The sequence below is a fragment of the Flavobacterium sp. CAU 1735 genome, assembly GCF_039888695.1.
In the GTDB taxonomy this organism is placed as follows: domain Bacteria; phylum Bacteroidota; class Bacteroidia; order Flavobacteriales; family Flavobacteriaceae; genus Flavobacterium.
In genome coordinates, this window is record NZ_JBDQQQ010000002.1 from 1 (window position 1) to 395,390 (window position 395,390).

Consider the following 395,390-nt stretch of genomic DNA (forward strand, 5'->3'; position numbering starts at 1 on the left):
CCGAACAGAGAAGTTAAGCCCGCCTGCGCAGATGGTACTGCAATCCTGTGGGAGAGTATGTCGCCGCCTTTCTTTTGAAAACCCTATCCAAACGGATAGGGTTTTTTGTTTTATATAACTTTATAGATCTCTTCTACACCTGACAGGTTTACAAAACCTGTCAGGTGTTCCTGTTCCAAACAAAACATAAAAAAACCGGAGCTTGTCCGGTTTTTATTTTATTGAAAATCAATTAATTATTGTAATATAAGCAATGTTGGTGAATCGGACAAATAGTACATTTTGGATTGGTTGGGCGGCAGATTTCCCGTCCTAAAAACGAAATACACATTCCAATATCTTCCCAAATGTCACGTGGTAAAAGCTGCATTAATAATTTTTCAGCCTTATTACCATCCTGAGTAGCAGTAATTAAACCAATACGTGGCGCAACCCGTAAAACATGAAGGTCAACTACAATACCAACAGCTGGTCGAACCTGTAACTCCTTCATTATCACATTGGCCGATTTACGACCGATGCCTTTTAACTGGGTTAAAGCTTCCATTGTAAGCGGAATATTGGCATCCGATTTAAGCATTTGTGCGGTTTCCAGTATCCATCCGGCTTTCATCTGAAAATGACGAACACCGCTAATATATGGAAATAAATCCTCAAAAGTGGCCGAAACAAGGCTTTCAAAATTTGGAAAACGATTAAAAAGTGCCGGAGCAATTTTATTGATATTGGCATCGGAATCCTGAGCGGATAAGATCACCATGATCACTAATTGATACGGATTCTGATAGGCCAAAGGGTGTTTGCGATCCCGATATTGAACGACAATAGGATTTAATTTTTCCGACCAACTCACCGGATCACTAAACAAATCCATAATTAGTCTTCTTTAAAATCGATAGAAAGCGAATTAACACAATAACGAATACCGGTTGCAGTCGGACCATCGTTAAAAACATGACCCAAATGTCCGCCACAATTGGCACAAAGAATCTCGGTCCGGATCATACCGTGTGATAAATCCTGAATATATTCGACTTTTCCGGGAATGGACTCGTCAAAAGAAGGCCATCCGCAATGGGAATCAAACTTGGAATTGCTTTCAAAAAGCGGTTCGCCACAGGCACCACAACAATAGGTACCGTCTTGAAAATGAAGATTGTATTTGCCGGAATTAGGGAATTCAGTTCCTTTTTGACGTAGAATGCGATAACGCTCCAGGCCAAGTTCGGCTTTCCATTCTTCTTCGGTTTTGTTTATGGGATATTTCATTTTTTAGCAGGAATAAATTTGATAGATACAGAATTGGTACAAAAACGTTTGCCAGTAGTATTAGCCGGGCCATCATCAAAAACATGTCCCAAATGGCTACCACAGTTGGCGCACATAACCTCAGTACGTACCATTCCAAGGCTGGTATCCGTTTTATAAATCACCGATCCTTTTATGGCTTTGTCAAAAGATGGCCATCCGCAATCGGATTTAAACTTCGAATCGGAATTGAAAATTGTCGCACCACAAGCGGCACAAACATATTTTCCTTTATCATACGTATTCCAATATTTCCCGGTAAAGGCACGTTCGGTTCCTTTATTTCGCAATACTTCATATTCTTCTTTTGAAAGTTGCGCTTTCCACTCTTTGTCCGTTTTCTGAACTTTAAACTTCTGATTTTGACCAAAAGAGGCAAAACAACTGCACAAAACGATTAACAATACTAACTTTTTCATGTTGAATTAGGATATAAATTGAACAATCCGTCGGATTACTTTACTATCACCCAATATTTTGCGATGACCTAAACCGTTAGTAATCATAAGATCACCATTTTTTAAATGTTCGCGGATATGAAAAGCCGCTTTAACGGGAACGTCATCATCTATTTCGTCGTGGATCACCAATACTGGGATAGTAACAGTCTTTGCTGCTATATACGAAGAATAACTGTCCATGGTTTCTCCGAATTTCTTTTCGAATTTGGTTTTCATCCGTACACCGATTTCCGGTTTTAATCCCAGTTTTAAAATAAAATCCGAGATAATATCCGTCACGATATCACCGCTACCGATAATAATCGCTTTTTGTACGTTTAATTTTTGTTTAATCGCATTCATAACCGACATACCACCCAATGAATGACCTACAGCATATTCGAATGGGCCGTATTTCTTTTCAATTTCCAGTATAGCGGCTATAAATTCGGTCATATTACTGGTTTTTCCGGGGGCTTTTCCATGAGCCGGCGCATCAAAACTAAAGACTTGGTAGCCCATTTTCAGGAACTCGTCGGCAATTTTAACCAATTGTGTCCCGCGTCCGCTCCATCCGTGAACCAATAAGACTTTTTTGTCGCCGGTTCCATACTGATATAGCATCACTTTTTTCTGAATAGCGGGTATTTCCAACAATTCCTGTTGGCTGTTCCGATCCATTTCAAACTCTCTTTTCGGTATCTTATAACGAATAGGAGTGGTAAATAATTTCATCGCAAACTGCGTTGCCAATTCTGGAGAAATTTTTTCAAAAAGTCTCGCAGTAAATAGAATTACTTTGGGTATTTCCAGAGATTGCTGGTGTTTTGGTTTGTTTTCTTTCATTTCAGTATACTAAAACAGTTGCAAGTTAAGTTATAACTGTCGTTTTATTGATAAATTAATCTTAAAAAATCAGTCCGAAAAAAGGAAGTGATAAGACTATTTTGTTAGGATATTCATTACTAATTTATCAGGAATTACTAATTTTGTTACAATAAAATCACATCGTATGAAAAGGAATTATCGTTTGTTAGTAGCCGGTTTGTTGGTATTGGGAATTTCCTGTGCTAAAAACCCATTTACAGGAAAAAGTACATTGGCATTAGTGCCGGACAGTGAAATTTTCCCGTCGTCGTTTCAGCAATACAATCAGTTTCTAACTGAAAATAAAGTGATCAAAGGAACCAAGGATGCACAACGTGTTACGGATGTAGGGATGAAAATCAAAGCCGCTGCCGAAAAATGGTTAAATGCCAATGGCTATCAGGGCTATCTGAAAGATTACAAATGGGAATACAATCTGGTCGACAGTAAAGATGTGAACGCCTGGTGTATGCCCGGTGGGAAAATTGTTTTTTATACCGGTATCCTGCCGATTTGTAAAGACGATGCCGGAATGGCAACGGTAATGGGGCACGAAGTAGCGCACGCGTTGTTAAACCACGGACAACAACGAATGAGTGCCGGATTATTACAGCAATTGGGAGCTGCAGGAGTGAGTGCCGCGGTAGGCAATAAAAGTACACAAACCCAACAAATTGCGATGACGGCCTATGGAGCGACTACACAATATGGCGGAATGTTACCGTTTAGCCGTAGTCATGAAAGTGAAGCCGATAAAATTGGTCTGACATTAATGGCGATTGCCGGATATAATCCCGACACGGCTGTAGCGTTTTGGCAACGGATGGCGGCCAATTCCGGAGGACAGTCGCAACCGGAGTTTTTGAGTACGCACCCGAGTAATGAAACCCGTATTGCAGAGATCCGAAATCTGATTCCTCAGGCAAAAGCCGAAGCAAAAAAATTTGGTGTTGCTTTTAAATAAAAAAATATATTATCTTCGAAGCTGTTCAATTAGAACAGCTTTTTTTATACCTATTTATGAAACAACTTGAAAAAGGAAGTAAAAAATTATTAAATGCCTGGGCATTTTATGATTGGGCGAATTCCGTTTATGCGCTCGTAATTTCATCATCTATTTTTCCGCTGTATTACGGAGCTTTATTCCGTATAAAAGGCATCGAAGAAATCCCGCTTTTCGGACTATCGATTCGGAGTGAATCATTGATCAGCTATATAACGGCACTGGGCTTTTTATGTGTAGCGATATTGTCGCCGCTACTTTCCGGTATCGCGGATTATATGGGGAATAAAAAAACATTTTTAAAATTCTTCTGTTATATGGGAGGTTTGTCCTGTATGGGGCTATATTTCTTCTCCCTGGATAATATTATTTTCGGCTTGCTAACCTATATGCTGGCACTGATTGGTTTTTGGGGAAGTCTGGTATTTTACAATTCCTATCTCCCGGATATTGCTTTTCCGGAACAACAGGATAGTATTAGTGCCAAAGGTTACGGATTGGGTTATATCGGTAGTGTAATATTATTGATCATCAACCTTGTTATGGTGATGAAATACGAGATTTTCGGGTTTGAAAACCAACTTAAAGCCATGCAGTTTTCGTTTGTGATGGTCGGTTTATGGTGGATCGGATTCAGTCAGTATACCTATCGTTACCTTCCGGATTATAAAAATGGAAAAAAGATCAAAGGCCAGATTATTTTCAATGGTTTTAAAGAACTGCAAAAAGTTTGGAGTCAGTTAAAGGAAATCAAACCGTTACGCCGCTATTTGGGAGCCTTTTTCGTGTATAGTATGGCGGTACAAACAGTGATGATCATCGCAGCTTATTTCGGCGAACAGGAAGTGGAGTGGGGAAGTGATGAAAAACGAACCATGGGATTGATCGTGAGCATCTTATTGATTCAGTTAATCGCAGTATTTGGTGCGGTTATGACTTCAAAAGCCTCGGCTAAATTTGGAAATATTAAAGTTTTGATGGTGATCAACTTCCTATGGATTTTGATCTGTATCTATGCCTATTTTGTCGTAACGCCAAATGAATTTTATATCGCTGCCGGTTGTGTTGGTTTGGTAATGGGTGGAATACAGGCGTTATCGCGATCGACCTATTCCAAGTTTATTCCGAAAACACAGGATACGACGTCCTTTTTTAGTTTTTATGATGTTGCCGAAAAAATCGGTATTGTGATTGGAATGTTTTTATATGGCTATATCGCCGATATCACCGGAAAGATGCAAAATGCCATTTTGTTTTTGATAATTTTCTTTGTGGCAGGATTATTGTTATTAACCCGGGTACCAAGAGAATAAAAATCAAATTATTACGTTACATTATTAACCCAACAAGATTAACCCCACATGAAACAAATCAAAACTATTGGTCTTATGCTCCTGTTCACGGGAGGACTATTATTAACAAGCTGTGAAACGGAACCCGTTGATGCGAGTTTACTAACAAATACCGGAAATACCGGTGGAAATAATGGCGGTAACAACGGAGGTAATAACGGCGGTGGTACAGCTACCAATGTTATAGGAACCTATAAAATGACCGCTTTTAATACTTCGGTTCCAACTGACCTTAACGGTGATGGAACGCCTTCGACCAACCAGATGAACGAAACAAGTTGTTTTAACAACACTTTGTTAGTATTAAGTGCTAATCATACGTTTACCGCTACGGGAAGCTCACTCGAAATTACGACAGACGGAACCAATACGGTACTGGATTGTACCGAAGATCCAAGTTATGGCGGAACATGGACGTTGTCCGGGAATACGTTAACCTTGACGTATACCGATGAAGGAGAAACGTATTCAGACCAATATACCGTTATCGGAAATACGTTGAAAATTTCCATAGAGGAAGGATCGATAGTAGGGGCAGGTTCTGGAGGTGAACCCGCTTACCTAACGGCTAACATTGATATTATTTTTACCAAACAATAATTGACATCAAGAGATTTGAAAAAGCTGCCTTCGGGCGGCTTTTTTTATAACAAATCATTTGTTTTTTCTAAATATATTCACTCGGATACTATGTTAAAATGTTAAAAATAAAATTATATTTGGGACGTTTTTTAACTAACTCATCCACTATGAAGAAAATTACTTTTTTAACCACAATTTTGTTGGTATTTACGGCTTTTACTTTTGTATCCTGTGAAGTAGAATCGATCGATCCGGCTTTGGGTACTAACGGAACCAATAATAATGGCGGAAACACGGGAGGCGGAAATACAGGTGGTGGTAATACCGGCGGTAACGGCGGAACATCTTCCGGTGATTATTGGCCAACAGCCATTAATAATATCTGGAATTATGATCAGAACGGAACTGCGGTTAACATGAAAATCATCGGAACCGATAATATAAACGGAGCGACCTACTATAAGTTTTCACCACAATCCGGATTTTTCGAAGGGAATGGTGCTACTGATGTGACGACCTGGATTCGTAAAAATGGAGGGAACTATATCATGAAAATGGGGGATCTGAATATTAATGCCGGAGGATTAACAGGGACACAAACCGGATATGAAATGATTCTGTTTAAAGATAATATTGCTGTAAACGCAACATGGACGGGGTCTTATACGCAAACAACAACCTATAGCGTATTACCAACCAGCATTGTGATGACAACAAATTATACCGGAAAAATTCTGGAAAAAGACGCTGCTGTAACGGTTAATGGAGTAGCGTATACCAACGTAATTAAAATGAATTTACGTCAGGTCGTATCTGTAATGGGAGCGAATACCATTAGCGATACTGAATATTGGTTTGCAAAAGACATCGGACCGATTCGCGTTGTAACGAACACTGAAGGAAATACTTTTGAGACGGCTATAACCAGTTATACCTTAAATTAAAACAAAATACAACAATACTAAGCCCGGTTGTTACCGGGTTTTTTTATGGCATAAAGATTGATTTATTAGAGTAGCGGTATAGGCGATATGCCAAAGAACCGTTAATTATCAAGGTAATAGCAATAAAGACTTTTATCTTGCAGTACTATTTAATGACAAAATGACTTAAAAAAAACTATGTCAAATCAAAAGATACTCACATTAGACAATTTGTCACTTCATGAAATCGATACCGATGCGGAATTAATCCCTTTAATGACGCCGGAAGACGAGGAAGAAATGAATAACGAAGTGCTTCCGGACGATCTGGCCATTTTGCCTTTGCGCAATACGGTGTTGTTTCCGGGTGTTGTAATCCCAATTACAGCCGGAAGAGATAAATCGATTAAACTGATCAACGATGCGAATGCCGCCGGTAAAATTATCGGGGTAGTGGCACAAAAAGATGAAAACGTTGAAGAGCCAACTGCGGCCGATATTAATACAATTGGTACCGTAGCCCGTATTTTACGGGTGTTGAAAATGCCGGATGGAAATACTACGGTAATCCTTCAGGGGAAAAAGCGCTTTGAGATCGATCAGATCACAACCGAAGAGCCGTATTTAAAGGCTACGGTTAAAGAAGTGCCGGAAAAAAGACCATCGGATAATGACGAAGAATTCAACGCTATTATCGATTCCATAAAGGAACTGGCAATCCAGATCATTAAAGAAAGTCCAAATATTCCTACGGAAGCAACTTTCGCGATTAAAAATATCGAAAGCAAATCCTTTCTGGTTAATTTCGTTTCCTCGAATATGAACCTGATGGTTCCTGAAAAACAGGGACTTCTGGCGATTAATGACCTGACAGATCGAGCGCTGGAAACCTTGCGTTATATGAACCTGGAATTGCAGAAGTTGGAGCTGAAAAACGATATTCAGTCCAAAGTGCGTTTTGATCTTGATCAGCAACAACGGGAATACTTCCTGCAACAGCAGATGAAAACCATTCAGGAAGAATTGGGGGGTGTTTCCTATGAAGAGGAAATCGAAGAAATGCGTCAGAAGGCCAAATCTAAAAAATGGGACGATAAAATAAAAGCCCATTTTGAAAAGGAACTGGCGAAAATGCAACGGATGAATCCGCAAGTGGCCGAATTTTCAATTCAACGGAACTACCTGGAATTGTTTTTAGAATTGCCTTGGAATAATTTTTCCAAAGATAAATTCGATTTAAAACAAGCACAGAAAATATTGGATCGCGACCATTTCGGACTGGATGATGTTAAAAAACGAATCATCGAACATTTGGCCGTATTAAAACTGCGTAACGATATGAAATCGCCGATTTTGTGTTTGTACGGACCTCCGGGTGTCGGAAAAACATCGATCGGAAAATCGGTAGCCGAAGCATTGGGAAGAGAATACGTTCGTATTTCCCTGGGTGGATTACGCGATGAAGCCGAAATCCGCGGACACCGTAAAACCTATATCGGAGCGATGCCGGGACGTATCATTCAGAGTCTTAAAAAAGCGGGAACATCCAATCCGGTATTTGTACTGGATGAAATCGATAAATTGTCAAGCAGTCATAACGGCGATCCGTCATCGGCCCTATTGGAAGTATTGGATCCGGAACAAAATTCCGATTTCTACGATAATTTCCTTGAAATGGGATATGACTTATCAAAAGTGATGTTTATTGCAACATCCAATAATATGTCGTCGATACAACCGGCTTTACGCGATCGTATGGAAGTGATCAATATGACAGGCTATACGATTGAAGAAAAAATAGAGATTGCCAAACAACATTTGGTTCCAAAACAATTAAAAGAACACGGACTAACGACTAAAGATCTTTCGATTGGAAAAAAACAAATCGAAAAGATTGTGGTGGGGTATACCCGTGAATCCGGAGTGCGAGGATTGGAAAAACAGATTGCAGCGATGGTGCGAAATGCAGCCAAATCGATTGCAATGGAAGAAGAGTACAATGTTAAGGTAACCGATGAAGATGTTATTAAAGTATTGGGTGCTCCGAAAATGGAACGCGACAAATACGAAAATAACGAAACGGCTGGCGTGGTAACCGGATTGGCGTGGACTAGTGTTGGTGGTGATATCCTGTTTATCGAATCGATTATTTCCAAAGGAAAAGGAAATATGACGATGACCGGTAATCTGGGAACGGTTATGAAAGAATCGGCAACCATTGCGCTGGAATATATCAAATCGAATGCCGAACAATTGGGTATTAATCCGGAAGTGATTGCGAATTATAACGTACATATTCACGTACCGGAAGGCGCAACGCCAAAAGACGGACCAAGTGCCGGTGTAGCGATGTTAACCTCACTGGTGTCCAGTTTTACCCAAAGAAGGGTCAAAAAGAGTCTGGCGATGACTGGTGAAATTACCTTACGCGGAAAAGTATTACCGGTTGGCGGTATCAAAGAAAAAATTCTGGCGGCTAAAAGAGCCAATATCAAAGAGATCATCCTGTGTCATGAAAATAAAAGGGATGTCGATGAAATCAAACCGGAATATCTGGAAGGATTAACCTTCCATTATGTAAAAGAAATGAGTGAAGTGTTGGAAATCGCGATAACAGATCAAAAGGCAAAACATGCCAAAAAGCTGATCGCCGAATAAAAACCGCAAACGAATTATAAAAAAGGCATAAGTCGCGCGAATCGGCTTATGCCTTTTGTCTTTTATTTTTTACTGTAAATAAAAAAATAATATCTTCGCATTTGCGTTATATAATTTCAGAAACGACCACCATAAACAATGGCAAAAAAAATACTGACTTCATTTTTTCTAATCCTGACAGCTCTATCCTATGGGCAGATTGGTGGAAAATATACCTATCAGTTTCTGAATTTAGTGACATCACCCCGTCAGGCAGCGCTGGGAGGGAAAACCGTTACGATTTATGACAACGATGTAAACCAGGCTATTTATAATCCCGCTACGATTAATGTGGAAATGGATAACCATCTTTCGGTTAACTATGGTAGTTACTACGGAGAAGTGACCTATGGTACGGCGGCCTATGCCTATACCTGGGATCGTCACGTGCAAACCTTTCATGCCGGCGTTAACTATGTAAATTATGGTACTTTTGAAGGATATGATGAAACCGGAAACCGGACTTCCGATTTTACCGGTAGCGAAATCGCTCTGTCCTTCGGGTATGCGTATAATATTCCGTGGACCGATATTCATATCGGAGCCAATGCCAAACTGATCTCATCCACTCTGGAAAGTTATAACTCTTTTGGAGCCGCGGTCGATCTGGGTGCTATTTATGTAGACGAAGATAATGATATTAACATCGGTCTGGCGGTGCGAAATGTAGGAACGCAGATTACCACCTATGCCGGTTTACAAGAAAAACTACCGTTGGAAATCATCGCCGGAATTTCGCAGCAAATGGAAAATGTGCCCATCCGTTGGCACCTGACACTTGAAAACCTGCAACAATGGAATATCGCTTTTTCCAATCCGAACCGGGCTGAAAGTAGCATCGACGGAGAAGTACAGGAAGAAAAAGTGTCCTTTATAAATAATGCCATGCGCCACGTAATCTTGGGCGCGGAATTATTTCCGGGGAAAAGCCTTAATTTCCGCCTGGGCTATAACTTCAGGAGAGGAGAAGAACTTTCGATAACCGATCAACGTACCTTTGCCGGAATTTCTGCCGGTTTCGGATTGCGTTTCAATACCGTAAAATTTGACTATTCCTATTCACGCTATACTTCGGCGGGGAATACCAGTCTTTTTGGACTTACAATTAACTTACAATAAAATACAAACGTTTTGAAAAAAATTACCATAGCAATAGATGGGTTCTCATCCACGGGGAAAAGCACGCTGGCCAAACAACTGGCGAAAGAACTGGGATATGTTTATGTGGATACGGGAGCAATGTACCGCGCGGTAACCTTATTTGCCATGCAACAGGGATTAATTTCCGATAGCCATTTCGATAAAGAACAACTCATTGCCGCTTTACCGCAAATTAGTCTGCAGTTTCAGTTTAATCCGCAATTGGGGTTTGCCGAAATGTACCTAAACGGTCAGAATGTGGAAACCGAAATCCGTACACTGGAAGTTTCACAACAGGTAAGCCGGATTGCCGAGGTATCGGAAGTACGTGCAAAACTGGTCGAGCAACAACAGAAAATGGGTGCCGATAAAGGTATTGTAATGGATGGGCGCGATATCGGAACGGTTGTATTTCCGGAAGCCGAATTAAAAATCTTTATGACCGCCAGTCCGGAAACCCGCGCACAACGTCGTTTTGATGAATTAACGGGTAAAGGGCAACAGGTTACGTATGAGGATGTATTGCAAAATGTAGTGGGACGTGACAAAATCGATACGAGTAGAGACGATTCCCCGTTGGTAAAAGCCAATGATGCGTATGAAGTAGATAATTCCAATTTAAGTCGGGAAGAACAATTTGCGTTAGTGTTAAAACTGGCGACCGAAAAAGGATCCTGATCAAATTAAAAATAAAATCCAGAATAGGATGCGGTTCGTTTTATAACGCATTTTATTTTGGATTTCCTGTTTTTATTAATAGATTTACCAGCTTTTTTAAAAATTAAAACGAATCTAATACACAAAATTACACCACATAATGACTATAAAAAATCGTCTTATCCTGATGAACTTCTTCCAATTCTTTGTTTGGGGGGCGTGGCTTATCACCATAGCAAATTATTGGTTTGGAACTAAAAACTGGGAGGGAACCCAATTTGGTCTGGTTTTCGGGACCATGGGAATTGCTTCTTTATTTATGCCAACACTAACCGGTATCATCGCCGACAGATGGGTGAATGCCGAAAGATTATACGGGATATTGCACATATTATACGCCGGAGTATTGTTTTCGTTACCACAGGTAGCCACACCGACAACTTTTATTTATGTGATGCTTTTGGCGATGTGTTTTTACATGCCAACCATTTCGTTATCCAATTCCATTTCCTATACGGCCTTAAAGCAAAATAGCAATGATGTGGTAAAAGATTTCCCGCCCATCCGTGTTTTCGGAACGATTGGATTTATCGTAGCGATGTGGATTACCAATCTTACCGGAAATAAAGCAACCGAATACCAGTTTTATATCGCCGGAATTGCAGCATTAATCCTGGGATTATACGCTTTTACATTACCAAAGTGTAAGCCGCAACGTTTGATTAGTGAGAATGCTTCTTTGGCAGAAACCTTAGGATTGGAAGCGTTTAAATTGTTTGCCAATTATAAAATGGCACTTTTCTTTGTTTTCTCCATGTTTTTGGGTGGCGCTTTACAGTTGACCAATGCGTATGGGGATGTATTTTTAGATGAATTCAAACATTTTCCAAAATATGCCAATTCGTTTGTAGTGGAATATTCTACTATAATCATGTCGATTTCGCAGATATCGGAAACCTTATTTATTTTGGCGATTCCGTTTTTCCTAAAACGATTCGGAATCAAACAGGTAATGTTGATCAGTATGTTGGCCTGGGTATTGCGTTTTGGATTATTTGCTTTTGGTGATCCGGTAACCGGTTTGTGGATGATTGTAATGTCGTGTATCGTTTACGGTATGGCATTTGACTTCTTTAATATTTCGGGATCGCTATTTGTAGAAACCAACACCAGTGCTAAAAACCGTTCGTCGGCTCAGGGATTGTTTATGATGATGACCAATGGATTTGGAGCGGTATTGGGTAGTTTTACTTCCGGATGGGCGATTGATAAATATTTTACCAAATCGTTTTCAAACACAACAGAACTGGCAACCTATTTACAAACGGAACCAACCAACGGATTAATGAATGAATTTGTAAAAGGACACGGCGTGGAAATTTCGGCTGACGGACTTTTCAGTAATCCGATCTTTATGAAAGATTGGCATCATATCTGGCTGACATTTGCAGCCTACGCTCTGATCATCGCCATTGCTTTCGCCTTGATGTTTAAACACAAACACGATCCGAAAGACGTGGAAAATATAGTACATTAATAAAGAACCGGTGAAAAGCCGGTTTTTTTGTATCCGTTTCCGAGAAAAAGATTTTAAATACGATGGTAAGCTGTTGTTTTGGAACGGAATAAAGTTTTGTAAATCAAAAAAATAGTATTACCTTTGCACACCTTTTGGCGAAGACGAGTTTCCTTTAGGTATCAACAATTTATGTAAAACACTTCTGTTGTTTTCGATCGCATTAAGAAACTCAGGAAAACACAGAATACAAATTTTTTATCAGACATGTCTGAACAAACAAAAACACAAGACGAGTTTTTAGCGAATTTTAACTGGCATAACTTCGAAGAAGGTATCGATGCTGTTGACGAAAAAAACTTACAAGAATTTGAAGATTTAGTAGCAAAAACTTTTATCTCTACTGACGCTGAGGAAGTAGTAGAAGGAGTAGTAGTAAGAATTACTGAAAGAGATGCTATCGTTGACATCAACGCTAAATCTGAGGGTGTAATTTCATTAAATGAATTCCGTTACAACCCGAACTTAAAAGTAGGTGACAAAGTAGAAGTATTGATTGACGTTCGTGAAGACAAATCAGGTCAGTTAGTATTATCTCACAAAAAAGCACGTACAATCAAAGCTTGGGACAGAGTTATCGCTGCTAACGAATCAGGTGAAATTGTTAACGGTTTCGTTAAATGTAGAACTAAAGGTGGTATGATCGTTGACGTATTCGGAATCGAGGCATTCTTACCAGGTTCTCAAATCGACGTGAAACCAATCCGTGACTACGATCAGTATGTGAACAAAACAATGGAATTCAAAGTTGTTAAAATTAACCACGAATTCAAAAACGTTGTTGTATCGCACAAAGCGCTTATCGAAGCAGATATCGAAGTACAGAAAAAAGAAATTATCGGTCAGTTAGAAAAAGGACAGGTGTTAGAAGGAGTTGTGAAAAACATCACTTCTTACGGTGTATTCATTGACTTAGGAGGTGTAGACGGATTAATCCACATCACTGACTTATCTTGGAGCCGTATCAACCACCCAAGTGAAGTATTGGAATTAGACCAGAAATTAAACGTTGTAATCCTTGATTTCGATGATGAGAAAACAAGAATTCAATTAGGTTTAAAACAATTAAACGCGCACCCATGGGATGCTTTAAATCCAAACTTACAAGTTGGAGATAAAGTTAAAGGTAAAGTAGTTGTAATCGCTGATTACGGTGCATTTATCGAAGTTGCAGAAGGTGTTGAAGGTTTAATCCACGTTTCTGAAATGTCTTGGTCTACACACTTACGTTCGGCTCAGGACTTCGTAAAAGTTGGAGATGAGGTAGAAGCTGTAATCCTTACATTAGACAGAGAAGACAGAAAAATGTCTTTAGGTATCAAACAATTATCGCAAGATCCTTGGACTGATATTACTTCTAAATACCCTGTAGGTTCTAAACACACAGGAATCGTTAGAAACTTCACTAACTTCGGTATTTTCGTAGAGTTAGAAGAAGGAATCGACGGATTAGTATATATCTCTGACCTTTCTTGGACTAAGAAAATCAAACACCCATCTGAATTTGTTAACGTAGGTGATAAATTAGATGTAGTAGTATTAGAATTGGATGTTGAAGGACGTAAATTATCTTTAGGTCACAAACAAACAACTGCTAATCCTTGGGATCAGTATGAGGATGCTTTCGCTGTTGGAACAATCCACAACGGAACAATCTCTGAAATCGTTGACAAAGGAGCTACTGTAGAATTCGGTGATGATATCGTTGCTTTCATTCCTACACGTCACTTAGAAAAAGAAGACGGAAAGAAATTGAAAAAAGGTGATGTAGCTGATTTCAAAGTAATTGAATTCAACAAGGAATTCAAAAGAGTAGTAGCCTCTCACACTGCTATCTTCCGTGAAGAAGAAGAGAAAAATGTGAAAACTGCTGAAGCGACTATGACATCAACTAATAATGCTGAAAAAACAACATTAGGAGATATCGATGCATTAGCTGAATTAAAAGCTAAAATGGAAAAAGGAGAGTAATCCCTTATCTAAATAATACTTTTAAAAGTCCCGAGTAATCGGGACTTTTTTTGTTTTACTGCATTTGAAAAAAAAGTAGTTTAAGTTTTTTTTACCTTTTTTAAAACCATAGTTATAAAAGTTCCGTAAATGAGAATATAAACAATTAAAAAAATCATTTATGAAAACTTCAAAAATTTTATCCGTAGCTTTTGTGGCTTGCGCATTATTCTTCGGAACAGCATCTTTTGCACAAAAAGAAAAAACCGTAACAGTAGGAGGGGCTCCGATGTATCCTTCTAAAAATATTATCGAAAATGCAGTAAACTCAAAAGATCATACCACTTTGGTAGCGGCTGTAAAAGCGGCCGGATTAGTGGAAACATTAGAATCAAAAGGCCCTTTTACGGTATTTGCTCCAACCAATGCGGCTTTTGCCAAATTACCGAAAGGAACCGTGGAAACACTTTTAAAACCTGAAAATAAAAAACAGCTGCAAACCATTCTGACCTATCACGTTGTGGCGGGAAAAATGAATGCAGTTGATATTGATAAAGCGATTAAAGCCGGAAAAGGAAAAACCACACTTAAAACCGTTAGCGGCGGAACCTTAACTGCCTGGATGAAAGGAAAAGATCTGTATATAACCGATGAAAACGGTAAAAGTGCGAAAGTAACTATTGCCGATGTAAATCAGTCGAATGGAGTTATCCATGTTGTAGATGCGGTTTTATTACCGAAATCATAATAATTTCTGTTGCAAATTAATGTTGCCCTGATTCGCTTTTATGTATAAAAGCATCCTCCAGAAATTGAAAGTCCCGAGTAAATCGGGACTTTCTTATTTTGGATTGGAAATAAAAATAGCTGAATTGGGATGGAAATGTCTTGTTTTGGTGGTGATTGTTTGGTAGGTAATGGACTTGACTTCAATAATTTATTTGTAAATTAGTGTATCTGTGCCCATAAAATAAGTTTTCGCCAAAAGAAGAGTATGAATTGTCAGAAAAATGAAGAACTTGATATTTTTGCAGTAAAAGCGTTTATACAGAATTCATGTCATGAATATGTTACAACACATCAGGTCGTGTGTTTTGCTATAATTAAGCGTATCTACCGACGGGTTTTGGCAGGATATCGATTTGGATCGATTAAAGTGAACAACGGAGCGTTAATAACCGATGGAAATCACCGTTATATTGCTTATAAATTAGCCGGTATTGGAATAGATACTATTAAATCCGGTTGTTCTTTTTCGGATATAAGGCGGTCATTTAAAGATATAAAAATCGATACAAAAGAAGATTGGGATTACAATTGTCCGTATAACAGAAAGTATTGTGATGATGATTTTCTTTCCGATTTTGAAAAAATAATATAGAATACTAAAATGAAAATTTTTCTGGACATCGACGGGGTAATGGTACATGCGAATCCGCAAAGAAAAGTGGATATGGCACAGGATGGTTTTTATCAATTCAATACAATAGCAGTTGCGATATTAAATGAGATTATCGGTAAAGTAAAAAAAGTAGAATTGATTTTATCGACGTCGCATCGCTTTCGTTTCCCCATTTTAGAATGGATAGAAATCTTTAAAAGAAGAAAGATATATGCCGATACGATTTCTATTTTAGATATTCCGCAGGAAGAAAGATTTTCAAGAAAAACCGAGATTGTGAATTGGATGGATAAATGTAAATATAGTCCGGAAGAAGTTCTTATTATTGACGATGACAAATCGTTAAACGGATTGCCTCAGAATTTAAAAGAAAGACTATTACTCACCAACCCTTATATCGGTTTAAATAGCGCCAGTTACAGTGATTTGGACAGAATTCTAAAATAAATACCGAGCTATAAATAAAAAGTCCCGAATAAATCGGGACTTTCATTTTATTGGTAGTTCTTATCGCAAAGTAGCACCCAATTCCTTTTCGAAATTGGCTTGCAATTTTTGCATAATCTTATCGATCTGAACATCGGTTAAGGTTTTGGAGTTATCCTGAATCGTAAAGCTCACGGCGTAGGATTTTTTACCTTCCGGTAAGTTATTCCCTTCGTATACGTCAAATAAATTAACGTCTTTTAAAAGCGATTTTTCAGTCTGCTTGGCAATTGTCAGGATTTGATCAAAAGCAACGGACTGATCTAATAATAATGCTAAATCACGACGTACTTCCGGATATTTCGGGATTTCCACAAATTTGATTTTAGTGGAAAGTAATTTTAAAATAGCACTCCAGTTAAAATCGGCAAATAAAACCTCCTGTTTAATGTCGAAATGCTTTAAAATCGATTTTTTAATGGTACCCAATTCTACGATAATATCTTTTCCAACCGATAGTGCGGTGCCTTCTGCAAAAATATCATTATCCAAAGGTTGTGTTGTGGTTTTCTCAATTCCTAAACGGGAAAGAATACCGGTTATATAGCCTTTAAATAAGAAGAAATCCGAAGGTTGTTGCGGAGTGATCCAACTTTCCATTAATCGGTTTCCGGTAACAAACAGGGTTAAGTGTTTGTTTTCTTCATAACCGGACGGTAACTTATGATAGCTTTTTCCGAATTCAAATAATTTAAGGTCACTTCGTTTTCTGTTGATGTTAAAAGAAATGGCTTCCAATCCGCTGAAAAGTAACGACTGACGCATTGCCGACAAGTCATTACTCAAAGGATTCAACATTAATACATTAAATTCTTCTTTTAATTTTTCAGACAATTTCACATATTCCGGAGACGTTAGTGAATTGGCCATCATTTCATTAAAACCTTGCGAAACCAATTGGTTGGCAATAATATTCTGAACTTTATAATCTTCCGTACGTGACGAATTCGAAATTGAAGCGTTTAATTTTGGTGTAAAATTGATGTTGTTGTAACCGTAAACCCGTAGGATTTCCTCAATTACATCAATCTCACGTTGTACATCCACACGGTAGGCAGGAATCGTCAATCCTAAACCGGCATCCGATACGCTGTTTACTTTAATGTCAAGTGAAACCAGGATTTTTTTGATAGTTTCCTTGGATAATTCCTGTCCGATGATTTTGGTTACGTTGTTAAAGTTTAACAACACTGAAAAATCTTCGATCTTTTTCGGATACAGGTCAATGACATCGGAAGTGATTTCACCACCGGCAACTTCCTGAATCAATAAAGCAGCACGTTTTAAGGCGTATTCCGTAATCGTAGGATCGATACCTCTTTCAAAACGGAACGATGCGTCAGTGCTTAACGTATGGCGTTTCGCTGTTTTACGTACCGATATCGGGTTAAAATAAGCGCTTTCCAGGAAAATAGCAGTTGTATTTTCACTTACACCAGAATTCTTACCGCCAAATACACCGGCAATACACATTGGTCCGTTATCATCACAAATCATTAAATCTTCTTCATGTAACGTACGCTCCACATCGTCAAGTGTAACGAATTTAGTACCGGCTGCAACCGTTTTTACGGTTACTTTACCGCCTTTGATCTTCGCAGCGTCAAAAGCATGTAACGGCTGACCCAATTCGTGTAATACATAATTGGTAACGTCAACGATATTGTTTTTCGGAGTTAATCCGATTGCTTTTAAACGGTTTTGTAACCATGATGGCGACGGTTTTACCGTGATACCGGAAATGGTAACCCCGCAATAACGCGGTGCCAGTTTATTGTCTTCGACTTTAATGTCGATTTTTAAGGTACGTTTTTCAACTTTAAATTTACTTACAGAAGGTGTGATCAATTCCGTATGAGTGATGTTTTTCTGGATCAACCCGGCTCTAAGGTCACGGGCAACACCCAAATGACTCATGGCATCGGCACGGTTTGGTGTTAATCCGATTTCGAAAACTTCATCTGTTTCAATATTAAAAACTTTAGAAGCCGGTGTACCCGGTTTTAACTCCTCAGCAAGGATCATGATTCCGTCGTGGCCTTCGCCTAAACCTAATTCATCCTCGGCACAAATCATACCGTGACTTTCCTCACCGCGAATTTTTCCTTTTTTAATTTCGAAAGCGACATCTTCTTTGTCGTATAATTTGGTTCCGATGGTGGCTACGGCAACTTTTTGTCCGGCAGCAACATTCGGCGCACCACATACAATCTGTACCGGAGTACCTTCACCCAGATCAACGGTAGTTACCCGTAATCGGTCGGCATTTGGATGCGGAATGCAAGTCAGTACATGACCTACAACAACACCTTCAAGTCCTCCTTTTAAACTTTCATACTTATCCACGCCTTCCACTTCCAGACCTAGGTCTGTTAGTAAAGCAGCAGTGTCTTCAGAATTCCAATCTAATTTTATGAATTGTTTTAACCAATTGTATGATATACGCATTGCAGTAAAATTTAAGGATGCAAATATAAGTATTGTCGGGCGTAGAATAAAGAAAAGTTGCGCTTTTTTAAACCGGATTACATCTTTTTTAGATTGAGGATTGTTTGTGAAATAGCAGGATTTACAAGGGAATGTTTAAAAAATTAAAACAAAAAAAATACAACTGAAAAAAATATGCTATTGATTGAAAGAATAATGCTATTTTACTGCTTGCAGAGCCCGTAAATTTGAATAAATACAAAAAACAATTTTATGAGCAATGTAATTCAAAGACCACAATTTAAAGAAAAATATGATAATTTCATCGGAGGTAAATTTGTTCCTCCGGTAAAAGGTGAATACTTCGACAATGTATCCCCGATTGACGGAAAAGTATTTGCTAAAGCGGCCCGATCGACCAAAGAAGATATCGATCTGGCACTTGATGCAGCCCACGAAGCTTTTAAAACCTGGGGAAAAGCATCGCCAGCCTATAGAAGTCTGGTGTTAAATAAAATCGCCGATGTTATGGAAGCCAATCTGGAATATCTGGCTACCGTAGAAACAATTGATAATGGTAAAGCGGTTCGCGAAACCCTGGCGGCCGATTTGCCTCTTTGTATTGATCACTTTCGCTATTTTGCCGGTGTAATCCGCGCAGAAGAAGGAACGATATCCGAACACGATGAAAATACCGTAAGTATTTGCCTGCACGAACCAATAGGGGTTGTCGGACAAATTATTCCGTGGAATTTCCCATTGTTAATGGCTACCTGGAAAATCGCGCCGGCTATTGCGGCAGGTAACTGTACCGTTGTAAAAGCAGCGGAGCAAACTCCGGTTTCGATTTTGGTATTAATGGATCTGATTAAAGATGTCGTACCACCGGGAGTGATCAATATTGTAAACGGATTCGGAATTGAAGCCGGAAAGCCATTGGCTACTTCGCCTCGTATTGCGAAAGTATCTTTTACCGGAGAAACGACGACAGGTCGATTGATCATGCAATATGCGGCAGAAAACATCATCCCGTCGACGATGGAGTTAGGAGGGAAATCACCGAATATTTTCTTTAAATCCGTAGCCGATGCTGATGATGCCTTTTTCGATAAAGCGGTTGAAGGCGCGGTGATGTTTGCGTTAAATCAGGGTGAAATTTGTACGTGTCCGTCGCGTATGCTGGTACACGAAGATATCTACGATCGTTTTATGGCGAAAGTAATTGAAAGAGTAAAAGCGATTAAAATTGGTCATCCATTGGATAAAACTGTGATGATGGGAGCACAAGCCTCAAATGATCAATATGAAAAAATCCAGTCGTACCTGAAAATCGGAAAAGAAGAAGGTGCGGAAGTACTGGTTGGTGGTAATAGTAATCAGTTGGAAGGAGAGCTTTCCGGAGGGTATTATATCGAACCAACCGTTTTTAAAGGAACCAATAAAATGCGAATCTTCCAGGAAGAGATCTTTGGTCCGGTAGTTTGTGTAACGACATTTAAAACTACAGAAGAGGCTATTGCTATTGCCAACGATACGTTATACGGATTAGGTGCCGGTGTCTGGACACGTGATGCGCACGAGCTGTATCAGGTTCCGAGAGCGATTCAGGCCGGAAGAGTTTGGGTGAATAATTATCATGCGTATCCGGCTCATGCACCGTTTGGAGGCTATAAAAAATCCGGATTCGGAAGAGAAAACCACAAAATGATGCTGGAGCATTACCGTCAAACTAAAAATATGCTGATTTCATATGACAAAAATAAACTAGGATTCTTTTAATTTTTTTTCAAAAACAAATACCCCCATTAGGTTTCCCCAATGCCCGGCAGGAGTTATCTTGTCGGGTTTTTAAAAATAATAAAATGGTAGCACGAATTGATATAACAGAAGCGGCAATAGCTTTAATAGAAGAATTAAAATCCCGTAACGGTGATCTGATGTTTCATCAGAGTGGTGGCTGTTGCGACGGATCACAACCGATGTGTTTTCCGGAAGGAGAATTTAAACTGGGCTATAGCGATGTTTGTCTTGGTGAAGTAGCTGGATGTCCGTTTTGGATGAGTAAAGACCAGTTTGAATACTGGCAACATACACATTTAACGTTGGATGTGGTTGTAGGACGCGGTGCGAGTTTTTCACTGGAAATCCCGTATGGCAAACGGTTTATTATTCATTCCCGTTTATTTACGGATGAAGAGCGCGCCAATCTGGAACCGTTGCGTTATAAAGAGGATGAATAGTTAGCTGATATAAAGAAGTTGGTATTGTTTTGGAGTGATCCCTTCGTATTTTTTAAACAGTCGGATAAAATAATTGCAATCTTCAAATCCGGATTGGAAACAAACTTCGTTGATTTGCAACGACGGGTTTTTTAATAATTGTTTGGCCTGTTTAATCTTTTCGGTCAGGATAAACTCGATCGGACTCATGCCTAGTTCGCGTTTAAAAAAGCGATAAAAAGAAGTCGTACTCATACAGGCTTTATCGCTTAAATCTTTTAAGTTGATATTACCCTGAAGGTTTTTTCGGATGTATTCCACTACAGGAACAATAGGACTGTTGTTGTTTAGAAAAGTGTTGGTGTCGATCGCTTTTGCTGTTTGTGTCTGAATAATACGAATGAGTAGTTCCTGTAACGTCAGATCGGCCAGGGCATCTTTGGTTATCGAAGTACTCATACATTCCTTAATCAGTTTGCTAATAGTCGTGGCCAGTTCGATATTATTATAAAAGAAATAATTTTCGTGATCCAGTTTCCAGAAATCACCGTCTTTGGGATACCGTTCGTTTAGGAACTGCAACGTCTCGTTAATTTTTGCCTGATCAATAGCCAATGCCAGACATTGTGTCGGGTTGTTTGGAGACGCTTCGGGGAAATCAATTTTCATTTCCACATTGGAAGGAACCACTACGGTTTCGCCCGGTAAGTATACAAATCCGGGTTCGTCAAACAGATGCATTACTTTTTTACCACGCAGCATACTGGTAACCACCAAGTCGTTAAACTTTAACGGAACCATCTCGGTGGTTTTATAGGTTTCGAAAATATTTAACTCGCAGTTGTTTAAGGAGTAAATGGTTCTGTTCTCAACTAAAGTCTTAAGTGACTTTTCCTGAGTCAAACGCGGTGTTGGTAATAAGGATCTGGACAAACTCATCGGGATTCTTTTCAAAATAAACATTCCGTTTGCCTGAAAAAACAAGCTAATAAATTTACTGAAAATATCCCGATACGAAAAAATAGTTGTCGAAATTAACGTTCTTTTATAGAATTTCCTCCACGTGGATTTTAATATTGCTGGCGATTTTGGCCGTAGGTAAATCGTTGGCATCATCCCCAAACGGATCTTCAATTTCTTCGGCAATCAATTCCAGACTGGCCAATACGTAAAAAATAAAAACCACCACGGGAACGACATAATAACCAAGGCTAAATACATAGCCAAACGGAAGTGTCATCACGTAGAAAAAGATAAACTTTTTGATAAAAGCACTGTACGAATAGGGAATAGGCGTGTTTTTGATCCGTTCGCAGGCACCGCAGATTTCGGTAAACGATTGGATTTCGCTGTTTAGGATGATTAACTGGTCACCGGTGATCTTTTTGGAATCGTACAACTCGTTGATTTTATTAAAAAGCATACGGGCTACCTGATTCGGTTTGTGTTTGTTGTGATCCAGGCTGAGGTCGAAATCATCGGCCAGTTGTTTACCGGTATCGGCATTCTTTAAATGGCGGTTTAAAATAGAGGCATAACCCGGTATCATTGTACGAAAGTAGTTGCGGTCGCGTTCGTCTTTTAACATCGCAGCCAACTTTATAGATAAATTCCGACTATTGTTGACCAATCCGCCCCATAATTTTCGTCCTTCCCACCAACGATCGTAGGCAGTATTGGTACGATAGGCCAGTAATAAGGAAATTACAAAGCCCAACATATTATGCATTATGGTGACGTTCTTGACATGACTGCTCTCTGTGAGTTTCCAGTATTCCATTTCGAGGTAACCGACACCCGCGGAGTAAAGTCCAATGGTGATCATCATAGGGATTAACTGGCGAAAGGTGTCCGCTTTATGAAAACGGAAAATAAATGTAATCCAGTCTTTAGGATTGTAGGCTACCATATGTTTATTTATTTGTAATACACTATTTTAATTTGCTTTATATAAAGTTTTAAATAAGCCTAACTGATGTGATTCCAAATGTTTCTTTTTTTGGATAATTCAATAAAAACCTGCTTTAAAACCTGATGCTCCGGTTTGTTCATCGACGGATCATCTTTTAAAAGTCGGATGGCTTCATGACGGGCCAATTGTAAAATATCCCGGTCTTTTACCAGATCGGCAATCTGTAAATTGAGTACGCCACTTTGTTGGGTTCCCATAATATCGCCCGGTCCGCGAAGCTTTAAGTCGACTTCTGAAATTTCAAAACCGTCGTTGGTACGACACATGGTTTCGATTCGTATTTTTGAATCATTACTCAGTTTATGACTGGTCATCAGAATGCAATAACTCTGTTCGGCACCTCGTCCCACACGACCGCGGAGCTGGTGTAATTGGGACAGACCAAAACGTTCGGCACTTTCAATGATCATTACACTGGCATTCGGAACGTTTACACCCACTTCGATAACCGTTGTGGCGACCATAATGTTGGTTTTTCCGGAAGCAAAGCGTTCCATTTCGGCATCTTTTTCGGCTGGTTTCATTTGGCCGTGTACGATGCTCACGCTGTATTGCGGTAGCGGAAAGTCCCGTGAAATCCCTTCATAACCGTCCATCAGGTCTTTGTAATCCATTTTTTCACTTTCCTGAATCAAAGGATATACGATATAAATCTGCCGGCCTTTGGCGATTTCATCTTTAAGAAATTTCCAAACCTTTAGTCGGTTACTATCGTAACGGTGTACGGTTTGTATGGGTTTCCGTCCCGGAGGAAGTTCGTCGATAACCGAAATGTCCAGATCGCCATAAAGACTCATAGCCAGCGTTCGCGGGATAGGCGTAGCGGTCATCACCAATACATGCGGCGGAATGGCATTTTTTTTCCATAATTTAGAACGTTGCTCGACACCAAAACGATGTTGCTCGTCAATAATAGCGAGTCCGAGATTGTGGAATTTTACTTTGTCTTCCAACAACGCATGGGTTCCGATTATGATATGCAGACTCCCGTTTTCCAGTTCTTCATGAATGATCTTCCGATCGGCTGTTTTGGTGGAACCGGTTAGAATTTTAATATTCAGATTGAGGTCTTTAGCCAGTTCGCGGATTCCTAAAAAATGCTGATTGGCTAAGATTTCCGTAGGCGCCATTAAACAGGCCTGAAAACCGTTATCCAAAGCCAAAAGCATCGTCATTAGTGCGACGATCGTTTTACCGGATCCTACATCACCTTGTAAAAGACGGTTCATTTGGGCATTGCTTCCCAAGTCGTTACGGATTTCTTTTAAAACCTTTTTCTGCGCGTTCGTTAGTTCAAACGGGAGGTAATGGTTGTAAAAAGTTGTAAAATATGCGCCAACACTATCAAAAGGATGGCCTTTAATTTTGTGTTTACGGATGAGGTTTTTGGTGATGAGTTGTAATTGAATAAAAAACAACTCTTCAAATTTCAATCGGAATTGTGCTTTTGCCAACAGCTCCTGACTTTTCGGAAAATGAATATTGAACAAAGCGACATTTTTCGGAATCAGTTTTAATTCGTCGATCAGATTCGCCGGCAACGGTTCTTTAAATAAGGCCTGGGTTTCGATAAACAATTGCTGCATCAGCCGGTTTACCGTTTTATTGGTAATCCCTTTTTGCGTTAGTTTTTCGGTTGACGGATAAACGGATTGCATGGCCGAGCGCAAACTCTTTTCGTGATCGGCGAGTAATTCCATTTCCGGATGCGCCATATTAAACAGACCGTTAAAAGAGGTTACTTTTCCAAAAATAACATAAACGTTATTTAGCTTCAGACTTTCACGGATCCATTTCTGACCCTGAAACCAAACCAGTTCCATTTCGCCGGTATCGTCTACAAAAGTAGCCACAAGCCGTTTTCCGCGTTTTTGTTCTACGGTTTTAATATGGATCACACGACCTATAATTTGTACTTCCGAATTACTGTTTTGCAATTCATTGATTTTATAATAGCGCGTACGGTCGATATAACGGTTCGGGAAGAGGTTAAGCAGATCGGCATAACGGTGAATGTTTAACTCTTTACGTAATAACTCCCCACGTTGCGGACCAACGCCTTTGAGGTATTCTATAGGAGTTTCGAGAAGGTTGTTCATTCAGGAATCACGATTAGTAAAAAATCACTTTACGAAGATAGATTTTAATTGGGAAATTAAAAAACACCCCGGATGAAAATACAGGATCAGAATCGATTTTTTATCGCGTATAACAGGGAGAAAGTCGTCTGAAAAATGGCAATTGCGGAAAAACAGGTAAAAACACGTATAAAAAATATAGTATGACTTTATAGTTTTATCCCATAAAATGCTGTAGCAAGATCATACTGTCAGCTAATAGGTTAAGTATTTTTTGACGACTAAACTGTAACCAAAAAAGATAGTAGAAATGAAGATTCCCCAAATTGCCGTAGTACTAATTGCATTCCTTTTAATTAGCTTCTGTCGGGAAACACCTGCGACAGCAACAGTTGTAGTAAAGGAAAAACAAAGCCGACAATTGGTTAAAGATTCGAATCCGACAGCGATTCAGAACCTGATTAAAGATACTTCTACCGAAGCATCTTTACTGGCGCTGAATGTATTGCATAGCAAACGTTCCGGAAATAACGGATCAACACCAGATAATTCTCTTGATCATTTTCCGGATGTACAGGATGCAGATGATGATTTTCAGCATTTACCGCCTGTTGATACCTATTGGTTGCAAAATCTTAAGATTAGTTTAAGACAGTAATAATCAAAATGTGACTCAGGATGGCTAAGCGAATATATCAATTCGTAACGGATTGGGACAGCGTTCCGGGGAAAAAGAAAAACACAGGTAGCGTAGTGGAACTACTTGGTTTTCTGGCATTATTTTATCCTAAAACCGGAATGTGCTGGACCGTATATATGAGTATGCTGGGAAGCTTCGGAATGGCAAAATTATCGCCAATGGTGTGGTTTTTCCCGGCACTCCTACTTTTTTTAATGCTCCATTTGTGGGCGTTGTTAAAAAACGTACGACAAAAAAAAATATACTTTCCCTTTTTACTCAGCCTGATTGGAACCTTATTTATATTGACAGGAAGGATGTTTTTACCTGTAGCGCAATGGCCTGTTATTGCAGGAATACTATTGTTGGTTTTAGGATCATTGGCGAACTGTCTTGTCGATTCCAAAAGGATCGATACCGTAACGGTTCCGGTTGAGTAACTAAAAATAAGAACCCTAAATAAAATAATAACTCAAAAGCAAAAAAGTATGGATGGAATATATATAGTGTCGGCATTTGCGACGATTAACGGAAAAAAATATTACCTGGGAACAGAAACCGTTAGCAATAGGAGTTATGGTCATTCGGTGTCATCGGATGTCGTTTTAAAAGAAATCAAAGCCGATTACGGTTTACATGGTTTTACAGAAGAATCATTGGCAAAAGCCCGATTTGATTTTATTGTTCACGGAAAACAGGAACACCTGCCGGTATTGGAAAAACCGGTAATTGTATCTAAAAAATTTAGCAGAATAGGAATATCATAACTTTTTATAAATGTCATAGTGTAGGCATAGTTTAGAGTTCCATAAATAAATTGTGTTTATAGACAGGAGAGGGTAGGTTTGGTTAAGCCTGCCTTCTTTGTTTTTATACATTTCGGATTGGATCAAGACTTGTTGTTTTCCATGTTTTGAAGAATGGTAGCAGTGAGCACCGGATTCATACGATTCAATTCTTCGGAGATACGTTGTTTTTCGGCTTCACTCATTTCGGGCAATGGTTTTCGGAATTGCTCCGGATCTGCTTCTTTATAGAAAAGTTCGTTGGTCCACTCGTTTTGTAATCCGTCGATAACCAGATGGATACGATCCTGAGTGCCGTTATTTACAACCGAATGGGTAAAATTAGCATTGATATACCAACATTCGCCTTCATTCATGATCAAACGTTTATCGTCCAATAAAAACACTACATCCGGATTGGTAATAATGGGAATATGCAAGCGGAAACAACCGTCTTCATAGCCCAGACAATAATCGCGATGCGGTTTGATTTCGGTTCCGGCGGTGAGATTAAGCAAACGAACGGCTGTTTTTTCAAACGGAAAGTCGTCAAGTAGGATTTTAAAATAGGAACATTGTTGTAAAATAGCCGTGTCTTTTAATCCGTTTTGGTTTAAGGCGAAAATGGAATCGTGTTTGCCGTCTTCCGACATCAGGGCGATCGAAGTCCATTTGCCGTTATAATCCTTACGGTTGTAATGATCGGTCCATTCCAGAGAAAGTACTTTTTGAACATCGGCTTGTAAACGGTCGATATCAAATGCAATTGGGAATTTTATAGCGCGAACGAGTTCCATAACTTAAGGTCTTAACCAGTGTAACATAAAAGGGAAAGGTTTTTTGCCTTCTTGCTCGGCACGCGTTTCACTCAGACATAAACCCGCCCATTCCAAAAAAGGTAATCCGATATAATTTCCTTTTTCGAAATTTGAAATCAGCATTTCCGAACCGTTTTTATAGCCGTTATTGTGAAAAACAAAATCAAGCGGTAAATTCAGGTGAACCGCCGCGGCATACGACCATAAAATTGCACCGATTTCTTCACCGCCTGAAGGCCAGTCGGCACTTTGAGCATCGGTTCCGGCAAGTTTGCGTTCGTCCGGTGTGGTTACAGCAAGATGACCGGCTTCATGCAGCAAATCGCCGGGATATAATAGTTGATCAAAATCTACGTAAATACAGTTAGGTCCCAGAGCTAAACCGGGTAAAAAAGTGTCCGTTAGTGTTTTTTCAAAAACCGGTATTCCGATTTCCCGTAGAAAGTCGAGTACTTTGGTAAGTGCTGTTGTTATTTGAAGCGTAGAGGTGTTCTGCATATCCCAAAAATACAAAATACGGTCCGAATCTTTTAGGTGATTTTACCTGATTTGACAGCTGTCGGAATAAGGTCGCAATACCAGAATCCATACTCGGTTTCGCGTGGTGTGGTATAACAATCGTCATCGTTTTTCGGAGCTTCGTATTTACGAAGCACAATGTCACCTTTTGTAAAAGCAATCGGGTTTTTAAAAAGCGGCCCGTCAAAGGTAAACGTATGAAATTCGCCATTTTCACCACACGGATCTACATTTTCAGGGAGCTCCCGGATAAAATCGGCGTCGATAATACGGCCGGCAAAACTTTTGTCCAGCAATCGGGCATCGACGCAGGTAACGATGGTTTTAAATCCCAAATCAATAAACTCGTGAATTAAAGTTTTGGTGTCGCGCTTCCATAACGGGAAAATGGCTTTTAGGTCCATTTCGGCCAGTTTCTTTTCCCGGTATCCCCGTAGGTCTTCGAGGAAAATATCACCAAAAGCAGCATGCGTAATGCCTTTAGCCTGTAAGTCGGTTAGGGTTTCCTGCATTAGGTTTTCATAGATTTCCATTGAAGGCATTTCGGGAATTTCCATCTTGACCAATGGTAAACCGATGCTTTCGGCTTGTTGTTCGAGTAGACTGCTTCGTACGCCGTGCATCGAAATACGATCGTATTGTTGGCTAACGCTTGTTAATAAACACGCGATTTCAAATTGATCCTTCTGTATTAATTCATATAACGCCAGAGCAGAGTCTTTTCCGCTACTCCAGTTAAAAACCGTTTTTGCCTTCAAAATAGAAAATTTAAGGTGTAAACTTACAAAAAAGCCGCTTTAATGTTGTGCTAAACTTTGTAACTTTGAGCTTTCCATTATATCCTAAATATGAAGCGACTCACATTTCTCTGCTGTTTTATATATACCTTTTCAAACGCGCAACAAAGCGAAAAAGTTGATTTTATCACACTTGATGCAGCGGTTTCATTTACCACCGAGACCCGTAAAATCGCAGGTGATGTAACGTATACCTTTCAGGTGAACAGTGCTACGGATACGATTAATATCGATGCGCAACGGATGGATATTTCCGGTGTGACGATCAACAACAAACCGGTAAAGTTTAAAAATACCGGTAAAAAATTACAATTGTTCCAAGGGTATAAAAAAGGGTCTAATACTCTGAAACTACATTATGAAGCCCAACCGCGGCAAACGCTTTATTTTATTGGAAAAGACGAAGATTTTCAGATATGGACACAAGGACAGGGGAAATATACCAGTCATTGGTTACCCAGTTTTGACGATGTGAATGAAAAGGTGATTTTTTCGTTTTCCATAACCTTTGATAATGCATTTGAAGTCCTTTCCAACGGTGTTTTAAAACACAAAGTCACGAAAGACAATCAGACCACCTGGCAGTATGCTATGGAAAAACCGATGAGTTCCTACTTGACGATGCTGGCTATTGGAAAATTTGATAAAAAGACCGTAACGACCGCATCGGGTACACCTTTGGAATTATACCTTCGCAAAGCGGATGCGGCAAAATTTGAATCGACGTATCGTTATTCGAAAGAGATTTTTGATTTTTTCGAACGGGAAATCGGAGTAGCCTATCCCTGGAAGGTCTACCGACAAGTTCCGGTATTCGACTTTTTATATCTCGGAATGGAAAATACTACGGCGACCATCTTTTCACAGGATTTTGTGGTCGATGCCATCGGCTATAACGATCGGACGTATACCAACGTAAATGCTCACGAACTGGCGCACCAATGGTTTGGCGATCTGGTTACGGCGCAATCCGGAAAACACCATTGGTTACAGGAAGGATTTGCAACGTATTATGCCTTGCTGGCCGAAAAGCAACTTTTTGGAGACGATCATTTTAACTGGGAACTGTACGAATCGGCCGAAAACCTCATTCGGGCTTCCAAAACCGATACCAAACCGATACTCCATGAAAAAGCAAGCTCACTGACTTTCTATCAAAAAGGAGCCTGGGCTTTACATTACCTACGTACACAAATAGGGGAAGATAAATTTCGTCTGGCGGTACAAAACTACCTGCGAAAATATGCGTTTAAAAATGTCGACACCGATGCATTTCTGGCTGAGGTTCGAAATGTTGTCGACTATGATACAGCGGCTTTTAAAACCTTATGGCTCGAAAATCCGGCATTTCCTACCGAAGAAGCTTTGGCTATCGTAAAACAAAATCCGTTTGTTAAAACCTATCTCGGTGTTGTCGAATTACAGGACAAATTATTAGTCGACAAACAAAAGCAGTTCGAAACACTTTTAAAATCGGATGTTTTCTATCCTGTTAAGGAAGAAATTATCTACCAATTGGAAAATACACCGTTCGAACAGAATAAACCTTTACTGGAATTAGCGATGCAATCGACCGATTTAAAAGTCAGACAGGCGATAAGTAAGTCGTTGCGCAGTATTCCGGAGTCGTTTAAACCGCAATACGAAACTTTATTGGAAGATCGGTCGTATATCACGCAGGAAATCGCGTTAAAAGCACTTTGGGCCCAATTTCCAAACCAGCGCTTTCCGTTATTGGATCAAACAAAAGACTGGCAGGGATTTAACGATAAAAACCTGCGAATCAGTTGGCTGACATTGGCTTTGGCGACACCGGATTATCAGAATGCCGAAAAATTAAAATACTATGAAGAACTGCTACATTATGCTTCGCCTCAGTATGAAAGTAATGTAAGGTTAAATGCTTTGGTGAATCTGTTGTATCTGAACAAAAGTGATATGAATACCCTGCGTTATCTGGTAAACGGAACCTTACACCACAAATGGCAGTTTGTTAAGTTCTCAAAGGATTCGATTCGTGCCTTATTGAAAAACGAAAAACATCGGGAGTATTTTCAGGAACTTTTGCCGACTTTACCGGAAAACGAAAAAACACAATTGGGGATATTGCTGAAAGAGTAGTTTTTTAGTGTTTGTATTTTATATTATTCTTTTTGTTTGTCTTTGTATTGATGAATATGTTTCTATTTTATTAAATTATTGTAAAAATAATAACATTTAATACGCAACTAAAAGGTTTGTGTTGTATCTAAAGAATACGAACAACACAAAACCAAAACATATGAATAAAATCAAACTTTTTTTAGTGCTTATCACGTCTCTGCTGTTTTTGGCTGGATGTGAATCCGAAAGTACCGTAGAAGGAGGAGGAAGCAATACCGGTGGCGGTACTATGTCATCCAGTTTCGGAAATCAGGTTTCAAGAGATTTTATCGGACAGGTGGTGGATACGAACGGAAATCCCGTTTCGAATGCGACTATCAAAATAGGAACTACAACAGGACAAACCGATTCCAATGGTGTTTTTATTATTAAAAATGCGACGGTTTACGAGCGATTTGCCTATATCACAGCTAAAAAAGCCGGTTATATCGACGGTTCCCGTACGATGGTACCGACATCCGGCGATAATAACGTTCGGATTATGTTGTTGCCATTACAGCCAACTCAGGTAATCAATTCGGGTGTAAGTAGCGAAGTCACGTTATTATCCGGAACCAAAGTTGTTTTCGATGGCGCTTTTCAGGACGAAAACGGCGCGGCCTATAGCGGTAGTGTTGCGGTGGCAATGTATCATTTATTGCCATCCGACAGTAAGTTAAGTAGTCTAATGCCGGGTGCTTTATTCGCTCAGGATGAAAACGGAAATGCCAAAGCACTGGAAACTTTAGGAATGCTTAATGTTGAATTACGCGGATCAGGCGGACAAAAACTACAGATTGCTTCCGGACATACGGCTCAGGTGGTGATGAAAATTGATAACAGTCAGTTAGGAAGTGCGCCAAGTGAAATCCCGTTATGGCATTTTGACAACGATAAAGGGTATTGGATTCGGGAAGGTAGTGCAACCCGTCAGGGAGATACTTATGTAGGTAATGTATCTCATTTTTCATGGTGGAATTGCGATGCGCAGTTTCCGGTTGTATCGATGTGTGTAAATCTGGAAGATGCCAATGGTAATGCCTTAGCGAACATTCAGGTGGGAATCATCCGAAGCGGAAATACCTATCCGGTTATGGGAACGACCAATGCCGATGGTCAGGTTTGCGGATTGGTACCTTCCAACGAAAATCTGACATTGGTTGTTTTGGATAATTGTGGCAATACGATTTATAGCAATGCCATAGGTCCGCTAACAGCAAATACAACTTTACCGACGATTACGGTAACCAATCCTTCGGTTACGCCAACAACGGTACAGGGAAATCTGGTAACCTGCAGTAATGCTCCGGTAACCAATGGTTATGTAATTTTACATACCGGATATACAACACAGGTAACAACTGTTACCAATGGAAGTTTTAGCTTTAATACACTGGTTTGTGGTGGTCCGAATGCGACGTTTACTTTAGAAGGAGCCGATTATGATAATTTACAGGTAACGGGTGATGTGAACTATACGTTTGCCACGCCGACAACGAATATTGGTAATCTGGTGGCTTGTAATTCTATCACGGAATTTATAACCTATCAGATCGACAGCAACCCGACAACCTACCATCTTACAAGCTTTAACGCCGGGTATACGCCAAACGGACTCAGCATTAGCGCACAAAGTGCTACCGGAGCCGGGATTTACTTCTGGGGTAACACCAATGTTCCGGGAACCTATACGACTTCCAGCTTTACAATTGAAGGAGGAGCTGTTGGCTATATTTCGTCGCAATTGCCCAATACAATGGTATTTAATCTGAATGCTTTTGGAGCAGTAGGGCAGTATATTGACATGACTTTTAGCGGAACCTATCAGGATAATAATAATCCAAGTGTCACACATACGATTACAGGAGTCATCCATGTAATTCGCGATAATTAATTGTTTTGTTTGTTATTTAAATTAAAAAGACTTTTCATTGATTTGAAAAGTCTTTTTTATGTTTTGATTAAAAGAATCTTTAAAATAAGTCGCTTACTTCATTTTTCAGATAAGAAAGTGCTACCGAACTAGGCGATTGTTTTTCCATCATATCGCTTAAAATGATTTCACGTAGTTTATTCGCATTTTCGGCACCCATGGATGCCTTTCTGATTATCTGAATTGTCGTGTTTTTAGCCGTAAGGATAATATTCCAGCTTTCTTCCGAAATATAAATCTGTTGTGTCAGGTTATGTTCGAATTCCTGTTCGATATGCTGGATCAGTAAATTTTCATAATCGTTTTTATCCGAGGAATGCGGGGCGATACGAACCAGTAATTTGGCAGGACTAATACGCTCCAGAAACAACGTCATACGCTCAAAAGCCTGTAAACGTATCGGAAGCGCACTTTTTTGTGCTTCTTTATGCAACAGGAAACGACGGCGTCCTTCTTCATTTTTTGTATGTAGGTTAAAAAAGTAATAAGCCACTCCGCCGGTAATGATAGCCGGAACGGTATAGGCCAGTAATTCTACTATTTTGGTAGTATCCATGATCGAATCGGGATAATTGATTAATGAATTTAAAATCGGTTCAAAGTGCTACAAATAAACGAATAAAGAAATAAACTAACAAAATAAAAAACTCTGCTGATTTTAATTGTAATAAAGCATAATGAGTAGTATTTTTGAGGTTTGATATCATGACCATGCAAAATTATATTGACCAGTTAAATGAAGCCCAGCGGGCGCCTGTATTACAAAAAGACGGGCCAATGATAGTGATTGCCGGAGCCGGTTCCGGAAAAACAAGGGTACTGACCATTCGTATTGCTTATCTGATGCATCAGGGCGTGGATGCGTTTAATATCTTGTCGTTAACCTTTACCAACAAAGCTGCCAGGGAGATGAAAACCCGTATTGCGAGTATTGTAGGTAACAGCGAAGCCAAAAACCTGTGGATGGGAACCTTTCACTCGGTTTTTGCTAAAATATTGCGAAATGAAGCCGATAAACTGGGTTATCCGTCGAATTTTACGATTTATGATTCCCAGGATAGCGTACGATTAATCGGGCAGATTATCAAAGAAATGCAATTGGATAAGGATGTGTACAAACCCAAACAGGTTTTGGGGCGTATTTCCTCCTATAAAAATAGCCTGATTACGGTAAAAGCCTATTTCAATAACCCGGAATTACAGGAGGCGGATGCGATGAGTAAAAAGCCGCGTTTGGGCGAAATTTATCAGAATTACGTAGAGCGCTGTTTTAAATCGGGTGCAATGGATTTCGATGATTTGTTATTGAAAACCAATGAATTGCTAACCCGTTTCCCGGATGTTTTAATGAAATACCAGGATCGTTTTCGCTATATTCTGGTGGATGAGTATCAGGATACGAACCATTCTCAGTATCTGATTGTTCGGGCGCTATCCGACCGTTTTCAGAATATTTGCGTGGTAGGTGACGATGCGCAGAGTATTTACGCATTCCGAGGCGCGAATATCAACAATATCCTGAATTTCCAGAAAGATTACGAAGGCGTAAATACCTATCGTTTGGAACAAAATTACCGTTCAACGCGAAACATCGTGGAAGCGGCGAATACCATTATCGATAAAAATAAAACCAAACTGGATAAAGTCGTTTGGACGGCCAACGAATTCGGACCTAAAATCAAAATTCACCGTAGTCTTACCGATGGTGAAGAAGGACGTTTTGTGGCCAGTACCATTTTCGAACAGAAAATGCAACACCAGATGAACAACAATCAGTTTGCGATTCTATACCGTACCAATGCGCAGTCGCGTGCAATGGAGGATGCGTTGCGTAAAAAAGACATTCCGTATCGTATTTATGGCGGACTATCGTTTTACCAACGTAAAGAAATCAAAGACGTATTGTCCTACTTGCGACTGGTAATCAATCCGAAAGATGAAGAGGCATTGATACGTGTGATCAATTATCCGGCAAGGGGAATTGGCGGTACGACCGTAGAAAAACTTACGATTGCTGCGAATCATTACAGACGTTCCATTTTTGAAATCATGGAACATATCGATAAGATTGATCTGAAATTAAATTCCACCACAAAAAACAAGTTACAGGATTTTGTGACCATGATCAAAAGTTTTCAGGTGATTAATGAGACACAGGATGCGTTGTATCTGACGGATCACGTATCCAAAAAAACCGGATTGATTCAGGAATTGAAAAAAGACGCCACACCGGAAGGTATCGCTCGTATCGAGAATATCGAGGTGTTGATGGGCGGTATCAAAGATTTTATCGAAGGGCAAAAGGAAGTGGACGGAGCGCGTGGTGCTTTATCGGAATTTATGGAAGATGTGGCTTTGGCGACCGATTTGGATAACGATACCGGCGATGACGATCGTGTGGCTTTAATGACCATTCACCTGGCAAAAGGACTGGAGTTTCCAACCGTATTTATCGTTGGAATGGAAGAGGACCTGTTTCCAAGTGCAATGAGTATGAATACGCGAAGCGAACTGGAAGAAGAGCGTCGTTTGTTCTATGTGGCCCTAACACGAGCCGAGCATCAGGCTTATCTGACGTATGCGCAGTCGCGCTACCGTTGGGGGAAACTGGTCGATAGTGAGCCGTCGCGTTTTATCGAGGAAATCGATGGACAATATCTGGAATATTTAACACCGGTAGAAACGAATTACCGTTATAAGCCGACTATTAATGCCGATATTTTTGGTGATGTGGACAAATCGAAATTGCGATTAAGCAAACCGGTTGCCGGAACACCGCCAAAGTATATTACCGACAACGAAGAGCCTAAAATGGATCGTAATATCCGTAAATTAAAACCGGTTTCGGGTGGTATTCCGGCAGCAGCTGGGCCAAGTCCGTACGACAATGGATTGAGTGTAGGGAATATTGTGATGCACGAGCGTTTCGGAAAAGGACAAATCCTGAATCTGGAAGGAGCCGGAGCCGATAAAAAAGCCGAAATCAAATTTGAAGTAGGCGGTATTAAAAAATTACTGTTGCGTTTTGCGAAACTACAGGTAATTGGCTAAGAAGATAGAAACCTTTAAAATATAAAATCATGGCAGAATTCATTAAAATTTACCCTGAAAACCCCAATCCGGCAGCCATTGCAAAAGTGGTTAAATGCCTAAAAGAGGGCGGACTGGTTATTTATCCGACGGATACCGTTTATGGTTTGGGTTGCGATATCACCAATTCGAGAGCATTGGAAAAAATCGCAAAAATCAAAGGCGTAAAACTCGAAAAAGCAAATTTTTCGTTTGTATGCTGTGATTTGAGTAATTTATCGGATTATGTACGGCAAATCGACACGGCGACTTTTAAAATTCTAAAAAGAGCTTTACCGGGACCGTATACGTTTATTCTTCCGGGAAACAATAACCTTCCAAAAGAATTTAAAAAGAAAAATACGGTCGGGATTCGTGTACCGGATAATACTATCGCATTGGAAATTGTAAGACAGTTGGGAAATCCGATTGTTTCCACTTCCATACATGACGATGATGAGGTAATTGAATATACAACCGATCCGGAATTGATTTTTGAAAAATGGCAAAATCTGGTCGATATGGTTATCGATGGCGGTTATGGCGACAATCACGCTTCGACGGTTATCGATCTTTCCGGGTTCGAACCGGTAGTGGTTCGGGAAGGAAAAGGCGACCCGGATATTCTGTAGTACTTTATTGATTTATCGTAAAAACTTTGGTTATACGATAATATATCAATAACTTAGCGTAACAAAATGACTAAAAATATAACAATATAGAAGAGGTGTCATTCTTAATTAAATATTTAATTGGTTATTAAAAAAAAATTAGGAATACATAAAAAGCAGGTCTTTTGGACCTGCTTTTTCATTTGTAGTATATATAACGGTTTAGTTTTTACCGGTCATATTTTTCATTTCTTTTTCGATCATATCGTAGAACTGATCAATTTTAGGTAAAACCACGATACGGGTTCTTCTGTTTTTTGCTCTGTTCTCCGGCGTATCATTGTCGGCCAACGGAACATAGAAACTTCTTCCTGCTGCGATTAATTGTTTTGGATTTACACCCAAATCATCCTGTAAAACACGAACGATTGAAGTTGCTCTTTTTGCAGAAAGATCCCAGTTGTCAACTAATACGGCATTTTTAATCGGCACATTATCCGTGTGACCTTCTACCATACATTCGAAGTCCGGTTTGCTGTTTACTACTTTAGCTACTTTAGCCAATACTTCTTTGGCACGGTCGCTCACAACATAACTTCCACTTTTGAAAAGTAGTTTGTCAGCAATGGAAATAAAAACCACACCTTTTTCTACATTTACCTGAATATCCGGATCGTTGATACCAACCGAACTTTTTAAACTGGTAACCAAAGCAAGAGTTACACTGTCTTTTTTCGTAAGAGCATCTTGTAAACGCGTAATTTTAAGGTCTTTTTCCTTAAGACTTTCCAATGATTTTTCAAGATTTTCAGCACCTTTTGAAGAAAGGGTAGTTAAATTACCCATATTATTGATTAAATCGGAGTTGTTCTTCTTCAAAAAGTCCATCTGACTAGCCATATGGTCTTTTTCAGTTAAACACGTATTCAGTTTTACCGTACAAGTGTTTAATAGGTCCTGAATTTTTTTGTTCTCTTCTTCTAGAGCTGCAATTTTTTTCTTCGATCCGCAGGATGTTAGTGTAATTGCAAGTACCGAAAGGGCGATAACGACTTTTTTCATACAATGTTGAATTTATAAGGAATAACGAATTTACTAAGATTTTACTGCTTGTTAAAGTTTAAAACGATAAACAAATGTTAAATCTTAGTATCAAAAAACCTGCCATTTTTAATGAAATACCTGTAAACAATGGAGTTCACAAGAAAATAATTTTCTTTTTGGTGATGGCTTCTTTTTGTTAAAAACTTGGAAATGAAACGATAAAGGGCAAAATGAGCACGAATAACAGCCCCGGTATGTTTGGGTTTTCCCTGGAAAAAAAAGTGGATACCGGCAATTCCATCCAGACAAAGCCGCTGGAAAATCACAGGAAATAATTGTTTTTTGGGCAAATTTTTTACCATCATCCATAATGAATTCCTAAAATTAAGGAATGTTTTATGCGGATTTCCGGTGTTTAAGGTAGCACCACCAACGTGATATACGGTCGACAAGCCACAGTATTTAATGGTATAACCCTGGTTAAAAGCACGCCAGCAAAGGTCAATTTCTTCCTGATGGGCAAAAAAATCGGAATCAAAACCATTCAGTTCGTGGAAAACATTTTTTCGGATAAACATACAAGCGCCCGATGCCCAGAAAATTTCCTTTATGTCGTTATATTGTCCTTTATCTTCTTCCACGGTTTCGAAAATACGTCCGCGGCAAAACGGAAAACCATATTTGTCGATATAACCACCGGCAGCACCGGCATATTCAAAATGGGTTTTGCGTTTGTAATCCAGAATTTTTGGTTGTACGATTGCCGTTTCCGGTTCGTTATCAAAAAGAGCAATAATCGGTTGCAGCCAGTTTGGCGTGACCTCAATATCGGAATTAACCAATACATAGATCGGTTCCGCGACCGATTGTAAGGCTTCGTTATAGCCGCCGGCAAATCCGAAATTGGCGCGGTTTATAATAATGGAAACCGTAGGAAAATGTTCTTTTACAAAGGCAACCGACGCGTCGGTCGAGGCATTATCGGCTACGTATACCGTAGCTTCCGGAGAATTTTCGACAACAGAAGGTAAAAACTGTTCCAACAATTTTACACCATTCCAGTTGAGTATGACAATCGCTATTTTTTTCAAAATTTCAGGGGTATTATACGGATGGAAAATCCGGTAACGTTCTAAGGAACTGGTATTCCTTTTTTTCATAATCCATACGGCAAAAATAATGATTTAAGCCATTGGTGACCATTAAATAATCGGCTTCCAAAACCATGTTATATCGGGCGATCTGATCGAAAACCTGTTGGGTGATCGCAACTTCGGGTGCTTTGCATTCGACCAGCAGGAAAATTTTTCCGTCGGGTTTAAAAACCACCGCATCATAGCGCTTTGTCAGTCCGTTGATTTTGATGACTTTCTCAACATTGATATAGGATCCGGAGTATTTTTTGTCCTGTAATAAAAACTGAATCACATGTTGACGCACCCATTCTTCGGGAGTTAACTGGATAAATTTTTTCCGGATGGCATCAAAAATAGCCACTTTATTTTCACTATTTTTGAACCGAAAGGAATAAGGCGGAAAATTCAGATTTTGCATAGTGCAAATATAAATTGAAGTTTTTGATTTCCGGGTAATTGCTAAAGAAACTGTTTTGGAGGAAGTACTAAAGATTATAAAAGATATTAAAGCCGGCGACATTAAACCGATTTATTTTTTAATGGGAGAAGAACCCTATTATATTGATAAACTGGCCGACTATATCGAGGATAATATTTTATCGGAAGAGGAAAAAGGCTTTAACCAGATGGTTTTATACGGTCGTGATGTTACGGTAGACGATATCGTTTCGAATGCAAAACGCTATCCGATGATGGCCGACCGTCAGGTGGTGATTGTTAAAGAAGCGCAGGAATTGTCGCGAACGATTGACAAGCTGGAAAGTTATGCCGAAAATCCACAGCCTACAACGGTTTTGGTGGTGTGTTATAAATACAAAACGCTGGACAAACGTAAAAAAGTGACCAAAGTATTGGAAAAAGCCGGAGTGGTTTTCGAAAGTAAAAAGCTGTATGAAAACCAGGTCGGTGACTGGCTTAAACGGGTGTTATCCGGTAAAGGATATCAGATTGAGCCGAAAGCCGCTGCAATGTTGGTGGAATTTCTGGGAACCGATTTAAGCAAGATTGCCAACGAACTCGATAAACTCGCGATTATTCTACCAAAAGGAAGTACGATTAGTCCCAAGATCATTGAAGATAACATCGGATTTAGTAAAGATTATAACAACTTTGAGTTGCGCAAAGCGATAGGTGAAAAGAACCAGTTAAAAGCCTATCAGATTGCGGATTACTTTGCTCAGAACCCAAAAGACAATCCATTGGTCGTGACAACCGGACTTATTTTCGGTTTCTTTTCCCAATTATTACAATACCACGGATTAAAAGACAAAAGTCCGGGTAATGCCGCTAAGGTCTTAAAAGTGAATCCGTATTTTCTAAAGGATTACGATGTGGCTTTGCGAAACTACCCGATGAAAAAGGTAAGTCAGATTGTAGCCGTTTTGCGGGACATCGACGTAAAAAGTAAAGGAGTAGGTGCCAATGCTTTACCACAGCAGGATTTGCTAAAAGAAATGCTGGTTAAGATATTCAATTAGATTAATATTTTTACAGCTATGATATTATTACGATATTTGCCATTCAAAAAAACTAAAGAATATGGGCATGAATAAAAATACCATTTTAGGGTGGGCCACTCTGATAATGGTTTTAATGGGATTATTATTAATCGGATTGGCAGTTTACCGATATGCCGATGTAGCCGGATGGGGATTTGGAGCGGTAGGAATCGGATTTTTTGCCATTGCATGGGTATTTAATGCTTTAAAGGGAAGAGTATAATATTCTTTTCACGATACAACAAAACCCGAAACATATGTTTCGGGTTTTGTTTTTTTAAACTATGCCACACCTGACAGGTTTCCAAAACCTGTCAGGTGTCGTTGGTTTTATTTGGCAACTTTTATATAAAAGATTTCATTTAGAGGAAAAATAATATCATTGGACCATTTTTTGTTTTCAAAGTCATAATTTTCGGAACTAATATATTGTAAAAAAGGTCCTTTATAAATCAATTTATTTCTTCGTATAATTCCTGTTTTATAGTTATTTTCTTCGTTAACACTAGGGACATCCGATAATAAGTCAATTTCTATTAAATGAATAGTGTCTTTTTGTATTTTATATTTTCCAGAATAGGGATAGTCCCTTTCACAATTATATTCTTCATAAGTACCGTCTGCTTTAAACGTTAGGTAACTAATACAATCTTTGGCGACTGTATATTCCCACCGGGTGTTTGCTAATGGATTTTGTTTTTCCTGTATGGTATAGGAAAACATCGTAAGTAATAGTAATAGGTAATTCATAGCGAATCGTATTAAGTAGATGTCTAATTAGGATTGGGACGTAAGTAATAGGAACCTTTAAATTCAGATCCTGCAGTATTCATAAAATCATTATGTAAAGGACGTGAGTTCGATCCGCAGCCACTTGTCTGACAACCTGCTGAATATACATGACCTTTAGAATCATATAGAGATTCCTGATATTGATTACCAGTGTGAAAAAATACCCCGGTCATAGAACCTTTCGGACTACCCGGAGCAGTTGGGACAGACAGACCTCCATTAATCAGAATTGCCAAATCTTCTTTTCCCCGTGCTATATAACTTCCTCTGCCTTGAAATCTCGCCGGATATAACCCTTCTGCCAGTGTTCCGTATTTTGTGATATTGGCCGGAACGGTATTACCCATAATTTCCGCCGAAGAACCATTCTTATTTTTTTCTAGATACAGTTCAAATTTAGCACTGTTAATTGGTTCGTTTAGGTTTGAATCTCTGTTATGTGTTCCCACCAGGACATTGGCACCTAAATACTTTTCTCCGGGTTTGGTTGTGTCTTGTGAGGTTGCATTTTCATCCCAGTAAATAGTTCCGTCTTCGGCTTCCACCCAATGCAGTTTGTCGCTATTTTTTTCAAGAGCTATCATTTTGGAAAGCGAATCTCTTTCCAGTGTTTTGTCGGAAGTTTCTTCTAGGGGATCGACCTCACAGGATACGAATAGTAAGGCAAAAAGAATTGCCAATAGTTTTGTTCTCATAAAATAAGATTTAAAAATTAATAATCGTTTTATGAGGGAGTGTTGTTTGGGAAAGTAAAGCCCTGTTATCAGTAAGAGGAAAAGTATTCCGAGGAATAAAAAGAAAAACGTAGTATTTGTTAATAGGTTATATATTTGATAACCAATATTATAAATTTAAAAATAATATTCTAAGAAAAAAGAGTAGACTTTAGACAATTCCAGACAATGGTTAATCTGCAGGTTGGTGTAAGGCAATACGATTTCCTTCCGAATCTTTAAACTCGGCCACAAAACCCAATTCGCCATTAGACGTTTTTGGATATAATGCTGCTCCGCCATTGGCGATTGCTTTTTCAAGTGTCTTTTCGATCGCATCAGAATGAAAATAAAGCACCACACCATCCAACGTTGGTTTATAAATTTCTCCTTTTGCCAATGCTCCGGAAATACCGGGTAACGCATCCGATAAGGGAAAAAGCGCCATTTCATTATGATCAATAATTGTTTTTTCAAAAGTAAAACCGAAAACAGCGGTATAAAACCGTATCGCCCGATCCAGATCGGTAACGGGAATTTCGAAATAAACGACGGGATTTTGTTTGGATTTCATAGATGATTTTGGGGTTAGACACCTGACTGGTTTTTAAAACCAGTCAGGTGTGTTTGTTTATTCTTTAGTAATAGGAATCCGAATATAACTATCGTTGTGCCATTCGATTTGCAATGGCTTGCCGGCATCGTGCAGGGTTTCGGAGGCAACTGCTTTTCCGGAACCGTAATTGATTATCTCAAACGGGTGTTTGTTGCTATTTAGGAAAAGTACCAATCGGCTGCCGGCATTTATTTTTTTACTGACAAACCGGGTATTTTCAAATGGGATAAGCTCTTTTTTTCCGGGTTGTAAAAGCTGTCGTTTCGAAGGGTTTTTAGCATAACTGGCACGACCAACATAACGGGTCAGGAAAAAATAATTTCCATCCGGTAGTAGTTCGTATAATGCAGCCGAAATATCCATATCTTTTTTGGTAATTGTAGCCGATAATTTTCCGATAAAAGAGCCGTTAATCGTAAAGCTCTGTTCAAAAGCCGGTGTTGTAAAAAGCAATCCGCCACTAACATCCAGATTTTTAAACAGGATCTCCGGAGTATAATAATTGTTTTGTTGTTCCCGGTTCTTAAAATCGAGGATTTGTTTTTCAGATTTTCGGATTTTCGGCCGAACGGAAGTCAGTGTTTTACCATTCAGGTAAAAGGTAAGCGTATCGGTATTGATCTTTTCCAGCGATGGTGCATGTCGCCACGTATTGGTACCCATAACCTGGTAATTGATTTTGTCTTTTAGTAATTCCGGTTTGGGTTTTCCTTTCAGGATATAATCCAACCATTGATAGGCGAGTTCCATCATACTGACATCGGCAACCGGATCGATGTCGTAGCCCATTAATTTTTTGGCGGCTTTGCGTTGTCCGCCCCAATGATCATACGGACCGATTACAAAATAGTGGTTTGCATTTTTATTGTATTTATAATGCAGTTTAAAATACTGAAGGGCTCCGATTTGCGCTCCGTCGTAATAACCGGTAGTCGATAGTATCGGAATGGCAATTCGGGCGTATTCTTCGGGTGTAGGAACCATCGATTGCCAGTAATTATCATAATCCGGATGGGAAAGCCATTTTTGAAATATCGGATTTTTATAGCCTGCCAGACTATCCATTTCCTTAAAAGCGATACCTTTTTCAAACCATTCAAACGGCAAACTTCGCGGTAGCGGTTCTTTTTTATAAATATTGTCGTGCGACCAGTACAAACCGGAATTAAGCTGTACATTGTTTTCCATCGGCATATCATAACCGGGCATAACGGCCACTTGCGGAACGATGGTTTTTAAAGCCGGATGACAGTTTTTTACCGTTGCCCATTGGGAATACCCGGTATAACTGCCGCCGTACATTCCTACAGTTCCATCGCACCACGATTGTTTACTAATCCAGTCGATGATATCGTAAACATCGGTACCTTCGTGTTCATAGGGCGCATACTGTTCCAGATTGGTTTTAATTCCCCGTGCATAGGCCACAATACCGACATAATCACGATCGGCCGATTTCTTTCCGAAAGTTGCATCATTGGCATTCTGATAATAGGTCGTATAAAAAAGAATGGCCGGTAATGGTACCGTATTCGTTTTTTTTCGGACAATAATAGCAGAAATCGAAACACCACTTCGGGTCGGAATCTGTACGCTATCCTGGATGGTATAAGCGATTTCGGAAGCTATCGCAGGTTGTGAAAACACAGCGAAACAGCCTGTTAGCAGTAATCCGATTATCCAAAAAAGGTGTTTCATAACAAATACAGTTTATCCGGATATTAAAAATACTTATTTTAAAGTAATCGTATAGCGCTCGGTGCTTGTATAGTTTTTGTCTTTAAGGATGATGTCATAAGTCCCCGGTTTCAGATATAGCGGTGGTATTTCTTTTCCGTTAATTTCGACAATATCGGCCGGAATACCTTTCTGATCGTATTCTTTAGCGCGATAGGCGGTAACCAATACCGGTGTATTTTTGATCTTTTTCTTCGGAACGGTATACAAAATGCTACCGTCTTGAAGCCAATCCGGTCGGTTGTTCGGATAATTTGTTTCGGGATGTAGTACGACAATATCGGTTTGTTTCGGATTGGATAAGCCATTAAAGATAGCTCCGGATTCCAGTTGTAATACGACTGTTTCTTTTTTTGGGATGCCTTTTACAAAAGGATGGTTGAGCTCTGGATTTCCTTTTTCCGGGAAAAGTGCCTGATTAATCGTAAACGGATCGATTCCCATATATTCTTTTAACCGACCAGTCATGGCTTTTTCCCAGGGTTTATATTCGTTTTCAAAAACATGATCGTGTCCGCAGTGAATCAGTACTTTTCCTTTGGGATGACTGTCGATGAATCGTTTGATGTTTTGTGCCTGTTCGATTTCGCGCTCTTTTCCGTTTTTGCCATCGGATGCCTCGTACCCAAATACCGTAAAACCGATTTTTAAGGCTTCGGATAGCAGGTTCCCGAATTCCGGTTCCCGGGTATAAAAACCACTGTCCAGTATCGGGAATTTCCGTTTGTTGATAAGCGTATCGTGCAACGCTTCCAATCCAAGGTAACGGTAACCGTTATCATACAATCCTTTTAACAAAGACTGCGTAAATGTCCGGTGCCGGGCATTGGTATGCGCTTCATTGATCACAATGAGCGATTCGTTTTTAGAACGGTTAAGAATATAATCCCGGGCATTTAACGGTTTGGATTTTGCAAACAGCAGACTATCAGAAGCTGTTAATGGCGCGGATTTCCGAAAACCGTTTTTGTCCCATATTTCCAACGCTTTTTTATAGTAACCGCTTATCGAAAAATAGGTGGCATTCATTTGGTATTTCCAGGCGGTGGTGTCTTTTTCGAGATTGTGATACAAATCGGTCGAAAATTTATAATAATCGTTTTCCGATTGCGCCTGAGCGACAATGGTAAATAAGGAGCATAGTAGTAATTGAAATTTCATATTTGATTTATTGAGAAGTAAGATTCCAAAAACTGATTTTACGACGTGTGGTAAATCCCAGTTTTTTATAAACGTTAATCGCTCTGGTATTGGATGAAGCGACATGCAGATACGGTATTTTATTTTCCTGAAAAATAAGATGTGCCGCATACGCTACCAACTGGGAAGCATACCCTTTTCCGGTATGTTCCGGATGCGTTATCACAGCACTTATTTCGGTATACTGATCCATTTTCATGCGTTCGCCGGTAACGGCTACTAAAATACCGTCTTTAAAAATACCGTAATAGTTTCCCATTTCTGGTGTTCTGGTTTTAAAATAACCGGGTTGTACCAAATTTACGAGTTGTAGTAATGCTTCTTTATGAGTTGTATCCAAAGTAATGATTTTATCCTCAGAAACTATAGAAATTGGCTGCAACAATACCATCTGATCACAAACCAATTCATTTACCAGTTGTACCGTATCGTCATAAGATGGTCTTTCGCCCACAATAAAAAAGTTGTCGGTTAACTGGGCATAGTGTGCGACACCTTTTTCGGTTGATAATGGCTGTATAAAACCACCAAATGGACAAAAATCGGGATGATAATAGTGAATACCGTCCAATTCAAGGGCAAATGGCTGGTGTATTTCGGTTAAGGAGTAATAAACCGGATTGTCTAATTTATAGGTTGTTTCGGGCATATAATACGTGTTATTTCAGAAAAACGGAACTTCTCAAATTAACTCAAATAAAAAATATCTTACAACAAAAAAAGTGAAATTAACAGAACGGAAGCGTGTTCCCGTTGTCCAGATTCACCGAAGGGATTAAAAATTTGATCATCAGTTTATCACACCTGTCAGGTGTGATTCAATATTGACTTTAAATATAAAACCGCTTCGGTTAATTCGGTTTCGTTTAAAGAGGCAAATCCAAAACGGAAAGCATTTTGTGTAGCATCCATTCTTGCGATATGGAAATGATCGGTTGTTTGTAAACGGGATAAAGAATAACCCTCGCGTAACCGGATCCAGATAGCCATACCACCGGATGGTAAGGTATAGGAAATATACGGACTAAGGTGCTCCTGTAACAAAGCATCCAGAAAATCCCTGCGTTGATGGTAGCATTTTTTTGCTTTTTTAAGATGTCGTTTGAGTTCTCCGTCCTGTATCAGTGTTGCCAGCGCATTCTGCATATAACCGTCACCGCCAACGTCAATTAACTTTCGGAGTGCGGTACACTGAACAATAAAATTTTGCGGAGCGATCATAAATCCCATTCGGAGCGATGGATCCAATATTTTCGAAAAAGAACCGATATAGATTACATTCCCGTTATGTCCGCTGCTTGCCAACGGAAGGTAAGGCGATGAGGTATAATGATAGTCGTAGTCGTAATCGTCCTCAATAATCACAAAAGAATACTGTCTGGATAGTTCCAGTAATTTTATGCGTCTTTCTACGCTAAGGGTCACCGTTGTCGGATAATGATGATGTGGCACCACATAAACGGCATTAATTTTTTCCTTCTGACAAATCAACGCGATGGCATCGGTATCGATGCCGTTGGTATCAACATTTACTTTTAGCAGTTGTGCCCCAGTTTGCTGAAAAACCTGATCGGCTACGGGATAATTGGGCTGCCCCACAATAATACGCGTATTGGAATCTAACAACAACTGAGCGGCCAGGTAAATACTCATCTGTGCTCCGTGTGTGATCAGTATGTTGTTGGCAGTACAATTTAAGCCGCGGGTTTCCGATAAATACGAAACCAATGTTTCCCGGAGTTTTGGAGTTCCCTGCGCCGTACCGGTATTGGCGGTTTTAATGGCATATTTTCGGGCGGTATTCGAACGATAGGTTTTTAGTAAAGCGGCAATAGGCGATAACCGTACATCGGGATGTCCGTCGTCTATAGTGATATCGGGGATTTTAGAGGTCGAATAATGATCCGTATTTTCAATGATGTGACGAAACGGAAGCTCCAGATTATTGGTATATCCGGTCCGAGAAGTGGTGTTTTCCCAGGATTGTGGCCGGAGTGACGGAATTCGTTCCGAAACGCTAACCTGTTTTCGCGGAACAACATTAATCCAGTCCTGTGCCTGTAACTCGTCGTAAGCCGCGATAACCGTTTTGCGGTGTACCTGTAAGGTTTTTGCCAGTTCCCGACTACCCGGAAGCAGTATTCCCGCTTTTAAAGCACCATTTCGGATAGCGGTACTGATACCCATGGCAATTTGCCGGTAGACTGGGATTTTACTCGTTTTATCAATGGTGATAATATGTTCGAACGGAATCATCTGGACTACTTTGTGTGTTTAAACTGGATTACAAAGGTAGTCCTATTTAGAAATACTTTTGTCCTGTAAAATCAAAATAATTATAGGACTATGAATTACAAAATTAAAAAAGCGAGCCTGGAAGATCTGGACGAAGCGGCAGCTTTATTTGACCTTTATCGTGTTTTTTACCGACAGGAATCGGATGTCGAAAAAGGAAAAGCATTTCTAAAGGAACGTTTTTTAAACAGCGAATCGGATATTTTTCTGGTAGTGGTTAACGAAAAAGCCGTCGGATTTGTACAGCTTTATAAGTTATTCCATTACACAAAATTGCAAAAACAATGGTTATTAAGCGATTTGTTTGTGCATCCGGATTATAGAGGAAAAGGTTTGTCGGTCGCTTTAATTGATCGCAGTAAGCAATGGTGTGCCGAAACCGGTGCCTGTGGATTGATGCTGGAAACTGAAAAAACCAATGCTATCGGAAACAAACTTTATCCGCGATGTGGTTTTGAATACGATGGACTGCATAATTACTACCATTGGTGGCACTAAAATTCAAAACGGCAAATTACAATGGTTTGCCGTTTTCATAAAACAAAGGCCGGATAGCCGAGTGGTTAGGCGAAGGGGCGCAAAACCTTATACAATGGTTCGAATCCATTTCCGGCCTCAATAGATACTACGTAATGTAAATCAGAATATGGAAAAACAAATCCTGACCAATCTGGAAGAAATAATCGATCGGATAAAAAAAGCGGCAGTTAAATGCAAACGGGATCCAGCCGAAATCCGTTTGTTATTGGCTACGAAAACAGTACCGGCCAATCGGATTAAAGTGGCATTAGAAGCCGGACAAACGGTAATAGGGGAAAATAAAGTACAGGAAATCAAAGAGAAATACGCGGATTTAAAAGCCATTCCGCATACAAACCATTTTATTGGACACTTACAAACCAATAAAATTAAAGACATTTTAAAATACGATATTTCCTGTATTCAATCGTTGGATCGTTTGGATTTAGCGGTAAAATTACACCAGCGTTTGTTGTTTGAAAAGAAAACAATGGAAGTACTGATTCAGGTCAATACTTCCATGGAAGAGAGCAAATTTGGTGTTTCTCCGGACAAAGCAATAGACTTGGTACAAGAAGTAGCACAATTCGAAACCTTACAAATAAAAGGATTAATGACGATCGGATTGTTTAGTGCCGAAACCGAAAAAGTCCGACAGTGTTTCCGTATACTCAAACAAGTGCAGGAACAAATTAAGGCTTTGAAACTACCCAATGTCGAAATGAAAGAACTTTCGATGGGAATGAGTGGTGATTTGGAAATTGCAATCGAAGAAGGCGCGACCATCGTTAGAGTAGGCACAGCCATCTTCGGACAACGGATTTATCCTGACAGTTATTATTGGAATGAAAATAGTTAGTTGATACCTGACAGGTTTCTAAAACCTGTCAGGTATGATTATGAATCAGTTTTCGCATCAATCAGGATCGCCAATTGGATACAAGGCTGATCCGAACGGTTGCTCCACGCATGATTCGTTCCTTTCTGAATTACGATATCACCGGGTTTTAATACCGTTTCGCCTTCTTCCATAATCAGATACAGCTCTCCGGAAAGAATAATAATATAATCCAAGGTATCGGTTTGATGCATCAGCGGATGCGGTTCTCCCGGATGAACGGTAAGCCCCAGAGCACTATCGGGCGGAATGGTAACATAACGGAAATAGGTTCCATTTTTAGGTGTTTGCGGAAATGCGGTATTCGGAATAAGGACTTCATTGTCCAGACGAGCAGGCATTTCCTGCGTATTCCAGATATCCGAAATAATAAGTCCTTTAAAATGTTCAACGGCATTCTGAACTGTCTGATCTTCAATAATCGTGGATTTTCCGTCTTTTATTCCGGTAACCACGCGTCGGGGTATGGTTTGCATAGAATGTTTTTTGGTAAAAATAAAACGGAAATACTATAAATTTGTTACTAGTTAACTTTACGTAACTAGTTACCCGGAAGAAACTATGACACAAATAAAAGATCAGGGCATACTACGCGAAACCAGCTGTAGCGAAGAGCTTTTTGCCATTCGGGATAGTCTGGAAATCCTCGGCGGAAAATGGAAATTGTTAATTTTGATTTACCTGAAAAACCGACAGGATAAGTTGGTTCATTTTAAAATGATGGAACGCGGAATTCAGGGGATATCAACTAAAATGTTGAGCAAAGAATTAAAGGAACTCGAAATAAACGAATTGGTTACCCGAACGATTCAGGATACGCGTCCGATTACCGTGACCTATGCGTTGACAGACTATGGAAAATCGGTTATTCTGGTTATTGAAGCCTTGGTGCAATGGGGTTTTGATCATAGGATGATGATTAAAAAAACACGATAAATTTTATTGGTTTATATGTTGAAACCTGACAGGTCTCAAAGACCTGTCAGGTTTTGTGATATTTTGAAATGTTAAAGTTTTTGTATTTATGTATTCAACTACGTAGTTTTGTCTTGTAAATATAAAACAACTATGAAAATTAGCATTCAACCCATCGGAAATGAATACTCGACTGCGGCAATAGACCTGATTTTAAGTATTCAGCAAAAAGAGTTTAACGTCCCGATTACAATAGAAGATCAACCCGATTTGCTACAAATAGAAGCCTTTTATTATCAGGGTGGTGGTGCTTTTTGGGGTGCTTTTCACAACGGCGAACTCTTAGGGACTATTGCTTTGATCAAGTATGCCGATCAGGAAGGAGCGATTCGGAAAATGTTTGTCAAAAAAGAATTTCGTGGAAAAGAATACGGTATCGCCCAACAATTACTCGATATTTTAATAGCCTATTGTCGTAAAAACGGAATACAACACCTGTATCTGGGAACGATTACGATTTTGGAAGCCGCACTGCGTTTCTACGAAAAGAATAACTTTGTACGGATTGAAAAAAAGGACTTACCGGATGCTTTTCCGTTAATGAGTGCCGATAATGTATTTTGCCATTTAAATCTTGACAAATAGCCATGAATATAATTGATGAATCCGGAATATTAGCCATTTCGACAAGGTTACAACGCCTTAGTGAACAACTTCGTAAAGATGGAGCGCAGGTTTATAAGGCCTATGGAATCGCATTTGAACCGAAATGGTTTCCTGTGATTTATACTTTGTACCATAAAGAAATGCTAAGCGTAGTAGAAATCGCAAATGAGATTGGGTATACACATCCGTCTACGATTAGTCTACTAAAAGAACTCGAAAAACAAAAACTGATTCGTTCCGTAAAAGATAAAGAAGACGAACGCAAACGTCGTATACTGTTAACATCCAAAGGATTGGGACTAATCGAACAGATGAAACCCGTATGGGAGGTTATTCGTATCGCTTTAAACGAAATCGCAGACAACCAAAATGCATTGTTGGCGGCGATTACCGAAGCCGAAAATAAAATTGCAACCCAAAGTTTTCTACAGCGCGCCTTACAATTAAAGCAGGAACAGGATGCCAAAACTATCGGAAAATAGTATATTTGAGTATCTAAAAATAGTATGATGTTTACACTGGAACAGATTAAAACGGCACATGCAAAAGTAAAATCGGGTGCTGATTTCCCGAATTATATTCAAGATCTGATTGGGTTGGGAGTGGTTTTTTATGAAACGTATGTTTCCGATGGACACACTACTTATTACGGCGCCAATGATTACCAAATAAGCGCGGCTCCGGTGTATGAAACGCTTATAATTGCTCCGGAGACTAATCTTCTTGTCTTTAAAAAAGAGTTAAAAGCACATCAACAGGGGCAAACCGACTACCTGACTTTTTGTGCGGATTGTGCCCGTTCGGGTATAGCAAAATGGACTATGGATATGCAAAAGAAAACCTGTACGTATTACGATCGGTCTGGTAAGGAAATGTTGGTCGAAAAAATACCGGGTTAAATCCAGCCTTCACGAATCGCTTTTGAACCGAGCTCTACCAGACTTTTACAAGCCGATTTAGCCATAATATTTTTGCGGTGCGTATTGACCGTATGTATCGAAATGTTGAGTAAATCGGCAATTTCACAAGTGTTTTTTCCAGTAATGATCAATTCTAAAATCTGCCGTTCCCGTTTGGTAAAAAGAGCGTTGGAAAACGGTTGTTTGGTTTGTTGACCGACAGCATTAAAATAGGAGGGTTCTCCGTCCAATCCGATAAAAGAAAGTCCCGAAGGAATCGCATCGGTTTTTATATGGGAAATATCCGTTTGTATTCCCAATACGCGAATGACCGATCCTTTTTCATCACTTTGAATGGTGATCGTTTGCATCAGTATCCATTTGTACGAACCATCGGCGCATCGCAAACGGTAATCATAACTCACCTTGTATTTTAAAACCTTATCCGGTGGTAAAGCATTAAAAAATGCGGTGACTTGTTGTTCGTACCTCATAAAACGATTCAGATCGTCCGGATGAATATTTGTTAGAATATAATCGACGTTAAAGTCAGCTGTACAAGCAATTCCCAATACCTTTTTTACAGCATCGCTAACGAATTCAATTTCTACATGGGGTAGGTTTACAATATAATAGTAAAAATCGCCTATATGGAAGATGTTTAATAACTTTTTATAGACTTCCAATTCAAAAGAAGGCGGTGTATTGCCGTCGTGATACCGGGCAATCTGATGCCAGGTCTTTTTCATCGTATTGAACTTGAGCAACTCCATAATCAGGAAAATAGTATGTAAATATAAATAAAATTCTCAATTTGAGAACTTGAAAATCACTACTACTAGCGATTTCATGGTTACGTTATTTGAGATATATTAGAGATTAAATTCAGTGTAACGGTTTGTTTTACTGATTTTTGCCCTAAAGATATGATTCAGAACCGAAGACAGTACTGTACTCGTAGAAAAATTAAGTATTGGGGCGTTTTGCGTATAAAATTATAGTAACCATAAAACCATTAGACTATGAAACCATTACTACTAAAAACCGTGTGTTTACTTTTCTTCACATTGGTTCCATTTAAAATGCAGTCTCAAACGTACAACCAGTACTATGCTACAGTTGATGTATTAAATTCAGCCGGAGGAAATCCACATGATTTTATTTTTTCGTATGATGTCGTTAACGGAGTACATACGTGTGCCAACAATTTTGAGATCGTCAATAATCTAAACGTACCGACGAGTTTTAATTTCAGGATTTATATTAATAAAGCGCTTATTTATACCGGAAACGTAGCTTTAGTGGCTTACGGACGGGTATTTTTTAATGATGCCTATGTCAACTGCTATTCGTCGACTTTTCCGGTAGAGGTACAGGTATTTTAATAAACCGCAAGATTCGGGTTTTAAAAAGGAGGCGGATTATCAATTTTTGCAGGGTAATTAAAAATAAAAACCATGCAGCGATTTCAAAACAAATTTGCATTGATAACCGGCGGAACCAATGGTATGGGACTAGCCACCGCGTGTCAGTGTATAGCCGAAGGCGGACAGGTGATCATTACCGGGCGTAGTGCCGAGACAGTAAATAAAGCCGTCGCATTATTAGGGCAAAACTGTCACGGTATTGTATCCAATGCGGGCAATATGCAGGACCTGATGCAATTGCAACAACAGGTATATAGCTATACCGATACTCTTGATCTGGTCTTTTTAAATGCCGGTTACGGTCGGTTTGCGACTATCGAACAGGCCGATGAGGTTCATTTTGACGAGTTGTTTGATATGTTGGTGAAAGGGCCTTTTTTTACCGTACAACAACTCTTGCCGTTATTGCAACCGGGAAGCAGTATTGTTTTTAATACTTCTTTTGTGACGGAAGTAGGAATGGCTAATTTTTCGGTGTATTCCGCGGCAAAATCGGCGGTACAATCGTTTATTAAAACCTTTGCAGCCGAATTAACAGCTAAAGGGATTCGCGTAAACGGGATCAGTCCCGGTCATATTAAGACCAATATTTATAGCAATACAGGACTTACAGCCGAGCAGATTGAAAGTGCTGTAACATCCTTAATCCCGACGATTCCGTTTCAACGACAGGGTGAACCTTCGGAAATTGCCAAGGCGGTACTATTTCTCGCTTCAGAAGAAGCCTCCTATATTCATGGAACAGAACTAAAAGTGGATGCCGGTATTTCGGTAATCCGTTAAAAAAATGGTGACTATTAGGTCACCGTTTTTTATGTTGGCGTATATAAGCTGTTGTTATTCCTGAAGCTTTTAAAGGGTTTGGGTTATTTTTTTTGTTTGTTTTTCGTTGTTGAATCATCTTAACGATTCTCGCGCGATAGAATCATGATAGTATTTATGATCCTACAAGAATAGTATTTTTAGGGATTTTATAAATGTATATTATTTAAGATGCTATTTTATTTAGTAATATAATGTTTTATAAAGTAATAATCTAAATAATGCTATTTTTTGTATGTTTAACAAATCAATAGTTATAAAAATAATACTTAAGTACTATAGAAAACCTTTATAGGTTCAATTCTGTCCCCCATGAAAAAAACGCGTAGTCCCAAATGGCATAGAGATGAATTAATTTTGACGCTTAATCTTTATTTTGATCAAAATTCAGGGTCTTTTGTGAGTGACAATCCTAAAATAATAGCGTTGTCAAAAACTTTAAATAAGTTACCGATTCATCCTAAAGAGGTAAAAGCAGAGAGTTTTCGGAATTCAAATGGTGTCGCAATGAAGTTAAGTAATTTTACTGCGATTGATCCTTCTAAAACAGCTAAAGGGCTTCAAAGTTATTCTAAACTGGATGAAAAAACTTTTTTTGAGTTTTGTGATAAGTTAGATGAACTTGAAAGAATTTCATCTATAATTGAATATTCACTTCAAGAAGTTGAAGTTTTAAAAGAGTTAAATAAAATTGAAGATGAAGATAGTGATATTATTAATGAAGCATTTGAAGGAGAAATAATATATAAATTACATAAATCAAGAGAACGAAACTCGAAATTAATTGAATCAAAAAAGAGAGACGTTCTCAAAAAGACAGGGAAATTGGAATGTGAAATTTGTAGTTTTGATTTTTATAAGACATATGGAGAGGTAGGAAAGGGCTTTATAGAATGCCATCATATAAAACAACTTTCAACTTATCACGTCTCTCAAAAAACGAAAAGTGAAGATTTGGCATTAGTTTGTTCTAATTGTCATAGAATGCTCCATAGAAATAGAAATGATATGTCTATAAAGACACTAAAAAATAAATTAAATTCAGATAAAATAAATACTAAACCATAAATCTTCCAGTAATTTTTATTCTATCGTATTTCACTTATATTTGCTGTCTGAACAGACACTAAACACATTTTGATATGTCAGACGATAAGAAAGTAATATTTTCGATGTCCCGGGTAAGTAAAACCTACTCGAGCACGAACAAACAGGTTTTAAAAGACATTTACCTGAGCTTTTTCTACGGAGCCAAAATTGGTATCCTGGGATTAAACGGTTCTGGTAAATCATCCTTATTAAAAATTATTGCCGGAGTAGATAAAAACTACCAGGGTGATGTTGTATTTGCACCGGGTTATACGGTTGGATATTTGGAGCAGGAACCGCAACTGGACGAAACCAAAACGGTTATTGAAATCGTACGCGAAGGAGTAGCCGAAACGGTTGCGATTCTGGACGAGTTTAACAAAATCAACGATATGTTCGGTTTACCGGAAGTATACGAAGATGCCGACAAGATGCAGAAGTTAATGGACCGTCAGGCTGAACTTCAGGACAAAATCGATGCGGTAGGCGCGTGGGAACTGGATACCAAACTGGAAATCGCAATGGATGCCTTACGTACGCCGGAACCGGATACCCCAATCAAAGTATTGTCCGGTGGAGAGCGTCGTCGTGTAGCTTTATGTCGTTTGTTATTACAACAGCCGGATGTATTGTTACTGGATGAGCCTACCAACCACCTGGATGCGGAAAGCGTACTGTGGTTGGAGCAACACTTACAACAATATGCCGGAACGGTAATTGCTGTAACCCACGACCGTTATTTCTTGGATAATGTAGCCGGATGGATTTTGGAGTTAGACCGCGGTGAAGGTATTCCGTGGAAAGGAAACTATTCGTCTTGGTTGGATCAGAAATCAAAACGTATGGAACAGGAAGAAAAAGTAGCTTCCAAACGTAGAAAAACATTAGAGCGCGAGCTTGACTGGGTGCGTCAGGGAGCCAAAGGGCGTCAGACAAAACAAAAAGCCCGTTTACAGAACTACGATAAATTATTAAACGAAGACCAAAAAGAACTGGATGAGAAACTGGAAATCTACATCCCGAATGGTCCGCGTTTGGGAACCAATGTAATCGAAGCGAAAAACGTTTCGAAAGCTTTTGGTGACAAACTATTATATGAAAACCTAAACTTTACCTTGCCACAAGCGGGAATCGTAGGAATTATTGGTCCGAATGGTGCCGGTAAATCAACGATCTTCCGAATGATCATGGGAGAAGAAGCACCGGATAATGGCGAATTTGTTATCGGAGACACGGCTAAAATCGCTTATGTCGATCAGTCGCACTCGAATATCGATCCGAATAAATCCATCTGGGAAAACTTCTGCGATGGTCAGGAATTGGTAATGATGGGTGGTCGTCAGGTAAACTCAAGAGCGTATTTGTCCCGATTTAACTTTGGTGGAAGTGATCAAAACAAAAAAGTGTCGACACTTTCCGGAGGAGAGCGTAACCGTTTGCATTTGGCGATGACTTTAAAAGAAGAAGGAAACGTATTGCTACTGGATGAGCCTACGAACGACTTGGATATCAACACGCTTCGTGCGTTGGAAGAAGGTTTGGAAAACTTCGCCGGATGTGCGGTAGTAATTTCCCACGACCGTTGGTTCCTGGACAGGATTTGTACGCATATCCTGGCTTTTGAAGGTGATTCGCAGGTCTATTTCTTCGAAGGAAGTTTCTCCGATTACGAAGAAAACAAAAAGAAACGTCTTGGTGGCGATTTAACACCAACCCGTATCAAATACAAAAAACTGATCCGAGGATAATTAAAAGAGGCTTTTCTAAGCCTCTTTTTTTATAAATGTCTCGTTCTGAAATAAGTTTATACAATGAGAATAATAGCAAAACAAATTTCAAATGACAATGCTAAAATAGTAATTGAGACAAATAGATTGGCATTAGTTACAACCATCGATCCATCAGAAGATATAAATCATTTGCCTCAAAAAGGGTATTTTGATTATCTAAATGGAGAATTAATCATGCTAGTCTCATTTGAAAACAAAATATACCTTTATTTTAATAATGAATTCCATTTTTTCAATAACGAGAATATTAAAGTTGACTATCAGGTTTTGGATAAAGAAGCATTACTTACTTTTTATAATAGTAGGGATGATAAAACGACAATAATTCGGTATTCGACGGAAGAAAAGGAACCGATTTCTACATTGTGGTATACAGAAGATGAAGAAGATTCGAATTTGGGACTATGGATATACAATGTTCTAAATAATCAGGAAAGAATTGAAATAATGCGCCAACATTATAGCGAATAATCATTAAAAAGAATAGAATAAGTTAAGCAAAAAAGAGGCAGTAGTTATGACATTATACTATAAGTTAAATGATCAACAAGTTTAATATAGCTTACTATTTAAGAATAACGTCAGGCATACAACCTCAATTTTCTAAGCCTCTTTTTTTATACAAACGGTTACCAGATCGGTACTTTCAAGCGGCTGACCGTTAACCGTCATTTTGGAATAATTATGCTGGTGTTCCTGTACAATTTCAAAACCGGCTTTTTCAAGTTGATCATTTAAAAAACCGGCATCGTATAACGCAAAGCCATCTTGGACAAAATCGAGCTGATATAGGACGTGTTTCGGACGATAACCGATATATAATTTTCCACCGGGTTTTAGAATGCGGAAAAGTACGCTCAGATAATTTTCCAATGGTTCCCAAAAATAAACCGTGTTTAATGCTATAACATGATCAAATTTATTATCGGGATAGGAACAGTTTATAATATCGCCGTATTCCGGGATTATAGATCCTACAGCAACAAACGAAGCGTTATTTTGCAAAGCTTCCTGATGCATTACTTCCGAATAGTCCATTCCGTAAAGGGTAATGGCTTTTCCGGGCACGAAATAAGCGGGAAAATGCATGCCGTTTCCGTAACCGATTTCTAATACGGTGTCGAGGTCGTTAAGGGGGAGTAACGTAAAAAGGTCGGTATACATCAGACGGTTGGAACGGTTCATATCGCGACCGATCGCAATTCCGTTTTCGCCATCCGGTTTTCGCAATTGTTTACCGGTTTCAATAGGAGATAAGGGTGTCATATAAATTCATTTAAAATGCGAAGGTATCGATCGGAATGTATACAACTGTTGTAGTATTTCGAGAAAGAGTTATACTATTTTACGATTGTTGCTAAAAAGTAACACCTGACAGGTTTTCAAAACCTGTCAGGTGTACTCTAAGAAGTTAAAACTTCATTTTTTGTATCCGAACGGCATTCAGAATCGCTAATAAAGCGACGCCAACGTCGGCAAATACGGCTTCCCACATGGTTGCGAGTCCGCCGGCACCAAGAATCAATACGACTGCTTTTACAATAAAGGCCATACCGATATTTTGCCATACGATTTGTTTGGTTTTTTTACCAATCGCAATTGCTGTATGAATTTTCGATGGTTGATCATTCTGAATGACGATATCGGCCGTTTCAATAGTCGCATCGCTACCCAGTCCGCCCATAGCAATACCGGCATCGGCCAACGCAATTACCGGAGCATCGTTAACACCATCGCCCACAAAAGCCAGTTTTAGGTTCCGATCTTTTAATTGTTGTACCTGACGTACTTTATCTTCCGGTAACAAATCGCCATAGGCCGTATCAATACGCAATTCGTTGGCTACAGCTGATACAACAGCTTGTTTATCACCCGATAGCATCACGGTTTGAATTCCCAGTTGGTGAAGATTAGCAATCGCCTGAGGCGCATCTTCCTTAATTTCATCCGAAATCAGAAAATAGCCGACATATTGTCCGTCTATGGCAACGGTAATAATAGTATAAGGTGTATTTTCAATAGCCGTATCGTAGGGAATCTTAAATTTTTGAAGCAATTTGACATTTCCGGCCAGAATGGTTTTACCATTTATACGACCTTTTAGTCCGTGTCCTGCAATTTCTTCCACTTCGGTTACCGGAATACCTTTTTCTCCACCATTTGCATACGCAATAATTGCCGTTCCTACCGGATGCGTAGAATGTGTTTCCAAAGCAGCGGTATAGTGTACCAGTTCTTGTTCCGTATAGCCCGAAGCAACTACCTCTTGTACCTTAAAAACACCTTTGGTTAATGTTCCGGTTTTGTCCATCACTACGGCCTGAATAGAAGCCATAGTGTCTAAAAACGTAGAGCCTTTAAACAATATTCCATTTTTACTGGCGGCACCAATTCCGCCGAAATAGCCCAATGGAATAGAGATAACCAAGGCACACGGACAGGAAACTACCAGAAATACGAGTGCGCGGTATAGCCAGTCGTTAAAATTATAATCGGAAACAAAGAGCATCGGTAACAGGCAAATTCCGATAGCCAGAAACACCACAATAGGGGTGTAGATATTCGCAAATTTACGGATAAACAATTCTGTTGGGGCTTTTTTGGCTGTTGCTTCCTGAACCATCTCCAAAATTTTGGACAATTTACTGTCGGTATATGCAGTTGTTACTTCGACCAAACCGGAAGTGTTGAGGTTGATCATTCCGGCTAGTACCGTGTCACCTTTGCGTTTGGTATCGGGTTTACTTTCGCCGGTTAAGGCGGCTGTATTAAAAGTAGCCGAATCTGATAGTAAAATACCGTCCAAGGCTACTTTTTCGCCCGGTTTTAGTTGGATAATTTCACCAATGGTTATGGTTGCTGCTTTTTTTGTTACCGGATTACCATCGACCATAACCGTTGCGGTGTCCGGTCTTTGATCCAATAAGGCTTTAATATTCGATTTAGCACGGGTTACGGCTAGTGTCTGGAACAGTTCACCGATTGCATAAAACAGCATTACGGCCACACCTTCGGGATATTCCCCGATATAGAAAGCCCCCAGTGTTGCGATCGACATCAGGAAAAATTCGGTAAAAAAGGCTCCGTTACGCATGTTTTGGATTGCTTCTTTTAGTACCGGCCAACCCACGGGTAAATAGGCCAGTAGGTACCAGCCAACGCGAACCCACCCGGTGAATATTGCGATAGGGAAATAGTTGTCTATTCCAATTGCGATCATTAGCAATACGAACGACAGGATTGCCGGTAGGAACATTTTCCATCCGGCAACCTCGTCGTGATTGTGATCGTGCCCATGATCATGGTCGTGATCATGGGTTTGTTTTTTTTGATTGTTTATTTTAGCATCAGCAGAACAGCAATCTGCGCCGTTGGTAGCGTGTTTGTGTGTTTCATTTTTCATAATACTTTCGGATTAGGAATAAATGATCATCCGTTTTTTATACTTTGCAGCAACCGTCTAAGGCTTCATAAGCTTTTGGATCGGCTTTAACATCGTCGGCATCATAACCCAGCTGACTAATAGCAGTTCGTATAGCGGAAAGATCTGTTTTTTTGGCGTTAAAAAATACGGTAATGGTCATTTCTTTTTCATTAAGTGCTACCATTTGTACCCCTTTCTGACGGATTAGTTTTTTTTCAAACAATTGTCCGCAGGTTTCACATTCTTTACAGTGATCACAGGTAATAGTCGTTTTGATAACGGCTTTTTGCGCTTGTGCATTGACTGTGAATGAAGTAAGCATCATAAAGGTAATTAAAAATAAAATTCTCATTTTCTTAAGGTTAGTGGTTATAAAAAACGTTTTACTTTTTGCGTGTATTTTGGATAATCTACCGGATGTTGCTTTGTCAGAAAGGCTTCCTCCAGTCGTACCTGTACTTGAATAATAAAATAAGTCGCCAATGTTGTGAAAAATGTCAAGGCATTGGGAACTATCATAAAAAGCCCCAAAACACTAATGATCATTCCTAAAAAGATAGGATTTCGGCTTATTCCGAAAATACCGTTGGTACGCAATTCGGTTTTATGTGTTTCATCTATACCGATTCTCCATGAATTTTGCATCTGATATTGTGCGATCATCACCCATAACAAGGCGATATGAATCAGGAATAGCCCGATAATTTTTAGATATTCGTTTTCAAGATAGGGTACCGGAACGGAATAATGATACAGTTTGCCACCAAAGGAAAAAAGTACTACTGCGACAAACAGTAGTACAATTAAAAATTTCATGACAAAACCGATATAATCATGGGCATTATCCCGATTCCCGAACGTTACCGGATTAATGCCGGTTTGTTTATACGTGCGATAGGTAGGAATCACAAATGTTACCAATAGATATAACAAAAGGTAAACGGGTAAATATATTTTTAAAAAGTTTTCCATCTTTTTTGATTTAATGCGAATGACCGCCGCCGCCTTCTGTTTTTAACAGGTGACTTTGGATATAATAAGCGCCTTTTAAAACAATTTTAGCATCGGGAGCGACTTTTGTTAATGGCGTAACCTGAATATAGCCCAATTGCGAAGTTCCGGTTTTTACTTCCACTCGGCGGAAATGAAAACGATTTTCTTCGGTATCATCATGTTTGTGGCCATCGTCATGGGAATGTCCTTTTTCTGTATCGTGTTCCGGCTCTTCGTGACCTTCTTCCAAAACAAACATAAATTCACGACCATCTGCCTTTACTATGGCTTCCACCGGAAGGGAATTAACGGCATTTGTCCCGATATCGATTAACGCGTTGACATACATTCCCGGAATCAATGCATTTTTCTCGTTATTGATGTCGGCGTGTACTGCAACCGATTTGGTTTCATTTTCAAATGCCTTACCGATACTGAAAATTGTTCCTTTAATTACGGTATTGTCCTGATTGGTAAGTACTAGCTGTACATTCTGACCCTGTTTTACTTTATGCAGGTCTTTTTCGTAAACCAACAAGTCAACGTGTAATTTAGAATTGTCCACAATGCTAAGAATCGGTTTACCGACTTCGACATTACTACCTATTTTTACGTTGATTTCGGTTGTATAACCCGAAATAGGAGCCAATATGGGAACCGTAGCCACAGCCGTATTGCCCGATTGTATATTAAGAACGCTTAATTGTTGTTTTAAGGAATTAAAACGCGCCTTTTCGATCTGGTACTCCGCTTTTGTTTTCTGAAATACTTTTTTCGAATTGACTTCTTCCTCACTCAGTGTTTTCTGTCTTTCGAACTCCTGACTTAAAAATTCAAGATTGCTTTTCGATGTCAGATACGCTTCCTGCAATTTAGTGAATTCCGGGCTTTCTATCGTTGCCAGAACCTGACCTTTTCGAACAAATTGCCCTTCGATCACCGAAATCGTTTTAACAACACCTTGTAAATGAACCGAAACATCGGCCTGATTTTGTGGTGGCAGTTTGGTATAACCGTTAGCGTTAATAACTTCGCTAAGGTTTTTTAGGGAATAGGTTCCCAATGTTACGCCGGCTGCTTTAAACTGAGCTTCATTCAGTTCAACTTCTTTATCCGCTCCGGGCTTTTCCGCAGCTTCCGTTTCGGTATGATCATGACCGTCTTCACTAGTATGATCATGACGTAAACTAAAATACAAAATGGCACCGATAATCAGAAGGCCGGCAATGTTAAGGTATATTAAATTGGATTTTTTCATGGTATTATTGGTGGATTAAATACTGGATATTAATCGCAGTTTGGTTGTAATTATGGATGGCATTGCTGTAATTCAGTCGGATGTTTAAGGCGGTTTCAATGCTTTGAACATATTCTACATACGAAATGTCACCGTTTTGATAGGCTTTTGTCGCATTGGTACTGATTTTTTTAGCATTTGGTAAAGCCGTTCCCTGATAATAATCGACCAGCGACTGATAGGTTTTTAATTCCTCAAACTGTTGTTGGAACTGACTTTTTAACTGACTTTCCACATAAGCGGCATTTTTTTGCTGCATTTCGATATTACTTTGTGCGGCTTTGGTTTTCGCAACAGTACTACCGGCAAAAATCGGAATGGCAATACCTACCGAAAACGTCTGAAAACGCAAGGCATTGTCATAGTCTACACTTTGTCCGTTTATTTCCTGAGTTCCGGTAATGGATTGAATCGCATAACCCGCAGTAATATCCGGGAAAAAAGCGGACTTTTCGACCTTTTTTGCGGCTTCGGCAATCTGAATCTGTTGCGTGGCCAATTGCAGGTTGCTGTTCTGTTTTAATCGCGAACTGTCGGCTACAGCCAAAGTCACCATCGGAACAAAAGCGGTATCAGCAGGAGTGAAGTCGGAATCCCGGTTGATCAACGTTTTGATTTTTGACTTTTCCACCCATAGTTTGGCTTCGTTTTGTTTGATCAGCTGCTGTAATTCCTGTTGTTTGGCAATAGCAATCGTCTTTTCGAGCGAATTGGTTTCACCGGTCTGAAACTTTAGGGAAGCCGATCGTACAAATTTTTCCATCAGCTGATTTTGCTGATTTAGCAATTGGTTTTGTTTGCTATAAAACAACATGGTATTCCATGCCTGGCGGATGTTAAACGTGATATCCTGCTGTGTGGCTTTGACTTTTAATTGTCCGGCCGCATTATTTTCGTTGAGCCATTTCTTTTTAGCACCATATTGAAACGGATTAAAGCTTTGGGAAACACCAAAATTCTTATCCTTAGCATTCGAATTAATCTGTCCAAACGTACCGGATAATTCGGTTTTCGGAACCTCAAAAGCCGAGCGTGTCAACTGATTGTGCATCTTGCTTTCCAGTTCGGAAGCCTGAATGCCCAGGTTGTTTTTCATCCCTGTTTCTACCGCTTCTTTTAACGATAGATTTACTTGAGCGTTTGTTTTTATTGGGATGATAATTAACGCTAAAAGTGTTATTATTTGAATTGTATATTTAAGTAGTATACTATTCGTTTTTATATTGAATATCATTTTCATAATGTGTTATTTTCCGGATTATCGGAGTTACTTTTAGAGGCTCCTTTTTCAAAATAGAGGTATAAAATCGGAAGCACAATTAAGGTCAATAAGGTCGCTGTTACCAATCCGCCGATAACCACGGTTGCCAATGGTTTTTGAACTTCGGCACCGGCACTGGAACTGATGGCCATTGGAAGGAAACCTAAAGAAGCTACAGCAGCGGTCATAATTACCGGTCGTAATCGCACTTTGGTTCCTTCGCGAATCCGGTCGTAAATATTGGTCATTCCTTCATTTTTTAACTGGTTAAAATAACCGATCAGTACAATTCCGTTAAGTACGGCGACTCCAAATAGGGCGATAAAGCCCACTCCGGCCGAAATACTGAACGGCATATTTCGCAACCAAAGTGCAAAAACACCGCCAATTGCGGCCAGTGGAATTGCCGTAAAAATCAATAGGGATTGACGTACCGATTTAAAGGTAAAGTATAAGAGAATAAAGATCATAGCCAATGCTACCGGAACGGCTACTGCAAGTCGCTTATTGGCTTCAATCAGGTTTTCAAACTGACCGCCATAGGTCACATAATAGCCATCCGGAAGTTTAAGTCGGGCATCGAGTTTTTGCTGGATTTTTTCCACGACCGATTTGACATCCGCACCGCGTACGTTAAAACCAACCACGATACGTCGTTTTCCATCTTCCCGGCTAATTTGCATCGGTCCGTCTTCATAATTGATATCGGCAACCTGTTCCAATGGAATCTGATTTCCGGACGGTAAGGTGATATAAAGTGCCTTTAAATTGGAAATATCCTGTCGACTGCCGCTTTCCAGACGTACCACAAGATCAAAACGTTTTTCGCCTTCATAGACCAATCCGGCCGCTTCACCGGCAAATCCCATTCGGATCACTTTATTCAGATCACCGATTTTTAAACCGTATAACGCCATTTTGTCCTTGTTATACCGAACGGTAATTTGTGGTAAACCGGCCACACGTTCCAGTTTGGCATCCGAAACGCCCGGAATTCCCTGAATCAACTGCATCACTTCATCGCCTTTGCTAACGAGCATATCGATATCTTCACCAAAAATTTTAATGGCGACATCGCTTCGAACACCGGTCATCAACTCGTTAAAACGCATCTGAATCGGTTGGGAAAATTCGGTTGTCGCACCCGGAATATCTTCCAGTGCTTTTTCCATTTTTTCCATCAACTCCTCTTTAGTTGTAGCCGAAGTCCATTCCTCTTTATCTTTTAAAAGAATGATCATGTCGCCGGCTTCTATCGGCATTGGATCGGTTGGAATTTCGGCACTGCCGATTTTCGTTACGATCATCTTGATTTCCGGGAATTTGGCCTTTAAAATCTGTTCGGCTTTGGTTGTTGCTTCGACTTCCTGCGATAAGGAACTTCCAGAAGCGATGATCAAGTGCGTTGCGATATCACCTTCGTCTAACGTTGGGATAAATTCGCCGCCCAGTGTATTGAAAAGGAGTAATGCCGCGGCAAATAAAGCAACCGCCACACCGATAATAACGGCTTTGGCGCGTAGGGCTTTCTCTAAAATCGGAGCGTAAAAACGATATAGTTTTTCAATAATCGTATCGCTGATATTCTTTTTATGTCCGGTTTCCTTTTTAAGCACCAGTGCGCTCATCATCGGAACATAAGTTAGTGACAAAATGAAGGCGCCCAAAATGGCAAAGGATACCGTTTGTGCCATTGGTCCAAACATTTTTCCTTCGATACCAACTAATGCAAGGATTGGTAGATATACAATCAGGATAATGATTTCCCCGAAAGCGGCACTACTACGGATTTTGGAAGCCGCCTGAAAGACTTCTTCGTTCATCTGTTGTTTGGTCAGTGCGCCCTTACGACCAACCTGCAATCGGTGAATAATCGCTTCGACGATAATAACCGCTCCGTCTACAATTAGCCCAAAATCGATCGCTCCAAGGCTCATCAGGTTACCGCTAACGCCAAACATGCGCATCATTGAAATGGCAAATAGTAATGAAAGCGGAATAACCGAAGCGACAACTAGTCCGGCGCGCCAGTTTCCGAGTAGTAAAACCAGGATAAAAATTACAATTAAGGCCCCTTCAATCAGGTTTTTCTCTACCGTAGAGATCGCTTTGTTAACCAGTTGGGTACGATCCATAAACGGTTCGATTGAAACACCCTCGGGAAGCGATTTTTTAATCTGCTCCATTTTTTCCTTTACTCGGGTTACGACCTGACCGCTGTTTTCGCCTTTTAGCATCATCACCATACCGCTCACTTCTTCGCCTTTACCGTCTTTGGTCACAGCACCGTAACGAATGCTGCTACCAATGCGAACCTGAGCAACATCGCGGATAAGGATTGGAATACCATTTTGGTTTTTAACTACGATTTTATTGATGTCGTCGATACCGTTTACCATTCCGATACCACGGATAAAATAGGCATACGGTTTTTTGTCGATATAAGCACCGCCGGTATTTTCGTTGTTTACTTCGAGGGCATCAAATATCTCCGAAATGGTCGTATTCATACTTTTCAGCTTGTCGGGCTGAACGGCAATTTCATATTGTTTCAGGTAGCCGCCAAGTGTATTTACTTCCGCAACTCCTTTGGTACCGATTAATTGCGGTTTGATGATCCAATCCTGAATGGTACGCAGTTGTGTCGCATCGTATTTTTCTTCATAGCCTTTTTCAGGGAAAACCACATATTGGTAGATTTCACCCAAACCGGTACTAACCGGAGCCATTTCGGGCGATCCGACACCTTTTGGGATGGTGTTTTCGGCTTCTTTAAGACGTTCCGAAATTTGAGCACGCGCCCAGTAAATATCGGCACTTTCCTCAAAAACAACGGTCACAACGCTCAGTCCGAAGCGGCTGATAGAACGCAATTCGACGATTTTTGGGATCGGTTTGACCGCCTGTTCGATCGGATAAGTAATAAATTGTTCAACCTCCTGAGTGGCCAGTGTAGGGGAACTGGTGATGATCTGTACCTGATTATTGGTAATGTCCGGTAAGGCATCGATAGGGAGGGTGTAGGCCGAATAGCCACCCACCGCTACTAGTATAAGGGTAAATAGTCCAACAATAAATTTATTGTTGATACTAAAATGAATTATTTTATCAAGCATGTTTTCGTATAATATAAATAAGAATAGGCAGGAAATGCCTGTATCGGGTAGCAATGCTACATGACTTCTTACCCCGCTATTGCAGGGCTATTATACCAATTGAGGGGGTTGCCAGATACTACCGTAGTAACCGGAATAGAATACGGACTGGTAGCTTGGTGTCGGTGTTGTAATTTCAGGAGTGATCGGTTGTACTGCAAAAGCAATTGCAGGCGCATAATTCATAATCTGCGCTCCGCAACAGTTGCACACACAAAATGGAGAACACAAATCGCCTTGTTTTTCGTGCGAATGTCCTTCATGGTCAACAGGTGTTTCGTTTTGTACCCGGAAATGGGTATGACCTGTCGCTGCATCCGCACAAGGTATGCTGGCAAGCAGGACAAAGTAGAACGATAAAAGGACTGTTAGCCATTTCATGACGGTAAAGATACATCATTTTTTAGTACAAAAAAGAGGCTAGTCTTTCTTTTTGAAAAAGTGTCCTAACGGATAAAAACGGAATTCTTTGTAAAGTGGATTGTGAGAATCAAAATAATAGTGCATTTTGAGTGTAAAAGTATCGGTCTAAAAGTTAAATTAGTAATAAAAATCTTTATTTTTGAGTACGATTTTTAGAAACCTTATGGAACATCAGATTTTAGAACAACTCTGGACGCGGGCTTTATATCCTGAAAAAGCCAATCCGGAAAGTTGGAATCAGGAGTTGGAGACCCTTTACCGATATGGTGTCGGAATAGAAGAAGTCATGCGTTACCTGTATTTTGAAAAACCGGAATTGTATCAGTTTTACGATTGGATCGCAAACCGTCATACTGATACGATGTCTCAGTCGGAAACCATCACAACTGCTGTTTTATCCGAAGCCGATCTACAGTTTTGGCAGGAAAACGGTTATCTCGTTTTACAAAATGCCATCTCGGATGAAGATTGTAAAGCAACGGTTGAGGCGATATGGGATTTTCTGGCACTACAGCCAGATGATCGCGATGGCTGGTACCGACAGCATGAAGAACAAAGAGGTTTGATGCTTACCTTTAGCGATCATCCAACACTGAATAAAAACCGCAGTTCCGCACGTATTCGCAAGGCGTACGAACAATTATATGGCACGGATAAAATTTATAAAACCATCGATAAAGTAAGTTTTAACCCGCCGGAAACGGATTCCTATCATTTTCTCGGAAGTCCGTTGCATTGGGATGTCAGCTTAAAACAACCTATTCCGTTCGGATTACAGGGCTTGTTGTACCTTACGGATTGCGGGCCGGAAGATGGTGCTTTTCACTGCGTACCCGGTTTTCATAACGAAATAGGCAAATGGATGTCCGGATTAAAAGAAGAGGAAAACCCGCGGGAAGTTGCTTTACGAACCTTAAAAGCCATTCCGATTACCGGAAAAGCAGGCGATTTTGTGATCTGGCATCAGGCTTTACCGCATTGTGCGAGTGCCAACCACGGAACAAATCCGCGAATGGTACAATATCTAACCTATTTCCCGGAGCAATACGAAACCGCATCGGAATGGTTATAGCGAAAAGGCGTGAAAAATAACGATAAACCGGGATTAGTTTTATAATAAATTTAACCTCGTTGAGTTCTTAAAACAATAAATTGCAGTAGAATTACTAAACCAAGCACATATGAGCACGATTAAAATACTTTGGGTGGATGACGAGATTGATTTGTTAAAGCCGCACATATTATTTCTGGAGAAAAAAGGATATAGCGTAACGACCTGTAACAATGGTCAGGATGCGATTGATATATTCGACGAAGAAAATTTCGATATTGTTTTTCTGGATGAAAACATGCCTGGTTTAAGCGGACTGGAGACGTTGTCCGAAATTAAAGAGAAAAAATCGGCGGTACCGGTGATTATGATCACGAAAAGTGAAGAGGAATACATCATGGAGGAAGCTATTGGATCTAAAATAGCGGATTACTTGATCAAGCCGGTAAATCCGAATCAGATTTTGTTAAGTCTGAAAAAGAATCTGGATCATTCGCGTTTGGTTTCCGAAAAAACAACGTTGGATTACCAGAAAGAATTCCGGAAAATTGCGATGGATATGGCGATGGTAAATTCTTTTGAAGACTGGATTGACCTATACAAACGTTTGGTGTTCTGGGAAATGGAACTCGAAAATATCGAAGATCAGAGTATGGTCGAAATTCTGGAAAGTCAGAAACTGGAAGCCAATTCCCAATTCGGTAAATTTATCGAAAAGAACTACCAGAACTGGTTTGATCCGAAAGCCGATGCGCCAATAATGTCCCACCAGTTATTTAAAGAAATGGTGGTGCCGGAAATCCGTAAAAAAGAAGCACCGATATTATTTGTGGTGATCGACAACTTACGTTATGATCAATGGAAAGCCTTTGAAAGCGTAGTAAACAATCATTATAAACTGGAAAAAGAGATTAGTTATTATTCGATTTTACCAACGGCAACACAATATGCCCGTAATGCGATATTCTCCGGATTATTGCCATTGGATATGGAAAAAATGTATCCGCAATACTGGAAAAACGATGTGGACGAAGGCGGTAAAAACCTGTTCGAAGGCGAATTTTTAGCGGAACAGTTAAAACGACTGCGCATCGACATCAAACAGGAATACTATAAAATTACGAATTTTAAAGACGGTAAAAAACTGGTGGATAACTTCAAGACCTTAAAAAGTAATGATCTGACCACGATTGTCTATAATTTTGTGGATATGTTATCCCATGCAAAAACCGAAATGGATGTTGTAAAAGAACTGGCTTCGAACGATAAAGCCTATCGTTCGTTAACGCTGAGCTGGTTCCGAAATTCGCCGTTACTGGAAATTATTCAGCAGGCACAACAACTAGGATTTAAGTTGATTTTAACCACCGACCACGGAACGATTAACTGTAAAAACCCGTCGAAAGTAATTGGTGATAAAAATACAAGTTTAAACCTGCGGTATAAAACCGGTCGAAGTCTTACCTATGAAGACAAAGACGTATATGCGGTAAAAGATCCGAAGAAAATAGGTTTGCCGGCGATCAATATGAGTAGTTCGTATATTTTTGCCAAAAATGACCTGTTTCTGGCGTATGTAAACAACTATAACCATTATGTGAGTTATTACCGCAACACCTACCAACACGGAGGAATCTCGCTAGAGGAGATGATCATTCCACTATTGATTTTTAATCCGAAATAAAAAACAGAAAGGGCTAAAAAAGCCCTTTTTTGATCCGATTTAATGTAAGAAATTATGTAATATCATTTGGATAAAATAATTATATTTGTTCAATATGGAGAGCACTATGCAAAGAACTTTCGCGCTGGAAGAGATCCAGGATGTAGCCCGACAAATCTTGTCGCAAAACCTGAAAAAAGTAGTTACGTTTCACGCCGAAATGGGCGTGGGAAAAACGACATTGATCAAAGCATTGGTCAGTGCATTAGGAGTGCGGGATATGGCGAGTAGTCCGACTTTTTCATTGGTTAACGAATACGAAGGCCACGACGGAGAACGCATTTATCATTTCGACCTGTACCGATTGAATAATGAAGAGGAAGCGTACGACATGGGAATCGACGAATACTTCTATTCGGGCGACTGGTGTTTTATCGAATGGCCGGAAAAAACGCCCAATCTGATTCCGATCGATCATGCCGCCATCCATATAAAATTACTACCGGGAGGCAAGCGATTACTGGAGCTGCGAAATTAGCCCGTAAGCCGTTTGTTAATAAGTCATTTATCACAAAAAAAGTTGTACATTAGTGCAAATTATTGCGTAAAATCATGTCATTGACCCCATTTACCAGACAACAATTACTTCCACAAGAAGAAAAGTTAGAAATCGCCAGACAAAAAGGTGAGCTTTTTATCGGGATACCCAAAGAGATCTCTTATCAGGAACGAAGAATATGTCTGACACCGGATGCGGTTAATTCGCTTGTATTTCATGGGCATCGCGTATTAATTGAAGCCGGAGCGGGAGAGAGTTCCAGTTTTACGGATCGGGAATATAGCGAAGCGGGTGCGGAAATCACCAAAGACCGTAAAAAGGTTTTTAGTTGTCCGATGATTTTAAAAGTGGAACCGCCTACGATAGACGAAATCCATATGATGAATCCGCAAACACTGGTGATTTCGGCAATACAGCTTAAAACGCAGCGTAAGGCCTATTTTGAGGCTTTGGCGGAAAAAAGAGTCACCGCACTGGCATTTGAATTTATCCGCGATGAAGACGGCTCGTATCCGGCAGTAAAATCGCTGAGTGAAATTGCCGGTACTGCATCGGTACTGATCGCAGCAGAGTTAATGATCAACCAATCATTCGGAAAAGGACTTTTACTCGGAAATATAACCGGCGTACGTCCCACTGAAGTCGTAATCCTTGGTGCGGGAACCGTAGCCGAATATGCGGCGCGAACAGCCATCGGATTAGGCGCCAGTGTAAAAGTGTTCGACAATTCGATTACCAAACTACGCCGACTGCAAAATACCTTAAACCAACGTATCTTCACGTCTACCATACAGGAAAAATCACTCTTAAAATCCTTAATGCGTTGCGATGTTGCCATCGGATGTATGAAAGGGAAAAACCGCGCTCCGATTATCGTGTCGGAAACGATGGTCGAAAATATGAAACGCGGTGCCATTATTATCGATGTTAGTATTGATACCGGTGGTTGCTTTGAAACATCAGAAATCACCACACACGAAAAGCCGACTTTTATCAAGCATAATGTGGTGCATTATTGTGTACCGAATATACCATCGCGCTATTCCAAAACAGCTTCGATGTCGATTAGTAACATTATTACGCCGTTTCTATTGCAAATTGCCGAAGATGGCGGTGTGGAAAGTGCGATCCGTTGCAATCGCTCGCTAAAGTATGGGATTTATTTTTATCACGGTATTCTGACCAACCGATCCATATCCGATTGGTTTTCGATTCCGTACCGCGATATCAATCTGATTGTTTTTTAGCAACTGTTGTTTGGCATAGCGCTAAACAAATAGTACTTTTGCAGCAAATTAAAAGATTATGAAATTCAAATTCCGTCTGGCGTATTATTTATTTGGTTTATTATTAGGATCGATGTTCCTGGCATTTTTCTTTAAAGAGAAAAAAACGGAGTTTTGCTATTTGCCAAACTGTCGGGTTTTAAAGGATCTGAGAAGTAAACCGATTACGTATTCGGATGCAACCACAGCAAAATTTGCTGAAAATTGGGTATCATTAGAAGATATTAAAAAGACCTTACAGCATGGAGATGTCGATTTTTCAAAAAGTAACGTTCCTATGGATAAAGGAAAGTTGTATATTGTTGAAGGTAGAAATGCTAACAATGAGGATATTATAGTAGAGGTGATCAATTATAGCGACAGGGTGGTCGTAAAAGATGTAAAAAAAGAGTAATTATTTTTTTAAAACACTTGTAAAGTCGAATCGTATATAAAAGATAAACTCCAACAGAAATGTTGGAGTTTTTTGTGTTTAAGAGGTTTCGGGTACCATATTTTATTTATGGTATTTTTTTACAATAAATACTTACATTAGCGAAAGAGTTTTTACGAAATGCGACTCTATTTCTTTTTTTACGAAATAAATAGGTCAAAGCATTATGTTTAGAATATAAGTGTCATCCCTAATTAAGATTAAAATAATTGCCATTATAGAAAAATTATGAAACCAAAAAGTATTTGTTTGATCGGATTATTGTTCTTTGTTGCTAGCTATATATTGTTTTCTCAAGGGGCTAAATTGGCTTTTTTTCAGAAACCCATAGATTTTGCACATTGGTTTAACCTTATTGGAGCGGTATTACTACTTTCCTTTAATAAGGTATTTCCGAAAAACAAACTAAATACTTTTGCGTCTTTTCTAACGGCATTAGGCGTTATTGCCCATATCGGTCTTTGTACGATTGACTTTATAATGTGGAGCTTTGGAGATGACGATACTGCCAGAATGCAATTAAGTGAACACATCAGCAATACTCCGTCAATTTTGTATCCGTTTATTATTATCGGCCCATCCTTGCTTTTTATTGGATTGGCAGTTCATGCAGCAAACTTTATCAAGACGCATACTTTAAAAGCCTTAATGGTTATACTTGGCGCACCAGCCGTAGGTGTTTCATTTTTTATAATGAAAAATGGACTATATATGTTGTTAAGCTGCCTGCTTTTTTCTTTAGGATTGCTTTTACTTCTTTATAGAAAAGAAAACAACGAAACAGCTAGTATAGACAATACTAATTATTCAAATGTTAGCTAATGCAGGATAAGCACGTTATTTCAAGAATGACCGCTCATATCAATTTATACAATAGGGCTTTAACGATTATCAAAAGAAAGGGATATGAATTATTCTTATATCCAAACAATACCGATGATCGGACTGTCGGAACCTATTTTGCGAAAAAAGACAACCGGGACTTTAATGCGGAAGATCCGTTACAACTTCTTGGAATGATCAATATTTGGGAAGAGCAGGGCGATGATTGGTGGAATAACCCAAATTATCCATCAGAAAAAATTAACGATGCATTGATGGGTGAATCGTATCCGGATTCCGTTGCGGATTTCGAAGCTCTTGACGATGAAAAATACCTGGATTTTGTACAAAAGTGTCAGTCGTTTTTCAGTTTGGGAATGTTTCCGGATATTGAAATAAAGTCGGATATTTCAAGAAAGGAATTGTTTGAAATCATCTCAAGTCTTGGAAAAGAGGAAGATAAGTAGTGAATGGCTCCTTTTTATAAGTTAGCCGAAGAAATAAAGACAGCATCAAAAAAATAAAAAAGAATATTTTTTTAAAAAAGGCTTGTAAAGTCGGATATCTTGTCTATATTTGCACCCGCAATCAGCAACAAGTATGTTGGTTGAAACATAAGGGCGATTAGCTCAGCTGGTTCAGAGCACCTCGTTTACACCGAGGGGGTCGGGGGTTCGAACCCCTCATCGCCCACAACTTTTTAAAACTCCAACATTTCTGTTGGAGTTTTTTGCGTTTTAGGGGTTTATATTTCCTACTGCTTACATAAAAATACATTGGAAAACTTTCTTAGTTTATCTAAAACATTCTATGAATGATTAAATTAGGTAAAAACACGTATTGCTTTATTATTTATAAATTACTTTCTTTCGGGTTTAACTGTGTTGCTATTTTGTTGCTGTATATGATAATCTTATTAAGTTAATTAGCGAAAGTATAGTTTTTTACTAAAAAATATGTGAAGAGTTTCCCTAAAAATAATGTTAGCTATGACTTTTAGTTGATTGAAGTGCTTGTCTGACTAAGAAAGGATACCCGCCTTCATCTCCGCTTCGTCGGAAATGTAGAGAACATTCGGTAAAATTATAAAAAAAAACATAATCTATAAACATGGAATTCGAAGAACCAGCAGAAAGTCTAATAAAAGAAATCTTATCACGAACAATATCTTCATTGTTGCCTTATTTTATTGGGATACTGCCAATAACACTTTTTATAATTTCTATTATAGACTGGAATTCGAATGATGACTTAACAGTGTCTTCCAAATCAGCATTAAACGAAGAAAATGTTCAATATGAAATTCGAAAAAATGAAACAAAATTTCGAGATCAATTATTTCATAAATTAGATTCGCTTTATCTAGATAAAGGTTTCGCTCAAATTGATTCTATTGCAGAAAATTCACGAGAGAGTAATGAAATTAAAAAATATATCATTCTTAGCAAACTAAAAAATGATAAGGTTAAATATTCTTTTTCAATTCCTGTGGAAAAAATTACATCACCAGTCATAGAACTTGAAAGTATAACAACAACTTTCTATCTTGATTTCGATAAATTAAGTAGTATAATACAGTCTTCTAAATCAGAATTAAATGAAGACAGTATTAAATATGGAAATTATTTAAAAACCAAATATGATTTTAATCGACGTTTTAGATATGATTATATCATTATAGCTTTATTCATCATTATCTCTTTTTGGATTTTTTTCTATTTCCGAAATCGAATTGGTAATAAGGATAGACACAAAGTAGAAGATGCTATTGATAATTTAAGTTCTGACAAAGATGCAATTAAATTAGCTCAAGAAATATTAAAGGATGATAAGATTGATAAGAAAGAAATTGAACAGTTAAAAAAATTAGTTAATCAAATAGAAGCAAATTTGAATACCTATAAATTTGACAATATATTAGATTCAATTCTCTATGTAGATTTAACAAAAGCTGAGCGTAAATCTTTAGAATTGTATAATCGTTCAACTTTAATGTTAATTCTCGGACTATTAATGGCTATCCTCGGTATTTTAGTTTTTTATTTTACACTACCAGAATTTAAAGGTGAAACAAACAGTGTAAACTATTTGTCAATTACTATTAGGCCAACACTGATTCTTCTTTTTATACAATCAATAGCGTTTTATTTATTAAAGCAATACCGATCACTAATAAATGATTATAAATATTTCCATGAAGAGTATTTAAATAAATCACAGACGTTTATTACATATCAACTAATGCAAAATGATAATTTAAGCGAAGTTGAAATGAAGTTAATAGATAAACTATTATCCTATAAGAAAGAAAAAACTAAAACTGAGGATATCGAAATTGAAAAAATTCCACAAGAAAAAATTCTTGACATTTTCAAATCAATCATTGATAAATTTAAATAATACTTTGTATAACAGTAATTTTAAAAAAGTAGGTTTACCATGTTTAATGGAACGCTCTTTTCATATATTTGATTTTAGTCGTAATGTAACGGTTTGGGAATAAAAACCTCCAGGAGATTAAAGCTGACAGTGCATAGCTGCTATATATAAACCACTCAAGTTCGAGAAATATGGATAAATTTAAAGTACTTACAGGAAAAGGATACGATTGGGAAACTTTTGTTTATATTTTTCAAGATATAGAGGGATGTAAATTTGGTATAACTAACAATATTGAACGTCGACAAAGACAGTATGAAAAAAATCGACCTTCATTAAAGTTAAAATATTGTAAGCCATTTCGCGACAGAAATATTGCCAGGTATATTGAATATCTGATGAAGGTTAAGTTTCCCATAATAAATGGTTTAGAGACGACTAGTGCATCAGCATTGGAACTAATAAGTTTTATAGAGACTATTGATCATAATTTGGATGTTTCATATCTTGTATCTCTTCCTACATTAGATTATATAGAAATAAAAGAGACAATTGTATTTGATGAAAATGAACGAACAGAATCTTTAAAGTCATATTCAATTGCTAATAAAAGATTGGAAAATACCAATGCCTATATGAAGTGGACCAAAGATGATGACGAAAAACTCGAACAGCTCTTTTGTGAAGGGAAAAGTATTAAAGAGTTATGCGAAATCTTTGGGCGTAATAATGGAGCAATAAAATCAAGGATTAATAAACTTGAATTGTATCAAAAAAACAGTAGGCAACAGCGATTTTAAAATTGGATTTTGAGTACATCGATGGACACGGGTTTAATACAGAACTATTTTAAAACCTTATGTATAAAATAAAAGCGTTTTTGGATAACTTAATTCAAACAGACTGGATTGGCTTTAATAAAATTGACAATGGATTAAAGCAGTCGGAAGTATACCATCAGATTTTAAATGACTTTAAAAAGTTAGTTCATATTGAAGCAAAAAACGAAAATTTCAATTTTAGTGAATTGTATGCGTTGCTAAAATCATATAAAAATGACATTTCGGAATTACCGTTTATAGGGAAATTCCACATTTTAGTCAATCCACGTTTGCTAACCGGACAACTAACAAAAATTGTAGAAGAAATAGAGTTTCATTTGGCAAAAAACAATGGTAAAGAGGCGGTTTGCGATTGTGAAATAAAATATAAATACAATCAAACCCCAGATATAGTACATTTGATTAAAGTTGGCTTTAGTTGTGATGGCTATTATAATTACACAATTTATGAATGTTTAAAGTGTAGTTTTAAATGGAGTACCTATATAAGTGACGATTCCACCGGAAACACAGTATTTGAAAAATGGAATGAAAAAGAGTTTCCCGATAATAATAACTATTGTAACGAATAGCTGGTTTGTTTACCTTCATGGAAAATACTCCGTTTATTAAGAACTGATGAAGTTTGTACATCTGGCGCCATAGTAAATACGTTATGAACAAAATAAAGCGAGCTATTTAAATCTGTAAATTGTTAGCGGTAATCAACCAAAAAATACAGAACACTAAAAAATCAGAGATGGAGTCAAATAATCATTCAATTACTATAAATAAGTTGGAAAAGGAAATTTTAAAACGGACTTCCTATATGAACAATGCAAAATGGTTTAAATTATTTTCAGCAATTGAGAAAGAAAAAATTACAATCCATTCGGCATACATTAAATTTCTATTAACAGACAGAAATTATAAATTCCATTTTGGCGGATTTGATGAAACAGGTTTTGGTGACGTGAGTGAATTAGGACCATTTGAGTTTAAAAAAATAGAGTGGCTATTAATTCCTGAAAAACATGAAATAGAACGTTGGAACAGAAATGAAAAACTGACATCCGAAGTTATTACCCAACCCTTAGATAAACTTGAAAAAATCTTAAATCTTTTAGGACAATTTGAGTATGACCTAACAGAAGACGGACTAAAAATTTACGGATATAAATAGTTATAAAATAGACGGCAACATATTATAAATCGTATAAAAATCAACGTATGGATTCAATACTTCTCAGCAAACAAAAAATTCTGGACATTGAAAACCAACTTCTCGAAGCGATGAAGAAAAGCGATGTCGAAATCCTGGATCAATTGCTTCATGATGATTTGCGTTTTGTACTTCCAAGCGGAGACGTAATTACCAAGCAGATGGATTTAGAAACGCACCAATCCGGAAACTTAGTTTTAGAAGAAATTATTTCTTCTATAGATTCGATAACACAAATTGATGAAAACGTCGTAGTTACGTTGTCTTCAAAGATCACAGGAAAAATGTCGGAGCAGCACTTTGAAGGAAATTTTCGTTATCTGCGGGTTTGGAAAATAGTCGGTGATCAACTAAAAGTTATCGCCGGAAGTTGTGTCGCAATATAAAGTCAGCGTAGGTTATTGGCATTTTTAAAAAATAATTGTATTACCCAAAGGCATAAAATGACATATCGGAAACCATACAAAACAAAACACACCATTACTACAATGGTGTGTTTTGTTTATATAAATTACTTCTTTAAATACAAAGCCCCGGTTTTAATCACTTTTTTACTTAAATGGCCTTCCGTAGTCTGTTTTTCAAGAATAGCTGTCGCCTCACTTAGCGGTATATTCAATAATTCTGCATATTCCCGTACGGTAAGCGTAGGATAATGATCAAATAATGCTAGCGGACTATTACTGACAATTTTTTTCTTTTTCGCCTCCGGATATAAAGCCACAAGCGTATTTTCATAAGAAGCGTATGGTTTCGAACCATAAACGGTTAGTTTATTACCATCACCGTCCGCAAAAAACAGCGTTGGAAAGCCTCTTACGCCCAATTGACGTGCCAGTTGTAAATCGTCCTGGAAATGCTTTTTCGCATCCTGATCGTAATCCTTTTTTAATTTTTGAGTATCCAAACCGGCCAGTTGCGCACATACAACGATATTATCCCATTTGGCGATATTCATTTTCTCCAGATACAGTTTTTCGCGCAGTATTCGCATAAATGCTACCGCTTTGTTTTTATCCTGTATTTGTGCGGCTTTTACCGCAATACAGGAAGGATAGGAGGAATCCAACGGATCTTCAAGCCATACATCGCCATCGATTGGCATTTGATAGTATAAGCTGGCGTCATGCCAATGGTGCGCGACATCGCTGGGTTTGCTAATGCCACCGCTGTTATAACTCCAGTCGGGTAGGAGTCCGCCCATACGGTAATCAATGTCAAAATACGAACCGTATTCTAATTTTAACTTGCGTAATTGTGGTTCGATTCCCCAACAGGACGAACAAATAGGATCGGTATAATAAATTATTTTTACCGGTTTGCTATCGATTGGTAGGACTACGGATTGCGCCTGAGTTGTTGCAGCGGGTATTTCACAGGATCCTGTTTCCGGATCGCACAGTAGCGGATTGGTTTTGTTTTCAGTCATTTTTGAATGGTTTTGGGATTGACAACTAATACTGCCAATCAGAATTAATAGTAACGATAGTAACTTCATGAATTCGATTGCTAATAAATTTGTAGCTTTGATACAAAGTTTGAAAGAATTTTGATACAAGTCAACTAGTCTGAAAAAGATGACTATGGAAAAAGAACCAAATGCTGCTTACGATTGCCCGGCAGAGGCATTGTTAAAGCTATTATCCGGAAAATATAAATTGCAGGTACTCCGTCAGGCGCTGGAAGGACCTGTACGCTTTAATACGTTGTTACGGGTGATAAAAGGCGCCAATAAGCAAACCATTTCGGTCGCCTTACGCGAATTGGAAGAAATTGGTTTACTGGAAAAAAAAGTGATCCAGCAAAAGCCACTACATATTGAATATAATCTGACCGAAAAAGGACTTGCTCTTGTGCCGATTTTTAGGCAACTGGAACTGACTTCAGAATAAAACTCCCCGGATAATCCCGGTAAAACGATATAAGGACAATCTTTTGATTGTCCTTTTTTATTGCTTTAAAAATGCTTTTCGCTGCAAAGACAGAATACAAGTTCTTAATAACTAGTTGTATACGTATGCTTCTGATAATTTTGAGACTTCTAAAACGGCTAGCTTCTTTAAAAAATAAAGCCCGTATAAAACCATTTACAAGAAAATCAGAACCGGTTAAAAGCCATTAACGATACGGTCAACGAATACGATATGAGCAGATATAAAAAAGCATTTGCGCCAAGAGCGGTAAAACAAGAAAAGGAAAAAAGTAATTATTCTCAAACGGGGAATGCGGAACAGGTTAAAATTACCGATCAGGATGCGACCATACGTCTGAATAAAAATGAAATGACTAAGCTAACCTATGAGCCGTTTCTGAACCAGGCATTTAAAAAAATAGAAAATGGTCAGGCGTTTCTTAAATTTTCAGAAAATGGTCAGGCTGTATTAATACTAAACAAAGCCTTAAAAAAACTGGGATATACTGTAGATAATGAAGCTATTTTTCTGAGCGAAACCCAATATGCGCTAATCGCTTTTCAGTATGAACATAATATTGCCACTTCGATCATTTTAGATGCTACAACTTTATTAAAACTGGACGAGGTACTTACAGCACAGGAAAAAAGTCATGAAGAAAACAGTTATAAAAATGAGCAAACCAATTCTGAAGAAAAGAGTGAGCAAACAGGAGGAGAAACAGAACCGCTTCCCGATGCTGCTCCGGAAGATAAAAAAATAAGACTAGGTGTTGGGATTATTCCGATGGATATTAAAAGCGATCGGGCGTTTTTCGACTTTTTGGATAAGAAGATTTTTGGGGAAATCACGGATATAAAATGGGATATTGGTAAAAAAACCTATAAAGATTATATCGGAAAAGACATTTCTTGCACCGTTCAGGTGTCTATATTGAAAGAATACCTGAAAATCACAGATGCACAGTGGGAAGATATGATGAACAAATCGACCGGGAGTACACTGGTAGCGGCCGATTTAAGAAAATCTGTTGAAAACTATTTAGCAAAAGTAAAAGATAGAGAAGAAGCGCTAAACGAACGCGATATTTTAGATACCAAATTATTTGGACTGGAAGCATTTTACAGGGACTATAGTGCCTACAAAAACGCATTAATGGTATCTGGTGCGATTAAGTTACATGAGTGGGGATCGGAACTCGAAAAGAAAGCAAAACAATATGGTTTTAAAGACCTTCAGGACTTTGAAAATACTATTAATGCTTATGTCGACGCTTTCCGTGATGAAACGGTTCGTATGGCGGATGATTATATTAGTAAGTATGAGCATATGTTGTACAAAGAAGAGGAACGACTAAAACAGGAAGGAGTACTCACCAAATTGTATACTGCATTTGCCAAAAGTGGCGCGGCTAAAAAGATAAAAGATGGCAATGATAAGATCTTAAATTCCAGAATAGTATCAGATGCAAATGATCCTCAAGAGAAGAAAATGAAAATGAATGAATCATTGATTGAGGAAATGCGCAAAGAAGGAGAGGTCGAAATGACAAGTGGTATTGAACAGATAAAATCGCTGGATTCTTTTCTTTTTAAAGACAAAACATTTGATCATAAAAAATTAGCTGAGGTAGGCTCTCAAAAAGAATTTGAAACGTTTTTGTTTGATTTTATAAAGTCGAAACAGGAAAGTGCAAAGAATGTACGTCAGGACTTAAAAAAGAACCCGGATGCAGTATTCAAGCGCGAGGAGTTGTTAGCACTGTCGTACCAGCAACAAGGGGTTGTAAAGGATAGTATTAACGATTTAGCCATTCAGCAACGAATCAGTGATATAAAGTGGACAAATATTCTGATAAATATCGGCCTGGCTGTTGCTTCCATTGTGGTAATCGTAGCGACCTGGGGTGCGGCTACTCCTTATGTAATTGCCGGTACTGCAGTATCATTAGGAATGAGTGCCTACAATGTATATGAAGCTCTGGACGAATATTCTAAAGACTATGATGCTTATGCGATCGGATTGTTAAAAGACGAGCCTAGCTATGCATGGGTAGTGGTAGCCATTGCAGGAGCAGCATTAGATGCCGCTTCGTTTGCCGCTGTATTCAGAGCCGCCAAACCCATAACGGAAGCAGCAGATATATTTAATAAAAGCTCTAAAACAGCTGAGGATGTTTTAAAATTAAAAACAGCTCTGGAAAAAATAAAACAGCTTGCACCTAAAGTACGAGCCAATATTGTAAAACAGGCAGAGCTAACGGCGGAGTTTGATAGAGTTGGATTAAAAATTGTTCAACCAGGTCAGGTACAAGTAGTCGCGATGGGAATTGATTCGGCGGCTTTGTCAGATTTGCTGCAGTTGGCACGAATTGGTATTAAAAGAGGAATTGTTTCTTTTAGAAGTTTCCTGATGGAATTACAGTTACGAAAAATAATTAAAAGTGCTGATAATCTTACCGAAAAAGAGTTAAAAATACTAAAAGAAGCTTTTGAGAATGCAAAAAGCGGCAAATTTAGTTTGGAAGATCTCGCAAATTATCTTTCTTCAAAACACAAAGACTTTTTAGAAAAAAGAAACTTCAAGCTAATAAAACCTACAAAGAACCCTAAAAATTTAGATATTATTCACGATGGTACTATTATGTTTAGAGGAACCGAGGAGCATATTGAAAAATACATTTCGTTTATGAGTAAAAGTGATTCAGAACGAAAAGCAATTGTAGAGGCTGCAAATGGTAAGTTAAAAAGCAATAAATCAGTATATAAACCGGAATCAACCCTAAAAAAAGGGTACGAAGTACCGGCAAGTAAAAATGGTACTTCGCCTGATTTTAAGGGGCTAAACATGTATGTAAATGAACAAGGGAGATTAGGCAACGGAATGAGCATCCCTAACGTTTCTGAAGAGGTACTTAATGATGCATTAAATAAAATTATTAAATTTGATGGTGAAGTGAAAGTTCCTATAACGGGAATTGAATATTCTTCAGACTTTGCTAATGCATGGAATGCTGTGGGAATTGAACCTTCTTTAGGTTCAAAAATTTTAAGAGAATTAGATCTGACTTGGCACCATTTGGATGATTTAGACGAAAATTTAAAAAGTACTATGCAATTAGTGAGAAAAGGGATTCATGAGAAAACCAAGCTTCATATGGGAAGTCAGGCTCAAATAAAAGCTGTTTTAGGTATTAAATAATTATAACATAAGAATATGATAGATTTTAGAATAGACAATGAACGTATCACAGCAGAAGAATTAAATGAGTTTGAACAAGAAATAGGGCTAACTTTACCGGAAGATTATCGGGCTCATATGCTAAAATATAATGGAGGCTCTCCTTTTAGTTATTATCTTTATTTTGGAGAACCAGACGATGGTATCCTTCTTTTCCGTTTTAAGTCTATAAAATATGGTGACCCACTCGTCGAAAAGCAAGATTATTTACCTGAGAACTATCTTAGTATGGGGTATACAGAATCAGGCTATTTAGTAATGTCGCTAGATGAGAATGAATATGGAAGTATTTTTGTTTGTTACTCGGAAGCGGAGTTAACAAAATTAGCATCATCCTTTACTGAATTTTTAGATGGTTTGGTCGATTATACCGATACTTTTGAATAGTTTATTTTAAATCGGTAACTACTGCAAATATAATATTGTAGGTTGTCAGCTGCGTTTTCTGTTTTTTTAAAGGAAATGTTTTCGAATCCTAAAGAGAAAAATACTGGTACTAAGAATATTAGGTTAAAAGCCAGGATTAATCCAGCTTAATCAAAAGCAAACGGAATAAAAAAAGAACAAATTTTTTAGTAAAAGCCTTGTAAAACCGGATATCTTGCCTATATTTGCTCCCGTAATCAGGAAGTCAATTACGGATTACAAAATACATAAGGGCGATTAGCTCAGCTGGTTCAGAGCACCTCGTTTACACCGAGGGGGTCGGGGGTTCGAACCCCTCATCGCCCACAACTTTTAAAACTCCAACTTTTTTGTTGGAGTTTTTTATTTTTTGACTATATAGATTTAGCTTAGTTGTTTTTAGAGTTTTCCGATTTTCTTAGTAAGCACGGATTACAAATCCGCGCTATAGGGATGTGAGGCATCTGCTTCAATGCAGAATTACGTGGATGTAGCAACTGCTTTCGGGCCGCTTTAGATTTCCGGATGGAAGCCAAGTAAGTAAAGTTATGGGTAAGTTTGCTAATAAACGCGGTGATGAATTGGTAGCTTCAGTAAAAAAAGCGATAAACCCAGATGGTTTAATAATTGATACAGATACTTACATCAAGCCGAATGCTCCTCTAAATCATACAGAAGATATAGGAGATGTTGATGTTTTAATTATTGATCAAACAGATAAGATACTCTATAGTCTCGAATGTAAAAGTATGTCCCCGAGCCGAAATGTGAAAGAAATGATAGAGGAAGTGTCGAAGTTGTTTGGTGAAAATTCTTCAGAAAAAGGATGGATTGAAAAACACATGATAAGACATAGATGGCTGGAAAATAATCTAGATGCTGTAGGAAGAGTTTATAAAACTGATCTTAATGATTTTAGAATAAAATCTTTCTTCGTAACAAATGAGGAAATGCTCATCCCTATCTGCGCAGGCAGGCACTACCATTGCCTTTTATAACACTTTACGATCTTGAAAAAGACGGTTATGATGTGTTAAAAAGAAATTACGACCACCAGTTTAAAAAAACAGTTTAAAATTTGTCATATGCACATTAAACTGCAATAAAATTTTAGTAGTAAAAATATTGAGAATTTTAAATAAAAAAAGCATTAAGAGACTTCTATTAGTTGAAATCTTTTAATGCTTTTATTTTGTTTTTTTACTAAAAAATCTCCTTTATTGACCAAAAAGATTACCTATAATCCGTAAATCTAGATTGACTCCATATGCAAAACCCCAATCCCATTTTTCTTTCTTTCTTAAATCAAATTCCTGTGGTGTAATAGTTTCTGTTCCAAAATCGAAATCTCCCTCAAAATAATTCACTTTGCTATAATTGCCACCGAAGAATATAGTAGCACCCCTGGCAACTTCGAAACTGAACCCAGCAAATAAATTTTCGAATGCCTTATCTCCTAACTTCACACCAACAGTAGGATAAATTTTTTCGTACCACTCATGATCATTTATGTAGCAGCGTGTTGATGCTCTGGTGTACAATGCTTTTTTTTTATCCTGATCTTTCTCTATTAGTGATTCTAGTAAAATTATCGGAGAAGTATACAAGGTTGCTGTCGCCGTAATAACCCCGTTGCCGCCTTCTAATGACTTTTTTACGGTTGAAGTAGAATTTCCCAAATCCACAAGCGTATAATCTGGATTTTCGAGTTGGGTAACATACAGTCCTACGTTAATAGATGCATGAAAAGTCGGCGCCATCTTAATAATAAATGAACCAATTTTTGTTCTTAATCCTTCTTTAATTTGAGTTCTGTAAATATCAAATTCAATATTATCCTTATTAGATGACTGTAAAGCCGTTTCATTTACATACCAAATTAGTGTCTCGCCTCCTACATTCGCCCCTTGTAGTTTAAATTTTCCTGCATCTGGATTTTCTATAAATATTCCAGTGTCGATAGAACCTTTCGTCTGATCGACGGAATATATGTAATTTGGATTGGTTTTTGAATCTAAATAGACAACATGAACATAATATTTAAAATATGGGACACCTTGTGGCAATGTCGATTGTAAAGAATTTCCGAATTGATCTATAAATATATGGATGGCACCTTTGTCATCTACTAATCCAAATTTCGACTGCTTATACTTATCTTTTATATGATTTTTGACAAAAACATCTACATTTCCATAAGTCGCACCTCGGTTTTCGTTACTGCTGCCATTGTACTGAAAAGTAAATTCCAGTTTTTCTTTTGGCGTTTTAACGTCTCTTATTTCAAACTGTTTGTCAAATAGAGGACTAGTACCATCCTTTAGTTCGTACCAGTTTTTATCATTTTTTAATACCAATAACTTTTGGTCTCCTTTATAAATTTCGTAAGTCTTTTTACCATCTAGATTTCCATCCATCTGAATAAATACACTTTTAAAATTATCTTTCTTTAGTGGATCCTGAATCTGCAGTGTGGGGGCCAGATTTCCTTCAACTATACTCTTGTCGAATGAATAATTTACTTTAAAGTTTTGACCAAGACAAAAGAAAGGAACCAATAAAAGTACTGTGAGTAATTTTGTTTTCATGATCTGTTGTTTTAAGATTTATAAAATAACTGCATTAAGATATTCTTTAATCCTGATATAAGGAAGGAAGTAAGTATTTATTCCGTCTGAGCCCAGAACGATGCCTATAATTTGCGAATTCATAATTACTGGGCCACCAGAATCCCCCTCAACTGTTACACTTTCGCTTAGGCGACAGACGCCGTAAAAAATATGGTTGAAGTAATAATTATTAATCGAGTAATCAAATTCAAGCGTAGTAGAAACATTTTCAATAGTCGAAGATTTAAGTTTACTTACATTGCCGTAAACCAGTACTTTTTTATTTTTATTATAGTTGTTAGTAGCATTATAAAATCCTTGAATCTTGCCAAGGCCGGGAACAATATTTGAAATTTTTTGATGATCCGCAGGATTGATTTTACAAAATGCTACATCCAGCCAATTATTAAACGCTCCTCTAAAAACGGTTCCTCTTATCGTCTGATTTTGACCGATTAAAACGGAAGGTTGATTGTTATCTAATTCTGGGATATAACTTGTCGAATCAGTGATGAACTGATATCCCATTACATGCATATTAGATACTGCTACTATATCGTCATCTTTTTTGAGATAAATACTACAGGAACCAATTTCTTGCACAGCAGTATTTAAAATTTTACAGCCAGGATAAAAATTTTGAAGTTTAAAATGACTTCTTTCTACTATATCAGTTGGGATTCGATATACTATATTGTCTGGAAATCTGATATTTAAGTGTGGGGGTATAAAATTATAGTCTTTTTGGGGATCTTTTTTTATAACATGAAATACGATGCTGTATAATCGGATTTTTTTACTTTTTTTCAGCTTGTTGTCAACATGCAGACCAATTATATTTGGATATTTATTTTTAAATTCCAGATAATGTTCTTCACAATAGTTCTGAAGAAATTTCAGCTTTCGATTTGTTGTTGAATTCACATTCGAAGATCTTGGTTTACAATTCTCAAAGTAATCAAATAGTAAATCAGTTTTCCTTATATATGATTCTATTAGTTTTTTGAGGAAACTGAAGTTATTAAATTTCTTGCAAATTACTTATTTTTAAGATTTAAAATATAGGTATATATACCTGTTTTAAAACGTTTTAGATGTAATGAATTACAACGAAGATCATTTTTTATCAATACATTAAATTCATCTTTATTAAATTAAAGGCTAGGAAAATAGTTGGAATTTTTAAAGAAGTCGCTGAAAGGATAACTATCCATAAATTTGTCAAAGGGATAATTTTTAGGTAAAATATAAAGTTTACAAAAAAAAAGATTTCATAATTTTGAAAATTATTATTTGAACTAATAGTTTTAATTATAAATCAATCACTTGTAGAAATAGTAATAAGATTTAATTGAGAGTTAGTTAGAGTTGGATTGTGGTGCATTCGTGGTGCAATCCGATTTAAATTTTATAAAGTCTGTATTTTTTGGGTTTTAAACGTTTAGGTTCGATCCCTTCCTCTCTTATATTTTATAAGATATCATTTATAGCCCTAATATTCCATATAAAAAAATAATACAAATCCGCGAAATCCGTTTTTATTCTTTAATTTATTGTTGACTATAATTCAATACGTTAAAATTTATTAGTCTATAAATAGGTGAAAACACGTATTGTTTTGTTGTGTATAAATTAGTTTCTTTCGGGTTTATAGCTTTAGGAAATAAATTCGGTGAAGAGTTTCGTGAAAAACAATGTTTATGCAATTTACTCAACATAATGGAAAAAATAAAAGATTATACAGTAATTAAGACAATTCAAGAAAATGGAGAAAATGCTAATGTGTATTTAGTCGAAAAAGAAGGTAAAAAATTTGTAGCTAAACATTTTACTAAATCTGTTAAACCTTATGTTCAATATGGGAAAAAAAATCATTTTGGACGGAGACGAGAAGGTGCAGATGAAGTTTTCAAAGAGATAAAAAGCGTATCAGAAAAACACTCATTCATAATTCAATTTTACGAAAAATTTAAATGGGATAAAAAATGGTGTATCATTATTGATTATTTTGAAGGAAATACAATGAATGAATTTCTATTTCTATTTAAAGATGACAAAATCAAAATTCTCACCATTATAGAAAAATTTGCGCTTGAAGTAAAATTATGGCATAAAAATCAATTCGCTTTAGGTGATGCACATTTAGACAATATATTAGTTAATAGTTTAACAGAAGAAATTAGATTAATTGATTATAGTCAAATGCACCATCCGGATTTTAAATACTGTAAGAAATTCAATTGTTTTAACCCTCAAAATAGAAGAATTGACGAAGATTTGGAAAACACAACGAAGCATTTTGGAAGGGGGTTTATAACTGAACTTAGAAAAGCTCAAACAAGCTTGAAAATTGAAATAGATCTTGCCCAAATTTTTCAGAATAAATATCAAAACTGCTTATAACGGTAGTTTTATAAATAGCTTATTAATGATTGTGCTCTTAGGGTATATATTTGTTTAAAACTAACCCCCAATTCTATTAAATACAATAAAATCTGCATCAGATATTAGATGGTAATCTCTCTCAGCTCTCACAAAAGAAAATACCGACATCTCTGTTGACGTTTTTTTATTTTAAACAATACGATACCGCTTATTGCGTTACTTGATCAAAAAAAGTTAAAACCGTTTCATTAAATAATTCCGGCATTTTTGCCGGTGCTTCGTGATCACCGCCTTTAAAGATGATCAGTTTGCTATGCGGAATTTTTTCGGCAATCAACTTGGTGTGTTTTTCTTTTACAACATCATATTGTCCGGCCATAACCAAAGTAGGCGCCTGGATTTTTTGTAAAGCATCCGGATTGATATTCGGTTCGGTTAATAACAGCATTTTTAAACGATAATCCATATTGGTTTCTGGAATTCCTTTGCTTTCCATTTCTTTTACCTGTTTACGGATTAGTTTATTGGTTTCAGAAGTAACAGAACTAGCATTGTTATATAAAACGGTTCCCATAATGGCCATTTTATTGATTTTATCCGGATGTTGCATTCCCAATACCACCGCGATATTTCCACCATCACTCCAGCCTAAGATGTTCACATTTTTTAGTTGTAGTTTTTCAAGGAAGGTATTCACATCTTCCGCCATTAGTTCGTAGGTGATTTTGGTACCGTCGGAAGTCGATTTTCCTTGCCCGCGACTATCCAGACCAATGACCATATACTTTTGACTCAGCGCTTCCGATTGTTTGTTAAAACTGCCCATAAAAGAATTATTACCGTGAAGCAACAAAAGCGGTTCGCCTTTTCCATATATTTCGTAATAGAGTTTAACACCGTTAACATCCATATATTTTCCTAATTCGGCATTGCTTCCTAATGTTGGCGTAACCGTAAGTTTGGAATTATCGATAAACAGCGCCTGCTTTCCGGAAAAAACGGTCTCTTTGGATAATGATAGACTTGTATTTTTATCCATCGTCATCGTTTTCCAGTGTAGTAGCGAATCACCTTCAAAATCGGAGTTTTGAATCGGGATTTCAATTCTGTTTTTACCGTCTTCTATAAATAATTTAAAATCGTCCAGATAGTAATTTCCGGGACCGGCAATGGCAACACCTATAGCGAGGAATTTTGCATTTTTATCAATTTTCCCATTGAGCACATACGAGCTCCAGTCGTCTTTTTTATAATAATCGCCCGCATTTTCATTATATAAAGCATTTTTTATCGGTTTACCGTTAGCATCTACCGAACGTGCCGCCAGTACGAGCCAGGAATCATTGGCTATCGGATCTTTGTAATATATTTTCCCTTCGAGGGTGAATTTTTTGCCTTGGTACGATTCAATGGCTACAGCCTGATAAATTTCATAAAACTGCGCATAGGAGTTTGCTGAGGTTACCAGTAGCAATAGGGTAAGTAATTTAAAATATAGTTTTGACATAGTACAATTTTTATAGGTTTTAAGAAGTAGACAAAGCGTTTCATTGGTCTTTATTTTCCGGATAAATCAAGACAAATCGAATCATCATTGTAATCGGATTCCTGCATATCTAAAACCTTGCCATTTTTAGGGCGGCTAAATTTCGACTATTATATGAAATATAAAACAGCTCTGAAATCAGTTGATTTAGAGCTGTTTGTTTTAACGGGTGTATTTCGTGTTATTTTATAGCGTCTTGTTCTACTGGATCAAAAACAAACTTAGTACTGTCGAATACGATCGGGAATTCCGGTTTATAATACACAAAATTCATATAGCTGGCGGCAATACCGCTACCCAAGATGAGTTTCCCGTTGCGCTTTAAAAAAATTACCGGTACCACATTGATACCACCGCCAAAAGAACGATACCGATACTTCCCACGTAAGGTATCGCCGGAAATAACACCTTCAATATTCCCGGAATCTTTTACCGCTCGGCTTCCATAATAGATTTGATACTGACCGTAAAAACGATCTTTGTGGGTTTCAATCGCCAATAGTGCCGTGTCGTTATGATGTACGGCACGATAATAGGAACGGTATTCGTTAAAATCCTTTTTCTGACAACCGGAAAATAATACTGAGAAAAGAAGAATTATGAGACTAAGGCTAAATAGTCGTTTGTTGTTGACAGGATATGATAGTGGCGTGTTGCTCATTTTAAGTTTAGAATAAGTATCATCATGCGAAGATAAGACAACCAAAATGGTTTTTATTAAATTTATAAATACAGTCACTATGGGAGCTAAAACAAAATTTCCTAAATTATAGAAACGAAATTTCCTATTTAAAATTTTAGACATTTGAAAATTAATATTTTGTATTTTTTTTGTGGTGATCCTATAGGTTACCTTATATGTCTTTTTACACGTTTGAACTAAAAAAACAATTCTTTAAACAATTGAATTTTAGTGTTTTATATTTGAGTATTTGATGCTAACTTGATATGTTTAGGAAATTTTGTTTTATTAAAGATAAATTGCAATCTATTGATATAGTATTACTTAATTGATTTAGAAATGGAAATTTGGTTTTCGGGAGAATATTGTAGACAAACACGAATCAATTTTCGGATTTTGGATTTCCATAATGGAAGTGATCGAATTACTATCAATGCGTTAAAACCATAGGGCTACGATCGGATTTAACGTAATAAAACTTATTTTTGCTGCGATTGCAAAATCTGATAATATGGACTACGATAAATTTATTTATTGCCTCGAAGCGGTTCCGGATAGCGAGGTATTTAGGGCGACCGAAGTATATAAAAATCTCGAAAAACTAGCCGCCGAACAAGGTATAGACAGTATTTATAAAGTTTGCGATTCTATTGAAGGTCTGGAAGAAAGTTTGGGTACCTTATTGTATGAAGATCATAATTTTAAGAATTATGAAATCATCTATCTGGTGATGCAGGGGAAAGGAAACAATATCTGTTTAAATGGCTATTATTATAGCATCGAGGAAATCGCCGAACTTTTCGAAGGCAAAATGAAAGGCAAGATCATTCACTTTGCCAATGCCAAAATTCTGGATTTAAACGACGACGAAGCGCAATATTTTCTGGATATTACCGGAGCCAGAGCAATTTCGGGTTACGGACAAATGCATCCTACAATTAGCAGCAGTAATCTCGATCGGGTTTTCTTTAGTTTGTTTGAAGATGACGATAACCTGGTCGAAATTGTTGAAACCTTACACGAAAAACACTATGCCTTGTGTAAGTTACTGGATTTCAGATTGTATTATTGATAAATAGCTAATAGGTTTAAATAGATTCCTTACTCTTCTTACTCAACAAAAATATCGTCGAAATAATACAAATACTCCCGATCCAGTCGATTGTATAAAACGGAACCTGTAACCAGAGTACAGCCATAATCGTAGCCGATAAAGGTTCGGCAGAAGCCAATAAACTGGCTTTTTGGCCACCGATAATTTGTACGGCGGTTAGGTAGCTGTAAAAAGCGATTAATGTCCCAAAAAGTACAATAAAACCCGTGTAAAGGTAGGTTTGTGTATCCCATTGCCCTTCGATGGCCCACGGTGCTTTTATAAAGGAGAAAGCAAGTCCGCCCAATAACATTCCCCATCCGATAATAATCGATGATTTATACCGACTTAATAACGCGATCGGCTGTAAGGTGTAAATCGCAAGCGTAACAGCCGACGCGAGTCCTAAAAACAAAGCCGTTCCGGATATTGCCAGACTATGGATGTTTCCGTGGGTTACCAGTAAAAAAGTGCCGCCTACAGCCAAAGCGATGGCCAGATACTCGATAGGGCGTGGCAGTTTTTTGTTTTTAGCCGCCAGATAGATCGCTATAAATACCGGCCCGGCATATTGTAAAACCGTAGCGGTCGCCGCATTGGAATGTTTGATTGCTGCAAAATAGGTGTATTGCACGGCTAACATTCCGGTAGTGCTGAATATCAACAATTGAATGGCATCTTTTTTGTTTTTCCAGATCGACCACAAATCCGATTTTTCGCCAAATCGGGCAAAAAGTAATAGAATCGTACCGGATACAAGCATTCGAAGGGTAATCAGCCATTCGACATTAATACCTCTTTGTTGAAAAAGGAATTGTCCGAATGTACCGGAAACGCCCCATAGCATAGCTGCTAAAACAGCCAGAAAAAAACCTTTGATAATGGATGATGGCATAAAATAGGGGAAGGGAAAATTATAACTCGTTCTCAGGAATCACTTTAATAACACGACACGGATTTCCGGCTGCGATAACATTGGCCGGGATACTTTTAGTTACGACACTTCCGGCACCAATAATAGCGTTTTCGCCAATCGTCACGCCTTGTAAAATCACGGTATTACCGCCAATCCAGACATTGTTTCCGATATGTACCGGTTTGGCATATTCGATACCGGCATTGCGTTGTTCAATGTTTACAGCATGGTTGACTGTATAAATACTCACATTGGGAGCAATCAGCACGTTGTCGCCAATGCGGACTTCAGCTTCGTCCAAAACCGTAAAATTAAAATTCGAAAAGAAGTTTTCTCCGATATGGATATTATAGCCATAGTCACAATAAAACGGTTGTTTGATACTGAATTTCGAACCGGTTGAACCAAACAATTCGCGGATAATAGCAGCTCGCGCCGCATCTTCTTTTGGATGTAGGCGATTGTAATCGGTTACAAGGTCTTCGGCGATATCCCTTTCGGCATCCAGTTCGGCATCAATATAGGTATAGTAGGCTCCGGAGAGCATTTTTTCTTTTTCAGTCATTTTTTTGATCTTATAAAGCGCAAAAATAGATCAAATAGTATGTGCTTTTTCTTTAAATTTGGGTACTGATTTGCAATTTTGTTTCATTAATACCCAATATTCATTTGGAAAATCTTGATAAATTTGATTTAGCAATTTTAAAAGTGTTGCAAAAAGACAACCTTACGCCGCAACGAACGATAGGAGAAAGTATCGGATTGTCGGCTGCGGCGGTGCAACGACGGATCAAACGAATGCGGGAAACCGGTGTGATTGCGGCGGATATTACGGTGGTCAACCGGGAAAAAGTAGGGCGGATGATCACCTTGTTTGTTGCGGTTAAAATGGAAAGTGAAAAGATCGAACTGATTGATCAGGCCAAAAATAGCTTCCGGTCGGCACCTGAAGTACAACAATGTTATTATGTAACTGGTGAAACCGATTTTATATTGGTAATCGTTACACCGTCGATGCACGATTATGAAAAACTGACCCGTAGGTTGTTTTTTAGCAATCCGAATATTAAAAGCTTCAGTACAAGTTTAGCATTAGACATTGTTAAAGAAGGGTTGGAAATACCGTTGGAATCAGTTTAAAGAAAAAAGAAAAAAGAAAAAAGAAAAAAGAAAAAAGAGGAAAGAGGAAAGAGGGCTAACCAAATAGACGTACTTGATGAGTACTAATAAAATCGGAGTAAGATTTATTAAATTTAATTCAATATGAACAACGAACTTTCAAAACAAATAGTAAAACATTTCCGGGATTTGCATTTTGGTGGAAACTGGACATCAGTAAGTCTAAAAGAGGCTTTGGAGGATGTTAACTGGGAACAGGCAACCACAACGATACAGGATCTGAATACGATCGCTGTTTTGGTCTATCACGTGAATTACTATGTTAGTGCTGTTTTAAAAGTTTTGGAAGGCGAGCCATTGGATGCCAGTGATAAATTGAGCTTTAATTTGCCGCCAATTAGTTCGGAAGCCGAATGGGAAGCGTTAAAAAACAAAACCTTTTCCGAAGCGGAACAATTTGCAACCCGAATCGAACAACTGGACGATACGCGTTTCTTCGAGGAATTTATCGAATCGAAATACGGTAATTATTATCGAAATATAACCGGAATCATTGAGCATACACATTACCATTTGGGGCAGATTTCGCTAATACGAAAAATGCTATCGCAAACAGTTGTCCAATGAAAATAATAACACACGAAGTAAACGGTATCCGAATCGCGGAGGTTATTTCCGACGAACGTATTGTAAATACTGTCGACGAGGCATTGCAATTGTTGGTGGACTTATATTATCAGGAGTTTGACAAGGTAATTCTGTTTGCTAAAAACGTTCATCCGGATTTTTTCGACCTTAAAACCAAAATGGCAGGGGAAATCCTGCAAAAATTTTCAAACTATCGCATGCAACTTACCATAGTAGGCGATTTTGATCAGTATCCAAGTAAAAGCCTTAAAGATTTTATATACGAATGTAATAAAGGGCAGGCGGTAAACTTTATAAGTTCCGAACAACTAAAAGAAGCTCTTGGAATTAGTAGGTAGCTTTTAAAAAATAGTTATTGCATTTTTTTAAAGACTACAATTTTAGTGGTTTGTTTACCATTACTATATATAAATATCCCGATTCTAAGAATGGAATCGGTTTCCAGAATCATTTGTAAATGCGTTCTTTTCCCCGAAATAGTACCAATAAAATCAAAAACATTTCCGTTTCCAAAAAATCCATGAACGTTATCCAAAGTAAAAGCACCATTAACATCCAAACCTAAATCCGGATCGATTAACCGGAATTGATTTCCGTTGATTTTCAGACTTCCGTTTTTACCTACTAATTGATCCCAGTTTCCCTGAACATTGTGAACAAAATTTTGATGATCGTAATAAGTAGTAGTCACCGGATTATCCCATTGATCTTCTTCATCGGAAAACCAACGTATACTGGAATTAAAAGCAGTATTGTTTTGTCCGTCACCTGTATATGCCGTTGTTAGCGTATCGGTTTCACAAGAACTCACCATTCCGGCGATTATAATAAAAAAGAAAACAAATCGAAGGCGCATAATTTTGAAATTTAAACTCATAATACGCAAGGTAAGGCTATTTTAAACCAACATTAAAGATATGACTGGTACAATAAAGAACAGTTTAAGGACGAAATAATAATGACAATTAATTATGAAATGTTTAATAATTGTGGAAGTATAAAATGTTTACTTTTGATAAAAAAGAAAAATGAAAAAATTACTATTGGCCTGTTCCGTACTGGCACTTTTCAGTGGCCAGATTCAGGCGCAAAATAAAGCAACATCAGCATCAACCGAAAAATTAGCCGCTATGAATGCAGAAAACATTTACCAGTTTAAAGTAAAAGATATCGAAGGAAAAACCTTTGATTTTTCGAAGTTAAAAGGAAAAAAGGTAATGGTAGTCAACACCGCGTCCGAATGTGGTTTAACACCGCAGTACGAGCAATTGCAAAAGTTGTATACGGAGTATAAAAACAAAAACTTTATAATCGTAGGTTTCCCGGCCAATAATTTCGGAGCACAAGAACCGGGATCGAATAAAGAAATCGCAACTTTCTGTTCGAAAAACTATGGCGTGACGTTCCCAATGATGGAAAAAATATCCGTAAAAGGGGATGATATGGCGCCATTGTACCACTTTTTAACCGAAAAATCCAAAAACGGGTATCAGGATAGTCAGGTGGAATGGAATTTCCAGAAATACCTGATCAACGAAAAAGGACAGTTGGTTAAAGTCATCAGCCCGAAAACATTACCGGATAGCAAAGAAGTTATCGATTGGATTAAAAGCTAAGACATATAAAAAGTAAAGAAGCCTCCGTTTTACGGAGGTTTTTTTATAAAAATAATTGCAGAAATACCGAATCCAGCCAGCGATCAAATTTATAACCGCTTTCCCGTAGGGTTCCGGCGATTTCAAACCCCATTTTTTGATGAAACCGGATGCTGCCATCATTTTCGGCATCGATCACTGCGATCATGGTATGCTTTTGTTGTGCCCGGGCGATTTTGATCAAAGCTTCGAGCAGTAGTTTTCCAACACCTTTTCCCTGGTGTTCATGGTGCAGATAAACCGAATGTTCGACCGTAAAGCGATAGCCTTCCTTAAAACGGAAATCACCATAGGTCGCAAAACCGGCGATTGCGCCATCGGAAACCGCTACCAGAAACGGGAAGTTTTTAGCCTCTTTTTCACGGATTATTTGCTGTTGTGCATCCAGTGTTCGTGGCGTATAATCGTAAATAGAAACACCGTTCAGGATTTCGTAATTGATAATTTCCAATACGTGCGGAATATCGTTTTCGGTTACGGGACGTAGGGTGACAGACATATATAAAGCATTACAAAAAGTGTACTCAAAGATAGAAAGTTTCACACTTTTTTTGAAGGAAATTCGACAGACTACCTTAAATTTGTTACTGCGTTTCAGGACGCTCAATTTAAACTACTACTACAAAATGTCATATCCAAAAATACCTTTGGCGCAAAGTATACTTGCGCTTTGTAAAGCCAAAGGCCTTCTCGATATCATTATTTCTCCGGGATCCCGCAATGCACCTTTAACAATCGGGTTTGCCAGTAATAAAGAATTTAATTGTTATAGTATCGCCGACGAACGTTGTGCCGCTTTTATGGCCGTTGGTATGGCGCAACAACTCGGAAGACCGGTAGCATTGGTCTGTACTTCCGGTTCGGCGTTGTTAAATTACTATCCAGCGGTAGCCGAAGCCTTTTATAGTCAGTTGCCGATGGTTATTATTTCTGCCGATCGACCAACGTCTAAAATTGATATTGGCGACGGACAAACCATTCGACAGCGGGATGTATTCGCCAACCATATTTTGTATAATGCCAACCTTACGGAAGAAGCGTCAGCGGAAAACGATCGAATGATCAATGAAGCAATCAATACGGCCATCACACAAAAAGGGCCGGTACATATTAATGCTCCGTTTGAAGAACCGCTATATGAAGTAACGGAAACCCTTTCGGTAGAACCAAAAGTAATCCAGCCCGAACCGTTGGAAAATGTTTTGTCGGATGTACAACCTTTTATCCAACAATGGAATAAGGCAACGAAAAAACTGATTCTTATCGGAACCAACGATCCGGAGACTATAGCACCGGAAATTATAAGCCAATTGGCCAATGAAGAGTCGGTTGTGGTTATGAAAGAGGTGACATCCAATATGCATCATCCGAATTTTATCGGGAATATCGATACGATTATCACCCCATTTACTGATACTGATTTTGCTGATTTTCAACCCGATATTCTGATTACTATAGGCGGAATGGTTGTATCCAAAAGAGTCAAAGCCTTTTTACGGAAATATCCGCCTCAGGAACATTGGCATGTCGACACCTTACGGGCATACGATACCTTTGGTTGTTTGTCACAACACTTTAAAGTTACGCCAAATACCTTTTTTGGAATGCTATTACCGGAAAGCAAATCGGTTGCCAGCGATTATTTGCCAAAAATAGTGGCATTAAAAGCATTACGGGCCGAAAAACACGAGGCCTATGCCAACCGTATTCCATATTCCGATTTTACCGTATTTCAAACCCTGTTGCCCAATTTACCGCAAAATAGTCAGTTGCAAATCAGTAACAGTTCGGCTATCCGTTATGCGCAATTATTCGAAATTGATCCGTCGATTGAAGTCTTCTGTAATCGCGGAACAAGCGGTATTGATGGTAGTACGTCGACAGCGATTGGTGCAGCCATAGCCTCAAATAAGGAAACCATCCTGATTACGGGTGATATCAGTTTTCTGTACGACAGCAATGCCTTGTGGAATGCCTATATTCCGAAGAACTTTAAAATAATATTGATCAATAATGGAGGAGGTGGTATTTTCAGAATTCTTCCCGGACATCAGGAAACACCGGTTTTTAATACCTATTTTGAAACCGAACATCAGTACACGGCCGAACATCTTGCTGCGATGTACCGATTCCGTTATACGGCGGTAAAAGAGCAGTCGGAACTGGAAAAGGCGCTTCCGGTTTTCTTTAGCGATAAAACGCAGCCGGCGCTATTGGAAATCCATACGCCTACGGAGATTAATGATAAAATTTTACTGGATTATTTTAAAAACCTAACATAATAAGCAAGAAAATAATTGCTAAAAATAATACATATTGGTTTTATTTTGTTAAATTTGAAAGAGTGTAAAAATCAATTAAGTAACACAAAACAAATTTATTATGAGTAAAAGAGATGAACTAATTGCAAAGTACGCGGCTGATTTAAAAGACAAATGTGGCGTAACTCCGAATATGGATTTATTGACAAAAGTAACTATCGGTTGCGGTCCCTCTATTTACAATGCAGATTCTTCTACTGTTTCGGGTACTTCGAAATCGGAGTTGGATACCGTTAAAAATAATTTTTTGATCAAAAAGTTAGGTTTAAAAGACGGTCCGGAACTGGATAAAGCCATTGATGCCGTAATAGAAAAATATGGCCGTTCAAATAAAAACAAGTACAGAGCGGTAGTGTACTACTTGTTGACGGTTCACTTTAAAAAAGAAAGTGTTTACAAATAGGACAAAATAAAAAAAATAGGGCTTTAAGCCCTATTTTTTATGATAGAAAGATCCATTTCTTATTTAAAAAGGTCCATTCCGGGAATATTCGGCATACCGTCTTTAGCCACTGCGGCCAATTCTACCTCATTTACATTCGTAGCTTTTGCGATAGCTTTGTTAATAACAAGTAACAGATAGTCTTCCAATTGCTCTTTATCGTCCAATAACGAATCGTCAATCTGGATGGATTTTATCGTTCTGTTAGCCGTTAACGTAACCTTTAAAAGCCCGTCGTTACTTTGCTCGTCAATTAAAACCGTATCCAAACGTTTTTTAGTGTCTTCAATTTTTTGCTGGGTCTCTTTTAGTTTCCCCATCATTCCCATAATGTCTCCGAACATGTTAATAAAATTAATGATTAATGTTACCGCAAAATTATTAAATTGCAGATTGATTAGTAAACAAAACTAAATGAAAAATCAAATTATTTTGAGTTGCGTTTGTCTTATTTTTGTAACGGGAAACGCACAAAATAAAAAGCCCGATATGGTAAAAACACTAACACCGCCTATGGCAGCCGTAAAGCCAAAACAATTGGAAAAACACGGCGATATACGAACAGATAATTACTATTGGTTAAACGAAAGAGAAAACCCGGAAGTTATCGATTACCTTAAAAAAGAAAACGAATATTACCAGCAAATGACCGCACATACGAAACAGTTCCAGGAGGACTTGTTTCAGGAAATGAAATCGCGGATAAAAGAAGACGACAGTTCGGTTCCGTATCTGTATAACGGGTATTATTACATCACCCGTTACGAAAAAGGAAAAGATTACCCGATTCACGCCCGTAAAAAAGGCTCGTTGGATGCCAAAGAAGAAATCCTGTTCGACTGTAACGAAATGGCCAAAGGACATGCGTATTTTCAGTTAAGCGGAATAAGTATCAGTGAAGACAACAAATGGTGTGCTTTTGGAATCGATACCGTTTCCAGAAGAGAATATACCATTCAGATCAAAAACCTTGAGACCGGAGAAATTCTACCGGTAAAACTCGAAAAAACAACCGGAGGTTCTACCTGGGCGAGCGATAATAAAACCCTGTTTTATACCCGTAAAGATTTGGTTACGCTTCGTTCCGATAAAATTTACAAACACAAACTGGGAACGGATCCTAAAAATGACAAGGTTGTTTTTGAAGAAAAAGACGATACTTTTTCGGTATTTGTATATAAAGAAAAATCAAAAAAATATATCGTAATCGGTTCGACGAGTACGCTAACGTCCGAATTCCGTATTCTTCCTTCCAATACACCGGATGCCGAATTCAAAGTGTTCCAGCCACGTACACGAGGATTGGAATACAGTATTTCGCACTTTGGCGATAGTTTTTATGTGGTGACCAACAAAGACAAGGCGACCAATTTTAAACTAATGAAAACGCCGGAAAACGCGACCGGAAAAGAAAACTGGAAAGATCTGATTGCCCATCGTAAAGATGTTTTACTGGAAGATATTGAAATCTTTAAAAACTACCTGGTGGTTTCCGAGCGTTCTAACGGATTGAATAAAATCCGCATTATGCCTTGGAGCGGAAAAGGGGAGTACTACCTTCCGTTTGAAATCGAAACCTATACAGCCTATACGACTACCAATGTTGACTTTGATACCGATATTTTACGATACGGTTACCAGTCGATGGCCACACCGTCGTCGATTATCGACTTCAATATGAAAACCAAGACTAAGGAAGTTAAAAAAGAACAGGAAGTTTTGGGTGGGAAATTCGACAAAAACAATTATATCGAAGAGCGTATTTGGGCCACTGCGCAGGACGGAACTAAAGTGCCGATTTCGGTTGTATACCGCAAAGGTATCCAGAAAGACGGTAATAACCCGTTTTTGCTTTATGCCTACGGATCGTATGGTGCCTCAATGGATCCTTATTTCTCATCGATACGTTTGAGTTTACTGGATCGAGGGTTTATCTACGCTATTGCGCATATCCGCGGAGGAGAAGACCTTGGACGCGAGTGGTATGAAAATGGAAAACTACTTAAAAAGAAAAATACATTTACCGATTTTATTGACTGTTCCAAATTTGTAATTGCTGAGAAATACACCTCCGCGAAGCATTTATATGCCGAAGGCGGATCGGCCGGCGGATTACTAATGGGAGCGATTATCAATATGGCACCGGATCTATACAACGGTGTGATTGCACAGGTACCTTTCGTAGACGTAATCACAACCATGCTGGACGATTCGATTCCGTTAACAACCGGAGAATATGACGAATGGGGGAACCCGAACGACAAAACGTATTACGACTATATGCTATCGTATTCGCCATATGACAATGTTAAAAAACAAAAATACCCGAATTTACTGGTAACAACCGGACTTCATGATTCGCAGGTACAATATTGGGAACCGGCCAAATGGGTTGCCAAACTGCGCGTTATGAAAGTGGGAGATAGTCAGTTATATATGGATACCAATATGGATGCAGGCCATGGCGGTGCTTCCGGACGTTTCGAATCGCTTAAAGAAGTAGCTAAAGAGTATACTTTTTTGTTAGATTTAGAAGGAATTAAAAAGTAGATAAATTTTTTTTGTTAAATTTGCAGAGTTCTGAGGTTACTTAATTACTGTAAGTAATATCGCTCGACTAATTTATAGTTTATGAAAGAAGACATAAAAGCCTATAATAATGTATTGGAATTAATAGGTAATACTCCCCTAATTAAGCTCAATAAAATTACAGAAGGATTAGAAGGTAATTTTTATGCTAAAGTAGAAGCTTTCAACCCGGGTCATTCCACAAAAGACAGAATTGCCGTATATATAATTGAAGAAGCAGAGAAAAGAGGAATCCTAAAACCTGGCGACACAATTATAGAAACGACTTCCGGTAACACGGGATTCAGTCTGGCGATGGTGAGTATTATTAAAGGTTATGACTGCGTTTTGGCAGTTAGCTCAAAATCTTCCAAAGATAAAATTGATATGTTACGGGCGATGGGCGCTAAAGTATATGTATGTCCGGCACACGTATCTGCAGATGATCCCCGTTCGTATTATAACGTAGCCAAACGTTTACACGAAGAAACAAAAGGATCGGTTTACATCAACCAGTATTTTAACGATCTGAATGTTGATGCACATTATAACACAACCGGCCCTGAAATATGGGAACAAACCAACGGAAAAATAACCCATTTGGTTGCTTGTTCCGGTACTGGTGGAACGATTTCCGGAACGGCTCGTTTCTTAAAAGAGAAAAACCCGGCTATCAAAGTGCTTGGTGTGGATGCTTTCGGATCGGTATTAAAAAAATACCACGAAACCAAAGAGTTCGACAGCGAAGAGATTTATCCGTACCGTATTGAAGGTTTGGGTAAAAACCTGATTCCAACGGCAACCGATTTTGATGCTATCGACAAATTCACCAAAGTAAATGATGAAGAAAGCGCTCATACGGCCAGAGAGATTGCAAAAAAAGAAGGTTTGTTTGTAGGTTATACATCCGGAGCAGCGATGCAGGCGGTAAAACAATTTGCCGAAGAAAACGAATTCACCAAAGACAGTAATGTGGTGATTATTTTCCCGGATCACGGTTCCCGCTATATGAGCAAAATCTTTAGTGACGAATGGATGAACGAACAAGGCTTTTTCGACAGTGTAAATGCCGAAGAAGTGCAAAAAATCGAATTTATAAAATAAGATAAATCACAATAAACAAAAAGACTCCGAAACCAATTCGGAGTCTTTTTGCTTTTAGTAAATAATATTTTCAGATTGCTGGTGGAATAAATAAAGCAATGTTTACCTTTGTGCCTTATAATCGCACAGAATACCATGATTGAGATCGGAAAATACAACACCTTAAAAATCGATAGAGAAACGAAAGTAGGCTTATTCCTTACAGACGGTAACGCGGATATACTTTTACCCAATAAATATGTCCCGGAACAGTATGAAATAGGCGATGAGATAGCTGTTTTTGTCTATCTGGATCACGAAGAACGTCCTGTCGCAACTACTTTGGAACCGTATATCTTTTTAAACGAATTCGCCCTTTTACGTGTGAACTATACCAACAAATTCGGTGCCTTTATGAATTGGGGTATGGAAAAAGACCTGTTTGTTCCGTTTAAAGAACAGGCGCGTCCAATGGAACAGGGAAAACGGTATCTGGTTTATATGTATATTGATGAGAAAACCGGTCGTCTGGTAGCTTCCAGTAAAACGAATCAGTTTTTGGATAACAAAGAGATCACTCTGGAGAAAGGTGAGGAAGTCGATTTGATCATTTCTCATATTACCGAAGTGGGAATCAATGTGATTATCAATGAAAAATACAAAGGTTTATTATATAAAAACGAAGTATACGACGATCTAAGAACGGGTGATCGCATTATCGGCTATATCAAAAACATCCGTCCCGATGGCAAAATTGACGTTTCGGCGACCAAATTAGGCTTTGAAAAACTAGAGCCGAGTTCCCAGTATATTTTAGATGAATTAAAAGCCAGCAGAGGTTTTTTACGACTTAATGATGATAGTCACCCGGAAGATATTAAAACCGTGCTTAAAATGAGTAAAAAGACCTTTAAAAAAGCCATTGGTGTTTTGTATAAGCAAAAACTGATCGAAATTAAAGAAGACGGAATTTACCTCGTAAAATAAAATACAAAAAAAGGAGCATTATTAAATGCTCCTTTTTTTTATCCCGGCAATTTTTCCGGTGCGGGTTCCCGGTAGATCACAGAAGTGATACTCTGAAGAAATGCTTCCAAAGCATCGAGTTCTGCTTTATCCAGCTCCAGTTTTTTCAGTAAAGGAGAGGTTTTTGGAAATAGTTTATCGTTTACTTGTTCGCCTTTTGGTTTTACATTGGGCATACCGGCATTATACAGGTTTAAAACACCGCGTAATTCCGGGAAAAGACCATTGTGCATATACGGTCCGGTTTTTCCAACTTCGCGTAGGGAAGGTGTTCGGAATTTACCCACATCATCGGCATTTTTGGTAATGTTATAACGTCCTAAATCCTCATATTTACGACCGTAGTACGTTAAGCCGGCATTGTGAAACTGATTGTCTGAAAACAAAGCCGAATTATGACAGTTAATGCATCGGGCTTTGGTACGGAACAGGTGTAAACCGGCAACTTCCTTATCGGATAACTGCGTGGAATCGCCTTCGATAAATTTATCAAAACGGCTTTTACGACTCACAACGGTGCGTTCGAAAGTGGCAATAGCTTTAAAAATTTTCTCTTCGGTTACTTTTCCATCACCAAAAGCCTTTTCAAAAAGCGGTTGATAGCCTTTGATTTTTTTGATCGTTTTAACCGCAATATCCATGTGGTTGTTCATTTCCTTGGTATCTACAATCGGGAAACGCGCCTGATCTTCCAGACTGGCAGCACGTCCGTCCCAAAAAAAGATATTGGAGTAGGCTACGTTAATGATCGGTTTGGAGTTTCGGGTTCCCGGCGTACGGTCGTGTCCGTGGGATACTCGTTTTCCGTCGCCCCATCCCAATTCGGGATCATGACAGGAAGCACACGAAATCTGCCCGGATTTGGACAATCTCGGATCAAAAAATAGTATTTTTCCAAGGTCTCTTTTCGCTTCGGTATACGGATTTTCGGCCGGAAATGTTACTTTAGGCAATACACCTAAATCCTGAAAATCAACAACGCTGCTATCGAGAGTTGGCTTGGGCCATTTGCTCACATCGCCGCCGCTGTATATTTTTTTCAGATCCGCTACGGAATAATACTTTTCATCATCTTTATGGTTTTTTAGTGAAACCAATCCGACGAATAAAAAACTAAGGACTGTAAATCCAATAATCTTTTTCATACTTAATAAATTATCGAGATACCACCGTTAAAATAGGTACTCGCTGTGGTATTGTAATCCGTTGTATAGGTTTTATATTGATCACCTATTGCAACAAGGGTATTATAGTTTGCAAAAATACGTAACTTTTTAGTTTTTGAAAGGCTGTATTGGTATTGCAGCATAATATTGGAACGTAATTTTGAAGTAGCATCATACGCCTGATCCGGTTGGATCACATTATCGGCAAACGACAGGTTCGAAGTGGAAATCGGAATAAAAAGCAGGCTTTCATCCAACGCCTGATAGTGCTGTACGCCTAAGGCCAGATTCAGTGTGTTTTTCTCTTTCGACAAGAGGTCTTTGTTAAAAGCAGCCGAAAGTTCCAGTGTATTCAATCGTTTGTCGGTACTTCCTAATAAATCGACATATTTATGGCGCATATAATTGGCTCCGAATTCAAAGCTGTAAACAACACGGTTTTTATCTTTTTTGATCACACCGCTGTTAAAACTGAAAATATCCAGATTCATACGGTAGTTCTGACCATTTTCGCGTACGGAAAAGTTGTCTCCTTTTTGCTTTTCGTAGCTAAAACGAAGTTTATAGTCTTTATCCACGCCGTCGTAAAAATAATTCAGGTCGGTGGTATGCGAAACCACACGGTACATAAACTGCTTTAATTCGTCGTCAATATACACATAACCGCGCACGTTTTTGCCGTAAAAGCTTTCCATCGATTTGTTATAGCGATACGAAGCATTCCAACTGTTTCGGTTGTTTTGGTATTGATAGCCAAAACCAAAGTTTTTATCGATCGTATTAAAGATATAACGGTTGTATGACGAGTTAAAAATAATACGCCCATAACCGGATGAAAAACGAGTAAAGGTTTCCGGATAAGCCGGTGCATTTGCGGCATCGTTTACATACGTAATGTTGTCGGTTTCCGTTTTTTTGGACATTCCGGCAAATACGATCAGGCTGTTGTTGCGGAAGTTATATCCGGTTTGAATCTCACCACCGTAATTGCTCAGTTCTATTTCCGGTCGCGGATCGTTGGTACGGTAGTTTTTACCGTTTTTATAAAATGCTTTTCCGCCCAACAGGATGTTGTTGTCAAACTGGTAGGCAAAACCACCGTCAAGGTTGTATTCCTGGTTGTCCCAGTTTCCTTTTCGGGGCGCAAAGAAATAATTGGGTGACAATACGTTTTGATTTTCCGTTCGTTGGGACGAAAAGTTATAACCCAGTCCTTTTTCAGACGATTTATCGAATGTAAAACCACCAAATAAACGTAGTCGGGGTTTTACATTATATATTCCCTGAGTAGAGAAACGGTACTGCGTTGTTTTGTCGGCCGTCTGAACACGTTTTAAATTCAGGTTTTTCTGGCTGAATTCGATTTGTGTCAACGTAAAGTCATTCAAATGTTGTGTAGTATAAAACAACGGGTTTTTCCAGAATTGCTGACGGATGTCGTTGTAGAATACATTTTGAGGTACCGATAAACTATCAGTGAGCTGCGCCTGAACGGCACAACTCACTAACAGAATAAAATATAATATTACTTTTTTTGAAGTCATATTGTAAAGCTTGTTCTTAAAAAATAAGAAACGTTGATAAATGGAATCGGTTGGAGCCGATTAGTTCGCAAAACCTCTTGGATTTGCTTTAAATTTCACGAAATCGTTAGCAGAGTTGTTGGTGTCTTCTAAGATTTTACGTCCGTTTACAATCGATTTTACTTTACGGTAAACGGCTTGCGAATTATAAGCTGCATCACAGTTGATAAATGAAGCATCGATTTGTGATTGTAGCATTTTCGGTCGTTGGCTACTTGGGTTGTAGTGTTGTAAATCTACACCGTCGATAATTTTATTGTTCGGAATCTGAATAAAGAATTTTGTCGTATTTGTAATCGAAGCAATAGACGGATCCGGGAAATTCTGGTAGCTGTTTAAATCGTCACCACGGAAAATCACAAAACTGTCACGTCCTAAGTTGTCTATAATTAAATCTTTGTTCGGGCTGCTGTAACCTTGTCTTCCCCAATAGGCAATTTCCATATCGGTTACCGCCGGGTTCTGAATGTCAAAACGGTATACGTCTTCTCCAAGTGCTAATCTATAGTCACCTAAATACACTTCAAAGTCAGCAGTGCTTAAATCTACCGTTAGTTCCGGATTTTGTACGCTAAGCGGTTCGCCACTGTTATCCACTAAAGGTGCTTTGTGGTTGATTCCGGTTTGTGCAATTACGATACTTTCACCCGGTAAAATAGGGTAGGTTGTTCCCGAACCCGGAATACGGATCACATAATCAGCATATACATAATCAGTATTCGCCGATGAACCAGCCGTCATACCAATCGATTTGCTCCAGTCAAACTGACCGCTAGCTAAAGTATAAGCAGCCGTTGTAGTTGATGTTTTTCCGTAAAGCTGTCCGATACACAAACCATCCGCATAGATCGTCTCGTTCGAGTTGTTATAGATTTCAATAAACTGATCTCTGAAAACCGCTCCTTGTTGCGCATGTGAACCTGCATAAGAAATTTGTTTGATTACTAAGTCTCCAATACGAACCGTTTTTAGTTTCAATTCCGTAGCGTTTACATTAGCATTGATGATCACTTGTTCTTGTGCACCGTTAAATAATACGGTTTGTGTTTCCGGAGTATATCCGAACTGTGTGTTAAACTCAGTACTGGTTAGCGTCTTAGTAGCTGTAATATTATAGGTTCCCGGGATTACTGCAGGGAAATTTGCAATACCGTTGGTTCCGGATTCGATAGTATAGGTATCGCCGGTATTGGTGTTGGTTAAAATTACAGAACCACCGTTAACCGATTGTCCGTTAAACGTGATAGGGTCGTATTTAAGATTTACCGAAAAGTTTACCGGTTGTAGTCCGTTATTAGCATTCCCAAAATCATCATCCGAACAGGATGTGAAGGCTAATGCTGCACTGAGTAATACAAGAAATTTTTTCATGTAAGGGGGATTATAAATTAATTATTAAAATTGATATTCGATTTTAGTTCCGAAAGATAGTTGTACCATTCCTGCTTTCGGACGCTTAGTTGGTACTCCGTTGTCAATTACATCCTCGGTTTGTTTTAAGTCCAGGAAATTATTGGAATAGAATGAAAAACGGAAACCGTTTTTAAAATCTTTGGAAACGCGTAAGTGGAAATTGTGAAATACTTTTTGTAACGACCGGTCGATTAATGCATTGTTTTGCGCTAATAACGGTAATAACGGATGCGTATCTCTTTCGGCTTCCGGGATAATTATTTTGTTTAAGTTTTCGTCGATATAGGCATATAAACGGTTACCGCTTCTATAATTGGTATTATCAATGATAAAATGTTCGCTTCGAACAGCAATTACCAATCCCACTTTTGGAAGGTGGTAATTGATATTCGCACCCAATCGGAAGCTTTTAGAATTTTCATCATACGGTTTTAAAACAGCCATCTTTTCCGGTCTTGGTGTCGTACTGGCGATACGTTCGTAAGCATCGCGGGTATCGGTATTAACCGTTTCGGTATAACTTCCCTGAATATCGAAGGTGATGTTTTTAAACGGTGTTTTTTCAAAACTCATAAAAAATTCCAATCCCCGGTCTTTTGATTCGAATTTGTTTACCAAACGACTTTGTAAATAATAGAAAGGCGTATAACCCGTTACCTGATACGTTGGTGTTTGTGTACCGTTAAACTGTATGTCAAGTACGGCCATATCACGTACACTTGGAATACCTTCGCTGGTGATTCCGTCGTACATTTTGTTGTAAAAACCGGTTAAATTCAGGTTTCCAAAAGGTAGTTTATAATCCAGTCCCAATTCCGTACGCATACTTTTGGTCGGTTTCAGGTCTTTATTATTCGAATAATCGATAAACGTCTGCACGATTCCAAGGTTGTAATAACCCGGATAACGGTAATCGCCCAAAACGGCATCATAATAACGCGGTCCGGTATAAATCTGATTTAAAGACGGTGCTTTAGAGGTGATTCCGAAACCACCGCGGATCTTAAATTTATCGTATTGGTAATAACTGTTAATACGCGGAGCCAGTGTTGTAAAACCAAATTGATTATCCAAACGCACACCGGTGTTCATATAAAAAGTACTGTTTTCCCAGTTTCGGGTGATATTGTCTTCGGCGTATAGCGAAAACTGGTATTCGGCACGGATATTCTCACCATAATTATACGGTCGGAATCCCTGACCGGAGCCACCGTTGGTCGAAGCAAAAGCACTGATCATAGTTTCCGGACTTCCCAAACGCCCGCGTCCTTTGTTGTCGCTGCTGCGGAAAGAGGTACCGAATAATAACGAATGGGACCAATCGCCGGTGTTAAATGTTTTATACAAATCGGCCGACGCAAAAGAGGAAATCGGAATACCTTCTACCGCTTTAACGGATGTATAGCTCGGTAGGGTATAGGTTCCGGAATAAACCCCTTCTTCGGTACTGGTTCCAACAATACTACCGCCAATATTTACAAACTTAGATTCGTATGTTAGTTGATCACTATATCTGAAATTCGCGTTGATATCCAGATTGTCGAAGAAACTGTTTTCGCTGAATTTCCATTTAAAACGATTGGAAATGGAAAGGTCTTTCTTTTTGTTTTTTACAATTTTATTATCGGTATCTTCTTCTTCGTAATTCACATTATCGTTATTAAAACCATAATCCACCGAAAAAGAGTTGCGGATATTTTTGCTTTTACTCGCCCAGCTCCACATTAAATTCGTGGTAATCCGTTCGTATTCGGTATAGGAAACACGCGGTTCGGCATTCGATTTTAAATAATTCACCGTAAGGTTTACAAAACCGATTTTATCGTTCACTTTAAAACCTTTGGCAAAACCATATTCGGTTGTTCCGTCACGTAAGGAAGTATAGACGCGATAAGGCGATTTACCGGCTTTTTGTTCGATTTTGATCAAACCGGAAGTCAGATCACCGTATTTGGCCGATGGAACTCCTTGTACGACTTCTACTTTTTCGATATTATCCACCGGAATTTCTCGTAAATCGGCACCAAAATTGGCATTGGAAAAATAACCGTTAAACCCGGAAGCCGACGACGGATCACCAAAACCTAAAAAGTTAGGGGAGAAAGGCGGACCGTAATTTCCACCGTAGGATTGCATATTTTCGTTATTCGAAATCGGAATACCGTCAACAACAATAGCGGTTCCGAAAGATTTATTACCAAAACCGGTATTGGCGGCGGTAGAAGGACGTACCGTACGGAAAGCGATCGGTTTAAATTCGTTTAATGTAAAATTGGTAATGGCTTGTCCGGGCAATTGTTCCAGTACTTCGTTAAGCGAAAAAGCCTGAACCTGTTCGATAACCTCTCTACCAATGGTGATTTCGGAGAATTTTTTTCCTTTACGAGCCGTAACGATTACTTCATCCAGACGTAAATCCTGTTTTTGAAGGAAAACAACAATTTTAGTATTTAGGGTTTCTTTTTTATAGTTTAATGTGGCTTCCTGTTTTCCTAAAAGTCGAAAGGTAATGCTCACCTCTTTTGTATTGGGCATTCGCAATTGAAATGTCCCCGTTTGATCGGTAATGGCCCAATCATTGGTTTCGGGATTCACAACAAATACACTGGCTAACGGTTCTTTGGTATCGCGATCGAAAACCTGTCCGTTAATGTGTTTTTGTGCCACTACAGTTTGGAAGGCGAGTAGAATAATGACGTATAATAACCTCACTTTATTTTGGGTGTTTTTTTATTGGCACAAAAATACCACCATTATTTTATTTAGACTAATACCAGATAGTGTTTTTTTGTGATTTATACCTTTCTTCTAAATAATTAACAGGTAAAAATGAGCTTTTTGTTGCTTTTTTTGGTAAAAAGAGAGAATAATCTAAATATATAGCAATATAATTTTTGTTTTATAATTGTTAACTTTATGTTTTTAATGGTAAAATGTTAAAAATCAAAAAAATAAGAGGTGTGAATGAGATAAGATGTATATTTGTATATACAAATATTGTATAGTAATGAATAGACTTGATTTTATTAAAACTATAATAGGAGGAGCAGGTATGGCAACATTATATCCGTTTTATAACTGGACACAAGATTTAAAGGAAGAAGATGTAAAACTTCCGGTTTTGTTTATCGGACATGGCTCACCGATGAATGGCATTGAAGACAACGAATTTTCGCAAACCTGGGCCAAAATGGGAACGGAAATTCCCAAACCCAAAGCGGTACTGGTTATTTCGGCGCATTGGCTTACGAGAGGTACACATATCACCGCGATGAACCATCCCAAAACGATTCACGATTTTGGAGGATTTCCGCAGGCGTTGTTTGACGTGCAATATCCCGCACCGGGAAGTCCTGAACTGGCCAAAGCTACTGCCGGATTGGTTACGACAACCGATGTTGGTTTGGATCACGATTGGGGATTGGATCACGGAACCTGGACGGTAGTACGTCATATGTATCCCAATGCAGATATTCCCGTTTTGCAATTGAGTATCGATTATAACAAACCGCCACAGTATCATTATGAACTGGCCAAACAATTGGCAAGTCTCCGTAAAAAAGGTGTTTTGATCATTGGAAGTGGTAACATGGTACACAACCTGAGAATGGTGGCCTGGGACAAACTGGCCGAACCGGAATACGGTTACGATTGGGCTGTGGAAATGAATACGCTTTTTAAGGATAAAATAACCGATGGTGATCATAAGGCATTGATTGCTTATGAAAATCTGAATAAAGCCGCAAAACTGGCTATTCCAACACCGGATCATTATTATCCGTTGTTGTATACGCTGGGATTACAGGATAGCAAAGATCCGACCACATTTTTTAACGATAAAGCCGTTGGCGGTTCGTTAACGATGACGTCGGTTAAAATTGGCGTATAAAAAAACTCCGGTATAACTACCGGAGTTTTTTTATTATTCGTCGCTTTCTTCTTTACTGAATTTAAATGGATAATCACCAAAATGCGGTGCCAGCTTTTTGGTCTGATACGTCTTATGGGTGTATTTATTGGAAAGGGCAATGATGGAAACCGTGTCTTTTCGTAAGGTTACCAGTGATGATGTATTTCCATGCCACCAACCGTTATGGAAAAAGTATTTCTGACCGGTTTCGAATTCCAGCATACGCACACCTAATCCGTAGTTTCGGGTTCCTTTGCGTTCGTAGCTATAGCCTTTAAACATTTCGGCTTTCATCTCCTGACTTAAAAAATCGTCGTTATAGGTCGCGATATCAAATTTTAAAAGATCACGCGGTGTAGAATAAATATTTTTATCGCCATATACCTGATCCAGAAATTCAAAGGCCAAACGAAGGTAGTTCCCTTTATACGACTGACTCACTTCGTCTTTCTTTTTCAGATCGTCGAAAACAAACGTATGGGTCATTCCTAACGGTTCAAAGATCATTTCCTTCATTACTGTCGGATACGTTTTTCCGGTTACTTTTTCAATGATCAATGCCAGTAAGGCATAGTTCGTATTACAATATCCGAAACGGGTACCCGGTTGGGATTCCAAGCCTACGTTTTTAGTCGCCAGTATAGTTAGCACATCCTGATTGGTTAAGGTTTTTTTCTTGTCCCAAACACCCTTGTCTGCGGTAAAGTAGGCATAGTTTCGCAATCCGCTACGGTGGTTTAACAGCATCCGTACCGTGGTTTTTTCATATGGAAACTCAGGCAGGTAGTTTTTAACGGGCAGGTCGAACTTGATTTTTCCTTCTTCGGCCAGTTTCATTACGGTTACTGCCGTGATCATTTTGCTCACCGAAGCTATATGGATCGGTGTGTCTTCGGTTATTTTATCACCTTTTTCCTTATAAGCATAGCCACTATAATTTTCGTAAATAATCTGACCGTTTTTGGCCACCAAAAAACCGCCGCTATAATCGCTGGCATTATAGTGTTTGTTATAAAAGCGTTCTACAAAAGCTTTGTTATCCGAAATAAAACGAGTGGAAACCTTGGGTAATTTAATCGAAAAATCGCCGGCTAGTAAGGCTGTATCGTTAGAGTTATTATCGGAATCTCGGGAATTATCTTTTTTATTGCAGGCTACTAATAATAATATGGAAAATAGAGGTATATATTGTTTCAGTTTCATTGAATGCGTTCCGGGTAAAATTTAGTAAAAGGCAAATATAAATAACACATAGTATTTATAAAATGCATTGGGGAATTATTTCTGTTAAAATTTTCCGCTAAAACAGATTCCGAAGGCCATAAAAAAAGGACCGTCTATTTTAAAGACAGTCCTTTTATAGTTGTTTTTTGACGTATTATTTACAATCCCAGTTTTTTACGGGTATCTTTTTGTAAGGCGTCTTTATGAACCAGAACCGAGATCGATTTTAGTTTCATATACGGAACACTCATATAAACATAACCGCCATTGGCAACACGATTCGGATCGGTTCCCCATGAGTTTTTCACTTTATAGTATACGTTTCCTTTTTGGTCTTTTACTTTTCCAACAATATGCATCAGGTGATCGTCCTGAGTTGCTAAATTTTCAAATTCCGCCTGACGGTATTCCGGTGTAATCGCTTTTTCCTGTTTAATTTCGGTTAAGATGGTTTTGGTATCGGCATCATCATTCGGAATCACAGCAACGCCATATTTTCCGGAGAACGTCGGTTCGCTCACGTCACAATCCAGTTCCACGGTAAAACCATTGGCCAGCGCATTATCGATGTTCGCGATATATTCTTCCAACGGAAGGTTGTAAAAACTACCGTTCGAAAAGTTATCCGGAACATTCAGGATAAACGTCCCGTAATTGGGCGTATGGGTAAACGAAGTAATGGTTACATAGTCTTTCGGGGTGATTTTGGTCATCGCCTGAAAGCTTTTCGGTGTATATTTTTTTCCTTCGTAAGTAAATTCTGTTACGTTTTTACCGATATAAATATCCAGCATCGCATCGATGGCTTTTTTCCAGTTTGGCGATAATTTTTTTCCCGGATTTTCGGCATAGGCTTTTAACATACTTTCCATTACGGCCACCATTTCGGCGTGATTAAAGGTTTCGGATGTTCCGTTAAGTCCTGTAAAAACGCTATTCGGAACCAAACCGTAATCGGCTACGCTATTGATCACATCATGTGCCAATCCGCCTTCTCCAAATTGCGCTTTGCCCTGACGCATAATATAGTTTTCCGCTTTTTTAGGATAGGTGTTGCGTACCTGATACATTTCGGATAAATCGATTTTCTTTCCGGTTAAACGAATCACTTCCGATTCCAAGAAAGAAGAAGTAGAAAAACTCCAGCAGGTTCCGGTGTTACCCTGACTGATTACCGGTAAGGCCTCTAGGTCGGTAACGGTTTGAAACTCATATTTTTGAGCCTGAGCCGAAAAAATCAAACCCAGTAAGGCTGCCGAAACAAAAATTTTTTTCATTGTATTATAATTTTTTTGGAAGTGCAAGATAATGCAAAAAATGATTTATTTTTACGCTAAAATTTAAAAATATGAGTACGATCAACTGGCAAACTGTTCGGGAATTCGAAGACATAACCTATAAGAAATGCAACGGGGTAGCCCGTATTGCGTTTAATCGTCCGGATGTGCGCAATGCCTTCCGTCCGAAAACAACAAGTGAATTATATCAGGCTTTCTACGATGCACAGGAAGATACTTCCATCGGCGTTGTATTATTGTCGGCCGAAGGACCTTCGTCTAAAGACGGAGTGTATTCGTTTTGCAGTGGCGGTGATCAAAAAGCAAGAGGACACCAGGGCTATGTTGGTGAAGATGGTATGCACCGTTTAAACATTCTGGAAGTACAACGATTGATCCGTTTTATGCCAAAAGCGGTTATTGCCGTAGTACCGGGATGGGCTGTTGGTGGCGGACATAGTTTGCACGTAGTTTGCGACCTGACACTGGCAAGTAAAGAACACGCCATTTTTAAACAAACCGATGCTGATGTAACCAGTTTTGACGGTGGATACGGATCGGCGTATCTGGCGAAAATGGTTGGACAGAAAAAAGCAAGAGAAATTTTCTTTTTAGGCCGTAATTATTCGGCTCAGGAAGCATTTGAAATGGGAATGGTAAATGCCGTAATTCCGCATGCGGAACTGGAAGATACCGCTTATGAATGGGCACAGGAAATTTTGGCAAAATCGCCAACGTCTATCAAAATGTTGAAATTTGCGATGAACCTTACCGACGACGGAATGGTAGGACAACAGGTATTTGCCGGAGAAGCGACGCGTTTGGCTTATATGACCGATGAAGCGGTAGAAGGAAGAAACGCCTTTTTGGAAAAACGCAAACCAAACTTCGAAAAGAAATGGATTCCATAATGGATAGCCTATAATACGATTGGCATTCGGATGCCGTAAAAGAGTAGGAGTTTCTCCTACTTTTTTATGCAATAATAATTGGAACACTATAAAAATCGTTCAGAACAAATTCCTATTTTTGAAACTATAGAAATGGATACCGACCGAAACACAACTACTATGGAATCGTTTACCAATACCAGTATTGATACCCGTCAGTTACCGCGATTTGAAGCGGTTGACTTTGAACCGCTACAAGCCGACTATAAAAAAGTCATCTTTTTTAATACCGCTGTTTTTGCCTTGATTCTGATCGGAATTTTGGGTGCGTTTCTGCTGATCAATCCGGATCTGGTTTTTGGAACCGTATTGTTAATTGGTGTTTTGGCGATTGTATTTGTCATTATAATGACGCTGGTAATTGCCTTGGTTTCTTTTCGCAAAAAAGGATTTGCCTTTCGCCAGCATGATGTACTATTTAAAAGTGGTGTGATTGCTACAACTATAATTGTCATTCCATATAACCGGGTGCAACATGTCGCGTTACACGAAGGACCGGTTTCCCGAAAACTGGATCTTGCCACAATCGAAATTTTTACGGCCGGAGGTAGTGGAAGCGATATTCGTATTGCCGGACTCCGAAGAGAACAGGCTGATCGTATCAAACAATTGATAATGGCCAAATTAATCGAAGAAATACCGTCGATTGCATCCGAAAACAACGAGGTTCCACCGGTAAAACCTGCGGAAGATGAACTTTAACGAACCACAACGCCAATCACTGGTCGGAATCCTGGTTATGTTTACGGATACGTTTCAGCGTATCGTACGCGGACTATGGCCGATTTTGGTGATTTGGCTTTTTAAATTTAACGAACTCAATAAAGCACTGGTTGTTTCGGGAATTGTCGGACTATTTGTGTTTGTCGCCATTGTGGCCTATTTGCAATACCGGAATTTTACGTTTTATATAGACGATCAGAACGAAGAGTTTATTATTCATAAAGGTGTATTAAACAAAACGCGGATTGCGATCAAACTGCAAAAAATCCAACAGGTCACAATCAACCAATCGTTTATTCAGAAACTGATTGGTGTTTATGCGCTGGATGTCGATACTGCCGGAACTCAGAAAAAAGAAGCCGTAATCCGGGCTGTTTCGCATCAATTGGCACAGGCTTTAAAAATGCGTTTGCTGGAAGGGGAAAAAAACAACGAATCGGAAACCATCGATACGGAGCAAACCAAACCTTTTATCAAAATCAGTTTTTCCAGTTTGTTTAAGATTGGAATTACCTCGAATTACCTTCGCAGTTTTGCCCTGCTAATTGCCTTTTTCGGAACGATTTACGAAAATGTTCAAAGCTATATGCGGGCGAATGAAATCGACGGTGAAAAATTCGATACCTATATCGATAAAGGACTCGCGATGTATTCGATCACGATTTTTGTGCTTATTCTTTTGGGAATATTATTGCTTTTAAACCTCGGACGAACGATTATTAAATATTTCGATTTTAAAATCACCCGGCAACACCAGTCGTTGTTACTGTCATACGGTTTACTAAATACCAAAAATACGATCATCCGTCCGGAAAAAGTACAGATCGTTTCCACCAGTCGGAATTACCTGCAAAAGAAAATGGATACGCTTACCCTGAAAATACGACAGGCTTCCGGGAATGCCGATCAGGAGGAAAACGACAAACAGGCAATTACCATTCCGGGATGTTCCGAAGCCGAACGCGATCGCATCATGGCATTACTGTTTCATAAAATTCCGGAACAAGGCGTTGCTTTAGTTCCGAATATCAGGAGATTAATCGTAGGTACTATCCTGTACCTGTTTGTACCGATGTTGATTTTGTTTTTATTGTATGAATTTACCGTGTTACCTATAGCGGAATACCTTATTTTTGTACCATTATATATCGTATTCACCGGTTTGTTGTTGTATTTTGGTTTTCGAAACAACCGTTTGTTTGTCACCGACGAATTTATCATTTGTAGAAAAGGAGTCTGGGACATCGAACACCAGATCATCGAACCGCATAAAATACAAGCCATCCGTACGAGTCAGTTATTCTGGCATAAAAGTGCCGATATCGGGAGCATTACGCTCTACACGGCCGGAGGAAAAATAACCTTCCATTTGGGCGATTTTTCAAAAATAAAAGAACTGGTAAACCTATGGTTATATCAGGTGGAAACGACGCCGAAAGGTTGGATGTAGCAGGAAGAAAAGAATAAAGAGAAAAGAATAAAGAAAATACTATGAGTGCCAAAATCTGGCTTGAAGCCGCACGATTAAGAACCCTTCCGTTATCCATTTCCGGAATATTGGTAGGAAGTTTTTATGCCTATAAACACTATTCGGATAATTCCAATTACTGGGTTATTTTTGGTTTGGCGTTTCTGACAACCTTAGGGTTACAGGTGCTTTCGAACTTTGCCAACGATTATGGCGATGGTGTAAAAGGAACCGATAATAAAGATCGAATCGGTCCGCAGCGCGCGATACAAAGCGGTGCCATTACGCCCGAACAGATGAAAAAAGGAATCATTATCGTATCGGTTGCCACTTTAATCATTGCAATAACGCTTATTTATGCGTCGTTTGGCAGTGATAATTTCGGGTTTTCTTTGTTTTTCTTTGTATTGGGATTAGCGGCTATTACGGCAGCGATCAAATACACCGTTGGAAAATCGGCCTACGGATACAGAGGGTTGGGCGACCTGTTTGTGTTTATCTTCTTTGGATTGGTGAGCGTACTTGGAACCAATTTCCTGTTTGCGCAAGCACTGGACATCAAACTGTTTTTACCAGCGATAAGTGTCGGTTTGCTAAGTGTGGCGGTACTTAACCTAAACAATATGCGCGATCGCGAATCCGATATCAAATCCGGAAAAAATACATTAGTCGTAAAAATCGGCGCTCAAAATGCAAAACGTTACCATATTGGGATTGTGCTAATCGCCATGCTATTGGGATTTGTATTTGCTATCTGGTCTGACTTTGAATGGAAACAGTACCTTTTTGTACTGGCCTATATTCCGCTTTTAAAACATCTGAAAACAGTTATCGATAATAAAGATCCGAAAGCATTGGATCCCGAACTGAAAAAAGTAGCTTTGAGTACGTTTCTTTTTTCTGTTTTACTATCAATAGTATTAACTTTTTAAACAACAAACTATGAAAATTACATTTTACGGACATGCCTGTTTGGGAATTGAAGTGAGTGGAAAACACCTTTTGGTGGATCCGTTTATTTCCGGAAATCCGAAAGCTGCCCATATTGATATCAATACGATAAAAGCCGATTATATTTTACTGACGCATGCGCATAACGACCATACGTTGGATGTGGAAGCTATTGCTGCCAGAACCAATGCTGTAATCGTTTCGAACTACGAAATTGCCGCACATTATGGAAACAAAGGCTTTCAATACCATCCGATGAATCATGGCGGAAGTTGGAAATTCGATTTCGGAACGGTAAAATATGTGAATGCGATTCATACCAGTTCGTTTGGCGACGGAAGTTATGGCGGTCAGCCCGGCGGATTTGTAATTGAAGGCGAACACAAAAATATCTATATTGCCGGCGATACGGCGCTTACAATGGATATGAAATTGATCCCGATGCGTACCAAATTGGACCTGGCTATTTTACCAATTGGAAGTAATTTCACGATGGATGTGGACGACGCGATTATTGCATCCGATTTTGTAGCCTGCGATAAAGTATTGGGCTATCATTTCGATACATTCGGTTATATTGAAATCAACCACGATGAAGCGATCCGTAAATTCTTTAACCGCGGAAAAGACCTGATGTTACTGGAAATCGGAGCTTCTATTGATCTTTAAAGAGAAAAGAAGAAAGACGAAAGAATAGAGAGAAAAGAAAACTATACAATAAGATTTATGGAAGGAAACCAATTGCCGACTGTAAATCTTATTTTAATTTAAAACCATCCGGTTATGTCCGATTCCACAATAAACGCTGCCTACCAAAAATACACTTTACAGTTTAAAAGACCTTCCGGGACTTCCAGAGGCGTATTAACCGAAAAAGAAACCTGGTTTATCATCCTTAAAAAAGACGGAAAAACCGGAATAGGCGAGTGCGGTATTTTAAGAAGTCTGAGTATCGACGACCGGCCGGATTATGAAGAAAAACTACGTTGGACCTGCGAAAACATTCATTTGGGCGAAGCGGTTTTATGGGAACGCCTACAGGAATTTCCATCCATTCAATTCGGACTGGAAATGGCTTTCCGATCGCTGGAAGCTGCCGATCCGTTTGTATTGTTTCCGTCTGATTTTACCCGTTCGGAACAAAACATTCCGATTAACGGTTTGGTATGGATGGGCGACGAAGCCTTTATGAAACAGCAAATCGAAGAAAAACTGGAACAGGGATTCCGATGTATCAAACTCAAAATCGGAGCCATCGACTTTCAGACAGAAATCGACTTGTTGGCTTTTATCCGCAGTAATTTTGACCCGGGAACCATTGAAATCCGCGTCGATGCCAATGGTGCTTTTAAAAAAGAAGACGCTTTGGAAAAACTTGAAAAGCTTTCGGAATTTAGTCTGCATAGTATCGAACAACCCATCCGACAAGGAAATATAGATGCCATGGCACAATTATGTAGCGAAACACCGTTTCCGATTGCTCTGGATGAAGAACTAATCGGTGTTTTTACAAAAACCGAAAAGGAAAGGTTGCTGCAAACCATCCGCCCGCAATACATTATTTTAAAACCCAGCCTGGTTGGTGGCTTCCGCGGTACACAGGAATGGATTGACCTGGCCGAAAAAGAGAACATCGGCTGGTGGATTACTTCGGCTTTGGAAAGTAATATCGGATTAAATGCCATTGCACAATGGACGTATACGCTACAAAATAAAATGCCCCAGGGACTGGGGACAGGTGGTCTTTATACGAATAATTTTGATTGCCCGCTGATAGTGGCAGCAGGGTATTTGGGATATCAGGCCGGTGCCAATTGGAATATTACAGCCTTGACGCTTTAATTATTTGCGATTGATATAGCGTCGTTTTTTATTGATATAAAAACTTATATAAGAACCCACCATGACTATGGCAATGATCACAGTGAGCAGGATAATTAATGATTTGAACAACTCCGTTGTAAAATCCAGATCATCGAAATAGAAATACAACTGTGTAAAGGAGTAAATCGCCATAAAAAAGTAAATAACGGATAGTGATCTTGCCTTCATTTGAGTATTGTTTTACATATAGAGGCAAATGTAGCCGATCCCTTAATACCAAAATAGGGGAAAAACCCGGTATTTTTTATAAATTAATACGGAATGGGTTTTTTAGATTCGCCATTTTTTGTTCGCTCTTTTTTAAGACTTTAGCTTTTTGCTGACTTTTAATTGTCTATATTTGTCTGTTTTTTTCTTAACATATGATCAAAAAATATTTTATTCTCCTGTTTTTGTCCAGTATTAGTATTTATGGGCAGGGAGAAGCGAACAACTGGTTTTTTGGCAGCGGTGCCGGACTTCATTTTGACGCTAACGGAAATGTAACCTCACTTCCCAACGGACAGATTTTTACAACGGAAGGTTGCAGCTCAATTTCCAGTGCCAGTGGCGATTTATTATTTTATACCGACGGGCGTACGGTTTGGGATCGCAATCATGTTAAAATGCCCAATGGCGATTATTTTGCCGGTCGGGGTTTATTTGGAGATCCATCCAGTACCCAATCCGGTATCATTATTCCAAAACCAGGAAATCCGGATGTCTATTATATCTTTACGGTAGACGAACCGCATCATGAAAATGCAGCGACCTATCCGAACCGTAATACAGCAGTAACAATGGATGAAGACGACGGTTTTAATAACGGTTTTAATTACTCCATTGTAAACCTTTCGGTAGTGGGTAACAACGGAAGTATTGGTAATGTAACCACCCGAAACACACACCTGATTACGTATGATCCGAATCCAAACGGAGAGGAAATCAAATACAAATGTTCCGAAAAAATTACAGCTGTTAGAGACGGTTCCGGTGGCTATTGGGTGATTACTCATTTTGTAAATCGCTTTTATGCTTTCCGGATTACTTCGACTGGCGTAGGGCAAACTCCGGTTGTATCGACTTTAGATCCTGTTATTGGTACATCTGGTTACCGACGTAATGCAATTGGTTATCTGAAAGCCTCACCAAATGGCGAAAAACTAGCCATTGCCCATTCCCAAAACGGAACGATTACCGGAGGAACAGAAAACAACGGATCCGTTTATTTATATGACTTCGATCGAAATACCGGTATGGTTTCCAATCCACAGGCTTTAAAAACGATGGTCAATCCTTATGGCGTTGAGTTTTCGGCACAATCGAAAAAATTATATGCCACTATGCGAACCGATAGTGGAAATGTTCTGATGCAATTCGATTTGGAACAAAGCAATATTCCGGCTTCCGGAACAGTAGTCGGTGGTATTGGCAGTACGGGCGCCTTACAATTGGGGCCCAATAAAAAAATATACTTTTCGAATGTTAGTTCTGCTACTTTAGGTGTTATTAATGATCCGGAAGAATCGGGTTTTCAGTGTGATTTTGTTCCCAATGGTGTTACGTTGGCCTATGGTATGGCTACCTTAGGATTACCGCCTTTTATAACATCGGTGTTTAATCCGAGTTTTCAGGTGGCGAATACCTGTTTGGGCGATACGACGACATTTACATTACCGCCTTCTTTTTTAAACCAGGCCAATGCTGGTACCTTAACCTGGGATTTTGGAGACGGATCTCCGACGTCCAATGTAACCGAGCCGACACATGTATATGCTACTGTAGGAAATTATCAGGTTACGCTAACCATTACGGTAAACGGGGAAAGTTCTTCCACGACACAAAATGTTATCATACATGAAGTACCGAATGCTTTTCCGGCAACGGACTTGCATTTATGCGATACCGATAGCGACGGGCGAATGACAATCGATTTGCAGCAACAGGATAATGCGATCTTAAACGGACAAAACACCACTACTTTTGAAGTGCGCTATTTTACGTCTGCAACAGATGCTTCTTCCAATACCAATGCGGTCAATGCGGCGGCTTTCCAGAATACAACAGCGGCGTTTACAATTTACGCGCGCGTTCAAAACCGGAACAATGCGGCCTGTTATGCGTTGACTAATTTTAATGTGACGGTAACACCGAAACCGCAGATTATAAGCGCAGCCAATTATGTACTATGTGACGATGCTACGGCCACTGGAATACAAACGTTTAATTTGTCAACGCGTGTAGCTGGTATATTAGGTACGCAAAATGCCGTAGATTATAACATCAGTTTCCATTTAAACCAGACACAAGCCGATACCAAATCCAATCCGTTACCGGATAATTATACGAATACGACTCCTAATGATCAGGAGATTTTTATCCGCATTGAAAACAAAAACAATCCGAATTGTTATACCACGGCAAGCATACACCTAAAAGTAAATGCGCTACCGGTAGCAACCCCGGCTATTTTGGTACAATGTGATTTCGGATTAAACCCGGATGGACTAACGACTTTTAACCTGACGGAAGCCAATGCGATGCTTACCAATGGTAATGCAAACCTCACGACAACATTCTTTAACAATGCAACTGATGAAGCCAGCAATACCAACCCGTTAGCGGCTAGCTTTACCAATACAACCAATCCGCAAATGCTAACGGTGCGTGTAACGGATACAACAACCGGTTGTTCTACGATCACAACACTGGAATTGCAGGTAACCTTAACACCAACACAGCGTTTTGAATTAAATACCTGTTCGGATACGGCTTATGCTGCTTTTACCTTAACAGACACCGGACTGGAAGCACCCGGAACCGACGTGGCGTATTATGCAACACTTACGGATGCCTTACTGGAACAAAACGAATTGAGTACCACTTTTACCAATACCGTTCCAACCACTCAGTTTATTTACGCCCGTATTGAGACGAATAACGATTGTAACGGATTACACGAGATAAAACTAAACGTACGACCACTTCCACCGGTTGCCGATGATTTTGCTCCGATATTATGTGCGCATACGTCTATACTGTTATCTGCCGGAATTGCCGATGCGAACCGTTACGATTTCCTATGGTCCAACGGCGCAACAACACCGCTTTTATCGGTAAATACAGCGGGAACCTATACCGTAAAAGTAACCGACAAAGTATACGGATGTTCGGCTACGCGTACGATTACAGTAATCGCTTCGGATGTAGCAGTGATTACCGCTGTAGAAGTAAACGATTTATCAGATAACGATGCCAATACAGTAGCCGTATATGTTACAGGAAGTAGTGATCATTATGTATATGCTTTGGATAACGAAGAAGGACCGTATCAGGACAGTAATTTTTTCGCAAATGTAGAAGCGGGCGTTCATACGGTATATGTAAAAGATTTCCACGGTTGCGGAACGGTTAAAAAACGTATCGCCGTATTGGGAATCCCGAAATTCTTTACACCAAATGGTGACGGCTATAACGATCTATGGCGTATTAAAGGAGCTACGATCAGCCCTTATAAAGATGCCATCGTAACTATTTTCGACCGATACGGAAAAATGGTATACCAAATGAAAGCATCCGGCGGATGGGACGGAATTTACAACCGGGAACCATTACCATCGACCGATTACTGGTATGTATTGGTTTTGCCGGACGGAAGGGAAGTCAAAGGGCATTTTAGTTTAAAACGATAATAAAAAAGGGTTGTTTGCATTTGCGACAACCCTTTTTTTAACCTGTCAGGTCTTTGAAACCTGACAGGTTTTTTTATTAGCCTCGACCTGTTAGATTTTGAATTTTAATCCCTGAAAAGCGCCACCACGCGCGCCGGTGCGGCAGAACCACCCACAATTTTAAGCGGAAAAACAGCAATGTCAAAACCGGTATAGGGTAAAGCATCCAGATTGATCAACTGTTCGATATGGCAATATTCTTTTTCGTATCCAACCAGATGCGCTTCCCAGAATAAGTTGCGGTTATTTTCTTTTTTTGCCTGTTTGATCAGATGATGTAGCGGTAAATCCCAACCCCATTGATCAATACCCATAACTTTAATCCCCTGATCGATAAGCCAACGTGTGGCTTCGGCACTCATCCCGGTTCCGATTTCGTGGAATTTTTCGGTTCCGTTATAAATATCCCGACCGGTTTTAATCAGCACGATCATCTTGGGTTCCAGCGTAAGTTGATGTTGTGTAAGGAACGATTGGATATCATCGGTTGTAATCGGATCAAAATCAGCTTTGTGTTTCATATCGATTACGATGCCTTTTCCATAACACCATTCCAAAGGAATCTGATCAATTGTTTTGGCCGGTTTGCCTTCACTGGTTGGTGCATAATGCCAGGGCGCATCAATATGGGTTGTAGCGTGTACGCCCATCGATTTAATAGTATCATCGGCCCAACCCGAAAAATGCTGCGGAAACAGTCGACTTGGTAAGCCTAAAAAGCGAATCAGTAGTTTCGATTTTCGATGCGGTTTGTGTTTGATCCGGACTTTCATAAACCAGGGATCATTTTTGTTGTACTGAATAGGCTTGGATAAATCGATAATCTTCATGGTGTATATTGCTATTAATTACTAGTGTTGTAAAAATATGATTTTAAATGATTTTAGTTATATTTTTTATGATTCAAAATGAAGTTGTGGTCCATTATCTAAAAAATAATCTGGAAGAAAATCTTGATCTTGATATTATGCGTTTTAAGGAACGAAAAGGACATTTATAGCAGCAAATAGTTACCCGAAAAAAAAACGAATAACTGTAATTTGGCTACGCTTTTACTCTAAAAAGCTACGTTTGATAATTTCTCGACACTGTGATTATTTTTTATTTTATATTTGGAAGTTTTTATTAATAAACCAACAAAATTTAAACAGTATCATTATGAAAAAATTATTATTTGTAGCCGCTTTAGCATTATGCGGGACTATTGCACAAGCGCAAACTATCGAATCAAGAAGTGGCGGTACGATAGGAAAGATTAGTAGTAACGGAACAATTGAAAACAGCAGCGGTGGCACTATAGGTTATATAAAAAATGACGGAACGATCGAAAACAAAAGTCATGGTACTATAGGTTATATTAAAAGCGATGGAACGATCGAAAACAAAAGCCACGGTACGGTAGGTTATGTAAAAAAAGATGGAACGGTTGAGAATAGTAGCCACGGTACTATTGGTTACGTTAAAGATGATGGTACGGTAGAAGGCAGTAGTCACGGTACTTTAGGCTATGCAAAAGGTGTGAAAAAAGAATGGGCTGCGGTTGTATTCTTTTTCTTTAAATACTAAGTATTGGCTCTACATTTTGGCGAAAGACACGGAATTAGCTATTACTTAGTATTTAATTAAAAAAATTGTACGCAGAAAAAAGCGACCCAACAAAAAAATGAATAAAAAAGCACAGGAATGGGCAGAAAGCTATTTTAGCCGACTGGACAAAGCCATTGAAGAATTGCGCAATCACGACCTGGTAAGTCAGGTTAACGTTATTAAATATCCCGGAGCTACGGAGGATGAATTGGCCGATGCCGAAGCACAAGTCTATGAAAGGCAGTTGGAAAACAGCGAAGATTATGACGCTATGGCACCGGATGAACCCTTTACGTTTAATCCGTTTATACGGGAATTTTACAAACGCAGTAATGGTCTTCATATTTCATGGCATTCGGTTATTTTCCCGGAAGCCGAAATCGAAGAAGATTCCGACGGAGAAATTCCTATAGCCAAAGACGACGACGATTATAAAGAAGGTTGGATCTCGATCCTTTCGGCTGAAAGTTTGGCAACCCAACAAGGTTTTTATTTGTATGGCGAGCCACAGGAAACCGATCTGGGTGAGTCTGCACAAAGCGATGGGGGATTATTGCATTATATAGACGGGTATAATTATTACCATGACGCCTGTATGATACTTGAAAACGGTAATCCTACAATTGCCTTTGGCGATGACCACAGTGCTTCCTATGACACGCCACACGAGTGCGACTTTGTTATTTATATGGAGTATGCGCTTTCTACGTTTTTCTCGGTGGTATGCCGTTCCAAAAAATTGCGTTTTTCAGACAAGAAAACGGTATATCCGAAACTGAAAAAAATGGTTAAAAACCAGGATTACAATGATCTTGTAGCACTACTTCAAAACAATGAGTATACCAATATCGATTCGGTAATTGCTTTGGGTTATAAGAAAACAGGGCATGAATATGCTCAGGATGACCATAGGGAAGGACTACCGGAATCCTTAAAAGAGCGTTTAAGTTTACTAATAAGATAACCAAAATGCTGTCTACTTAAATGGACAGCATTTTTAATAAAAAAAGTATGAGTGCCAATTATCACATAAGAGTACAATCAGTAGAAGAAGACACGTTAACCGTAGCCGTTTTTTTAGCAGATGATAGTTTTGGCTGTTTTGCCGACGAAGAATTTGCGTTGCGGTTGTTGTGCAGTCCCGATAACGTATATAAGTATGACGACGACTATAATCAGGTGGCGAACTGTTCGCTGGCAGAAGAGATAAGTGTCGACAATTACCTTGACGAACGTTGGATCGTTAACCATAGTATTGATTTTATAGCCAATATCAAACTGGTAAGCCTTAACAATTTTCCTTTTGACGATTGGGATTACGACCGCTGGAGTAATGCAATTTCCGTGAATAGCGACGATACGCTCGATTTTACAAATGTGGAATCCGACCATCCGGGTGGCGTAGTAGCGATAAAGGTTTTAAAACCGGAACACCTGCAACACTTTAAAGCAGGTGACACGTTTAGTACCGCGGCCTATTCCTCACAAAATATGGACGAAACGCATTATGAGACTATCGGTAATTGGATGTTTTCGGAAGAATAAAATAAAACGGTAAATCAATATGAAAAACATACAATTCGCCCATTTTGATAAATTCAACGATGCGGCCAACTATAGTAAGGTAGCTGACAATATTTACCAGGGACCGGACGAAGAGCATCTTTTCGGATTAAGCTACGAGCTGGAAGAAGGGGAGGACTCGCAATATCCGTTGGAAGATATATTGGATAAATTTTATTTATACATTTCTGATTTTGAAGATGAAGAAGTCTTTGCCACTTCCCGTAACGTCACAATCGAATTGAGCGGCGAATTGGAAGACATTAAAGCGGCGACTGCGGCTATCATCGGTAAAAGAGTATATAATCAGGAATATAACGACGAAGAAGGCGTTACACGTGTAAGGCTAATCATAGAATAAGGATACATAAATGAAAAAAAAACTTAACCTTTCTCATTCCAAAAAGAAATCGAAAATAGAAGGTTTTCCTAAGCTTCAAGACTGTCTTATCGAGGCTAAGGAATTCAAAAAAAAATTAATGCCCATAGTAAAACTGGACGGTGGAGTAGTGAACGAAAAATGGGAAGGACTGCCCTTTACCTTTATGCTCCAGAATGTAGATGTGGATCGTATCGACTTCAAACTGGAGGAGGGCAAATACCAGTTGCTTGCCCCGCTTAAGCTACGAAAACTGGAAGAATATAGTGCATCGGATGTAAAGCGCGAGTACCTGCAAACCACGGCCGATAAGGTCGAAGAGTTGGATTATCAGAAGGTAGACCACTATAGTAACGACGGTTTGTTGCAATACTCCGGATCACTTTCATATAGCCCTAACAGACGTTTAGTCTATCATTACGAAACGATTAACGGCGTGCCGATGCCAGTTACCAAGACCATACAACATTTCCTGGGTAACGGAGAATGGCTCGACTTGGAAGTATACACCTACGATTATGATTCTGATGGTTTTTTAGACAAGACTACCACGCAACAACCGGCGCGTGATATCAGGATGGTCGAAAAAATGGTATATAAAAAGACGCGTAAAGGATTTACAGCATCCAAGGAATTGGCGCCACACCATCTTCCGGTAGTGGATCCGGAACTGGGAGATCGTTACACAGTAATACCATTCTCGGCAGTATTTAAGGAAAGTGAAACCGACTGGAATGTTACCATCGGAGGACGGTATATTATTGGTAAGGAAAAAGAAAATCGTCTTGCCGCTCAGGGAGAACTCATACACCTTCATGCCTTTAATAATTTCTACGATCTGAATTCGAGGTTTCTTAAAAATACTTGTGAAATCGAAAATCAGAGAGAGATACCTGTCAAAGTCAATTGGAAAGACGAGTTGCCCGATACCATTGAGTATACCTTTAGTTGTCCTGAAAAAAACGACCAGTGGTCTTTAAATTACATGGAAAAGAGTGCTACGAAAGTCATCATGGGACAATGGGGAGACAAACATACTATTGAACATCTGGGACATGAAATACAGATAACCAATGAAAACAGGTTTGGTACCAGTCATTTTACGCTTTCAGGGCATTATACCTTGCCACAGGTTATCATGATGATTAGGACCCAAAGTTATTTATGGTGTGATGATTTTGAGCAGCAACGAATTTCCGACAGGATTATGACTGGCTATACGATCCCTATGCTCATTAATTTTACCTATACCAAAACCAAAACCGGTATGGATCGTGTTTCACATGTGGTGAAAATTAAGGAAAACAAGACCGAAGGAAAGCTACGACTTGGCAAACCGGATTGGGTACAGAGCAATGAAACACCACGTGACCCTGATGGAAAAAAAATGGAATTTGTAGCACAGTTGGATCATAGTAATATGTTCGGTACACTGTATCTGTTTTATTCGGAAAAGCACCAACTGATCTCGCAGGTTTTCCAGTGTTCGTAATTGGAATCCGTTACTATACTGCAAACACAAATAAAAAAGCCGCTCCCAACTGGAGCGGCTTTTTCGTATTCCATAAAAGGATTATACGGTTTCTTTTTGTGTCATACGTAAATAGGTTTCGATCAGCGAAGCGAATACAATGGTTAAGACCGCTCCGATGATATTGAGCCATAAGAAACTCACCACATCCAGATAATAGATATAAAAAATGAGTAACTGACTAAAAGAGGCGCCCCAAAAAACCGCCTTGGCTTTAATATATTTGATATAAAAAGCGATCAGGAAAATACCCAGTACGGTTCCGTAGAAAATCGAACCGACAATATTCACCAATTGAATCAGGTTTTCGAACAAGGTTCCCACACAGGCAAAAAGAATAGCAATCAATCCCCATAAAAGGATAAAAAACTGCGTAGCATTTACAAAATGCTTTTCATCTTTTTCGGTTTTCAGATTTCGTTTGTAAATATCGATAGTGGTGGTCGATGCCAAAGCATTGAGTCCGGATGCCGACGAAGACATCGCCGCCGAAAGGATTACAGCCAGTAAAAGTCCGATTAACCCCTTAGGAAGGTAATTCAGAATAAAGTGAATAAAAACATAATCCTTATCGTTGGTCTCCGTTTTTGGATCGGCTTTTGTGATCAGATCTTTAGCCTCTTCGCGCAGGTCTTTTTCTTTACTGGATAGCGAAACCATTTTTTGCTGTAAAATAGGATTGTCAAAATCCTGTTGCAACTGACCGACATATAAAAGACTAATTTCCTTTTTTTCCTCCTGAACCTGATCCAGTTGTTTTTCCAGTTTTTGGTACTCCGCTTTATACGGCGAATGATTGACCGTTTTGATATTGTTCGGATTAAAATGCAAAGGAGCCGAATGAAACTGGAAGAATACAAAAACCATAACACCGATCAGTAATATAAAAAACTGCATCGGTACTTTTAGAAGACCGTTCATAATAAGTCCCATCTGACTTTCTTTGATCGATTTCCCGGTTAAATAACGGCCCACCTGCGACTGATCGGTTCCAAAATAGGAGAGCGCCAGGAAAAAACCACCGGTAATACCACTCCAAAACGTATAACGGGTTTCCGGATCAAACGAAAAATCCACGATATTCATTTTACCATTGGCACCGGCAATACCTAAGGCATTACTAAAGCTAAGCTCATCCGGCAGGTAGCTTAAAATCAGGAAAAACGTAATAAACATTCCGCTCATGATCACAAACATCTGTTGCTTTTGTGTCACATTCACGGCTTTGGTACCACCGGAAAAGGTATAAATAATGATCAGTAATCCGATGATGATATTCATCAGCGTCAGATTCCAGCCCAATAGTGACGAAAGGATAATCGCTGGCGCATAAATGGTAAGTCCGGTTCCCAATCCTCTTTGAAAAAGGAATAATAAAGCCGCCAGTGAACGGGTTTTAACATCAAACCGCTGTTCCAGAAATTCGTAGGCCGTAAACACTTTTAAACGATGGTAGATTGGAATAAAGGTGATACAAATCACCACCATGGCGATAGGAAGTCCGAAATAAAACTGGACGAATCCCATTCCGTCGTGATACGCCTGACCTGGTGTGGATAGGAACGTGATGGCGCTGGCTTGTGTAGCCATAACCGACAAACCTACGGTCCACCAGGGTGTTTCGTTATTGCCGAGAATAAATTCTTCGACGTTTTTGCTCCCTTTGGTTTTTAAGGAACCATAGATTACAATAAATAATAAGGTTACCGATAATACGATCCAGTCAATACTCTGCATGGCTTAGGTGTACATTTGCATTAAAAAATAAAACAATAGTATATAGAAAGCATTTAGGATCAATACCAGCGTATAGCTTTTTCTCCAGGAAGTAGGTTTGTCTATCATGTGATGCTGTTTTTATAACCGGCAATCCGGTTGATGAAACCACTTTCGAAAATACAAAAAAGTGGTTTTAGTTTTTGATTAGTAACGATTTAAAACGACTATTTTCCTACGGCAATTAAATTGGCCATCAAGCGGAACGCTCCGGAAACACCTTCGGGTAACTCGCGGAAAAAGCTCAATCCGGTATAGATATAATGGCCTTTACCGTATTTGGCAACCAATAAGGCACCCTTTTTAGGCGTTTCGCCTTTGTCGTTGGATTGTAGGATAGGCGTAAATTCGTTACTCCATTTGTCCGGATAATATAAGCCCTGTTCCTGTACCCAACCTTTAAAATCGTTTTGCGTAATGGTATTCGGATAATTCAACACTTTATTTTTTGGATCCAGGAAGGTAACGGCTGCGTTTTCTTCCGTAACCCGGTCGGATGATATTTCCAGCGAATACGGTGCAATATCCTGAGTGATCAAATTACCGGTGGTATTGTATTGTACGATCATGGTACCGCCATTCTGCACATATTCAAATAAAAGCGGTTGTTTAAACTGTAAGGTTTCCACAACATTATAGGCACGGATCCCTACTACCACGGCATCAAATTTTTCCAACTGACTACTGGTGATTTTTTCCGGTTTTAACAACGTCACGGTATAACCCATTTGTTGTAAACTTTGTGGCACCTGATCGCCGGCACCCATAATATAAGCGATGTTTTTTCCTTTGGTTTCCACATCGGCACGGGTAAATTTCGCTTCGGCCGGAAGTAATACCTGTTGTAGGGCAATATGTGGATAATCGATAATGATTTGTTGATGATCAAAACGTTCTCCTTCTATCGTCGCAATGGCTTTAGCGGTCGCTTCCGTAGCATAATTAGGAGGCGTTACTTCAAAAGTCACGGTTTTTTCACTTCCTTTTTTATGAAGCTGGAACGGCATATATTCCGGAGTCACTACCCAACCGGTAGGTAATTCCAACTGTATCGTTCCGCTGCAATCGTCTTTGCCGGCTTTTACCTTTATCGCAACCGATTGTTTTTTCTTGTCTTTAAATAACTGTACTTTATTCAGAATTTCGGTCGTTACCTGCGGTACTACATCCAACGGTCGGTAGACTTCTCCTTTTACCGGGTCGTTGTATTTATAGATGATCTCACGGGTAAAAGGGATTTGCACGCCTTCGACCAAAATAGAAAAGGTTACTTTTAGGTTTCGGATAATGTCCGGATACCCAATTTTTTGCTGATCATTTACGGTATACATTCCGGTAGTTCCTTTTTCGCTTAACCAGTAAGGCGACGTATACGGAACGTCTTTCGGTACTTTTACCGTAATGGTTTCACTTTCGAAAAGATTGTTTTTTAACGGATAACTCTGTTCCAGTGTTTCATTTTGAGGAATAAGCTGTAACGCCAGTAATTTCATTTCGACCGGACTGCGGTTAATGGCTTCCCATTTTACTTTGAGATTGCTTCCGGGTGTAACCGATTGTTCTTCGGCAACGGCTTCAAGATACAATCCGGCACAGTTGGCAATGATATTTTTAACTTCTTCCAGTTTTATTTTTTTCCAGTGACTGTCGTCCAGTTGTTCGATTTGGCGGTATACTTTTGTCAGATCAAAAACCGAAGCGGAAGGATTTTTAAAATCAAAACATTTTAGGATAAAATCGATCGTTTCGCCAATTGGCGCACCGCCTTTAACCCGTTTCCAGGAGGTATCGATACCTTCAAAAAGATTTTGCTGATCGGTTATGCCGTCACCTTTAATCAGTTCCAGGTATTCCATATCCTCACCGCGTACTCCGGTGGAACCAAATCCCTGCGATTGGTGTTTGCTACGACTTAACGCAGCGATTTCCTGATTCGATTTTCCAAGAGAAGGGAAGTAAACACCGGTTCTCAGGTTGATATATTTGGATTTATCGGCTTTTTCAAATTTATCTCTTCCGCCAAAAAACCACCAGGAAACGTTAAAAAATAAACGTTTCGGTTGCCATGGTTTTACAAACTGCAATTGCGACGGTTCGAAATTCGGATCGTTGGCCAGTGTAAACAATTCCTGCGAAAGCATGGCCGACGATGTATGATGTCCGTGTGTGGTTCCCGGTGAGCGATGATCAAAACGATTGATGATGATATCCGGTTGGAAGTTTCGGATAATCCAGGCCATATCGCTCATTACTTTTTCTTTGTCCCAGATTTCAAGGGTTTCGGTTGGTACTTTCGAATAACCAAAATCGTTGGCACGGGAAAAAAACTGTTCGCCGCCATCGGTTTTTCGAGCTTCGATTAGTTCCTGTGTACGGATAACACCGAGAAGTTCGCGAAGTTCGGTTCCGATTAAATTCTGACCGCCATCGCCGCGGGTTAACGAAAGATAGCCCGTACGGGCTTTGGTATTATTAGCAAGAAACGAAATCAACCGGGTATTTTCATCGTCCGGGTGCGCCGCGATATAGAGCGCCGAACCTAAAAAGTTTAATTTTTCAATCTGGTTGTAAATTTCAGATGCGGTTGGTTTTTTAGGTTGTTGGGCAAAAGAATGTTGAAATAATAGTAGTAATAGTATACAATAATAGGGTAGTTTTTTTGTCATGATCAATTTTAAGGTTGGCTTTCCAAATATAGTGTACCTAACTGTTAAAAATAAAGGCAAAGACGTTAAAATTGTCTTTGCCTTTGAATTTATAAGATTAATTAGCGTCGGCCGCCTCTGCCATTTCCGTTTTCACCGCCACGTCCACCGCCATGGTCGTTACCTCTTCCGTTTCCGTGATCATTGCTTCTTTCGTAGCTTCTGCCATTGTTACGGTTTTCGGATCTTTCAAAACTTTTACCATTACCCTGGTTGTTATCGGCAGTTCGGTAATCCATTCGGTAATCGTTATAGCGACGTTCTTCTCTTCGTTCACGATGATCGTTATCGCGTACAACCGGTTGTACTACTCGTACGTCACGGTATTCAACACCACCTCGGGGTCTTGGTTGATACGTTACCTGAGCGGGACCGTGATAGCCTCTATAGTATTTTATCTTGTGTGATTTGTAATAGATATAAGGGTTTGGTCCGTAATCATGTAAGCATACTTTATAAGCGCCATACAGATCATAGTGTCTGTAACGTCTTGGTAAATAAGCGGTGCGCACCCATCCGCCGTTGCTGAAATAGATAAACATCGCTGTGTTTATATCGTAATACATTTCAATATCCGGCAGATAATAATAGCGGATATCCGTATATCCTACAGGACCCCAGGCGGGAGGATTTCCAATGTTTATATTTACGGAAACCTGTGCGTTCATACTTGACATGGACAGCAACATTCCCAACACCAATATTTGTATAGCTTTCATGATAATCGAGTTTTTAATTAAACAATTTATTTGGGTTGTTTAACTAAAACCAAGTATTGTGCCAAAAAATAATTCAGGGTGTTTTGAAGCCGATAAAAAAATAAAATAAATTATAATCAATTGATTTTTAATGATTTATAATTTATTAAAAATTAATCCATAAACTCTTTTTCTTCGGATTGATGGGTGATAATCGAAATAGCCTTTTGCAGTAAAAGATTGTTCGGATAGGTAATGCGTTCGCCGTCTTTTGTTTTTAACAACGCATGGAAAGTGGTAATGTCTTCGATTTCGGCTTCGATTGGAAAATCTTTATCATGGATTTTAATAATATCGCCGATTTTAAACGGAAACGAAAAAAACAGGATAATTCCAGCCGTGACGTTACTCAGGATCGACCATTGTGCAAACATAGCTACGCCGATCACGGCAAACATAGACGAAATAACCAGAAGGATATCGTCGGCTTTAACACCCCAGATTACGGTAAGCGAAAGCACACTCAAAGCTCCGATCAGGATACTGATATATTTGATCACCAAATTACTGCGGCGTTCCATAGTATGCGAAAGCAGTGTGAAACGCTTTACGATCTTGGTCGCCAGATAGCGGACAATAGCAAAAAACAGTAACGCAATTATAGAACTGATGATCTGGGCGGTGTACTCATTACTTATCATAATCGAAAGGCTTTAAGCTACAAAGATAAGCAAATGTTGAAAGACTTTATCTACAGGAAGCCCTACAACATTGTTATACGAACCTTCGATACGGGCAATAGCCACGAGTCCGATCCATTCCTGTATGCCGTAGGAACCCGCTTTGTCAAAAGGCGAATAATGATCCAGATAATAGCGGATATAATCGTCCGGCAACGGATTAAAAGTGACCTTAGTAAACTCATGGAAGGTTACCCGTTTTGTCGTACTTGTAAGACAAACAGACGTGATCACCTCATGGGTTTTTCCGGAAAGTGACTGTAGTGTTTCAAAGGCATCGTTATAATCTTTGGGCTTTCCTAAGGCTTTGCCTTCGTGCCATACAATAGTATCGCTGGTTACCAGAATATCGTTATCGGCCAGTTCGCCGGTAAAGGCATTTGCTTTTAACTCGGCCAGATAGTCGGTAATTTCTTCGGCTTTTAAGGTGTCCGGATAGACCTCTTCGACCTCTTTTAAACGGATTTCAAAATCCAGATCCAATTCTTTAAAGAAATTCTGGCGTCGGGGAGAGCCGGACGCCAGGATAATAGTGTGGTTTTTAAAAAGTGTATTAACCATGATAATGCATGTTTAGTGTGATCACAAGTATGGAAAGAATTCCGAATACTAAAATCAGTTTTAAAACCATACTCAGATGGCGGAATTCGATTTTTGTTTTGGCGCTCCATATTTTGATCAGAAAATAGAGTAGTGGGCCTATTACAAAAGCCAACAGGTAAAGCAAAACAAATTGTAAGCCCATTAGATTCTGATTGATATAATAGAGCAAACTCGCAATTGGAATAAAGGCCAATGCAAAGGCTACTTTGGCAGCACGCGCTTTTCCGATGGCAATGGGTAAGGTATTCATTCCGGCATTATAATCGCCATCCATATCTTCGATATCCTTAACGATTTCCCGTATAAAGTTGATCATAAATGCAAATACGGCATAATCCAAAAGAATTCGGAATAAAATACTTAACTGTGCTTGGTTTGAGTCGTTGATTATCGGGAATAAATCGAATATTCCAACGATAATAACGCTAACCGAAAGTAATAGTGCTACGATAAGATTTCCGATAAGCAGGCTTTGTTTTAAACTGGTAGCGTATAAATATAACGTTGCTGCGATTACGATAAATAAGGCTGAAAAACCGGCTTTTCCAATCAGATTCGACAGGTAAAATCCGATTGCAACACCTACAATATTGCAACCGATATAGATATTATAGGCCATGCCTTCGGAGATAAATTTCCCAACCACCAGATTTTCGGGTTTGGAAATACGATCCGTGTCCTGATCCATAATATTGTTGATCACAAAACCTCCGGCCGCGATGCATAATGTCGCAATTACCAGCAGGATATATTGAAAATCGGATAAGGCCAATACCAGTCCGGGTTGTTGTTTTAAAAAGGCATAATGAAACAACAACTGCATCAGCGCGATCATTAGCAGGTTTTGATAGCGGATTAACTTTAAAAAGTGCATCATATAGGGGAACTTAAATTTTAGTCGTATTTCGCATCAAAATGTTCCATCCATTTTCCCTGAACTTTCATGACCTGTTCGATTACATCGCGAACGGCACCTTTTCCTCCGTTTTTATGCGAAATATAACGACAGATTTCTTTGATTTCCGGTGCGGCATCCTGCGGACATGTTGGTAATCCAACTAATTTCATCACATGGAAATCCGGAATATCGTCGCCCATATACAGGACATTTTCAGGATTGATGTTATAGATATCGGTAAACTCATCAAAGGTTTCCACTTTATCCGGAACGCCCAGATAGATATCGGTTATTCCCAGATTGCGAAGGCGAATACGTACCCCTTCGTTGCTTCCGCCGGAAATAATACAAACGGTATAGCCGTTTTCAACGGCAGCTTTCATCGCATAGCCGTCGCGGATATTCATATGACGGAGCATTTCTCCGGTTTGGGTTACGTGTATGGTACCATCGGTTAAAACACCATCGACATCAAAAATAAAAGTAGTGATGTCGTTCATTAATTCTTTGTAACTCTTAGACATTATTTTTTTGTATGGATTCTGTTAGTAGTTGATATAATTTAATTCGTTCGGGATTATTTTGTAAAAAGTTTAAATGCCTTTCGATTGTTTTCTGATCCCTGCGGATGGCCGGGCCGGTTTGTGCTGCTTTTGGCGGCAGTTTTTTGATTTTATCGGCCGTTTCCCGGATCAGCGGGAAAAGGATTTCGAAAGGGATGTTATTTTCATGGCAAATTTCATCTCCGATTTGATAGAGATAGTTGACAAAATTACACGAAAATACGGCAGCAACATGCAAACTTTGACGTTGCGCGGAATCAATTCGGTAAACTTTGTCTGAAAGTGCCGCGGCTACGGTTTCCAAAAGCGTATAATCGGTTTCGTTTTCAGCTTCCAGACATAACGGAATTTCGGTAAAATCGACAGCCTTATCTTTTGAAAATGTCTGCAGCGGATAGAACACTCCTTTTCTGTTTTTTGGATCCAAAACATCCATTCCCGAACTACCCGAAGTATGGACTACTAATTTATTGGTAAAATTTAGTTGTTTGGAAACTTCCGGGATAGCATCGTCGGATACAGCAATTATATAAAGATCGGCCGTTTTAAGCTCGGAGATATCGGAAGTGATACGATTTTCCGGTACCAAATGCGATACCGATTGGCTATTCCGTGCAAACACCTGAAGTAGTGTTACCGCTTCACTTTTTAGAAAAGCAGCAATCAGATGTTGGGCAACATTACCCGAACCGATAATAGATACTTTAATCATAGGGCTAAAATAATAAAAATAGTTCGTTTCGGGTGTGTGGAATTATTTTTCTTAAAAATGTAATAATATCTCATTTTGTTATGTTTTCGCAATTTTCGACTTTTTTAAATTATGTTCACAATATGTGAATATTGTGACAAATGGGTTTTAGGTAATTTTTGTAAGGTTTATGAGTGTTTTTTAAAAATATACAGTATTCTTTTACAGGTATTTACTGAAATATGTAAGAGTTTATTTAATATTTGATGTATAAATTAATTTTTTTCTTGTTTATTCTCAAAATGTGTAATACTTTTATGGAAAGGAAAAAAAGTTCACAATATATGTCATTTCATCTTTTTAGAATTTTATTTTAATAGTGTTAAAAAGTTACATTTATTGATTGTATTGATTTCATTTGTTCCGGATCATTTTAAAGCGAAAAAGAACATATTTAATGTTTTTAGAGAATGAATCCTTTGATCCGTTACTAAAAAACCAAAATCCCAAAATTATAAGTAATCGCCATTTTGTTTGAATAAGTAGCTATTTAACACTTAGCAAGACAGCATAAATGAAAGATTAATAGCTTTCCGGCACTCCTGTGAGTTGTCTGATAGTTCTTTATATAGTTGCACAACCTAATTTAAAACTATTGCTTATGAATTGGAATTTTACCTTGAAAAGATGTTTTAAAAGGCTCTATCTGCTCTTTTTGGCATTTTTCTTTTTCGTTCACGTTGATTCCCATGCACAGATAAGTTATGTGTATGCCAATCAACTGCTTGGTAACAACAGTCATGTTGCTGCGCCGGGCAATGCGGTATCGGTTAGTACAACCGATTACGCTACACTGGAATCCTACGGTGGTATTGCCATTAATTTGGGCTCGTACACCGGTAGGATAGAGCTGGGATTTCCGACTACTGTCCCGGCTGGAACCACATCTTATGTAAGAATCCAAACCGATGCCACACTTTTAAATACGCTTCTTGGAGGTGGTTTGGGAGGTGCATTAGCAAATCTTACAGGAACGCTTGCACTAGGGAATCATTATTTTGAGGTTCGGGCAAAAGAAACCGGCAATGCAACACCTGTTTTTACGGCTTCGTCGATTAACGGTTTTGCCAACGAAAACGCCAGGCTTGTATACGATGTTAACGGTAATTATTATATTGCGATTACACCTAGTGTCGCTTATAATAGTATCGAAATTGAAGATTATACCAATACCTTATTATTAGGAACAATTAATACGTTACGGGTTTACAGCGCCTTTCATTTTTCGGGAAGTGATGTTTGTAATCCGGCTTTTGCGACTTCGTTTGATGGTACCGGAGGTACAGTCGATATTTTAGGAGTAGGTGGCGCAGGAGTTGCGAATCCTAATTTCGCAATAGATAACAGTAATACTACTTTTTCTCAGGTGAGTCAGGGGGTATTGACGGTAGCAGGAACAATCAGTCAGACGATATATTTTGCGTCACCATCAGCAGCAACCGATCAGTTTCATCTGGTTTTACAACTCGATGATCCGTCGTTACTCAATTTGGGTGTTTCGGATGGAATTAAGATCGAAGCTTTAAATGGAACCAGTGTCGTTTATTCGTCGGATTTGGGGGCCTTGCTCAATCTCGATCTCTTGGGATTACTCAGTTCCGGAGCAAAAACAGATGTAGTGTTTACTCCGGGGCAAGCTTTTGACCGGGTTAGAGTAACAATTTCCTCATTGGTACAGCTAAACGCTACTAAAACGGTAAAAATATTCGATGTGTACCGTTCGCCGGCCAAACCATCGGTAACAGCCGGAAACCTGGCTATTACGGCTTGTAGTGGCCAAACAGTGAATTTAACCGCTTCGACGGCTTCGACAAACGAACTGGTATGGTTTAACAGCCTTACCGGAACCACACCACTGGCCGTTACAGCCTATAATGTACCGTATGTACTGAATAATGTAACCGCGAGTGCTACCTATTATGTAGCTACCCGTCAGATAGGATGTGCCCGACTTTCGGAAAGAGTTCCGATACAATTAACGGTACATCCATTGCCAACAGCTTCGAACATCACCATTAATGCCAATGTAAATGCATCGTGTATGGGTGTGGCTGTTTTAGCACCAACTACGAGTTTAACAGGAGGTGTTTTTAAATACTATACGGATCAAAACAAAACACAGGAAATTATCAGTGGATTTTCCGGACATCCGGGGCTTACGTATATTAAAAATGATGCACTCGGAACACTTGCTATTAGTGGATTAAACGCCTCCAATACACCGAGAAATTATTATATCGCGATAGAAGTAGCCGGATTGTGTGAAAACGCAATCAATACACTGGCTGCTGTACAGGTAGGGCTGGGAGCTGAAACACCATTAACGGTATTGGCTTCTATTTCCGGTTGTGGTTTTGTAAACCTTAGAGATGCGATCACCAATTTCGATACTTCGGGAGCGACAACCTATACTTTCTATGATAGTAGTAATAACCCGATCACGGCTGCGGCTGCGGCAAATATTACGACGAGCGGAACCTATTATATAGAGGCCTCTAATCCGGCCGATGCTTGTGCATCTGCGCGTAAACCGGTAGTGGTAACGGTTAATCCGCTACCGACCTTGCAGGTTAATCCGGCAACCTATACGGTTAACTTAGGCGATTCGGTAACCTTACAAGCAACGTCTAATGCCACCGTAACCTGGTACAACCAGAGTGGAACGGCTTTAGGAGCTAACGTAGCCGGTCCGTTTACAACAGCGGGTTACTATACGTTTACAGCGGTTGCCAGCAACGGACTGTGTTCGGTGAGTCTTTCCGTAACGGTAAACGTAATTGATCCGGCCAACTGTCCGGTATTTTTAGATCGCGTTTATGCCGACACACAAACTTCCGGATCGATCATCACGGGAGGTGTAACAAACGGTGCATTGGCGATTGACCATAATCCGCAGACATTCTCAACTATTACAACCGGTTTGGGACTATTGGGAATTGGTACAACCTGGCAAAATATCCAGTGGAATACGACCATTCCGGCAGGAACACCGATTACCGTAAAAGTAGGAAGCGAATTTAGCGGACTGGCTTTACTGGGAGCCGTATCGGTTATCGGTACCAAAAGAGATGGACTGGGGAACCCGATTGATATCGGAACCTTACAGCAATTATCTGGAACCTTATTAAACCTGTTACCGGGTGAAAATAATTTCGAATATACCTTTGTACCATCCAATAGTACAGGTCCGAAAGCCTATGATGGTATTCGAATCCAAATCGGATCGGTATTAAGCGTAGCGCAAAGTGCCCGTATATATGAAGCCTACTATCATAAAGTTGCCGATCCGGTAGTTTGTCAGCCGGGGGATGTGGAAGATGTATTCTATGGCAATATCGACTTAGGAATCGGAGCCTTAACCAGTACGGTTGGCGTAACGAATCCGTGGAATGCTGTCGACAATAACGATGCTACTTTTGCAACAATGACTACCGGTGTAGGTGTTTTAGCTGCATCGGAACTGACAGTGAAATTCCGCTCAACGTCACAGGAAAATGATGTGGTAAAAGTACGAATGTCACGACCTAGCACCGTATTAAATCTTGGACTTATCGCTGGTTTTAGTATCCAGCGCTATATGGGTAACAATCCGGTTGGGCCTGAATTAGATGGCAGTAGTAGCTTACTGACCCTGCAATTATTAAACGGAGGGACAGAAGCTGTATTGATAACCAATGCAACATCACCGGCTTTTGATCGCGTGCGTATTCGTTTTGGTGGTGCGGCCAGTGTATTAAACGCCTTACAGATTCATTCCGTAACCCGTGAAGCAGCAATTGATGTTGTAGGAAGCGGTGGCGATCGTATCATTGAAGTTTGTTATGGCGATGTAGTGAGTATTGCTCCAATTGACTGTACAACTTTTAACTGGTATGATGCCCCAACAGGAGGAAACCTGATAACCAGTGGAACTTCCTATACCATTCCATATAGTCTTACGGTAGGTAGTCATAATTTCTACCTGCAACCGGTACGAAGCGGATGTGAAGTGATGGAAAGAACACTAATCACAATAACTGTTCGTGCGACGTCTCCACAAGCGTCTTTAACCGGAATACAGATCAACTCAGGAAATGCTACAACCATTTGTAGCCTGACGGGTGCTGTGACGTTAACAGCGCAGCTAAACAGTACGCCAGCGGTAACTAATCCAATCTATTACTGGTATAGTTTTGACGGAACGAATCAGACTTTAATCACCGGACAATCGACGGCTACATTAGCCTTAACCGGATTAGCACCGGGAACCTATACCTATTATGTAGGCGTTAGTTCCGATCAATTCTGTGCGACTTTACCGGCCGAGAGACGATCGGTTACCTTTACGATATTACCATCGTCTGTAGCCACCGATATTACGGTAAGCGATGTTCAACACTGTCTGGTAAACCCGAATCCGATAACGATTCAGCCAACCACTACATTGACGAACCCGGTATTTACATGGTATTTTAGTAACGATATCACTCAACCGATTACGAACGGAACAGTTAGTGGGGTGACCTATAGTATTGCGGCAAACGGTACTTTAACCATTAGCGGCTTAACCACAACAAACAGTCCGTATACTTATTATGTAGCGGTTTCGAGCGAAACAACCTGTACCAACCTTCCGGGTACTTTACAGGATGTAATCGTGAGAATGAGTGATGCACCAACGCCAACCACTGACGATACGACTCAGGACTTCTGTCAGTCAACAAATCCAACGATTGCTTCAATTCAGGTAAACGAAACCGGAGTGATCTGGTATAATGTACCAACTGGTGGAACGCCATTAGCGACTACAACACCATTGGTAACCGGAACCTACTATGGTGTACTGGTTGATGCCATATCGGGCTGTGAAAGCTCGGTACGTCTGGCAGTGGCCGTACAGGTAAACGATACACCAACACCAACAACAAATGATACCACTCAGGATTTTTGTAAATCAACAAACCCGACGATAGCGTCGATTCAGGTTAATGAAACCGGTGTAATCTGGTATGATGCCCCAACGGATGGTAACGTAATAGCGTCGACTACGCCATTGGTAACCGGAATTTATTATGGGGTATTGGTAAATGCGACAACAAGCTGTGAAAGTTCGGTGCGTTTGGCAGTGACAGTACAGGTAAACGATGCGCCAACACCAACCACCGACGATGCGACTCAGGATTTCTGTAAAGTTGATAATCCAATCGTGGAATCGATTATTGTTAACGAAGGCGGTGTAATTTGGTATAACGTACCAACCGGTGGTACACCATTAGCGACTACAACACCATTGGTAACCGGAACTTATTACGGCGCATTGGTAGATGCCATATCAGGTTGTGAAAGCTCAGTACGCCTAGCAGTAGCGGTTCAGGTAAACGATGCGCCAACGCCAACAACGAATGATACGACTCAGGATTTTTGTAAATCGACAAACCCGACGATAGCGTCGATTCAGGTCAATGAAACCGGTGTAATCTGGTATGATGCACCAACCGATGGTAACGTAATAGCGTCGACTACAGCATTAGTAACAGGAACGTATTACGGTGTATTGGTTGATGCTGTATCGGGCTGTGAAAGTTCGGTACGTTTAGCCGTTGCCGTTCAGGTAAACGATGCACCAACACCAACAACGAACGATGCCACTCAGGATTTCTGTCAGTCGACCAATCCAACGATAGCGTCGATTCAGGTAAACGAAACCGGAGTAATCTGGTATAATGCGTTAACTGGAGGAACGGTAGTAGCGTCAACTACACCATTAACTACAGGAACGTATTACGGTGTATTGGTTGATCCGACTTCAGGTTGTGAAAGCTCTATCCGATTGGCAGTTGCCGTTCAGATAAACGATGCGCCAACGCCAACAACAAATGATACGACTCAGGATTTCTGTCAGTCGACCAATCCGACTATAGCGTCGATTCAGGTAAACGAAACTGGAGTGATCTGGTATAATGCGTCAACCGGCGGTACAGTAGTAGCACCTACAACACCATTAACTACAGGAACGTATTATGGTGTATTGATCGATGCAACATCCGGTTGTGAAAGTTCAGTACGTTTGGCAGTTGCTGTTCAGGTAAATGATGCGCCAACGCCAACAACAAATGATACGACTCAGGATTTCTGTCAGTCAACAAATCCAACGATAGCGTCGATTCAGGTAAACGAAACCGGAGTGATCTGGTATAACGCATCAACCGGTGGAACGGTAGTAGCGTCAACCACGCCATTAACAACGGGAACGTATTACGGTGTATTGGTTGATCCGACTTCAGGTTGTGAAAGTTCGATCCGTTTGGCCGTTGCTGTTCAGGTAAACGATGCGCCAACACCAACTACAAACGATACCACTCAGGATTTCTGTCAGTCGACCAATCCGACCGTAGCGTCGATTCAGGTAAATGAAACCGGAGTGATCTGGTATAATGCACCAACCGGCGGAACGGTAGTCACTTCAACTACGCCATTAATAACGGGAACGTATTACGGTGTATTGGTTGATGCGACTTCAGGCTGTGAAAGTTCGATCCGTTTGGCTGTTGCCGTTCAGGTAAACGATGCGCCAACACCAACAACAAACGATACGACTCAGGACTTCTGTCAGTCAACAAATCCAACGATTGCTTCAATTCAGGTAAACGAAACCGGAGTGATCTGGTATAATGCGTCAACCGGTGGAACGGTAGTAGCGTCAACTACACCATTAACTACAGGAACGTATTACGGTGTATTGGTTGATCCGATTTCAGGCTGTGAAAGTTCTATCCGATTGGCAGTTGCTGTTCAGGTAAACGATGCGCCAACGCCAACAACAAACGATACGACTCAGGATTTCTGTCAGTCGACAAATCCGACGATAGCGTCAATTCAGGTAAACGAAACCGGAGTGATTTGGTATAACGCATCAACCGGTGGAACAGTAGTAGCGTCAACCACGCCATTAACTACGGGAACGTATTATGGTGTATTGGTTGATCCGACTTCAGGCTGTGAAAGCTCGATTCGTTTGGCCGTTGCCGTTGAGGTAAACGATGCGCCAACACCAACAACGAACGATACCACTCAGGACTTCTGTCAGTCGACAAATCCGACGATAGCGTCAATTCAGGTAAACGAAACCGGAGTAATCTGGTATAATGCGTCAACTGGAGGAACAGTAGTAACTTCAACTACGCCATTAACAACGGGAACGTATTACGGTGTATTGGTTGATCCGACTTCGGGTTGTGAAAGTTCTATCCGATTGGCAGTTGCTGTTCAGGTAAACGATGCGCCAACGCCAACAACAAACGATACGACTCAGGACTTTTGTCAGTCAACAAATCCAACAGTAGCATCGATTCAGGTAAACGAAACCGGAGTAATCTGGTATAACGCTGTAACAGGTGGAACGGTAGTCACTTCAACCACGCCATTAACTACGGGAACGTATTATGGTGTATTGGTTGATCCGACTTCAGGCTGTGAAAGCTCCATCCGATTGGCAGTTGCCGTTCAGGTCAACGATGCGCCAACGCCAACAACAAATGATACCACTCAGGATTTCTGTTTAACAGCCAATCCAACGGTAGCCTCGATTCAGGTAAACGAAACCGGAGTAATCTGGTACAACGCATCAACCGGTGGAACGGTAGTGGCTTCGACGACACCATTGGTAAGTGGAACAACCTACTATGCTGCATTGGTTGATCCGACTTCAGGCTGTGAAAGTTCGATCCGTTTAGCCGTTTCAGTACAAGTTAACGATGGACCAACACCGACTACAAATAACGCCAGTCAGGCTTTCTGTAAATCGACAAATCCAACGGTAGCGTCGATTCAGGTGAATGAAACCGGAGTAATCTGGTACAATGCACCAACCGGCGGAACAGTAGTCACTTCAACTACGCCATTAACAACGGGAACCTACTATGCCGCTTTGGTTGATCCGACTTCAGGCTGTGAAAGCTCTATCCGATTGGCGGTAGCGGTTCAGATAAACGATGCGCCAACGCCAACAACAAACGATACGACTCAGGACTTCTGTCAGACTGCCAATCCAACGGTAGCGTCGATTCAGGTAAACGAAACCGGAGTAATCTGGTACAATGCACCAACCGGCGGAACTGTAGTGGCATCAAACACACCATTAACGGCAGGAACCTATTATGGTGTACTGGTTGATCCGGTTACCGGTTGTGAAAGCTCCATCCGATTGGCTGTTGCGGTTCAGTTCTTTAACGGAACACAGGCAACCATCACAGGCGGTTCTCCAACAGCTTGTATTCAGGATCAGGTGACGTATACAACCAATACCGGAATGTCCAACTATGTATGGGTAGTAAGCAGTGGCGGACAGATTGTAAACGGTGGTACAACAACCGATAATACAATTACCGTACTGTGGACACAAATCGGAGCCAATACCGTTAGCGTATCCTACAACGATGCCAACGGATGTAGCACGAGTAACTCGGCTGCAATGAATCTGAATGTAACCAACTGTTCGGATATCACCATTACCAAATCGGTTGACAATCCGACACCGTTTATTGATGACAATGTAGTCTTTACGATTACCGTTACCAATACGGGTCAGGCACAGTTCCAGAATATTATTGTAAACGAAGCAATTCCGAATGGCTATGCATTTGTGAGTATGGTAGTTTCCCACGGAACCTATAACAACAATACCGGAATCTGGACGATTCCGACGCTAAATGCCAATCAGGTGGCAACTTTACAACTTACCGTTAAAGTTTTATTCTCAGGCGATTATTTGAATACGGCTACCATAACGAGTTCCGACCCGGTAGATGTAGATGTAAACAACAATACCGCCAGTGCTTCAGTAGAACCGAAATGTTTGGTGGTATACAACGAGTTTACACCTAACGACGACGGAGCCAACGATGTATTCACGATTAAATGTGCCGAACATTTCCCGAATAACTCCTTAGAAATATTCAACCGTTACGGTAATCTGGTTTATAAAACAAGATATTACCAAAACGACTGGAAAGGAATTTCGAATGTTAACGGAACGTTCGACGGATCCGTTTTACCTACAGGAACATATTACTATGTTTTTGATACGGGAGACAATACAGGTACTGTTAAAACCGGATGGGTTTATATCATGAGATAATCATGATATAACCTTTCCAAAGTTTTTTATCAATTAAATACGACGCAATATGAGAATCAATATAAAACTAATAGCCATAAGTTTTTTAGGAGCGGCATTTTTGCTACCTCAAAAGACAAAAGCACAACAAAATCCGGAGTATACGCAGTACATGTACAATACCATCACCATCAATCCCGGATATACAGGTTCACCCGGAGTACTGGAAGCCAATTTGCTACTCCGTTCGCAATGGGTGGGAATCGATGGTGCTCCGAGAACAGGAACGTTGGGAGTACATTCGCCGATATCCGATAAAATCGGTTTGGGGCTAAATGTAATCGCCGACAAAATCGGGCCGTCTACCGAGACGTCTGCATCCGGAAACTTTTCATACACCCTTAACCTGGGCTATAAAGCCAAATTGGCATTCGGTTTAAAAGCCGGTGCCAGGGTTTTAAATGTCGACTGGTCCAAAGGGCGGTATTTAGATAGTAATGATGTGCTGTTAAACAATAATATTTCCAATAAGATCATGCCATTAATCGGTGCCGGTTTGTACTTGTATGGCGAAAAATGGTATTTGGGTGCCTCTGTTCCGAATTTCATCAAACAGGATTATTACGATGATATTCAGGAATCGGTAATGGCCGACAAGCTGCACTATTATCTTATCGGAGGATATGTATTTGATGTAACGGATGGGCTTAAATTCAAACCTTCCGTAATGTTAAAAGCGGTTTCGGGAGCACCGTTGGCCGCCGATTTATCGGCAAATTTCCTGATTCAGGAAAAGGTAACGTTGGGTGCTTCCTATCGTTGGGACGACTCGGTGAGTGCGATGGCCGGATTGCAATTCCTGGATCATTTCTTTATAGGATATGCATTCGATTATTCCACAACCAAATTAAACAAATACAACGATGGAACGCATGAAATCATCCTGCGTTTCCAACTGCCACCGAAATCATCAGCAATTAAATCACCACGATTTTTCTAATACCGAAGTATATGAAGAAAATACTATTTTTCAGCCTGTTATTTTGTATCCATTTTACCTATGCTCAGCAAAAGCTTAAGGATGCCGACAAACTGTTTCACGGAATGTGTTATGTAGATGCGGCCAAAGCATATGAAGAATATTTGGAAAAGGAACCCAATCCGTCGATACAAACGTTAATGAATGTAGGGGATACGTACTATTATCTTGGTGATATGCGTAAAGCCTTAACCTGGTATAAGAAATTATATACGGTACAGGGGCAAAACCTGAACGAAGTATATATGTTGCGCTACACGCAAACGCTTCGTGGCGTACGCGATTATGAAGATGCGAATAAGATCACTAAAGAATACCTCAAAGGCAAAGGAAATCAGGATATGATCGATAGTTTTAATGCCCAGCAGAAATACAATGACAGTTTGGCACAGAAGCCATCACTTTATAAGATTGTACCGTTGGAAATTAATACGTCGTATTCCGATTTCGGATCGACTTTCTATGGAAACCAGTTGGTGTATTCATCCAGTAAAAAAGGAGGAAAACTGATCAAACGACTGTATTCCTGGAACGAACAACCTTTCCTGTCGTTTTATGTAGCCGACAGAAATGCGTCGACCGGTGCTTTGTTTAACGAAAAGCCGTTTTACGAAGAAATCAATTCCAATTATCACGATGCGACCTTGACGTTTTCACCGGATTTAAAAACGATCTATTTTACGACCAATGCGACCAAAAAGAATAAAAACAAACTGAAAATCGACAAGGAAGGTGTGAACAACTTCCAGATCTTCCGCGGAACAATTGAAAACGGAAAAGTGATCAATATCGAAAAAATGTTTTTCAACAGTTATGAATACAGCGTTGGACATCCGTCGTTAAGTCCGGATGGGAAATGGTTGTTTTTTGTGTCTGATATGCCGGGCGGATATGGGGAAACCGACATTTATGTAGCCGAAGTTTTTGCCGACGGAAGTATTAATACGCCACAAAATCTGGGACCAAAAATCAATACGATCGGACGGGAAATGTTTCCGTATTACAACAACGGTATATTGTATTTTTCATCCGATGGACATTACGGTTTTGGTGGATTGGATGTGTACGAAAGCAAACATTCCGGTAAGTTAAATTTTGACGAGCCTAAAAACCTGGGCGAACCGGTTAATAGTAATAAAGATGATTTTTCGTATATCATTGATGCTGAAACCAAATATGGCTATTTTTCGTCCAATCGCGACGGAGGTAAAGGCGATGACGATATTTATTTCTTTACGAAGTCAAAAGCCGAATGCAACCAGTTTGTATCCGGAACGGTTGTAAGTGCCAAAACAAAACTGCCTATTGCCAGTGCGGCGATAAAAGTGTACGATTCGTTTGGCGATTTAAAATTCGAAACCGCAACGGGCGAAGATGGCAAATACCAGATCACAATTCCGTGTAGTGCGACCTATAAATTTGATGCTTCGAAAGAGGGATTCGCGAATCAGGATAAACCGGTAGTAGCCAATGCTAAAAATGAGGCAAAATTGTCGGTAGATTTTGAATTGGCGAAACTGGAAGATTTTACGGTTAAAGATGGTAAAAACGAAAAAATTGATGTGAATCCGATTTATTTCGATTACAACAAATGGGATATTACACCACAAGCGGTAACCGAATTGGATCGCGTGGTTTATGTAATGCGAACATTCCCAAAAGTGAAAATCAAAATCGAATCGCACACCGATTCCAGAGGAACGGATTCCTATAACCTGAAATTATCGGATAATCGTGCCAAAGCGACACAACGCTATATTATCGAATCCGGAATTGAGCCGGAACGAGTTTTAAGCGCGATCGGATATGGCGAAACGCGACCAAAAAACAAATGCCGCAACGGAGTAAAATGTACCGAAGCGGAATATGCGGTGAACCGTCGTTCCGATTTTATTATCGTAGAAAAATAAATTAGACTTAATAAAAACAAAAAGGAGTTCCAGTCGGAACTCCTTTTTTAATTAAAGATATCAAGAACACCTTTTATTTTCCAAATCTCATCTATTTTGTCTTTCTTGATCTCATTTTTAGCAGAAAAGATGGACTCTTTTCGCGATATAAGTGTTAATTGCGATTCGTCAGTTTCATTTTGTAAAACTTTAGACATATACAATCCTTTTTCTTTGCTGATCAATACAGCGTACGAATTGCTGGCAATATCGCTGGCGCTGGCTTCTTCGCAGATTACGAAAGTATTTTCTTTAATATCCGGTTCCATTTCCGAAGTATTCACCTGGAATACCATCGAACGCTTTTGTTGCAAAAATGGGATATTAATGGTTGGAATATCGCTTCTTTCAAGATTTAACTCACCGGTAGTATATTGAAAAAGCATCTCTTTCGTAATAATCGGTGTTGTTTTTTTCTTAAAGTTGAAGTTCTCATTTCCAAGGAAAATCTCGTTCAGATCAATGTTAGCTTTGTTACATTGCGCGATGATGGATTCATAGTCGAGCGTATTTCGCTTCTTCCAACTAGAGATGGTGTTCGGCTTAATGTTCAGTAATTCGGCTAATTGTGCATCTGTTTTTATTTTAAAGACCTTTTTAACACGCGTTAAGATACTTTTCGCGGTTTGTATGTTTCCCTCTTGCATTTTCAGGTTCTAATATAATTATCAATTCATTAACTGTTCCTAAACTATTTTGTCAAAAAATATGCCATGATTGTAAGGAAAATTATTTTTTTTACAATAAGGTGTTCTTTTTTTAACAGCGCTGTAAAATGGAATTAATTTACTTATATAAATAATTTTGGATTTGAATTACGGTTTTTCCGTAATTTTTACAACAGAACAAAAATAATTACTTTTTTGGTTTCTAGGAACATAATTTTCACAATTATTTACTAAAAATCGCAAGACGCTATTTTTTATAAGAAAAATAGGAAAAATAATGCCATTCCTTTAAGGTTTATCATAAAGGAATGGCTGGGAGATATGGGGTATAGGGCTAACGTAAACGTTCAACAAGAATTATAGAGCGATAACCGGTTCCGGATTTTCCGGTAATAGTATAGGGAACGGATCCATCGTTTTGGACCGAAAAATAAATTGGAGTAGAGGCGGCTGTCAGGGTAAGGAAGTCAGTAAAAATACAATCGTTTTTTACTAAGTCGGCTGCGATACCCAAACTTAAAAGTCCTGTAGCATTAAAATTGGAATACTGACGGGAGTATTCGGTTCCGTTTACATAGAAGCGAAAGTTAATATTGTTGGTGGTCGAAAGGCTTAATAAACCACTACTGCCATTGGTATAGGATGCTTTTAGTGTGATTTTATAGGTTCCTGGTGGTAAATTGATAAAATCCTTATCGGTGGCAAGTGCGCCTCCTTCGGTAAAGGAGCTTCCGGTTATCGTATTGATAAAATTGTTACCACCCATTTCGGTAGCGTCATTATTGTCTTTAAAACGGATGGCCTTTTCGGTGGTGTCGTATGCGGCGGTGTTGAGTCCGATACGGATTAATTGTCCCGCTACGTTTTCTACTTCCGACAAACCGACTTCATTATTCGCGTCGCGCACCATAAAAAAAGTTTTGGTGGTCGTCGTTTTGGTGGCAAGATTTTCAAATTTTATATAATCATTATTTGCATTGATCTCAAGGCGTTTGGTAGGGTTGGTTTTTCCAATGGCAATATTTCCGGCAGCCGTAATGCGAAGTCGTTCCAATCCATTGGTACCGACAATAAAATCGGCATTGTCTTTTGTGCCGATATAATCGCCATTTGCGGCCACTCCGATAGCAGCAGTAGAAGGTGAAGTACCTTCATTGCCATAATAATTCCATCCGGAAACATAATTCCATTTGGTTTTGTTCCAAAAATAAAAACCGTCGGGTTGTGGGTCGTTGTTGTCGGTGTCGTCTAAATAAATCATTAATCCGGCTGTAACTGGATTTGAAGCCGGAAAATTATTGACTCTAGGGACTAAAATTCCATCGGTATTTGCAGGAGTTAGGCTGTTTGCGATGGAAATATCCAGACTCGATTTCGGAGTCGTAGTTCCGATGCCGACTTGAGCCGATACGGAAACACAGGATATAGCTACGGTAAAAAGAAGGGGCAATCTCATATTCGGCAAAAATTAGAAGTTGATAATAGATCTCGAAATTCTAATAAATCGCATTTTGCGTATAACTATGTGATTTAGTACTACTAATTTAGGTAAAAAACTTATTCAAAAAGCAGGTGGTTTTACTTTTTTATTCGCAAAATGCGTATTTTGTAAAAATATTCGCGCAGGTAATTTTAAGGGTATACCGGAGGTAACTTGAAATATGATGGAAATTGAAAATAATTTTCTGTTTTTTATTTTATATTTGTTAATCTAATTCAATTATACGGTGAGCCAAATCAATAAGCTTAAAATTCTGAATGATCCTATATATGGTTTTATTACCATTCCCAATACCTTAATTTACGACCTGATTCAGCATCCTTATTTTCAACGATTGCGACGTATTTCGCAAATGGGGATGTCCTATCTGGTTTATCCCGGAGCGCATCATACCCGTTTTCATCATGCCCTGGGATGTATGCATATCATGCAAAAAGCGGTTCAGGTATTGCGTTTTAAAGGTGTTGTTATTTCGGACGAGGAGGAAACGGCTTTGTATATTGCCATTTTATTACACGATATTGGCCATGGTCCTTTTTCACATGCGATGGAACACAGTATTGTGGAAGATGTACATCATGAGGAAATTTCAATGCTGTTTATGAACCGTTTAAACGAAGAGTTTGAAGGGAAGCTAAGTTTGGCGATTCAGGTATTTAAAGGGGATTATCACCGACAGTTTATGTTACAGCTTATCTCAAGTCAGTTGGACATGGATCGTTTGGATTACCTGAAACGGGATAGTTTTTACAGCGGTGTAGCCGAAGGAAATATCAATTCCGAACGTCTGATTCAGATGATGAACGTAGAAAATGACTTATTGGTTATCGAAGAAAAAGGAATTTATTCGGTAGAAAAATTTCTGGGCGCCCGCCGACTAATGTATTGGCAGGCATATTTGCATAAAACCAGTGTGGTGGCAGAGTTGATACTGACCAAGATATTAAAGCGTGCTAAAGAACTGGCACAAAAAGGTCAGGTTCCGGAATGCAGTAAGCCGTTACAATTTTTTATGACACATAAGGTGACATTGAACGATTTTGATAACGACATATTGGACAAATTTGCTCAATTGGATGACTTTGATATTATGAGTGCGATTAAAACATGGCAGTTTCACGATGACTTTGTGTTGGCTTCCTTAAGCAAAATGATTATTAATCGTGATTTGCTTAAGATTCGCATGGTGTCCGAAAAAGTCGAAAATTCGGATGTGGAAGTCCTTAAAAAGAAATGGCTGGCTTTGCATCCAATGACGGAAAAAGAGGCGGAGTATTTTGTTTTTAAAGGAAAAATTAAAAATCAGGCGTATAATAAAGCCGGAGAGCCAATTCGTATCCTGAAAAAAGACCGAACCGTGGAAGATGTTGTCGAAGCATCCGACCAAATGAATCTGAAAGCCCTGTCCAAACCGGTTACCAAATATTATATCTGTTTTCCAAAAGTACTTTTAGGAAGTTTAGATTAAATTAAATTTTATATTTTTGTCGGGATGAAATTTACAGCTGAACAAATTGCAGGTATTTTAGAAGGAGTAGTTGTTGGGAATCCCGCGGCCGAAGTCTATAAATTAGCAAAAATAGAAGAAGGTACGGAGGGATCGTTAACTTTTTTAGCCAATCCGAAATACCTTAATTATATATATACCACACAGGCCACGATTACAATCGTTAATGCTACTTTCGAACCGGAACAGGAGCTTACAACGACACTTATTAAAGTAGAAGATGCCTATAAATCCTTTTCCAAATTACTGGAGTATTACAATCAGGTGAAACTGATGAAGTCCGGAATCGAACAGCCTTCGGTTATTTCAGATAATGTAACGTACGGGGAAAACCTGTATTTGGGAAGCTTTTGTTATATCGGTGCCAATGTGAAAATCGGAAATAATGTAAAGATTTACCCGAATAGTTTTGTTGGCGACAATGTGACGATTGGCGATGATACTATATTATTTGCCGGAGTACGGGTTTATTCCGAAACCGAAATCGGTAAAAAATGTGTGATCCATTCCGGATCTATTATCGGTTCCGACGGTTTTGGTTTTGCACCAAACGAAGAAGGCGTTTATAATAAGGTACCGCAAATTGGAAATGTGATCATCGAAGACAATGTCGACATCGGTGCTTGTACTACAATCGACCGTGCAACGTTAGGATCGACTGTTATCCGTAAAGGGGTAAAACTGGACAATCAGATACAAATTGCACATAATGTCGAGATCGGCGAAAATACCGTTATCGCATCGCAAACCGGAGTAGCCGGATCGACTAAAATCGGTAAAAATTGTATGATTGGCGGACAAGTGGGTATCGTAGGTCATATTACGATTGGAAACAATGTTAAGATACAGGCACAATCCGGAGTATCCCGAAGTGTAAAAGATTTTGAAACCATACAGGGAAGTCCGGCGTTTAATTACGGCGATTTCAGCAAATCCTATGTGGTCTTTAAAAACTTGCCGAAAATCGTAAAAGATATCGAAGACTTAAAACGAAAAAAATAGCAACAAAATAAAACCAAAATTTAAGCCATGGTTAAGCAAACAACCATTAAAAACGAAATTTCATTAAAAGGAGTAGGGCTCCATACAGGTCAGGAAGTAACCATGACCTTTAAACCGGCTCCTGTGAATAATGGTTACACCTTTATACGTGTAGACTTGGAAGGACAACCGATCATTGAAGCGGATGCCAACTATGTTGTAAATACGCAAAGAGGAACCAACCTTGAAAAGAAAGGCGTTAAGATTCAAACCTCCGAACACGTACTTGCCGCTTTGGTGGGATGTGATATTGATAATGTAATCATCGAATTAGATGCTTCAGAACCGCCTATTATGGATGGTTCATCCAAATATTTTGTTGAAGCAATCGAAAAAGCGGGTGTTGAAGAACAAAATGCCGAACGAAATGTTTATGTGGTAAAAGAAGTGATTTCCTATACCGACGAAGCAACGGGTAGCGAGATTATCGTGATGCCGGCCGATGAATATCAGGTAACCACTATGGTTGATTTCGGAACCAAAGTATTGGGAACGCAAAATGCTACCATGAAATCTATCGGTGAATTTAAAACCGAAATCGCAGATTGTAGAACATTTAGTTTCCTACACGAACTGGAAAGTTTGTTGGAACACGGATTGATAAAAGGAGGCGACTTGAACAACGCTATTGTTTATGTAGATAAAGAAATATCTCAGGAAACAATGGAGCGTTTAAAAGTAGCATTCGGAAAAGAAAAAATTTCCGTAAAACCAAACGGAATTTTAGATAACCTGACGTTACATTACCCGAACGAAGCCGCCCGTCACAAATTATTGGATGTGGTTGGTGATTTGGCTTTAATCGGAACCCGAATCAAAGGGAAAGTAATCGCAAATAAACCGGGACACTATGTAAACACGCAATTTGCGAAAAAAATGTCGAAAATTATTAAAACAGAACAACGCAATCAGGTTCCGGTATACGATCTTCACAAAGAACCGTTAATGGATGTAACTAAAATTATGTCTATGTTGCCACACCGTCCGCCATTTTTGTTGGTAGACCGAATTCTGGAAATGTCCGATTCACATGTGGTTGGTTTGAAAAACGTAACGATGAACGAAGATTTCTTCGTAGGGCACTTCCCTGGAGCGCCGGTTATGCCGGGTGTTTTAATCGTGGAAGCGATGGCACAAACCGGAGGAATCCTTATTTTAAGTTCGGTTCCGGATCCGGAAAATTACCTGACTTACTTTATGAAAATTGACAATGTGAAATTTAAAAATAAAGTATTGCCGGGCGATACACTGGTATTCAAATTAGACCTGTTGTCACCAATCCGAAGAGGAATTTGTCATATGCAGGCCAGTGCATATTCCAACGGAAAATTAGTCACCGAAGCCGAATTGATGGCACAAATCGTGAAAAAGAATTAAACAAGCAAAGTATGAATCAACCCTTAGCATACGTACACCCGGGCGCAAAGATTGCGAAAAATGTGGTGATTGAACCTTTTACAACGATCCATAATAATGTTGAAATCGGGGAGGGAACCTGGATCGGTTCCAATGTGACGATTATGGAAGGTGCCCGTATTGGGAAAAACTGTAATATTTTCCCGGGAGCCGTTATTTCGGCTGTTCCTCAGGATTTAAAATTCGGAGGTGAAGATTCTTTGGCTATTATCGGAGACAATACCACAGTACGGGAATGTGTTACGGTAAACCGTGGAACGGTAGCATCCGGTGTTACTAAAATAGGTAAAAACTGTCTTATTATGGCTACGGCGCATATTGCGCACGATTGTCATATCGGAGACAATGTAATAATTGTAAATGGCGTACTTTTAGGTGGTCACGTAACGGTTGGCGATTTTGCCATCATTGGCGGACTTTCGGCAGTACACCAGTTTATCAATATCGGAGAGCATGCCATGATTTCCGGAGGATCGCTTTTGCGTAAAGATGTTCCGCCGTTTACCAAGGCTGCAAAAGAACCGCTATCCTATGTGGGAATTAATTCGGTAGGATTGCGAAGAAGAGGATTTTCTACTGAAAAAATCAGAGAAATTCAGGATATTTACAGAATTTTATACCAGAAAAATTACAATACCACTCAGGCTTTAAGCATTATTGAAGCCGAAATGGAAGCTACTCCGGAACGCGATGAGATTATTTTATTCATTCGTAATTCCTCAAGAGGTGTAATGAAAGGGTATACCGGTATATATTAATAAGTAAGCAAATAGATTTTTAAATAAACAAACAAAATAAAAAATGGCGAGTACGGCTGATATTAGAAACGGATTATGTATCAAATTCAACAATGATATTTATAAAATTGTAGAATTTTTACACGTAAAACCAGGAAAAGGACCTGCATTTGTAAGAACAAAATTAAAAAGTGTAACCAATGGTAAAGTATTGGATAATACTTTCTCAGCAGGACATAAAATCGAAGTAGTTCGGGTAGAAACTCACAAATTCCAGTTTTTATACGCGGAAGGAGAAGATTTTCACTTTATGAATGTGGAAACGTATGAGCAGATTGCTTTAAATAAAAACATCCTTGATGCTCCGGATTTATTAAAAGAAGGAGAAAATGTAATGGTTCAGATCAATGCTGAAACGGAAGCGCCATTATCAGTAGATATGCCGGCATCTGTAGTATTGGAAGTAACCTATGCAGAGCCTGGGATTAAAGGAAATACGGCTACAAATGCTACTAAACCGGCAAAAGTAGAAACAGGAGCTTCTATTAACGTGCCTTTGTTTATCAACGAAGGTGACAAAATTAAAATCGACACCGCTACCGGTTCTTATATGGAACGGGTTAAAGAATAATTTTATTTTTATTGGGCAATTTTATATTGCCCAATTTTATCTTACTATAATATGAAATTTACAAGAACCTATTCTTTACGTGAAATCGCTGCGATAATTGATTGTAAATTTGTAGGTGATGCCGAATTTCCGGTAAAGGGAATGAATGAGATTCACGTGGTTGAACCGGGTGATATTGTTTTTGTGGATCACCCGAAATATTACGACAAAGCATTACAGTCGGCTGCAACAATAGTTTTGATCAATAAAGAAGTGGAATGCCCTGAAGGGAAAGCGCTTTTATTGTCGGACGATCCGTTCCGCGATTTTAATAAATTATCACGTCACTTCAAACCGTTTAAAGCAACAGGAGTTGCTATTTCGGATACCGCTGTCATTGGCGAAGGTACCGTAATTCAGCCCAATTGTTTTATCGGAAATAATGTGGTGATTGGTAAAAACTGCCTGATTCATCCTAATGTTACTTTGTACGACGATACGGTAATTGGCGATAATGTGATTATCCATGCCGGTAGTATTTTAGGAGCAGATGCGTTCTATTATAAAAAACGCCCGGAAGGATTTGATCAGTTGGTTTCCTGCGGTCGTGTGGTAATCGAAAATAACGTTGGTATCGGTGCTTTATGTACCATCGATAGAGGTGTTACCGGAGATACAACCATTCGCGAAGGCGCTAAAATAGACAATCAGGTACATATCGGACACGATACGGTAATTGGTAAAAAATGTCTTATCGCGGCTCAAACCGGAATTGCCGGATGTGTAATCATCGAAGATGAAGTAACGCTTTGGGGACAAGTGGGAACTACCAGTGGTATTACCATCGGTGAAAAAGCGGTTGTTCTGGCACAGTCCGGAGTTTCAAAATCACTGGAAGGCGGTAAAGTTTATTTTGGTTACCCGGCCGAAGAGTCAAGGGAAAAACTAAAACAGCTGGCTTACGTGAAAAAGATTCCGCAAATTCTAACACAAATCAATAAAAATGAATAAAGAACTGGTTCAGGCGTTTTATCTGGCAAATGGTCCGTTAAACAAGAGTTTGATGGAAACATTCCTGCACGATGAAATCATCTTTAACTGGCACAGTTCCAAAGGCTTTTTACAACTGGACAAACAGGATTTACTGGAACTGGCAACGGAACTGAGTAAATCGTATATCGCGTCAAGGATCGAAATCAATCATATTTTGGAAGACAATCATAAGGTATCGCTACATTATACCCATTATGTAGCACCGATTGAAAATCCAAACGAAGAGATCATTTTAGCGCATTTTATGGTCATCTGTGAACTCAAAGACGATAAGCTCTATAAGGTTTACCAGATGAGTCAGTTGGACTAAGCGAAAAAAATAAAAAATAGCCGATAAAAGTTTGAAAAAACTTTCTTCGATTACGTTCAAAACCCTATTTTTGCAACACAGTTTTTAAAAATAATATAAAAAAAATATCATGAGTGTTTTAGTAAATAAAGATTCTAAAATAATTGTTCAAGGATTTACAGGTAGCGAAGGAACTTTCCACGCTACGCAAATGATTGAATATGGTAGTAACGTTGTAGGTGGAGTTACTCCGGGTAAAGGAGGAACAACGCATTTGGACCGTCCGGTTTTCAACACGGTAAAAGACGCTGTTGATCAGGCAGGTGCCGATACGACTATCATTTTCGTTCCGCCAGCTTTTGCTGCTGATGCAATTATGGAAGCTGCGGATGCTGGTATCAAAGTGATCATCACGATTACAGAAGGTATTCCGGTAGCCGATATGATTAAAGCTTATGATTATATTAAACACAGAGACTGTCGTTTAGTTGGACCTAACTGTCCGGGTGTAATCACTCCGGGTGAAGCTAAAGTTGGTATCATGCCAGGTTTCGTTTTCAAAAAAGGAACTGTAGGTATCGTTTCTAAATCAGGAACATTAACATACGAAGCTGCTGATCAGGTTGTAAAACAAGGTTTAGGAATTACTACAGCTATCGGAATTGGTGGTGACCCGATTATCGGAACGACTACTAAAGAAGCGGTAGAATTATTAATGAACGATCCGGAAACAGAATGTATCATCATGATCGGTGAGATCGGTGGACAATTGGAAGCTGATGCTGCACGTTGGATTAAAGCTGACGGAAACCGCAAACCGGTAATCGGATTTATCGCTGGTGAAACCGCTCCGAAAGGAAGAACAATGGGTCACGCAGGTGCGATTGTTGGTGGTGCTGATGATACTGCTGAAGCTAAAAAACGTATCATGAGAGAGAATGGAATCCACGTGGTAGATTCTCCGGCTGAAATCGGTAAAAAAGTAAAAGAAGTATTGGGTTAATTCCCGGTCGCTATAAAAATAAAGGGCTGTCTTTAGACGGCCCTTTTTTATTGCTATTTGTCACCACCTGACAGGTTTCTAAAACCTGTCAGGTGTTTCTCCAGATGTAATTGGAAAAAGGGTAAGTATAGAAAAAATTCCTTGCAGCTATACAAATAAAGGGCTGTCCGCTTAGAAGCCTCCTTTTTATTGCTATTTGCTACACCTGACAGGTTTTAGAAACCTGTCAGGTGTTATATATTAGATAATTAAATATTTTTTGAATACTGTTTTAAAACATTCGAAGCCTGTTTTACATGGCGTTCGTTATGGTAAATCAGAAACGATAGCGTATCGCCCAATTGCAAACGGATAAACCGACTCAGACTAATAGCCGTTTTGCATTTGATCAGATCAACTTGCTGTGCTTTTTCGAGAATAAGTAATAAGGTTTCCTGTTGCGTAATAAAAACATCCAGAACACCTTGATCTAGTTGACTACCGATTGGATTATAACTTTTTAAGGATTTTATTTTGGTAGTACTTTCCGCTTTCATCATTCGGGCAAAATAACCGCCTAAAACTCCGGTTTTATAAAACAATTGCGGCTTTTTATTACGGGCTTTTGCAATACAACGATTTAGCTCCGGCAGATAAAAATCGCCATAACGATTCAGATGTTCAAGACATTCCAAAATACTCCAGCTTTTTTCCGATTGTCGCCAGTTGAGTGTTTTCGGATTAGTAGCTTTAAAAGAATTCGCAATTTCAATATTACTTTTGGTTATCGTAGTTAATTCGTCCAGTAGTTGCTTTGTTTCCATCGTTTAAATATTTGTACAAAATTCGGATATGACGGACGAATAAAAATTGATGCAAATCAAGACTTTTTGATACGTGACAAGGTTTCGGCGGTCATTCGAAGATAGGAAGCGATATATTTATCCGGAATTTCCTGGAAAACCTGTGGACTTCGTTTTAAAACACTTTTATACCGATCGACAGGCGAAGCCATTAGCAGATCTCTTTCCCGTTCCATTTGTTGGAGTATCAGCTGACCGAGTATTGTATTCCATAATTTTAAATGCGTTAGATCACTTTCTATAAAATGCAGCAGACTTTTTTTAGAGATGGTCCGAACGGTGCATTTTTTCAGTGCCTGAATATAAAATTGTGTAGGTTTGTCTGTGAAAAAGCTGTCAATGGCCGTAACAAACGAATTTTTATAACCAAACCGGATGGTGTTTTCTTCTTCGGTATCAATAGTAAACACCCGGACGCTACCTTCAACAATAAAGAAAACAGTCGAATCCAGGCTGCCTTCGGTTATCAGGTAAGTATTTCGTTTAAAAATCGTTTCGGTTTCCCAAAGCTTGTTTTCTAATAATAAAGTATATAAAGTTTCGATAGCATTCATATAGGGAACAATTGTGTGATGATCATAAGTAGAATGTTTTCAAAGATATTAAAATAGAAAGGGTAAGGGATTTTATTTTTAAAGTGATTATTATGTTGTTAATCAGGTGATTATTTTTTGATAACAAAATTAAAATAGTACAAATTGTCTATATTTATATTGAAAATAAAGATAACAGAACTAAAAATAACAATATGGAAGGACAACAATACGCATTTCAGCCTTTTTCGAACGACGAAATCGAAAACCTACGAGAGGAAATGAAAAAACTGGAAATCAGTTTGGATCACACTGAAAACAGGGATTCTTTTTTTGAAAATCCATATGCCTCTTTGATGAATAATTTTAACATAAAGATTTTAAAAAGAGTTCGGTTTAATGATGATTTCGTTAAAGTTTTTAATGATAATGTCCGAAAATTCCGCAATATATTTAATGACTGCCTGACTTGTAAAATTGCGGTTATGATTCTACTTTATACATTACTATCCTATACCGGATGTATTAATATTGCAGATATACCAGATTTGATTTTGGCTTCTGCATTTATAAAAGGAATTGAAGATTTTTTTGGAGGTACTAGTACGGAAATTGAAAAACTTCTGAAAATAATAAAAGAAACACTTGAAGCACTCTCGGTTCCGAATATTGCGCTACAGATTTGCCAGTATTTTGGTTTTTGTTCGCTATCGATTGATACGGAAAAAAACAATAATAGTGTAAGACAGGTATAAAAAGAATTAAGGTACTGTCAAATGTTGAATAATTGTTCTTGTATGGTTTATTTTTAATAAAAAAGCGTTTTATGTGATAATTGAGCAAAAAAGCTTTTATATTTGCATCAGTTATCACGAATCTCATAAGAGATAGCAACCTGCAACAACAAGCAAGGTGCTAAAACGATAAGCCAATTCTGTTGGAAAAAATGTTGTTATTTTTCACACACACTTTTCTAATCCAGTTTTGCTTGTCTCGTGAGCTTATTTAATTTCTAAGCAATCGATGATGAAAAAAAACAAAACAAAAAGCGGCGCGTTAGCGTTACTGCCGTTATTCGTATTTATTTTTACTTTTTTAGGAGCCGGAATACTTCTGGACGATTTTTATGCCTTTCCGTCGCCGGTAGCGGTGTTAACCGGAATCATTACAGCCTTTCTGTTGTTTAAACCTTCTGTTTCGGATAAAGTCGATACTTTGATCAAAGGATGTGGCGACAGTAAAATCATGACCATGTGTCTTATTTATCTGTTAGCCGGGGCTTTTGCCAGTGTTACTAAGGCTATGGGCGGTGTCGATTCGGTTGTGAATCTGGGAATCAATCATATCAATTCGGAATATTTTCCGTTGGGAATTTTCCTGATTGCGTCCTTTCTGTCTACTGCAACCGGAACTTCGGTCGGCGCAATAGTGGCATTAGGACCTATAGCGGTAAGTCTGGCTGATAAAAGTGGTGCTTCTCTACCATTAATTGGCGGATCATTATTAGGAGGAGCGATGTTAGGGGATAACCTGTCGATCATTTCCGATACGACCATTGCCGCAACCCAATCGTTAGGGTGTGAAATGAAAGATAAATTCAAAGTCAATCTTTTTATCGCGTTGCCGGCTGCGTTGATCACCATTTTATTATTGCTATTTTTCGGTTTTAACAGCGAAGTGGTAACAGTGGTTATCGAAAAAGGAACGTACGAATGGATTAACCTGCTACCATATGTGTTGGTTATCGTTTTGGCGGTAATGGGATTAAACGTTTTTGTAACACTGCTCACCGGTATTGTGGTGGCCGGAATCATAGGGTTGCTAGGCGCTGATTTTGCGCTATTGGATTTTACAAAAATTGTGTACGAAGGATTTACCAGTATGACCGATATTTTCCTGTTATCGATGTTAACCGGAGGATTGGCCGCGCTTGTAGAACAGGCAGGAGGGATCAATTACGTACTAAAAACAGTCAAAGCAAGAGTAAAAAACAAGCGATCGGCACAATTGGGAATCGGTGCACTGGTGAGTTTTGTAAACCTTGCGATTGCGAATAATACGGTATCGATAGTGATTACAGGAAGTATTGCTAAAGAAATCAACGACGAATACCATCTGAGTCCGCGTAAAACAGCGACCATACTCGATATCTTTTCCTGTGTGGTACAAGGGATATTGCCGTATGGCGCACAGGTGTTGTTATTGCTGAACTTTGCTGGCGGAAAACTTGGCTTTTTCGATCTGATCGGAAATACCTGGTATGTGGTCTTTCTGTTTATGTTTACACTGATAGCGATCTATAGTCGTTATTGGGACCGATTAACCAATAAATTCTTTAAAGTTTAGCGGTATTACGGATAGATTAAAAACCGAATTGTTATATTTGTTACTTATTTCAAATAAACAAACTTAATCTTAATATGAAATTACTGGAAGGAAAAACCGCAATCATCACAGGTGCAAGTAGAGGAATCGGACGAGGAATTGCCGAAGTATTTGCAAAACAAGGTGCTAATGTAGCTTTTACTTATAGTGCTTCTGCCGAAGCGGCAAAAGCTTTAGAAAACGAATTAATGGCTTTGGGTGTAAAAGCAAAAGGATATCAGTCAAATGCAGCCGATTTTAATGAAGCACAAAAATTAGTAGATGATGTAATTGCAGAATTCGGAAATGTTGATATTCTGATCAATAACGCGGGAATTACAAAAGACAACCTTTTAATGCGTATTTCGGAAGAAGATTTCGACAGCGTAATCGATGTAAACTTAAAATCGGTTTTCAACATGACGAAAGCGGTTCAGAAGATTATGCTAAAAAACCGTGCGGGTTCTATTATCAATATGAGTTCGGTGGTTGGAGTAAAAGGTAACGCGGGACAAACCAACTACGCGGCTTCTAAAGCAGGTGTAATCGGTTTCTCAAAATCGGTAGCTTTGGAGTTAGGTTCTCGTAATATCCGTTGTAACGTAATCGCACCGGGATTCATCGAAACAGAAATGACGGCCAAATTAAACGAAGACGTTGTAAAAGGATGGAGAGAAAACATTCCATTGAAAAGAGGTGGAACTCCGGAAGATGTAGCCAATGCGTGTGTTTTCTTATCGTGTGATTTGAGTGCTTACGTAACGGGTCAGGTGTTGAATGTTGACGGAGGAATGTTAACATAATCATTTAATTAAAATAATGTAAAACCTTAAAAATAAAAAGTTTAATAGCGAATATATAATGACAACATCTACAATTGTATTGCTGATATTAGCTATTAGTGTTGCTTTTGGTTTAGCGTTTTACCAATACTTATACAAAGCCGGGAACAGGTCGAAAATACACCTGTTTCTGGCTTTTTTACGTTTTCTGACGTTGCTCGCTATTTTTATATTACTGATCAATCCGGTTATTTCCCGAAAAACCTATCAGGATGTAAAAACACCTTTGCCGGTAATTGTCGATAATTCCCAATCGATTCAGGAGCTGAAACAGGGCGATCTGGCCAAATCATTATCCGAAAAAATAGCAGAAAACAGTGCTTTAAAAGGAAAATACGACGTACAACGGTATACTTTCGATGCCGATTTTTCAGCCGGAAAACAACTTGATTTTAAAGGGAAACAAACGCATATCGATCTGGTGGCTCAAAATTTAAAGCAATTTTACCGCAATCAGAATTATCCGGTAGTAGTACTGACCGATGGAAATCAGACGATTGGAAATGATTATGTTTACAGTTTTCAGCAAAATACAACCGTTTTTCCGTTAGTATTAGGTGATACGACGACATTCCTGGATTTAAAAATCAACCAGTTGAATGTGAATAAATATGCGTTTCTAAAAAATAAATTCCCGGTTGAAGTCTTTTTACAATATAGCGGAACCAAAAATGTCAATGCCGTTTTTAGTATCCAACAGGGTAATGGAACGGTATACAAACAAAACGTAACTTTTGGCCCGTCTAAAAAAGCACAGGTGGTTTCGGTTTTGCTTACTGCAGATAAAGTAGGCGTACAGACGTATAAAGCAGTTATTACGTCGGCCGAAAACGAAAAAAATAAATACAATAACACTAAGAATTTTGCGGTAGAAGTTATCGATCAACGGTCGGAAATTGCGTTGGTTTCGTCTTTAAATCATCCCGATTTAGGAGCGTTAAAACGTGCAATCGAATCGAATCAACAACGCAAAGTAACTATCGTTAATCCAAACGAAATCAATTCGTTAAACGATTATAATGTTTTGGTTTTATATCAGCCTGATACGGATTTTAAAAAGCTGTTGGAATTAAATAAAAACCTGCAATTAAATACCTGGACGATCACCGGTTTACAAACGGATTTTAATCTGTTAAACCAATCGCAATCGGCAGTACAATTTAGAATGGGGAGTCAGAAAGAAGATTTCTCAGCCGATTTTAATCCGCAGTTTAATGCCTTTGCTCTGGATAATATTGGTTTTGAACAAATGCCACCGTTGCAAAATCCATTTGGTACGATAACCCTTACCGGTAATGCGAATGTTTTATTGCAATCCCGAATCCGCAACATTGTATCCGGAAATCCGCTATTGGTTTTTACCGAAAACGGCGCGAAACGGAATGCCTATCTTTTTGGTGAAAACATTTGGAAATGGCGTGTCGAAAGTCATCTAAAAACCAAATCGTTTGAGCAATTCGATATTTTTATCGATAAAACGATACAATTTCTGGCTTCAAATGCCTTAAAAAAATCGTTGGTTGTACAACACGAAAGTTTTTATAATTCCGGTGAAACCATCGAAATTACAGCACAATACTTTAATAAAAACTACGAGTTCGACGAAAATGCCCGTCTTACGATTCAATTAAAAAATAAAAAGACCAATGCGGTTAAAAATTACGACTTCCTAAAAGGGAATGGCGAATACAAAGTAAACCTGGACGGACTTGAAGCAGGTCAGTATGGATTTGTAGTAAAAGAAAACCAATCCAAAACATCGTATAGCGGAAACTTTGAAGTATTGGATTTTGAAATCGAAAAACAATTCGTAAATCCGGATGTAGCGCGATTAACACAATTGGCTGCGAATACGAACGGTAAAACGTATTATCCGAATCAGGTGGACGCTTTAATTAAAGCCTTGTCCGAAAATCCGAATTATGTTCCGGTGCAAAAAGCTGTAATCACACAGTCGCCTTTAATCGATTGGAAAGGTTTATTGATCATTTTAATCGTAAGTCTTGCGGTAGAATGGTTTGTTCGGAAATATAACGGACTGTTATAAGATCCGTTTTACCTTTGGCAAACTTTGCCGAATCAATTTCTATATTCTATTTCCTATTCAAATATAGTATCGATCTGTAAATCGAAAAAGGATAGCCATTGCTTTTTATAAACCAGAGTAGTGTAGTAGTGCTAATCCGATTTTTCAATTATTGATTTGATTTAAAATAAAAAAATCCTGATTTAGAAAAATCAGGATTTTTTATATGGGTTTTTGTTTGTAATCCGAAAGGCTTACTCTTCATCGTCGTCTTCGTCGTCGTCCTCGTCATAATCGCGATCTTCATCATCGTCCTCGTCATCGTAGTCCTCATCATCTTCATCATCCTCATCTCCGTCATCCTGAGATTTTTTAGGTTTGGATGGTTTCGATTTTTTAGCGTCGTCATCCTCGCCATCTTCGATGTCAAGTCCTTTGATGTCTAATGTATCTTCTGCTGCGATATCATCTTCATCATCGTCGAAGTTTTCAATTCTGTCTGCAAGCTTAGTACTTACTTTTACTAAGTAGATCGTATCTTCAGTTCGTACTTCAACTGCTTCAACTGTTTCATTCTTAGCATTTTTAAAACGGATAACATCAGAATCATCGTATCCGTCGGGAAATTTCTCAACTAGGAGCGTTAAGATTTCATTTGTTAATTTAGCGTAATCTACAATTACTCTTTTCATTCGTTGTTTTTTAATGCTTGTTGTTGTTTCAAATGTAATATCCTAAAACGTATTTTCAAATAAAAAATCCTGTTTTTTTTAGGGCAAACATTAAAAATTACATATCCAATAGATAAGCAAAAATAAGCGGTGCCACGATAGTTGCATCCGATTCGATTACAAATTTTGGTGTGTTGATATCTAATTTACCCCAAGTGATTTTTTCATTTGGAACTGCTCCGGAATACGAACCGTAACTTGTGGTCGAATCGGAGATCTGACAGAAGTAACTCCAGAAAGGTACATCGTGCATTTCCATATCCTGGTACAACATTGGAACCACACAAATAGGGAAGTCACCGGCAATACCACCACCAATTTGGAAGAAACCAACGCCTTTGTCGCTATTTTTTGTATACCAGTCGGCAAGGAACGTCATATATTCGATACCCGATTTCATGGTTGTTGCTTTTAATTCGCCTTTAATCACGTAGGAAGCGAAGATGTTACCCATCGTACTGTCTTCCCATCCCGGAACAACAATTGGTAGGTTTTTCTCAGCCGCAGCATACATCCAGCTGTCTTTTAAGTCGATTTCGTAATATTCTTCCAGACATCCTGAAAGTAACATTTTATACATGAATTCGTGCGGGAAATAACGCTCTCCGGCATCTTCAGCATCTTTCCAGATTTTGTGGATATGTTTTTGTAAACGACGGAATGCTTCGTGCTCTGGAATACAAGTATCCGTTACACGGTTCAAACCTCTTTCCAATAAATCCCATTCCTCCTGAGGTGTTAAATCACGGTAGTTTGGAACACGCTCGTAGTGTGAGTGCGCTACAAGGTTCATGATATCCTCTTCCAGGTTGGCTCCTGTACAGGAGATGATTTGTACTTTATCTTGACGGATCATTTCAGCAAAAATCTTTCCTAATTCTGCTGTACTCATAGCTCCGGCTAATGTCACCATCATTTTTGCACCGTTCTGTAGTTGCGCTTCGTAGGCTTTGGCTGCATCAACTACCGTCGCAGAGTTGAAATGTAAATAATACTTTTCAATAAACTGACTGATTGGTCCTTTACTCATTTCTTAATTATTTAAAGTTAATGTCTGCTTTTTGTAGAAAAGTCAAACATACTGAATTTATTTTTCTTTTTTCTCGTACCCTAAAATCTTCAACACCTCGTCGGCTGTTTGCTGTTCCGAAAATACTTCGGTAGCTACAATGCCGTTTTCGTCGCGGTCAATCAGGATGTGTTTCGGTTGCGGAATCAGACAGTGGTGCAGTCCTCCGAAACCACCGATCGTTTCCTGATACGCTCCGGTATTAAAGAAACCGATATACAATGGTTTTTCTTTGTTGTATTTCGGAAGGTAAACCGCGTTCATATGTTGTTCGGAATTGTAATAATCGTCGCTGTCGCATGTTAGTCCGCCTAATAATACCCGTTCGTAAGTATCGTTCCAACGGTTCACCGCCATCATTACAAAACGCTTGTTAATTGCCCATGTATCCGGTAAAGTGGTAATGAAAGACGAATCGATCATGTTCCATTTTTCACGGTCATTTTGTTGTTTCTGATACAATACCTGGTAAATCGCGCCTCCGGATTCTCCAACGGTAAACGAACCAAACTCGGTAAAGATATGTGGTACCGGAACATCGGCATCATCACATGCAATTTTGATTTGGTTTAGGATTTCGCTGATCATATATTCATAATCATATTCGAAAGCCAATGAATTTTTAATAGGGAAACCACCGCCAATATTAAGACTGTCCAAAGTAGGGCATTCTTTTTTCAATGCGATGTATACTTTCATACATTTTAAAAGCTCATTCCAGTAGTAGGCCGTATCGCGGATACCGGTGTTGATAAAGAAGTGTAACATTTTTAGTTCCACATTCTTGTTTTCCTGAATTTGCTTTCTGTAAAACGGAACGATGTTTTTATAACCGATTCCCAAACGAGAGGTATAGAACTCGAATTTCGGTTCTTCCTCGGCTGCAATACGGATACCGATTTTAAATTTGCCTTCGATTTTTTCCTGTAATAAATCCAATTCTTCATAATTGTCGATTACCGGAATCGTTTTCGAATGACCATTGTTGATCAGTTTTGCAATATTGTCAATGTATTGTTCGCGTTTAAAACCGTTACAAACAACATAAGTGTTTTTGTTGATTTTACCTTGCTCCATTAGGTTTTCCACGATATTCACGTCGAAAGCCGAAGACGTTTCGATATGGATATTGTTTTTAAATGCCTCGTTCATCACAAATTCGAAGTGCGAACTTTTGGTGCAATAGCAATAGTAATATTTTCCTTCGTATTTGTGTTTTTCCATAGCCTTACGGAACCATCCTTTGGCTTTATTAATGTTGTTGGAAATCTGTGGCAAATACGTAAACTTTAACGGCGTACCGTATTGTTCAACCAATTTCATCAAATCGATGTTGTGAAACTGAAGGTTGTCTTTATTTAATGTAAATTCCTCCTGAGGGAAATAGAAAGTCTGATTGATCAGGTCGTAATATTTTGTGTTCATTTTAATAAGTGCTTTTTAGGTTATAATAATAAATTCTTTAAAAAAAGATTCCTTAGTATAACGCACTTTTCAAACTCTAATATTAGCGTACATAATCTGCAATTTTTCATGCAGCGGATTGGTAAAAAGGAAAATGTCAAAATTGCGGACACTTTTAATAGAAAAAATAATCCGTTGCATTTTGGACAAGGATCTGTTTTTCCGGGTGTTTCCGCTGTTGGGGATGTGAGGATTCTGACTATTTTTCATCGCGACAAATGTAAAAAATAATAGCTCGTTTTTAAAAACAATTTTTATTAAAAAAATCTTAGTTTTTATAATCGTCAAAAGCCTTATAAATCAGGTCATTTTCGATCTCTTCGTCGATTTTTACAGCACCGATTCCGTTTAAAAGTGCAAACTTCACTTTTCCGAATTCATTTTTCTTGTCGTGAATCAGTAAATCGATACAATTTTCGATGTCCTTTTCGGTAAACGGAACCGTCGGATAAATATCGGCAATTATACTTTTTATTTCCTGATATTCGTTTTCGGTCAACAACTCTTTTTCGAGTGACAAATAGCTTTCCAGGATCATTCCGATAGCGATAGCTTCACCGTGAAGGAGCGTCTCCTTGTTTTCGTTTTCAAGAAAATAACTTTCGATCGCGTGTCCTAAGGTATGTCCGAAATTCAAAGCTTTGCGTAATCCTTTTTCCGTTGGATCCTGAGTCACTACATTATTTTTAATGATGACCGATTGATGAATCAATTCATTTAAATCGTCGGTATCCAGACTGGAAAGATCCCCGAATTTAGTCCAATAGGCGCGATCCTGAATCAATCCGTGTTTAAGCATTTCGGCTAATCCGGAACGCATCTGACTTTGCGGTAAGGTTTCCAGATAATGGGTATCGATTAAAACCGCAATCGGATTCTGAATCACACCCACCTGGTTTTTAAGATTTCCAAGATCAACACCGTTTTTTCCACCAACCGAAGCATCGACCATCGCCAATAGGGTTGTAGGCACATTAATAAAATCGATTCCTCTTTTATAGGTACACGCGACAAATCCGCCTAAATCGGTTACTACGCCACCGCCTACATTAATAATGACACTCTTGCGATCGGCACCCAATTCGGTTAACGCCTGCCAGATATGTGTACAGGTTTCGATGTTTTTATAGACCTCGCCGGCTTCGAATTCGATGATCTCAATCGGGATTTCGGTAGCAAGATTGGCTAAAAAATCCGGCATACAGTAATTTGCTGTTTCACTGTCGACTACGATAAAAATTTTCGAATACGCACCCTTATGAAGCGTTTCACTTAAAAATGTATAGCAGTTTTCGTTAAAATAGATGGAATAACCGTTCGCCTGGATTGTTTGCATCGTTTGTAAAGTTGATAATTCAATGGCAAAAATCGTCATTTTTTATGATATATTCTTAAACTGTGGCTATATTTGCACATAGATTTTCAAACGACAATGGAAAAAATATTTAACAACACACAGGTTGCTTTTGCACTAAAAAGCGACACGGAGCTTGATCGAGCTTATTTTCTTTTTAAAATGATTGATAATGAACCTTTGGTAAAAATAGGAACCGCGGTGACTAACTTTGCCTTAAAGGCCCATTTACCGGTAGAAGGATTAATCCGGGCTACGGTATTTGATCATTTTTGTGGTGGTGTCAGTGAAGATGACTGTCTGAAAGTAGTGGACAAAATGTTTACCAAAGGCGTGACTTCCGTTCTGGATTATTCCGTTGAAGGAAAAGAAGACGAAGCACAGTTTGATGCGGCTTTGGAAATGACGTTAAAAACGATCGAATTTGCAAAAGAGCGCGAGGCAATTCCGTTTGCGGTATTTAAACCAACCGGATTGGGACGTTTTTTCCTATATGAAAAATTAGGTGAGAAAAAACAGTTAACCCCGGAAGAGCAAGCCGAATGGGATAGAGTAGTAGCACGTTTTGAAAAAGTTTGTCGTACGGCTTACGAAAAAGATGTGGCATTATTGATTGACGGTGAAGAAAGTTGGATGCAGGATGCTGCCGATGAGTTGGTTGCCGATATGATGCGTAAATACAACAAAGAAAAGGCGATTATCTATAATACGTTACAAATGTATCGTTGGGATCGTCTGGATTACCTGAAAAAACTACACGCAGAAGCAAAAGCCGAAGGATTCCATATTGGAATGAAGATTGTTCGCGGAGCGTATATGGAGAAAGAAAACAAACGTGCCGAAGAAAAAGGATATAAATCACCTATTTGCGAATCGAAAGAAGCTACGGATATCAATTATGACAACGCGATCCAGTATATGATCGAGAATATTGATATGATGGCGATTTTTGCCGGTACGCATAACGAAAACAGTTCTTATCGTTTAATGCAGTTAATGGAAGAACATAATATTCCGAAACACGATTCCCGTGTATTCTTTGGTCAGTTATACGGAATGAGTGACAATATTAGTTATAACCTGGCGGCAAACGATTTTAACGTATCGAAATATTTACCATTCGGTCCGGTTCGTGACGTGATGCCCTACCTGATTCGTCGTGCCGAAGAAAACACTTCGGTAGCCGGACAAACCAGCAGAGAGTTAACGTTGCTTAAAAACGAAAGACAACGTCGAAAAATAGAAGATAATTAATCTAAAAAGCCTCCATTTGGAGGCTTTTTTGTTGTATTTCCACTACACCTGACAGGTTTCCAAAACCTGTCCGGTGTAGGAGCGTCAAGAAAGGACAAAAGCGAGTAGATATGGAAAATGAATTGTAAATACTTAGGAAAAGACGTAAATTAGGTTTTATATAGTATTAGCCATAAAACCTTTAAAATACAGCCGCCATGAGTTATAGTGCCGCAACCATTGCCAACTACTTTATTAAAAAATATGCCACAACTGGAGAACTTACACCTTTAAAATTGATAAAACTGGTTTATGTCTCTTATGGATGGTATTTGGAAACCTTTGAGGATAAAGAGCCATTGGTTAATGAAAAACCGCAGGCATGGCGGTATGGTCCGGTTTTTCCTTCTTTATATTATAACTTAAAACAGCACGGTAAAAGTTTTGTCAAAGAACCAGTCAATTGTCATTCAACCGAAATAATCACAGATGAAGACGCCCGGTTTTTAGATAAAGTTTGGGAAATATACGGGCAAAAAGACGGAATATATCTGAGCGCACTTACCCATAAAGACGGAACACCCTGGTCTGAAACCTATCCGAAAGGGGAAAATCTAATAATTCCGGATCCTTTAATCAAAGAATATTATAAGAAGCTACTCGAGTAATGGGCATCTATAATTTTAGTATGGCCCGGTTTCCAATTGAATTGGATACCACCCGAGCCGAAAATGAAAATAATACCTTATTTAACTCCGTAAAAAGGCGGTATGACGAAACGACCGATTTAAGAAATATCCTAGCCAAGGTTTTTACGATACTAATCACATTTTGGCTTTTATCGGTTATTTTACTACTTACCGGCAATACTGCAACCTATAAACTCAACGATTCAGTATTGATCACTTTATTAGCAACCACAACCATTCAGGTTTTAGGGATGATGGTGATTATACTTTGTGATTTGTTTCCTGGAGGAAAGAAGGAAAAAAAGTAAGGAGTGAAAGGTATATACACCTGACAGGTTTTCAAAACCTGTCAGGTGTGAAACTATTTGATATATATTAAATACTCTTTAGTAATGATTTCTATTTTATTGATCCTTATTTTGACTAAGACCGGAAAGTAAAAGATAAGCGCTATTATTTTTTATTTCTCTACAACAGGAAATAAAATAATTACGTACCGATTTAATTCTGTAGTTTTACGATATACTTTACCAGATTATAAAAATGAAAGGATTATTAAAAATTGTATCGCTAACTTTTTTATTCCTGTTAGCCGGATGTGCCAATTATTATTACTTAGGTGGACAACAAAAAGTAGAAACTGACAAACCCTACCAATACAATAAGTTTGTATTGTCTTTTGACAAAGGCCGACAGAAGCTTGATTTTTATACTTATGCTGACTATGTTTTCAATAAGATTGAACCGGAATATATCTTCTTTAAAAATCCGGAAATGAAGCGATTGTTACGCTATCGGATGGCACAAAAACCAACAGAGCAAATGTTGTTCATGTATACGTTTCAACCGACTTTTTCCAATATCCTGGGATTTTATTATAAAGGCTTGACCACGGCAGATATAAAAACGAAATATGGCAATAGCTCCCTAAAACAAATTGATAATCAGTTGTTATTTCAATATTCGTTCGAAAAATTTAGTGTTTTCGATTTTTATAAAGATGTCGAAGGTGGTGTAATTCGCTTTGTAGCTCTTAATAACCCGGATTATTCTCAGGATCCGGAGAGCAAATCATTTAGCAGAGAAATCGATAAAATATTTTTTGACGCCAATACTTTTTTAAAAGAAGGTACTATTGAAAAACTTAATTGAGTTGTGTCGCATTTTGTCTGTGCGAACAGCTCTTATACTATATTAGGTGTTGTAAAATAATTATAAATATTCAATTTGTAGTTTTTAGTATTCTTTGTAAAATTATTTTTATTGTTTTTGAGAATTAAATTTATAATATTGTGTCTTTTTGCGATTGTTGGTTAAAATGTAATTAATAATGGCATTAGCAATAATTTAAATTCGATGCCTTGGAAAGAAAAAATAATTTCGATTTTTTAAGACTGATACTCGCCTCACTGGTGATTTTTTCACATTCGTATCCATTGGCCGGATATCCGGAAATCTTTGAACAAATGACCGATAAGCAGCTAAATATCGGCGCTTTCTCAGTAGAAGGATTTTTTATTATTAGCGGTTACCTGATTATGATTAGCCTACGAAATAGTAAAACGATGATCAGCTATATGTGGAAGCGGTATTTACGGCTTTTTCCGGCACTGTTTGTTATGTTAGTAATCACCATGCTACTATTAATTGTAGTATATGAAGGGAAGGATCTTTTTGTTCAAAAAGATTACTTTACCTATTTTCGAAGAAACATCACGCTATATAGAGCACAATATCACGTAAAAGGGATTTTTGAAACCAATCCGTATCCCAGAGCGATAAACGGTAGCCTATGGTCATTAAGCTACGAATTCACGATGTATATTATTATTCTGCTTTTATTTCCATTCCGAAAAATGAGAATCGGATTGATGCTACTAATTGCCATTTGGTCTTTTTGTGTTTTTGCCAACCATTATGATCCGCTGTTATTTAATGAACTATCTACAAAAATATATTTGAATTCGGATCAGTTTTATCGTTTAGGCGCATTTTTTATGGGTGGCTCCATTCTAAGTTATTTCAACTTAAAAAAGATCAATAAACCCTATATAAAGCTTGGACTTTTGACAGTGCTTATAGGATCTTTATTTTTTAATTTTTATAAAACGACATCGTATATCGTTCTACCAATACTAATTCTATTGGTATGTATTTCGTATTCGAAAAAATTGAATTATATACCGCATCGGATTGGCGACATATCCTATGGTGTCTATATTTATGGGTTCTTAGTACAACAAACATTGATGTATTATTGCTGTTTTTCGCCATTAATGCTAACATTAATAAGTTTACCGATTACGTATCTATTTGCCTTTTTATCATGGAATTATATTGAAAAACCAGCTTTGCAATATAAAAATTTTGTATAAATCGGTTAGTAGATAAAGCCACATCTGCGGCTTTATCTTTTTTAGTTAGTGACCAGCTTATAATGATTATCCTCTGTTGACAATAGCCTGATTTAAAGCGGAAACGATTTTTTTGATATACGTTTCGTCAGTTGAAATAATACTGTTTGCTTCACCGGCATTGGTTCCGATACGAACAGTAAATGAATCTTTAATAGTAATATGCCATATTACTCCTAAAACAATTAAAATTGCACCTATCATGATTTGAAAATCATTCGGTATAAAAAGAGCAATTAAACCAGTTATTATTACTACCCAAGCGTTAAATCGACTTCCTTTTATTCGATTAACTGCTACTGATGAAATGTTGCGTAGCACATAGGTTTTGTCATCAACTATATATCTTGACTTCGTTACGGATACTGTAAGATCCCGATAAAAAAAATGCTCTTTTGTTTTTTCTTCCATATGTTTTTGATTTTATTGAAACAAAAGAACCATAATCTATCATGGATTTATTACTGAAATCCACAAAACAAAACCTTTGTAAAAAACACTTCTCTAATTTTTTCTTCTTATTGAGAAATATTTAATAAAAGGCATTATTTTTGAAAGACTCTTTTAAAATTATCAAAATGAGAAACTACATTTTTATACTTTTGTTACTGCTCAATCTATCCTGTACCAAAACCAGTCAGGAGCTTGTTTGGTATGATCCAATTGTAGTCATGGATATAGATAAAGATTCCGAACACGCCGATATCAGAGTTGCCCTTGGAATTAGTGCACAGGTTTTCTACTTGTCTGAAAAAGAAGAAAATTTCACCGAATTGTTGGAAGAACTTTCGAATAGTTACCATAATCAGCAACCGGTAAAGATCGGAATAGAAAATGGTACGAATCAGATCAAAATAGTAGCCCGAACGAATAAAAAATAATTTCGTTTTTAATTTGATCAAATAATTTACCCGCCTTTTAGCAATAAGGTATTAAACCATATGAAAAAAATAATAGCAGTCATTTTATTAGTAGCGTGTCATTCGTTTGTACATGCACAAGACAATATAAATAAAGAATTAAGCAAATTGTTCCTTAATCTTAAATTGGAATTAGCGCCCGAAAAAATGATTGCTGATTCCAACCTTACGTTTGAAAAATTTGTAAGAGACATTCCGGAATTTGATGATAAAGTAACCATATTGCTTACGGAATTTACGGAAAATAAAGCCATAACATCCAAAATAGTAACCGGAGAAATTCAGATCATTCAAAAAAATAGTGAGATAAAATACGGAAAATATGAGGTTGTTCAAAACCTGAAATTTCAAACGTTTGAGGAATTACTTCAAGTGTATAATAAGCTTTCGAAGCAATACGAAGCATTAGGACGTTATAATAGAACACATACAAATGAAGAAGGAGATAAATACTTTGTTAAACATATCAGTAAAACAATTACACTAGAAGATAAGTCAAAAAGTATCCAACTCAGTTTGAGTTATTCGATTCCCAGAAATAAAGAAACGGGATATCATCTTTTTATAGGTTATCGTTTTTAAAATTTTAATTAAAAATACTATAACCAGCGCTAAACTTAAGCTCCAAAGAATATATATTACTGTACAGATCTCTTTTTAAAACTTTAGAGGATTCAATGCAACAAATTTTGAATACGTAAAATTATAGGGTTGATTAGTCATATCAAAATCTACTATTTCTTTCCGCCACTTATAAAACATTTCAAACCATTTATTTTTTATTTCCTTGTAAATTTTGAAACCAAGATTGGTAAATATTGTTTTAGATTTAATTTCTGAGCTAACAGGATTATCAATCAAAAGTAAATCGTTATAACATTTATCCAGGTAAAAGGCAATTCTTCCAATAGCTTCGTGTTGTTGTTTTTTATCAAAAGAATTATTCTCTATACAAGCATCTAGGCATATAAAAGTGGTATAATAAGTATAAAGTGCATGAAAAATAATATGTATGCTTCTTTTTTCGACAGGAATACCATTGGGCAAATTTATAGTTTCAAGAATAGTAGTACTACTTATTTTTAAAAATTTAGTTATGTCATAAGTTAGTGTATTAAAAATAACATGACCCGTTTGATGTGCAACATCATCTATAAAAAAAACTTCATCATAATCATCCTGATATGCATTAAAAAAGCTAATGCCATTCGCAGCGAATGTTGCAAATGAATTTCGTTTGTTTGTATCTACCTTAAAGATAACACATTTTGAAGCATACTTTTCAATCAATTCAAACTGAGAAGGGATGTGTTTTTTAATCAAATTATATGCTTTAGTTATATTTTGAATATGATGTTTTGATATTTGATTAATTTCCACGTCTAAAAATACGCCTTCGGAATCACAGTAAAAAGGTTTTAGCGAAGCAAGATTATATTTCAATAACTCTATTTTAGTGTTTTCAATATGGTATATCGGTTCATGTTTAAAATGAATCATGCGATCATTTTTTGATAGTTTTAGCTCTTTTCCATGTAATTTTAAACGAGTTTTCTTATAAGAAGTATGTAGCCAGCCAACATTTGGAATATAAATTCTACCAAATTCATCAGTAGTGATCTCAATTTCCATGTTATTTTTTGCATAGCCAATAATGATATTCTCTAAAACTTGCTCTCTGTTTTTGATATACATAAATATAAAAGGATCGCAGTATATTGCTTCATCATTAAAATCGATCAAATCAAAAATGGATTGATTTTCTTTAAAGAGCAATATTTTTACCGAATTGATGAGTTCATAAGAGTTCTCTATTAATAGTGGTTTAATTATTTTATAGATAGGATTGTTCATAGCAGTAAATAATTAAATTACTGAAATAGTACTAAAATAGAGGTTCCCAGAAGGTTTATCATCATATGAGTCATTACACTATAAATAAAACCAAAGTGCAACCGGATATAACTAAAAATAAACCCGGCCATAAAATACGGAAGCAATATAAGCGGACTTAAAAAAAGAATTTCCCGGGTAATTTTAAAGTTTGGCAAATGCAGATAACCAAAGGTGATCACACTAAAAATAACAAAGAGCCTGACATGTCTTTTAAAAAAATAATCGAAAAGGTGATCGTATTTTTTTAAAAAGATAAAAGAACAAATAAAAACCATACCTCCTGATAAAAAAGCAAGCGTATTTGGTAGCCAATTTTCGAATATGACTTCGGAAGAAACCAGTAAAGTAAGCACTAATGTCAGTATACCTAAAAAGCAGGATAAATTAAACCTGCTGTATTTTAGGTAAAGTCGAAAGAGGATTTCTTCCCGGAGCGGAGCTATAATAATAGGAAATAAAAAGAGCCATTTGACACCTTGTTCTGAAGGATAAGCAGATTGAAAATCAGGTAACAAGTATACCGTTAAGAGGGAACTAAATAGCAAAAAAACAAAATTTAAAAGAATTAAAAATAGTATGCTATTTATTTTATCCTTGATACCATTTGAGGTGATAATCTCTTTTGAAGGAAATAAAACAAACCAAACAAAGTGTTTTAATATAAGCATACTTCTCTAAGATTATAGGATTTATAAAAGAGATACTATTTTTAAGTCTTGAAAAAATTACAATTTAGGATGCTTATCCAAAAATTCACCCCATTCCCGTGCCGTTTTCCCAACTTTTCCCCAAATACCATGGCAATCCCATAAATTTTCCAAACCACCATTTATAGTTTTGAGTACCTCCTCACTTTGTATCGTAAAAGCCATGTTTTTAAAGGCTTCCAAACTTAAATTCTGCTTCTTTTTTTTCATTTTCAATTTACTTTAAAAGATTAATAAATTTGATTTACAATGCAATTTTAGCTTATATGCTTTTATTTGAAATAAAACCAATAGCGGAGGAGCGTTTGTATGTTCTAGAAGTTAACGTTTTAAATTTAAACGTTTTAACTGAAATAAAGAATAGAAAAATTCTTTTGAGTGTATTTGCGTATTGTCACTCAGAATGAGTACCAAAATCATAGTTACACCGGATAGGTTTCTAAAACCTGTCGGTTGTAAAAAACAAAAACAATTCTATTTTTCACTACATTTACTACGGCTTTAGGGGTATTCTGAAAAGAATTGAGAGAGTCCCTTTGAACCTGATCCGGTTAACACCGGCGTAGGGAAAAGTTTATCTTCTTTTATTTGTCTTTATCGGGACAACTATTGCCATTTTAGTAACAATCGGAATAACCTGAATTATTATTCGGGAAGGAAGCAATAGTAATAGTATGAATACAAAATATACCTATCCGGTAGTTTTAACCATAGCCGGATTCGATGGAAGTGGTGGAGCCGGAATCCAGGGCGACACCAATACAATCAATGCATTAGGATGTTATCCTACATCGGTGTTAACGGCACTTCCGGTGCAAAATACGGGTGGTGTAAAAGCGATTCATAGCATTCCGCCTGAAATCGTAGCCTTGCAATTGCAAACGATACTGGAAGATATTCGTCCGGATGCAATCAAAATTGGAATGGTGCATACACAGGAACTCGTAGCCGTTATTGCGGCTATACTTCGAGAATATCCGGACATTCCGGTGGTATTCGACCCGGTAATGGTCGCTACTAGTGGTCATCGTTTGATTGAATCCGAAACCATAACCGAAATTGTAGACAAGCTGTTTCCATTGGCGACGCTGATCACACCCAATCTCGATGAAGCAGCCGTTTTAACAGGGAGTCCAATTACAAGTGTAGCGGAAATGCATAGCGCTGGAGCGATGATCATGCAAAAAGGTTGTCCGCATTTATTACTAAAAGGCGGGCATTTGCCAACTACAGTACTGACTTCACTTTTGTTTGATAAACAAGGTGTGATAGCAACCCATACTTCCGAAAAAATAGAGACAAACAATATGCACGGTTCGGGTTGTACCTTGTCGGCGGCTATTGCGAGTTATCTGGCACTTGGGAACAACTTATCCGATGCCGTTAGTCTGGCGCAACAGTATGTACACCGGGCAATATCGGAAGGTGCCGATGTTGCGATAGGAAAGGGTAATGGTCCGTTAAATCATTTTTTTGAACCGCAGAAAAGGGTTAAAAAAGAAAAACCTCGTTAAATAACGAGGCTTCTCCCAAATAACCAAAATAACAAATAAAAAATAAAAAGCTATTTACAATCAGTCTATTGGCTGATGTTTTTTACGGTTAAATACCCAGAATATAATCGGGAATACCAATAACGTTAGTACGGTAGCGGTGATCAATCCACCGATGATCACAATGGCCAGCGGTTTTTGAGATTCCGAACCAATTCCGGTTGAAGTAGCCGCCGGTAATAATCCGATGGAAGCCATTAAGGCGGTCATCACTACCGGACGGGTTCTGATTTTTACGGCTTCGATAATCGAAGTGTTGAGATCCATTTTTTCCTTGAGGTTCTTATGGAATTCCGATATCAGAATTACACCGTTTTGAATACAGATACCAAAAAGAGCAATAAATCCAACTCCGGCCGAAATACCAAAATTAATTCCGGTAAGGTGTAAGGCAATGATACCTCCGATTACGGCAAACGGAACGTTCGCTAATACAAGTAAGGAGTCTTTTATATTTCCGAACATAATAAATAGCAACACAAAGATTCCAATCAAACTAATCGGTACAACCTGACTCAAACGTTGTGTGGCACGAACCTGATTTTCAAATTCACCGGTCCAACCAAAATGGTAACCGTTTGGAAGTTCCACATTTTTATTAACCACCGCTTGTGCATCGGCAATAGTACTACCCAGGTCACGATCGCGGACAGAGAATTTTACAGCAATAAAACGTTTGGTATTATCACGGTAAATAAACGCCGGACCAGTAATCTTTTTCACGGTTGCAATTTCCTTAAGCGGAATTTTGACACCGTCGATTGTTGGCACCTTAAGTTGTGACAGGTCATTTTCATCTTTTCGGTATTCTTTGGTATAACGAACCCGAACGTCAAATTTCTTTTCACCTTCGTATTTCTGAGTGGCCGTTTTTCCACCAAAGGCCATTTCCAATACGGCTTGTGCATCGGCAAGGGTAACGCCATAAGCGGCCATTTTGCCACGATCCAGAATTACGCTCACTTCCGGTTGTCCTACGTTTCGAAGGATTCCCACGTCTTTAATTCCGTCGATTCCCTTGATTTGTGTCAGTACTTTTGCTGCCAGTTCGTCCAGCTTATTCAGGTCTTCACCATAAATTTTTACGGCATTGGAAGCTTTAAACCCGGCAACGGCCTCGGCTACGTTATCGATAACCGGTTGGGAATAGTTGTAGGTAATCCCCTGAATCTGTTTTAATTTGGTGTCCATTTGATCAATCAGTTCTTCCTGACTGATATTGCGTTTCCATTCTTTTTTAGGATATAAATCCACCTGGAATTGGGCGAAACCGAAACCATTCGGATCCGTTCCGTCATTACTACGCCCAGTTTGCGAAAGTACCTGTTCTACTTCCGGGAAACTTCCCAGTATGGTACGTATTTCGGCCGATATTTTGTTACTTTCCGGTAGGGAAGTACTAATAGGCATTTCGGCGGTTACCCATAAGGCACCTTCATTTAATTGCGGCAGGAATTCCGTTCCTAAGAATTTCGCCGAAATAAAGGTTACTACCATAAAGGCAATGGAGACAAAAAGGGTTTTCTGTTTGTGTTTGAACGTGAAGTTAAACGATTTTTCTACAATCCTGTTCCAAAAATTTACAAACGGATTGTTCTTTTCTTTTACGTTTTTGTTTAATAAAATATGCGACAATACCGGAACCAGCGTCAGGGTGAAAATAAGCGCACCCAATAACGCGAATCCAAGCGTATAGGCTAATGGCGCAAACATTTTCCCTTCTACTTTCTGGAAGGAGAAAATCGGAATCAGCGCGGTGATAATAATCAGTTTGGAGAAGAAAATTGCTTTCCCCATTTCTGTACCGGTTTTTTTGATCACACTACCAATAGCCAGTTTGTTATAGGCTTTCATTCCTTTTTTATGCGCGAGGTGGTCGAGTGTCACAAAGATACCTTCGACCATCACGACGGCTCCGTCAATGATGATCCCGAAATCGACCGCACCGAGTGACAGTAGGTTGGCACTCATTCCTTTTAACTTCAAACACAGGAAGGCAAAAAGGAGCGATAGCGGGATAATAATGGCTACGGTTAACGTCGTTCGCCAGTCGGCCATAAAGAGGAATACAATCACGGTCACGAAAATGATTCCTTCAAACAGGTTGTGCATTACCGTAGCGGTCGTAAAGTTCATCAGATCGTCACGATCGTAAAACGTTACCATTTTGATGTCTTTTGGCAATACCGTTTCGTTGATCTCGTTGATCTTTTCTTTGATGCTGGTTAATACCTCTTTTGGGTTTTCTCCTTTTCGCATCACAACAATACCTTCCACGACATCACTATTTTTATCCAGTCCGACCTGACCTACACGCGGGTAGGAGCTTTCGGCCACATCGGCCAGATTTTTCACCAAAACCGGATTACCGCCGGCATCGGCTACGATGATATTTTGAATGTCTTCGATCGAACTCAGCAATCCCACACCACGAACCACGTAGGCCTGGCCGTTCTTTTCGATCACGTCACCACCAACGTTCAGGTTACTTTTATTTACAGCGTCGAATACTTCCAACGGCGTAATATTATATTTGGACAAACGTCCCGGATCGACACTAATTTCATAGGTTTTTTCCTGTCCACCAAAGGCTACGATATCGGCTACACCCGGTACGGCACGTAACTGGCGGTCGATTACCCAGTTTTGATAGGTTAGGAGGTCACGGGTATCCCGATCCTTACTTTTTAAGACATAACGGAATACTTCCCCGGTTGGACCATAAGGCGGCTGAACATCCGGATCGACACCATCGGGTAGGGAAACGGTTCGCAGCTGATTATTGACCTGTTGACGGGCAAAAAAGTCGTCGACATCATCTTCAAAAATAATTTTGATCACCGAAAGACCAAACATTGTAATACTTCGAACACTTGTCTTTTTCTGAACGGAATTCATCGCGATCTCGATAGGAGTCGTTACAAAACGTTCGATTTCTTCGGCACTTCGACCGTTCCATTCGGTAACAATAATGATTTGCGTATTGGTTACATCGGGAAAGGCTTCGATGGGCATGTTTTTAAAGGCGACAAACCCGGAAATGGCGAGAATACCGACCCAGAAAAACGTAAATGCTTTATTCTTGAGGGAAAAAGCAATAATATTTCGGATAAATTTATTCATATCTATTCATTTAGGGCGCCGTAAACTAACAACTGGTTTTGTGTCATTACATTTTCTCCTTCGTTGATACCGCTTGAAATATAAGCCGTATCGCCAACCTGACGGAAAACTTCCACTTGTCGGGCTTCGATATTATTTCGGTCTTTATAGACTACCACAAAATTTTTGCTTTTGTCGAAGATCACTGCCGAAGCCGGAACCGCCAACATTTTTTTGTCGCTTTCCATATAGGAGATTTTAATGGAAGCACGCATTTCCGGTTTTAAAACATATTCCGGGTTATTTAATTTGATCAAGACTTTCATGGCTTTGGTATCCGGATCGATAATATTAAAGATCTTATCCACTTTACCGTTAAAAACCTTATCCGGATAACTCAACGTTGTTACGGCTGCGTTTTCGCCCAGTTTGATCTGGTTGATATCCGTTTCGGTTACATTGGCAATGGCCCACACATCGTTGATCTCGGCGATATCGAAAATATTGTCGCTTCGGTCGTTACGCAGTAACATATTTTCGTTGATGTCTTTCTGGATGATAAAACCACTCAACGGAGAACGCACTTCATAAATAGCGCCCGATTTGATATTGTAAATTTTATAGGTTTCCTGAATACGTTGTAATTGCGATTTGGCCTTATCGTAGTTGCTTTTGGCTTCCAAAACATCGCGTTCGGCATTTAATTTCCCTTCGAATAACTCCTGCGCTACCTTAAGGTTGTTTTTTGCTACGATTACATCATTTTTAGCGTCGTCGAGCTCTTTTTCAAAATCGGCTACTTCGGTACTTCGGATCGTAGCGAGCAATTGTCCTTTTTTAACATAATCGCCCAATTCCACATATACTTTGGCTACGCTACCGCCAACAACCGGGAATACCTCAATGGTTTTGTTGTTGTCGGTTGTGATTTTTCCGTAATAATTCAGTTCGTTGCGAAGCGGTTCTAAAGTCACCGGAGCTGTTTTGGTGGTTTGTAGCATTTTATTGCTCAGCACAAAAGTTTCTTTTATTTCCGCTTTTTTTTCTTTGTCCTGACACGAAATTAAGGCCAGTAGCGACAGACAGGTTATTATTGGATATTTCATATTAGAAGATGGTTGAATTGGTGATATGATTGATTTGTTCTCCGGACAGGATCAGTTGTTTGCGCATTTCGTTTAACTGCAGTGTACTTTGGTTATAGCTTTCCATAAAATCGGTAAACTCCAATAGCGAAATATTGCGACGCTGAAAGTTCATCAATACGCCTTTGTAAACCAGGTCGAGATTTTCGTTTATGGATTTCGACAAGGACGTATATTCTTTTTTCTGTTCCTTCCAGATCGAAAGTGAACTGTTTACTTGCGTCTTTAATTCGAGTGTTTTTTGATCTTTATTCACTTTTGACTGACCTAATTCGGCTTCGGCAATTTTGATATTTCCTTTATTTCGGTTCCAAAGCGGTAATGGAATTCCCAAGGTAAAGTTCACCTCGTTTTTAAAAGCACCACCCACCTGATCGTAGGCCAGACCGGCTGTGACATCCGGAACCGATAATGATTTTTGAAGCTTTACCGCCAATTCCTGGTTTTCAACCTGTTTTAGAACACTCAGGTATTCCGGATTTTTTTCCTTAGCGATGTTAAACAATTCACTTTCGGCATATTTCGGACTATTAAAAACAAGCATTAGCTCACTTTCATCGGCCAATGGCGTTAATTCTTCGTCAATACCGGTAAGAATAGTTAGTTTTTGTTTGTTTTCGGCAATGTCTTTTTGGATGGCAATACGATCGTTTTTAAGATTTAGCAATAAGGATTGCAGGCGTACCACATCTTTTAAAGGAACATTACCTTTATCGGCCTGTACTTCGTAGGATTGTAACAGGCTTTCAATTTGAGCTGTTTGCGATTCGATACTGGCAATTTTCTTCTGATCGAAAAAGACCGTATAAAAGCTTTGACGCAGTTCGTGTTTTAGATCCTGCATTAATTCTTCAAATTGCAATTCGGCCAGTGCCACATTGGATTTTGCCAGTTTGATCTCGTTGCGTTTTTTACCTCCAATATGAATCAGCTGATCTACAGCAACGGCTTTTTGTCCATTTTTGCCCACGTCGAAATACCGTTTGTCTTCGGGATTTAAGGCGTTAAAAGCCAATGACATATTCGGATGATCCCAGATCCGGGCCTGAATAACAGCAGCCTGTGCCGCGGTGATATTGTATTGTTCGGCCAGTAACTGGAAATTGTTTTTCTGCATGGCGTCTTCACAGTCTTTTAGCGTAATATTCTTTTGTGAAAAGGCCAACTGGAAAAACAGCAGTGATAGTATAAAAGGAGCTACTTTCATCTATAAAGAGTTTAATTTGTTACAAAGATGCAGGCAGTAACCTTAAAACAGCCTTAAAGCCGACCTTAAAAAAAGCTTAAAAAGGTATAGATGAATCGGAAAAAGGTGTTTTAAACCGGGAAAGTAAGCGTAAATTCGTGTTGTTCGGAAGTATCGTCATACGTATAGGCTAATTGTGCCTTATGTAAATCCAGAATACGTTTGGCGATGCGAAGTCCCAAACCGGAGCCCTGAATTTTTTGATTTTTGGTTCCTCGAACAAACGAGTTGAAAATTTTCTTTTCTTCTTCCGGGGAAAGTTTTTCTCCTTTATTGATCAATCGAATCTGAATATTCCCCGTTGGATTATCTTCAATGATCACATTTACTTTACGGTCGTACGAATAAAGATAGGCATTTTTAAAAAGATTGGCAAAAACGATCTCTAATAATGAGGTTATTCCTTTGATTTCCAGATCGGATTCGGTATTTCCGATTTCAAAATTCATTTGGAAATCCGGGAAGTTTTTAATCGTTTTTTCATAAACCTGAAAAATGATTTCGTCAATGCGCACTTGTTGGAAATTGGTACCAAAACTGGATGCATTGATTTGTGCCAGTAGCAATAACGAGTTGATCAAATCAGATATCTGGTTGACATCCTTACTCATATTATTCAGGTAATTGAGTGTATGCTCACTATGACCGCCTTGTTGTATCAGATTTTCCAACTGTAAAGTCAACCGGCTGATCGGTGTGCGCAATTCATGAGAAGCATTTGAGGTAAATTCTTTTTGTGCGAGGTACGAACGTTCGATACGCAACAACATCTGGTTAAAGGCCTTGGAAAGTAAATTGATCTCATCCGATTTGGATGATTCGATAATCTGAGTATTTAGTTTGTTAATCGAAATACTGGTGATGATCTTTTGGAAATTATCAAGCGGTTCCAGTGATTTCCGAATCAGGAAGTAGGTGGTAACCCATACCAGTGTGGTTCCGATAAAAAACGACAAGATCAGAATCTGGTATAAAAATTCCAGTTTGCTCATCCCGGATTTGTCTTCGGCGGCAATAATAATATAATAATCGGTATTGTTATAAATATGAAAAACGCCCAATACATCTTTCTCTTTTTCGATCGTATAAACCCGTTTGTGTTTTTTTATTTTCTGTAGAAAATTGACATCCCATTTTACCGAAGCGTCGTCGATACTACTATAAATCAGTTTGTAATTGCTATCAAAAATCAATGTCTTTTCATTGTAAAGTTTATTGATTGTATTTTGATCGATAAGCTTTAAAATCTGATTGTCTATATCTTTTACTTCAAGTAATAGTTTAGTAGTGGTTAGTGCTTTTTCTTCGAGACGTTCCATAAACTCTTCTTTCCGGAAGGTAGAGAATGAGATATAGATAAATATAGCCGATATACCGTAAATTACGGAAAACGCAATACTGACATTTACGGCTATACGTCTCTTTAACGTCATTTTATTCGTCTTTTAGGTAATACCCAAAACCCGGTCGGGTATGAATGAGTTTGTTCTCGTGGTTTTTATCGATTTTTTTTCGAAGGAAATTAATATACACTTCGATGGTATTCAGATTGGTGTCAAAATGAGAATCCCAAATCTGTTCCGAGATGGTCTGTTTGGAAAGTGTTCTACCTTTGGCTTTGGCCAGTAATAATAACAGCTGGTATTCTTTCTGTGTAAGCTCAACAGTGGTGCCGGCTCGTTTTACCGTCATCGAAGTGGGCGCGATTTCAAGGTCGTCAATCACGATTATTTTTTCCTCGTTTTGCGGTGTTGCACTACGTCGTAACAGGGCCAAAACCCGAATCAACAGTTCTTCCAGATGAAACGGTTTTACCAGATAATCGTCGGCACCCAATTGAAATGCATCCATTTTGTCGTTAAGATCGCCATAAGCGCTGATCATCAGGATAGGTGTCGTCTGGTCGGTTTCCCGAATCTGACTGCATACATCCAGTCCGTTGATTTTTGGGACGTTAATGTCTAGTAAGTAAATATTGTATTGTCCGGAACGTAATTGGCGGAAAAAGACTTCTCCGTCGAATACGCAATCACACGCAATGTCTTTTGTTTTTAAAAAGTCACTGATTTCTTTTGAGAGTACTAAGTCGTCTTCCAGGAGCAGAATTTTAATCATTTGATGGCGGCTGTCAGATAAGAATAGTAAAAGTAGGAAAGTTATGCGATTCTAAAAAATAAAGCCCGGAATAATGTGTTATGGATTTGATCCGCACAGCTGCACAATCATTTTGCACAGTTGCTTGGGTTCAAACGGTTTGATAATGATACCATTCATCTCGGCGGCAAATACCTGTTCGGAAATTTCCTGTTTGTCGAAAGCGGTCAATGCAATAACCGGAATGTTGATACCCAATTCGCGAATACGTTTGGTGGTTTCAAAACCATTGATAGCTGGCATGTTAATGTCCATTAACACCACATCGAACGTTTCTTTTTGCAAAAGATCCAGCGCGTGGAAGCCGTTATCGACAATCACATTCGGGAAATTATTGTCGTCCAGGATTTTTTTGGTGACTATCTGATTGATTTTATTGTCTTCAACAACCAATACGCGATAGCTTTGTTCCAAAGCGTATTCCACTTCGAGGTTATCTGTATAGTATTTGATTTCTTCCGGATCCGAATCAAAGCCAATAATCACCGTCATGGTTGTTCCTACGTTTTCTTTACTTTTAATACTGATTTCGCCGTTAAAAAGCGTTACGAGTTGTTTTACAATCGGAAGTCCGAGACCGGTTCCCTGATAATCGTCTTCCTTGCGTTCGATCTGGACAAATTTTTCAAAAACCTTTTCCTGATCTTCTTCGGCGATACCAATCCCGTTATCGATCACTTCAAAGCGGAGGTAATAAATCGTGCCTTCAATTTTTTCAATTTGCGCGGTGATTTTAACGCGGCCTTTATGGGTGAATTTAAGTGCATTTCCGATCAGATTCATAAAAATCTGAGACAAACGTACCCGATCACCAATCAGTAACGTAGGGATGTCTTCGTCTACTTCAAGTAGCAATCTGTTTTTGTTTTTTTCAGCCAAAAACATCAAACTGTCGGTTACCAGATGTAAGTCCTCGATAATGTTAAACGCCGAATTTTCCAGTTTGATCTTGTTTTCATCAATTTTATACACCTGTAAAATATCATTTACCAGCGACAATAAATATTTGGCCGAAAATTTTAAGGATTTCAGATACGAACTTTCCGAAAGTTCTTTGTGTTCGTCGGTAATAATATCGGTGATTCCTACCACGCCATAGAGCGGTGTACGCAATTCGTGACTAATCGTGGAGATAAATTGCGATTTGAGTTGGGAAACTTCTTCGGCCTGATCTTTGGCTTCTTTTAATTGTTTATTGGCAATTTTAAGCTCGTTGTTGATCTTTTTACGGATTTCATTGTTTTTGTATAATGAAAAGAGAAATAACAACAAAAAGATAAGTGTAATGATAAACAATACCACAATAATGCGCGATTGCTGTAAACTTCTGGCCTGAAGTTGTTTTTCACTTTCAATTTGCGATACTAGCCTTTTGTATTCGTCCAATTCAATCTGACTACCGGCTTTTTTTACTTCGTTGATACGCTCTTCGTTATAAATCTGCTCTTTTGTGGTTGTGTATTTTTCAAGATAAAAATAGGCGTTTTCAAAGTCTTTGATCTTAAAATAATACTGAGAAAACTCTTTGTAGAGATCACAGGCATTGGTTTGCAGGAATTCGACCTTGTTTTTTTGACAAAGCTCCAGTGCGGTTTTATAAAAAGCTTCTGCTTTTGCAAAATTATTGGAATGGGTGTAGTAGGAGCCTAATAAGGAGTTAAGGGATATCTGGGCTTCCAGTTCAGTCCCTTTAAGGATCTGTTTTTCCAGTCCGACCAGGTATTTGAATCCTTCGTCGTATTTTTTGGTTTCGAAATAGGCGCTGGCGATATTTAGCCGCGTATAGATGATTTCACTACTGTCTTTTAGTTTTTCGGAATAATAGAGTCCGATTTTGTAATGTTCGATTCCTTTTTCAAAATCGAGCTTGTGATAGCAGTAAGCACTCGCCAGATTGTTGTGTAGCCAGTCTTTTATGGTATCGTTATCGGTTTGATTGGCGTAGCGGAGTCCTTTTTCATAGTACTGTACCGCTTTTTTAAAATCGGAGAATTCCTCATGGTTGAGTCCGATAATGTTGTAGGCTTTGGCGATCAGGATTTTATCGTTAATCCGGTAGGCTTCGTTGAGTGCGTTTTTAGCAGCGATAAGCGATTTTTCACATTCCAGATTTAGCATATGATTGCTGGATTTAGCAATCATTTTAGAAATCTCTTTTCGGGTCATCTCTTCTGTTTGGGCAAAAACAAACTGAGAAGACAACAGCACTAATAGAAATGTACGTAATGGCTTATTAGTCATTGATCACTTAAAAAACTACTGTTATAATTACACAGATCCGCATTTTGTTAAAAACTGTAATTATTTCGCATAACAATATTAGTACAAAAATACTATAAAGAGAATGTTTTGAGAATTAAATTATTCTCATTATGTGAGAATTAATTTTTTCTCACTTTTTTTAAGACTAAAATTGTTTTTTGTTAAAAAGTTTTTAAATGTTTATGTTGAACTGTTATTATTTAAAAAAAATTAACAGTTTTATTTTAATTTAAGTAGTTATTCGATTTGTGATTATTTGTTTTTGTGTCAATATGTAAAGAATAAAATAAAATTGAATGGCATAAATCGAATAATACTGCTTTTTTTAGGGTTAACATTGGGAATGTAAATTAGAATAATAAGCTACTGGAGCAAAATGCACTCATTTTGAAGGTTTCGATTGCAGAATGCTAAGATGCCAAATAAAAAAATCCTGTAAAAAATACAGGATTTTAACGAAATGTTATTGAGGATCTTAGTATTTCCCGCTAAGTAATTCGCCTCCGATCGATGCCTTTGCTTCCAAGCCTAATTTTTTCATCATTTCGTAGGTGGTACAAACGGCAGCCGAAGTAACCGGAATTCCGGTTTCTTTTTGAATTTGATCAATAGCTTCCAGTGATGGCATTTGCACACAAGCTGAAGCGACGATAACGTCTACGCCTTCCAGGTTAAGTCTTTTGTATATTTCCAAAAGATTCATCGGATCCTGAGCAGCAACTTCAAGGTTGTCGGGAATTTCCAAAGCAATGGAATCGACTACTTCAAAGCCCTGATGTTCGATATAATCGACCACCATATCGGTTAGCGGACGCATATAAGGGGTGATCACGGCAACTTTTTTTGCACCGAGTACTTTTAATCCGTTGATCAAAGCTCCTGCACTAGTTACAATTGGCGTAGGGAAGTTGTTTTGTACTGTTTCCTGATGCAGGTTTACTTCCGAAACACAATGATAACCACGCCCCATGCTCATAATCGCAACCAAACAGGCATAGCCCATTACATCGACATGCGCATCGGATAATTCCTGAGCACATTTAAGGCTCATGGCATCCATGGCTTCGAGTTCTTCTTTGGTCACTTTTTTCATTCGCATCCGACTCGAATGGAAGGTAAAACGTTCCGGTAAAAGGGTTTCACGCGAACGGAAAATAGCCGGAATTTCGGTTTCCATCGTAACGTTGGAACTGGGAACAATCTGGCCGATTCTATATTTTTTCATTATATAAAAGGTGTTCTTAATTTTAATTTAATGTTTTGATAGTGTTGGTTATAGTGCCAATATTCTCAACTGTTGCTTTAACAATGTCGCCATCCCACATCCATTCCTGAGGCGATCTTCCGGCACCCACACCAGCCGGTGTTCCGGTAGCTATAATATCGCCTGGTTCGAGGGTGAAAACTGTACTTAAGTCTTCAATCAGATCGTTAATATTAAAGAGCATGAATTTGGTATTAGAGCTTTGTTTTTCAACGCCATTAAGGGTTAACGAAAGGTTTAGGTTATGCGGATCCGGAATTTCGTCTTTGGTCACCAAAACCGGTCCCATAGGTGCAAAAGTGTCTTGTCCTTTCGAAACAATCCATTGTCCGGAACGACGACAGTCACGCGCACTGATATCGTTAATCACGGTATAACCGAAAACATGATCCAAGGCTTCTTCTTTAGAGACATATTTTCCTTTTTTTCCGATGATCACCGCTAATTCCACTTCCCAGTCCAATTGTTGCGTTAGTTTCGGATTATGGATGATATAGTCATCGGTCCCGATAACAGCTGTTGGCGGTTTTGAAAAAATAACCGGTTGTTGTGGCAGTTCTTTAGAAGTATCTAGTGTACGCGCACTTTCGGCTACGTGTTCGGTATAATTTAGGCCAATTCCGATGATGTTTTTACGCGGTTTTGGAATCGGAGCGAGGAAGGTAACATTCGACAACGGGTAGTAGCAATTGCTTTTTTCCTCTTCTGTCAGACTGTCGATTAATTGCTGAATTCGGTGTACCTCATCCAATCCGGCATCGATGAGTTCCAGCATCGTTAACGGTAGGGTTTCTTTTTTGATTTTGGCAACATCTTCCAGGTCAATCATATGGTTGTCCTGAACAACTCCCAAGCGGGGAGCGGTATGGTTAATTTTGTAAGTAGCGAGTTTCATTTATGATTTATTTACTGTTTGGTATCCGTTATTGTCGGGGTAAGCTATTTCCTGATACAGTCCTAATGATTTGATCACCGGAAGGTCGTTAAACGAAAATAAGCAGGCATCTTCAGTTTCGGAAAGATTTACGTGTTCGTGAAAAACCCAGGAAGGTACACAAAAAATATCCCGTTCTTTCCAGTCGTATCGTTTTCCACCGATAATGGAATAACCGTTGCCTTTGGCACATTGGTAGATGATCGATCCGGTATGTTTGTGCGCTTTGGTATGTTGGCCTGGGCGTAACAATTGCATAGACGCGCCCATCGTTTGCATTACCGGTCCACCGGTGAGTGGATTGGTGTAATCCATGATAACGCCGTCGTAAGGCGATCCTTCGTTTACTTTTGCGGCTTCCAGTAATGCCGGATAAACCGATGTCCAGGAATATTTAAAAAGGGGCGAATAAGGTTTATCCCAAACCGTATCGGCCGGAATGAAGCCCGCCGCTCCGCCATAGGTTAATGGCGAATAATTTAAAGGTGCTTCGAGCGGTTGTTTACCGTCAAAAACGGCATAATCGTTGGCTTCCAGGGCGTTTACAAGCGGAATATCCAGTCCGTCCTGCCAGATACAGGTTTTTCCGTTTTCCTCAACGCCGTGTTCGTGCCAGGTGGAGTTTGGTGTGATTACAAAATCGTTTACTTCAAGCATGATTTTATTACCATCAACAATAGTATAACCGCCGGAGCCTTCCATTATAAAACGAAGCGCGGATGCTTTATGGCGATGTGCCGAAGTGCTTTCTCCGGGACGGGTAACCTGAATTCCGGTGTAGAGCCATCCTACGGCTGCACTCACATCTTTGCGTTTGTCATTTACCAGATATACTACACGACGCCCGGCTTGTTCGGGAGTAACGAGTTCGGATGATTTTAAAACCAGTTCGCGCAGGTTTTCGTATTTCCACAGCATTGGAACGGAAGACGTTCGCGGTTCCCAGGGTTCAATATCATTAGCGACGGTCCATAAGGCACCGGCACCAAGTGTTTCCAGTTCTTTATAATAGGCTTCGAGTTCCGGGGTGTCTTTTACCCGGGCTCTCCCGATAACGTCATCATTAAATTGGTCTTCCATGATTATTTAGCGTTAAACTCTTCGTGTGAATTAATAAAGGTAATTTTTCGGGTCGGAGCGGTATTTACACGCAAATCGAAAATATCAAAACGGTTATAATGCCCTAATATGTCGTGCATTTGTTTGGGCTGAATGCATTTTGACAGGTCGATTTCGGCGTAAGCAATCCCTTCATCATCAATAATTGGTTCGCCAATCACTGCGCCATTCGGACCGATAAATCCGGAAAATGCGGAATTTTTACGGGTTAGTAAGGTTTCGGCATCCGGAACATCTTCTTTTAAAATGTCCATAATCTCTTGTGAAATCGTCGAACAGGATACAATTGTAAATAATTTTCCTTCGAAGGAATGGGCTGCTGCGCGAATTTTGATCGCTTCGGCCATATTATAATCGGGTGGCGCAACCGGCAGCGAAATGTAATTCGCGATATGGACAAGTTCGCCTTGCGATAATAGCGTAAACCGTGCCAAAGTATTGGTGTTTTCGCCACAAGCAAGTGTTCCGATCGGACCTACTTTAGTTGGGTATACTTTTAGTGAAGAACCATCGCCGGAAGTCCAGGTGAGTTTTTCGGCCCAGGTTGGTACCAGTTTTCGATGTTTTCCAATCAACTGACCGGTATTGTCGATGATAAGGTTCGTATTGTAAATTTCACCATAACTGGTGCCACGTTCGTTAATACCGATTACAACATGGATGTTGTTTTCCTGTGCGGCCTGTTGGATTCGTTTGATCTCCGGATCGTCTGCAGCAACAGCATTTTTATAGAGTCTTTCATACCATTTGCTTCCCTGTACCGGAGTCATAATCCAGTTCCAGTAGGGATAACCGGCTACGAATACTTCCGGAAAAGCGATTAATTCCGCACCGTTGGCGGCTGCTTCCCGGATAATCGAAATGGCTTTGTCGACCGTTTTTTCTACATTTAGAAAGACCGGTGCCGTCTGAACGGTTGCCGCTTTAAACTTTGAAAATTCCATTTTAGTTTTGAGGTTTAGTAGGGTTACAAGGTAACCAGTAGGTATTGGTTTATTTTGTGTTTCATATCGTCGTTAAAAGCCGAGGCTTTTATACCATCCCGATTTGGGTTAAAAGCGACATTGACCAAGGTAACTTCGCCTTCCAGACAAGTTGCTCCGGCTTCGTCTTCAAACCGGAAACCGCATAGGATGGAAGCGCCTCCGAGATGTTTGACCCATAATTTCTTAGTGAGCGTTTCGCCTAATCGGGCGGCTTTTTTAAACTGTACTTTTAAATCGACGGTAGGGATGCCGTTGGTTTCATGCATTTTCGAAAAAGGACGACTCAAGGCTTCTTCAAACCAGTCTTCCACAAGGCAATTGAGCATTTCGAGAAAACGGGGATAAAAAACAATGCCGGCATAGTCGACATGTTGGAAGCGTACTTTTTCGGTTTTTATAAAGATGTGATTCATTTTTTGAATTATAGGGGATTAAAAACTTTCGGCGGTTGCCTTTTTCCAGAAAAACTGAAAAGCTGTCGGAACGGTATTCTCATTCAGCAAACAACCTTTGTCAATTTCAGGGTACATTTCGTAATAGGTTTCGATTTTTGTTCCGCTCACACGGGCACTGATCACGGTACGATCTACGTCGTCCGGATGTTCAATTCCGGCAGAGGCCATTAATTCCATCGCACTTTTTACCGTTTCGTGCTGAAAACGGGCAACCCGTATACTTTTTTCTTCCGGAACCAATCCTTTTACCAGCTTTGGATCCTGAGTAGCCACACCGGTCGGACACGTATTCGCATGGCATTCCAGTGCCTGAATGCAACCGAGTGCAAACATCATCCCTCGTGCCGAATTGCAGACATCAGCACCAATAGAAAGGCATTTTATAATATCAAAACCGGTAACAACCTTACCACTGGCGATGATTTTAATTTCATTTTTGATACCAAAACCGTTTAAACTATCGTAAACAAAGGCCAGTGCTTCGCGTAATGGCATTCCCACGTGATCGGAATATTCCTGAGGTGCGGCACCGGTACCACCTTCGCCACCATCTACGGTTATAAAGTCGAAATAGGTCTGGGTTTGTACCATGGCTTTACAAATGGACAAAAACTCCGATTTGTTACCAATACAGATTTTCATACCGATTGGTTTTCCACCGGAACCTTTTCGCAGGAGTTTGATAAAATCCATCAATTCCAAAGGTGTGCTAAAAGCCGAATGTCTGGGAGGGGAAATGATATCCTGTCCTTTTTGAACCAATCGGATCGCTGCGATTTCGTCGGTAACTTTTTGTTTGGGTAAAATTCCGCCATGTCCGGGTTTCGCACCTTGCGAGAATTTTATTTCAATCATTTTTACATTGTCCAATGTGGCTCTTTTGGTAAACTCGTCGTACGAAAATCGCCCTTCATTATCACGACAGCTAAAATAACCGGTACCAATATTCCATACGATATCGCCTCCATTTTCAAGGTGATAGGGCGAAAGACCACCTTCGCCGGTATTGTGGTAGAAACCGCCTTGTTTGGCTCCGGAATTTAAAGCCAGAATCGCATTTTTACTTAGCGATCCGTAGCTCATCGCACTGATGTTAAAAAGACTCGCCATATAGGGCTTTTCACATTGGGACGATCCGATTTTAATTTTCGGATTGGAATCCACTTCCGAAAAAGGAATGGCTTTAATACTGTGGTTGATCCATTTGTAGCCCGGTTCGTATACGTTTAATTGCGTTCCGAATGGCATCGAATCGGTTTCTTTTTTACTGCGTTGGTACACCAAACTGCGCTGTAGTCGGTTAAAAGGTTTTCCTTCGGTATCGGTTTCGATAAAATACTGACGCATTTCGGGTCCGATAGATTCCAAAAGATACCGCATACGCCCCAATAATGGGAAATTGCGTTTGATGCTTTGTTTGGACTGATACATGTCGTGTAAGCCCATTAGCACCAACGGGATAAAAATTAAAAGTAAAAAACTGAATTTCCAATTGACGTAAATCAGTATAGCCGTGATGGATAAAACGGTTATGCTAAAAACTACAAATGCTTTTCTCATAGTATTACTGTTTTAGTTTATAACGCTGTATTTTGCCGGTTTCTGTTTTGGGCAGATTGTCCATAAAACGAACTTCCCGTGGATATTTATAGGGCGCTGCCACTTCTTTAAACCAGTTTTGAATGGCTTTACCCAAATCAGGGCAAGCTTTGGTTTTGTCTTTTAAAACAATATAGGAACAGACCAACATGCCCCGTTCTTCGTCGGGCAATCCAACAACGGCACACTCGGCAATTTCCGGATGGGTGAGTAATACATTTTCCACCTCGATGGCTGCAATATTATAGCCTGAAGAAATGATCATGTCGTCTCCACGGGCTACAAACCAAAAATAACCGTCTTCATCCTTACGGAAGATATCTCCGGTAAGATTCCAGCCGTTTTGGACATATTCTTTCTGTTTGTCGGTACGGTTTAAATAACGACAACCGGTAATCCCGCGAACGGCAAGTCTTCCGGGTTCGTTGGTTGCAACTTCGTTCCCTTTTTTATCGACGATTTTGGCTTCGTAACCATGAATAGGTACGCCGGTAGCACCTTTTTTCATATTGTCTTCGTTAGACGATATAAAAATATGCAGCATTTCGGTCGCGCCGATTCCGTCAATAATTTTTAGTCCGGTGGCATTGTACCAGTCTTCCCATACCTTTAAAGGTAATGTTTCTCCGGCAGAAATACACTTTCGCAACGAAGAAATATCATAATCTTTAACTTTTGTTGTCAAAATGCGCCAAGCGGTCGGAGCGGTAAAACAAACCGTGATTTTGTATTCCTGAATGGCTTGCAGCAGTATTTCGGGACTTGGTTTTTCAATTAAAAAAGTCGACGCGCCATAATAAAACGGGAATAATACCAATCCGCCCAAACCAAAGGTAAACCCTAGCGGTGGACTTCCGGTAAAAACGTCATCCGGTTTTGGTTGTAGCGAATATTTTGGAAAAGCTTCACAGATCAGAATCACATCCCGATGAAAATGAGCGGTCATTTTGGGTTTTCCAGTCGTTCCGGAAGTAAATCCGATTAAAGACACGGAATCCGATCGGGTAGGATAGTTCTCGAATTGTATTGATTTTTGGGCTATTGCTTTTTCAAGTTCCTGTTCATTTTGTTCCGAACCGTCAAAATAGAGTACTTTTTTTAAGGCGGGTTCCGTTACCAGATTCATTTCATCCCGTAGGCGGTAATCGCAAAAAGCATGACTAATCTGCGCACTTTCGACCATTACGGATAATTCTTTTTCCCGTAGTAATGGCATTGTAGCCACTACGATGCCACCGGCTTTTAATACCGCAAACCAACACGCTACAAACATCGGATTGTTGGCGGAACGGATTAAAACCCGATTTCCGGAAATAAAACCGGTATCTTCTATCAGGTAATTGGCAATCTGATTGGCTTTGTTGTATAAATCCTGATACGTCCAAACCGAATCAAACGTGCGGATTGCGATTTGATTGCCGCGACCTTCTTTAATGTGGATATCCAGTAAAGGTGCTACGCAGTTCAGGTTTTCGGGGAACTCAAAATCCGGATGATCAAAAAGGTATTCCGGCTGTAGTTTTAAAGCCGGAAGGTTATCATGTGCGAAATTATCGTGGTAATGATTCATTTTTGGGGTAGTTAAACTGTTGGTGTTGTATCAGGCTTTTTTATGGCTTTCCGGTTTTAGTAATTTTTTCATACCCTCGGTCGCTTTTCGCTCGGAACCTTTTAGCGGATATAAATGGGAGATCCCCATACGGTATTGTTTTGGGATATCATCCGTTTGATATTGCTCGTAGGCTTGTGCATTTCGGACAAAATTCGCATCGAGTAATAATGGTCGTCCCAGTGCTACCAGATCAGCACGGCCATTTAAAAGGATGGTATTGATTTGATCAATATCCTGAATATAACCGGTGGTAATAGTAGGAATGGAAACGGTATTGCGAATCGTATCGGAAAAAGGTGTTTGCCACATTCTACCCATAACCGGTTGTTGTGTGGCTACCGTATTTCCGGTTGAAACGTTGATGATATCGGCACCGGCATTTTTAAAAGCCTGAGCAATTAGAATACTGTCTGCTTCCGTAAGTCCGTTTTCGGCCCAGTCGGATGCCGAAATTCGTACCGACATCGGTTTGTGTTCCGGAAATGCAGCACGCATCGCTGTAAAAACCAGTAATGGGAATTTTAAGCGGTTTTCGATACTACCGCCAAAACTATCCTGACGCTTGTTGGTTAACGGTGATAGAAAGGAAGCTAATAGAAAACCGTGATGCGCCTGAAGTTCGATCATGTCAAAACCGGCTTCGTCGGCGTTTTTAGTTGCCTGTACAAACTCGTTTAGAATTTGTTCCATATCGTGGAGATCCATTTCTTTTGGAACAGCCATTTTTTCGTTATAAGCAATTGCCGAAGCCGACAATAAGTTCCACGGATTTTCAATGGGTTCCTGTGTTCCTTCCCACGGTTTTTTAATCGCACCTTTTCGTCCGGAATGTCCCAGTTGAATGCCTATCTTGGAATCGGAATTCTGATGAGTAAAATCAGTTATTCTTTTCCAGTTAACTAGTTGTTCTTTAGTATAAATACCCGGACAACCTAAAGTGATACGTCCGGTTTCGGAAATGGCTGTCATTTCGGTTAAAATCAGACCAACACCACCTGTGGCACGCGATCCGTAATGCATAAAATGCCAATCGGAAACCAAACCGTTTTCGGCAGAATATTGTCCCATCGGACTCATTACGATTCGGTTTTTTACCACCATATCCCGCAATTGAAACGGGGTAAAAGCGGCCGGTGTTTCCGGTTTATTTTGATGTTTGGTATTGAATTCGGAGAGTACTTTTTGTGTAAAGGTGCTATCGCGTAAGGCCATATTTTCAAAGGTAACTTTTTTGGATCGGGTCATCACGCCAAAAGCAAACTGCATAAAATCGTGTTGGTTATGGCGGTCCATATGTTCGAACCAATCCAACGATACATTTGCGGCATATTGAATCATTTCGACACGGTTACGGCGTACTTTTTCGTATTGATCAAAGGCTGCTTTAACATCGTCCGGATGTTTACTAACGGCTTCCGAAAGCGCAATAGCGCATTCCATGGCTAGTTTGGTACCTGAACCAATGGAATAGTGAGCGGTTGCTTTGGCATCACCCAATAAAACAATATTGTCTTTAGACCAGTTGGAATTGGTAATCGCCGGGAACTGTCGCCAATGCGAACGATTGGAAATCAAGGAATGACCGTCGAGTTCTTCTTTGAATAAATGCTCTAGTTTTAGAATAGTGTCGGCTTCATCGGTTTCCGAAAAACCGGCTTTTTGCCAGGTTTCGTCCGAACATTCAAAAATCCAGGTACTGCGTCCGGCTTCATATTGGTAGGTATGTGCGACAAATGTTCCATAGGGTGTTGTCCGGAAAAAATACGTAAAAGCATCCAGTGGTCGCGTAGAACCCATCCACACAAAACGATTGTTTTTGAGTACTTTTTGCGTACCGAAATCGGCAGGCATCTGATCGCGGAAAATACTGTTAATACCGTCCGAGACTACAATATAGGTACTGTCGCTAAATTGGGAAAGATCGGCTATATTCGATTCAAAATGCAGGTTAACGCCTTCTTCGCGGCAACGCTGCTGTAATAATTCCAATAATGTTTTCCGGGAACAACCGCAAAAACCATTTCCGGTTATACGTACTACTTCACCGTCGCGGGCAACATCCAGGTCGTCCCAATAGGCAAAGCGACTGCGTATTAATTCGTATGATTTGGGATCTTTGGTTAAGAACTCACTTAAGGTTTCATCGGAAAAAACAACGCCAAAACCGAAACTATCGTCTGCTTTATTGCGTTCGTATAAATCAATCTGGCAATGTGGTAATGCTTTTTTGGTAAGGATTGAGAAGTATAAACCACCGGGTCCGCCACCAATAACTGTAATCTTCATTTTAAGCTCTTTTAATGGAGAAAATCTCTCCTAATTTTGAATAATTTGATCCCGCCAAACGCGCAACCGGTCGGTATACATCCATGTTGATTCGGTAATTGTCGGACAATATGGCTTCGTCGATATGAAACATAACCACTCTGCCGATCACTATTGTCGCGCCACCGTGCTGATGATCTTCCAGCGAATAGTGGTGTACCACTTTACATTCCATAGCGACAGGACTTTCCAAAACCCGTGGTGCTTTTACAATAAGTGATGGAGCTGGAGTGAGTTGCGCCAGTTCGAATTCGTTTTGATCGGGTGGAACGCTGGCTGATGTGAGATTCATTTTTTCAACGAGTTCTTCCGTGACCAAATTGACTACAAATTCGCCGGTTTCCAGCACATTGTTTAAAGTGTCTTTATTGGTATTATTCGGACGAACGGTAGAAAACATTACATGAGGCGGATCTTCGCCAACGGCATTAAAAAATGAAAATGGCGCCAGATTTATAGCACCTTCTTTACTAATCGAAGAAATCCATCCAATAGGACGGGGAATAACTGTACCGGTTAGTAGTTTGTATACGGCCGATTGGTCCAATACAGACGGGTCAAAATGCATAGTGTTGTTTGTTTTATCGCAAATTAAACCTTTTTTTTTATAATTGATATTTTTATCAAAATAAAAATAAGTACTCTGTATTTTTATTCGATAATCTTTGCTGATCCTGCATTTTTAAAGGATTTCTGTCACAAACAGCTGTTACTTTGTGAAACTATTTGATTTGACGCCATTTGGCTATCGGAAGGTATTCGCCTTCGCTATTCATAACCAAAAGGGCTTTTGTTTTGCCGTGCATTTTAATATAGCCAATTGGAATGCATGTTCCGAGACGTTCGAGATAAAGCCGACGCACTTCAATATAATAGAAAGGATCTTCGGAAGTTGGTTTTTGAGTGATCCAGGTTACCAGAGTATGCAATCCGCCATCACCGCCGATTTGCTGGCGTACTTCCTTTAAACTCCAAATCCGGTTAAAAACAGCAATATCCTCTTTTGGAAGCGCGTTACTGATCTTTTGATAAAAAGCTTCCCGGTTTTCGGGTAACAAGTATTCGCTGGTTTCGTATCGTTTTTTAACGGAAGCATCGGTAATGCTTTGAGCGACATAATCATCATCAATAAAAATAAAAGCATTGTCATTAGGATGTAATCGGATAACTGTGGTATAAAATAGTTTTTCATCCAAAAAAGCCCTTTCAATAGAATCGACCGAAATGGTATTGTTTTCGGAAACGCCGGAAGGTTTATTTTTTTGTTGACAACAGCCAAAAAAGAATGCGAACAGACAAACAAGCAGGAGTGGGGCTTTCATTGTAATTACCGGGTTGTGTATTTTTAGAAAAGTAATATTTATTATTTTTAATGTAAATATAGTTGATTAAATATATGTATAATTCAATTTTTAATTTAAAAAAATGAATTATTGTTAGATGTGTATTTGCTAAAATACTATATTTATGCAAAATTATTATATATGGAGATTTTAGCCTGTCCGAAGTGTAAAAGCAATACTATTGTTAAAAGCGGTGTTATTAATCAGAAACAAAGATACTTATGTAAAAAATGTAACTATTATTTTACCGTTAACAAATTGGGTAAAAAGATAGACGATTACTACGTAACCAAAGCGTTACAGCTCTATCTCGAAGGGCTGAGTTACCGCGAAATTGAACGTATTTTAGGGGTTTCCCACGTTACCGTAAGCAATTGGGTAAAAGAATTTCGGGTTAAAAGACTTGCACAAGGCGATTATCATCCAACCTATAAGATTTTTAACCATTTGGAGCTGGTCGAATACCTCAAAAATAAAGAACAACTATCGGGAGCAGGAATGATCATAACGGAGTTAGGGGACAAATTTATGCTGATAAAATGGGAGCGTTTTAAAGATTAGCTATAGTACTTTACAAAAATATATATACAAAAATTTTCAATCCGTTTCATTTTTAGAATTTGGTGAAGCAAAAAACACAAAAAACAACCAAATTACAGTACTTTATGAAACGAATCATTTTACTAGCCGGATTGCTTTTTTTCGCAGCAGAAGGCTATTCCCAAGGTTCGACGGATTACGGTTCGGGATTAAAAGTGAATTTCAATGAAGACGGTTCCAAATACATGCGTTTTATCGCCTGGAATCAGATCTGGTTTCGCTCTTCTGATATGAATCCCGGAACAATGATTGCCGACGAACCGGCGACTACCAATACCGATATCGGTAACCGGCGTTTACGAATGCTGGCGTATGCACAAATTTCCAAGCGTTATATGATTGTGACGCACTTCGGAATTAACAATCAAACCTTTACCAGTCCGACGGGATCAACCAAAAAGCCGGGTATGTTTTTTCACGATGCCTGGAACGAATATGCGGTGGTTTTACCAGAGGCGGGTAAAAAATTCAGTTTATCACTCGGTGGCGGATTGCATTATTATATGGGATTGTCGCGTATGACAATGGCTTCGACCTTAAATTTCCTGACCATTGATGCGCCGATTTTTAACTGGCCTTTAATTGACAATGCGGATCAGTTTGCGCGACAGGTCGGATTATTCGCCAAAGGGAAATACGGAAAATTCGAATACCGTATGAGTATCAACAAACCTTTCGGAACCAATACGGCTCCGGTAGATGTTACCAATGCCGATAATGCGGTAGCCGTAGACAATAGCGGAAACACCCGATGGTCGAAAGCCGGTTATTTTGAATACCAGTTTTTAGAACAGGAATCGAATTTACTACCCTATAAAGTGGGGTCCTATCTGGGAACGAAAAAAGTCTTTAACCTTGGTGCCGGCTTTTATACCGCTCCGGACGCGACACGAACTTCTGTAAACAGTGTTGTTCAAAAACACGATATCAAATTATTTTCGGCGGATGCTTTTCTGGATTTACCTTTAGGAGCCAAAGAAAAGAAAATGGCACTGACGGCTTATTCCGTTTTATACGATTACGATTTTGGTCCCAACTACCTTCGCAATATCGGAATTATGAATGTAGGTGCCGCCGATCCGTCTTTTACGGGCGACCGAGCTTTGGCCGGTGCCGGAAATACCCAACCAATGATCGGTACCGGAACCATCTGGTATACACAAGCCGGATTTTTATTACCGTGTAAAGCCGAAAAACCGGTTGTTCGCATTCAGCCTTTCGGAGCATATACCTATAAAAAATTCGAAGCACTCGAAAAATCCAGTTCGCAGTTTGACATTGGTGCCAATTTCTTTCTGGACGGGCATCATGCTAAAATCACCACGCAGTATTCCACACGACCGGTTTATATTGCCAAAGACAATATCGACGGGATGAAAGGAGATTTCCTGGTACAACTGCAAATTTATCTATAACCAACACTGAACCACATTTATGAGTAATAAATCAACAAAAGGAATCTGGAGCGTAATCACCGCTTCTTCTGTAGGAACCCTGATTGAATGGTATGATTTTTATATTTTCGGAAGTTTGGCGGTAGTGATTTCTACCAAATTCTTCCCGGCCGATAACCCAACGGCCGCCTTTTTATCGACATTGGCAACCTTTGCTGCCGGATTTGTCGTTCGTCCGTTTGGCGCCCTGTTTTTTGGTCGTCTGGGCGATATGATCGGACGTAAATATACGTTTATGGTAACCCTTTTATTAATGGGAGGTGCCACGTTTTTAATCGGATGTATTCCGAGTTACGAAACCATAGGATTTATGGCGCCGTTATTAGTGTTAGTCCTTCGTTTATTACAAGGATTGGCATTGGGCGGCGAATATGGCGGAGCGGCCACTTATGTCGCCGAACACGCGCCGGTTGGACAACGCGGTTACTGGACGTCGTGGATTCAAACGACGGCTACGGCGGGATTATTCGTGTCGTTGATGGTTATTTTGTTAACCAAAACAACATTGTCGGAAGCCGCCTTTGACGAATGGGGATGGCGTGTACCGTTTTGGGTGTCGATTCTGATGGTTTTGGTATCATATCTGATCCGTAAAAACATGCACGAATCACCGGTATTTGCCAAAGCGAAAGCCGAAGGAAAAACCAGTGCGAATCCGTTAAAAGAAAGTTTCGGAAATCGTTACAACCTTAAATTTGTATTATTGGCCTTATTCGGAGCCGCTATGGGACAAGGAGTGGTCTGGTATACCGGTCAGTTTTATGCGATGAATTTCCTTAAAACCGTTATGAGTGTCGATTCCACGCAGGTGGATACCTTATTGGGAATTGCGCTGTTAATCGGAACACCGTTCTTTGTGGTCTTCGGATGGTTAAGTGATAAAGTAGGACGAAAAAGCATTATGATGGCCGGAATGTTGTTGGCGATCTTTTTATACCGTCCGATTTACAAAGCGATGTACGAAACCACCGATGTGACCTTAAAAACGGAAATGGCCGAGAAAACAAAAATCCTGGCGATAACCAAAGAAAATGCGCATCAAACGATTGATTCCGTTTATACAACGACCAAAGAATTTACAGACGGAACCCAATGGACGCAAATTAAAACCGTTCACCTGGAAGATGGTAAGCCGATTATCGTGGACGGAAAAGCGAAAACCGACGTAAAAACAACGGTAACTATTAATTCATCCGATCGATGGATGTTGATCTTCCTCGTATTTATTCAGGTGATTTTTGTAACGATGGTTTATGGACCGATTGCCGCCTTCCTGGTGGAAATGTTCCCGGTGAAAATCCGATATACCTCGATGTCATTGCCATATCATGTCGGAAACGGAATTTTTGGAGGATTGTTACCGGCGATTTCGACCTATCTGGTAACGGTAGCGAAAGACAACGGCAATCCGACCTTCTATCTGGAAGGATTGTGGTATCCGATTATCATTGCAGCGATCAGCTTTATGATAGGGATGTTTTATATTAACAACAAAAATAATAGTAACGACTAAAAGGCATATTTATGAACAAAATAAAAAGAATACTCGGAATTGTTTGGCTATTATTAGCGGTAGCCGCAGCCTATTTTTGTATCTTTATATTCGGCTTACCAAAGTTTGTGACCGGCAAACAGGACGATCTGGTTTTTGGAATCATCATTCTGTTTATCCTAACGCCCTTAATCGTATTAGGTTTGGGAACCTTTGGCTATTATGCCCTTATCGGAGAATATGACAGTGAAGATTAACCTGTAACTACCTGGTTATTACTGGTACTCCGGAATTCTTTGGAACTCCGGGGTCCTTTGGTTTTGTAGAACACATGAAAAAACGGCACGAACAAAAATTAGTTATCTTATCTATAGTCTTATTACTGGCTTTTAATTTGCCATTGGTGCTTCTTTTTGATCACGCCGATGCCATTTTTGGAATCCCGGTAATTTACGGCTACTTTTTTTCCATATGGATTGTTTCAATAGTAGTTTCATTTTTAGTTGTTAAACGGTATTATGAGTAGTTATAGTTTACTGATCATATTGTTGTTTTATCTGGGAATCTTATTTTTTGTAGCCCATTGGGCCGAAAAAAAAGCCAACAGCAAATGGACAAACAATCCGTATGTATATACTTTTTCGCTTGCCGTGTATTGCTCGGCCTGGACGTATTATGGAAGTATCGGAGTAGCGGCGCAGTCGGGACTGAGTTACCTTACGGTATATCTGGGACCGATTATCATTATTCCGGCCTGGATTGTAATTCTGCGAAAGATCATCCGGATATCGCGTGTCAATAAAATTTCCAGTTTGGCCGATTTTATTTCCTTACGCTACGGAAACAGCCGTTTTCTGGGTGCATTGGTCACTTTTATCAGTGTTGTCGGGATCATCCCGTATATCGCCTTACAATTAAAAGCAATTGCCGAAACCTTTACAATAGTAACCCAAACCTCGTTAAGTTCCAATGTGTTTAATGACACCACAACCTATGTGGCTATTGCACTTGCTCTTTTTGCCTCCTATTACGGAACCCGTTATGTGGATGCTTCCGAAAAAAGAAAAGGAATTGTGACCGCCGTGGCAATGGAATCGGTTTTAAAACTCTTTTTCTTTATTCTGGTAGGCGTATATGTAACCTATTTTGTATTTGACGGTTTCGAAGATATTTATGCCAAAGCCAGTCTGATAGAAGGTTTCCGCGAAAAGAATACCATAGGAGGGCTACCGCAGGCACTCAATTGGTTCTTTTTATGCTTACTGTCTTTATTTGCCATGTTTCTGTTACCACGTCAATTTCAGATGGCAGTGGTCGAAAACAATCGGGAGAGTCATATTAAAACCGCGATCTGGTTGTTTCCGTTATACCTGTTACTGTTTAATATTTTTGTGTATCCGATCGCCTGGGGCGGAAATATCCTGTTTTCGGAAGGTACGGGAAATGCAGATACGTATTCGCTGTTGATTCCGCAATACTTTAATAATACAACGATAACGGTATTGGTATTTCTTGGTGGCTTTTCGGCTTCGATATCGATGATAGTGGTGGCTTCGATCGGATTATCGATTATGTTGAGTAACAACCTGTTGATTCCCTACGGATTTCTAGGGACGCTTCAAAGTGATGTTCAGGATAAAAACAGCAAACGGATTGTAAACATCCGTAAAGTGTGTATTTTTCTATTGATCATTGTTGCATATCTGATCTATCGTTTTTATGTATTGGATTACAACCTGTTTTCGATTGGATTGGTTTCTTTTGTGATTATGGCGCAACTGGCTCCGGCTTTTTTTGGAGCGTTATTATGGCGTCGCGGATCCCGTTTGGGCGCTATTTCCGGAATGTTAATCGGATTTTTAGTTTGCGTATACACACTGCTGATTCCATATGGTATCGGGATTACAAACAGCAGCAGTACCTTTATATCCGAAGGTTTGGCCGGAATCGAACTCTTAAAACCGTTCCAGTTATTCGGACTGGATTATCTGGCACCGATTCCACAGGCACTTTTCTGGAGTTTACTGTTTAATACGATCATTTATCTGGCGGTTTCCGTGAGTTTTAAAGGAAACTATCGCGAACGCAATTATGCCGAAATGTTTATCGACATCGACAAATACAGTACGATGCACGAAAACGCTTTTGTCTGGAAAGGAACGGCTTATACCCGTGATATCGAAAAAGTGCTCAAACGATTTTTGGGTGAAGAACGCACCAAACGGGCACTGACGATTTTTAATCTGAAATACAATGTCGATAAAAATCAGGAACAGGCCGATGCCCGATTGATCAAGTTTGCCGAAAACCTGCTTACGGGTCATATTGGAACCGCTTCGGCGCGAATATTGATTTCAAGTGTGGTAAAAGAAGAAAAAGTATCGCTACAGGAAGTATTGCATATTTTGGAAGAATCCCGCGAAAACATCATCATCAATAAAAAACTGACGGAAACGTCCAACGAATTAAAACAGATTACCGCCCAGTTGCAAAAAGCCAACGAACAGCTTTTGGAAAAAGACGCGCAGAAAGATGAATTTCTGGATACGGTAACCCACGAATTACGAACACCGATTACCGCGATAAAAGCTTCCAGTGAGATTTTATACGATGATGATGACATTCCGGAAGAATTGCGCAAACAGTTTTTAAAGAACATTATATCGGAATCCGATCGTTTAAATAGGTTGATCAACAAAATTTTAGATCTCGAAAAATTCGAAACCGGAAAACAACAGATTCAGGCCACAAAAAACAGCCTGGATGATACAATAGTTACGGCTTTGGAACCGTTACAACAACTGATCCGCAACAAAAAGATAGCCGTAAATTTTGTTACCGAAACGGTAGCCGAAGCCTGGTATGACGAAGAACGGATTATACAGGTGATTACGAATCTGGTTTCAAATGCGGTAAAATTTTGCCCGGAAACGGAGGGTCAGATTTCAATAACGGTAACGGAAAGCGGAGCGTATTTGCTAACAAGTATCCGCGACAATGGGAAAGGAATCAATCCCGAAGATCTGGATGCGATTTTTGACAAATTTTACCAGTCGACCAACCAAAATATCAAAAAGCCGGTTGGCAGCGGACTCGGATTGGCCATCTGTAAGCAGATCGTCGAACATCATAAAGGACAAATATGGGCTGAAAATAAAGAAAACGGAGCAGTTTTCCATTTTACATTGCCCAAATACAATAGCACAGAAAATGAATAAGATGCGGAAAATTTTAATTGTAGACGACGAACCGAATATCGTGATGTCGTTGGAGTACACCTTTAAAAAGAACAATTACGAGGTATTTATTGCCCGTGACGGACAGGAAGCGCTGGAAATTTTAAAAGTCCAGCAGCCCGATATTATTATACTCGACGTCATGATGCCGATGGTCGACGGTTTTGCGACACTCGAGCAGATTAAAAAAGACGAGCGTTTACAGCATTGTAAAGTCATATTTCTGTCGGCTAAAAACAAGGAAAAAGATATTGAAAGAGGACTTTCATTAGGTGCCGATTTATATATGACCAAGCCCTTTTCGGTCAAAAAACTGGTAGAGCAAACCAACGAATTGCTAACGGACTAAAACAACCACTTACCATGAATTATAATGAATTTTACCAACGAAGTCTGGACGATCCCGAAGGCTTCTGGAAAGAACAGGCCGATGTACTGGAATGGTATACGCGGCCACAAACGATACTGTCGCAGGACAAAAACGGTTATCCGTTATGGTTTGCCGATGGCGAACTGAATATTTGCTATTTAACGATCGACAAGCACATTCAGGATGGTCATGGCGATCAGGTGGCTTTTATCTACGATTCACCCGTAACCCAAACGATACAAAAATATACGTTTCACGAAGTAAAATCCGAAGTGGCAAAATTGGCTGGCGGATTAACGGCTTTAGGATTGACCAAAGGTGATACGGCGGTAATTTATATGCCCATGATTCCGCAGGTGGCTTTTGCCATGTTGGCCTGTGCCCGTATTGGCGTGACACATTCGATGGTTTTCGGCGGATTTGCGCCGCACGAACTCGCTATCCGAATTGACGATTCCAAACCCAAAGCCATTATTACAGCCTCTTCGGGAATTGAAATCGACCGATTGATCGCTTATAAACCTTTGGTTGACGAAGCGATTGAAATGGCCTCGCATAAACCGGAAAAAGTGATCATCTTTAATCGGAAATTGGGCGCGAAAATTCCATTTCAGGACTATGATGTCGACTATGAAAAATTAGTTGCACAATCAGAAGAAGTACCTTGTGTTCCGGTAGCGGCTACCCATCCGCTTTATATTTTGTACACTTCCGGAACTACGGGAAAACCAAAAGGAATCGTAAGAGATACAGGAGGTTATGCAACGGCACTTAAATTTACGATGCAATATGTATACGACATTCCGGAAGGCGAAACATTTTGGGCGGCATCCGATATGGGATGGGCGGTAGGACATAGTTATATTTTATACGGCCCGTTGTTAAACCGTAATACGACTGTCATCTTCGAAGGGAAACCGATTAAAACTCCGGATGCAAGTACCTATTGGCGGATCATTGCCGAACACAAAGTACGCATTATGTTTACCGCGCCAACAGCCATTCGCGCCATTAAAAAAGAAGATCCCGATGGGAACTTTATCAAAAAATACGATTTAAGTCATCTGAAAATACAGTTTTTAGCTGGTGAGCGTTGTGATGTGGCTACGTTGGAATGGTACCGACAACACATACCGGTTCCAGTTATTGATCATTGGTGGCAGACGGAATCCGGATGGCCGATGATTGCCAACATGATGGGAGTGGAATACCTACCGGTAAAACCCGGATCGGCCGGGAAAGCCGTTACCGGTTATGAAATCGTTATTTTTGACGAAAACGGAAAAGAATTAGCGCCAAATGAAGAAGGATATGTGGTAATAAAACTACCTTTGCCGCCGGGAACCATGCTGGGTCTTTGGGAAGACGAAAACCGCTTTAAAACCGGGTATTTAACCCGTTTCCCGGGCTATTATTTTTCGGGCGACGGTGGTTATAAAGACAACGAAGGTTATATTTACATAACTGGTCGTGTAGATGATGTGATCAATGTTGCGGGACACCGTCTTTCGACTGCCGAAATGGAAGAAATTGTAGCATCACACAATGCAGTGGCCGAATGTGCCGTTATAGGAATTAACGATGCCTTAAAAGGTCAGATTCCATTGGCATTGGCCGTTATTAAATCGGGGGATGCAACCGAACATTTTCAATTGGAATATGAAGTTGTTCAGCTTGTCCGCGAAAAAATAGGCGCTGTCGCTTCGTTGCGAAATGTGATCGTTGTGCAGCGTTTACCGAAAACCCGTTCCGGGAAAATCCTTCGCAAATTACTGCGAAGTATAGTAGATGGTGAAAAATACCAAATCCCGTCCACCATCGATGACGAAACCATCATCGGTGAAGTAACCGAAGCCTTTACAACCTATGGCATCGGTGCATTTAAATAGAATATGAAAAAAATAAACACACTATGAGTTATTATAAAATAAACAACTTAGAAGAATACTTCAAACACTATAAAAAATCGATCCGGGAGCCACGTAAATTCTGGGGAAAAATTGCCGAAGAAAATTTTACATGGTACCAAACCTGGGATAAAGTAATGGAGTTTGATATGGCCGAAGCCGATATTAAATGGTTTACCAATGCGAAAGTCAACATCACTAAAAACTGTATTGACCGTCATTTGGCCAAAAGAGGGAATAAAAACGCGATTATTTTTGAGCCGAACGATCCGAAAGAACCGGCTCAATATATAACCTATAACGAATTGTACGACCGTGTGGCTAAAATGGCCAATGTATTGCGCGAACAGGGCATTAAAAAAGGCGATCGTATCTGTATTTATTTACCGATGATTCCGGAATTGGCCGTGGCTGTGTTGGCCTGTGCGCGGATTGGAGCGATTCATTCGGTTGTTTTCGCCGGATTTTCAGCTTCGGCAATCGCATCCCGTGTTATCGACTGCGGTTGTAAAATGGTAATCACTTCCGATGGAGCTTATAGAGGTAACAAAACCATCGACCTAAAATCGATTGTGGATGAAGCCCTTGAAAAATGTCCAACGGTTACCAGTGTGTTGGTTGCCAAAAGAACAAACACGGAAGTAAAAATGAAAGAAGGTCGCGATTTATGGTTGCAACCCCTGCTGGATGAAGCGATTCCGAATAATGTAGCCGAAATTATGGATGCGGAAGATCCGTTATTTATCCTGTATACGTCCGGTTCGACCGGAAAACCGAAAGGAATGTTGCATACTACGGCAGGTTATATGGTGTATACCGCCTATACGTTTAAAAACATATTCAATTACGAAGAAAACGATATTTACTGGTGTACGGCCGATATTGGCTGGATAACCGGGCATTCCTATATTTTATACGGACCACTTTTAAACGGCGCTACGACTGTAATCTTTGAAGGTGTACCGTCGTATCCGGATTTCGGACGTTTTTGGGATGTGATCGACAAACATAAAGTGAGTCAGTTTTATACCGCACCAACAGCAATCCGTTCGTTAGCCAAAGAAAGTACCGAATGGGTGGATAAACACGATTTATCCTCGTTAAAAGTAATCGGATCCGTAGGAGAACCGATCAACGAAGAGGCGTGGCACTGGTATAATGATCATGTCGGAAAGAAAAAATGTCCGATTGTCGATACCTGGTGGCAAACCGAAACGGGTGGTATTATGATTTCTCCGGTTCCATTTGTAACACCAACCAAACCGACCTATGCGACCTTACCATTACCGGGAATTCAGCCGGTATTGATGGACGAAAAACGCAATGAAATCGAAGGGAATCAGGTTGTAGGTAGCTTGTGTGTCAAATTCCCATGGCCGTCGATTGCCCGTACAATTTGGGGTGATCATCAGCGTTATAAAGAAACGTATTTCTCGGCTTTCCCGGGTAAATATTTTACCGGTGACGGTGCTTTGCGTGATGAAGTAGGATATTATCGAATCACCGGCCGGGTAGACGATGTGGTGATTGTTTCCGGTCATAACTTAGGAACCGCGCCCATTGAAGATGCGATTAACGAACACCCGGCAGTAGCAGAATCGGCTATTGTAGGTTTCCCGCACGATATCAAAGGAAATGCTTTGTATGGTTTTATTATCTTAAAAGAAATCGGAGAGTACCGTGATCGTGATAACCTGCGAAAAGAGATCAACGAACACGTAGCGAGTCATATCGGACCCATTGCCAAACTGGATAAAATCCAATTTGTATCGGGATTACCAAAAACCCGTTCCGGAAAAATCATGCGCCGTATTTTGCGTAAGATAGCAGAAGGCGATTTCTCGAATTTTGGAGATATCACAACCTTATTAAATCCTGAAATCGTAGAAGAAATTAAAAACGAACGTTTGTAATTCCTTTTTGGTTTGATATTTAAAAAAGCATCCTACTAAGTAGGATGCTTTTTTGTTAACGGATAGACAAATAGATCAAAATAAGGATATTTATAGTCGTTATGTTGTCAATTAGTGTTTTATGAATTCTATTTATTGTTTTAATTAAACTCAAAAACATGCGAAGTCCGGATCAATATAAAATAAAGTATAAGCACCGCATTTTTATAGTGTTTATGATTTATGCATTACTACTAATTTTTACGATAAATTTTGTTATTGATGTTAATCTGCATGGATGTTTTGTCTATTCGATAAGCATGGAGAGCAGATTATGTGATATTCTTATGAGTCTATTGGGATTTATCCCGTTAATCGTATTTTCGAGACAGCTTTATAAAAACTATATACGGCTAAAAATAGAAGGGGATACCTTGAAAATTAAACGGTTTTTTACCAAATCTGATTCGATCCATAAAAACAATATTATTGTAGAAAGGGAAAAAGAAGAGCAAGGCGGTAATTTAAAAAAGCATGAAAACCGTTTTTTTATTCTAAGAGACAGAAGTAATCCCAATGTCAAGATAAAAATATCAGAGTATTATGTCCGGAATTATAAAGAAATCCTGGAATATTGTCAATTAGAAATGTGTTCCGATATCTTATAATTTTAGTTTCCGTTTTAATTTTAAAAACAACAAAGCAATAATATAAGCATCACCGGAAGCCGTATGGCGGTCGCTTTTTTTGATTTTAAAGATGTCGCATAGTTCATCCAGATTGTGATGTTTGTCTTCCGGAAGATTTTTAAATTTCTGATACATCACATCCACATCCAACATGACATTTTTAAGTTTACCAAGATTCAAACGTTTCAGCGCCTGATTGATCATTTCGACATCAAAATTGATGTTATGTCCCACCAGAGTAGCATCTTTTATAAAATCAAGGAAACGGATAATCGCTTCCGCTTCGATAATCTTTTCTTCTTTACCTTCTTTTAAAATTCCGGTCAGAATAGCATTTTCCGGATTAAAAACATCCTGTTTTAGGAAAGCTTCAAAAAAATCGCCCACTTTAATTTCGTCATTAACGACCGAAATAGCACCTATGGAAAGGATGACATCATCTTTCCAATCCAAACCGGTCGTTTCGGTGTCAAAAACAATATAGCGCTTCGGTCCGTTTTGTTCTTCTTTGTCAAAATGGGCCAAATATTGTTTCCAAAATTGCGGGATGTCTTTTCCTGTAAGCCAGTCTAATACCATAATATTATGTGAAATAGGTCAATTGAAAGCGGTTTTTAATCAAATCCTGTATGTCGTTTATCGGTTGAAAGCAGTTTTTAAGTTTTACCTTATCCACTTTCGAAAGCTCCTGCATGTTGATATAACCTCCGTTGGAATTGTTTTGCAAGCCTTCGTCGGTTCGGAACCAGGTTAACGTATTAAATGCCTCGGCACACTCCAGATACAAATCGGAATTTTGTTCTTCCATATCCGCCAGCTTTTTAAAACGCTGATACGTATTGGTAATTCCTTTGATACCACGGCTAATGGTTAACACACGTGCGGCGTCGACCAATGGCATAATGGCTCTGTTTTTAATATCAAAAGCATCTTTGTGTTCTTCGTCCTGTTCCAGTAAAAACTGTCGGAAGAAACCTAGTGGAGCCGGTTTTTTGATGGCATTGGTTCCCAAAAAAGCATAGAACAACTGGTTGTTATCGGTGCTGTTAAAAATGCTTTCCGTTAGGGAATTTTCAAAGGAAACATCGCCGTAAATCAGATCGTAATCAAAGAAAATCGTACTGAGATTAATTCCTTTTTCACCTGGAGTATTAATCCAGGTATTGTATTGTTTAATCCAGTCCGTCAGTGATTTACACCAAAGCTCATTGTTAGCCATAAGTCCTTGCGGACACGGTTCGTAACCGATTTTTTCCAAAGTTTCGATAACCTTTTCTGCCAATTGTAAAAAGTATTGTTTTACATCGTCATAACGTTCGGCTTCCACATCTTCGAAGATCAGAATATTGTCGACATCGGTCAATAACAACTGTTCTTTTCGCCCCTGACTTCCCAGGTTAAACCAGGCAAAACGGGTAGGAGGTGGTGTCTCCATTTTTTCAATTGCCAGATCGATTGCTCTTTTTGTCAGGGCAATATTGATTTCGGCAGCAACACTGGTAATATGCGTGATCGGGATATTTTTATCGATTGAATTCTGAATCAGATCGGTCAGTTTATCCCGAACGGCTTTTAATTCTTTCGAACGTGTGGCACGGCGGGTTAATTTTAATAGAATTCCCGGATTATTGGCTTGTGCTGCCACAATATCGTGTTCAGTAATAATACCGGTGGCCGGGCTTTTTTCCGTTCCGTCGCGAGTCACACATAAATGACCAACATTGTGTTTTAACAGCATCATCTGCGCTTCGGCAATCGAAATATTTTCCGGTACGGTAATGACCGGCGACGACATGATTTTATCAGCCGTCGTATCGATTGAAAACAATCCGGTGGCAATTTTGGAACGCAAATCCTTATCGGTTATAATCCCGATCGGCAACTGATTATCATGAATGATCACACTGCCGATGCGACTATTAGACATCGTTTGCGCAATATGTTTGATGATATCGCTGGAACTGGCTGTAATCGGGTTTTTAGTATATTTAATAGGCTGGAAATACTGGATATCCGTAGCGCTTTGTTCGTCGAAAATAATATTTTCCGAAATTAATTTTCCGCGGTGATCCTTGTCATACGGATTACGCGTATTGGAGGCAAAACTTTCCAGCAGGAAATTCTGCACATTTGTATTATTGGCCACATAGGGCTGAAAAACCGCTATTGGAATCGCATATACGATACTTTCCTCACGGGCTTTTGCCGTCATCAGGTAATTGTTTTTAGCAAAAAAAGGACGCAATCCCAGAATATCACCCTCATCGCATTTATCGATAAGGAATTCTTCCGCATCGGAAATAACCGATAGCCCGATTGCACCGTTTGCAACCACATAAAAATCACTATGGGTAGCATCGCCCACTTTAAAAAGGATCTGGTGTTTTTCCAGATATTTAACACTGATATGTTCGGAAATAGCCACTAATTCCTGGTAAGTTAAACTGGTAAAAGGGGGATAGTGTTTTAAAAAATCCGCTATTCTTTCTGCAATGGGGTTTTTCATGATTGGGAATTAATTCTTAAAAATACTAAATTTTATAGAACTTCAAAATATAAAATAGCGTTAAAGTGTATACAATTGTGAAGCCGTGATCACGATAATGGCCAGAAAAGCCATGAAAATCCCGATAGCATTAAGTCGGCTGATTTTTTCTTTAAAGACTAATGTTCCGGCCAATGTTCCCAACAGAATTACTCCGAAATTCATAGAAGCAAAAACGGTCGAAGGGTTGTCGTGTAAGGCTTTGTGCGCTTTTAGGTAAAACAAAATATTCCCAAAATTAAGCACTCCCAGGGCCAAACCGAATAGTACACTTTTTCCGTTTACTTTTTCTTTTTTGACCAGAAGAGTATACAATGTAATTGCCGTTGAAACCACCAATGCGCCACAGAAAACCACAAACAGCGAAGTCGTATACGGAATTTCGGTATAAGCAGCGATTAGTTTAAAACAAACATCAATAATTCCGAATCCCAACAACACGATTATCGGATACCACCAATTATTTTTTTCGCCGGATGTAGTCTCATTTCGGTATAAAACCAGAAAAATAGCCGTAAAACCAATCGCCAGACCGATCCATTTTACCGGACTAATCGTTTCGTTAAAAACCAGAAAAGCCGCTAGGATTGAAATGATTAGCGAAAATCGCTGTGCGATGTCGGTTTTTACAATTCCGATATGGCGAACCGATGCTGCCAAAACCAGAAAAACCGTAGGCAATAATAACGCTAATATACCGTATAACGACCACGGTGCGTTGGATGTAATCGTAGTGGTATCGGGTTGATACGCCACATAACATAAAATGATGGCTACGATATAATTATAATTGATCATTTGCTGAAACGAAACCGTATAGCGCTTGGCTATTTTAAAAAGGATTCCGACGGATACGCTGCAAAGTATACTAAAAATTAAAAAGTGCATTTTAAAAGGATGTATTTTGAAAGTGATGTAAAGGTAAAGCGCAATATTTAGATTTTATGGTATCTGGTAAAAAAAATCATTGCGAATTCAATTTAATATCGTAATATTGCGATAATATAATATGACATCATGGGAATAACTAAAACAGAAATATTTACCGAAAACCAAAACCGATTGGCTACCATCTTTAAAGTTTTGGGACATCCGGCCCGAATTGCGATTCTAAACCATATCATCAATCAGAAAGCCTGTATTTGTAATGATCTGGTATCCGAATTAGGTTTGGCACAGGCAACGATTTCCCAGCATTTAAAGGAGTTGAAAAATATTGGTATTATCAAAGGCACTATCGAAGGAAAATCGGTTTGCTATTGTATCGATGAAAATGTATGGGAACTAATCAAAGGGGAATTAGCGCTTTTTTTCAATCAGGATGTGACGGTAGACAAATGCTGTTAGGCATTTTTTTACTTTTTATTATCGTTATATTGCAATATTACATTTTAAATATATTATTATAAATTCCATATTATGAAACTATCAGAAATCAAAAACATTTTACCGGGACTGGACACAGTGGTGTTCCAGCTCGAAAACGGAACTTTTGTACCGGAACATTTCCATGTTACTGAAGTAGGAAAGATAACCCGTCACTTTATAGATTGTGGCGGAACAATTCGAAATGAAAACGTGATCAATTTTCAGTTATGGGACGCCGATGATTATGAACACCGCTTGAAGCCTGCAAAATTGTTGCATATCATTCAGCTATCGGAAGAGAAACTGGGTATTACGGATACTACTATCGAAGTGGAATACCAATCGGAAACCATCGGAAAATATGATTTGGATTTTGATGGCAGGCATTTTATCTTAAAAAATAAACAAACCGCTTGTCTGGCAGATGATGCTTGCGGTTTGCAGGATGATCAAAATATACAGAAAAAATCCTGCTGTTCGTCGGATTCCGGATGCAATTAGAAAATTATGAATCGCTATCCAATACTAACCGATACCATCCGACTTTTGGAACAGGAACAATCCATTAGTCGGGAACGCAAAACCGTTTTACAACCTTTAATCGACTATATACAGCAAAAAGTAACCGATAAACAGGTCGTCAACCTCATCTTTATCTGCACACATAATTCCCGTAGAAGTATTTTTTCTCAGGTATGGGCTCAAGTCGCAGCTTCCCGGTATGGGATTTCCAATGTATACTGTTATTCGGGTGGAACAGAAGTAACAGCCGTATTTCCAAAAGTAATCGAAACGTTGTCGAACCAGGGATTTAACACTATCAGGATTTCGGAAGAAAACAATTCCGTATACGCTATAAAATATAGTGATACGGCATTTCCGGTAATTGGTTTTTCCAAAAAATACGACCATTTCTATAATCCGATAGCAGAATTTGGAGCCGTTATGACCTGTTCGGAAGCCGATGGTGGTTGCCCGTTTATAGCCGGTGCCGAAAAGAGAATTGCGATTACTTATGAAGATCCCGGATTTTCGGATTCCACACCGGAACAATCGGTCGTATATGCCAATTGTAGTTTACAGATTGCGACCGAAATGCTATATGTTTTTTCCATGATAAAATGAACCTGATATGCGATCCGAATTAAAATTTACAGATCGTAATCTTACGGTTTTAATCTTTTTTGCGATGGCCGTTGGGATAGGTCTAGGACATTTTATTCCGGCTATCCCGAATGCTATCAGTACATTATCCGTAGGAGCCACCAATATTCCGCTTGCTATCGGTTTATTGTTGATGTTGTATCCGCCATTAGCAAAAGTGGATTATTCGCTATTACCGATGGCTCTTAAAAACAGAAAAGTGATTGGTATATCAGTACTGCTCAATTGGATAGTGGGACCGCTGTTGATGTTTGTAATTGCCATTTTGTTTCTGGCTGACGAACCCGAATATAGGAGCGGTTTGATATTAATCGGACTGGCCCGATGTATCGCTATGGTTCTGGTATGGAACGATCTGGCCAAGGGGAACAACGAATATGCGGCTTTATTGGTTGCTTTAAATAGTATTTTTCAGATACTGATGTATGGTTTCTTTGTTTGGTTGTTTATTACGGTATTACCCGAAAAACTAGGATTGGTCAACTTTAGTATGACCGTTGCGATGGACGATGTGATGCAGAGTGTTTTGTTATACCTTGGAGTGCCGTTTTTAGCGGGTTTTTTAAGTCGATATTGGTTGATCAAATTTAAAGGAATTCCATGGTATAACCGGAAATTTATTCCCCGTATTGCACCGGTAACCCTATATGCTTTATTGTTTACTATTGTCGTGATGTTTAGTCTGAATGGAGCAAAAATACTGGAATTACCGGCTGATGTTATTACAATAGCAATACCGCTAACCGTCTATTTTGTATTGATGTTTATACTAAGTTTTAGCATCAGTAAAAAACTAAAGATTCCTTATAGTCAAAATGCAGCAATAGCTTTTACGGCTTCAGGAAATAACTTCGAACTGGCCATTGCGATTAGCATAGCTGTCTTTGGAATTCATTCGCCACAGGCCTTTGTAGGGGTTATCGGTCCTTTGGTTGAAGTTCCGGTGTTGATTGCCTTAGTAAAGGTTAGTTTATGGTTAAAAAAGAATTATTATCCCTAATGATTGGGGCACTCTATAACAACAGCTTTAATCGGTTATCATAAAAAAATCCTGTAATTCGTTACAGGATTTTTACATTAGCGTAGGTTATATATAGTAGGTTTTACTATGGATTTGTTGACCAAAGGCTTACGTCTTTTACAAAAGCCCTACGGTTTAATTTTAATTGTGAAACCAATACTTCCGCGAAATCTTCCGGCTGTAATACACTTTCCGGATTACCGTCCGTCAGGTTTAGGTTTATCGATAAATCGGTTGCAATTGTACTTGGATTCATCGTAAACACCCGGATATTCGATTTACGAACCTCCTGCATCAACGCTTCCGACAAACCGTTTAGTCCGAATTTCGACGCACTATACGCACTTGTCAACGCAGAACCACGCTGTCCGGCACTGGAAGCCACGTTAATAATATCACCGGTTTGACGTTCCAACATTTCCGGTAATACGGCACGGATTACATAATAAGCACCCAAAAGGTTTACTTTAATAATGTTTTCCCATTCGCTTACTTCATAATCCATAAACTTGGCGAATTTTCCGATACCTGCATTATTGATCAAAATGTCAATAGCACCAATTTTAGCTTTTAGGTTTTTAATCGCGGTTGTAACCGAATTAAAGTCGGCCACATCTGCCGTTTCAAACTCGATAGTAACGTTAGGATATTCTTTTTGAATAGCCGTTTTTAGATCGGTTAAATCCGATTCAGTTCGCGATACTAACGCCAAATTAACCCCTTCGGCAGCCAATGCGATAGCCACCGCTTTCCCTAATCCTTTTCCCGCTCCGGTAATCAGAGCCGTTTTTCCTTTTAATTGTTCCATATTGTTATGCTTTACATGTAATTAAAGTAGTTTCTTTTTGTTTTCGGTGAAAAAATAAAGCCAACGCGATTAAAATCCCGACAAAAGCCAGCGCAAAACCGACCCAATCCGGTGACGTATAGCCATAACCCATCGTTAGTGGAATACCAGCCAAATAAGCCCCTAAGGCATTTCCGGCATTCATCGCCGCCGGGCTGATAGACGATCCCAATATTTCGGCTCCTTTTGCCGATTGCATCATCATAATCTGAACCGGTGCTACGATCGCAAAAGCCACCGCACCAATCACAAACGTCATAATCGTTACCGTGATCTGATTATCGGCTACAAAAGTAAGCAACATCAAAACGATACACATTCCGATTAGTAAACCGATGGTTGCCATAAGAGGCGAATAGGTATCCGATAATTTTCCACCAAGGAAATTTCCGAATGTCATTCCCAATCCGGCTACGACCATCAAATACGTAACCGCACCGGCATCGAATTTGGACACTTCGGTAAACAAGGGCGCAATATAACTATACCAGCTAAAAAAGCCACCGGTACCGATAATCGCAATGGCCAATACAAGCCATAAATCGACACGTTTAAAAATAGCCAGATCCTTTTTAAAGCTCGAATTCTCATTGGCCTGAAATTTTGGAAGCCAATAGATGATACTCACAATCGTTAGCAACCCGATCACACCGACGATACAAAATGTAATCCGCCAGTCGATATAGTGGCCAATATAGGTTCCCAACGGAACACCGATTACATTGGCTATTGTCAGCCCCGAAAACATCACCGCGATAGCCTGAGCTGTTTTTCCTTCTTTAGCCAGTTTTCCGGCAACAACGGCACCGATTCCAAAAAACGTTCCGTGTGGTAAACCGGATAAAAATCGCAAAATCAATAAGGACCAGTAATCGTTGGCTACGGCCGATAAGCTATTAAAAACCATAATCCATGCGGCAAGTATGATCAAAGCTGTTTTAGGCGGTTTATTTTGAAGAAAAATCGTTAAAAACGGAGCGCCAACTACTACACCCAACGCATAGGCTGAAATAAAATGACCGGCTTCCGGAATTGAAATTTTAAGCGAAGCCGCCAGATCGGGTAGGATTCCCATCATTACAAATTCCGTCATTCCAATCGTAAACGCTCCGATAGCCAAAGCAATATGTCCTTTTTGCATATAAAAAATTAGTTGTTTTGGGCGCAAAAATCCGCTAATTTTGAAACTTTAAGGTTAATTAAAATTTAAAAAGCCTTTTTGTTCATTATTATTGAATTTTATGATACAGTCGGTAAAAAGAGCCTTCGATATATTGGAATATATCACTCAAAACGGAAACCTGGTACGCCTCAACGATATCGCCAACGCACTGGAATTACAGAACACGACGGTGCACAATTTCCTGAATACCCTAAAAGAATTGGGCTATGTGGAACAGGACGAATTGAGTCCGCGGTACCGGGTAACGACCAAAATGCAGTGTATTTATCCGCCGCCGGTATCGGTATCGGTTTTAAAAAACACGCTGCGCCCAACGTTGGAAAAAATCACCGAACTGACCAATGAAACCTCGTATTTATCGGTACAAATGGGAACCTATTTCCGACACGAACTGATTTCGGAACCCGACCGGTCGGTTAAAATCTCGCTGGAACTCAACAAAGACTACGAAATGACCCGAACGGCCATTGGGAAGGTATTTATGGCACATTCGGAACACCTGCAAAATACGCTGCTTAAAAGCCTGGACGAACCGGTACAAAAGAAGTTACAAGCAGAATTAAGCGAAATTTTAAAAAACGGCTATGCCTTAGATCTGGAAGAATACGAACCGGATTTAAACTGTGCCGCGATTCCGTATTACCAAAATAATAGAGTAGTGGCCGTTTTATGTGTTTCCGGCCCAGCTTTTCGTTATAAACTTCCGGAAATGCTAAAAGCGATTGAAATTATGAATGGGTTGAAGTGATTTTTTGGAAATTAACAGTTTTGTGTTTTTTTGTTTGGTTAAAGAGTTATTTTAGTAAAAGTTATTGAATTGATTTTTAAGAATCCATGAAAATAGAAATTATATTAGACATTATACTTATTCTTATTGGGTTATATTTAGCCTTGTTCAAATCATATTTTCAAGAAAAGGGTAAAAATATTGCTACAAGTGAAGATATTGAAAACTTAACAGAAAAAGTTGAGAGTGTTAAATCATCCTTTAATGAAAAAATGGAATATTTAAAGTCAGATTTAAATTTCAAAAACCAAAATAGAATTAGTGTAAAAGCTTACGAACGAGAAGCATTATTAAATATTAATGAAAAATATGCTGAGTGGTTAAATGCGCTTATGAATCTTTCATTCAGTGTACTAACAATTAAAAACTATAATCAATTAGAAGTCTATTTTTCAGAACTAAAAAAATGTAAAATTGAGTACGAAAATGCGGAAGCTAAACTTCACATTTTTATGCATGACGAAGAACTTATGCGCGTAAAGGGCGATTGTTATAAGGTTACACTTAACCTGGAGTATATTGCAAAGCAAGCAACAAATAAGCTAGTAACAGAATTTCAAATTATGGATATACATTTTTCAAATAATATTCCAAAAAATAAAGAAGAAACTGAGATTAGGACAAAAGAGTATGAGAAAGCTCTTATGAATGTTGGTAATGTGATTAATGATTTTTATAACGATAGAAATAATTTGTTTGAAAAATTACACCCTAAAAGAGTTTTATTTGTGCGTCTTTTACAGAAGAGATTGCTTGAAATAATGAATTAAATTTATGTATTAATTGTGTAGTTAATAAACGCTTGTTGAATTCATAATGTCTTTGATTTATAGAAAAAGCCTAAACTTAGTCCGATAATGGCATACCAAAATCGATTTTATTTATTAAACATTTTCTACCTTGTTTGATGCGAAACAAATAAAAGAATTCAATGTTTAATATGTCAAATTTAGTAATCAAAGATAAAGCTTGGCGGAGAGTAGGTGGAAGTCCTATAACTTATGAGTACTTTGTTGTTCTTTTATTGTTTCGCAGCACCGCCAGGTCTTTTCAAAAAATATATATGCCATGCGAAACAATAAAAGAGCGACTATCAGGAGACCCGAAGTGCGTAGCCTGAAAATTCAACCCAAAAGAAGGTTTAACAAATACAGTCAAAAAGACGTTCCGGAAATCAAACTTTGTGGTGATTGGTTACGAGATTTGGGTTTTCAAATGGGTGAAAGAGTAACGGTAACTTCAATGCCAAGCTAATTAATTATTAGACCAACAGAATGATACAAACAAAGAGCTATTGACAGCCTTTGTTGCTAGCTCTTTCGGTTAACATGCAAATACACGATCTCGACTTAGCGAAGTAGTATTACAACAAAAAACTCTATTTTGAATGCTTCCAGAAAGGTTTTGATAAATTTTTTGCCTATATTTTGATAGTTTTTAATCCAAATTTTATAAGTTTAATAAGTTCCAAATAGATATGAAATCAGAAGAAATACAAGACTTATTCCTTAAATTTGAAGATGCTGCAGCAGAGCTTGAAGGTATTGAATGTTGGAGTGCCAGAGATTTACAAGTACTGTTAGGCTATAGTAAATGGGAAAATTTCGAAAAAGTAATTATTAAAGCAAAAGATGCCTGCAAAAATGTTGGTGAACAAATAGCATATCATTTTCCTGACGTCAGGAAAACGATAGCGATGCCAAAAGGAGCTGAAAAAGAGATAGATGATATTCTACTGACACGTTATGCTTGCTACCTAATTGCGCAAAATGGAGATAGTAGAAAAGAAGAAATTTCATTTGCTCAGAATTATTTTGCGGTACAAACAAGAAAAGCAGAGCTTGTTGAACAACGACTTTTAGAATTTGAACGCGTTAAAGCGCGGGAAAAACTAAGTCAGACAGAAAAACAACTCTCGGGAGTTTTATATGAAAGAGGTGTTGATAGTCATGGATTTGCAGTTATAAGGAGTAAAGGAGATCAGGCGCTATTTCATCTCAATACTCAAATGTTAAAAAAGAAAATGGGAGTACCGGGTAATCGACCCGTTGCCGATTTTTTGCCAACGATTAGTATAAAGGCGAAAGATTTAGCTGCAGAAATGACAGGACTTAATGTTCAGAATAAAGATCTGAAAGGCCAATCCAAAATTGAAAAAGAACATATTGATAATAACTTAGCGGTAAGAAATATGCTTACAAATAGGGGGATAATTCCAGAAGATTTACCTCCAGCTGAGGATGTTAAAAAGCATCAACGGAAACTAGATAGTGATGAAAAAAAGGTTTTAAAAGACACTAAAAAAAGTAAACAAAATAGAAACGAATAATTAGTTGAATAATAAACAGGATAAACAAAATACTCCAATAATGATTTACCAATTTTCAGGGAAAATAGAAAACGTTTTTGAATAGAACCTATAACATGAAACCCTTATACTATACTGTCCTGCTATTCACAGGATCACTCTTTTCCCAAATCACTTTTAAAGTCGATAATTTTTCAAAACAATACTATGGTAAAATGTTTATCGCCGATACTTCCGAAGTTTTTTCTCCGGGTTGGATTGCGATTTATGATCAAAAAACGAATAAACAACTGATCCAAGTAAAATCAGAAGAGCTTACGTTTAGTCTTCATAACGGAAAAGTTCTGGCCAATATAAAAGAATTACCTTATGGTGAACAAAGTCAGATTTTATATGAGGACTATAATTTTGACGGCGTAAAAGACTTTGCCATTATGGACGGACAATTTAGTTGCTACCATGGCCCATCTTTTAAAATTTACCTGGCTACAACTGCCGGATTTCAATACAACGTCGATTTTACAAGATTGGCGCAGGAATATTGTGGCATGTTTAATGTCGATTATAAAGATAAAACAATTAGCACGATGACCAAAAGCGGTTGTTGCTGGCATCAATTTTCCGAATTTAAAGTCCGCAATAACAAACCCTATCCGATTAAAATTGTAGAAGAGGGGATGGATCCTTCGGGAATCCTATGGGATTATACGGAACAAAAATGGACCAATGGCAAGATGCTACAAACAAAATATCAGATACTTGATGAAGAACTAACCGACGACAAGGTTTTGCTTTCATTTGAATTTGAAAATAAAAAAAAGATGAAAATTCTCAACTCCGGAACCCTTTTGTACTATGTCTTTACGGATGCCAATAACAAAATCGAATTGCTTTACCACGATATATTTACGTATTCAAAAACCGAAAACAGTTTAAAATTCTTAAATCATAAAACGGAATATACGATTTACGATACCAAAATTGTGATCAAAACGCCTAGTAAAACCTACGAAATGAAAGCTGCTAATAAAACCAAATCCGGGACACTCGCAACACTGAAAAAACAAGAAGTAAATAATGTGATCCTATGATAAAACGAATAATTCGATTTTTGACATCTTTGATTTGTGAATGTGTTATCGGGATGCTTTTCTGAAAGAAAAAACTTTATATTTACTACAAAAAACAGCATATTATCATTCAATGAAATACGTACTATTCCTATTGGCATCTTTACTTTTTGTGGTAACTACAAATGCCCAAAATGATCCGCAAACAGAAAAAAAAGTTTTTGCGAACCAAGGCGAACAAGAAAAATACAGAGCAGAAGTCTTTTTTAAAGAGAACTATATAGTTCAAAGCTATCCTGAATTTAGCGGTAAAATAACCGAAATCGACTTTAATACGTTTAAATTTGATGATCAAGTAATTGTATTGGATAACATCAATCGTAGCTTAAAACCAATTTTTTTAAAAGGCCTACTTTATCCGCAAATTATAGCAGACGATATTTCCTTTATCAGCAGTTTGGAAGAATTAAAATTTTTAAACATTTCACCTAAGGTAAAACGGTTTAAATTATGGTTATTTAAGAAGAATGTCAGCAATCCAACCGTCTATTTGTTAGAAATCACGAACGAACAAGCGACCGAAAAAACGGATATAAAAACGTTTATCGAAAACGGAAAACTTACCTTTCTTAAAAAAGGCTGGACTATAATATAACGAAGCGGAATATGAAAAACATCAGCATCCTTTTCCTTTTTATAACGTCTCAACTCTTCGCGCAATCGACTGCAATTTCAGATGATCAATTAGTTACATTAGCAAAAGTCTGGGGCGTGATCAAATATTATCATCCAGGGGTTTCACAAGGGAAAGTCGATTGGGATAAAACCTTGATCAACACTTTAGAAAATACCTCCAAACGTACCGAAGATCAGATGATCACTGAATGGTTGGAAATGGCCGATAAAGCAGCATTTGAAACTCTTACGCTTCAAAAAGCAACCTGCGACAGTATTACGCTTCGGAATTTTGATATTAAATGGATTGAAAAAGCAAAGATTAGCACTACCAACAAATCCAGGCTATTACAGTTGGTCAACCAACCAAAAAATGTTGGAACCTATTACAGTAATCCAACCTTAAAAAGTATCCGACTTGACAGTGCGAATGAAAAAATATATGACGGATTTTCAGCCAATGTCAAGCTGCTGGAACTGTTTCGGGTGTGGAATGCGATTGCCTATTTTTATCCCTACAAATATTTACTCGATTCCAATTGGGATTCCGTGCTGAAAAAATATGTTCCGATTTTTAAAAATATCAAAACCGAAAACGACTATAAACGAGCGATTACACAACTGGCTGCGGAAATTCAGGATACGCATACCAGCTTAAAAAACAATTATAACGAAGCTATTTTTGGAAAACTAGGCGCCCCTTTTACCTTTCAAATAGTCAATAATGGGGCGTTAATTACGGGTATAAAAGACGAAAAGAAAATGCAAAAAGCAACGATCCAGATGGGGGATTTGATCACAAAAATCAATGGTAAATCGGTTGCAAGAATCATTGCGGAAAAATCAAGCTTTATTCCTGCTTCGAATACATCGGTGCAATTCAGAGAAGCCTATAATTATTTGTTTAGCGGAAATGAGCCTAGTGTTACGATTGAAGGTGTTACTGAAAACGGAAAATCATTTAAAACGACTTTAGAACGAATGCCCCGAAACTTTAAAGAGGAATGGGACAAAGACGGGATTCCAAATTATCATCTGACTTATAATGGGAAGACTTACGAATACCTGGTATGGAACACTACGGAAAGCCGGTTAAATCCTGTTTTTCGATTGGAGAATAAGGCCTATGTCGAATTTTCGTCGCTACGAGTAACAGAAATCGATAGTCTAATGCAGTCATTTCAAAAGACCAAAGGTATCGTATTCGATTTAAGAGGTTATAACGATGATGGCGCGTTGCTTAAAGTTTTTGATTATCTCTTTTTAAAACCACAGTTTTTCGGAATAAAATCGCAACCTTCTTTTGATCAACCCGGAAAATTTTGCTTTGTTGATCATATCATAGACGAAAAGTACAAATACATCGGGAAAGAGAATCCGGAAGCTTATAAAGGCCAAGTAATCGTTTTAATAAACGAATACACGCAAAGTGCAGCGGAATTATGGGCAATGATTTTTAAAAAAGTGCCGAATATAATTTTTGTTGGAAGTCAGACTGCCGGAGCCGACGGAAATATGGTTTCTATAAAATTAACCGATGGAAATGCCCTTTATTTTTCAGGATTGGGGATTTATTATCCCGATGGTACCGAAACGCAGCGTATCGGTATAAAGCCGGATGTCGTGATTCGGCCAACATTGCAAAGTATTCGAAACAAAGAAGATTTGCTATTGAAAAAGGCTTTTCAATTGATTGATCATAAATAGCGGAAATTAAATTTTTTGGATTTTTAAAAAAGATGACGATTTATAATTTCTCTTTCGTGGGATTTTTTATCTTTAAATCCAAAACAGAAGTTGTTATAACCGGTCGTTGTACAAAAAACGGATGGGTTTAATTTCTTTTAAAGCGGTATAAATTAACCCGTAACAAACCAAATTCAAATGAAAAAAAGCTTTTTACTTCTTTGTTTTATCGTATGTGGCTTTCAGAAATTTTCATTTATAGACCGGAAAATAATACAGGATAATCCGTTTCTGTTTCAAAAAGACAATCAAAAAGTAGTTTTAGAAATCGAAAATGGAGCGAAACATTTTAATTGGGATACCAAAACAAGTTTTACAGTAAAAACAGAAAATATAGATCCGCGAAAACTACGGTTAATCGCTCCGGGATTGAGGTTGCTAAAAGGTGCCCATGAAAATAATACGGAAAGCATTTGGGAGATTACGCCCCAAAAAGCGCTTATCAAAAATGACACTTTAAAAGTCTTTGTTTCTGTTCGCAATAAGGACAATTCATTTTGGACGCATCAGTTTAAAATTTTGATCAAATAAACAATCGTAACTGATTTTAAAACAATATACTAGTATTATATTAAATGACTATAGAAAGCCAAATCCACACCTATATTTCTAGCTTACCCGAAGCGAAACGCAGCGAAATGAAAGCGTTGCATCAAACCATACTGGAATTACAGCTAACGTTTCAATTATGGTTTTTAGACGGTAAAAACAGTGAAGGCAAGGTTGTTTCGAATCCGAATATAGGCTACGGATCACAAACCATGCATACCGGTGGAAAAACCAGAGAGTTTTATAAGGTTGGAATCAGTGCCAACACTAGCGGGATTTCGGTTTATATAATGGGAATCGAGGATAAAACTTATTTAGTGCGAACCTATGGTGAAAAACTTGGAAAAGCGCGTATAAGTGGTTATTGTATTAAATTCAGGAAATTAGAGGATATTAATATCGATATACTCGAAAAGGTTATTCGGGATCGATTGGAGCAGGAATAATAGAATTACAGTATGCAATACATGCAGCTGTTTTAAACAGGGACACTTTTAGTAGCGTTATAAATATGGAACGCTGTATCAATGCTATTAAAAAACGGTCCGGCTATACTGCTAATAATGGCTTATGTATTGTTATTAACCATAATAGTAATGTTGTGTAACAAAAAATATGCGTGCGGTCTATGGTATCGACAACTGGATAATGATAGGGGTACTTATAACAACAGTATTGACAGTATTGGAACTTAAAGCTTCTTTTTTAGAATTATTTCCAAATAATTACAACTTTTAAAACACGGGTATTATTTCCTGACCAAATTCGAATGAAAAAACTGATTTTACTTTTGATCATAACCGTAACACTGATACGCTGTACTTCCAAAACAACAGAAAATAGCGATACCACAGTAACGGATAACACTACCGAAACAGAATTAAAAGCTATTGAACAAAGCGGTCGTTCTTTTTACGACTGGTATTTTAAAAATGATTTTCCGAATTGCGAAATTGTAAAAGGAAAAAATGGCTATTGCGTCATGGATACCGTATCGTATTTTAAAACCCTTCGCAATTTGGGAACGATTTCAGAACAATTTATCCGAAGCGAGAGAGCCCGGCTTCAGAGCTGTGCGGAGTTTATTGAAAACTTCGAATATGAAGAATATCAAAATGCGCAAGTGTACGATCCCGGTCGTTACTGTTCGTACTTATATACGATGAACTGGCTCGGAAGTGAGGATCCGGCCGCCAAATTCTGGACTCAGAATGTAAAAAAAATTAACGATACTACTGCTTCGGTTGCTATTTATATTGCCAATGATATAAGTGGAAATGACAAACAGCAGTTATCGACTGTATTTTTAAAGAAGGAAAAAAACAAATGGATGATGACCGAAATCCGGTTAACAGGTAAGGATACTAAGGAAAAAGAACCCGAAAATTTTAGAGGGTTGTGGGCTGGTGGGATTGTCACACTTAATATTGGCAGTACTTCGATGCGAATTGTATACCACGAACAATGCCGGTACGACTATCCGGTAAAAAAGATTAGCGATACTGAGTTTATCATGATTTGGAGTGACGATATGGATTGTAATTTCAATAATCGGACAAGCGAAACGTTCGGATTAAAAAAGGTACCGCAAATCGGAAAACCATTTGCCAAATACAAAATCAAAAATAACATTCTTTATGCCGAATATTATTATCCGGAATGGGTAAATAGCTATACGAATAACGTCGAATATGTTTTTTCTGCGAAGTACTTTAGAATGGAGCGGGAATAAGAAGAAATGATAATCCAATAACGTTAGCAAACCGTAAGATAAGAACAATACAAAAAAAATATAATTAAATACAAGGCATAATCGCTTCCTAATCCTATGAAAACAAAGTATTTAGTGGTATTCTCTTTTTTATTCCTGATAGGCTGTAATAGCTCACATGAAAAAAAAGAAACAAAGACAGCAAAAGCAGTTGATACAAGAGCTGCAACACCAGTTAAAAAAACGCAAGAGGCCGGACTTATTTTACCTGTTGTTGACAGTTTACGGGAATCAGAACAATATTGTTGTGTAGTATCGCCCGAATCGGGTTTTACAGTGTATGACAAACCCGGCGGCAAAGCTATTGGAATACTAAAGCGGGAAATCAATAAAGATGATGATCAATCACCATATGGACTCTATTTTATTTCGGAAAAAGGAAAACAGTTAATTGAAACCGAAGAATATAAAGAAATCGGTTATGACCTATTTGCGATTAATTATAACGATAAGATAACAGGATATGTACGGGTTCTAGACAGTCGGAGAAGCTATTGGCTACACATGGACGAAATAAATCGTAAAGGGTTTAAAACGGTTAGTTGGATGGAACATCTGCTAAAAGAGCGCACTACTGTTTTAGGATATTATGCTAACGAACCCGGTTTAAAATTGCGGAAAGAACCCAACAGCAACAGCGAAGTGATTCGTACGATCCGCGGTGATCTGTTGGAAATCAAACTTTCCGAAAAAGTTTCGGGACAATGGTGTAAGGTAAACATCACAAAATATAAAGAGCATCCCTGCGATACCGAGTTAAGTGAGTCGGAAAACACAGTGGAACAAACAGAAGGCTGGCTAAAAATTATTGACGATAACGGAGAACCGAACATCTGGAGCTATATCAAGGGCTGTTAAGAATTCGAATCTGATAATTGAAGATTACAAACATCCAAAACACTATGCTTTAATCCTATGTTACTAAAAAAACGAATATTATTTCTAACAATTACAATAGCTTTAATAGCCTGTCAATCCAAAACAGAAGAAAAAGGGCACACTCTTAATTCGACCACCGGAACAGAAGGTAAAAAAGAAGCTGTGGTAAAAAAAACGGAACCTACAGTAAAATCAATTTACTATTCGAATGTCCTTGCAATCGAAAACGTATCGATCAATAATCATAAACTGATACTGCCTAAAAGTGAATTTGATTCGTTATACGGTACTACGATCGATTCTACCAGGGCAGACATCTGGGAATGCGCAAATCCATTTGTGTGGTTGGATGAAGAATGGATGATCAAAACATATGGGAAAGATAAAGAAATGGAAGATTTTGCACGATTCAACGGTAAAATAGCCACTCTTTTTTCTAAAGGCAGGGTTTTCCACACCAACAATCATATTGTATTATTCGAAAGGACACCGGCAAAGAACAATCAGTTCCGGATTTTATCGCATCAGATCGTACTCGATCAAAACACAACAGTAGCGATGTTTCGCAAGAAGTTCCCGGATGTAGCACCCGAAAAAACGAACGATTCCGATGAACCGATTTTTCGGATCTATACCGATAATGATCGGGTAGACGCATTTCTATTTTATTTTAAAAACGGAAAATTGGATTATATGACACTTTGGTTTGAATTGTGTTAAAAGCTGGAAAGTAAAGCCGTTATACATATTAATCATAATTTAATAATAAGTAAAGTAAAAAACTGTGAAAAAAATAATAATCCTAAGCCTTGTATTTTTAGTACTTTCCTGTGCAAAAAATCAGGAAAATAAAACCGCAGAACAACCGGAAAGTGTTGTTAATACAACCGATACCGAAAAAAAGGAAACCCCTGATAGAAGTCAGTTAAACCACTTGTATTCTGCAAATGGCGGTTCGATATTGTATTTAAAAAATGGCGAGGTTAAAAGTTGTGCCCGATGTGATTTTGACGGCGATTTTATAGGTCAGTTGCAAAAACTGAAAACGGCCTACCGGTATAAAGATTATGACAATTATGCTATTGCCAATGGGAACGACACTATTAGGTTTTTTGAAGACCTGACCGGGCGTATTGAGTCGGGCTGGAAAATTATAAAAGGAATACCGATTACGCATGAAATGTCGGTTATTTCGTATTCGGAACCGGAAAAAAATAAAAAGAGTACTACCATAACCGATACACAACTGGTTATTTTAGAACAGGAAACCAGAACCTTTGCCGACGAAGATTCTCCGGAAGCCGATGCCTATTTTACTGCATCGGACGATTATGGCTGGTATTTAGCAGAACTTACCGAATCGTTTGAAAAACGCCATATTAAAGTAACCAGCTTAAAAAACCGGTTTGTAACCTTTCCGATCGAAAACAACCAAAAAATTACGATCGATACCTATAAACTCATCAACAATAATAATGTAAGTGTACTTTTATATAAAAAGAACAAAAGACCAATTATTGTTCATTTAATTCCCGACGAAAATGCCGAAGCGGAAATCAAAACTTATTTAGAGGAATAGTATGAATTATATTGTTGTAAATCATGAAATTACAATTTCATACCTATATTGTTGTTGTCATAAATACTATAATGAAAGTTGTTGATAGTACAATATCTGGCACCATACCAAAGCTAAAAGAATTAGAATTGAATAACATATTCAACAAAAAAAACATAATTAAAAAAAATGAAACACTATTTACGACTAACGGGCTTAATTCTGTTTTTTGTTTTCAGTTGCAATACAAAAGAAAACGGACAATCCGAACCGAAAACGGCAACAAACGTTACCGACAGCATTAAAAAAGAAACCACAACCGTAACACCAAATGAAGAAAAAAGCATACTCGACACTTCTTTTATCGATAAAGAAGGGAAAGAAATAGAAGCGTATCCTATATTTGAATGCAGTGGCACGTTAGTCGAAAACGATTCGGAAACCGACCGCTATGCTGTAGCGATATTTACTAAAAATATAGAACAATGCTGGAATGGAAAAAGTAAAGTCGTATTAGAACAATTTCTGGATGCTCCCGAAACACAGAATAGACCCTATGTAATAGTCGACGAAATAAATGGAACCGGAAAAAATAAGAAAAGAAGGTTTTCTACGGTTTATCTGAACCGTCCGGATAATGATAAATATGATGAAAAAGAGATGTATTTAGCCGAATATGAAGATAATGAAAAACCGGTGATCACAAAAGTTTACCGAATTTGGGAAATAGATACCCGGGAAGGAAAATTTAAAGAAGTCCTAAAACCTCAAAAGCTAACCTTTAACAATCCGGATTATATAGAGTAAAGTGCACTTTAATAAAGACAAATGAAAAAATCAGTTTTACTTTTAATTCCGTTAGTTCTATTACTGGTTATGGAGTTGTATTATAATCCCATACTGGGAAAACTATTGGTTGGCCCGGCAAGAATAGTGGGGAATGAAACCCCTTGCGAAATTGTGATCAACGCGTATTTTGTAAACTAAATATAAAAAAAGTAAAACAGAAAGCAACGTGAAAGACATTCAAAAAAACAGTTCAATACCACCATTTCTATGCAAAAAGAATCACCAATCGTAAGGAACAACATAAAAATTGTGTCGCTGTTTTTTATCGGGATTTTTGTTTTAAAATCTTACGGTGAATGGAGCGAACCGCTTGTTGTATTCGCCTATATAATGTCCAAATGGGATCTCGAAACCGTTTTATGGTTGCTATCGTTAGTGGTTCTTCCGTCAGGAATCGTCTTGTTCTATATCAAAAAGACACTTGGTTGGTTTCTCTTAGCCTTGTATGCAACACATGCAGCCGTTTTAAACATTGGAACTTTCATTCGCTTTATAATAACGTCTGTATCGATGCTGTTTAAAAACGGTCCGGCTACACTGGTAATGATCGCTTATGTTTTGTTATCGCTGTTTTTTTTAACCATAATAGTGATGTTGTGCAATAAGAATATGCGTGCGGTCTATGGTATCAACAACCGGATTATGATAGGGGTACTTATAATTACAACACTATTAGCATGTCTGGAGTTATCGCAGCATGTATTTTTTTTAACTTTATAGCAAAAAGAAATGGCAAGTTGTTTTATAATTTATAAAGATGGCAGATGTTTTTCGAGACGCTGGACAGGCTATGATTCTATTCTTAAAATTGCCATTAATGAATTAAAAATCATTCCGGATGGTATCCCGTTAGCCCAATGGCTGGAATTACAAATACCCGTAGAAAATGAGGAATTGGAAAGCGACAGCGGTTATGGATTTTACAATTCAAGATTGGATGACTGGACAAACCGGTATTTGGATACGCGAAGTTTAACGCCCAAAAATCAAGTGCTTTTTTGGAAAGCGATAGGAAAGGGCAGAATACGTCTTCTTAATGAAGGAGCGGCCTATTCCGAATTAAATCCCGATTATTTTGAAGCTTTTTATCGAATGTACCAACTGGCCGAAAATGAGGAACCGCCTATGGAATACAACGATTTAGGGAAAATTGCCGAACCTTGTTTGCATAAAAACGGGCCGGGTTGGTAGCTTTATTCTTTTTTGTAAAACCCGATTTTGAATTAAAATGTCATAATTGAGAGAAAAAAACTATTTTTAGCCTATCAAACCGGTAAAAAAATAGTTATAATTATATTAATGTATGGGGTTATATTATTCAGTCAGAATTTATATTAAGAAAGAAAATTTAAGCAAAAGCTTACAATGGTTGTTCGAAAATACGAGTAAAGATAACGATCAACTTACGGTTTTAGTAGATGATGATCCAATTCCATGTAATGGATCTCATTTTCGGTTAAAAGGTTATGGACAGACTAATAAAATAGAGATAAATGAAAGCATTGCTATAAATGACAATTTTCAATCCTTATATTATAGCACTTCGTTACTGCTAGATTTAGAGCCCAAATTGATGGATTATTATTTAGGGCCAATTTATAATGAAAACTATTTGGAACACTTCCAAGAACAGTTTAATGAGCTTTATGATGGAAAAGGAAAAATTCGTGTAGGTTATTTTAAGGCCTCTATACTAAAGCTGTCAAATTCTCAAATATTTGAATTTAATTTTCAAGGTGTTACATCAGGAATGAGTTGTATGTTGGAAGAGTCAATGTCTGTAAGAAAGTGGATCTACGAATTTTCCGATGCATCAGAATCAGTACTAAGTTATATTGACATGGAAAGTAGTGGTATAAAAATCATTTATTATAAAGGACATAAAACCGAAATAATTCTTAAAAATTCGATTCCAAAAAGTTCGCTATATACCTTTCAAAACCTTTTAACCGATTATTTTCATCTGGAAAATGATTTGGAATTAAACAATGATCAAAAGTACAGTATTCTAACAGAAAACATAAATGTGGTAGAAGATGATCAATATTCTGTGTTTATTGCTAATGCTAAATGGTATCTGGATATTAGATCCGGGTATAATGAGCAAATTGAATTAAACGAAAATCAGATTACACGATTCCGAAAAGAAGGAAAAAAATATATGGATGACTTAGTAGAAATCCGATTGAATATACATCGTTATTCTAAAAAAAGAGAACTTTAAAATCAAATGACACTTACTGTAGCCATTATTATCGGACTATTAATTTCTTTTATAGCTATTTATAGCATATTGAACCCGTATTTGTACAAAACCAAAATTAAAAAAGAGCATCAGGATTTAATAGACAACATTCAGGAACGAATCGCAAAAGCCAACGGTGCAACGATCGAACACTATTCTCTTGATAACCTGTCTCAGGAAAAAAAACCGGAAGTCGACTTCTATAAAGATGCCGAATTTGTAAATAAAGAATGCACCAATCTGGACGACTTTATCATTAATGATCAACTAAACTCATATGATTTAAGAAAGCTGGCCGATTTAAACGGAATCCAATTGCAAATCCGACAGGGATGGCATCCGTTACTCATTGAAATGCTTCAGGAATTAGACCAGCAGGGATGGGATAGGAGCGTTTCCTGTATTAAAGAGAAGTATGCCTCCTTGCGTTTTTACACGCAATGCAAATACGAAGATCCTATTCAGATTATTCTGGAGGAATACGAATACAAATCTGAAAAAGTTTGTGAAACCTGTGGTAAAAAAGGAGAAATCCGGTATAATTCCAGTTGGGACTATGTGGCGTGTCAGGAGCATTATGTAGAAAACCGCGGTGAAGTTACGATTCAGGAAAACGGTTTTATACATAATGACAAATTTTATGAATGGAATAATATAAAAAAGGCTTTGTTCGACAAGGATTTAGATTATAGCGATAAACATCGTTTTTTAAAAATTGAATTAAAAAAACCATATATAGAACACTCAGGCTGGCCTACCGGTACGATATATATAGCAAACTACGTTACAGGTTTTGGTTCTTTTTTGAATCATATTCCTAAAGGCTTTCCGGGGCTGGACTACAACTACATCAAAAATTTCGAAAACCCGGAATTTTGTGAAATCTGCGGTTATAAAGCGGTTTACTTCGATCGATGCGAATGCTGCGAAAGCGAATCCTGGTCGGCCTATCACAAACAATGGAAAACGCAGGATGGTAAAGATGAAAACGAAGAAAAAAGATGGTATTTAAAACACAAACAAATCAATTGGGAGGTAATCGAGGGCGATAAATACGTACCGGTGTGTGGTAACTATACTAAAAACCCGGATCATAAAATTCTATATACCGAGCTGGAATTACAAGATTATTTAAACAAGGAAGATTTATATCCGGAAGATTAAAAAGTAAAAGAGATGAGTTATATAATGGTAGACATAGAATCCGACGGACCGATTCCGGGGGATTATTCGATGATTTCATTTGGAGCGGTTTTGGTTGATGAACATTTGGACAAAACCTTTTATGGTCAGTTACAACCAATTTCGGAAAAATGGATTCCCGAAGCTTTAGCGGTTTCCGGATTTAGCCGGGAAGAAACCTTAGGTTTTGACGCACCTCAAAAAGTCATGCAGGATTTTGCCGACTGGATTAAGGAACATTCAAAAGGACAAGCGGTTTTTATTAGCGATAATAACGGTTTTGACTGGATGTTTATTTGTTGGTATTTTCATCATTTTCTAGAGCGAAATCCGTTTGGACATAGTTCGCAAAATCTGGGAAGTTTGTATAAAGGTGTGGTTAAAGATATGTTTCAGAATTTTAAACATTTACGGGTCACCAAACACACCCATCATCCCGTAGACGATGCCAAAGGGAATGCAGAAGCGTTACTAACGATCAAAAAAACGTTTGATTTAAAGATTAGTTTGAAGTAAAATAACACAACTAAATAGACAAATTATGAGCAAAAAATTACGTTTTATAGTTCTCTTTTTAACCGCATTAGCAGGAAATGCTTTTTCACAGGCGTATATCCCGATGCTAAACAATTCCTCCTGGAATATTGTTAGTGCCAACTTTGGAGGTAGCTCTAATTTAATTATTAATCCCGGCACTGATGTCGTAATTGGATCATACACTTATAAGAAATTCTTTGATCCGACGACCAATTCCGATACGTATTTACGTGAAGATGTCGCTACCAAAAAAGTATACCGAAATATAGGAGGGGTTGACCGAATTCTATACGATTTTAGTCTTCAGGTTTCCAATACGATTACCTTGGGGAACGGAAGTACGTATACCGTAATTTCAATTACAAACATTCCGGTAAATGGAGGTACACGAAGAAAGTTCTTTTTAGATAATGGCTTTTTTAGCGAAAACTGGATTGAAGGTGTAGGAAGTAGTCAGCATCCATTACGACCATCCTATGAAATGCCTTCCGATCCGTATATTTATCTGACATGTAGCGCACAAAATGGCGTCAATATATACAATCATAATCTGGCAAACGGTCAGCCTACAGCAACCGATTGTACGATGTTAAGTGTAGACGAATTATCTTTTAAAAGCCGTGACATTCAATATGCTCCAAATCCGTTTACAACCGAGCTTTATATAACGGCACCATCCGATTTTAAGAACGCAACCATAAAAGTGTTTAATTCCATCGGACAATTGGTCAGAGAACTCACAAATGTAAATGGAAACACTATAACCGTTCGAAGAGACAACCTAAACAGCGGTATTTATTTTGTACGAATACAGGAAAGCGGAAAAATAATGGCAACAAATAAAATCATACTAACGAATTAAATAAAGAATGACTACAAAAAACAGTTTTTCAACAGAAACGATTTTACCGATTGTAGTAATCCTTTTAAGTGTACTGAACATTTCAAATCATGTTCATAATTTGATTTCTATATCAATTTTAAATTCATTAATCGGAATAATCGGTTCCGTTTTATTTTTTCTAAAAAAAGCAAATGCAGTAAAACTAATATACATCTGGATTATTGTACAAATAGTAATCATAGATCCTTTTTTTGATTTATCTCAAGGTTTAAGCTTTAAATTAGGTTTTACATTGGGATTGAATAATGGAGATATTGGATTAAATATTAATGTTTTAGCAATTCTAATGTTAGGAGGTGTTAAAATTCTTGAAACGGCAAGTTTGGTTGGAAAACGTCTTACACTTAAAAAATTCAGAGATGGAACTTTAGAAGATATTTTGCCAATAAGTGGTACTATAACCGAACGGATTTCGTTAGAAAATGAGAAAAACTGGATATTAGTAACATTAGATGGAGCATTTGATTATAAAACACAAAAGATCCATAAAGTTTTAATCAAAAGGAAAGATGATAAATCCATAAAACTAAAGGAGAAAAATCAGATTACTTTTCTTAGACTTGTCCTTGATGAAGACGATTTGATCAATTTATCCAATAAATCGAAGTTTCCGTTTATAGACTGGATTATTTGCGAAAAACCATCAAAACAGGAACCAATTTTATGAGACATTATTTACCACTACTAATTTTCTTTTCCCTATTTATCAATTGCAAAAAATCCGAATGCCCGCTACCAAAATGTAATAACGACTATAATCTTAAAGGTGGCGTACACGAGGTAGAAGAAAATGTATCTTTTCCGGCGCAAGATGCATATCCGATTAGCTATAAAACAAAGATTCTATATACTTTCAATCAGAACGACTATACCTTATCGGTAGAAGAAATGGATCGAGAGGGACATTTTTATAAAAAAGAATTTCAATACGATAACGATAATATTATTAAGGAAATAACAGAAACGGCAAAAGGAAAAGTAGTATCGAAAAGCAGTATTGTCAAAAATAAAAATAATCGGATTGAAAAAATCACTGTCGATAAAGAGAATGAAAACAGCGAGACAATCATTTTATATGATCATTCGCCGTGTCTTTCCAATAGAGGAGAGGAGTTTAAAAACGGAAAACTTGTCCAATCCTGGGAAATAGAATATAAAAACGATTTAGCCGCTGTTATTACTACAACACAAGCCGGAATTAAAAAGCAGGCATTCTATACGTACAATTCCAATAACGATATTATTGAAGTTGTAGAAAAAGATATGGACGGAAAAACACTTAACATACAAACGTCAGTGTATAAATACGATCCTAAGAATAATTGGATCGAAAAGAATATTTACGATTCAAATAAAACATTAATCATGAGCATTACACGAAAAATTAAGTATTGGTAAATACGTATAGGAATTTTAAATTATAAAATTTTGAAACAAGAAACAAAGTATATTTTTAGAGTAATTACGATAAATCTGCTAATTGCCATTTTGATTATGCTGATTTTAATTGATTTTGATTTTACAGCATTACTAGAATTTTTTATCGATTTTTTACTTAATTTTTTAATCGGAATTACGGGATTATATGCTACAGGCTATGTAATAGGTCAAAATCTGTATAAATTCAAAAAGAATAAATATACTATTGGACATGGAATTCTCTCCATTTTTGGTGTTCTGTTTTTGGGAATCCTATTGGGTTCTACAGTTAGGATTTATTCAGGAAGGCCTTCCATATGGAAATGAATATTGTTTGAAAAATGAGCTGTTTGATTATTTTCTTAAACCATTGTTTTTAATTTTTCTATTTGGATTTTTTCCTACCCTAATTAGTGGAATTTTGTTAGGGATAAGACTGAGAAAAGATTTTTAGTTGAATAATATATAAAATCAAAACAGGCTGCCCATTATAGAAAGCCTGTTTTTATCGGACATATAATAGGTAACTAAAGCATAACGCTATGAAAAAGGTACTGGATGATGTAGGCCGTGAATACTTTATATTTAAACCCGACAGGTTTTAAAAACCTGTCGGGTTTGCTATTTAAAATTATTTAATTCCGGTTTTAGCATTCCTTAACGTTGAACAAACTATCTCATTGATGGTTGTAATCAATAACTCTAAACCATTTTTTACTACAATTACGGATTTCTTAACTCACACAATGCTTGTCTGGAAGAAAAAAACTTTAATTTTAACGGGAACAATTTGATCTCAATTTGAAATGTATTTTGTTTTAAATAAAGTAAAAACTTCAAAATGAGATTTTTTTAATATTGTTTAATTCAATTTTGCCACAAAATTTGATTTAATAATTTTAAAATCTTTAATGAACGTTTTTATGGAAAATCAGTTTGGTTCGCAATGGTCGTTACATCATTTTGCTCACTTTCATATTGAAAATTTAGAAAAATCCAGCTATATTATTGAGGCGGGTGGTTCATTTCAAATTTCCGGAACCATAAAAAATAATGATGAAATAGAAGCTACAACCTATTTAATCATTAAGCTTGCCAATGCTGAAAATCAACATGGAGTCATTGCTATAGATACGGATCGCGATTTTAGCGACGGAGAAAAAGAAGCATTGAGAATTGTTGATGTACCAGCCCTAGGTGAAAAAGATTTTTGCGTACAAATCGAGTTACCAAATGATATTGATCGACAAACATTAGATATGCAAATTGAATTATGGTCTCCGGCAAGAATGGCCTGGCAAAAAAGATCAAAGGATACAATAGCGTTATTTTATCGTTCGAACTGGGGAAACGGTATCGATATCATCAAAGCAGAAGATTTAATTACGACTGTTTTTATTTCGTATACCTGGCTGTCTGATGTCCACGTAAAATGGGTCAATAAATTAGCACAGGAATTAGCAAGAAGACAAATCAAAGCTATTCTTGATCAGAATGATTTAAAATTAGGACAGTCGATAACTAAGTTCATGGAAAGAGGAATGAAATTCCCGATTTGTCTATGTGTGTGCTCTGATGTTTACACTCAAAAAGCAAACGATGAGAGTAACGTTGGAGGTGTTGGATATGAAATTACGATACTTTCAAACAAAATTTTTAAAGGTAGATCGCGTGAAACCGTAATTCCCATTATAAAAGATAATCCTGAAAAACTATTACCCGATTTTTTTGGTTCAGCTAAGTATATTAATATGGACACTGAAAAATGGGAGGGAAAACCGCTTACAGAATTAGCTACGACTATACTACATTTGTCAAAATTAAATAGAGATGATATAACACAAAATACTATTCTAAATTAGAAAAATATAAAAAACCGGCTGCCTATTATAGGCAGCCGGTTTTTTGTATAAACCCGACAAATTTTAAAAACCTGTCGGGTTTGTTTTTAAAATTATTTAATTACGATTTTCTGAACTTCTTTACGTTCACCATCCTGAACGGTTACAAGATAGATTCCGGTTTGAGCGTTGCGTAGCTCCAGGTTCTGGTTAAATAAACCGGTATTCTGGAACGACTGGTTAAAGATCTCTCTTCCACGGATATCGTGTACGTTTACTTTGATTTCATTCGCAGAAGCCGATTTAAACGAGATTGTAAAGTTACCGTTGTTTGGATTCGGGAAAATTGCGAAATCCTGTAAACCAAAACTTTCCGTACCTAAAACAGCCGTCTGGTAACATACTTCTACCGACCATGAGTTTAAATTTCCGGTATCACCCTGGAAATAGTCATTGATCAATAATTGCCAGTTACCGTTTGAAGCTTTACCGTTTAAAGCAGCCAACGGTTGATTTGGTGAAAAAGTACCACTGGTGATAGGAGCTGTACACACAATGTTTGGTGATCCGTCGTTAAATGTGATGTTAAAACCATCCTGATCATTACAAATACGGTTTCCTAAGATTACTTCTGTTCCGTCAGGGTGTTTTACTTTGGTTACCAAATCACGGATCCATTGGTGTGTAACGTTTACGTTTACATTTACATCCGTAAGGGTTTGTGCGGTAGTAACATTCAGATTTGAAGTCAATGTTGGACCAGGTGTCGCTACGTTCGGATTTGTTCCGTCCGGAATAGCGCTAACGGTACTGTTGGTAAATGTTTGACAGGCATTTGTAATGGTATAACCTACAGCAATGTTTTTAGACAATGCATAGAAAATATTTCCAACGGCTTCTACCATAATGCGACAATAAGGTGCCGCAGTATTTGGAACGGTGATCACTTCCGATCCATCGTTAGGCGTGTTGGCTACCAACGTCGTAAAGGTAGCTCCGTTATCCATAGACATCAGAATGTTTACATTGGCAGTATTGATTCCGTTTGCTGTTGTACCGGCTACATCCCAGGTAACGGTCTGTGATGAACCTTTATCCCATGAAACATTAGCCGTTGCAGGCGATGTAATACGGAACGGCCCTGTATTGGCAAACGTTACGGTCATATCGCCACGTCCGGTCTGACCTCCATTAGGAGCGCGGTTATCGCGAACAGTTAAAGCAAAATTCATGGTACGCGCTACATTCGGAACAACTTCCCATGTTGGCGTAAGATTTCCGGCTAAAACATCTTCGAAACGCGGCATATAACGGTTTGGTGACGTTGATGGCGGTAACGATCTGAAATTAGGACCTGAAGTAGCCGTAGCTACAGGCGGTTGTGTGGATACCTGATTATTGGTTTGTTCCCAACAGTACGTAAGCGATTCCCCGGCAGTATCGGTAGCACTTCCTTTTAATATAAAAGCGGTTCCGTAAGGAATGGTAAAGTTGGCACCGGCATTCACCACTGGAGCGGCATTACCGTTATTGGTTGTCACGGCACAGCTACCGCCGGCGTTTACAAATGTTTGCATCTGAGCGATACTTACCGCATGAAAATGAGCATCGGAATGATCTTGTACGTTAGGTGCACAAATTCCGGCATATCCCATAATCGTACTGGCACTTCCAGGTTCTACTGCAGTGGCATCGGTACGGTTACAAGCATTGTTTTGAGTGTGAGTTGCACCGTATTGGTGACCCATTTCGTGTGCTACATAATCGATATCAAACGGATCTCCAACCGGATTTGGCTGACCAGTGATTCCTCTGGCTTTAGTAGACGAACATGGGGAGTTTAACTGCGCAATACCCGAATCGGTAGTACATACTCCGTGACCGATATCATAGTTTGCTGCTCCGATAGCCGCATCTACGATAGGCTGGATTTCATTGATCATTTGTGGTGAGTTGGTGAAGTTATCACTGTCAATATAGATGATCAAGTCATTATTTGCTACGATATTCATATGTAATGACATATCTCTTTCGTAAAGACCGTTTACACGTGTCATGGTTACGTTCATCGCTGCTAAAACCGCTGCTTTTTTCTGAGCAGTCGTACCACCGCCTAAACCAGCCGCATTAACATGATAAGCCGCATATTCGATTGTACAAGCCATCGCCAAACGATACACGCGGTATTTTCCGTCATTAGCCATAGCGGTTTCAGGATTGTTGATCAACCTTCCGGAAACGGCTTCGTGATCATCCTGTACCATACAGGTAAAAGCGCGGTTCGGTAGTAAATCCTTTTTACTATAGATAATGTAGTTTTTTAAATCCTTAGTAAACGGATCGATATAAGAGGTTCCTGTTTTTCCGGACAATGTCATCGTGTGTAATCCAAAAAGGGTTACACTAAAATTGATCGTTGCACTTGGATCTTCGATACCTTTACCAATATAGGATTTGATTCCCGGATATTTTGCCGCCAATTCGGCTTCCATTACCGGTGATTCATAAATCTGATAATTCTCCATTTTGCCATTTGGTGCAGGGAAGGAGAGCGTTAGCGCTGAAGCCGCATTGGAACGCATCGGTGCTGTTTCCAATTTTGCTTTTAATGCCGGAAGGTCAAGTGAAAACAGCTGGAAATTCTGAGGTTGTGAGGCTCGTTCCAGTTTTTCATACATGTTCAACCGCTCGGGGCTGACTTTAGTCCAAAATGAACTTTGACCATACGATGATGCGAACAGACAGAAACTGGCCGCGACATAGAGTAGCTTTTTTTTCATTAGTTTTTAATTTTTTACAGTTGTTATTTAGTTATTTGTCATAAAAATACATTTTTTAATTTAATATGTTAATTTTAATATTGATTTTTAACTAAAAATGGATTCTGTTTTACAGTGATTTTGGTCCTTTTTTATGTTATAAAAGTCCATTCTATATTATTCAGAGCGTAAAATTTATTAATGATTTCAGTCTATTACAACATTTCAAATTTGATTTATTTATACGCACCAGTATGATAAGAATTATGAAAAGTATCTTTTAATTTTAAGGGGAGTTATGCGTTTAGTTATCATGTTGTTTTTGATATGGAGATCGAAAGCATAGATCTATTTAATTTACTATTTTACATAATGTATATTATAGTTCATGTTTTAAATCTGAATTATATGGCTATCTTGATCATTTTACAATTAGTGTTTTAGTATTATTTCTACTGTGCCTATTGAAAAAATATCAGATTTTGTTAGTAAAAAAAATATAAAACCTTATTTTTGCATACCTATAAAAAATGCAACCTAAAATTCAACTGATAGTACTGTGGAAAATCCGAATGCACAAAAATTAATTAATAAAATCCAACTTGACCTGTTCAAAAAAGGATTTGATGCCGAGACATTAATTGGAGATTTAAAAAAATTACGCGAATTAGCTTTGGACGAACAAAATCCTGTGCTCGTTAAAGCGATACGTTTAACGTACGAACATATTGAAGAATATAACGCATTTTTAATTGCTATTCCGGATGATGAACCTCTTGAAGATTCTGAAGAAAATGAATCAGAAATCGTAAGACCGGAAGAAACCGATCTTGAAAGTCTGGAATATCTTATTTCATTATTTTCGGATTTGAAAAACAAAAACAATATCTCTGATTTAAGAGAATACAACAAAGCGTTTTTGGCTTTTTAAGGATAAATTCCTATTTTACATAATATAAAACTGTACTTAAAATAGTACAGTTTTTTTATATCTTTTAGTGAATAATTAACGAATTTTCTGCTTTTCTGTTATACATTTGGCGCAACAAAACCCGGATATTCAGCCGGTTTTTTTATAACTCATTATCAACTATTTAATACTAAAATAATGTTGCGTTTCTTTAAAATCATTGCCTTTTTGGAAGGGATCTCCCTCCTGCTGCTTTTATTTGTAGCCATGCCTTTAAAATATATGTACGACAAGCCGGAAATGGTTCGTATGGTTGGAATGGCTCACGGATTATTGTTTATCGGTTATATCGTTTTGGCCAGTATGCTTAAAATGGAAGAAAACTGGTCGCTAAAAAAATACCTTATTGTTTGTGTTGCTTCGGTAATTCCGTTCGGAACATTTTATGTTGAAAAAAAAATTCTGTAATTTTAAAATATGAAAATCTTTAATTGGGCATATAAAATTCTGAAAAACATGGATTTCAGCGATACCTGGGCTTCGTATCTGAACCTGGCGATCAACATTGTAATCCTGATTGCAATCGCTTATATTTTAGATTATATTTTTAAAAAATTACTCATTATTATATTGGCTATCATAGCCGAAAAAACAAAATCGAGTTTCGACGATTTCCTTGTGGCCAATAAAACGGCTAAATATGTCGCCCATCTGGTCCCACTCTACTTTATCAGTAAAGTCGTTCCGGTAATCCTTAAAAATTTTGTGTACTGGGAAAGCTTTTTCGGAAAAAGTGTCAAAGTGTATATGGTTTTCCTGTCGCTGTGGATTATCCGAAGTATTTTTAATTCGTTAAAGGATTATCTAAAGGAAAAACCAAAATTTAGTGATAAACCGATTGACAGTTATACGCAGGTTATCATGATCATTCTTTGGGTGTATGCGATCACCTATTTGGTATTGATTCTGTTTGATACGAATTTTAAAACCTTATTGGGGACTTTCGGAGCCATTTCGGCGATTATTATCTTAATTTTTAAAGATACGATTTTAGGATTAGTGGCCAGTATACAGGTTACGGTAAACGATACCGTTCGAATTGGTGACTGGATTACGATCGATAAATTTGGCGCCGATGGCGATGTAATTGAAATCAACCTGGCGACGGTAAAAGTGAAAAATTTCGATAATACCACTACTACCGTACCAACGTATAGTCTTATTTCGGATTCGTTCCGAAACTGGCGTGGTATGCAAAATTCCAACGGGAGGCGTATTAAACGCCATATTCTGATAAAAGAAAATAGTGTTCGGTTTATTCATCCGAATGAAATGGACCATTTTAAGAAAATTCAATTGATCACTTCTTATATCGATCACCGCCAGTCCGATATTGAAAAATTTAATACGAATAACAGTATCAATAAAGAATTGGCTATAAACGGTCGAAATCTGACTAACCTTGGGTTATTCCGAAAATATCTGACGAGCTATTTGGAAAGTCATGCCGGAATTAATAAAGAAATGAACCTTATGGTTCGTCATTTACAACCTACGGATAAAGGGATTCCGATTGAAATTTATGCCTTTGTTTCGGATAAACGCTGGATCAATTACGAACATATTATGGCCGATATCTTCGATCATATTATTGCTTCGGTAAATTATTTCGATCTGGAAATTTTTGAATTACCATCCAATAGCAATCGTAAAGACTATTCGGAAGACTAATTCGATAAAAATAAAAATGATAAGGGGTACTTTTGTATCCCTTTTTTTAGGTGCAAAATGTACTTAAATCATCAAAAATGATCCGTAAATAAGATAAAATGAAAAGTATTGTGGAAACAGACTAAATAAAATGTATATTTAGTATTACTTTATCCGTAAAAACAAACAGTGTTGGGATCATAATGAAGAAATCCGTTTACATACTCCTATTGATTCTATCATTTCTGATAAGCTGTGTGTTTTTTATGCATTCCAATGCGAATGATTTCCGATATCCCGGAATAAAAGTGGTATTCGTTTTTTTAAATTTAAGTTTATGCCCTATTTTTTTTGGACGTATCGTAAAAAAGAGTACCATTTCAAAAGAACAAAAATTGCTATTCTATGCCGTACCTGTCGTTTTATTGGAATATTTGGCAATTACCATGTTGTTTTACTTTTATAAAACAGGAACTATCTTTTTTAACCACCTTGTTGTTAATGGAATTATAATCGTTTTTGCCGTTTTTATTATCTACTATACGATTATGATTCTAAAAAAATTGCCTTCTAAAATAGGCGATGAAAAAACGAATCGTTTAATGGATTAAATAAAAATTCCGACAGCACAGTAAAGACTGTCGGAACATATATGTTATATAATCTCTACTTCTGTTTTTCCATGCGATGCCGGACGACCAAAACTGTCAAGATTTACCATCGTAATAGCGTCAACAGTAATGATCACATCTTTGGTCATGACATTGCGAACTTCACATTTCATAACAATAGAAGTACGCCCAAATTTTACCAGGTCAATCCCGATTTCGATAATATCACCCTGTCTGGCGGAGCTCATAAAGTTGATTTCCGACATAAATTTGGTAACGATCTTGTTGTTTTTTAATTGAATGATTGCAAATAGAGCCGCTTCCTCGTCAATCCAGGATAACAGTTTTCCTCCGAAAAGCGTACCGTTTGCATTAAGGTCTTCTGGTTTAACCCATTTTCTTGTCTGATAAATCATGATATAAATTTTTGCAGTGCCAAAGTTACTATTTCTTGGTGGTCAAATGCTAATTTGGGAAGTTCTTTTATTGGAAACCATGCGGCTTCTTTGGCATCATCGGCCGCAACAGCAATCGTGTTCTCCGGAACAATTCCAAAATAAGCAATAGAAACGACATGACTTCGAGGGTCGCGAAATGGCTTTCCAAAGGCTCCGATTTGCTCTAAGTGATCGATTTTAATAGTTGTTTCTTCAAAAAGTTCTCGTATAGCGGCATCCATTAAGTCTTCATCCTGATCGACAAATCCACCAGGTAATGCCCAATCATTTTTAAAAGGCTCATTCGCCCGTTTTATTAAAAGAATGCTATAATCAGACAGTGTTTTTTTGGCAATGACGGCATCAACTGTTAAAAAAATGTTAGATTTTCTCATAAAGTACGAATTATGTATCTCGAAATTTTCAGTATTTTTTTGTTATAAATATGCAGCTTTAGTTCACTACTGTGAAAAAGTTTTTAGAAAATCAATCCTTTCTTTAAATATAAACAAGCCGGAAGCCTTGATTCTAAAGACAAAGTTAATTAATTGTTACTTTAATCACGTTCGATTCTCATTATCTTTGCCCAAATCAATACAAATAGCCAATAGTATACTGTTGGAATTTAAAAAAAGTAAAGTGAATATGAAAAGAATTATGCTTCCCTTATTTGTAACGGTACTGGCTTTCGGAACAGCTATGGCTCAGGAAAAACCAGTCTTTAACAAATGGTCAATCGACATCAACGGAGGAATCAGCAAGCCTACTGCCCCATTTACGAGCGGTTATTATGCAAAAAATTACAACCTTTTCCATGCTGATTTAGGTGTACGTTATATGTTCAACACCAAATTCGGTTTGAAAGTCGATGTAGGTTACGATCAGTTTGACAATGATTCTAAAAGTGCTTCTTTCGATGGACAGTATTATAGAACAACTTTACAAGGTGTGGTCAACCTGGGACGTGTGCTTAATTTCGAAGAATGGACACAACACTTAAACTTACAGGCGCATACCGGTATCGGATACGCTTTTATGAAAAACGATCGCTTTGATGGAGTCGACAATATGCTAAACCATATTATTGGTCTTACCGGACAAATTAAATTATCGGAACGTGTTGCTTTAAATGCCGATTTTTCCATGATCAACAATGTACGTCAAAACAATACTTTCGATGGTGCTGTAGCTCCTGAAGACAGAGGTTTTAACGGTACCTTATATAATGCAACCGTTGGTTTGTCTATATATTTAGGTAAAAACGAAAGACATGCCGACTGGTATTATGCAGAAGACAAGGTGGATCGATTAGCGGAATTAGAAAAACGAATTGGTGATTTGGAAACCTTAATGAACGATTCAGATAAAGACGGTGTGCCGGATTATCTGGATGCTGAAGCCAATACTATTCCGGGTGTAGCTGTTGATACTAAAGGACGTGCTGTTGACAGAAACAAAAATGGAATTCCGGATGAATTAGAAAGCTATTTAGAGCGCAACTATGGTGCCAGCAGCAAAGGATCGTCTTTAAGCGGAGAAACGCTAAAAGAAATGATCAACCAAGGATATGTAAATGTGTATTTTGACTTTAACCAATCACAACCGGCTTCTAATTCGGTTAGCGGAATGGATTTCTTAGTAAAATATCTAAAAGCACATCCAGATGCTAAAGCCGATGTAATTGGATATGCCGATGAAATCGGAAATACGGATTATAACAAAAACTTATCTCAGAAACGTGCTGAAAACGTTAAAAATGTTTTGGTTAAATCCGGAATTGATGCTTCCAGATTAAACATTATCGGAAACGGTGTGGATAGTTCGGTGGCTAAAGATTCGAAAGCCGCACGACAATTGGTAAGAAGAGTTACTTTTAAAATCAAGTAATTAACAATATCTTATTCATAACTTATAAAGAACCGCTGTAATCCTACAGCGGTTTTTTTATAACTTTAAAATAAAAAATGGAAAATCGCGACACTTTTCTGATCGATCTCAGAGGCGAAGCCTTGGGAATGATCACGGAGCAGTCTTCGTCTGAAGAAATTTTTCAAAACAAAATCCTGCGTCCGATCTTACGACTGCAAAACGAACTCTTTATTCAGGTTTTCCTGAATTATGCTGTAAAACAGAAAAATGTTTTCTTTTCGCTCACACCCGAAAAAAAGATGGCCTATATCGAGAATGTAATCCAACGGGATATTAAGTTCCGAAACTCGTTAAAAGGAATGATCATTGGTCTTTTTACGGTAGAAGAATACCAGGAATATATCAAAAATTCATCCAATCTAAACAAAAGAATGATGAATGTGCTTATCGAACGCCTGAAAAGTCAGGTGCAATTATTGGAACTGGATTAAGCTAAAAAGAGATTATACAAACATAGCTTTTTATTAGCTACGTTTATTACAAAAAAGGACCGTGTTATAACGGTCCTTTTTAAATTAAAATAGCCTGGGTAATTAAAGGAATTAATGCGGTCATTTTTTGCTATAACTAGTTTGATAAAATTTGGTTTAAAATAAAATGACTATATTTAGTAGTACTTAATTCATGGATGGTATGGCTAAAAAAAATAAAATTGGGGAACGAATATTTACAGGCAATGCTGCACCGGTAAGTAGTACTTTAGGGCAAATTCTAATAAGTAGTAAAGATTCAAAAAATATTTCCCGCTCTTTAAGGACAATTGTTAAAGGAATTCAAAAAGAGGTAGTCGTTAAAATTTCAAAAGAAACCGTTCTTAAAATAAATGAATACACGGATTTAAATAAATAATATGGATATTGCATTAAGCAGTTTAATCATATTTTTTTATTATTACCCGGTATTTGTTTTAACCGAGGATATTTTTCCGGAGTGTTTTCATATGAATATACAAGGAATGATTTTTTTCCGCTATTAATCTCTGCATTTATTCCGAGTAGTATCATATACTTAATTGCTTATTCGATACTACTACTTTTTACAAATTATGATTACAATTTCATTGTTTTCTTAGGTCTGTTTTCTTCGAATAAAGATATTTACTCCTATTCTATAGTGATGATTGAGAAATATAAAACGGAAATTATACTTCTCAATTTATTAATTAATACGGTATCATTTCTTTTAGGATTTTGCGTAAAAAGCTTAGTTATTAAATACAAACTGGATATTAGATATTCTTTTTTAAGATATAAGAATTACTGGTATTATTTAATAACGAGTAAGTTTATCGATTTTCCTTCTTCTAGTATTAAATTATATCAGAATACAGTAAAAGATGTAGATATTACTTATATGGATGCTTTAGTTTCTATTAATGGTACTACCTATATTTATACTGGAATTTTAGTTGATTATAATTTAGGAAAAGATGGAACTCTGGATTTATTGCTCATTAAAGATGCTCAAAGAAAAAATATAAGCGAAGAAAATGATGGTCAATATAAAGACATCGATGGTCATATAATTGCTCTTAAATATTGTGATCTAATCAATATCAACTTTAGTTTTATTCAGGTAGTATACAATGAAGAAATTCTTGAATCAAGTAGAAGCGAAACAGAACAAACAATTCGATTTAAATTAATAGAATAAAAAAAGGACAGTTTTCACTGTCCTTTTAAATTACAACACGAAGTAAGTATCCTTAACTGGCTGTATATGCGAGATATCTACGGATTTCGGCTCCTCTGACTCGAATTCGTTTCGATACTCGTAAACCATCTGCAAGAGGTTTTTTTCAATGTTGCTGGAGATAAGATTCATTGGCGTATCGGTTGGTCGGTTTTCGAACGGATCCTGTAAATGGATCGCCATTTTTTCAATTAAAAAGAAAGCCGCACCGATAGTTGTTACCAATGGTATACGGAACCATCCCAGAAAATCGGTTAATCCGAATGGTAATAAGATCAGGAATAAAAACAACGTAAAACGGATGTATAAACTATAGGTCGTTGGGAAAATCGTATTTTTAATACGCTCACATTTCCCCATCGAATCACACAAACGCGTTAAGGTATTGTCGATTTCCACTTGCTGATAGACGTTGATTTTACCTTCGTCGTTTGCCTTACGCAATTCTTTTACGTGTAACATCAAAATGGCGTTTGGAACGTGCTTGTGTTTTTTAACAAAACGTAGCTCTTCTTCCGTTAACAACGACTGAATCAGTTTTATTGGATCTTTTCCTCGTAACGACTGGCTTAAACTATAACACCAGGCCGCTTGTCGTTTGGCAAAACGCTCTTTAAAATCGTTTGCCTGAGTCGAAAAATCCGGATCTTTATAAAATCCGATTACCTGTCGCAGTAACGAACGGGAATCGTTTACGATCGCACCCCATACAATTCGGGCTTCCCACCATCTGTCGTAGGCCTGATTGGATTTAAAAGCCAATAGTAGCGAGATAATGGTACCGATGATAGACGGTACCGCAATTGGAATTTTGGTCGGAACGGTTTGAAACGTATGATGAAATACTTCAAAAGCAATACAGTAGAGTACGATTAATACCAACTCCAGCTTAATTTTCCCCAAAACATATTTAAGTGGTACTCTTTTTTTTAGTAGCATATTTTTTTAATTTTTAGATTAAACAATCAGACGGTTTCCTCATGTAAGGAAAGTACCGGTAGGCCCAAGTTTTGATGAACCGGTATGGCTATGTTCTTTTTTAGCCGTGTTTTTTCCGGTTTTCGGGTTTCTACCAATAAATCGATATTGTTTTTTGAGATTGTTTCCGATAAAAACGGTGTGATTTCTTCCGGACGTTCTTCAAATACCGATGCCTGACTTACGATTTTAAAGGTAAATCGTTCGCTCACAATTCGTTGTAACTCCTGTACTCCTATTCCATTTGCAACACGCTCCAGATACAAGGCGTTATTAAAATGATGGTCTTCCGAATGTTGTCCCAAGTGTAGAATCGGACTTTTACAATTTCCCAGTAATTTTAAAAAATGACGTTGAAATGTATTGGTTTCCGATCGGTAACGTTGTGATAGGATAACCAATCCGATTTCAAGATGGTTTAACAGATTTTTTAATAAAGGTGCCGAAATACCAAACTGATGGCGCACGGTTAAAGTGCAATTGGTTGTTTCTTTAACAATAGCGCGGCATTCGTCTACAAGAGCATATTGTGCCTCCGTCATTTCGGGCGACATGCTGCGAAGTGCCGATAAAGGCGAAAACAAAGTATCCGGTAAATCACTGATCGTCACTAAAACGATGGTACAATTTTTAGTGTCAGCGTGTTGTACAGCCGTTTTTACTGCGTAAAGTGTATCGGCTTCAAATGCGGTTGGAATGAGTATGTTATGCATCGGTGTAATTGTTTATGATTTATATCAGCAAAACAACTACACCGGGATGAGAAGGGAATTAAATTAAAATTAGAATATTCTAAAAATTGACATTAGAAATTCTAATGTAGGCTTAATGCTTAAAAATAATGGTTACGATAGTACCTTTATCGGCTTCCGATTGTATGGATAATTCACCGTTATGCATACGGATAATCTTCATGGCCAGCGGAAGTCCGAGGCCATAACCCACATAACGGGATGCTTTTTTACCGCGGAAAAACGGTTCGTATAAATACGGAATATCTTCCGGCGGGATTCCGATTCCGATATCCGAGATTATAATTTTTAATTGTTCTTTATTGGCCGTAAGATTTACAAATACTTCTTCATTATCGGAATATTTAACACCATTGGTGATGATATTTCCAATAGCAAGTTCTAAAAGCGGTTTGTTACACGGTAAAACCAATAGCGAATCTTCTTCCGGAATATCACTCATATTGATGCTCACACGGTTACCCGGATAAATTTTATCCAGATCACTTTTTACATCCAATAGCAAATCGTCGATGCGAACAATATCCTGAACTTGTTTTTTACCATCGTAACCGGTTTGCGTCAGTTTTAACAAACTTTCGGTCAGATTGCTCAAACGAGAGGCTTGTTTATGAATATTGTCCAACGTGGTTGTATATTCCTGAATATTCCGATCTTTTAACAGCGTTACCTCGGCTTCGGCCATAATGGTCGCGATCGGTGTTTTGAGTTCGTGAGAGGCATTGTTGATAAAATTGGCCTGGATTTCAAAAGAGGTTTCCAAACGATCCAACATATCGTTAAAGGTCTTCGTCAGATCGGCAATTTCATCCGAATCGTTCACTTCGGGTAAACGGTTATGTAAATTCGAAGCACTGATGCGCTTTACTTCACTGGTAATACGCGACACCGGATTGATTACCCGTAAAGCCAAAAAACGCCCGAAAAAATACGCCAGAATAATAAATCCTAAACCACACAACAATAAGATTCGCGTAATGAATAGTGTACTATCGCTACCGCGTAAATCTTTTGCTGAAATGATCACCATATATTTCGTACCGGCTTCATTAAAAACCTGTCCGTAATAGTAAACTTCATTTTCTTCGATCCATCCGGAATTGTATTTCATAACCGAAGCATAAAATTCCGGCGGTAAATGCAATTCGGTATTGTATTCGAACGAACTGGCGCTGTTTATTTTTAAGACATACTCCTTTTCCTCTTTAAGCTCTTCCATTCCATTGTTTTTGAGCTCCTGATAGTATTTTGCCTTAATAGGATCCTGTTGATAATGAATGGATGCAACAATTTTGGCCCGGTCTTCCAGTCGTTTTCTAAAATAATACTGATTATTTTGACGGAATAGGAAAAACACGACCGTACATAGCAAAAGGGTGCTAAATCCGGATAGTGCAATATAGGTGACGGTTATTTTCTTTTTGATCTGCATATTATTCCTTTATAACATACCCTAATCCTTTTATGGTATGGATTAATTTGTGTTCGTATGGATGATCAATCTTTTTTCGCAAATAATTGATATAGACATCCACAACATTGGTATTCATATCAAAATTGATATTCCAGACATTGTCCAGAATTTTTGCCCGGGAAAGGATTATCCCGGAATTTTTTGCCAGATAATAGAGTAAATTAAATTCTTTTGCTGTAAGTACAATGGTTTCACCGTTTCGCTTTACCATTTTTGTACGGATATCAATTTCAAGATCGTCGATTGTTATTTTTTCGGCCGGTTTCTGGTCTTGTCCCGCTCTTCTGGCCAATGCATTTACCCGGGCTTCGAGTTCGGAAAACTGGAACGGTTTTGTCAGATAATCGTCGGCACCGGCATTTAATCCGTGTACAATATTATCGCTGCTGCTAAGTGCCGTAAGCATGAGTATCGGAACAAAATTTCCGGCAGCGCGTAAACGGCGGCAAATTTCAATTCCGTTAATATCGGGTAGCATAACGTCCAATACGATCACATCGAATTGGGTATACTGAATCATTTCAAGAGCTGTTGTTCCGTCTAATGCCGCACTTACGTCGTGGTTTTTTTCGGAAAGTCCTTTCCGTAAAGCCGAAAGTAGATTGGGCTCGTCTTCAACGATTAATAATTTCATAGTACGGGAGCGTTTTTACAAAAATAGAAATTAAAATCATAAGGATTCGTTAAACCCGATTCTCTTTTATTAAAAAAGAAAAAGTCTTTATATTAAAGTGTTAATTTAAAATAAAGACTTAATATTACTTACTAATAGCTAGTTAGAATTAATCTATTTTTTTAAAAACAAGTTTTAAACCATCGGGATTTGACAGATATAACCTGTTATTTTTTATTTCGTAAGCCGTGCTGCTTTCCAGTGCTTTTACAAATTTAGCTTCGTTTGCCATCTTATCGCAAGCCATTCGGGTAAGACCAACATCGGTAAAGCGCAACAATTCGCGTTCCGAAAACAATTTTCCAAACATACGGTTGCACCCGGCGACTCCGCCAAAGGTAGCTTCCTTAGCTTTGATTTCCATAGAAGGTCGTTTGTTAAAATCGGAATCTTCAATTTTTTTGCCTTCCATTTCTTCCAACACCCAAATGTCGTGTAGTCTATAATCTACAATATAGTTTCCGCAACCTCTAAGGTCTTTAAATTCTTTTTCTCCTGCTTTTTTCAAAGCAACCGTTACGGAATAAGCGTGATCCATATCCGACATCCCATCGGAGCATTTTCCGTAGGCAATTGTAATCTTTATTTCTCCGGCTTTCGATTTACTTTGGTAGGTTTTGATGTTCGCATCCATTACGCGAACCGGTTTCACAGCCGGAAACAGGATTCCTTCCGGATCTTCCGGTGTGGTATATTTAATCTGACTGTTGCTTATTTCCACACCCCAAAATGGTTCCGTTCCGATGGCTTTAAAATAAACCAGGTCGGGATTTGCGGAAACCGTTTCCTTTGGCGTTGCGTTTTCATTGGTTTTCGTACTGTTACAAGCGCATACTATAGCAAGTAGCATTAAAATTCCGATTTTTTTCATGTTCTCTATTTTTATACGAATCAATACGATGCAGAAACCATACCAGATTAATACAATGGCTCACCGTTTAGGTTTGTTGACAAGACTTCACTCATATAATCAAAAAACGGACGCATTGCCTGAAAAGTAGCCAATACTTCTTTTTTAAATTCGGGACTTGTTACTTCCTTGTCGGTAAAACTTCTGGAAATCAGGTATTGTTTTTTGCGGATCAGATCAATGGCCGGATGCGTTTTGTCGAATCCTTTTGGAGCTGTTTTTAACTCCTCGCCTTCCAGGGTTCCAAAAAAACTTTTAAAAGTCGGATCCGAAATAATACTTCTGATTTCTTCATCGTCCATTTCAAACTCCTTTCGAATTCGGTTTAGATCTTCGGCATTCGGATCCCAAAAACCACCGCCTACAAAACTGGCTCCCGGTTCGATATGCAAATAATAACCACCGCGTAACAACGGTTTGGTTCGGGTAAAACCGACACTAAAATGATTTTTATACGGCGATTTGTCTTTTGAAAAACGAACGTCCCGATAGATTCTGAAAATCTGCATTTTTTCGAGACTGTCCTGTTTCCCCAATTCGTCATAGATTTCCTGAAAAAATGCTTTTGCTTTTTTTTCGTGTTGCTGAAATTCTTTTTTATGTTCGGTAAACCATTCCCGATTATTATTGTTTCGTAGTGCGATAAGAATATCGAGTTCCGCTTTTGTGATCATTTTTTCTTTTAAAAGTACGATTTTTTTGATTGTCGGTTTACAATTAAGCGCTCCTTTTTTTAAGAATTTCGACAACATCCTGTAACTGAAATCCTTTTGCCTGCAACAATATCAGATAATGAAAAAGCAGATCCGCACTTTCGTTTAAAAATAAATCGGCATCCGAATCCTTGGCTTCAATAACCATTTCTACCGCTTCCTCACCTACTTTTTGTGCTATTTTATTAATTCCTTTTTTCCATAATTGACTGATATAACTATTTTCCAGCGGTTCTTCTTTGCGATTCCGGATACATTGTTCCAATTCCGACAAAAAGCCATAATCCGATTGGTTGGATTCGCCCCAACAGGTATCCGTTCCTTTATGACAAACCGGGCCTTCCGGATGTACACGAACCAAAATCGTGTCGTTATCGCAATCGGTTGTAAGACTTACAAGATGTAAAAAATTCCCGCTTTTTTCTCCTTTTACCCATATCGCATTGCGACTACGGCTAAAAAAGGTCACCTTTCCGGTTTCCAGCGTGGCAGTATAGGCACTTTCATTCATATAGCCCAGCATTAGAACTGTCTTAGTATTTGCATCCTGAACGACGACCGGAAGCAAACCGTTTTTTGATTTTAAAAAGTTCGGTTTCATAATTATACGATTCTTATAGGAATGTCCTGTTGTTTTAATACTTGTTTTAATACGGGAATTGGAATCGTGTCGTAGTGAAACACACTTGCTGCCAGTGCTGCATCGGCTTTACCGTCGTTAAAAACAGCTATAAAATCGGCTATTTTGCCGGCACCACCCGACGCAATTATGGGAACGTTTACCGTTTGATTTAGTTCTGCTAACATCGTATTGGCAAAACCCTGTTTCCTTCCGTCATGATCAATAGCTGTAAAAAGGATTTCCCCGGCTCCGTTTTCGGTGATTTGCTTTGCCCAGTCTAAGAGTTTCCATTCGGTTTCGAGCTTTCCTCCCATTCGAAAAACCTTCCATCGATCGCCAACAAGCTTTGCATCAATAGCCGCCACGATACACTGACAACCAAAACGTTTGGCCAATTCGGTTACCAATCCCGGATTTTTAAGTGCGGCCGAATTTATCGCAACCTTGTCCGCGCCATTTTGCAACAACTGCTCGACATCCGATACAGTACCTACTCCACCGCCAACCGTAAACGGAATATTGATTGCCGCCGCCACATCACGAACCATTGTAAATAAAGTTTTTCTTTTTTCTTCAGTTGCCGTGATATCCAGAAAGACCAATTCATCCGCTCCATCGCGGGCATATTTATAAGCCAGTTCCACCGGATCGCCGGCATCGGTTAGTCCTTTAAACTGAACGCCTTTTACGGTTCTTCCGTTCTGAATGTCCAGACAGGGGATTATTCGTTTTGTTATCATTTTTGCAATAGTAATTTTTCTAATTCCTGTAAGGATATTCTATTTTCGTAAATCGCTTTACCAATAATGGCTGCATTACAACCTAATTCGTCGAGTTGTAACAGCGCTTCGATATCTGAAATCCCACCCGAAGCAATTAGTTTGATCTCCGGAAAAGTTGCCATTAATTCGGAATATAAACCGATAGCAGGCCCTTCTAAAGTTCCGTCGCGATTAATATCGGTGCAGATCACATATTCAATTCCTTTTTTGACGTAATCCGCTAAAAACGGAATGATCATCTGATCGCTTTCTTCCAGCCAACCGGAAATAGCCACTGTTGACTCTTTAACATCGGCTCCCAAAATAATTTTGGAACTTCCATAATCGCGTATCCAACCGGAAAACCGCTCCGGATCTTTAACCGCGATACTACCGCCGGTAATCTGTGAAGCACCGCTATTAAAAGCGATTCGTAAATCATCGTCCGATTTGATACCACCGCCGAAATCAATGATAAGGTTGGTTTTTACGGCTATCTTTTCCAATACTTTATAGTTGATTATCCGGTCGGATTTGGCACCATCCAGATCCACCAAATGCAGGTATTGCATACCGTGGGCTTCAAATCGTTTGGCCATTTCCAGCGGATCATCGCTATAAACCGTCATTTTTTGATAATCTCCGTTTAACAAGCGGACACATTTTCCGTCGATAATATCCAGTGCCGGAATAATTCTCATTTTCATACGTTTAAAAAATTGGTGAGTACTTGCGCGCCAACTTCCCCGCTTTTTTCCGGGTGAAATTGAACGCCGTAAAAATTCTCTTTTTGTATCGCCGAGCTAAAAGTGGTATCGTAACCGGTTGTAGCGATACATTCCGGAATTAGCGGAACATAATAACTATGCACAAAATACAGGTACGGCTCTCCGGTTATTCCGCGAAACAAATCGGATTTACAATTTGCAACGGTATTCCATCCGATCTGTGGGACTTTAACCCGGTTTGAAAAACGAACCACATCGGTATCAAAAATTCCCAGTCCGTTTGTATTTCCTTCTTCCGTATACCTGCACAACAATTGCATTCCCAGGCAAATACCCAATACGGGTTGTTGTAATGCCGGAATAACTTGATCGAGTTTTGTTGCTTTTAACCGGACCATTGCCGTCGACGCTTCACCAACACCCGGAAAAATGACTTTATCGGCCGATCGGATCAGTCCTGGATCGGTTGTAACCGTAGCGGCATAGCCCAGTCGTTTTAAGGCAAATAAAACACTTTGCACATTTCCCGCACCATAATCGATAATTGCTATTTTCATCTTATAAAAATGCTTTAGTTGATGGTAGAATCATCTTGTCGGGATCTCGTTTTAAGGCCATTTTAATCGCTTTTGCAAAGGCTTTAAAAATGGCTTCAATTTTATGATGTTCGTTGTTGCCTTCGGCTTTAATGTTTAGGTTTACCCGTGCTGCATCGGTAAACGATTTAAAAAAATGAAAAAACATCTCCGTTGGCATTTGCCCGATATATTCCCTTTTAAAATCGGCTTCCCATACCAACCAATTCCGACCACCAAAATCAATAGCAACCTGTGCCAGACAGTCGTCCATTGGAAGCGTAAAACCGTAACGTTCGATTCCTTGTTTGTTTGGCAAAGCCGCTGCGAAAGCCATTCCGAGTGTAATTGCCGTATCTTCAATAGTGTGGTGTTCGTCTACTTCGAGGTCGCCAATAGCATTAATTTCCAGATCCAATTGTCCGTGACGCGCCAATTGATCTAACATATGGTCGAAAAAAGCAATTCCGGTTGCAATTGAACTTTGTCCCGAACCGTCGATGTTTACTTTTACCGTTATCTCGGTTTCTTCTGTTTTACGGGTTATCGTTGCGCTCCGTTGCGGTAGTTTTAAAAAATCATAAATCGCCTTCCAGTCAACGGTTTTTAACACAATCGTGTCGCACAGTTCGCTTTTTTCGAACGAAAGTTCTGTAGTACCCAGATTTTCATCTTCGTTGATAAAAATGGCTTTACAACCCAGATTTTTAGCCAATTCGACATCAGTAAAACGATCTCCGATAACAAAAGAATGCTTTAAATCATATTCCGGATCGTTCAAATAGTTTTGTAACATTCCCGTACGCGGTTTCCGATTTGGACTATTCGCTTCCGGAAAACTTCGGTCGATATAAATCGCATCAAAGACAACGGACTCGTTTTTAAAACTTTTGACAATAAAATCCTGTATCGGATTAAACACCGATTCCGGATACTCCGCAGTTCCCAACCCGTCCTGATTGGTAACCATCACCAGTTCAAAATTAAATTCAGAAGCTATTTTTCCTAAATAACGGAACACTTCCGGGTAAAACTCCAGTTTTTCGAAAGAATCCACTATGTAATCCTCCGGTTCTTTTACCAGTGTTCCATCGCGATCTATAAAAAGTACCTTTTTCATAATGCTGTTTCCTGAATTTTTAATATAACCTGTGTCAAAATTCTGTTTTCGTCGGGAGTACCAATTGTAATCCGCAAACAATTATCACATAAAGGGTAGTTGTTTCGGTTCCGAACCACAATACCGTTTTCCAACAATTGTCGGTACCTTTTGTCGGCATTGTCAACCCGGATTAATAAAAAATTGGCGTCCGACGGATATATTTTTGTTATAAAATTGACTTGAAGTAAAACTTTAACTAACACTTTTTTTTCCTTTTGAATTAAAGCTATTTCTTTTTCTATATTATTTATTAGTGTTACTTTTTCCTGTTGTAAGGTACCAATGTTATACGGCGGTTTTATTTTGTGTAAAAGCGCTGTAATTTCGGGAGAAGCAAAAGCCATTCCCAGTCGGATGCCAGCCATTCCATAGGCTTTGGAAAGCGTTTGAATGACAATCAGATTGTCAAAAGCGATTCCTTTCCGAATCCAACTTTCCTGCGTTGTAAAATCGACATAGGCTTCATCCAAAACCACAATTCCGTTAAAACGATCTAAAAGTGTCCGTATGCTTTCTTCTGACAATAGATTCCCGGTCGGATTATTCGGAGAGCAAAGGAACAGTAGCTTTGTACGTTTGTCAACCTGCTCCAGAATCGGAGTAATATCCGGTTGAAAATCGGTAGTTAACAACACTTCCCGGTTTTCAATTCCGTTCAAATCGGCCAATACCGAATACATTCCGTAAGTTGGCGGCAAACTAATTATATTGTCCTTTCCCGGTTCGCAAAAGACTCTGAAAATCAGATCCAGTATTTCGTCGCTTCCATTTCCTAACGTAATCCGATTTTCTGATATATCTTTTATAATCCCGATCTTCTTTTTTACCGTCAATTGTTTTGAATCCGGATAGCGATTCCATCCATTTTCAAACGGACTTTCATTGGCATCGAGAAAAATCATCCCCTTGTCAGCACCATTAAATTCATCTCTGGCCGAGGTATAGGGCTTCATTTTTAAAATCGTATTCCGAACCAGTTTATTTAGATCAACTGTTTTCATACTGCAACTCTTTTAATCGGATGGTAATGGCATTTTTATGCGCTTCCAGACCTTCGGCCGCGGCCATAACTTCAATGCTTTGTCCGATAGCCTGAATACCTTCCGGTGATAACTTTTGAAAGCTGATCGTTTTCTGAAAACTATCCAAAGTAATCCCGCTATAATTCCGGGCAAAACCATTGGTTGGTAAGGTATGGTTTGTTCCGGAAGCGTAATCGCCTGCACTTTCGGGAGAATAATTCCCTACAAAAACCGATCCTGCATTTTGAATTCCTTTAATAAAGAAAGCTTCATCAGCGGAACAAATCATAAAGTGCTCCGGCGCATATTCGTTTATAAAATCCAATGCTTCGGTTTCGGTTTCCATATAAATAAACCGTGCATTCCGGATGGCTTCCGACGCAATTTCTTTTCTGGGTAAATCGGCTAACTGGCGCGGTATTTCCCGGATGACTTTTTGCAGTAAATTTTTACTATTCGAAACCAAAACCACCTGACTGTCTTTTCCGTGTTCCGCCTGACTTAATAAATCGGCCGCAACAAAAGCAGCCTTTGCAGTTTCATCGGCAAAAATGAGTAACTCCGATGGTCCGGCCGGCATATCTATAGCTGTTCCAAATTGCGTTGCGACCTGTTTGGCACAGGTTACAAACTGATTTCCAGGGCCGAAGATTTTATAAACTTTAGGGATGGTTTCCGTGCCCAATGCCATTGCGGCAATTGCCTGAATTCCTCCTGCTTTTATAATCGTCGTAACACCACAAATATGCGCTGCATAGAGAATCGCCGGATTGATTTTACCCGATTGATCCGGTGGTGAACAAAGCACAATTTCATTACAACCGGCCAATTGAGCCGGAATAGCCAACATCAATACTGTTGAAAATAACGGAGCTGTTCCGCCCGGAATATACAAACCTACTTTCTGAATGGGCATTTTTTCGAACCAGCACATGACTCCCGGTACAGTCTCAAGACTAATCGGTATTGTTCTTTGTTTTTCATGAAAACGCTTAATATTACTTTTAGCAAGCTCAATGGCTGTTTTCAGATCGGTCGAAACCAATTCTATTGCCTCCTGAATTTCTACTTCTGTGACACGCAAGTTTTCCAATACCACCCCATCAAAAAGATCGGTATATTTATGTACAGCGGCATCCCCTTTTACAGCTACTTCCTTAAAAATCAGTTTTACCGTAGCTTCAATTGAATCATAGTTTTGTACAGGACGCTTTATCAATTCTGACCAGGTGTTTCGCGTTGGACGTTCAATTATTTTCATAATGCAATTTTTTCGATTGGACAAATCAGTATATCCTGAGCACCATTGGCCTTAAGTTTATCAATGACGTCCCAAAATGCCGTTTCACTAATAACCGTCTGGAGACTACTCCATCCTTCGAGACTTAACGGAACAATCGTAGCACTTTTTAAAACGGGTAATAACTTACTGATTTCTTCTATTTTGTCATTCGGAACATTCATCAGTAAGTATTTGGATTGAGAAGCCCTTAAAACCGACTGTAGCCGAAACAGAAAACGATCCATAATCACTTTGTTTTCCGGTTTTACATTAGGAGAAACGGCCAAAACAGCTTCACTTTCAAGGATTACCGCTACTTCTTTTAAATTATTTCTAGCCAGTGTATCCCCGGAAGAAACAATATCCACGATCGCATCGGCCAGTCCAATATTTGGAGCTATCTCAACGGAACCCGAAATCTGGTGTAATTCGATCGCAGTATTTTGAGATTTAAAGTAACGACTGGTAGTTTCCGGATAAGTTGTTGCAATCCGTAATCCGTTAAGATCATTAATTGAAATAAAAGGAAACGCCTCCGGAACGGCTACAGCAACCCGGCATTTCGAAAAACCTAATGGCATTAGCGTTTCAATGGGGAATCCTTTTTCGAATAATAAGTTTTGTCCAATGATTGCAAGATCGGCGACACCATCCATAAGATATTGCGGAATATCGGAATTTCGCAAAAAAAGGATTTCCAGAGGGAAATTTGCGACTCTTGCTTTTAACTGGCCATTTCCGCTTTCGATGGAAAGACCACATTTTTTTAGTAAGCTAAGACTATCTTCGCTTAGTCTGCCCGATTTTTGAAGGGCAATTTTTAAAGTACTCATAAAAAAACAGGAATAAGTTTGAGCACAACAACGAAGAAGTAAAAAAGAAAAACCCGTTTGATGTACTCAAACGGGTTAAAAAAATATATGTTAATACATATCATTCATTATAACTTCGCTTGAGCGGAGGAATAATGATGATGATGTAATTGATTGCTAAACATTTTCTTTTTTGTATTTTACAAATGTACTGACAAATAAAACAATAAAACAAGCTTTTGTTTTATTTTTTATTGAATGTTCTTAAAAAACTAGACAATTACCCGAAGTGAATTTTGTAATATGTTGATTTTGAATTTGTTTTCATTAAACTGGTAGTATTCACCATCCAATTGCATCGGTATTGTATCTTGATCGGAGATTTCCACATTCACTTCTTTTATAAGCTGATGACTGGCTTTTTTAAAACGTTCGGTTTTGTTTAATAATACCAATGCTCCAAAATACATTTGCTCCAGAATATTTAATTTCGGGACGACCAATAAGTCCAACCAACCATCCTGAAGACTTGCTTTTGGTGTTAAACTCATATTATATCCCATTTCGTTCGAATTGGAAATAAAAAATAACATCGGGTTGGTTTCGAATGTTTTACCATTACATGCAACAATGGCTTTATGCGGCTTATAATTTGCCGCAGCCAATAGTGAGGCCTTTACATAAGACGACAGATTACGTGTTGGCATACCCTCATATTTCTGAATAATTTTGGCATCGATACCAATTCCCATATTACTAAAAAAATAATGTCCGTTTACCATACCAACATCAATAGCTGATGGCTGTCCGTTTTTTATAGTGTCGATCGCTTTTTTAAAATCTTTAGCAATATTCAGATTGGAAGCAAGACCATTCCCCGATCCTACCGGTAGAATTCCCAGTATAATATCGGTATTAACCAATCCGGAAGCCACTTCATGAATTGTTCCATCACCACCACAAGCCACTATGATATCCGGGTTTTTAGCCACCGCATCACGGGTTAGTGTAATCGCATGTTTTTTATATTCCGAATATTCAACAACTAACTTATAGTCTTCTAAAGGGAAGAATTGTTCTAAATCCTGTTTCGCAATCTTGTGTTTTCCTTTTCCTGAAATAGGGTTAACAATAAAGTGGATGTATTTCATTAAAATTACCGATAGTGAATTATTCGTGCAAAAGTATGGAATTTTCAGTGCAACTTTTTTAAAATTCAATATCGTACGGCTTTTTTTATATTTTTGCTAAAAACTATATTATGATTTCCTATCTTAAAAAGCTAACTCCTTTTTACAATTTATTGTTATTTTACATTATAGCAAGTATTATTTTAAGAATAGTCTTGATTTTTCACCCGATAACACAAGCCAGTTTTAGCTTTTTTGAGATCGTAAAAATATTTGGAATCGGATTAATCTCAGATTTCTTTGTTTTTGTAATCATTGGGGCTTTATTATGGCTTTATCTCGTTTTCCTTTCAGATTCAAAGTTTTACAAACCCTGGGGATATATTATTTTTGGATGTTTAGTCGCATTACTGGCTTATGTTAGTTTTGGGAATACTATTTTAAACGAATACGGTGGCGTACTTCCTGAAATCGGAATCAGTTTTGTGGCGCTAAAAACGGTGCTGTTTGGAGCGTTGTTATTTTTACCAAAATACCGTTCTAAAATCCGATTGGCCTTATACTCCATTACGATATTCATTTTTGTTTTATGTATACTACAAAATACGATCAGCGAATTCTTCTTTTGGAACGAATTTGGTGTCCGTTATAATTTTATAGCGGTTGATTATCTGGTTTATACCAACACTGTAATCGGAAACATTATGGAATCCTATCCGGTAGTTCCGCTTTTTACGGGAATTGGAATTGTTGCCGTACTGGTTACCTGGTTTGTGGTAAAAAGATCCCGAAATTATCTGGACAACCTACCAACCTTTAAAGAAAAAATTGTTATAACGATTGGCTATGTCGTATTATTCGGCCTTTCAATAACCGCAATACCGGCATTGGCCCGACTGGAAGATTCTCAGAATGTTTTTGCCAACGAACTGGAAGCCAATGGTAGCTATCGTTTCTTTCTGGCGTTTAAAAACAGCGAACTGGATTATTTCAAATTCTATAATAATGTCCCAAAAGAGGAAGCTTTTGCCTTATTGCGCAAACAAATTCCGGAATTAACCGGAAATACGATGGAACGACAAATAACCGGTAAAGGACCAGAGACACATAAAAATGTAGTTCTTATCACTGTAGAAAGCCTTAGTGCCGAATTTATGAAAGCTTATGGCAACGAACAAAACATTACACCTTTCCTGGATTCATTGGCCGAACAAAGTCTTTTCTTTACTAATTTATATGCTACCGGAAACCGTACCGTTCGCGGATTGGAAGCCGTAACGCTATCCTTACCTCCTACAGCCGGTGAAAGTGTTGTAAAGCGAAAAGACAACAAAAATAAATTCTCTACAGGTCATATATTCCAGCAAAAAGGATATAATGTAAAATATATGTATGGAGGTGACGCCTATTTTGATAATATGAGGGACTTTTTTGGAGGTAATAATTATGATATCGTCGATAAAACCACTTTTACGCCTCAGGAAATTACTTTCCAAAATATTTGGGGTGTTTGTGATGAAGATATGTATACCAAAGCCATCAAGGTTATGAATGACGAAGCCAAAGAAGGCAAACCGTTTTTCAATCATATTATGACGGTGAGTAACCACCGACCTTTTACGTATCCGGATAATAAAATCGATATCCCATCGGATTCCAAACAACGTGAAGGTGGTGTAAAATATACTGATTATTCCCTTCGGAAGTTTTTTGAAGCAGCACAAAAACAACCGTGGTTTAACAATACTGTTTTTGTGATTGTAGCCGATCATTGCGCTTCGAGTGCCGGAAAAACAGAACTTCCGCTTGATAAATACCATATCCCGGCGATGATTTATGCGCCTGGTTTTATTACACCGGGTCAGAATAACATATTAATGTCTCAAATTGACTTGATGCCAACCTTAATGGGAATTCTTAACTTTAATTACAAAAGTAAATTCTTCGGACAGGATGTGCTTCAAAGCGGCTACCATCCACGTGCTTTGATTGCTACCTATCAGGATCTTGGCTTTATAAAAGACAATACGTTAACCATATTGTCACCGGTGCGAAAAGTAAAACAGTTTTCCCTTCAATTACAGCCGGTAGCCCAAGGAAGTAAGGCCATGCCTTTATTTTTCGAGCAACAACCGCTTAGTACGGAACGCAAGGAATTAACACAGGAAAGTATCGCCTATTACCAGGTAGCCTCCTACTATCTCCAGCAGCAATTGTATAACAACAACTAAATACTAAAAGAGCCACGCTAAGCGTGGCTCTTTTTATTATGACAAATAACGTTCCTGGTATACGCGGACATGATGATTTTGGTGTCCGATGATCATAAACCCTAAGGCACGAACCGACATTCGGTTATTAGAGGCAATCCCCGATTTTAATAAATCTTCTGGTGTATAACTTTTAAATAACGTAATCGTTCCCTGACGTACAATTGTCAATTCCGTTAATAAATCTTTTAAATGACGTTTATTGGCCACCGGATTTACCACATCGGCGAAACTATTTTCGTCAAATCCCGGTAATTCTGTAGCGTCATTACGGGAGAAACGCAAAGCACGGTAGGCAAATATTCGTTCCGTATCGATAATATGCTGGATAATTTCCTTAATGGTCCACTTTCCTTCTGCATAGCGATAATCGAATTTATCCATTGGAATATCCTGAATAAACCGAATGGTACTGTAAAGACTAATTTCCAGTTCATCTATAAGATCGATCGCCGGATCCAGTGCATTTATATAGGTTTGGTAATAGGGTGCGTACTCAGACGGATCTAATTCGGTAGGTTTCATTGGTTCTGTTTTATGGTTGGTGTAAATGTAAAAAGAAAAACCCTCAGGATTAGCTGAGGGTTTCTTAAAATATAGTCAAATATTACATATCTTTAAAGATAGTGTGCATCAGACGTTTTTTGTCGTTAATGCTTTCTTCCAATGAAATCATTGTTTCGGTTCTGTAAACACCATCGATATCATCAATCATAAAGATAACTTCTTTAGCATGTTTGGTATCTTTAGCTCTGATTTTACAGAAAATATTGAATTTACCAGTAGTAACGTGTGCTACGGTAACAAAAGGAATTTCATTAATACGTTCTAATACAAATTTGGTTTGAGAAGTATTGTGAAGGAAAACCCCAACGTAAGCGATAAAAGAATATCCTAATTTCTCGTAATCCAGTGTTAACGAAGACCCTTGAATAATTCCTGCATCTTCCATTTTTTTTACTCGTACGTGAACGGTACCAGCAGAGATCAGCAATTTTTTAGCAATATCGGTAAAAGGTACTCGCGTATTATCAATCAACATGTCTAAAATTTGATGATCTACTTCATCCAAACGAAACTTACTCATAAAGTTATATTTATCAATTTATATTCAAAATGCAAATCTACGACAAATTAACACTAATTCTTCAGTATAATTACTGAATTATCATTTTTTTAGCAAACCATTAACAATTTTCTGTTCATTTGCTACTAAAAAATCAGCTTTGTCATTAATCATCGGTATGGCTCCATTTGAATTCCGAATGCTTTCATTTTTGAAATCGTATTCGGTGTGACCATAATAATCCGATAATGTCCCTGTTTCTGCAATATACGCCTCGAACACAATTTTATCATTTTCGAGGATTTCTTTATATTGGGCTGCGAAATTAGTAATTTTTTGGTTATCGGCAGCATCAATTTTGATATTTTTATAAATAAAATCAAAAAAGACAATCATATTTTGAGGAATATCGAAATATTCAGCCGTTTTATTGTTAACATGTTCGCTTTTTGAAATAGTTGTCATTGCAACTAAATAAGCTATAAAAATATATTCCCGCGTTACCTCTCTTTCGTAATCGTCAGGAAAATGCCCCGCCTCAAAAAGAATAGTTGGTGTTCCTAATGACTGAAAACGATCACCAATACAATTTATATTAAACGAATCGTCAAACCGCCCTATTTGTTCCGGAATATACTCTTGTAACGCGGCATTCATAGCAACAATAATGCCAATGGCTTGCTCCCGTACCGAATTGATCTCTCTTTCTTCATTATAGGCAGGTGCCAAAAAAGAAACCGTAGCTGGTTTTCCGGTATTTCCGGCTCCGAAAATGGTACGCTGATCGTGTAAATTAAAGCAAAAGTCAGGTTTAAAGCCGTCATATAAAGCTCGTAGTAATTGACTTTCCGGCTGACTTAAATGGAAAGCATCGCGGTTTAGATCGACTTCATTTGCGTTAACTCTGGTATAGGCTGTAGCGCCATCCGGATTCGCAATAGGAACAATCATAAAGCTAAAATTCTCTTTTAATTGAGTAGCTAAAGGATGTGTACTGTTTAAAAGATTTAAAAAATCAAATAAAGCTTTTGTTGTGGTCGATTCGTTACCATGCATTTGCGACCACATATAAATTTTATGAGCCCCACGACCTACTTCAATAGTATATATAGGTTGTTGTTTAACCGATACAGCCGGAGTACTGATTTTAAAATCAGATCCGAGTTGTTTTAAAAGTGGCTCTATACTACTATTAGTAATGTAGCGTCCTGAAAGTGTCTTTTCTTTAAACTGTTGAAATACGGTTTTAAATTCCACGGTGATTTATTTTATTTACAAAAGTAAACATCTATCAAATTACAACTGTAAACAAGGGAATAAAGTTTATAATTTAACTCTGTAAACACGTCATTTACAACAACAGTTTACAATAGTATCTAATATTTAGTGTTGTTAAATAATATGGTTTAGTGTTTAAATATCAATCATTTATTCCGTATTATTTAAAGTGTTTTTATAATGTAATAAGCGTTGTTTACAATTGTAAAAGTACATTCTTTATGAATAATTGTTACATTTGTAATCAACCTATTTTAAAATTGTTTTACAATGGTAAACACGGATGACTTTATTAAACGACTGGAAATACTACTCGAGTATTATGGTCTTTCGGCTTCGGCTTTTGCTGATTCAATTGGCGTACAACGCTCCAGTTTGTCTCACCTGCTCTCCGGTAGAAACAAACCAAGTTTGGATTTTATACTTAAAATAATAGCGTATTATCCTGAAGTGGATTTGTACTGGATTTTAAACGGTAAAGGTGAATTCCCAAAACAAGAGTCAGACAATATAGCTGTGCCTGCTACTGCTCCATCCGATTTATTTACTAAAATTGAAGAGCCTGTTAAACCTATTTCGGAACCAAAGCCTTATATACCTCTAAAAGATACCGACGAAATAGAGCGTATTGTAATTTTTTTTAAAAACGGGACTTTTAAGGAATATATACAAAAATAAAATCTCCGCTATCTATAAATAGACAACGGAGATATATAACCAACCACAAACTTTAAAATAAAAACAAACTTTCCTGCCCTAAACTGTATTGTACCTAAACATTATATTCATAGCAATTTTTCCCTGACGTTTCCTCCCAAAAACCGGAAATACAGTTTATCCACTGCAGTTTTCGTACTCCGGGCAGAAAAGATGTAAATTAGTTTTTGCCTGGTAAAAGCCTGAATTAATACCGAAACAAACCCTAATTTCAGGGTATATACGAAGAGGTTGTATTTATGGTTTTAATAAAGTTGATTTTTTTACGATTTTTTTTTCGGCACAAAGCTATACTCCGGAATTTTCCCGGTTACGCCAACATAATTTTGTTCTAGTATTTCAAAATCACTGTCCCGATTTCCTGTCGGGTAAAAAGGAGCTCCGATTTTTACTTCTTTTTTTCCATAATCAAAAGCCACCGGAATTATAGGTACACCTGCTTTTATAGCGATATAATAAAAGCCTGTTTTCCATTCGGTTACTCTTTTTCGGGTTCCTTCCGGCGCTATAGCAAGTCGGAAAACGGATTTGTTTTCAAAAACTTTTGCTATTGCATCGACTTTATTTTCGTTTTTCTGACGGTTTAATGGCGCGCCGCCCATCCATCGGAAATAGAATCCAAATGGAAACGCGAATAATTCTTTTTTGGCGACAAAATTCATTTCCTGATTCATAATTCCACGTGTAAAAACACCGAGGTAAAAGTCGTGCCAACTCGTGTGTGGCACTACTATCATCACACATTTTTTGATTTCAGGAGCAATGGTTCCGTTAATCGACCAGCCCATACACTTAAAGAAGATAAAACGATAAAGATTTTGTTTCATTTTAGAAAGTTTGCTGTAAAAATAGCATTATATTTACGAATAGAAAATGTTGCCAAATGATATCGAAGAAACTGCTGAGTTACTTTATACCTATTAAAATTCACCAAAAAAAATCAGCAATCAATAAAAACCTGGAAGTTACCTGGACCAATGGTCAGCTGGTAATGGATTCTAAAAATACCAATTACTCCTACGGTAGCTTACAGCGAATCCTCCGAAAAGGACTGCATTATATCGGTTTCGAAAGAATACGTAATTTTAAAAGCATCCTTGTTTTAGGTGTGGCTGGCGGTAGTGTGGTTAAAACACTAACGGATGAAATTGGTTTTAAAGGTAAAATTACCGGTGTGGAACTCGATCCGGAAGCGATAGCACTGGCGAAACAATATTTTCAAATCGACAGTATTCCGAACTTTACGATCGTACAGGATGATGCTTTTGAGTTTGTTTTAAAAACCCGTGAAAAATACGATCTTATTATTATCGATGTGTTTCAGGATACCGTGATGCCTAATTTTTTATTTGAAGAATTTTTTATAAACAGGGTTAACTTTTTGCTTACTATAAATGGTTTTATCTTATTTAATACCATGGTTTTAAATGGTGATCATAAACAACGAAACAGTGATTATCGTTCGCGATTTGATCCGAATTATTCGGTACGTATGTATCCAAAAGTAGAAGATCACAACGAGCTGTTTACCATTAAAAAACTGGCCTGATTATGCTAACAAATACCATCACACTTGAAATTAAAAAAGCCTCAAAAGAAAGTACACCCATACTAACTACGGAAATTTCAATTGCTGATCAAAGTTGGCCACTGCATACCAATTATTTTGCGATTCTATGGATTCACAGTGGAAAAGGAATGGTAGAAACCGACCTGATGAAAGTTCCTTATGCCGAAAATGAAATCTATTGTTTTAATACCTATCAGGCATTTGCACTACATTCAAAAGGAACAACCAATGCGACGCTCCTATTATTTCATGCCAATTTCTTTTGTATTGAAACCTACCATCATCAGGTAGGCTGTAATGGCGTATTGTTTAACAATAGTTATGCAACATCTAAAATTGCTATTCCCGCCAAAGATCGTAATGAGTTGCTAACGTTATTCCAAAACATCAAAAGTGAAATCAAAGAAGCGGAACTGGCTTCAAATGAACTTGTTTTTTCCTACCTTAAGATATTCCTGATCAAATTGACACGTTTAAAAAGTGAAACGGAAACGCTTATTTCTCCCGATATTCCAACACTCCCGGATTATCTGCTGCAATTGACTGATCTGATTAACGAACATTTTCAGTCGCAACACCAACCGGCTTTTTATGCCGAAAAATTAAATACTACGGTTAAAACCCTTAGCACGGCAACCAAACAATATTATCAAAAAACCGTTTCGGCACTGATCATAGAAAAACTGATCCTAAAAGCCAAATGGGAATTATTGCACACCAATACGCAAATTAAAACCATCGCTTCCGATCTGGGATTTAAAGACGAATACTATTTTAGTCGGTTTTTTAAAAAACATATCGGACTTTCGCCCAAACACTACCGGGAAGAAGAATGGAAAATCCGAAAAGGATTTTTGTCCATTCCTTAGCCCTTTTTGTTCATTTTCTGTTTAAACAATAAGCCGGATCTTTGTCTTATAATCTAAAAATCATCATTATGGACAAATTATTTGAATATGCGGCCCGTTTGCAGCAAACCGGAATCCAGTTAACGCGAATTGGCTTAATTGTGGTTTTAATCTGGATTGGCGGATTAAAAGCCTTTCGTTATGAAGCCAATGGAATCGTTCCGTTTGTTGCGAATAGCCCGTTTATGAATTTCTTCTATCATTATGATACTCCGGATTATAAAACCCATATGAATAAGGAGGGCGAATACAAACCGGACAATATAGCCTGGCATAAGGAAAATAACACCTATACCTTTTCGTATGGTTTAGGCGCTTTGATTGTTGGAATTGGAATATTGATCGCATTGTACCCTGTAGCACCCGGCGTATCGGCTGTAGGAAGTTTTCTGGCTTTTGGAATGTCATTTGTAACTTTATCCTTTCTGATTACCACACCGGAAGCCTGGGTTCCTGATTTGGGAGATGCAGAGCACGGATTTCCGTATCTGAGCGGTGCCGGACGATTGGTAATCAAAGATGCGATTATGATGGGTGCGGCATTGGTAACCATGAGTCAGGCGGCTCATCGCTATCTGGAATTAAAAAAGAAGTAAGTCGGTTAATTCCTATTCAATTTCCGGAGTCAATTGAGACGCGCTGTAAAAGACTACAAAAAATCATAAAATAAAGTACACTTTGGTAAGCTTTTTGATAGGATTTGTTTTAAATAACAATAAAAACAAAAAATTATGATGAAAAAACCTTTAACATCGTTGGTATTCGTCGCTCTATTGTCGCTCACCGCTTGTAAAAAAACAGCAAATACGGCAAAAGAAACGTCTGCTGCCGACAGTACACAAGTAACCAGAACAGTTTCGGGTATGTATGAAGGTGTTTTACCATGCGCTGATTGTCCCGGAATTGAAACAACAGTGGCCTTTAATGACGATGCCACCGTTTCGAAAACCATTCTGTATCAGGATCGGGATAAAACCAGCGAAACCGAAAAGGGAAACTGGAAATTAAACGGACCTTATGTGGAAGTTACTTTCGCGGACAATCAAAAAGAATTTTACCTGATTAAAACCGATAGTACCATTGCAGTACTCGATCAGGGCAAAAAAGAAGTACAAACAGATCTGGCATCGCATTATATTTTGTCGAAAGAAAAACCGTTGGAACCGAAAACGCTTAACGGAAACTATATTCAGGGTGAAGTTGGAAAAGGTTATTATCAGACATTATCCTTAACGAATACAGCCGATAACGAATTTGATGTGGCGGTAACTTTTAAAGCAGCAACCAAAAAAGGCTGTGAATTTAAAGGAAAAGGTGTTTTGGTTAACAACCGTATTGAGGTTAATTTAAAAGATAACAATCCCGATTTAAAAGCGATTATGACCATTTCGTTTGACGGTAAAACAGCAACAGTGTCTACTTCTAAATTTAACGAACGTTACGACCTGATGTATTTCTGCGGTGGCGGTGGTACTTTAGGTGGTGATTACAACCGGGAATAAAGAAAAAAGAACAATACGATAACAAAAAAGGAGAATTAATTCTCCTTTTTTTATTTTATGATCATTTTACGTGCTTTTTCCAAATCTTCCGGAGTATCAATTCCAATTCCAACATGGGACGTTTCGACCATCCGGATGCGTTTTCCATATTCAAGATAGCGCAATTGTTCCAGTTTTTCAGAGGCCTCTAATGAAAGCATCGGCAAACGGTAGAAATCCAGTAAGGCTTCCTTGCGGAATGCATAAATCCCGATATGTTGCCTGTATCGTACGCCCACATTTGTTTCGCGCGGATATGGTATTACGGAACGGGAAAAATACAAGGCAAAACCTTTTTGATCGACGATGACTTTTACATTATTCGGATTTTCAATTTCTTTAATATCGGTAATTTCCCGCATCACTGAAGCCAGATCAACCGCTTTTTCAGTATCGTTTCTAAAAACATCCAAAACTTTTTCCAGCGGTTCTTTGTTGATAAACGGTTCGTCACCCTGTACATTGACTACAATGTCAACGTCCATGTTTTCAACAGCTTCGGCAATCCGGTCGCTACCACTTTCGTGTTCTTTGATGCTCATAATCGCCTTACCTCCATTTGAAACAATTTCCTGAAAAATCAGATCGGAATCGGTAACCACAAAAACGTCATCAAATAAATTTGTTTGCAGCGCACTTTCGTAGGTTCTTAAAATCACCGTTTTACCGCCTAAATCCTGCATTAATTTAGCAGGAAAACGCGTTGAAGCATATCGCGCCGGAATTACAGCTATTATTTTCATAGTATGTTTTCTGTTTAAAATCTAAAAATACAAATCAATCTTCAAAATACTCGTCCTTAAAGCCAATAAGGTATAATTTGTCTTTGGCTCGTGTCATGGCCGTATACAACCAGCGAATATAATCTCTATTTATACCTTCGGGTAAATAGGGTTGTTCGATAAAAACCGTATTCCATTGACCACCTTGCGATTTATGACAGGTAATGGCATAGGAAAACTTGACCTGAAGTGCATTAAAATACGGATTGGCCTTTACTTTCTGCAATTTGCGATACTGTGTGCGCTCGTCTTCATAATCCAGTAAGACTTCCTGATATAATAAATTGGACTGTTCGTATGTTAGCGATGGTGATTCGCTTGTGATTGTATCCAGAATTAATACGGTTTCGAACGGAATCTGATTTGGATAATCGACCATTCGGATTTTTACTTTGGCAAATTTGAATCCGTATAGTTCCTGAATTTTAAAAATTTCGAGAATCTCAATAATATCGCCATTTGCGATAAAACCGGCTTCATCGGAATCCTTAAGCCAGAAATAATTGTTTTTCACCACCATCATAAAATCGCCCGCCGACAATTCGCTTTCTTTGTCCAAAATACGCGAACGAATCTGCTGGTTGTACTGATTGGCTCTTTTATTGGAGCGTACGATAAATGCGGTATCTTCGATGCTATAATTACTATAGGCCTGATGAATCGCATCTTGTATGTCATAGCCATCTGTTAATCGGATAATATCTTTAAAACCGCGTAATCGGAATTGAAACGAATCGATAAACTGCGATTTTAGAATTTCCCGTAATTCGGTGGCATTAAATAAAATTCCCGATTTTTCCTCCTGTCGCATTACTTCATCCAGCTCGATATGCTGTATTTCCATGCTGTAATTCATTGCCAGTCCGTCGATATTTAAAGCCGGACTAACGTCCATATTCACCGGTGGCAACTGCGCCGTATCCCCTACCAGGATCATTTTGCATTTATAACCCGAATAAATATAAAGAATCAAATCATCCAATAATGAACCATTTTCATACATACCCGAATCGCTATTCGCGTCGGAAATCATCGAAGCCTCGTCGACGATAAACACCGTATTTTTAAACTTATTCGGTTGCATCGTAAAATGGACGCCTCCACCACTTCCTTTTTTCGGGAAATAAATACGTTTATGAATGGTAAACGCCGGTTTTTGAGAATAATTAGAAATCACTTTTGCTGCTCGTCCCGTAGGCGCCAACAATACATATTTTTTACTAACGTCTTTCAGTTGGTTGACAATAGTAGAAATCACCGTTGTTTTTCCTGTTCCGGCATAACCTTTAAGTAGAAAAATTTCATCTTCATTTTCGTTTGTAATAAAATCGGCTATTTTCTGAAAAAAGATATCCTGTTTTTGCGTTGGCAAATAGGGAAAGTTTTGTTTTAAAGCATTATAAAATTTACCGGAATTCATGAAAACCAAAATAACATATTGAAGTTGTGAAACCCGCGTGGCTACTACAACGGAAAAGAAGTCCAAAGATACATACCTTTTTTATCCCAAATCGGTTTCCGTTGCAAAAAAAATGTAAATTTGCTATCAATTACGATTCCATATAATGTCATCAACAGCCACGATAGCTTTGAAAAACTATAAAAAATTGTCCCTTCAGGTCGCTCCAAACGGGTTTTCATTTTGTGTTACCGACACACTGAATGACCGTATTCTGGAATTACAGTCCGTTTCGTTTAATTATACCCAATCGCTGGAAGATCAATTATGGAGGACATTTGTAGACTATCCTGCGTTAACGCGGCATTATGACGACATCGTGGTTTTGCACGACAATAATTTTAGCACTTTCGTACCCAAGGCGCTTTTCGACGAAAATTTCCTGGGAAGCTATCTGCAATACAACACCAAAGTATTTGAATCCGATTTTTTTGCTTTTGATGAAATCGAGGTTCACGAAATGAATAATGTGTATGTTCCGTTTGTAAATGCGAACAATTTCCTGATTGATCAGTTTGGAAGTTTTGAGTATAAAAACAGTAATACTCCTTTGGTTTCGGCTTTGCTGGATTTATCGCGGAACAAAGAAGAAAAGCAGATTTTCGTTCATATTGAAAATACTCATTTTGAAATAATTATAACGCATAATTTAAAGTTATTGTTATTTAATTCTTTTGAGTATAAAACACCCGAAGATTTTGTATATTATCTGTTGTTTACCCTCGAACAATTACAGCTCAATCCGGAAACGGTAGCCGTAAATCTCTTGGGTAAAATAACTACGGATCATCCCTGCTATGAAATTGCCTATCGCTATGTGCGCAACATAGCGTTGTTAAATACACAAGCCTTACAAGAACGCTATTCCCTCGAAGAAAATAGTATTTTAGAAAATTTTATCCTCCTTCATTCATGAGAATAATTTCCGGAAAATATAAAGGAAGACGTATCAATCCTCCGAAAAATTTACCTGTCCGACCGACAACCGATATGTCGAAAGAATCCCTGTTTAATATATTGAACAATTATTTTAATTTTTCAGAATTACGGGTTCTGGATTTGTTTGCCGGTACCGGAAACATCAGTTATGAATTTGCGTCCCGCGGTTCCGGACCGATAACCAGTGTTGATGGTGATTACGGCTGTGTTACGTTTATCAAAAAAACGGCCAAGGAATTTGATTTTGATATTACAGCGATCAAAAGCGACGTATTTAAATTCCTGGAAAAAAGCAAAGCAACTTTTGATATTATTTTTGCCGATCCGCCATACGGAATGGAGCAAAAGGACTTTGAACGTATTGTTAGCCTGGTATTTGAAAACGAATTACTGGAAGAAGATGGTATGATGATCATTGAGCATTCTAAGCATACTCCTATTAGTCATATGGCTAACTTTTCTTTTTTGAAAAATTATGGTGGTTCGGTGTTTTCCTTTTTTGAATTGGAAAACAATGCGGAAGAAGATGTAACCGACGAGGAAGACGAATTTGACAGTTAAAATAAAAAAAGCAGACCTGTAAGCCGGATTCTGTATTCCGATAAATCGGAACCCTTATCATTTATCTAGCCCCGACATTACTGTCGGGATCCATCTGCCTACCCCTCAACAACGGACGAGCAGCCCTTAAATGTTGATATACATGGCATTTCACCGCATAGAGTTTACCTGGTTTCACTACAGCATTACCTGTACATACTTTCTGTTGCACTTGTCCTAATCCCGATAAATCGGAACTGACGGGTGTTACCCGCTATGCTACTCTGTGGTGTCCGGACTTTCCTCCCTCCGCCAAGGCGGACGACGATAAGGCGGTCTGCGGCTGCAAAGATAGCAGAATATTCGTGTTTCGGGCATTTTAAACAACAGTACTTTAACATTGCTTTATAGTCTGTTGAGAATAAAATGCTTATCTTTAAAGTGTAACCCTCAAAACTTAAATTATGATCCGTATGTATCACTATGCTACCGTTACCAAAGCTTTGGAAGAACTGACTGAAAAAGGTTTTTCAGTCGATTTTAATATTCACGAACAGGATATTATTCAAAATCCTTCCAATTACGAGATCGTTCATATTTACCGTTACGAAGGCCAAACCAATCCCGACGACGAAGCTACCGTATATGGTATTAAATCCATTACCGGAGAAAAAGGCGTATTTGTAGCCGGGCAATTGGCATCTTCCGAAAATGACATCGAAAAAGTATTAATTGACCTAAGTATAAAAGGAAGAACCGAATAGCTTGTTATCCCTTTATATTGTTAAAAACTATCTGCAGGCGGTTTTGTAATTTGCTATTTTTACCGCTATATTTGCCGTAATATAAAGTTATGGAACAATTCATCGTATCAGCCCGTAAATACCGACCGCAAACGTTTAAAGACGTAGTGGGTCAACAGGCTATTACCAATACTTTATTAAACGCGATTGACAACAATCACCTGGCGCAGGCTTTACTGTTTACAGGGCCGCGTGGCGTTGGAAAAACCACTTGCGCGCGTATTCTGGCTCGTAAAATCAATCAGGAAGGTTACGATGATCCGTATGAAGATTTTGCCTTCAATGTATTTGAGCTGGATGCGGCTTCGAATAACTCCGTTGACGATATCCGTAATCTGATTGATCAGGTACGTATCCCACCCCAAACCGGGAAATACAAAGTGTATATCATCGACGAGGTGCATATGTTATCGCAAGCGGCTTTTAACGCCTTCCTTAAAACACTGGAAGAACCGCCAAGGCACGCTATCTTTATCCTGGCAACTACCGAAAAACACAAGATCATTCCGACTATTTTGTCGCGTTGTCAAATATTTGATTTTAAACGTATTACCGTTAAGGATGCCAAAGAACATCTTGCCGAAGTAGCCAAAAGTCAGAACATTGTTTTTGAAGACGATGCGCTTCATATCATTGCTCAAAAAGCAGATGGTGCGATGCGTGATGCTTTGTCTATTTTTGACCGGGTTGTCTCCTATTGCGGAACCAATCTGACACGTCAGGCGGTTACCGAAAACCTTAACGTATTAGACTACGAATACTATATTAAAGTAACCGATTTAATTCTTGAAAACAGAATTCCGGAGTTATTACTGGCGTATAACGATATTTTGGCAAAAGGATTTGATGGTCATCATTTTATTGCCGGACTGGCTTCCCATTTCAGAGATTTGCTGGTTTGTAAAAACCCGGCGACTTTAGTATTGTTGGAAGCTGGCGAAGTAGCTCAGAATTTATACAAAGAACAGGCACAAAAAACAGCTCAGGAATTCCTATTACAAGGAATAGATATAGCAAACGATTGTGATTTAAAATACAAAAGCAGTCAGAACCAACGTCTTTTAGTTGAATTATGCCTGATGCAACTGGCCTCCATTACTTTTGATGGAGAAAAAAAAAAGCTAAGTCATACATAATCCCCCCCGATTTTTTTAGGAATAATCCGAAACCGGTCGCACCAAGTCCGGAAGGAACTGCTATTCCACAAACTCAGGCGCAACCCAATCCGGAGCCGGTACATATTCCGTCACAGGAAGTTGCAGCTACAGTTGTTCCCGTTAATCCGGAACCTGTAGCGGTAAAAATGGTTACGCCGGAGATTAAACCTATGATTGCACCTGATCTGAATGCTGAAAAGAAAGTTTCTGCTTTTTCATTGGCCAGTATTCGGGCCAAAAAAGAACTGGAAGCGCAGCAAAAAGCTAATGTGTTACAACATGACGAACTTCCGAGGGAAGCCTTTTCCGAAACGGATATGTTGTTACAGTGGAATAAATTTGCACAACGGTTGAGTGATAAGGGGCAAAAAATTATGGCTACTTATATGCAAATCAACGATCCGGTTTTGGATGCCGATGGTACGACTATAAAACTCGAGTTGCCGAACGAAGGTTCCAAAGTCGATTTTGACAGTAGTAAAATTGAACTTTTGGGTTATTTACGCGGGAAATTACACAACCACGATATTGTTATCAATGTCCACGTTAATGAAGTTGTCGAAACCAAATATGCTTTTACCACTCAGGAGAAATTCGACAAACTAAAGGCCATCAATCCGGCGTTGGAATTATTACGCAAAACATTTGACCTGGATTTATAATCTTTAGGCCTGTTTTTGTCCTAAGTTATAGGCTTTTTCCAACCATTTTTTGCGTTGTTCTGCATTCGACGTTTTTATAATTCCAAAATAAGACACTTTTACCGGTTTTACGCCACAAAACTCCAAAACAGCTTTTTTTAACTGATTCACACTTGGTTTACCGTAAACCAGCCAATAATAAAAACCCGGCTGATCCAGTGTTGTAATAATTCGGGCCGTTTTTCCGGTTAGCAATTTATCCCACCAAACGGAATCTTTACGGTAGCGAAATGCCATTCCCGGTAAAAAAAGACGATCTAAAAAACCTTTGGTAATCGCCGGAAGTCCACCCCACCAAACCGGATGTACCCAAACCAAATGATCGGCTTCTTTGATCAATTCCCACGCTTTTTGTAAATCCGGTTCCAATTCCATCCGTTTTTGATATCCAAATCGTAAATTCGGATCAAACTCCAGATCGGCTATGGTAACCACCGATACTTTTGCATCGGTTGTTTGCGCTCCTTTTAAATAGGCATCCGCTAACGCGAAATTAAAACTGTCTTTATTCGGATGGCCATTAATGATCAGTATGTTTTTCATAGCTACTATCGTTGTTTTACAGTTTAAATGTATTGATTTTAATCGTTTTATTAGTCGCTAATGCTGTTATCATTTCATTGGATTTATATAATTGATGACTAAAATAGATTCCGTCGGAAAAAGAAGTACTTCCTAATTTTTCAATATGTAAAACCGTAGCAAATGCGGTTAATTCCGATTGTCCATTATCGCTGAGTAAAACGGTTTTTGTCATCCCTTTTGTAGTAGACGCCAAGACTTCGAACGTGGTCTTATCCCCTTTTCCGTTGGCACTAAAAAGCAACCTTCTATTTTTTAACGACAAACGATCAAACAACCGAACGGATTGAAAAATACCCAACAAACGGGTTACCAATTTCGAACTATAGGTCATTTTAACCGAAACCGTCGGGATTTTCTCAATGGTATTCAGAATAAATAAATCCGGAACATCAAAATTGTAAACCTGTCGTTTTCCGATTTCAAAGGCAAAGTCGTATTTTTCGGAATCTAAAAAATGTCGGATTGTTACCGGTTGATTTTCCTGATATCGCAAAAACGGTTTGCTTACATTTTCAGCCATAAAATGCGCCGAACTTTCACCCGCTTTATCCTTTACCGAATAATACACGAATAATTCAACCTTCGTACTGTTTTCTAAATCCTGGATCAAACCGGGAACAATACCTGCCATCCAACCGGAGCTAAATACAATTTTGCTCGATAATTTCTTTTCGTTACCGGCAATCGAAAATGCCTCGGTCAAATCGGGAGTGGGTTTGGTAATGTCGATATAATCGATCTGGTTGTCGATCGCATAATACAATACATTATTCAGCTTGTCATTTACGCATAATACAATCAGGTCGATCGTCTGTTTGGAAATTTCAGACAATGTAGTATAATCCATCACATCGATAGTTAACCAATTCGCGGAATTGCTTTTTTTACGACTGCCAATAAATACGTTACAATCGGGATTTCTGGATTTTAAAATTTGGGAAATGGTCGCGCCAATCAGACCCGTTCCTCCAATGATAAGGATGTTTTTTTGCATAACTCAAATTGTTTTCTGCAAAAATATCGGAGGATTAGGGATCGGTCACCAGACATATGTCCAATAGTCGATCGTATCGGAATTTAAATTAATACCGCTTTTCGGATACGGCTCAAATGCCGTGGTGTTATTCCTAAAAACGAAGCCAGGTATTGTAATGGGATGAGTTTGATATATAAGGGCTGCAGGCGAAACAATTCTTCGTAACGCTCCTTACCCGAAAACTTCTGAAAAGAAGCGATTCTTTTTTCCAATTGTACGTATTGGGTTTCGGCCAGAATACGCCCTACTTTTTGCCAGTTACTATTCTGAAAATACAAACGTTCGAGGTCGTCCTGATGTAAAACTTCCAATTCGGTATCAAAAAGCGCCTGAATATTTTCATCCGTCGATTTTTTAGTCACAAAACTGGAAAAAGCCGACATTAATTCGTTTTCAAACGTGATGCAATTGGTAATTTCATCCCCTTCACCATTGATATAAAAAGAACGCAACGCGCCCGATTTAATAAAAACAATTTCATCACAAACGGTGTTTTCTTCGATCAGGTATTCCCCTTTTTTTAAACTTCGTTCGGTTAGGATATCGTCCAACATATCCAACTCATTGGATGTTAGGATTCCGAGTGCTTTAAATAAGGCTTTCATACGCAATAACACTTAATTATTTTTGGAGTTCCATTGACAAAATCGGAAACGGTTTTCCATTCGAATCCAAAGGTTCTCTTTTTACCGTTTTAAAACCCAGGTATTCGTAAAATCCGACTGCCTGTTCATTTTGTTCATTTACATCTACTTTTCGGGCCTTTTTTTCTGTTACTGCAAAATCCAGCAATGCCTTTCCTACTCCTTTTCCACGATAATCGGGACGGATAAAAAGCATTTCAATTTTGTCGTCGTCTAAACCTAAAAAACCGGTAATCTCGTTTTGATCACGAGTACAAAAAAGAGTTACCGCTTTCAAGTATTCCTTTAAAATCAGCGGTTTGTAGTATTGAATATCCTCTTCTGTCAAAAAAGTATGTGTCGCACGAACGGACGCTTCCCAAACTTCGGTAATTTCTACATAATCCTTAACCGAAGGTGTCTCAATTGTCATCTTCATTTTTTAAATCTTGTCGTAATACATTGCTTTTACGATACCGTCGGATAATCCGATTTTAGGTACGTAAATATTTTTGGCGCCGCTCCATTTCATGGCGTTCAGATATATCCGCGTTGCCGGGATAATGACGTCGGCACGATCCGGATTTAAACCGATTTCCGAGATGCGTTGTTCATACGACAGGGAATTCAGGTATTGGTATTGCGCATTTACATAGGCATACGACAATGGTTTTTCCTGTAATTTTCCGGAAAGTTTAAACAGTTTATTAATATTTCCACCGGAACCGATCAATGTAATATGATCATACGGTTCGGTTTGTACTTTAATCCATTTTTCAATTTCCTGCCAAACAACGTCATTTACCATATTATTAAGCAAACGAACGGTACCATTTTTAAACGATTTGGACGCGACCATTTGTCCTTCGGAGAATAACGAAAATTCGGTACTTCCACCACCAACATCTACATAAAGATAGGTCTGATCCGTTTTAATAAAATGACGTAAATCGGAAGAAGCAATAATTTTAGCTTCTTTTTTTCCGTCGATAATATTGATTTTTATATCGGCTTTTTTCTTGATGATATCAGCCACTTCCTGTCCGTTATATGCCTCACGCATAGCGGAAGTAGCACACGCCATATAACGTTCTACTTTATATACTTTCATTAACAGTTTAAACGCTTTCATTGCGTCGACCATTCGTTCGATATTGTCATCGGTAATTTCACCAACGGTAAAAGCATCCTGTCCCAAACGGATGGGAACACGAACCAGTTCACTTTTGTTGAATTGCGTCTCTTTACCGACCTGCTCCACGATATTGGTGATCAATAATCGCATGGCATTGGAACCGATATCGATAGCGGCATATTTTTTTATCGAAATCATGCTATTCTAAAATCAGGTTATAGTTTTTTTTCTACAATCACTTCCATTTGGTTGCGATAGTAATTATAGGTTTCCAATTGTGCCCGGAACATTTTTTCTTTGGGACGTTTCCGGTATTTATTTTCCAAGTTTTCCGAATGCAATCGGGCTTTTACGTTTCCTTTCCAGCCGATATTAAAGGTTTCGATTAGTTCGTTTTTAATATTCGGATCGTAAATCGGACAGGTTACTTCCACCCGGGCATCGAGATTTCGAGTCATAAAATCGGCCGACGAAATATAGACTTCCGGATCGCCTTCGTTACCAAAGATATAAATCCGCGCATGTTCCAGGTAATTGTCGACAATGCTAATGGCTTCAATATTCTCGCTCATTCCTAATACACCCGGTATTAAGGAACAAATACCGCGAACAATCAGTTGAATTTTTACACCCGCACGACTGGCTTCGTATAATTTGTCGATCATTTTAAAATCAGACAAACTATTCATTTTCAATTTGATATAAGCTTCTTTTCCTTCTTTGGCATTGTGCATTTCCCTTTCGATCAGTTTTATAAACTTCGAACGGGTATAATGCGGCGAAACGATCAGGTGCTTGTAACGATGCACGCGATAATTCACATCAAAGAAATCGAAGATACGGTTAATATCCCGTAAAATCTGCTGGTGACTTGTAAGTAGCGTCACATCGGTATAGATTTTTGCTGTAGATTCATTAAAATTTCCAGTAGAAATAAAGCCATATCTAAAGATCTTCCCTTCTTCCACGCGTTCCACCACACAAATTTTACTGTGTACTTTTAGTCCTTTAACACCAAAAATTAGTTCAATACCTTCCGTTTGCATTTGTTCGGCATATGAAATATTACTGGCTTCGTCGAAACGTGCCTGTAATTCGATCTGAACAATAACCCTTTTACCATTTTTAGCGGCATTGATTAACGAACTGATAATCTGCGAATTTTTAGCCAGACGGTATAATGTGATTTTGATAGACGTCACTTTCGGATCCAAAGCGGCTTCTCTTAGAAACTTGATCAAATAGGAAAACGACTGATAAGGCGCATTGACCAGAAAATCCTGTTGTTTGATTCGCTCCAGAATACTTCCTTCCAGACTCAAACCAACGACCGGTAATGGCGGATTTTGTCTAAAAAGCAAATCGTAGCGTCCTAAATTAGGGAAATCCATATAATCACGACGGTTGTGGTAACGTCCGCCGGGAATAAGACTATCGGTAGCATCGATTTTCATTCGGGTAAGGAAAAAAGCCAGCGTATCTTTATCGATCGATTGATCATAAACAAAACGTACCGGTTCCCCTATTCTACGGTCTTTTACACTGGTTGAAATTTTTTCGATCAAACTTTTATTCAGATCGGAATCAATATCCAGTTCGGCATCACGGGTAATTTTGATCATGTGTGCCGAGATACTTTCGTAGTCGAATATATTAAAGATACTGTGTAGGTTATAGCGGATTACATCATCCAACAGTATGATATATTGTTTGTCGTTACTGGATGGAAGTACGACAAAACGATTGATCGTTTTGGGTATTTCGACTACTGCATAACGCACCTCTTTTTTCTGAACGATTTCGGATTCTTCCAAAACTTTGGTTTTCGGATTCATCACCAGTTTTATCGCCAGATAACCCGAAGTATCTTTTAGCAATGGAAATTCATCCAGATCGTTAAGGATAATCGTCACCAATTCGGGACTTACTTTCTGGATAAAAAATTCTTTGATGAAATTTTGTTGTTCTTTATTGGTTTCGGTTTCATTAATGATAAAAATGTTCTCTTTTTCGAGCATTTTTTCAATGACACTCAGAATACGCAAACTTTCGGACTGTTGTTCGATTACAATTTCGGTAATATCTTTGAGTAATTGCTGGGCGGAAATACCACCTAAAATTTTTTCGCCGGAAATTCCTTCCATACTCAACCTACGCACAGCTGCGTAACGTACGCGGAAAAACTCGTCTAAATTATTGGAAAATATACCTAAAAACCGAAGTCTGTCTAATAGTGGAACGCTTTCGTCTGCTGCTTCCTGTAAAACTCTTGCATTAAATGCCAACCAACTTTTTTCTCTGTCGATATATCTGTTTTCGTGAGATGTCATACTTTTAATTGCCTTGGAAATAAGGTTTTTATTGTTTTCCCTTTATGGATGTCGTTCCAATCGTCTTGTTCGAAGCTAATCGAAACAAAGCCGGCCGTAGGGACATTATCGATATAAAGGTCACCAAATTTATTAACAAAATCTGTGATAGCCTCGTTATGTCCAAAAAGAATTAGGCTATCGAACCTGTTTTCGCATTTCTTTATGGCGGCTTCCAGATTTTTGCTATCAAAAGTATATAAGTCCTCTTTTATAATAACGCTTTCGTATGGAATCGACAGATTTTGCGAAAATATCATGGCCGTTTCCCTGGCGCGCTTAGCGGTACTACTCCAAACTAAAAAAGTTTTAGGCAAATAACCATTTACCTGACTAAAAATGGTATTGGCATCATTAATACCTCTTTGGGAAATGGGTCTGTCTATATCTTTACTTGGAGTTTCCCAACTTGATTTAGCGTGACGGATTAGAATTAAATTTTTCATGATGAAAAAGATTTATTCTATAAAGTACGACAAAAAAAAAGAAAAATGCCAGTGTGGAAGTATCAAAAAAATGTTAATTTGAGCATCAAACAAGCTTATTTACTAAAAAAAGGATTCCAATATAGTAACGCTATAGTATTTCAATAATTTAGGAATACTATAAACCTAAGCTAAAAAAAACAAAAGCATCCCGTATTCTATTTAGGACACTTTTGCTTTTAAATAATTTAGTTAGTTGACTTTATAAAAGAGTAATTATTAAACAACAACAAAACAAATCTAGTAATTACTTCCTAGACCTACTAAAAACCAGTCAAATAGTCCTTAAAAATAGTATAAAAGACCAACACTATTCACCCGATTAGAGCAGTATTCTGTAATGAATTACAACATATTCGCTATGAATTCAGAAAAATAAAACAAAAAAAATGTTAATTCACGGATAAAAAAAGTCGTTTTATCGAAAAACCTTACGAAAAGAACTTATCACGATTTTATTTGAATAATTTAGTATCACTGAAACACGGTCAAGCATTATTTTTATTTTAAGTAAATACCACAACGACTTAAAATACAGTACAATGTTCCGCCATACAATTCGCATGACTATTGTGATACCACTAACCTATCGCAATGCTTTATTTCCAAATCATAGCAACCTACTTTAATTAAGTCGCCACGTACTTTTTGCTTGTTATCCGGGCAATTTGTTCCATGACTTTGCATATCGTTTTTCCATAGGTGTTAGAACGCAGTTGTTTTATCGCCCGGGGAATCCTTATGCCTTTTATTTTGAAACCAACTTAATTAAATATATTGATTATGAACGCTTTAAAACAAAAAGCAGCTGTACTGTTTCTGCTATTCCTCTTAGTAGAAACGGTACATTCACAAACTTTTATATCCTACCAAGATTTAATGACAAACAATGGATATGGAAGTAAAAAAGAAGGTTCCGCTTTTGATTATGATTATGTAAAATCATTATTAAAAGGATTGCATCCTAAACTTTACATCCTTAATGGTAAAGAAAAAAACGTAACGCAGGGTAATTTGTATTATGCCGAGGTTGATGCGGCTTCATTCAGGCAATTGCTCGCGATGGAAAACATCGGTTCATTGGAAATGCTTACCCTTAAGCTCAGTGCCAATGACGCAGCGAGAATCGATACAACAGCACTTGAAAAATTCAAGAGTCTGAAGTACATCTATGTAATCTGTGATTTTAAATGCAATCCGGATTATATCAAAAGCCTGTTTCTAAATAATCGTCGTGATTATTTAATCATCTACTCGATATCCATACCCAGTTAAGTTTTACTAAAAGTCATCAGATTATGAGAAACTTTACCCAATTAAGTAGTATCATATCGGCGACAAACACCAGACTATTGCTCACCTCTTTTTTGATGTTAACAGCCATAGGTGTGTTTTCGCAAGTTCGGGTTCCGTTTACCCAGCGTACCTCTCAATATTCACCAACCAAAAAGATTTACAATATCCAGGGCGATTTTACCATGATCGGGAACACCAACCTGACACTGGTAAATTATGGGGACAACACGAACAACAGTAACAACGATATGCAATATGTAGATGTAGACAGTGATCCAAACACGCTGAATTCATCCTCCGCAACACTAAACTTTTCGACCGAAAACGGTGCGATTCCTAACTGTTCCAAAATTATTTATGCCGGACTGTATTGGTCGGCCCGAGCTTCCAATGGCAGTTCCAGTCCCGATACTTTTTCGGTAACTAAAAATTTTCCGGGCGCACCGCAGCCTGTAAACAGCAATCAGACCGTTGGCCATAATGGTGCTATTACCAATTCGCAATATACGATGAGTGTTTCGCGTCAGGGGAATAACAACAGCTATTATGTGCGCTATGATTTTAATGGCAACGGAAATACGGTTCAATTCGAATTCCAGAATGCCACACCTTACATCCGCTATCGCGTTAACAGCGGAAACTGGATCAATCCGACAAATCAGGTTGTGACGAATAACGGAAATACACGTGTGGTCACTTTTGATCCGGTTACCGTATATACCGAATCCGGAGGGATAACCCTTACCGTAAACGGTTTGGAACGCGACTCCCGACAAAACCAGTCGACAGCTCAATACCAGTCGACTTCGTTTGCCTATACCAACGTTAGCGGAAGCATTTCAAGCACCGTTAGCGTGACCAAAAACTTCAACAAAAGAGAGGTTTTATTAAAGGGTCCGGGTGCTTCGGGTTATACACCGGTTACTGCCAATACCAATGATATTTATTATCCGAATTCCACCGATGATTTTATTTATTCCGCCTATGCCGAAGTAACCGATTACGTAAAACAATACGGATTGGGTGATTACACCGTTGCCGATGTTGCGATGGTAGAAGGCAACGGAGGATCTGTAGGTTATTATGGTGGTTGGGGAATCATTGTGATTTATGAAAACTCCAAAATGAAATGGCGCGATGTAACCGTTTTCGACGGACACGCCTATGTGAGTGGAAGCAACACCACCAGTTTCGAATTACCGGTATCCGGATTTAACACCGTTCAGACCGGTCCGGTTAATCTAAAACTCGGCTTAATGGCCGGTGAAGGTGATCGTGGTATCAGCGGGGATTATTTCAGTATCCAAAAACAAAGCGATAACAGCTGGCTGGATCTGAATCATTCCGGAAATACAACCACAAACTTTTTTAATTCATCGATACTCACCGGTGGCAACACCCGTAATCCGAACCTGTTGAACAATACCGGTTTGGATATCAGTATGTTTACGATTCCGAATTCGGGAAACAGTGTTATCACAAACAATCAGACGTCAACCAAATTCCGGTACGGAACCACGCAAGACACCTACTCTATCTTTACGATAGCCATGTCAGTCGACGCCTATGTTCCGCAACCTCAGGGAATTTCGTCCGTTACTACGATAAATGGTAATCCTGTAAGCGGACCGTTAACCGTTTTACCGGGACAGGAAATCGAGTTTAAAATAAAAGTTTTAAACGAAGGATCGGAAGCCATCAATAATGCAACCGTAGAAATTCCGGTGCCTTTTACCGCGAGTTACGTAAATGGTAGTGCTTCGGGCAATATCCTATTTAGCCCGGCTCCGAGTCCAAATACCGTATCGTTTAACCCATCTCAAGGTGCAAACGGCTCTATTATCTGGAATATCGGAACACTTCCGTTACCGGCCAATCCATCGGATGTTTTAGGTGAACTTACATTTAAATTAAAAGCAACCGAAGATTGTAGCATACTCAAAAATACGCACTGTAGTCCGGCGATAACGATATACGGTTATATAAACGGTGTCGGTGCTATTTCAGGGGTTGCTGTTACGACCAAACCGTTTATTCAGGGTTATACGGCTTCTGGAATATGTCAGGGCGAACCTATAAAAGATCCGTTGACAATAAGCATCAATTCGCAGGATTATGTAAACAGTCATTGTCAGAATACACCGGATGAAATTGTATTTAATTTTTGTAATGCTTCCGGTAGTATTGCGGTGTCACAAGTGAGCGGAGCGTTTCCTCCGGGAACCCGTTTTTACAACAGCTATCCGGTTGGTTCCGGCACCGTCGAATATACCGCTTCTAATCCGTTTCCGGCTACTGTAGGAACACAAACCTATTATGGCATTCCTCCGGGAAGTACCGATTGCTATTACACCTTTAAAATTAGTATTGCCACAAGCCCTGTTATTACAGCTCCGGCCAACTATACGCTCGAAGGTTGTAGTACCGGTTCCATAACTGGTCTGGTATATAGTGCGACACCGGTTAGCATTAGTCTGGCTCAATTTTTAGCCGCGGGCGGAACCACAACAAACCAATCGTTAAACTATACCATCACCTACGCCGATACCCAATCCGGTACTTGTCCGTTGGTTGTGACCCGAACTTTTACGATTAGTACCGCTTGCGCAGCGAATCAGCATTTTATACAACAGATTACTATAAAAGATACTACTCCACCGGTACCACCAACTCCACCGGCTGCCATAACCGTAGCCTGCGGTAGCGCTGTTCCGGCAATGATTAGCCTAACAGCCAATGATAGCTGTTCCGGTGCCATAACCGTTCAAGGTGTAGATGTAACCACTCCGGGAAATTGTCCGAACTCCTATACCATTGTTAGAACCTGGACCTTTACTGATGCCTGTGGCAATTCATCTAGTGTATCACAAAACATTACTGTAAACGATAACGTTGCTCCAGTAGCACCAACTCCACCGGCTGCTATAACTGTAGCTTGCGGTAGCGCTGTTCCGGCGATGATCAGCTTAACAGCAACCGATAGCTGTTCCGGTCCAATAACCGTTCAAGGTGTGGATGTGACTACTCCGGGTAACTGTCCGAATTCCTATACTATTGTTAGAACCTGGACCTTTACCGATGCCTGTGGTAATTCATCCAGTGTATCACAAAACATTACTGTAAACGATAACGTAGCGCCAGTTGTTCCAACTGCTCCGGCTGCCATAACTGTAGCCTGCGGTAGCGCTGTTCCGGCAATGATAAGCTTAACAGCCAATGATAGCTGTTCCGGTCCAATAACCGTTCAAGGTGTGGATGTGACTACTCCGGGTAATTGTCAGAATTCGTATACTATCGTAAGAACCTGGACCTTTACCGATGCTTGTGGAAATTCATCCAGCGTATCACAAAACATAACTGTAAACGATAACGTGGCGCCAGTAGTACCAACTCCACCGGCTGCTATAACTGTAGCCTGCGGTAGTGCTATTCCGGCGATGATTAGCCTAACTGCCAATGATAGCTGTTCCGGTCCAATAACCGTTCAAGGTGTCGATGTAACCACTCCGGGTAACTGTCCAAACTCTTATACTATCGTAAGAACCTGGACCTTTACCGATGCCTGTGGTAATTCATCAAGTGTATCACAAAACATTACTGTAAATGATAACGTAGCGCCAGTAGTACCAACTCCACCGACAGATATTACACTTTCTTGCGGTGGTGATGTTCCGGCGATGATTAGCCTAACAGCAACCGATAGTTGTTCCGGTTCGATTACCGTTCAAGGTCTGGATGTGACTACTCCGGGTAATTGTCAGAATTCGTATACTATCGTAAGAACCTGGACCTTTACCGATGCTTGTGGAAATTCATCCAGCGTATCACAAAACATAACTGTAAACGATAACGTGGCGCCAGTAGTACCAACTCCACCGGCAGCTATAACTGTAGCCTGTGGTAGTGCTGTTCCGGCGATGATCAGCTTAACAGCAACCGATAACTGTTCCGGTGAAATCAAGGTACAAGGTGTAGATGTGACTACTCCGGGTAGTTGTCCAAATTCTTATACTATTGTAAGAACCTGGACGTTTACAGATGCTTGTGGTAATTCATCAAGTGTATCGCAAAACATTACTGTAAACGATAACGTTGCTCCAGTAGTGCCAACTCCACCGGCTGCTATAACCGTAGCTTGTGGAAGTGCTGTTCCGGCGATGATTAGCCTAACAGCTAATGATAATTGTTCTGGTGCCATAACCGTTCAAGGTGTCGATGTAACGACTCAAGGTAATTGTCCGAATTCCTATACTATTGTAAGAACCTGGACCTTTACCGATACCTGTGGTAATTCATCAAGTGTATCGCAAAACATTACTGTAAATGATAACGTTGCACCAGTAGTTCCAACTCCACCGGCTGATATCACACTTTCTTGTGGTGGCGATGTTCCGGCGATGATCAGCTTAACAGCTAATGATAATTGTTCCGGTGAAATTACCGTTCAAGGTGTCGATGTAACGACTCAAGGTAACTGTCCGAATTCGTATACTATCGTTAGAACCTGGACCTTTACCGATGCCTGTGGTAATTCATCGAGTGTATCGCAAAACATTACTGTAAACGATAACGTTGCTCCAGTAGTGCCAACTCCACCGGCTGCCATAACCGTAGCCTGCGGTAGCGCTGTTCCGGCGATGATTAGCCTAACAGCAACCGATAGTTGTTCCGGTTCGATTACCGTTCAAGGTGTAGATGTAACCACTCCGGGTAATTGTCCGAACTCCTATACCATTGTTAGAACCTGGACGTTTACTGATGCCTGTGGTAATTCATCAAGTGTATCGCAAAACATTACTGTAAATGATACCATCGCACCAGTGGCACCAACCGCTCCGGCAGACGTAACTCTTTCTTGTGGCGGCGATGTTCCGGCGATGATTAGCCTAACAGCTAATGATAATTGTTCCGGTGAAATCACTGTACAAGGTGTAGATGTGACTACTCCTGGTAATTGTCCGAATTCCTATACTATTATAAGAACCTGGACCTTTACCGATGCCTGTGGTAATTCATCAAGTGTATCGCAAAACATTACTGTAAACGATACCATAGCACCGGTAGTGCCAACCGCTCCGGCAGATGTTACGCTTTCTTGTGGTGGTGACGTTCCGGCAATGATTAGCTTGACAGCTAATGATAATTGTTCCGGTGAAATCACCGTTCAAGGTGTCGATGTTACGACTCAAGGTAACTGTCCGAACTCGTATACTATTGTTAGAACCTGGACCTTTACCGATGCTTGTGGTAATTCATCTAGTATATCGCAAAACATTAACGTAAATGATAATGTTCCACCAGTTGTTCCAACCGCTCCGGCAGATGTTACGCTTTCTTGTGGTGGTGACGTTCCGGCAATGATTAGCTTGACAGCTAATGATAATTGTTCCGGTGAAATCACCGTTCAAGGTGTAGATGTTACGACTCAAGGTAACTGTCCGAATTCCTATACTATCGTTAGAACCTGGACCTTTACCGATGCCTGTGGAAATTCATCAAGCGTATCACAAAACATTACTGTAAATGATACCGTTGCACCAGCGGCACCAACCGCTCCGGCTGATATCACACTTTCATGTGGTGGCGATGTTCCGGCGATGATTAGCCTAACAGCAAATGATAACTGTTCCGGTGAAATCACTGTACAAGGTGTAGATGTAACGACTCCGGGTAACTGTCCGAATTCCTATACTATCGTTAGAACCTGGACCTTTACCGATGCTTGTGGTAATTCATCTAGTATATCGCAAAACATTAACGTAAATGATAATGTTCCACCAGTTGTTCCAACCGCTCCGGCAGACGTAACTCTTTCTTGTGGTGGTGACGTTCCGGCGATGATTAGCTTAATAGCTAATGATAATTGTTCAGGCGAAATCACCGTACAAGGTGTAGATGTTACAACTCAAGGTAACTGTCCGAATTCCTATACTATTATAAGAACCTGGACCTTTACCGATGCTTGTGGAAATTCATCAAGCGTATCGCAAAACATTACTGTGAATGATAATGTTCCACCAGTGGCACCAACTGCTCCGGCTGATATCACACTTTCTTGTGGTGGTGATGTTCCGGCGATGATCAGCTTAACAGCTAATGATAACTGTTCCGGTGAAATCACGGTACAAGGTGTAGATGTAACGACTCAAGGTAACTGTCCGAATTCCTATACTATTGTTAGAACATGGACCTTTACCGATGCTTGTGGAAATTCATCAAGCGTATCGCAAAACATTACTGTGAATGATAATGTTCCACCAGTGGCACCAACTGCTCCGGCTGATATCACACTTTCTTGTGGTGGTGATGTTCCGGCGATGATCAGCTTAACAGCTAATGATAACTGTTCCGGTGAAATCACGGTACAAGGTGTAGATGTAACGACTCAAGGTAACTGTCCGAATTCCTATACTATCGTAAGAACCTGGACCTTTACCGATGCTTGTGGTAATTCATCTAGTATATCGCAAAACATTAACGTAAATGATAATGTTCCACCAGTTGTTCCAACCGCTCCGGCAGACGTAACTCTTTCTTGTGGTGGTGACGTTCCGGCGATGATTAGCTTAACAGCTAATGATAATTGTTCAGGCGAAATCACCGTACAAGGTGTAGATGTTACGACTCAAGGTAACTGTCCGAATTCCTATACTATCGTTAGAACCTGGACCTTTACCGATGCCTGTGGAAATTCATCAAGCGTATCACAAAACATTACTGTAAATGATACCGTTGCACCAGCGGCACCAACCGCTCCGGCTGATATCACACTTTCATGTGGTGGCGATGTTCCGGCGATGATTAGCCTAACAGCAAATGATAACTGTTCCGGTGAAATCACTGTACAAGGTGTAGATGTAACGACTCCGGGTAACTGTCCGAATTCCTATACTATCGTAAGAACCTGGACCTTTACCGATGCTTGTGGTAATTCATCTAGTATATCGCAAAACATTAACGTAAATGATAATGTTCCACCAGTTGTTCCAACCGCTCCGGCAGACGTAACTCTTTCTTGTGGTGGTGACGTTCCGGCGATGATTAGCTTAATAGCTAATGATAATTGTTCAGGCGAAATCACCGTACAAGGTGTAGATGTAACGACTCCGGGTAACTGTCCGAATTCCTATACTATCGTTAGAACCTGGACCTTTACCGATGCCTGTGGAAATTCATCAAGCGTATCACAAAACATTACTGTAAATGATAACGTTGCACCAGTGGCACCAACCGCTCCGGCTGATATAACCGTAGCCTGCGGTAGTGCTGTTCCGGCGATGATCAGCCTAACAGCTAATGATAATTGTTCAGGCGAAATCACCGTACAAGGTGTAGATGTTACTACTCAAGGTAACTGTCCGAATTCCTATACTATCGTTAGAACCTGGACCTTTACCGATGCCTGTGGAAATTCATCAAGCGTATCACAAAACATTACTGTAAATGATACCGTTGCACCAGCGGCACCAACCGCTCCGGCTGATATCACACTTTCATGTGGTGGCGATGTTCCGGCGATGATTAGCCTAACAGCAAATGATAACTGTTCCGGTGAAATCACGGTACAAGGTGTAGATGTAACGACTCCGGGTAACTGTCCGAATTCCTATACTATCGTAAGAACCTGGACCTTTACTGATGCCTGTGGTAATTCATCAAGCGTATCACAAAACATAAATGTAAATGATACCGTTGCGCCAGTAGCACCAACCGCTCCGGCAGAGGTAACTCTTTCTTGTGGTGGTGATGTTCCGGCGATGATCAGCTTAACAGCTAATGATAACTGTTCCGGTGAAATCACGGTACAAGGTGTCGATGTTACGACTCAAGGTAACTGTCCGAACTCGTATACTATCGTTAGAACCTGGACTTTTACTGATGCCTGTGGTAATTCATCGAGTGTATCACAAAACATAAATGTGAATGATAACGTTGCTCCAGTGGCACCAACCGCTCCGGCAGACGTAACACTTTCTTGTGGTGGTGATGTTCCGGCGATGATGAGCCTAACAGCCAATGACAGCTGTTCCGGAGACATTACGGTACAAGGTGTGGATGTAACAACTCAAGGTAATTGTCCGAATTCTTATATAATTACAAGAACCTGGACCTTTACCGATGCCTGTGGCAATACGTCCAACAGCATCCAGATCATAACCGTTTCAGATGACAGTGCGCCAACGCTAACATCAACACTTGATACTGAAGTAAATGCCGATTGTGCCAATATTCCACCGGTTCCGGAACCAACATTTGCCGATAATTGTAGCGGTACGGTAACGGTTGAATATAACGAAACGACAGCCAATCAAACCGCGCAATCCTATAGTATTATTCGTACCTGGACCGTAAGTGATGTTTGCTTTAATACACAAACCTATACACAAACTGTCAATGTTACGATTAATAATCCGCTTACAGTAGTATCAAAAGCGATTTGTATTAAGGATGAACCTGTTAATCTTTTTAGTATCTTACCGGAGGGAACGCCTCAGGATGGCACTTGGTCAACTACAAATGCCGGAGCAGCATTAGAAGGCAGTATATTTAGTCCTAATCAGGTCACATTAGGGAATTATATTGTTCGCTATACCATTTCAAATGGAGACTGTCCGCGTATTTTTGAGATCAATATAGAAGTACACGACAGATGTATTGTACTACCAGCCTGTTCTATAAATGTCTATAATGCCGTATCGCCAAATGATGATGGTTATAATGATGTCTTTTTTATAGACGGAATTAGCTGTTATCCACAAAACAATGTTGAAATTTACAACAGATGGGGTATATTAGTATTCAGTACAGATGGTTACGATAATACAACCCGGGTATTCCGGGGCGTATCGGAAGGACGTGCGACCTTTAATAAAGGAGCCGAATTACCCGATGGCACTTATTTTTATATTTTGAAATATAAAAACGAAAGTGGTACCGAATATACTAAAACGGGCTATTTATATCTTAACCGATAGTAGCAATAGCTTTATTCTTAGTTCAATTTAAAGTAAGGATACATGAAAACATATCTTATATTATTCGCACTGATATTGATGGGTACCACCGGATATTCGCAACAGGACTCACAATATACTCAGTATATGTACAATACCATTACAATCAATCCGGCCTATGCCGGTTCGCGTGGGGCGATGAGTATTTTTGGAATGTACAGACGGCAATGGGTCGGATTAGACGGAGCGCCAACTACGGCTACCGCGTCTATCAATACACCTATAAATGAATCGAATGTGGGTTTAGGCTTGTCATTCATTAATGATCAGATAGGTCCGGCTACCGAGAACAATATCTCGGTAGACGTCTCCTATAGCATACAGGCATCGGACGATTATACGGTTTCCTTTGGATTAAAAGCAACGGCCAATCTGTTTAGTCTGGATATCAACAAACTGAATATCCAGCATCAGGGCGATCCGCAGTTTCAGAATCTCAATATGGATTTTAGCCCTAATGTGGGTGCCGGTATTTATGTCCATTCCGATAACACCTACTTCGGTTTGTCGGTTCCCAATTTTCTGGAAACCAAGCATTATAAAGACAACTCCGTTTCGGTAACCAAAGAGCGACTGCACTATTATTTTATCGCAGGACATGTGTTTGATTTTAGCAGTGAATTAAAATTCAAACCGGCTTTGTTGGTAAAAGCGGTAGAAGGCGCACCGTTACAGGTTGACGTATCCGGAAATTTCCTGATTAGTGATAAACTTACCCTTGGCGTAGCCTATCGTTGGGATGCTGCCGTAAGTGCACTAGCCGGATTTCAGATATCGGATTCCTGGTTTATCGGCTATGCCTATGATGCGGAAACCACCCGATTGGCGAATTACAATTCGGGATCCCATGAGATTTTCCTCCGTTTCGAGTTTTTCAATAACTATAACCGGGTGTTAACGCCTCGTTTCTTCTAAATGCTACGATCATGAAAAAAATAGTTATACTTCTGCTCGCTTTTATCGGTACGACTGTTTCCTTCGCTCAAAAAGCCAGGATTAACAACGCCGATAAAAAATACGATCACTATGCCTATATAGACGCGATCAAAGTTTACGAAAAAGTGGCGGAAAAAGGATATAAGTCCGCAAACCTGTTCGAAAATCTTGGAAATGCCTATTATTTCAATGGCGAATTGGACAAGGCCGAAAAATGGTATGGTGAACTCTTTGCATTCAACAAAACGATTGAACCGATCTATTATTTCCGTTATTCTCAGGCTTTAAAATCGGTAGGACAATATGACAAAGCCGATCAAATGCTGGCCACTTTTTATAAAAAGACAAACGACCCGGCTGCTGGTGAATTGCTCAATAATCCGGATTATGCTAAAAAGTTACGCGAAGATTCCGGACGTTTTAAAGTGGAAAATTCCGGAACCAATACCAAATATTCCGACTATGGTCCGGCATTTTATAATAACGAAGTGGTTTTTGCTTCGGCTCGCGATACCGGTGGCGTGTTTCATCGCAAACACCGATGGACGAATCAGTATTTTACCAAGCTTTATGCGGCTCAGATATCCGATGATGGTTACCTCGCTCCCGCTCAAAAGTTTTCGGAGAGTATCGATACCCGTTTCCACGAAGCAACGCCGGTATTTACAAAAGACGGTACTACGATGTATTTTACCCGTAACAATTACAACGATGGTAAAAAAGGAAAAAGTTCCGATCGGATTGTAAAACTGAAAATCTATAAAGCGGTATTGTCGGACGGAAAATGGGATAATGTAACCGAAATGCCGTTTAACAGTAACAACTACAGTACGGCACACCCGGCATTAAGTCCTGATGAAAAAATACTGTATTTTTCGTCCGATATGCCCGGTAGTCTTGGAAATTCCGATATTTATAAAGTAGCTATCAACAGCGATGGAACCTATGGAAAACCGGAAAATCTGGGAAAAACGATCAATACGTCCGGTAGGGAAACGTTTCCGTTTGTATCGCAAAAAAACGAACTGTATTTTGCTTCCGACGGGCATTTGGGAATTGGCGGACTGGATATTTTTAAATCCAAAATTCTAACAGATGGTTATTCGACTCCTGAAAATCTGGGAAGTCCGTTAAATAGTCCGAAAGACGATTTTGCGCTAATCATGAACAGTGAGAAACAAATGGGTTATTTTAGTTCCAATCGGGATGGCGGTCAAGGATCTGATGATATTTATAAGGTTAAGGAATTCCGTTGCGAACAGCTTTTAAAAGGAATGATCACCGATAAAGAAAGCGGATTACCATTGACCAACGCCAAAGTATCTCTTTTTGACGCCACTATGAAACCTATGGGTTCCGTCCAAACCGATTCCGGCGGATTATATCGTTTTGAAACAATCGATTGTGATAAAACCTATTATGTCAGAGCCGAAAATGACGGTTATCAGACACGGGAAGTTAGTGTGATGATACCGGCCAAAACGGGCGAAACCACATTAAACATCGAACTGGAGAAAAAAGCTATTCCTATCGAACCGGGTATCGATCTGGCTAAAGTACTGGATATCGAAATCATCTATTTCGATCTGGATAAATGGAATATCCGTCCGGATGCCGAAGTGGAACTTCAAAAAGTGATTACCGTTTTAAAAGAACATCCAACGATAACCCTCGATATTCGCTCGCATACCGATAGCCGACAAACACATAAATACAACGAACGTTTGTCCGACAGAAGAGCTAAATCGACTCTGGAATATATGGTAAAACACGGAATTGATCGAAATCGCCTAACCGCCAAAGGTTATGGTGAAACACAACTGGTAAACCGTTGTTCCGATGGTGTTCCCTGCTCGGAAGCCGAACATCAGCAAAACAGACGCAGTGAGTTTATCGTCATAAAAATGTAAAGTGTTCATTTCATTATATTGCTTTAAACGACAAAAGCATCCTCTTTAAAAAAGGATGCTTTTGCATTTTTGGTACGCGTCAGTTTGTTTTATTTTTTGATAAAAATATTGGTGATATACATGGTACCGTTGCTGTCTTTTCGTACGGCAACACCAAAATTGGTATAATCACCTTCAATATTCATCCGGTGCAAATCACTGTTTAACCAGGCATTAAAAGTGGACGAAATGGTTTCGTAACCATAGGCAATATTTTCACCTACTTTTTTAGCACCAAGCGTAGTTTTCAGGTTTTGTTCCCGTTCATTAAAATAGGAATGATCAACAATTTTAGTTGAAATCATATACTCGTCGTGTCCTTCAGATAAATACGAAATATGATTGATTTTGTCCAAAGGCGTTAATCCTTTACTAATCCGATAATCGTTAATTTTCTGTTCAATCTGTAATTCTTCCTGATTGTACGTAAAATTATTTACTACTTTATAATCCGCAGGGGTCTCACTGGCACTTTCTGTCGAACAGGAAGCCATCATCAAAAAGCACATCAAAATCGATGCGCCACGCAATAATCTCATAAGCATTAATCAAGTCTATTAAACACTGGGGCAATCTTTTACATTGAAAAGATGCTACAAATGTATTTTAATATCGATTACGCGCAAGAAAAATCGATGAAATGACTTAAAAATTAACATTTATGACCTAAGTGTCTTATTTTTAAGAAGAAAGACGCTCTATTTTCCAGTGATAATCCGCTTCCAACGAATAGCGGATACGATCGTGAAGTCGGTTGGGACGTCCTTGCCAAAACTCTACTTCTACCGGGCGAACCAGAAAACCGCCCCAGTGTTCCGGACGCGGAATCGCTTTCCCTTCGTAGGCTTTTTCAAGATCAGCCAGTTTTTGTTCCAGATAATCACGGGAGGGAATAACATCGCTTTGATCGGACGCAATAGCGCCTAATTTACTCCCATCCGGACGACTGTCAAAATAATTGTCGGATACGGTTTCGGACGTTTTTTCAGCAATTCCTTTAATGATCACCTGTCTTTCGGCTGTAGGCCAGAAAAATGACAAACAAATATGTGGATTGGCTGTTATCGCCTTTCCTTTTTCAGAATTATAATTGGTAAAAAAGATAAAACCTTCCTCGTTGAATTTTTTTAGCAGTACAATACGCGATTTCGGAAAACCATCCAAACCAATCGTCGACACCGTCATCGCATTTACTTCTTCAATACCACCAAAATCTTCCACTTCATAAAACCAGCGTTGAAAAAGATTGATCGGATCTTCCGGAATAGTGGTTTCGACCAAAGCCGCTTTGTCGTAGGACTTTCTATAGTTGCTTAAATCACTCATGGTATCGGTATTATAATTAGCAATGCTAAATTAGGATGTTTTAAAATGCGGATTAAAAAATCCCCGTTAAAATTCGAACACTTTCCCGTCGTCGCTTAACAACACGTTTGGAAAAATCGTTTCGGCTTCTTCGCGGAACAGACTTATTTTTTCATATCGGGTTGAATAATGCCCCAATAAAAGCTGTTTTACGTTCGCAAGTCGGGCAATAGCAGCCGCCTGTTTTGCCGTAGTATGCAGGGTTTTTTCGGCCAGATGTGCTTCCGATTCCAGAAAGGTACTTTCGTGGTAGAGTATTGTTGTTTGATCAATTAGTGGAACGATGGTTTCATCGTACACCGTATCGGAACAAAAGGCATAACTTTTTGGCGGTTCCGGATCGGTTGTTATTTTTTTATTTGGGATTACGGTACCATCGTCTAACGTGATATCGCCCCCGTTTTTAATTTTCTGATAGTAACATTGATCAATCCCATAATTTAAAATGGCATTGATATCGAGTTTGCGTTCTTTTTCTTTTTCCTGGAAATGATAACCGTTGGTATACACGCGGTGTTTTAGCGGAATGGTTCGCACTAAAACTTTATCGTCTTCATAAATCACTTCACTTTCGGTACTTTCCAATTCGTGGAAATAGAGGTTATAGCCGGTAAACGAACCGGACAAACGCAATTGTAACAATATAACTTCTTTGATTCCTTTTGGTCCGTAAACATGTAGATCGGCCACCCGGTTTAGGAGCATAAAAGTGGAGATTAATCCAACCAAACCGTAAAAATGATCCCCGTGCAAATGAGAAATAAAAATATGCTCAATTCTTGAAAATCGAATTTTATTTTTGCGCAATTGCACCTGTGTACCTTCTCCACAATCGATCAGAAACATCCGGTTCTGGATTTCTAAAACCTGCGCGGTCGGATTGGTAATGGTTCGGGGTGTGGCTGCATAACAGCCCAATATGGTTAATTTCATGAAATTGCGGTCGGATTAAAAGCCTAAATCGCGTTCGATCTCTTCCATTTCAATCATATCATGCGCTTCCAACAGTGTTGGAACGACCAAAAGAGAAGCCGGAACACTATTAAAATCGATAGTATTGGCGACTATTACAAAAGACTTTTTCCCTTTTTTATGGATTTTAGACAAAGGGGAACATAATTTTAACGAGGCTATGGTTACACTTTCATCCTGAGTTACATCCAAAACCAGGTTGTGGTTTTTGTAACTATTGTGTTGATCCGTAACTTTTTCCAGAAAAGTCTGGATGTTTCCTTCGGTATCTTTGATGATAATGGTATGACCTTTCTCTTCTACTTTCATTCGTTATACTAAATATATATGCTAATTTACAGTATTTTTAGAATACTGCGGGGAAATAAACGGACTAATTGGTATACTTTTCAGGAGTGATTCTGATTTTAAACAAAAAGGCTCCTGTTTTATCCCGGTAGGAATAAATAATCTGAACTTTATTGTCCCGGAAATATTTCATATCGGGATTGGTTTTGATATTGCTGATCAAATTGGGTTCGATTACTTTTTGTGCCTGATCGATATCAACCTGTTCTTTATTCAGATTGATCAGTGTATAATTGTACTGGAATACCTTATTCGGCAATACCATCGAATTATCAAGTCGGGTTTCGCGATCGACCGGAATAGGACATTGTTTGTTAATTTCATGGGACACCGTAGTCAAATAACTTTCTAACGACGGTTTCATTAAATTGTGTACCGCAAAAAAGACCGCCATAAAAACGATAACTCCTACAACAATACCAACAATGACCTTTGTTTTATCATTATTCTTCATCCTTCTTCATTTTTAAATCCAGACAATATACGATACTCATAAAGCTGGGTTTGTACACTTCTTTTCGGGCTTTGATCTTTTGATATTCGTTACCCGGCGAAAGCGTATTGATTTTCATTCCTTTAAAGTTGATTTTAAAACGTTCCAGATAAACCGTGCTCTGCGCCGGAACCGTAAACGTCACTCTATTGTTTTTAATGGATTTTTTCCACGTTTTAAAATACCTTAGAAAAGAATCGCTTTTAATCTCGTTTTCCGTTAGCAACCAGTTTTTGATCTCAATCTGAAAACCGTGATGAAATGATTTTTCAGGAAATGAAACCTGCATGGGTTGGTTGGTATAGTTTCGGATACAACAAAATTCGGCCAGCGTACATCCTGACAGTATAAAAGAAAGCAATACTAACGCAAACCATTTTTTCATTTTGGGCTATTTAATTTTTGAAGCCAACAAATAGATAACCGCCATTCGGATAGCGACACCATTTTCGACTTGATTCAGAATTACAGATTGTTGTGAATCGGCTACATCTGAAGTAATTTCAACACCGCGATTAATCGGTCCCGGGTGCATGATTATAATTTCTTTATTTAAGGAATCCAATAAGGCTTTATCGACACCATATTGTTGTGCATACTCACGAGTAGACGGGAAATAATTCACATCCATTCGCTCGTTTTGAACGCGAAGCATATTCGCTACATCACACCATTTCAAGGCTTTACGTAGGTTTGGTTCAACTTTTACACCAAGACTTTCAATATACTTCGGAATCAGCGTATTGGGTCCGCAAACCTTAACTTCGGCACCTTGCATTTGTAGGGCGAAAATATTCGACAATGCCACTCGGGAGTGCAAAATATCCCCTACAATTACGATTTTCTTTCCGGCTACTTCACCTAGTTTTTCGCGGATGGAAAAACTGTCCAGTAACGCTTGTGTCGGATGTTCGTGTGCACCGTCGCCGGCATTTACAATACTGGCGTTTACATTTTGCGACAGAAAATGTGCCGCGCCCGGATTGCTATGACGCATAACTACCATATCGACTTTCATCGAAAGGATGTTGTTTACCGTATCGATTAACGTCTCCCCTTTTTTTACAGACGATTGTGCTGCGGAAAAACTGATTACATCGGCCGATAAACGTTTCTGCGCCAATTCGAACGACAATTTTGTCCGTGTACTGTTTTCGAAGAAAATATTCGCAATAGTCACATCTCGTAAAGACGGAACTTTTTTAATGGGGCGGTTAATTACTTCTTTAAAATGATCTGCCGTTTCAAAAATCAGATCGATATCGTTTTTATTGATGTATTTTATTCCAAGTAAATGATTGACACTTAACTCTTTCATTGTTGTGTTGTTGCTTAATTAGTTGTTGGTTGTTGTTTTAGACACTAATAGGACTTCATCGGCTCCTTCATTCTGTTTCCAGTTTACGATCACTCTTTCGTTGTTAATCGCATCCACCTGTCGTCCGCGGTAATCCGGTTGGATTGGTAAATGGCGGCTAAAACGGCGGTCGATCAATACCAGTAACTCAATTTCCGACGGTCGGCCAAACGATTGAATCGCGGTTAAAGCCGATCGGATACTACGTCCCGTATATAAAACGTCGTCGATAAAAACCACTTTTTTGTCTTCCACCAGGAAATCAATTTGGGTTTTATTGGCTTCCAGCGGTTTTTCATTCCGACGGAAATCATCTCTGAAAAATGTGATATCCAAAAATCCGAGTGCTACGTCTTTTACCTGATATTCATCCTCTAAAAGTGCTTTGATTCGTTCTGCTAAATACTTCCCTCTGGGTTGAATCCCGATAAGAATAGTGTTTGTAAAATCAAGATGTTTCTCGATTAACTGACAGGCCAAACGATGCAGAATGATATTGACTTCTTTCGAAGTGAGCAATATTTTTTGACTCATAATGAAGTGTTGTGTTTGGGAGGTAAAAGTACAATAAATTTGTGTAAACTGCGAAATGCTTTTCCGAAAAAACAAATTTTAAGAGAAGGGATACTGCTTTGTAACGGAACCTTAAAAAAGTGTAAAATCCACCATTTTCCCGGAAAAATATAACTATATTTGACTATGACAGCCGCATTACCCAATCTAAAAAATTACTTGCAATCCAAAGCCGGAATAACGGAAGAACAATTCGAAGCACTGACCCAAAATCTAAAAACGGCTACAATTGAAAAAGGAGGAATACTGTTAAAACAGGGCGAAATTTGTCATCATTCCTTTTTTGTAGAACAGGGTTTGCTTCGCTCCTATACTATTGATGATTCCGGAAAAGAGCATATCATACAATTTGCCACCGAAAACTGGATTATCAGTGACCGAAGTAGTATTTTTTTTAATGAACCATCCGATTTTTTTATCGATGCAGTCGAACCGACCACTTTCGTCTATCTGGATCAGCAATTTATCCACCGGGCTTCTGAAATGAGTGCTGCATTCCGTATTTTTAACGAAAAGGCACTGCAAAATCATATCCGACATTTACAAAAACGAATCAACCTGTTACTTGCCGCCACAGCCGAACAACGGTATCTCGACTTTATAAAACTGTATCCGGATGTAACCCTACGCGTTCCGCAATGGATGATCGCTTCTTATTTGGGCATTACGCCCGAAAGTTTAAGTCGTGTACGGAAAGAACTCGCTAAACGCAATTTCAAACCCTATTGATTATTTCTTATCCTACATCAATGCATAAAAAATGTTCCGGTGGTACTTTTGTACTATAACTTTTAAAAAGGAACAATCATGGCAACAAAAAATATTGAAATCGTAGTCGCACCCAAAACCCCGCATTTTGTAGGAGACGGTTTTCGCGTGCACAATTTTATTCCAAGTGGCTATCATTTGGATATGGAACGTATGAGTCCGTTTATTATGATGGATTATAATTCCAAATACCACTTTGCCCCTTCCGAAATCCCAAGAGGTGTTGGCGTGCACCCGCACCGTGGATTTGAAACGGTTACCATTGCTTATAAAGGAAAAGTAGCCCACCACGACAGTTCGGGAAACAGCGGTGTGATTGGCGAAGGCGATGTACAATGGATGACAGCTGCTTCCGGGGTATTACACAAAGAATACCACGAAAAAGAATTTAGTAAAACCGGTGGCGAATTCCAGATGGTACAATTATGGGTGAACCTTCCGGCCAAAGACAAGATGTCGCAACCGAAATACCAGGGCATTACCAATGATCAAATTGAAAAATACATTTTACCGGACAATGCCGGATTAGTTGAAGTCATCGCAGGAGAATATGAAAATGTAAAAGGTGCTGCGTCGACATTTACACCGGTACACCTGCAAAATGCAAAATTGAACAAAGGCGGAAAAGCCGGATTTTCATTTCCTGCTGTCTATAACACCGCTTTATTGGTTATTCAGGGCAGTATAAAAGTAAACGGAACCGAAGAAATCCCTACAGATCATTTTGTTTTGTTTGAAAATGAAGGAGAAGATTTTTCGATAGAAGCATTGGAAAACGACACGATTGTATTAATTTTAAGCGGAGCCCCGATTAACGAACCAATTGCCGCTCATGGCCCGTTTGTAATGAACACCCGGGAGGAAATTATTCAGGCTTTTGAAGACGTTAATATGGGACGTTTCGGTTATCTTGAAGACTAAAAAACAAAAAACAATATAATAAAGATGTCAAATATTCAATTGATCATAGAAGAGCGCGCTGCCAATATCGGTAACTTTATGGTAGGGCGCCTCTTACCTTTTCGCGAAAAACGAACGGTTGGTCCTTTTGCTTTTATCGACCATATGGGCCCGGCCTATTTAAAAGACTATCAAAACCTTGATGTCGCGCCGCATCCGCATATTGGCTTATCAACTTTAACCTATTTGTTTGAAGGCAGTATTATGCACAAAGACAGTCTGGGTTCGGAAATTGAAATTCAACCGGGTGCCGTAAACTGGATGACGGCCGGAAAGGGAATCGTACATTCCGAAAGAACGCCGCAATATTTGCGAACATCAGATAAGGTACTACACGGATTACAGATTTGGGTCGCTTTGCCTAAAGAACTGGAACAAATGGAACCGTCATTTGTACATGTCGACAAAGAAGATTTACCACATTGGGAAGAAAACGGACTTTCTTTTAAACTGATAGCCGGAGAAGCTTTTGGTCGCAAATCGGCCGTACCGGTTTACAGTCCGTTGTATTTTATAGAAATTAAAAGTACTTCGGCACAAAAAGTAAGTATCGGGAACGATTTATATGGCGAAAGTGCCTTATATATCCTTGAAGGTAGCATTAAAAGTGACGGAAATACCTTTGATCCGAAACAAATCCTGATCGCAAAAGACAGTACACTTTGCGAATTTGAAATGGGCGAAAACACCACCGTTTATATTTTCGGCGGAGAAGCCTTTCCGGAAGAACGTTTTATTTTCTGGAATTTTGTAGCTTCCGACAAAGCCTTGATCGAAGCCGCCAAAGAACGTTGGGAAAAACAGGAATTCCCGAAAGTTCCGGGAGAAACCGAGTTTGTACCGTTACCGCCACCACCTAAATTTTAAGCCTATGGAAAGCATCACTGCACAAATTGGAAAAGATCGTTATACCACGACAATAACCGCCAGGAAGCACCATCTTATTTCGGACGAACCGGAAGATATGGGTGGACAGGATCTCGGATTCGCACCACAGGAATTATTTGCAGCTGCTCTTGCCAGTTGTACCATTATTACGCTTCGAATGTATGCCGATCGTAAAGGTTGGGATGTCGAATCCATTGCTATCGACGTTACTTTTGATCGTGATGCGACTGCCAACGTAACCCGACTGGAACGCAAAATTGAGTTTACCGGAAATCTGGACCAAACTCAGAAAGAACGTTTAAAAGTGATTGCCAACAGTTGTCCGATACACAAAACATTGACCAATCCTATAGAAATTACAACAACCGTACAGTAAATACAATTATGACCATAGAACAAACCAACGACGACAAAAAAGGATTTTTTAAAGCCATTTCCGACGGAAAAGAAGCCGGATTAATGACCTATAGCTGGGCAGGTCCTGACAAAATTATTATCGACCATACCGAAGTAAATCCGGATTTTAAAGGACAGAATGTAGGGAAAAACATGGTGATGGAAGCCGTAGCTTTTGCCCGTAACAAACATATTAAAATCATGCCGCTATGTCCGTTTGCGAAAAGCGTTTTTGATAAAAACACGGATATACACGACGTTTTATTCTAAAAATCAAACACCTGTCAGATTTTAAAACCTGACAGGTGTAACTATTCTATATAAATCCGGATTAGGTTCTGTTTTTAAAGAAATCTGAATATTCCTTTTTATCAGCTCCAATAAAACAACGCCCTACCGACTTATCATTAGCCACATCAAAATACTTCCAGGCATCTTCTTTTCTTTCTAAATGATATAATACGGTACCAGCCATATATTCCCGATCGCCGTCATCATGTCTGTCTAAAGCACTATTCATAAGTTTTTTTGCCCATTCTAATGCTTCTGCATACTTTTTTACTTTGTTAAGTGCAAAAACTAATGAATTGGCAATTAAGTAGCTTTCAGGCTTATCCGTTTTGGGCTCCAGTAGAACATCCCAGGCATTTTCAAACAAAACAATTGCATTTTCTGTATTTCCAGATCTGAATTCGGTCAAAGCAGCTTTTTCAAATTGCTTAATTTTCATTTGATAGTCTTCCATTTTTTGTTCGCTTGTTAATTGATAAAAACTTTCTTTCACAAATGTTTTGTTTTCAAATATAACAAAGTCATAAATTACTTACATATTTACACATTCTTAATTTGTTTATTTACTAAAACCTTCGGATATTCGGATGCTATGTACAAGCATGTCGCAGACTCAGGAACCTAGCGCAGTTTTAAAACAAAATTGCATTAGAAAATTGAAACTTTTTGTAGAACAGATAACGATTAGCCGTATCACAAAGTTAGATATCCAAATAAAGTTTAATCAATAATTATAAAAAAAAATGATTTACGATTTAGCAAACAAGTTCAAAGACTTAAAAAACGAATTAGAGAATAATGACCATTTTGATGTTTATGCACGATATGATGATAATGAAGATTTGATGCAAGCGCAACTCAATAATCAACTACTAAATTTAAACGGAGATGATGAAGACGAAGACGAAAGCTACATTCCGGAATACACTTTCGGACTAGATGATTCCTTTAAAGAATTGATCGAAGCAACCTGGAAAAATATGATGCAGTATAAATGCTCTTTCGAAAATGAAAGTTTTTATGGTTCCTATTCTTTTAATCATCCTTATGTTTTTATAGATGAAGCGCCTTGGCTTACTGATTTGGTAGAAGAGGACAATAAAGATTATGAAATTATTAAAAACCTAAGAATCTTTGACAATACCAATGTAAAGTATCAATTCGGATGCATTAATTACCAAAAAGGTGCTTCAAAAGAAATCTTTGAAAAAGAAATCTATTTATTTCACGATGAACACTTGATACACCTTAATTTGACTTTCGAAGAATATTTAAATAGTTGTGTGGCATTAATGGCTTGTGAAAATTGGCAAATGTTATTTGCTGATCCGAATGAAGTTTCAAGATATTCGAAAGAGTTAAACCAATTAAAAGCATCTTATAACATGCTTTCAAAAATTTTCCCTGAAAAGAATTTTGAATTGTTCAAAAACAAGCTTTCCGAACATAAACTTTTATAAATACTTCAAGAATATTGATCTGTCGAATAGCATACGTAAAATGAAAACAACAGTTTTAAAATTAAATGGCATTTTTAATATGTCTTTTGATAAAACGTTTTTTACCGGAGTTTCTGAAAATCTTGATTGTATTCCAGGCAAATCAAAATGGGATATTTTTATTAATGATGTATTTTATGACACCATCGAATTTGAGAATGAAAACCTGCCATTGCATAAATCAGATCGTAAATCAAAATACAGATCTTTTACGTACAATGGTGTTTTTAATTCGGATTTATTGGATTTTAAAACTCAGAATATAATCTTGAAATTACAGGAATAGCGATATACACGATCAAAAAAATTAAGATTTAAAAGCTTAGTATGCAACCGATACAGCTTTGTTCTAAAAACTTTAAAATAAAAACTCCTGCAATTGCAGGAGTTTTCGTTGTTTACCTAGCCCTTATATAAACAATCCACTATTTAACGATAAGCTTGGCAGTAAACAATTTTCGGGAATGAATTTTCAGGATATAAACACCGGTTGGTAAATCCTGAGTGATCAATGAATATTTATTGTTATTGACGTTTTTCGTCGCATACATTAGTTTTCCTTCGGTATTAAAAACCTCGATCAGATCGATCGGATAATCCGACTGTACGATCGTCTGATTCGTATTGTTTGTAGGATTCGGATATACTTTTAATCCGTTGTCGATTTTAAATTTATCACCGCCTAAAGTACCATCAACTACTTCAAACGAAACACGGTTGGACACTTCGTTATACGAATCATTGGTAAACATTACCAGAAAGTAATTTCCGGTTTCCGTAGGTAAAGCCGTTCCGGTTAACGCCAGGGTTCCTTCCGCCTGACCATTAAAATAGGTATAGCTTAACAACGGATCGATATTTGGGTTTTCCCCTTCGTGGTAAATACCCAACCAGTCTTTTACAATTCCCGGCGCATCGGTCCAAGAAGCTACAATTTGCTCTCCTAAATCGTAAACCGGTTTGTTAATCCATAATTCGGTAACCAGATTCCCTACTTTAAAAAAGGCTTTATTTCCGATGGCATTATAACCATCCTGTAAAAAATATTCGGCATAATAGTATCCGGTTGGTAAATTGGTAAAGGTCTTGGCTCCGGAAGCCGTTGTCACATATTGATAGGCCGTTGCCGTAACTTGTCCCGGAATATGTCCCATTTTATAAATTCCGATCCAGTCATTTGCCAATTGCGGTCCGTTAGCAAACGTAACAGTAACCGGCATTCCTACAGCATATTCTTCCTGATTGGTTGTTACCGTTGGTACTGGTCCGACATAGAAATACTTACGAGGCGCGATTTCGGTATAACCGCCATTTGAGAAAATAGCCGCATAATAACGTCCTTTATTCGGTAATCCATTCGTAAAAGTGATAACTCCATTTGGATTACCATTGGTATACTGCCACGTTTGTGATGGCGAAGATGATCCCGGCGTCTGACTGTCTTTATACAATCCGATCCATGTTGACGTACTCGCCGGAGCATCGGTATAATTCACTTTAATAACAGCATTTTGTGCATACGCTAATGAATCGGTAACGATAGCGGTATTCACGACATTACTTCCGGTAATCGTAAATGTTTTGACATCACTCCACGATGACCATTCCAAATTGCGATCACGGTAACGTAACTTCACATAATATTGTCCGTTAGGAATGGAATTGGTACCTAATGTCATTTTAGTAATATCAACACCTAAATTGCGATCAACGGTAGAATCCCTTTTGGTTTGGTACATTCCGTATAGATTTTCAAAATCGCGGTACACTTCTTTTGTAATGATATTAAAATCGGACGTTTTTGAAATCTGAAACTGTGTTGTATTTAATAACTCACCCGAAGTAGTCGTATACGCACTTCCATTTAGCGTTAATGGTAAAGTTACACTTCCGGTAAACGTATTCTCGATACTTGGTTTTTCAGGAGCCGGTTTGTTTTTATAACGGTGGAATTCGTCCATCAGCTGGTTGTTTTTCCAACCGTCAACACTTCCGATCGAATAGCTTTCCACATCCATTTTACCATTGACCACATCGATATCCACAATTTGATAAATCCAGTTACAAATGGTCTTTTGCACGTCTTCGAAATCCTCTTCCGATGACATTCCCCAATACTGATCCCAAGCTGTTCCTCCGGAAATAATATTATAGGCCGGTGAATTTTTTAACTGACCACGGTGGTATAAATGATGGTGCGCCCCGATATGCATAATATATTTGGACGAAGTGGTTAAAAATGGCACAGCAGAATTACGTACCCAGGTCGAAATATCCCCTACATATTGCTCTGCCTGGTACGGACGGTGACTTAATGAAAAAATCCAGTCCACCGTAGCATCGGCATTTGCAGCGGCAACAACCTGTTGCAACCAGTTCATCTGAGCGGCACCGGTATGCTCCGAACTCATACTGATAAACAATACGTTTCCAGCTTGTTGTGCATAATAATTTTCGGTTCCCGATGAAATTCCTTTATAAGACAATTCACTGATATAGAAATGATCATAATACGATTGCATCCCTAAAGTACCATAGGTTTCGTGGTTTCCAACAGTCGTCTGAATCGGAATATTACCCGACAAACCGCGATTCTTTTTAAAGTGAACATGTTCATAATGATCCAATGTTCCCACATCCACCTGATCGCCCACCATAAATGTCATCGCGATATTATCTTCCGGCGATAAGCTGGCGCCCCATTTTTCACGAACCTTACGCTTTGCGGCCGATACCAGTGAATCATATCGCGGCACGGCTTTTAACTGATTGTCTCCCATAATCAGGAAGCGGATATGTCCGTCGGCAGTCGCAGCTTGTCCCGGGTTAGGAAGCGTTTTAAACGAATACACTGCTGAAACAGCGGCACCCGTTTTAATTTTGTAATAATACTTGGTGTTGGGTGCTAAGTTGATCAACTTAACATTGTGGTAGAAATAATTTCCGGGATAGCCGGAATCGGTAAAAATGTTGGTATTCCCGGTAACGGTAACATTCAGATCGTTTGCAGCAGTTCCATATTCCACAATCGATTCCGTGTTACTTTCGGTTTTCCAGGTCACATAAACCGAGTTGGGCGTGACGTTCTGTAAATACGGATACAGCGTTTGCGCCCCGGCAGTCAGGCTGACCACCAGGAGCAGTAACAAGTACATTTTTTTCATAAATAGTGTGTTTAGTTAGACGCTGCAAAAGTATCTTTCCGATTGGCGATTACTTTTAAAGCAACGTTACCCTTTCACCCTATTTTTTTACTTTTTTGTTAAAAATGTTAAATTATTGTCGCTATTTCGCTTTATAATATAAATAACCGTCTTTTCGGGCATAACAAAAGAATTTTCCATCATTATCGATCAATCCGAAAAGAAGGAGTCCTTTTTCTTTCTGATAATTCCGGTCGTAAAAACCAACTTTATGTGGAAAAACCGGCTGTACGATATTGGCCTCTTTAAAATCGGCTCCTAATACAAAACCATATAATCCGTCTTTTTTAAGACTTACAAAATCATCCTGATGTCCCAAAAAACGAGCTTTATTCCACTCTATTTCATCGTATTCTGCGGGTAATACAATACCGTCATAGGCTGTTATAATCCCGTATTTTCCATTTTGCTTAAAAAGCCAGTTTTTATTATATACTCTGATGTCGGTTCTGGTAGACGTATAGGATTTTACCAATCCGTGAGGATCCAATTCCTCATACGTTATTGGAAGGATCACTTTTTCATCCGAATCCATAAGACCGTATTTTATTGTTTGTGTCGTCGCATCTTTTTGACCGACAACAAATAACAACTGTTCCTGTCCGGAATGTGTAAACTTTATCGGGCTAATACTATCATATTTACATGGAATCATACGCTCCTGAGTGAGTACAACTCCATATTGATCACCAAGTTTAAAACGGATTATATTTTTCTGCGTGACTCTTTTTTCGTCCGTATCCTGCGTTGTATTAGTATAAGGAAAACTTTCAAAAGTATAGGTTAGTCCGGCAGGCACAGGAGGCAACATAAATTCTGTTTCTGTTTTGGCTTCTTTCTGTCCAGCAATTATCTCCTTCAGGAATAGCTTTCCGTCTTTTATTTCAAACGTCTGGATACTATATTTTTTAACTACTTTCGGTCTGTTTTTTTCAATAGCATCATTCGGAACGGTTGTGTTTACACCTGTTCCGTATGCCGGTGGCGGTGGTACCATTTCGGTGGTATAATTAGGTTTGTTGGTACCCCTCCCAAGACCACTACCGTATTCAGGATCAGCGACCAATTCTGTGGTTCCATATTCGCTTTCGAACCGTTCTTTAAGCCCCGGTCGGTATTCCGAAGTCAATGGTTGTAATACAAATTTCCCGTCGATATGGTTCACCTCCATCGGTGTAGCACTATCCGATTTATCTTTTGAAGCTGTTAAAGCAATGGATTTACCGGGAACGGTTAAACCTCTGTCCAGCTTTATTTTATCATAATCTTTTAAAAGCCATTCTGAAATTTTTTGTTTGTCACAATCATATACAAATAAGCTAAATTGATCTTCGAAATTAGTCGTTGCCATTAAGGCATAACGCGCTTTTTTACGATCGACACTGCTAAAACCTGTAGTGTCTACCGGAATAATTTTCTTAAAATTATCCGGGTAAATATTCTCCCCTTTCAGATTAAATAAAGCGTAACCTTCCCGGTTTTTTCTTTTAAAATCGTTGTATTCTTTTTCGTTTTTAAAAGTGCTCGTCGGACGACTAATCCTATTTCTTTTTAAAACAGCAACGATAAATTTATTAGGTTCGATGCCAAATTCATCGTATTCTGGTCCGGAAATCAGTGTTTTACCGTTATACGCCAGTCCGTTTTCTTCTTTATTTTTAAATGTAAAATACCCTTTGGGCATCTTGCGGTTGTAGCTTATTTGATCAAACTTATTTTTATTGACCAGCTTACCATTATAATCCGATATTCCATAAACATTTCCAACGCGAAAAGGAATAGTAACTTCTTGACTAAAAGCCTGTAATGAAAAAAGGAAGCCGAGTCCAACGTGTAAAAATAACCTCATAATAATTTTGATTGATTTTCAAATATAGTATTTATTGGCTTGTCAAAAACCATGCCCTTTGGGTTAAACACAAATTTCAAAAAAATGGTTACAAAAGGGCATAAAAAAAGCTGCTTTTTAAAGCAGCCTGTTTTTAAAATCTTAAACCTGACAGGTTTCCAAAACCTATCAGGTTTGTCATCCGTTATACGGTATACATTTTTTGTCTTAATTCTTTGATTTTAGCATCCTCCAGATAATCATCGAACGTCATATAACGGTCGATTACTCCATTTGGCGTGATTTCCAATACACGGTTGGCCACAGTTTGTGCAAATTCGTGGTCATGGGTAGTAAACAACACCGAACCTTTAAAGTTTTTCAACGAGTTGTTAAACGCGGTAATGGATTCCAAGTCCAGGTGATTCGTTGGTTCGTCCAACATCAATACGTTAGCACGCAACATCATCATTCGGGAAAGCATACAACGTACTTTTTCACCTCCGGATAAAACGCGACCTGTTTTTAAGGCTTCCTCACCGGAGAAAATCATTTTCCCTAAGAAACCACGAACATAAACTTCGTCTCTTTCCGGTTCTGTTTTGGCCCATTGACGTAACCAATCCACCAACGTAAGGTCGTTTTCGAAGAAACTGTGGTTATCAGCCGGTAAATACGATTGAGAAGTGGTAATTCCCCATTCTACTACTCCGGAATCAGCGGTCATATTTCCGTTTAGGATCTCGTAAAAAGCAGTTGTCGCACGGGAATCTTTCGAGAAAACCACGATTTTGTCCCCTTTTGCCATATTTAAATCAACATTCTTAAACAAGGATTCTCCATCAATTGACGCGCTTAAATTTTGTACGTTTAGGATTTGATCACCTGCCTCACGTTCCTGATCGAAAATGATCGCCGGATAACGACGGCTTGACGGTTTGATTTCATCTAAATTTAATTTATCGATCATTTTTTTACGGGACGTTGCCTGTTTTGACTTCGCAACGTTCGCACTAAAACGACGGATAAACTCTTCTAATTCGGCTTTTTTCTCTTCAGCCTTTTTATTTTGCTGTGCTCTTTGTTTGGCCGCTAACTGACTCGATTCGTACCAGAACGTATAGTTACCGGAATAGTGATTGATTTTTCCAAAGTCAATATCCGATACATGCGTACAAACCGCATCCAGGAAGTGACGGTCGTGGGATACAACCAACACGGTATTGTCATAATTGGCCAGGAAATTTTCCAACCATCCGATGGTTTCAAAATCCAGGTCATTCGTAGGCTCATCCATGATCAGAACGTCTGGACTTCCGAATAAAGCCTGCGCCAAAAGGACACGTACTTTTAACTTGGCGTCCATTTCGCCCATTAGCGTATAGTGATATTCTTCCGAAATACCTAAGTTCGACAGCATAGCAGCCGCATCCGAATCGGCATTCCAGCCATTCATTTCCTCAAACTGCACCTGAAGCTCACCGATTCTTTCGGCGTTTTCATCTTTGTAATCCAGGTACAATTCGTCCATCTCCTTTTTAACCGCAAATAACGTCTTATTACCCATCATAACCGTTTCAAGAACAGTATGCTCATCAAACATATTGTGATTCTGGTTTAAAACCGACATCCTTTTTCCTGGCTCCAGTATTACCCTTCCGGATGTAGGATCGATCTCTCCTGCCAATATCTTTAAAAAAGTTGATTTTCCTGCTCCGTTAGCCCCGATGATCCCGTAACAGTTACCTTGCGTAAAGGTTACATTTACTTCGTCAAACAAAATTCGTTTACCAAACTGAACGGATAAATTTGAAACTGTTAACATTTGAAATTGATTTTTATAAAATTGTTGCAAAAGTAGAAAAAATAGTGCAGTTTTGAACTATCTAATTTAGAATCTGTAAAGCTTTATTTTAACTGTACCTTAACAGCCTGTTCTATAATATAGAAATACTTTTGTTTAGAGATAAAATTGTTTGAATGTTTGCCCATATAAAAAACGTACTCCTCCCGCTTTCCACTGTGCTTATTTGCTCCCTTACTTCCTGTAATAAGAAGTTTGAAAGTGATAATTATACGGCCTATTTTGGAGGAGAAGTAATCAATCCTCTTAGTCGTTATGTCCTTTTGTGTAAAGACAATAAGGTACTTGACACGCTTATCTTAGACGAAAAAAACCGTTTTTTCAAGAAATTTGACTCTTTAACGCCGGGTATGTATACGTTTCGTCACGACCCGGAATACCAATATATCTATTTTGACAAAAACGATAGTCTGATGGTTCGTATTAATACGGGCGATTTTGACAATTCGATTGTTTTTTGCGGACGTGGGGATCAGAAAAACAACTTCCTGATGGAAATGTATCTGAAAAACGAATCGGATAAAAACAATATGTTCGATCTTTTTGACAGAAATTATGACCATTTCACAAAAAGTATTGATTCCATTTATGCCCGTAAAAAAGCCTTTTATCTTCGTAAAAAAACAGAAATCAACTGGGATGATAAATTCGATCTGTATGCCAAAGCAAGTTTAGACTTTAACCATTTGGCGAAAAAAGAAATTTATCCGTTTGCACACGAACGCCGTACCGGTGAGGCCGTGAGTACCAAATTACCGAAAGACTATTATAACTTCCGTAAGGAAATCGATTTTAATAACGCACAACTAACAAACTATTCGCCTTTTGTACGCTATCTGACTGCGATGTTAAACAATGTGGCCTATTCGGAAGCCGATAATACCTTTAATCTGGAAGAAACGGCCATTGAAAACAACATCAAAAAACTGAATATTGCCGATACGTTGTTTAAAAATGAGAAGATTAAAAATAGCGTACTGAATAATATTGCCTTTATGTACCTGTTGGAAGATCAGAATATGCACAACAAAAAGAAATTTTTTGACCGCTATTCGCAATTATCGACCGACAACAGTGGTCATAATGAAATCAAGAAAATAGGCGATGCCATTCAAATGCTGACAGAAGGAAAAAAATTACCCGATGCGGATTTGATCAACGAAAAAGGCGAAAAAATCGACCTGAATTCGATAACCGATGGCAAACAGACGGTACTGTTTTTCTGGACATCCAATGCCAAAGCCCATATGGTAACGGTACACAAAAAGGTAAACGAATTAAAAAAGAAGCATCCGAACCTGCATTTTGTTTCGATCAATGTGGATGATTCCGAACAGGAATGGAAACAAATATTATCGCAATATGCCTTTGAAAACACTACGGAATTGCATTCGGCGAATTTCGAAGCTTTAAAAGACCATTGGGTGATTACGAAAATACAACGTACGATTTTACTTCAGCCAAATGGTATGATCAAAAATGCTTTTGTCAGTCTTTTTGATTCCGATTTTGAAAAGAACCTTAAATAATAAACAAACTAAACATAAAAAAGGCGGTTTCAATATTTGAAACCGCCTTTTTGCTTTTATATACTAAGGAATATTATTTGTTTCCTTTTTCGTAGTCGGCTAAAAACTGCGCCAAACCGATATCGGTAAGCGGGTGTTTTAAAAGTCCTAAAATTGACGATAATGGTCCTGTCATTACATCAGCACCAATCTTCGCACAATTTACAACGTGCATGGTATGGCGAATTGAAGCAGCCAGGATTTGCGTATCGAAAGCATAGTTATCGTAAATCAAACGGATTTCGTCGATCAGGTTTAAACCGTCTGTCGAAACATCATCCAAACGACCTAAGAAAGGCGAAACATACGTTGCTCCTGCTTTGGCAGCCAATAAAGCCTGACCAGCAGAGAATACCAATGTTACGTTTGTTTTAATGCCGCGATCTGAAAAATATTTACAAGCTTTGATTCCTTCTTTAGTCATTGGGATTTTCACCACAATCTGTTCGTGTAGTTCCGCTAATTCTTCCCCTTCGCGAATCATTCCTTCGTAATCGGTAGCAATTACTTCAGCACTCACATCACCGTCAACAATATTACAAATGTCAACATAGTGTTTTAGAATATTGTCTTTTCCGGTGATTCCTTCTTTAGCCATTAGCGACGGATTGGTCGTTACACCATCCAATACTCCCAAAGCTTCTGCTTCTTTAATTTGCTCTAAATTAGCCGTGTCAATAAAAAATTTCATCTTAAATATATTTAATGATAGTTGTGTTAAAATTCGGATTACAAAATTACAACTTATAATGGTTCATCAATAACTTTTCGTATACTTTATCCGGAAGTATCCGTTTTAAAACAATCGAAAACTTTTGCATAAAAGCCCCCACCTTATAATGGATCTTCGGATTTGGATTTTGAATAATCGCATATACCGCTGCAGCCATTTGTCCGGGATCGCTACCGCTATCGACATGATCATTCATCATACTTAACGTATTCCCATAGGGAACTTCATAAGCCGATCCTTTAACCAACGGCGCATGATAACGTCCCGAAGCGATATTGGTAGCAAAATCGCCCGGTGCTACGTTGGTGATATGTACCCCAAAAGCCTTTACTTCCATACGAAGCGCTTCTGTGATCAATTCCAATGCGCCTTTTGAGGCTGAATATACGCTTCTGTAGGGCAATCCCATATAACCGGCAATGGAGGTTACATTAATGATCAATCCGGATTTCTGCTTGCGCATGGAGGGCAAAACGGCTTTCATTACTTCAATCGGACCAAAAAGATTGGTTTCAAAATTATTACGGATTTCATCGCCCGGAATTTCCTCCAGCGGACCGGTAATCCCTACCCCTGCATTGTTGATCAACACATCTAATCGTCCTTCTTTGGCTACGATTGTTTCCACAGCCGTACGAATGGTATCGGCCTGACGCACATCCATTGTTAGCAACGGAAAAAGCGTTTGCTGTATCTTTTCGGGGTTTCTGCTGGTTCCGTAAACGGTATATCCTTTTTGAAATAATAATTCGCCTATGGCTTTTCCGATGCCCGACGAGCCTCCGGTAATCAAAACCACTTTTCCCATAGTATCCGGTTCAAAATTTGAGTTGCTAAAATAAGGAAGAAAAACGTTACAAATGTCCTAAAACAAAAAAATCTCCCAAAAGGAGATCTAAGAAAAAATGGCAAGCGACCTACATCGCACCGCTACAACCACATACCTTTGCTGTGTTCCCACCCTGGAGGAGTCTGCAGGAGCTGGTCGTGTAGGACTTGCCGGTGCAAATATACAATCTTTTTATATTTTTGCAAGGCAATTGTGAGATATAAAATACAATTGTATATTGTGGTATCCAATTTTAATAACCATGAAAAAGTATAATGCATTCGCATTCATTTTATTAAGCTCTTTTTTCTTTTCGTGTGACAACGGAAAAAAAAATGAAGAAAATTTATTTAGCCTCGATACAACCGACTTAAAAGAGGTATACCAACCCAATGAAAGCCTAGGACTGGGTATAAAAAATGTCGAAAACAAGCCTGTCGACTCTATTGTTTTTTATATCAACAACAAAATTGTAGGCCGTGTTAAAGGAAGTGAAAAATTCGCTTTTGCTTTAAAAGAACAAAAACTGGGCTACCAGAATATTAAAGCCTTGGTTTATTCGGAAGGAAAATCAAATGAAATAACCGGACGTATTGAAGTAGTATCGGATGTACAACCAAAACTTTTAAAGTATAAAATTCTAAACACCTACCCGCACGATATCAAGGCCTATACACAGGGATTGGAATTTTACCGCGATACTTTAATTGAAAGTACCGGAAACGGTGCCGGAAACGGAACCGGATTGCGCGGTATTTCCAGTTTGCGCAAAACCGATTATAAAACCGGGAAAGTATATAAGATTGTCGAATTACCTCAAAATGTATTCGCAGAAGGTACAACCGTATTAAATAATAAAGTATACCAACTTACGTATCAGAATAATGAAGCCTATGTTTATAATGCCGATACATTCGCAAAAGAAAAAACCTTCCCTTATTTTAAACAAATGGAAGGATGGGGATTATCAAACGACGGTAAAAACCTGCTAATGTCGGACGGAACCGAAAAAATCTGGTTTGTAAATCCGGCAGACTTTAAGGAAGTGGACTATATTAATGTTTATACGGCCGGTTCTAAAATTAAAGCGGTAAATGAAATGGAATGGATCGACGGTAAAATTTATGCTAACATTTATACCAAAGATGCGATTGCGATTATCGATCCGAAAAATGGCGCGGTAGAAGCGATTGTAAACCTTAGCGATCTTAAATCTAAAGTAACGGCACACCCGGATCTGGACGTTTTAAACGGAATTGCCTACAATCCTAAAACCAAAACCATTTTTGTGACTGGTAAAAACTGGGACAAAATGTTTGAAATTAAAATCGAAAACTAATTGTTTCCAACTACCCTATAAATCGTGTAGACCCAAAAATCAAAATATGACCCAGGAAGAAATCAACAAGGAAGTAACGGAACGATTAAAGCAAATTTACTCCGCTTATTTCGATTCGGAATACCTTGATCAAAACCTTGAGGTGCCACGAATCTATACGGATAATGTCCAAAAATTAGACGTTGGCGATTTATATAGTCTTTCAAGAGCATTATCCAACACCAAATCATGGACAGCAATGTTTGACGATGAATTTTTGGAACGACGGGATACCAATCAACTCACCAAAAATGATAAAATTTTTCTGGTCATTGGCGAATGGGGATCACACCATGAGTTTCTACTATGTTGTGATAAATCGTCTGAAGATTTTGCTAAAATATTCGACTTCAATGATGCTCACCCATGGTGTGGGCATCATAATGAAGTGGAATGGGCTGACTTTAGAGAATTCCTCAAAGAAGATTTTAAAATTGACTTAGAATAACCGGACAGGCTTGCTTTATCTGGAAAACCCTACTCCTATCTAATGATCAACTGATTTTTTTAACCTTAAAATCCGTACAAACAAAGGCTCAAAAAATGGAAAGACTTACAAATGATCCCATAGCCGTAATGCGTGCGGCCGAAATTGAAATCGAAAACTTTGATTTAAAAGACGGAGAAAAAATCGTAGCCTATTTCGCCCAATTCCCTTCAATTGGCGGATTTCCGTATAAAATAATTATAATTGAAGCTCCTGACGGAACGATTCTTTCAAGATTCAGACAGTGGGACACCGAATACAACTACTCACAATGGACCAGCGGGATTTATAATCTGGATCGACTTCGAATCATTACCGATGAAAAAAAGCTTTCCGAAACCGATATTACAGGACTAAAACAGCAATTAGTAAAACTGGAACAAACAGCATTACCCGAAAGCTTGCGGAAGGAAAAAGCCATCGTTCTGGACGGTTCCGAATGGAAATTTGGTATCCTTTTGGCTAATAAAAACATAGATTATACCTGGAGAGTTCCTACGGATGCCATAGAACTGTTTGTCCCGATAATCGAACTGATCCGAAAACAGCACAAATTCAGATAGTAAAAACGGTTACTTTAGGTACAGATCAAATTTCAAATCATTACACCATTTACTCTTTAAAATATGAACCAGGATTTATTACATCAGATCGAATACCTAAAAGACTGCAAAGGAATTAAAGGCAGTACATTCGAGAATTTAGGACAACGGGTTTACGACAAAATAAAAAATATCCTCCAAAATCCCGATTTGTTTATCACCCATTTGTATATTCCAAAAGGATCCGAAGAAAACGCACAAATGGTGACAGCGCAATACAAACAGCTGTTTAACAAAGATATTGATCCGGAATTAGCATCTTTTTATCAGTGTTTTGATGGATTTGAATTCCGCTATATCAATCCGAGTCAGGTTTGGAATGAATTTGATAAAGATGAAATCGTTGACTGGGATCAATTTGATGTCGATCCGGAAAATTTGAGTTATGCCGATATGATTAAAAATGAAGAATACGAAGATGAAGTCAGAGATGAGTTTCATGCTATGATCGGATTGGATTTTGAGGAACCTGCTTTTAATAATCGGATGTCGGATTCCGATAATGTAAAAGAATTTGTATTCTATGGTGAATCCGCTATTGAGTTTGCCGATTCGGGAATACGAACACTTATTCCGCCGGCAGCTCATTTATTCGCAGAGGGCAATAAAGTAAAGCATCAACCGGATAGTATTCATGTATTTTATTTGGACTATTTTGATTTTTGGAGTCAAACGGTTATTGGTAAAAAAGATAACACTATTGCCGTTTATGCCGGAACCGATTATTCTGCTTCTATTGATAACTGGGAATTTAATGATGCCGCATCCTTTCTTCAGAAAAGATTGATCAAATAAAAGAACAATTGATCACAGTGTACACCTTGATATCACGGATTACAAATCCGCGATATCAGGTCACTTTTTAGCTCCTATTTTCATAGTATCGACAGCTTTGGTCTTAGGTACCATTTTATCCAACGCGATCTAAAAAACAAATGATGACTAAAAAACAATTCGATACTTTAAGTTTTATACTCTCAATAGTTGGAATTATCTCATTAATCTTTTTTGCAATCGGATTAAAGAATATTGAAAACTATACCAATTGGCTTTTGTTTACTATTGTCAGCGTAATCTTTGGAATTTTTTTGGCATTACTAATTCACCATTTGCTATGTTTCTTTGAGCCAAAAATAAGAACCTATAAAAATGCAAAAGGGATTAAAATGCTACATCAATTGGTTTTCAGTTTTATATTGCTTTCATTTGGTTTGATGCGATTTGTCAATGAATACAAAATCAATAAAACGGATTGCAAAACGTATAAAATAATAGACCTTGGCAAAAGCGGATCCAAAAATCCGACTCATTATATCTTTATTAATGGAAAAAACGGAGAGGAACGATTAAGTTTTGGAAAAAGTTATAATCAAAAACATAAAGTCGGGGATTCTATAAATCTTTGTATTCATAAAGGCTTTTTAGGATTTAACTATTATAAACCAACAAAAAAGTAGCCTAACAGCGTATACCTTGATCTCACGGATTACAAATCCGCGAGATCAGGATAAATACGAATATTTTAAAAAATTTCACAAAAAAATGAAATAAAACGATATGTTTGTACTTCCAATTACAAACAAAAATGGGAACACTACATGAAGTCTATCAACTAAAACCCAAAGTAATAAATTGTGGCGCCATCCTACGGGTTCGAAGAGAAAAAGAGACTGCTTTTTTAGAAAAATACACCGATCCTCAAATCGATTATACCAATGACGGGCACGGTATTTTTTCCAATACATTCGTCATAAACGCTCCGGATGGAAAAGTGAGAAGATATGCCCTATATGCCACAGAAAGAATCATCGATTTTAAAGAACCTGGTATTTATATATCCATACAGGATAGCAGTAAAAATGGTTTCGGAAGCGATTTTGATGTGCTTATAAATGAGATGGCTGCCTATTTGGAAGATTCCCTATTCTACGTGATCTGGGATCATATAATCAACCGGTATGAAATCACAAATGGAACATTGTATCATAAAAATACCCGTGATTTTAGTGTTTGGGATTATGATTTTGGAAAATACTTAAAAGCAAATTATACCGGTTCCGAGCCAATCATTGGCGATTATTTTGCTGATCAAACATACGAAATGCTAGTACGGCATAATGAAATGATCGAAGAAGGTGAAAATCCAAAAGATTTATATGATATAGACGAGTATGAAGTGTTACTCGATAATATTTCAAATTACAAAAATACTAGTACTCCGGAAGAATATAAAGCATTAGAAGATTGGTTAAAAGTTCAAATAGCGGATTACGATTAAATAATTAAGTATGAAATACTTTGAAATAAAACAAGAAACCGATTCGAAAATAATTGGTAAATATCCTCAGGTAAAAGAATTAAAAATCGGTTTTCATGAAGCAAGAGCTTCGCAATGGGGTATAATAAGCAAATGGAAATCAGAAGATGACATTCCCGACCTTAATAATTTTGTTTTGCATAATAATTCGAGGCTTTCAGACTGTGTTTCTAATAATTTTGTCATCACATCCAGTGGTTTATTTCTCAGTGAAAAATGTTCTCAGATTTTAGAAACCTTTACAATAAACGGCAGTTTTCATCCCATGACTATTTTTCGCCGCGGAACGCCTCATCCCTATCGTTTTCTTTGGTACGAATATGGCGCTACAAGCAAAATAGATTTTAAAAAATCTGAATTTATTGAATATAACGATATTTATGAAAAATCGGGGGCGATAATAGCTGTAGACGACTTTGAAGATTATAAAGCTAAGTTTAGAATATTATTTGATGGCATTGAAGATGAAGCCGGTTGGGATTTAAAGTCGAAATCATTAAAAATCGCTGGGTGTTTTGATGTCACTCCTGCTTTTGGAATAGGCTTAATCTGTAACGAAAAAGTAAAAAATGCCATTGAAGAAAATAAACTGACCGGATTTGATTTCCGCCCTATTGATACCGAAATTTTATTTGACTAAAGCCGCTATTACAAAAAATGGGAACACTACATTCCGTATACCAACTTAAATCAAGAATGCTGAATTCCGGTGCTATCCTTCGGGTTCGCAAAGACAAAGAAAGTCTCTTTTCAGAAAAATATGGCATTAATAAAACTAATACTATTGGAAACGAACTGAACGTTTTTGAAAATACATTTGTCACCAATACGCCGGATGGTAAAGTGAGAAGATACTCGGTATATGCAACAGAAAGGGTAATTGATTGCAAGGAACCCGGTATTTATGTCTGCATACAAAGTGGTAGCAAGTATGGTTTTGACAACGACTTTAATGTCTTTCTAAAGGATATGGCGCTCTATTTGGAAGATAGCTTATTCTACGTAATCCCGGAAGATATTTACCGATATGAGATTACAGACGGAACCTTATATTTCAATGGTCCGAGCAATTTCGATCGTTGGCATTATGATTTTGGAGAATACCTGATTCAAAATTATACCGATTCCAAACAGCTCATTGCCGATTATTATGTGGAACAGGCAAATGAAGTGATCATCTGGCATGAGGAAATGATTGAACTTGGAGAAGATCCAAAAGCACTGTATTACGATTTAGAGGATTATGAAACGTTACTTCATAAAATTTCGAATTACAAAAATCATATTACAACCGAAAAATTTAAAGCATTAGAAGATTGGTTAAAAGTTCAAATAGCGGATTACGATTAAATTAAATCGAAGAAACGACCCGCTAATAACCATAATACAAAATAAAATGAGTGAAACACTTACACACCTTGTAGTCAATTGGATCGATATTGACAAAAATGTTATTTTGGTTGGCGGAACAGACAACCTACGATGGAAATGGGATACCGAGATAGGAATGTCCGGTGATGATGCCAAGACGATAGCTATTGTAACGTTAACCGATAATGGTAAAGGCTATGCCGTTTCGGAACGAGCGGAATTTTTTTGTTCAATGGAGGAACCTACCCGATTCTTAGCAATGTCCAACCTAACCGGTTTGTTTGAAATTGCCTGGATCATCAAAAAGGAAAAACTTACGTACGATATGGCCCGAGAACGATTCTTCGGAAAAAGTATTGGACTACCCTAATTTAAAATCAAAAAATGGGAATAACAAACGATCTATATCAGCTTAAACCAAGAATTATTAATTCCGGGACTATTTTACGGGTTCGTAAAACTAAAGAAGCTGCTTTTTTAAAAAAATATACCATCGTCAACCAAGGAAACGATACCAATGTACAGGGTATTTTTTCCAATACATTTATCATAAACTCAGAAGACGGGAAAATTGAGCGAATTTCTCTTTTTGCAACAGACCGGATAATCGATTTCAAAGAACCTGGTATCTATATATCGATACAAAGTGGCAGCAAGTCTGGTTTTGGTACCGATTTTAATGATTTTTTTACTACCATGGCGACCTATTTGGAAGATGCTTTATTTTATGTACTCTGGGATGACATAATCAGTCGGTATGAAATTATAAATGGAACGTTAAATTTCAGAAGCACTCGGAACTTTACGCATTGGAATTGCCTTTTTGAAGAATATGTAGTCGACAACTATGCCGATTCCAAACAGCTCCTTGCCGATTTTTATGTTGAAAAAGCAAATGAAATGATACTACGTCATCACGAAATAATTAGTGAAGGTGAAGATCCCAAAGAACGGCATTACGATGTAGAAGACTATCAGGAATTAGTACAGCAGCTTTTAAATTACAAAAGTCATATTGCACCCGAGAAATTGACACAACTAACCAATTGGCTGGATGCGCAAATATACGATAGCATTTGTGTAGAATTGGTTGTCACGGCTTCTCAATCGATATATGATGAGAGCGAAGTGTATATGCAGGGAAAATTTGAAATCCGGATCAACGCTGAAAAACCCTATGCGGAAAGCGATATTATTGATATTTCCGAATTTTTAAAAAGTATGGAGCAAGATGGTGAATATTTTATATTTTCATGTTGCTGCGGCGTTCCTTCCTGTAGTGGCTGGGAAAAAGGCATTCAGGTGGAACATTTTGATACAACCATCCGTTGGACCAACCTGAACACTTGGAAAGAATGGTATTTTGAAAAGTACAGAATTGAAGATGACCTAAAAACCATCCGGGAAGAAGATAACGTTTACGAAACCTTTTTCGCTAAAAAAGAAATCGAATATATAGGAGTTGGCTATAATTGGAATACCGACGATAAATCCAAAACTAAATAACGAAATGAACGATACCTTTACTATTGATGATTTACAGGACTTATGGCAAAAAGTAAGCATTTTACATAGCGGACAAACCTATGGCGGACAAACTAAAGGCGAAAAAATAGAATATATCAATCATATCGGTAGTGTTGTATTTGAAATTATAAACGCCTCAAAAAATACGTTTAATTTTGACATAGCCCTTGCCGTAAAATGCGCTCTTTTACACGATGCTCTGGAAGATACCAATCTTAGTAGCGATGATTTGGAAAAAGATTACGGTAAACAGGTACTGGACGGTGTACAAGCTTTGACAAAAAATACAGCCCTTGCAAAAGAACATCAGATGGTCGATAGTTTAGACCGGATAAAAGCACAACCAAAAGAAATCTGGGCGGTAAAAATGGCCGATCGGATTTGTAACTTATATGCGCCACCTTACTATTGGAACCAATCGAAAAAGGAAAAATACCTTCAGGAAGCCAAAATCATTTATGATTATTTAAAAGAGGGCAATGAATATTTAGCCGATAGGTTACTAGATAAAATCAAACTATATAAAGACAAATAATCCAAGTTATTGACAAACAAAACGTAACAAATATGGCAGAGATAGAAGACGGAATTCTTGAAAACTATGAGGAAATAATAAACTGGACCTATCCGGGTGCCACATTATATTATAAAGATTGTGATTTAGAACCTTCTGTAGCGGAAAAATTCACAAAAGATCTGTTAATCCGAAACGGATATTTTCTTGATGTCAGCTGTTTAGGCGGCGGTATTAAATTTAATACCCGCTTTTTAATTGCATCGGCAAAAGCAGCACGACTATATGAAGTAAACCCGGACAACGAAAGGTTTGGTCATTGCGCTATCAACCTTAACAGCTATTTTAAAATTCTTGATGTTTATAAACTAAACGGTAAAACACAAATTTTTTTACTTCACATTCCTGCAAAAAGTTTACGCTATTTTGAAAGAGCAAGTTCGAATTGGGATGAAGATTTTATTCAAAAAGCAAGACAAAGTTTTGATACTAGAATTCACCAGGAGCCACGGCCAGATTTATTAGAACCATTTTGGCTGGAAAGAACAAACTATCCGGTTGGAATGGATGCTTACGACAAATTTTATCCTTTGACAAGTGTCACTCCAATTCCAAAAGCCGGAGAACCTTTATATAACGGAATTAAGAAACTGACAAATGATACCAGTGAAATTAATATTCCGGCACCCTATTACAGCGAACTAAATGGAAAATCTAAAATAGGCGTTTTTTTGAACAAAATATTCGGAAAATAAATAATCCACAGTATGCGCTATATGGAAATCTTTAAAAAACGAAACACCAAATACTATTTATGGGATTTTTTAGTAAAATTAAAGCATTAAAAGTCAGAGATATCGCATTTTTTGCCAATGGTGATCACTTTTATTCTAAAGGATTAGAAGTATCCATCGGGAAAGAATTAAAAATCGCAAAATACGGGCTAACACTTGAGGAGCTAAATCCTATCCTACACTATCTGGTTGAATTTATTCAGGATGAAAAACCAGTCATTAAAAACGGCAACAAATTAACCTGTTTCTCCTGGCTTATTTTAGCACAAGAAGAGGAAGACTTTTTCGAAATTCTTGAAATCTACCCGGAACAACAAGGTTTTGCAGCTGGATTAAACCGCACACTTCAGGTATTGAACCAACAGCTTTATGTTTGTGATCAATTAAAAGTGGAACCCATTTTCCCTGATTTTGACCAAATCGTTACCATCGATCCGTTAATCAGAACCGGGTTACCGGCACATTTATTCCGTTGGAACAGAACCGCTCCCGATTCCGGTTGGGTTGCGATAACCGATAACTTTGATGAAGACACCATGTCGCTTGAAGAAATAACGGTAGGCCAACTAATGACCTATCGCCCGGAAACAGTTCAGTTTATGGCGCTTCCTTTTGGCTATAAAGTCATTTGGGACGGTAAAGATGCCAAAATAGCATTTGATAACAATCTGATGGAAAATTAAACGATAACACAAAACATGAGTAGCGAAATCAACAAAGAGTTAACGGAACGATTAAAGGATATTTACTCCGACTATTTCGACTCCGAATACCTGGATCAAAACCTTGAAATACCACAAATTTATACGGATTCTATTCGAAAGATAAATGTTGACGATTTATTTAGTCTGTCAAATACATTAATTCACACAGGATGTTGGTTATCCTTATATGAAGCTGATTTTTTGGAACGAAAAGAGGCAAACGAACTAACCGTGAGTGATACAATATTCCTGGTAATTGGCGAATGGGGAACGCGCCATGACCTTCTATTGTGTTGTGATAAATCGTCTCCGGATTTTGGAAAAGTATTCGACTATAACGATGCCCATCCGTGGTGGATCCCAAATGATTGGGAAGCGGATTATACCGATTTCAGAGCATTCATCAAAGAAGATTATAATATCGATTTAGAATGATCAAACAGATTTACATCATCAAAATTTGATATCAAAAGGAATCACAACCACAAAAAAGACGTTTCCAACGCTACGTTTTATCACAGAAAGGAACTAATAGCAATAATTTCTTAACAGCAAAATGTATTTTTAATTCTTTTTTGTTGTAAATTAGTTCAAGATTTTGGAATCTGAATATTGGTAATATACTAATATTCAGATTCTTTTTTTATAGCTGTTTCAGCGCCAAAAATATTAAGTATTTTTTAACGCTACGTTAAAGTTCGGTTGGTTCGGTTTAAACAAAACTAATTGTATCTTTGCGACCAAAATCAAGAATCCCCATGAATAAACAGCAGGAAGAAAAAGAAGAATTAATCGAACTATTCGGGATACACTTTGAAACGTATTATCATTTACCCCCCTGTGCGGCCCGCATATTAGGTCTGTTAATTATGAATGTCAGAGATAAAGGAATGACATTCGAAGAACTGGTCGATCAGGGATGTGCCAGTAAAAGTACCATCTCAACCAATATCAATTTATTGCTAAAGCTCGGAAAGATTACCTATTATACCAAAACCGGCGATCGCAAAAAATACTTTATGCCCTCTCCTCCTAACGAGCGCATTCAGAATCACCTTAAATTTATTGAATCTGAAAAAAACATGCTTGTCCGTGTGAAGGCTTACGAACTTAATTATCCAGCCGATGATAAAACACATACTGCCTTTGTAGTTAATGCGATGGATACCTATATGAAATACCTATCCAAATTTGAGCAAATCCTTAATGAGTGTATCAATCAGGAATCCTTATCAAAAGACGAATTTTAAAGCTATTTACAATTATATATAAATATTTTACCCTATGAAGAATAAAGTAATATTTAGCATGTTGGTCCTGTCGATGGTATTGGCATCGTGTGGAGACAAAAATCCGCAACAGCAGCAACCTAGTGGTCCCATGCCCTTTCCGGTTCAGAAAGTAGTTAAAGAAAATACCACAACCTATCAAGAATATTCCGCCAATTTACAAGGTCAGCAAAACGTAGAAATCCGCCCGAAAGTAAGCGGTTTTATCGAGCAGATTTTTGTTGACGAAGGACAAACGGTACGCAAAGGACAAGTATTGTTTAAATTGGAAACCAACACCCTATCGCAGGATGCCGGTGCGGCCAAAGCAGCCGTAGCAGCCGCTCAGGTGGAAGTGGATCGTTTAATTCCGTTGGTAGACCGCAAAATCATCAGTAATGTAACGTTGGAAACGGCAAAAGCCAATTTGGCACGTGCTAAAGCCAGTTATAACAGTATTGCGGCCAACATCAACTTTGGAACCATTACCAGTCCGGTAGACGGTGTTATTGGAAGCATTCCGTATAAAGTAGGAAGTTTGGTAGGCGCTACTACAGCCGATCCGTTGACTACCGTATCGGACATCCGTAATATCCGCGCTTATTTTACGATGAATGAAAAGCAATTGATCCAGTTTAGCAGAACCTTCCCGGGTGCGACTTTATCTGATAAGATCAAAGCGATTCCTTCGGTAGAATTAATTCTTGCGGATAATTCGGTGTACGAACACAAAGGAAAAATCGAAACTGTAAATGGTCTGGTAAACGCCCGTACCGGTAGTACCGAATTCCGTGCGCAGTTCCCGAACCCGCAGTCGGTTTTAAGAAGCGGTGGTAGCGGAATCATTCGCCTTCCTGTTGAAGCCAAAGACGTAATCCTGATTCCTCAAAATGCCGTTTACGACATGCAAGGAAAACAAATGATTTATGCCGTTGGAAAAGACAACAAAGTACATTCGAAAATTATAGAAACCAACGGTACTTCCGGTTTGAATTTTATCGTAACCGGTGGTGTTGAATCCGGAGAAGTAGTTGTAGTGGAAGGTGTTACCAAATTGGCCGACAACCAGGAAATCGTTCCGCAGGAAGCTGGTAAAAATGCACAACCGGCAGCAAATGCTCCCGTAAAAAAATAAACTTATGATTAAAACATTTATAAACAGACCGGTACTTTCTACCGTAATCTCCATCATTATAACCATTCTGGGTATCTTGGGATTAACATCGTTACCCATAGAACAATACCCGGAAATTGCACCGCCAACCGTACAGGTAAGTGCTACCTATACCGGAGCCAATGCCGAAACGGTTTTAAACAGTGTTGTAACGCCAATCGAAGAAGAAATCAACGGTGTGGAAGGTATGACTTATATGACGTCGACATCGGCAAATAACGGTGCGGCCAACATTAGCGTATTCTTCGAATTGGGTGTGAATCCCGATATCGCAGCCGTAAACGTACAAAACCGTGTGGCGCGTGCTACCAGTAAACTACCACAAGCCGTAGTAAATACCGGGGTAACCACGATTAAGAGTCAGACGAGTGCGTTGATGTTCTTCGCCTTATATTCGAACAATAAAGAGTATGACGAGACGTTTATCCAGAACTACGCCCGTATCAACCTGGTACCGAAATTACAACGTGTAAAAGGGGTTGGACAAGTAAACGTATTTGGTGCCAAAGACTACTCAATGCGTATCTGGATCGATCCGGAAAAAATGGCTAACTATAAAGTAGTGCCGTCCGATATTCAGGATGCATTACGCGAACAAAACTTAGAAGCCGCACCGGGTAAATTTGGTGAAAATGCTGATGGTGTTTACGAATACGTAATCAAATATAAAGGACGTTTATCTAAAATTTCAGAATACGAAAACATCATTATCAAATCGACCGGAAACGGAAACTTCCTTCGATTAAAAGATGTAGCGACTGTCGAATTAGGAGCCTTTAACTACGGTGCCAAAAACATGGCAATGGGTAAACAAGGTGTGGCTGTTGGTATCTTCCAGACATCCGGATCGAACGCTCAGGACATTATGACGGAAGTAATCCATATTTTGGAGGAAAGCAAAGGTACTTTCCCTAAAGGTATCGATTATGTAATTCCATACAACTCGAAAACCTTCCTTGATGCATCGATTGCAAAAGTAGTTTCGACATTGGTAGAGGCTTTTATCCTGGTATTTATCGTAGTATTCGTATTCCTACAAGACATCCGTTCTACATTGATTCCGGCTATTGCCGTACCGGTTGCGATTGTAGGTACCTTCTTCTTCCTTCAATTATTCGGATTCTCGATCAACATGCTTACGTTGTTTGCGATGATTCTGGCGATTGGTATCGTAGTGGATGATGCCATCGTAGTTGTGGAAGCCGTCCACGCCAAGCTCGACCACGGAATAAAAGACGCCAAACAAGCGACGATTTCAGCTATGGACGAGATCACCGGAGCGATTGTTTCGATCACCCTGGTTATGTCGGCGGTATTCGTACCGGTTTCCTTCCTAAAAGGACCATCCGGAGTATTCTACAAACAGTTTGCGATTACATTGGCCGTTGCGATTGTGATTTCAGCGATCAACGCCTTAACATTGAGTCCGGCGCTTTGTGCCCTGTTCTTAAAACCGCATGACGATTCGGAACATGCTAAAAAAGGATTAAAAGATCGTTTCTTTACCGCGTTCAACACGGCATTCGATTCGATGAACAACAAATACAGTAAGTCGTTAAACTTCCTGGTTAAAAGAAAATGGATCACCGGAATCTCTTTATTGGCAGTAACAGGTATTACATTACTATTGTTCAGCACTACTCCATCCGGATTTATTCCGAATGAAGACCGTGGTATCATCATGGGGGATTTAACTTTACCTCCGGGAACCACTTTAGAGAAAACACAGTTAGCCGTTAACGAACTGGATTCTATCCTGGCTTCTATGGACATTATCGAATCCCGTATGAGTGTGGTTGGTTTCAGTTTATTAAACAACGTAAATGGTGGTTCATATGCCTTTACCGTTATCAAATTAAAAGACTGGGCACATCGTAAAGAAGCTACACAGTCAATTGAAGCGGTAGTTGGTGAACTATTCGGACGTACAGCGCAATTTAAAGATGCCCGAGCGTTATTCTTTACACCTCCGAGTGTACAGGGATTTGGTACGGCAGACGGATTTGAGTTTAAACTACAATCCAAATCAGACGACGACTGGGCGACGATCAGTAAAGTGAGTGGTGAGTTTTTACAAGCGCTAAACCAACGTCCGGAAATCCAGTATGCGATGACCAACTTTAACCCGAACTTCCCACAATACCAGTTGGACATCAACATTGAAAAAACGAAAGATGCCGGTATTAGTGTATCCGATATTTTCAATACGTTACAGGGGTATTACGGAGGATTATATACAACCGACTTTAACAGTTTCGGTAAACAATACCGTGTGATGATTCAGGCAAAACCGGAAGATCGCGCTACCGAACAAAGTTTGGATAAAATTTATATCAAAAACCGAAATGACGAATTGGTAGCAATCAGTCAGTTTGTGAGCCTTAAGAAAACCTATGGTCCGGAATCGGTTACCCGTTTTAACCTGTTAAAATCAGTAAACGTAAACGGTAAAGCCAAACCAGGATATAGTTCCGGGGATGCGATTAAAGCGATTGAAGAAGTTGCGGCACAACATTTACCGAATAACTACACCTATGAGTTTTCCGGTATGACCCGTGAGGAGATTGCTTCCGGAGGTCAGGCGATTGGTGTATTCCTATTGAGTTTGATTTTCGTATACTTCCTGTTAAGTGCGCAGTACGAAAGTTATTTATTGCCATTATCGGTAATCCTATCGTTACCGGTGGGTATTGCAGGAGCCATCGGATTTGTAAAACTGGCTGGACTTGAAAACAACATTTACTTTCAGATTGCACTGATCATGCTTATCGGATTACTCGCGAAAAATGCCATTCTAATCGTAGAGTTTGCCATCCAGCGTAGACGTCATGGTATGAGCCTGTTTGAATCGGCAGTTGAAGGAGCAAAAGCCCGTTTACGACCGATTTTGATGACCTCTTTCGCCTTTATCTTTGGTCTGTTGCCACTGGCTTTAGCCAACGGAATTGGAGCCGTAGGTAACCGTTCTATTGGTATGGGAGCTGTTGGAGGAATGTTAGTCGGTACCATTTTAGGGGTATTCTTTATTCCGGTATTGTTTGTGATCTTCCAGGGACTACAGGAACGTATTACCGGAAAAACAGCAGCCCAAAAAGCGGCCGAGCAGGATTCTGAAAATGTTGCATTATAAAACTATGAAAATGAAATATCAAAAATCATATAAAATAATGGTTGTCATAGCAGCTGCATCGGTGATGCAGTCTTGCTTTGTCGCCAAAAATTATGAGCGCCCACAGGTAAAAACCGAAGCATTGTATCGTACCGATGCTACGGCTACCGAAGGTGCGTCACTGGCGGGTGTTTCGTGGAAAACACTTTTTACCGATCCAATCCTTCAGAGCTATATCGAAAAAGGACTACAGAATAATTACGATATCCGAATTGCAATGCAGTCGATTGTAGCTGCCGAAGCAAATCTGAAACAGGGCAAAATGGGCTACCTGCCTACGCTTAGCGTGGGTGCCAGTCTTACCCACCAGGAATTGGCTAAAAACAGTCAGTTTGGTTCCTTTTTTAATGGTGCTTTAGATCAATATCAGCTTGCTGGAAACCTATCGTGGGAAGCCGACATCTGGGGAAAAATCAGAAGTAACAAACGTGCGGTTAATGCTTCCTATTTGCAAACGGTAGCAGCCAATCAGGCGGTAAAAACACAATTACTGGCAAGTATTGCTTCGACCTATTATCAGTTGTTATCGTTGGATGCCCAGTTAAAAGTAGCCGAAGAAACTTTGTTAAACCGTAATAACAGCGTTACTACAATCCAAGCGTTAAAAGACGCTGGAAACGTAAACGAAGTAGCGGTAAAACAAACAGAAGCACAGAAATATGCTACTGAGTTGATCATTGCCGATTTGAAAAATAACATTGTGATCATGGAAAACACTCTATCTATCTTATTAGGACAATCGCCCGGTAAAATAGAAAGAGGAACCCTTGCGGCTCAAACCATGAACGTAGATGTTAACCTTGGTGTTCCTGCCGATTTATTAAGTAAAAGACCGGACGTAATGGCTGCCGAATACAATCTGATCTCTAATTTTGAGATGACTAATGTAGCACGTAGTAATTTCTATCCGTCGTTTACGGTAACGGCTTCCGGAGGTTTCCAGAGCTTGGAGTTAAAAGAATGGTTTAGTACCAATTCCCTGTTTGCAAATATCGTAGCCGGATTGACACAACCTATTTTTAATCAACGTCAGATTAGAACGCGATATGAAGTAGCAAAAGCCAATCAGGAAAAAGCTTATTTACAGTTTGAGCAATCCCTGTTAACAGCGGGGAAAGAAGTTTCGGATGCCTTATCGCAATATAAAAACGAAACCGGTAAGATTGTAATCCGTGAAAAACAAGTGGATGCGCTTAAAAAAGCAGCCAACTATTCCGATGAGTTATTAAACCACGGTTTTGTGAACTACCTGGAAGTGTTAACAGCGAAAAACTCCGCTTTAAGTAGTGAGCTGGATCTTATTGACAATAAATACCGACAGTTTAATGCCATTATCACGCTTTATAAAGCATTAGGTGGCGGAACGCAATAATCTAAGTTTTATTTAACACCTGACAGGTTTTTAAAAACCTGTCAGGTGTAACTAAACAAAAACAAAAAAAGGGGGAGCATTTCTAATGCTCCCCCTTTTTTATAATCTTAACCGATCTCCTATTAAGGTCTGCTAGTACAGTCTTTTATCTTTTATCTTTTATCTTTTATCTTAGTCAGAGCGGCACTTGCTGATTTCACACCTGACAGGTTTTGAAAACCTGTCAGGTGTAGCAAAACCTAAAAAGTGTAACGAAACAAAAATAAAAAGGGAGCAATCAAGTTGCTCCCTTTTTGTTTTGCTATCCTAAAATAGCATTTTAAACTATACACTAGTTAAAAAACAATTCCTATTTTATCTTTTTTTCTTTGCCGGAGCGGCACTTGCCGAAACGTTGTTTACATATTTTTTATCCGTTGGATTATAAGTCATACGGCTTTCCTGTGATTTGTTTTTCAGAATCACATCCCCTTCTCCGGTTAGTGTAAACTCAAAACCTTCTCTTCTCATTCGCTCCTGTGTTTCGGATGCATTTTGTCCTTTATCCAGAAATACGATTTCTTTAATCTTGGTCGTAGTCTGTACATTAGCTAATATTTGTGTTTTCGTAGCCGGTTCCCATATTTCCGAATAGGTACTCAACGCCTCTTCGTTTTTGGTTTTGGTTTCGGTAACGTTTTTTTCGGTCCAGGTAATACAACACAGTGGTGTGTCTTTGGTTTTAAAAGTTGTGATCTTACATTCGGCCGGTACCGCTTTGTCGATTGCTTTTACCAATAGCGTATCTTTTTTGGCTCCTTTTTCATTTCGGAAAACATAAAAAGTCTGCTGGTTTTTATTCTTAATCAATTCTGCGGTAAGATCGTCTGCTTTTGCCAATACGGTTGTCTGACTTTTTGCTGCCGGTGCCTTTCCTCCCGCTTTTTTCTTCTGACTGTACATGCCTACCGTAAACAGTAACGATACAGCCAGGATAACATATTGTTTCATAATGGGGGTGATTTGGTTGATTAGAGGCAATGTACAAAAAAATTGCGTATAAATACGGACTGTTATTTTTACAACAAAATTTTTATTTTATAAACACCTGACAGGTTTTAAAAACCTGTCAGGTGTAGAAGTTAATATCACAAAAAAGGGCTGTCTTGATAAGACAGCCCTTTGTATAAATACGTTTTAAAACTTATTTGCTATTTAAAAATGCAACTACATTTTTTTCGATACGTTCGTCGATATTTGATATATCGGCTTTTACAAACGATTCACCTAAAATGTTTTCGTATAATTCAATATAACGATCGGAAACCGTTGCGATATATTCGTCGGTCATGTCCGGAATCTGTTGTCCGTCTTTACCCTGAAAACCGTTGGCAATTAACCATTGGCGTACAAATTCTTTCGATAATTGTTTTTGCGCTTCGTTATTATCCTGACGTTCCTGATAACCATCTGCATAAAAATAACGAGATGAATCCGGTGTGTGGATTTCGTCAATCAAAACGATTTTCCCGTCTTTTGTTTTTCCGAATTCATATTTGGTATCTACCAAAATCAAACCTTTACTGGCCGCGATCTCGGTTCCTCTCTGGAATAAAGCACGGGTATATTTTTCTAAAACGATATAATCTTCTTCTGAAACAATTCCTTTTGCCAGGATATCTTCTCGCGAAATGTCTTCATCATGTTCTCCATTGTCTGCTTTAGTCGATGGCGTAATGATCGGTTCCGGGAATTTGTCGTTTTCTTTTAAACCTTCCGGTAGTGCTACACCACAAAGCATACGCTTTCCTAAAGCATATTCGCGTGCTGCATGTCCGGAAAGGTAGCCTCTGATAACCATTTCTACTTTAAAAGGATCGCATAAATGCCCTACGGCAACATTGGGATCGGGAGTAGCGATTAACCAGTTGGGTACGATATCGGCCGTTAACTGCATGAATTTCGTTGCAATTTGGTTTAGAATCTGACCTTTGTAAGGAATTCCTTTTGGCATTACGACATCAAAAGCCGATAGGCGGTCAGTAGCCACCATTACCAAAAGTTCGTCATTGATATTGTACACTTCCCGTACTTTACCGCGGTACACGGATTTCTGGCCCGGAAAGTTAAAATTAGTTGTTGTGATTGTGTTCATAGAACGCTTGTAGTTAGTTGTTATAAAGGTGCAAAAGTAATTAAAAACCCTACTGCTACCAAAAAAAACCAACCTTTCGTGACGGGTGGTTTGTATAAATTTTAATCGTGATTTTCGATACTCATATAGCACCGATGATTTTCTTAACCAGTGGGCGGCACACCATATCTTTAGGGTCCAGATATAAAATGCGAACTCCTTCGAGGTCTTTTAAAATCAATACGGCCTCTTTTAGTCCGGAAATAGTTCGTTTGAATTTTAGTGTTTTGACCACTATCTGATAAAATTAGTGTACTTCAATTAATTATACCCGCTGAGTTAAAATGAAACACTTTGCTCGATGGGGTAACCTTTATCATAACTTTAAGAATTTTCTTAGGTTAGTAACGATTAATATGCTACATTTAGCACCTTAATCACTATATTAATACTATTTTAAATTATGAAAAAATTTAGCATTTTAATTTTAGCAAGTGCACTGACCTTGACATCTTGCAAGAAAGAACAAACCGAGGAACAAACTGAAGAACCAACTACAGAAACCCCCACTGCCATTGTAAGACCGGAGCCAAAAACAACTGTATCGGGTACTTCTTTTATAGATGAAAGTGAGAATACTTATGACAAACAATTTCAATCAGGAAGTCATACAAAAGAAAAATATACTGTTGTAAGTTATACTACAAATGCTAAATTCGCTGAAACAGAATTCGAAAATAGTGTACCAACTGAAGACGAACAATTATTAGCTGTAAACATTGGCCTTGAGAGTCTTCTATGTGATGGAAGGTTTTCTGGGATGAATACAAGTTTTTCTATTCATATAGATGATAAAGCAGAAGAAATACAAAAGTTTACTTCTTTTAAACCAGAATTTTTTAAAGCAAATCCTAATGCTGTAAGTCTTGATACAAACACTAGTGTAACTTTAAAGAAAGGTGAGAAAACTGAAAAAATATTTTATTTCGTAATACCTAAAGATGCAGATCTATCTAAAGCCTATTTAACCCTGTATAGAGGAAGTGATAGAGAAGAACTTAAGTTACCATTAAACCCATAATTTTTGAAAACGTTTTTATGTGAATAATTATGTACTAAATTAAGTATTCACTATAAGATTGCACAGGATAAGATGAAACATTTTATCCTGTTTTTTTTACTTAAATTTTGAGTTTATTTGAAATAAATAGTATTTGAAAAACCTAAAAAACATTCGCAACAGGTAAATAAAAAAGCCCTCCCTTTGTAAGGAGAGCTAATTTTTTGATCAAGCCTGTTTAAGGTATGTAATCCTCTAAATTTTAATCGTGATTTTCGATACTTTTATAGGCATCAATGATTTTCTTAACCAGTCGGTGGCGCACAATATCTTTATCGTCCAGATATAAAATACCAACTCCTTCTACGTCTTTTAAAATCAATAAGGCTTCTTTTAGTCCGGAAATGGTTCGTCGTGGTAAATCGACCTGACCCGGATCTCCGGTAATAATAAACTTGGCATTACGTCCCATACGGGTTAGGAACATCTTCATTTGCGAATGCGTCGTATTTTGTGCTTCATCCAGAATAACAAAAGCATTGTCCAACGTACGGCCACGCATAAACGCCAATGGTGCAATCTGGATAACCCCTTTTAGGAGATAATCTTCCAGCGTTTGCGGTGGCAACATATCGCGTAAGGCATCGTATAACGGTTGCATATACGGGTCCAGTTTTTCTTTCATATCGCCCGGAAGGAATCCTAAATTCTCGCCGGCTTCTACTGCAGGACGGGTTAAGATGATCCGCTTTACTTGCTTTTCTTTCAATGCTTTAACTGCTAGTGCAACTCCGGTATAGGTTTTTCCGGTTCCGGCAGGTCCTACGGCAAAAACCATATCGTTTTTCATGGTAAAATCGACCAGTTTTTGCTGATTGGGTGTTAAGGCCTTGATCAGTTTTCCTCCAATACCGTGTACGAGAATCTTATCGTGATCGGCCATTTTTTGTTCGTCCTGACTGTTGGTTTGTACAATTCGTTCGATCACGTTGTCGTCGATAGAATTATACCGCGAAAAGTGATTCATCAATCTATGGAACCGCACTTCAAACTCATCCAAAATTTCCTTTTCTCCGTAGGCTTTCACCAGCGTGCCACGGGCTACGATTTTTAATTTTGGGTATAATTTTTTAATTATCTCAAGATGAGCATCCTGAGCCCCCCAGAATTCTTTAGGGGTGATGTCTGTCAATTCGATGGTTCTTTCGTTCAAAAGCAACGGGATTTAATTAAAAAAATAAGTTAGCTTTGCATATCTCAAATCTAGCAATTTTTAAAGAAAGTTCCCTTAATAGTTATAAACAAAATGATGTCAATAATTACGCTTACTACCGACTTCGGGCTAAAGGACCACTTTGTGGGTTCTTTGAAAGGTAAGATTATTACGGAACATCCTGATGTACAAATTATTGACATTTCGCACAATATCGATTTGTTTAACATATCGGAAGCCAGCTATATTATCAATGCGGCCTACAGTAGCTTTCCGAAAGGAACCGTTCACCTGATCGGGGTTGATTCGGAGCGTACGTTCGAAAGCAAGCATATTGCCATGCAATGGAATGATCATTATTTTATCTGTGCCGATAATGGTATTTTAAGCATACTAACGCAGAAAATTGTACCACAGAAGATTGTAGAGATCAACATACACGATCGTTTAGCGGATAATGCAACCGATATGGATGTTTTTGTAAAAGTGGCCTGTCATTTGGCAAAAGGTGGCGTTATGAACGTCATCGGTCGGGAAATTAACAGCATCAAAGAAATAAGCGAACTTCAGGCAACTGTTGCGACCGATTATAACGCGATTAACGGTGCCGTAGTTTATATTGATCATTTTGGTAACTGTGTTACGAATATTTCCCGAAAACTGATTCAGGAAACCGCACGCGGACGGAATTTTGAGATCCGTTTCGGAACCAAGACCATTAAAAGCGTTCACCAGAACTATTCCGATTTTAAAATAGCCGAGAAATTTGTTTTAAAAGATTACGAAGGCGAAAAGCTGGCGTTGTTTAACGAAGCTGATTTTCTGGAAATTGCCATCTACAAAAGTAACCCGTCTACAGTGGGTTCGGCCACCTCATTATTGGGTCTGAAATTCCGCGATCGGGTGACTATAATTTTCAAATCTTAAATTCCAAAAATTAATTCATAATTCCTTATGTTTGTACGCATCGTAAAAATGAGTTTCCATGAAGAGAAAATCGAAGCTTTTTTAACGAATTTTCATGAAGTAAAGCAAAATATACGCAACTTCCCCGGTAATCGCTTTTTGGAGCTTTACCAGGACAAAAACAACCCGTCGGTTTTCTTTACCTATAGTTATTGGGAAACGGAAGCCGATTTGGAAAACTACCGGAAATCGGAGCTTTTTATCGAGGTTTGGGCATATACAAAGCAATTTTTTAATGCCAAACCCGAAGCCTGGAGCGTTGATAAACTGGTTAGTCTGGAATAAAATAAAACGTACAAAAAATAAATGAAAGCCTTATTATTAAGAGAGATCAAATCCTTTTTCGGTTCGCCGATAGGTTATTTGGTTATCGCTATTTTCCTATTGCTAAACGGCCTGTTCCTTTGGGTATTTGAAGGTGACTTTAATATCCTGAAAAGCGGTTTTGCCGATTTAAGTCCCTTTTTTACTTTAGCCCCGTGGATTCTTATTTTCCTGATTCCGGCCGTTACCATGCGTAGTTTTTCGGATGAAAAGAAACAAGGTACCATCGAATTGATGCTAACCAAACCGTTGAGTATCTGGGAAATTGTAAACGGTAAGTTTCTGGGTGCCTTTTTACTAATTGTAATCGCGATTATCCCAACCATCATTTATGTTGTGGTGCTCTCCAAATTTGGAAACCCGGAAGGGAATATCGATATGGGAAGTACGTTGGGTTCCTATTTTGGTTTATTGTTCCTGATTGCGTCCTATACGGCCATTGGAATTTTTACTTCTACCCTATCCGACAATCAGATTGTAGCGTTTATCGTTGCGGTTTTCCTTTGTTTTGTTTTCTATTTCGGTTTCGAAGGGATGTCCGGTTTTATGGGCTCTTTTGGAAATACGATAGCCAGTTTTGGAATGGACTACCATTTTAAAAGTATGAGCCGTGGTGTGATCGATACCCGCGACATTATCTATTTTATCAGTGTTACCGTACTATTCTTGTCGGCAACGGTTTATAAACTTAAATCTTTAAAATGGTAATGAAAGCGCAGCAAAAGAAAAACCTAAAACAATTCGGGATTATCCTACTTGCTCTGGTTGCGGTAAACGTTATCGGTAGCTATTTTTTCAAACGTTTTGACTTAACACAGGACAAACGCTATACACTATCGGAAACCTCATTAGAGATCATTAAAAGCATTGACAGTCCGTTGTATATTGATGTTTTCCTGGACGGACAGTTTCCGGGTGAATTCAAACGATTACAAGCCGAAACCAAACAGCTTTTAGAAGAATACAAAGCCTATAATTCCAATATCATTTTCCAATTTGTAAATCCGTTGGAAAAAGAAGAAGAACGCGAGGCGACCATGAAAATGTTATACCAACGCGGACTGACTCCTATCAATATTACGGTAGACGATCGTGGCAAACAATCGCAGGAGGTGGTTTTCCCTTGGGCTATTGCGACCTATAATGACAAAAGCACCAAAATACAGTTGCTTAAAAACATGATGGGTGCAAGTACCGAAGAAAAAGTAGTGAGTTCGGTACAACATTTGGAATATGCCTTTGCTGATGCCTTTAATAAAATCTCAAAAAGCAAGGAAAAGAAAATCGCCATCATCAAAGGAAACGGAGAATTACACGAATTACAGATTGCCGATTTCCTAAAAACCATTCGTGAGAGTTATTATATTGGCCCTTTCACACTGGATTCTGTAGCCAAAAATCCGATAAAAACAGCTGCGGCACTTAAAAAATACGATTTAGCCATTATTGCCAAACCAAGTGAGAAGTTTAACGAGGAAGAAAAACAGGTCTTGGATCAGTTTATCGTTAACGGTGGAAAAACATTATGGTTGGTCGATGCGGTTCAGGCCGAAATGGACAGTTTGTATAACGACAGCGGATCGATTCTGGCCTTTCCAAGAGATCTGAACTTAAACGATATGTTCTTTAAATACGGATTCCGAATTAACCCGGCTTTGGTAAAAGACGAACAGGCGGCTCCGATAAAACTGGCTTCCGGCGATCGTGGAAGTGCTACACAATACGAACAATATTTCTGGAAATATTCACCATTTATCTATCCACAATCGCAAAATCCGATTGTGAAAAACATCGAAGGGGTACGTTTTGAATTTGCCAACCCAATCGATACGTTAAAAAATGGAATTAAGAAAACGATTTTAATGGAATCGTCGCAATATTCGAAGAGTATTGGTACACCAATTGAGGTTAGCCTAAATATGGTTACCGAAGAAACCGGACCAAAAGACTATGTTGGTGGCGGTCGTATACCGGTATCGGTATTGTTGGAAGGAAAATTCCAGTCGATGTATGACAACCGTGTTCTTCCGTTTAAAGACAGTACGTATAAGACTACCGGAAAAGCCGGAAAAATGATTGTGATTTCCGATGGCGACATTATTAAGAACCAACTGGATCAGGCTTTTCAGCCTATGGAACTGGGTTATGACAAGTGGACGAACAACCTATATGGCAATAAAGAATTCCTTTTGAACTGTGTGAATTATTTACTGGACGATACCGGACTTATTAACATTAGAAGTAAAGATGTCGATTTGCCGTTACTGGACAAACAAAAAGTGTACGACAACTACACGATCACTCAGATTATAACTGTCGGATTACCAATAGTTGTACTGGCCTTGTTTGGACTATTATTCACTTTTTTAAGAAAAAGAAAATATTCCCGCTAGTTGTTAATAAAAAATGTTTTTTCATTAGACAGATTACGATATATTTGTGAAATGTAAAATGTAATACCAATTTTACAAACCTAAAAAAGAAAGATGATGAAGTTTATTGTATCCAGTTCATATTTATTAAAACAATTACAGGTTTTAGGTAGTGTTATCAACAGTAGCAACACCTTGCCTATTTTAGATAATTTCTTATTTGAATTAGACAATAACCAACTTAGAGTATCGGCATCCGATTTGGAGACTACTATGTCGGCCACATTGGAAATCGATTCTACCAGTCAGGGAAGCGTAGCCGTTCCGGCCAAACTTTTACTTGAAATTTTAAAAACATTCCCGGAACAACCGTTAACCTTTACCGTTGAAGACAACAATACGGTAGAGATCAGTTCGAATTCGGGTAAATATGCACTAGCCTACGCTCCGGGTGATGAATTCCCGAAAGCAGTAGTTCTGGAGGAACCGTCTTCGACTTTGGTTCCGGCAGAAGTATTGGCAACGGCAGTGAGCAAAACAATTTTCGCAGCCGGTAACGACGATTTACGTCCGGTAATGTCGGGAGTATTCTTCCAGTTTTCTCCGGAGGGATTAATCTTTGTAGCTACCGATGCTCATAAATTGGTAAAATATGCCCGTACCGATGTAAAAGCATCGCAAGTGGCCGATTTTATCATGCCTAAAAAACCATTAAATATTTTAAAAGGTATTTTGGCGGCTTCGGATGCGGAAGTAAAAATTGAATACAACGATTCGAATGCAACGTTCTCCTTTGACAATTATATTTTAACCTGTCGCTTAATTGATGGAAAATATCCAAATTATGAAGCGGTTATCCCAAAAGAGAATCCGAATAAATTATTAATGAACCGTACCCAGTTTTTAAGCTCTGTACGTCGTGTGGCGATTTTTGCCAACAAAACCACGCACCAGATTCGATTAAAAATTGCCGGAGCGGAATTAAACATTTCTGCTGAAGATATTGACTACTCCAACAAAGCAGAAGAAAGATTGACCTGTGACTATCAGGGCGACGATATGCAAATTGGATTTAACTCCCGTTTCTTAACTGAAATGTTAACCAACCTGCAATCGGACGAAATTATGCTGGAAATGTCGTTACCAAACCGTGCCGGAATTTTAACCCCGGTAGACGGATTGGATGAAGGCGAAACCGTAACGATGCTGGTAATGCCGGTAATGTTAAACAGCTAATCCTACGCTATAACCAACCCTTTATAACCAAAAGACCGCAAGACCTAATCGGATTGCGGTTTTTTATTTGATCAAGGTTCTATTATATGTATTCAATATTTTTTCAATAAATGTTAACGATTTGGTAACTAAACCACTTTTATCATTAGGCTACTATTGTCACATTTTTGACATCTAATAATATTATTAGATAAAGCTACACATTATAACTTTCTAATCTATTCACGCAAAAACATGCGTTAAATTATGGAAAACCTAGTCTGTCAAGAGTCGCAAAAATTTTCAGATGAGACAAATAAAAATATAAAAATGCTGCTTAACTTTTACGCTACTTTTTGTTTGCATATCCAGTGCAAGTGTTTTTTTATAATTAAGTTTTGATTGTTTTTTGCAATTATGTTGAGAAAGATTTATCAATTGTAAATTGTGAGTTTACAATTGCTGACAAGAAAGTATCTAGACCTTTCACTTATTTTATGCCAAAAATTAATAGAAAGTTTTAATTTCTTGTAAAATTGGAAGATTGTTTTTTCCTATCTTAACAGCAAGCTAAGCTTGATACTATTTCTTTAATAATGTACTAGTTACTAATTCTTAAAAAAATGTCTATACCTAACCTTTTTGAAATTATTAAAGATGCAACCAAGTCTGTTCCTTCAGTTAAATATGCCATTGGAGTATCGGGAATAATTGCCGTGGTGGCATTGGTGACTCTCTTCAATATTGATCTGAAAATTGCATTATGGGGAACCATTATACTTTTTAGCCTCATGATTATGCTGGTAGTTTTTTCTAAATTGGCAAATGCCGAATCAAGTGAATTTCGACATCCGATAAGAATTCTTCTTTGGAGTGTGGCTATTTTATTTATAAGCGCCTCACTGCTACTTACCACATCGGTTTTTTTTAAGTTTCCTGTAGATCTCCAATATGTTTTGGTCAAAGATAATACAGCTTCAGTAGGTGCCGAAGAAATTATTAAGCCAGACAAAGATTTCGTCGTTTCAAAGCAAGCCATTAAGGTTAACTATATGAGATTATTTGGCGCAATTGAAGTGCCGCTTCTACTCAAGATTATGGAGAATGATGCAGATTTAGGTCGTTTGAAAGGTGATCCGTCATATGGGCCAAGATACAATAATGAGGGAGACAGCATAGGAAGATATAGCTTTTATAAACTCAAAAATGTTGGTATTCCCATAAGTTATGAGCTAGCAAATTTCTGGAAAAATAAATGGGATTATAAGGATGCTACTGTACTGAAAACAAAACTGTGGAGTCAATATTCAGGGAATTTAGATAATGGGAAAAAGCTTTATTGGTCAGCTCTTGCGCCGACAATTGAAGATGTCATGACCTATTGCAAACACCCGGATATCGATGAGTATGGACACTACCCTTATGATATGGCCGAAAAAATGGGACTCAATGTTTCAATTGAAGAAATTGATAAAATGAAAGGTACTGAATCATCAGACATTGGTTTTTTGTTTGGGATATTCACAAATACCAGCAATAGTGAAATTTTCGATGTTGAGCTGGCTTTCCATGAATATATCAATTCTTTCAAAATTGAATCTGAAAGAATTGAGCAATATAGATTTAAAACGGATCCCTACAAAAAAGCTTTGTTAGATGCGGGTATTGAAATGGTAAATCCAGAAAGTCATGTTCTAAAAATTGCTTCACTCAAGCCTAATAAATCTGTAATATGGCTTTTGTCCCTGTATAAGAAAAAAGAAAACGGCTTGCCACTTTTTTACTTGTCAAATGTTACTAGACCAATATCAGTTACGTACAATCTTGAACAGCAAAAATGCAAGGATAGTATTAGGTCACCTTATGGTGAAATGGCAGCGAGACTGGAGGTTCCAAGTGGGTGGTTTGGGCAATAAATATTAGAGAAGGGGTGGTATTTCTTCTTGTATAGTATAGTTTAGTTATTAACGTTAGTTTTTTAAGTATACTATTTACTTCAACGACTTCAAAATCGTCATTATTATGTAATACTGAATATGCTAACTTAGCGTGGCGTTAGAGATACGAACAAAATCTTAAATATAGCTGGTGAAAGAATGTTGTAAAAAAATAACTATGTATAAAATGTAGCTTAACTTTTTCTCCAGTTTTTGTTTGCATAGCCGTTATTACACACAAGCACAGTTAGCTTCTATTTTTTTCTTTACTAATTTTAGTATTCTTTTTCGGGCTCCAAAATCTATAACTCCCGGCTCATCACTGCTAAAAGCGTTAAATTCAATTTGGTTTTCGTGGATCTGGAAATGTACTTCATAATATACACTCAATGCATATCTTTGATATTCCAACTTAATCAACTCATCATCAAGACTTGATATCAATCTAAATTTTTTTTCTTTAGCCAATTTAACAATACTATTTTTTTTAGAAGCAGTGTCAAGATTACAAAACACAAATACTGATTTGGAATTTTGATATGCTTTATAAATGGCATAGACATTCAATATAAATAAAAAAACAGAAGCTATCATTAAAATTTTGTGTCTGTTTTCATACCCTAGATAAAATAACACTATAGGAGGCCCAAGAGAAATTGTCAAGGTCATTGCATACTTTAATTTATCTAAAAAAGAAGTTTTAATTTGTTGCATTAAAATCGTGAATTTAGTCCGCTCGCGGAGCGATTAGCTATTACTTTTTTTCGAAGCTTTTCCATATGTTATTTTATGTCCACATTATTTAAAAACAATTTTTATGTCCGAATTGTATACTCGAAAAGGGCTATAAAAAAAACCAATTTTAAACCTGGTCTTTTTAAAAGTTACGATTTTGACTCTTGTTTGTCAGAGACAGCAATCATAATACTAAGATAATAAAAAGCAACTCTTATAAATTTTAAAATAATAAATTAACTAAAATTCCTACTATTACTGATGACGATTTGCTTACATTTATCGGATAGCTTCCGTAAATTGCAATGCCATGATTAGCATCCGAAGATACCGAGTTTCATTATTTCACCAATTAATTCAAAACCATGAAAAATTGTATTCCATTATTCCTTTTGCTGGCGCTATTTTTAAACAGTTGTGATCAAAAACAAAAAAAGGCCGATACACCTACTCCAACCCCACAACTGACTTCTCCTTTAAAAGAAGAAGAATTCAAGTTACAGAAGATGTATCAAAAAATTGCGGCCTATCATACCGATGGTAACGATGCTTCTTATGATTCATTGGAAATTCAAAACAAGAAATTTGAAACTGCGTTTTTAAACTGTCTGACTAAAAATCCGGAATCCATTCGATATCCTTTTGATTCTTTAAAAAAGGAAAACATTCATATCGTAATCAGCAAGGATTCCTTGTTTAAAATTTATAGCTGGGATACTTCGGAAGGCGGCACAATGGTCGATTTTACAAACCTATTCCAATACCAATCCGGAAATAGTGTACAAGCTAAATTGATTAAAGATACAGGGAGCGAAGATGACTATATTCCTTTTTATTCGGAAATTTTCACCTTAAAAAATGGTTCTAAAACATACTACCTAGCGGTAAGTAACGGTGTTTACTCCTCTAAAGATGCCAGTCAGTCCATCGAGGTTTTTAGTATCGAAAACAACCAATTGAAAAAGGAAACCAAATGGTTTAAAACGGAAGAAGGATTTAAAGACGTACTACAAATTGACTTCGATTTTTTTAGTGTGGTTGACCGACCGGAGCGCCCATTACAATTGATCAAATATGACAATCAAAAGAAACAGCTTTATCTTCCGGTAGTAACAGAAGAAGGTAGTGTAACAAAGGATTTTACAATCTATACCTTTACCGGACAGTATTTTGAAGTGAAATAATTTACACCAATAAGCTACACCTGACAGGTTTTAAAAACCTGTCAGGTGTAAAAATAGGTATCAAACAAAAAGCCCCGCTAAATTTTAGCGGGGCTTTTTTATATCTGATTCCGAAAATTACACGTGTAACGCTCTGTTATCGGTAGCTGCTAAAGCTGCTTCTTTGATTGCTTCTGCAAATGTTGGGTGTGCATGCGACATTCTGGAAATATCTTCCGCCGAAGCTTTGAATTCCATAGCCGTAACCGCTTCTGCGATTAAATCGGCACAACGAGGTCCAATCATATGTACACCTAAAACTTCATCGGTTTTAGCATCAGCCAGGATTTTTACAAATCCGTCGGTATCACCTCCGGCACGCGCACGTCCTAAAGCTTTGAATGGGAAACTTCCCGATTTGTAGGCCACTCCTGCTTCTTTTAACTGCTCTTCTGTTTTACCAACAGCAGCTACTTCCGGCCAGGTATATACAACACCCGGAATTAGGTTATAATCGATATGTGGTTTTTGTCCGGCAAGGAACTCGGCTACAACCACACCTTCTTCTTCTGCTTTGTGCGCCAACATTGCACCGCGAACTACGTCACCGATAGCATAAATGTTTGATGCGGTAGTTTGTAAATGATCATTTACTTCAATCTGACCTCTTTCGGTAATTTTTACACCGGCTTTATCCGCATTTAATCCTTCTGTATACGGACGACGACCTACTGAAATCAACGCGTAGTCTCCTTCTAAAGTGATCACCTCTCCTTTTGCGTTTTCAGCTTTAACCACTACCACATCTCCGTTACGGTCAACGGCCTGAACTTTGTGAGACGTATAGAATTTCATTCCCTGTTTTTTCAACACTTTTGTCAATTCTTTCGACAAACCGGCATCCATACCCGGAATGATACGATCCATAAACTCCACTACAGAAACCTGAGCGCCAAGACGTAAATACACCTGACCTAGTTCCAACCCGATCACACCACCACCGATGATCACCAAGTGTTTCGGAACTTCTTTTAATTCCAATGCTTCTGTAGACGTGATGATTCTTTCTTTATCGATTTTGATAAAAGGTAAACTCGATGGTTTTGAACCGGTAGCAATAATGGTATTTTTTGCTTCGATTTTTTCAACCGAACCGTCTTTTTTCGTAATCGTGATAGCCGTAGCGCTTTCAAAAGCACCAACTCCTTCGAATACGGTAATTTTATTTTTATCCATCAGGTATTTTACCCCTCCGGCAGTTTGATCTACAACAGCTTTTTTACGAGCCACCATTTTTTCAAGGTTCACTTTCACCTCACCGCTCACTTCAATACCGTGATCTGCAAAATGAGAAATTTCTTCGAAATGGTGGGAAGAAGCCAACATCGCTTTAGACGGGATACATCCAACATTTAAACAAGTACCTCCTAAAGTGGAATATTTTTCGATAATGGCCGTTTTCATTCCTAATTGGGCGCAACGGATTGCCGCTACATAGCCTCCAGGACCCGAACCAATAATAACTACGTCAAATGAACTCATAGTATAATTATATTATGTTGTGTTTTTAAAAATTTCATTACAAAATTAAGGAATTTTGTTTAGACGAAATCGGATTATTTTCAAAATAAAAATGCTTTTAACGTTCCTTTAAGGAGCAACCAATTTCGTAGCGGTATTCGTAAAAATAAGGCCTGAAAAATCCGATCGCGCTGATTTACTTTGTCCGTTCGGCTAAAGCCTCAGGTGCAATCAAAACTAAAAACTACAACTGTATAAAGTTGTAGTTTTGTTTTTATGGTTGTTTTAATAAGTGCCATTGTGTTTTGACACGGATTGCAAATCCGCGTCATCGGGGATTTTGTTTAGACGAAATCGGATTATTTTCAAAATAAAAATGCTTTTAACGTTCCTTTAAGGAGCAACTGATTTCGTAGCGGTATTCGTAAAAACATGGTATATAAAAACCTTTAAATTCAGGGTTTCATTATTTTTTGTAGGTGGTGTTTATCCATAATTTAGAATCTATAATTTATTTCGGCTGCCGCATACCATGAAAAATCAAACTTAGAATGGGTTGTCTTATCGCTAAAAAGACTTTTTAATGTCCGTTCATTAAAATAAACAGAACGCATGGCATTTACGCCAAGTGTAATGGGTAAGCTGATGTGCTTGTTTAGCTTCAATTCGGGCCTTAAACCCGTTACAAAATATTGATGGGTAAACATGACGTTCTTACCTTCTTTTTGGAGCATTGCGAGTTGACCGTTCATTTCTGCAATTAGATGTAAAGCAAACTTGTTGTTGAAATTATATCCCGCAGCTGCCTGAAATCCACTCATCATCGAAACCCGGAACGTATATTTCCCATCCGAATTGTAATTCACATAGAGCGCCGGAAATAACATCGGATATCCCAATGTATTGGTTAGCGCAAGCCCTCCTCCCAGATCTAATTTAGGGTTGATTTTCTTAACGAACAGCGCGCCTCCACTTCCCAGAATACTGTTACCATTTACTCTTGAAATCTGAGTTTCGTTTGTATAAACTCCCGCTCCCAAAAAAGCGATAAGAGACCATTTTGGACTTAAGGGACGGATAGTAATCAATGAGAGTTGAAGATTGGTAATGTTCGACAGCACCAAATCCTGACTGATGTTTTTATTGTCAAGTGTGGCATGAGTTCCTGCAACATCAACCATCCAGGCCGTAACAAGACTGTCTTTACTCATTTTTACCGAAATTGGAATCTTGATATTTCCGCGATATATCGTTGCCGCCCCTTTTCCATTTTCCATCTTGTTCCCCTCGTTATCGATATAACTTGACGAACCAAAATATTCCGTTTTAAGGGATACCTGTGCCATCGTTTTTGCACTCACAATTAGTAAAAGAAGTAATGCCCACAGCAATCTTGTTGTTTTCATATATATTTATCATTTATGTGAGGCAAAACTATATCGTAACCACAAGGCTATTTTTTACTTTTGACAACCGGTCATTTTTTGTTGACGAACGAATATTGCAACGAATGAGAAAAGGCTACTTTTGTAAAATCAACAGTATGTTATGTTTACTATAAAAAAGACGGATTACTTATTTTGGTTTTTTATGTTTTTGCTAATCTTCCTGCAATTGTCAGATGATTTCTCTTTTGTGTGTACTTTACTGTTTACAATAGCCATTACACTAACTTTGAGAATTCATGTGATTTATGTAATTAACCGGTTGGCAAAGGAGTATTTACAAATTAATGCCTCTGCAAAATTTATCCTCTATGCCTTATTGACTAGTATGCTCACCGCCATACTCTTATCCCTTGAAGGTTATATAATTATTGAAATGATTTTTTCCGAAGCAGTAGTAAAAATGAATCTAATGCTGTCGTTATTTTTCGGAATGTTGATGATGACCATCTTGATTTCCGGGATGAGTTATTCGATAGAATTATTCAAACAGAATACAGAAGCCGAAAAACAACATGAGATCCTGAAAAACAGTGTACTGGAATCGGAAATAAACCATTTAAGAACGCAATTAAGTCCGCATTTTACTTTTAACATATTAAACAACTTACAATTCCTGATTCGAAAAGACAAAGACGAAGCGCTGGAATTACTCTCCCGATACAGTAAAATATTGCGCTATTATGTCTATGAATCTCAAAACAAGTGGATAAAACTGGACGATGAAATCGCGTTCCTAAAGCACTATTTTCAACTGGAAAAAGACCGATCCGGAGAGGATTTACAAATTTCGTGTCAGTGGAATATCCCCGAGAATCAATTGATGATTATTCCCTTTCTTTTATCGACATTCGTTGAAAATGCATTTAAGCATGTCTCTACTTTTGCTGATAAAAGCAATTCTATTCATTTGGAAATCTTTTTAGCAAATGAAAATCAATTATTTCTTAAAATAGAAAATACCACAGATTCATCATTAAATGATAGCAAAAAAGAAGGCGTTGGATTACGATATGTTCAAAAAAGACTGGACTTATCCTATCCCGACAATTACAAATTAACATTGTCGTCAGACGAAAATAAATACAATGTAACATTACAACTAAATTTGAATAACTAATGAAGTGTATTGTAATCGATGACGAACGAATTGCCAGAGAAGGTCTGAGTGAATTCATCAAAGAATTTGATTTTTTGGAAAATAGAGGTTGCTTTTCCAATGCCCATTTGGCATTAGAAAAATTAAACACCGAAATTATTGATTTAATATTTTTAGACATTCAGATGCCACTCCTCAATGGAATGGAATTTGCAAAAAGAATCACAGACAAATCACCAATGATCATCTTCACTACTGCCTATTCCGAATTTGCTTTAGAAGGATATAAAGTAAATACCGTGGATTATTTAGTCAAACCCATTTTTTTCGAAGATTTTAAAGATGCTGTTTCTAAAGCCAAGAAAATGTATGACTTGATGCGGAAGCAGGAAGACACTAGTAAGCCATTGTTTTTTAAAGAAAACGGCGTTTTGATAAAAGTACACCCCAAGAATATCCTCTATATTCAGAGCATGCAGAATTATATTGAAATACACTTGGAAAACAGTAAGCGGCTGATTATTCATCATACCTTAAAAAAAATTTTAGACCAATTACCAACGGAAGATTTCTTGCAAATTCATAAATCGTATATTGTCAATAGCAAGCAAGTTAGCCGTATAGATGGTGCCACTTTATATATAAAAGACATCGCTTTACCAATATCAAGAAACAGAAGAGCTGAAGTTCTAAAAATTTCTTTACCGAATTAATGGTAAATCATTAACGACTATTGACTCTCCACAACGGTATTCATAAAAAACCAGACCTAAAAAAACCCTGAAAATTCAGGGTTTCACTATTTTTTGTTGGTGGTGTTGACTACATTACTTCCAGACAGGTATATACCTGTGGACAAGCAATATAGCGACGGCAATAAGCCGGTCCGGTTACTGAGCCACTGCATGAGCAGCCGCATAGGGATAAATCCGGGGTAATAATTTCAAGTTGTTCTCCGGTAATAGCTCTTTGATGCTCTTTTGTTAGCACCTGAACTCCTGCAATGTTTAAAAGGTTTGTTTTCATAGTTTGGGGGTTAAATAATTAGCATCCAATTATACTTTTGTTTCACCACAATTGTAAACCTGCAGACAGCCTATATAAAGACTGCAATACGCCGGTCCGGTTACGGAACCACTGCAAGAACATCCGCATTTGGATAAATCATGCGGTTCTTCAACCAATACTTGTCCTAAAATTTGTCTTTGGTTCTCTTTCGATAACACTTGTACTCCGGTGATGTTTAAAAGATTTGTTTTCATAATTAAATAGATTAATGCGATTAGAATAGCTTATATATGATTACAAGTATACACCTGAGGACAGACCATGATACGCTGACAATAAGCCGGTCCGGTTACCGAACCACTACACGAACAACCACATTTGGAGATATCGCCTATAACCAATGCCTGTCCTAAAATTTGTCTTTGGTTCTCTTTCGATAACACTTGTACTCCGGAAATATTCAAAAGATTTGTTTTCATAGTAAATCGATTTGGTTTGTTTTTATGATATCTTATACTTCACCACAAGTGTATACCTGTGGACATCCAATATAGCGATCGCAATAAGACGGTCCGGTTACAGCGCCACTGCACGAACAGCCACATTTGCTCAAATCGATTGGTTCTTCCACGAATACTTGTCCGTAAATACTTCTTTGGTTTTCTTTCGATAACACCTGTACTCCGGTGATGTTTAAAAGGTTTGCTTTCATAAGTTATTTGGTTTGATTAATTATCTGCCAAAATAAGAATTTATTCGCAAAATGCAATATAAATAATTACGAAAAGTATATTTTAAATCACAAAAGATGTAGTATTCTTAACCTGACCAATCATAAAAGTACTATGAGTACTACCAATATGCTGCAATGTAGTCAACTTTGTAACCATAAACTCCCGGTATTCCTCCATATCCTTTACACATATTTTAAGGATATAATCGTAATCGCCACTCACATGAAAGCACTCCAGGACTTCGTTTAGCTGTACCACTTCTTTTTCAAACTGACTGATAAACTCGCGGGTATGTTGCGTTAGCTTTAAATGACAAAACACGACAAATCCTTTTTCGATCTTATTCCGGTTTAAAAGTGCTACGTAGCGCGAAATAATGCCTTCTTTTTCGATTTTCTTAATGCGTTCATACACGGCCGTAACCGATAAGTTCAGTTTTAGCGAAAGCTCTTTATTGGTTAGCTTACAGTCATTTTGCAACAATTGCAGCAATTTTTTATCAATGTTATCGAATTTCATACGGATCGTTAGTAGAATTAAAAAAATTTGGTCAAAATAGTGTAAATCACTTTAAAACAAAAAATTAAACTACAAATATACATTTTAATAGTTTTATTATCTAAGTTTAAAAACTATCATTGACTTTTTTTCACCAATAACTTTATTTTGACTTTTTATATTACATTTTATAACACAACTAACTATACCAACATGAAAAATTTCAACCCGGCTGATAAAATACAGGACTTACAGTATTTTGGCGAATTTGGAGGCGTTAACCCATCTATCTCCGATTCGTCTACCTATACCTTCCTGTCGGCCAAAACCATGTTCGATACTTTCGAAGGAAATGCCGAAGGTTGCTACCTTTATTCCCGTCACTCTTCCCCTAGTAACTTATATTTAGGTGAAGCTTTGGCTGCAATGGAAGGAACCGAAACGGCCAACGTAGCGGCATCCGGAATGGGCGCGATCACGCCAACCCTATTGCAACTATGTCAAAACGGAGAACACATTGTGTCCAGCCGTACCATTTATGGTGGAACGTATGCTTTCCTTAAAAATTTCGGACCTCGTTTAGGCATTAAAACAACCTTTGTAGACATTACGAAACTGGACGTGGTAGAAGCAGCTATCCAGCCCAATACTAAAGTATTGTACTGCGAAACGGTTAGTAATCCTTTATTGGAAGTAGCCGATATTGAAAGCCTTGCCAAACTAGCTAAAAAGCACAACCTTACTTTGGTTGTTGACAATACTTTTTCGCCTTTATCGGTAGCACCTGCAAAATTAGGAGCCGATGTGGTGATTCACAGTTTAACAAAATACATCAACGGAAGTAGCGATACAGTTGGTGGTGTGGTTTGCGGAACGCATGATTTTATCAACGCCTTAAAAAATGTAAACGACGGAGCCAGCATGCTTTTAGGTCCAACAATGGACAGTTTGCGTTCGGCCAGTGTTTTAAAAAACCTGAGAACCTTACATATCCGTATGAAACAACACAGTCATAACGCTATGTATCTGGCTGAAAAATTTGAAAAAGACGGTATTAAAACCGTATATCCGGGATTGGCAAGTCACCCGAGCCATGAACTTTATAAAAATATGATCAATCCGGAATACGGATTTGGTGGTATGTTAACGATTGACGTAGGTTCGTTGGATAAAGCCAATGAGCTTATGGAATTGATGCAAAACCGTAATTTAGGATACTTGGCCGTGAGTTTAGGGTTTTACAAAACCTTATTCAGCGCACCGGGAACATCAACATCTTCCGAAATTCCATTGGAAGAACAAGCCGAAATGGGCTTAACAGACGGATTAATCCGTTTCTCCATCGGATTGGATAACGATATTGAGAGAACCTATCAGATGATGAAAGATTGTATGAAGGAACTTTCGATTTTAAATTAAGTTTTTAGTTTTTTTTAGTTTAAGTCCGTTTGAGATCAATAGTCTTGAGCGGATTTTTTTATTTGTAACAAAATGGACAATCCTACAACTAATGCTATTGATAGTATTTTTTGTGTCGATGTTAACACGATAATCCTATAAGATTAAATAAATTTAGCCTTTTAAAATTCTAGTACTAAATGAAAAAGTTCACTTTTCTGTTTCTTTTAGCCGGTTCGATGACGTATGCACAACGAAACCTGACCATCGAAGAAGCAACTACAGGCATGCGTACGTATGCACCGAAATCGATGTTGGCCACACAATGGCGAAAAGACGTAAGTGCGATTACGTATCTTGACAACACCTACCAGAATCTGGTAACCCGCAACGAAAACAACCAGTGGAAAGAAACCACCTTATTGACCAAAGACGATGTTCAGAACGCTTTACGCGCTAAATTCCCACAGGACGAGTTCAATCTAAGAATGTTCCCGTTTGCCTATGAGTGGAAAGGTGCGAATATCATGGCTTTTGAAGTAGCCGGTAAAAAAGCAAATTATATCGTCGAATTTGACGCGACACAAAAAAGCATTACCAAAGCCTTATCGATTCCATCTGATGCGAGTAACCAACTGGCAACCGATGCTAAAAATCGTATAGCCTGGTTAAACAAAAATAACATCCGTATTACCGATGCAAATGGAAAAACCATCGAAGTAACGAACGATACCGACAGCGGAATCGTAAACGGAAGTGACTATACACACCGTCAGGAATTTGGAATTCACCAGGGAATGTGGTGGAACAAAACCGGAGATAAATTGGCCTACTATCGCAAAGACGAAACAATGGTAACCAATTATCCGTTGATTGATTTCGGAGCCCGCGTTGCCGAGGTAAAAGATATCAAATATCCTATGGCCGGAATGAAGAGCGAAGAAGTTACTTTAGTGATTTTTGACGCGAACACCAATGCTAAAGTAACACTTAAAACAGGTGAGCCTAAAGAACAGTATCTAACCTGTGTAACCTGGGATCCAAATGGGAAATTTATCTATGTAGGTTTATTAAACCGCGAGCAAAATCATTTGAAATTAAACCAGTATGATGTGGTTTCGGGTGCGTTGGTAAAAACCTTATTCGAAGAAAAAGCCAGCACTTATGTAGAGCCACAACACGATTTGACGTTCTTACCGAACAATCCAAATCAGTTTTTATATCAGACCGAAAACGAAGGATACAACCAATTGTACCTTTATAATACGGATGGAAAACTAATCAAAAAATTAGGTTATAAAGATGTAGTGGTAAAAGACCTGTTGGATTTTGACGCCAAAGGAACGAAAATCAGCTATATCGGAACAGCAAACAACGGATTAGACCGTCAGTTGTATGAAGTGGATCTTAAATCGGGAAAAACAACTACGTTAACAACCGTTAGCGGAACACACGCAGCGAGTTTGAGTTCAAACGGGGCGTATTATTTCGATCAGTATAGCAATACGACTACACCAAACGAAGCGGCTATTGTAAACGTTAAATCTAAAAAAGCGACTTCATTGATCAGTGCTGAAAACCCATATGCCGGTAAAATCAACATGCCGAAAATGGAATTGGTAACGATCACTTCTGCAGATGGAAAAACGCCTTTAAACGGACGTTTGATCTATCCTGCTAATTTTGACGCTACTAAAAAATATCCGGTAATGGTATATGTTTACGGTGGATCGCACGCCCAATTGGTAAACAACCGTTGGTTAGGTGGTGCCAACCTTTTCGACAATTATATGGCACAACAGGGTTATGTGGTATTTACATTGGATAACCGTGGAAGTGATTCCAGAGGAAAAGATTTCTGTCATGTGAACCATAGAAAATTAGGTCAGAATGAAATGGCGGATCAGATGAAAGGTGTAGAGTTCTTAAAATCAAAATCATTTGTAAATCCGGATAAAATCGGAGTTTACGGATGGAGTTTCGGAGGATTCATGACTACTTCATTGATGTTGAACCAAAGCGAAACATTTAAAGTTGGTGTTGCCGGTGGACCGGTAACCGACTGGAAATATTATGAAGTAATGTACGGTGAGCGTTATATGGATACGCCACAGGAAAACCCTGAGGGTTACGAAAAATCGAGTGTGATCAATAAAGCAAACCAATTAAAAGGGGATTTATTAGTGATTCACGGTGCACAGGATCCGGTTGTAGTACAACAACAAAGTATGGAATTTATCGAAGCGTGTATCAAAGCCGGAAAACAAGTGGATTATTTCCTTTATCCGACACACGAACACAATGTATCCGGTAAAGACCGTATTCACTTAAATGAAAAAATCGCCCGTTATTTCGATTTGCATTTAAAGAATAACTAATAGTTTCTACACCTGACAGGTTTTGGAAACCTGTCAGGTGTAATATAGCCAAATAAAAAAGCCTTCCCGCTATAGCGAGAAGGCTTTTTTATTATGTATAATGGATTTATTTCAATTGTCCGGCATAAACCGCAAGATCAATTAATTTGGAAGAATAACCGTATTCGTTATCATACCAGGAAACGATTTTATAGAACGTTGAATTCAATTCGATTCCAGCTTTAGCATCTACAATACTGGTTCGCGTATCGGAAACAAAATCCTGAGAAACCACATCGTCTTCGGTAAATCCGATAATATCTTTCATTTCGTTTTCAGAAGATCGTTTTAATACTTCCATAATTTCCGCATACGACGTTTCTTTTTGAAGTTTTACGGTCAAATCAACCACCGAAACATCTGCTACCGGTACACGCATCGCCATTCCGGTTAGTTTTCCTTTTAATTCCGGAATAACTTTTGTTACCGCTTTGGCTGCTCCTGTCGATGCCGGGATAATGTTTACCAAAGCCGAACGTCCACCGCGGAAATCTTTTTTAGATGGTCCGTCAACCGTTAACTGCGTTGCCGTAGTAGCGTGAATGGTTGTCATTAATCCTTCTACGATTCCGAAATTATCGTTTAAAACTTTTGCCAATGGCGCCAGACAGTTCGTCGTACAAGACGCATTGGAAATAATAGTATCCACCGCGGTCATTTTATCGTGATTAACACCCATGATAAACATTGGTGCATCGGCCGATGGTGCTGAAATGACTACTTTTTTGGCACCACCTTTAATATGCGTTTCCGCTTTTTCCAGCGTTGTGAAAATGCCGGTACAGTCGGCAATAACTTCTGCTCCTGCTTCATCCCATTTTAATAACGACGGATCTTTTTCGGCCGTTACACGGATAAATTTATCGTTAACATATAACTGACCGTCTTTTACTTCTACTTTCCCGTCGAAACGACCGTGAACCGAATCGTATTTTAAAAGGTAAGCCAAATGATCCACAGCCAGTAAATCGTTAATTGCTACAACTTCAACATTATCTCTTTTAATGGTTTCTCTAAAAACAATTCTTCCGATTCTTCCGAATCCGTTAATTCCTAATTTTACTTTCATCACATTCTTTCTTAAAAATTATTAAATCGAAACAATTTCAGAAACGCGTAACAGTTCCCTGTCGATTTCCGAATGTCCCTTAACTGCTTGTTCCAATGGCGTCAGTTCTACTTTATCGTTGATCAATCCTGCCATAAAGTTGGATTTTCCTTCCAACAAGGATTCTACGGCTTTTACTCCGAGTCGGCTGGCCAATACCCTGTCAAAGCAAGATGGTGATCCGCCGCGTTGCATATGCCCTAAAACGGATACGCGAACGTCGTATTCCGGCATATTTTCTTCTACATAATCGCCCAGTTCAAAAACGTTTTTCCCAATTCTATCTCCTTCGGCGACTACGACAATACTGGACGATTTTCCGGAAGCCTTACTTTTATGAAGGGATTCCAGTAATCGATCCAATCCCAGGTTTTCTTCCGGAATCAGAATATCTTCTGCACCGGCGCCGATTCCGGCATTCAAAGCGATATGTCCGGCATCACGTCCCATCACTTCCACAAAAAACAGACGGTTATGCGAACTGGCGGTGTCGCGTATTTTATCGATCGCTTCCACTACCGTATTTAAAGCGGTATCAAATCCGAGGGTATGACTGGTTCCGAAGATATCGTTATCGATCGTACCGGGAATTCCCATAATCGGGAAATTGAACTCCTTATTAAAAACAAGTCCACCGGTAAAACTTCCGTCACCACCAATGATCACTAAAGCATCTATTCCGGCATTTTTGAGGTTATCATGGGCTTTTTTACGCCCTTCGGGTGTCATAAATTCTTTTGATCGTGCCGATTTTAAAATCGTTCCGCCTTTATTTACAATATTGTTCACCGATCGTGGTCCCATCTCTTTAAAGTCTCCTTCTATCATTCCCTGGAAACCACGGTAAATTCCGGCACATTCAATATTATGGTAGGCGCAGGTACGCACTACGGAACGGATGGCTGCGTTCATTCCAGGAGAATCCCCTCCGGATGTAAGCACACCGATCTTCTTAATTGTTTCTGACATCATATATTCGTTTATTGTAAATTTAATAAATAAACACGAGATACCTTACAGAATGCAGGCATATTTAGCAAAAACCTAACATTCGTAACGCAGCAAAAATGTTGTAAAATAAGAAGTGTTGTTGTTTAGTTGTTGGCCGTTATTTTAATCGACTTCCGGCACGCGTTGCTGTTCCTTTTTCGGTTCTTCGGCGTTTTTGTTTTTACGATCTTCGATAAACTTAATAAAGTCCGGAGCAAGATCCGAATCCGGTAAACGGTCGGTCGGATTGGTGGTGTCTTTTTCTTTTACTTTAGTAAAGATTTTACGCCATAATTCGCGCATCGTATCAAAATCCACCTCATACGAAAGTCCGATTCCCTGCGTATAGCCAATACCCTCTCCAATATAGTTAATATCGTTTTCGCGGTTAAAGGCTCTAGCTTTTAACGATCCGTCTTTATTGAGGCGTAACTGAAGCTCCACGTCACCTACGATAACCGATTCCTGGTTTCCGCCAACCGGTACACCAAATTTACCATTAATAGTAATACGATCGTCGATTTGAGACGAAACGGTAACCCCAACTTTACCCTGTGTTTGGGCAAATGGTGTCCTGTCGCCCTGAACAAAGTTAAATCCGACTTTCACTTTATCGTCACTACCGGCAAAAATATCGTCAAAAATAGAGCTGGCTCGTTCGAATAAACTTCCGTAAACCGAATTGGAAGCACTTTCGGCCGAAAGGAATCCACCGGTTCCTAGCAACGCCAACGCCTGTGTCTGACGGACGTCTCGGTCGCTTAGTTTATAATCGATTTCCGATTTTAATACCGAACTCACACTTGGGAATTCAATTCGGAAATCCGGTTCCGGGTTACTCAGGTTACCGTTTAGCATAATATAAACTTCCGTAGGCACTTTACGGCTAAAAGACGCATTGTCCAAAATAACCGCCGGATTGGCCTCGGTTTTATATACCGCCTGAAGGTTTAAAGCCGCATTCATCGGGTTTCCATCCCAACGAATGGTTCCGTATTCTTTTACTTCAAATTTCTTATCGATTAAGCCCAGGTATTTAAAGTTGTATTCTCCTTTATAGGTCTGGAAATCGCCCCACATATTAAATTTACCCATGGTGTTGATTTCCATCGTGATAAATCCTTCCCCTCTTCCTTTCATTCCGTGGCCGGTATTTTTGTCGAGAATAATTTCGATATCGGCATCACGGGTCATTCGGAATTCGAATTTAAGTTCAATTCCTTTAAACTTGTTCAGCACGACTTCTTCCAATCCTTTTTGCTTGGCTTCTTTTTCCTTTTTACTCAGGAAGTGGATAAACGAGTTGTTTCCGATACCCTGCGCATCGTTTAACGGAATCTTGATACTGGTTCCTTTGTTCGACTCGGCATCCATTTCGATATACAGGTTGTTGACCGGTCCGGTAATCGAAGCTTCTCCTTTGATAAATGCCCTTCCATAATAAATCGCATCTTCGTGATCCTGCGTATCAAGACCAAGCAGGTTATCCGATCGCAGTTTTAAGTCCAGTTGCCAGTCTTCGAGTTTTTTATGTCGGATCGTACCGTTAAGCGTTCCTTTTGTTTTTTCTTTGGTATCGGTGAGTTCGATATTTCTGAAAATAAACTGGTCTTCCGTCAAGTTGATCAGCGCATTTTCCTCGAAATTATAATCCACACCGAGATACGGGACTTTCATCCCGGCTTCATTCAGGTAAAGGCTGCCGTCTACTTCCGGATTCCGGACGCTACCTGCAATCGATGCTCTACCGGAGGCAAAACCGCGCATATCGGAAAAAATACTTCCCAGAAGCGGCCCGATCGGACTAATGTTAAATCGGGTAAACCCGGCATTTAACGCCAGTATACTTTCTTTATTGATGATCTCGATATTACCGTTCAGGAAGAAGTTCTCTACGTGATCGTTGATAATCGAGGAATTTACATTAAACTTTCGGAATGAATCTTCACCGGTTACTTCCAGATTCAGATCCCCCATCATCACTTTATTCACCTGAAGGGAATCGACCGTTAAAGCCGCTGTTGGTAAATAAATGGCTTTGTTTTGTTCGAGATTGACTTCACCGTTTAGTTTTCCGCCAAACGACATATTCTCCAGAGCCGGTGTGACTTTTTCCAGATCGACGTCGTTAAACGACAGGCGTAACTGTTTGTAGGTCGAATCTTTTAAAACACCTTCCAGTTCCACTTTCTGGTCATTATGCGACAGGATGACTTTTTCGATCGCGAAATCCGTTAATTTTTTATTGAAAACAACTTTGTTGTCTTTGGTATCTTTTTCGTTCAGGAACCACAGATAATCCCTGAAATTGATTTCCGATTTTTTAAGACCCACAACCGACTGGTTCTTTTCGTTGATCGTATGATACAAGTTCAGGTTAAAGAAATCCTGGTTTTTCGGTCCGCCTTTAAACTCCGAACGGACAAAAAGCGTATCGTTCATCGTTACATTGATCAAGCTAAAATCCGAAATTTTATAGCCTTTTGTCTTAATACTATCCAGTTCGACATAGGCGTTATACAACGGGTTTTTATTATCCACGTCGATACGGATGTTTTCAAACGTATTGTTATAGGCCACCACACTAGGCGACGAAAAATCCAACTGAAAATCGCCTTTATCGGCATCAATTTTTCCTTTTAGAATGGTGTTTTCACTTACAATTACCTTTGGCAGGAAGATTTCTACAATTTTGTTATAGATCGTAAAGTCGAAGTCCAGAAACTGCCCGGGTTTGAGTTTATTCGGCGAATAGTTCGCATATAAACTTCCCAATGCATTTTCGATAATCTTACGCACCTGTTTGATTTCATATTTCCCAACCACTTTCCCCTGAATAATATCGGGTGAATTGATCGTTATCGTTCGGACGTTTTGTTCGTCAAAAACCGATTCCACCAGGAAGTCCTGAAAGAAATAGCTATCGGTACTGTTCTGATAGGATGCATTGATCACATTTAATTTTCCGGCCAGATCGTCGAGTGTATTTCCTTTGGCGTTGAATTTTAATTCCCCTTTAAAAATGGAAAGGGTATCTTTTTTCATAAAATTCAACATATGTAGATCGGCATAATCGATTTGCGCCTGAAAATCGTAATTTTTCATACGCGAACTCATATCCACCAATCCGTTGAAATCCATTTTCAGGTTCGGATCATTACTGTTCAGGTAGCCTTTAAAGTAAGGCATTTTCATTTCTCCGTCGATCGTAATATTCCTGTAAGTGTATTTGTTATACGTCAGACTTTGAACTTTTCCTTTAAGCTTGGTATCGAGGTATTTTTTATTAAATCCTTTTCCGTTTACATCCAGATCCAAAGTCGCTCTTCCCAGATCTTTTTCTCCGGCAAGCATTCCGATATCGAAATTGTTCAGGGAAATAACGCCTTTGTACGTCGCGTTATTGATATTATTGATATTGGTCATGACCAACTGCGTGTTCAGTTCACCCAATCCGGACATCAGATAAATATCGGCATCAATCTTTGTTTTGGTCAATTCAATGCCACCGACCAAATCCACACGCCCCAATTTGTGGAGCGTTTCCGGGAGACTTTTCCCCAATACGCGCGGTAGAATTCCTTTTAGATTGGTATAATTGGACGTTACCCGATCGAAATTCCCTTTCATATAAAACTCCCCTTTTTTATTAAAGAGGTTTTTAAAGTTGACTGTTCCGATAATTTCGGAATCGTTCGTGTCCAACAATCGAAGGTCGTGTGTGGTAAAATTATTCAGTGTTCCCGTAAGATGCGTGGAAAGATAGAAACGCAGGTTTTTCCCGAATTCATTATAGAAATAATTCAGCTCGTTCGACGAAACGGAAGCTTTTTCCATATTGACATCAAACACGACTCTGTTATTAAAATCCGAAAAGTCTTTCGGTTTGTATTTCATGATCACGTCCCCGATCAAGGTCGATTCCTTGGTTTTCAGGTTTAGTTTTTCCAGACGGATATTTTCTTTGGAATAGGTAAAATTCGTCACCATATTTTCCACGAACAATCCTCTGTGATCCAACAACGACAATTGTTTGATATCGGCCGTAACCACCGGACCTTTGATTTTAAAGAAATCCAACTGACCGTTAAGTTTGGTAAAGTCGAGTACTTTCGGGTGTTCCAGATTTTCATCGATCAAGCGAAAGCGACTGGACGTAACATTCATTTGTGCCACTTTCATCAGGAACTTTCCGGTTCCCGGTTTCCCATCGTCAAAAGCCGCAATAAACTCGTCAAGGTTGGTTTTATCCTCGCCTTTGTATTTTTTCATTTTCAGATTCAAACCATCAATACTGGTTTTTCCGAAAATCAGTTTACCGTTAGAAAGTTTTTTAAAGTCGAGAATATTTGTCTGAAGTCGGTTGATATAGAACAGCGTATCCTTGTGTTTATCGGCCGCATAAATTCCTTTGATTTTTACGCCTCCAAAAACAGTAATCGCAATTTTATCAATATGCATATCGGTACCAAATTCCTTATTCAGTTCTTTGGTCGCATATTTTGCTATTTCGGTTTGTACAAAAGGTAATGACAAGGCAATACCCAACAGTAGTAAAAACAGGATTAAACCTACAATTACGCGAAATAGTATTTTTTTTAATTTTTTGATAGTCCTATTTGTTTTAAATTTGTCGGATCGACTCGTAAATTTAAGCAATTCGTAGGAATAAAACTATTATTTTTTTATTGCCCGAATTTACATTTCAAAGATAATACAGTCGATGGAAAATACATTCAAATTTCGTGCCTTTTTTATGACAAAATCACCAGTATATATACTAGCTATCGAGAGTTCGTGCGACGATACCGCGGCGGCTGTTTTAAAGGACAATAAAGTCCTGTCGAATGTCGTTGCCCGACAGTCGGTTCACGAAGAATATGGCGGTGTGGTTCCGGAGTTGGCTTCGCGTGCGCATCAGCAAAATATTGTTCCTGTAATCGACGTGGCGCTAAAGAAAGCCAGCGTAGAAAAAGATCAGATTTCAGCGGTAGCCTTTACACAAGGTCCCGGACTAATGGGATCGTTATTGGTAGGCAGCTCCTTTGCGAAATCACTGGCTATGGCACTGGATGTTCCGCTGATTGCCGTGAACCATATGCACGCTCATATTTTGGCACATTTTATAGACGAAGAAAACTACGACAAACCAGAATTTCCGTTTCTGGCGATGACCATTTCCGGCGGTCATACGCAGATTGTCCGCGTAGACAGCTTTTTTGACATGACCATTATTGGTGAAACAACCGACGATGCCGTTGGGGAAGCTTTTGATAAAAGTGCTAAAATTCTGGGATTACCCTATCCCGGCGGACCATTGGTAGACAAATATGCACAGTCCGGGAATCCAAAAGCGTACCCGTTTACCAAACCCAAAGTGGACGGATTGGATTTTAGTTTTAGCGGATTAAAAACGCAGATATTGTATTTTGTTCAGAAAAATGTAGCACAGGATCCGGATTTTATCACAAAAAACATCGAAGACATCTGTGCCTCGATCCAGTATACCATTATTCAGATTTTGATGGACAAGCTTAAAATGGCTGTCAAAGAAACCGGAATCAAGCAAGTAGCCATTGGCGGAGGTGTATCGGCCAATTCGGGAATCCGAAATACTTTGAAAGAAGCCGAACAAAAATACGGTTGGAAAACGTTTATTCCTAAATTCGAATATACAACCGATAATGCCGCGATGATCGGTATTGTGGGCTATCATAAATTTTTGGAAAACCAGTTTAACGATGCTTCGGTAGTATCGAAAGCACGGATCAAATTTTAATATGCAGTTATTCTATACTCCCGAAATAAACGAGCAACAAAAAGAGTTTTCTTTCGACAAGGAAGAAAGCAAACATATTGTTAAAGTTTTACGCAAACAGGAAGGTGATATTTTAAAAGTAACCAACGGTTTAGGGTATTTATTTACGACAGAAATCATATTGGCTTCCGACAAAAAATGTACGGTGCGAATCACCCATTCCGACTTCTTTGAACCGAACCGATTTTATATTCATATGGCTGTTGCACCAACCAAGATGAACGATCGTTACGAATGGTTTTTAGAAAAGGCAACCGAGATTGGCGTAAACGAAATCACTCCGATTATTTGTGATCATTCGGAACGAAAAACGATCAAAACCGAACGTTTTGACAAAATCATACAGTCGGCTATGAAGCAATCGTTACAGTTTCATTTGCCAAAACTCAACGAGCCGATAACTTTTAAGCAGTTTTTAGCACAAAAACACGAAGGGAATTTGTGTATTGCCCATTGTGAAGAAACCAGTAAAACATTGCTTAAAAACGCCATTAAATCCAACGAAAAATATACCGTTCTGATTGGTCCGGAAGGCGATTTTTCGGAAAAAGAAATACAAAGCGCACTGGAACTGAACTATATGCCGGTTTCATTGGGCAACACGCGACTACGCACCGAAACAGCGGCTATTGTAGCCTGCCATAGTATTGTATACGCTAACGAATAACAGCGATTCGGATGAAAAAATTATTCTTACTTTTAAGTATCGGATTTACAGCATTGGCTTTTTCGCAGGAAATCGCCGTTTTAAAATACAGTGGCGGCGGCGACTGGTACGGGAATCCTACTTCCCTACCCAATCTGGCTAAATTTTGCAATCAGAACATCCACACTAAAATCAATCCTAAAACGGCTGTCGTCGAAGCGGGAAGTCCGGATCTGTTTTCGTATGCTTTTATTCATATGACCGGTCACGGAAATGTTGTTTTTAGCGATAATGATGTTACCAATCTTAGAAACTACCTCACTTCCGGCGGTTTTCTACATATTGATGATAATTATGGTATGGATCAATACATCCGCAGGGAACTAAAACGAATTTTCCCGAATAACCCGTTAACGGAGATTCCAAACAACCACGCGATCTACCAGCAACCTTTTCCATTTCCGAACGGTTTACCTAAAATACACGAACACGACAATAAACGTCCACAGGCTTTCGGTATTTTTATCGACAATCGCCTGGTATGTATGTACACCTATGAAACCGACCTTGGCGACGGATGGGAAGATCAGGAAGTACATAACGATCCCTTTGAAGTACGTCAAAAAGCCTTAAAAATGGGTGCAAATATTGTTAATTACGCTTTTAAAAACTAAACCTGACGGAACAGTCTTTTTCAAAAACGCCTCGTTTTAGCCAAAACGTTTCCATTACCTATACCCGTTCGTATAAAAGATCGGGGAAACTTCCCATTTACAATAGCGACCTATTATATCCTTATGCTTAAAAGCATTTGGAAAAATTGTCCTGTCCAGATCGTTTAGGCTACCGATATAGCATCTTACAAATTAATTAACAAACTGTGTATAAATCACATTTTTACAAAATTTCTTAATTTTTAATCACTTTTTTAAGATAATCTTTTTATAATTTATTTTTTTGTTATATTATTGTGTTAATATTTAACCAAATCTCATAACTATTTAACAATTTTATTATGAAAAAACTATTATTATCAGCAGCAGTGCTGTTATTCTTAGTCTCGTGTGACAAAGATGAAGCAAGTGTAAACGATTCTGCAACGGGTGCCAAACTAACCGAAAGAGGTTGTGCTTCGCATCAGGTTTTGGAAGAACAATTGCGTCATGATCCGAGTCTGGCTATTAAAATGAATGAAATTGAAGAGTTCACGCAACGTGCCATGCTTCAGAACCGACTTGTAAACGGGAAAATTGAAATTCCGGTAGTTGTAAATGTGTTGTATCGTACTACCGCTGAAAACATTTCACTGGCACAAATCCAATCGCAAATTGATGTCTTAAACAGAGATTTTAATGCCACCAATACTGACTTCGGATCGGTACCGGCTTTATTTGCTGGCGTAAAAGCCAATGTTGGAATTTCTTTCGTATTGGATGTGGTGAATCGTAAATCGACAACCAAAACGTCATGGGGAACCAATGATGCGATGAAAAAAACAGCACAGGGAGGACTTAATCCTACTTCGCCAACAACCAAGTTAAACCTTTGGGTATGTACAATTGGTGGCGGAATCTTAGGATATGCTCAATTCCCGGGCGGATCGTCTGCAACAGACGGTGTGGTAATCGACTCTAAATATTTAGGAACTACCGGAACTGCAACCGCTCCGTTTAACAAAGGTAGAACCGCTACACACGAAGTAGGTCACTGGATGAACCTAAGACATATTTGGGGTGATGCAACCTGCGGAAACGATTTAGTTGCCGATACACCTACACACAACGCACCAAACTACGGTGTTCCGGCTTATCCACACTACAGTACTTGTTCCGGAACTCCGGTTGAAATGACGATGAACTATATGGATTATGTAGACGATGCAGCAATGTATATGTTTAGTAACGGACAAAAATCGAGAATGCTAGCTACTTTTGCAACAGGCGGACCGCGTAACTCATTTGCGCAACCGTAAACTTCCGATTTAAAAGTTTAAAACTCGCTGTAATAGCGAGTTTTTTTTTATCTTAGTTTTCCTAATAAAGATACTATGAACGCTAAAGAAATCTCCAATGGAATTGTGAGTGCCGCGGTAAAACTGGCCTTGATTACCCTGTTATTATTTTTTATATATCAGGTACAATCCGTATTCGTATATCTATTGGTAGCACTGGTAATCAGCCTGATCGGAACGCCGATTATGAATATCTTAAAAAAGCGTTTAAAATTCCGTCATACGTTGGCCGTGGTAACCACGATGATCATTTTTATTCTGATCGCTGTGAGTTTGATCATGATGTTTGTTCCGTTATTACTGTCACAAGGGCAAAATCTGTCTCTTTTGAACACCGCTTCGATGGAACAGGATTTTAATAATCTTATTTTTCAGATCAGTTCTTATCTTAATGATCATAATATAGATGCCGGAAAACTGATGGAAAATTCGAATTGGACTTCAAAGATCAACTTTGACCTTATTCCGAATTTTTTAAATTCCCTGATTGGAACGCTAAGTAGTTTTGGCGTTGGAATTGCGTCGGTATTTTTTATCACCTTTTTCTTTTTAAAAGACCAGGATCTTTTTATTTCGATTTCAAAAAAAATACTACCGGATCAACATGAAGACAAAATCCTGTCGTCGGTAGAAAAAATCAACGAGTTACTTTCCCGCTATTTTATCGGTTTGTTATTGCAATTGTTTATCGTATTCGTTTTATACCTGATTGTATTATTGATTTTTGGTATCGAAAACGCCTTTGTAATCGCATTTTTATGTGCCGTATTGAACATCATCCCGTATATCGGTCCGCTAATTGGAACCGTGTTAGCGCTTACGTTAACACTACTTAGCAATCTGGGAACCGATTTTAAAACCGAAATGCTACCGACCGCTATTTATGTGATGATCGGTTTTATGGTGGTACAGTTAATTGACAATAATATTAGTCAGCCGATAATTTTTTCAAACAGTATTAAGTCACATCCACTCGAAATCTTCCTGGTAATTCTTATTTTTGGGCTGCTTTTTGGTGTATTCGGAATGATTTTAGCTGTTCCTTTTTATACCGTTTTAAAAGTAATCGGGAAAGAATTTTTCCCGGATAACCAGATTATTAAAATTTTCACCAAAAACATTTAGTATTGATACCAGCGTTGTTACAACCGGACGTACAGGATTTTATCAACCAGAATTACCTTGCGGATCTTAAAAAACTGGCATTGCGCCGGAATCCGTTTCCGGAAATCAGCTGGCCGGACCTTTTAAACCAGTTACAGGCCAAAAGCAAGGCAAAAGAGAAACTCCCCACCTGGTTTGCTGCTGAAAATATCATTTATCCGCAAAAAATATCGATCGAGCAAACTTCATCGGAACAAACCGCTGCGTATAAAGCAACCCTGATTCAAGGCAATACGCTTATCGATCTGACCGGTGGTTTTGGTATCGATGACTATTATTTTGCGCAACACTTTAAACAGGTTACCCATTGTGAAATCAATCCGGAATTATCGGAAATCGTTGCGCATAATTACACCCAATTACATATAAAAAACATTGATTGTCAGCAAGGTGATAGTCATGATATCATTCAAAAGTTGAATACCCGTTGGGATTGGATTTATATCGATCCTTCCCGTCGTAACGACGCCAAAGGCAAAGTATTTATGCTACGGGATTGTTTGCCAAACGTACCCGATTCGCTGGATTTTTATTTTCAATATAGCGACCATATACTGATTAAAACGGCACCTTTACTCGATATTAAAGCCGGTTTATCCGAATTGCGTTTTGTTCGAAAAATTCATGTTGTTGCACTCGACAATGAAGTAAAAGAACTGTTATGGGAAATTGAAAAAGACTATGCCGGTCCGATTGAAATTCACGCCGTTGCGCTTTCAAAAGATGGTGAAACAGTCTTTAGCACGATTTATGATCAATTAATGCCGGCAACCTATTCCATGCCGCAACAGTATTTGTACGAACCCAATAGCGCCATCCTTAAAACCGGTGCTTTCGATGCGGTGAGTGCTATTTATAAAATCGGAAAATTACATCCGCATTCGCATTTGTACACTTCCGATGCGCCACTTGATTTTCCCGGACGTCGTTTCCGGATCGAAGCAGTAGTTCCGTATCAGAAAACCGAAATCAAAAGCCATATCGAAGGCAAACAATTCAATGTTACCACCCGTAATTTCCCGTTATCGGTAGAAGAACTCCGTAAAAAATGGAAAATTAAAGACGGTGGAAATGCGTATTGTTTTTTTACCACGAATATCGACAATGAAAAAATTATAGTAATTTGCAGCAAAATTTAAGATTACCATGAGAAAACTCTTTCTAAGCCTGTTCTTTTTCCTAAGCCTATACTCCTATTCGCAAACGATTAAATGTGAATACGATTACGATGAAAAAACGGATTCCACGTTGATCAAAAAAACGCCGGACTACCTGATTCATGAAAACGTATTTGGAACGACCTCCACTTTTGTGTTTTTCTCATTGGTTAATTCAGATGGAACACCTTATTTAAACCTTCATATTCTTAAAAAGAGTAAAGACTTTATCAAAGCGACCTGTGTAAATGCCGCTTCGCGAATTTTTCTGCAATTGTCCAACGGTAAGATTGTTACCTTGATTAACAGTTCTGATGAAAATTGTAGCAACCTGACCTATAATTCGGCTGAGCGCGATAACATTTCGATTCTTAACAGTTATTTTCTGTTTTCGAAAGACGGTTATGAAGATCTGAAAAAATACCCGATTACTTTGGTTCGGGTTAAATTTGCTTCCGAAGCTATTGATTATATCATGCATAAGGAACTCCGATCGGATACCTTTAAAGACACGGTCTATAATCCCGAAAATTATTTTATAAACTACCTCAAATGTGTAGAATAGCAAAAACCGGCATTGCCGGTTTTTTTATTGTAATAACATCAGATCGTTTCTATTTTTTAGTTTCTCCTTATCCGTCTGCTGCGATTGTAACGAGTGTCGTTAGTAAGAGCTGGAAATATGCTTGGGTTTGTATTTTAAAATATGAAAGAAAATCTTTAATAGCAAAGTCATTTGTCTGCCAAACACTTTTCTAAAAGATAAAGCTATTCCACATTCTAATACAAAATGTCACTTTTTAGTTTTAAAATGTTCCAAATCACATCATTAAAACCTCATTTTGCGAAATAATACAAATTAAAAAATCGCAATTTATTTAAAAATCATTAAAAACAGGTAATTATACGTTGCCCCTTTTTTTAAAAGGATTCTACATTGCACTAGCAAAAAGCGCTCAAATTTACTCTTTTAACATCGCAAATCGTGGAGTCCAGAAACCACTAAAAAAACGGGGCGTTACTGAAAAGCCTTACGAGTAAGAATCAACCAACAAACACAAAAAACTATGGCAACTTATCCTTACACACAAGTGACTTTGCTAGTAAACAGTATTCAAGCGACTACTGTTGTATCTATTGTATCCGGAATGCAAGTATCCACAACTACTTTTACTTCACCAGCAGGTGATTTAGGTTCGGTTACACTATCGCCGGTACAACCAACTGCTACAAATGTTGAGTTCCAAGCGGGTTTACAAACCTTACAAATTGACACGATGACTTTTAGAGCACAATTCGGACTTGACTCCGGTCAGGTATTTGCCAGTGGACGTGCTACCGATCAGCAAGGTCAAAACGAAACGGCTTTCTCTAAACAAATAGCGACCTGGTCCTAATCCTGACTGATATACCGGAAAATTTCCTGGGTTTTGCAAATGTTCTCCACTAAGATCACTAGGCTTGTTTCAAACAGGCTTCATACTTGTATCTTTTGGGTATTGCTTTTGGGCATACTCACGGGCTTGCCTGTGACTACCACAGCCCAGGAAATTCCTTCCTATACGTATCAGGATAGTACCGCGATCATTAAACCCGGTACGGGAGGCATTCGCTATTTTGGCGATCTTTCCATACAATACAATATCGACAGTACCGGTAAAATTGTGGTATGTACCTTAACGCTCAATACGGTAATCGTTGGAATCGTTTCCTTAACCGGAACCAATCCTGTTTATCCGTTTGACGTAAAAGCCGGACTTGGTTCGGCAAACGGAACCCTAACCCTGAATCTTGTTTACCCTCCGTTAATTGCCACTTTAAAAGGTGATTTTAGCTATTCCGTTTCGGCCAACAATACCCGTTATCCCTTTATGGGCGATCTGGTAGGCTGGTATATTCCAAACTGAATCGCAAACAAACTTGCCGGAACTAGCGGACTATTTTTTACTTAACCTAAGTTCATTACCGATATGGCAAGTTTACAATTTACCAATACCACATCCGGAAATGCCGCTTTATATGTTGCCAGCGATAATTCGTACTGGTTTGCTTATTTACTGGCAAAAGGTGTTTCCATTCCGGAAAGCGATACGCTAACACTGGAAGAATTACCCAATTATAATGGCTACTTTTTATTTGCTTATAGTAGTCCAACACTGGATGCGAACACGTTCGTAAACAATGTCTACACCTTTTTAGGCCCCTTAAAAACCTATCAATCGGCTTCGGTAGTTTGGTTTAAAGACCCGAATGCCACACTTACCACCAGTAATACCACTCAGCTTATATTAACAGGCGGCACCAATGGTGTTTATTCTGTTTTAAGTACTTACAATTTTAACTTCGGCAATAACTATGCAACCCTGTTTATTAGTAATAGCAGTGTCGCACTCAATATAGATTTTACGAACAATACGTTTCTGATATCCGGGCAGATTGGTGCTAACAATTATACCTTCCGTCCGAACAATCAATCCTCATCGTCTCAGATCATGGGGAACATCGAAATACCACTTACCGGAAAAGGTCAAGGGCATTTTCGTTTTGTATTGGGCTTTTACGCCGCTTCCGATTTTACGAGCTTTAACGTAGCACAACAATATTGTTTCCCGGACAGTACCAATAATAATACGCCTACCGTGATCAATTATTCGCAAATCGTTCCCGGTAATATGAACGATCTGATACAGATGCAGGCTAGTATTTTCCCATGTGATTTATTAAACAAAAACGGACTCAATTCCTATCTTGCTTTTTTAGGAACCACTTATAACACCAACACAAAAGGCTATCGGCTTACGTCACTTTCCTCCTATTATCAGACGAATTTTGGCTATCCGATACAATTGATCCCGTATACCAACTTTTCCGATATCGGCACCTCCAAAAACTATCCGGAAGCCAATTGCGGCCTACTCGTTTTTAGTGAGCAAAGCCCCGGTAACCAATCGGCCATATGGTATATGGTGCCACAGGGTGCGCTTACGCTAACACTGGACAGTGCCTATAAATCCTATGTCGATACTCAGGAACAAATGCAGTTGATGTGCGGACTTAGTGCTACGGAAACGATTAGCTTTACACCGCAATTTATAGACGCTTCCCTTGTTGTAACCGGAACCGGAGACTGGCTGTATTTTAATCCGAATCAGTATGCCTATGCGCCACAGTTTCCCATTCAGGCAACGCAAAATGTCGTAGGAAGCAACACCACTCAGGAATGGTTGTCGTACCAATATGATACCGCCTGGAGTGGAATCGTAATGGTCAACACCAATAAAACGCCAATTGTTTACCATGCACAACCTCAGGGTTCTGCTTTATTCGCGCCGACACAGGATGTTAGTTCACCTTTATTTGATCATCTAGTTACCGGTTCCGGTGTCTTATCCGCCGCTCAGGAAACCATTTATGTTCCGATGGTTCCGTATGGAAACGTACAAACGAGTTCCTCGGCTACTGTTGATTATTCCTTATTTGAAAAACAGATCTTAAATCCGACGCGAAAAAACCTGATTGCACAGGCGATGCAAAAACAAAATATATCGGCCGCTCCAAACGGATTACACAGCGCACGTGCCGCCACCGAAGATACCGGAATATCATCCACCAGTCCACAGGGTTTTTATGTAAATGTAAACCAGCAAACCGGCGTTTGGGATGTATTGCAACTGGCCAGTAATCAGTTTATGACAGCCGAAGGAACCTTGTCTAAGGTTTTTGACCTTCAGTTTACTCCGGCAAGTTCGACCTTACAAACTGCCTTGCAATCCAACCAGTTATTTCTGGTGATATCCTACAATGAACAACTCAGCGATGGTACTTATGTACTGGATAATTTCAGCAATGAAATGGAAATCGCCGAATGGCCTTTTATCCTTAACGTTCCGAAAGAACCAACCAACGGGAAATATAAAAACGTTTTGATTTTTAAATTCTGTACCGGTGCCTTAATCGACAAAGTACAGAACATACAGGGATGGAACTCGCCTGACACTTTTAACGATACAACCAATAGCGGCCTTCCGAATCTAAGTATGTGGTTGCAGCAATACATACAAAGCGGTATGGATCAGTATACCGTTCGAAAGGATTTCGATTATGCCAACTTTTACAATATCGCGACCAATCCGGCCTGGCAAGGTGTCATCGCATTGGGAGTAGACATCAGCGTACAGGATTTCCCAGTTGAACTACAAGGCTTATTGGCCGGAATTGACTTAAATAGTTTTTATGCCCATCATTTCGGAATCAACATCAGCATCGTTAATAATGACAGCGGTGTTGTCGCCATGCAACCGAGTAGTTCGATGTTTGCATTGATCGATTATCAGGATCAGACCTTTTATGGCCTGGGATCGAATCCGGATGTCTATAAAGCCAAAGCCCCTATTAACGGTGCAGTAGATTATGACTTTGTCGTCCTGCAATTAAAAATAGTCTTTACCAATAGTAAGATTTGCAATTATAACAGTTATCTGGCACTTACCGTCAACAAATTATTTGGCGAAAAAATCGATTCCAGCAATCGAAACAATTTGATCATATTAACCGGAACCTACGAAAACAGTAATGGCGTACCCTCGTATACGTTTATGAATACGTCCGATAATATCCTGAATCTGGTTAACACCAACATCATCACGGAAGTCGAAATTATCAAAACCACCTTTGTAACTGTAGTGCCGCAGGATGATGAAGGAAGCAGTACGGTTTACTCGAAATTCTCGTTCTGGGGCTTTATCAATTACACCAAACTGGATGGCTTTGATCTGTTCTCATTTGGTACCGAAGCGGGCAGTCAGAACAATCATTTTAAAGGACTATCCTATTCCAATATGTATATTGACCTTACGTTTCAGCTGGAAACGCCAACCGTCAAAACATTTACTTTTGATATCGGACAAATGGCATTCGACATTGGACAAAGCACACCACGTGCCGACAGTTTGTATTCCCACTTTCCGTTGCAACTTTCGGGAATCAGTTGGGGAAATAATAGTGATACACCTACTCAACAGGGCTATCTCAATGTATCGATGCCGGAACTACAAAACCAGCAAAGCGTAAGCGGCGAATGGTATGCTCTGGTATTTAACCTCAATATGGGAACACTGGGCGCCTTGGCCAGTTCGGCCGGTTTTACCTCCTCTTTTATGATGGCCTGGTGTGTTGGCGCCAAAGGAGCCTGGGCGGGTGTAAAACTCCCGGGTGTTAATCCGCAGGCACCATCTTTTAGCTTACAGGGCGTACTCAAACTTAACATCGGTTCGATTATGCTACAAACCGCCACCGGAACCGATAGTATCGCCTATCTGATGAAAATAAACAACATCGCTTTGGACGTATTTAGCCTTTCGTTTCCGCCGGGTGGTAACATTAGTTTTATGTTGTTCGGAAATCCGGCTTCCGATGCCAAACCTGAAAGTCTTGGATGGTATGGTGCCTATGTCAAAAGTTAAATAATTAAAACAGAACCCCATGTCTTTAACCGACCAAATAAAAATATTAGTTGACAATGTTGCTGCTATTACAGAAGACAGCGCACAGGAACAGCGCACAATAATAGCCGATTTTCTATCGAGTGCCGAAAATCAAACCATCCGGGTATATGTTACCGATACCTCCGGAATGGGACATCAGTCCAATACCGTGATGATCATGTATCGCTTGATCCAACTGGGTTTTAATCATAATTTCGAAGTTGTCTATGCGGAAGGCGGAGCTGGAAATGATACCGCCTCCAAGCTGGCCAATTTGATTCCCGGATATGTCCCTAATGGGAATAATCCTGTAAATGTGACAATAAGTACCAATCCTACAGTGGTAGCATCCATAATTCCCTTAACCTATTTCATAGCCAATATTACCAGCTACCCTATTCAGAATTTTGGGATTACCGGAGGCTATGACAGTAAAAGTACCAATCTAGCTGATGCTCCTAAGGCTGCAACAGTCAATCCTACTAAAGCTGCAACACCCGGTGTGAATGTCAACTTCTTTTTAAAATTGCAACCGTATCAATGGCTACAACAAAATGCCATTCAACGTTTCGGTGTAGATGCTGCAAATTCAATCGTACTGGAAACAGTCCCAGCATTAGGAGCTGCAACGTATTCTAAAAAAAGAGGCTATTTTATTAATCCGCCACAAAAACCAACAGAAGCAGCTTTTACAGGTGCCAATGCGGCAAAATATGCTTCTTATAAAGCCATAACAGAGGCTGCCGAATCAACTACTAAACCAATTAACCTACTGCCGGTCTACGGAATTGGAGGAAGTGAACCATCAGGAGTGACGGAAGCCAGTGTTAATATCCTTTCCCAAAATGTACTATTCGATCTGATCACCGCCGTACGTTATTCACAACGTTTTGGTTCCGGAAATCAGCAACGGGGTGCTATTATTGTAAACATTGCCAACATACCGGATACGGCTTACGACTCGTTAAATGTACTTTTAACCGGTGCAGCGCCAAACCTTGCCACCGTAAATGAAATGGTTACACAATTACCAGCCATTCAAGGGGATTTGGCAACCAATGCGGTTGAAGTGATCAGTTATTCCGACCCTTTATTAAATGAAAAAATAGCGATCGTAAACGGTACCGATGGCGCCAACAAAATACTGGTTGTTAAAATGGGTGGTATTCCGGTTAGTGCCTTTAATTATATGTATTCCCTGAGTAAACTACCATGCGTACTGGAAGGAAAGGCTACAGCCAATATGGTATTAAACCTGAACATCCCCTACCTAAATATTTTAAAAGATACGAAAGTCGTGTACCCTACGCTACCATTATCCGCAGCCGATTGTCAACAGGCAAAAGATTGTAACGCTGTTTCCGCTTCGTTTAAAGTAACCCCCGAAACCATGAATACCAAAATGGAAGAAAATCCATTTAGTCTCGATCCGCCATCGGATGGCTTTAAAACCACGCCAGCCTATATCATTAGCGACTATATCACAAAGGTCTATAACACCAGTGGTGGCGCTGATTCTCTGAATACCTATTTTACCAATTTACAGGCATTTTTTCAAAACCAGCAGCAGGATAAGTTATATCTGGGACTTCTTTATTTTATCAGTTATAAAGACTCCCTAACCAATTAAAGGACTAGCATTATGGATACGCAACAACTACAACAACTCTATACCGGCTTACAAGGACAGGTTAACAGCGATGATCAACTGTACTTTGTAAATGCCACTGCTGCGCTCGATCTTCCGATCACCTCAAACAGTTACAAACAATTTGTACCGGACGGACAATTGATTATCAATGCCGTTGTGATTGCAATGCCGGACGAAAACACTATTCTTATAAAAGGAGTAACGTCCTCGTTCCAGATACCCGACTGCGATTGTTTTGTAAAGTTTTATATTGAAAATGAAATTCTTAACTCAACCTTTTATATCACGCTTTTAGGTGAAACCATAGCCTTACCGGGCGTTAACTGGTTTACCGTTACCCTTCCGTATTACGAACTTTGTATTGCCGAAGCCGAATTACCCGTAGTAGGTATCGTTGGTGGAACCATCAACACCGGAGTGACATTACAGGTGGCTATGGGCTATCCCGTTACGGATAACATCTGGATGTTTCAGGGGCTTTTTTCCGATCCGTATCCGAGTATTTCCAATTTTTACCAGTTGGCCGGCGGAATCAACCTTACAACCGCGTTACCGCAACCTTTTAGTACGCTGAGTACCTTAGGTTTAAAATCGATCGATATCAGTTACGATTCCGCCAATAGTATTGTCGACTATATGGGTATTGAAATCAGTACGCCACCCGATTATATCTGGCAGATCTTACCCGGCGTAGCGATTACCGGTATTGATATTTACTGTATCGTTTCCGGTTTTAGTACGTCCAGTGCGAGTAGTACCGATTTTACCATTAACGGAACCTTTACCATCGGTCCACCCGATTCCAACACTATAGCCCTTACGGCACATTATCCGAATTTTACGGCCAGTGTCCAACTCATTGAAGGAACGATCCAACTGGGCGATCTGCTTACGATGTTCTGGAGCGGTACCACGATCGATCTGCAATCCGAAATACAGGTTTTAAACATCGAAATCGATCCCGATTCTCAAAACTATACCCTTAATTGCTCCATTGTGAGCAACTGGGTTTTCTTTACCATTAACGACCCGAGTCTGAGTTTTACGATGACAGGACTCAACCTCGACGTAAACAGTCTTCAGGGAACGACTACCGGAGAAATTGCCGGTTTTTTCCATATCGGCCCAGATGATCAAACCGGTGTTGATCTAACCATTTATGCCGGATATGATGCCACAGCCTGGACTTTTGGCGCAAGTACGGGTACCGATCAGACCATTTCCCTGGGTTCTATCGCCTATACGTTTCTAAAAGCCTTTGGTATGGCCGATATTCCAAGTTGGGTAACCGATAATTTACCGAATATCAGCAATGTCAATTTTGTAACCGTAGTACCGGACGACAAAACCAAGCTTACCACTTACGACGTTAGCGGTGATGTAAACTGGCATTTGCAATACAGTTCCTTTGATTTGGAACTCGACGCCAGTGTGGCGATAAAATATGATGAAAACGGTACGTCGGGAACCATTGCCGGAATCGCCGATGCCCGTCAAATGCTTGGCCTTACCTTTGAAGTCGGTTACGAATTTGGTTCCGAAGAAACACAGGTATACCTCAACATGCCGGAATTTGCCTGTAACATAACCTATATCGGCAACACCGACTACGACAGCATCGACATCAAATTCGATAAAATCTCGCTAGGCGAACTGATCACCACATTTGTAGGAACTTTTAGCCCCGGGTTTTCATTGGCTGCGCCGTGGAATTTACTTGACACCATCGACCTGTCCGGATTTGAATTTACCTATACCCGTTATAAAGAAAACAACAAAAGTAGCATTGTAGCCACGATCCCACTTCATATCGACCTTGGGTTTATCAATATCGAAACCTTAAAAATCACCAAAGATGCCGAAGACGCCTCCAGTAGCGGTGTTTATATGTACTTTACCGGAACCTTTTTAGGACTGCCAATCGAACCCGATTCGCCGTTACAGGAAGACGGAAAAGGTAGCGATGCCACGCAAATGCCACCGGTACCGGGAATGGGAGAAGAATTTTTCGATTTAAAACTTCTGGCCATGGGGCAACACGTGTCGCTTTATGATTCGCCGGAACTCAACTCGGTTGACGAAGCCATCACGGCACTGGAAGAAGCTTTTACCACGACTTCCAATACCGGTGACAGTACGATTCCGGTTCCGGCCGCAACACCCGATACCAAACCCGGTACGCTTGTATTTGATCAAAACAGCAACTGGTTAATTGGAGCCGATTTTACCGTGGCGAAATTCTATCGTGTGGCGACCGTTTTTAACGATCCGAACCTTTATGGCTTGTTGATTGGCGTGAGTCCGGAATCCAATTATTTTAAAAACTTACAATTTGAAATCCTTTATAAAAAAATAAACGACTCGATCGGAATGTACCAACTGGATTTACAATTACCGGATGAATTCCGGCATTTTGAATTTGGCGAAGTATCGATCAGTTTACCCATTATAGGCGTACAGATTTACACCAACGGAAATTTCTATCTCGACTTCGGATTTCCGGCCAGTATTACCGACTTTTCGCGTTCTTTTTCCATACAGGTATTTCCATTTTTAGGATACGGCGGGTTTTATTTCGGTTACCTCAGCGGAGCAACCTCCAACAGTGTACCGACAACAACCTGCGGAAACTTTAACCCGGTAATCGAATTCGGACTCGGCCTTTCGCTTGGTGTAGGTAAAACCGTAGACGAAGGAATCTTAAAAGCCGGATTATCCCTTACCGCTGTTGGAATTTTTCAGGGTGTATTAGGATTTTTCAGCGCGAATCCAAATTTAGACACCTACGACGACACCTACTATAAAGTACAGGGAACTTTTGGTCTGACCGGTCATATCTACGGAGAAGTCAACTTTGCGATTATTTCGGCCAAAGTCGACATTATGGCCTATGCCTATATCACGATGACGATCGAAAGCTATATGCCAATTCCAATTACCTTTGAAGCCGGTGTTTCGGTAAAACTAACCGTTAAAATCCATTTGGGATTGTTCTCGATCAAAGTTTCGCTTCGATTCAGCACCACCATCAGCGCCTCATTTGTCGTAGGAAGCGACACATCGGCCTCCGCACCGTGGAATCTTTGTCCGTCGAAAGATGCTTTGGCCAAAGGTGCCTTACCGCAAAATTACCGAAGTCTGCAACGTTTAAGCCTTGCCGAAACGACTCCGGTTGTTTTAAAATGGCAACCGTTGCAAACCACCACCAAGGTTCCGTTGGATTTAATGTTCTTCCCGCAATTAACCGTTTCCGGCGAAAGCGGCGCCTCCGGTCCGCAATATATTGCCATGCTTTATATTAACACCGATCCGGACAATAACAGTCTTTTTGGCGTAACCGAAGGCGTATTATATTGGGCGATCAATGCCTTAATTGGAAATACAGCAGACAATACCGGACTGGACTGGCTTCAAAACCAAACGATCACCGCCGACCAGATGAACAGTATGCTCTGCTATTTTAATACGCGACCGAATCACGAACCGCCGTTTAACTATAGCAATGCGGCACAAGACGACATCAAAACCTTTTTCAGTACGTATTTCGAATTAAACATCCGTGCGGTCGATGCCAACACCGAAGGCACTATGGATGCCGCCGTATTCCCGGTTGTTCCGGAATTATTGCTGAATACCATTTTAAACGGAACCGCCGGAAACCCGATCGATTTTGCTACGGAAAGCATGACCGGCGATCAGAACTATATTAGCGATATTACCGCCTTATTAGCGTCGACCAGTGTCGATTACCAATCGGATATGACCGCCGATTACTATGCGCCAACCGATTGTGAGAATATATCCGATCCGACCTACGAGGAGCAACATAATTTATCGTTTCCAACGTTTATGTTTACCGATTTCGTAGCCTTACTGGCCAAACAAGCCATACAATCGGCGTTGGACTACCTGAACACTCAGGAAACCTTCTCCGGAACGGTGAGCGATGTCGTAAATCATGCGGTAACCGACAGTATCGACGGTATCAGCGGTATGGCTTCACGATTTATGTTACACGGAATGCGTTTGCCGGCACCACCGGATGCGGCAACCGGAGTAACCCAACCATTATATGTATTAACAGGCCAACAACTGGCCATTCCGAGTACGTTACAACAAGGTGATGTATATTCTATCGTTTTGGAAAACCCGGACGAATCCTGGATCAATATGGTATCCGGAACCGATAACAAACTCACCGTTACCATCGACAATAACGAGATACAGCACATTCACGATATTGCCGCCATTTCGCTTAGTCCGGTGTTAACCTATGGCCCAAGTCCATTGATCAACTATAACGATACCCCACAAACCTTCTCATTGGGAAGTCCGGCCTTATGGCAATATCCGGGCGATTATTATCCGGAGGTTACCAATGAGCCGTATATCTGGAAATTACCGTCCAATTTGACGACTATTTTCTCCGAACAAGGCAACAACTGGCAATTTGTAGTCAAATCGCTCACCACAACGGCAAGCGGAACCACCCAGGCCGATGTGCAAAACTATACGTGGGGAACTACGATTAACTTTACCTTACAAAAAATAACGGCACAATCCGGGTTGGTAACGCCACTTTCCGGAAACATGTACAATCTGGTAGGTGCCGACGATGCAAGTACCGTTTACCTACAGGAACTCCTTACCTATCTGAATACCATAGGCGATACCGACGGAACCCGTACAATACAACAAATCCAGATTATCTACCAGCCGGATCCGACACAAAACAGCAATGGCGGTTATCTGTCGGATGCCAACGGCGACTATAAAACAGCCATTATTCAGGCGAATCTTTCCACCGAAACCAATCCTGCCGAAAGCATGATGCGCATGATGGTTATGGAAGCAACTCCGGAAGGCACTTACAATACCTTAAATACCGCCGGTGATTTTGTCAAACTATTATGGGAATGTAGTACCGTTCGCAGTGGCGGTTACTATTTCTACTATGAAAACAATGCCACCAACGGCTTACCGGATTCCTTATTTGCCGGAACCGGTGTTGCCAATCTTGCGATACAAATCACCTATAATACCCTAATTAACAGTCCATTTGTAAATAGTGTCATCATTGGTGATTCGATTGATACTTCCATTACTTCCGTATTTGTACAATCGCCGGAAACAGCACCATTGGATCAGCAGTATACCACCCGTATTGCCACATTACTACCGGGAACCGTAGGATATGAAGTTTCCCGTCAGAATCCGGGTGACTATGTGCCAACACAACCGGTGCCAACCATAGCCGAAGATCAGGTCTATCTGGAAACCCAATTCAACCTGATTGGTCTTGCGGTACCTGCCATCCCGGATTATGTCAACCCGACTCCGGCCGGTCCGGTCGATTCTACCGATGATGAAGCCGTTTCCAACACCGAAGATGGCAATACATCGGATAACGACGATCTGGAAGACTGGAACTATAATGCCGTGATTCCGTATTACAAATACGTACAACCGGAAGGAACCGATCCGTTATATCCGAATCCATATGCCGGAATTGGCGATACGGTTGAAATGGTTTTAAACTGGCAGGATATGTTTGGTAATATTCCACCAAACGATACGCAGCCTTTACATACCGCCATGCAGGTATTGTATAGTGATGCCATCATCGCCCTGAGTCAGTGGCCATCGGTATCGGTATCGTATTTATTTAGCCTGCTTTCGGAGGCGCCAAACCTAAGTCTGACCTTCAACTTTAATACGTCCCGCTATAAAGGAGAAAGCGCACAGAACAACGCCCAAATTGATTTACAGACCTATATGAACCTGTATTATCAATTGGACAGTCCGAATATGGCACTTCGTTATACAACTACCGTAGAAGACACCGTTGATGCCCAAGGCAACACCACTCCTATGGTACACGAGCTGGCGAATTCGGAACTACTAAAACAATTTATCAATCCGATAATCGAATATTTAAAAACCGTAGTGGCCGGAGAAGCCGCAGTAGATGTACAGGCCTATACGCTCAATACGCAAATGACCACGACAAACCTGGTTAGCCTACCGGAAATCGCGTTAATTACAACGAGTTTCAGTATGGTTCGTACCGCCTATCTCGATCCAAACTTTGTGGGTGTAGCCGGTGTTGCCGAAGCCACAACTCAAATTCAACCGCTATCCGACAACAGTCAGAATAGCATGTTGGCGCTGACTTATTTTGCACAACAATTTGAAACCGCCTTCCTTAACCAACCGTATACCGGTATTATCTTAAAAGCCGCAACCGGAGCGAACCTTACCAAAGGAAACAGCGATACCACAGCCAATGCGCCATTATGGATGGTCCGTTTTGACAGTACGGGTGCCAAAGGATTGCGCTTTGGATTTAATAAAGACCAAACCTATTATTTTGCACCGGTTCCGTTGGCTACGAGTCTGCAATCGTTCTCCGCTTCGATTGCCAGTTACGACAAAGGCGCTCCGGACGGTAGTGTGGTTAAAAACTTTAACAGCATCGATATGGATAGCTGGGGATTACAATTCCTTCAGGCGGTCGATAAATTCCTGAGTCCGGCTTATTCCGTTCCGGCATTTTTACTAACCGCTTATAAGGTATTCCCGGACGATCCGGATTATCTGCAACAAATACTCGATGCCAAGCAAACCATTGCCGAAGCTATCGAAGGCACCATCGACTTTATCATCGATCCTTGTAGTGGAGAAACATCGCCACCTTGTACGGCAAAAGACCCTTCCAACATCGGCAATGCCCAGGAAAAATGGAAACAACAAATCCTGATTCAGCTTTCGAATGCCTATCGTTATGTCGCTTCCGTACAAACCACAGCCAGTATCAGTTCGTCGTATAGCGGTCCGGAATATGCCGATGCCAACAACGATCCGCCACATGCGCCGTTTGTACCGAATTTATATGGAAAAATGCTTGGTCTGGATCCTACGCTTTCCGGTACCGACGAAATTCCAACATCCACCGAATATTCCTTATCGACCGCAAAAGTTCCAACCGCAAACGGTGCTTCCTGGCTAACCTATATGTTTGAAGCCAAAGACAGTGCCGAAAGCCGTAGCTTTACTTTTGGCGATATGCAATACAACGTTAGTCATATGGAATTTGACATCACGGAAATTCCGGATCTGGACGATTATCTGGCTTCCTCATGGCTGACTTTTATCGTTCCGTTAAGCGGTGAAATCAATTCCGAAGTCACACCATTGGCACAAATGGGCGATGTGGGCGAAACCACCATTCCGGTGCCGTTGCGCTCCTATCCTACACCACCATCGGTTACGGCTCAGAACTTTAATTATCCGGCCAACGACGATGCCTCACCTACCATTGAAGAAGCCCGTCAGTGGGTGTATTACTACACCTATCAGAACACTTCGGCAGCACAGGATACCATTGTAACGGAAGTGCAGTTTAATGTGACCGATGAAAACCAGAGTGATTATACGGTGATGAATACCAAAAATCTGGGCATGTATCAGGCTTTGGCACAGTTTATCGATTCTTACCCGTCGTTAAATGCCGACTTCGACAATTGTCTTGCGATGCTAACGCCGGCCACCATGGATGCGAATTCAGAATTGGCTCAGGATGCCCGTTATGCCATGCTTGCGTTTATTGACATCATTAATCAGGTCGCCGCACAATGGTCGGTTACCAATCAGGTAAACCCAAGAAAAACGGTTAACATGGCTATGCAAGCGGACTTCACTCCGGCACCACCATATACCTTAGGCTATACGATTACCGAGAGTTATGAAGAAGAAACCGATTATCTGATCCTGACTATTATTCCGGAAGATCAGAAATCGGCGGATGCCAATATCACCGTGACGATTGATAACTATACCAACGAATTGATTCCGGGTGATACACTTGCCTATCGTTATTACCAACTGGATAACAACGGACAGCGTGTTTATCTGTTGTATGAAGACCGAAATGTCAACCCGTCGCGAAATGTAGTGTTGGACGATCTGGATATTCTGAGTGCGCAAAATGCGTGGAGTAGCGTTGCCGTAATCCGAAATGAAGAATTACTTCAAAATAAAGATGGTAGCTGGCAAACCACCAATCCGTTGTTTATTTACCAGACGCCACAGGTGATGTTCTACAACAAACTTATTCCGTTGTTGAATACCGATAACGCGATTAATATCGCTCAGATCGCAACGCCAAGTTATCCGGCAGCGCCAAGTAGAACGTTACAGAATCAGTTGCTGGCTTTATTTGACGCTTTAACACTCAATATTGACGCTTCGATTACCGAGTTTAACATCAAAATGCAATGTGATTATACCTATAGCATACCGGGAACAACGTTTACAATCGATGTTCCGGTGGTGATGTTAACGCCAACCGCAGTAGATGTAACCGCGCATGGTGCCAACATAGCCAATATGCTAACCGACGGTATTACGAACTGGATGAATAGTACCAGTCCGCAACAGAACAACGGTACTTTTAGCTTTACGCTTACAGCCTATTCGGTTACCGATGCCTATGTTCCTATTTTACAAATACCACTTATACTATCTTTGACTGCTATTACCGATTTGTAATAGCATAAGAACCTCCCCCTTGCCTGTTCCTATAAATCGGAACAGGCTTTTTTATTTTATAGTTTTCTATTTTATTGTCACGGATTACACCCGAAGCTTTAGCCGAACTGATGAAGTAAATCTGCGATATCGGGGTACTTTTAGTTGAATACAAAGTCTTATAAGGATAATCAAAAAAGTCAGGTAACGATTTGGTAATGCTGTTTATTCCTAATATTTTTCAAATAATATCCTACAAAAGGATATGTATATACGGATAACTCGAAGATATAGCAGTTTGAAATTGTTATTCGCAAAATATCATTTGATATTTATTATTTTTGTACTTTACTTCCGATAATATAAATTATATAGAAGGAAAATGACCCCTGAAGGAAAAGCCAGAGAAATAATCAACCGGATGCTGAATGAATCTGGGTGGGAAATCGTCAATAGAGACAATTACTCACCTAAACTCTCAGCTGTGGCAATTGAGGAAGGACTATTAAAAGGAAATCTTGAAGCTGATTATCTCCTGTTTATCAATGGAAAAGCGATAGGAGTACTTGAGGCAAAAAGAGAAGAACATCGGCTATCTGATACTGTCATTAAGCAAGCTGAAAGATATGTTCGCAGATTGCCCAGTTGGTGTTCTTATTGGTATCACCCCTTACCCATAGTTTATTTATCTAACGGCAAAGAAATTCTATTCAAGAATAGAAATAATCCTGATGAGAACTATACCGCTGTTTCCCGGATTCACTCACCGAAAGAAATCGTAAAAATGCTTGGTATAGAAGATTACTATGCCGGTTTACCTACTCTGCAAAAGAAAGGATTACGAGCTTGCCAATATGAAGCAATTACTGAATTGGAATCCAGTTTTAGATTAGGACAATCTCGTGCGCTAATGGTATTGGCAACAGGATCGGGCAAAACTTTTACTGCATGTATGGCGGCTTATAGATTACTTTCATATACACCGATGAAGAAAGTACTATTTCTTGTTGACAGAAACAACTTAGGAAGACAGGCAGAAGGAGAATTTGGAACATTCAGACTAACAGAAACAGGAGAGCCTTTAAATACAATTTTTACCACAGAACGGCTAAAATCTGCGAAAATCCCCAAAGATGCTAATGTTATTATTTCAACTATTCAACGGCTTTTTGCACTACTTACAGGTCAGGAACTGGATGACAACGATAATGATGAGTCAAATAATGAAGATGACAACGAAATACAATTGGGTGGAAAACTGAACCTTCCTCCTGATTTCTTTGATTTGATCATTATTGATGAATGCCATCGTTCTATCTATGGTAATTGGCGACAAGTTCTGGAGTATTTTAAATCCGCGAAAATGATTGGTCTAACGGCTACACCTGCTCCGGAAACCCAAGCCTTTTTTAATAATAATTGTATTGTAAATTATACGCTCGAAAAATCTATTGCTGACGGAATCAACGTTGATTATCGTGTATACCGTATCAAAACGCAAACTACAGAAAGCGGAGGCGCGATAAAAGAAGGTGAAAATATCACACAGATAACAAAGTATTCTGGTAAAACGGAAGATGTGAAAAATTCAGTAGAAAAAACATACACTTCTACGGAACTGAATCGTAGTATCGTTAACCCTTCGCAAATCAAGTTGATTTTAGAAACTTATCGTGATGCTATATATACGGAATTATACCCGGATAGAGCAGCTCAATTAGAATATATTCCTAAAACCCTCATTTTTGCTTTAAACGATGCCCATGCGACAAATATAGTTCGAATTGCTAAAGAGATATTTCCGAACCAATCCGAAAATTTTGTTCAAAAAATCACCTATTCTGCAGGAGACAGTAATCAACTCATCAGAAGTTTTCGTAATGATAAAGATTTTCGCATTGCCGTTACGGTAACTTTAGTAGCAACAGGGACAGATGTTAAACCTCTGGAAGTTATCATGTTTATGCGCGATGTAGAATCTGATTCTTTATATATACAAATGAAAGGACGAGGCGTAAGAACTATAGGAGATGAACAACTTCGAAATGTAACGCCCAATGCCATCAGTAAAGATCTTTTCTTTTTGGTAGATGCGGTTGGAGTAACAGAACATGAAATGCAGGTTACTCGTCCAGGTGGTGAATTTTCTTCCCCGAATATGGCACTAAAAATATTATTGGAACGCATCACGCATGGAGATTTGCCAGATGACAATTTAAGATTGTTAGCAAGTCGTTTATCACGTATCAATATCAAATCTGATGATCAACAACGTCAAAAATTCACTGATTTAGCAGGAATTGAGATCAAAGATTTGGCTGTACAAATATTCAATGTGTTGGAAGGTGATTCACTAGAGCCTTTTATTGATATCAACCAATCTAATCTTGTTCGAAAGGGACTTGTTAAAGCTCTAGCCCATAACCCAAAAGCACGACAATATCTGTTAGAGTTAAATGATGGATTTATAGCCATTTTACAACCGGGAGAAGACAATTTAATTGAAAAAGGATTTTCAATTGAAGAAGCTCAAAAAACAACACAAGCATTTGAGGAATATATCAATACACATAAAGACGAAATAGAAGCTTTGCGTATTATTTACAACAATACAAATGCCCCAATTACATACGGAATGCTTAAAGATTTAAGAGAAAAGCTCGTTCAAATTAGTAACAAGTTTAATCCTGTTTTATTATGGAATACTTATTCTATTCTTGATCCGACTCATGTTGTTTCATTTCGCTCAAAAGATGAAAAAGATGCTCTAACCAATATCATTCAATTGGTACGCTTCGCCTTTAAAAAAGTTCCTGAATTACGTTCGCTATCATCCACTGCTGCGAGTCGATTTGAGCTCTGGTGCGGGCAAAACCAACGTCCATTGACTGAAGCTCAAAAAGAAATTATCCGCAACGTTGTTAATTACATTGTAGCTAATGGTAGTTGCACTATGAATGACATTAAAGAAGAAGACAAACCTTTAGTCGTTCAAATGATAGGAAATTTTGGCTCAGCAGATGCTGTCAATACCGCAATAATATCACTTTCACAATTCATTTTAAAAGCTGCTTAAAATAAAAACATTAATGGCAAAAAAAACAATTGCAAGCGAACAGTCGCTTACTAAAAAAGTATGGAGTTTAGCTACCATTCTTTCTTCACAAGGTGTTGGATTTACAGATTATATTACGCAGTTAACCTATCTCTTATTTTTGAAGATGGATAACGAAAATGTTGAAATTTTCGGTGAAGATTCTGCGATTCCGGAAGGTTTTCGCTGGAATAATTTAACAGAGCTTGACGGACTTGATCTAATCGATCAGTATGAGAAATCGCTTAAAATACTAAGTCTGGAAGATAATCTGATAGGTACAATTTATACCAAAGCGCAAAACAAAATAGACAAACCCGTATATCTCAAAAAAGTCATAACGCTCATTGATGAAGAAAACTGGCTTTCGATGGACGGAGATGTTAAAGGAGCGATCTATGAAAGTATTCTTGAGAAAAATGGTCAAGACAAAAAAAGTGGTGCGGGTCAATACTTTACACCACGACCATTGATCAACACAATGGTTGAGGTCACCCATCCTCAAATTGGAGAAACAGTTTGTGATCCGGCTTGTGGTACAGGAGGATTCCTTCTTGCTGCTTATGATTACATGAAAGAACAATCGCAGGATAAAGACAAGCGTACGTTTTTACGTGATAAAGCATTGCATGGAAATGATAACACGCCTCTTGTTGTTACTTTGGCTTCGATGAACTTATACCTACATGGAATCGGTACAGAGCGTAGTCCTATAGAATGTTGCGATTCATTAGAAAAAGAGCCGGACACACTGGTTGATGTTGTGCTTGCCAATCCCCCATTCGGAAATCGTCCGGCGGGCTCTACTGATATTGCTTCTATGCGTACTGATCTTTATGTATCTACTAGCAACAATCAGTTAAATTTTATGCAGCACATTATGTTAATGCTTAAAAACGGAGGAAGAGCAGCTGTTGTATTACCAGATAACGTGTTGTTCGAAGGTGGCGCAGGAGAAACGATTCGCAAAAAATTACTGACTGAATTTGACCTTCATACGATTCTTCGTCTGCCAACGGGTATTTTTTACGCAAATGGAGTCAAAGCAAACGTTTTGTTCTTTTCTAAAGGTAATAAGACCAAAGAAACATGGTATTACGATTATCGTACAAATGTAAAACACACATTAGCCACCAACCCTATGCAGCGTCAGCATTTAGATGATTTTGTAAAATGCTACAACACAAACAATATTCATGACAGAACAGAAACTTACTCTGAAGAAAACTTATCTGGTCGCTGGAGAAAATACTCCTCAGCAGAATTATTGAAAAGAGATAAAACCAGTCTTGATATTACATGGATTAAAACCGGAGAGGATACCGTTGATATGTCGCTTGCCGAATTGATCACACAGATTGAAGAGAAAAGCTTTAACATCGCAAAAGCGGTAGCTTCGTTAAAAGAAATAATTGGAAAAATTGAGGAATAATGGATACGAAAAAATTACGACAAAAAATCCTCGATTTAGCAATACGTGGTAAACTAGTTCCTCAAGATCCGAATGACGAACCAGCGTCTGTACTTATTGAAAAAATACGTGTAGAAAAAGAACGATTAATCAAAGAAAAAAAAATTAAGCGCGATAAGAACGAATCTTATATTTACCGTTCTGATAAATCATATTACGAGAAGTTCGCAGACGGAACCGTAAAATGTATTGATCAAGAGATACCATTTGAGATACCCGAGAGTTGGGAGTGGTGCAGGTTGGGCTCTATTACGCAGCATAATACAGGTAAAACTCTTGATAAAGGACGAAATACAGGTGAGTTATTTGAGTATATAACGACCTCCAATATCTATTGGGAAGGATTCGAGCTAAATACTTTAAAGAAAATGCTAATAGAAGAAAGCGGTATTGATCGCTTTACGGTAAGAAAAGGAGATTTACTTGTTTGTGAGGGGGGAGACTCTGGTAGATCTGCAGTTTGGGAATATGAACGAACAATTTGCTTTCAGAATCATGTTCATAGAGTACGCCCATATTTGAATATAGAATCATGGTATATCTATTTCTTTCTTCATAAAATATATCTAAGCAAAGAAATAGATCAATACAAGAAAGGGGTTGGAATTCAAAGCTTATCTGGAGAAGCGCTTTCGTCAATTCTCTTACCATTACCTCCGACAAAAGAACAACAACAAATTATTTTAGAAATTAATCAATGTAATAGCTTTGTTGAGATAATAGAACAGAATCAGGGACGTTTACAACAAATTGTAAAGAATACAAAATCCAAAATTCTTGACCTCGCAATTAAAGGCAAACTTGTTCCACAGGATCCCAACGATGAACCAGCTTTTGTATTGTTGGAACGCATAAAAGCAGAGCATCCAGATAGCAAAAAGAAGACGAAAAAAACAAGTGATAACTCACATTATACAATGGAAGTTCCTCAAGGTTGGTCAATATGTATGTTGGGAGATTTATTCAAGTTTATTAGAAATGGGATCACTATATCTCAAAATAAAGAAATGAAAGGAATTCCTATCACTAGAATTGAAACTATATCGAACGGCATGATCAATAGAGAAAAAATGGGTTATGCTAACATAATAGATATTAATAAATATAGTGACTATTATTTAAAAGAAAACGACATATTAATGTCTCATATCAATAGTCCTATTCATGTTGGGAAGAGTGCAATATGTGAATATCTTCAGAATGAAGAAAAAATAATACATGGAATGAATCTACTATGTTTTCGTCCTATAGAAAATTTAAATGCTAAATATATTAGTTGGTATTTTAAGTCACCTGTTTTCAATGAGTCTATACAGCCTTATATTAAAAATGCTGTCAATCAGGCAAGTATAAATATCTCTAACTTAAATTCTTTGATAGTCATATTACCTCCATTTAATGAACAAAAACGAATTGTTCTAAAAATTGAAGAAATTTTTGTGTCACTTGATAAAATAGTAAATTCAATTAAAGCGTAAGCATTTGCCTACGCTTTAATGTTTGTTGTTTACCAATTCACAATTTTGTCAACAATTGCTTGTTGTTCGCTTGCGGTACGTCTAAGATAAATACGGGTAGTTTCGATGCTTTCGTGCCCCATAAGATCGGCAAGCAACGCTATGTCATTGAACCTATCTAAAAAATTTTTAGCAAAGCGATGACGGAAAGAATGCGGATATACAACATGTAGATTCAAACCATATTTAGAAGCAAAATGTTTTAACTGTTGAGAAATTCCACGGGTTGTAATTCTTTCCCCAAAACGATTGAGAAATATATAACCGGATTTTATATTCTTTGTTTCTAACCATTTAATAGATTCTGCACGTAGATTTTTTGGGATATATAGTCGTCTGATTTTTCCCCCTTTTGTGTACATATCAAGGTGTCCGATTTGAACATGTTCAGCTTTTATCTGCAACAATTCACTAACACGAGCTCCGGTTGCTGTTAAAAACCAAACGACAAAGTACCATTCAATATTTCCATCTGCTTTTAACTTCGTTTTGAAAAACTTATAATCTGCATCACTGATAACGTTTTCAAGAAAATTTTTCTGCTGAACTTTGACAAATTTGAGCTTCAATCGATCTTTTTTGATAAACTCAAGGTATTTGTTTATTGCCTGTAATCGTAGGTTAACCGTTTGTGGTTTAAAATGTTCAATTAAAAAACCTTTATACGCTAAGAGATTTTCTTTATTTATTTCCTTGTAGTTCGTTAGGAAATGATTTACTGTCCAAACATAGGACGTAATTGTGTTTTCAGCCAAGTCATTTCTGCTTAGTGATTTTTGGAATTCTGTTACCATTATTCTATTAATTTTTAAAATAAGACAACAAATTTATCTTGGCTAACTCACATTATCAGAACTTGCCTCAAGGATGGGCAGAATGCACCTTAGAAAGTATCGGTTCTTGGTCATCCGGATCAACACCAAGTCGTTCAAATAAAATGTATTATATAAACGGAACCAT

The 395,390-nt window shown here is 38.7% G+C and carries 360 protein-coding genes, 3 tRNA genes, 2 other RNA genes, 2 pseudogenes and 2 riboswitches; of the genes and pseudogenes, 214 read left to right on the top strand and 153 right to left on the bottom strand.

All coding sequences use genetic code 11. From position 1 onward, the window contains the following. Positions 1 to 232: 232 nt before the first annotated feature. Genes nth through AAFN64_RS07110 form a run of 4 tightly spaced genes read right to left on the bottom strand, consistent with a single transcriptional unit; the run spans position 233 to position 2,594 of the window. A complete protein-coding gene (gene nth / locus AAFN64_RS07095; RefSeq protein ID WP_347759925.1) occupies positions 233 to 874 on the bottom strand; it encodes an endonuclease III in 642 nt (213 codons plus the stop codon). 2 nt (positions 875 to 876) lie between these two features. Beyond that, complete coding sequence (gene msrB, locus AAFN64_RS07100; RefSeq protein WP_347759926.1) at positions 877 to 1,269, bottom strand: peptide-methionine (R)-S-oxide reductase MsrB; 393 nt, start codon at positions 1,267 to 1,269, stop codon at positions 877 to 879. Then, positions 1,266 to 1,727 carry a peptide-methionine (R)-S-oxide reductase MsrB gene (msrB, locus tag AAFN64_RS07105; RefSeq protein WP_347759927.1) on the bottom strand — a complete coding sequence of 154 codons (462 nt, stop codon included), beginning with the start codon at positions 1,725 to 1,727 and terminating at the stop codon, positions 1,266 to 1,268. The genes msrB (AAFN64_RS07100) and msrB (AAFN64_RS07105) overlap by 4 nt, the downstream gene beginning before the upstream one ends. A 6-nt stretch (positions 1,728 to 1,733) precedes the next feature. Beyond that, positions 1,734 to 2,594 carry an alpha/beta hydrolase gene (locus tag AAFN64_RS07110; protein WP_347759928.1) on the bottom strand — a complete coding sequence of 287 codons (861 nt, stop codon included), beginning with the start codon at positions 2,592 to 2,594 and terminating at the stop codon, positions 1,734 to 1,736. Positions 2,595 to 2,760: 166 nt separating this feature from the next. Between AAFN64_RS07110 and AAFN64_RS07115 the strand changes: the two genes are divergently transcribed. The 12 genes from AAFN64_RS07115 (at position 2,761) to AAFN64_RS07170 (ending at position 16,344) form a co-directional block, all read left to right on the top strand. Then, positions 2,761 to 3,579 (top strand): M48 family metallopeptidase, encoded by an 819-nt coding sequence (locus AAFN64_RS07115; protein WP_300489038.1) that lies wholly within the window; start codon positions 2,761 to 2,763, stop codon positions 3,577 to 3,579. Between the two features lie 56 nt (positions 3,580 to 3,635). After that, a complete protein-coding gene (locus AAFN64_RS07120) occupies positions 3,636 to 4,931 on the top strand; it encodes an MFS transporter (RefSeq protein WP_347759929.1) in 1,296 nt (431 codons plus the stop codon). Positions 4,932 to 4,979: 48 nt separating this feature from the next. Beyond that, positions 4,980 to 5,570 carry a lipocalin family protein gene (locus tag AAFN64_RS07125; RefSeq protein WP_347759930.1) on the top strand — a complete coding sequence of 197 codons (591 nt, stop codon included), beginning with the start codon at positions 4,980 to 4,982 and terminating at the stop codon, positions 5,568 to 5,570. Positions 5,571 to 5,719: 149 nt separating this feature from the next. Next, positions 5,720 to 6,496 (top strand): hypothetical protein, encoded by a 777-nt coding sequence (locus tag AAFN64_RS07130; protein ID WP_300489046.1) that lies wholly within the window; start codon positions 5,720 to 5,722, stop codon positions 6,494 to 6,496. A gap of 177 nt (positions 6,497 to 6,673) precedes the next feature. Then, complete coding sequence (lon, locus tag AAFN64_RS07135; protein ID WP_347759931.1) at positions 6,674 to 9,133, top strand: endopeptidase La; 2,460 nt, start codon at positions 6,674 to 6,676, stop codon at positions 9,131 to 9,133. 138 nt (positions 9,134 to 9,271) lie between these two features. Beyond that, complete coding sequence (gene porQ, locus AAFN64_RS07140; RefSeq protein ID WP_300488265.1) at positions 9,272 to 10,291, top strand: type IX secretion system protein PorQ; 1,020 nt, start codon at positions 9,272 to 9,274, stop codon at positions 10,289 to 10,291. Between the two features lie 12 nt (positions 10,292 to 10,303). After that, complete coding sequence (gene cmk / locus AAFN64_RS07145; protein WP_300488262.1) at positions 10,304 to 10,990, top strand: (d)CMP kinase; 687 nt, start codon at positions 10,304 to 10,306, stop codon at positions 10,988 to 10,990. Positions 10,991 to 11,129: 139 nt separating this feature from the next. Then, on the top strand, positions 11,130 to 12,506 hold the full coding sequence (locus tag AAFN64_RS07150) for a nucleoside permease (RefSeq protein WP_300488259.1): 1,377 nt from the start codon (positions 11,130 to 11,132) through the stop codon (positions 12,504 to 12,506). 246 nt (positions 12,507 to 12,752) lie between these two features. After that, the gene (gene rpsA / locus AAFN64_RS07155; RefSeq protein WP_136401172.1) at positions 12,753 to 14,516 is read left to right on the top strand and encodes a 30S ribosomal protein S1; all 1,764 of its coding nucleotides are present in this window, start codon (positions 12,753 to 12,755) and stop codon (positions 14,514 to 14,516) included. 160 nt (positions 14,517 to 14,676) lie between these two features. Then, positions 14,677 to 15,243: a fasciclin domain-containing protein gene (locus AAFN64_RS07160; RefSeq protein ID WP_347759932.1), complete on the top strand. Its 567-nt coding sequence runs from the start codon at positions 14,677 to 14,679 to the stop codon at positions 15,241 to 15,243. 246 nt (positions 15,244 to 15,489) lie between these two features. After that, positions 15,490 to 15,876 carry a hypothetical protein gene (locus AAFN64_RS07165; protein WP_347069912.1) on the top strand — a complete coding sequence of 129 codons (387 nt, stop codon included), beginning with the start codon at positions 15,490 to 15,492 and terminating at the stop codon, positions 15,874 to 15,876. 9 nt (positions 15,877 to 15,885) lie between these two features. After that, positions 15,886 to 16,344, top strand: a complete 459-nt coding sequence (locus AAFN64_RS07170) for an HAD domain-containing protein (protein WP_347759933.1) — start codon at positions 15,886 to 15,888, stop codon at positions 16,342 to 16,344. A gap of 60 nt (positions 16,345 to 16,404) precedes the next feature. On the opposite strand, the gene pheT is transcribed toward AAFN64_RS07170, so the two are convergent. Continuing rightward, a complete protein-coding gene (pheT, locus tag AAFN64_RS07175; RefSeq protein ID WP_347759934.1) occupies positions 16,405 to 18,831 on the bottom strand; it encodes a phenylalanine--tRNA ligase subunit beta in 2,427 nt (808 codons plus the stop codon). Positions 18,832 to 19,083: 252 nt separating this feature from the next. Between pheT and AAFN64_RS07180 the strand changes: the two genes are divergently transcribed. Further along, the gene (locus AAFN64_RS07180; protein ID WP_347759935.1) at positions 19,084 to 20,589 is read left to right on the top strand and encodes an aldehyde dehydrogenase family protein; all 1,506 of its coding nucleotides are present in this window, start codon (positions 19,084 to 19,086) and stop codon (positions 20,587 to 20,589) included. Positions 20,590 to 20,672: 83 nt separating this feature from the next. Then, a complete protein-coding gene (locus tag AAFN64_RS07185; protein ID WP_347759936.1) occupies positions 20,673 to 21,050 on the top strand; it encodes a DUF779 domain-containing protein in 378 nt (125 codons plus the stop codon). On the opposite strand, the gene AAFN64_RS07190 is transcribed toward AAFN64_RS07185, so the two are convergent. The 3 genes from AAFN64_RS07190 to recG form a co-directional block, all read right to left on the bottom strand. Beyond that, entirely contained in the window at positions 21,051 to 21,968 is a 918-nt protein-coding gene (locus tag AAFN64_RS07190) for an AraC family transcriptional regulator N-terminal domain-containing protein (RefSeq protein ID WP_300485105.1), read from the bottom strand. It lies immediately after the preceding gene. 106 nt (positions 21,969 to 22,074) lie between these two features. Next, the gene (locus AAFN64_RS07195) at positions 22,075 to 22,938 is read right to left on the bottom strand and encodes a bestrophin family ion channel (RefSeq protein ID WP_300485104.1); all 864 of its coding nucleotides are present in this window, start codon (positions 22,936 to 22,938) and stop codon (positions 22,075 to 22,077) included. A 59-nt stretch (positions 22,939 to 22,997) separates the two neighbouring features. Further along, positions 22,998 to 25,100, bottom strand: coding sequence for an ATP-dependent DNA helicase RecG (gene recG / locus AAFN64_RS07200; RefSeq protein ID WP_347759937.1), 2,103 nt, complete (start codon positions 25,098 to 25,100; stop codon positions 22,998 to 23,000). A gap of 289 nt (positions 25,101 to 25,389) precedes the next feature. Between recG and AAFN64_RS07205 the strand changes: the two genes are divergently transcribed. Genes AAFN64_RS07205 through AAFN64_RS07215 form a run of 3 tightly spaced genes read left to right on the top strand, consistent with a single transcriptional unit; the run spans position 25,390 to position 26,525 of the window. Next, positions 25,390 to 25,737, top strand: coding sequence for a hypothetical protein (locus AAFN64_RS07205; protein ID WP_300485101.1), 348 nt, complete (start codon positions 25,390 to 25,392; stop codon positions 25,735 to 25,737). A 20-nt stretch (positions 25,738 to 25,757) separates the two neighbouring features. Next, positions 25,758 to 26,198, top strand: a complete 441-nt coding sequence (locus tag AAFN64_RS07210; protein ID WP_347759938.1) for a hypothetical protein — start codon at positions 25,758 to 25,760, stop codon at positions 26,196 to 26,198. A gap of 48 nt (positions 26,199 to 26,246) precedes the next feature. Further along, on the top strand, positions 26,247 to 26,525 hold the full coding sequence (locus AAFN64_RS07215; RefSeq protein WP_300485098.1) for a hypothetical protein: 279 nt from the start codon (positions 26,247 to 26,249) through the stop codon (positions 26,523 to 26,525). Between the two features lie 122 nt (positions 26,526 to 26,647). On the opposite strand, the gene AAFN64_RS07220 is transcribed toward AAFN64_RS07215, so the two are convergent. From AAFN64_RS07220 to AAFN64_RS07230, 3 genes are read right to left on the bottom strand one after another with little or no spacing between them, the layout of a single operon-like run. After that, positions 26,648 to 27,340, bottom strand: a complete 693-nt coding sequence (locus tag AAFN64_RS07220) for an aspartyl/asparaginyl beta-hydroxylase domain-containing protein (RefSeq protein ID WP_347759939.1) — start codon at positions 27,338 to 27,340, stop codon at positions 26,648 to 26,650. Between the two features lie 3 nt (positions 27,341 to 27,343). Next, a complete protein-coding gene (locus AAFN64_RS07225; RefSeq protein ID WP_347759940.1) occupies positions 27,344 to 27,859 on the bottom strand; it encodes a hypothetical protein in 516 nt (171 codons plus the stop codon). A gap of 32 nt (positions 27,860 to 27,891) precedes the next feature. After that, positions 27,892 to 28,638 carry a diphthine--ammonia ligase gene (locus AAFN64_RS07230; RefSeq protein WP_347759941.1) on the bottom strand — a complete coding sequence of 249 codons (747 nt, stop codon included), beginning with the start codon at positions 28,636 to 28,638 and terminating at the stop codon, positions 27,892 to 27,894. 90 nt (positions 28,639 to 28,728) lie between these two features. Here AAFN64_RS07230 and AAFN64_RS07235 point away from each other — a divergent pair, with 90 nt between their 5' ends. Further along, positions 28,729 to 30,798 (top strand): M1 family metallopeptidase, encoded by a 2,070-nt coding sequence (locus tag AAFN64_RS07235; RefSeq protein ID WP_347759942.1) that lies wholly within the window; start codon positions 28,729 to 28,731, stop codon positions 30,796 to 30,798. 160 nt (positions 30,799 to 30,958) lie between these two features. Then, the gene (locus tag AAFN64_RS07240; RefSeq protein ID WP_347759943.1) at positions 30,959 to 32,713 is read left to right on the top strand and encodes a carboxypeptidase-like regulatory domain-containing protein; all 1,755 of its coding nucleotides are present in this window, start codon (positions 30,959 to 30,961) and stop codon (positions 32,711 to 32,713) included. Positions 32,714 to 32,792: 79 nt separating this feature from the next. Here the strand turns inward: AAFN64_RS07240 and AAFN64_RS07245 are convergent, their stop codons facing one another. Beyond that, the gene (locus AAFN64_RS07245; protein ID WP_300485087.1) at positions 32,793 to 33,308 is read right to left on the bottom strand and encodes a hypothetical protein; all 516 of its coding nucleotides are present in this window, start codon (positions 33,306 to 33,308) and stop codon (positions 32,793 to 32,795) included. A gap of 155 nt (positions 33,309 to 33,463) precedes the next feature. Here AAFN64_RS07245 and AAFN64_RS07250 point away from each other — a divergent pair, with 155 nt between their 5' ends. Beyond that, a complete protein-coding gene (locus tag AAFN64_RS07250; protein WP_300485084.1) occupies positions 33,464 to 35,803 on the top strand; it encodes a UvrD-helicase domain-containing protein in 2,340 nt (779 codons plus the stop codon). 29 nt (positions 35,804 to 35,832) lie between these two features. Beyond that, positions 35,833 to 36,453, top strand: coding sequence for an L-threonylcarbamoyladenylate synthase (locus AAFN64_RS07255; RefSeq protein ID WP_300485082.1), 621 nt, complete (start codon positions 35,833 to 35,835; stop codon positions 36,451 to 36,453). Positions 36,454 to 36,654: 201 nt separating this feature from the next. Here the strand turns inward: AAFN64_RS07255 and AAFN64_RS07260 are convergent, their stop codons facing one another. The 3 genes from AAFN64_RS07260 to AAFN64_RS07270 form a co-directional block, all read right to left on the bottom strand. Then, positions 36,655 to 37,494: an OmpA family protein gene (locus tag AAFN64_RS07260; RefSeq protein ID WP_300485080.1), complete on the bottom strand. Its 840-nt coding sequence runs from the start codon at positions 37,492 to 37,494 to the stop codon at positions 36,655 to 36,657. 77 nt (positions 37,495 to 37,571) lie between these two features. Next, complete coding sequence (locus AAFN64_RS07265) at positions 37,572 to 38,567, bottom strand: glycosyltransferase family 2 protein (RefSeq protein ID WP_347759944.1); 996 nt, start codon at positions 38,565 to 38,567, stop codon at positions 37,572 to 37,574. A 13-nt stretch (positions 38,568 to 38,580) separates the two neighbouring features. Continuing rightward, positions 38,581 to 39,030: a type I restriction enzyme HsdR N-terminal domain-containing protein gene (locus AAFN64_RS07270; RefSeq protein WP_136401296.1), complete on the bottom strand. Its 450-nt coding sequence runs from the start codon at positions 39,028 to 39,030 to the stop codon at positions 38,581 to 38,583. 55 nt (positions 39,031 to 39,085) lie between these two features. Here AAFN64_RS07270 and holA point away from each other — a divergent pair, with 55 nt between their 5' ends. Beyond that, positions 39,086 to 40,090 (top strand): DNA polymerase III subunit delta, encoded by a 1,005-nt coding sequence (holA, locus tag AAFN64_RS07275; RefSeq protein ID WP_300485076.1) that lies wholly within the window; start codon positions 39,086 to 39,088, stop codon positions 40,088 to 40,090. A 61-nt stretch (positions 40,091 to 40,151) separates the two neighbouring features. After that, complete coding sequence (locus AAFN64_RS07280; protein ID WP_136401298.1) at positions 40,152 to 40,334, top strand: CAL67264 family membrane protein; 183 nt, start codon at positions 40,152 to 40,154, stop codon at positions 40,332 to 40,334. A gap of 107 nt (positions 40,335 to 40,441) precedes the next feature. On the opposite strand, the gene AAFN64_RS07285 is transcribed toward AAFN64_RS07280, so the two are convergent. The 7 genes from AAFN64_RS07285 to AAFN64_RS07315 all read right to left on the bottom strand — a co-directional run bounded on the left by AAFN64_RS07285 (position 40,442) and on the right by AAFN64_RS07315 (position 47,425). Continuing rightward, positions 40,442 to 40,861, bottom strand: coding sequence for a hypothetical protein (locus AAFN64_RS07285; RefSeq protein WP_347759945.1), 420 nt, complete (start codon positions 40,859 to 40,861; stop codon positions 40,442 to 40,444). Positions 40,862 to 40,884: 23 nt separating this feature from the next. Beyond that, complete coding sequence (locus tag AAFN64_RS07290; RefSeq protein WP_347759946.1) at positions 40,885 to 41,598, bottom strand: hypothetical protein; 714 nt, start codon at positions 41,596 to 41,598, stop codon at positions 40,885 to 40,887. A gap of 211 nt (positions 41,599 to 41,809) precedes the next feature. Next, positions 41,810 to 42,190, bottom strand: a complete 381-nt coding sequence (locus AAFN64_RS07295; protein WP_347759947.1) for a VOC family protein — start codon at positions 42,188 to 42,190, stop codon at positions 41,810 to 41,812. A gap of 57 nt (positions 42,191 to 42,247) precedes the next feature. Further along, entirely contained in the window at positions 42,248 to 43,930 is a 1,683-nt protein-coding gene (locus AAFN64_RS07300; protein ID WP_347759948.1) for a CocE/NonD family hydrolase, read from the bottom strand. Positions 43,931 to 43,963: 33 nt separating this feature from the next. Further along, complete coding sequence (locus AAFN64_RS07305; protein ID WP_347759949.1) at positions 43,964 to 45,130, bottom strand: hypothetical protein; 1,167 nt, start codon at positions 45,128 to 45,130, stop codon at positions 43,964 to 43,966. Between the two features lie 7 nt (positions 45,131 to 45,137). Continuing rightward, positions 45,138 to 45,818, bottom strand: a complete 681-nt coding sequence (locus AAFN64_RS07310; RefSeq protein ID WP_347759950.1) for a GNAT family N-acetyltransferase — start codon at positions 45,816 to 45,818, stop codon at positions 45,138 to 45,140. Between the two features lie 158 nt (positions 45,819 to 45,976). Continuing rightward, complete coding sequence (locus tag AAFN64_RS07315) at positions 45,977 to 47,425, bottom strand: PLP-dependent aminotransferase family protein (RefSeq protein ID WP_347759951.1); 1,449 nt, start codon at positions 47,423 to 47,425, stop codon at positions 45,977 to 45,979. A 90-nt stretch (positions 47,426 to 47,515) separates the two neighbouring features. On the opposite strand from AAFN64_RS07315, the gene AAFN64_RS07320 reads away from it, so the two are divergent. The 3 genes from AAFN64_RS07320 (at position 47,516) to AAFN64_RS07330 (ending at position 48,842) form a co-directional block, all read left to right on the top strand. Further along, positions 47,516 to 47,962: a GNAT family N-acetyltransferase gene (locus AAFN64_RS07320; RefSeq protein ID WP_347759952.1), complete on the top strand. Its 447-nt coding sequence runs from the start codon at positions 47,516 to 47,518 to the stop codon at positions 47,960 to 47,962. Positions 47,963 to 48,009: 47 nt separating this feature from the next. Then, a tRNA-Cys gene (locus tag AAFN64_RS07325) sits at positions 48,010 to 48,080 on the top strand. A 30-nt stretch (positions 48,081 to 48,110) separates the two neighbouring features. After that, entirely contained in the window at positions 48,111 to 48,842 is a 732-nt protein-coding gene (locus tag AAFN64_RS07330; RefSeq protein ID WP_347759953.1) for a YggS family pyridoxal phosphate-dependent enzyme, read from the top strand. A 38-nt stretch (positions 48,843 to 48,880) separates the two neighbouring features. Here AAFN64_RS07330 and AAFN64_RS07335 read toward each other — a convergent pair whose 3' ends face one another. Continuing rightward, entirely contained in the window at positions 48,881 to 49,357 is a 477-nt protein-coding gene (locus tag AAFN64_RS07335) for a cupin domain-containing protein (protein ID WP_347759954.1), read from the bottom strand. A gap of 85 nt (positions 49,358 to 49,442) precedes the next feature. On the opposite strand from AAFN64_RS07335, the gene AAFN64_RS07340 reads away from it, so the two are divergent. From AAFN64_RS07340 to AAFN64_RS07355, 4 genes are all read left to right on the top strand, one after another. Continuing rightward, positions 49,443 to 49,817, top strand: a complete 375-nt coding sequence (locus tag AAFN64_RS07340; RefSeq protein ID WP_347759955.1) for a helix-turn-helix domain-containing protein — start codon at positions 49,443 to 49,445, stop codon at positions 49,815 to 49,817. A 132-nt stretch (positions 49,818 to 49,949) separates the two neighbouring features. Then, a complete protein-coding gene (locus tag AAFN64_RS07345; protein WP_347759956.1) occupies positions 49,950 to 50,441 on the top strand; it encodes a GNAT family N-acetyltransferase in 492 nt (163 codons plus the stop codon). A 2-nt stretch (positions 50,442 to 50,443) separates the two neighbouring features. Further along, positions 50,444 to 50,944 carry a MarR family transcriptional regulator gene (locus AAFN64_RS07350; RefSeq protein WP_347759957.1) on the top strand — a complete coding sequence of 167 codons (501 nt, stop codon included), beginning with the start codon at positions 50,444 to 50,446 and terminating at the stop codon, positions 50,942 to 50,944. A gap of 24 nt (positions 50,945 to 50,968) precedes the next feature. Then, positions 50,969 to 51,361: a DUF1398 family protein gene (locus tag AAFN64_RS07355; protein ID WP_347759958.1), complete on the top strand. Its 393-nt coding sequence runs from the start codon at positions 50,969 to 50,971 to the stop codon at positions 51,359 to 51,361. On the opposite strand, the gene AAFN64_RS07360 is transcribed toward AAFN64_RS07355, so the two are convergent. After that, positions 51,358 to 52,110 carry a LuxR C-terminal-related transcriptional regulator gene (locus tag AAFN64_RS07360; RefSeq protein WP_347759959.1) on the bottom strand — a complete coding sequence of 251 codons (753 nt, stop codon included), beginning with the start codon at positions 52,108 to 52,110 and terminating at the stop codon, positions 51,358 to 51,360. The two genes, AAFN64_RS07355 and AAFN64_RS07360, sit on opposite strands and share 4 nt — an antisense overlap. 273 nt (positions 52,111 to 52,383) lie before the next feature. On the opposite strand from AAFN64_RS07360, the gene AAFN64_RS07365 reads away from it, so the two are divergent. From AAFN64_RS07365 to AAFN64_RS07385, 5 genes are all read left to right on the top strand, one after another. After that, positions 52,384 to 52,746: a hypothetical protein gene (locus AAFN64_RS07365; protein ID WP_300485048.1), complete on the top strand. Its 363-nt coding sequence runs from the start codon at positions 52,384 to 52,386 to the stop codon at positions 52,744 to 52,746. 72 nt (positions 52,747 to 52,818) lie between these two features. Further along, the gene (locus AAFN64_RS07370; RefSeq protein WP_347759960.1) at positions 52,819 to 53,571 is read left to right on the top strand and encodes an SDR family oxidoreductase; all 753 of its coding nucleotides are present in this window, start codon (positions 52,819 to 52,821) and stop codon (positions 53,569 to 53,571) included. 351 nt (positions 53,572 to 53,922) lie between these two features. Next, a complete protein-coding gene (locus tag AAFN64_RS07375; RefSeq protein ID WP_347759961.1) occupies positions 53,923 to 54,678 on the top strand; it encodes an HNH endonuclease in 756 nt (251 codons plus the stop codon). Between the two features lie 74 nt (positions 54,679 to 54,752). Further along, positions 54,753 to 56,447, top strand: coding sequence for an energy-dependent translational throttle protein EttA (gene ettA, locus AAFN64_RS07380; RefSeq protein WP_300485045.1), 1,695 nt, complete (start codon positions 54,753 to 54,755; stop codon positions 56,445 to 56,447). Between the two features lie 63 nt (positions 56,448 to 56,510). Then, positions 56,511 to 56,960 carry a hypothetical protein gene (locus AAFN64_RS07385; RefSeq protein ID WP_347759962.1) on the top strand — a complete coding sequence of 150 codons (450 nt, stop codon included), beginning with the start codon at positions 56,511 to 56,513 and terminating at the stop codon, positions 56,958 to 56,960. Between the two features lie 132 nt (positions 56,961 to 57,092). Here the strand turns inward: AAFN64_RS07385 and AAFN64_RS07390 are convergent, their stop codons facing one another. The 7 genes and pseudogenes from AAFN64_RS07390 to AAFN64_RS07420 form a co-directional block, all read right to left on the bottom strand. Continuing rightward, a complete protein-coding gene (locus AAFN64_RS07390) occupies positions 57,093 to 57,755 on the bottom strand; it encodes a class I SAM-dependent methyltransferase (protein WP_347759963.1) in 663 nt (220 codons plus the stop codon). 145 nt (positions 57,756 to 57,900) lie between these two features. Next, positions 57,901 to 59,892 (bottom strand): heavy metal translocating P-type ATPase, encoded by a 1,992-nt coding sequence (locus AAFN64_RS07395; protein ID WP_347759964.1) that lies wholly within the window; start codon positions 59,890 to 59,892, stop codon positions 57,901 to 57,903. Between the two features lie 37 nt (positions 59,893 to 59,929). Next, entirely contained in the window at positions 59,930 to 60,265 is a 336-nt protein-coding gene (locus AAFN64_RS07400) for a cation transporter (RefSeq protein ID WP_300485039.1), read from the bottom strand. A 17-nt stretch (positions 60,266 to 60,282) separates the two neighbouring features. Next, on the bottom strand, positions 60,283 to 60,885 hold the full coding sequence (locus AAFN64_RS07405; RefSeq protein WP_347759965.1) for an isoprenylcysteine carboxylmethyltransferase family protein: 603 nt from the start codon (positions 60,883 to 60,885) through the stop codon (positions 60,283 to 60,285). Positions 60,886 to 60,895: 10 nt separating this feature from the next. Then, on the bottom strand, positions 60,896 to 62,164 hold the full coding sequence (locus AAFN64_RS07410) for an efflux RND transporter periplasmic adaptor subunit (protein WP_300487196.1): 1,269 nt from the start codon (positions 62,162 to 62,164) through the stop codon (positions 60,896 to 60,898). A 4-nt stretch (positions 62,165 to 62,168) separates the two neighbouring features. Then, positions 62,169 to 66,580 (bottom strand): annotated as a pseudogene (locus AAFN64_RS07415) (CusA/CzcA family heavy metal efflux RND transporter). A 90-nt stretch (positions 66,581 to 66,670) separates the two neighbouring features. Further along, complete coding sequence (locus tag AAFN64_RS07420) at positions 66,671 to 67,000, bottom strand: DUF6660 family protein (RefSeq protein ID WP_347759966.1); 330 nt, start codon at positions 66,998 to 67,000, stop codon at positions 66,671 to 66,673. Positions 67,001 to 67,181: 181 nt separating this feature from the next. Here AAFN64_RS07420 and AAFN64_RS07425 point away from each other — a divergent pair, with 181 nt between their 5' ends. The 13 genes from AAFN64_RS07425 (at position 67,182) to AAFN64_RS07485 (ending at position 77,664) form a co-directional block, all read left to right on the top strand. After that, a complete protein-coding gene (locus AAFN64_RS07425; protein ID WP_347759967.1) occupies positions 67,182 to 68,114 on the top strand; it encodes a phytanoyl-CoA dioxygenase family protein in 933 nt (310 codons plus the stop codon). 109 nt (positions 68,115 to 68,223) lie between these two features. Continuing rightward, on the top strand, positions 68,224 to 69,777 hold the full coding sequence (locus AAFN64_RS07430) for a bifunctional response regulator/alkaline phosphatase family protein (protein WP_300487187.1): 1,554 nt from the start codon (positions 68,224 to 68,226) through the stop codon (positions 69,775 to 69,777). Between the two features lie 106 nt (positions 69,778 to 69,883). Beyond that, positions 69,884 to 70,294 (top strand): tRNA (adenosine(37)-N6)-threonylcarbamoyltransferase complex ATPase subunit type 1 TsaE, encoded by a 411-nt coding sequence (gene tsaE, locus AAFN64_RS07435; protein ID WP_300487184.1) that lies wholly within the window; start codon positions 69,884 to 69,886, stop codon positions 70,292 to 70,294. Positions 70,295 to 70,368: 74 nt separating this feature from the next. Then, entirely contained in the window at positions 70,369 to 71,562 is a 1,194-nt protein-coding gene (locus tag AAFN64_RS07440; protein ID WP_300487181.1) for an alanine dehydrogenase, read from the top strand. Between the two features lie 58 nt (positions 71,563 to 71,620). Beyond that, entirely contained in the window at positions 71,621 to 71,995 is a 375-nt protein-coding gene (locus tag AAFN64_RS07445) for a DUF4258 domain-containing protein (RefSeq protein ID WP_347759968.1), read from the top strand. Between the two features lie 267 nt (positions 71,996 to 72,262). Next, the gene (locus AAFN64_RS07450; protein ID WP_347759969.1) at positions 72,263 to 72,856 is read left to right on the top strand and encodes a hypothetical protein; all 594 of its coding nucleotides are present in this window, start codon (positions 72,263 to 72,265) and stop codon (positions 72,854 to 72,856) included. Beyond that, on the top strand, positions 72,856 to 73,323 hold the full coding sequence (locus AAFN64_RS07455) for a hypothetical protein (RefSeq protein WP_347759970.1): 468 nt from the start codon (positions 72,856 to 72,858) through the stop codon (positions 73,321 to 73,323). Before AAFN64_RS07450 ends, AAFN64_RS07455 begins: the two co-directional genes overlap by 1 nt. Positions 73,324 to 73,474: 151 nt before the next feature. Further along, positions 73,475 to 73,549 (top strand) — tRNA-Val (locus tag AAFN64_RS07460). Between the two features lie 417 nt (positions 73,550 to 73,966). Next, positions 73,967 to 75,256, top strand: coding sequence for a hypothetical protein (locus tag AAFN64_RS07465; RefSeq protein WP_347759971.1), 1,290 nt, complete (start codon positions 73,967 to 73,969; stop codon positions 75,254 to 75,256). A gap of 170 nt (positions 75,257 to 75,426) precedes the next feature. Continuing rightward, positions 75,427 to 76,035: a hypothetical protein gene (locus AAFN64_RS07470; RefSeq protein WP_347759972.1), complete on the top strand. Its 609-nt coding sequence runs from the start codon at positions 75,427 to 75,429 to the stop codon at positions 76,033 to 76,035. A gap of 59 nt (positions 76,036 to 76,094) precedes the next feature. Beyond that, the gene (locus AAFN64_RS07475; protein WP_347759973.1) at positions 76,095 to 76,649 is read left to right on the top strand and encodes a hypothetical protein; all 555 of its coding nucleotides are present in this window, start codon (positions 76,095 to 76,097) and stop codon (positions 76,647 to 76,649) included. Positions 76,650 to 76,816: 167 nt separating this feature from the next. Then, complete coding sequence (locus AAFN64_RS07480; protein ID WP_347759974.1) at positions 76,817 to 77,239, top strand: DUF6678 family protein; 423 nt, start codon at positions 76,817 to 76,819, stop codon at positions 77,237 to 77,239. A gap of 47 nt (positions 77,240 to 77,286) precedes the next feature. After that, on the top strand, positions 77,287 to 77,664 hold the full coding sequence (locus AAFN64_RS07485) for a nuclear transport factor 2 family protein (RefSeq protein ID WP_347759975.1): 378 nt from the start codon (positions 77,287 to 77,289) through the stop codon (positions 77,662 to 77,664). 125 nt (positions 77,665 to 77,789) lie between these two features. Here the strand turns inward: AAFN64_RS07485 and AAFN64_RS07490 are convergent, their stop codons facing one another. Then, positions 77,790 to 78,707 carry a DsbA family protein gene (locus AAFN64_RS07490; RefSeq protein ID WP_347759976.1) on the bottom strand — a complete coding sequence of 306 codons (918 nt, stop codon included), beginning with the start codon at positions 78,705 to 78,707 and terminating at the stop codon, positions 77,790 to 77,792. A gap of 154 nt (positions 78,708 to 78,861) precedes the next feature. On the opposite strand from AAFN64_RS07490, the gene AAFN64_RS07495 reads away from it, so the two are divergent. The 5 genes from AAFN64_RS07495 to AAFN64_RS07515 all read left to right on the top strand — a co-directional run bounded on the left by AAFN64_RS07495 (position 78,862) and on the right by AAFN64_RS07515 (position 83,834). Beyond that, complete coding sequence (locus tag AAFN64_RS07495; RefSeq protein WP_347759977.1) at positions 78,862 to 79,170, top strand: helix-turn-helix domain-containing protein; 309 nt, start codon at positions 78,862 to 78,864, stop codon at positions 79,168 to 79,170. 252 nt (positions 79,171 to 79,422) lie between these two features. Beyond that, a complete protein-coding gene (locus AAFN64_RS07500; RefSeq protein WP_347759978.1) occupies positions 79,423 to 82,392 on the top strand; it encodes an HNH endonuclease in 2,970 nt (989 codons plus the stop codon). A gap of 15 nt (positions 82,393 to 82,407) precedes the next feature. Next, the gene (locus tag AAFN64_RS07505) at positions 82,408 to 82,818 is read left to right on the top strand and encodes an SMI1/KNR4 family protein (RefSeq protein ID WP_347759979.1); all 411 of its coding nucleotides are present in this window, start codon (positions 82,408 to 82,410) and stop codon (positions 82,816 to 82,818) included. Positions 82,819 to 83,088: 270 nt separating this feature from the next. Then, positions 83,089 to 83,163 (top strand) — tRNA-Val (locus AAFN64_RS07510). A gap of 221 nt (positions 83,164 to 83,384) precedes the next feature. Beyond that, positions 83,385 to 83,834, top strand: a complete 450-nt coding sequence (locus AAFN64_RS07515; RefSeq protein ID WP_347759980.1) for a hypothetical protein — start codon at positions 83,385 to 83,387, stop codon at positions 83,832 to 83,834. Between the two features lie 219 nt (positions 83,835 to 84,053). Here the strand turns inward: AAFN64_RS07515 and AAFN64_RS07520 are convergent, their stop codons facing one another. Together AAFN64_RS07520 and AAFN64_RS07525 are read right to left on the bottom strand one after the other, a co-directional pair. Next, positions 84,054 to 85,424: a hypothetical protein gene (locus AAFN64_RS07520; RefSeq protein WP_347759981.1), complete on the bottom strand. Its 1,371-nt coding sequence runs from the start codon at positions 85,422 to 85,424 to the stop codon at positions 84,054 to 84,056. A gap of 18 nt (positions 85,425 to 85,442) precedes the next feature. Next, entirely contained in the window at positions 85,443 to 86,369 is a 927-nt protein-coding gene (locus AAFN64_RS07525) for a trypsin-like serine protease (RefSeq protein WP_347759982.1), read from the bottom strand. A 795-nt stretch (positions 86,370 to 87,164) separates the two neighbouring features. Between AAFN64_RS07525 and AAFN64_RS07530 the strand changes: the two genes are divergently transcribed. Continuing rightward, positions 87,165 to 87,848 (top strand): hypothetical protein, encoded by a 684-nt coding sequence (locus AAFN64_RS07530; RefSeq protein WP_347759983.1) that lies wholly within the window; start codon positions 87,165 to 87,167, stop codon positions 87,846 to 87,848. A 190-nt stretch (positions 87,849 to 88,038) separates the two neighbouring features. Here AAFN64_RS07530 and AAFN64_RS07535 read toward each other — a convergent pair whose 3' ends face one another. Together AAFN64_RS07535 and AAFN64_RS07540 are read right to left on the bottom strand one after the other, a co-directional pair. Beyond that, positions 88,039 to 89,337, bottom strand: a complete 1,299-nt coding sequence (locus tag AAFN64_RS07535; protein WP_347759984.1) for an alpha/beta hydrolase — start codon at positions 89,335 to 89,337, stop codon at positions 88,039 to 88,041. Positions 89,338 to 89,557: 220 nt separating this feature from the next. Beyond that, positions 89,558 to 90,037 (bottom strand): hypothetical protein, encoded by a 480-nt coding sequence (locus AAFN64_RS07540; protein ID WP_347759985.1) that lies wholly within the window; start codon positions 90,035 to 90,037, stop codon positions 89,558 to 89,560. A 532-nt stretch (positions 90,038 to 90,569) separates the two neighbouring features. On the opposite strand from AAFN64_RS07540, the gene AAFN64_RS07545 reads away from it, so the two are divergent. After that, positions 90,570 to 91,130 carry a DUF6642 family protein gene (locus AAFN64_RS07545; protein ID WP_347759986.1) on the top strand — a complete coding sequence of 187 codons (561 nt, stop codon included), beginning with the start codon at positions 90,570 to 90,572 and terminating at the stop codon, positions 91,128 to 91,130. A gap of 16 nt (positions 91,131 to 91,146) precedes the next feature. On the opposite strand, the gene AAFN64_RS07550 is transcribed toward AAFN64_RS07545, so the two are convergent. Both AAFN64_RS07550 and AAFN64_RS07555 read right to left on the bottom strand, forming a co-directional pair. Then, positions 91,147 to 92,046 (bottom strand): EamA family transporter, encoded by a 900-nt coding sequence (locus AAFN64_RS07550; protein WP_347759987.1) that lies wholly within the window; start codon positions 92,044 to 92,046, stop codon positions 91,147 to 91,149. A 19-nt stretch (positions 92,047 to 92,065) separates the two neighbouring features. After that, the gene (locus AAFN64_RS07555; RefSeq protein WP_347759988.1) at positions 92,066 to 92,632 is read right to left on the bottom strand and encodes a sugar O-acetyltransferase; all 567 of its coding nucleotides are present in this window, start codon (positions 92,630 to 92,632) and stop codon (positions 92,066 to 92,068) included. A 104-nt stretch (positions 92,633 to 92,736) separates the two neighbouring features. Here AAFN64_RS07555 and AAFN64_RS07560 point away from each other — a divergent pair, with 104 nt between their 5' ends. From AAFN64_RS07560 to AAFN64_RS07570, 3 genes are all read left to right on the top strand, one after another. Further along, positions 92,737 to 93,207 (top strand): Lrp/AsnC family transcriptional regulator, encoded by a 471-nt coding sequence (locus tag AAFN64_RS07560; RefSeq protein WP_347759989.1) that lies wholly within the window; start codon positions 92,737 to 92,739, stop codon positions 93,205 to 93,207. A gap of 123 nt (positions 93,208 to 93,330) precedes the next feature. Further along, on the top strand, positions 93,331 to 93,813 hold the full coding sequence (locus AAFN64_RS07565) for a DinB family protein (RefSeq protein WP_347759990.1): 483 nt from the start codon (positions 93,331 to 93,333) through the stop codon (positions 93,811 to 93,813). Then, the gene (locus AAFN64_RS07570; RefSeq protein WP_347759991.1) at positions 93,810 to 94,172 is read left to right on the top strand and encodes a DUF4180 domain-containing protein; all 363 of its coding nucleotides are present in this window, start codon (positions 93,810 to 93,812) and stop codon (positions 94,170 to 94,172) included. Before AAFN64_RS07565 ends, AAFN64_RS07570 begins: the two co-directional genes overlap by 4 nt. Positions 94,173 to 94,186: 14 nt before the next feature. Here the strand turns inward: AAFN64_RS07570 and AAFN64_RS07575 are convergent, their stop codons facing one another. Beyond that, positions 94,187 to 94,690, bottom strand: coding sequence for a hypothetical protein (locus AAFN64_RS07575; protein ID WP_347759992.1), 504 nt, complete (start codon positions 94,688 to 94,690; stop codon positions 94,187 to 94,189). Positions 94,691 to 94,862: 172 nt separating this feature from the next. Here AAFN64_RS07575 and AAFN64_RS07580 point away from each other — a divergent pair, with 172 nt between their 5' ends. Next, the gene (locus tag AAFN64_RS07580) at positions 94,863 to 95,450 is read left to right on the top strand and encodes a glutathione peroxidase (protein WP_300486543.1); all 588 of its coding nucleotides are present in this window, start codon (positions 94,863 to 94,865) and stop codon (positions 95,448 to 95,450) included. Between the two features lie 43 nt (positions 95,451 to 95,493). On the opposite strand, the gene AAFN64_RS07585 is transcribed toward AAFN64_RS07580, so the two are convergent. Continuing rightward, on the bottom strand, positions 95,494 to 95,988 hold the full coding sequence (locus tag AAFN64_RS07585; protein WP_300486540.1) for a GNAT family N-acetyltransferase: 495 nt from the start codon (positions 95,986 to 95,988) through the stop codon (positions 95,494 to 95,496). A 127-nt stretch (positions 95,989 to 96,115) separates the two neighbouring features. On the opposite strand from AAFN64_RS07585, the gene menD reads away from it, so the two are divergent. Together menD and AAFN64_RS07595 are read left to right on the top strand one after the other, a co-directional pair. Beyond that, positions 96,116 to 97,771 carry a 2-succinyl-5-enolpyruvyl-6-hydroxy-3-cyclohexene-1-carboxylic-acid synthase gene (gene menD, locus AAFN64_RS07590; RefSeq protein ID WP_347759993.1) on the top strand — a complete coding sequence of 552 codons (1,656 nt, stop codon included), beginning with the start codon at positions 96,116 to 96,118 and terminating at the stop codon, positions 97,769 to 97,771. A gap of 100 nt (positions 97,772 to 97,871) precedes the next feature. Continuing rightward, positions 97,872 to 98,213 (top strand): DUF2853 family protein, encoded by a 342-nt coding sequence (locus AAFN64_RS07595; RefSeq protein WP_136401644.1) that lies wholly within the window; start codon positions 97,872 to 97,874, stop codon positions 98,211 to 98,213. A 59-nt stretch (positions 98,214 to 98,272) separates the two neighbouring features. Here AAFN64_RS07595 and AAFN64_RS07600 read toward each other — a convergent pair whose 3' ends face one another. Then, positions 98,273 to 98,596, bottom strand: a complete 324-nt coding sequence (locus tag AAFN64_RS07600) for a YbaB/EbfC family nucleoid-associated protein (protein WP_136401643.1) — start codon at positions 98,594 to 98,596, stop codon at positions 98,273 to 98,275. A 145-nt stretch (positions 98,597 to 98,741) separates the two neighbouring features. Between AAFN64_RS07600 and AAFN64_RS07605 the strand changes: the two genes are divergently transcribed. The 3 genes from AAFN64_RS07605 to AAFN64_RS07615 all read left to right on the top strand — a co-directional run bounded on the left by AAFN64_RS07605 (position 98,742) and on the right by AAFN64_RS07615 (position 102,890). Next, entirely contained in the window at positions 98,742 to 100,802 is a 2,061-nt protein-coding gene (locus AAFN64_RS07605; protein WP_347759994.1) for a S9 family peptidase, read from the top strand. Positions 100,803 to 100,883: 81 nt separating this feature from the next. After that, positions 100,884 to 101,924, top strand: coding sequence for a cysteine synthase family protein (locus AAFN64_RS07610; protein ID WP_136401641.1), 1,041 nt, complete (start codon positions 100,884 to 100,886; stop codon positions 101,922 to 101,924). Between the two features lie 135 nt (positions 101,925 to 102,059). Beyond that, positions 102,060 to 102,890, top strand: coding sequence for a S1-like domain-containing RNA-binding protein (locus tag AAFN64_RS07615; RefSeq protein WP_300486527.1), 831 nt, complete (start codon positions 102,060 to 102,062; stop codon positions 102,888 to 102,890). Between the two features lie 38 nt (positions 102,891 to 102,928). Here AAFN64_RS07615 and AAFN64_RS07620 read toward each other — a convergent pair whose 3' ends face one another. From AAFN64_RS07620 to AAFN64_RS07635, 4 genes are read right to left on the bottom strand one after another with little or no spacing between them, the layout of a single operon-like run. Beyond that, entirely contained in the window at positions 102,929 to 104,074 is a 1,146-nt protein-coding gene (locus AAFN64_RS07620) for a cytochrome c peroxidase (RefSeq protein WP_347759995.1), read from the bottom strand. Positions 104,075 to 104,076: 2 nt separating this feature from the next. Continuing rightward, complete coding sequence (locus AAFN64_RS07625; protein WP_347759996.1) at positions 104,077 to 105,639, bottom strand: DUF6850 family outer membrane beta-barrel protein; 1,563 nt, start codon at positions 105,637 to 105,639, stop codon at positions 104,077 to 104,079. Between the two features lie 60 nt (positions 105,640 to 105,699). Beyond that, entirely contained in the window at positions 105,700 to 107,049 is a 1,350-nt protein-coding gene (locus tag AAFN64_RS07630) for a DUF4876 domain-containing protein (protein ID WP_347759997.1), read from the bottom strand. A 24-nt stretch (positions 107,050 to 107,073) separates the two neighbouring features. Further along, positions 107,074 to 109,803, bottom strand: a complete 2,730-nt coding sequence (locus AAFN64_RS07635) for a TonB-dependent receptor (RefSeq protein ID WP_347759998.1) — start codon at positions 109,801 to 109,803, stop codon at positions 107,074 to 107,076. 340 nt (positions 109,804 to 110,143) lie between these two features. Between AAFN64_RS07635 and ygiD the strand changes: the two genes are divergently transcribed. Continuing rightward, positions 110,144 to 110,980, top strand: coding sequence for a 4,5-DOPA dioxygenase extradiol (gene ygiD / locus AAFN64_RS07640; RefSeq protein WP_347760167.1), 837 nt, complete (start codon positions 110,144 to 110,146; stop codon positions 110,978 to 110,980). Between the two features lie 33 nt (positions 110,981 to 111,013). Here ygiD and AAFN64_RS07645 read toward each other — a convergent pair whose 3' ends face one another. Next, positions 111,014 to 112,204, bottom strand: a complete 1,191-nt coding sequence (locus AAFN64_RS07645; protein ID WP_300486358.1) for a serine hydrolase domain-containing protein — start codon at positions 112,202 to 112,204, stop codon at positions 111,014 to 111,016. A gap of 179 nt (positions 112,205 to 112,383) precedes the next feature. Next, a complete protein-coding gene (locus tag AAFN64_RS07650; RefSeq protein ID WP_347759999.1) occupies positions 112,384 to 113,502 on the bottom strand; it encodes a C1 family peptidase in 1,119 nt (372 codons plus the stop codon). A gap of 71 nt (positions 113,503 to 113,573) precedes the next feature. Here AAFN64_RS07650 and AAFN64_RS07655 point away from each other — a divergent pair, with 71 nt between their 5' ends. The 6 genes from AAFN64_RS07655 (at position 113,574) to AAFN64_RS07680 (ending at position 119,436) form a co-directional block, all read left to right on the top strand. Next, positions 113,574 to 114,413 (top strand): 1,4-dihydroxy-2-naphthoyl-CoA synthase, encoded by an 840-nt coding sequence (locus tag AAFN64_RS07655; protein WP_136401765.1) that lies wholly within the window; start codon positions 113,574 to 113,576, stop codon positions 114,411 to 114,413. A gap of 132 nt (positions 114,414 to 114,545) precedes the next feature. Next, on the top strand, positions 114,546 to 115,154 hold the full coding sequence (locus tag AAFN64_RS07660; protein WP_347760000.1) for a PH domain-containing protein: 609 nt from the start codon (positions 114,546 to 114,548) through the stop codon (positions 115,152 to 115,154). Beyond that, on the top strand, positions 115,144 to 116,625 hold the full coding sequence (locus AAFN64_RS07665; protein ID WP_347760001.1) for a PH domain-containing protein: 1,482 nt from the start codon (positions 115,144 to 115,146) through the stop codon (positions 116,623 to 116,625). The genes AAFN64_RS07660 and AAFN64_RS07665 overlap by 11 nt, the downstream gene beginning before the upstream one ends. 41 nt (positions 116,626 to 116,666) lie before the next feature. Next, positions 116,667 to 117,575: a 1,4-dihydroxy-2-naphthoate polyprenyltransferase gene (locus AAFN64_RS07670; protein WP_347760002.1), complete on the top strand. Its 909-nt coding sequence runs from the start codon at positions 116,667 to 116,669 to the stop codon at positions 117,573 to 117,575. 10 nt (positions 117,576 to 117,585) lie between these two features. Further along, complete coding sequence (locus AAFN64_RS07675) at positions 117,586 to 118,263, top strand: metal-dependent hydrolase (RefSeq protein ID WP_300486348.1); 678 nt, start codon at positions 117,586 to 117,588, stop codon at positions 118,261 to 118,263. Between the two features lie 129 nt (positions 118,264 to 118,392). Beyond that, positions 118,393 to 119,436, top strand: coding sequence for an o-succinylbenzoate synthase (locus tag AAFN64_RS07680; RefSeq protein WP_347760168.1), 1,044 nt, complete (start codon positions 118,393 to 118,395; stop codon positions 119,434 to 119,436). On the opposite strand, the gene AAFN64_RS07685 is transcribed toward AAFN64_RS07680, so the two are convergent. Further along, positions 119,437 to 119,646 (bottom strand): hypothetical protein, encoded by a 210-nt coding sequence (locus AAFN64_RS07685; RefSeq protein ID WP_300486346.1) that lies wholly within the window; start codon positions 119,644 to 119,646, stop codon positions 119,437 to 119,439. A gap of 194 nt (positions 119,647 to 119,840) precedes the next feature. On the opposite strand from AAFN64_RS07685, the gene AAFN64_RS07690 reads away from it, so the two are divergent. Beyond that, a complete protein-coding gene (locus AAFN64_RS07690) occupies positions 119,841 to 123,149 on the top strand; it encodes a T9SS type B sorting domain-containing protein (protein WP_347760003.1) in 3,309 nt (1,102 codons plus the stop codon). A 104-nt stretch (positions 123,150 to 123,253) separates the two neighbouring features. Here the strand turns inward: AAFN64_RS07690 and AAFN64_RS07695 are convergent, their stop codons facing one another. Continuing rightward, positions 123,254 to 124,018: a cyclase family protein gene (locus tag AAFN64_RS07695; RefSeq protein WP_347760004.1), complete on the bottom strand. Its 765-nt coding sequence runs from the start codon at positions 124,016 to 124,018 to the stop codon at positions 123,254 to 123,256. 328 nt (positions 124,019 to 124,346) lie between these two features. Between AAFN64_RS07695 and AAFN64_RS07700 the strand changes: the two genes are divergently transcribed. From AAFN64_RS07700 to AAFN64_RS07720, 5 genes are all read left to right on the top strand, one after another. After that, positions 124,347 to 124,754, top strand: coding sequence for a 5-fold beta-flower protein (locus AAFN64_RS07700; protein ID WP_347760005.1), 408 nt, complete (start codon positions 124,347 to 124,349; stop codon positions 124,752 to 124,754). Between the two features lie 97 nt (positions 124,755 to 124,851). Then, entirely contained in the window at positions 124,852 to 125,739 is an 888-nt protein-coding gene (locus tag AAFN64_RS07705; RefSeq protein ID WP_347760006.1) for a hypothetical protein, read from the top strand. Positions 125,740 to 125,786: 47 nt separating this feature from the next. Continuing rightward, positions 125,787 to 126,320 (top strand): hypothetical protein, encoded by a 534-nt coding sequence (locus AAFN64_RS07710; RefSeq protein WP_347760007.1) that lies wholly within the window; start codon positions 125,787 to 125,789, stop codon positions 126,318 to 126,320. A 19-nt stretch (positions 126,321 to 126,339) separates the two neighbouring features. Next, positions 126,340 to 126,699 (top strand): hypothetical protein, encoded by a 360-nt coding sequence (locus AAFN64_RS07715; protein ID WP_347760008.1) that lies wholly within the window; start codon positions 126,340 to 126,342, stop codon positions 126,697 to 126,699. A gap of 10 nt (positions 126,700 to 126,709) precedes the next feature. Beyond that, the gene (locus AAFN64_RS07720) at positions 126,710 to 128,209 is read left to right on the top strand and encodes a hypothetical protein (RefSeq protein ID WP_347760009.1); all 1,500 of its coding nucleotides are present in this window, start codon (positions 126,710 to 126,712) and stop codon (positions 128,207 to 128,209) included. Positions 128,210 to 128,290: 81 nt separating this feature from the next. Here AAFN64_RS07720 and AAFN64_RS07725 read toward each other — a convergent pair whose 3' ends face one another. The 8 genes from AAFN64_RS07725 to AAFN64_RS07760 form a co-directional block, all read right to left on the bottom strand. Next, the gene (locus AAFN64_RS07725) at positions 128,291 to 129,985 is read right to left on the bottom strand and encodes a sodium:solute symporter (RefSeq protein WP_300486334.1); all 1,695 of its coding nucleotides are present in this window, start codon (positions 129,983 to 129,985) and stop codon (positions 128,291 to 128,293) included. Positions 129,986 to 130,191: 206 nt separating this feature from the next. After that, on the bottom strand, positions 130,192 to 132,690 hold the full coding sequence (locus AAFN64_RS07730; RefSeq protein ID WP_347760010.1) for a PIG-L family deacetylase: 2,499 nt from the start codon (positions 132,688 to 132,690) through the stop codon (positions 130,192 to 130,194). A gap of 101 nt (positions 132,691 to 132,791) precedes the next feature. Continuing rightward, positions 132,792 to 133,448 carry a hypothetical protein gene (locus tag AAFN64_RS07735; protein WP_300486332.1) on the bottom strand — a complete coding sequence of 219 codons (657 nt, stop codon included), beginning with the start codon at positions 133,446 to 133,448 and terminating at the stop codon, positions 132,792 to 132,794. Positions 133,449 to 133,600: 152 nt separating this feature from the next. Then, positions 133,601 to 134,128, bottom strand: coding sequence for a mechanosensitive ion channel domain-containing protein (locus AAFN64_RS07740; RefSeq protein WP_136401749.1), 528 nt, complete (start codon positions 134,126 to 134,128; stop codon positions 133,601 to 133,603). Positions 134,129 to 134,140: 12 nt separating this feature from the next. Continuing rightward, positions 134,141 to 134,728, bottom strand: a complete 588-nt coding sequence (locus AAFN64_RS07745; protein WP_347760011.1) for a Maf-like protein — start codon at positions 134,726 to 134,728, stop codon at positions 134,141 to 134,143. Next, a complete protein-coding gene (locus AAFN64_RS07750) occupies positions 134,721 to 135,647 on the bottom strand; it encodes a geranylgeranylglycerol-phosphate geranylgeranyltransferase (protein ID WP_347760012.1) in 927 nt (308 codons plus the stop codon). Before AAFN64_RS07750 ends, AAFN64_RS07745 begins: the two co-directional genes overlap by 8 nt. 17 nt (positions 135,648 to 135,664) lie before the next feature. Then, positions 135,665 to 136,192, bottom strand: coding sequence for an HAD-IIIA family hydrolase (locus AAFN64_RS07755; protein WP_347760013.1), 528 nt, complete (start codon positions 136,190 to 136,192; stop codon positions 135,665 to 135,667). Then, positions 136,185 to 136,943, bottom strand: coding sequence for a Rossmann-like and DUF2520 domain-containing protein (locus tag AAFN64_RS07760; RefSeq protein WP_347760014.1), 759 nt, complete (start codon positions 136,941 to 136,943; stop codon positions 136,185 to 136,187). Before AAFN64_RS07760 ends, AAFN64_RS07755 begins: the two co-directional genes overlap by 8 nt. 640 nt (positions 136,944 to 137,583) lie before the next feature. On the opposite strand from AAFN64_RS07760, the gene AAFN64_RS07765 reads away from it, so the two are divergent. The 3 genes from AAFN64_RS07765 to AAFN64_RS07775 are packed head-to-tail and all read left to right on the top strand — an operon-like array spanning position 137,584 to position 149,025. After that, positions 137,584 to 146,097 (top strand): gliding motility-associated C-terminal domain-containing protein, encoded by an 8,514-nt coding sequence (locus AAFN64_RS07765; RefSeq protein WP_347760015.1) that lies wholly within the window; start codon positions 137,584 to 137,586, stop codon positions 146,095 to 146,097. A 49-nt stretch (positions 146,098 to 146,146) separates the two neighbouring features. Then, positions 146,147 to 147,076, top strand: coding sequence for a type IX secretion system membrane protein PorP/SprF (locus tag AAFN64_RS07770; RefSeq protein ID WP_300489932.1), 930 nt, complete (start codon positions 146,147 to 146,149; stop codon positions 147,074 to 147,076). 11 nt (positions 147,077 to 147,087) lie between these two features. Beyond that, on the top strand, positions 147,088 to 149,025 hold the full coding sequence (locus AAFN64_RS07775; RefSeq protein WP_347760016.1) for an OmpA family protein: 1,938 nt from the start codon (positions 147,088 to 147,090) through the stop codon (positions 149,023 to 149,025). A 47-nt stretch (positions 149,026 to 149,072) separates the two neighbouring features. Here the strand turns inward: AAFN64_RS07775 and AAFN64_RS07780 are convergent, their stop codons facing one another. Then, the gene (locus AAFN64_RS07780) at positions 149,073 to 149,711 is read right to left on the bottom strand and encodes a helix-turn-helix domain-containing protein (protein ID WP_300489926.1); all 639 of its coding nucleotides are present in this window, start codon (positions 149,709 to 149,711) and stop codon (positions 149,073 to 149,075) included. Positions 149,712 to 150,066: 355 nt separating this feature from the next. After that, positions 150,067 to 151,188, bottom strand: a complete 1,122-nt coding sequence (locus AAFN64_RS07785; RefSeq protein WP_347760017.1) for a hypothetical protein — start codon at positions 151,186 to 151,188, stop codon at positions 150,067 to 150,069. Positions 151,189 to 151,459: 271 nt separating this feature from the next. Here AAFN64_RS07785 and AAFN64_RS07790 point away from each other — a divergent pair, with 271 nt between their 5' ends. From AAFN64_RS07790 to sucD, 8 genes are all read left to right on the top strand, one after another. After that, entirely contained in the window at positions 151,460 to 152,701 is a 1,242-nt protein-coding gene (locus AAFN64_RS07790; RefSeq protein ID WP_300491922.1) for an HD domain-containing protein, read from the top strand. Positions 152,702 to 152,725: 24 nt separating this feature from the next. Continuing rightward, positions 152,726 to 153,742, top strand: coding sequence for a UDP-3-O-(3-hydroxymyristoyl)glucosamine N-acyltransferase (lpxD, locus tag AAFN64_RS07795; RefSeq protein ID WP_300491921.1), 1,017 nt, complete (start codon positions 152,726 to 152,728; stop codon positions 153,740 to 153,742). Positions 153,743 to 153,769: 27 nt separating this feature from the next. Beyond that, positions 153,770 to 155,158, top strand: coding sequence for a bifunctional UDP-3-O-[3-hydroxymyristoyl] N-acetylglucosamine deacetylase/3-hydroxyacyl-ACP dehydratase (locus AAFN64_RS07800; protein WP_300491919.1), 1,389 nt, complete (start codon positions 153,770 to 153,772; stop codon positions 155,156 to 155,158). Between the two features lie 11 nt (positions 155,159 to 155,169). After that, on the top strand, positions 155,170 to 155,955 hold the full coding sequence (gene lpxA, locus AAFN64_RS07805) for an acyl-ACP--UDP-N-acetylglucosamine O-acyltransferase (protein ID WP_300491916.1): 786 nt from the start codon (positions 155,170 to 155,172) through the stop codon (positions 155,953 to 155,955). A gap of 43 nt (positions 155,956 to 155,998) precedes the next feature. Further along, positions 155,999 to 156,565, top strand: a complete 567-nt coding sequence (gene efp, locus AAFN64_RS07810; RefSeq protein WP_300491914.1) for an elongation factor P — start codon at positions 155,999 to 156,001, stop codon at positions 156,563 to 156,565. A 51-nt stretch (positions 156,566 to 156,616) separates the two neighbouring features. Further along, a complete protein-coding gene (locus AAFN64_RS07815) occupies positions 156,617 to 157,555 on the top strand; it encodes a UDP-3-O-(3-hydroxymyristoyl)glucosamine N-acyltransferase (RefSeq protein WP_347760018.1) in 939 nt (312 codons plus the stop codon). Beyond that, positions 157,548 to 157,907, top strand: a complete 360-nt coding sequence (locus AAFN64_RS07820; protein ID WP_300491910.1) for a nuclear transport factor 2 family protein — start codon at positions 157,548 to 157,550, stop codon at positions 157,905 to 157,907. Before AAFN64_RS07815 ends, AAFN64_RS07820 begins: the two co-directional genes overlap by 8 nt. Positions 157,908 to 158,016: 109 nt before the next feature. Further along, positions 158,017 to 158,889, top strand: a complete 873-nt coding sequence (gene sucD, locus AAFN64_RS07825; protein WP_136401399.1) for a succinate--CoA ligase subunit alpha — start codon at positions 158,017 to 158,019, stop codon at positions 158,887 to 158,889. A 248-nt stretch (positions 158,890 to 159,137) separates the two neighbouring features. Here the strand turns inward: sucD and AAFN64_RS07830 are convergent, their stop codons facing one another. Both AAFN64_RS07830 and AAFN64_RS07835 read right to left on the bottom strand, forming a co-directional pair. Continuing rightward, positions 159,138 to 159,692 carry a DinB family protein gene (locus tag AAFN64_RS07830; RefSeq protein WP_347760019.1) on the bottom strand — a complete coding sequence of 185 codons (555 nt, stop codon included), beginning with the start codon at positions 159,690 to 159,692 and terminating at the stop codon, positions 159,138 to 159,140. 56 nt (positions 159,693 to 159,748) lie between these two features. Next, positions 159,749 to 160,285: a Crp/Fnr family transcriptional regulator gene (locus AAFN64_RS07835; RefSeq protein WP_347760020.1), complete on the bottom strand. Its 537-nt coding sequence runs from the start codon at positions 160,283 to 160,285 to the stop codon at positions 159,749 to 159,751. A gap of 194 nt (positions 160,286 to 160,479) precedes the next feature. Here AAFN64_RS07835 and AAFN64_RS07840 point away from each other — a divergent pair, with 194 nt between their 5' ends. The 4 genes from AAFN64_RS07840 to AAFN64_RS07855 all read left to right on the top strand — a co-directional run bounded on the left by AAFN64_RS07840 (position 160,480) and on the right by AAFN64_RS07855 (position 165,517). Beyond that, entirely contained in the window at positions 160,480 to 161,019 is a 540-nt protein-coding gene (locus tag AAFN64_RS07840; RefSeq protein WP_347760021.1) for a hypothetical protein, read from the top strand. 106 nt (positions 161,020 to 161,125) lie between these two features. After that, positions 161,126 to 161,221: riboswitch (SAM-I-IV-variant riboswitch) on the top strand. 66 nt (positions 161,222 to 161,287) lie between these two features. Further along, positions 161,288 to 162,610 (top strand): Na+/H+ antiporter NhaC family protein, encoded by a 1,323-nt coding sequence (locus AAFN64_RS07845; protein WP_347760022.1) that lies wholly within the window; start codon positions 161,288 to 161,290, stop codon positions 162,608 to 162,610. Between the two features lie 74 nt (positions 162,611 to 162,684). After that, a complete protein-coding gene (gene fabG / locus AAFN64_RS07850) occupies positions 162,685 to 163,431 on the top strand; it encodes a 3-oxoacyl-[acyl-carrier-protein] reductase (protein WP_300491653.1) in 747 nt (248 codons plus the stop codon). Positions 163,432 to 163,489: 58 nt separating this feature from the next. Then, complete coding sequence (locus AAFN64_RS07855; protein WP_347760023.1) at positions 163,490 to 165,517, top strand: hypothetical protein; 2,028 nt, start codon at positions 163,490 to 163,492, stop codon at positions 165,515 to 165,517. Positions 165,518 to 165,750: 233 nt separating this feature from the next. Here the strand turns inward: AAFN64_RS07855 and AAFN64_RS07860 are convergent, their stop codons facing one another. The 4 genes from AAFN64_RS07860 to aroB all read right to left on the bottom strand — a co-directional run bounded on the left by AAFN64_RS07860 (position 165,751) and on the right by aroB (position 170,096). Further along, positions 165,751 to 166,188: a DNA primase gene (locus AAFN64_RS07860; protein WP_347760024.1), complete on the bottom strand. Its 438-nt coding sequence runs from the start codon at positions 166,186 to 166,188 to the stop codon at positions 165,751 to 165,753. Positions 166,189 to 166,285: 97 nt separating this feature from the next. Beyond that, positions 166,286 to 167,257: a deoxyhypusine synthase family protein gene (locus AAFN64_RS07865; RefSeq protein ID WP_136401406.1), complete on the bottom strand. Its 972-nt coding sequence runs from the start codon at positions 167,255 to 167,257 to the stop codon at positions 166,286 to 166,288. Positions 167,258 to 167,314: 57 nt separating this feature from the next. Then, positions 167,315 to 168,721 (bottom strand): arginine decarboxylase, encoded by a 1,407-nt coding sequence (locus tag AAFN64_RS07870; RefSeq protein ID WP_300491647.1) that lies wholly within the window; start codon positions 168,719 to 168,721, stop codon positions 167,315 to 167,317. Between the two features lie 307 nt (positions 168,722 to 169,028). Continuing rightward, on the bottom strand, positions 169,029 to 170,096 hold the full coding sequence (gene aroB, locus AAFN64_RS07875; RefSeq protein ID WP_347760169.1) for a 3-dehydroquinate synthase: 1,068 nt from the start codon (positions 170,094 to 170,096) through the stop codon (positions 169,029 to 169,031). A gap of 96 nt (positions 170,097 to 170,192) precedes the next feature. On the opposite strand from aroB, the gene AAFN64_RS07880 reads away from it, so the two are divergent. From AAFN64_RS07880 to AAFN64_RS07900, 5 genes are all read left to right on the top strand, one after another. Continuing rightward, positions 170,193 to 171,368, top strand: coding sequence for a proline dehydrogenase family protein (locus AAFN64_RS07880; protein WP_347760025.1), 1,176 nt, complete (start codon positions 170,193 to 170,195; stop codon positions 171,366 to 171,368). A 197-nt stretch (positions 171,369 to 171,565) separates the two neighbouring features. Next, entirely contained in the window at positions 171,566 to 172,015 is a 450-nt protein-coding gene (locus tag AAFN64_RS07885) for a type II toxin-antitoxin system antitoxin SocA domain-containing protein (RefSeq protein WP_300491643.1), read from the top strand. Positions 172,016 to 172,035: 20 nt separating this feature from the next. Further along, positions 172,036 to 172,344, top strand: a complete 309-nt coding sequence (locus tag AAFN64_RS07890; RefSeq protein WP_347760026.1) for a hypothetical protein — start codon at positions 172,036 to 172,038, stop codon at positions 172,342 to 172,344. A gap of 235 nt (positions 172,345 to 172,579) precedes the next feature. Next, on the top strand, positions 172,580 to 173,188 hold the full coding sequence (locus AAFN64_RS07895) for a hypothetical protein (RefSeq protein ID WP_347760027.1): 609 nt from the start codon (positions 172,580 to 172,582) through the stop codon (positions 173,186 to 173,188). Between the two features lie 209 nt (positions 173,189 to 173,397). Then, a complete protein-coding gene (locus AAFN64_RS07900; protein WP_347760028.1) occupies positions 173,398 to 174,411 on the top strand; it encodes an acyltransferase in 1,014 nt (337 codons plus the stop codon). 66 nt (positions 174,412 to 174,477) lie between these two features. On the opposite strand, the gene AAFN64_RS07905 is transcribed toward AAFN64_RS07900, so the two are convergent. Further along, the gene (locus tag AAFN64_RS07905) at positions 174,478 to 174,861 is read right to left on the bottom strand and encodes a DUF6232 family protein (protein ID WP_347760029.1); all 384 of its coding nucleotides are present in this window, start codon (positions 174,859 to 174,861) and stop codon (positions 174,478 to 174,480) included. A gap of 167 nt (positions 174,862 to 175,028) precedes the next feature. Here AAFN64_RS07905 and AAFN64_RS07910 point away from each other — a divergent pair, with 167 nt between their 5' ends. Together AAFN64_RS07910 and AAFN64_RS07915 are read left to right on the top strand one after the other, a co-directional pair. After that, positions 175,029 to 175,331 carry a hypothetical protein gene (locus AAFN64_RS07910; protein WP_347760030.1) on the top strand — a complete coding sequence of 101 codons (303 nt, stop codon included), beginning with the start codon at positions 175,029 to 175,031 and terminating at the stop codon, positions 175,329 to 175,331. A 60-nt stretch (positions 175,332 to 175,391) separates the two neighbouring features. Then, positions 175,392 to 175,952 carry a hypothetical protein gene (locus tag AAFN64_RS07915; protein ID WP_347760031.1) on the top strand — a complete coding sequence of 187 codons (561 nt, stop codon included), beginning with the start codon at positions 175,392 to 175,394 and terminating at the stop codon, positions 175,950 to 175,952. A gap of 75 nt (positions 175,953 to 176,027) precedes the next feature. Here the strand turns inward: AAFN64_RS07915 and AAFN64_RS07920 are convergent, their stop codons facing one another. From AAFN64_RS07920 to AAFN64_RS07930, 3 genes are read right to left on the bottom strand one after another with little or no spacing between them, the layout of a single operon-like run. Continuing rightward, entirely contained in the window at positions 176,028 to 177,224 is a 1,197-nt protein-coding gene (locus AAFN64_RS07920; protein ID WP_347760032.1) for a hypothetical protein, read from the bottom strand. Positions 177,225 to 177,241: 17 nt separating this feature from the next. Then, positions 177,242 to 177,934 carry a CPBP family glutamic-type intramembrane protease gene (locus AAFN64_RS07925; RefSeq protein WP_347760033.1) on the bottom strand — a complete coding sequence of 231 codons (693 nt, stop codon included), beginning with the start codon at positions 177,932 to 177,934 and terminating at the stop codon, positions 177,242 to 177,244. A 57-nt stretch (positions 177,935 to 177,991) separates the two neighbouring features. Next, positions 177,992 to 178,183: a hypothetical protein gene (locus AAFN64_RS07930; RefSeq protein ID WP_347760034.1), complete on the bottom strand. Its 192-nt coding sequence runs from the start codon at positions 178,181 to 178,183 to the stop codon at positions 177,992 to 177,994. A 283-nt stretch (positions 178,184 to 178,466) separates the two neighbouring features. After that, positions 178,467 to 178,559, top strand: a riboswitch (TPP riboswitch). 88 nt (positions 178,560 to 178,647) lie between these two features. On the opposite strand from AAFN64_RS07930, the gene thiD reads away from it, so the two are divergent. Beyond that, positions 178,648 to 179,487, top strand: coding sequence for a bifunctional hydroxymethylpyrimidine kinase/phosphomethylpyrimidine kinase (thiD, locus tag AAFN64_RS07935; RefSeq protein WP_347760035.1), 840 nt, complete (start codon positions 178,648 to 178,650; stop codon positions 179,485 to 179,487). A gap of 60 nt (positions 179,488 to 179,547) precedes the next feature. Here the strand turns inward: thiD and AAFN64_RS07940 are convergent, their stop codons facing one another. The 16 genes from AAFN64_RS07940 to AAFN64_RS08015 all read right to left on the bottom strand — a co-directional run bounded on the left by AAFN64_RS07940 (position 179,548) and on the right by AAFN64_RS08015 (position 201,051). After that, positions 179,548 to 182,649, bottom strand: a complete 3,102-nt coding sequence (locus AAFN64_RS07940; protein ID WP_300491628.1) for a CusA/CzcA family heavy metal efflux RND transporter — start codon at positions 182,647 to 182,649, stop codon at positions 179,548 to 179,550. A gap of 2 nt (positions 182,650 to 182,651) precedes the next feature. Next, entirely contained in the window at positions 182,652 to 183,734 is a 1,083-nt protein-coding gene (locus tag AAFN64_RS07945; RefSeq protein ID WP_300491627.1) for an efflux RND transporter periplasmic adaptor subunit, read from the bottom strand. 1 nt (position 183,735) lies between these two features. After that, positions 183,736 to 184,980, bottom strand: a complete 1,245-nt coding sequence (locus AAFN64_RS07950; protein ID WP_347760036.1) for a TolC family protein — start codon at positions 184,978 to 184,980, stop codon at positions 183,736 to 183,738. Between the two features lie 110 nt (positions 184,981 to 185,090). Continuing rightward, entirely contained in the window at positions 185,091 to 186,452 is a 1,362-nt protein-coding gene (locus AAFN64_RS07955; protein ID WP_300491623.1) for a HAMP domain-containing sensor histidine kinase, read from the bottom strand. A 1-nt stretch (position 186,453) separates the two neighbouring features. Further along, complete coding sequence (locus AAFN64_RS07960) at positions 186,454 to 187,134, bottom strand: response regulator transcription factor (protein WP_300491621.1); 681 nt, start codon at positions 187,132 to 187,134, stop codon at positions 186,454 to 186,456. 78 nt (positions 187,135 to 187,212) lie between these two features. Further along, the gene (locus AAFN64_RS07965; protein WP_347760037.1) at positions 187,213 to 189,414 is read right to left on the bottom strand and encodes an ATP-binding protein; all 2,202 of its coding nucleotides are present in this window, start codon (positions 189,412 to 189,414) and stop codon (positions 187,213 to 187,215) included. A gap of 496 nt (positions 189,415 to 189,910) precedes the next feature. Further along, positions 189,911 to 190,660 (bottom strand): Asp/Glu racemase, encoded by a 750-nt coding sequence (locus AAFN64_RS07970; protein WP_300491617.1) that lies wholly within the window; start codon positions 190,658 to 190,660, stop codon positions 189,911 to 189,913. 22 nt (positions 190,661 to 190,682) lie between these two features. Next, positions 190,683 to 191,594: a fumarylacetoacetate hydrolase family protein gene (locus AAFN64_RS07975; RefSeq protein ID WP_300491615.1), complete on the bottom strand. Its 912-nt coding sequence runs from the start codon at positions 191,592 to 191,594 to the stop codon at positions 190,683 to 190,685. Continuing rightward, on the bottom strand, positions 191,595 to 192,713 hold the full coding sequence (locus tag AAFN64_RS07980; protein WP_347760038.1) for a cupin domain-containing protein: 1,119 nt from the start codon (positions 192,711 to 192,713) through the stop codon (positions 191,595 to 191,597). A gap of 2 nt (positions 192,714 to 192,715) precedes the next feature. Then, positions 192,716 to 193,696, bottom strand: coding sequence for a carbon-nitrogen hydrolase family protein (locus AAFN64_RS07985; protein ID WP_347760039.1), 981 nt, complete (start codon positions 193,694 to 193,696; stop codon positions 192,716 to 192,718). 23 nt (positions 193,697 to 193,719) lie between these two features. Continuing rightward, positions 193,720 to 194,151 (bottom strand): acyl-CoA thioesterase, encoded by a 432-nt coding sequence (locus AAFN64_RS07990; protein WP_347760040.1) that lies wholly within the window; start codon positions 194,149 to 194,151, stop codon positions 193,720 to 193,722. 18 nt (positions 194,152 to 194,169) lie between these two features. Continuing rightward, positions 194,170 to 195,753 (bottom strand): glutamate synthase-related protein, encoded by a 1,584-nt coding sequence (locus AAFN64_RS07995; RefSeq protein ID WP_347760041.1) that lies wholly within the window; start codon positions 195,751 to 195,753, stop codon positions 194,170 to 194,172. Between the two features lie 4 nt (positions 195,754 to 195,757). Continuing rightward, positions 195,758 to 197,362 (bottom strand): AMP-binding protein, encoded by a 1,605-nt coding sequence (locus AAFN64_RS08000; protein WP_347760042.1) that lies wholly within the window; start codon positions 197,360 to 197,362, stop codon positions 195,758 to 195,760. Positions 197,363 to 197,392: 30 nt separating this feature from the next. Next, positions 197,393 to 199,690 (bottom strand): FAD-dependent monooxygenase, encoded by a 2,298-nt coding sequence (locus AAFN64_RS08005; protein ID WP_347760043.1) that lies wholly within the window; start codon positions 199,688 to 199,690, stop codon positions 197,393 to 197,395. Position 199,691: 1 nt separating this feature from the next. Next, positions 199,692 to 200,297 carry a flavin reductase family protein gene (locus AAFN64_RS08010; protein WP_300491466.1) on the bottom strand — a complete coding sequence of 202 codons (606 nt, stop codon included), beginning with the start codon at positions 200,295 to 200,297 and terminating at the stop codon, positions 199,692 to 199,694. A 154-nt stretch (positions 200,298 to 200,451) separates the two neighbouring features. Beyond that, positions 200,452 to 201,051, bottom strand: coding sequence for a hypothetical protein (locus AAFN64_RS08015; protein ID WP_347760044.1), 600 nt, complete (start codon positions 201,049 to 201,051; stop codon positions 200,452 to 200,454). 279 nt (positions 201,052 to 201,330) lie between these two features. Between AAFN64_RS08015 and AAFN64_RS08020 the strand changes: the two genes are divergently transcribed. From AAFN64_RS08020 to AAFN64_RS08060, 9 genes are all read left to right on the top strand, one after another. Next, positions 201,331 to 201,633, top strand: coding sequence for a helix-turn-helix domain-containing protein (locus tag AAFN64_RS08020; protein WP_347760045.1), 303 nt, complete (start codon positions 201,331 to 201,333; stop codon positions 201,631 to 201,633). A gap of 104 nt (positions 201,634 to 201,737) precedes the next feature. Further along, positions 201,738 to 203,087, top strand: coding sequence for a porin (locus tag AAFN64_RS08025; protein ID WP_347760046.1), 1,350 nt, complete (start codon positions 201,738 to 201,740; stop codon positions 203,085 to 203,087). Positions 203,088 to 203,106: 19 nt separating this feature from the next. Continuing rightward, positions 203,107 to 204,639 (top strand): MFS transporter, encoded by a 1,533-nt coding sequence (locus AAFN64_RS08030; RefSeq protein ID WP_347760047.1) that lies wholly within the window; start codon positions 203,107 to 203,109, stop codon positions 204,637 to 204,639. 11 nt (positions 204,640 to 204,650) lie between these two features. Then, a complete protein-coding gene (locus AAFN64_RS08035; RefSeq protein WP_347760048.1) occupies positions 204,651 to 204,875 on the top strand; it encodes a DUF6814 family protein in 225 nt (74 codons plus the stop codon). A gap of 261 nt (positions 204,876 to 205,136) precedes the next feature. Next, entirely contained in the window at positions 205,137 to 207,836 is a 2,700-nt protein-coding gene (locus AAFN64_RS08040; RefSeq protein ID WP_347760049.1) for an ATP-binding protein, read from the top strand. A gap of 1 nt (position 207,837) precedes the next feature. Next, complete coding sequence (locus AAFN64_RS08045) at positions 207,838 to 208,203, top strand: response regulator (RefSeq protein ID WP_300488246.1); 366 nt, start codon at positions 207,838 to 207,840, stop codon at positions 208,201 to 208,203. Between the two features lie 14 nt (positions 208,204 to 208,217). Continuing rightward, the gene (locus tag AAFN64_RS08050; protein ID WP_347760050.1) at positions 208,218 to 210,113 is read left to right on the top strand and encodes an acetate--CoA ligase; all 1,896 of its coding nucleotides are present in this window, start codon (positions 208,218 to 208,220) and stop codon (positions 210,111 to 210,113) included. 23 nt (positions 210,114 to 210,136) lie between these two features. Beyond that, entirely contained in the window at positions 210,137 to 212,044 is a 1,908-nt protein-coding gene (gene acs / locus AAFN64_RS08055; protein ID WP_300488240.1) for an acetate--CoA ligase, read from the top strand. 299 nt (positions 212,045 to 212,343) lie between these two features. Then, a complete protein-coding gene (locus tag AAFN64_RS08060) occupies positions 212,344 to 212,691 on the top strand; it encodes a hypothetical protein (protein ID WP_347760051.1) in 348 nt (115 codons plus the stop codon). On the opposite strand, the gene AAFN64_RS08065 is transcribed toward AAFN64_RS08060, so the two are convergent. From AAFN64_RS08065 to AAFN64_RS08075, 3 genes are read right to left on the bottom strand one after another with little or no spacing between them, the layout of a single operon-like run. Then, on the bottom strand, positions 212,686 to 213,291 hold the full coding sequence (locus AAFN64_RS08065) for a 3'-5' exonuclease (RefSeq protein ID WP_300488234.1): 606 nt from the start codon (positions 213,289 to 213,291) through the stop codon (positions 212,686 to 212,688). The genes AAFN64_RS08060 and AAFN64_RS08065 overlap by 6 nt on opposite strands. A gap of 4 nt (positions 213,292 to 213,295) precedes the next feature. Continuing rightward, positions 213,296 to 215,218, bottom strand: coding sequence for a DUF294 nucleotidyltransferase-like domain-containing protein (locus AAFN64_RS08070; protein ID WP_347760052.1), 1,923 nt, complete (start codon positions 215,216 to 215,218; stop codon positions 213,296 to 213,298). A gap of 60 nt (positions 215,219 to 215,278) precedes the next feature. After that, a complete protein-coding gene (locus tag AAFN64_RS08075; RefSeq protein WP_347760053.1) occupies positions 215,279 to 216,145 on the bottom strand; it encodes an EamA family transporter in 867 nt (288 codons plus the stop codon). A gap of 129 nt (positions 216,146 to 216,274) precedes the next feature. Here AAFN64_RS08075 and AAFN64_RS08080 point away from each other — a divergent pair, with 129 nt between their 5' ends. The 4 genes from AAFN64_RS08080 (at position 216,275) to arsB (ending at position 218,789) form a co-directional block, all read left to right on the top strand. Further along, complete coding sequence (locus AAFN64_RS08080; RefSeq protein ID WP_347760054.1) at positions 216,275 to 216,604, top strand: metalloregulator ArsR/SmtB family transcription factor; 330 nt, start codon at positions 216,275 to 216,277, stop codon at positions 216,602 to 216,604. A 72-nt stretch (positions 216,605 to 216,676) separates the two neighbouring features. Then, on the top strand, positions 216,677 to 217,126 hold the full coding sequence (locus AAFN64_RS08085; protein ID WP_347760055.1) for a DUF6428 family protein: 450 nt from the start codon (positions 216,677 to 216,679) through the stop codon (positions 217,124 to 217,126). 6 nt (positions 217,127 to 217,132) lie between these two features. Beyond that, entirely contained in the window at positions 217,133 to 217,750 is a 618-nt protein-coding gene (locus AAFN64_RS08090; RefSeq protein ID WP_347760056.1) for a protein-tyrosine-phosphatase, read from the top strand. 7 nt (positions 217,751 to 217,757) lie between these two features. After that, complete coding sequence (gene arsB, locus AAFN64_RS08095) at positions 217,758 to 218,789, top strand: ACR3 family arsenite efflux transporter (protein WP_347760057.1); 1,032 nt, start codon at positions 217,758 to 217,760, stop codon at positions 218,787 to 218,789. Positions 218,790 to 218,895: 106 nt separating this feature from the next. Here the strand turns inward: arsB and AAFN64_RS08100 are convergent, their stop codons facing one another. Together AAFN64_RS08100 and AAFN64_RS08105 are read right to left on the bottom strand one after the other, a co-directional pair. Beyond that, entirely contained in the window at positions 218,896 to 219,618 is a 723-nt protein-coding gene (locus tag AAFN64_RS08100; RefSeq protein WP_347760058.1) for a 3-ketoacyl-ACP reductase, read from the bottom strand. Positions 219,619 to 219,622: 4 nt separating this feature from the next. Then, on the bottom strand, positions 219,623 to 220,798 hold the full coding sequence (locus tag AAFN64_RS08105) for an MFS transporter (protein ID WP_347760059.1): 1,176 nt from the start codon (positions 220,796 to 220,798) through the stop codon (positions 219,623 to 219,625). Between the two features lie 100 nt (positions 220,799 to 220,898). On the opposite strand from AAFN64_RS08105, the gene AAFN64_RS08110 reads away from it, so the two are divergent. The 25 genes from AAFN64_RS08110 to AAFN64_RS08230 all read left to right on the top strand — a co-directional run bounded on the left by AAFN64_RS08110 (position 220,899) and on the right by AAFN64_RS08230 (position 241,181). Beyond that, on the top strand, positions 220,899 to 221,588 hold the full coding sequence (locus tag AAFN64_RS08110; RefSeq protein WP_347760060.1) for an IclR family transcriptional regulator: 690 nt from the start codon (positions 220,899 to 220,901) through the stop codon (positions 221,586 to 221,588). Between the two features lie 86 nt (positions 221,589 to 221,674). Further along, positions 221,675 to 222,397, top strand: a complete 723-nt coding sequence (locus tag AAFN64_RS08115) for a hypothetical protein (RefSeq protein ID WP_347760061.1) — start codon at positions 221,675 to 221,677, stop codon at positions 222,395 to 222,397. Between the two features lie 298 nt (positions 222,398 to 222,695). Beyond that, positions 222,696 to 222,881, top strand: coding sequence for a SymE family type I addiction module toxin (locus AAFN64_RS08120; protein ID WP_347760062.1), 186 nt, complete (start codon positions 222,696 to 222,698; stop codon positions 222,879 to 222,881). 223 nt (positions 222,882 to 223,104) lie between these two features. After that, positions 223,105 to 223,956: a DNA damage-inducible protein D gene (gene dinD / locus AAFN64_RS08125; protein ID WP_347760063.1), complete on the top strand. Its 852-nt coding sequence runs from the start codon at positions 223,105 to 223,107 to the stop codon at positions 223,954 to 223,956. 95 nt (positions 223,957 to 224,051) lie between these two features. Continuing rightward, positions 224,052 to 225,026, top strand: a complete 975-nt coding sequence (locus AAFN64_RS08130) for a hypothetical protein (RefSeq protein WP_347760064.1) — start codon at positions 224,052 to 224,054, stop codon at positions 225,024 to 225,026. Positions 225,027 to 225,138: 112 nt separating this feature from the next. Beyond that, positions 225,139 to 225,660: a hypothetical protein gene (locus AAFN64_RS08135; RefSeq protein WP_347760065.1), complete on the top strand. Its 522-nt coding sequence runs from the start codon at positions 225,139 to 225,141 to the stop codon at positions 225,658 to 225,660. An 11-nt stretch (positions 225,661 to 225,671) separates the two neighbouring features. Beyond that, a complete protein-coding gene (locus AAFN64_RS08140) occupies positions 225,672 to 227,387 on the top strand; it encodes a S41 family peptidase (RefSeq protein ID WP_347760066.1) in 1,716 nt (571 codons plus the stop codon). Positions 227,388 to 227,564: 177 nt separating this feature from the next. After that, positions 227,565 to 227,957 (top strand): hypothetical protein, encoded by a 393-nt coding sequence (locus tag AAFN64_RS08145; RefSeq protein ID WP_347760067.1) that lies wholly within the window; start codon positions 227,565 to 227,567, stop codon positions 227,955 to 227,957. 44 nt (positions 227,958 to 228,001) lie between these two features. Continuing rightward, entirely contained in the window at positions 228,002 to 228,421 is a 420-nt protein-coding gene (locus tag AAFN64_RS08150; protein WP_347760068.1) for a DUF1801 domain-containing protein, read from the top strand. A gap of 323 nt (positions 228,422 to 228,744) precedes the next feature. Then, positions 228,745 to 229,707 (top strand): hypothetical protein, encoded by a 963-nt coding sequence (locus tag AAFN64_RS08155; RefSeq protein ID WP_347760069.1) that lies wholly within the window; start codon positions 228,745 to 228,747, stop codon positions 229,705 to 229,707. A gap of 96 nt (positions 229,708 to 229,803) precedes the next feature. Continuing rightward, positions 229,804 to 230,604 (top strand): SH3 domain-containing protein, encoded by an 801-nt coding sequence (locus AAFN64_RS08160; protein ID WP_347760070.1) that lies wholly within the window; start codon positions 229,804 to 229,806, stop codon positions 230,602 to 230,604. 57 nt (positions 230,605 to 230,661) lie between these two features. Further along, on the top strand, positions 230,662 to 231,345 hold the full coding sequence (locus AAFN64_RS08165) for a hypothetical protein (protein WP_347760071.1): 684 nt from the start codon (positions 230,662 to 230,664) through the stop codon (positions 231,343 to 231,345). A gap of 64 nt (positions 231,346 to 231,409) precedes the next feature. Beyond that, entirely contained in the window at positions 231,410 to 232,204 is a 795-nt protein-coding gene (locus tag AAFN64_RS08170) for a hypothetical protein (RefSeq protein WP_347760072.1), read from the top strand. A gap of 168 nt (positions 232,205 to 232,372) precedes the next feature. Continuing rightward, positions 232,373 to 232,990 carry a hypothetical protein gene (locus tag AAFN64_RS08175; protein WP_347760073.1) on the top strand — a complete coding sequence of 206 codons (618 nt, stop codon included), beginning with the start codon at positions 232,373 to 232,375 and terminating at the stop codon, positions 232,988 to 232,990. Between the two features lie 21 nt (positions 232,991 to 233,011). After that, the gene (locus AAFN64_RS08180; protein ID WP_347760074.1) at positions 233,012 to 233,170 is read left to right on the top strand and encodes a hypothetical protein; all 159 of its coding nucleotides are present in this window, start codon (positions 233,012 to 233,014) and stop codon (positions 233,168 to 233,170) included. 69 nt (positions 233,171 to 233,239) lie between these two features. Then, a complete protein-coding gene (locus AAFN64_RS08185; RefSeq protein ID WP_347760075.1) occupies positions 233,240 to 233,752 on the top strand; it encodes a hypothetical protein in 513 nt (170 codons plus the stop codon). A 9-nt stretch (positions 233,753 to 233,761) separates the two neighbouring features. Further along, on the top strand, positions 233,762 to 234,223 hold the full coding sequence (locus tag AAFN64_RS08190; RefSeq protein ID WP_347760076.1) for a hypothetical protein: 462 nt from the start codon (positions 233,762 to 233,764) through the stop codon (positions 234,221 to 234,223). Between the two features lie 112 nt (positions 234,224 to 234,335). Further along, positions 234,336 to 235,256, top strand: coding sequence for a hypothetical protein (locus AAFN64_RS08195; RefSeq protein ID WP_347760077.1), 921 nt, complete (start codon positions 234,336 to 234,338; stop codon positions 235,254 to 235,256). Positions 235,257 to 235,262: 6 nt separating this feature from the next. After that, positions 235,263 to 236,441, top strand: coding sequence for a hypothetical protein (locus AAFN64_RS08200; RefSeq protein WP_347760078.1), 1,179 nt, complete (start codon positions 235,263 to 235,265; stop codon positions 236,439 to 236,441). Positions 236,442 to 236,453: 12 nt separating this feature from the next. Beyond that, positions 236,454 to 236,975 (top strand): 3'-5' exoribonuclease, encoded by a 522-nt coding sequence (locus AAFN64_RS08205; protein ID WP_347760079.1) that lies wholly within the window; start codon positions 236,454 to 236,456, stop codon positions 236,973 to 236,975. Positions 236,976 to 237,000: 25 nt separating this feature from the next. Beyond that, the gene (locus AAFN64_RS08210) at positions 237,001 to 237,858 is read left to right on the top strand and encodes a T9SS type A sorting domain-containing protein (RefSeq protein ID WP_347760080.1); all 858 of its coding nucleotides are present in this window, start codon (positions 237,001 to 237,003) and stop codon (positions 237,856 to 237,858) included. 7 nt (positions 237,859 to 237,865) lie between these two features. Continuing rightward, positions 237,866 to 238,567, top strand: coding sequence for a hypothetical protein (locus AAFN64_RS08215; RefSeq protein WP_347760081.1), 702 nt, complete (start codon positions 237,866 to 237,868; stop codon positions 238,565 to 238,567). Beyond that, positions 238,564 to 239,298 (top strand): hypothetical protein, encoded by a 735-nt coding sequence (locus tag AAFN64_RS08220; protein ID WP_347760082.1) that lies wholly within the window; start codon positions 238,564 to 238,566, stop codon positions 239,296 to 239,298. The genes AAFN64_RS08215 and AAFN64_RS08220 overlap by 4 nt, the downstream gene beginning before the upstream one ends. 30 nt (positions 239,299 to 239,328) lie before the next feature. Continuing rightward, on the top strand, positions 239,329 to 239,646 hold the full coding sequence (locus AAFN64_RS08225; RefSeq protein WP_347760083.1) for a hypothetical protein: 318 nt from the start codon (positions 239,329 to 239,331) through the stop codon (positions 239,644 to 239,646). A gap of 596 nt (positions 239,647 to 240,242) precedes the next feature. Further along, positions 240,243 to 241,181, top strand: coding sequence for a toll/interleukin-1 receptor domain-containing protein (locus AAFN64_RS08230; protein ID WP_347760084.1), 939 nt, complete (start codon positions 240,243 to 240,245; stop codon positions 241,179 to 241,181). A 92-nt stretch (positions 241,182 to 241,273) separates the two neighbouring features. Here AAFN64_RS08230 and AAFN64_RS08235 read toward each other — a convergent pair whose 3' ends face one another. Then, positions 241,274 to 243,940 (bottom strand): reprolysin-like metallopeptidase, encoded by a 2,667-nt coding sequence (locus tag AAFN64_RS08235; RefSeq protein ID WP_300484704.1) that lies wholly within the window; start codon positions 243,938 to 243,940, stop codon positions 241,274 to 241,276. Positions 243,941 to 244,478: 538 nt separating this feature from the next. Between AAFN64_RS08235 and AAFN64_RS08240 the strand changes: the two genes are divergently transcribed. The 4 genes from AAFN64_RS08240 (at position 244,479) to AAFN64_RS08255 (ending at position 247,150) form a co-directional block, all read left to right on the top strand. After that, the gene (locus AAFN64_RS08240) at positions 244,479 to 244,850 is read left to right on the top strand and encodes a hypothetical protein (RefSeq protein ID WP_300492220.1); all 372 of its coding nucleotides are present in this window, start codon (positions 244,479 to 244,481) and stop codon (positions 244,848 to 244,850) included. A gap of 177 nt (positions 244,851 to 245,027) precedes the next feature. Continuing rightward, positions 245,028 to 245,297, top strand: a complete 270-nt coding sequence (locus AAFN64_RS08245) for a DUF3817 domain-containing protein (RefSeq protein ID WP_136401480.1) — start codon at positions 245,028 to 245,030, stop codon at positions 245,295 to 245,297. A 9-nt stretch (positions 245,298 to 245,306) separates the two neighbouring features. After that, on the top strand, positions 245,307 to 246,560 hold the full coding sequence (locus tag AAFN64_RS08250) for a mechanosensitive ion channel domain-containing protein (RefSeq protein ID WP_347760085.1): 1,254 nt from the start codon (positions 245,307 to 245,309) through the stop codon (positions 246,558 to 246,560). Between the two features lie 182 nt (positions 246,561 to 246,742). Then, entirely contained in the window at positions 246,743 to 247,150 is a 408-nt protein-coding gene (locus tag AAFN64_RS08255) for a hypothetical protein (RefSeq protein ID WP_347760086.1), read from the top strand. A 44-nt stretch (positions 247,151 to 247,194) separates the two neighbouring features. Here the strand turns inward: AAFN64_RS08255 and AAFN64_RS08260 are convergent, their stop codons facing one another. Together AAFN64_RS08260 and AAFN64_RS08265 are read right to left on the bottom strand one after the other, a co-directional pair. Further along, positions 247,195 to 247,566: a hotdog domain-containing protein gene (locus AAFN64_RS08260; RefSeq protein WP_300491199.1), complete on the bottom strand. Its 372-nt coding sequence runs from the start codon at positions 247,564 to 247,566 to the stop codon at positions 247,195 to 247,197. Further along, positions 247,563 to 247,982 carry an NUDIX hydrolase gene (locus tag AAFN64_RS08265; protein WP_347760087.1) on the bottom strand — a complete coding sequence of 140 codons (420 nt, stop codon included), beginning with the start codon at positions 247,980 to 247,982 and terminating at the stop codon, positions 247,563 to 247,565. The genes AAFN64_RS08260 and AAFN64_RS08265 overlap by 4 nt, the downstream gene beginning before the upstream one ends. Before the next feature lie 250 nt (positions 247,983 to 248,232). On the opposite strand from AAFN64_RS08265, the gene AAFN64_RS08270 reads away from it, so the two are divergent. From AAFN64_RS08270 to AAFN64_RS08285, 4 genes are all read left to right on the top strand, one after another. Beyond that, positions 248,233 to 249,474 (top strand): OmpA family protein, encoded by a 1,242-nt coding sequence (locus AAFN64_RS08270; protein ID WP_347760088.1) that lies wholly within the window; start codon positions 248,233 to 248,235, stop codon positions 249,472 to 249,474. A gap of 77 nt (positions 249,475 to 249,551) precedes the next feature. Further along, positions 249,552 to 249,947 (top strand): glyoxalase, encoded by a 396-nt coding sequence (locus AAFN64_RS08275; RefSeq protein ID WP_347760089.1) that lies wholly within the window; start codon positions 249,552 to 249,554, stop codon positions 249,945 to 249,947. 202 nt (positions 249,948 to 250,149) lie between these two features. Next, a complete protein-coding gene (locus AAFN64_RS08280; protein WP_347760090.1) occupies positions 250,150 to 250,365 on the top strand; it encodes a hypothetical protein in 216 nt (71 codons plus the stop codon). A gap of 267 nt (positions 250,366 to 250,632) precedes the next feature. Further along, positions 250,633 to 251,169 carry a hypothetical protein gene (locus tag AAFN64_RS08285; RefSeq protein ID WP_347760091.1) on the top strand — a complete coding sequence of 179 codons (537 nt, stop codon included), beginning with the start codon at positions 250,633 to 250,635 and terminating at the stop codon, positions 251,167 to 251,169. A gap of 30 nt (positions 251,170 to 251,199) precedes the next feature. On the opposite strand, the gene AAFN64_RS08290 is transcribed toward AAFN64_RS08285, so the two are convergent. The 15 genes from AAFN64_RS08290 to AAFN64_RS08360 form a co-directional block, all read right to left on the bottom strand. After that, positions 251,200 to 252,147 (bottom strand): bestrophin family ion channel, encoded by a 948-nt coding sequence (locus tag AAFN64_RS08290; protein ID WP_300491215.1) that lies wholly within the window; start codon positions 252,145 to 252,147, stop codon positions 251,200 to 251,202. A gap of 26 nt (positions 252,148 to 252,173) precedes the next feature. Then, positions 252,174 to 252,899: a hypothetical protein gene (locus tag AAFN64_RS08295; protein ID WP_347760092.1), complete on the bottom strand. Its 726-nt coding sequence runs from the start codon at positions 252,897 to 252,899 to the stop codon at positions 252,174 to 252,176. 112 nt (positions 252,900 to 253,011) lie between these two features. Further along, positions 253,012 to 254,370 carry a HAMP domain-containing sensor histidine kinase gene (locus AAFN64_RS08300; RefSeq protein ID WP_347760093.1) on the bottom strand — a complete coding sequence of 453 codons (1,359 nt, stop codon included), beginning with the start codon at positions 254,368 to 254,370 and terminating at the stop codon, positions 253,012 to 253,014. A 1-nt stretch (position 254,371) separates the two neighbouring features. Beyond that, positions 254,372 to 255,046, bottom strand: a complete 675-nt coding sequence (locus tag AAFN64_RS08305) for a response regulator transcription factor (protein ID WP_300491223.1) — start codon at positions 255,044 to 255,046, stop codon at positions 254,372 to 254,374. A 148-nt stretch (positions 255,047 to 255,194) separates the two neighbouring features. Beyond that, a complete protein-coding gene (locus AAFN64_RS08310; RefSeq protein WP_347760094.1) occupies positions 255,195 to 255,956 on the bottom strand; it encodes an META domain-containing protein in 762 nt (253 codons plus the stop codon). Between the two features lie 47 nt (positions 255,957 to 256,003). Next, the gene (locus AAFN64_RS08315; protein WP_300491229.1) at positions 256,004 to 256,669 is read right to left on the bottom strand and encodes a DUF2461 domain-containing protein; all 666 of its coding nucleotides are present in this window, start codon (positions 256,667 to 256,669) and stop codon (positions 256,004 to 256,006) included. Between the two features lie 43 nt (positions 256,670 to 256,712). Continuing rightward, positions 256,713 to 257,309, bottom strand: coding sequence for a bifunctional phosphoribosyl-AMP cyclohydrolase/phosphoribosyl-ATP diphosphatase HisIE (gene hisIE, locus AAFN64_RS08320; RefSeq protein WP_300491231.1), 597 nt, complete (start codon positions 257,307 to 257,309; stop codon positions 256,713 to 256,715). A 2-nt stretch (positions 257,310 to 257,311) separates the two neighbouring features. Then, the gene (hisF, locus tag AAFN64_RS08325; RefSeq protein WP_347760095.1) at positions 257,312 to 258,070 is read right to left on the bottom strand and encodes an imidazole glycerol phosphate synthase subunit HisF; all 759 of its coding nucleotides are present in this window, start codon (positions 258,068 to 258,070) and stop codon (positions 257,312 to 257,314) included. Further along, a complete protein-coding gene (gene hisA / locus AAFN64_RS08330) occupies positions 258,067 to 258,792 on the bottom strand; it encodes a 1-(5-phosphoribosyl)-5-[(5-phosphoribosylamino)methylideneamino]imidazole-4-carboxamide isomerase (protein ID WP_347760170.1) in 726 nt (241 codons plus the stop codon). The genes hisF and hisA overlap by 4 nt, the downstream gene beginning before the upstream one ends. Before the next feature lie 2 nt (positions 258,793 to 258,794). Next, complete coding sequence (hisH, locus tag AAFN64_RS08335) at positions 258,795 to 259,376, bottom strand: imidazole glycerol phosphate synthase subunit HisH (protein WP_347760096.1); 582 nt, start codon at positions 259,374 to 259,376, stop codon at positions 258,795 to 258,797. Position 259,377: 1 nt separating this feature from the next. Further along, positions 259,378 to 260,514 carry a bifunctional histidinol-phosphatase/imidazoleglycerol-phosphate dehydratase HisB gene (gene hisB / locus AAFN64_RS08340; protein ID WP_347760097.1) on the bottom strand — a complete coding sequence of 379 codons (1,137 nt, stop codon included), beginning with the start codon at positions 260,512 to 260,514 and terminating at the stop codon, positions 259,378 to 259,380. Next, entirely contained in the window at positions 260,511 to 261,557 is a 1,047-nt protein-coding gene (hisC, locus tag AAFN64_RS08345; RefSeq protein ID WP_347760098.1) for a histidinol-phosphate transaminase, read from the bottom strand. The genes hisB and hisC overlap by 4 nt, the downstream gene beginning before the upstream one ends. Continuing rightward, positions 261,544 to 262,839 (bottom strand): histidinol dehydrogenase, encoded by a 1,296-nt coding sequence (gene hisD, locus AAFN64_RS08350; RefSeq protein ID WP_347760099.1) that lies wholly within the window; start codon positions 262,837 to 262,839, stop codon positions 261,544 to 261,546. The genes hisC and hisD overlap by 14 nt, the downstream gene beginning before the upstream one ends. Next, entirely contained in the window at positions 262,836 to 263,693 is an 858-nt protein-coding gene (hisG, locus tag AAFN64_RS08355; RefSeq protein ID WP_300491243.1) for an ATP phosphoribosyltransferase, read from the bottom strand. Before hisG ends, hisD begins: the two co-directional genes overlap by 4 nt. Before the next feature lie 251 nt (positions 263,694 to 263,944). Then, the gene (locus AAFN64_RS08360) at positions 263,945 to 264,823 is read right to left on the bottom strand and encodes a diacylglycerol kinase family protein (protein WP_347760100.1); all 879 of its coding nucleotides are present in this window, start codon (positions 264,821 to 264,823) and stop codon (positions 263,945 to 263,947) included. A gap of 110 nt (positions 264,824 to 264,933) precedes the next feature. Between AAFN64_RS08360 and AAFN64_RS08365 the strand changes: the two genes are divergently transcribed. Then, entirely contained in the window at positions 264,934 to 267,033 is a 2,100-nt protein-coding gene (locus AAFN64_RS08365; RefSeq protein ID WP_347760101.1) for an LTA synthase family protein, read from the top strand. Between the two features lie 36 nt (positions 267,034 to 267,069). On the opposite strand, the gene AAFN64_RS08370 is transcribed toward AAFN64_RS08365, so the two are convergent. From AAFN64_RS08370 to AAFN64_RS08380, 3 genes are all read right to left on the bottom strand, one after another. Then, positions 267,070 to 267,597, bottom strand: coding sequence for a DinB family protein (locus tag AAFN64_RS08370; protein WP_300491249.1), 528 nt, complete (start codon positions 267,595 to 267,597; stop codon positions 267,070 to 267,072). 82 nt (positions 267,598 to 267,679) lie between these two features. Further along, entirely contained in the window at positions 267,680 to 268,159 is a 480-nt protein-coding gene (locus AAFN64_RS08375) for a winged helix-turn-helix transcriptional regulator (RefSeq protein WP_136401578.1), read from the bottom strand. A gap of 81 nt (positions 268,160 to 268,240) precedes the next feature. Beyond that, entirely contained in the window at positions 268,241 to 269,395 is a 1,155-nt protein-coding gene (locus AAFN64_RS08380; protein WP_347760102.1) for a M14 metallopeptidase family protein, read from the bottom strand. Between the two features lie 291 nt (positions 269,396 to 269,686). On the opposite strand from AAFN64_RS08380, the gene AAFN64_RS08385 reads away from it, so the two are divergent. Then, complete coding sequence (locus AAFN64_RS08385; RefSeq protein ID WP_347760103.1) at positions 269,687 to 270,094, top strand: helix-turn-helix transcriptional regulator; 408 nt, start codon at positions 269,687 to 269,689, stop codon at positions 270,092 to 270,094. Positions 270,095 to 270,396: 302 nt separating this feature from the next. Here AAFN64_RS08385 and AAFN64_RS08390 read toward each other — a convergent pair whose 3' ends face one another. Next, positions 270,397 to 270,960 carry a 1-acyl-sn-glycerol-3-phosphate acyltransferase gene (locus AAFN64_RS08390; protein WP_347760104.1) on the bottom strand — a complete coding sequence of 188 codons (564 nt, stop codon included), beginning with the start codon at positions 270,958 to 270,960 and terminating at the stop codon, positions 270,397 to 270,399. A 56-nt stretch (positions 270,961 to 271,016) separates the two neighbouring features. On the opposite strand from AAFN64_RS08390, the gene AAFN64_RS08395 reads away from it, so the two are divergent. The 4 genes from AAFN64_RS08395 (at position 271,017) to AAFN64_RS08410 (ending at position 274,113) form a co-directional block, all read left to right on the top strand. Continuing rightward, positions 271,017 to 271,682 carry a fused MFS/spermidine synthase gene (locus AAFN64_RS08395; protein ID WP_347760105.1) on the top strand — a complete coding sequence of 222 codons (666 nt, stop codon included), beginning with the start codon at positions 271,017 to 271,019 and terminating at the stop codon, positions 271,680 to 271,682. 2 nt (positions 271,683 to 271,684) lie between these two features. After that, on the top strand, positions 271,685 to 272,572 hold the full coding sequence (locus tag AAFN64_RS08400) for an AraC family transcriptional regulator (RefSeq protein WP_347760106.1): 888 nt from the start codon (positions 271,685 to 271,687) through the stop codon (positions 272,570 to 272,572). Between the two features lie 68 nt (positions 272,573 to 272,640). Next, the gene (locus AAFN64_RS08405; protein ID WP_347760107.1) at positions 272,641 to 273,207 is read left to right on the top strand and encodes a DUF417 family protein; all 567 of its coding nucleotides are present in this window, start codon (positions 272,641 to 272,643) and stop codon (positions 273,205 to 273,207) included. Between the two features lie 135 nt (positions 273,208 to 273,342). Continuing rightward, entirely contained in the window at positions 273,343 to 274,113 is a 771-nt protein-coding gene (locus tag AAFN64_RS08410; RefSeq protein WP_347760108.1) for a copper resistance protein NlpE, read from the top strand. Between the two features lie 50 nt (positions 274,114 to 274,163). Here the strand turns inward: AAFN64_RS08410 and kdsB are convergent, their stop codons facing one another. Next, positions 274,164 to 274,895, bottom strand: coding sequence for a 3-deoxy-manno-octulosonate cytidylyltransferase (gene kdsB / locus AAFN64_RS08415; RefSeq protein ID WP_300491264.1), 732 nt, complete (start codon positions 274,893 to 274,895; stop codon positions 274,164 to 274,166). 34 nt (positions 274,896 to 274,929) lie between these two features. Further along, entirely contained in the window at positions 274,930 to 276,354 is a 1,425-nt protein-coding gene (locus tag AAFN64_RS08420; protein WP_300491273.1) for an AAA family ATPase, read from the bottom strand. Positions 276,355 to 276,499: 145 nt separating this feature from the next. Here AAFN64_RS08420 and AAFN64_RS08425 point away from each other — a divergent pair, with 145 nt between their 5' ends. Both AAFN64_RS08425 and rsmD read left to right on the top strand, forming a co-directional pair. After that, complete coding sequence (locus AAFN64_RS08425) at positions 276,500 to 277,309, top strand: DUF3822 family protein (protein ID WP_347760109.1); 810 nt, start codon at positions 276,500 to 276,502, stop codon at positions 277,307 to 277,309. After that, positions 277,306 to 277,893, top strand: coding sequence for a 16S rRNA (guanine(966)-N(2))-methyltransferase RsmD (gene rsmD / locus AAFN64_RS08430; protein ID WP_300491268.1), 588 nt, complete (start codon positions 277,306 to 277,308; stop codon positions 277,891 to 277,893). The genes AAFN64_RS08425 and rsmD overlap by 4 nt, the downstream gene beginning before the upstream one ends. 3 nt (positions 277,894 to 277,896) lie before the next feature. Here the strand turns inward: rsmD and rnpB are convergent. Then, positions 277,897 to 278,216, bottom strand: an RNA gene (rnpB, locus tag AAFN64_RS08435) — RNase P RNA component class A. Between the two features lie 120 nt (positions 278,217 to 278,336). On the opposite strand from rnpB, the gene AAFN64_RS08440 reads away from it, so the two are divergent. From AAFN64_RS08440 to AAFN64_RS08450, 3 genes are all read left to right on the top strand, one after another. After that, the gene (locus tag AAFN64_RS08440; protein ID WP_300485292.1) at positions 278,337 to 278,636 is read left to right on the top strand and encodes a hypothetical protein; all 300 of its coding nucleotides are present in this window, start codon (positions 278,337 to 278,339) and stop codon (positions 278,634 to 278,636) included. An 89-nt stretch (positions 278,637 to 278,725) separates the two neighbouring features. Then, positions 278,726 to 279,811: a DNA polymerase III subunit gamma/tau gene (gene dnaX, locus AAFN64_RS08445; protein WP_300485290.1), complete on the top strand. Its 1,086-nt coding sequence runs from the start codon at positions 278,726 to 278,728 to the stop codon at positions 279,809 to 279,811. Between the two features lie 191 nt (positions 279,812 to 280,002). After that, entirely contained in the window at positions 280,003 to 280,494 is a 492-nt protein-coding gene (locus AAFN64_RS08450; protein WP_300485288.1) for a DNA polymerase III subunit gamma/tau, read from the top strand. Positions 280,495 to 280,497: 3 nt separating this feature from the next. On the opposite strand, the gene AAFN64_RS08455 is transcribed toward AAFN64_RS08450, so the two are convergent. The 7 genes from AAFN64_RS08455 to AAFN64_RS08485 all read right to left on the bottom strand — a co-directional run bounded on the left by AAFN64_RS08455 (position 280,498) and on the right by AAFN64_RS08485 (position 286,727). Further along, complete coding sequence (locus tag AAFN64_RS08455; RefSeq protein ID WP_347760110.1) at positions 280,498 to 281,076, bottom strand: NAD(P)H-dependent oxidoreductase; 579 nt, start codon at positions 281,074 to 281,076, stop codon at positions 280,498 to 280,500. Between the two features lie 16 nt (positions 281,077 to 281,092). After that, entirely contained in the window at positions 281,093 to 282,112 is a 1,020-nt protein-coding gene (locus AAFN64_RS08460; RefSeq protein ID WP_347760111.1) for an NAD-dependent epimerase/dehydratase family protein, read from the bottom strand. An 83-nt stretch (positions 282,113 to 282,195) separates the two neighbouring features. Beyond that, positions 282,196 to 282,759, bottom strand: coding sequence for a Crp/Fnr family transcriptional regulator (locus AAFN64_RS08465; RefSeq protein WP_300485280.1), 564 nt, complete (start codon positions 282,757 to 282,759; stop codon positions 282,196 to 282,198). Between the two features lie 16 nt (positions 282,760 to 282,775). Beyond that, positions 282,776 to 283,216 carry a GNAT family N-acetyltransferase gene (locus AAFN64_RS08470; RefSeq protein WP_347760112.1) on the bottom strand — a complete coding sequence of 147 codons (441 nt, stop codon included), beginning with the start codon at positions 283,214 to 283,216 and terminating at the stop codon, positions 282,776 to 282,778. 3 nt (positions 283,217 to 283,219) lie between these two features. Beyond that, complete coding sequence (locus tag AAFN64_RS08475; protein WP_300485277.1) at positions 283,220 to 284,110, bottom strand: exopolyphosphatase; 891 nt, start codon at positions 284,108 to 284,110, stop codon at positions 283,220 to 283,222. A 17-nt stretch (positions 284,111 to 284,127) separates the two neighbouring features. Then, the gene (ppk1, locus tag AAFN64_RS08480) at positions 284,128 to 286,242 is read right to left on the bottom strand and encodes a polyphosphate kinase 1 (RefSeq protein WP_347760113.1); all 2,115 of its coding nucleotides are present in this window, start codon (positions 286,240 to 286,242) and stop codon (positions 284,128 to 284,130) included. Next, positions 286,239 to 286,727, bottom strand: coding sequence for a histidine phosphatase family protein (locus tag AAFN64_RS08485; protein WP_347760114.1), 489 nt, complete (start codon positions 286,725 to 286,727; stop codon positions 286,239 to 286,241). Before AAFN64_RS08485 ends, ppk1 begins: the two co-directional genes overlap by 4 nt. 822 nt (positions 286,728 to 287,549) lie before the next feature. On the opposite strand from AAFN64_RS08485, the gene AAFN64_RS08490 reads away from it, so the two are divergent. From AAFN64_RS08490 to AAFN64_RS08505, 4 genes are read left to right on the top strand one after another with little or no spacing between them, the layout of a single operon-like run. Further along, a complete protein-coding gene (locus tag AAFN64_RS08490) occupies positions 287,550 to 288,041 on the top strand; it encodes a hypothetical protein (RefSeq protein ID WP_347760115.1) in 492 nt (163 codons plus the stop codon). Positions 288,042 to 288,064: 23 nt separating this feature from the next. After that, complete coding sequence (locus tag AAFN64_RS08495) at positions 288,065 to 297,037, top strand: gliding motility-associated C-terminal domain-containing protein (protein ID WP_347760116.1); 8,973 nt, start codon at positions 288,065 to 288,067, stop codon at positions 297,035 to 297,037. A 42-nt stretch (positions 297,038 to 297,079) separates the two neighbouring features. After that, positions 297,080 to 297,991, top strand: a complete 912-nt coding sequence (locus AAFN64_RS08500) for a type IX secretion system membrane protein PorP/SprF (protein ID WP_300487051.1) — start codon at positions 297,080 to 297,082, stop codon at positions 297,989 to 297,991. 11 nt (positions 297,992 to 298,002) lie between these two features. After that, positions 298,003 to 299,922 carry an OmpA family protein gene (locus AAFN64_RS08505; protein ID WP_347760117.1) on the top strand — a complete coding sequence of 640 codons (1,920 nt, stop codon included), beginning with the start codon at positions 298,003 to 298,005 and terminating at the stop codon, positions 299,920 to 299,922. Between the two features lie 89 nt (positions 299,923 to 300,011). On the opposite strand, the gene AAFN64_RS08510 is transcribed toward AAFN64_RS08505, so the two are convergent. The 8 genes from AAFN64_RS08510 to pyrR form a co-directional block, all read right to left on the bottom strand. Beyond that, positions 300,012 to 300,506: a CAP domain-containing protein gene (locus AAFN64_RS08510; RefSeq protein WP_347760118.1), complete on the bottom strand. Its 495-nt coding sequence runs from the start codon at positions 300,504 to 300,506 to the stop codon at positions 300,012 to 300,014. 136 nt (positions 300,507 to 300,642) lie between these two features. Then, positions 300,643 to 301,287, bottom strand: a complete 645-nt coding sequence (gene pdxH / locus AAFN64_RS08515; RefSeq protein ID WP_300487043.1) for a pyridoxamine 5'-phosphate oxidase — start codon at positions 301,285 to 301,287, stop codon at positions 300,643 to 300,645. A 66-nt stretch (positions 301,288 to 301,353) separates the two neighbouring features. Then, positions 301,354 to 302,259, bottom strand: coding sequence for a ribonuclease Z (locus tag AAFN64_RS08520; protein WP_300487041.1), 906 nt, complete (start codon positions 302,257 to 302,259; stop codon positions 301,354 to 301,356). A 15-nt stretch (positions 302,260 to 302,274) separates the two neighbouring features. Next, a complete protein-coding gene (locus tag AAFN64_RS08525; protein ID WP_300487039.1) occupies positions 302,275 to 302,607 on the bottom strand; it encodes a ribonuclease Z in 333 nt (110 codons plus the stop codon). A 64-nt stretch (positions 302,608 to 302,671) separates the two neighbouring features. After that, on the bottom strand, positions 302,672 to 303,100 hold the full coding sequence (locus AAFN64_RS08530; protein WP_347760119.1) for a hypothetical protein: 429 nt from the start codon (positions 303,098 to 303,100) through the stop codon (positions 302,672 to 302,674). Next, positions 303,090 to 303,524, bottom strand: coding sequence for a hypothetical protein (locus AAFN64_RS08535; RefSeq protein ID WP_300490716.1), 435 nt, complete (start codon positions 303,522 to 303,524; stop codon positions 303,090 to 303,092). Before AAFN64_RS08535 ends, AAFN64_RS08530 begins: the two co-directional genes overlap by 11 nt. Positions 303,525 to 303,530: 6 nt before the next feature. Beyond that, complete coding sequence (locus tag AAFN64_RS08540; RefSeq protein ID WP_347760120.1) at positions 303,531 to 304,457, bottom strand: aspartate carbamoyltransferase catalytic subunit; 927 nt, start codon at positions 304,455 to 304,457, stop codon at positions 303,531 to 303,533. An 18-nt stretch (positions 304,458 to 304,475) separates the two neighbouring features. Then, complete coding sequence (gene pyrR, locus AAFN64_RS08545; protein ID WP_136401611.1) at positions 304,476 to 305,030, bottom strand: bifunctional pyr operon transcriptional regulator/uracil phosphoribosyltransferase PyrR; 555 nt, start codon at positions 305,028 to 305,030, stop codon at positions 304,476 to 304,478. Positions 305,031 to 305,195: 165 nt separating this feature from the next. Between pyrR and AAFN64_RS08550 the strand changes: the two genes are divergently transcribed. The 5 genes from AAFN64_RS08550 (at position 305,196) to AAFN64_RS08570 (ending at position 308,351) form a co-directional block, all read left to right on the top strand. Beyond that, positions 305,196 to 305,798, top strand: coding sequence for a Crp/Fnr family transcriptional regulator (locus AAFN64_RS08550; RefSeq protein WP_347760121.1), 603 nt, complete (start codon positions 305,196 to 305,198; stop codon positions 305,796 to 305,798). 78 nt (positions 305,799 to 305,876) lie between these two features. Continuing rightward, a complete protein-coding gene (locus AAFN64_RS08555) occupies positions 305,877 to 306,758 on the top strand; it encodes a pirin family protein (protein WP_347760122.1) in 882 nt (293 codons plus the stop codon). Between the two features lie 24 nt (positions 306,759 to 306,782). Next, positions 306,783 to 307,664, top strand: coding sequence for a pirin family protein (locus tag AAFN64_RS08560; RefSeq protein ID WP_347760123.1), 882 nt, complete (start codon positions 306,783 to 306,785; stop codon positions 307,662 to 307,664). 4 nt (positions 307,665 to 307,668) lie between these two features. Next, positions 307,669 to 308,061, top strand: a complete 393-nt coding sequence (locus AAFN64_RS08565) for an OsmC family protein (RefSeq protein WP_347760124.1) — start codon at positions 307,669 to 307,671, stop codon at positions 308,059 to 308,061. Between the two features lie 8 nt (positions 308,062 to 308,069). Then, positions 308,070 to 308,351 carry a GNAT family N-acetyltransferase gene (locus tag AAFN64_RS08570; protein WP_300490704.1) on the top strand — a complete coding sequence of 94 codons (282 nt, stop codon included), beginning with the start codon at positions 308,070 to 308,072 and terminating at the stop codon, positions 308,349 to 308,351. A gap of 61 nt (positions 308,352 to 308,412) precedes the next feature. On the opposite strand, the gene AAFN64_RS08575 is transcribed toward AAFN64_RS08570, so the two are convergent. Then, positions 308,413 to 308,865, bottom strand: a complete 453-nt coding sequence (locus AAFN64_RS08575) for a hypothetical protein (RefSeq protein ID WP_347760125.1) — start codon at positions 308,863 to 308,865, stop codon at positions 308,413 to 308,415. A 250-nt stretch (positions 308,866 to 309,115) separates the two neighbouring features. Here AAFN64_RS08575 and AAFN64_RS08580 point away from each other — a divergent pair, with 250 nt between their 5' ends. After that, complete coding sequence (locus AAFN64_RS08580) at positions 309,116 to 309,832, top strand: hypothetical protein (RefSeq protein WP_347760126.1); 717 nt, start codon at positions 309,116 to 309,118, stop codon at positions 309,830 to 309,832. 40 nt (positions 309,833 to 309,872) lie between these two features. Then, the gene (locus tag AAFN64_RS08585; protein WP_300490697.1) at positions 309,873 to 310,157 is read left to right on the top strand and encodes a hypothetical protein; all 285 of its coding nucleotides are present in this window, start codon (positions 309,873 to 309,875) and stop codon (positions 310,155 to 310,157) included. Between the two features lie 139 nt (positions 310,158 to 310,296). Here the strand turns inward: AAFN64_RS08585 and AAFN64_RS08590 are convergent, their stop codons facing one another. The 3 genes from AAFN64_RS08590 to AAFN64_RS08600 form a co-directional block, all read right to left on the bottom strand. Then, a complete protein-coding gene (locus tag AAFN64_RS08590; RefSeq protein WP_347760127.1) occupies positions 310,297 to 313,035 on the bottom strand; it encodes a fibronectin type III domain-containing protein in 2,739 nt (912 codons plus the stop codon). Between the two features lie 121 nt (positions 313,036 to 313,156). Continuing rightward, on the bottom strand, positions 313,157 to 314,923 hold the full coding sequence (locus AAFN64_RS08595; protein ID WP_347760128.1) for a hypothetical protein: 1,767 nt from the start codon (positions 314,921 to 314,923) through the stop codon (positions 313,157 to 313,159). A 184-nt stretch (positions 314,924 to 315,107) separates the two neighbouring features. Continuing rightward, on the bottom strand, positions 315,108 to 316,727 hold the full coding sequence (locus tag AAFN64_RS08600) for an ATP-binding cassette domain-containing protein (RefSeq protein WP_300490690.1): 1,620 nt from the start codon (positions 316,725 to 316,727) through the stop codon (positions 315,108 to 315,110). Between the two features lie 155 nt (positions 316,728 to 316,882). Between AAFN64_RS08600 and AAFN64_RS08605 the strand changes: the two genes are divergently transcribed. Beyond that, positions 316,883 to 318,295, top strand: a complete 1,413-nt coding sequence (locus AAFN64_RS08605; protein ID WP_300490688.1) for a thioredoxin-like domain-containing protein — start codon at positions 316,883 to 316,885, stop codon at positions 318,293 to 318,295. A 73-nt stretch (positions 318,296 to 318,368) separates the two neighbouring features. Here the strand turns inward: AAFN64_RS08605 and fsa are convergent, their stop codons facing one another. The 3 genes from fsa to ffs form a co-directional block, all read right to left on the bottom strand. After that, positions 318,369 to 319,025 carry a fructose-6-phosphate aldolase gene (fsa, locus tag AAFN64_RS08610; protein WP_300490686.1) on the bottom strand — a complete coding sequence of 219 codons (657 nt, stop codon included), beginning with the start codon at positions 319,023 to 319,025 and terminating at the stop codon, positions 318,369 to 318,371. A 46-nt stretch (positions 319,026 to 319,071) separates the two neighbouring features. Beyond that, complete coding sequence (locus AAFN64_RS08615; protein WP_300490684.1) at positions 319,072 to 319,875, bottom strand: SDR family oxidoreductase; 804 nt, start codon at positions 319,873 to 319,875, stop codon at positions 319,072 to 319,074. Between the two features lie 95 nt (positions 319,876 to 319,970). Beyond that, an RNA gene (gene ffs, locus AAFN64_RS08620) (signal recognition particle sRNA small type) lies at positions 319,971 to 320,069 on the bottom strand. A gap of 89 nt (positions 320,070 to 320,158) precedes the next feature. On the opposite strand from ffs, the gene AAFN64_RS08625 reads away from it, so the two are divergent. The 18 genes from AAFN64_RS08625 (at position 320,159) to AAFN64_RS08710 (ending at position 336,573) form a co-directional block, all read left to right on the top strand. After that, the gene (locus AAFN64_RS08625; protein ID WP_347760129.1) at positions 320,159 to 321,235 is read left to right on the top strand and encodes a glutaminyl-peptide cyclotransferase; all 1,077 of its coding nucleotides are present in this window, start codon (positions 320,159 to 320,161) and stop codon (positions 321,233 to 321,235) included. Between the two features lie 46 nt (positions 321,236 to 321,281). Further along, the gene (locus tag AAFN64_RS08630; protein ID WP_347760130.1) at positions 321,282 to 321,722 is read left to right on the top strand and encodes a hypothetical protein; all 441 of its coding nucleotides are present in this window, start codon (positions 321,282 to 321,284) and stop codon (positions 321,720 to 321,722) included. Positions 321,723 to 321,817: 95 nt separating this feature from the next. Then, positions 321,818 to 322,324 carry a hypothetical protein gene (locus AAFN64_RS08635; RefSeq protein WP_347760131.1) on the top strand — a complete coding sequence of 169 codons (507 nt, stop codon included), beginning with the start codon at positions 321,818 to 321,820 and terminating at the stop codon, positions 322,322 to 322,324. Positions 322,325 to 322,387: 63 nt separating this feature from the next. Further along, the gene (locus tag AAFN64_RS08640; protein ID WP_300487994.1) at positions 322,388 to 323,158 is read left to right on the top strand and encodes a hypothetical protein; all 771 of its coding nucleotides are present in this window, start codon (positions 322,388 to 322,390) and stop codon (positions 323,156 to 323,158) included. A gap of 140 nt (positions 323,159 to 323,298) precedes the next feature. Further along, entirely contained in the window at positions 323,299 to 323,820 is a 522-nt protein-coding gene (locus AAFN64_RS08645; RefSeq protein ID WP_347760132.1) for a hypothetical protein, read from the top strand. A 128-nt stretch (positions 323,821 to 323,948) separates the two neighbouring features. Next, the gene (locus AAFN64_RS08650; protein WP_347760133.1) at positions 323,949 to 324,641 is read left to right on the top strand and encodes a hypothetical protein; all 693 of its coding nucleotides are present in this window, start codon (positions 323,949 to 323,951) and stop codon (positions 324,639 to 324,641) included. 10 nt (positions 324,642 to 324,651) lie between these two features. Further along, positions 324,652 to 325,320: a hypothetical protein gene (locus AAFN64_RS08655; RefSeq protein WP_347760134.1), complete on the top strand. Its 669-nt coding sequence runs from the start codon at positions 324,652 to 324,654 to the stop codon at positions 325,318 to 325,320. A 17-nt stretch (positions 325,321 to 325,337) separates the two neighbouring features. Next, on the top strand, positions 325,338 to 326,030 hold the full coding sequence (locus AAFN64_RS08660) for a hypothetical protein (RefSeq protein WP_300487988.1): 693 nt from the start codon (positions 325,338 to 325,340) through the stop codon (positions 326,028 to 326,030). Between the two features lie 46 nt (positions 326,031 to 326,076). Continuing rightward, entirely contained in the window at positions 326,077 to 326,421 is a 345-nt protein-coding gene (locus AAFN64_RS08665; protein WP_347760135.1) for a hypothetical protein, read from the top strand. Between the two features lie 14 nt (positions 326,422 to 326,435). Continuing rightward, a complete protein-coding gene (locus AAFN64_RS08670; RefSeq protein WP_347760136.1) occupies positions 326,436 to 327,557 on the top strand; it encodes a hypothetical protein in 1,122 nt (373 codons plus the stop codon). 4 nt (positions 327,558 to 327,561) lie between these two features. Beyond that, positions 327,562 to 328,113: a bifunctional (p)ppGpp synthetase/guanosine-3',5'-bis(diphosphate) 3'-pyrophosphohydrolase gene (locus tag AAFN64_RS08675; RefSeq protein WP_347760137.1), complete on the top strand. Its 552-nt coding sequence runs from the start codon at positions 327,562 to 327,564 to the stop codon at positions 328,111 to 328,113. Between the two features lie 32 nt (positions 328,114 to 328,145). Further along, positions 328,146 to 328,847, top strand: a complete 702-nt coding sequence (locus AAFN64_RS08680) for a hypothetical protein (protein ID WP_347760138.1) — start codon at positions 328,146 to 328,148, stop codon at positions 328,845 to 328,847. 59 nt (positions 328,848 to 328,906) lie between these two features. Beyond that, positions 328,907 to 329,569, top strand: a complete 663-nt coding sequence (locus tag AAFN64_RS08685; protein WP_347760139.1) for a hypothetical protein — start codon at positions 328,907 to 328,909, stop codon at positions 329,567 to 329,569. 15 nt (positions 329,570 to 329,584) lie between these two features. Next, complete coding sequence (locus tag AAFN64_RS08690; protein ID WP_347760140.1) at positions 329,585 to 330,025, top strand: hypothetical protein; 441 nt, start codon at positions 329,585 to 329,587, stop codon at positions 330,023 to 330,025. A gap of 323 nt (positions 330,026 to 330,348) precedes the next feature. After that, positions 330,349 to 330,840 (top strand): hypothetical protein, encoded by a 492-nt coding sequence (locus AAFN64_RS08695; RefSeq protein WP_300488015.1) that lies wholly within the window; start codon positions 330,349 to 330,351, stop codon positions 330,838 to 330,840. A gap of 34 nt (positions 330,841 to 330,874) precedes the next feature. Continuing rightward, entirely contained in the window at positions 330,875 to 331,993 is a 1,119-nt protein-coding gene (locus AAFN64_RS08700; RefSeq protein ID WP_347760141.1) for an efflux RND transporter periplasmic adaptor subunit, read from the top strand. 4 nt (positions 331,994 to 331,997) lie between these two features. Next, positions 331,998 to 335,162: an efflux RND transporter permease subunit gene (locus AAFN64_RS08705; RefSeq protein ID WP_300488021.1), complete on the top strand. Its 3,165-nt coding sequence runs from the start codon at positions 331,998 to 332,000 to the stop codon at positions 335,160 to 335,162. Positions 335,163 to 335,172: 10 nt separating this feature from the next. Then, complete coding sequence (locus tag AAFN64_RS08710; protein WP_347760142.1) at positions 335,173 to 336,573, top strand: efflux transporter outer membrane subunit; 1,401 nt, start codon at positions 335,173 to 335,175, stop codon at positions 336,571 to 336,573. Between the two features lie 354 nt (positions 336,574 to 336,927). Here AAFN64_RS08710 and AAFN64_RS08715 read toward each other — a convergent pair whose 3' ends face one another. From AAFN64_RS08715 to AAFN64_RS08725, 3 genes and pseudogenes are all read right to left on the bottom strand, one after another. Continuing rightward, on the bottom strand, positions 336,928 to 337,563 hold the full coding sequence (locus tag AAFN64_RS08715) for a hypothetical protein (RefSeq protein WP_300488027.1): 636 nt from the start codon (positions 337,561 to 337,563) through the stop codon (positions 336,928 to 336,930). Positions 337,564 to 337,756: 193 nt separating this feature from the next. After that, positions 337,757 to 338,707 carry a phosphoribosylaminoimidazolesuccinocarboxamide synthase gene (locus AAFN64_RS08720; RefSeq protein WP_347760143.1) on the bottom strand — a complete coding sequence of 317 codons (951 nt, stop codon included), beginning with the start codon at positions 338,705 to 338,707 and terminating at the stop codon, positions 337,757 to 337,759. Between the two features lie 101 nt (positions 338,708 to 338,808). Continuing rightward, a pseudogene (locus tag AAFN64_RS08725) lies at positions 338,809 to 338,960 on the bottom strand (phosphate starvation-inducible protein PhoH); the annotation flags it as partial. Between the two features lie 189 nt (positions 338,961 to 339,149). Between AAFN64_RS08725 and AAFN64_RS08730 the strand changes: the two are divergent. Next, positions 339,150 to 339,767: a hypothetical protein gene (locus AAFN64_RS08730; RefSeq protein ID WP_347760144.1), complete on the top strand. Its 618-nt coding sequence runs from the start codon at positions 339,150 to 339,152 to the stop codon at positions 339,765 to 339,767. A 241-nt stretch (positions 339,768 to 340,008) separates the two neighbouring features. Here AAFN64_RS08730 and AAFN64_RS08735 read toward each other — a convergent pair whose 3' ends face one another. Further along, the gene (locus tag AAFN64_RS08735; RefSeq protein ID WP_300488036.1) at positions 340,009 to 340,959 is read right to left on the bottom strand and encodes a PhoH family protein; all 951 of its coding nucleotides are present in this window, start codon (positions 340,957 to 340,959) and stop codon (positions 340,009 to 340,011) included. A gap of 96 nt (positions 340,960 to 341,055) precedes the next feature. On the opposite strand from AAFN64_RS08735, the gene AAFN64_RS08740 reads away from it, so the two are divergent. The 6 genes from AAFN64_RS08740 to AAFN64_RS08765 all read left to right on the top strand — a co-directional run bounded on the left by AAFN64_RS08740 (position 341,056) and on the right by AAFN64_RS08765 (position 347,752). Further along, the gene (locus AAFN64_RS08740) at positions 341,056 to 341,886 is read left to right on the top strand and encodes an SAM-dependent chlorinase/fluorinase (protein ID WP_300488050.1); all 831 of its coding nucleotides are present in this window, start codon (positions 341,056 to 341,058) and stop codon (positions 341,884 to 341,886) included. 27 nt (positions 341,887 to 341,913) lie between these two features. Beyond that, positions 341,914 to 342,210, top strand: a complete 297-nt coding sequence (locus AAFN64_RS08745) for an antibiotic biosynthesis monooxygenase family protein (protein WP_347760145.1) — start codon at positions 341,914 to 341,916, stop codon at positions 342,208 to 342,210. 21 nt (positions 342,211 to 342,231) lie between these two features. Then, the gene (gldF, locus tag AAFN64_RS08750; protein ID WP_300488042.1) at positions 342,232 to 342,957 is read left to right on the top strand and encodes a gliding motility-associated ABC transporter permease subunit GldF; all 726 of its coding nucleotides are present in this window, start codon (positions 342,232 to 342,234) and stop codon (positions 342,955 to 342,957) included. Further along, positions 342,957 to 344,642 (top strand): gliding motility-associated ABC transporter substrate-binding protein GldG, encoded by a 1,686-nt coding sequence (gene gldG / locus AAFN64_RS08755; RefSeq protein WP_347760146.1) that lies wholly within the window; start codon positions 342,957 to 342,959, stop codon positions 344,640 to 344,642. Before gldF ends, gldG begins: the two co-directional genes overlap by 1 nt. A gap of 96 nt (positions 344,643 to 344,738) precedes the next feature. After that, the gene (dnaN, locus tag AAFN64_RS08760) at positions 344,739 to 345,857 is read left to right on the top strand and encodes a DNA polymerase III subunit beta (protein ID WP_136402044.1); all 1,119 of its coding nucleotides are present in this window, start codon (positions 344,739 to 344,741) and stop codon (positions 345,855 to 345,857) included. A 602-nt stretch (positions 345,858 to 346,459) separates the two neighbouring features. Then, positions 346,460 to 347,752 (top strand): hypothetical protein, encoded by a 1,293-nt coding sequence (locus tag AAFN64_RS08765; protein ID WP_347760147.1) that lies wholly within the window; start codon positions 346,460 to 346,462, stop codon positions 347,750 to 347,752. Between the two features lie 252 nt (positions 347,753 to 348,004). On the opposite strand, the gene AAFN64_RS08770 is transcribed toward AAFN64_RS08765, so the two are convergent. Next, a complete protein-coding gene (locus tag AAFN64_RS08770) occupies positions 348,005 to 348,487 on the bottom strand; it encodes a hypothetical protein (protein ID WP_300488047.1) in 483 nt (160 codons plus the stop codon). Positions 348,488 to 348,873: 386 nt separating this feature from the next. Here AAFN64_RS08770 and AAFN64_RS08775 point away from each other — a divergent pair, with 386 nt between their 5' ends. Next, complete coding sequence (locus tag AAFN64_RS08775) at positions 348,874 to 349,692, top strand: hypothetical protein (protein ID WP_347760148.1); 819 nt, start codon at positions 348,874 to 348,876, stop codon at positions 349,690 to 349,692. A 117-nt stretch (positions 349,693 to 349,809) separates the two neighbouring features. Here the strand turns inward: AAFN64_RS08775 and lpdA are convergent, their stop codons facing one another. After that, on the bottom strand, positions 349,810 to 351,213 hold the full coding sequence (gene lpdA, locus AAFN64_RS08780) for a dihydrolipoyl dehydrogenase (protein WP_300485134.1): 1,404 nt from the start codon (positions 351,211 to 351,213) through the stop codon (positions 349,810 to 349,812). 476 nt (positions 351,214 to 351,689) lie between these two features. Then, on the bottom strand, positions 351,690 to 352,598 hold the full coding sequence (locus tag AAFN64_RS08785; RefSeq protein ID WP_347760149.1) for a DUF6268 family outer membrane beta-barrel protein: 909 nt from the start codon (positions 352,596 to 352,598) through the stop codon (positions 351,690 to 351,692). A 184-nt stretch (positions 352,599 to 352,782) separates the two neighbouring features. Between AAFN64_RS08785 and AAFN64_RS08790 the strand changes: the two genes are divergently transcribed. Both AAFN64_RS08790 and AAFN64_RS08795 read left to right on the top strand, forming a co-directional pair. After that, on the top strand, positions 352,783 to 353,757 hold the full coding sequence (locus AAFN64_RS08790; protein WP_347760150.1) for a histidine kinase: 975 nt from the start codon (positions 352,783 to 352,785) through the stop codon (positions 353,755 to 353,757). Beyond that, positions 353,757 to 354,449, top strand: coding sequence for a LytTR family DNA-binding domain-containing protein (locus tag AAFN64_RS08795; RefSeq protein ID WP_347760151.1), 693 nt, complete (start codon positions 353,757 to 353,759; stop codon positions 354,447 to 354,449). The genes AAFN64_RS08790 and AAFN64_RS08795 overlap by 1 nt, the downstream gene beginning before the upstream one ends. A gap of 109 nt (positions 354,450 to 354,558) precedes the next feature. On the opposite strand, the gene AAFN64_RS08800 is transcribed toward AAFN64_RS08795, so the two are convergent. The 5 genes from AAFN64_RS08800 to AAFN64_RS08820 form a co-directional block, all read right to left on the bottom strand. Beyond that, the gene (locus tag AAFN64_RS08800) at positions 354,559 to 354,762 is read right to left on the bottom strand and encodes a hypothetical protein (RefSeq protein ID WP_300485142.1); all 204 of its coding nucleotides are present in this window, start codon (positions 354,760 to 354,762) and stop codon (positions 354,559 to 354,561) included. 29 nt (positions 354,763 to 354,791) lie between these two features. Next, the gene (locus AAFN64_RS08805) at positions 354,792 to 354,998 is read right to left on the bottom strand and encodes a hypothetical protein (RefSeq protein ID WP_136401676.1); all 207 of its coding nucleotides are present in this window, start codon (positions 354,996 to 354,998) and stop codon (positions 354,792 to 354,794) included. Between the two features lie 30 nt (positions 354,999 to 355,028). Further along, positions 355,029 to 355,223 (bottom strand): hypothetical protein, encoded by a 195-nt coding sequence (locus AAFN64_RS08810; protein WP_300485148.1) that lies wholly within the window; start codon positions 355,221 to 355,223, stop codon positions 355,029 to 355,031. 32 nt (positions 355,224 to 355,255) lie between these two features. Beyond that, positions 355,256 to 355,456 carry a hypothetical protein gene (locus AAFN64_RS08815; RefSeq protein ID WP_300485150.1) on the bottom strand — a complete coding sequence of 67 codons (201 nt, stop codon included), beginning with the start codon at positions 355,454 to 355,456 and terminating at the stop codon, positions 355,256 to 355,258. An 82-nt stretch (positions 355,457 to 355,538) separates the two neighbouring features. Then, positions 355,539 to 355,997, bottom strand: a complete 459-nt coding sequence (locus AAFN64_RS08820; RefSeq protein ID WP_136401679.1) for an Lrp/AsnC family transcriptional regulator — start codon at positions 355,995 to 355,997, stop codon at positions 355,539 to 355,541. Between the two features lie 192 nt (positions 355,998 to 356,189). Here AAFN64_RS08820 and AAFN64_RS08825 point away from each other — a divergent pair, with 192 nt between their 5' ends. Next, positions 356,190 to 357,395 carry an aminotransferase class I/II-fold pyridoxal phosphate-dependent enzyme gene (locus AAFN64_RS08825; protein ID WP_300485154.1) on the top strand — a complete coding sequence of 402 codons (1,206 nt, stop codon included), beginning with the start codon at positions 356,190 to 356,192 and terminating at the stop codon, positions 357,393 to 357,395. A 179-nt stretch (positions 357,396 to 357,574) separates the two neighbouring features. Next, positions 357,575 to 359,752 carry a DPP IV N-terminal domain-containing protein gene (locus AAFN64_RS08830; RefSeq protein WP_347760152.1) on the top strand — a complete coding sequence of 726 codons (2,178 nt, stop codon included), beginning with the start codon at positions 357,575 to 357,577 and terminating at the stop codon, positions 359,750 to 359,752. Positions 359,753 to 359,858: 106 nt separating this feature from the next. Here AAFN64_RS08830 and gap read toward each other — a convergent pair whose 3' ends face one another. The 3 genes from gap to AAFN64_RS08845 all read right to left on the bottom strand — a co-directional run bounded on the left by gap (position 359,859) and on the right by AAFN64_RS08845 (position 366,425). Next, complete coding sequence (gene gap, locus AAFN64_RS08835; RefSeq protein WP_347760153.1) at positions 359,859 to 360,860, bottom strand: type I glyceraldehyde-3-phosphate dehydrogenase; 1,002 nt, start codon at positions 360,858 to 360,860, stop codon at positions 359,859 to 359,861. Between the two features lie 21 nt (positions 360,861 to 360,881). After that, positions 360,882 to 361,868 carry a 6-phosphofructokinase gene (pfkA, locus tag AAFN64_RS08840; RefSeq protein WP_347760171.1) on the bottom strand — a complete coding sequence of 329 codons (987 nt, stop codon included), beginning with the start codon at positions 361,866 to 361,868 and terminating at the stop codon, positions 360,882 to 360,884. A 144-nt stretch (positions 361,869 to 362,012) separates the two neighbouring features. Continuing rightward, on the bottom strand, positions 362,013 to 366,425 hold the full coding sequence (locus tag AAFN64_RS08845) for a translocation/assembly module TamB domain-containing protein (RefSeq protein ID WP_347760154.1): 4,413 nt from the start codon (positions 366,423 to 366,425) through the stop codon (positions 362,013 to 362,015). 220 nt (positions 366,426 to 366,645) lie between these two features. Between AAFN64_RS08845 and tsaD the strand changes: the two genes are divergently transcribed. The 15 genes from tsaD to AAFN64_RS08920 all read left to right on the top strand — a co-directional run bounded on the left by tsaD (position 366,646) and on the right by AAFN64_RS08920 (position 394,391). Further along, complete coding sequence (gene tsaD / locus AAFN64_RS08850; RefSeq protein ID WP_347760155.1) at positions 366,646 to 367,668, top strand: tRNA (adenosine(37)-N6)-threonylcarbamoyltransferase complex transferase subunit TsaD; 1,023 nt, start codon at positions 366,646 to 366,648, stop codon at positions 367,666 to 367,668. A gap of 1 nt (position 367,669) precedes the next feature. After that, entirely contained in the window at positions 367,670 to 368,374 is a 705-nt protein-coding gene (locus AAFN64_RS08855; protein WP_300488877.1) for a 16S rRNA (uracil(1498)-N(3))-methyltransferase, read from the top strand. 11 nt (positions 368,375 to 368,385) lie between these two features. After that, complete coding sequence (locus tag AAFN64_RS08860) at positions 368,386 to 369,027, top strand: DUF4159 domain-containing protein (protein ID WP_347760156.1); 642 nt, start codon at positions 368,386 to 368,388, stop codon at positions 369,025 to 369,027. Between the two features lie 341 nt (positions 369,028 to 369,368). Further along, positions 369,369 to 370,325, top strand: a complete 957-nt coding sequence (locus AAFN64_RS08865) for a zinc metalloprotease (RefSeq protein WP_300488882.1) — start codon at positions 369,369 to 369,371, stop codon at positions 370,323 to 370,325. A 75-nt stretch (positions 370,326 to 370,400) separates the two neighbouring features. After that, positions 370,401 to 371,489 (top strand): AI-2E family transporter, encoded by a 1,089-nt coding sequence (locus tag AAFN64_RS08870; protein ID WP_347760157.1) that lies wholly within the window; start codon positions 370,401 to 370,403, stop codon positions 371,487 to 371,489. 2 nt (positions 371,490 to 371,491) lie between these two features. Continuing rightward, a complete protein-coding gene (locus AAFN64_RS08875; RefSeq protein WP_347760158.1) occupies positions 371,492 to 372,667 on the top strand; it encodes a class I SAM-dependent methyltransferase in 1,176 nt (391 codons plus the stop codon). A gap of 7 nt (positions 372,668 to 372,674) precedes the next feature. Then, complete coding sequence (locus tag AAFN64_RS08880) at positions 372,675 to 373,250, top strand: hypothetical protein (protein ID WP_347760159.1); 576 nt, start codon at positions 372,675 to 372,677, stop codon at positions 373,248 to 373,250. A gap of 502 nt (positions 373,251 to 373,752) precedes the next feature. Further along, positions 373,753 to 374,082: a hypothetical protein gene (locus AAFN64_RS08885; protein WP_300488893.1), complete on the top strand. Its 330-nt coding sequence runs from the start codon at positions 373,753 to 373,755 to the stop codon at positions 374,080 to 374,082. 132 nt (positions 374,083 to 374,214) lie between these two features. Further along, positions 374,215 to 374,592: a hypothetical protein gene (locus AAFN64_RS08890; protein WP_300488896.1), complete on the top strand. Its 378-nt coding sequence runs from the start codon at positions 374,215 to 374,217 to the stop codon at positions 374,590 to 374,592. Positions 374,593 to 374,655: 63 nt separating this feature from the next. Next, positions 374,656 to 378,147: a hypothetical protein gene (locus tag AAFN64_RS08895; protein ID WP_347760160.1), complete on the top strand. Its 3,492-nt coding sequence runs from the start codon at positions 374,656 to 374,658 to the stop codon at positions 378,145 to 378,147. 19 nt (positions 378,148 to 378,166) lie between these two features. Beyond that, the gene (locus tag AAFN64_RS08900; RefSeq protein WP_347760161.1) at positions 378,167 to 379,798 is read left to right on the top strand and encodes a hypothetical protein; all 1,632 of its coding nucleotides are present in this window, start codon (positions 378,167 to 378,169) and stop codon (positions 379,796 to 379,798) included. A 12-nt stretch (positions 379,799 to 379,810) separates the two neighbouring features. Beyond that, the gene (locus AAFN64_RS08905) at positions 379,811 to 388,369 is read left to right on the top strand and encodes a hypothetical protein (RefSeq protein ID WP_347760162.1); all 8,559 of its coding nucleotides are present in this window, start codon (positions 379,811 to 379,813) and stop codon (positions 388,367 to 388,369) included. Positions 388,370 to 388,730: 361 nt separating this feature from the next. Continuing rightward, positions 388,731 to 391,424, top strand: a complete 2,694-nt coding sequence (locus AAFN64_RS08910) for a DEAD/DEAH box helicase family protein (protein WP_347760163.1) — start codon at positions 388,731 to 388,733, stop codon at positions 391,422 to 391,424. Between the two features lie 13 nt (positions 391,425 to 391,437). After that, entirely contained in the window at positions 391,438 to 392,874 is a 1,437-nt protein-coding gene (locus AAFN64_RS08915; protein WP_347760164.1) for a class I SAM-dependent DNA methyltransferase, read from the top strand. Next, positions 392,874 to 394,391 carry a restriction endonuclease subunit S gene (locus AAFN64_RS08920; RefSeq protein ID WP_347760165.1) on the top strand — a complete coding sequence of 506 codons (1,518 nt, stop codon included), beginning with the start codon at positions 392,874 to 392,876 and terminating at the stop codon, positions 394,389 to 394,391. Before AAFN64_RS08915 ends, AAFN64_RS08920 begins: the two co-directional genes overlap by 1 nt. A 29-nt stretch (positions 394,392 to 394,420) precedes the next feature. On the opposite strand, the gene AAFN64_RS08925 is transcribed toward AAFN64_RS08920, so the two are convergent. Next, complete coding sequence (locus AAFN64_RS08925) at positions 394,421 to 395,224, bottom strand: tyrosine-type recombinase/integrase (protein WP_347760166.1); 804 nt, start codon at positions 395,222 to 395,224, stop codon at positions 394,421 to 394,423. Between the last annotated feature and the right edge of the window lie 166 nt (positions 395,225 to 395,390).

Coding starts and splice junctions, on each gene's coding strand:
- nth (WP_347759925.1), bottom strand. CDS start 874: ATGGATTTGTTTAGTGATCCGGTGAGTTGGTCGGAAAAATTAAATCCT.
- msrB (WP_347759926.1), bottom strand. CDS start 1,269: ATGAAATATCCCATAAACAAAACCGAAGAAGAATGGAAAGCCGAACTT.
- msrB (WP_347759927.1), bottom strand. CDS start 1,727: ATGAAAAAGTTAGTATTGTTAATCGTTTTGTGCAGTTGTTTTGCCTCT.
- AAFN64_RS07110 (WP_347759928.1), bottom strand. CDS start 2,594: ATGAAAGAAAACAAACCAAAACACCAGCAATCTCTGGAAATACCCAAA.
- AAFN64_RS07115 (WP_300489038.1), top strand. CDS start 2,761: ATGAAAAGGAATTATCGTTTGTTAGTAGCCGGTTTGTTGGTATTGGGA.
- AAFN64_RS07120 (WP_347759929.1), top strand. CDS start 3,636: ATGAAACAACTTGAAAAAGGAAGTAAAAAATTATTAAATGCCTGGGCA.
- AAFN64_RS07125 (WP_347759930.1), top strand. CDS start 4,980: ATGAAACAAATCAAAACTATTGGTCTTATGCTCCTGTTCACGGGAGGA.
- AAFN64_RS07130 (WP_300489046.1), top strand. CDS start 5,720: ATGAAGAAAATTACTTTTTTAACCACAATTTTGTTGGTATTTACGGCT.
- lon (WP_347759931.1), top strand. CDS start 6,674: ATGTCAAATCAAAAGATACTCACATTAGACAATTTGTCACTTCATGAA.
- porQ (WP_300488265.1), top strand. CDS start 9,272: ATGGCAAAAAAAATACTGACTTCATTTTTTCTAATCCTGACAGCTCTA.
- AAFN64_RS07150 (WP_300488259.1), top strand. CDS start 11,130: ATGACTATAAAAAATCGTCTTATCCTGATGAACTTCTTCCAATTCTTT.
- rpsA (WP_136401172.1), top strand. CDS start 12,753: ATGTCTGAACAAACAAAAACACAAGACGAGTTTTTAGCGAATTTTAAC.
- AAFN64_RS07160 (WP_347759932.1), top strand. CDS start 14,677: ATGAAAACTTCAAAAATTTTATCCGTAGCTTTTGTGGCTTGCGCATTA.
- AAFN64_RS07165 (WP_347069912.1), top strand. CDS start 15,490: ATGAATTGTCAGAAAAATGAAGAACTTGATATTTTTGCAGTAAAAGCG.
- AAFN64_RS07170 (WP_347759933.1), top strand. CDS start 15,886: ATGAAAATTTTTCTGGACATCGACGGGGTAATGGTACATGCGAATCCG.
- pheT (WP_347759934.1), bottom strand. CDS start 18,831: ATGCGTATATCATACAATTGGTTAAAACAATTCATAAAATTAGATTGG.
- AAFN64_RS07180 (WP_347759935.1), top strand. CDS start 19,084: ATGAGCAATGTAATTCAAAGACCACAATTTAAAGAAAAATATGATAAT.
- AAFN64_RS07185 (WP_347759936.1), top strand. CDS start 20,673: ATGGTAGCACGAATTGATATAACAGAAGCGGCAATAGCTTTAATAGAA.
- AAFN64_RS07190 (WP_300485105.1), bottom strand. CDS start 21,968: ATGAGTTTGTCCAGATCCTTATTACCAACACCGCGTTTGACTCAGGAA.
- AAFN64_RS07195 (WP_300485104.1), bottom strand. CDS start 22,938: ATGGTAGCCTACAATCCTAAAGACTGGATTACATTTATTTTCCGTTTT.
- recG (WP_347759937.1), bottom strand. CDS start 25,100: ATGAACAACCTTCTCGAAACTCCTATAGAATACCTCAAAGGCGTTGGT.
- AAFN64_RS07205 (WP_300485101.1), top strand. CDS start 25,390: ATGAAGATTCCCCAAATTGCCGTAGTACTAATTGCATTCCTTTTAATT.
- AAFN64_RS07210 (WP_347759938.1), top strand. CDS start 25,758: ATGGCTAAGCGAATATATCAATTCGTAACGGATTGGGACAGCGTTCCG.
- AAFN64_RS07215 (WP_300485098.1), top strand. CDS start 26,247: ATGGATGGAATATATATAGTGTCGGCATTTGCGACGATTAACGGAAAA.
- AAFN64_RS07220 (WP_347759939.1), bottom strand. CDS start 27,340: ATGGAACTCGTTCGCGCTATAAAATTCCCAATTGCATTTGATATCGAC.
- AAFN64_RS07225 (WP_347759940.1), bottom strand. CDS start 27,859: ATGCAGAACACCTCTACGCTTCAAATAACAACAGCACTTACCAAAGTA.
- AAFN64_RS07235 (WP_347759942.1), top strand. CDS start 28,729: ATGAAGCGACTCACATTTCTCTGCTGTTTTATATATACCTTTTCAAAC.
- AAFN64_RS07240 (WP_347759943.1), top strand. CDS start 30,959: ATGAATAAAATCAAACTTTTTTTAGTGCTTATCACGTCTCTGCTGTTT.
- AAFN64_RS07245 (WP_300485087.1), bottom strand. CDS start 33,308: ATGGATACTACCAAAATAGTAGAATTACTGGCCTATACCGTTCCGGCT.
- AAFN64_RS07250 (WP_300485084.1), top strand. CDS start 33,464: ATGCAAAATTATATTGACCAGTTAAATGAAGCCCAGCGGGCGCCTGTA.
- AAFN64_RS07255 (WP_300485082.1), top strand. CDS start 35,833: ATGGCAGAATTCATTAAAATTTACCCTGAAAACCCCAATCCGGCAGCC.
- AAFN64_RS07260 (WP_300485080.1), bottom strand. CDS start 37,494: ATGAAAAAAGTCGTTATCGCCCTTTCGGTACTTGCAATTACACTAACA.
- AAFN64_RS07270 (WP_136401296.1), bottom strand. CDS start 39,030: ATGCAAAATCTGAATTTTCCGCCTTATTCCTTTCGGTTCAAAAATAGT.
- AAFN64_RS07280 (WP_136401298.1), top strand. CDS start 40,152: ATGGGCATGAATAAAAATACCATTTTAGGGTGGGCCACTCTGATAATG.
- AAFN64_RS07285 (WP_347759945.1), bottom strand. CDS start 40,861: ATGAATTACCTATTACTATTACTTACGATGTTTTCCTATACCATACAG.
- AAFN64_RS07290 (WP_347759946.1), bottom strand. CDS start 41,598: ATGAGAACAAAACTATTGGCAATTCTTTTTGCCTTACTATTCGTATCC.
- AAFN64_RS07295 (WP_347759947.1), bottom strand. CDS start 42,190: ATGAAATCCAAACAAAATCCCGTCGTTTATTTCGAAATTCCCGTTACC.
- AAFN64_RS07300 (WP_347759948.1), bottom strand. CDS start 43,930: ATGAAACACCTTTTTTGGATAATCGGATTACTGCTAACAGGCTGTTTC.
- AAFN64_RS07305 (WP_347759949.1), bottom strand. CDS start 45,130: ATGAAATTTCAATTACTACTATGCTCCTTATTTACCATTGTCGCTCAG.
- AAFN64_RS07310 (WP_347759950.1), bottom strand. CDS start 45,818: ATGCCCGAAACAACCTATAAATTAGACAATCCGGTTTATTACTCCTTA.
- AAFN64_RS07315 (WP_347759951.1), bottom strand. CDS start 47,425: ATGATTCCGTTCGAACATATTATCACCATTGATAAAACGAGTAAAATC.
- AAFN64_RS07320 (WP_347759952.1), top strand. CDS start 47,516: ATGAATTACAAAATTAAAAAAGCGAGCCTGGAAGATCTGGACGAAGCG.
- AAFN64_RS07330 (WP_347759953.1), top strand. CDS start 48,111: ATGGAAAAACAAATCCTGACCAATCTGGAAGAAATAATCGATCGGATA.
- AAFN64_RS07335 (WP_347759954.1), bottom strand. CDS start 49,357: ATGCAAACCATACCCCGACGCGTGGTTACCGGAATAAAAGACGGAAAA.
- AAFN64_RS07340 (WP_347759955.1), top strand. CDS start 49,443: ATGACACAAATAAAAGATCAGGGCATACTACGCGAAACCAGCTGTAGC.
- AAFN64_RS07345 (WP_347759956.1), top strand. CDS start 49,950: ATGAAAATTAGCATTCAACCCATCGGAAATGAATACTCGACTGCGGCA.
- AAFN64_RS07350 (WP_347759957.1), top strand. CDS start 50,444: ATGAATATAATTGATGAATCCGGAATATTAGCCATTTCGACAAGGTTA.
- AAFN64_RS07355 (WP_347759958.1), top strand. CDS start 50,969: ATGATGTTTACACTGGAACAGATTAAAACGGCACATGCAAAAGTAAAA.
- AAFN64_RS07360 (WP_347759959.1), bottom strand. CDS start 52,110: ATGAAAAAGACCTGGCATCAGATTGCCCGGTATCACGACGGCAATACA.
- AAFN64_RS07365 (WP_300485048.1), top strand. CDS start 52,384: ATGAAACCATTACTACTAAAAACCGTGTGTTTACTTTTCTTCACATTG.
- AAFN64_RS07370 (WP_347759960.1), top strand. CDS start 52,819: ATGCAGCGATTTCAAAACAAATTTGCATTGATAACCGGCGGAACCAAT.
- AAFN64_RS07375 (WP_347759961.1), top strand. CDS start 53,923: ATGAAAAAAACGCGTAGTCCCAAATGGCATAGAGATGAATTAATTTTG.
- ettA (WP_300485045.1), top strand. CDS start 54,753: ATGTCAGACGATAAGAAAGTAATATTTTCGATGTCCCGGGTAAGTAAA.
- AAFN64_RS07385 (WP_347759962.1), top strand. CDS start 56,511: ATGAGAATAATAGCAAAACAAATTTCAAATGACAATGCTAAAATAGTA.
- AAFN64_RS07390 (WP_347759963.1), bottom strand. CDS start 57,755: ATGACACCCTTATCTCCTATTGAAACCGGTAAACAATTGCGAAAACCG.
- AAFN64_RS07395 (WP_347759964.1), bottom strand. CDS start 59,892: ATGAAAAATGAAACACACAAACACGCTACCAACGGCGCAGATTGCTGT.
- AAFN64_RS07400 (WP_300485039.1), bottom strand. CDS start 60,265: ATGAGAATTTTATTTTTAATTACCTTTATGATGCTTACTTCATTCACA.
- AAFN64_RS07405 (WP_347759965.1), bottom strand. CDS start 60,885: ATGGAAAACTTTTTAAAAATATATTTACCCGTTTACCTTTTGTTATAT.
- AAFN64_RS07410 (WP_300487196.1), bottom strand. CDS start 62,164: ATGAAAAAATCCAATTTAATATACCTTAACATTGCCGGCCTTCTGATT.
- AAFN64_RS07420 (WP_347759966.1), bottom strand. CDS start 67,000: ATGAAATGGCTAACAGTCCTTTTATCGTTCTACTTTGTCCTGCTTGCC.
- AAFN64_RS07430 (WP_300487187.1), top strand. CDS start 68,224: ATGAGCACGATTAAAATACTTTGGGTGGATGACGAGATTGATTTGTTA.
- tsaE (WP_300487184.1), top strand. CDS start 69,884: ATGCAAAGAACTTTCGCGCTGGAAGAGATCCAGGATGTAGCCCGACAA.
- AAFN64_RS07440 (WP_300487181.1), top strand. CDS start 70,369: ATGTCATTGACCCCATTTACCAGACAACAATTACTTCCACAAGAAGAA.
- AAFN64_RS07445 (WP_347759968.1), top strand. CDS start 71,621: ATGAAATTCAAATTCCGTCTGGCGTATTATTTATTTGGTTTATTATTA.
- AAFN64_RS07450 (WP_347759969.1), top strand. CDS start 72,263: ATGAAACCAAAAAGTATTTGTTTGATCGGATTATTGTTCTTTGTTGCT.
- AAFN64_RS07455 (WP_347759970.1), top strand. CDS start 72,856: ATGCAGGATAAGCACGTTATTTCAAGAATGACCGCTCATATCAATTTA.
- AAFN64_RS07465 (WP_347759971.1), top strand. CDS start 73,967: ATGGAATTCGAAGAACCAGCAGAAAGTCTAATAAAAGAAATCTTATCA.
- AAFN64_RS07470 (WP_347759972.1), top strand. CDS start 75,427: ATGGATAAATTTAAAGTACTTACAGGAAAAGGATACGATTGGGAAACT.
- AAFN64_RS07475 (WP_347759973.1), top strand. CDS start 76,095: ATGTATAAAATAAAAGCGTTTTTGGATAACTTAATTCAAACAGACTGG.
- AAFN64_RS07480 (WP_347759974.1), top strand. CDS start 76,817: ATGGAGTCAAATAATCATTCAATTACTATAAATAAGTTGGAAAAGGAA.
- AAFN64_RS07485 (WP_347759975.1), top strand. CDS start 77,287: ATGGATTCAATACTTCTCAGCAAACAAAAAATTCTGGACATTGAAAAC.
- AAFN64_RS07490 (WP_347759976.1), bottom strand. CDS start 78,707: ATGACTGAAAACAAAACCAATCCGCTACTGTGCGATCCGGAAACAGGA.
- AAFN64_RS07495 (WP_347759977.1), top strand. CDS start 78,862: ATGGAAAAAGAACCAAATGCTGCTTACGATTGCCCGGCAGAGGCATTG.
- AAFN64_RS07500 (WP_347759978.1), top strand. CDS start 79,423: ATGAGCAGATATAAAAAAGCATTTGCGCCAAGAGCGGTAAAACAAGAA.
- AAFN64_RS07505 (WP_347759979.1), top strand. CDS start 82,408: ATGATAGATTTTAGAATAGACAATGAACGTATCACAGCAGAAGAATTA.
- AAFN64_RS07515 (WP_347759980.1), top strand. CDS start 83,385: ATGGGTAAGTTTGCTAATAAACGCGGTGATGAATTGGTAGCTTCAGTA.
- AAFN64_RS07520 (WP_347759981.1), bottom strand. CDS start 85,424: ATGAAAACAAAATTACTCACAGTACTTTTATTGGTTCCTTTCTTTTGT.
- AAFN64_RS07530 (WP_347759983.1), top strand. CDS start 87,165: ATGGAAAAAATAAAAGATTATACAGTAATTAAGACAATTCAAGAAAAT.
- AAFN64_RS07535 (WP_347759984.1), bottom strand. CDS start 89,337: ATGTCAAAACTATATTTTAAATTACTTACCCTATTGCTACTGGTAACC.
- AAFN64_RS07540 (WP_347759985.1), bottom strand. CDS start 90,037: ATGAGCAACACGCCACTATCATATCCTGTCAACAACAAACGACTATTT.
- AAFN64_RS07545 (WP_347759986.1), top strand. CDS start 90,570: ATGGACTACGATAAATTTATTTATTGCCTCGAAGCGGTTCCGGATAGC.
- AAFN64_RS07550 (WP_347759987.1), bottom strand. CDS start 92,046: ATGCCATCATCCATTATCAAAGGTTTTTTTCTGGCTGTTTTAGCAGCT.
- AAFN64_RS07555 (WP_347759988.1), bottom strand. CDS start 92,632: ATGACTGAAAAAGAAAAAATGCTCTCCGGAGCCTACTATACCTATATT.
- AAFN64_RS07565 (WP_347759990.1), top strand. CDS start 93,331: ATGAACAACGAACTTTCAAAACAAATAGTAAAACATTTCCGGGATTTG.
- AAFN64_RS07570 (WP_347759991.1), top strand. CDS start 93,810: ATGAAAATAATAACACACGAAGTAAACGGTATCCGAATCGCGGAGGTT.
- AAFN64_RS07575 (WP_347759992.1), bottom strand. CDS start 94,690: ATGCGCCTTCGATTTGTTTTCTTTTTTATTATAATCGCCGGAATGGTG.
- AAFN64_RS07580 (WP_300486543.1), top strand. CDS start 94,863: ATGAAAAAATTACTATTGGCCTGTTCCGTACTGGCACTTTTCAGTGGC.
- AAFN64_RS07585 (WP_300486540.1), bottom strand. CDS start 95,988: ATGTCTGTCACCCTACGTCCCGTAACCGAAAACGATATTCCGCACGTA.
- menD (WP_347759993.1), top strand. CDS start 96,116: ATGTCATATCCAAAAATACCTTTGGCGCAAAGTATACTTGCGCTTTGT.
- AAFN64_RS07595 (WP_136401644.1), top strand. CDS start 97,872: ATGAGTAAAAGAGATGAACTAATTGCAAAGTACGCGGCTGATTTAAAA.
- AAFN64_RS07600 (WP_136401643.1), bottom strand. CDS start 98,596: ATGTTCGGAGACATTATGGGAATGATGGGGAAACTAAAAGAGACCCAG.
- AAFN64_RS07605 (WP_347759994.1), top strand. CDS start 98,742: ATGGTAAAAACACTAACACCGCCTATGGCAGCCGTAAAGCCAAAACAA.
- AAFN64_RS07610 (WP_136401641.1), top strand. CDS start 100,884: ATGAAAGAAGACATAAAAGCCTATAATAATGTATTGGAATTAATAGGT.
- AAFN64_RS07615 (WP_300486527.1), top strand. CDS start 102,060: ATGATTGAGATCGGAAAATACAACACCTTAAAAATCGATAGAGAAACG.
- AAFN64_RS07620 (WP_347759995.1), bottom strand. CDS start 104,074: ATGAAAAAGATTATTGGATTTACAGTCCTTAGTTTTTTATTCGTCGGA.
- AAFN64_RS07625 (WP_347759996.1), bottom strand. CDS start 105,639: ATGACTTCAAAAAAAGTAATATTATATTTTATTCTGTTAGTGAGTTGT.
- AAFN64_RS07630 (WP_347759997.1), bottom strand. CDS start 107,049: ATGAAAAAATTTCTTGTATTACTCAGTGCAGCATTAGCCTTCACATCC.
- ygiD (WP_347760167.1), top strand. CDS start 110,144: ATGGCAACATTATATCCGTTTTATAACTGGACACAAGATTTAAAGGAA.
- AAFN64_RS07645 (WP_300486358.1), bottom strand. CDS start 112,204: ATGAAACTGAAACAATATATACCTCTATTTTCCATATTATTATTAGTA.
- AAFN64_RS07650 (WP_347759999.1), bottom strand. CDS start 113,502: ATGAAAAAAATTTTTGTTTCGGCAGCCTTACTGGGTTTGATTTTTTCG.
- AAFN64_RS07655 (WP_136401765.1), top strand. CDS start 113,574: ATGAGTACGATCAACTGGCAAACTGTTCGGGAATTCGAAGACATAACC.
- AAFN64_RS07660 (WP_347760000.1), top strand. CDS start 114,546: ATGGATACCGACCGAAACACAACTACTATGGAATCGTTTACCAATACC.
- AAFN64_RS07665 (WP_347760001.1), top strand. CDS start 115,144: ATGAACTTTAACGAACCACAACGCCAATCACTGGTCGGAATCCTGGTT.
- AAFN64_RS07670 (WP_347760002.1), top strand. CDS start 116,667: ATGAGTGCCAAAATCTGGCTTGAAGCCGCACGATTAAGAACCCTTCCG.
- AAFN64_RS07675 (WP_300486348.1), top strand. CDS start 117,586: ATGAAAATTACATTTTACGGACATGCCTGTTTGGGAATTGAAGTGAGT.
- AAFN64_RS07685 (WP_300486346.1), bottom strand. CDS start 119,646: ATGAAGGCAAGATCACTATCCGTTATTTACTTTTTTATGGCGATTTAC.
- AAFN64_RS07690 (WP_347760003.1), top strand. CDS start 119,841: ATGATCAAAAAATATTTTATTCTCCTGTTTTTGTCCAGTATTAGTATT.
- AAFN64_RS07695 (WP_347760004.1), bottom strand. CDS start 124,018: ATGAAGATTATCGATTTATCCAAGCCTATTCAGTACAACAAAAATGAT.
- AAFN64_RS07700 (WP_347760005.1), top strand. CDS start 124,347: ATGAAAAAATTATTATTTGTAGCCGCTTTAGCATTATGCGGGACTATT.
- AAFN64_RS07705 (WP_347760006.1), top strand. CDS start 124,852: ATGAATAAAAAAGCACAGGAATGGGCAGAAAGCTATTTTAGCCGACTG.
- AAFN64_RS07710 (WP_347760007.1), top strand. CDS start 125,787: ATGAGTGCCAATTATCACATAAGAGTACAATCAGTAGAAGAAGACACG.
- AAFN64_RS07715 (WP_347760008.1), top strand. CDS start 126,340: ATGAAAAACATACAATTCGCCCATTTTGATAAATTCAACGATGCGGCC.
- AAFN64_RS07720 (WP_347760009.1), top strand. CDS start 126,710: ATGAAAAAAAAACTTAACCTTTCTCATTCCAAAAAGAAATCGAAAATA.
- AAFN64_RS07725 (WP_300486334.1), bottom strand. CDS start 129,985: ATGCAGAGTATTGACTGGATCGTATTATCGGTAACCTTATTATTTATT.
- AAFN64_RS07730 (WP_347760010.1), bottom strand. CDS start 132,690: ATGACAAAAAAACTACCCTATTATTGTATACTATTACTACTATTATTT.
- AAFN64_RS07735 (WP_300486332.1), bottom strand. CDS start 133,448: ATGAAAGCTATACAAATATTGGTGTTGGGAATGTTGCTGTCCATGTCA.
- AAFN64_RS07740 (WP_136401749.1), bottom strand. CDS start 134,128: ATGATAAGTAATGAGTACACCGCCCAGATCATCAGTTCTATAATTGCG.
- AAFN64_RS07745 (WP_347760011.1), bottom strand. CDS start 134,728: ATGGTTAATACACTTTTTAAAAACCACACTATTATCCTGGCGTCCGGC.
- AAFN64_RS07750 (WP_347760012.1), bottom strand. CDS start 135,647: ATGATGCACTTTTTAAAGTTAATCCGCTATCAAAACCTGCTAATGATC.
- AAFN64_RS07755 (WP_347760013.1), bottom strand. CDS start 136,192: ATGTCTAAGAGTTACAAAGAATTAATGAACGACATCACTACTTTTATT.
- AAFN64_RS07760 (WP_347760014.1), bottom strand. CDS start 136,943: ATGATTAAAGTATCTATTATCGGTTCGGGTAATGTTGCCCAACATCTG.
- AAFN64_RS07765 (WP_347760015.1), top strand. CDS start 137,584: ATGAATTGGAATTTTACCTTGAAAAGATGTTTTAAAAGGCTCTATCTG.
- AAFN64_RS07770 (WP_300489932.1), top strand. CDS start 146,147: ATGAGAATCAATATAAAACTAATAGCCATAAGTTTTTTAGGAGCGGCA.
- AAFN64_RS07775 (WP_347760016.1), top strand. CDS start 147,088: ATGAAGAAAATACTATTTTTCAGCCTGTTATTTTGTATCCATTTTACC.
- AAFN64_RS07780 (WP_300489926.1), bottom strand. CDS start 149,711: ATGCAAGAGGGAAACATACAAACCGCGAAAAGTATCTTAACGCGTGTT.
- AAFN64_RS07785 (WP_347760017.1), bottom strand. CDS start 151,188: ATGAGATTGCCCCTTCTTTTTACCGTAGCTATATCCTGTGTTTCCGTA.
- lpxD (WP_300491921.1), top strand. CDS start 152,726: ATGAAATTTACAGCTGAACAAATTGCAGGTATTTTAGAAGGAGTAGTT.
- AAFN64_RS07800 (WP_300491919.1), top strand. CDS start 153,770: ATGGTTAAGCAAACAACCATTAAAAACGAAATTTCATTAAAAGGAGTA.
- lpxA (WP_300491916.1), top strand. CDS start 155,170: ATGAATCAACCCTTAGCATACGTACACCCGGGCGCAAAGATTGCGAAA.
- efp (WP_300491914.1), top strand. CDS start 155,999: ATGGCGAGTACGGCTGATATTAGAAACGGATTATGTATCAAATTCAAC.
- AAFN64_RS07815 (WP_347760018.1), top strand. CDS start 156,617: ATGAAATTTACAAGAACCTATTCTTTACGTGAAATCGCTGCGATAATT.
- AAFN64_RS07820 (WP_300491910.1), top strand. CDS start 157,548: ATGAATAAAGAACTGGTTCAGGCGTTTTATCTGGCAAATGGTCCGTTA.
- sucD (WP_136401399.1), top strand. CDS start 158,017: ATGAGTGTTTTAGTAAATAAAGATTCTAAAATAATTGTTCAAGGATTT.
- AAFN64_RS07830 (WP_347760019.1), bottom strand. CDS start 159,692: ATGGAAACAAAGCAACTACTGGACGAATTAACTACGATAACCAAAAGT.
- AAFN64_RS07835 (WP_347760020.1), bottom strand. CDS start 160,285: ATGAATGCTATCGAAACTTTATATACTTTATTATTAGAAAACAAGCTT.
- AAFN64_RS07840 (WP_347760021.1), top strand. CDS start 160,480: ATGGAAGGACAACAATACGCATTTCAGCCTTTTTCGAACGACGAAATC.
- AAFN64_RS07845 (WP_347760022.1), top strand. CDS start 161,288: ATGATGAAAAAAAACAAAACAAAAAGCGGCGCGTTAGCGTTACTGCCG.
- fabG (WP_300491653.1), top strand. CDS start 162,685: ATGAAATTACTGGAAGGAAAAACCGCAATCATCACAGGTGCAAGTAGA.
- AAFN64_RS07855 (WP_347760023.1), top strand. CDS start 163,490: ATGACAACATCTACAATTGTATTGCTGATATTAGCTATTAGTGTTGCT.
- AAFN64_RS07860 (WP_347760024.1), bottom strand. CDS start 166,188: ATGAAAAGAGTAATTGTAGATTACGCTAAATTAACAAATGAAATCTTA.
- AAFN64_RS07865 (WP_136401406.1), bottom strand. CDS start 167,257: ATGAGTAAAGGACCAATCAGTCAGTTTATTGAAAAGTATTATTTACAT.
- AAFN64_RS07870 (WP_300491647.1), bottom strand. CDS start 168,721: ATGAACACAAAATATTACGACCTGATCAATCAGACTTTCTATTTCCCT.
- aroB (WP_347760169.1), bottom strand. CDS start 170,096: ATGCAAACAATCCAGGCGAACGGTTATTCCATCTATTTTAACGAAAAC.
- AAFN64_RS07880 (WP_347760025.1), top strand. CDS start 170,193: ATGGAAAAAATATTTAACAACACACAGGTTGCTTTTGCACTAAAAAGC.
- AAFN64_RS07885 (WP_300491643.1), top strand. CDS start 171,566: ATGAGTTATAGTGCCGCAACCATTGCCAACTACTTTATTAAAAAATAT.
- AAFN64_RS07890 (WP_347760026.1), top strand. CDS start 172,036: ATGGCCCGGTTTCCAATTGAATTGGATACCACCCGAGCCGAAAATGAA.
- AAFN64_RS07895 (WP_347760027.1), top strand. CDS start 172,580: ATGAAAGGATTATTAAAAATTGTATCGCTAACTTTTTTATTCCTGTTA.
- AAFN64_RS07905 (WP_347760029.1), bottom strand. CDS start 174,861: ATGGAAGAAAAAACAAAAGAGCATTTTTTTTATCGGGATCTTACAGTA.
- AAFN64_RS07910 (WP_347760030.1), top strand. CDS start 175,029: ATGAGAAACTACATTTTTATACTTTTGTTACTGCTCAATCTATCCTGT.
- AAFN64_RS07915 (WP_347760031.1), top strand. CDS start 175,392: ATGAAAAAAATAATAGCAGTCATTTTATTAGTAGCGTGTCATTCGTTT.
- AAFN64_RS07920 (WP_347760032.1), bottom strand. CDS start 177,224: ATGAACAATCCTATCTATAAAATAATTAAACCACTATTAATAGAGAAC.
- AAFN64_RS07925 (WP_347760033.1), bottom strand. CDS start 177,934: ATGCTTATATTAAAACACTTTGTTTGGTTTGTTTTATTTCCTTCAAAA.
- AAFN64_RS07930 (WP_347760034.1), bottom strand. CDS start 178,183: ATGAAAAAAAAGAAGCAGAATTTAAGTTTGGAAGCCTTTAAAAACATG.
- thiD (WP_347760035.1), top strand. CDS start 178,648: ATGAATACAAAATATACCTATCCGGTAGTTTTAACCATAGCCGGATTC.
- AAFN64_RS07940 (WP_300491628.1), bottom strand. CDS start 182,649: ATGAATAAATTTATCCGAAATATTATTGCTTTTTCCCTCAAGAATAAA.
- AAFN64_RS07945 (WP_300491627.1), bottom strand. CDS start 183,734: ATGAAATATCCAATAATAACCTGTCTGTCGCTACTGGCCTTAATTTCG.
- AAFN64_RS07950 (WP_347760036.1), bottom strand. CDS start 184,980: ATGAAAGTAGCTCCTTTTATACTATCACTGCTGTTTTTCCAGTTGGCC.
- AAFN64_RS07955 (WP_300491623.1), bottom strand. CDS start 186,452: ATGACGTTAAAGAGACGTATAGCCGTAAATGTCAGTATTGCGTTTTCC.
- AAFN64_RS07960 (WP_300491621.1), bottom strand. CDS start 187,134: ATGATTAAAATTCTGCTCCTGGAAGACGACTTAGTACTCTCAAAAGAA.
- AAFN64_RS07965 (WP_347760037.1), bottom strand. CDS start 189,414: ATGACTAATAAGCCATTACGTACATTTCTATTAGTGCTGTTGTCTTCT.
- AAFN64_RS07970 (WP_300491617.1), bottom strand. CDS start 190,660: ATGAAAAAATATAGAATCGGCCAGATTGTTCCCAGTTCCAACGTTACG.
- AAFN64_RS07975 (WP_300491615.1), bottom strand. CDS start 191,594: ATGAAACTCGCTACTTACAAAATTAACCATACCGCTCCCCGCTTGGGA.
- AAFN64_RS07980 (WP_347760038.1), bottom strand. CDS start 192,713: ATGGAAGACCAATTTAATGATGACGTTATCGGGAGAGCCCGGGTAAAA.
- AAFN64_RS07985 (WP_347760039.1), bottom strand. CDS start 193,696: ATGGAATTTTCAAAGTTTAAAGCGGCAACCGTTCAGACGGCACCGGTC.
- AAFN64_RS07990 (WP_347760040.1), bottom strand. CDS start 194,151: ATGAATCACATCTTTATAAAAACCGAAAAAGTACGCTTCCAACATGTC.
- AAFN64_RS07995 (WP_347760041.1), bottom strand. CDS start 195,753: ATGAGAAAAGCATTTGTAGTTTTTAGCATAACCGTTTTATCCATCACG.
- AAFN64_RS08000 (WP_347760042.1), bottom strand. CDS start 197,362: ATGAATCATTACCACGATAATTTCGCACATGATAACCTTCCGGCTTTA.
- AAFN64_RS08005 (WP_347760043.1), bottom strand. CDS start 199,690: ATGAAGATTACAGTTATTGGTGGCGGACCCGGTGGTTTATACTTCTCA.
- AAFN64_RS08010 (WP_300491466.1), bottom strand. CDS start 200,297: ATGCATTTTGACCCGTCTGTATTGGACCAATCGGCCGTATACAAACTA.
- AAFN64_RS08015 (WP_347760044.1), bottom strand. CDS start 201,051: ATGAAAGCCCCACTCCTGCTTGTTTGTCTGTTCGCATTCTTTTTTGGC.
- AAFN64_RS08025 (WP_347760046.1), top strand. CDS start 201,738: ATGAAACGAATCATTTTACTAGCCGGATTGCTTTTTTTCGCAGCAGAA.
- AAFN64_RS08030 (WP_347760047.1), top strand. CDS start 203,107: ATGAGTAATAAATCAACAAAAGGAATCTGGAGCGTAATCACCGCTTCT.
- AAFN64_RS08035 (WP_347760048.1), top strand. CDS start 204,651: ATGAACAAAATAAAAAGAATACTCGGAATTGTTTGGCTATTATTAGCG.
- AAFN64_RS08040 (WP_347760049.1), top strand. CDS start 205,137: ATGAGTAGTTATAGTTTACTGATCATATTGTTGTTTTATCTGGGAATC.
- AAFN64_RS08045 (WP_300488246.1), top strand. CDS start 207,838: ATGCGGAAAATTTTAATTGTAGACGACGAACCGAATATCGTGATGTCG.
- AAFN64_RS08050 (WP_347760050.1), top strand. CDS start 208,218: ATGAATTATAATGAATTTTACCAACGAAGTCTGGACGATCCCGAAGGC.
- acs (WP_300488240.1), top strand. CDS start 210,137: ATGAGTTATTATAAAATAAACAACTTAGAAGAATACTTCAAACACTAT.
- AAFN64_RS08060 (WP_347760051.1), top strand. CDS start 212,344: ATGGAGAGCAGATTATGTGATATTCTTATGAGTCTATTGGGATTTATC.
- AAFN64_RS08065 (WP_300488234.1), bottom strand. CDS start 213,291: ATGGTATTAGACTGGCTTACAGGAAAAGACATCCCGCAATTTTGGAAA.
- AAFN64_RS08070 (WP_347760052.1), bottom strand. CDS start 215,218: ATGAAAAACCCCATTGCAGAAAGAATAGCGGATTTTTTAAAACACTAT.
- AAFN64_RS08075 (WP_347760053.1), bottom strand. CDS start 216,145: ATGCACTTTTTAATTTTTAGTATACTTTGCAGCGTATCCGTCGGAATC.
- AAFN64_RS08080 (WP_347760054.1), top strand. CDS start 216,275: ATGGGAATAACTAAAACAGAAATATTTACCGAAAACCAAAACCGATTG.
- AAFN64_RS08085 (WP_347760055.1), top strand. CDS start 216,677: ATGAAACTATCAGAAATCAAAAACATTTTACCGGGACTGGACACAGTG.
- AAFN64_RS08090 (WP_347760056.1), top strand. CDS start 217,133: ATGAATCGCTATCCAATACTAACCGATACCATCCGACTTTTGGAACAG.
- arsB (WP_347760057.1), top strand. CDS start 217,758: ATGCGATCCGAATTAAAATTTACAGATCGTAATCTTACGGTTTTAATC.
- AAFN64_RS08100 (WP_347760058.1), bottom strand. CDS start 219,618: ATGGAACAATTAAAAGGAAAAACGGCTCTGATTACCGGAGCGGGAAAA.
- AAFN64_RS08105 (WP_347760059.1), bottom strand. CDS start 220,798: ATGCAAAAAGGACATATTGCTTTGGCTATCGGAGCGTTTACGATTGGA.
- AAFN64_RS08110 (WP_347760060.1), top strand. CDS start 220,899: ATGATACAGTCGGTAAAAAGAGCCTTCGATATATTGGAATATATCACT.
- AAFN64_RS08115 (WP_347760061.1), top strand. CDS start 221,675: ATGAAAATAGAAATTATATTAGACATTATACTTATTCTTATTGGGTTA.
- AAFN64_RS08120 (WP_347760062.1), top strand. CDS start 222,696: ATGCGAAACAATAAAAGAGCGACTATCAGGAGACCCGAAGTGCGTAGC.
- dinD (WP_347760063.1), top strand. CDS start 223,105: ATGAAATCAGAAGAAATACAAGACTTATTCCTTAAATTTGAAGATGCT.
- AAFN64_RS08130 (WP_347760064.1), top strand. CDS start 224,052: ATGAAACCCTTATACTATACTGTCCTGCTATTCACAGGATCACTCTTT.
- AAFN64_RS08135 (WP_347760065.1), top strand. CDS start 225,139: ATGAAATACGTACTATTCCTATTGGCATCTTTACTTTTTGTGGTAACT.
- AAFN64_RS08140 (WP_347760066.1), top strand. CDS start 225,672: ATGAAAAACATCAGCATCCTTTTCCTTTTTATAACGTCTCAACTCTTC.
- AAFN64_RS08145 (WP_347760067.1), top strand. CDS start 227,565: ATGAAAAAAAGCTTTTTACTTCTTTGTTTTATCGTATGTGGCTTTCAG.
- AAFN64_RS08150 (WP_347760068.1), top strand. CDS start 228,002: ATGACTATAGAAAGCCAAATCCACACCTATATTTCTAGCTTACCCGAA.
- AAFN64_RS08155 (WP_347760069.1), top strand. CDS start 228,745: ATGAAAAAACTGATTTTACTTTTGATCATAACCGTAACACTGATACGC.
- AAFN64_RS08160 (WP_347760070.1), top strand. CDS start 229,804: ATGAAAACAAAGTATTTAGTGGTATTCTCTTTTTTATTCCTGATAGGC.
- AAFN64_RS08165 (WP_347760071.1), top strand. CDS start 230,662: ATGTTACTAAAAAAACGAATATTATTTCTAACAATTACAATAGCTTTA.
- AAFN64_RS08175 (WP_347760073.1), top strand. CDS start 232,373: ATGAAACACTATTTACGACTAACGGGCTTAATTCTGTTTTTTGTTTTC.
- AAFN64_RS08180 (WP_347760074.1), top strand. CDS start 233,012: ATGAAAAAATCAGTTTTACTTTTAATTCCGTTAGTTCTATTACTGGTT.
- AAFN64_RS08185 (WP_347760075.1), top strand. CDS start 233,240: ATGCAAAAAGAATCACCAATCGTAAGGAACAACATAAAAATTGTGTCG.
- AAFN64_RS08190 (WP_347760076.1), top strand. CDS start 233,762: ATGGCAAGTTGTTTTATAATTTATAAAGATGGCAGATGTTTTTCGAGA.
- AAFN64_RS08195 (WP_347760077.1), top strand. CDS start 234,336: ATGGGGTTATATTATTCAGTCAGAATTTATATTAAGAAAGAAAATTTA.
- AAFN64_RS08200 (WP_347760078.1), top strand. CDS start 235,263: ATGACACTTACTGTAGCCATTATTATCGGACTATTAATTTCTTTTATA.
- AAFN64_RS08205 (WP_347760079.1), top strand. CDS start 236,454: ATGAGTTATATAATGGTAGACATAGAATCCGACGGACCGATTCCGGGG.
- AAFN64_RS08210 (WP_347760080.1), top strand. CDS start 237,001: ATGAGCAAAAAATTACGTTTTATAGTTCTCTTTTTAACCGCATTAGCA.
- AAFN64_RS08215 (WP_347760081.1), top strand. CDS start 237,866: ATGACTACAAAAAACAGTTTTTCAACAGAAACGATTTTACCGATTGTA.
- AAFN64_RS08220 (WP_347760082.1), top strand. CDS start 238,564: ATGAGACATTATTTACCACTACTAATTTTCTTTTCCCTATTTATCAAT.
- AAFN64_RS08230 (WP_347760084.1), top strand. CDS start 240,243: ATGGAAAATCAGTTTGGTTCGCAATGGTCGTTACATCATTTTGCTCAC.
- AAFN64_RS08235 (WP_300484704.1), bottom strand. CDS start 243,940: ATGAAAAAAAAGCTACTCTATGTCGCGGCCAGTTTCTGTCTGTTCGCA.
- AAFN64_RS08245 (WP_136401480.1), top strand. CDS start 245,028: ATGTTGCGTTTCTTTAAAATCATTGCCTTTTTGGAAGGGATCTCCCTC.
- AAFN64_RS08250 (WP_347760085.1), top strand. CDS start 245,307: ATGAAAATCTTTAATTGGGCATATAAAATTCTGAAAAACATGGATTTC.
- AAFN64_RS08255 (WP_347760086.1), top strand. CDS start 246,743: ATGAAGAAATCCGTTTACATACTCCTATTGATTCTATCATTTCTGATA.
- AAFN64_RS08260 (WP_300491199.1), bottom strand. CDS start 247,566: ATGATTTATCAGACAAGAAAATGGGTTAAACCAGAAGACCTTAATGCA.
- AAFN64_RS08265 (WP_347760087.1), bottom strand. CDS start 247,982: ATGAGAAAATCTAACATTTTTTTAACAGTTGATGCCGTCATTGCCAAA.
- AAFN64_RS08270 (WP_347760088.1), top strand. CDS start 248,233: ATGAAAAGAATTATGCTTCCCTTATTTGTAACGGTACTGGCTTTCGGA.
- AAFN64_RS08275 (WP_347760089.1), top strand. CDS start 249,552: ATGGAAAATCGCGACACTTTTCTGATCGATCTCAGAGGCGAAGCCTTG.
- AAFN64_RS08280 (WP_347760090.1), top strand. CDS start 250,150: ATGGCTAAAAAAAATAAAATTGGGGAACGAATATTTACAGGCAATGCT.
- AAFN64_RS08285 (WP_347760091.1), top strand. CDS start 250,633: ATGATTGAGAAATATAAAACGGAAATTATACTTCTCAATTTATTAATT.
- AAFN64_RS08290 (WP_300491215.1), bottom strand. CDS start 252,147: ATGCTACTAAAAAAAAGAGTACCACTTAAATATGTTTTGGGGAAAATT.
- AAFN64_RS08295 (WP_347760092.1), bottom strand. CDS start 252,899: ATGCATAACATACTCATTCCAACCGCATTTGAAGCCGATACACTTTAC.
- AAFN64_RS08300 (WP_347760093.1), bottom strand. CDS start 254,370: ATGCAGATCAAAAAGAAAATAACCGTCACCTATATTGCACTATCCGGA.
- AAFN64_RS08305 (WP_300491223.1), bottom strand. CDS start 255,046: ATGAAATTATTAATCGTTGAAGACGAGCCCAATCTACTTTCGGCTTTA.
- AAFN64_RS08310 (WP_347760094.1), bottom strand. CDS start 255,956: ATGAAAAAAATCGGAATTTTAATGCTACTTGCTATAGTATGCGCTTGT.
- AAFN64_RS08315 (WP_300491229.1), bottom strand. CDS start 256,669: ATGATCACAAAAGCGGAACTCGATATTCTTATCGCACTACGAAACAAT.
- hisIE (WP_300491231.1), bottom strand. CDS start 257,309: ATGAAACCGAACTTTTTAAAATCAAAAAACGGTTTGCTTCCGGTCGTC.
- hisF (WP_347760095.1), bottom strand. CDS start 258,070: ATGATAACAAAACGAATAATCCCCTGTCTGGACATTCAGAACGGAAGA.
- hisA (WP_347760170.1), bottom strand. CDS start 258,792: ATGAGAATTATTCCGGCACTGGATATTATCGACGGAAAATGTGTCCGC.
- hisH (WP_347760096.1), bottom strand. CDS start 259,376: ATGAAAATAGCAATTATCGATTATGGTGCGGGAAATGTGCAAAGTGTT.
- hisB (WP_347760097.1), bottom strand. CDS start 260,514: ATGAAAAAGGTACTTTTTATAGATCGCGATGGAACACTGGTAAAAGAA.
- hisC (WP_347760098.1), bottom strand. CDS start 261,557: ATGAAAACAGTTGATCTAAATAAACTGGTTCGGAATACGATTTTAAAA.
- hisD (WP_347760099.1), bottom strand. CDS start 262,839: ATGAAAATAATTGAACGTCCAACGCGAAACACCTGGTCAGAATTGATA.
- hisG (WP_300491243.1), bottom strand. CDS start 263,693: ATGAGTACTTTAAAAATTGCCCTTCAAAAATCGGGCAGACTAAGCGAA.
- AAFN64_RS08360 (WP_347760100.1), bottom strand. CDS start 264,823: ATGAAATACATCCACTTTATTGTTAACCCTATTTCAGGAAAAGGAAAA.
- AAFN64_RS08365 (WP_347760101.1), top strand. CDS start 264,934: ATGATTTCCTATCTTAAAAAGCTAACTCCTTTTTACAATTTATTGTTA.
- AAFN64_RS08370 (WP_300491249.1), bottom strand. CDS start 267,597: ATGAAACCTACCGAATTAGATCCGTCTGAGTACGCACCCTATTACCAA.
- AAFN64_RS08375 (WP_136401578.1), bottom strand. CDS start 268,159: ATGAGTAAGTTTCGTTTGGATGAAGTAGATCATCAAATTTTAGACATG.
- AAFN64_RS08385 (WP_347760103.1), top strand. CDS start 269,687: ATGGTAAACACGGATGACTTTATTAAACGACTGGAAATACTACTCGAG.
- AAFN64_RS08390 (WP_347760104.1), bottom strand. CDS start 270,960: ATGAAACAAAATCTTTATCGTTTTATCTTCTTTAAGTGTATGGGCTGG.
- AAFN64_RS08395 (WP_347760105.1), top strand. CDS start 271,017: ATGATATCGAAGAAACTGCTGAGTTACTTTATACCTATTAAAATTCAC.
- AAFN64_RS08400 (WP_347760106.1), top strand. CDS start 271,685: ATGCTAACAAATACCATCACACTTGAAATTAAAAAAGCCTCAAAAGAA.
- AAFN64_RS08405 (WP_347760107.1), top strand. CDS start 272,641: ATGGACAAATTATTTGAATATGCGGCCCGTTTGCAGCAAACCGGAATC.
- AAFN64_RS08410 (WP_347760108.1), top strand. CDS start 273,343: ATGATGAAAAAACCTTTAACATCGTTGGTATTCGTCGCTCTATTGTCG.
- kdsB (WP_300491264.1), bottom strand. CDS start 274,895: ATGAAAATAATAGCTGTAATTCCGGCGCGATATGCTTCAACGCGTTTT.
- AAFN64_RS08420 (WP_300491273.1), bottom strand. CDS start 276,354: ATGAATTCCGGTAAATTTTATAATGCTTTAAAACAAAACTTTCCCTAT.
- AAFN64_RS08425 (WP_347760109.1), top strand. CDS start 276,500: ATGTCATCAACAGCCACGATAGCTTTGAAAAACTATAAAAAATTGTCC.
- rsmD (WP_300491268.1), top strand. CDS start 277,306: ATGAGAATAATTTCCGGAAAATATAAAGGAAGACGTATCAATCCTCCG.
- AAFN64_RS08440 (WP_300485292.1), top strand. CDS start 278,337: ATGATCCGTATGTATCACTATGCTACCGTTACCAAAGCTTTGGAAGAA.
- dnaX (WP_300485290.1), top strand. CDS start 278,726: ATGGAACAATTCATCGTATCAGCCCGTAAATACCGACCGCAAACGTTT.
- AAFN64_RS08450 (WP_300485288.1), top strand. CDS start 280,003: ATGATTGCACCTGATCTGAATGCTGAAAAGAAAGTTTCTGCTTTTTCA.
- AAFN64_RS08455 (WP_347760110.1), bottom strand. CDS start 281,076: ATGAAAAACATACTGATCATTAATGGCCATCCGAATAAAGACAGTTTT.
- AAFN64_RS08460 (WP_347760111.1), bottom strand. CDS start 282,112: ATGCAAAAAAACATCCTTATCATTGGAGGAACGGGTCTGATTGGCGCG.
- AAFN64_RS08465 (WP_300485280.1), bottom strand. CDS start 282,759: ATGAAAGCCTTATTTAAAGCACTCGGAATCCTAACATCCAATGAGTTG.
- AAFN64_RS08470 (WP_347760112.1), bottom strand. CDS start 283,216: ATGAAGATGACAATTGAGACACCTTCGGTTAAGGATTATGTAGAAATT.
- AAFN64_RS08475 (WP_300485277.1), bottom strand. CDS start 284,110: ATGATTTCGATAAAAAAATATGCCGCTATCGATATCGGTTCCAATGCC.
- ppk1 (WP_347760113.1), bottom strand. CDS start 286,242: ATGACATCTCACGAAAACAGATATATCGACAGAGAAAAAAGTTGGTTG.
- AAFN64_RS08485 (WP_347760114.1), bottom strand. CDS start 286,727: ATGAAAAATTTAATTCTAATCCGTCACGCTAAATCAAGTTGGGAAACT.
- AAFN64_RS08490 (WP_347760115.1), top strand. CDS start 287,550: ATGAACGCTTTAAAACAAAAAGCAGCTGTACTGTTTCTGCTATTCCTC.
- AAFN64_RS08495 (WP_347760116.1), top strand. CDS start 288,065: ATGAGAAACTTTACCCAATTAAGTAGTATCATATCGGCGACAAACACC.
- AAFN64_RS08500 (WP_300487051.1), top strand. CDS start 297,080: ATGAAAACATATCTTATATTATTCGCACTGATATTGATGGGTACCACC.
- AAFN64_RS08505 (WP_347760117.1), top strand. CDS start 298,003: ATGAAAAAAATAGTTATACTTCTGCTCGCTTTTATCGGTACGACTGTT.
- AAFN64_RS08510 (WP_347760118.1), bottom strand. CDS start 300,506: ATGCTTATGAGATTATTGCGTGGCGCATCGATTTTGATGTGCTTTTTG.
- pdxH (WP_300487043.1), bottom strand. CDS start 301,287: ATGAGTGATTTAAGCAACTATAGAAAGTCCTACGACAAAGCGGCTTTG.
- AAFN64_RS08520 (WP_300487041.1), bottom strand. CDS start 302,259: ATGAAATTAACCATATTGGGCTGTTATGCAGCCACACCCCGAACCATT.
- AAFN64_RS08525 (WP_300487039.1), bottom strand. CDS start 302,607: ATGAAAGTAGAAGAGAAAGGTCATACCATTATCATCAAAGATACCGAA.
- AAFN64_RS08530 (WP_347760119.1), bottom strand. CDS start 303,100: ATGAAGAATAATGATAAAACAAAGGTCATTGTTGGTATTGTTGTAGGA.
- AAFN64_RS08535 (WP_300490716.1), bottom strand. CDS start 303,524: ATGAAAAAATGGTTTGCGTTAGTATTGCTTTCTTTTATACTGTCAGGA.
- AAFN64_RS08540 (WP_347760120.1), bottom strand. CDS start 304,457: ATGAAAGAGTTAAGTGTCAATCATTTACTTGGAATAAAATACATCAAT.
- pyrR (WP_136401611.1), bottom strand. CDS start 305,030: ATGAGTCAAAAAATATTGCTCACTTCGAAAGAAGTCAATATCATTCTG.
- AAFN64_RS08550 (WP_347760121.1), top strand. CDS start 305,196: ATGACAGCCGCATTACCCAATCTAAAAAATTACTTGCAATCCAAAGCC.
- AAFN64_RS08555 (WP_347760122.1), top strand. CDS start 305,877: ATGGCAACAAAAAATATTGAAATCGTAGTCGCACCCAAAACCCCGCAT.
- AAFN64_RS08560 (WP_347760123.1), top strand. CDS start 306,783: ATGTCAAATATTCAATTGATCATAGAAGAGCGCGCTGCCAATATCGGT.
- AAFN64_RS08565 (WP_347760124.1), top strand. CDS start 307,669: ATGGAAAGCATCACTGCACAAATTGGAAAAGATCGTTATACCACGACA.
- AAFN64_RS08570 (WP_300490704.1), top strand. CDS start 308,070: ATGACCATAGAACAAACCAACGACGACAAAAAAGGATTTTTTAAAGCC.
- AAFN64_RS08580 (WP_347760126.1), top strand. CDS start 309,116: ATGATTTACGATTTAGCAAACAAGTTCAAAGACTTAAAAAACGAATTA.
- AAFN64_RS08585 (WP_300490697.1), top strand. CDS start 309,873: ATGAAAACAACAGTTTTAAAATTAAATGGCATTTTTAATATGTCTTTT.
- AAFN64_RS08590 (WP_347760127.1), bottom strand. CDS start 313,035: ATGAAAAAAATGTACTTGTTACTGCTCCTGGTGGTCAGCCTGACTGCC.
- AAFN64_RS08595 (WP_347760128.1), bottom strand. CDS start 314,923: ATGAGGTTATTTTTACACGTTGGACTCGGCTTCCTTTTTTCATTACAG.
- AAFN64_RS08600 (WP_300490690.1), bottom strand. CDS start 316,727: ATGTTAACAGTTTCAAATTTATCCGTTCAGTTTGGTAAACGAATTTTG.
- AAFN64_RS08605 (WP_300490688.1), top strand. CDS start 316,883: ATGTTTGCCCATATAAAAAACGTACTCCTCCCGCTTTCCACTGTGCTT.
- fsa (WP_300490686.1), bottom strand. CDS start 319,025: ATGAAATTTTTTATTGACACGGCTAATTTAGAGCAAATTAAAGAAGCA.
- AAFN64_RS08615 (WP_300490684.1), bottom strand. CDS start 319,875: ATGGGAAAAGTGGTTTTGATTACCGGAGGCTCGTCGGGCATCGGAAAA.
- AAFN64_RS08625 (WP_347760129.1), top strand. CDS start 320,159: ATGAAAAAGTATAATGCATTCGCATTCATTTTATTAAGCTCTTTTTTC.
- AAFN64_RS08630 (WP_347760130.1), top strand. CDS start 321,282: ATGACCCAGGAAGAAATCAACAAGGAAGTAACGGAACGATTAAAGCAA.
- AAFN64_RS08635 (WP_347760131.1), top strand. CDS start 321,818: ATGGAAAGACTTACAAATGATCCCATAGCCGTAATGCGTGCGGCCGAA.
- AAFN64_RS08640 (WP_300487994.1), top strand. CDS start 322,388: ATGAACCAGGATTTATTACATCAGATCGAATACCTAAAAGACTGCAAA.
- AAFN64_RS08645 (WP_347760132.1), top strand. CDS start 323,299: ATGATGACTAAAAAACAATTCGATACTTTAAGTTTTATACTCTCAATA.
- AAFN64_RS08650 (WP_347760133.1), top strand. CDS start 323,949: ATGGGAACACTACATGAAGTCTATCAACTAAAACCCAAAGTAATAAAT.
- AAFN64_RS08655 (WP_347760134.1), top strand. CDS start 324,652: ATGAAATACTTTGAAATAAAACAAGAAACCGATTCGAAAATAATTGGT.
- AAFN64_RS08660 (WP_300487988.1), top strand. CDS start 325,338: ATGGGAACACTACATTCCGTATACCAACTTAAATCAAGAATGCTGAAT.
- AAFN64_RS08665 (WP_347760135.1), top strand. CDS start 326,077: ATGAGTGAAACACTTACACACCTTGTAGTCAATTGGATCGATATTGAC.
- AAFN64_RS08670 (WP_347760136.1), top strand. CDS start 326,436: ATGGGAATAACAAACGATCTATATCAGCTTAAACCAAGAATTATTAAT.
- AAFN64_RS08675 (WP_347760137.1), top strand. CDS start 327,562: ATGAACGATACCTTTACTATTGATGATTTACAGGACTTATGGCAAAAA.
- AAFN64_RS08680 (WP_347760138.1), top strand. CDS start 328,146: ATGGCAGAGATAGAAGACGGAATTCTTGAAAACTATGAGGAAATAATA.
- AAFN64_RS08685 (WP_347760139.1), top strand. CDS start 328,907: ATGGGATTTTTTAGTAAAATTAAAGCATTAAAAGTCAGAGATATCGCA.
- AAFN64_RS08690 (WP_347760140.1), top strand. CDS start 329,585: ATGAGTAGCGAAATCAACAAAGAGTTAACGGAACGATTAAAGGATATT.
- AAFN64_RS08695 (WP_300488015.1), top strand. CDS start 330,349: ATGAATAAACAGCAGGAAGAAAAAGAAGAATTAATCGAACTATTCGGG.
- AAFN64_RS08700 (WP_347760141.1), top strand. CDS start 330,875: ATGAAGAATAAAGTAATATTTAGCATGTTGGTCCTGTCGATGGTATTG.
- AAFN64_RS08705 (WP_300488021.1), top strand. CDS start 331,998: ATGATTAAAACATTTATAAACAGACCGGTACTTTCTACCGTAATCTCC.
- AAFN64_RS08710 (WP_347760142.1), top strand. CDS start 335,173: ATGAAATATCAAAAATCATATAAAATAATGGTTGTCATAGCAGCTGCA.
- AAFN64_RS08715 (WP_300488027.1), bottom strand. CDS start 337,563: ATGAAACAATATGTTATCCTGGCTGTATCGTTACTGTTTACGGTAGGC.
- AAFN64_RS08720 (WP_347760143.1), bottom strand. CDS start 338,707: ATGAACACAATCACAACAACTAATTTTAACTTTCCGGGCCAGAAATCC.
- AAFN64_RS08730 (WP_347760144.1), top strand. CDS start 339,150: ATGAAAAAATTTAGCATTTTAATTTTAGCAAGTGCACTGACCTTGACA.
- AAFN64_RS08740 (WP_300488050.1), top strand. CDS start 341,056: ATGTCAATAATTACGCTTACTACCGACTTCGGGCTAAAGGACCACTTT.
- AAFN64_RS08745 (WP_347760145.1), top strand. CDS start 341,914: ATGTTTGTACGCATCGTAAAAATGAGTTTCCATGAAGAGAAAATCGAA.
- gldF (WP_300488042.1), top strand. CDS start 342,232: ATGAAAGCCTTATTATTAAGAGAGATCAAATCCTTTTTCGGTTCGCCG.
- gldG (WP_347760146.1), top strand. CDS start 342,957: ATGAAAGCGCAGCAAAAGAAAAACCTAAAACAATTCGGGATTATCCTA.
- dnaN (WP_136402044.1), top strand. CDS start 344,739: ATGAAGTTTATTGTATCCAGTTCATATTTATTAAAACAATTACAGGTT.
- AAFN64_RS08765 (WP_347760147.1), top strand. CDS start 346,460: ATGTCTATACCTAACCTTTTTGAAATTATTAAAGATGCAACCAAGTCT.
- AAFN64_RS08770 (WP_300488047.1), bottom strand. CDS start 348,487: ATGCAACAAATTAAAACTTCTTTTTTAGATAAATTAAAGTATGCAATG.
- AAFN64_RS08775 (WP_347760148.1), top strand. CDS start 348,874: ATGAAAAATTGTATTCCATTATTCCTTTTGCTGGCGCTATTTTTAAAC.
- lpdA (WP_300485134.1), bottom strand. CDS start 351,213: ATGAGTTCATTTGACGTAGTTATTATTGGTTCGGGTCCTGGAGGCTAT.
- AAFN64_RS08785 (WP_347760149.1), bottom strand. CDS start 352,598: ATGAAAACAACAAGATTGCTGTGGGCATTACTTCTTTTACTAATTGTG.
- AAFN64_RS08790 (WP_347760150.1), top strand. CDS start 352,783: ATGTTTTTGCTAATCTTCCTGCAATTGTCAGATGATTTCTCTTTTGTG.
- AAFN64_RS08795 (WP_347760151.1), top strand. CDS start 353,757: ATGAAGTGTATTGTAATCGATGACGAACGAATTGCCAGAGAAGGTCTG.
- AAFN64_RS08800 (WP_300485142.1), bottom strand. CDS start 354,762: ATGAAAACAAACCTTTTAAACATTGCAGGAGTTCAGGTGCTAACAAAA.
- AAFN64_RS08805 (WP_136401676.1), bottom strand. CDS start 354,998: ATGAAAACAAATCTTTTAAACATCACCGGAGTACAAGTGTTATCGAAA.
- AAFN64_RS08810 (WP_300485148.1), bottom strand. CDS start 355,223: ATGAAAACAAATCTTTTGAATATTTCCGGAGTACAAGTGTTATCGAAA.
- AAFN64_RS08815 (WP_300485150.1), bottom strand. CDS start 355,456: ATGAAAGCAAACCTTTTAAACATCACCGGAGTACAGGTGTTATCGAAA.
- AAFN64_RS08820 (WP_136401679.1), bottom strand. CDS start 355,997: ATGAAATTCGATAACATTGATAAAAAATTGCTGCAATTGTTGCAAAAT.
- AAFN64_RS08825 (WP_300485154.1), top strand. CDS start 356,190: ATGAAAAATTTCAACCCGGCTGATAAAATACAGGACTTACAGTATTTT.
- AAFN64_RS08830 (WP_347760152.1), top strand. CDS start 357,575: ATGAAAAAGTTCACTTTTCTGTTTCTTTTAGCCGGTTCGATGACGTAT.
- gap (WP_347760153.1), bottom strand. CDS start 360,860: ATGAAAGTAAAATTAGGAATTAACGGATTCGGAAGAATCGGAAGAATT.
- pfkA (WP_347760171.1), bottom strand. CDS start 361,868: ATGTCAGAAACAATTAAGAAGATCGGTGTGCTTACATCCGGAGGGGAT.
- tsaD (WP_347760155.1), top strand. CDS start 366,646: ATGACAAAATCACCAGTATATATACTAGCTATCGAGAGTTCGTGCGAC.
- AAFN64_RS08855 (WP_300488877.1), top strand. CDS start 367,670: ATGCAGTTATTCTATACTCCCGAAATAAACGAGCAACAAAAAGAGTTT.
- AAFN64_RS08860 (WP_347760156.1), top strand. CDS start 368,386: ATGAAAAAATTATTCTTACTTTTAAGTATCGGATTTACAGCATTGGCT.
- AAFN64_RS08865 (WP_300488882.1), top strand. CDS start 369,369: ATGAAAAAACTATTATTATCAGCAGCAGTGCTGTTATTCTTAGTCTCG.
- AAFN64_RS08870 (WP_347760157.1), top strand. CDS start 370,401: ATGAACGCTAAAGAAATCTCCAATGGAATTGTGAGTGCCGCGGTAAAA.
- AAFN64_RS08880 (WP_347760159.1), top strand. CDS start 372,675: ATGAGAAAACTCTTTCTAAGCCTGTTCTTTTTCCTAAGCCTATACTCC.
- AAFN64_RS08885 (WP_300488893.1), top strand. CDS start 373,753: ATGGCAACTTATCCTTACACACAAGTGACTTTGCTAGTAAACAGTATT.
- AAFN64_RS08895 (WP_347760160.1), top strand. CDS start 374,656: ATGGCAAGTTTACAATTTACCAATACCACATCCGGAAATGCCGCTTTA.
- AAFN64_RS08900 (WP_347760161.1), top strand. CDS start 378,167: ATGTCTTTAACCGACCAAATAAAAATATTAGTTGACAATGTTGCTGCT.
- AAFN64_RS08905 (WP_347760162.1), top strand. CDS start 379,811: ATGGATACGCAACAACTACAACAACTCTATACCGGCTTACAAGGACAG.
- AAFN64_RS08910 (WP_347760163.1), top strand. CDS start 388,731: ATGACCCCTGAAGGAAAAGCCAGAGAAATAATCAACCGGATGCTGAAT.
- AAFN64_RS08915 (WP_347760164.1), top strand. CDS start 391,438: ATGGCAAAAAAAACAATTGCAAGCGAACAGTCGCTTACTAAAAAAGTA.
- AAFN64_RS08920 (WP_347760165.1), top strand. CDS start 392,874: ATGGATACGAAAAAATTACGACAAAAAATCCTCGATTTAGCAATACGT.
- AAFN64_RS08925 (WP_347760166.1), bottom strand. CDS start 395,224: ATGGTAACAGAATTCCAAAAATCACTAAGCAGAAATGACTTGGCTGAA.